This window comes from Candidatus Phytoplasma rubi (assembly GCF_026821955.1).
GTDB classification, from domain to species: domain Bacteria; phylum Bacillota_I; class Bacilli_A; order Acholeplasmatales; family Acholeplasmataceae; genus Phytoplasma; species Phytoplasma vitis.
In genome coordinates this window covers 115,344-576,716 of sequence record NZ_CP114006.1, presented here as the reverse complement: position 1 = coordinate 576,716, position 461,373 = coordinate 115,344, and the positions used below count along the sequence as shown (strand labels likewise).

The window sequence follows — 461,373 nt, the reverse complement described above, 5'->3', positions numbered from 1 at the left end:
CTAATAAAGCTTTTGCGCATCATCGTTGGTAAGATAGAAGATAATATTAAGGAGTAATATTTTATGGGACGCCAATTCAAAATTGATAAAATACGTAATATTGGCATTATGGCACATATTGATGCTGGAAAAACAACTACAACAGAAAGAATTTTATTTCATACTGGTAAAATACATAAAATAGGTGAAACTCACGAAGGCGCTTCACAAATGGATTGGATGGAACAAGAGCAAGAAAGAGGAATTACAATTACTTCAGCAGCTACTACTATTTTTTGGAAAGATCATAAAATTCAAATTATTGATACTCCTGGTCACGTAGATTTTACAGTTGAAGTTTCCCGTTCTTTAAGAGTTTTAGATGGAGCAGTAGTTGTTATAGATGCTCAAGCAGGAGTTGAACCTCAAACAGAAACTGTTTGGCGACAAGCAACAGAATATAAAGTTCCTAGAATTGTTTTTGTTAATAAGATGGACAAAGTAGGAGCAGATTTTGAATACGCTATTAGTACTTTAAAACAAAGATTAGGTGTAAAAGTAGCTGCTGTTCAATGGCCTATCGGAAAAGAAAGTAATTTTATTGGTATTATTGATTTATTAGAAATGACTGCTTTTAAATATAATAATAATTCTTTCTCAGAAGATGGTGAATTTATAGATATACCTCAAGATTTATTAGAAATAGCCGCTCAAAAAAGACAAGAATTAATAGAATTATTATCTGAATTTGATGATGATTTGATGGAACTTTTTTTTCAAAATAAAGAAATTAGCGCTGATGTTTTGAAAAAAGTTATTAGAAAAGCAACTTTAACTGTTGATTTTTTTCCTGTTTTATGTGGTTCTGCTTTTAAAAATAAGGGAGTTTTGAAAATATTAGATGCTATGATTGATTATCTTCCTTCTCCTATTGATATTCCATCCATAACAGGTTTAGATATTAATAATAATGAAGTAATTCGTAAAGCTTCTGATGATGAACCTTTTACTGCTTTAGTTTTTAAAATTATGACTGATCCATTTGTAGGGCGTTTAACTTGTTTAAGAATTTATTCTGGTGTTTTAAAAACTGGAACTTATGTTAAAAATGCATCAAAAAATGTTAAAGAACGTATAGGACATTTATTACAAATGCATGCCAACAAAAGAGAAGAAATTCAGGAAGCTAATGCTGGAGATATCGTGGCTGTTATAGGATTGAAAAATGTTACTACTGGAAATACTTTAACTTCAGAAAATGATTTTATTATTTTAGAATCCATGAATTTCCCTGAACCAGTTATAGAAATCGCTTTAGAGCCTAAAACTAAAAATGATCAAGATAAAATTTTTGCCTCTTTAAGTAAATTAGCGGAAGAAGATCCTACTTTTAAGGCTTATATTAACCATGAAACAGGACAAACTATTATTGCTGGAATGGGTGAGTTACATCTTGATATTATTATAGATCGTTTAAAAAGAGAATTCAAAATAGAAACCAATGTAGCTAAACCACAAGTAGCTTATAGAGAAACTTTAACTCAAGTTACAGAGACAGAAGGAAAATTTATACGTCAATCTGGAGGAAGAGGACAATATGGTCATGTTTGTATTCGCTTCGAACCTAACGAAGGTAAGGGATTTGAATTTGTAAATAAAATTGTTGGCGGTTCTGTTCCTCGTGAATATATTCCTGCCGTAAAAAAAGGTTTAGAAAAATCTTTAAGTAATGGTATTATTGCTGGGTTTCCTTTTATAGATGTAAAAGCGATTTTATTTGATGGTTCTTATCATGATGTTGATTCATCAGAAATTGCTTTTAAAATTGCAGCTTCTATTGCTTTAAAAGAAATAAAAAAAAATGGCGGTTTAGTTCTTTTAGAACCTATTATGGATGTAGAAGTAATAACTCCTGATAATTATGTAGGGAATGTTATTGGCGATTTAACATCTAGAAGAGGGAAATTAGAAAATCAAGAAAATCGTGGAAACGCAGTTGTTATTAGAGCTTTTGTCCCTTTATCTGAAATGTTTGGATATGTGACTAATTTACGTTCTAATACACAAGGCAGAGCAAGTTTTGTTATGCAATTTGCTAGATATGCTAAAATGCCAAATAATATTACCGAAAATATTATTAAAGAGCGTACGTAATTAATATATAATATTTATGTAAAAGATAAAAAAATAAAAAAAAGGAGACTTTTTAAAATGGCTGATAAAATGGCTGAAATATTTTTAAAAGAAAAGTTCAATTTAAACGTAGGAACTATTGGTCATGTAGATCATGGTAAAACCACTTTAACTTCTTCGATAACTAATTATTTGTCAGAACAAGGATTAGCGAAAAAACAAAATTACGAACAAATAGATAAATCTCCTGAAGAAAAAGAACGTGGTATCACAATTAATTCTACATGCATAGAATATCAAACAACTAAAAGACATTATTCTCACATAGATTGTCCTGGACATGCTGATTATATTAAGAACATGATCGCAGGAGCTTCGCAAATGGATGCAGGTATTTTAGTAGTTTCTGCTGTAGATGGAGTAATGCCTCAAACAAAAGAACATATTTTACTTGCTAAACAAGTAGGAGTTCCTAAATTAGTAGTTTTTTTAAATAAATGTGATTTGGTAGAAGATAAAGATATTTTTGAATTAATAGAATTAGAAATTAGAGATATTTTAACTTCTAATGGTTTTGATGGTGAAAACACACCTATCGTTAGAGGTTCTGCTTTACGTGTCGAAGGTATAAAAGAATTACTTGATACTTTAGACACATATGTTGAAGATCCAGTACGTGATTTAGACAAATCTTTTTTAATGCCTATTGAAGGCGTTATTAACGTAAAAGGTAGAGGAACTGTTGCTACAGGACGTGTCGAAAGAGGACAAATAAAACTTCAAGAAGAAGTTGAAATCATAGGTATTAAAGAAACTAAAAAATCTACAGTAACTGGTTTGCAAATGTTTCATAAAAATTTAGATAAAGAAGGTGCTTTGGCTGGCGATAATATTGGTATTTTGTTACGTGGTGTCAATTACAAAGATATTCAACGTGGACAAGTTATATGTAAACCAGGATCTGTAAAACCTTATTCTAAATTTATAGCTAAAATTTATATTCTTACAGCTAAAGAAGGCGGAAGAAGCACTTGCTTTCGAGATAATTATCGTCCGCAATTTTATGTAAGAACTGCTAGTGTTACTGGTGTAATCGAATTAAAAGACGGTCTTAAAATAGTAAATCCAGGAGATTTAGTAGAAATTATCGTTAATTTAATTTATCCAGTAGCGATCGAAGAAGGAACAAGTTTTTCTGTACGTGAAGGCGGAAGAACTATCGGAGCTGGAACTGTTATTAAAATAATAGAATAATTATAAATTATATATATTTAAATTTAATAATTAATTTATTTAATATTATTATAAATTTTTGTAAATAAATTCATTTTTAATACCGAAAAGACTAGTTTTTTTAAACTAGTCTTTTTTTGTTTTTAGTAAAAAGAGGTTTTAAAAATAAGTAATTTTAGACAGTTTGTATCCAAAATTGAATCATTTTATTTTTAATTATTTTTTAATCTTTTTAAAAAACTTGATATTTTTTTTATTAGAAAATAAAGAAATAAACAATGAAAAAATAAAAGAAGAAATTGATAAATTAAACAAACAAATTAAACACCTTTTATTTTATAAAGTAGTTAATTTTAAATTTCCATTCTCATTAGATAAAGAAGATTTATTATTAACAACTTATCAACTTTTATTAAAAAAAATTATAACAGTTCGAATAAATTGTTAAATCTATTTTTATTAATTATTATTATTTTATGCATTCTATATCTTATTTGTGCGATTGATTTTATTTTTAAATTTATTTATTATACATCAAAAAATATTTATCATTTATTTAGAGGAATCATCAATTTTTTTATATAAGAAAAATCAACTCAAAAACTAATTTCAACAACCTAAACCATTTTAAATAGCTGTTTTTTAAAAAAACAGCTATTTAATTTTAAACTTTCTAAGACAAAAAAATAAAACAAAAATATTAGAAAACCAAAATAATAAATTTTTCAAACAAGAAAGGATAAAAAATTATGAACCGGACCAATACTAAAAAATTTTTAAGTTCTATTTTTAATGTCAATAAATTAAACGACATTAACGAATATTCAAATAGTAGATTAATTAGAAACTACAAGTCTATTTACTCGACAGAAAAACAGTTAATTACATTGACATTGACATATTCAACCCAAAAAAAAGAACACTTAATTGGCGATTTTAGAAAAAACAAATTATTAAAAAATCAAAGACTTTTAAATGAATTAAAAGCTATTATTTAATTATAATTAACTACCGCATCTCAAAATCAATAATAATGTACCTGATTGAAAAAATTAACAAGAGAAATCGAAAAAAATTTTAAATTATAAAAACACGAACTTGTTGAAGTAATTAATTTAATTGAATCAACGGTTCAAAAACATTTATCTTTTCAGTTTAAAAATCAAATAACGTTAAAAAATAGAAGAAATAAAATATTTACCAATGTTTTTTAATTCATATATTTCAATTAGAAACTGTAAAAGAGATAATAATTTTATTTATTTTTATCATTAATAAAAGAAATCTCTTTACGTTTAATAAGAAAGATCTAATTACATTTTTATTAAGAAGAAGTTTTTAAACAAAAAATTATACTTATTATATATATTGCTTAGTGATTATAAAAACAAATTAACATAATGTAAAAATCAATTTTATATTAAAAAAAGGCTTGGAGAATATACACCTTTTGAAATAATAATTATATTCGGTCTTTCATCAAAAAACATTTATGATATATATTATTATGTTATGGTTTTATCTCTAAAAAAATTATGACACAATAAAACTATTATAAAAATATATTTTTGTCAAAACAATTACATAAAAATTTTATTTCTAACAAAAAAAAGAGAGAGATGAAAAAACAACTTTTAATTAAAAAATCCTTTTTAATATAAAAAAAGGTTTTTTGATCTAAAAGATAATAAAGGTTTTTTAGTTTTAACCCTAAAAAAAATAAATATTATTATTTAGAAACAAAATTATAAGTTATTTTAGCTAGACAACAAGGTATATCTTTTAAAAATAATTTAAAAAAATTTCAAATTGTCTCTGTATAACAAATTTTTCATTGGACGAAATGGTTTAAAAATAAAGAATTTTATTGTTTACAACAAAAAAAGTGATCATAATTATCCAATGTATACATTTATTATTTAAAAATTATAAAATATTTAAATTAAAAAAATATTTAACAAATTAATAGTAGTAAATAAAATAATAAAATGAATTCTAAAGAAAAATCTAATTATGAAAAAATAAGAGAAATAATTTTAAGATTTATCAAAATTAAAATAGTAAGTAAAAATAATTCTATATTTCCAACATTAAATTCTGAACAAGAAGCTATTGATTTTTTTTTGAACTTTTTCATTTTTTTAGACAATTTTAAAAATTAAAATTGTCTAAAAAAATGGTGAATATTTAGTTTGACGGCGAAAAGATAGAATTTAATGACATAATAAATGTTTATAATTGGAATAAATAAAAGTAGAGTGATGATGAAAAAGATGAGATTACTAGTTAAAGATTGAAAGATTTTTTTATGAACATTTTTGGTTTCTTTTCCAGTGTTGTATGTGTTGTTAAATAAAAAAAAGACCTTTATGAAGGTATTTGTAAATAATAAAAATTTTATAAATAAATTATTTTTGTTTCTTGTTGGGTTTTGTTGAAGAAGAACCTTTTTCCTGATTTTTGGCTTCTTTAGTTTTTTCTTTTAATATTTTTAATTTTTCTGAATTCGATAACATTTGAATAATTTTATTTCTATCTTCTTCTGAATAATTTTCAAGAACATTATATAATTCATAATAATTTTTAACATCTTTTTTAGATTCTTCTTTTGATGGAATTATATCTTTCCCATGATCTTTTTTAGGCGCAGCCATTACTTGATGAACATTATTAGTAATTAAAAATAACCCTAAACCAATAAATAAAATAATATTAAATAATAGTAAATATTTTTTTAATTTAAACATTAATTAAATCTCCTTTTATTTTTTATAATCGTTCTTTTTTGAACTTTCTGGTTTATAAATCGAATATTTAGAATTTTTTTTATTGAATTGATAAATTGAAGGTTATCATCTGATAAATTACTTTCTTTTTCTATTTTTGAACTTATATTTCTTCCAGAACTTTCTGGTTGATCGCTATAAGTTTTTGATAATTGATTATTGTTTTTTCTTTTATTGTATTTGCCGATTGCTTTTGTAATACATTTTTGTTTTTCCAAGAGTTCATCTTTTTTTTCGTCATTAATTTTTAAATTTGTCAATTCGTTTTGTATTTCAAATTCTGCTTTTATATATATACAAAACATATTCTTCGTCATTAGCAATTTCATTATTATTATTATTATTATTATGTTTATTACTCATTCCCATAACTTGATAATTATTAGTGATAAATAATAATCCTAAGAAAATAGTTATAAATATATTCAATAATAATAAATTATTTTTGATTTTAAACATAAATTAAATCTCCTTTAGTATTGATAATAACAATAAAACATACTTTAAATTATTTAAAGTCTTCTACTAATATTATTTGATTGATTTCGATTGTTTTTTCTTTTTGGCACGGCGTTTGTGAAGAATAATTTGTTGAGCAGCGCGAATACGATTACTTAATTCAATATTTTGCCTCATAAGATTGTGAATTACTTCAAAAGAATCATTATTATTTACAAGCATCTATAATTCATTGGGTTATAATCTTGCTTGTTTCGCGTTCAAATCTTGTAAAATTTTTGCTTGTAATTCAAAATTAGCATGATTATTATTATCATGTCCGTTATTTTGGAGATATATATGACCATTATTCATTGCCATAACATAATAATTATTAGTTATAAATAACAACCCTAATAAAATAAATAAACAAAAATTTATTATTTTAAATTGATTTTTTTAATTTAAACATTATTTTAACTCCTTTTTTAATTCAGAAAAATTATTTTTGTTCATATTGCCAAAAAATATACATATTTTTGGCTTCGTTACCCATTTGTTTTAATTCTTCTAAAATATATTTATCATCTTCATCATCTCTAGTACCATTATCAAAAAAAACACCTAATAAACTACGAGGTGGATTTTTAATCTTCCATATCATTGCAAATTCTGTTATGTTTCCATTATAACACGGACCAGTTAGCGTAAAATCAAAATATTGTTTAAATGTTTCATGATTTTTAAGAATATCAATATTTGATACAGTTACATTAACGATTCTCATATCGCCAACAAACTCTTCATTAGGGGGTGCAGCCATTACTTGTTTATTACTAGTAATTAAAAACAATCCTAAGAAAGTAAATACAAAAAATGCATTCAATAACAATAATAAATTATTTTTGATTTTAAACATTAATTAAATTTCCTTTTGTTTTTTATTCTTTTAAATTTAACATATTGGAATTTATTAATATTTTATCACCGTTCAGAGCGGATTCTTTTATTATTTTCGGCTTCTTTGATTTTATCGTTATTATGTTTATCTTGGTAAATAGATAAAGTTTTACGAACAGGGTTGAAGCGAAGATGGTAAATCAGTTAATTCGAAGTTGGCATCGTGAACGAAAGCCCTCTACCAAGGTAATATATCTTTATCTTCTTTGCATTTAACGATTAAAGAGTTGTTACCTGGTCCTTCGTGTTGTGTTTTTTTTCGAAATTGATATTTGAATATAAAATTTGAATATAAATGACTGTCATCTTTTATATCGAAAGAAGCGGAATTGAATCCGTTTAAAGTAGTATGTTTTATAGGTTAATCCTCTTTTTTTATCCAACGATCGAAAGGATGACGATCTTTGGGATGTAATTGGTGAGGTTTAGATGGTTTTTTTTGGATTTTATGCGTTCTTGAACTGTTAAAATATCATTAAAACTGCCTTTTTTGGCTTGAGCTTGTTGTTGATAATAACCAAAACTTCATTATGCCATCAAAGATGTATTTGGCTTTAATCATTTAACATTTGTTATTATCCGTCATACCATTCATCAATTTTTTCGAATTTGGTTTCATTTAAAATAGGGATTTCTTCTTTTGGTAATTTAATGATTTTCATTTTGGTTAAAATAATCCAACTGATAATTAAAAAAAGAAATAACCCTAAAATGATAAAAAACAATTTGATTATTTTTTTAATATTAAACATAATTAGTTCCTTTCGGATAATTTGTAATATACCAACATTTTAACACATTTAACTTTTGAATTTTAATTAAAACCATTTTTTGAACCAAGAAGTTACTTTAATAAATGTTTCATTTATGTTTTTTTTAATTTTATTAGTAAAGGGTTGAATTGAACCTTTCCAGGTTTCTTGTTTTTCTATGGTATTTTTAATTTTGTCCTATTCTGCTATTTTTTTGAGTTAATATTTTTTTATTTCTTTTTAAGGTTACTTTAGTTGTTTAATGGGCTTTTTGTTCTTCTTTTAACTGTTTTTTTTGAGTTTATTGATTTCATGACGGAGTTCGGCGTTTTCTTCGAGATATTGCCCTATTCACTTTTTTTACTGTTATTTCAAAAATTTTATTCTTGTTTTTTTATACAAAAAAAGATTACTTTGAAAGCAATCTTGTTTCTTTTTAAATTAAAATTTTATTTTTTTAATAATTGATTGATCCACGGAAAGCGGAATTTTTCCGTTAACTTAGTTATCTTCCACTGGCGTAGCTGTTACCTTATTTACGTTATGGGACTTTCATTTTTCGCTGCCCTCTTGGTCTAATATAAAAAAACTTATAGTTTAACGTCATTACGGACGGGAAGGATTAACATTTTTTTTATTTTTTAATTTTTTAATGTTTTTTTCTTTAATATTTTCTGCTTGTTTTAAAGATAAATTGAGTTTTTCAGTAATTTCGGTGTTGGTATAACATCCTTTATAATCTTCGTTAATATTTCCTAAAGGAATCCCAAAACTTAAATGGATAATTTTGAATTCGTTTTCACTTAATTTAGCTTTCATTTTTTTTAAAAAAATTTCATGATTGACTTGTTTTAACCATAATTGATGAGGGTCTAAATTATTTATTTGATATGGTTTATAAAACTCTTCTTTAAAAGAAAGATTATTAACTTTATGATTTTTTTGTGGAAGAGAAGGAGAATAACTTTTTCTAATCAGTTTTGTGATTTCCGATTTGATAGTTGTAGTAGCGTAAGCAATAAAGTCATAACCTAAATCTTCATAATTATTGAGGTCTTTGATTAATCCTAAAATCCCTTCTTGATATAAATCTTCTCTAGTTAAAACTCGAGGATAATATTTAAATTGTTTTACTAACTTTTTGACTAATGGTAAATGAAATTCAATTAATTGATCTCTTATTTCTAAATTCTTTTTCTTTTTTAAAAAATCTTTAAATAATTTTTGTCTTAAAATTTAATGCCTTTCTAAAAACATTTTTAGAAAAGAGAGGAAATTATTTTTTTAGTCTTGTAAAAGAAAAAAAGACTAACTTAAGAGTTAGTCTTAAAGAATTTTTAAAAATTAAAAAGTGTCTAAAGTTTTGGAACAAGGCAAGTACATCCATTATTCCAAATATCATTCTAACTGTATTACTATCTTTTCCTTGAAAAATTCTTATATATACATGAGTAAGGAAATAAGATAATATTGTCATTATCACTATTATTAATGACAAAACTATAACTCCTACTTCTAATGAATTTTTTACTTAATTAAATATATCTGTTATTGTACCAAATAAATAAAATAATGAAGCAATTGTCAAAAACATACACAAAAGATATTATTAAACGTAATTATACACATTAAACAACCTATTTTACTAAAAAACTAACTTCTTTAATTTGTTATTTTTTTGACTCATATAATAAAACATTTCCTTTAATTTTATTTTTAATTATTTATTAAAAAATTTATATTATATTATATTCATAAATTAAAAACAATTTTTTTAATTATATTTATTGATTATTTTTTTAAATTTTTTTAAAAAAAACTTTGCAAAATATAATTTTTTTGTATAATAAAAAAAACAAGATTTCAATATACAATATTTATAAAATATTATATATGTGTTTTCTTTTAGTTAAATTTTAATTTGACAATTATTTTTTTATGTTATTAATATTAAAATTAATAAATATTGTTCTTTTTGAATAAATATGTTTTTATTTACTTAAAACATGACTTTTAAAACGGTTCCATTTTAGTAATACACGCCCTATACACGTTTTTAACTTTTTTAACTTAACTATATAGTAGTACAAATATAATTTTAATATTCTTATGGAATGGAAAATTCAAGATAAATTTATTTTTTTATGTTAAAATAAATTATAATTGTATAAAAAATTTATTTATCTAAATTTAAATAGTTATATAAGAAATAATATGAAAATAAAAAGATTTAAAAAAAACGATAATTTTTTAAGTATTTGTTATGCTTTTGTTTTGTTATTAATTTGTTTAATAACTTTTATTTTTCGTTTTGCCTAATGTTATCAAAATAATACAAAAGAATAATTTTCATTTTTTTTCCGTTTCATACATCATTTTACTTCTCAAAGTAATATTTTGATTTTGATAGTGATATGTTTTTTTCACCTCAATTCGTAGTAAAAAAATTTTTTCTATTTTAATGTTTTTTGCTGTAATTGATATTTTGTTGACTTGTATTGTTACTCATTTTATTGATAACACAAGCGAAAAAAATACTTTAATAATAAGAACTTTTTCAGATTAAATATTTTCAACATACTTTTATTCCTTTTTTGTACATTCTTTTTTATTTTTTTAAAATTAATCATGGTTTAAAAGTGTTAAAAAAAGCTTATTTAGGTTTAGTTCATCATTTATGTTATTTTTTCTTTTTTTTATTTGCTAATTTTTTATGGGAATCGAAATATTACCCTTATAATATGATTAATCCTGATAAAAAAGGAATTTTAGGAGATATTTTAAAATTTTCTAGAGAAAAACAAGGTTACTCTTATCTCTTTTTAAATATTTTTTTATTAGTTATTATTTTTTATTTTTTTATCTTATGGTATTCTTAGTTTGAAAAAGAAAATAAATTCTCTAAAATAATTTTAATTTTATTAAAAAATTAAAATTATTTTTTAGTTTTTTAAAAAAGAAACATTTATTTTATTTTTGAAAAGATTATTAAAAAAATAATTATATAAAGTTATTTATATAATTATTTATATATAATAATTATATAATATTTTAATTATCATAAATTCATATTAATATTATAGAATGTTAATGTGTGTATTAATGGTTTAAATTTTATAAAAAAAAGGATATAAAAATATGGCAAATATTAAACAACAAAAAAAACGTGTTAAAACTGATGCTAAACGTAGATTAAAAAGAAAATCTTATAAATCAAAAATGAGAACTTTAGATAATAATTTTAATAAATTCATCGCTTCTGCGGATAAAGAAAAAGCTGTTGTTTTTTTTAATAAGATTAATGGAGTTTTAGACAAAGGCGTATCTAAAGGAATTTATCATAAAAATTTTGTATCTAGAAATAAATCTAAAATATCTAAATTATTAAATAGTATTTTAAAATAAAAATAATTTTTCTTTTTTTAATTTATTAATTTAATTAAAAAAAGAAAATAATTTTCATAATAAAAAGGATTTTTTATGTTAGATTTGAAATTTGTTCTTAGTAATATGAATTTAGTTTTAGATAAAATGAAGAAAAGACAAACAGATCCATTTTTTTTAAAGCAACTTATTCATTTAGATAAAGATAGAAAAAATTTAATTAATAAAATAGAAAAAATAAGATTTCAAAGAAATAATTTATCAAAAGAAATTTCAGAATTGAAATTCAAAGATAAGTTGGATGAATATTTTTTTCAAAAAGAAAAAATTTTTAAAAAAAATTTAAAAGAATTTGAACAAAAATTTCAATCAATAGAAAAGAAAATTTTAGATATTTTATCAAATATTCCTAATTTACCTCATGATTCTGTTCCTGTTGGAAATACGTCAGAAAATAATATTGAGATATTACGTTTTTCTGAACCTAAAAAAATGTCTTTTTATATAAAAGATCATGTAGAGTTAGGTAAGAAATTAGATATTTTAGACTTTGAAAAAGCTGCTAAAATTACAGGAAGTAAATTTGTTGTTTTAAAAGGAATTGGAGCTAAATTAGAAAGAGCCTTAATTAATTTTATGATTGATACTCATGTATCAAAAGGGTATAAAGAAATTTTTCCTCCTTTTATTGTGAATGAAAAATCTATGTTTTCTACAGGGCAACTTTCAAAATTTAAACAAGAAATTTTTCAATTAAAATTAGATAAACAAAATTTTTATTTAAATCCTACAGGCGAAGTTCCTATGATTAATTTACATCGAGATGATGTTTTAGATGTAAATCAATTACCTTTAAAATATGTTTGTTATACCACTTGTTTTAGACAAGAAGCGGGAGCAGCTGGGAAAAACACAAGAGGTATTTTCAGACAAAAACAATTTAATAAAGTGGAATTAGTTCAATTTGTACAACCTGATAATTCTTATTTAGTTTTAGAACAAATGTTGAAAGATTCTGAATATATTTTACAAAAATTAAATTTGCCATATAGAGTGGTTGTTTTATCTACTGGTGATTTAGGTTTTAGTATGAGTAAGACTTATGACATTGAAGTATGGTTACCTGGACATCAAAAATATTGTGAAATAGCTTCTATAAGTAATGCTGAAGATTTTCAATCTAGAAGAGCAAATATTAAATTTATTCGAGATAAAAAAACAAAAAGAGAATATTTACATACTTTGAATGGTTCTGCTTTAGCTATAGGTAGAACAATGATGGCAATTATGGAAAATTATCAAGATAAAGACGGAAATATTGTTATACCTGAAGTTTTACGTAGTTATATAGGTATAGATTTGATTAAATAAAAATCAATTTATCTATTTATTTTATAATTATTAACTTTTATTTATAAGGACAAAAAAAGTATGAATATAAAAAAATATTTATCGAAATCTGTTTGGGGATTAATCGTAATTGTTTTAATAGTAGGTATTTTAGTTTCTTTGTATAATGTTTTTGTTAAAAATAAAAATGAAAATATAATTTTTTTTAATGATTCAAATATTAATGATATAGAAACAATACAACCTTATTTGATTAATTCGTTTCCTGTTATGTATGATGTACATATTAAATATAAAGGTAATTCACAGAAAAAAGTTTATGAATTAGTTTCAGAAAAAGAGTATTCAGAATTCAAACAAGAATTTAAACATAAAATTAATGAATCAAAATTCAAAGGACCTATTCAATATAAAGATTTTGGAGGTTTTGGACCTCTTTTATCTGCATTTCGTCTTTGTTTAACTATTTATTTTATATATTTTGTATTAAAAAATTTGGCTGGCGCTACATCTCAATTAGTTGAACAGTTTTCTGATAGAGATAAAATTAGAACGAAAAAAAATAAACATTCATTTAAACAACCTACATTAACTTTTAAAGATGTCGCAGGCGCCGAAGAAGAAAAAGAAGAATTAGCCGAATTAGTAGATTTTTTAAAAAATCCTAAAAAATATTATTTGATGGGTGCTAGAATTCCTAAAGGAGTTTTGTTATCTGGACCTCCTGGAACTGGTAAAACATTATTAGCGAAAGCTCTTGCTGGAGAAGCTAAAGTACCTTTTTTTGCTGTTTCAGGCTCCGAATTTGTCGAAATGTTTGTAGGATTAGGAGCTGCACGTATTAGAAGTTTATTTAAATCAGCTCAAGAGCATGCTCCTTGTATTATTTTTATAGATGAAATCGAAACACTTGCGCGTAAAAGAGGAATGAATTCTTACGGTGGTAATAGCGAACAAGAACAAACTTTAAATCAATTATTAATTGAATTAGATGGATATAATCAAAATCAAGGAGTTATTGTTGTAGCTGCTACAAATCAACCTGATTTTTTAGATCCTGCTTTATTAAGACCAGGAAGGTTAGAACGTCGTTTTATTGTTAATTTACCAAGTGTTAAAGATAGAGAAGCTATTTTAAAATTACATTCTTTAAATAAAAAAATTTCTCCCGATGTTAGTTTAGAAGAAGTGGCTAGAGTTACTTCTGGTTTTAGTGGAGCTCAATTAGAAGGTATTTTAAATGAAGCAGCTTTATTAACTGCTAGAAATAATGTTGATTTTATTGATAAAAAAACTATTAGTGAAGCTATAGATCGTATTTTAATGGGACCAGCTAAAAAAAGTGTTAAATATTCTGAAAAAGAAAAGAAAATGATTTCTTATCATGAAGCAGGTCATGCTGTTATTGGGTTAAAATTAAAAGATTCTCGAAAAGTAGAAAAAGTAACTATTATTCCGCGTGGTAATTCGGGTGGTTATAATTTATTTTCTAACGAAGAAGAAAGTTTTTTTTCATCTAAACAACAATTATTAGCAGAAATTACTTCTTTTTTAGGAGGTCGTGCAGCAGAGGAATTATTTTTAGATGATGTTTCTAATGGTGCTTATCAAGATTTTAAAATGGCAACTAATATTGCTAAAAAAATGGTTACTATATTCGGAATGAGTGATTTAGGTTTAGCTCAATTTGAAGAAGGTAATAATTTTCATAAAAACTTTTCAGATCCTAAAGCTTTAGAAATTGATCAAACTATACAAAAAATTATATTTAATTGTTATGAAAAAGCTAAGAAAATAATTTCCGAAAATAAAGAATTATTTATTAAGATTACAGAATATTTATTAGCAATTGAAACTCTTAATAAAAAAGATATTCAAGAAATAGCAGAAACAAATAAATTGAGCTGGTTTGATAAACAAAAAGAACAAGAAAAACAATTGGAAGAACAAAAACAAAAAGAAATCGAAAGACAAGTAGAAGAAGAAAAAAAAGAAGAAAAAGTTTATGAAATTAATGATTCTGATTAGACAAAATTTTCAGATACAAAAGACGATATTAATTTATTAGATTAAAAATTATTGAATTAAAAAAATATAAATAAATAATTTAATAAATTTAAAAAAAATATATTTTATATTTTTTGAAATTATATATTTATATATTTTTATAAGAAAAATGTATTTATGTTTTTTGACATGGTACATTTTTTGTTTATTTTATTAAAATTGAATTTCTTTTGGAATTTTTTGGTGAATTATGAGATTATTAATCGTTCAAGATAAAGAAAAAAATATACGTTTAGATTTTTTTTTGACACAAAAATTAAATATTAGCAGAAAACATTGTTGTTTTTTAATTGATTCTGGTAAAATTATTGTTAATGATAAAATATCTAAAAAAAGTTATTTATTAAAAATAAATGATATAATAAAAATTCTTAATATTGAAAAAAATTTTTCTTCTAATATTTTTGATCCTATTAATTTAAAATTAAAAATAATTTATGAGGATCAATATTTAGTTGTTATTGATAAACCTTCAAATTTAATAGTTCATCCTTCAACTAGTTATTCTGGTGTTACTTTAATTAATGGATTGTATTATCAAATTAAAGATTTTAAATTGTCAGGAGGAAATAGACCTGGAATTATTCATCGTCTTGATAAAGATACTACAGGTTTAATAGTTATAGGAAAAACAGAAGAAGCTGTAATTATAATGCAAAAATTAATTAAAAAGAGAGAAATAAAAAGAATTTATTGGGCTTTGATTTATGGTTTTTTAGGTTATGATTATGGTACTTTTGATATTCCTATAAGAAGAAGCATTCACAATCGTTTAAAAATGGAAGTTTCGTTACAAGGTAAACCTTCTATTACTCATTTTCGAATTTTAAAGAAGTTTGAGAAATTTTCTTTATTAGAATTAAAATTAGAAACAGGCAGAATGCATCAAATTAGAGTTCATTTATCTTATTTAAAGCATCCTATTTGCGGTGATTTTTTATATGGTCCCAAAAAACAAACTTTACAACAACAGTTATTACATGCCAAAAAATTAGAATTTACTCATCCTTTTACTGGTGAAAAATTAAAATTCGAAACCTCTTTGCCTTTACATTTTCAAGAATTTTTGAATAAAATAGAATCAAATTAAATAAAATTATAAAATAATAAATAATCAAGGGTATTTTTTATGTATTTGAAAAAAATTAAAACAAAAATAGAAAAAATTTTAAATGATAAATATGTTTCTTCTATATTTTTGCAAAATAATTTTAAAGAAGATAAATTTGATTTTTTTATACCCTTGTTTAGTTATGTTAAAATTTTTAAAAAAAATTTATTAGAAATTTTTGAAGTTTTAAAAAAAGATTTAATAAAGTTAGAACAAATAGAAAATGTGTTTTTTCAAAATGGTTTTTTAAATATTAAATTAAATAGAAAAAAAATTACTCAAAAAATTTTATTGAATATTTTGAATAGCGATGAGAGTTATTGTCAAAAAAAATTTAATAATCAAGTAGTAATTTTGGATTATTCTTCGCCAAATATAGCTAAAAATTTCTCTATTGGACATTTACGTTCTACAGTTATCGGTAATTCTTTACAAAAAGTTTATCAAAAGTTAGGTTTTAAAACTATTAGCATTAATCATTTAGGTGATTGGGGTACTCAATTCGGAAAATTAATTTTAGCTTATAAAAAATGGGCTAAAAAAGAAAATATGTTAAAAGATCCTATTAATGAATTACAAAGAGTTTATATTTTATTTCATCAAGAAGTGATTAAAAATAAACAATTAGATGAGCAAGCTAGAAAAATTTTTTATCTTTTAGAAAATAAAGATAAAGAAATAACTGAATTATGGAAATATTTTAAAGAAATTTCTTTAAAAGAATTTCATCAAATTTATGATTTATTAGGAGTTTCATTTGATTATTATATTGGTGAATCTTTTTTTCATGATAAAGCAATTCAATTATTAGAAGAGCTTAAGAATAAAAAAATACTTGTATTAGATGATGAAGCTTATGTTATTCCTTTAGAAAATGATTTACCACCAGCTTTAATACAGAAAAAAAATGGAAGTACACTTTATTTAACAAGAGATATAACATGTGTTTTAGATCGTTATCAAAAATTTAATTTTTTTAAATGTTTATATGTAGTAGGTAATGAACAAAAATTACATTATCAACAATTAAAATTAGTAATTAATAAGATTGGTTACGAAAATTTACAATTAGAACATATTAATTTTGGTTTAATTTTATTTCAAAATATTAAAATATCTACAAGAGAAAATAATAATTTTAGATTAAAAGATATAATTAATAAAGCAGAAATAGAAGTTAAAAATATAATAAAAGATAGAAATTTTTTTCCAGAAAAGATAAATGAAATATCTCGTAAAATATCTATTGGGGCTATTATTTTTAATGATTTAAAAAATGATCGTCATTTAGATATAGAATTCGATTTAGAAAAAATGTTAAAATTCGAAGGTAATACAGGTCCTTATTTACAATATACGGTAGTTAGACTAAATTCTATTATTCAAAAACAAGATTTTCATAATAATGAATTAACAAAAAATGATTTAAATTATTATTATGAAAAATTTCATCATTATGTTTTAATTAGATTAATGGATCAATTTGATTTTGTATTAAAAAAAGTTCAAGAGTCTAATATGCCCAGTGTTTTAGCTAGATATCTTTTTCAATTAGCCAAAAATGCTAATAAATTTTATGAAAAAGAAAAAATTTTAAATAATGATGATTTAAAATTACAATATGCTAATATTTTATTGATTAAAAGTATTTTAATTGTTTTAAAAGAAGGATTGAGAATTTTAGGAGTACCTATTTTAGAAAAAATGTAAAAATTTAGATTATTTTTTTGATTTTTACAAAAATATTATCGTTTATTTTTTTTATATATTTTTTATTATTAAAAAATAATTTTAAAAGATATATTAATTATTTTTTAATAAAAATAAATTTGTCTAAAATATTTTTTTATTTTATATTATAAATAGAATTAATATTTTTATTATTTTAATAAATTTTTAAATTACAAAAAAAGAAAGGTTTTTTCATGAACAGTTTTGATTTAGAACAAAATTCTAGCGATTGGCATGAACATAGAAAAAAATATATTAATGCTTCAGAAGTAGCAATAATTATGGGTCTAAATCCTTTCGAAAATAAACAAAATCTTTTGAAAAGAAAACTTTTTGATTAGAAAATAGAAGATAATGAATTTATGCGTCATGGAAGAGCTTTAGAACCGAAAGCTAGAAATTTTTTTAATGATATTAATAAAACAGAATTTAAACCCTTAGTTTGTGTTAAAGAATTTTTTTCAGCATCTTTAGATGGTTGTAATGAAGAAACAAAAAGTTTATTAGAAATTAAATGTCCCATATCTTTTAATTCTAAAACTTGGAAAAATTTTTTTATTAAAGACCAAATTTCTATTTATTATTATGCGCAAGTACAAGCACAGATTTATTGTTCTTCTTCTGAAAAAGTTTTTTTTGGTATTCCAAAGTTATCAAAATGCCAAAGTGAAAGAAATTAAAAGAGATCTGATATTTATTGAAAAAATGTATGAATAATGTCTTATTTTTTATAAACTTTTTAAAGAAGCAGAACAAATTTTGAATAAATTGAAAAATAATAAAAATAAATTTTGAATTATATTTTTTGTTTTTTATTATTTATATAATTAAAAATTTTTGTTTTTTTATTATTAGATATGTTTTTTGTTAAATAAATTTAAAAAAATTTTAATTATATTAATTAAACATAAAACTATATAAAAAATATTATATAATTATATATAATTTATTTTTTATATAATTTTATGTTTAATTTTTTATTTTTTTAAAATTATTTATATTATATAGGAGTTTAAATGATTTTTGATAAGGTTAAAAAAATTATTTGTGAAAGAAAATCTATAGAAGAAGATAAGATTTTTTTAGAAACCAGATTAAAAGAAGATTTAGCTTTAGATTCTTTCGATGCTGTCGAATTAGTAATTGAATTAGAAAAAATTTTTGATCTTAAAATTAGTGATGAAGCTATGCAACAATTTAAAATTGTAAAAGATATCGTTAATTATGTAGAAAGTAATTTATCATAATTTAATTATTTTATTTGTTTAAAAAAATATTAAAATAAAGGTTTTGTTATGTTAATTTATGATTTTCGTAAAATAGAATTAAAATGGCAGTTGAATTGGGAAAGAAAACAAACTTTTAAAACAAGTTATGATTTTAGTAAGAAAAAATTTTATTGTTTAGATATGTTTCCTTATCCTTCTTCTTCTGGATTACATATTGGACATATTGAAGGTTATACTGCCAGCGATATTGTTAATAGATTTAAAAGAATGCAAGGATATAATGTTTTTCATCCTTTTGGTTGGGATTCTTTTGGATTACCCGCCGAACAATATGCTTTAAAAACAGGAAAAAATCCAAAATATTTTACTTATGAGAATATAGAAAATTTTAAAAAACAAATAAAGATGTTAGGTAAAGGAGTTAATTGGGATAAAGAATTATCTACTTCCGATCCTTATTTTTATGGTTGTACTCAATGGTTTTTTAAAAAATTTTATGAATATAAATTAGCTGTTTTAGAAGATGTAGAAGTTAATTTTTGTGAAAAATTAGGAACAGTTTTGGCTAATGATGAAATTATTTCTACAGAAAAAGGCATTTTTTCGGAAAGAGGTAATTATCCAGTCGTCAAAAAGAAAAAGAAACAATGGGTTTTAAAAATCACTAATTATCTCGATAGGTTATTAAAAGATTTAGATTTATTAGATTGGTCTGTTCAATTAAAAGATATTCAAAAAAATTGGATAGGCAAAAAAAAAGGTTTTATTTTTTTCTTTCCTGTTTTATTAGAAAATAATCATTTTTTAGAAGTTTTCACGACTAAACCAAGTACTATTTTTGGAGTAAGTGCTTTAGTTTTAGCACCAGAACATCCTTTAGTTGATGTTTTAATTAAAAAAGAATTTATTGATTCTGTCAAATTATATTTAGAAGAAACAAAGACAAAAACAGATTTAAACAGAAATATTAATAAGGAAAAAACAGGTGTTTTTATTGGAAGTTATGTTGTTCATCCTTTTAATAAGAAAAAAATTCCTATTTGGATATCTGATTATGTCCTTCCTTCTTATGCTACAGGAGCTATTATGTTGGTTCCTTTTTGCGATGAAAGAGATTTTTGCTTCGCTAAAAAATATAATTTAGAAATAATTCCTATTTTAAAATTTGATGAATTAGAATCTAATGTTAATAATTTCGATAAGTATCATTCGATGTCAGAAACAGATATATTTATAAATAGTTCTTTTTTAAACGGTCTTAATTTTGAAGAAGCTAATGATAAAATTATTGAAATATCTGAAAAAGATAATTTAGGTCATGTTCATTATGCTTATCAAATGCGTGATTGGCTTTTTTCTCGTCAAAGATATTGGGGCGAACCATTCCCAGTTTTTTATGATGCAAATAATAATATTTACTTAGAAGAAGATAAAGATTTACCTTTAGAACTTCCTTCATTAGATAAAATTGAAAATTCAAATGATGAACAATCTCCTTTATCCAAAGTTACTTCATGGTTATATTTTGAAAAAGATGGTAAAAAATATAAAAGAGATTCTAACACTATGCCGCAAACAGCTGGTAGTTCTTGGTATTATATAGCATATATTTTAAGAAATGATTTAGGTATACAAGATATTAATACTTGTGAGTCTAAAAAATTTTTAGATTATTTCTTGCCTGTAGATCTTTATATAGGTGGAAAAGAACATGCTGTAGGACATTTATTATATTCTCGTTTTTGGCATAAATTTTTATATGATCTAGGATTAGTTTCATCTTTAGAACCTTTTAATAAAATAGTTAATCAAGGAATGATTTTAGGTGAAGATAATCTAAAAATGAGTAAGTCCAAAGACAATAGCGTTAATGCTTCTTTAGTTTTAGAGAAATATGGCGCTGACGCCACAAGACTTTATATTATGTTTTTAGGTTCTTTAGAAGATAATAAGGTTTGGTGCGAAAGCGGTTTCAAAGGAATTCAGCGTTTTTTAAATAGGATTTATAATATTTTTTTATTTTTTTTGATAGATGAAGATTTTTCTATTTTAGAACCGATATTAAATCAAACTATTCAAATAGTAACTGATAATTATGAGAAATTAAAATTTAATAAGGTTATTAGTCAATTAATGATTTTTATTAATAAAGTGTATAAAGAGAAAAAAATAAATCATAATCAAATTCGAATTTTTTTAAAATTATTAAATCCTATTGCACCTCATTTAACAGAAGAGTTAAATGAAAGATTTTTATTTTCTAAAGAAGAATTAGTTTATTCTCAATGGCCTTCTTATCAAAAAATAGAGATAGCAAATGAAAAAGTTGAGATTGTTATTCAAATAAATGGGCAATTGAAATCAAAAATTTTTGTTTTAAAAGATGAAACGCAAGATGCGATTTTAAAAAATGCTTTGCAAAATAATAAAATTAATTTTTTAATTCAAGATCGTAAAATTTTGAAAGTTATTTATATTAAAAATAAGTTATTAAATTTAGTTATTTAATTTTAAAATTAGGAAAATTATAAATAGGTTTATATATGAAATTACATAGTAAAGGTTTAATGATAGTAATTTCAGGACCATCTGGCGTCGGAAAAGGATCGATCAAATCAGCTTTATTAAATCAAGTTAATAATAATTTTTGTTATTCTGTTTCTTATACTACAAGAAAACCTAGAAAAGGAGAGCAAGAAGGAAAAGATTATTTTTTTATAAATAAAGCAGATTTTGAAAAAAAAATTGAAGAAAATTTTTTTTTAGAATATAGTGAATTTGTCAATAATTATTATGGTACTCCTTATAAAGAAACTTTAAAAAAATTAGAAGAAGGCAAAGAAGTTCTTTTAGAAATCGATATTGAAGGTGTTTTGAAAATTCAAAAACATAAAATTAATAAAGATAGTGTTTTCATTTTTATTTCACCTCTTTATAAAGAAGTTTTAAAAGAACGTTTGAGAAAAAGAGATACTGAAACAGAAGAAGAACTAAAAAAAAGAATATTGAGAGCTTCGGAAGAAATGAAATTAGCTTATAAATGCGATTATATTGTGTTTAATGATGAAATTAAAAACGCTTTAAATAAAATTATGTCTATTATTACTGCCGAACGTCATAAAACTAAAAATATTATTAATTTTTATTCAAAAGAAATTTTAAAAAAAGGAAATTGAAATTTTTATGTTTAAAAATAAAAAAGAAGGTTTAAATTATCCTTCTATTGATGAATTATTAAAAAGAATTGATTCTAAATATAAATTAGCTTATTTGTCTAGTAAAATCGCCCATGTTATAGAAGAAAATAAATTAGATGTTTATGATATCGAAGGTAATAAAATATTAAGTAAGGCTTTATCAGAAATTGTGAATGGAAATTTTAATATTACCTTTAATTAAAAAAATTATATTTTAATTTAATGAAAATAAATTATTATTTTTAGAGGTCGTATAAATTGTCATTATTCAAACATATTCCAGTTTTAAATAAAGAAATTATAGAATATTTAAATATAAATCCTAAAGGAATTTATGTAGATGCTACTTTGGGTGGTGGTGGGCATAGTGAATCTATTTTAAATAAACTTAATGAAGGTTATTTGTATTCTTTTGATCGTGATCTTTACGCAATTCAAAAATGTAAAAAGAAATTTGAAAATAAAAAACAAATATTTTTGATTAATAATAATTTTTCTTTTTTAAAAGAAGAATTATCAAAAAGAAATATTTCTTCAATTGATGGTATTGTTTTTGATTTAGGTTTATCTTCTTTTCAAATAGAAGATAACACAAGAGGATTTAGTTATTTACAAAATTCTTTATTAGATATGAGAATGGACATTAAACAAAAAATAGATGCTTCTTATATTGTTAATAATTATAGTTTTTCAGAATTAAAAAAAATTTTTTTATTTTATGGAGAAGAACCTAAATCTGGATTAATAGCTCGAGAAATTATCAAAAGAAGACCTTTAACTAACACTTTAGAATTAGTAGCAATAACAGATAAATTTTATCCTTTATATATGAAAAAAAAGAGAGGTCATAGCGCCAAAAGAATTTTTCAATCATTAAGGATAGAAGTTAATCAAGAATTAAAATGTTTAGAAGAAGCTTTACAACAAAGTCTTGATTTGTTAAAACCAAATGGTAGAATCGTTGTTATTAGTTTTCATTCTTTAGAGGATCGTTTAGTTAAAAAATTTTTTAAAAACAATATTCAATCTAAAATACATCCTAAATTACCTTTTTTAGAAAAAGACATTCCTTTTACTCCTTTAAGTCTTGTTAATAAAAAAATTATTTATCCTAGCGAAGAAGAAATAGAATCTAATCCTAGAAGTCGTTATGCTAAATTAAGAGTTGCTGTTAAAAATTTCTAAATATGAATTTGTTAATTTTAAAAATATTTTTTTGTTAAATAGATTTTTGTGTTATATTAAGATATGATATGTTTTTTAAAACTTTTAATAATGATAAATAACAATTTTATATTGTAATGATGTGTTATTTAATATATAATTTAAATGATTGTCTTTTTTAATAAGTTTTTTTTGAGTTAAATATTATTTTATATTTTGTAATATTTAATTTTTTGTAATTTATTGAATATTAAAAAATATAAAATTATTTATTATTTATTAAAGAAAACTTTTATTATAAATTATTTTTTATATTTTAATCATAATTGTCACGAAAGGTTTTATTAAAAAATGGTTAAAGAAAAGGCACAAAATAAAGAAGTTATAAAGATTATTTTAAAATCTTATGATCGTAACATAACTTATCAAGCGGCTCAAAAAATTACTGATAGTATTACAAAAATAGGTGCTGAAAGAATAAGTTCAATACCATTACCAACAAAAAGAGAAATTTTTACTGTTATTCGTTCTCCTTTTGTTAATAAAGATAGTAGAGAGCAATTTGGACGTTTCACTCATAAACGTTTAATTCAGATTGTTAATCCTAGTCCTGAAATAATAAATGCTTTAATGTATATTAAATTACCTTCTACTGTCAATATTTTTTTAAAGAAAAATATTTAAAAATATTTTTTTGAAATAATTTTTGTTTTTTTAAATTTAAGAAAGAGGATGAAATGGCTAAGGGAATTTTAGGAAAAAAAATAGGAATGACTCAGGTTTTCACTGAAGAAGGATTTTTAATTCCTGTTACTGTAGTTGATGTGTCTAATAATGTTGTTTTACAACAAAAAAATTTGGAAAAAGATGGTTATCAAGCGACACAATTAGGATTTGATTCTAAAAAAGAAAAATTAATGAAAAAACCTCTTTTAGGACATTTTAAAAAGAATAAAATCGAACCTAAATATTTTGTTAGAGAAATTTCTTTTGGTTCTAATATAGTTAATGAATTATCAGATTTACCGGAAGGCACTATTTTAGAAAAAAATTTATTTTTTTCGAAAGAAATTATAGATGTAACGGGTATTAACAAAGGAAAAGGTTTTTCGGGCTCTATTAAAAGACATAATCAAAGCCGTGGTCCTGAAAGTCATGGTTCTAGATATCATAGAAGACCTGGTTCTATGGGTCCTATTAAAGGTAATATTACAGGTAAAAAATTACCTGGTCAATTAGGTAATGAGCAGGTTACTTTGCAAAATTTAACTCTTTATAGTGTTGATTCAGATAAGGGAATATTTTTGATTAAAGGAAGTATTCCAGGCCCTAATAAAAGTTTTGTAATTATAAAATCTGCTGTTAAAAAAATAAGGAAGTATCATGATGCCTAAATGTAATTTATTTAATCAACAAGGTGAAATTGTATCAGAGATCACTTTATCTGAAAATGTTTTTGGTGTCAAAATTAATCAACAAGTTTTATATGATGTCGTTAATCAACAAAGAGGAGCGATGCGCCAAGGTACACATTGTACCAAAAATAGATCAGTTGTTTCAGGTGGAGGAAGAAAACCTTGGGCTCAAAAAGGAACAGGTAATGCTCGTCATGGTTCTATTCGTTCTCCTTTATGGAGAGGTGGAGGAGTTGCTTTTGGTCCGAAACCAAGAAAATATTCTTTCAAAGTTAATGCTAAGATTAGAAAAATAGCTATGAAATCAGCTTTATCTTTTCAAAAAGAAAAAAATAATTTAATGGTAATTGATTTTTTGAATATAGAAAGTCATAAAACAAAATATTTTCAAAAATGTTTAGAAAAAATTAAAATTGGTAAAAACAAAGTTTTAATAATAGTTAATGAATTAAATGATAATTTAGTTCGTTCTACTAATAATTTATCTAATGTAACTTTAGAAACTGTTACGCATGTTAGTGTTTATCAAATTTTAAATGCTAAAAATCTTATTATAGATAAAAAAGCCATTGATTATTTAGAGGAGAGGCTATTAGATAATGATTAAATATTATGACTTGATTCACGATCCGATTATCACTGAATCTACTAATAAAAAAATGGAAATTAATAATGAATATACTTTTAAGGTCAAAAAAGAATCTAATAAAATAGAAATCAGAAAAGCTATAGAACATATTTTTAAAGTAAAAGTTTTTTCTGTTAATGTTATGAATGTATTACCTAAATTTAAAAAAAAAGGTAAATTTCAAGGTTATACTTCTGGTTACAAAAAAGCAATTGTTAAATTGTTTCCGGCCCAAAGAATAAATGTTTTTAATGAAGAAAAACAAAAATAATTTAGTATAATTTTTAAATTTAAAGAAAGGAACTTATTATGGCTATTAAAAAATATAAGCCTACTTCTAATGGGCATCGTAACATGAGTCTACAAGATTTTAAAGAACTTACAACTTCTACTCCTGAAAAAAGTTTATTAGTTTCTCAAAAGAGTACAGGCGGAAGAAATAATCAAGGCAAAATAACAGTACGACATCGTGGTGGCGGAGTTAAACAAAAATATCGTCTTATTGATTTTAAACGCAATAAAGATAATATACCTGGAAAATTATCTACTATAGAATATGATCCTAACCGTAATTGTAATATTTCTTTAATTAATTACGTTGATGGAGAAAAAAGATATATTTTGACTCCAAAAGATGTTAAAGTAGGAGATAAAATTTTTTCAGGAGAAAAATCTGATATTAGAGTCGGAAACACTTTACCTTTAAAAAATATTCCTGAAGGTTTTTTAGTTCATAATATTGAATTAAAACCTGGTAAAGGTGGTCAGTTAGCTCGTAGTGCTGGCACTTCAGCTCAAATTATTAAAAAAGAGGGTAAATATGTTGTTTTAAGTTTATCTTCTGGTCAAACAAGAAAATTTTTATCTGAATGTAGAGCTACAATAGGAGTATTAGGAAACGAATTTTATAAATTAATTCGTAATGGTAAAGCTGGAAGAAGTCGTTATTTATCTATAAGACCTACTGTTAGAGGTTCGGCTATGAATCCTAATGATCACCCACATGGTGGTGGTGAAGGTCGTGCTCCTATTGGACGTAAAGCTCCTATGACTCCTTGGGGTAAAAAAGCTCTTGGTGTTAAAACACGTAAGAAAAATAAAAATTCTAATAAGTTAATTTTAAAAAATTGCAAAAAATAGATTTATAGGTGTATAAAATATGACTCGTTCAATTAAAAAAGGTCCTTTTTGCGATGAATCTCTTTTACTTAAAGTAATGAAACAAAAAAAAAATAAAACCGAAAAAGCTATTAAAACTCGTTCTCGTAGAAGCGTTATTTTACCTATTTTTGTTGGACATAAAATTGATGTTTACAATGGAAAAGAGTATATTAGTTGTTCTATTACTGAAGATATGGTTAATCATAAATTAGGGGAATTTTCACGTACTCGTACTTTTCGCGGTCATGCAAAAGGTGATAAAAAAGTTTCAAAAAAATAATTTAAAGAAGGTATTTATATGAAAGTTAAAGCTGTAACAAGTCCAATACCTATTGCTCCTAGAAAAGCACGTTTAGTTGCTGATTTAATACGTGGTAAGCATGTTAAAGAAGCAGAAGCTATTTTAATGTTTACTTCTAAATCGTCTGCTCCTGTTATTTTTAAATTATTAAAAAGCGCTGTTGCAAATGCTGTTCATAATTTTAATTTTAATAAAGATGATTTATTTGTTAAAGAAATATTTGTCGACGAAGGTTTGCGTTTGCCTCGTTTATTTCCGAGAGCTAAAGGTAAAACAGATAAAAGAAAAAAAAGAATGAGTCGTGTAAAAATATTTCTTTCTTCATTTAAAAAAGAAATTCAGGAGATGCAAGTAAATGGGTCAAAAGAGTAATCCTAATGGTTTGAGATTAGGAATAATTAGGACTTGGGAATCTAAATGGTATGATGTTGATAAAAAAGTTCCTTTTTTAGTCGGTGAAGATTTTAAAATTAGAACTTTAATTAAAAATCATTATCCTAAATCAACTATTTCTCAAATAGAAATCAAACGTTTAAAAAAATCAAATGATGAATTTATTGAAATAGATTTATATACTTCAAAAATAGGTATCATTCAAGGTCCAGAAAATAAGAATAAAAATAGTTTAATCAATAAAATAGAAAAATTAATTAATAAAAAAGTTCAAATTAATATTTTTGAAGTAAAAGCAATTAATAAAATTGCTGTTTTAGTTGCTCAAAATATCGCTATGCAATTACAACAAAGAGCTTTTTATAAAGCTGTTTTAAAATCAGCTATTCAAAAAGCTTTAAAAAGTGGTATTAAAGGTATTAAGATTATTATTACAGGTCGTTTAGGTGGAGCTGAAAAAGCTAGAAGAGATTCTATTTCTATGGGAGTTGTTCCTTTGAATACTTTGAGAGCTGATATTGATTATGCTTTTGAAGAAGCCCATACTACTTATGGTGTTTTAGGCGTTAAAGTAATTATTAATCATGGTGAGGTTTTACCTAATAAAACCATCGCAGATACTAGACAAATATTTTCTTCTCAATATGAAAATAAAAAAAATAATAATAAAAGACATTTTGTTGATAAGAAAAATTTTAAAAAAAACACATCTTAATATAATCAAAAAGAAGGGGTACATAATATATTATGTTAATGCCGAAAAAGACTAAATATCGTCGTCCTCATCGTATAAGTTATGAAGGCAAATCAAAAGGCCAAAATAGAATTATTAATGGTAATTATGGTTTGATTGCAAAAAAAGGAGCATGGATTACTAGTCAACAAATAGAATCTGCTCGTATAGCGATGACACGTCATATGAAAAGAGAAGGAAAAGTTTGGTTGAATATTTTCCCTTTTTTATCTTTAACAAGAAAACCTTTAGAAGTTCGAATGGGTTCTGGTAAAGGTAATCCTGAATTATGGGTTGCAGTTGTTAAAAAAGGTAAAGTTCTATTCGAAGTTAGTGATGCTAATAATTTAGATAAAATAGAAATAGAAGCTTTAAGATTAGCTTCACATAAATTACCTATTACTACAAAAATAGTTAAAAGAGGCCAAGAATCATGATGATCAAAGAAATTCGTAAAATGTCTGATGATGAAATGAATAAAAAAATTATTAATTTAAAAGAAGAATTATTTGATGCTAAATTAAATTTTAATTTAGTTAAATTAAAAGATACATCTCATATTCGTAAGATAAAAAAAAATATTAGACAAATTAAAACAATTATTCGTGAAAAAGAAATGTCTAAAATCAATAATAAAAATGAAAGTTTAGTAATCGATAATAAAGATAAAATTTTAATATCAAGTGCTTCAAATGAATAATTTTTAAATAAAATTGAAATATTTTTTTAATTTTAATTTTATTTAAATAATTGATAAATAAAAAAATAAATTAATATATTTTTGTTTTTTAAAATATTTTTTAAAAAAAGAGGTGAAAATTATGCGTGATAATAATAAAAAAGTTTTTTCAGGTGTTGTTGTTTCTGATAAAATGCAAAAAACAGTTGTTGTAGCTGTTAATTCTTATAATAAACATCCTTTATACAAAAAAAGAATTAAAAAAACTAGCAAATTTTATATTCACGACGAAAATGAAGTTGCTAAAATAGGAGATTTTGTTTCTTTTGCAGAAAGAAGACCTGTATCTAAAACTAAAAAATTTCGTTTATTAAATGTTATTTTGAGCAAAAATAAGGTAAAAGAATAATATGATTCAAGTAAATAGTCGTTTAAAAGTAGCTGATAATAGTGGCGCTAAAGAAGTTTTAGTTATTAATATTCCTGGTTCAAGTAAAAGACGTTATGCTCAAATAGGCGATGTTGTTGTGGTTGCTATTAAAAAAAGTATTCCATCTGGAATGGTAAAATCAGGAGAAAAATCTAAAGCTTTAATTTTACGTACTAAAAAAGGCTTAGCAGGAAAAAATGGTTCTTATATTAAATTTGATGATAACGCAGTAGTTATTATTAAAGATGATATGACTTTAAAAGGGACAAGGATTTTTGGACCTGTAGTTAAAAATCAAAAACTAAAAGATAGTAAATTTTCTAAATTTCTTTCTTTAGCTGAAAAAGTTTTTGTAATATGAGGAAATATGATGTATATTAAAGTAGGAGATATAGTAGCTATTATTTCTGGAAAAGATCGTTTTTTTATTGATGAAAAAGGTAATAAAACTGTCAAAACCGGAAAAGTAATAAAAATTTTTTTTAAAGAACAAAAAGTTTTAGTGGAAGGTGTAAATATAGCTACAAAACATAAAAATCCTTCTAAAGATGAAAAAAAAGGAAATATAGTTAAAGAAGAAATGCCTATTCATATTTCTAATGTAGCTTTAATTGATCCTGAAAAAAATATTCCAACTCGTGTCGGATTTCGTCATGAATCAGGAAAAAAAGTTCGTTATTCGAAAAAAACTGGTGTTTTGTTGGATGTATCATAATATAAAAAAGGTAGATAATAAATGAAAAAACAAAATATTGATTTGACCACAAAAAATTCGTTTTTTGCTTTAAAAGAAATTTTTAACTTTAAATCAGTAATGCAAGTTCCTAAAACAGAAAAAATAGTTATTAATATGTCTGTAGGTGAAGCTATTTCTAATGTTAAAATTTTAGACGAATTGTATGAACAGTTAACTTTAATTAGTGGACAGATACCTGTAATTATTAAAGCTAAAAAATCCATTTCTAATTTTAAATTAAGAGAAGGAATGTCTATTGGTTTAAAAGTTACTTTAAGAGGTCATAAAAAAGAATTTTTTTTACATAAGTTAATTAAAATAGTTTTACCAAAAACTCGAGATTTTAGGGGTGTTAGTCCTAAATCTTTCGATGGTAGAGGAAATTACTCATTAGGGATAAAAGAACAAATTGTTTTTCCTGAAATTGATTTAGACAAAGTTAAAAAAATTTGCGGTATGGATATTTGTATTGTTACTACAGCTAAAAACGATAAAGATGCTAAAAAATTATTAGAATTTTATGGAATGCCTTTCAGAAAATAAAATTTTTAATAAATATTTTTTTAATAAATACAAAAATATTAAATAGGGAGTTGTTGAATGGCAAAGAAATCTAAAATTGTTAAAAACCAAAAACAAAAAGAAATATTTGCGAAATATATAGAAAAACGTCTTGAATTAAGAAGAAAAAAAGATTATAAAGGGTTATCAAAACTTCCAGTTCAATCTTCGCCAGTTCGTCTTAAAAATATAGATCAAATCGATGGTAGATCAAGAGGATATATTAGAAAATTTGGTTTATCTAGAATTAAATTTCGTGAATTAGCCAACAAAGGTGAATTACCTGGTGTTAAGAAAGTTAGTTGGTAAAAAGGAGAATAAGAAAAATTATGATTACGAATCCTATTGCTGATTTATTAACAAGAATACGTAATGCTAATGCAATGTTTCATGAAAAAGTTTCGGTTCCTTGTTCTAAATTAAAAATAAAAATTTTAGAAGTTATAAGAAAAGAAGGCTTTATTAAAGGTTTTTTTGTAGATGAGGCAAGAAGAAATATTACAATTTCTCTAAAATATCATGGTAATAAACAAAGAACTATTTTAGGTTTAAAAAGAGTATCCAAACATGTTTCTGTTAAAAAAATACCTAGAGTTTTAAATGGTTTAGGAATAGCTTTAATTTCTACTTCAAAGGGTATTTTGACAGATTATGAAGCTTTAGCCAATAATATAGGTGGAGAAGTTTTAGCTTATATTTGGTAATTTATATAAGGAGACTATAATGTCAAGAATAGGAAAAAAATCCATTTCAATTCCTGAGGGAATTAAAGTCGAAATTGGAGAACAAAATTTAATTCATATCGAATCTTCTTCACATAAATTAAAATATCAAATAAACCCTTCATTAAATATCGATATTAAAGATAATTTAATTAAAATTTCAAGACCAAATAATGAAGTTTTTATGAAAAAAATTCATGGTACTACACGTGCTTTATTATTTAATATGATTTCAGGTTTAACTAATTTGTTTGTAAAAAAGATTGAAATTGTTGGGTTAGATTATGTTGTTAAAAAAGAAGGTTCTAATTTAATTTTTAATTTAGGTTTTTCTCATGTTGTTTTTTTACCTATTCCTTCTGATGTTGAAATAGAGATTATAAAGAATAAACAAATTATTATTCGAGGTATAGACAAACAATTTGTAGGACAAGTTGCCGCTAAAATATTAAAATTACGTAAACCAGAACCTTATACAGGAAAAGGAATTCTTTTAGCTGGTGCTTATGTTCATCGTAAAGCAGGAAAAAGTTCTAAAAAATAAGAAAGGATATTTATTTACATAATGATAAATAAAGAATCATCAACATCTTTACGTAAAAAACGTCATTTACGTTTAAGAAAAAAAATAATAGGTACCTCAGAAAGACCTCGTTTAAATGTTTTTTATTCGAAAAAATATTTTTATGTTCAGATAATCGATGACAAAAATAAAGTTACTTTATGCAGCGCTCATAGTAAAGAAATTAAAGCTAGTATAATTAATAATAAAGTAGCTGCAGATATCGGAAGAATTATTGCTCATAAAGCTTTACAAAAAGGTATTAATAAAGTTGTTTTTGATCGTGATGGACGTTTATATCATGGACGTGTAAAAACTTTAGCGAATGTTGCAAGAGAAGAGGGATTAATATTTTGATTAATATAAATAGTTCAAGAGACAAAATTAATTTTAAAAAAGTAAATAGTGTTTTTCAAGAAAAAGTAATTTTAATTAATAGAATTACTAAAGTTGTAAAAGGTGGACGTCGTTTACGTTTTTCTGCTTTAGTTGTTGTCGGAGATAAAAAAGGTCGAGTAGGTTTTGCAAGCGCTAAAGCTCAAGAAATTTTAGATGCTATAAAAAAAGCATTAGAGAAAGCGAAAAATAATTTAGTTACAATTCCACTTGCAGGAACTACTATTCCTCACGAAGTTATCGGTGAGTATGGCGCTTCTAAAACTTTAATAAAACCCGTTGCAAAAGGTAAAGGTATTATTGCTGGAGGAGCCGCTAGAACCGTCTTTGAATTATTAGGTATTCGTGATATTTCAGCAAAATCTTTAGGTTCAAGAACACCTATAAATACTTTAAGAGCTTTAATGATTGGATTACAAAAACTAAGAACTATTAAGGATGTAGAAAAAACTAGAGGCATTAATTTGATAGCAAGATTTAAAGGTAAACAAAAATGAAAAAATTATCAATTACATTAAAAAAAAGTTTAATCGGGAGAACTCCAAATCAAATTAAAAATGCTAATGTTTTAGGTTTGAAAAAGATTAATCAAAAAGTTATAAAAGATAATGTTGAAGTTATCAGAGGTATTATTAAAAAAATTCATCATTTAGTTGTAGTTGAAGAAATTATTAATAAAGAGAGCAATTAATATGTTACATTTATTAAAACCTGTTAAAGGCGCTAGAAAAACAATTAAACGTTTAGGACGTGGACCTGGAAGTGGAAACGGTAAAACTTCGGGTAAAGGTCATAAAGGCCAGTTAGCTCGTACTGGAGGTGGTACTCGATTAGGTTTTGAGGGTGGCCAAACACCTTTTTTTCAAAGAATTCCTAAAAGAGGATTTCATAATTTTAATAAAATTAAATATTGTATAGTTAATTTAAAAGAATTAGAACTGTTTGAAGACGGTTCTTTAATAACAAAAGATTTATTATTGAAAAAGAAAATAATTAAAAATAATAATTTATTGGTTAAAGTTTTAGCTAAAGGTGATTTAACTAAGAAATTAACTGTTCAAGCCTGTAAATTTTCTAAAAAAGCAAAAGATATTATCGAACAAAATGGTGGTAATATAGAAATAATAAGGTAGTTTTATATGACAAGATTAATTAATTTTTTAGTAGATAAAAAAAAAACAATTAAAAAAATTTTTTTTACTTTATTTATTATTTTTGTTTATGTTATTGGTACTAGAATTTATATTCCTTTTTTAGATAATTACTATTTAGTATTAAAATTATCGCAAAGTTCAAAAATTTTTGAATCATTATTTTCTAACAATCATTCTTTATGTATTTTATCTTTGGGAGTTATGCCTTATGTTACTGCTTCTATTGTTATTCAATTGAGTCAAAAGGTATTCTCTTTTATGAAAGAATGGCAAGAACAAGGAGAAAAAGGAAAACGTAAAATTAATATATGGACTAGAATTTTGACTATTTTATTATCTTTAGGTCATGGATGGACATTTATTCAAATTGAATCCCCATCATTATTATTATCTAATTTTATGTTTCAAACGCTCTTTTTTTTAACAGTAGGCGTTTTTATATCTGTTTGGTTAGCTGATTTAATAACTTCTAAGGGATTAGGAAATGGAATTTCTATATTAATAGCTATAGGGATGGCAGATAAATTATATAAAACTTTTGAATATTTGTTATTTACAAATGGTTTGGAAATAGAACGTATATTAATTTTAATTTCTTATTTTATTTTATTAATATTAACAATTATCTTATCTTCGGCTTATTTAAAAATTCCTATTAATTACGCTATAAATAGAAATAATGATAAAATTGATAAACACATCCCTATTAAATTAAATACATCTGGTATTTTACCAATTATTTTTGCGGATGCTTTTTTAAATTTAATACAACAAATATCAGTATTTTTTCCTATAAATGGAACATTTTCGAGATATATTGATATTTTTGTAAGATCGCGATCAGAATTAGGAATATATTTTTTCATTTATGTTTTATTAATTATGTTGTTTTCTTTTTTTTCATCTTTTATGACTATCAATCCTAAAGATGTCGCGGAACATTTGTCAAAACAAAATGCTTATTTAAAAGATGTTCAACCTGGATTGCCTACTGTTAAAAAAATAGTTCATGAAATGTTTAAAATTACTTTTCTTGGTAGTTGTTTTTTGACTTTATTAGCTTCTGCTCCTTATATAATTAATTATTTAGCAGGAAGCGAAATATCTAAAAAAATTACTTTTGGCGGGACTAGTCTTTTAATTATTGTCGGCGTCGCTTTAGAATCGATACAAGATATGAAAGCAAAAAATAATGTTCAAAGAATTTATAATAAATTTTTTTAAATAAATTTTTAAATTTTAAAAAAATTAATTAGAATAATTAGAGGTTGTTTATTTTTTTTATGTTATCAATTAAATCATTAGATGAAATCGTTATAATGAAAGAGGCAGGAAAGATTTTATCTTTCATAAGAAAAGAATTATTAAAATTTTTAAAAGTAGGTATTTCTACCTTTGATTTAGATATGATTGCTTTTGATTTGATGAAAAAAAACGGTGTTATTTCTGCTTTTAAAGGTTATCAAGGCTTCGGGGGTTATATTTGTATTTCAGTGAATGAAGCTGTAGTTCACGGATTACCTTCTAAAACAATAATTCTTAAATTAGGTGATATTGTCACTTTAGATATAGGTATCAAACATAAAGGTTATTTTGTAGATTCAGCTTGGACTTATTCTTTGGGTTCAGTTTCAAATAAAATTAAACAATTTATAGAAAATACTAAAAAATCTTTATTTTTAGGAATAGAACAAGTGAAACCTGGTAATAAGATTTCGGATATTTCTCGTGCTATTGGTAAATTTGGTAATAAACATAATTATGGCATCATAGAGATTTTTTCAGGTCATGGTATTGGAAAAAAATTACATGAAGAACCTTATATTTTTAATTTTGACTTTGTTTCGAAAGATTATGTTTTAGAACCAGGTATGACTTTTTGTATTGAACCTATGTTTACTTTAGGAACTAAAGAGATTAAAATATTAAAAGATGGTTGGACTGCTGTTACTTTTGATTCAAGTTTAAGTGCTCATTTTGAGCATACAGTTTTGGTTACTGATAAAGGATATGAAATTTTAACATAAAGATATAAAACAAAATAAATATTAATAATTTAAATTATAAAAATGAATAAAAAAGGAAAATAATAAAATAATGGTAGATAATAAGAGTTCTAAAACGATTGATAATAACTGTTCTACTGATGCTATAGCTGTAGTTGTCGGTAAGTTACCTAATGCAAGATTTAAATTACAACTTCTTGATCAAAGAATTATCGAAGGATTTATATCTGGCAAAATACGTACTCGTAGAATTCATATACAATTAGGTGATAAAGTGAAAGTTGATCATAGTGGTCGTATTATTTATCGTTTTTTACAAAAGGATAATGTTAAATGAAAGTTAAAGCTTCTGTTAAAAAACGTAGTGATGATGATATCGTTGTACGTCGTAAAAAAAGAGTTTATGTTATAAATAAGAAAAAACCTCGTCATAATCAAAGACAAGGTTAAACAAAGGAGTTTGGTAAATGACAAAGATATCAAAAGATAAAAAAAAGAGAAATATTGTTTTCGATTTAAGCAGAAGTATCTACGGTATCGGTCCAGCAACTGTTAGAAAGATATTACAAAAATTAAATATCAACGAACAAGATGAGATAAGCGAAAAACAAACAACTCTTATTAAAAGTGAATGCAATAAATATGATATAGAAGGCAATTTAAGAAGAAAAATTGCTTTAAATATCAAAAGATTAAAAGAAATAGGATGCGATAGAGGAATCCGTCATCGTATGGGATTACCAGTGAGAGGTCAAAAAACTAGAAATAATGCTAAAACAGCTAAAAAAAGTCGTAAGAGAACTTCCGCAGGAGATAAAAAATTTAAATAATTTAAAGGAAGAGTGTTTTAATTATGTCTCAAAAAGTTAAATCAAAAAAAAGAGTTAAAGTAAAAAAAAGTAAAAAAAATGTTCCTGTAGGGATAGCTCATATTCAAGCTACTTTTAATAATACTATTATAACTATTACAGATTTAGAAGGAAATACTATTGCTTGGTGTAGCGGAGGATTATTAGGTTATAAAAATAGTAAAAAATCTACTTCGTATATTGCTCAACAAGTAGCTAAAAAAGTTTCTTCTTTAGCAAAAGACAAAGGAATGAAACAAATTGAAGTTTTTGTTAAAGGGCCTGGCGTTGGTAGAGAGATTTCTATTCGTTCTTTACAAGAATCTGATTTAGAAATTACTGCTATAAGAGATGTCACTCCTGTACCACATAATGGTTGTAGACCCCCTAAACGTCCTCGTGGATAAAAAAAACAAATTTATTGAAGAAGGGTTAATGTTATAATGAAAAAATTGAAATTTATAAAACCTAACATGAATATTAAACAAGAAGGTTCAGATTTATCTTTTGGTAAATTTATTATTCAACCTTTAGAAAAAGGTTTTGGAATTACAATAGGTAATTCCTTAAGAAGAGTTTTATTATCTTCTTTGCCAGGAGTCGCTATTGTAAATGTTAAAATTGAAGGCGTAGATCATGAATTCAGCTTAATAAAAGGTGTTTATGAAGATGTTATGTCTATTATTTTAAATTTAAAAAAAGTTGTTATTAGTACTACTTCACAAGAAGAAGATTTTGAAGAAAAATTGAAAATAGATGTTGTTGGCGAAAAAACAGTAACAGCTGCTGATTTCGAGACTGTTGAAGGAGTCGATATTTGTAATAAAGATCAAATAATAGCTCATTTATCACCAGATGTTTCTTTTAAAATGGAAGTAACTATTAAAAAAGGAATTGGTTATTCATCTGCTGCTGATAATAAAATTTATAGTAAAAATCAATTTGGAGTTATCGCAATTGATTCTTTATACACGCCAGTTTTAAAAGTAACTTATCATATAGAACAAAAAATCAATAGCAAAGAAGAATTAGTTATGGAAATAGAAACGAATAAATCTGTTTCATCTAAAGAAGTTTTATCGATAGCGTCTAAAATTTTAATTGATCATTTAAATGTTTTAGTTAATTTATGTGATACAGTTCAAAATCAAGATTTTGTTTACGAACCTAAATTAGAAAGTTATAATCATGCTTTGAATTTAAGGTTAGATCAATTAGAAATATCAGTTAGATTATTTAATAGTTTAAAAAAATCAGGAATTAATACGGTTCAAGAATTAGTTGACCAAAATGAAAAAGATATTTTAAAATTAAATAGTTTAGGAAAAAAATCTTTCGAAGAATTGAAAGAAAAAATGAAAGAATTAGATCTTCATTTTAAAGATAATAATTGATATTCAAAAATAATACAAATAATATAAAATACAAAAAAAGTTTTTTATTTTTATTTAAGTAGTTTTTATATTTTTGAATTTTTTATTTATAAAAAAAGTAATTTATAATTTTTTTATAAATAAAGAGTTATATAAAAATATTTTTAATAATTAAAAAGGTGCAATAATATGGCTTATAGTAAATTAAGATGTGATACATCTCATAGAAAATCTTTATTAAAAAATTTAGTTGCTAGTTTCATTATGAATGAACGTCTTTTTACTACTGAATCTAGAGCTAAAGAAATTAGAAAAGTAGTTGATAAAGTGATTACTTTAAGTAAAAAAAATACTTTAGATTCTAAAAGATTAGCTTCAACTTTTTTATTTAATAAAAGAATTGATTCGAAGAAAACTGTTTTACAAAAATTATTTAAAGAAATATCTGTCAAATACCAAGATAGAACAAGTGGTTATACAAGAATTATTAAAAGCGAATGTCGAAGAGGCGATTCTGCTCCTATGGCTCTTATTTTATTTGTTTAATATTTTTAAAAAATCAAAAAAAATATTATAAATTAAACGAAAAAAAGGATAAAAAATGATAATTGTTAAAAATTTAAGTTTTAATTATAAAGATAAACAAATTTTTAATAATTTGAATTTTGAAATTTATTCGGGTCAATGGATTACTATTATAGGAGATAATGGTTCAGGAAAAACTACTTTAGCTAAAATATTAGTTGGTTTATTAAACAAACATAAAGGTCAAATTTTTATTAATAATATTGAATTAAATGAAAATAATTTAACAAAATTACGTTTTTTAATTGGTATCGTTTTCCAAAATCCTGATTATCAATTTGTCGGTTTCGATGTTAAGAGTGATATTGCTTTTGGTTTAGAAAATCAATTATTATCTCGTGAAAAAATTGAATCTAAAATATTGAAATATTCTAATATGTTGAATATTCAACATTTATTAGATTCTAAACCTCAAGAATTATCAGGAGGTCAAAAACAAAAAGTGGCTATAGCTTCTGTTTTATCTATGGAACCAGATATTATTATTTTTGATGAGCCTACATCTTTTTTAGATCCACAAGGATCAGAAGAAATTTATAATATTATCCAATATATTCATAAACAAAAAAATAAAATTTTGATCACTATAACTCATGATTTATCTTTTGCTTTGAAAAGTGATAAAATTATGATTTTAGATAAAGGCGATTTAATTAAATATGATAAACCTTCAAATTTAATTAAAGATTCTTTATTTTTACAAAATTATTATAATCATTTGCCTTTAGAGTTAAAACTTTATTATGATTTGCAAAAAGAAAAAGATTTATCAGAGATAAATCAAAAAAAAATCAAACAATTAAAGGATGTTTTGTGGCAATACAATTTAAAGATGTAACTTTTTATTACAATAAAAATAAAAAAGCAGCTTTACGTAATATCAATTTGTCTATTAATTCTGAAAATGATTTTATAGCTGTAATTGGTAAAATAGGTTCAGGTAAATCCACTTTAGTTCAATTAATGAATAGTTTATTAGTTCCGTCGGAAGGTTATATAGATATTTTTGGACAGAGAATAGATAAAAAGACATCACCAAAAATTTTAACTTTTTTGAAAAAAAAAATAGGTTTGGTTTTTCAATTTCCAGAATATCAACTTTTCGAAAATACTATTTTAAAAGATGTTATGTTTGGCCCTAAAAATTTTAATAATAATAATTTAGAAGTGAAAAAAAAAGCTGTTAAAGCTTTAAAACAAGTTGGAATAACTGAAGATTTATTTGACAATTCTCCTTTTAAATTATCTGAAGGACAACAAAGAAAAGTTGCTATTGCTGGTATTTTTGCTATTGAGCCGTCTATTTTAATTTTAGATGAACCTACTAGAGGTTTAGATATTAATAGTTGCAAAGATATCATGAATATTTTAAAAAATAAAAATCAAAAAGATAAAAACACTATTATTTTTATTACTCATGATATAGATTTAGTATTTGAATACGCTAATAAAATTATTTTTTTAGATAAAGGTGAAATTTTATTTTCTGGTTTAAAAGAAATTTTCTTTACAAAATATAATTTATTAAAATTTGGATTATCTGAACCTAAAATTTTTAAAATTTTAAAATTTTTAAATCAAAAATTAGGAGTCTCTTTTGAGTCGAAATTTTCTTATGAGGAATTGTTAAATTGTCTCAAGGATTTTTATAAAGGTGCATAATTACATGGAGATAATTAATATAAAAAATAAATCTTTTTTAAAAAGTATTCATCCTTCTTTAAAAATCATTTTATTTATTTTAATTTTTAAAATTATTTTTAGTTTAAATTTGGATTTAAATGCTAAATTAACATTACAAAAGCAATTATTTTATTTTTTTTATTTTATTTTTTTTATTTTTATTTTTGTTTTATTATTTAAACTTATTGATAATTTTTTCATAAAATTTATAAGACAAATTTTAAATTTAAAGTTTTTTTTTCTTTTTTGTTTTTTTCTTCATGTTTCGCCAAAAGAAAAAGAATTTTCTTTTTCTATTTTCCCTAATGATATAACATTCTTTTTTATTATTATTTTGTTTTTATATTTTTTATCATTTTTTTTAATAAAAAATGAATATAAAAATATTTATTTTTTAATTATTTTTTTCTTTGTTATTGTATTACCTAGTATTTTACAATTTTCGTTAAATCAAGATTTTTTTTTAAAATTATATTTTGATAAAAAAGATTTATTAAACATTTTTTTTATTTTTTTACGTATTTGTTTGTTTTTTATGCTTAATTTTTTAATTAACCAAACGACTTCTTTTATCGAAATTAAAGATGGTTTAGAAATTCTTTTAAAACCTCTTAAAATAATTAAATTTCCTGTTGAAATTTTTTCTCTTATGATTTCTTTGATTTTAATGTCTATTCCTTTTTTATTAGAAGAAAGTAAAAAAATTTTAAAAGCTCAAATATCTCGAGGACTTAATTTTTATACTAAAAATATTTTTAAAAAAGTTTATTATTTAATTTCATTATTAATTCCTATTTTAATTTTAGCTTTTAAAAAATCTTTTGTTTTGGCTAATGCTATGGAAACAAGAGGATATGTTTTAGGAAAACCAAGAACAAAATTAAATGTTTTCCAAATTACCAAAAAAGATTATTTTATCTTTTGTTTTATTTTTGTTTTTTTTGTTTGGAGTTTTTTTATTTGAAAATAATATTATTTTATTTGTAAAAAAATTTAATATATTAAGGAGGTTTTTTATTTGTCAAAATTTACTTATAAATTAATATTAAGTTATGATGGCACTAATTATCATGGTTATCAAAAACAGACTAATGTGATAACAATTCAATCAGTTTTAGAACGTTCTTTATTTAAAATAACTAAACAAAAAATTTTAACTATAGCGGCCAGTCGTACTGATCAAGGTGTTCATGCAGAAGAACAGGTTGTTCATTTTAAAACTTCTTTTTGGATTGAACCAGATTCTTTAAAAAGAGCTTTAAATAAGGTAATGCCTTGTGATATTCAAGTGTTAGATATAGAAAAAAAAGATTTTTTATTTCATGCTCGTTATCATACTAAATCTAAAATTTATAAGTATGTTTTTTCAAAAAAAAAATTAAATTCTTTTAATTATCGTTTTCAAGTATACTTTGAAAATATTAATTTTCCACTTATTAAAAAAGCTCTTTATTTATTAGAAGGCGAAAAAGATTTTGTTTTATTTACTAATAATAAAGATCTTAAAAAAAATACAGTTAAAGTAATTTATAAAGTTTATTCAGAAGAAAATGAAAATCAATTTATTTTATTTTTTCATGGAAAAGGTTTTTTGAAACAAATGATTTTATTTTTAGTAGGTTTTTTAATTTTTATAGGTCAAAAAAGAAAGACTTTAAAAGATTTAGAAAATATGTTTAATGTTGATAGTGAAAAATTTTATTTTTTAGCTCCATCTAATGGACTTTGTTTAAAGAAAATTTTTTATTAAAAAAAGGAAGATTATGATATTTATTTCTTTTGAAGGTTGTGAAGGAACAGGCAAAACTACTTTATCTCATTTTTTATTTGAAAAAATGATACAAAAATATTCTGTTATTTTAACTAAAGAACCTGGCGGATGTTCTTTTAATATGGAAATGAGAAAAATTTTATTTCGATATTGTAATAAAATAGATTTTTATACAGAAGCTTTGTTTTATGCTGCTGATAGAATAGAACATTTAAAAAAAGTTATCATCCCTGCTTTAAAAGATAATAAAATTGTTATTTGTGATCGATATATTGATTCTTCGATAGCTTATCAAGGATACGCTAGAAAATTAGGGCCAGATTTTATAAAAAAAATTAATTTTTTAGCTATGGAAAATTTACCTAACATAACTTTTTATTTAGATTTAGAACCTGAAATCGGAATAAAAAGATTAAAGGAACAAAGAAAATATAAAATAGAATATTTCGATTTACAAAAAAATAGTTTTCATAATGAAGTTAGAAAAGGTTATTTAAAACTTTGTGAACAATATCCTGAAAGAATTTATAAAATAGATGCTACTCTTTCTTTGGAAAAAATAAAATTGATAATTGAAAACAAAATTCATCAGTTATTAAAAAATAAAATATGATTAATATGAAATCTTTATTAGAAAAATTTAAATTTATTATTCAAAATAAAAAATTAATGCATCTTTATTTAATAGAAGGATCACATCAAGAAGCAAAAAAATTATTTATGTTTGAATTGGTATATGATTTTTTAAAAAAAGACAAACCTTCTACGATTTTAAAAAATCATATAAAAACATTTTGTTATCCTAATTTTTATTATTTAGATGCTAATAATACCAAAATAACAAAAGAACAAATTTTAGAAATGCAATTGTATTTTAATCAAACTTCTTTGTTACAAAAAAAGAAAGTTTATGTTATTGATGGTATCGAAAATATATCTTATAGAGTTGCCAACAGTTTGCTTTATTTTTTAGAAAATCCCATTAATAAAAATAATTTAGGAATTTTGTTAACTAAAGATCGTAATTTGGTTCTTTCTACTATTTTATCTCGAGCACAAGTTTTTTCTTTAGAAAATGAATATGAACATAATTATTTTTTTAACGATAAAAAAAATAACATAAATGAATTAGATAAAAGTTTGATTTTGTTATTGAATAAAATAAGAAAAGTAGAATTAGATAATTATTATTATGATTTAAAAAAATTTTTTTTATTTTTTTTAAACACTTCGCTAGAAAATAAAATAGTTTCTAAATTATTTTTTGATGTTCGACACATAATAAAACAAAAAAATTTTATGGATGATTTTTTATTTCTTTTAATAAGTTTTTTTTTAGATTTATATTATAAAAAAAATAATCTTACTTTTAATTTTTCTAATAATTTATTAGAAAATTCTTTTTATAATAAATTATCTTCAAAATTAATTATTAATATTTTAAATTACTTAGTTGAAATGGAAAAGAAAAAAAATATCTTAGAAGAACATTTTTGTTTTTTAGCTTTATTAATAGAGTTTAGTAAAAAAATAAAATTTTAGGATATTTAATATATGGTAATTATTCAAAAAACTTTTGTTGAAAATAAAAGTTTGTTGTATTTAGTGGCGACACCTATCGGAAATATGTCTGATTTGAGTTTTCGAGCTTTAGAGACTTTAAAAGAAGTTGATTATATTTTAACCGAAGACACAAGAATAGCTTTTAAAATTTTACGTTTTTATAATTTTAAAAATAAATTAATTTCTTTGCATAAATATAATGAAAAAAAACGTCTGCAAAAAGTCTTGTTTTTGTTAAAAAAAGGTAATAATCTAGCTTTAATTAGTGATGCAGGAACTCCTTTAATTAGTGATCCAGGTCTTCTTTTGGTAAAAGAAGTGAAAAATGCTGGTTTTAATGTTACTATTGTTCCTGGACCATCAGCTTTTTTATCTGCTTTCGTTCTTTCTTCTTTTGATTGCCCTTTTCTTTTTTTAGGTTTTTTACCTAAAAAAAAAGAGATGAAAATAAAAGTTTTGTTAAAATATCGTTTTTTTGAAGGTTCTTTGATTTTATATGAATCATCAAACAGAATCAAAGATACATTAATATTAATTAGCGATTGTTATGGAAAAGAAAGAAATATTTGTTTAGCCAGAGAATTGACTAAAAAATTCGAAACTATTATTAATGGTTCTTTAGAAGATATTTTGAAAGATGAATTATGTTTAAAAGGTGAATATGTTTTAGTTATTGAAACTAATAAAAATAATAATTTATATAAAGATATAAGTTTAGAAGAACATATTGAGTTTTTTTTAGAACAAGGTTATAATGAAAAAGAATCTTTTGCTAAAGTATCGCAAGCACGAAAAATTTCTAAAAAAATAATTTATAATAAAATTAAAGTTCAAAAAAATTAAAAAAAGGTTTTCGAAAATTAAATGAGTATATTATCTGTAAATAAAAAATTTTATATTGCTACTTCTATTGTTTATGCTTCATCTATACCTCATATAGGAAATGTTTATGAAATGATTTTAGCTGATGCTATAGCAAGATTTAAAAAATTAGAAGGTTATAATGTTTATTTCCAAACTGGTTCCGATGAACATGGGCAGAAAATAAAAAAAAAAGCATTACAACAAGGATTAGATACTCAAAAATACGTTGATCAAATTTCTGATAAAATTAAAGAAATTTATAACAAAATGAATATTAAATATGATTTTTTTATAAGAACAAGTGAATCTTTTCATAAAAAACAAGTTCAAATTATTATGAAACAACTTTTAAAAAATGACGATATTTATTTAGGTTTATATGAAGGCTGGTATTCTGTTTATGAAGAAAGTTATATTTCGGAAAAATATTTAATTAATGGTAAAACAGCTAATGGTGAGACACCTGTTTGGATTCAAGAAGAAGTTTATTTTTTTAAATTAAATAAATATCAAGATCGATTGTTAAAATATTTAAATGATGAACTTCATTTAATTTTACCTCCTTATATTAAGAAAGAAATTTTAAATTTATTAAAAGAACCACTTCCTGATTTATCTATTTCTAGAACTTCATTTGAATGGGGTATTAGTTTAGATTTTAATCCTAAGCATGTAGTTTATGTTTGGATAGACGCTTTAAGTAATTATATTACAGGACTTGATTATCCTTTTGGAGAAGATGATAAAAAAAATAAATTAAAATATTTTTGGCCTTGTGATTTGCATATAATAGGAAAAGATATTACTAGATTTCATTTAATTCATTTTCCTATTTTATTAATGGCTTTAGATTTGCCTCTACCAAAAAAATTTTTGATACATTCTTGGATTTTATTTAATAATAAAAAAATGTCCAAATCTTTAAATAATACTCTTTATGTAGATGATTTATTAAAAATTTTTTCTGTAGATGCTATTCGTTATTTTGTTTTACATGAAATTCCTTATCATTCTGATGGTATTTTAACTTATGATCTTTTATTTGAAAGATATAATACTGATCTTGTGAATACTATAGGTAATTTATTAAGTCGTACTTTAGGAATGATATTTAAATATAATAATGGAGAATTAAGAAAAAAATTAAATCAGGTTAAAGAATTTGAATCTATTGATTTAGCTAAAGAATCTTTAACAACTATATCATCTTTGCGTCATTTTATGGAAGATTATAAAGTGAGTGATTCTATAGAATGTGTATTAAAATTAGCTCGTTTATGTAATAAATATATTGATTTAACGGAACCTTGGAATTTGATTAAAAGTAAAGACAATTTAGATAAATTAGATTTTGTTTTATATAATTTAGTAGAAACAATTCGTTTTATAGGTGTTTTATTACAACCTTTTTTACCAGACACATCTCAAAATATTTTAAAACAAATTCAAGCAGAAGAAAATACTTTTGAAAGTTTATCTCATTTCGGAGTTACTAAAAATAAAAAATTAAAATTAGGAAAAAAAATTTTTGAACGTTTAAATAAAGAGGATTTTGTTGATTTTTAATATTTATAATGAGATAAAAAATGATGTTTGTTATCTTTTTTTTGATAAATTAATAATATAAAATAATAAAAAAATAACTAAAAACAATTTTATATTTGGTAAATTAATTTTACTGACAATTAAACTTGTTTTTTTTGTGATTTAATTATACTTAATAGTAGTTTTGTTTTTTTAAAAAAATTACTATAAAAGAAATAATATAGATGAAAGGAAAAATATAAAAAAATTAAATTTTACCATTTTAAATTGTAATATAAATAAAATCAAAAACAAGAATTAATCATTAAAAATGAATTAAAAAAACATTTACAATTTTTTATAACACTGCGGCGGAGTTCGAAATATGACTATTTTAGAAGCATCAGATTTATATAAAATGCCTTATGCTCAAATATCTACTCGTATCGGAGAGATATTATAGTTATATTAACTTCCTTTTTTTATCAAATTTAAGTATGGAGTTTAATTTTATATAGTAAACTCTTTTTAAAAATATATATAAAAGATATAAATTTTTTAAATTTATTTTTTAAAAAAATTTAGTTAATAATTTTGATTATTTCACTAATAAATTTATCTTTTTTTTAAAATATTTTCTTTTTTTAAAATACAGAAATTATTTTATCTATTTAATCAAGTTTTATTTTTTTTAATAAATTTTTATTTTCTTAATAACATCGATCTTTTAATTATAATTTAAAACTAAAAATTATAATCAAATAAAGATATAAATCAAATATAAAATTATTTATAAAAAAATTAAAATTATTTTAATCATAATAGTAAATAATAAAATAATAAAATAACAGTAATTATTATGAAAACAAATAGAATAATAATAAAAATATAAATATTTTTATTATTTATTAAAGATTCTTTTTTTTGTTCAATTAAATTATTTTTAACTGTTCTTAATTTTTCTTTTTGTTGAATTAAATCATTTTGAGTTGTTATTAAAACTTCTGTTTTTGTTCTTAAATCATTTTGAAATGTTTTTAATTTTTTTTCTTTTTGAGTTAAATCGTTTTTAGTTGTTGTTAATTCTTTTTTTAATTCTTCTTCTTTTTGATTTAAAGCGTTTTTAGTTGTTGTTAAAAAAGCTTCTGTTTTTGTTCTTAAATCATTTTGAAATGTTTTTAATTCTTCTTCTTTTTGAGTTAAAGTGTTTTGAGTTGTTGTTAATTCTTTTTTTAATTCTTCTTCTTTTTGAGTTAAAGCGTTTTTAGTTGTTGTTAATTCTTCTTCTTTTTGAGTTAAAGCGTTTTTAGTTGTTGTTAAAACTTCTTCTTTTTGAGTTAAAGTGTTTTGAGATTTTTTTAATTCTTCTTCTTTTTGAGTTAAAGCGTTTTTAGTTGCTGTTAATTCTTCTTCTTTTTGAGTTAAAGTGTTTTGAGATTTTTTTAATTCTTCTTCTTTTTGAGTTAAAGCGTTTTTAGTTACTGTTAATTCTTCTTCTTTTTGAGTTAAAGCGTTTTTAGTTGCTGTTAATTCTTCTTCTTTTTGAGTTAAAGTGTTTTGAGATTTTTTTAATTCTTCTTCTTTTTGAGTTAAAGCGTTTTTAGTTACTGTTAATTCTTCTTCTTTTTGAGTTAAAGCGTTTTTAGTTGCTGTTAAAACTTCTTCTTTTTGAGTTAAAGCGTTTTTAGTTGTTGTTAAAACTTCTTCTTTTTGAGTTAAAGCGTTTTTAGTTGCTGTTAATTCTTCTTCTTTTTGAGTTAAAGTGTTTTGAGATTTTTTTAATTCTTCTTCTTTTTGAGTTAAAGCGTTTTTAGTTACTGTTAATTCTTCTTCTTTTTGAGTTAAAGCGTTTTTAGTTGCTGTTAATTCTTCTTCTTTTTGATTTAAAGCGTTTTTAGTTGTTGTTAAAACTTCTTCTTTTTGAGTTAAAGCGTTTTTAGTTGCTGTTAAAACTTCTTCTTTTTGAGTTAAAGCGTTTTTAGTTGTTGTTAAAACTTCTTCTTTTTGAGTTAAAGCGTTTTTAGTTGCTGTTAAAACTTCTTCTTTTTGAGTTAAAGCGTTTTTAGTTGTTGTTAAAACTTCTTCTTTTTGAGTTAAAGCGTTTTTAGTTGCTGTTAAAACTTCTTCTTTTTGAGTTAAAGCGTTTTTAGTTGCTGTTAATTCTTCTTCTTTTTGAGTTAAAGCGTTTTTAGTTGTTGTTAAAACTTCTTCTTTTTGAGTTAAAGAGTTTTTAGTTGTTGTTAATTCTTCTTCTTTTTGAGTTAAAGCGTTTTTAGTTGTTGTTAATTCTTCTTCTTTTTGATTTAAAGCGTTTTTAGTTGCTGTTAAAACTTCTTCTTTTTGAGTTAAAGCGTTTTTAGTTGCTGTTAATTCTTCTTCTTTTTGAGTTAAAGCGTTTTTAGTTGTTGTTAAAACTTCTTCTTTTTGAGTTAAAGAGTTTTTAGTTGTTGTTAATTCTTCTTCTTTTTGAGTTAAAGCGTTTTTAGTTGTTGTTAATTCTTCTTCTTTTTGATTTAAAGCGTTTTTAGTTGTTGTTAAAACTTCTTCTTTTTGAGTTAAAGCGTTTTTAGTTGTTGTTAATTCTTCTTCTTTTTGATTTAAAGCGTTTTTAGTTGTTGTTAATTCTTCTTCTTTTTGATTTAAAGCGTTTTTAGTTGTTGTTAAAACTTCTTCTTTTTGAGTTAAAGCGTTTTTAGTTGTTGTTAAAACTTCTTCTTTTTGAGTTAAAGCGTTTTTAGTTGTTGTTAATTCTTCTTCTTTTTGATTTAAAGCGTTTTTAGTTGTTGTTAATTCTTCTTCTTTTTGAGTTAAAGCGTTTTTAGTTGTTGTTAAAACTTCTTCTTTTTGAGTTAAAGCGTTTTTAGTTGTTGTTAATTCTTCTTCTTTTTGATTTAAAGCGTTTTTAGTTGTTGTTAATTCTTCTTCTTTTTGATTTAAATCCTTTTGAAATGTTTTTATAGCTTTTGTTGCTGTTATTAAATCATTTTGAAATGTTTTTAATTCTTTTTCTTTTTGAGTTAAAGTGTTTTGAGATTTTTTTAATTCTTCTTCTTTTTGATTTAAATCATTTTGAGATATTGTTAATTCTTTTTTTAATTCTTCTTCTTTTTGAGTTAAAGCGTTTTTAGTTGCTGTTAATTCTTCTTCTTTTTGATTTAAAGCGTTTCGAAATGTTAATAATTCTTTATTGCTTGTTCTTAATAAACCAATTAATTTTTCAGCATACTGTTGTTGCTGATATACTTCACTATGTTTTTTTTTTAAAGCTTCCAAAACCATTATTATTTTTATATTCTTTGTATCAATATCTTCATTTGGATCATATTTATCTGGATGAGTTATTAATTTTTGATATTTTTCGACAATAATATTTTTATCTATTATTTTATTCGTTAATTTTCTGATATCAAATGAAAAATATAATATAAAAATATAAAAAATAAATATAAATATTGTTAATAAGAAAAAAATAATTATTGAATTCAAATTTGGTTTGGTTTTATTTATGAACATATATCATATAAATTTCTAATTAATATATAAAAAAAATAAATGATAATGACTTTAATTAATATTTTCATTTATCAAATGATTTCAAATAAGATAATAAAAAATAATATTATTTTTAAAATTTTGTTTTTAATTAAAAAATATAGCATTGATTAAACTTATAAAAGTAGTAATTTATATATAAGTTTAAAATTGGATATTTTTCCATAATATATTGAGGTTTCTTAATTAAAAAAAGAGTTATCTTTATTTATTAAGTTTTTTAATAAAATAATAAAGTTAAATAACATAAATTTTTTTATATGAATAAATTTAATACATTCAATACCTTATTTAAGTATATATTGTTATTTTAAAATAATTAACAATAAACTTTAGTCAAATAATCTTAGTAATAAAGATTATTATCATTAATAATTTAAATTTTATTGAATATTTTTACTTAATAAGTAAAATTTTTGCTTTTGATTTTATAAATTAGTTATTTTTCAAATTATTTTATTTCGAAAGATATAATCAAAATAATATTTTTTTAATAGAAAATAAAAAAATAATAATAATTAATGTGTCTAAAAGTTTGTTCGAATTAATCTTGTTTATATTGATTAAATAAATATTGTCATTCGTTTAATAATTAATTTATTTATATAAAAAAACAAAAATTATTTAATTATTAATTCATATTATATTATTTATTTAAAAAATATTTATGAACACTCATTGTTACACACTTTATAAAAAATTATTTATGATAAATTAAACTTTAATAATAAGATAGACTAATTGTATAATAATTTTTGAAAAAAATGATTTTATTTGTAAAATTTTTAAAAAATATTTTTTTGCGATTTTTTATATTAGATTTTCTAATCAAAAAATAAATTAAAAGTTTATATATAAATTTTTTTGAAAATTAATTTTTTAAATAAAATGATTATTTGAAAAATATTCGAATGTATCTTTTTTTTAAAAATTTAAATTAGATCAAATATTATATATATTGAAAACAATTTTAAGAAATAAATTGCATTTTAATAATTTTAAATAATAAAATAATAATCTTTATATACGAAATATAAATTTTTAAAAAAATATATTTTTTTAAAAATTTTTTTAGTCATAAAATCTAAAATCTTTATTTTTCATAATATAAAAGAAATTTTATTATATTTAATATTTAAATACTTTTTGATTTAAAAAAATTATTTAATGATAATTAATATCTGTAAAATAAACTAAATTAAAAATAATTTTTTTTATAATTATTAAAAATAATAATATTAAAATGTTTTATATTAAAATAAATTTTTAAAATTTTTTTAATTTTTATCTAAATTTATAAACTTAATAATAAAATTTATTTTTTTAATTAATTATTTTCTAATAATTTTATTATTTGCCCTTATGTAAATACATTATTTTATTTAAAATTATAATAATAAAATAATCAAAATAATTAAATTTAATTGATTATTTATGCAACTATACATATTAAATTGTATCATAAAAATAATTATATTAATTATTTATTAAAAAAAGATATTAATTAGAAAATTTATTATTTTGTATATTATTATTTTTTATACAAAATATTATGTTCAAAAATTTTTTTATGTATTTCCACTTTTAAAGAAACAAAATTAACCATAAAATTAACAATTGGTCTAGGGTTAAATATTGTTTCTAAATCTCTTTGTTTATTTAATGAATTGATTTCTAAAATTCAAATTTTTTTTCTTGTAAATCGTTGTTATTAGAAGCGAAAAAATTAATTTTATTAATTTTTTCATTATTTTTTTTAAAATAATTAAATGTTCTTCTTTATCGATGTTAAAAATATATTTTTCAAAATTTGAGCTGTTCCTTTTTTTAATACAACTTTTTATTTTAAAATGATTCTTTAAGACTAAAATTAATAGATAATTTCCTATCTTTTCAAACTAAAGAAACATTTTTTTTAATTAAAAAGTGTCTAAACTTTTTTTCATAATTCTTTAGTTTCAAAAGATATTTTTTTTAATATTTTATCCTTACACTATCTAGTTAGGTAAAAAAAGTGAAAAACTCGTCAACAAAATGAAAAGAAAATAATCTTTGATATAAATTTAACATTTTTCTTTAAAAAAAGGCGTACTAAAGTAACCTTTTACAAGGTTATATTATTTGATGTTAATTCAACTAAAAATTTATCTCAGATTTTGAACATATTGAGATGGAGTTGAATGGTTTAATTTGGTTAAAATCCATTTATTATTCCAAAATTGAGGAAATTGATTGATTAATTTTTTCATTTTATCAGGAGATTTTTGAAAGAAAAAAGGATTTTGATATTGTAAGATGGTTTTCATTTGGCCGAAAAAGTTTTCAATGACGGCGTTATCACGAGGGGTGGCTTTTTTTGACATGCTGATTAAAAAACCTTTTTTCGTTAAAGTTTTTGAATTTTGAGTGATTGATAAACTTTTCCTTGATCAGAGTGAATAATACAAGGTTTTTTTAATGAAGGTAATTTTTTAATAGTATTTAAAACTAAATCTTTATTTTGTTGGTTTGAAGTGTGAGAAGCAATTATTTGGTTGTTAAAAGAGTCGATAATACAAGAAAAATATAAAAAACCTTGATTAGTTTTGAAATAAGTGATGTCAGTAAAGAGTTTTTGAAGAGGTTTGATGGCCATAAAATCTTGATTGATTAAATTAGGAATTATTTGGAGATTATTTTTTAAATTACGGTAAGTAAAATTTTTTTTGATTCTTAAACGACAACTAATGTCGTTTTTTTCATAATGGTGTAAACTTTTTTATTGGTGATGAACTCGTTAAAGGTTTTTTGATATAAATTAGTAATTTTTCGATGACCGTAAAAATATTGATAATGGAGACATAAAGCTTTAATTCTTTTTTTGTTGTAAAAAGTATTTTTCTTCTTTTTCTTTTAGTTTATCTTTAATTTTCAACCAATAATAATAAGTACTTCTTTTAATTTGAATTGTTTTTAAAATAGTGGTTAAATTAAGAGTTTGATTAAATTAATTAACTAAATGAAAAACAATTTTTTTATCAATTTTTTTAATTTTTTCAATAATTTTTTGTAATAATTTAATTTTTTGTTTTAATTTTTGCATCTTAATACCAATTATCTTTATAAATTATTTTTAAATATATCAACTATTATAACTCTAAAAGATTTTTTATTTGATCAATAAGCGCTTCAGCTCGTTCATCTTTTTGTTTAATATATAAATATCAATAATTGGGAAGGCAATTAATTTAAAAATTAAAGTTGATTTAATGATTGAAATAAATTAAAAAATAAAATTACCTAAAAAAGAGGTTTTTATGATATCGATAAATAATAATGATATGAAAAATGATAATGCGATAATATCAAATATCGAGTATCATTATCATTATCGATATAAAATATCACTCCTTAAATGAGTTAATCTTTATATAGATTATTTTCAAACTCAAAATGTTATAAAACTGTTAGTAAAGTGTTATAAAACTGTTAGTAAAGCGTTATAAAGTTGTTAGTAAAGTGTTATAAAATTGTTAGTTTTCTTTTTTTATTAAATATTTATACATAGGATGTAACTTTTTCACCCGATAACCTTGTTTATCTTTTGTTAAAAAAGATTTAATGTATTTTAAATCTTCTTTTCGATAATAGATGATTTTTAACCCTTTCTTATAGTTGGTTTTCATGGGTTTATGATTGAACTGTTCCGTTTTTTCATACAACTTTTTATTTTAAAATTGTTCTTTCAGACTAACTATTAATTGATAATTTCCTATCTTTTCAAACTAAGGAAATATTTTGTTGAATTAAAAAGTGTCTAAACTTTTTTTGATAATTCTTTAGTTTCAAAAGATATTTTTTTAATATTTTAACCCTTCACTATATAGTTAGGTAAAAAAAGTTAAAAACTCGTCAACAAAATGAAAGAAAATGATATTTTTTTAAATTTTATTATTTTTAGGTAAAAAAAAGCGTACTAAAGTAACCTTTTTCAAGGTTATATTATTTTATATTAATTCAACTAAAAATTTATCTTAGATTTTGAGAATATTGAGATGGAGTTGAATAGTTTAATTTACTTAAAATCCACTTAGTATTCCAAAATTGAGAAAATTGATTGATTAATTTTTTCATTTTGTTAGGAGATTTTTGAAATAAAAAAGGATTTTGATGTTGTAAGATTGTTTTCATTTGACCGAAAAAGTTCTCAATGACCGCGTTATCACGAGGGTGGCTTTTCTTGACATGCTGATTAAAAAACCTTTTTTGTTAAAGTTTTTGAATTTTGAGCGATTGATAAACTTTTCCTTGATCAGAATGAATGACGCAAGGATTAATAATTTTTGAAGTTTTTAATAGTATTTAAAACTAAATCTTTATTTTGTTGGTTTGAAACATGTAAAGCAATTATTTGATTGTTAAAAGAGTCGATGATACAAGAAAAATAGAGAAAACCTTGATTAGTTTTAAAATAAGTGATGTCAGTAAAGAGTTTTTGAAGAGGTTTGGTGGCCATAAAGTCTTGATTGATTAAATTAGGAATTATTTGGAGATTATTTTTTAAATTACGGTAAGTAAAATTTTTTTTGATTCTTAAACGACAACTAATGTCGTTTTTTTTCATGATGAGATAAACTTTTTTCTTGGTGATAAATTCATTAAAGGTTTTTTGGTATAAATCAGTGATTTTTAGATTTACGTAAAAATATTTATAATTGAGAAATAAAGCTTTAATCCGTTTTTGTTGTAAAAATATTTTTCTTCTTTTTCTTTTAGTTTATCTTTCATTTTTAACCAATAATAATAAGTACTTCTTTTAATTTGAATTGTTTTTAAAATAGTGGTTAAATTAAGAGTTTGATTAAATTGGTTAACTAAATGAAAAACAATTTTTTTATCAATTTTTTTAATTTTTTCAATCATTTTTTGTAATAATTTAATTTTTTGTTTTAATTTTTGCATCTTAATACCAATTATCTTTATAAATTATTTTAAATATATCAACTATTATAACTCTAAATAAGCGCTTCAGCGCGTGCATCTTTGTTTCATAATATAATAATTTTAATACTTGGTAAGGCAATTAATTTAAAAATTAAAGTTGATTTTAATGATTGAAATAAATTAAAAAATAAAATTACCTAAAAAAGAGGTTTTTATGATATCGATAAATAACAATGATATGAAAAATGATAATTCGATAATATCAAATATCGAGTATCATTATCATTATCGATATAAAATATCAAATATCACTCCTTAAATAAGCTTTTTATTAAAAAGGATATATGAAAAGTAACATGGTAACAAAGCGGTAATAAGATGGTAATAAAACGGTAATAAAGTGGTAATAAAAAGGTAACTCAATGGTAATAAAATGGTAATTTTATAAATTATTTATTTGTTTTTAATTCTTTTTTATTTAAATTGGATAAATAACCAGAACGTAACTTTTTCACCCGATAACCTTGTTTATCTTTTGTTAAAAAAGATTGAATGTGTTTTAAATCTTCTTTTTGATAATAAATAATGTTTAACCCTTTTTTATAGTTAGTTTTCATGGGTTTATGGTATTTATCTAGTTTTTGAGGGTCTAATTGATATAACTGTAAAGTTTCTAACTTATTGACATCAATTTTTCCAATTAATTTTTTGATGATATTTTTAGATTCATTTTTATAATTGATTTGGAAGATATTAAATAGGTTTTTAAGGGGGTTATTTTGGCTTTTAATCGGGTTTAAATCAGAAAGTAATAGTTTTTTGCTATTACTAGAAGAAAAATTATCATTAATTAAGGTGATTTTTGTTTGTTTCATTTCTTCTAAGATGTGAGGATCGACGAAGAGAGTTTGGTTTTTGGGGCGGTAATTGTGCCCTGTTCCAAAACTTTAGACACTTTTTACTTTTTAAAAATTCTTTAAGACTAACTATTAAGTTAGTCTTTTTTTGTTTCAAAGACTAAAAAAAATAATTTCTTATCTTTTCTAAAAACTTTTTTAGAAAGGAATTAAATGTTAAGAGAAAATTATTTAAAGAATTTTTAAAAAACAAAAAGAATTTAGAAATACGAAATCAATTAATCGAACTTCATTTACCTTTAATAAAAAAGATAGTTCAAAAGTTTAAATATTATCCGCGTGTCCTTCAAAAAGAAGATTTATATCAAGAAGGGATTTTAGGATTAATCAAAGCCCTCAATAATTACGAAGATTTAGGTTATGACTTTATTGCTTACGCTACTCCAACCATCAAATCGGAAATCAGAGAACTAATAAGAAAAAGCCATTCACCTTCAATCCCCCAAAAAAATCATAAAGTTGATAATCTTTCTTTTAAAGAAGAGTTTTATGAACCATATCAAATAAATAATTTAAACCCTCATCAATTATGGTTAAAACAAGTTAATCATGAAATTTTTTTAAAAAAAATGAAAGCTAAATTAAGTGAAAACGAATTCAAAATTATCTATTTAAGTTTTGGTGTTCCTTTAGGAAATATTAACGAAGATTATCAAGGATGTTATACCAATACCGAAATAGCTGAAAAACTCAATTTATCTTTAAAACAAGTAGAAAATATTAAAAACATCGCTATCAAAAAATTAAAAAAACGTTAAAACCTATCGCTCGTCCGTAATGACGTTAAACTAGTTATTAAAAACAATAAAAAATAAAAACCAGATTACTTTCAAAGTAATCTTTTTTTGTATCAAAACCAAGCATAAAATTTTTGAAACAACAGTAATAAACGATTCCAACATCAACAAATCAGATAGTCGTTCAATACATTTGTTTTCAAAAGTTTTATCTATAAATAAATAAAAAAATATATCAAAAAGAAGGAAAAATAAAATTATGTTAAATAAAGTTCAATTAATCGGTCGTCTAAGCCATGATTTAGAAAAACAATATATCAATTCAAAAAACGAACAAATCGCTAAAATCGATTTTCAATTAGCTCTTAACATTAAAGATAAAACCCAATTCATCCCTTGTATCGCTTTTCGTAATCAAGCTGAAAACATGAATAAATACCTACATAAAGGTTCGAAAATTTATCTTGAAGGGACATTATCCATCCAAAAATACACGAATAATGAAGGTCAAACCAAAATCAATACTAAAGTTATTCTTCAAAACGTGATCTTTTTAGATAATAAACCTCAAGAAACTTTACCTTTTTAAAAAAAAGATTTCATAACAACCAAATGAACTTAATCATCTAACCAACAAACAATTAAAAAAATCAAACAAAAGGAGTCAAATAATTATGACAAAAAAGAATTAATTAAAAAATCGCTTTAGCTAACAAAACTTCCGTAACTAAAACTGAAGAATTTTATAATATCTTCGAAAATAATTTAATCAACGCTATCACTAAGAACGAAGAAGTAGTTTTATTTCCTAAAATAGGCAAATTTAAATTAAAATCAAGAAAAGCCTACATCGGTAGAAACCCTAAAACAAGGAAAAAACTAAAAATCCCTGCGAAAACAGTAATCACTTTTAAATTATCTCAAACCATTAAAAACCAAGTGAAAGCTTTAATTTTAAAATAAAAAAAGAGAGATTTTATGAAAAACCAATCAGCTGAAATCATTTTAGTAATAGTTTCAACAACTATTCTCATTATTGTTTTGTTGGTTACATTTTTCACCTTCCAAGAAAAACTCAAAAATGATAAAAATAAAAAATCAACAAAAAAATAAATAATTTCAAAAACTTAAAGGAGAAATAATATGTCAAAAATAATTATCAAAAAAACTAAAAACAAATCAAAAAACCAAGAAAAAACTAATAACAATTTAACAACACCAACAACGAAAGAAACAAAAATGTTAGCAACCCAAAAATTACCTTTGTTACAAAAAATCACTTATACTATTATCATTTTAAATTCACTTTTATCTTTATTAAATCTTTACTACGAAAATAAAATTCCTTGGTTTACTACAGGAATTAATAACTTAATTAATTTAATTAAATCAATTATCCTAGGAGGAAAATAATTATGAAAATTCAAACTAAAAATAAAATTTTCACCACTTTAGTGGTTTTTATCAGTTTATTTTTTACCATCGCTTCACTTTATGCCTTAAAAAATTACTTCGCCCAAAAAAGAAAAGAGAAAATTCAATTGATAAATAATTATCCTTCTTTTACTATTGAACGAACAGGGGGAAATAACGAAGACAAAATCCTTTTACCTATTCCCATTCCGAACTTAAATCAACAAAAATATCAACATTTAATTACAGTTGAACATGAAGCCACTTTGAATTCAAACGGGTTGGAAATTACCGTTCCTTTATATTTAAAAATATCTACTCGCTATGATACTCAAACAACTTTTAATCATCCTGAACAATATTTTAATTTATCGTTAAAAATTAACGATCATGAATATGAAGCTAATAAATGTCCTTTAATGACTTTAGAAAATGGGATTGGAACTATGAAAATACAAATCAGTATCGAACAAAAAGAAATTATAAAAGAAAAAGATCCTCAATTAAAATTAATTTGTGATTACGAATTAATTGATTCCCAAGGGAAAACTTTCAGTGGTGGCAGTCAAACCATTGAAAACAAAATCGCTCAATTAGCGTAATTTATCAATAAAGACTAAGTTTTTACTTGGTCTTTTTTTTATTGAGAAAGGAAGAAAAATGAAAAAGAAAATCAACCAAAAGCCATTATCAAAATATTTAATGTTAACTATTATCATTTTATTTATTTCTTTTTGTCTAGGAACTTATGTATGGATCCATCATCAAACTTTAATAGAAACTGAAAAACAAATCACCAATCATCATAAAAGACTAGAAAATCAAAATATTAACTTACAAGAAACCAAAAAACAAATTCATCAAAAACAAAATGAATTAGAAAAAAAAATAACCTTAAAACAAAATGAATTACAAACCGAATTTCATAACCAATTACAATCTAATTTAGAATCATTAATAACACAAAATCAAAAACCGCATCTCGACGAAAGATTAATTAAACTATCTAATCCTCAAAAATTCTTATCTTTTAATCAATTAATCGGTTTTAAAGAGGAGTTAAAAGCAGCGGAAGGATTTATGGATTATTTAAAAAATAAAACTAACTATCAAGGAATTGGTGAGATAGAACCACCATTAGGCATTTTAATGCATGGTTGTCCAGGAACAGGTAAAACTACTTTAGCACGTGCTTTGGCAAAAGAAACTAAATTACCTTTCTTTGAAGTTTCTAGTTCTTTATTCTCCCAAAAATATAAAGGCGAAGCCCCACAAATGGTTAAAGATTTATTTGAAACAGCTAGAGAAGAAGCGGATAAAAAAAACGGCGCTATTATCTTTTTAGATGAATGTGAAACTATTTTTACTGATTTAGGAACATTAGAAGCTGGTTCAGAAATCGCCAATGTGGTTAACCAATTCAAAACTGAAATGACATCAGTTGACAATAATCTTGAAAAACCAATTTTTGTCATTGGCGCAACAAATCATATAGAACAAATTGACGAAGCAATCAAATCAAGATTTACTTACAACATCGAAGTGAAACCTGGCAATAAAGAAGAAAGAAAACAATTTTTAGAATTCATGATTAAAAAACGTCAAAACCCTTATAGCCAAGAAACCCAACAATACTTATTGGAAATTATCAACGAAGCTTTAGAATATTTACCACAAAATCATCAATTCTTAAAAGCTAATCGTACTTTAGAAAACCTTTTAAAAACAACTGTCAACGTTTTCGCACACAATCGCGGAACTGACGAAAATAAAAGAAACGAAATCAACAAAGAAGATTTAAAACAAGCTTACCAAATGATCATTTCTCAAAAAACAGAAATATTAGATCAAATCGAAAACCAAAAGAAAGGAGGTGAATAATAATGTTATCAACCTTAGACTTATTTAAAAGTTATTTTACTTTTCAATCTTATTTTACTTGGTTTTTACTAGCTAGTATTCTTTTTGGTGGTTTTCTTTTCTTTAAAATAAAAAATTATCGCACACATACAACAACTTGGAAAGGCTATTTAATTTATTTTTTAATTATTATTGGTTGTTTGAGTTTTATTTATCTTTGTTTCTTTCATCAACCAAAAGAGTCATCCTCTAAATATCTCGGACAATTAATCAATGAAATCGATAAAGCCATTGACAAATACGACAAAACTATTAATAACTACAAAGGACTCAAATCAGATTGGGAAGGGGAATTAAGGAAATGCGAAGAAGAATTAAAAACATTATATGAACAACAAGTAATTAACCAAGAACAAAAAGAAAAAATCAAAAAACTTTTAGACCAAACTGAATTAAAAATAACTGATATCAAAACTCAACAACAAGAAACTGAAAAGAATATTAATATTTTAAAAGAACAACAAAAACAAAAAGAACAAGAATTAAAAAATAAAGAAAAAGAAAAAAAACTAACCGAAGAACAAATAGCCAATTCTACCAATTTAAGCGAAATTGAAAAGTTAAATATAAAACTAACCCAAATAAACAAAGAAATATCATCGTTAGTCGGTCAAATTTCACATCTTAATTCTCAAATCGGAATTTTAGAATCCAAACAAAGAATGTATGAAAATATGTTATCAAACGCTATCATATTAAGAGATTCCTTGCAACGTGATTATGTACAATTAACTTCTGACGAGAAAAAATTATTCGCCAAAATCAAATCTGTGGAAGAACGTAAAGCCGAAATTCAAAAAAATATCGATGAAATCAACCAAAAATTAAATAAAATTGAAAGTGAACGAGATTTATATAATGCTCTAAAAGACAAATACCGAGAAATGCATACCCGTATGACAACATACGAAAAAGAAAATTCATTTTCTTTCGGTAACGTCTTTAAAGTTGGTTTTAAGGCTTTCGATAAAGTAACTGATTTAATCCCTGCTAAATACGGTATGAAAATAATAGGTAAATCAATTACTTTTACACGTAAATTCTCACAAGGGGCGACGAAAGCCACTTTAATTCTTCACGAAGGACACCGTTTATGGCATATGTATAACGAAGTAGTCAACGAAAACAAAGAATCAGCACCAATGATTACCAAAGAAACTTTAGACTCGTATCTTAACGACATCAACCGCGATTTAGCCAAACTTGACGCTGACAAAAAAGATTGCGAAAAGAAAATAGAAGAATATAAAAATCGTCGTGATAATAATGTTCTTTTAAGCACTGAAACTTTAGAAGAGGAAATTCAAGAAGAACAAAGAAAAAAGAGAAAAATATCAGTTATTGATGAATATGAAAAAATTATTAACGAATTAGATGAAAAAAGAAAAAAAATAGAAGATATTGATAAATTACGCATTGATAAATTTGCATTAGAAACGGACAAATTAGAATTCAAAATAAAAGAAAGAGATATAATAAGAGAAGAAATTCGTCAACAAAATCCCAACTATGCTCGCGCTCAACAACGTCTTAAAGACAAACGTCAAACTAAAATCCCTGAAATGATTATGATTCCTAATAAATAAAACTTTTTTTAAACAATTTAATTCATAAAATTGTATAATGGTAATATATTCAAATTTTGATATTTGATAATAATCACTATTATCAGAAGGGAAATGAAATTGATGAATACTAGTAATTTTTTCAAAAAACATTTAGTAAATATTATTATCACTTCTCTTATCGGAATCGCCATCATTATTGTTTTTTATCAAGGAAGAAACGAAATTAAAAAAGAAAAAGAAGAATTATTTTCACCAAAAGAAGAAATAGAAAATGATGATTCAAAATTGAGTTCTTCACGACCTAAACGAGAAACTGAAAAACCTAAATTCATCATTACTGAAGCTCGTTTTGACAAAATAAAATCTTATGTATTATCAGAAAACAACAATCAAACTTTATTACTCAATGATCTTTCTGAAATAGAAAAAATTGAAATTGAAAAAATAAGAGAATGTCGAAAACAAACTTTAGGTTTTATAAAGAGACATAAAAATACAATTAATGAAAAAAATAAAGAATGCAATAATTTAAGAGAACAACTGCAACCATTATATCATCAAATCGAAACATTAAAAAATCAATTAACACCATTGGAACAAGATAAAGAAAATAAAATAAAACAAAGAGATAAATTAAGAAATATTGGAGCAAATTGGGAAAATCATCCACAAAATTCTGAACTAACCCAAATAAATAAAGAAATATCATCATTAGTCGGTCAAATTTCACATCTTAATTCTCAAATCGGAATTTTAGAATCCAAACAAAGAATGTATGAAAATATGTTATCAAACGCTATCATATTAAGAGATTCCTTGCAACGTCAATACTATAAAAGCGAAAAGGAATATCAAAATCAAATTAACTCTTTACTTAACTCCCTCTACGAAATCACCTCAGTTGAGGGAAAAAAATAAAGGAGATTTTATTAATGTTTAAAATCCAAAATAATTTATTATTGTTGAATGTATTTTTATTTATTGGTTTAGTTTTATTATTTGTTATCAATAACAATCAAGTAATTGCAATGAATAATGGTCAAAATCATGAACAATTAGAACAACATCAAATTTTACAAAACATGATTTCAAAAGAAGCTAGAATAGTTCAACAAATCGTTAATGCTCGTAATAATAATTTTCCTGAAAAAATGATTAATCTACTAAGACAACAACATAAAAGAATTAATCAACAAATTTATAATCAACAAACTTTTATATTTTTAGAAAACCAAAAGTTAGCGCTGATTGAAGAAATGGATATAGCTTTAAATAACACACCTCTTTATTCTTCAAAAAGACACATAAATATAATAAGAAATATTCAAATAAGAATTAATCAAAATCAAACACAAATCAACACCATAATACAACAAAGACAAAACAATTTGTAAAAAAAGAAATTAAAAAACCAAAACAACCAACTATTCCTAGAAAAAATTAAATAATTTAAATTATATTTTATTGTTATTATCAATATATTAAGGAAATTTTTAACAATGTTTAAAACCAAAAATAATTTAATATAAATATCTTATATTTTACAAAGACCCTTTCAAGGGTCTTTTTTATTTTAACAACATTAACTAACTGGCAAGGTAATAAATAAAATTAGACAATATGTTAATTAAAATTTTAAATACAACTGTCTTGAAAGAAACTATTTCACAAACCACATTAAATTAGGAGGTAACCAACAATGACCAAATCAACCAAAATGCCCTGTATTTAAAATTATTATTATCTTTTTCTTCATCATTCTTTTTCATTTCTCTTCTTCTATTTCTGCTCATTCTTTCTTTCATCGTCAAACTAAATCAGCCATTAAATTATCTGACTACCAAACTCTCCAACAAGAATGGTTAACAAATCAACCTCAATTCATCCGTCATGATATCCAAGTTTTTTCAAAAGAAAGTATTCCTGAAATCTTAAAATATTTCGATATAGAAGCTTATTTTTATGATATTTCATCTCCTTCCTATAACCCCTACGGTTATACTATCTTTTTCCCCAAACTCAAAGACCCACAAAAAGGCCTCTTAGGCGCCTATTTCAAACCCCGCATCAATCCTTTTAAAGAAAAATATCCTCATGAAGACAATGAATATACCTTAGAAGAGCTTTTAAAATACGAAACCTCCATCGAAGAAGCTTTTGTCTTTTGGGACATCCAAGAAAAACCTCCTCAGGAAGAACAATCTCAAATAAATTTAGTAGTAAGTAACATCTTCGCTGATCAAAACAAAGAAGAAGTAATTAATCATTATTTAATAGAAAATAATATCATCAAAGAACCAAAATTAATTAAATTAGGTTGTTATAACGCAACTCCACATACTGGTTTGGTCTTACCCTTACCATCAAAAAATTTCCATGAAATTGATATTGACGCTATTTATTACGACACTGGTATTAGAATCATGCCAGAAAGTGCCTCTAATAGAACTTACACAATTCATGATCTATTAAAACTATCAAACGGCGCAAAAAACATTTATCTCTTTACTTTTAACGTTCAAAAAAGAAAAAAATTTATCTCATTACCTGACTCTTTTGAACCCTATCAAGCCATCCGTGATTGGAAACGCGAAAATAATTTATTTACTTTTCCACTATTAATTCAAGAAAGTGAATACGAAGAACAATTAAAGAAGTTGAAATTTCTTTTGAAGTTACTTCTCCTTCTTATAAAAAATTTAATATTCCTTTTAAAGTTAAAATTATTTCCCATCTTTTCGAAACCGATAATACCATTTATTTTCTTCGTTGTAGTGATAGCTCTTTAAAAATTAAATTAGCTGAACAATATAGAACTAATTATATAAATTGGATAAATCAATGTTATATCAAATACGGTTGTTATTATTCAGGCGAAGAAGTCCGTAATAAATTCGGCCGTTCTTCTCGATGGATTTATAATGAAAATGGAACTAGTTATTATTATAAATATGTAGATGGTATTTTTTTTGATGATTGGTATATTGACGGAAATGAAACCGCAAAAACATATTATCAATTTTTAGACACCACCCAACCACCTAAAAAACCAAAAGAATTAGATTAATCTTTAATCACAAACCAGACCCCTTTAAAGGGTCTTTTTTTATTTAACAACACATACAACACTGGAAAGGAAACCAAAAACCATGTTCATAAAAAAAATCTTTCAATCTTTACCTAGTAATCTCATCTTTTTCATCATCACTCTACTTTCATTTATTCCAATTATAACCATTTATTATGTCATTAAATTCTATCTTTTCACCGTCAAACTAAGTATTCACCAATTAAAACAAGGAATAGTGGTTCAATTTTATCAACATTTAACCACGCAACAATCCAATCATCATGTGGAATTTCATTAATACTTGGTTAACCAAGATAAATAATAGCCTTAATACTATCAGTCGTTATTTCTTTACTTATCAAAATCAATGGTTAAATTTAGGTTTATTAACAATTATTTTATTATTTCTTCCTCATTTCTTATATTTAATTGATTTTATCATTAAATGTCTTTATCACCTTTTTTGTTTCTTTTATTATTTAGAAAAATATCTTTTATTATTATTAAAGAAAATATTTAAAAAAGAATAATTATTATGCGCATCAAAAACTTAAATCAACGCACTAAATTATGGTACCAACATCGAAAAAAATACATCAACGCTTCGGAAATCGCTTCCATTACAGGGTTAGACCCCTTTCGTTCCATGGAACAATTAGTTCATGATAAACTCTTTGGCACCACTTTTACCGCTAATCAATACACACTTCATGGACAAAAAATGGAGCCCATCGCGCGACAGTTTTTCATACAAAAAACCAATTTAATTTTCGAAGACACCATTTTCACTGATGATAAAGTTAACCTTTTTTCAGCATCTTTAGATGGTTACAACGAACAATATCAAGCTGTTTTAGAAATTAAATGTCCTTTTGTGAACGAAAATAAAGAAGTCTCATCCACTTGGACTAGTTTTTTAACTAATCCTTAACTCGAAAATATCCCTCAATACTACTGGGCCCAAGTTCAATGTCAACTCTATTGTTCTCAAGCGCACTTTGCTTACTTTTTAGTTTATTTTCATGACACTAATTATCATGTAGTACGAATTTATCCAGATAATCATTTTATTTCTAAAATGATTAAAGATAGTCAAAAATACTTAGCCCTTTTAACCAAATCCAAAGAAGAATTAGAAAAAACTACTTATTTAAAACAATTAAGGAAAATCAAATAATTAATTAATACTTTTAGACCTTCAAATTGAAGGTCTTTTTTTATGCCCAAATTAAGATTAAAAGGAGAAAACAATGAAAACAACCAAAAAAGAATTTATTGACAATTACGGATATAAAGTTATTCAAGAATACGATAAAGATACTGGTACATCTATTAAAGACATTTTTTATCAACTTGATGGTAAAACTATTCATTACATAGATGAATACGACAAAGCTACTAGCAATATTATTAAAAAACTGTGTATCGACTTGATGGAAAAACTATTGACTATGCATATGAATACGATAAAAAGTATCGTAACATGTTTAAATATATTGAATATCAACCTGATGGAATAACTTTTAAAGAAAAAAGCGAATACGATTATGATGAAGAACCAATCACAACAACATATTACAATCTCGATGGAACAATTAGTGATATCATTAACTTTTAAAAATCCAACAAAAATCAAAAAAAGGAGAAATCAATAATGAAATTAATCGTTTTTGAAGGACTCGACGGGAGCGGAAAAACTTCTCTTATTCACACCCTTCAACCCCACTTAAAAACCCCTCATCAACTGTATCAAGGCTTAGGGAGTAGTTCACTTGGAAAGGAAATTAGAGATTTATTTTTAAATTTTCAACAAGTAGATTACCTCACTCGTTTTTATTTAAGTCTCGCCAATATGGCCCAAATCCAAGCGGAATTATTAAAAAACAACCAATTAATTATTTTAGACCGTTGGTTACCATCCACTTATGCTTACCAATTATTTCCTTTTTCCAAGGAAAAGAAACAACTTTCCCCTTTAAAAAAGATCTTTAAGCTGAATCATGAAATTATCTTAAAAAAACCCGATTTATTAATTTATTTAGATATTGATCCTCTCATCGGAAGAACTAGAAAGAAGAAACAAAAAAACCATCAAAGAGATCTGATTGAAAGACAATCCTTAACTTATTTTCAAACCGTTCGCCAAGGATACAATCATTATCTCACTCATTATACTAGTGACATTAAGAAATTAATCTTAAATGGTAGCGATTCTATCAAAACCAATGTCAAAAAAATTATTAAACAAATAGGAGCACTATCAAATGGCGATCATAACTAAAAAAACCTGCCAAAATGGCAATACTTACATCTATTTTTCTAATGGAAAAATCAAAACCATTCATAAAGATGGCACCATTACCTGGAAAACAAAAAGAATTTTTAAAACTAAAAAAACCAACAAAAGACCTTAATTTAAAGGTCTTTTTTTATTTAAAGAAAGGAATATTAAATGTTAAATAACCAAGATTTTTTTAATATTCAACAATTTAATACTAATATCCAAACTGTGGAAATCTTAAAATGTTTTTTTAACAAAGACACCTTTAATCTTTCTATTAACGAATATATGAAAACCAATTACCAACAATTAAACCATTATTTTAACCAAAATAACATCAACTCTCAAAGTCAAAAAGTAATCCGTGGTAAAATCAATGAATATCTTATTTTACTCTATTTTCAAAACCAAGGAATCATTCATTTATATCCTCAAGCTTATTTATTTTTTATTCCAGATATTAAATTTGATTTAGTTTTATTTACAAAAAATAAACGGATTATCGCTTTTAATTTTAAAACATGTCTTCGTGATCGCTATAAACAAGCCATGGTAGAAGGGCAACAATTAAAAAAACTCGATACTCGTTTTGAATTTTATTTATTAACCAACAACGAACCAGAAACTCAGAGATTAAATCATAAAATCAATCAAGGAAAAGTCCAAGGCATTAATCAAGTAATTAACTTATTTTCCAATTCAGCCAACAATTTCTTACAAAACTTAATTACCCGTCAATTCATCCCTTTTTCTAACATTAACATCATTAAAAAATAAAAAAGGAGTTAATATAAAATGTTAACCAACGAACAAAAAGCGTTAAAACAAATCATTTCCTATATGAACCAAAATAAAGCTGACCAATTAAATTTTTATTTTCAACTTATTGAACCACAATCTTTTTTAGATAAACAACATACAAAAATCTTTCAATCCTTAAAATATTTAACCTTAAACCAGATAAATAATCATCCCTTTGATAAAATAAAGTCTCAAAATGATATAATCGAAGAATTACTCACTTATCTTCAAACTCATTTTCCCCAAGATCATTTTACGAAAGAAACATTATCTTTTTTAAGTGATAATTTTAATGAGGAAAATAACCTTGATTTCTTAGACAACCTAAAACATACCTATGCCCAAGAAAAACTGTTCCAACAACTCTTAAAAATTATTAGTCCTTCTTTTGAAAACAAGGATCCTTATCATAAACATCTATACTACCAAGAAATCTTTGATAAATTAAGAAAATTTATGTCCTTTATACCTCATCCCTCCGATAAGACTTTGTTAACTTTAAATCAAATGGCTTCTTGTCATCCTGAATTTTTCGAGTCCAATCAACAAGCCAAACAAAAAATTCAAGAAGAATATTACCGTTTATCAGAAACTTTCCGAGGCTTAAATCAAGCCACGAAAGGCTTTAAAAAAGGTCAAATTATCACTATTGGAGGCTATACAGGTTTAGGTAAAACCACTTTTGTTTACAACCTTCTTTTAGATATCACTAAAACCAAACACCAAGAAACTCATCATCATCCTCATCTCTTAGTTTTTTCTTATGAAATGACAATGGAGGAAAATTTAAGTCGTTTATTAGCCCACCAAACTCAAATTCCTTTAGATGTTATTTTAGATAAAAATTTGGAAGACTCAAACATCACTCAACATACCTACATGGAAAGGATGAAACAAGCCAAACAATTTTTTGTTAACATTAACTTATTGTTTAGTTATGACAAAAGTAAAAACATTGATTATGTCATTGATTTAGTTTATCGCCTTCATTTAGAAAAACAAGCAGAAATTATCGTTATCGACCACCTTCAAATTACTAAAGCTAGTAATCATTTTGAAAATGATCGATTAGCCATTGACGAAATTATGACTAAATTAAAACAATTAGCCATAGAATTAAACATCGTTATTATCATTTTATCTCAATTTTCAAGAGATACATACAGCCATTACCAAGGTAAATCGCCTGAAATCACCGCTTTAAAAGGAAGTGGTGGCATCGAAACTAACTCTGATATTGTTTTAATAATGTCTGAATTCCAACCCAAAATATCTAAAGATAAAGAAAAACCATTAAATATCTATAATCAAAATTGTAATCAATTATATTTAGCATCAAAAAATAACGAATCTCAAAAAATTATTGAATTATCTATTAAAAAGAATCGAAATGGTACCAAAAAAAACTTAGTTTATCACTTTGAAATGACCACTCAAACCTTCCAAGAAATCGGTTATATTTTACCTTATTCATTAGAAAGTTATTAAGGAAAAAACTCAATGAATTATCAAGAAAAAATAAAAGACATTCAAACCCATTTCCCCATGTCAGTTTTATTAAAAAAATTAAAAATTTTACCTCTAAATTTTAATAACCACCACCGTTTTCCTTGCCCCATCCATCAAGGAAAGAATCCCACTTGTTGTCATTTCACTTCAACTAACAAAATTCATTGTTGGAAATGTTGTAAAGATTACGATATTATTGATGTTTATATGACTATCCGTCAAATTCAATCCTTTCATGAAGCGATCCAAAGAATAAAAAGATTTATGAATTCTTTCGAATTTAAAACCTTAAGTCAACAAGAAAAAGAAATAACTAAAATAACTATTAACCCTTTTCAACAACCATATCAACCTATTAAATTAAAACAACCAGTCGACGAACAGGAAATTAATATCAAAAAGAAACAATTATTTAAAGAAATATCACCTTTATTCAACCAAATTCGCGATTATTATCATTATTTATTAATTTCCAACCAAAATAACGAAAGTCAACCAGGAATAGAATATTTAACTCAAAAAAGAAAACTCACTCTAGAAACCATCAAAGAATTTAAACTTGGTTATGCCCCATTATCTGATAAACCTTTATCTTTTCGTCTAGTAAATTATTGTAAAAAACAAAATATCGATACAACAAAATTAGTTGAATATGGTTTTATCAAAGAAAAAACCAGTCAACAAGGTAAAAAATATTTTCATGATACTTTTCATGGTTCCATTATTATCCCTATTCAAAATGGTTATCATCAAACTTTTCATTTTTATCAAAACCATTTCCGCGAAGTTTCTTATTTTCAACCCAAATATCAAGCTTTAACTAATTTTAGTCAAACTCCGACCTTTCATTTCAGTTATCGTTTTTTTGAAGCTTTACCATATATTAAACAAACAAAAACCATCATCATTCATGAAGGATTTTTTGATGTTATTAGTTGTTGGCAAAACAATATTAAAAACGTGGTCGGTCTCATTTGTGTCACTCAGCTACTTTCTCAATCTCAACTAGAAATTCTCAAAAAAGAAAAAATTAAGGTAATTATCGCCCTAGATAACGATGAAACAGGGCAAAAACGAAGCGAAGCCTTAGGAGAACAACTTAAAGAAGCAAACATTTTATACGAAATTAGACGTATTTTACCCCCCTACGACCAAACTTGTAAAGATGTTGATGATTTATTGCGCCAATTTGGAAAAAAAGCTTACCAAAAATGTTTTTTAGATCCATACATTACTTATGAAGAGGCCCAAAAGAAAATTATCGTTGATTTAGCTGTTCATTTCTTTGGAGAAGACAAAGTTGAAGTAATTAGTTAAATTACTTTGTTACACCAATATATAACATCTACACATATAAAAAAATTAACACAATCTCATAAAAAAATATATATACCCTAAATTTTAACTATTTAGGGTTTTTATTTTTATAACAAAAAATCAAATAAAAAGGAGAAAAGAAATGAAAAACGACACTAGTCAAGAAATTAGAATCGGGGGTTTGGACACAAAAACCACCCCTAACGATTTAACCCAAATTAAAAACTTTTTAAAAATATTAAAAGAAGATTTAATCAATCTCGCCATTATTTCTCATTCTAAAAAGAAAAATACCTACCAAGAAGCCAATTACCGCCCCAAAAACCAAACTCTCTTCGTCGATCCTCACATCTTAGAAGAAATGAAACAAACAAAAATCACCTTAATTAATGATAATTTTTCTTCTAGTAATAGCAAAACTATTACTTTCTGATTTAAACCCGATTAAAAGCCAAAATAACCCCCTTAAAAACCTATTTAATATCTTCCAAATCAATTATAAAAATGAATCTAAAAATATCATCAAAAAATTAATTGGAAAAATTGATGTCAATAAGTTAGAAACTTTACAGTTATATCAATTAGACCCTCAAAAACTAGATAAATACCATAAACCCATGAAAACTAACTATAAAAAAGGGTTAAACATTATTTATTATCAAAAAGAAGATTTAAAACACATTCAATCTTTTTTAACAAAAGATAAACAAGGTTATCGGGTGAAAAAGTTACGTTCTGGTTATTTATCCAATTTAAATAAAAAAATTAAAAACAAATAAATAATTTATAAAATTACCATTTTATTACCATTGAGTTACCTTTTATTACCACTTTATTACCGTTTTATTACCATCTTATTACCGCTTTGTTACCATGTTACTTTTCATATATCCTTTTTAATAAAAAGCTTATTTAAGGAGTGATATTTGATATTTTATATCGATAATGATAATGATACTCGATATTTGATATTATCGAATTATCATTTTTCATATCATTGTTATTTATCGATATCATAAAAACCTCTTTTTTAGGTAATTTTATTTTTTAATTTATTTCAATCATTAAAATCAACTTTAATTTTTAAATTAATTGCCTTACCAAGTATTAAAATTATTATATTATGAAACAAAAAGATGCACGCGCTGAAGCGCTTATTTAGAGTTATAATAGTTGATATATTTAAAATAATTTATAAAGATAATTGGTATTAAGATGCAAAAATTAAAACAAAAAATTAAATTATTACAAAAAATGATTGAAAAAATTAAAAAAATTGATAAAAAAATTGTTTTTCATTTAGTTAACCAATTTAATCAAACTCTTAATTTAACCACTATTTTAAAAACAATTCAAATTAAAAGAAGTACTTATTATTATTGGTTAAAAATGAAAGATAAACTAAAAGAAAAAGAAGAAAAATATTTTTTACAACAAAAACGGATTAAAGCTTTATGTCTCCATTATCAATATTTTTACGGTCATCGAAAAATCACTGATTTATACCAAAAAACCTTTAATGAATTTATCACCAAGAAAAAAGTTTATCTCATCATGAAAAAAAACGACATTAGTTGTCGTTTAAGAATCAAAAAAAATTTTACTTACCGTAATTTAAAAAATAATCTCCAAATAATTCCTAATTTAATCAATCAAGACTTTATGGCCACCAAACCTCTTCAAAAACTCTTTACTGACATCACTTATTTTAAAACTAATCAAGGTTTTCTCTATTTTTCTTGTATCATCGACTCTTTTAACAATCAAATAATTGCTTTACATGTTTCAAACCAACAAAATAAAGATTTAGTTTTAAATACTATTAAAAAACTTCCAAAAATTATTAATCCTTGCGTCATTCATTCTGATCAAGGAAAAGTTTATCAATCGCTCAAAATTCAAAAAACTTTAACAAAAAAAGGTTTTTTAATCAGCATGTCAAGAAAAGCCACCCCTCGTGATAACGCGGTCATTGAGAACTTTTTCGGTCAAATGAAAACAATCTTACAACATCAAAATCCTTTTTTATTTCAAAAATCTCCTAACAAAATGAAAAAATTAATCAATCAATTTTCTTAATTTTGGAATACTAAGTGGATTTTAAGTAAATTAAACTATTCAACTCCATCTCAATATTCTCAAAATCTAAGATAAATTTTTAGTTGAATTAATATAAAATAATATAACCTTGAAAAAGGTTACTTTAGTACGCTTTTTTACCTAAAAATAATAAAATTTAAAAAAATATCATTTTCTTTCATTTTGTTGACGAGTTTTTAACTTTTTTTACCTAACTATATAGTGAAGGGTTAAAATATTAAAAAAATATCTTTTGAAACTAAAGAATTATCAAAAAAAGTTTAGACACTTTTTAATTCAACAAAATATTTCCTTAGTTTGAAAAGATAGGAAATTATCAATTAATAGTTAGTCTGAAAGAACAATTTTAAAATAAAAAGTTGTATGAAAAAACGGAACAGTTCAGTTCTTTAATCCGAAAATTAAAAGATATTTGATTATCAACATCAAAAGCGTTATATAAATAACGCATAACTAAAATGATTTTCAAATTTTTTATAATGAAAAAAATATTTTAAAACCAATCAAAAACTTCTTTGGTTCCAGTATTTTGACCTAAATAAACATCATAAACTTTTAAATGTTCTAATTTTTCTTTTTTTTGAGGAATAATAGATTGATAATAAAAACGATCAATTTCTGAAGAATCTGTTTGAAGATTATTGTTTAAAAGCACTTTTTTTCTTTTAAAACCTCAGGAAATACATTTTTTTGAGACATTATTTTTTTTTGAAGAGATAAATAATAATAAGTAATTTCAATGCCTAAATAAAAACAGAAATATAAACTATAAAGAGAAAATCAAAAAGAAAATTTGTTTTTTAATTAATTTAAAACTTCTAATTTTTGTTGACAAATTTTTTTCGTTTTACTAAAAGTTTTTTTAAAGCTTCATCTTTTTCCGTTTCTATTTCTTTCGTTAAATTATCAATTTTATTTTTTAATTCATTTTTATTTACTAAATGATTAATTTCTTGATTGATGTTTGTTATGTGTTTTTTAATTTCCTTTTGTTTTGTTTCTAAAGGAGTTTTATCAGTAGGAGTTAATTTAGGTGTTTTTAATTTTTTTTTAAATCTTTTAAGATATAATTTTGTAATTCATCTTTTTTAGAAAACAATTTTTGTTTTTCTTTTAAAGACAATAATTTTTTTTAGCTAATTTTTTTTCAGTTAAATTATGTTTTTTAGTTACTGACATATCTTCTTTTGAATCTTCATTTGTTTTTAATTCTTTTTCATATTTTTTAATTTCGGTTTCTAAATGATTAATATAAAATTGAAAATTAATAAAATTTTTTAAATTTGTTTGTTTTTCTTGTTTTTTTTAATAATTTGTTCTAAATTATTTTTATATTCAGGAGTTAAATTTTTTTTGTTTTTAATTCTTCTTGGAGAGTTTTAATTTTTGCTTGTTTTTGATTTTATATTTTTTGTTAAATTATCTTTTTTAGATTCTAATGATATACATTTATCTGTAATTTCTTTAATTTTGGAATTAGAATAGTTTAATTTTTCTCGAAACATACTTTTTTAATTCTTATATAAATATTTGTTATCACTATTATTTATTAATGTAAATATAAATATCGTCTATACTAATTATTAAATTAAAGGCTTTTTTTGAAAAGAGGTATTATAAGACTTTTTTTGAAAATTAGAGTTTAATTTAACGCATTATGATTTTTAATTAATATATTTTGTTTTTTGATTAAATTTTGTTATTGTTATTTTACTCCTTTCTTTAGAGTTTAATTTTTTGTTTAAATGATTTTTTTTAATTATTGAATGTTTCTGTTGTTTTTTTGTTGAATTTTAATTTTGTAATAAGTTTAAGATCCCTTTCTTTTTTTATTCAAATAAAAAAAAGAACAATAAAATTTGTTCTTAATTTAATAGTTTAACGACATGTATTGATTTAGTATTTTCTTTTTTTACTAAAAATAAAAAAAAGACTAGTTTTTTTAAATAGTTTTTTTGTTATTAAAAATGAATTTATTTATAAAAATTTATAACAATACGAACTTTTATAAAAGAAAAAATAGTTATTTTATATATTTAATAAATATAATTTATTTAATCCATATTGTATATATTTATTTGTTAATTATTAAATTTAAATAAATAATTTATTTTTTAACTAATAAATCTATTTCTTCTTTATTAATAGTTTCTTTTTCTAATAATAAATTAGTTATTTTGTCTAATAAAGATTTATTTTCTTTAATAATTTTTTGACATTCTTGATAACATTCATCAACTATTTTTTTAATTTCTATATCTATCATTTTTTTATCAGAGAATTCTGAATCTTGAGTAATTCCTAAATCACTCATTCCATATTTAGTAACCATTAAACGAGCTATTTTAGTAGCTTGTTTAAAATCATCATAAGCTCCATTTGAAACATCATCAAAAACTAATTCTTCAGCTACTCTACCACCTAAAAAAGAAGTAATATTAGCTAACATTCTTTTTTTAGAAGAAAAGAAAGTTTCTTTTTCAGGCAACATTAAGTTATAACCACCTGCTGAACCTCTCGGAATAATAGTTATTTTTTGTACTTTTTGAGCATGTTCTAATTTTAAACCAATGACTGCGTGTCCCGCTTCATGGTAAGCGACCATTTTTCTTTCTTCTTCAGTATATTTAATTGATTTTTTAGCTGGCCCCATTAAAACACGATCAATAGCTTCTTCTAGTTCTTCCATTGTGATCATTTCTTTTTGATTTCTTACTGTTAAAATGGAAGCTTCATTTAAAACAGCTCCTAATTGAGCTCCACTCATTCCTGGAGTTTGTTTGGCTAATTGATGAAAATTAATATCAGATGAAATATTTTTATTACGAGCATGAACTTTTAAAATAGCTTCACGTCCTTTAACATCTGGTAATCCTACTTTAAAGATTCTATCAAATCTTCCTGGTCTTAATAAAGCTGAATCTAAGATATCGACTCTATTAGTAGCTCCAACAATAATAATTCCTTTAGATGAAGAGAAACCATCCATTTCAGTTAATAATTGATTTAAAGTTTGATCTTTTTCTTGAGATCCTCCTAAAAAACCGCCTCTTTTACTGCCTAAAACATCTATTTCGTCAATAAAGAGCACGCAAGGAGCATTATTCTTAGCTTTTTTGAATAATTCTCTGACACGAGAAGCACCAACACCAACATATCTTTCAACAAATTCAGAACCGGCTACAGCATAAAAAGGTACATTTGCTTCTCCAGCTAAAGCTTTCGCTAATAAAGTTTTTCCTGTCCCAGGAGGGCCTTCTAATAAAACACCTTTAGGTATTTTAGCTCCTATAGAAGTATATTTTTGAGGACTTTTTAAGAAATCAATTAATTCTTTCATTTCTTCTTTTTCTTCTTCGTTACCAGCAACATCTTTGAAAGTAAAAATAGATTTTTGTTTCGAAGATATAAGAGGGTTAGAGTTAAGTTTTGAGTTGTTATATAAAAAAGCTTCACCCCAATAACCTAATAATAATAAACTTTGAATAGGACGTAAAAAATTATTTATTCTATTTGTAATTTCTAATTTGATGAATATTATTATTTGATGAAAATTATAATAATTGTACATTTTGTAATTTTGTTCTGGATTTAATATCTTTTCGTCTAAAATTTGAAGTATTAACTCAACACAATAGAAAATAAACAAAAAGAAAATACAATTTCTTAAATTTATTTTAGAAAAATATTTTTTTAAATTTTTCATAATTAATTTTTATTTTCCGAAATACAAACAGGAATTTGTAACATTTCTTTATGTAAAAGACATAATACTTTTTCGAATATTTCCTCAAAAGTTTTTTGTTTTAATTCTTGTATTTCTTCGGATTCTTCTTGTTGATATTGCGATCTTATTCCAAAGGAAGGGAACAATGGATAAATATTATTTTCCATAAAATCAAAAAAATCAATTATTTTACCTGTAAAAATACCTTCTGAGTTAAATGGTTGTTCATTATTTAAAAGATTTTGAATTAAGAAATCACTTTTTAGATATTCTTTTATTTTTTCACTATCTATCTTATTTATTTTTAATAATGTATTTTCATTTTCTAATATGTAAATATTTTTATGTAAATATTTTTTGATATGTGATAAATTTATATCAATTTTAGAATTATTTTCATAAGAAAGACAACTAATAAAAAAAAGATAATACATTTCTTCATTATATTCATCTATTTCAATTGGATAAAATAATTTCATATCATAATCTTTTCCAGAGACAATTTCTATTTTTAATTTATCTTGATTATATGTGTTTTTTTCTAAAAATTTTTTAAATAAATTATTAATTTGTTCTTGAATAGAAGTAATTATATTTATATCTTCGAATTCTTCATCTTTTCCGAGTCTAAAAACATAATTTTTCTTTTTTTCTTCAGGACTCAATTCATTAAAAGATTCTTCTAAATATTTTAAAGCTTTATTTTCATTAAATCCATAATTTTTTAAATCTAAATCTTCATAAATTTCCATGCTTTTTTCATTATGTGGTAAAAATGGTTTAGTAAAACATTTTTTATTATCTGTAAAAAAAGCTTTAGTAAATAAAACTGAAAGAGGTTTTAAATTATTTTCATTTTGGGTTATTTCTTTTCTGTTTAAAGCATAATATAAACTTTTTCGAAACTTTTCTTGTTTTAACAAAGGTAAAATATCTTTATTTTTATTTGTGTTAAATTCTATAAAACATATATTTCCTTTATCAGGAATATTTTCTTTTAATTCTTTTGGCAAATCATTTTTATAATTTTCTGCTTCTATGTTTTTTTCTAATTGTTTTCTTTTTGTCTTATTATAATCATAAATCAAAAATGTTTCAATTATGAATATCAGTGTCAAAATAATAAAAATTATTAAAATAATTTTTTTATTCTTATCAAAAAATTGTTTCCATTCCATTTTTTTATATTTTTCCTTTCATCTATATTATTTCTTTTATAGCAGTTTTTTTAAAAAAAACAAAACTACTATTAAATATAATTAAATCATAAAAAAACAAAAAAACAAGTTTAATTTTCAGTAAAATTAATTTACTAAGAGTGAACTTGTTTTTTTAGTTAATTTTTTAATATTTTATATTATTAGTTTATTAAAATAAGATAAAAAAAATCTTTTTTTATATATAATTATTACTAATAGTAATTATAATTATTACTATTTATTATTAATTGATATATTAAGTTTTTTTGTTAATTTTTTATTAAATTTAATTTTATTTGAAATAAATAAAATAGGTAGGTAATTTAATATATTATGGCAAAGGCAAATGATATTTCATCTCAAAAAAAATCAAGAGTTTTATTAATAATAGTTTTAATAATTATATTATTTTTTTTAAGTTTGTTTATTTGGAAAATGTTAAGTAAAGAAGAAACGACAAAAAGAGAAGAAAAAAATACAACTCAAATTTTTTCGGAAACGGAAGATAATAATTATCAGGTAAACGAAAAACAACAAAAAAATCAAGAATCTTATGATAAAGCGCCTAATGAAACGGATTTTTTTCGAAAAATTATTTTAGATTCTGAAACGAAAAAATGTTTTTATAAAATCTTAAATTTAAATGCCAAATTAGAAGAAGATTTTAAAATGAATACAAAAGATATTTTAAATTTAATTAAAGATAAACCAATTGTTTTTGCTTTAAAAAATACAGAATTAAAACCGAATTCGCATATTAATTTATTTAAAGAAACATCATTAGCAGAAGGATCAGGAAAAGAACAAAATTTATATTATTTTAAAGATAAACCAAATTTAAAATTAAAAATTAATAAAAAAAAAAGTTTTTGGGGTGAGATAACATATATTCAGGCACAATTATTATCTAATTCGGAGATATTATTATTAAATGATTTTCTCGATACAGATAACCCAAAAATTAATTTAGTAACTACAAATTTAATATTGTATAAAGATAAAGTTTAAAAAAATAAAAAATGATTTTTATCATTTTTTTATTTTTTATTATAATATATCGAAAATTTTTTTATATTTTAATTTAAAAAAAATAAAAAAATTGTTGTTTTTGAATTATTTTATATAATAAAAATACATTATATAAATATCTAAATTTAAAAAAATTAAGAATATGATCAGACAAATTTATTTTTTATATAGAGTTTTGATTGTAATTTTAAATTTATTCAATTATTATTATATTTATAATTTAATTATCAAATAAAAAAGAGTTATTTAGACAATAACTCTTTTATTTTTCTTATTTTTTTTACTTATTTTAATAAATATTTAATGAATGGCAGGGATATCAGGATTCGAACCCGAACAATCGGTTTTGGAGACCGTTATGCTGCCGTTGACATCATATCCCTATTTGAAAAATAATAATGGTACGGGTGACAGGACTTGAACCTGCACGCTAAAAGCGCTAGATCCTAAGTCTAGTGCGTCTGCCATTCCGCCACACCCGCTCTTTATAAAAAAAATTATTTATAATTTAAAATTTGGCAGGCCCAGCTGGATTCGAACCAACGAATGACGGAGTCAAAGTCCGTTGCCTTACCACTTGGCTATGAGCCTTTAATATTAACAAAATATATTTATATAAAATTAATAATTAAATAATTGGGGCGGTTGATGGGAATCGAACCCACGTATAGCGGCGCCACAAGCCACGGCGTTAACCACTTCGCCACAACCGCCATTATATTATTTTATTAAAAATAATAAACTATATAATATACATTATATATTATATATAACTATATTTTAATTTTGTAAATTAATTGTAGCATTTTTTTAACGAAATACAACAATTATTATTATACATTATTTTGAACTATTATCAAAATTAAATTTTTTTTATATATAAAAAAATTGTTGAAATTTTTAAAAAAAATGATATAATTAAATTGCACTTATTTGAGAATTAATTTTTTTGAGTGATTTTATTCGATAATAAGTTTTTTTCATGAATAAAATTTATACAAAAAAACAAAAATTAATATATTTATCGAGAGGAGATAGTTAAAATGTCTGTCGTTGAATTAATTAATAGAAATCAAGATTTATTAGAAAATTTATTTGAAGATTTTAAAAATGATTCTTTCTTTAGTACTTCTAACTTTTTGATGAAATCTGATATTAAAGAATATAATGATCACTATGTTTTAATAACTGAAATTCCTGGTTTCAAAAAAGAAGAAATTAAAATTTCTTTAGAAAATGGTTATTTAATTTTAGAAGCTTTTCCTTTAAAAAAAGAGGAAACAAAAAAAGATTTTAATTACCTTAAAAAAGAAAGAATAACTGGTATAATTAGACGTAGTTTTAATTTAGGAGAAAATTTTAATATTAAAGATATTCAAGGTCATTTAGAAAATGGTTTATTAATTTTAAAAATTAATAAAAAAATAGAAGAAACGAAACCTAAAGAATATTTAGAATTGAAATAATTTAAAAAAATAAAAAATCAAATATTTTAATAATATTTGATTTTTGTTTGGATTAGAAATAAAATGAAATTAATTAGTTTAATTTTTTATTTTCTCTTTTTTGTTTATCTATTAAAAAATTTTTTACAAAATTTATATCTTTAGGATTTATATATAAAACATTTTTTTCAGAATCGTAATAAGATTTATCATTCATCATTTTATTTAACATTAATAATTGAACATTTTCGAAATCTGAAATTTTTTCAAATATTTTATTTAAACTTTCTGGAATTTTGTTTTTAAAAAAATCATCTTCTTGTGTATAATCATTTTTTTCTGAAAAATTATCATCATAATTTTTATAAAATTGTTTTCTTATATTTTTGTCTATAAATTCTTTATTTTGTATTTTTTGCATTTCTTTTTCTAACAAAAAGATTTTTTGCTCTAATTTATGTATTTCTAACTTTTCTTCCATTTTATTTTGATATATTTTCTGATTCATTTCTAAACGTAATAAGCTATTTTCTTTATATCGATTATTATTTTCTTTTTGTTCTATTTCTAAAATTTTTAATTCAATTAAACTGAAATTTTCATTTTGCTGAGGATGATTATTATTTATTGAAATTTTAGATGGTTCAGAAGAATCATTATCTTTATTTTGTTTATTTTTTTTTGTATTTAAATTTTTTAATAAAAAATTTAAATTACATTTGAAAATAAAAAATAACATTTGACATGATTTTATTATTAAAAATAAAATAGGTCCAATTGATAGAAGAAATATTATAATAAATAACTGCCAATGTTCTTTTATGTAATTTATAATTGTTGTCAACTGTATGTCAAACAATATTAACACTTCTCCTTTTTTATATATATCAAATAATTTAAATTATTTGATAAAAAATAGTTTATATTTTTCAATTATTTTTTTAAATTTTATTATTAATAATAAAAAATGACATTCTATAAAAAAATACAATATACATTATTAATTATAACATAAATTATATTTAAGTAAATTATGATAAATTTATTATAATTTATTTAAATACAAAAATATTTATTTTTTAAAAAAAATTAAAAAAAGTATGGATTAATAAAATGAATTTGGAAAATATAAAAAAATTTAAAACTGGTTTCAAAGAATTTATAATTAGAGGAGATATTATTAAATTAATTGTTGCTTTTATTATGGGGCAATTATTTACTAAAGTTATTAGTTCTTTGTCGACAGATATCATAATGCCACCTATAAATTTATTGTTAAATCGTCATTCTATTAGAGATTGGAAAATAAATTTAAATAATAATATTTCAATTAATTATGGTAATTTTATTCAAAATTTATTTGAATTTTTTTTAGTTTCTCTTGTGATATATACAATATTAATTTATATTTATCAAAAAATTATAAAAAAAAATGATTCCATTACACAATCAAATTTACAAAAAACAGAAATATATGCGACAAAAGAATTATTAGAATTAGAAAAAGAAAAAATACAAATTTTAAAAGAAATTCAAAAAAAATTAAGTGAAAAAAAATAAAAAAATTATTTTTTTTCACTTAATTTAAAAAAACATTGAATATTTATTTATATTAAAACATTTAGATAAAATCCGAAACCCTTAGTTCCTAAATGAATAGCAATTATTGGAGAAATAGGCCCATAAATAGAAACTTTTATATTAGGATCATTTAATTTTTCGATCTCTTTTTTTAATTCTTGCATATAAACATCATCTTCGACATATAACATTTTGACTTCGACAGGTTTATTGGTAAAATTTTTAAAATTCAAGATGCATTTGATTAAATAAAGAAAACAATTTTTCCAAATTCGAACATTTTTTTCAATAGTGATAATTCCTTGTTGAAATTTTAAAATAGGTTTTATTTTGAATAAACTTCCAAGAATAAATTTAAATTTACTAATTCTTTTGTTAATAACTAATTGTTTTAGATTATCTAAAGAGAAATAAAAACTACCTAATTTTTGTTCTTTAGCAATTTTATTAAAAATTTCTTTATAACTCAAATAAGTATTATATACATATTCATAAATTTTATTTAGAGTGAAAACAAATCCTGGACCAAAACTTTCTGTATCAATAACTGTAATATTTTCATTATTTACTATTTGTTTAGCTTTACAAGCGCTATTAAAAGTACCACTTAATTTTTGAGATATTGTTAAACATACTACATGTTTATAACCTGCATTTAATTGTTTTTCAAAAGCTTGTACAAATAATTGTGGACTTGGTTGACTTGTAGTAATTTGTCTTTTTTGTTTCAAACAATCTAAAAAAAATTTATTATCTGATTTTCCTGAATATTCTTTACCATCTAAAATAATAGATAAAGGGACGATACAAATATCAGATGAAAAGTGTAAATTTATATTATCTCCTATAGTAGAATCTATTACAAAACCTATTTTTTTGTTTTTTTTTATACTCATATTATATAAAACTCCTTCATTGCTATAACAAAAAATATAAAAAAATTAAATTATGAAAGTAATTAAATATTCTTTTATTTGATTAGCGTCTTTCATTTGTAACATGATACCCTCTAAAGCAATTGAAATCTTACCAGTTTCTTCTGAAACTATAATAGTCATACTATCAGTATTTTCGCTGATACCTAAAGCGGCACGATGTCTAGAACCTGTTGTTTTTTGAAAATATTGACCCTCAGATAACATAAAATAAGCACCAGCGGATAAAATCTTGTTTCCTCTAATTATAACTGCTCCGTCATGTAATGGAGTATTAGGGATAAAAATATTCATTAATAATTCTTTAGAAATATTAGCATCAATTAAAATTGATTTTTTAGCAAATTGTTCTAAAGAATTGTGTTTTTCAATAGTAATTAAAGCGCCTATTTTTTTTTCAGACATTTCTAAAACGGCCTCCAAAATTTGTTCTTGTGTATTGCGATTAACTAGGATGAATTTTTTATTTTTATTTCGCCATTTATATAAATTATTAAAAAAATTTCTTAAATTAGGAGCTCTAATAATAATAGGAGATAATAAAATAAAATTTATTAAAGGACCTTTGATATCGTAATTTATTAATTTTTCCAAAAAATTACATAATCCAGACCTAATCAAAAAAATAAATAAAATGATTCCAAATACAAAAAAATAAATAATTTTTAAAAATTCATTTTTATCAATAAAAAAAATTCTAAAAGAAATATAAATTAAAAATAAACATAAAAAGAATAAAATAATAAATTGAATCCAATTCATATTTCTAAATGCCTTTTTCGGAATTATTTCGTATTTTTATATTTTTAAATAAATATAATAATAATAAATAGATTTAAAAATAAAATTATAATAAAAAAATTTATTCGCGATTATAATAAATGAAAACTAATTTGAAATTTAAAATAAAATATTTTATGTTATTTTAATTTTTTAATAAATTACTTATTCTTAAATTAAATTTAAAAATAAATAATTATAATTAAAAAAAAATAAATTATTTAATAATATTGTATTAATTTATTTCTATTTTTAATAATAATTAAGATTATTAAAAATAGAAATTTTAAAAAAATTAATAATTTTTTAAATAAAGATATTAAAATTATTAATTTTTTTAAAATTATACAAAAAAATATTAATAATTTTTATTTAGTATAATATTCGACAATTAATTGTTCATTAATATCTACTAAAAATTCATTTCTTCTTGGGTATCTAACATATTTACCAGTTAAGCTTTTTTCATCTAAACAAATATATTCAAATTTTTTATTAGATTTGTTGTTTAAAGCAAAATTAATAATTTTCAAATTTTTAGATTTTTCTTTAACAGAAATTTGTTGTCCAGGTTTTACACAATAAGAACAAATATTTACTTTTTGAAAATCTACTAAAATATGACCATGCGAAATCAACTGTTTAGATTGTGCTCTTGTTTTAGCTAAATTTAAACGATAAACAATATTATCTAAACGTGATTCTAACGAAATTAAAAAATTTTCACCATGAACCCCTTTTAATTTAGCAGAATTATAAAAAAATCTTTTGAATTGTTTTTCTGAAATACCATAAACAAAACGAACTTTTTGTTTTTCTTTTAATTGAATATTAAAATTACCTTTATCTTTTTTTTTTCTATTTTTAATTAAAATATTATTTTTCGTTACTAATTCTTTTCCTGTTTCAGATAAAGAATATTCAAGACGACGTGAAATTTTCCAACTTGGATTTGTATAACGAGACATTTTTAAATAAAACCCCTTACTTAAAATTTATATAAATTATTTATGAGCGATAATATACCATAGTAAAAAATAAACATTAATGAAAAATGTTTTATTTTAATAATTAATAATAATAATTATATTAAATTCAATTTTAATATTTAAAAAAATATTTATTATGGTCATCTTTCATATTATAAAATAAAAAAAACTATAATCAATAAATTTTTACATTAATTATCGTAAATATTCAAAATTATTAATTTCGAAAATAATTTCGAACAAACATAAAATAAAATAATTAAAAAACAGCATCTATTTATTATTATATAATATAAAATGTTGATGTAATAAATAATTTAATAATTTCATAAACAAAATTATTAAATTATTTTTGTGATATATAAATAAAATTTTATTTTATTTTTTTTCTAATTTGCATTTTTTTAATTCTTTTTTAACTAAATAATTTACTTTATCATTTACAAAAAGAATATTATTATTTCTTTTAAGGTGTGTTTTTTTACTACAATTTTTTAAAATAATAATTTTTAAATCTTTAATATTAGTTTTTTGAAGAATTCTTCTAATTTTATTTTCTTTTTCTTGTCTTTTCATTTTAATATAATTTTCATTAATTTAAATAATTTATTTTTTTTAAATGTAAATTTAATTAGAAATTAAAAATGTTTAATTTTTAAATATTAATATTGTTAATTAAAAAATTTTAATTTATATTATTATTTTAAATCAAAAATATAATTTTAATGTAAATATATGCAAATAAAAATTTATGAATTGAATTTTTTTAAATAATCTATGATATTTCCTAGAATTAATGATTCTAATTTTTAGCTAATTTTAAAATAAAAAATAAAAATAAAATATAAAAAAACAATTATATCATGAAAAAATTAATTAAGATGTTTTTTAACAAACGCTTTAATAATTTTAATATTAGGTTTTGTTAAAGAAATTATAAAGAAGAACGTGAAAAATTCTTAGAATTCATGATTAACAAACGTCAAAACCCTTATATCGATTAAGCTAAAAAATACTTATTCGAAATCATTAATGAGGCTTTAGAATATTTACCATATAATCATCAATTCTTAAAAGCCAATCGAACTTTAGAAAACTTTTTAAAAACAACAATAACTATCTTTGCTAAAAACAGAGGAACTGACGAAAATAAAAAAAATCAAATCAATCTTGAAGACTTAAAACAAGCTTATCAAATGATTATTTCTCAAAATGCAGAAATATTAAATCAAATCGAAAACCAAAAGAAAAGAGGTAATCATTTTAATGATATCTCCGTTAGATTTATTTAAAAGTTATTTTATTTTTCGTTCTTATTTTGCTTGGTTTTTTAATAGCTAGCATTCTTTTTGGTGGTTTTGTTTTTATCAAAAAAAATATCACTACACAAACACAACAACTTGGAAAGGCTATTTAATTTATTTTTTAATCATTATTGGATGTTTAAGTTTTCTTTATCTCGATTTCTTTTATAAATCAAAAGAACCATCATCTAAATATGTTGGTCAATTAATCAATGAAATCGATAAAGCCATTGACAAATATGACCAAACCATTAATGATTACAAAGGACTAAAATCCGATTGGGAAGGTTAATTGAAGAAATGTGAAGAAGAATTAAAAACGTTATATGAAAAAAAAGAAATTAATCAAGAACAAAAAAAAAAAAAAAAAAATTAAAAAATTTTTAAAACAAACTGAATTAAAAATAACTGACATCAAAGCTCAAAAACAAGAAACTGAAAATAATATTAATACTTTAAAAGAACAAATAAAAGAAAAAGAACAAGAAAAAACTGAAAAAGAAATTGAAAAAAAACAATAAGAAGAAAAACTAGCTTCGTCTGATGATAAAATTAGACTAAAAGCTGAAATCAAACAATTACAAGAAGAAACTACATTATTAGTTAGGCAAATCTCTTATATTAAAAAAGATATCGGAATTTTAGAATCCAAACAAAAAATGTACGAAGGATTGTTATCAAAAGTTGAAGATTACAAAAAAACATTAGAAAAACGATATAAAGATTTAAAAGATTGAGAAAAAGCATTATTCAATTAAATCCTTTCCGCTGAACAACGCCGTTCTAACATCCAAAAAAACATTGATTAAGTCAACCAAAAACTCGAAAAAATTGAAATAGAACGTGGCTTATATCCCGCCTTAAAAGAGAAATATAGGGCAATACATACTTGTATGAATACTTATAAAAAGAACACGAAGTTTCAACTGGAAATATCGTTAAATGGGTTTTTAAAGGCTTCGATCAAATTTTTCCGATTTAATTCCTGCTAAATTTGGACTTAACATAATAGGAAAAAGTTTTAGTTTCACTAGAAAATACGCTCAAGGAATGGGAAAAGTTACTTTATTACTTCACGAAAGTCACCATTTATGGCATATATATAACGAAGTAGCCAACGAAAACAAAGAAAGTTCCCCAATGATCACCAAAGAAACTTTAGAAATGTATTTTAAAGACATCGACCGCGACTTAGCTAAACTGGACACTGACTACAAAGACTACAAAAAGAAAAAAGAAGAATATAACAATAAATTCAAATCCGATGAAGCTTTTCATGAATTTGAAGAATCAAGTGAGTTAGTAAGAAAAATCAAACGAAAAGAAGAATCTGTTATCAACGAATACGAAAAAATTGTTTTTGAAATAAATGAAAAAAGAAAACAAATCGCATATATACTAGAATTAGAAAAAAATCACAATGAACTAGAAGAAGAATTATATGACAAAAACGAAGAAATTAATGTTAAAAAAGAATAATTAAAACAAAAATCTCCAAATTACGCTCGTGTCCAACAAAGATTTCAACAAAAACTTCAAACTAAAATTCCTAAAATGATTATGATCCCTAATAAATAATTTTTTTAAACATATCATAAATAAAATTGTATAATAGTAACATATTCAAATTTAAAGATTTGATAATAATCACTATTATCAGAAAGGCAATCAAATTTAATGAATAATAATTTTTTTCAAAAAAATTTAGTAATTATAATCATTATTATAGCAGTTATTGTTGTTATTGGTATTTATTATAAGAATAACAATTCTTTAAAACAAGAAGAAAAACAACAAGAACAAAAAAAAGAAAATAACAAGAAGAACAAGAATCAAAATAATAAAGAAGATGAATTTTTAGATTTGTATAAAACCAATCTAGATTTTCAAACTAAAAAAAAATCAAATGAAAACATTGAAAAACCTAAATACGCAATTACTAAAGAAAATTTTGAAAAAATCAAAGTTTATGTGTTTTCGGAAACCGAAGATAAAAATTTATTACCAAATGAACTTTCTGATGAGAAAAAAACTGAAACTGTAAAAATAAAAAACAGTTGGGAATTATCGTTAAATTTGTTAAAAAACGAATCAAATTCAATTAATGAAGAAAATAAAAAATGTGATAATTTAAAAAATCAACTTCAATCATTACAATATCAAATTGAAGCATTAAAAAAACAATTAATTCAAATAGAAAAAGAACAAAAAGATAAAAATAAACAAATTGTCGATTTAAAAACAAAACAACAATCTAAAAAAATAGAACTTCAAACTAAAGGCAAAACAACTTATAATAATTCTGAAATAAATTTAATTCAAACTGAAATCAAACAATTACAAGAAGAAACTACATTATTATTTAGACAAATCTCTTATATTAAAAGAGATATCGGAATTTTAGAATCCAAACAAAAAATGTACGAAGGATTGTTATCAAGAGCTGAAGATTACAAAAAAACATTAGAAGAACGATATAAAGATGTCAAAACACAATATCAAGATAATATCTTATCTAAACTTAAATCCCTCTACCAAATCACCTCCTCAGTTGAGGAATAAAAAAAGTAAAAGAATATTTTATAAATGCTTAAAATTAAAAATAATTTGTTATTCTTAAATATATTTGTTTTTATTTTCTTAGGATTGTTTTTAATAATTAATAATAAATCCGTTATGGCAATGGAAAACAACACTTATAAAGGTAAACAAAAAAAGATAATGATATCTTAGATGAAGCGATAGAAAATTTGGACGAAGTGAGCTGTTCCGTTTTTTCATACAACTTTTTATTTTAAAATGACTCTTTAAGACTAAAAATTAATAGATAATTTCATATCTTTTCAAACTAAAGAAATATTTTTTTCGTTTAAAAAAGTGTCTAAACTTTTTTTGATAATTCTTTAGTTTCAAAAGATATTTTTTTAATATTTTAACCCTTCACTATATAGTTAGGTAAAAAAAGTGAAAAACTCGTCAACAAAATGAAAAGAAAATAATCTTTGATATAAATTTAACATTTTTCTTTAAAAAAAGGCGTACTAAAGTAACCTTTTACAAGGTTATATTATTTGATGTTAATTCAATTAAAAATTTATCTCAGATTTTGAACATATTGAGATGGAGTTGAATGGTTTAATTTGATTAAAATCCATTTATTATTCCAAAATTGAGGAAATTGATTGATTAATTTTTTCATTTTATCAGGAGATTTTTGAAAGAAAAAAGGATTTTGATATTGTAAGATGGTTTTCATTTGGCCGAAAAAGTTTTCAATGACGGCGTTATCACGAGGGGTGGCTTTTCTTGACATACTGATTAAAAAACCTTTTTTTATTAAAGTTTGTTGAATTTTAAGTGATTGATAAACTTTTCCTTGATCGGAATGGATAATACAAGGTTCTTTTAATGAAGGTAATTTTTTAATAGTATTTAAAACTAAATTTTATTTTGTTGGTTTGAAACATGTGAAGCAATTATTTGGTTATTAAAAGAGTCAATGATACAAGAAAAATAGAGAAAACCTTGCTTAGTTTTGAAATAAGTGATGTCAGTAAAGAGTTTTTGAAGAGGTTTGGTGGAAATAAAATCTTGATTGATTAAATTAGGAATTATTTGGAGATTATTTTTTAAATTACGGTAAGTAAAATTTTTTTTGATTCTTAAACGACAACTAATGTCGTTTTTTTTCATAATGGTGTAAACTTTTTTCTTGGTGATGAATTCGTTAAAGGTTTTTTGATATAAATTAGTGATTTTCCGATGACCGTAAAAATATTGATAATAGAGACATAAAGCTTTAATCCGTTTTTGTTGTAACAGATATTTTTCTTCTTTTTCTTTTAGTTTATTTTTAACTTTTAACCAATAATAATAAGTACTTCTTTTGATTTGAATTGTTTTTAAAATAGTGGTTAAATTAAGAGTTTGATTGAATTGGTTGACTAAATGAAAAACCATTTTTTTATCAATTTTTTTAATTTTTTCAATCATTTTTTGTAATAATTTCATTTTTTGTTTTAATTTTTGCATCTTAATACCAATTATCTTTATAAATTATTTTTAAATATATCAACTATTATAACTCTAAAAGATTTTTTATTTGATCAATAAGCGCTTCAGCGCGTTCATCTTTTTGTTTCATAGATAATATTTATAACTTGGGAAGGAAATTAATTTAAAAAATTAAAGTTGTTTTAATAATTAAAATAAATTAAAAAATAAAATTACCTAAAAAAGAAGTTTTATTATATCGATAAATAATAATGATATGAAAAATGATAATTCGATAATATCAAATATCGTTATCATTATTAATATCGATATAAAATATCAAATATCACTCCTTCAATAAGCTTCTTATTAAAAAGGATATATGAAAAGTAACATGGTAACAAAGTGGTAATAAGATGGTAACAAAACGGTAATAAAGTGGTAATAAGATGGTAACTTAATGGTAATAAAATGGTAATTTTATAAATTATTTATTTGTTTTTAATTCTTTTTTATTTAAATTTGATAAATAACCAGAACGTAACTTTTTCACCCGATAACCTTGTTTATCTTTTGTTAAAAAAGATTGAAGATATTTTAAATCTTCTTTTCGATAATAGATGATGTTTAACCCTTTCTTATAGTTGGTTTTCATGGGTTTATGATATTTATCTAGCTTTTGAGAATCTAATTGATATAATTGTAAAGTTTCTAACTTATTGACATCAATTTTCCCAATCAATTCTTTGATACGATTTTTAGTTTCATTTTGATAATTAATTTGAAATAGTGGATAGAGGTGTTTAAGGAGTTTATTTTGGCTTTTAAGAGGGTTATTTTGGCTTTTAAGCGGGGTTAAATTAGAAAGTAATAGTTTACTATTACTAGAAGAGAAATTATCATTAATTAAGGTGATTTTCGTTTGTTTAATTTCTTCTAAGATTTGAGGATCGACAAAGAGAGTTTGGTTTTTCGGGCGATAATTAGCTTCTTGGTAGGTGTTTTTCTTTTTAGAATGAGCAATAATAGTGAGATTGATTAAATCTTCTTTTAATATTTTTAAAAAGTTTTTAATTTGAGTTAAATCGTTGGGGGTGGTTTTGTGTTCCAGCCCCCGATTCTAATTTCTTGACTAGTGTCGTGTTTTAATTTTTTTTTGCTTAATTTTGTTTTTTTTTTTAAAAAAAAAAAAACCCCGAATTTGCGAAAAATAAAATCGCAAAATTTAGGGTATATGAGCTTATTTTGGGGTATGTTAATGTTATTATATGTGTAGATGTTATATATTGGTGTAATAAAGTAATAATTTAATTAATTACTTCAACTTTGTCTTCACCAAAGAAATGAACTGCTAAATCGACGATTATTTTCTTTTGGGCCTCTTCATAAGTAATGTATGGGTCTAAAAAACATTTTTGATATGCTTCTTTTCCGTATTGACGTAATAAATCATCGACATCTTTACAAGTTTGATCGTAAGGGGGTAAAATGCGTCTAATTTCGTATAAAATGTTTACTTCTTTAAGTTGTAATCCTAACACTTCACTGCGTTTTCGTCCTGTTTCGTCGTTATCTAAGGCGATAATGACTTTAATTTTTTCTTTTTTAATAATTTCTAGTTGTGATTGAGAAAGTAGTTGAGTGACACAAATGAGACCGACAACGTTTTTAATATTGTTTTGCCAACAACTAATGACATCAAAAAAACCTTCATGAATGATCATGGTTTTTGTTTGTTTGATAAAAGGTAACGCTTCAAAAAAACGATAACTAAAATGAAAGGTCGGTGTTTGACTAAAATTAGTTAATGATTGATATTTAGGTTGGAAATAAGAAACTTCGCGAAAGTTGTTTTGATAAAAATGAAAAGTTTGATGATAACCATTTTCAATAGGGATAATAATGGAACCATGAAAAGTATCATGAAAATATTTTTTATTTTGTTGATTAGTTTTTTCTTTGATAAAGCCATATTCAACTAATTTTGTTGTATCGATATTTTGTTTTTTACAATAATTTACTAGACGAAAAGATAAAGGTTTATCAGATAATGGGGCATAACCAAGTTTAAATTCTTTGATGGTTTCTAGAGTGAGTTTTCTTTTTTGAGTTAAATATTCTATTCCTGGTTGACTTTCGTTATTTTGGTTGGAAATTAACAAATAATGATAATAATCACGAATTTGGTTGAATAAGGGTGAGATTTTTTTAAATAATTGTTTCTTTTTGATATTAATTTCCTGTTCGTCAACTGGTTTTTTTGGTTTCGTTGAATGATATGGTTGTTTAAAAGAGTTAGTAGTTGTTTTCGTTGTTTCTTTTTCTTGTTGACTTAAGGTTTTAAATTCGAAAGAATTCATAAATCTTTCTATTCTTTGGATCGCTTCATGAAAGGATTGAATTTGACGGATAGTCATATAAACATCAATAATATCGTAATCTTTACAACATTTCCAACAATGAATTTTGTTTTCTGAAGTTAAATAACAACAAGTGGGATTTTGTCCTTGATGGATGGGACAAGGGAAACGATATTTGGGGTTGAAGTTTGGTGGTATTATATTTAATTTTTTTAATAAAACTGACATGGGGAAATGAGTTTGAATGTGCTTTATTTTATCTTGATAATTCATTGATGAACTCCTTAATAATTTTCTAATGGATAAGGCAAAACATAACCGATTTCTTGGAATGTTTGTGTCGTCATTTCAAAGTGATAAACTAAGTTCTTTTTGGAGCCACTGCGATTCTTTTTAATAGATAATTCAATGATTTTTTGAGATTCGTTATTTTTTGATGCTAAATATAATTGATTACAATTTTGATTATAGATATTTAAGGGTTTTTTTTGGTCTTTGGATAGTTTGGGTTGGAATTCAGACATCATTAAGACGATATCTGAGTTAGTTTCAATTCCACCACTTCCTTTTAAAGCGGTGATTTCTGGTGATTTACCTTGGTAATGGCTGTATGTATCTCTTGAAAATTGAGATAAAATGATAATAACGATGTTTAATTCCATGGCTAATTGTTTGAGTTTTGTCATAATTTCGTCAATGGCTAACCGATCATTTTCTAAATGATTACTAGTTTTAGTAATTTGAAGGTGGTCAATGACGATGATTTCTGCTTGTTTTTCTAAATGAAGGCGATAAACTAAATCAATTACATAATCAATGTTTTTGCCTTGATCATAACTAAATGATAAGTTAAGTTGGGAAAAAAATTGTTGAGCGTCATTCATCCTTTCCGTGTAGTTATGTTGTGTGATGTTTGAATCTTCGAAATTTTTATCTAAAATAACATCTAAAGGAATTTTAGTTATGTGGGCTAATAAACGACTTAAATTTTCTTCTAAGGTCATTTCATAAGAAAAACTAAGAGATGAGGATGATGATGAGTTTCTTGATATTTAGTTTTGGTGATATCTAACAAAAGATTATAAACAAAAGTGGTTTTTCCTAAACCAGTATAGCCACCAATAGTGATGATTTGACCTTTTTTAAAGCCTTTGGTGGCTTGATTTAATCCTTTGAAAGTTTCCGATAAGCGGTAATATTCTTCTTGAATTTTTTGTTTGGCTTGTTGATCGAACTGGAAAAATTCAGGATGACAAGAAACCATTTGATTTAAAGTTAATAAGGTTTTATCTGATTGATGAGGAATAAAAGCCATAAATTTTCTTAATTTATCAAAGATTTCTTGGTAATAAAAATGTTTGTGATAAGGATCTTTATTTTCAAAAGAAGGACTAATAATTTTTAAGAGTTGTTGGAACAGTTTTTCTTGGGTATAGGTATGTTTTAGGTTAGCTAAAAAATCAAGGTTATTTTCCTCATTAACATCATCACTTAAAAAAGATAAAGATGCTTTATTAAAGTGATCTTGGGGAAAATGGGTTTGGAAATAGGTAAGTAATTCTTTGATGATCTCCGTTTGAGATTTGATTTTATCCCATGGATGAGATGCTTGTTTTTCTAAAAATAAATATTTTAAGGCCTGAAAGATTTTGGTATTTATGGGGTCCAGTAGAGTTTTAGGGTCGATGATTTGGCAATAAAGGTTTAGCTTTTCCCATTGGCCTTGTGCGCTATATTTTATTAATTGTTGTAATGCTTTTTGTTCATTGGTTAACATTTTATATTAACTCCTTTTTTTCTTTTTTAATCATGTTAATATCACTAAAAGGGAGGAATTGATTATTAAGTAAAGTTTTTAAAAAGACATTCGCTGGAGGTGAAAAACAATCGATCACTTGGTTAATTCCTGGGATTTTCCCTTGATGGATTTTCTTGTTTAATCTTTGAGTTTCAACGGCATCGTTGGTTAATAAGTAGAATTCAAAACGAGTATCGAGTTTTTTTAATTGTTGACCTTCGACCATGGCTTGTTTATAGCGGTCACGAAGACAGGTTTTAAAACTAAACGCCATTATTCGTTTGGTTTTGGTAAATAAAACGAGATCAAATTTAATATCTGGAATGAAGAATAAATAAGCTTGGGGGTATAAATTGATGATTCCTTGGTTTTTAAAATAAAGTAAAATAAGATATTCATTGATTTTACCGCGGATTACTTTTTTACTTTGGGAGTTGTAATTGTTATTAATTAAATATTGATCGAGTAAATGGTGATGATGACACATATATTCATTAAAATTAAGTGAAAATGATGTTTTTTTAAAAAGTTTTTTTAAAATATTAACACATTGAGTGTTAGTATTAAGTTGTTTAATGTGGTAAAAATCTTCGTTCGTTAACATCTTTTTTCCTTTCTCAAGAAAAAAAAGACCTTGTTTTAAGGTCTTTTCTTCTTAATTTTTTTTGTTTTCCAAGTAATGGTCCCATCAGGTTTGATGGTTTTAATTTTCCCGTTATGGTAATAAAAATAGAGATTACCGTTTTGACATTTTTCTTAATAACAATAGCCATTATCTTTCTCCTAGATATTTCATAATTTTTTGAATATTGAATGAAATGGGATCACTTCCGTTTAAGATTAATTTCTTAATGTCGTTAGTATAATGAGTGAGATAATGATCGTATCCTTGGCGAACAGTTTAAAAATAAGTTAAGGATTGTCTTTCAATCAAATCTCTTTGATGATTTTTTTGTTTCTTCTTTCTGGTTCTGCCGATGAGCGGATCAATATCTAAATAAATTAATAAATCAGGTTTTTTTAAGATAGTTTCATGATTTATCTTAAAGATCTTTTTTAAAGGTGAAAGTTGTTTCTTTTCCTGAGAAAAAGGAAATAATTGATAAGCATAAGTAGATGGTAATAACCCCCACTGCACCCCAAAAGTATCACAACTAAATAATTTATTAATAATCATAAAGATCAACTTTATCAGTTGGTCTTTTTATTTTTTAAAAAGAATAAAAAGTTAATCTTCAACTTTTCTAAAAATATTTTTAGAAAGGAAACTAATGAATAGAAAAACATTATTTTTACTTTTTTTAAAAGATAAAAGTAATTTTAAGTTACGCGAAAAATTAATAACATTACATTTACCTTTAGTGGAACAAATTGTCCGCCGTTTTAAATATTATCCTCGTTGTTTAACAAGTGCAGATTTAGTACAAGAAGGAGTTTTAGGATTAATCAAAGCAAGCTTTATCTGAACAAGAAAAACAAGAACTCCAACAGGAAATCAATCAATTAACTACTAATTTTCAACAAAAAGAAAAAGAATATCAAGCAACTATCTACCAAAAAGATCAAGAAATCACCCAACTAAACCAAATCATCAACGAACAAGCTAATGAAATTAACCGTTTAAGCGAGGAATTAGAACAACAAATCGATAAATGGGTCCAACAAGGCCTTCACATTGAAGCTTTAGAAGGAACCATTAAAGCTTTAGAAAATGTCTCTGGTAAATATCTTGAAGAAAACGCCGAACTCCGTCATGAAATTAATAAACTTAAAGAACAAATAAAAGACGAACAAAAAGCCCATGAAGAAACTAAAATAATCTTAGAAGACAATAAATATGAATTAAAACAAAAAGTAGGAAAATTAAATAAAATTAATTTAACTATAAAAGCACAAAAAAATACCTATAGTGGTGCAATTCAACCCTTTACTAATAAAATTAAAGACGACGTAAACAAAAAAGTCGATAAAGTAACTTCTTGGTTTAAAAAATGGTTTTAATTAAAATTCAAAAGTCAAATATGTTAAAATGTTGGTATATTCAAAATTTCCCGAAAGGAACTAATCATGTTTAATATTAAAAAAATTATTAAATGGGTTTTTATCGTATTAGGGATACTTCTTTTTTTAATTATTGGTTTTATTGTTTTAACCGAAATGGAAATCATTAAATTACCAAAAGAAGAAATCCCTACTTTAAAAGAAACCAAATTTGAAAACATTGATGAATGGTATGACGGTAATAACAAATGTCAAATGATTAAAGCAAAATACACTTTCGATAGCCTTAACGGCATCGGCTATTATCAACAACAACTCGCTAACAAAGATAACATCAATTTTTATGAATTAGGAAACATCAAAAACCGCCTCGAAAACCAAAAAGAACCCTCCAACCTGGCCAACTACATCAAAGATCGTCATCCTTTCGACCATTGGAATAACAATGGGTTTAAATTTTCTCAATTTGATAAAGAAATTGATAGCTATTTATATAAATATGTCAGATTAGAACAACAACTCAACGAAGGCCCAGGAGGTAACTATTTAATCCTTAAATACAAAGGCCCTAAACATTTCTTAGAAGAAGACAAAGACTATTACCTTGGTTGCACATGGTTGGAAAATTCAGAATTTAACAACGAAGATTTCCATCTCCACTTCAACCCTGTCCGTAAAACTTTATCCCTTTACCAAGATAAACACAATAACGATAAATCCAAAGAAGCCCCATATAATAAAAGAACCAGCGATGACTGGTAATTAAAATTTTAACAACTTCCAACATGTTAAAATTAAAGGAATTAATATCAAAGGAGATTTAATTAATGTTTAAATTACAAAATCAATTTAAAATAATAAGTTTTTGTTTGTTTGTTTTATTAGGATTGTTATTAATAACTAATAATCATAAAATCATGGGAATGGAAAACAATAATAGAATAGATGAGTTAAATGCTATGATTAATAATTTAACAACAGAAAGACAAGAATTAATTCGACAAATAGAAAATTTACCTATTAATTCTCGCGAGAGAGAAAATTTAAGATCTGCACATCTTTATTTAGCTTCGAAAGTATTAACTTACTATGAAGAACAAGAAGTTATTAATATAACAGATTCGACAATATTAAATGATAGAATTTCTGTTTATACAGCACAAATAAATCGTTTAAATTTAGAAGATATTACAGAAAGAAATAGGAATATTGTACCTCTTGATTTTGCAAGTTTAGATGAAATAAGATATGCTAAACAATGTTTTGAAAACAAACTTGAAATTTGTTCACAAAGATTAGAACAAATAAGAAATAGATAAATTAAAAATAAAAAAATTATTGATATTTTAGTAATTAATTGTATACTTTATAAAAATTTTTGTAATGAATATTTCTATTAAAAAAAATAGAATAATAATTATCATTTTTATAATGTAATTAAATAACTCAAAAAAACACTACAAAATCATTTTCTTAATAAGACCTTCCTCAGGGTCTTTTTTTATTTAACAACACACACAACTTGGAAAGGAAATAAAAATCATGTTCATTAAAAAAATCTTTCAATCTTTACCTAGTAATCTCATCTTTTTCATTATTGCTCTACTTTCATTTATTCCAATTATCACCATTTATTATGTCATTAAATTCTATCTTTTCACCGTCAAACTAAGTATTCACCAACTAAACAAAGGAATAGTGGTTCAATTTTACCAATATTTAACCACGAAGTAACCAAATCATCATGTGGAATTTCATTAATACTTGGTTAACAAAGCTTAATAATAGCCTTAATACTATCAGTCATTATTTCTTTACTTATCAAAATCAATGGTTAAACTTAGTTTTATTAACGATTATCTTATTATTTGTCCCCATCTTTTATATTTAATTGATTTTCTTTTTAAATGTCTTTATCACCTTTTTCGTTTCTTTTATTATTTAGGTAAATATCTTTTATTATTATTAAAGAAAATATTTAAGAAAGAATAATTATTATGAGAATCAAAAACTTAAATCAACGCACCAAATTATGGTATCAACACCGAAAAAAATACATCAACGCTTCGGAAATTGCTTCGATAACGGGTTGTTTAGATCCCTTTCGTTCTATGGAACAATTAGTTCATGATAAACTCTTTGGCACCACTTTTACCGCTAATCAATATACGCTGCATGGACAAAAAAAGGAACCTATAGCTCGTAAATTTTTCATACAAAAAACCAATTTAACTTTTGAAGACACCATTTTCACTGATGATCAAGTTAACCTTTTTTCCGCATCTTTAGACGGCTACAACGAAAAACATCAAGCTGTTTTAGAAATTAAATGTCCTTTTGTGAACGAAAATAAAGAAGTCTCATCCACTTGGACTAATTTTTTAACTCACCCTCAACTAGAAAATATCCCTCAATACTACTGGGCCCAAGTTCAATGTCAACTCTATTGTTCGCAAGCGAACTTCGCTTACTTTTTAGTTTATTTTAACGACATAAAATACCATGTGGTCCGCATTTATCAAGATAAAAACTTCATATCTAAAATGATTGCTGATAGTAAAAATATCTAAATCTTCTAAACAAAGCAAAAGAAGAATTATCACAAACAACTTATTTAAAACAATTAAGCAAAATAAAATACAACTAAGACCTTCAATTTGAAGGTCTTTTTTTATACCCAAAACCAAATAAAAGGAGAAATCAATAATGAAATTAATCGTTTTTGAAGGACTTGATGGGAGCGGAAAAACTTCTCTTATCAATTCCCTTCAACCCCATTTAAAAACTCCCTTTCAAACTTATCAAGGCTTAGGAGTAGTTCACTTGGAAAGGAAATTAGAGATTTATTTTTAAATTTTCAACAAGTAGATTACCTCACTCGTTTTTATTTAAGTCTCGCCAATATGGCCCAAATCCAAGCGGAATTATTAAAAAACAACCAATTAATTATTTTAGACCGTTGGTTACCATCCACTTATGCTTACCAATTATTCCCCTTTTCAAACGAAAAGAAACAACTTTTCCCTTTAAAAAAGATCTTTAAGCTGAATCATGAAACTATCTTAAAAAAACCCGATTTATTAATTTATTTAGATATTGATCCTCTCATCGGAAGAACTAGAAAGAAGAAAAAAAACCATCAAAGAGATCTGATTGAAAAACAATCCTTAACTTATTTTCAAACTGTTCGTCAAGGATACGAACATTATTTAACTCATTATACTAACGACATTAAGAAATTAATCTTAAACGGAAGTGATCCCATTTCATTCAATATTCAAAAAATTATGAAATATCTAGGAGAAAGATAATGGCTATTGTTATTAAGAAAAAATGTCAAAACGGTAATCTTTATTTTTATTACCATAACGGAAAAATCAAAACCATCAAACCTGATGGAACCATTACTTGGAAAACGAAAAAAATTAAGAAGAAAAGACCTTAAAACGAGTTCTTTTTTTTCTTGAGAAAGGAAAAAAGATGTTAACGAACGAAGATTTTTACCACATTAAACAACTTAACATTAACACTCAATGTGTTAATATTTTAAAAAAACTTTTTCATAAATCATCATTTTCACTTAATTTTCATGAATATATGAATCATCATCACCATTTACTAGATCAATATTTAACTAATAACAACTATCACTCTCAAAGTCAAAAAGTGATCCGTGGTAAAATCAATGAATATCTTATTTTATTCTATTTTCAAAACCAAGGAATCATTCATTTATATCCTCAAGCTTATTTATTTTTTATCCCCGACATTAAATTTGATTTAGTGTTATTTACAAAAAATAAAAGGATTATCGCTTTTAATTTTAAAACATGTCTTCGTGATCGCTATAAACAAGCCATGGTAGAAGCCCAACAATTAAAAAAACTCGATACTCGTTTTGAATTTTATTTATTAACTAATAACACTGTGGAAACTACAAAGATTAAACAAGAAAATCACTCAAGGGAAAATCCCAGGAATTAACCAAGTCATTGATTGTTTTTCGCCTCAAGCGAATATCTTTTTACAAAAATTACTTACTCACCAATTCCTCCCTTTTAGTGATATTAACATGATTAAAAAATAATAAAGGAGTTAATTAAAATGTTAACCAACGAACAAAAAGCGTTAAAACAAATCATTTTCTATATGAACCAAAATAAAGCTGACCAATTAAATTTTTATTTTCAGCTCATTGATCCACAATCTTTTTTAGATAAACAACATATAAAAATCTTTCAGGCCTTAAAATATTTAATTTTAGAAAAAACAACTAATCATCCCTTTGATAAAATCAAATCTCAAACTGAAATTATCAAAGAATTAATCACTTATCTTCAAACTCATTTTCCCCAAAATCACTTTACTAAAGAATCACTATCTTTTTTAAGTAATGATTTTAGTAAGGAAAATAACCTTGATTTCTTAGATAACTTAAAACATACTTATACCCAATAAAAACTATTTCAACAACTCTTAAAAATCATTAGTCCTTCTTTTGAAAACAAAGATCCTTATCATAAACATCTATACTACCAAGAAATCTTTGATAAATTAAGGAAATTTATGTCCTTTATACCTCATCCCTCCGATAAGACTTTGTTAACTTTAAATCAAATGGCTTCTTGTCATCCTGAATTTTTCGAGTCCAATCAACAAGCCAAACAAAAAATCCAAGAAGAATATTACCGCTTATCGGAAACTTTCAAAGGATTAAATCATGCCACAAAAGGCTTTAAAAAAGGTCAAATCATCACCATTGGGGGCTATACTGGTTTAGGAAAAACCACTTTTGTTTATAATCTTTTGTTAGATATCACTAAAACTAAATACAAAGAAACTCATCATCATCCCCATCTCTTAGTTTTTTCTTATGAAATGACCTTAGAAGAAAATTTAAGTCGTTTATTATCCCACCAAACTCAAATTCCCTTAAATGTTATTTTAGATAAAAATTGGGAAGACTCAAACATCACTCAACATACCTACATGGAAAGGATGAATGACGCTAAAAAATTCTTTTCCCAACTTAACTTATCATTTAGTTATGATCAAGGTAAAAAAATAGATTATATCATTGATTTAGTTTATCGTTTTTCTTTGGAACAAAAAGTCGAAATCATCGTTATCGACCATCTCCAAATTACTAAATCATCCAATCATTTAGAAAACGACCGTCTAGCTATTGACGAAATAATGACGAAACTCAAACAATTATCCATGGAATTAAACATTGTTATTATCATTTTATCTCAATTTTCAAGAGATACATATAGCCATTACCAAGGTAAATCACCAGAAATAACAGCTTTAAAAGGAAGTGGTGGAATTGAAACTAACTCAGATATCGTCTTAATGATGTCTAAATTCCAACCCAAAATATCCAAAGACAAAGAAAAACCATTAAATATCTATAATCAAGATTTAAATCAATTATATTTAGAATCAAAAAATAACGAATCTCAAAAAATTATTGAATTATCTATTAAAAAGAATCGAAATGGCACCAAAAAAAACTTAATTTATCATTTTGAAATGACCACTCAAACTTTCCAAGAAATCGGTTATATTTTACCTTACCCATTAGAAAGTTATTAAGGAGAAAACTCAATGAATTATCAAGATAAAATCAAACACATCCAAACTCATTTCCCCATGTCAGTTTTATTAAAAAAATTAAAAATTTTACCTCTAAATTTTAATAACCACCACCGTTTTCCTTGCCCCATCCATCAAGGAAAGAATCCCACTTGTTGTCATTTCACTTCAACTAATAAAATTCATTGTTGGAAATGTGGGAAAGATTACGATATTATTGATGTTTATATGGCTATCCGTCAGATTCAATCCTTTCATGAAGCGATTCAAAGAATAGAAGGATTTATGAATTCTTTCGAATTTAAAACCTTAAGACGACAAGAAAAAGAAATAACAAAAATAACTACTAACCCTTTTCAACAATCATATCAACCTATTAAATCAAAAAAGCCAATTGACGAAAAGGAAATTAATATCAAAAAGAAACAATTATTTAAAGAAATCTCACCCTTATTCAACCAAATTAGAGATTATTATCATTATTTATTGACTTCTAACCAAAATAACGAAAGTCAACCAGGATTAACTTATTTAACTCAAAAAAGAAAACTTACTTTAAAAACCATCAAAGAATTTAAACTTGGTTACGCTCCTTTAATGGATAAACCACTATCTTTTCGTCTCATAAATTACTGTCAACAGAAAAATATTAATATCGATCAATTATTAGAATATGGTTTTATCAAAGAAAAAACCAGTCAACAAAATAAAAAATATTTTCATGATGCTTTTCATGGTTCCATTATTATCCCCATCGAAAACGGTTATCATCAAACTTTTCATTTTTATCAAAACCATTTCCGCGAAGTTTCTTACTTTCAACCCAAATACCAAGCTTTAACTAATTTTAGTCAAACGCCGACCTTTCATTTCAGTTATCGGTTTTTTGAAGCATTACCATATATTAAAAAAACAAAAACCATCATCATTCATGAAGGTTTTTTTGATGTCATTAGTTGTTGGCAAAACAATATTAAAAATGTTGTCGGTCTCATTTGTGTCGCCCAATTACTTTCCCAATCTCAACTAGAAATTCTCCAAAAAGAAAATATCAAAGTCATTATCGCCTTAGATAACGACGAAACAGGGCGAAAACGCAGTGAAGCCTTAGGTGAACAACTCAAAGAAGCAAATATTATATACGAAATCAGAAGGATTTTGCCTCCTTACGATCAAACTTGTAAAGATGTTGATGATTTATTACGTCAATACGGAAAAGAAGCTTACCAAAAATGTTTTTAGATCCTTACCTCTCTTATGAAGAGGCCCAAAAGAAAATCATCGTCGATTTAGCTGTTCATTTCTTTGGTGAAGACAAAGTTGAAGTAATTAGTTAAATTATTTTTTACACCAAAATATATAATATCTACACATATAAAAAATTAACACACTCTCATAAAAAATATATATACCCTAAATTTAACTATTTAGGGTTTTTATTTTATAACAAAAATCAAATAAAAAGGAGAAAAAAATGAAAAATGACACTAGTCAAGAAATTAGAATCGGGGGTTGGCGCACGAAAACCACCCCGAACGATTTAACCCAAATTAAAAACTTTTTAAAAATATTAAAAGAAGATTTAATCAATCTCGCCATTATTTCTCATTCTAAAAAGAAAAATACCTACCAAGAAGCCAATTACCGCCCCAAAAACCAAACTCTTTTTGTCGATCCTCAAATCTTAGAAGAAATTAAACAAACAAAAATAACCTTAATTAATGATAATTTTTCTTCTAGTAATAGTTAAAAACTATTACTTTCAGATTTAACCCCTCTTAAAAGCCAAAATAACCCCCTTAAACACCTATATCCTCTTTTTCAAATCAATTATCAAAATGAAACTAAAAACCGTATCAAAGAATTGATTGGGAAAATTGATGTCAATAAATTAGAAACTTTACAGTTATATCAATTAGACCCTCAAAAGTTGGATAAATACCATAATCCCATGAAAAATAACTATAAAAAGGGTTAAACATTCTTTATTATCAAAAGAAGATTTAAAATACATTCAATCTTTTTTGACAAAAGATAAACAAGGTTATCGGGTGAAAAAGCTACATCCCAAATATAAATATATACCAAAACAACAAAAATGACACTTCACTGACACTTCACTGACACTTCACTGACACTTTTATGACACTTTTATGACAGTTTGACTTTGAAAATAATCTATATAAAGATTAACTCATTGAAGGAGTGATATTTGATATTTTATATCGATAATGATAATGATACTCGATATTTGATATTATCGTATTATCATTTTTCATATCATTATTATTTATCGATATAATAAAAACCTCTTTTTTAGGTAATTTTATTTTTTTAATTTATTTTAATCATTAAATCAACTTTAATTTTTAAATTAATTGCCTTACCAAGTATTGAAATATATTATCTATGAAACAAAAAGAAGAGCGCGCTGAAGCGCTTATTTAATAACTATAAATAGATAAAATAAATTTATTTATTTAACCTTTATTTTATTGTCAATAATTTGATTTTTTAAAAAAGTTAAGGGACTTTGATAATTAAGTTTTTTAATTAACCATTTTTGATTATAAAAACGTTTAAATTCTTGAATTTTTTTAGTTATTTTTGTAAAAGAATATGAATACCAATCACCATAACGACTTTTAAACCAACCTTTCAAATTACTAAACCAAGATTCAATAGGAGCATTATCATTGGGGCAACCAGGTCGCGACATACTAATTAAAAACCCTTTTTTTTGTAAAGTTTGTTGCCAAACCCGACTAGTATAACCCCCACCACGATCAGAATGAATAATACAAGGGCGTTTTAATTTAGGCAGAACCTTAAAAGTAGCTTGGATTAATTTTAAATTAGGACGTAAACTGGTTTGGACACTCAAAATTTGTTGGTGATAACCATCTAAAATAACCGACACCCATAAGAATCCCTGTTTAGTATTAAAACAAGTTAAATCGGTATAAATTTTGGTTAAAGGTTGATCGGTGTGAAAATGATTTTTAATTAAATTAGGTTGATAAGCGAGATTTTTTTGAAAAATTTTATTTTTAGTGTGGGGACGACGCCATTTCATTAACCAATTATTTTGGCGCATTATTTGTAAAATTACTTTATGATTAACGTTTTCTGAAAAAGTATGACGATATAAAATGGTAATTTTACGATAACCACAAGCGTAATGATATTTTTGACATAATAAACCTACTCTTTTAGTAATTAATTGATAATTATGTTGACGTTTTCTTTTCGGTTTTTGACTTTTTCGCCAATAATAATAAAGATGACGTTTAATTTTTAAAAGTGTTAAAATCCGCGTAATGGTTAAAGTTTTTTGATAAACCTTGATTAAAGGTAACATAATTTTCGATAAATCAGGACGTTGATAAAGAATTACCGTTTGTAACAACTCAATTTGTTTTTTAATTAACATTCAAAACCTTTTCCTTTATTTAATATAGCACCATTTTACCATCCTTATGGAAAATAAATTAGCTAAAATAGAAAAATAATTTATTTTAGAGACGAGTTTTTTATTTTTTTTGGTTAACTAATAAGTGAAGAGTTAAAATGGTTTCGTCTTTTGTCTTGAAAAAAACTTTAAAATTGGGAAATTTAATTCAACAACTTCCGCAGTTCAAAAAAGTTTTTTTTACGAGAAAAGATGAGGTTATACAACTGAAAAAGTGTTTTTAGTGATTATTTACAAGTTAAAAAGTTGTAACAAAATATGGGTTCAGTGCGACCAACGGTCTAAGATGATTAAATGGTTGTTTTTTAATTGAGGAACAATTAATTCCGCTTGGATTTGAGCCATATTGGCGAGACTTAAATAAAAACGAGTGAGGTAATCTACTTGTTGAAAATTTAAAAATAAATCTCTAATTTCCTTCCCAAGTGAACTACTCCCTAAGCCTTGATAAAGTTGATGAGGGGTTTTTAAGTGGGGTTGAAGGGCATTGATCAGAGAAGTTTTTCCACTTCCGTCAATTCCTTCGAAAACGATTAATTTCATGATTGTTTCTCCTTTGATTCTAATTTTGGGCATAAAAAAAGACCTTCAATTTGAAGGTCTAAAAGTATTAATTAATTATTTAATTTTACTTAATTGTTTTAAATAAGTGGTTTGTGATAATTCTTGTTTTGCTTTGTGTAGTAATTCTAAATATTTTTTACCATCTGCAATCATTTTATTAATGAAGTCATTGTCTTGGTAAATGCGAACTACATGATAATTAGTGTCATTAAAATAAACCAAAAAGTAAGCAAATTTAGCTTGGCTGCAATATAATTGACATTGAACTTGGGCCCAGTAGTATTGAGGGATATTTTCTAACTGAGGGTGAGTTAAAAAATTAGTCCAAGTGGATGAGACTTCTTGGTTTTCGTTCACAAAAGGACATTTAATTTCTAAAACAGCTTGATGTTGTTCGTTGTATCCGTCTAAAGAGGCGGAAAAAAGGTGAACTTGATCATCAGTGAAAATAGCGTCTTCGAAAGTTAAATTGATTTTTTGAATGAAAAATTCTCTAGCGATGGGTTCCATTTTTTGGCCATGAAGCGTATATTGATTAGCGGTAAAAGTGGTGCCAAAGAGTTTATCGTGGATTAACTGTTCCATGGAACGAAAGGGATCTAACCCCGTTATCGAAGCAACTTCAGAAGCGTTGATGTATTTTTTTCGGTGTTGATACCATAATTGGGTGCGTTGATTTAAGTTTTTGATGCGCATAATATTCATTCTTTCTTAAAAATTTTTTTTAATAATAATAAAAGATATTTTCCTAAATAATAAAAGAAACGAAACAGGTGATAAAGACATTTAAAAAGAAAATCAATTAAATATAAAAGATGGGGAAGAAATAATAAAATAATTGTTAATAAACCTAAGTTTAACCATTGATTTTGATAAGTCAAGAAAGAACTACTTATCTTATGAAGGATATGATTTAAACTTAGTTAACCAAGTATTAATGAAATTCCACATGATTATTTAGCTTCTTAGTAGTTAAATATTGATACATCCTAGCCACTATTCCTTGTTTGAGTTGGCGAATACTTAGTTTGACAGTGAAAAGGTAGAATTTAATGACATAATAAATGGTGATAATGGGAAGAAATGAAAATAAAATAATGATACAAAAGATGAGATTACTAGGTAGAGATTGAAAGATTTTTTTTATTAACATGGTTTTTTGTTTCCTTTCCAAGTTTGAGTTGTTGTTAAATAAAAAAAGACCCTGAAGGGTCTTGTTTTTTGATTAAAAAAATTTAATTTTTTAACGTCTTCTGTTATTATTTGTTTGATTTTGATTGATTTGTATTTGTAGATTGTATTGGTTTCAAGTAAAAATTTTTTGATTTATCATTTGAAGATTATTTCCTACAATATTTATTCTGTTTGAAATTAAAGAAATTCTGTTGAAACGTGTTTGAGATTCTAAATTAGTATCATTAAAAACGTTAGTTAATTCTATCATTAAAGTATTTATTTCTTCTTCAAGTTGATGTTTTCTTATGTCTAAATCTATACCAGGAAAAGCATGCAAACATTTAGTATTAAAAATTAAAAAAAATCCTAATAAAATAAATAAAAAAATACTTATTATTTTAAATTGATTTTGTAATTTAATCATTAATTAAATTTCCTTTTATTTTATTCCTTAAATTTTAATATAATTGAAGATCTATTTTATTAGAATTATTATTTTTATAATAATCAATAATGTTTTTCTTCAACTGAATTATATTTTCAATATTTAAATGATCTATATCTTTTATTATTTGTTGTATGTCGATTTTTATTTGATTATATTCAAATACGATTTCATAATTTTTATTATCTTTGTTATCTAAAATATTTGAACATATATTTTTTAATTTTTTTTTATGATAATTTAATTCTATTTCTTGTTTTACAGGATACCAGTATCTATCAACTTCTTCTTTGTGTATATCTATTGTATTACAACCACAACAAACGGCTGTGCAAACTTTGAAAAAAAGTAATACTGTCTGAATAAATGAATTCATTATTTTCAATTTCTCCTTTTTTAATTAAAAAAATGATTATATTATTGTCTATCTCTTGATTCTATTAACCTTTTTGAAATTTTCTGCTAGTTCTTAATTGTTAAGAAAGGGCGTGATTAGTGTTTGTTTCTAATACTTTCATTTTAAAAATTAAGGTTTAATATTTAGTCAAATAATTCTTTAATTTCTTCATCTAATTGTTGGATTATGCTTTATAATTTGTTCTAATATTAAAAGAATTTGATTTTTATCTTTTTTATCGCCATTTAAAATAATCCATTTGGTTACATTTTTAATATCGTCATTAATTAAATTTGGATATTTTTGTTTTGAATTTTCAACAAAATCTATTATTTGTTTTTCTATAACGTTAATCATATTCATCTTGTATGAAATTGATTCATTTTCATAATTAACTGCCATAACGGAATTATTGCTATTAATTAAAAAAAACCCTAAACCAATAAATAAAACGATTTTAAAAAATAATAAATTTGTTTTTAATTTAAACATTATATGAAATCTCCTTTAATATTGATAATAACAATAAAATATATTTTAAATTATTATTTAATGTCTTCTAGGATTGTTTCGTTGATTTTGATTGTTTTGTTGAGGCATGGCGTTGTGAAGAATAATTTGTTGAGCAGCGATACGACTACTTAATTCAATATTTTGCCTCACAAGATTGTTAATAACTTCTTCAGAAGAGTTATTATTTCTAGCATTAAAAATTTGTTGAACTATTATAGCTTGTTGAAAATTTAAATTTTGTAAAATACGAGCTTGATTTTGAAAATTAGTATGATTATTATCATGTCCGTTATTTTGAAATATATGACCATTATTCATTGCCATAACATAATAATTATTAATTAAAAATAAACCCAAGAACAAGAAAATAAACAAATAAATACTTATTCTTTTAAATTGATTTTTTAATTTAAACATTAATTAAATCTCCTTTAATATTAATTCTTTTAATTTTAACATATTGGAAGTTGTTAAATTTTATTACCAATCAGAGCTGGTTCTTTTATTATATTCGGCTTCTTGGACTTTATCGTTATTGTGTTTATCTTGGTAAAGCGATAAAGTTTTACGGACAGGGTTGAAGTGGAGATGGAAATTTTCGTTGTTAAATTCTGAATTTTCCAACCATGCGCATCCAAGATAATAGTCCTTGTCTGCGTCAAGTAAGTGTTTAGGGCCTTTGTATTTAAGGATTAAACAGTTACCGCTTGAGTCTTCTTTGAATTGTTTTTCTAAATTGACATAGTTTTCTAAATAACTGTAAAATCCTATATCAAAACGAGAAAATTTAAATCCATTAATAGAGGTTTCCTCATAAGTTAATCCTCTGTTATTCCAACGGTCGAAAGGATAACGGTCTTTGATGTAGTTGGCGAGGTTAGATGGTTCTTTTTGGTTTTCGAGGCGGTTTTTGATGTTTCCTAATTCATAAAAATTGATGTTATCTTTGTTAGCGAGTTGTTGTTGATAATAGCCGATGCCGTTAAGGCCATCGAAAGTGTATTTTGCTTTAATCATTTGACATTTGTTATTACCGTCATACCATTCATCAATGTTTTCGAATTTGGTTTCTTTTAAAATGGGGATTTTTTCTTTCGGTAATTTAATGATGTTCATTTCAGTTAAAACGAAAAAACCAATCAATAAAAAAAGAAGTACCCCTAAAATAATAAAAAACCATTTAATGATTTTTTTAATATTAAACATGATTAGTTCCTTTCGGGAAATTTTGAATATACCAACATTTTAACACATTTGACTTTTAAATTTTAATTAAAACCATTTTTTAAACCAAGAAGTTACTTTATCGACTTTTTTGTTTACATCTTTTTTAAATTTTGCAGTAAAAGGTTGAATTGCACCACTATAGGTATTTTCTTGTGCTTTTATAGTTAAATCTATTTTTGTTAATTCTTCTTCTTTTTGAGTTAATTTATCACTTCTTGTTTTTAAGAATATTTTAGTTTTTTCATGGGCTTTCTGTTCGTCTTTTATTTGTTCTTTGAGTTTATTGATTTCATGACGGAGTTCGGCGTTTTCTTCAAGATATTTACCAGAGACATTTTCTAAAGCCTTAATAGTTCCTTCGAGCGCTTCAATATGAAGGCCTTGTTGCACCCATTTGTCGATTTGTTGTTCTAATTCCTCGCTTAAACGGTTAATTTCATTTGCTTGTTCGTTGATGATTTGGTTTAAGTGGGCGATTTCTTGGTCTTTTTGGTAGATAGTTGCTTGATATTCTTTTTCTTTTTGTTGAAAATTAGTAGTTAATTGATTGATTTCCTGTTGGAGTTCTTGTTTTTCTTGTTCAGATAAAGCTTGATTGGTTATTAATTCTTGGTTTTTAGTTTCAATTAAGGATTTTTGTTCTTGAAGTTGATTTTGGAGTTGTTCGGTCATTTGGTTTTGTTCGTTGATTTGGTTGATTAATTCATTAATTTGTTTTTCTTTTTCGGTGTTGATTGTTTTTTCTTGGTGCAGATCAGTTTCTAATTGATTAATCTTTTGATCTTGGGTAAAGATTTCATTTTCTTTAGAACGGATTTTATCGGTTTGTTGATTGATTTCTTTTTGAAGTTCTTGTTTTTCTTGTTGAGATAGTTTTTGATTATTTTCTAATTCTTCTTGTTTTTGAGTTAGATCATGTTCTAAATTAGCTTTTTGAGTTTCTAAAGTTAAACTATTAATTTTTTCTTGTTGGAGTTGGATTTCTAATAAGTTTTTGGCTTTGATGATTTCTTCAGGTGTTAATTGTTGTGTTTCCGTTGTTTGGTTAGTTTCTTTTAATTCCTCGCCAAGTGGTGGTGTGTGTTGGAGTTGTTCTTTTTGCAATAAGGTAGGTTCAGTTGTTGATTCAACTGAACCTTTATCAGGGATTGTTAAGGTTGCCAGTTTCTCTTTCTTCTTGATTTGTTTCTTCTTGATTTGTTTCTTCTTGATTTGTCTCTTCTTTAACTTCATTATTATTAGTTAAAGTTGATTCTTCATTTTGGATAATGGTTGGATTGAATGATTGTTGAATAGATGGTGTTTGTAAGATGGGTGTTGGGGGATTTTCCATTTTATGGGTTAATTGTTGTGGTGGATTAGGGATTTTGGTTTCTTCTTGATAAAATTGGTAAAGTTCATAAGCAGTTGAAGCTAAAGAAATCCAAAATAAAGCTTTACTACCAATTTTAATGATTTTACCACCGAGATTCGCTATTTTGGAAGTAGCTTTCTTTTGTATGATCGTTTTAGTTCCTTTTTGATAGTCTTTTTCTTGCCACTTTTTAACCAATGACCGACTTTTCCAATTCCGAAACAAATCCCGATGACGCTTAAAGTAGTTGCTAGATAATAACCTAATTTATTTTTCGGTGAAGGAGTATGATTAGGATCTTTATCATTACCTGTTACTTTATTATAAATATACTCGATAACTTGACGAATTGGTTGAGTGGCTTTATCGTATAACATTTTGGTTTTAGTTGCGGCGTTGCTCGTAAAAGTGTTGATTTGGTTTAAAACTTCAGGAAAGAATTTGAAAAGTGTCCAATAAATCGCCCCACCAATTAATAATAATGGGATACACCAAATAAGGATTTTAAAGAAAGTTTTAATGATTTTAAGCCACCAGTTTTCTTTGTTAGTTTGAGTTTCGATAATGATTTTAGGAGTTGGAGTTTTTCTTTTGATAATTATTTTATTAGATTTATTGTTTTTGGATTGATTTTTAGTTTTTTTGTTTGTTTTATTATTATTTTTTGATTGTTTTTTTTTAGTTTCAATTATTTTTTTTGACATATGATTTTACTCGCTTTCTTTGTTGGATTTAAAGTTTTTTTAATCTAAAAAAGACTCTAAATTAGAGCCTTTTAATGTTGGTAAAATTATTTTTGATTATTATTTTGAGATATAGTATGATGTTTGCCTTGATAAAGGGATAAAGTTTTACGGACAGGGTTGAAGTGGAGGTGGAAATTGGTTAATTCAAAGTTAGAGTCGGAAACATGTGCGCGACCAAGATAATAGTCTTTGTCTTCGTCTAAGAAGTATTTAGGGCCTTTGTATTTAAGGATTAAACAGTTACCGCTTGAGTCTTCTTTGAATTGTTTTTCTAAATTGACATAGTTTTCTAAATAACTGTCAAATCCTATATCAAAACGAGAAAATTTAAATCCATTAATATAGGTTTCCTCATAAGTTAATCCTCTGTTATTCCAACGGTCGAAAGGATAACCTTCTCTGATGTAGTTGGCGAGGTTAGATGGTTCTTTTTGAAGTTCGCGAAGATTATCGACCAGTTTTAATTCTTTTCTTAAACTTTCTTCTTGAGTTGGAAGAGTTTGAAGTTTATTTTTAATATCGATGATTTCTTGATTTTTATCTTTAATAGTTTGTTCGTATTTTTCAGGTGTTTGGTTTAAAGTGACTAATTCTTGTTCCAATTGAGGAATTTTATTTTCTTGGTGTATTTTAGTTAATTGCTGATTAATATAATTTAAATCAGATTGGATTTGAGAATAGCGACGATTGTAATAGTTAATTCCGTTTAAACTATCAAAGGTAAAGTTGGTTTCTGTTTTGGTTTCATCTTTAGGTTTATCTAAATATTGAAGGATTCCTTCGCGCGCCATTGGGCGTATTGGTTTTCACAAGCTGTTCGGCGTTGTTTTACTTGTTGATGATCGGGTTTTATTTTTAATTTTAGTTGTAAAACTTCTTCGATATCCGAAGGCAACATGACTTCATGGGTTTGAGGATTTTGTTGAGCCCATTTAGCGGTTTTTTTGTAAGCTTCTTCAATAATTGTCGTTAAATCACGGTTAGAGAGGTTTTTACCTTGACATAATTGGGTAATATCTTTTAAAGCTAAGAAAGTATGATAACTAATTTGATAAGGAACAATAATATGTTTTAAATAACCTTCAATTTCGGAATCTTTTAAATGACCGATATAGATTTCTTTACTGAAACGACTGCGTAAAGCGGAATCAATTTTGTGAAGATTGTTAGTTGCTCCCATTAAAACAATTTTTTTATTACTGCTATTAAAACCATCTAATTTATCTAATAAAGTATTAATAACATTAACTCCTCCTGAAGAAATATTGGAATCATTACGATTTTCTAAGCCTTCGATTTCATCAATAAAGATAATGGTTTTATCATGATTTTCGGCTTCTTGCCAAACTTTCTCGACTTCTTTTTCCCCTTCGCCAATGTATTTTTGTCGGAATTTGGAAGGAATTAAATTAATAAAGTGCACATTAGCTTTCCCACAAAGCGCTTTGATTAAAAAGGTTTTTCCTGTTCCTGGAGGGCCATAGAGTAAATAACCTTTGGGGCGGACTTGATCGAAGTTAATTAAGGATTGGTTCGTGCGAAAATAAGTTAATAAGTCTTCTAATTCTTCTTTTTCGGTTTCCATGCCGTAAACATCTTTGAATGTCACTTGTTTTTTAGTATGAGGAAGAGGTTTGTTTTCTTTTAAATGATTTAATTGGATAGTTAAATTTTTCTTTTGTTTTTCAAAAGCTAATTTTTGATCCGTTAAGAAAAGTTGAAAATCATTTAAATTTTTGCATTCAGTTTGATTTTTTCGATATTCTTTTTGAGTTTTTAATTCTTCAATTCTTTTTTGATTAGCTTCGACATAATTAAGCGCTTGATTTAATTGGGAAATTTGTTGTTGGAGGTTTTCTTGGGTTTGAAGTTGGGCTTTTTCTTGAGCTAATTTTTCTAATTCTTCTTGTTTTTCTTTTTGATTTTGGTTTAACGCTTTCCTTTGTTCCATTAAATTATTGACTAAGGCTTGTTGGGTTTGGAGTTGATTTTTCAGTTCTGTTAATTGTTGTTGTTTTTGGGTTTTAATGATTGGGGTTAATTGCGGATTGTTAGTTAATTCAGTTTGTAGAGTTTTAATTTTGGTAATAATGTCAGTTAAAGTTTTGACATTTTCATCAATTTGATTTTTTAAGGTTTGATCTTGTTGTTGGAGTTCTTGGATTTTGACTTGTTCTAATTTTATTTGGTTGTCGATCTCTTGTTGTTGTGTTGATGAGGGTTGTTTAGTTAATGATGGGTTTTGAGTTGGTGGACGAGAATTAATAAAGCCAAAAATTAATAAAATCAAGAAACCTAAACTCAATAATCCGATCAAACTCAAATAAATTTTTTTGTTTAATGACATAGATAACCTCCTTTCTTAGGTGTTTTAAAGAAAATCATTTGGTTATTTTAAAATTAAAGTTTTCACTTTGTCTTTGATGGTTTTAGAAAGTTTGAAAGTGACTACTGTTTTGGCAGGGATTTTTAATTTTTTCTTTGTTTTAGGGTTTCTACCGATGTAGGCTTTTCTTGATTTTAATTTAAATTTGCCTATTTTAGGAAATAAAACTATTTCTTCGTTCTTAGTGATAGCGTTGATTAAATTATTTTCGAAGATATTATAAAATTCTTCAGTTTTAGTTACGGAAGTTTTGTTAGCTAAAGCAATTTTTTAATTAATTCTTTTTTGTCATAATTATTTGACTCCTTTTGTTTGATTTTTTAATTGTTTGTTGGTTAGATGATTAAGTTCATTTGGTTGTTATGAAATCTTTTTTTTAAAAAGGTAAAGATTCATGAGGTTTATTATCTAAAAAGATCACGTTTTGAAGAATAACTTTAGTGTTAGTTTTAGTTTGACCTTCATTATTCGTGTATTTTTGAATTGATAATGTGCCTTCTACATATATTTTTAAACCTTTATGTAGGTATTTATTCATGTTTTCAGCTTGATTACGAAAAGCGATACAAGGGATGAATTGGGTTTTATCTTTAATGTTAAGAGCTAATTGAAAATCGATTTTAGCGATTTGTTCGTTTTTTGAATTGATATATTGTTTTTCTAAATCATGGCTTAGACGACCGATTAATTGAACTTTATTTAACATAATTTTATTTTTCCTTCTTTTTGATATATTTTTTTATTTATCCATCAATAAAACTTTTGAAAACAAATGTATTGGACGATTATCTAATTTGTTGATGTTGGAATCGTTTATTACTGTTGTTTCAAAAATTTTATGCTTGGTTTTGATACAAAAAAAAGATTACTTTGGAAGTAATCTAGTTTTTATTTTTTTATTGTTTAAAATAACTAGTTTAACGTCATTACGGACGAGCGATAGGTTTTAACGTTTTTTTAATTTTTTGATAGCGATGTTTTTAATATTTTCTACTTGTTTTAAAGATAAATTGAGTTTTTCAGCTATTTCGGTATTGGTATAACATCCTTGATAATCTTCGTTAATATTTCCTAAAGGAACACCAAAACTTAAATAGATAATTTTGAATTCGTTTTCACTTAATTTAGCTTTCATTTTTTTTAAAAAAATTTCATGATTAACTTGTTTTAACCATAATTGATGAGGGTTTAAATTATTTATTTGATATGGTTCATAAAACTCTTCTTTAAAAGAAAGATTATCAACTTTATGATTTTTTTGGGGGATTGAAGGTGAATGGCTTTTTCTTATTAGTTCTCTGATTTCCGATTTGATAGTTGGAGTAGCGTAAGCAATAAAGTCATAACCTAAATCTTCATAATTATTGAGGGCTTTGATTAATCCTAAAATCCCTTCTTGATATAAATCTTGTTTTTGAAGTACGCATGGGTAATATTTAAATTGCTTAACTAATTTATTTACTAATGGCAAATGTAAATCGATTAGTTGATGACGAATTGTTAAATTCTTTTTATTTTTTAAAAAATCTTTAAATAATTCTTTTCTTAACATTTAATGCCTTTCTAAAAACGTTTTTAGAAAAGATAAGAAATTATTTTTTTAGTCTTAGAAACAAAAAAAAGACTAACTTAATAGTTAGTCTTAAAGAATTTTTTAAAAGCAAAAAGTGTCTAAAGTTTTGGAACAGGGCAGTTTTTCCCAACACCTGTTGATATAATCTTTGATTTAAAGCAACCATCATATTGACTTGGGGTTCTTCCTTCAGATATAAAATTTTCTTTTGGAAATCAAAAGTGTATTTTTTATCCATTTTTAAATTCATTTGAATTTTAAAAGGCGGGGTTTTCATTTGTTTTAAAAGTATCATTGTTTCATATAAGTCAGAATAATTCAAATATAAAGTTTGGTTATCAAGGTTATAATTAGTTTTTTGATGAAATAAATAAATCTTAAAATAATTATTTTGAATTAAAAAATTAATTATTTCTAGTAAATTAAAAATTTTTTTCATTTTAAAATCTCTTTTTTTTAGTTTAATCTCTTTTAAAACAAAAAAAAGAAACCAAACCATTTTTTTATTAACTATAAAAAAACGATTTGGTTTCAATTTGAGACTTTCCTATGTTTCCATTTTAGATGGAGCAGACCCAAACAAGCCTCTTCATAATACTAAAAAACAAGTGACATTCAAAGATTTTTACGGCATGAAAACCGAAAAAGAAGAATCATAAATAATAAAACATAAATAAAAAAGGAAAAATCATAATTAATAAACAATATAAATAAATTATAAGGGTCGTCTCTAAATTTGAATAAATCATAATCATTTATAATTCATGATGAATATGTTATATAACTCATACATCCTGTAATTAAAGTTATTAAATTAATCTAAGAATGAATTTTATTATTTTTAAATTTAATTATATGAATAAAAAAAATAATAAAACATAAAAAAACGAACACACACGTAATCAAATAAAAATTTAGATCCGAAACCATTAGAATACCTACTTGTTATAATTAAAATTACAGCGATATAACCAGATATAAAAAACTGCTTATAAAAAAAATTAATTACGAAATTTTCTTAAAATCTATTTTATCCGAATTTAACTTCATATTTTTTAACTCCTTAAATTTATAATTTAAATATATTTGTCGAAATAAATTAAAATACAAAATGATTATTATTAAAGCTCTAATAAATAAATATTGAATTTAATTAAAAAAATAAAAAAATTACAATTCAAGTTTAATTATAAAATAAAAAAAATTTTAAAAACTTTTACATATATTTACAATTATTTTTTTTTTTTTTTTTAATTAATTTTATAAATTTATTTTAATATCTTTATTTATTTTTCAAAATAAAATTTTTTTAAAAAAATATTTAAATTAATTATTTATGATGAATAATTTTTGATGTATAATATCAATGTTTTGTTACATAAAAAAATATCTAAAATATAATTTTTAAGTTTACAAAATAAACATAATATGTTTTTTTGATTAAAATTCATAAAATTTTTCGAAAATATATCCATAAATTAATTTTTCTTCGATTAGAAAGGCAAATTAATTGGAATTAAATAAAAGTAATATATTTTATAAAATATTCTTCTTAATATTATTTTCAATTATACTTTTTATTATTTATAAAATAAGTGAAAAAAAAGAAAATATCAAAGAAGAAAATAAAGTATATGATTTACCTAATAAACAATTAATAACTTTAGAAAATAGTAATATTCAAGAATATAAACAAATGATAAATTATTTATTACAAAATAATATATCGATTAAATATGACGAATTAAATAAAAATATAATAAAAATAATTTCAAAAAATAATATTCAATTGGAATATGATTATATAAAAGGGAAAATAATTAAAATAATTGATACAAAAGGTAATATTAAAGAGTATGGCACGGAAACATATAATTTGATCAAAGAATTTTTTGTTACATTCGATAACCAAAAAAAAATTTATAAATATCAAAGAAAATATGATCCAAACAAAGGTTTCTTATTAGAAGAAACAGATTCCGAAGGAATTATTAAAGAATATAACTCTTCTTTAAAAAAAGAAATTTTTCCTAATGGAAAAATTAGAAATTATTTTCTTTTTTCTTGTCAAGAAATTTCCCCAGATAAAAAAATAATAAAAGAGTATAATTTAAATACTAAAAAATTAATCAAAATAACTTTTGATAACGGAAATATTAAAGAATATGGTTTATATACTAATAAGTTACAAAAAGAAATTTTTTCTAATGGTGATGTAATAATATATGATCTCTTCAATGAAAAAATAATTAAAAAAATTTTCAATAATGGAACAGTGGAAGAATACGATCCTTTTTCAGGTTTTATATTAAAAGAGATTACTCCGAATAAGGAAACATTTGAAGCAATCAAAACATACGATACAAAAAATAATAAATTAACAAAATTAATCTTACCTAACAAAAATATCATAGAATTTGATCCTGATTCGAATGAAATAGAAAATATAATTTATCCAAATGGAACAAATCAAAAAACAATTAAAGAATATGATCCAGATACCAAAGCATTAATTAAATTAATTTTACCAAATAAACATATAAAAGAATTTGAACCCAAGACGCAGAAATTAATAAAAGAAATTTTTCCTAATGGTGATATCAAAGAATATGATATGATAAAAAATTTTTTGATAAAAGAAATTTTTTTCGATGGTTCAAGTATTTTATACGAATATAATCCAAAAACAAATGAATTATTAAGAAGTATTTCTTCTGATGGTACTATAATTGAATACGATTTGGTTTAAGCGAGTCTAAAAACAATTTTTTCGAAAATAAAAAAACTAAATTGTAATTTCTCAAAAATTAATTATCTATTATTTTGTTTGAATCGAATTTTTTTTCTAAATTTATTTAATTAATTGTGATTTTGGGATTCAATTCTCTATATTTTGTTTAGTTTTCATTAAACTAAATGAAAGAATAGTTGATTAAAGCAGACTTAAAAGCTGATTTGTCCTGCACACTGTTATAAATTTTTGTAAATAAATTCATTTTTAATACCAAAAAGACTAGTTAAAAAACTAGTCTTTTTTTGTTTTTTATAAAAAGCGAATTTAACTTAAATTAGCCGTTTTCCAAACAGCTAATGATTTAATTATCACTAACAAAAAAACACAACCAAAGCCAAAAACAAAGACTGTTCTTAATCCTAAAAAATCAACAAACTTTCAATTTAAAATAAATAAACTAAGTTATTTTTTTATCCCACAAATTAAAATTTTTTTGTTTAAATTTTTATTTTTTAGAATAGTTAAAAGTTGTTAATTTTTTAATTAAAATTTTATGGTTTTTAGTTTTTTTAAAAAAATATAAAATTAAAAAAACTCTGTAAAATATATAAAAACCCGAAATGGATCGAAAAATTGCAAGAAATTTTCATTTTGTTAAAGAAAATTTGTTTCGGTTTAAAATATCGGAATTTTATAGTTTTTAATAAAATTTTGGTTTTTTTAAAAATATAAAATTAAAAAAAATTTTTTACACTATATAGATGTACGAAATGGATTAAAAAAGGGGGGATAATTTTTAATTTTATTAAAGAAAATTTGTCTTGGCACTTTTAAAACCAAAAAAATAATCTTTTTAGAGTTAAAATTAATAAACATATCTTATAAGAAAGTATTAATTTTAAAATGTGTCAAAAAACTAAAATAATTAAAATGCTAAAAAATTTAATTAAATTAGAACAAAAAGATTTGAAAAAAATAATTATACCAATTGTTAAACAATATCATCGATCTTTAATTATAACAAAAATTTTAGAAATTTTAAAAATAAAGCGTAATAATTATTATTCTTGGTTAAAAAATAAACCGAAAAGAACAAAAAGAGAAAATAAAAAAGAATTAATAAATAAAAGAGTTGGCTCTTTATGTAAAAAAATATGATTTTGCTTTTGGTTATCGAAAAATTACTTTTTTGTATAGAAAAATTTTTAAAGAAATTGTAAATAAAAAAGTAATTTTGAAAATTATGAAAGAAAATAATTGGTTAGCGAAATGGCATGTCCCGAATTCTAAAAAATAAATTTTATGAAAAATTCTCATAAAAACAACCTAATTTAATTAAAAATGATTTTAAAGCGAGTTAACCTTTAAAAAAATTATATACTGATTTAAATCTTTTTTTGAATCAAAAAGATAATTTATGGTTTTCATGCGCGATTAATGGTTTTAATAATTAAGTTTTAACCTTTAAAACAAATGCAAACAATAATTTAGAATTATTAAAAAAAACTAAGAATTCTTTATTATCATATTAGGAAATTTTAGAAAATCAAATTTTTCAAAACGAAAGTAAGATATTTTTTAATCGAAATATACGAACACCAAATGATTATTTTTTTCAGCAAAATAAAATTGATTTGTTAAAAAATATTGTCAATCATGAGTTAACAAAATAAGAATTAAAAATTTTTCAAACAATATATATAATTTTACAAACTATTTTAAAAATATAGAATATTTAACTATTTTATTAAATGAAGAAGTTGTAAAAAAATTAAATACAACGAAAATTTTTATAATAAACAAAAAACAACAATTCATAAAAAAAATAAAATTCGCCAAAAAAAGACATAAATTTGTTAATTTTTTAATTATTATAGAATGTTTAAATAAAAATTTTTTAAAAACATTAAAATATCGCGAAATCTCAAATTCTCAACCTCAAAAAAAATATTATTCAGAAGATGAAAATGTTATTTATTGTTAAAAATTCGATAAAAAAATGCTTTTCAAATTAATTAATTTTAAAGACAATCAAATTAATTTAACTAAACTTTATTTCGATGAAATTAAACTACATCGAACAAAAAAAACAATTCTAAATTTTAAATTGGGCGCAAATATACGCTATAATGAAGTAAGTCTCATACTGTAACCTATTTCATCAACAACAATTTAATTTTTTGTTGTGGCGAAAATATTAAATATAATATTTGTTTTTATTACGTTAATTTTTATGACAAACAAATGAACGAACCACATATATAAAAATAAAGAATCTTCTATTGAACAAATAATTATTTCTCAAGACGAATTTAAATTAATAAAAAAATATGTTTTAGGATTATTAAAAAATACTAATAAAAGCCCAAATATCATTGCTCAAAAAAATAAATATTTGAATAAAATATATAAAAATCAAAAAAAATCTTTAAAAATATACAGAAAGCATTATTTCTAAATTAGAAAAAATAAAAGAAAATAAAGATATAGAATTTTTAAACAAACAAAAAGACATAAACACAGAAGATATAAAAATATTAGAAAATTTCGAAGACACAATAATAAAATATTTAGAAACATTATATGTAATAAAAGACGATAAAAAAACTAAAAAACAATTAATTAGAATGACAAAAATAAAAAAAGTTCAAATTATTCAGTTGAAATTATTTTATAATTTAAATTTAATTGTTATTAATGGAATTGGATACATTAATTATAATTTATTATATTTTTTAAAAAGTTTTTAATTTACTAAATATTAAATTTTAAGTTAATATTTTTTTATTCAATTTTTTCTAAAAAAGAAATTTTTTTATAAATTAAATTTTTTTTAAATATATCCGTAAAATTATTTTTTTAATAGTTAGTTTTAAAGATTTTTTTAAAAAACAAAATTTTTTAAAATTTTGGAACCCCCAAAAAATAATAAAAAACCAAACTAAAAAATTAATTTAGTTTGGTTTTTTATATTTAAATTAAAAAAATTATTATTTTTCGTAATTAGCTTTAATAAATTCATTTAATAAACGCACTCCAAAACCTGTTCCCCATGAATTATTAATAGAATTAGGTTTATTTCCCATCGCAGTCCCCGCAATATCTAAATGAGCCCATGGAGTATGATGAACAAAACGTTTTAAAAATTGAGCAGCTGTAATTGAACTAGCGTAAAGACCTGCAGAGTTTTTCATATCAGCATTTTTACTATTAATTAAACGATCATATTCTTCACTTAAAGGCATTGACCACAAGCGTTCTCCTGTTTTGTTTCCAGCATCTAATAACTGTTGAGTTAATTTAGTTTCATTAGAGAAAAGACCGGCATGTTCTTGACCTAAAGCTACTAAAATAGCTCCTGTCAAAGTAGCTAAATCAATCATTAATTTAGGTTTTAAAATAGTTTCGCAATACCATAAAGCGTCTGCTAAAACCATTCTTCCTTCAGCGTCCGTGTTAATAACTTCAATAGTTTGTCCCGACATAGAAACCACAATATCTCCTGGTCTTTGAGAAGTAGAACTAGGAGTATTTTCGACTAAACCAATTACACCGACAACGTTAACTTTAGCTTTACGAGAAGCTAAAAGATGTATCAAACCAACTACTGTAGCAGCTCCACTCATATCAGCTTTCATATCTTCCATTCCTGAAGATGGTTTGATAGAGATACCGCCAGTATCAAAAACTACTCCTTTTCCTATAAAAGATAAAGGAGTTTCTTCTTTATGACCGCCTTCCCAATTCATTATTACTAAAAAAGGAGGTCTGGAAGATCCCTGAGAAACAGCTAAAAGAGAATTCATACCTAAATCAGTCATAGCTTTTTTATCTAAAACTTCTACTATAACTCCTAAATCTTTTAATTTTTGAGTTTGAACTAAAAATTCTTCTGTTCCTAAAACATTAGCTGGTTCATTGATTAAATCACGACTTAAATGAACCCCTTCCGCAACTGCTTTAGCTTCTTGTAAAACTTTTTGACAATGATCCGCTTCTTTATTTATTATTTGAATAAAAACTTTTTCGTTATCTTTCTTTTTTGTCGTTAAATAACGATCAAAATTATAATTTTTCAACATAAAACCTATTAAAAAATCTTTTACTTGATCACGATCAACAGATTTTTCTTCTAAATCTAAAAAAATAACTACTTTTTTAGCTTTTTGTACCAAATCAAAAACTTTACCACCTGTATTAACCCAAAAATCATTTTTTTGAGAAGATACATCACCTAAACCTAAAATATTAAGTTGATCGAAATGAGAACCATGAGGAACTAAAAGTTCTATTTTTTGATTTTCTTTCCCTTCGAAGTCTTTTAAAGACATAGCCTTTAAAACAGTTTGTTGTGGATCTGCTTCTTTTAAACCAAAAATTTTTTTATTTTTAATTGTTTTTAATAAAATAGCTAAATCTCCATTTAAAATTGGTTCTTTTGAAAAAGAAAAATTCATATTCATTTTTTTATATCTCTTCTTTCTTTATTTTATTTTAGGGTTCAAAAATATTTATTTTAATATAGTTTATTATATTTATTATTCTATATATTTTTAATAATAACACATTATTCAAATTTAATCAAAAAATTTATTTTAATATTTAAAAGATATCTTTCAAATGTATTATCTTAATATAAATTAAAATTATTGAAGTTAAATTTAAATTTAAAAAATTAATTTTAAAAATTAAAAAATTTTAATTTTTTTAATTAAAAAAATAAATAACTTTCAAAATTTTAAAAAAATAAAAATTCAAAAAACAAAAGTTTAATTTAAGGGATAAAAAATAACTTAGTTTATTTAATTAAAATTGAAAGTTTGTTGACATTTTAGGATTCAGTGTGAATCTTTTTGATGGATTTTCGATTTCTAAATAAATAACTCTTGTTTTTATAACTATTATAACTTGGTTTATAATCATAAGTATAAATTGTAATATATAAATATTTAGAGATATCTTTATATGAATATAACAATAATATCTTGTCTTATTAATTTGGGGCTTGTTGAAATAATCATTTTTGTTGTTGTTTAGTTAATTTTTTATTAATCTTCATTATAAATTTCCTTTTGTTTTATTTTTATTTTTTCTTCTTTTTGATTGAATTTGGATATAAAAAAAGACTCTTAAAATGAGAGTCTTTTTTTGTTTTAGTGAAAATTTAATTTATTTGTGTAAATTTAGTGTGTTTTTTTAAAATAAAAAAACCTTCAATTTGAAATTAAAAATGATTTACAATAATTTAGTTAATTTCTTGTTTATTTTTGTTATATTTGTTTGGAAAATGTTTATAAACTTCCTCTAAAATTGTATTTATTTGTTTGTTTAATTCATCTTTATCTTGAAAAGAAATTGGATTTTTTATTAAATCATTAATTATTTCTGTAGATTCTTCGTTTCCAATTAAATTTCTTAATTCATGATATAAATAATGTTTTAAAGAATTGAAGTTAATATTATTTTAACGTTTGTATTTTTAGAATATAAAAAATTATATTTATCATAATCAATCGGATAACAAATATTATTAATTTCAATAAATAACAACCTTTCGATGTGCGTTATTTTTAAAGAATAAACTTTATATTTTTCAAATTCATAATTACCAAAAAATTTTTGTTTATCTTGTATTTCTCCTTTTTAACTGAATGAAAATATTTTTGTATTACTTTCCAATCTTGTTTTAAATATTCGTTTAAAATTCTTATCATATTTTTAATACAATCAGCAGGATAACTTGTAAAAGAAAACATAGCTTTTTTATAAATAGTTTTTTGTTAAAAAGATATTCAAATTACATTTGTGAATAAAAAATACTTTCCGTTTTCTTATTAAAAAAGAAATTTATTAATTATATAGGTTTTTGTGAATAATATTTTAAAATTTTTTCATCGCTTTGGGGTTGAAGGGAATTGATAAAAGAAGTTTTTCCGGTTCCCGTCAAGTCATTCAAAAACGATTAATTTCATGATTGTTTCTCCTTTTTTAATTTTTGTTGGGTTTAAAAGTTAAAGATATCTTTAATGGTTCCAACGGGGTGGTAATATGTCGTTTTGATTAGTTCGCCAGTGTTTTTGTCGTATTCGTCGACAGAAGAGATTGTTATTCCGTTGTCATAGTAGATTGTTACTTTGATTAGTGTTTTAGTGTCTTTGTCAAATTCATCAATGTAATGAATTGTTTTACCATCCAATCTGTATCTTATTTTTTTGATTAATTCACCATTGTTTTTATTGTATTCATAGATTTTTTGAATAATTTTACCATCAAATCTATAATAAGTTTCTTTAACACGCTTACGGTTTTTTTATCATATTCATTTACAAACCAAATAGTTTTTCCTTCAATTAGATACACAGTTTTTTTTACCTTTTTCCCAGTGTTTCTGTCATATTCTTGAGCGACTTTATATCTCCTTCGTCTTCAATAAATTTTTCTATAATTGTTTTCATGTTTTTTTTCTTTGATTTTTATATTTGAGCATAAAAAAACCTTCAAATTGAAGGTCTAAAAGTATTAATTAATTATTTGATTTTACTTAATTGTTTTAAATAAGTTGTTTTTTCTAATTCTTCTTTGGCTTTGATGAAAAGGGCTAAATATTTTTTACCATCTGCAATCATTTTATTAATGAAGTTATTGTCTTGATAAATTCGTACTACATGATAATTAGTGTCGTTAAAATAGACTAAAAAGTAAGCGAATTTAGCTTGACTACAATAGAGTTGACATTGAACTTGGGCCCAGTAGTATTGAGGGATATTTTCTAACTGAGGATTGGTTAAAAAACTAGTCCAAGTGGATGAGACTTGTTTGTTTTCGTTCACAAAAGGACATTTAATTTCTAAAACAGCTTGATGTTGTTCATTGTATCCGTCTAAAGAAGCGGAAAAAAGTTTAACTTGATCATCAGTAAAAATGGCGTCTTCAAAAGTTAAATTAGTTTTTTGCATAAAAAACTGCCGAGCGATTGGTTCCATTTTTTGTCCATGTAACGTATATTGATTAGCGGTAAAAGTGGTGCCAAAGAGTTTATCATGAACTAACTGTTCCATAGAACGAAAAGGATCTAAACCCGTAATAGAAGCGATTTCAGAAGCGTTGATGTATTTTTTTCGGTGTTGATGCCATAATTTAGTCCTTTGATTTAAGTTTTTGATTCTCATAATAATTATTCTTTCTTAAATATTTTCTTTAATAATAATAAAAGATATTTTCCTAAATAATAAAAGAAACGAAAAAGGTGATAAAGACATTTAAAAAGAAAATCAATTAAATATAAAAGATGAGGGATAAATAATAAAATAATCGTTAATAAACCTAAGTTTAACCATTGATTTTGATAAGTCAAGAAAGAACTACTTATATTATGAAGGCTATTATTTAGTTTAGTTAACAAAGTATTAAATGATTCCACATGATTAGGTTGCTTCGTGGTTAAATATTGATAAAATTGAACCACTATTCCTTGTTTTAGTTGGTGAATACTTAGTTTAACGGTGAAAAGATAGTATTTAATGACATAATAAAAGATTATAATTGGAATAAATGAAAATAAGGTAATTATTAAAAAGATAAAATTACTCGGTAAAAATTGAAAGATTTTTTTAATGAACATAGTTTTTGTTTCCTTTCCAATTGTTGAGTTGTGTTGTTAAATAAAAAAAGACCCTGAGGAAGGGTCTTGAGTTAAGAATAATAAGTTAAAATTAAATTATTAAAATATATTAGAAATTTCTTCTAATGATTCAATTTGTTCTCTTAAACAATTAATTAAATTAGATAAATTAGTGTGTATTTCTAACAATTTATTTAAAGTTCCGTTTTTTGGAATATTTGTAAAAGCAATAATATAAGCTATTTGATTTTTTTGATTTATATATTCTTGTATTTCTTGTTTTTTATTAATAATAATTTCTTTATTGATTTGAATATTATTTGAGTTTTCCATTGCCATCACTTGATTACTATTATTTATTAAAAATAATCCCAAAAAAATAAATAAATAAATACTTATTATTTTAAATTGATTTTGTAATTTAAACATTAATTAAATCTCCTTTTGATATTTATAATAAAAATAAAACATACTTTAAATTATTTTAACGTCTTCTATGAATATTTGGTTGATTTTGGTTATTTTGTATTTGATTTCTAATGATATTTATTTGTCTTTGATTTTGATCTATTCTTGTTTGAATATTTCTTAAAGTATTTATTTGTTCTTCTGAAGCATAAAGTGGTGTATCATTAATGGCTGAAATCATCTCTTGTGTTAACAATAAATATTCTCTTTCTAATTGAACTCTTGCCATATTATTATCAAAATTTCTTAACATTCGTTCTTGATTATTTAGTTGTCTTTGTTGATAAGTTATTATTTGTTGGTGTACTTGTTTTAGTTGATTCGAAACAAAATTAATTTCTGTTTCTGAACTATGATTAAAAAGAGCATTAATCAATTGTTGAGATATTCTACCTTGGGTTAATAATAAATTTCTAAAAGTATTATATTCATCTATATGATTATCAACAACTGAATTATTTTCAGATATGCCATCGTTATTATCCATTGCCATAACTTGATAATTATTAGTTATAAATAATAGTCCTAAAAAAGTAAATAAATAAATACTTATTATTTTAAATTGATTTTGTAATTTAAACATTAATTAAATCTCCTTTTATTTTTATTCTTTTTTATCACCAGTCATCGCTGGTTCTTTTATTATTTTCGGCTTCTTGGTTTTTATCATTGTTGTGTTTATCTTGGTAAAGGGATAAAGTTTTTCTTTTTGGGTTAAAGTGGACGTGGAAATCGGTTAATTTGAAATTGGAATCATCGACGTAAGCGTGGCCAAGGTAATAGTCTTTGTCTTCGTCTAAGAAGTGTTTAGGGCCTTTGTATTTAACGATTAAGTGATTAAAGCCTGGGCCTTTGAATTGTTGTTTTTCAAAATTGATATTTGAATATAAAGAACTGTCATCTTCCATATCGAAAGAAGCGTAATCGAATCCGTTTAAAGTGGTACGATCGTAAGTTAAACCTCTTTTATTCCAACGGTCGAAAGGATGACGGTATTTAATGTAACAAACTAAGTTAGATGGTTCTTTTTGAAGTTCGAGGCGGTCTAATATTAATTTTTGATTTATTTTGATTAGTTCATCGCGATTTTTCATGATTTTTTGTGATAAATTATCTAATTCAGGATTATTAGGTGAACGATTCATATCTATGGCTTTATCATTTAAATAAATTTGTAGGTTTTTTTCTTTAGCTTGTTTTTCTAATGATTCTCGTTCGCGAAATAATTGTTCTGCCTTAAGTTTTTGTTGTTCATAATAACCGATGCTGCCATTAAGGTCATCAAAGGTGTATTTGGCTTTAATCATTGTACATTTTTTATTATCGTCATACCATTCTTCAATGTTTTCAAATTTGGTTTCTTTTAAAGTAGGGATTTCTTTTTTTGGTAATTTAATGATTTCCATTTCGGTTAAAACAATAAAACCAATAATTAAAAAAAGAAGTATCCCTAATACGATAAAAACCCATTTAATAATTTTTTTAATATTAAACATGATTAGTTCCTTTTGGGTAATTTGTAATATACCAACATTTTAACACATTTAACTTTTGAATTTTAATTAAAATCATTTTTTGAACCAAGAAGTTACTTTATTAACTGTTTCGTTTACGTCGTCTTTAATTTTATTAGTAAAGGGTTGAATTGAACCTTTCCAGGTTTGTTGTTTTTTTATAGTATCTTCAATTTGTTTGTATTCTGTTTTTTTTGGGTTAATTTATTATTTTTTTCTTCTAAGGTTATTTTAGTTGCTTCATGGGCTTTTTGTTCGTCTTTTATTTGTTCTTTAAGTTTATTGATTTCATGAGGGAGTTCGGCGTTTTCTTCAAGATATTTACCAGAGACGTTTTCTAAAGCTTTAATGGTTCCTTCGAGGGCTTCAATGTGAAGACCTTGTTTTACCCATTTGTCGATTTGTTGTTCTAATTCCTCGCTTAAACGATTAATTTCATTGGCTTGTTCATTGATGATTTGGTTTAGTTGGGTGATTTCTTGGTCTTTTTGGTAGATAGTTGCTTGATATTCTTTTTCTTTTTGTTGAAAATTAGTAGTTAATTGATTGATTTCCTTTTGTAGTTCTTGTTTTTCTTGTTGGGATAAAGCTTGATTGGTTATTAATTCTTGGTTTTTATTTTCGATTAAAGATTTTTGTTCTTGGAGTTGGTTTTGGAGTTGTTTGGTCATTTGGTTTTGTTCGTCGATTTGATTGATTAATTGATTAATTTGTTTTTCTTTTTCGGTGTTGATCGTTTTTTCTTGGTGCAGATCAGTTTCTAATTGATTAATCTTTTGATCTTGGTTAAAGATTTCATTTTCTTTAGAACGGATTTTGTTGGTTTGTTGATTGATTTCTTTTTGAAGTTCTTGTTTTTCTTGTTGAGATAGTTTTTGATTGTTTTCTAATTCTTCTTGTTTTTGAGTTAGATCATGTTCTAAATTAGTTTTTTGTGTTTCTAAAGTTAAACTATTAATTTTTTCTTGTTGGAGTTGAATTTCTAATAAGTTTTTTGCTTTGATGATTTCTTCAGGATTTAATTGTTGAGTTTCAGTTTTTTGGTTAGTTTCTTTTAATGCCTTACCAAGTGGTTGTGTTTGTTGGAGTTGTTCTTGTTGGAGATGTTTTGGTTCAGTTGTTGATTGATCAACTGAACCATGATCAGGGATTGTTAAGGTTACCAGTTTTACTTTCTTCTTGAGTTGTTTCTTCTTTAACTTCATTATTATTAGTTAAACTTGATTCTTCGTTTTGGATAATGGTTTGATTGAATGATTGTTGAATGGGTGGCGCTTGTAAGATTGGTGGTTGGGGATTTTCCATTTTATGGGTTAATTGTTGTGGTGGATTAGGGATTTTAGTTTCTTCGTGATAAAATTGGTAAAGTTCATAAGCAGTTGAAGCTAAAGAAACCCAAAATAAAGCTTTACTACCAATTTTAAGGATTTTACCACCGACATTCGCTATTTTAGAAGTAGCTTTTTTTTGAATGATGGCTTTAGTTCCTTTTTTAATGGTTTTTTTTGTTACACCTTTTAACCAATGACTGATTTTTCCGATTCCGAAACAAATCCCGATGACGCTTAAAGTAGTTGTTAGATAATAACCTAATTTATTTTGCGGTGAAGGAGTATGATTTGGATCTTTATCGTTGCCTGTTACTTTATTATAGATATACTCGATAACATTACGAATTGGCTGAGTAGCTTTATCGTATAACATTTTGGTTTTAGCCACGGCGTTGCTCGTAAAAGCGTTGATTTGGTTTAAAACTTCAGGAAAGAATTTGAAAAGGGTCCAATAAATCGCCCCACCAATTAATAATAATGGGATACACCAAATGAGGATATTAAAGAAAGTTTTAATTATTTTAAATAACCAGTTTTCTTTTTTAGTTTGAGTTTCAATAATTATTTTAGGAGTTGGAGTTTTTCTTTTGATAATTATTTTGTTAGATTTATTGTTTTTTTATTGATTTGTAGTGTTTTTATTTGTTTTTTGAGCCATATGATTTTACTCGCTTTCTTGATTGGATTTAAAGTTTTTTTAAAATAAAAAGACTCTAAATTAGAATCTTTTAATGTTGGTGAAATTATTTTTGATTATTATTTTGAGATATATTGTGATGTTTACCTTGGTAAATCGACAAGGTTTTACGGACAGGGTTGAAGTAGAGGTGGAAATCGGTTAATTTGAAATTGGAATCATCGACGTAAGCGTGGCCAAGGTAATAGTCTTTGTCTTCGTCTAAGAAGTGTTTAGGGCCTTTGTATTTAACGATTAAGTGATTATAAAGCCTGGACCTTTGAATTGTTGTTTTTCAAAATTGATATTTGAATATAAAGAACTGTCATCTTCCATATCGAAAGAAGCGTAATCGAATCCGTTTAAAGTGGTACGATCGTAAGTTAAACCTCTTTTATTCCAACGGTCGAAAGGATGAGACGGTCTTTGATGTAACAAAATAAGTTAGATGGTTCTTTTTGAAGTTCACGTCGATTTTCGACCAGCTTTAATTCCTTTCTTAAATTTTCTTCTCGAGTTTGAAAAGTTTTAAGATTATTTTTAATGTCAATAATTTATTGATTTTTATCTTTAATGGTTTTTTCGTATTTGTCAGGTGTTTGTTTTAAAGTGACTAATTATTGTTCTAATTGGGAGATTTTGTTTTCTTGGTGGATTTTAGTTAATTGCTGATTAATATTACTTAATTCCGTTTGGATTTGAGAATAACGACGTTGATAATAGTTAATTCCGTTTAACCCATCAAAGGTATAGTGACATTCTATTTTAGTTTCATCTTTGGATTTATCTAAATATTGGTTGAATCCTTGACGCCATTGGGCGTATTGGTTTTCACAAGTTGCTCGGCGTTGTTTTACTTTTTGATGATCAGGTTTTATTTTTAATTTTAGTTATAAGACTTCTTCAATATCAGAAGGTAACATGACTTCGTGGATTTAAGGATTTTGTTGAGTCCATTTAGCCGTTTTTTTGTAAGCTGCTTCGATGATAGTGGTTAAATCACGATTAGAGAGGTTTTTACCTTGACATAATTGGGTAATCTCTTTTAAAGCTAAGAAAGTATGATAACTAATTTGATAAGGGACAATAATATGTTTTAAATAACCTTCAATTTCATGATCTTTTAAATGACCGATATAGATTTCTTTACTGAAACGACTGCGTAAAGCGGTATCAATTTTATGAAGATTATTAGTCGCTCCCATTAAGACAATTTTTTTATTACTACTATTAAAATCATCTAATTTATCTAATAAAGTATTAATCACATTGACTCCTCCTGAAGAAATGTTGGAATCATTACGATTTTCTAATCCTTCAATTTCATCAATAAAGATAATGGTTTTATCATGATTTTCGGCTTCTTGCCACACTTTATCAACTTCTTTTTCCCCTTCACCAATGTATTTTTTTCGGAATTGGGAAGGAATTAAATTAATAAAGTGAACGTTAGCTTCCCCACAAAGAGCTTTGATTAAAAAGGTTTTTCCTGTTCCTGGAGGTCCATAAAGTAAATAACCTTTAGGGCAGGCTTGATCGAAGTTAATTAAGGATTGGTTCGTGCGAAAATAAGTTAATAAATCTTCTAATTCTTCTTTTTCACTTTCCATGCCGTAAACGTCTTTGAATGTCACTTGTTTTTTATTATGAGAAAGAGGTTTGTTTTTTTTAAATGATTTAATCGGATAGTTAAATTTTTCTTTTGTTTTTCAAAAGCGAATTTTTGATCAGTTAAAAAAAGTTGAAAATCATTTAAATTTTTTAATTAAGTTTTATTTTTTTGATATTCTTTTTGCGTTTTTAATTCTTCAATTCTTTTTTGATTAGCTTCGACATAATTAAGGGCTTGATTTAATTGAGAAATTTGTTGTTGGAGGTTTTCTTGGGTTTGAATTTGGGTTTTTTCTTGCGCTAATTTTTCTAATTCTTCTTGTTTTTCTTTTTGATTTTGGTTTAACGCTTTCCTTTGTTCTAATAAATTATTGACTAAGGTTTGTTGGGTTTGTTGTTGATTTTTCAGTTCCGTTAATTGTTGTTGTTTTTGGGATTTGATTGACGAATTTAATTGAGGGTTATTTGTTAATTCAGTTTGCAGAGTTTTAATTTTAGTAATAGTTTCAGTTAAAGTTTTGACATTTTCATCAATTTGATTTTTTAAGGTTTGATCTTGTTGTTGGAGTTCTTGGATTTTGGCTTGTTCTAATTTGATTTGGCGGTCGATCTCTTGTTGTTGTGTTGATGGAGGTTGAGATTAGTTAATGTTGGATTTTTATTTGATGGGTGAGAATTAATAAAGTCAAAAATTAATAAAATCAAGAAACTTAAACTTAATAATCCGATCAAACTCAAATAAATTTTTTTATTTAATGACATAGATAACATCCTTTCTTAGGTTGTTTAATTTACTACTTTTTTTCTTTGGTTGGTTTATTATTGTTATCTTTTTTTGGGTTTTTCTTGGAAGTTGAAAAAGATAATCAAGAAAGTAATTAAAAAACTAATGATTGAAACAATCCCACAAAGGATTTGGGCTGATTGGTTTTCCATTTTTGACCTCTTTTTTTATTTTAAAATTAAAGTTTTAACTTTGTCTTTGATGGTTTTTGAAAGTTTGAAAGTGACTACTGTTTTGGCAGGGATTTTTAATTTTTTCTTTGTTTTAGGGTTTCTACCGATGTAGGCTTTTCTTGATTTTAATTTAAATTTGCCTATTTTAGGAAATAAAACTATTTCTTCGTTCTTAGTGATAGCGTTGATTAAATTATTTTCGAAGATATTATAAAATTCTTCAGTTTTAGTTACGGAAGTTTTGTTAGCTAAAGCAATTTTTTTAATTAATTCTTTTTTTGTCATAATTATTTGACTCCTTTTGTTTGATTTTTTTAATTGTTTGTTGGTTAGATGATTAAGTTCATTTGGTTGTTATGAAATCTTTTTTTTAAAAAGGTAAAGATTCATGAGGTTTATTATCTAAAAGATCACGTTTTGAAGAATAACTTTAGTGTTAGTTTTAGTTTGACCTTCATTATTCGTGTATTTTTGAATTGATAATGTGCCTTCTACATATATTTTTAAACCTTTATGTAGGTATTTATTCATGTTTTCAGCTTGATTACGAAAAGCGATACAAGGGATGAATTGGGTTTTATCTTTAATGTTAAGAGCTAATTGAAAATCGATTTTAGCGATTTGTTCGTTTTTGAATTGATATATTGTTTTTCTAAATCATGGCTTAGACGACCGATTAATTGAACTTTATTTAACATAATTTTATTTTTCCTTCTTTTTGATATATTTTTTTATTTATCCATCAATAAAACTTTTGAAAACAAATGTATTGGACGATTATCTAATTTGTTGATGTTGGGAAACGTTTATTACTGTTATTTCAAAAGTTTTATACTTGATTTTGATATAAAAAAAAGATTACTTTGAAAGTAATCTTTTTTTGTTTGAATTAAAATTTTATTTTTTTTAATAATTGATTGATCCACGGAAAGTGGAATTTTTCTGTTAACTCAGTTATATTTTACTGGTGTAACTGTTACCTTATGTACGTTATGGGACTTGATTTTTCCGCTGTCCTCTTGGTCTAACGTCAAAGACTTATAGTTTAACGTCATTACGGACGAGAAAGGTTAACGTTTTTTATTTTTTTAATTTCTTGATCGCTTTTTCTTTCATGTTTTCTACTTGTTTTAAAGATAAATTAAGCATTTGAGTTATTTATTCATTCGAATAACTAGTTTGATAATCTTCGTTTATATCTCCTAAAGGAACCCCAAAACTTAAATTGATAATTTTAAATTCGTTTTCACTTAATTTAGCTTTAATTTTTTTTAAAAAAATTTCATGATTAACTTGTTTTAACCATAATTGATGAGGGTTTAAATTATTTATTTGATATGGTTCATAAAACTCTTCTTTAAAAGAAAGATTATCAACTTTATGATTTTTTTGTGGAAGAGAAGGAAAATGACTTTTTCTAATCATTTCTGTGATTTCCGATTTGATAGTTGGAGTAGCGTAAGCAATAAAGTCATAACCTAAATCTTCATAATTATTAAGGGCTTTGATTAATCCTAAAATCCCTTCTTGATATAAATCTTCTCTAGTTAAAACTCGAGGATAATATTTAAATTTATAAACTAGTTTTTTTACCAAAGGTAAATGAAGTTCGATTAATTGATTACGAATTTCTAAATTCTTTTATTTTTTAAAAATCTTTAAATAATTCTTGTCTTAACATTTAATTCCTTTCTAAAAACGTTTTTAGAAAAGAGAGGAAATTATTTTTTTAGTCTTTGAAACAAAAAAAAGACTAACTTATTAGTTAGTCTTAAAGAGTTTTTAAAAAATAAAAAGTGTCTAAAGTTTTGGAACAACTCAAAGCGTAGTGTTATAAAAAATTATAAATGTTTTTTAATTCATTTTTAATGACTAATTATTATTTTTATCTTAATTTGTTAATTAATTTAAACTTTATTAATAAATATTTAATTCTTTCTTTTATTATATGTCAAAAACTGTTTTTAAGATATTTTTCGTAAAGGATATTTTTTTAAAATATCTTTAATATCATTTGGAAATAAAGTTTTTTTAATAAATAATTTTTCGGCAATTTTAGTTAAAGTAGTTTGATTTAATTCAATTAATTTTTGGCATTCTTTATATAAAAGATCATAATCTTTTCGTGGCATAGTAGAATTACGTTGAACTAAAAAATTCGCTTTAACGTGATCAGTACCTGAACCCTTACCTACTTTATCTTTAGTAGGGATTTGTTTTCTTTTGAATAAGAGATTTTCAGCAGATGTTCCACCAAAAGCAACTAAAGATTCTGCTCGCCAATTTATTTTTTTAATATTATATCTGCAATGCCCTAAAGTATCTCCAGAAGGAATAATAGTAACTCCTAAAAATTCAAAATATTCAGGATATAAAAGAACGATAATAGTGTGCCCTGATTCATGATAACTTGTAATTTCAACTTCAGATAAATTAGTTTTATTTTCTAAAAAATCTTTAGAATTAACATTAAATACTTCAGATAAAAAATTATTAATTAGAACATGATTTTCTGCATATAAAAAAAACGATAAAGAAAGATTTATAGCAAATATCCATAAAAGACAGATGACATAATTTTTATTTTTTATTATAAAATAATTATTCATAAAATTTTACTTTATATTCTATTTTGTTCCAATTATAATTTTCATTGGAATTTAAGTGTATATTTAAAACCCAAAAAATTGTGTCTTTGTATAAATATTCCGAATAACAAGTATAATTTTTAGCATCTTGGAAATAAGGATAATTCGTAGTATCAATTTTTATTTTTTGTTTTATTTGTTTTTGTTTTTGTTCTTGTGAATCAATATATTTATCATCGATAAATTCTCCTTTAGGAAATTTTTTGTTAATAAAATTTTGTAACCAATCAATAAAATTAAATTCTCCTTTAATGTAAAATGATTTAGTATCTATATACTTATAATCTTTAAAATCTTTAATAAGATTAAGAAAATTTTCTTTACATTGAATATTTAAATTTTTTTGTTGTTCTTCATATTTTTTTTTAAAAAACAAATGTTCTTCTTTGTTAACTTTTAAATTTTTTAATAAATTTTCTATTTCTTTTTTTATATCTTCTTTTTCTTCAATCAAGGACTTTTTTGTTTTTTCATTCAAGGCAATGATTAAACTGTTTAATGTTTCTTGTCCTTGTTTATCGATCTCCTCCTCTTTTATTTGTTTGTGTTCAAGTGTTTCTTTAGATTCTTTTTCATTAGTTAAAAAATTAATTTCATTATTATTTTGAATTGAATAACTTTCAATAATTTTGTCTAATTCATTAAAGTATTTTTCATTTTTTTTAATCTCTATATTAAATTCTCTTATTTTTTTTTCTTTTTCATATTGTTGTTTTACAATATCGATTAATTTTTCCATATCATCTTTAAAAATGTTTTTGTTTTCTTTTGGTAAAACAAATTTTATAATGCCTTCACATAAACTATCTAATTTTGTTTTTTGAGAATTAATACTATCTAAATTTTTTTTTCGAGAATTAATAACGTCTTTAAAGAATGAATTAAATTCCGATTCTTCAAATTTTTTTAATATTTGTTCTAATTCATTATTGTGATCAGCATTAATATTTGTCGGTTCTTGTATTTTTTGAAATCGTTGTTTAATTTCGGATTCGAATATTTCTATTATTTGTTTAATTTGGTCCGAATTATTTTCACTTATTTCATTTATATTACATTTATTAAAATTATCTGTTAATTTCTGTTTATAATTAGCTAAAAATTGTCCAATCCATTGAATATTATCCAAAGACAATTCAAAATTTTGTTCTTCTTTGCTAGAATAATTCAATTTTAAATAATCTTGAAGTTTTTGATAATAATCATCTATATTTTTTTTATCTAAATCTGTGGAAATAGGATATTTTTTTTCATTTTTTAGGTATAAATAATATTCTTTTTTTTCGTCAAAAACATTTGATTTTTCTATATCTCCTAAAATATCAATTACTAATTTATAATATTTAATTTGTAATTCACTGATAATATCTAAATACGGATTTAAAATGTTTTCTTTTTTAAATTTATAATAATCTTTGTAGGTTTTAATTCTAACATCAATTATATTCCCATCGTCTATAAAATCAGTTATTTTAGTCAAATATGTTTTAACCAATTTTTCTAAATTATCTTTAAGAGCATGTGTTTGGCAATGAGGTTTTTCGTTTAATTTTTTTTTAAAAATTTCTAAAAGTTGAATATTTTTATTTTTTTCTAGTGAATCTTCAGTTAAAGATTTAATTTTATCTTGAATTTTTGTTTTTCTTTCTTCATTAATTTCTGTGTTTTTATTCAAAACATTAATAAAATTAATTAAATCTTCAGTTTCTTCAATAATTGTTTTTATTTCTTCTTTATAATAAATTACAAAATTAGAAATATATTCATTAATTTCGCCAAGTTGAAATTGTAATTGGTTTTTTAAATCTTCAGGGTTTTGTAAATAAATAGTTTTTAAATCTATACCTAAAGAACCTTTATCCGTTTCTTTTTGTGTCTCTTTATCTATAACAGGATCTAAATATCTATTATCGATATCTTGTTTTTGATATTTTAATTCTTTATCTAAATGTTTTAAGTATCGACAAAGTTGATTTAATTTTCCTTCATATTTATCTTTATATTCGTTAAAATTTCTTTTATAACAATCAAATAACAATTTTTTCTGATTTTTAATAATATCATTTAATTTTTTTTGTTCTTTTTTTTCGTAAAGACAACTAGAACGAAAAACAAAAATACTATAATTAACATACATTTTATATAAATCATTTTCTGTTTTTATTAAGTTATTTGATAAATCGATATTAATTAATTCATTGTTTCTATGGATTATATGTTCAATTAATTCTTTTTTATTTAAACTAGGACTTTTTAAATTATCATTATATAAACTTGTTTTTGAAGAGAATATTTTTTTAAAATTATTTTCTTTAGGAAAAGGAGATAGTAACATTATTTTTAAAAATTCTCTTCTATTTTCTAAATTTTCACGAAAACCCTTTTCTAATTTTTCTCTACTTTTTTCTTTTAACTTTATATCTATATTATCTAAATATTGAAATTCTAGATTATCTGTAAAAAATTTTTTTAATTTTTCTTGTCTCTTTGATTCATTTTCTTTATTATATTCAACAACCAATTCATTTATTAAATCTAAAAATTCTTTTTCTGAATAAATGTCTTGTGGCCGAATATCAAAATTATTCGGTTCTAGTAATTCTTTTAATATTTTATAAAAGTATCTTAAATATTCAATTTTAAATTGTAAATTAGTTACTTCTGGTAGATAACTAAAAAGTTGAGTTCGTTTTAAATTTTTTGGATCTCTTTGAGTTAAATGATATAATTCATTTTCATTTGAACATTCACTATCATATTCATCTTTATTATATTCATTCATTTTATTTAAAATAAAATCAAAATATAAATTTTTTAATTTTTCTAGTCTTTCTTTTGATTTATTTACTTGCAAATTATCTTCTTCTTTTTCAATTGATTTATCTAAATTACATATTTCATTTTCTAAATGAAATATTTCCGATTTTGGATAAAAATTCAAAAATTTATCAAAATTTTCTTTTCTTTTATCTTCAGGTAATTGTTTGTAACGAATTTCCAAATCTTTTAAACTTTTTAACATTGGAGCTATATCTTCTTTAAAATCGTAAAACATTTCAAAAAGTTCTTGTTCTCTTTGTTTTGTTTCGTTAATACAGTTTTCCTTTTGTTTTTCATAAAGTTCTTCTTCTGAACCGTATACAAAATTACAAAATAAAATTGAAAAAGAAAAAATAAAAATAAAAAATAAAAAGGAACACAAAAATGTTTTTGAATATTTCGAAATCTTTTTTTTTTTTTTTTTTTTCATTAACAACTCCTTTTATTTATTTAGATTAATTTTTTATTATATATTTGTTTATTAAAATTATAATTTCTTGTAAAAGAAATATGTGTTTAGGATCCAAAATATTTTTTATTTTAAAAAATTTATTAACTGCTGTTATTCCTTCTGGAGTTAATTCAGGAGCACTTAAACCTTTTTTAATAAAAAAACTTTGAAATTTTTCTTTATTATCATTAATAAAACTTTGAATTTGAATTTGATCAGATTCTTGTTTTTTCTTAATTTTATCACAATATTGATTAATTTCAGCAAACTCTTTTTGATTTCCGAAATATTCTCTAAAAGTTTCTTCTAAATCAGTAATTTCTATTTTAAAAGACCCTCCTTTACTTGTTGCACGAAGAACGGCTTTTTCAGCTGCTTTCAACATCATAGCGTTTATTTTTCGCCCCGAAGTTAAATCATAAAAATATTTTATAACTTTTTCTAAAGTATAAATATCATATGGTAATTTTTTTTCTTTTAAATAATTTTCCTTTTGGTTTAAAAAATTTTTCCATGTTTCTGTGTCTTCAAGTTCAAGAATTTTATATTCAGATTGTTCATTATTAAATTTTTGTACAGCATCTTTATACAAATCATCAATTTTTTGATTATTAGCTCTAGCATATTGGGATAATAATTCTTGTCTTTTTAATTTATCGTCTAAAGTTTCTAAATTACCGTTAGGATTCTTTTCATCAGATATTCCTTTTATCTCAGTAGACCCTAAAGCAGGAATATAATAACCATGTTTAATAGCGGTAGCGAATAATTCAGGATTTCTTAAAGCTATGTTTATTTTATGAACAAAAATAGGAATATAATGTTCATTAGAATATGTTTCTATTTGTAATTGATAAATTTTGTCAATAACTGCTCGAACGTAATCAAGTCTTTTATCTTCTGGTTGGTTACCAACATATAAAGAATCACAACGAGAACGGATAGCTGAATCAATTTTTTCTAAGTGATTAGTAGCCGCAATAAAGAAAACAGGTCTTTCTTTATCAGTTTTAACACCTTCAATTTCTTGTAAAAAAGTATTTGTTTTTTTACTATCTCCATCTTCTAATAATTTCGCATTTTTTTCAGCTCTTGATTTTAAAATTTCTTCCGCTTCATCTACAAAAATACAAGAAGGGCTGTTGTTTCTAGCTTTACGCCAAATATCTTCGATTTCTTTTAATGAATGTGCATTAGTAATGGGGTAAAAATTCATTTTTGAATCTTTCGCAAAAGCCTCAGCAAGTGTTGTTTTTCCTGTTCCTGGAGGTCCGTAAAAAATAATTCCCATAGGAAAAGGAAGACCTAGTTTTTTACGAGTAATCTTATTATATTTCTTTTTATTTTTTGTTGTCCATCTATGTATATAATCTTTTAATTTGTCTTTAATTTCTTCAGAACCAAAAAAATCATCTAGAGGCATAAAGCCATCACTATTAAGTTCTTTAGGAGTGAATAATTCTAATAAAGAACTAACATCTAATAAATTATTATTAGATAAAGATGTAGGAATCGGAACTGAAGGTGGCACCACAGGCGGCAAATGAGACTCATTTTCTTTGGCTGGTGAGCGTAAAAAGACGATAACAGCTAAAATAAATGATAAAGAAGTTAATAAAATTAGAACTGCCAAAAAACTTATAGTTCCGAACCTAAACTTCCAAGATTTATTTTGATCTTTATTATGAAATGTTTTCATAAAATTTACCTTTTTTTAATTTAAACTTTTAAAATTAAAAAATTAATTATTACTTTAATAATTCTTTGATAAATGATGGTGCTTCTGCAGCTGTATTTTGAATTGATTTTAATAAAAAATTCTCATATTTATTAATAATAATTTCTTTTAATTTTATTAACTTATCTTTTTCTATTTTTGAAGATAATGAATCAATTAAATTTGTTATTTGTTGAACTTTGTCTAAATGTAAATCTAATAAAAAAGCATAACCATTTAAATATTTTCTTAATATGCCTAATTTTTCTTCAAGATCAGATATTGAATTCGAATCTGTAACAGCTTTATTTTCTAATGTTGAAATACGAACATCTCTTTCTTCGCACATTTGTAAAAATTTATTCATATAGTTAACAAGTTGTTTCAAATCTGTTCTTTTATTGTAATCTACTCCACTCTCGGAAATATTGTTAAAATCATTTCTATATTTTTTAAAAGTATCTTCGGTTTTTTTATCTTGTTTATTTGTTTTGAAAGTTTTTTTTACATCTTCAATTATGCCTATTATATCTTCTAATTGTTTTTTAATGTCGTTTTCATCTTCAAATGTTTTAAAAAAATCTTCTTGTTGTTTTATTTCTTTTTGTAATTTTTCTAATATTTGTTCTTTTTTTTCATGAATTTCATATTCATTTGCAGTAAATTTGTCTGATATTTCTTCCATATTTTTTTGTAAATCATCAAAATTTTTTTTTAAATTATTAGATTTTTTTTGTAATTGAAAATAAAAAAAAGTTAAAATCAAAATCATTAAAAAATTAAATATTGAACTGATAATTATTAATAAAAATTTTTTTTCATTTGACATTATATTTGTTCCTTTTTTGATAAAAAAATTATTTTAAATTAAATATTAAAATTTTATATCTGTTGAACTTAATCATGAATTTAGATATCATTAATTTTTGTTTCTGGGACGCCATTCATTTCTTGTTAAAATTCCTTCTCTGCCAATTAATTCCAATAAATCATTTAATTTCTCTTTATTTTCTTGATAATCATTACTGCCTAAAATTAGCAAACAAGTTAGATGATTATTTGGTGAATTATAATCAAATATGAATTTTTTATTAGTTATTCTATTTGTTATAATCATATTCTTAGGAGTTTCATTAAAATCAACATCATAATAACTATCAATTGTATTTTTAAAATATTCAACTTTATTATCAATTTTTAGAAAATAATTTATTTTTAAATTTTCTGTGTTTATAAAGAATTTTTCTAAGTATTTTTTGTTTTTTTTACTTTTCGCTTTATCTTCTGTTGTAACTTTTTTATTATTTACTTTTCGATAAATACAAAAATCATTCTTGTCGAAATCATTTAAAGCTTCGATGGCTAAACGTAAATAATATGGAATCTCAATAAAAACGCTTTTATTTGATAAATCATTATTGTTAAATAATAAACGATTGAATTCAAGATAATTTTTTCTTAATATTCGGAAAATTAACAAAGTTTTTATTTGTTCTAATTTATTTATTATTTCCACATACTGTTTTAAAATTTCTTCATTTTTTAGATTAATATTATCAATATCTTTATAAAAAGACTTTAAATATAAGGATTTTGTTTTTGATTTAAGATAACTTAGTTCAAAATATGGATTAATTATAATATAATTTTTAAAATTTTCAAATGTTTTAAATTCTTCTAATTCTTCTAAATTTATTGATTTATATTTATCAAGACTGTTTGGTTCTTTTAGTTCATCTTTTAATTTTTTTTCAAATGTTTGTAATTCGCATAATTTTTTATTTTTTTCTTCATAAAGCCTCCTGGATAAGTCTAATTCTTCTTTTGATTTTTCTAATTTTCTTTCAAAATTTTTTAAATCTTCTGATTTTTTATTACCAGTTTCTTTATCTTTCATGATATTATATTTACACGATTGTTCGTTATAATCAAAATCCAATGTTTGAAAACGTCTCTTTTTTTCATTAAATTCTATATCAACATCTTTTATTTTGTTATTTAATTTAAATATCAAATTATTTACCAAATCTTTTTTAGAATCTGTTAAAACTTTTAATTTCGAAAGAGAATCAGGTATTTCTGATTCACTTAATTTATCTATCTTTTTTAATAATTTATTAAATGATTCCGAATTATGAGAACATAAATAGGTCATTGTTTTTTCTACATCTATTTCTTCTTTTTTTAAAATTTTTTTATAAATAAAAATACCTAAAATAAAAAATAAAATAATGATAACTAAAACATAAAAACCTAAAATAATTTTTTTATTTTTTTGTTCTATCTGCAAAACATAAAACCTCTCTGTTCCAAATAATAAGAATAATAAAAAATAAAATCATTTTTAATATAAATAAGAGTTTTTATAATAAGTATTTTGAAATAATAAATTCAAATATCAAATAACAATTTCCGAAAATTCATTACTTAATAATTTTAACAATAAAAAAAAAAAAAACAAATTTTATGTCTAAATTATCTTATTAAAAAACATGAATTTTAAAAAATTATGTTTTTGGATTTGATACTCATAAAAATTGTTTTTTCAATATAAAATAAAAATTAATACAGTATTATTATAAAATAAATTTTCAGATAGTTTTTTTAAAAATTTAAATAAAGACAAAAAAATAGTAAATAAGAAACAAAAAAATCTAATATTTTGAAATCATAAACTATATTATAAAATAAAAAGACACCAAAGATATTCATTTAAAATTCGAAAATTAATTTATTATTATAATGCTTATTTTTTTAATTAAAAAACTTTATCATAAAATCAAATTAAATCTTCGTTTTTTGGTCTTATCTTACTTTTGTATGTTTATTCCATCCTTAATTGATAATAGTTAAATAAAAGGATATTTAGAATTTTTGGTTACCCATAAATCTCTTCTTAATATTTTATTTTTCTTTTCTAAAATATTTTTGGAAAAGATATAAAAATTATTTTTTAATAGTTAATTTTAAAGTTTTTTTTAAAAAGTGTTAACTTTTTGATCAAGGAATTAAAAAATTAGTTTTAATAAATTGTTATTTTAGATTATTTAAAACAGTTTTATTTTATAAAAATGGAAAATTATAATAAAACAAATAACTTATATTAATCTAAAAAATTATTCTAATTTAAAAATTAAAATAATGATAAAAGTACTTTTTTAGTCCTATTATAAATAAAAGCACAAATAAAAGATAATATAAACAAAGAAACAAATTTAATACAAAGAAAAACAGAACTTTCTACACGATGTAAAACAAAAATATTTGCTTTCAAATTCAAAGAATAATTTTGATCTAAAAAAACAAATTTTATCCAAGTAATACTCAACATATAATAAAAAATAAAATGAATAATAAAAATAAAAGTTATAGAAAAATAAATTTTCAATAAAGAATCTTTTTTTTTAGTTAAAACCAAACTAGGCAAAATTCCCCAAATAAAACCATAAGTTAAACTTAAAATAGGATTATATACATAACTAGTACGCTTATTATAACAAAATGCGATACCTTCTGATAAAAAAGATCCTATAAAAGCGAAACTTTTTTTAGAATATAAAGGGATAATAAGTAAAGGAACAAAACATAAAAAATCTACAAAAGTATTTTTTAATATTATTTTAAAAAAAGGACCTTTAATGAATTTATTAGAAAGAATTTTTATTACAACAGATAAACCTGATAATACAGATGCTATAATAATTTGTCTCAAAATAAATTCATAATTATTATATTTTTTTTGAATTTTATTTTTTATAAAAAAATTCTTCATTTACTAATTCAAAAACATAATCACAAATTTTAACTTTATCTTTATCTTTCATACCTTTTTGTTTTAATTCTTTTTCTATCCCTATTTTTTTCAATGAATAAGAAAACTTTTTTAGTGATTCATAATTATTAAAATCTGTTCTATGAAACAATTTTTCTATTTTTGGCCCTTGAACTATAAAATAACTTTGTTCATCTTTATAAATATTAAATTTATCTTCATCTTCTAAAGTAAATAATTTATAACTTTGTTGAAGATATTTATCATCTTGATTTTTATCATTTTTATAATTAATCAATAAATCTTTTATTTTATATATTAAAAATTCTAAATTAAAACGATTCCAAACAGATAAAGATACAATTTCTTTATCAACTAAATTATTTTTAAAAGAAGCTAATTTAGATTCGGCATCTGGTAAATCTATTTTATTGAACAAAATAATTTGTGGTTTTTCTAAAATTTTAGGATTGTATTTTTTTAATTCTTCATTTAATTGACAATATTTTTCATAAACATCATTATGATCAGGACTACATATATGTATTAAAACTTTACATCTTTCAATATGTTTTAAAAAATCAATTCCCATACCACGACCTAAATGAGAATCTTTAATTAAACCAGGAATATCAGCTACTTTAAAACTAAAATTTTTTCCGCTAACTACTCCTAAAAAAGGTTTTAAAGTTGTAAACGCATAAGAATCTGCTTTAGATTTAGCATTAGAAATAGCAGAAATCAAAGAAGATTTACCTACATTAGGAAAACCAATTAAACCAACATCAGCTAAAAATTTTAATTCTGTCCTAATAGTTAAGCTTTCTCCTAAATCTCCTTTTTCTGCAAAAGAAGGGATTTTATTTTTAGAATTAGATAAAGAATAATTTCCTCTTCCTCCTTTTCCACCCTTTGCAATAACCAATTGAAATCCATCTTCTAAAATTTCACCAATAAATTCTTGATTTTCGTTATTATAAATCATTGTCCCTAAAGGGACTTTTATAAAAGAATCCGGAGCCTTAGATCCATTTTGATTTTTACTTTTACCGTTTTCACCATTTGAAGCTTTAATTTTTCTTTGATATTGCAATTTAAATAAAGTATTAATACCTGAATCACCTACAAAAATAACGGAACCGCCATAGCCTCCGTTACCACCTGAAGGTCCTCCATAAGGAACATATTTTTCTCTTCTAAAAGAAACAATTCCGTTTCCGCCGTTACCAGCTTTTACGAAATTGATTGCTTCATCTATAAAATTCATTTATTATTTTTTTTAATTAACTTTTTTTTCAACAAATTGCATAGAAACTTGTTTTTTATTTTTGTGTTTAATTTGATATTTAACTACGCCGCTAATTAAAGCAAATAAAGTATGATCTTTCCCCATACCTACATTATCGCCAGGAAATATTTTAGTTCCTCTTTGGCGGAAAATAATAGACCCCTTATGTGCATATTGACCATCAGATAATTTAGCGCCTAACCTTTTAGAATGAGAATCACGTCCATTACGAGTAGCACCTACACCTTTTTTTGTAGCAAATAATTGAATATTTAATTTTAACATTATATAAAATACCTCTTTAATAAATCAATTTTTCATTTCTTTTAAATATTTAGGATAATTTTTACTTAAATCTTTCAAATTGTATTCTAAATTTAATAATAATTTATTAATTATAGAATCAAATTTTAATAATTGAAGAGAAAAAGAACCTTTTTTTAAAGAATAATCAATATTTGATTGCAATCCAAAAATTTCAATAGCATTTATAGTTATTATGATAGCTGTTGAAACAGAAGCACAAACAATATCATGATTTTCAGGAGCATACAAAGCATGTCCTTTGATGCTTATTTTTTTTATTTTTTCAACTTCTTTAATAAAAAAATATTTAATCATATCGAACTTAAAAAATAATTTTAGTAATTAACAATTTAGTATATAATTGTCTATGACCTTGTTTTAAACGATATTTCTTTTTTTTTTTATATTTGAAAACAATAATTTTTTTTGCTTTACCTTGTTTAATTACTTTAGCTTCTATTTTAGCACCATTTACAAATGGAGTTCCTAAAACGCTTTTAGTTTTTTCATTATCTTCTATAGCTAAAACTTGATCAAAAACATGTTTTTGATCTACTTCGAGAGATAATTTTTCAACAAAAACTTCTTGACCTTCATATATTTTTAATTGTTTATTTCCGATTTTAACAATAGCAAACATAAATAAACACCTATAATTCTTTCTAATTAATGATTTTAGTAATTTTTGTAAATAATTTTTTATTAAGAAAAAACAAAAAAACAATAAACAAAAAATGATATTTAATTTTTTCTACATAATATATAAAATATTATATAATATAAAATACAAAAATTTATATTATCTTAATAAATGAAATATATTAATTAATATATTAGTTTTCATTTGATATTATTTAAAATTAATCTTTTTTATTTGAATTTTCTTTATTTTGTAATAAATAACGATTATTTTTATTTAGACTACACTCTAAAGAACAACTACCTAAATACTTCATTTCATTTTCTTCACTACATAAAATTTGTTTATTACAACTAGGATTGCCGCAATTGATATATCTTTCACAAGGTTTTTGATCAAAAAAATCTCTTCCTACTATAATATTTTCTTTTTTGTTAACTTTGGTAGCTATTCTTTGATCAAAAACATAAATTTGACCATCAAATAATTGGCCTTGAACTTCTGATTCTTGAATATATTTAATAATGCCGCCTTTTAATTGATAGACTTCATTCAATCCTTTAGAGCGTAATAAAATAGATGCTTTTTCGCAACGAACTCCACCAGTACAATAAGTTAAAACTTTTTTATTTTTTAAAAAAGATAAATTTTTTTCTGCCCATTCTGGAAAATCACGAAAATTACTAATTTTAGGGTTAATAGAATTTCTAAAATGACCTAAATTATATTCATAATCATTTCGAACATCTAAAACAACTACATCTTCTTCTTTTAATGTTTGAAAAAATTTTTTAGGTTCTAAATAATTATCAGGATTACTTTTAGGAAATAAATCTTTATCCAATTTTAAAGCTACTATTTCTTTTCTTACTTTGATAGATAATCTAGGAAATACATGTTTATGATGCGTATCTATTTTAAAATCAATGTTTTCAAAACCTTTTATTTTTTTTAAATATTCCATGTATGTTTCGATATCTTCTTTTAATCCTGACAAAGTCCCATTAATTCCTTCAGAAGAAATAATAATTCTTCCTAAAAGACCTAATTTTTGACAATAATTCCAATGTTCTTCTTTAAATTTTTCAGGGCGTTCAATACGAGTATAATTATAAAATAAAATAATTAAATAATTTTCTTTTTTACTAGACATTTTAAGAACTAAAATTCCTTATCTTAAAAAAATTTAGATATTATAAAATTTTTTTAAATTTAAAAAAATAAATTTATTGTATAAACGCTATATTCATTATAATACAAAAAAGTAATTCTAAAAGAAAAATTTTTATTAAAAAATAAATAAAAATATTTAAATTTGATAAAAAGTAATTTAAAATTTTAAATTTATTTATCAAAAATATCTTTTAATCGATTTTTTAAATAAAAAGAACAAAAACCTCCTAAAAAAAAATTAGTTATAAAAGGAGTTAAATTGAATAATAAAGCTGAAATCAAAATATTTTGTTCTGAAATATTTTTTTCTATTAATAACTCTCTATAAATAAAAATACTAGATAAAGAAGTAGATAACATTCTTAAAAAATTAATTAATAAAAAACACAAAAAAAATTTTTTTATTATTTGATGATTTTTTTTATAAAAAAATAATCCTGAAAGACTAATAATTAAATTAGGTAATATGTAATCTAAAAGAATAGAAAAAAAAATTTGAGTATTATTAAAATTTAAACTTTGGGCTAAAATTGTAAAAGAATAAAAACTTCTTGTTAAATGCCAAAGAGTGTAAAAAATACAAATAATCAAGCCGTTTAAAAAACCTAAAAAATAACCTCCTAAAAAAATAATAACTAAAGTTAATTTAAAAAATTTTATTTCAAAAATTGAAAAAAAAATATCAATTAATATTGATATACTAATGAAAAAAGAAGTAATGATTATTTTATATAAAGAAGTTTTTTGCACAAATAAAAACCTCAAGAAGAATATTTTTTAATAATTCTTCTTTTTCTATTAATTTAATTTTTTAATTTTCAAAAAAATATTTTTCCAGAAAAAAAAAATTCTAAAAAATAAATAATGGAAGGGATTCCGATCGCAATCCAAATACCAACACAAGCTCCTATCAAAGTTCCTAAACTAATTCCGTTAAATCCTTTTTTTAAAACCAATAGAACAATAAAAATAATAATACCGATAAACATTCCTTTAAAATTAATAAAACTTTGTTCAGTTATTTCTGAATTTTCATTTTTTTTGTCTTGAAATTTTTCAATTTTTTCTGTATTTTTGAAAATATCCGAAACATTTTTAAATCTATTATTATCTGTCCAAATTGTTCTCTTTTCAACATTAAAAGAGGCTGTAAAATAAAAAAATATAAAACCTAAAATAATAATTAAAAAACGAAAATATTTATTTTTAAGAGAACAATTAGTAACAATTTTATCTTTAAAAAATAAAATTAATTTCTTACATAAAGTCATTATAAATATATTTTCCTATTTCTATAATTTTTGATATATTATATTTCAATAATATATTAATTTAGAATAACATTTAAATCAAAACCAAAAATTCTATAAATTTCTTTTCTTAAATATTCTTCTGGTAATTCATCTAATATAATTTCTTTTTTAAAAGAAAGTAAATATTGTTCATGTTCTAAATAATCTAAATTAGCTTCATTTAATAAAGTGTTTTTATTTAAACCAAAATCATCAAAAATACCCGATAAAACTAAATCTTTTAATAAATCATTATTTAAAACTTTTTGACATCTATTTTTAAAATCAAAAAAATTAACAAATTTTTTTTTCATTCTTTCATTTATTAAAAATGAAGCTATTTCATTATTTACATTTCTAATCAAAGTCAAAGGTAATAAAAGTTTTTCTTTTGATAATTTATAATCAATATCACTAATAAAAATATTAGGAGCAATAATTTTAATTTCATTTGTGTTTTTTATTTTTTTTAATAACATTTCTTTATCAAAAGGAATATTTTGATGTTCATTTAAAATAACTGTTAAAAAAGGAACAAGAAAATGCGTTTTCAAATAAGCCATACGATAACTAATTAAAGAATAAGACACACTATGACTTTTATTAAAACTATAATTAGAAAATTTTAAAATATAATCATAAATTTGATTCGCTAATTGTTCAGAATGACCTTTTTGTTTACTCCGTTTTACAAATTCTGATTTAATTGAATTTTTGTCATTATCTGAAATAACTTTTTGAATGATATATTTCATGAAAATTTCTGCTTCACCGAAATCATAACCAGCAAAATAAACAGATATTTCCATTATTTGTTCTTGATATAAAATAATTCCATATGTATTTTTTAAAGTATGCTCTATATAATTATAAACTGATTTTTCAATTAAAAAATTTTTTTCTTCATGTTTGTTGCGACAATAATTATTAATATAATTTATTTGTCCTGGTCTATTCAAAGCTAAAACAGCATTCAAATCTTCAAAATTTTGAGGTTTAATTTTTCTTAAGACCTGTTTAGCTGCTGGAGATTCTAATTGAAAAATATATTCTGTATCTCCTTTTTGTAATAATTGATATGTTTGAAGGTCATTTAAAGGTAATTGTTCCCAAGATATTTTTTCTTCTCTATTTTTGTTAATTTCTTTTATAATTTTATCAATTAAAGATAAACTTTTCAAACTTAATAAATCTATTTTGAATAAACCTATCTTTTCTAAATAATTAGCATCTAATTGAGTTTGATATTTAAAAGGAGAATTAATATGAGGATTTTTTTGAATCGGAATATTTTCTAATAAATTTTTATTACTAATAATAACACCTGCTGAATGTGTTCCTGTAAATTGAGGTATTCCTTCTAATTGAGAAAGAATTTTAATTTGTTTTGAATCAGGATCATTGAATTTTAAATTTTTTTTAAGATAATTAACATAATTAGTATTTCTAATAAAAGATTTAATAGTTAAAGTGTTAAAAGTGATTATATTAGAAGTATAATGTTCTCCATATTTTTCATAAATATATTTTAAAATAATATTTATTTTATCATCTGGAAAATCTAAATCAATATCTGGTTTTTTATTTCTTTTAGGATTCAAAAACCTTTCGAAAAGAAGATTATAATATAGAGGATCTGCTTCTGTAATGTCTAAACAAAAACAAACTAAAGAACCAGGAGACGAACCTCTTCCAGAACCTAAAAGAATTTTTTTTTCTCTTGTATATCTTACTATATCAAAAACAATTAAAAAATAATCTTCATAATGCATATCTTTGATAATTTTTAATTCTTTTTTTAATCTCTCTAAATAAAGAGGAAAACGAGCAGAAAAAACAGAAATTTTTTTTCTTAAAAAAACATTTGTTATTTCTTCTAAATATGTAAAAGAATTTTTTTCAGAAGATTCTTTCCATATAGGAATTCCAATATCAGAAGGAAAAAGTTTATTATATTGAATTTTATCCATGAAAGAATTTAAATCTAGAAAACATTCTCGATAATCATTATCATTATAATAATAATTATATTTATTTTGAATTTCTCTTAGATTCAAAAATTGAAAAGACATTTTTTCTTCTGAAGAAATTTGAGAATATTTTAAAGGATTATTTAATTCAAATAACAATTTATGCCCTTCTTCTTGTTCGATTTCTAAAAAATTAGTTTTATGAGCTGGAACCACAAAAATTTTTAATTTTTTCATTAAAGATAAAAAAATATCAGCAAATATTTCTAAACGTTTTGATTGTAAAGACAAACCAAAAAAGAAAAAATTTAAATTATTTTTTAATTGAGTAAAAATTTTTTCTATCAATATCCAATCATTTATATTAGAAAGTTCGAAATCTACATTAGATACAATAAAAAAAAGACCTTCTTGAAATTTTTTTAAAACTTTTAAAGTAATATTTTCTTGTTTGGTTTTAATTAAATTAGATATTTTAATTAAATTATTAATCCCTATATCATTTGAAGCATAAATCAAAAAATTAATTATTTTATCTTTATTAATAATTTCTTTTAAAGATAAAAATACTTTAATTCCTAAGATAGGTTTGATCTTATTTTTTTGACAAAGTTCGACGAAATTAACCATTCCATGCAAATTTTCATGATCACTTAAAGCTAAAAATTGATATTGATTTTCTTTTGCTTTTTTTACTAGCGATTCTAATGAAGGAATACTTTCCATAATACTATAAAAACTTTGAAGATAAAAAACACCTATCATTTCGAAACCTCTAATGACATAAATTTTTTTATAATTTCAAAATAAAAAGAATTTTAAATATCTTTTATTTTTTGATTTTTTTATTGTTAGCAAAATGTGGGAATAAAATAACATCTCTAATATTAGAAGTATTAGTTAACAACATAACCAAACGATCTATTCCTAAACCCAAGCCTCCTGTTGGTGGCATTCCATATTCTAAAGCTTCGATAAAATCTTGATCTAATTCTTCAGCTTCGCTATTTCCTAATTTTCTTTCTGATAATTGTTCTTGAAAACGTTTTTCTTGTTCTATAGGATCGTTTAACTCAGAAAAAGCATTAACTAATTCTTTCCCAGCTATAAATAATTCAAATCTATCAACAAATTCTTCATTTTCAATATTTTTTTGAGCTAAAGGACTTACTTCATAAGGGTAATTATAAATAAAAGTTGGTTGAATTAAATTCTTTTCAACAAATTCTTCAAAAAAAGAAACTATAATATGGCCTTTAGTATGAAATAATTTTACTTCGATATTATTTTCTTGAGCTAATTTTTTGCATTGTTCTAAAGTCATTTCTTGACGAAAATCAATACCTGTTTTTATTTTAATTATATCAATCATATCAAATTTATCAAATTTATTAAAATTAATCAAATGTTCTTGATAATCAAAATCTAAACGTCCTAAAACTTCCATACAAATCTTTTTTAAACAAGATTCAGTTAATTCCATAATATCTTTCATATTTGCATAAGCTAAATATGCTTCTATTGTTGTAAATTCTGGATTATGAGTTGCATCAATTCCTTCATTTCGGAAAACTCTACCTATTTCATAAACAGCATTTATTCCACCGATTATTAATTTTTTTAATGGTATTTCTGTAGCTATTCTTAAATAAAAATTAGATTCTAAGGCGTTATGATAAGTAATAAAAGGTTTAGCCGCTGCTCCACCAAAAATAGAATGTAAGATAGGCGTTTCTACTTCTAAAAAACCTTTATTATCAAAAAAATTTCTAATAATTTTTATTATTTTCGTTCTTATAATAAATTTTTTTCTAGTTTCGGAATTTATAATAAGATCGATATATCTTTTTTTTCTAATATACTCTTTATCTTTTAAACCTTTATATTTATCTGGTAAAGGCATTAAACTTTTACTTAAATGAACTAAATCAAAAACTTTTACACTTAATACTCCCGTTTTAGTTTTGAATAAATAACCTTTAACTCCTAAAATATCACCTAAATCTATTTTTTGATAAATATTAAAAGCTTTTTCAGAAACTAATTTTTGATTTAAATAAATTTGAATAGAATCATCAAAATTTTGTAAAAGAAAAAAACCTGCTTTTCCTTGATTTCTATTAGTAACAATTCTACCTGCGATATCAACTTTAATCTCCTTTGCAGATAATTCATCATGACTAAAACATTCGTATTTATTTAATATATCTAAAACATTATTTTTAACATCGAAATAATTACGAAAAGGTTCTACATTTAATTTTTTTAATTCTTCTATTTTGTTTTTTCTAATAACATATTGTTCTGTTTTTTTTTTTATAGTCATAAAATTTATTAATAACCTTTTTTTATTTTTTTAATAAAAATAATGCATTTGAATATATTATATTATTTATATTTTTTTATTTAATTATTTATTAAATTAAAAAATTGAAATAATTATAGATTTTATTTATTAAAAAAATAAAGATAATTTTTTTAATAAATAAAATTCAAATATCTATTCATATTATAATTATAAATTATAATATATTAATTTGTAATTATTTTATATTTAATTCTAAATTTATCATTTAATTCTAAATAAACAAAAAAAGAATCTTTTAAAAAAAAGATTCTATTTTAAAAAATAACACGAATAAGCCATGTTCTGTTCTTGTTTTGTATAAAACAAGTGCGATCATTTATCTCTACTTTTATTTCTAAAAATAGTATAAAAACCAATTATTAAAATTTATATTAGGAAAAACTGATTTTTATATGCTCCTACCATAATTTTGGATTATTAGCTTGAGGGGTTTACCGCGTTTCACTTAATTATTTCTAATTAACTCGTCTCTGTGGCACTTTATTTTTTATTTTCATAAACTTTATTATAAATAATATATAATATGTCTTTAGAATTTAAAAAGCCGTTGCTTGAAAAATTTCAAACACCTTAAGTTATTTTTTCCTTAAGCACAAACACTACATGCTTTCCTAAAAACATGTGCTAACATGGACTTTCCTAAACTTAATTTTATCACTTGAATAAAATTAAACTTCGATCACCACTTTGTTATTTTTTAACAATAATATTTTAACAAAAATTTATATAAAAAACTATTTAATTTTTAATTATTGTAATTTTAATTAGATAACAATTATTATTTTATATTTAGCAAAATTAATAATTTTTTGTAAAAGAAACATGTGTTTAGGATCCAAAATGTTTTCTATTTGAAACAAATTATTAACTGCTGTTATTCCGTCTGAAGTTAATTCTGTAGCTTAAGTATTTGAAACTTTTTTAATATTAAATAATATTAAAAATCAATTAACTAAAATCCACCAAGAAAACAAAATCTCCCAATTAGAACAAGAATTAACAACTTTCAATAAAACTCCTGACAAATAAGAACAAAAAATTAAAGATAAAAACCAAGAAATAATAGATATTAAAAATAATTTTAAAACTCTTCAAACTCGAGAAGAAAGTTTAAGAAAAGAATTAAAGCTGGTCGAAAAAATCATCGTGAACTTCAAAAAGAACCTTCTAACCTCGCCAGTTACATCAAAGACCATCATCTTTTCGACCGTTGGAATAAAAATTTCGAATTAACCAATTTCCAACTCCATTTTAACCCTGTTCGTAAAACTTTATCTCTTTACCAAGATAAACATCACGCTATATCTCAAAATAATAATCAAAAATAATTTCACCAAAATTAAAAGACTATAATTTAGAGTCTTTTTTATTTTAAAAAAACTTTAAAAATCAAAGAGAAAGTGAGAAAACAAAATGGAAATTATTCAAAAATATTCATCTTATATTTGTTTAATAATTTTTACTTTAACAACAATTATAATCTTTAACTTCAATAATAATAAATTAAAAAAACATATTAACCTTCAAAACGATAATTTAAAAGAAAACATTAATCATCAAAATAATTATTTAAAATAAAAAATTAACCTTACGGAAAAGGAAATGAATGCATTCTAACAAGAAACAAAAAGTAATTTTAAAAAATTTGATGAAGATTTAAATAATTTAGAGGAACTTACGATAAATCAAAATAAATCAATTAAAGAAAGCAAGTAAAAATATGTCAAAAAAAATAATTGAAAATAAAAAAAATCAATCAAAAAAAAATAAAAATTCACATCAATCCAAAAACAATAAATCTAATAAAATAATTATCAAAAGAAAAACTCCAACTCCTAAAATCATTATTGAAACTCAAACTAAAAAGAAAACTGGTTACTTAAAATAATTAAAACTTTCTTTAAAATCCTCATCTGGTGTATCCCATTATTATTAATTGGAGGTGACATTTATTGGGTCCTTTTCAAATTCTTTCCTGAAGTTTTAAACCAAATCAACACTTTTACAAGTGACACCGCTGCTTAAAACTAAAGCGTTATAAGATAAAGCAACTCAACCAATTCGTAAAGTTATCGAGTATATATATAATAAAGTAACAGGTAATGATAAAGATCCTAATCATACTCTTTCGCCAAAAGAGAAATTAGGTTGTTATCTAACAACTACTTTAAGCGTCATTGGGATTTTTTTGGGAATTGGAAAAATCGATAATTGGTTAAAAAGTGGGAAGAAAAAAACTATTAAAAAAAGAACTAAAACTATCATTCAAAAAAAGCTACTTCCAAAATAGCGAATGTTGGTGGTAAAATCCTTAAAATTGATAGTAAAGCTTTATTTTGGGTTTATTTAGCTTCAACTGCTTATGAACTTTACCAATTTTATCAAGAAGAAACCAAAATCCTTAATCCACCACAACAATTAACCCATAAAATGGAAAATCCCCCAACAACCATCTTACAAAAACCATTTATTCAACAACAACCAAACAATGAATTACCAACTATAGTTAATCCAATTCAAGAAGAAACATCCCAAGAAGAAAGTAAAACTGGTAACCTTAATAATCCCTGATCATGGTTCAGTTGAATCAACAACTGAACCCACCTTATTGCAACAAGAACAATTCCAACAAACACCACTAATTGGTAAGGCATTAAAAGAAACTAACAAAACAACTGAAACGCAACAACTAACTCCTGAAGAAATCATCAAAGCCAAACACTTATTAGAAATTCAACTCCAACAAGAAAAAATTAATAGTTTAACTTTAGAAACACAAAAAGCTAATTTAGAACATGATTTAACTCAAAAACAAGAAGAATTAGAAAATAATCAAAAACTATCTCAACAATAAAAACAAGAACTTCAAAAAGAAATCAATCAATAAATCGATAAAATCCGTTCTAAAGAAAACGAAATTTTTACCAAAGATCAAAAGATTAATCAATTAGAAACTGACCTTCACCAAGAAAAAACGATCAACACCAAAAAAGAAAAACAAATTAATGAATTAATCAACCAAATCAACGAACAAAATCAAATGACCGAACAACTCCAAAACCAAATCCAAGAACAAAAATCCTTAATTGAAAATAAAAACCAAGAATTAATAACCAATCAAGTTTTATTAGAACAAGAAAAACAAGCACTCCAAAACGAAATTAACCAATTAACTACTAATTTTCAACAAAAAGAAAAAGAATATCAAGCAACTATCTACCAAAAAGACCAAGAAATCACCCAATTAAACCAAATCATCAACGAACAAGCAAACGAAATTAACCGTTTAAGCGAAGAATTAGAAAAACAAATCGATAAATGGGTGCAACAAGGTCTAAATATTCAAGCTCTCGAAGGAACCATTAAAGCTTTAGAAAACGTCTCTGGCAAATATCTCGAAGAAAAAGCCGAACTCCGTCATGAAATTAATAAACTAAAAGAACAAATCAAAGATGAACAAAAAGCCCATGAAGCAACTAAAGTAACCTTAGAAGATAATAAAAATAAATTAATCCAAACAAAAACAAAATACGATCAAGTTCAAAATACCATAGACAACCAAAAAACCTGGAAAGATTCAATTCAACCCTTTACTACAAAAATTAAAGACGACATAAACGAAACAGTTAATAAAGTAACTTCTTGGTTCAAAAAATGATTTTAATTAAAATTCAAAAGTCAAATGTGTTAAAATATTGGTATATTCAAAATTACCCGAAAGGAACTAATCATGTTTAATATTAAAAAAATCATTAAATGGGTTTTTATCGTATTAGGGATACTTCTTTTTTTAATTATTAGTTTTATTGTTTTAACCGAAATGGAAATCATTAAATTACCAAAAGAAGAAATCCCTATTTTAAATGAAACCAAAGCTGATATCAAAAACGAATGGGAAGTAACTGATCACCGAGGAAGAACTAAATCAATGATTGAAATTCATTATACTTTTGATGGTCTTAATGGTATCGGTTATTATCAACAACAACTCGCTAACAAAGAAAATATCGGATCTTTTGAATTGATGAAATTTAAAGACCGCCTCGAAACCCAAAAAGAACCTTCTAACCTCGCCAACTACATCAAAGACCTTCCATCCTTTCAACCGTTGGAATAAAAGAGGTTTAACTTACGATAGTACCACTTTAGAAGGATTCGATTCTGCTTCTTTCGATATGGAAGATGACAGTTCTTTATATTCAAATATCAATTTTGAAAAACAACAATTCAAAGGCCCAAGGAGGTAACTATTTAATCCTTAAATACAAAGGCCCTAAACATTTCTTAGAAGAAGACAAAGACTATTACCTTGGTTCGCGCACGTGTTCATGATTCTGATTTCAAATTAACCCATTTCCACCTCCATTTTAACCCTATTCGTAAAACTTTATCTCTTTACCAAGATAAACACGACAATGATAAAACCCAAGAAGCCCAAAATAATAAAAGAACCAGCCCTGACTGGTGATAAATAATAAGTATTGATTTATTTACTTTTTTTGGGAATTATTTAATTTTTTTAATAATCAACAAGCAATGAAAATACTAAATTTAAATTATAATATTATTATTTAAAAAATTAATTTAAAAAAATAACAAATATAAAAATTTGTAAATCAAAAAAAATAGTAAATCTATATTAGAAAGTTTATTCAAAAAAAAATGAATTTAAATTTAAAAAAAATCAACTATACTTCAATTTTTTTATTTATAATATTTTTACTTTTTATATTTATAAATTATTTTATAAAATCTAATTTGGTTTATGCTGGTCAAGTTTATTCAGAAATTAAAAAAACAGATTCTTCAGAACAATTATTTGATTCTTCAGAAACAAAAATTGAGTTTTTAAGATCTAAAATAGATGATTTATCCAGAAAAAGAAATTCAATATTAAAAGAAATTAATAGAATAGAAGAAACATTATCATTTCATTTAAAAATTAGGAATAAGAAAAACCCTAACACTTCAGAAAGAAATTCAAATTTTTTAAAATTTCAAATATCTTTTTTAAAAGAAAAAAAATCTTCTCTTAAAAAAAATTTATATGAAATAAATTTAGAACAAATAAATTTAGAAATTAAATTAAGAAAAAAAATATATTTTCTTAAAAAATAACTTGTCTGCAAGAAAATATTAATCTAAAATATAAATTAAATGAATTTAATAATTTTTTAATCAAAAACCAGACCCCTTTAAAGGGTCTTTTTTTATTTAACAACCTACAAACCTTGGCAAGGAAACAAAAATTATGTTCATTAAAAAAATCTTTTCATTTTTACCCATTAATTTCATCTTTTTCATCATTATCTTACTTTCATTTATTCCAATTATCACCATTTATTATGTCATTAAGTTCTATCTTTTCGCCGTCAAAATAAATATTCACCAATTAAAACAAGGAATAGTGGTTCAATTGTATTCAACATTTAATCACGAAGCAACCCAATCATGTGGAATCTATTTAATACTTGGTTAACTAAGTTAAATAATATTATTCATAAGATAAGTAGTTCTTTCTTTACTTATCAAAATCAATGGTTAAACTTAGTTTTATTAACAATTATTTTATTATTTCTTCCTCATTTATTATATTTAATTGATTTTATCCTTAAATGTTTTATCACATTCTAGGGTTTATTTATTATTTAGGAAAATATCTTTTATTATTATTAAAGAAAATTTTTAAAAAAGAATAATCATTATGAAAATCAAAAACTTAAATCAACGCACTAAATTATGGTATCAACACCAAAAAAAATATATCAACGCTTCTGAAATCGCTTCTATTACAGGTTTAGATCCCTTTCGTTCCATGGAACAGTTGTTAAGTTCATGATAAACTCTTTAGAACTACCTTTACGCCAATCAATACACAATTCATGGTCAAAAAATGGAACCCATCGCTCAGAAGTTTTTCATTCAAAAAACTAATTTAACTTTCGAAGATACCATTTTTGTGGATGAACAAGTTAAACTTTTTTCCGATTCTTTAGAGGCTGAGCTGTTCCGTTTTTTCATACAACTTTTTATTTTAAAATTGTTCTTTAAGACTAAAAAATAAGTAGATAATTTCCTATCTTTTCAAACTAAGGAAATATTTTTTTATTGAAAAAGTGTCTAAACTTTTTTTCATAATTCTTTGGTTTCAAAAGATATTTTTAAATATTTATCCTTACACTATCTAGTTAGGTAAAAAAAGTGAAAAACTCGCCCACAAAATGAAAAGAAAATGATATTTTTTTAAATTTTACTATTTTTAGGTAAAAAAAGGCACACTAAAGTAACCTTTTACAAGGTTATATTATTTGATGTTAATTCAACTAAAAATTTATCTCAGATTTTGAATATATTGAGATGGAGTTGAATGGTTTAATTTACTTAAAATCCACTTAGTATTCCAAAATTTCGGAAAATGATTAATTAATTTTTTTATGTTATCAGGAGATTTTTGAAATAAAAAAGGGTTTTGATGTTATAAGATGGTTTTCATTTGGCCGAAAAAGTTTTCAATGACAGCGTTCTTACGAGGGTTAGCTTTTCTTGACATGCTGATTAAAAAACCTTTTTTTGTTAAAGTGTGTTAAATTTTGAGTGATTGATAAACTTTTCCTTGATCAGAGTAAATGATACAAGGCTCTTTTAATTTTGGCAGTTTTTTAATAGTATTTAAAACTAAATTTTTATTTTGTTGGTTTGAAACATGTGAAGCAATTATTTGATTGTTAAAAGAGTCAATGATACAAGAAAAATAGAGAAAACCTTGATTGGTTTTGAAATAAGTGATGTCGGTAAAGAGTTTTTAAAGAGGTTTGGTAGCCATAAAATCTTGATTGATTAAATTAGGAATCACTTGGAGATTATTTTTTAAATTACGGTAAGTAAAATTTTTTTTGATTCTTAAACGACAACTAATATCATTTTTTTTCATAATGAGATAAACTTTTTTCTTGGTGATAAATTCATTAAAAGTTTTTTGGTATAAATCAGTGATTTTTCGATAACCGTAAAAATATTGATAATGGGAACATAAAGCTTTAATCCGTTTTTGTTGTAACAGGTATTTTTCTTCTTTTTCTTTTAGTTTATCTTTCATTTTCAACCACCAATAATAATAAGTACTTCTTTTAATTTGAATTGTTTTTAAAATGGTGGTTAAATTAAGAGTTTGATTGAATTGGTTGACTAAATGAAAAACAATCTTTTTATCAATTTTTTTAATCTTTTCAATAATTTTTTGTAACAATTTAACTTTTTGTTTTAATTTTTTCATATTAATACCAAATTATCTTTATAAATTGTTTTAGAAATATATAACTATTTTTTTATATATCTAAAAGATTTTTTATGACTCAAATCAGGTAAAAAATTTTTGCTTTTTTGATAAAAATTAACAATATCAAAAAATTCCTGAATTATGATAGTTTTAATATGGTAATGAAAGTTTATTTAAATTAATTAAAAAATAATTTAAAAGTTATTTAATTAAATTTTTGGAAAAGAATAAAATTATCTTATTCATATGAAGATTTTTTGGTTTTAAAAGCCCTTTATTATTTTTATGCATAAAATTAGAACAATACCATTGTATTAAGTATTGATAAATATCTTCAGATAAATAATAATTTAAATAATTATTATGTTTCATAGATAATAAATATTTAGAAATTTGGAACCAAGACAAAGAAATATTGTAAGGTAAAAATTTTTTAATTTCCCATTGAATGCAACATTCTAAAATTAAGCAAAAGTTTGTAGGAACAACCTCATATTTATTATTTTGAGCATAAAAATTATGAAAACTATTAACATAATGTTTTCTTTGGGACATTTCTAAAATCCATTTATGAAATGATAAATTGAAATAATTACGACCTAATTCTAAAAAAGGTTGCATACCCTTATTATTGATTTTTTTATTCAAACAATAATCGTGCATACCAAATTCTTTTCTTAAAGCGCATAAAGATATATCGGGAGTATAAGGATATAACTCATAAGGTATTATTCTCATTGAAAACTCATTTCATTTATTTTTTTAATTTTATTAATTATTTTTTTTAATAATTTGATTTTTTTATTAGTGAATTTTTTCTAATTTCATAATTCAAACACCAACTATCCTTATAAATTATATATATTAACTATATATATCTCTAAAAGATTTTTTATTTGATAAATAAGCGCGGCTTCAGCGTGTTAATCTTTTTGTTTAATATATAATATTTAATACTTGGTAAGGCAATTAACTTAAAAATTAAAGTTAATTTAATGATTGAAATAAATTAAAAAAATAAAATTACTAAAAAGAAGTTTTTTATATCGACTAAATAATAATGATATGAAAAATGATAATTCGATAATATCAAATATCGAGTATCATTATCATTATCGATATAATATATAAAATATCACTCCTCAAATGAGTTAATCTTTATATAGATTATTTTAAAAGACAAACTGTTATAAAACTGTTAGTAAAGTATTATAAAGTTGTTAGTTTTCTTTTTTTATTAAATATTTATACATAGAATGTAGTTTTTTCACCCGATAACCTTGTTTGGTTTTCGTTAAAAAAGATTGAATGTATTTTAAATCTTTTTTTCGATAATAAATAATGTTTAACCCTTTTTTATAGTTATTTTTCATGGGTTTATGATATTTATCTAGCTTTTGAGCATCTAATTGATATAATTGTAAAGTTTCTAATTTATTGACATCAATTTTCTCAATTAATTCTTTAAGCTGATTTTTAGTTTCGTTTTGATAATTGATTTGAAATAAAGAATAGAGGGTTTTAAGGGGGTTATTTTAGCTTTTAAGAGGGATTAAATCTGAAAGTAATTTTTATTACTATTACTAGAAGGAAAATTATCATTTTATTTTTTCTTCGATGGTAAAAAGTTTTTATTAACTAAAATTTTTTTTATTCTAAATAGAATAGGAATAACAATTAATAAAACTAATAATAAGAAAACATTATTTATTAAAACGCCGAACCATCCTTGAGACGAATTATTATAAAAATTTAAATCAAAAAGATTATTAATTATTAAACTAATATTACATGATGAAAAAGGATTCATAAAATTATGTTGATTTTCAATTGAACCTAAAATTAATGAATAAAAAAGATAAAACAAAGGATGAATTAAAGCTAAATAATTTTTTCGATAAGAAGTGAAAGGAGGATTAATATAAAAATTACTAAAATAAAAAATAGTAAACAATATTGGAATATAAGTGTGTTCACATAAACTCACTGTTAAAAACTCATATTTAAAATTTTTATAATCTACAAAAGGATCGGCGATTAAATTCCAAACAACACCAGTTAATAATATATCAACTAAAACACAAAAAGCCCATAAAGAATAATTTTTAGAATTTCGAAATTTATAATTTAAAGTACCAATACAAAATAAAAGAACTAAAAAATTACTTTGAAAAGTGAAATTATAAAAAGTATTATAATAAACACCATGTATAAAAGTTAATAAATTTTGTTCTGAGTAATATATATACCCCTGAATACAAAAAAAACGACGAAAAGAATAAGTGTTTAATTTAATAAAATAAGTTGCACTTGAAAATATAATGAATACAATTAAAAAAATAAAAGCTTTACGAGATAATTTTTTTTTTGATTTATCAAACATAAATAATTTTTTTCCTTATTTATTTAATATTTATATATAACAATAAAATAAAATTGATAAATTAAACTGTTCTTTTTTCTAAAACAACTTTTTATTTTAAAATTGCTTTGAAGACTAAAAAATTAAGTTGATAATTTCATAATTAAAAACCCTCATTATTTTTATAAATTATTTAATATACATTTAATATTATAAATCTAATTTGTTTTTAATAATAATATATTGTTTTCAATACTTGGAAAGGCAATTAACTTAAAAATTAAAGTTAATTTAATGATTGAAATAAATTAAAAAAATAAAATTGTTTTTCAAAAAAAGAAGTTTTATTATATCGATAAATAATAATGATATGAAAAATGATAATTCGATAATATCAAATATCGAGTATCATTATCATTATCGATATAAAATATCACTCCCTTTAAAGGTTTGATTGTTACAAGGAAATTAGATTAGACAAACGATGATAAAAAGATGAGTGAATGATGATTAAATGATGAGTTAAAAAATAAGTTAATTATTTTATGATTTTTCTTTTTTTAAATATCTTTTATAATCAGGAAGTAGCTTTTTCACCCGATAACCTTGTTTATTTTTTGTTAAAAAAGATTGAAGATATTTTAAATCTTCTTTTCGATAATAGATGATGTTTAAGCTTTTTTTATAGTTAGTTTTCATGGGTTTATGATATTTATCTAACTTTTGAGCATCTAATTGATATAATTGTAAAATTTCTAATTTATTGACATTAATTTTCCCAATTAATTCTTTAAGCTGATTTTTAGTTTCGTTTTGATAATTGATTTGAAATAAAGAATAGAGAGGGTTTTAACGGGGGTTATTTTGGCTTTTAAGAAGGATTAAATCTGAAAGTAATAGTTTTTTATATATATTGCTATAAGAAAAATTATCATTAATTAAGGTGATTTTCGTTTGTTTAATTTCTTCTAAGATTTGAGGATCGACAAAGAGAGTTTGGTTTTTCGGGCGATAATTAGCTTCTTGGTAGGTGTTTTTCTTTTTAGAATGAGCAATAATAGTGAGATTGATTAAATCTTCTTTTAATATTTTTAAAAAGTTTTTAATTTGAGTTAAATCGTTGGGGGTGGTTTTTGTGTTCCAGCCCCCGATTCTAATTTCTTGACTAGTGTCGTTTTTCATTTTTTTCTCCTTAATTTGGTTTATTGTTATAAAAAGAAAAAACCCCTAAGTTACGAAAATAAAATCACAAAATTTAGGGGTATATTAGCGTTTACAGGGTATGTTAATGTATTTATATATAGATGTAATATATTTTGGTGTCAAAAAGCAATAATTTTAATCAATTATTTCTACTTTGTCTTCTCCAAAGAAATTAACGGCTAAATCAACGATAATTTTCTTCTTGGCTTCTTCATAGGAGGCATAAGGATCTAAAAAACATTTTTGGTAAGCTTCTTTTCCGTATTGACGTAATAAATCATCAACATCTTTACAAGTTTGATCGTAAGGGGGCAAAATCCTTCTGATTTCGTAAGGAATTTGTTGTTAGATTAGTTGTTCTCCTAAGGCTTCGCTTCGTTTTCGTCCTGTTTCGTCGTTATCTAAGGCGATAATAACCTTAATCTTTTATTTTTTGAGAATGTCTAGTTGAGATTGAGAAAGTAATTGAGTGACACAAATTAAACCGAACACGTTTTTAATATTGTTTTGTCAACAACTAATGACATCAAAAAAACCTTCATGAATAATGATGATTTTCGTTTTTTTAATATATGGTAACGCTTCAAAAAAAGGATAACTAAAATGAAAGGTAGGCGTTTGACTAAAATTAGTTAAGACTTGGTATTTTGGTTAAAAGTAAGAAACTTCGCGGAAATGGTTTTGATAAAAATGAAAAGTTTGATGATAACCATTTTCAATAGGGATAATAATGGAACCATGAAAAGTATCATGAAAATATTTTTACCTTGTTTACTGGTTTTTTCTTTGATAAAACTATATTCAACTAATTTATCGATATTAATATTTTTCTTTTGACAATAATTTATTAGTCGAAAAGATAAAGGTTTATTAGTTAAAGGAGAATAGCCTAGATGAAATTATTTAATGGTTTCTAGGGTTAATTTTCTTTTTTGAGTTAAATATTCTATTCCTGGTTGACTTTCATTTTTTGGTTGGAAATTAACAAATAATGATAATAATCGCGAATTTGGTTGAATAAGGCCGAGATTTCTTTAAATAATTGTTTCTTTTTGATATTAATTTCCTGTTCGTCAACTGATTGTTTTGGCTTAATTGGGTGATATGGTTGTTGAAAAGGGTTAGTAGTTATTTTCGTTATTTCTTTTTCTTGTTGGTTTAAATTTTTAAATTCGAAAGAATTCATAAATCCTTCTATTCTTTGGATCGCTTCATAAAAGGATTTAATTTGACGGATAGCTATATAAACATCAATAATATCGTAATCGCGACCACATTTCCAACAATGAATTTTATTAGTAGAAGTGAAATGATAACAAGTGGGGTTCTTTCCTTGATGAATGGGACAAGGAAAACGGTGGTGGTTATTAAAATTTAGAGGTAAAATTTTTAATTTTTTTAATAAAACTGACATGGGGAAATGAGTTTGAATGTATTTTATTTTATCTTGATAATTCATTGATGAACTCCTTAATAACTTTCTAATGGATAAGGTAAAATATAACCAATTTCTTGGAAAAGGTTTGCGTGTGGTCATTTCAAAGTGATAAACTAAGTTCTTTTTGGTACCACTGCGATTCTTTTTAATAGATAATTAAATGATTTTTTGTGATTCATTGTTTTTTGATGCTAAATATAATTGATTACAATTTTGATTATAGATATTTAATGGTTTGTCTTGGTCTTTAGATAGTTTGGGTTGGAATTCGGACATCATTAAGACGATATCTGAGTTAGTTTCAATTCCACCACTTCCTTTTAAAGCTGTTATTTCTGGTGATTTAGCTTGGTAATTGCTGTATGTATCTCTTGAAAATTGAGATAAAATGATAATAACGATGTTTAATTCCATGGCTAATTGTTTAAGTTTCGTCATGATTTCGTCAATGGCGAGACGGTCATTATCAAGATGATTGGATGATTTGGTTATTTGAAGGTGATCGATGACGATGATTTCGGCTTTTTGTTCCAAAGAGAAATGATAAACTAAATCGATGATGTAATCTATTTTTTTCCCTTGATCATAACTAAAGGATAAGTTAAGCTGGGAAAAGAATTTTTTAGCGTTATTTATCCTTTCCATGTAGGTATGTGTGGTTGAATGTTTGAGTCTTCCAAATTTTTATCTAAAATAACATCTAAGGGAATTTGAGTTTGGTGGGCTAAATCCCACTGCACCCCAAAAGTATCACAACTAAATAATTTATTAATAATCATAAAGATCAACTTTATCAGTTGGTCTTTTTATTTTTTAAAAAGAATAAAAAGTTAATCTTCAACTTTTCTAAAAATATTTTTAGAAAGGAAACTAATGAATAGAAAAACATTATTTTTACTTTTTTTAAAAGATAAAAGTAATTTTAAGTTACGCGAAAAATTAATAACATTACATTTACCTTTAGTGGAACAAATTGTCCGCCGTTTTAAATATTATCCTCGTTGTTTAACAAGTGCAGATTTAGTACAAGAAGGAGTTTTAGGATTAATCAAAGCTCTAACTAATTACGAAGATTTCGGTTATAATTTTTTGGCTTATGCTAAACCACATATTAAAAAAGCGATTAATGAAGCCATTCGTAAAATCACTCAATCTACCTATTTACCAAATTTTTCAGAAAATCATCATGAATCTTTCGCTTCACATTCTTTAAACCCTCATCAATTATGGTTAAAACAAGTTAATCATGAAATTTTTTTAAAAAAAATGAAAGCTAAATTAAGTGAAAACGAATTCAAAATTATCTATTTAAGTTTTGGTGTTCCTTTAGGAAATATTAACGAAGATTATCAAGGATGTTATACCAACACCGAAATAGCTGAAAAACTCAATTTATCTTTAAAACAAGTAGAAAATATTAAAAACATCGCTATCAAAAAATTAAAAAAACGTTAAAACCTATCGCTCGTCCGTAATGACGTTAAACTATAAGTCTTTGACGTTAGCCCAAGAGGACAGCGGAAAAATCAAGTCCCATAATGTCCATAAGGGTTACACCAGTAAAAGATAACTGAGTTAACGGAAAAATTCCACTTTCCGTGGATCGATCAATTATTAAAAAAATAAAATTTTAATTTAAATAAAAACCAGATTACTTTCAGAGTAATCTTTTTTTGTATCAAAATCAAGAATAAAATTTTTGAAACAACAGTAATAAATGATTCCCACATAAACAAATCAGATAGTCGTTAAATACATTTGTTTTCAAAAGTTTTATCTATAAATAAATAAAAAATATATCAAAAAGAAGGAAAAATAAAATATGTTAAACAAAGTTCAATTAATCGGCCGTCTCAGCCATGATTTAGAAAAACAATATATCAATTCAAACAACGAACAAATTCCTAAAATCGATTTTCAATTAGCTCTTAACATGAAAGATAAAACCCAATTTATCCCTTGTGTAGTTTTTAGAAATCAAGCTGACAACATGAAAAAATATTTACATAAAGGTTCGAAAATTTATCTTGAAGGAACTTTATTCATCCAAAAATACACGAATAATGAAGGTCAAACCAAAATCAATACTAAAGTTATTCTTCAAAACGTGATCTTTTTAGATAACAAACCTCAAGAAACTTTACCTTTTTAAAACAATAAATTTAATAACAACCAAATAAACTTAATATCTAACCCCCTTTTTCAAAAGGGGTTTTTTTATTGGAAAAAAACACAACAAATTGACAAGAACACCAAAAGAAATAAAAAAATAAAGGAGACAAAATGAAAAAAAGATATCCTATTTTATTAACAATTTCCTATTTATTTTTCATCATCAGTAATATTATGGCCTTATTTTTCAATTTTGAATTAGGATTAAAATTTAACGCTACAATCGCCATCTTTTCCGATATTTTCTTTTTATTTTATTTATGGAATAAGGAGAAGAAACATGAAAATCAATTGAATTGGATGTAAGAAAAAACTTTTGCCTCAAATTATTTCTCATTTACCTAAACAATTTAAAACTTATTACGAACCTTTTTTAGGAAGCGGGGTTCTTTATTTTTATTTAAAACCATCAAAAGCGATTTTTTGATCAGTTAAGAAAAGTTGAAAATCCTTGAAATTTTTTAATTCAGTTTGATTTTTTTGATATTCTTTTTGCGTTTTTAATTCTTCAATTCTTTTTTGATTAGCTTCCACATAATTAAGCGCTTGATTTAATTGGAAAATTTGTTGTTGGAGGTTTTCTTGGGTTTGAAGTTGAGCTTTTTCTTGAGCTAATTTTTCTAATTCTTCTTGTTTTTCTTTTTGATTTTGGTTTAACGCTTTCCTTTGTTCTAATAAATTATTGACTATAGTTTGTTGGGTTTGAAGTTGATTTTTCAGTTCGGTTAATTGTTGTTGTTTTTGGGTTTTCGTGTTTGGGGGTAATTGTGGGTTATTAGTTAATTCGGTTTGCAGAGTTTTAATTTTAGTAATAATGTCAGTTAAAGTTTTAACATTTTCATCAATTTGGGTTTTTAAGATGCGGTTTTGTTGTTGGAGTTCTTGGATTTTGGCTTGTTCTAATTTGATTTGGTTGTCGATCTCTTGTGGTTGTGTTGATGGAGGTTGATTAGTTAATGTTGGATTTTTAGTTGGTGGACGAGAATTAATAAAGCCAAAAATTAATAAAATCAAGAAACCTAAACTCAATAATCCGATCAAACTCAAATAAATTTTTTTGTTTAATGACATAGATAACCTCCTTTCTTAGGTGTTTTAAAGAAAATCATTTGGTTATTTTAAAATTAAAGTTTTCACTTTGTCTTTGATGGTTTTAGAAAGTTTGAAAGTGACTACTGTTTTGGCAGGGATTTTTAATTTTTTCTTTGTTTTAGGGTTTCTACCGATGTAGGCTTTTCTTGATTTTAATTTAAATTTGCCTATTTTAGGAAATAAAACTACTTCTTCGTTCTTAGTGATAGCGTTGATTAAATTATTTTCGAAGATATTATAAAATTCTTCAGTTTTAGTTACGGAAGTTTTGTTAGCTAAAGCGATTTTTTTAATTAATTCTTTTTTTGTCATAATTATTTGACTCCTTTTGTTTGATTTTTTTAATTGTTTGTTGGTTAGATGATTAAGTTCATTTGGTTGTTATGAAATCTTTTTTTTAAAAAGGTAAAGATTCATGAGGTTTATTATCTAAAAAGATCACGTTTTGAAGAATAACTTTAGTGTTAGTTTTAGTTTGTCCTTCATTATTCGTGTATTTTTGGATTGATAATGTGCCTTCTACATATATTTTTGAACCTTTATGTAGGTATTTATTCATGTTTTCAGCTTGTTTAAAAAAAACAACACAAGGGATAAATTGAGTTTTATCTTTGAGGTTGACCGCTAATTGAAAATCAATTTTAGGGATTTGTTCGTTATGACTATTAATGTATTGTTTTTCTAAATCATGACTTAGATGGACGATTAATTGAACTTTGTTTAACATAATTTTATTTTTCTTTCTTTGTAATATATTTTTTTTAATTTCTTAATCAATAAAACTTTTTAAAATGAATGTATTTAACGACTATCTGATTGATTGATGTTGGAATCGTTTATTACTTGTTTTTTCAAAAATTTTATGCTTGGTTTTGATACAAAAAAAGATTAATTTGAAAGTAATCTTGTTTCTGTTTAAATTAAAATTTTATTTTTTTAATAATTGATTGATCCAAGGAAAGCGGAATTTTTCCGTTAACTTAGTTATCTTCCAATGGTGTAACTGTTACCTTTTCTTTATTACTATCTTTTATTGCTATTAATTCATTGTTAAATAATATTAATTATGATTATAAACAAAAAAACAATTTTAATATTTAGTTTTTGTATAAAATATCTAATTGTTTTTTTATAATGATAGAATAATCTTTCTTTATAAAAAAATATCTTTACTTATAATAAAAAATTATTATAAGTAAAGATAAAAATCAAAAGACTTTACGAATCATTTAAATGTTGATTTTTTTAAATTTGGTAATATCAAAACAACAAATTTATAAAAAAATTAATAACATTTTCTAATTAAAAGAAAAAGATATTTAAAAAATTCAATAACTTATTTAAAATCATTTTGTAAGATTCAAGAAATGATTTTTTTATAAACAATTATCTTTAATTATAATAATTAAAAATTATTATAAGCAAAGATAAAAAAATAAATATCTAAAATTAGTTAAATATTAATTTTGTTTTAATGCTTTATTATATTATAAAAAGATAATTTATCGTTTTTTTTGTTCTATTTTGATTAATATCCAAATTGATATAATAAAATTTTTATAATAATTATCTTTACTTATAATAATAAAAAATTATTATAAGTAAAGATAAAAATCAAAAGATTTTACGAATCATTTAAATGTTGATTTTTTAAATTTGGTAATATCAAAACAACAAATTTATAAAAAATTAATAACATTTTCTAATTAAAAAAAAAAAGATATTTAAAAATTCAATAACTTATTTAAAATCATTTTGTAAGATTCAAGAAATGATTTTTTTATAAACAATTATCTTTAATTATAATAATTAAAAATTATTATAAGCAAAGATAAAAAAATAAATATCTAAAATTAGTTAAATATTAATTTTGTTTTAATGCTTTATTATATTATAAAAAGATAATTTATCGTTTTTTTTGTTCTATTTTGATTAATATCCAAATTGATATAATAAAATTTTTTTATAATAATTATCTTTACTTATAATAATAAAAAATTATTATAAGTAAAGATAAAAATCAAAAGATTTTACGAATCATTTAAATGTTGATTTTTTTAAATTTGGTAATATCAAAACAACAAATTTATAAAAAAATTAATAACATTTTCTAATTAAAAAAAAAAAAAAAAGATATTTAAAAAATTCAATAACTTATTTAAAATCATTTTGTAAGATTCAAGAAATGATTTTTTTATAAACAATTATCTTTAATTATAATAATTAAAAATTATTATAAGCAAAGATAAAAAAATAAATATCTAAAATTAGTTAAATATTAATTTTGTTTTAATGCTTTATTATATTATAAAAAGATAATTTATCGTTTTTTTTGTTCTATTTTTATTAATATCCAAATTGATATAATAAAATTTTTTTATAATAATTATCTTTACTTATAATAATTTTTTATTATTATAAGTAAAAAAAATATCTGAAATCAATTATATGTTAATATTAATTTCTTTTTAATGCTTTATTACAAAAAAATAATTTATCGTTTTTTTATTTAATTTTTGATTAATAAAAATCGAAAAAATAAAATTTTTATTTTATAAAAAAATTAAAATAAAAAATTAATAATAATAAAGAGACAATTTTTTTATAATACTAAATTATTACAAAACTTTAATTAAAATTTCTTATTATTTTCTAAATTTACAAATATTATATATATTTTATTGATTTTTATAATATTATAATTGTCATTAAAAAATATATTCAAAATTGGTTTACATAATATACATTATAGGAAGCAATTAATTAATAAAAAATACCTAAAAATAGTATTTTTTTATTTTAATTTTTTTATAAAATAAAAATTTTATTTTTTCGATTTTTATTAATCAAAAATCAAATAAAAAAACGATAAATTATTTTTTTGTAATAAAGCATTAAAAAGAAATTAATATTAACATATAATTGATTTCAGATATTTTTTTTACTTATAATAATAAAAAATTATTATAAGTAAAGATAATTATTATAAAAAAATTTTATTATATCAATTTGGATATTAATAAAAATCGAACAAAAAAAACGATAAATTATCTTTTTATAATATAATAAAGCATTAAAACAAAATTAATATTTAACTAATTTTAGATATTTATTTTTTTATCTTTGCTTATAATAATTTTTAATTATTATAATTAAAGATAATTGTTTATAAAAAAATCATTTCTTAAATCTTATAAAATGATTTTAAATAAGTTATTAAATTTTTTAAATATCTTTTTTTTTAATTAGAAAATGTTATTAATTTTTTTATAAATTTGTTGTTTTGATATTACCAAATTTAAAAAAATCAACATTTAAATGATTCGTAAAATCTTTTGATTTTTATCTTTACTTATAATAATTTTTTATTATTATAAGTAAAGATAATTATTATAAAAAAATTTTATTATATCAATTTGGATATTAATCAAAATAGAACAAAAAAAACGATAAATTATCTTTTTATAATATAATAAAGCATTAAAACAAAATTAATATTTAACTAATTTTAGATATTTATTTTTTTATCTTTAATTATAATAATTTTTAATTATTATAATTAAAGATAATTGTTTATAAAAAAATCATTTCTTGAATCTTACAAAATGATTTTAAATAAGTTATTGAATTTTTTAAATATCTTTTTCTTTTAATTAGAAAATGTTATTAATTTTTTATAAATTTGTTGTTTTGATATTACCAAATTTAAAAAAATCAACATTTAAATGATTCGTAAAGTCTTTTGATTTTTATCTTTACTTATAATAATTTTTTATTATTATAAGTAAAGATATTTTTTTATAAAGAAAGATTATTCTATCATTATAAAAAAACAATTAGATATTTTATACAAAAACTAAATATTAAAATTGTTTTTTTGTTTATAATCATAATTAATATTATTTAACAATGAATTAATAGCAATAAATAATAGTAATAAAAAAAGAAAAAGATAAAATTCTAAAAAAGTTTTTTAAAATATTTAGATTTAAATATTGACATTATACTAATAAAATGTTTCCTTATAAAGGTCATAGTGGAAGTGAAGTGCATTTATTTTATGCTTTCACAATTTGATATAGATATTTTGAGTAATAACTATACAAGGTCCTATATTTTCTATATTTAATAATAGTTTTGTTAAAGTAGATAACATTATCGAAATGGATACAAAGGGTCTAAATATTTATTTAGAAGAAGATAAAAATTTTTATGTTAATGAAACAATTTTTAATCAAAAAATCGTTTATAATAGGTACATTTCGATTTATTTATAATATTTATTTATTATTAAATAAGAAAAAAAAAAAAAAAATTATAAATTCAAACAAAAAAATTAATTTATTATTTATTATTTTATTTATAATTTTAATTGGTATTGATTTTTCTGAAATTAAAATCAAATATTATTGAAAAAAACGAATCACAAAAACAAAAAACTAAATCAACTAAAATTGAAAAATCACAAGAAAAAGAAACACCTAAAAACGAAATAGAAAATAAAATTTCTATTTCACAAGCTAGATTTGATGAAATAAAAAATTACATTTTGTAATTAGATGATAATTTATTACCAAACAATCTAAATATAAATGAAAAAACTAAAATTGAAAAAATAAGAAATTCAATCAAATATATATTACATGAATCACAAAATTTTATTAACGACGAACAAAAGAAAATCGAAGATTACAACAAAAAATTAAACGAAATTAAAACAAAAACAAGGGTGTGTTCCATATCAAAAATGGAACCAGTTAAAAAGTTAAAAAATTTAACTAAACAAAGAAAAAAAACATATATATAAATGTATATTTTAAAAATACTTAGTATTTTAATCTTGTTTTATTGTACAAAAAAAATTATATTTTGTCAAGTGTTTTTTAAAAAAATTTAAAAAAAACAAGAAACAAGACTTTTAAAAATATTTATTAATTATTTTTTTATATATATTTTTTTAATAAAAAATTAGATAAATAAAAAAATAATTTAAAAATGACTGAATGTTCGGTATAATTTAAAGATATCATCAAAAATAACAGCTTTATCGGCTCGTAAATTATTGTAAAAAAAAATATTAATATAAATAAATTAGTTAAATATGGTTTTATCAAAGAAAAAACCAGTAAACAAAATAAAAAATATTATCATGATACTTTCCATGGTTCCATCATTATCCCCATTGAAAATGGTTATCATCAAACTTTTCATTTTTATCAAAACCATTTCCTGGAAAGTTTCTTACTTTCGACCTAAATACCAAGCTTTAACTAATTTTAGTCAAACCCCAACATTTCATTTTAGTTATTGTTTTTTTGAAGCTTTACCTTATATTAAAAAACAAAAACCATTCATCATTCATGATGTCATTAGTTGTTGGCAAAATAGTATTAAAAACGTGGTCGGTCTCATTTGTGTCGCCCAATTACTTTCACAATCTCAACTAGAAATTCTTAAAAAAGAAAAGATTAAGGTGATTATCGTCTTAGATAACGACGAAACAGGACAAAAACGAAGCAAAGAGTTAGGAATACAACTCAAAGAAACAAATATTATATACAAAATTAGACATATTTTTTCTCCTTATGATAAAAATTGTAAAGATGTCGATGTTTATTACGGCAACCTCACTATTATCGCTCATTCTAAAAAGAAAAATACCTACCAAAAAGCCAATTATCGTCCTAAAAACCAAACTCTCTTTGTCGATTCTCAAATCTTAGAAGAAATTAAACAAACTAAAATCAACTTAATTAATGATAATTTTTCTTCTAGTAATAAATAAAAAATATTACTTTCAGATTTAATCCCTCTTAAAAGCCGAAATAACCACCTTAAAACCATAAAATAATATAACCTTGAAAAAGGTTACTTTAGTACGCCTTTTTTTCAAGAAAAATGTTAAATTTATATCAAAGATTATTTTCTTTTCATTTTGTTGGCGAGTTTTTCACTTTTTTACCTAACTAAATAGTGTAAGGATAAAATATTAAAAAAAATATCTTTTGAAACAAAGAATTATTAAAAAAGTTTAGACACTTTTTAATTCAAAAAAATGTTTCTTTAGTTTGAAAAGACAAGAAATTATCAATTAATTTTTAATCTTAAAGAACAATTTTAAAAATTAAAATTGTCTAAAAAAAAGGAACAGTTCAAGATCTTCAAATATTAAATTGTTTTAACCATTCAATAATATCTTGATAAACTTGTTCATTATCTAAATCATTAAATAAATTGTGATAATTTAAAGGATATAATTTTAATTGTTTATTTGTATTTTTAATCAAATCAAAAAGTTCTTGACTATTTTCTGGTAAAATAATTTGATCTTGTCCACCATGCAATAATAATATGGGAATTGGATAATGAAATGAACGGTTTATCATTTTTTCTTGAAAATATTGAATGCTTAAAATCATAGTATTTCTTATAAAGTTTGGTGTTAAAAAATTAATAGTACGACAATTTTTCATTTCTGTAGTTAAAGGCAATCTTGATAATTTTTCATAATCCATACCTACTAGAATGTTATCCATATTTTTAATATTTTCTGGATTAATAAAATTATTTACAGAATTTATTATTTTTGTTGGAGAACCACTATTAATAATTCCATCAATATCATTATATTCAATATATTTATAAACATAACAATTATTAATCATTCCACCTAAACTATGTCCTAATAAAATAATTTTTAAATTATTTTCTTGTTTCAAAGAATTAACTATCGAATGTAAGTCATTTAAAAAAATATGAAAATCATCAATATCAGCTATATTATTATTGTTGTTGTTTCTACTTTGACCATGACTTCTAATATCATAAAGTAAAACATTATAACCATATCGATTTAAATAGTTAACTAATTTTTCATATTCTTTAGAACTTTCAGCAATACCATGAGTTACAATTATATTGGCTTTAGCATTTTCAACTGTTTTTAATTCTGTGTAAATACCAGTTGTAACTTTGTTTAATAAAGGATAAGCATAGATCTTTTGTTTATAAACGAAAAAAAATAAAAATAAACTAATAAATAAAAAAATATTAAATAATAATAAATGCTTTTTTAATTTAAACATTAATTAAATCTCCTTTAATTTTTATTAATTAAATTTTATTATATTGAAAGTTGTTAAGTTTTTATCACCAGTCGAGTGTGTTCCATTAAAATAGAACCATTCAAAAAGTTAAAAAATTAAAAAAGTAAACTATTTATTAATCATTAATATTATAATATTAAAAAAATAATATGTCAATTAAAAATTTAAAAAATTAGATAAATAAAAAAATAATTAAAAAATGGCCGAATTTTAGGACTAATTTAAAGATATCATCAAAAATAACAGCTTTAAAGCTATCTATTTGTCTTTAAAAAAATAGTTGGTAATATAATGTCTTCAAAAGTTGAATTGGTTTTTTGTATGAAAAATTTACGAGCTATAGGTTCCATTTTTTGACCATGAAGTGTATATTGATTAGCGGTAAAAGTTGTGCCAAAAATTTTATCATGAACTAACTGTTTCATGAAACGAAAGGGATCTAAACCCGTAATGGAAGCGATTTCAGAAGCGTTGATGTATTTTTTTCGGTGTTGATACCATAATTTGGTCCTTTGATTTAAGTTTTTGATTCTCATAATATTCATTCTTTCTTAAAAATTTTCTTTAAAAATAATAAAAGATATTTTCCTAAATAATAAATAAACCGTAGAATGTGATAAAGACATTTAAAAAGAAAATAAATTAGATATAAAAGATGAGGGATAAATAATAAAATAATTATTAATAAACCTAAGTTTAACCATTGATTTTGATAAGTAAAGAAATAATGACTGATAGTATTAAGGCTATTATTTAGTTTAGTTAACAAAGTATTAAATGATTCCACATGATTAGGTTGCTTCGTGGTTAAATATTGATAAAATTGAACCACTATTCCTTGTTTTAGTTGGTGAATACTTAGTTTAACGGTGAAAAGATAGTATTTAATGACATAATAAAAGATTATAATTGGAATAAATGAAAATAAGGTAATTATTAAAAAGATAAAATTACTCGGTAAAAATTGAAAGATTTTTTTAATGAACATAGTTTTTGTTTCCTTTCCAATTGTTGAGTTGTGTTGTTAAATAAAAAAAGACCCTGAGGAAGGGTCTTGAGTTAAGAATAATAATTTAAAATTAAATTATTGAAATATATTAGAAATTTCTTCTAATGATTCAATTTGTTCTCTTAAACAATTAATTAAATTAGATAAATTAGTGTGTATTTCTAACAATTTATTTAAAGTTCCGTTTTTTGGAATATTTGTAAAAGCAATAATATAAGCTATTTGATTTTTTTGATTTATATATTCTTGTATTTCTTGTTTTTTATTAATAATAATTTCTTTATTGATTTGAATATTATTTGAGTTTTCCATTGCCATCACTTGATTACTATTATTTATTAAAAATAATCCCAAAAAATAAATAAATACTTATTATTTTAAATTGATTTTGTAATTTAAACATTAATTAAATCTCCTTTTGATATTTAATAATAAAAATAAAACATACTTTAAATTATTTTAACGTCTTCTATTATTATGTTTGATTTTGGTTGATTTGTATTTGTAGATTGTATTGGTTTCGAGCAAAAATTTGTTGATTTATCATTTGAAGATTATTTCCTACAATATTTATTCTGTTTGAAATTAAAGAAATTCTGTTGAAACGTGTTTGAGATTCTAAATTAGTATCATTAAAAACGTTAGTTAATTCTATCATTAAAGTATTTATTTCTTCTTCAAGTTGATGTTTTCTTGCGTCTAAATCTATACCAGGAAAAGCATGCAAACATTTAGTATTAAAAATTAAAAAAAATCCTAATAAAACAAATAAATAAATACTTATTATTTTAAATTGATTTTGTAATTTAATCATTAATTAAATTTCCTTTTGTTTTTATTCCTTTATATTTTAACATATTGGAAATTGTTAAAAATTTTTATCACCAGTCCTCGCTGGTTCTTGTGTTATTTTCGGCTTCTTGGGCTTTATCGTTATTGTGTTTATCTTGGTAAAGAGATAAAGTTTTACGGACAGGGTTGAAGTGGAGGTGGAAATTGGTTAATTTGAGATTGGAATCAGAAACACGTGCGCGACCAAGATAATAGTCTTTGTCTTCGTCTAAGAAGTATTTAGGGCCTTTGTATTTAAGGATTAAACAGTTACCGCTTGAGTCTTCTTTGAATTGTTTTTCTAATTTTACATATAAATATAATTGGCTATCATCTTCTTTATCAAAACGAGAAAATTTAAATCCGTTCACTGAGGTTTTCTCATAATTAAATCCTCTGTTATTCCAACGGTCGAACGGATTAACCTTCTCTGATGTAGTTAACGAGGTTAGAGGGTTCTTTTTGAAGTTAACGACGATTATCGACCAGCTTTAATTCTTTTCTTAAACTTTCTTCTCGAGCTTGAAGAGTTTTCAGATTATTTTTAATATCGATTATTTCTTGATTTTTATCTTTAATGGTTTGTTCGTATTTATCAGGTGTTTGTTTTAAAGTGACTAATTCTTGTTCTAATTGGGAGATTTTGTTTTCTTGGTGGATTTTAGTTAATTGCTGATTAATATTACTTAATTCCCTTTGGATTTGAGAATAGCGACGATTGTAATAGTTAATTCCGTTTAAACCATCAAAGGTATAGCGACATTCAATTTTAGTTTCGTCTTTAGGTTTATCTAAATATTGAAGGATTCCTTGATGCCATTGGGCGTATTGGTTTTCACAAGTTACTCGGCTTTGTTTTACTTTTTGATGATCAGGTTTTATTTTTAATTTTAGTTGTAAGACTTCTTCAATATCAGAAGGTAACATGACTTCGTGGGTTTGAGGGTTTTGTTGAGCCCATTTAGCGGTTTTTTTGTAAGCTTCTTCGATAATCGTGGTTAAATCACGATTAGAGAGGTTTTTACCTTGACATAATTGGGTAATATCTTTTAAAGCTAAGAAAGTATGATAACTAATTTGATAAGGGGTGATAATATGTTTTAAATAACCTTCAATTTCATGATCTTTTAAATGACCGATATAGATTTCTTTACTAAAACGACTGCGTAAAGCGGTATCAATTTTATGAAGGTTATATTAGTAGCTCCCATTAAGACAATTTTTTTATTATTGCTATTAAACCCATCTAATTTATCTAATAAAGTATTAATCACATTGACTCCTCCTGAAGAAATGTTAGAATCATTACGATTTTCTAATCCTTCAATTTCATCAATAAAGATAATGGTTTTATCATGATTTTCTGCTTCTTGCCAAACTTTATCAACTTCTTTTTCCCCTTCACCAATGTATTTTTGTCGGAATTGGGAAGGAATTAAATTAATAAAGTGAACGTTAGCTTCCCCACAAAGAGCTTTGATTAAAAAGGTTTTTCCTGTTCCTGGAGGACCATAAAGTAAATAACCTTTAGGGCGGACTTGATCGAAGTTAATTAAGGATTGGTTCGTGCGAAAATAAGTTAATAAGTCTTCTAATTCTTCTTTTTCGCTTTCCATGCCGTAAACATCTTTGAATGTCACTTGTTTTTTAGTATGAGGAAGAGGTTTATTTTCTTTTAAATGATTTAATTGGATAGTTAAATTTTTCTTTTGTTTTTCAAAAGCTAATTTTTGATCAGTTAAGAACAGTTGAAAATCCTTGAAATTTTTTAATTCAGTTTGATTTTTTTGATATTCTTTTTGAGTTTTTAATTCTTCAATTCTTTTTTGATTAGCTTCGACATAATTAAGAGCTTTGATTTAATTGAAAAATTTGTTGTTGGAGGTTTTCTTGGGTTTGAAGTTGGGCTTTTTCTTGAGCTAATTTTTCTAGTTCTGCTTGTTTTTCTTTTTGATTTTGGTTTAAGGCTTTCCTTTGTTCTAATAAATTATTGACTAAAGTTTGTTGAGTTTGTTGTTGATTTTTCAGTTCCGATAGTTGTTGTTGTTTTTGGAATTTGATTGACGGATTTAATTGAGGGTTATTAGTTAATTCAGTTTGCAGAGTTTTAATTTTAGTAATAGTTTCAGTTAAAGTTTTGACATTTTCATCAATTTGATTTTTTAAGGTTTGATCTTGTTGTTGGAATTCTTGGATTTTGGCTTGTTCTAATTTGATTTGGTTGTCGATCTCTTGTTGTTGTGTTGATGGAGGTTGATTAGTTAATGTTGGATTTTTAGTTGGTGGACGAGAATTAATAAAGCCAAAAATTAATAAAATCAAGAAACCTAAACTCAATAATCCGATCAAACTAAAATAAATTTTTTGTTTAATGACATAGATAACCTCCTTTCTTAGGTGTTTAATTTACTACTTTTTTTCTTTGTTTGGTTTATTATTGTTATCTTTTTTTGGGTTTTTCTTGGCAATTGAAAAAGATAATCAAGAAAGTAATTAAAAAACTAATGATTGAAACAATCCCACAAAGGATTTGGGCTGATTGGTTTTCCATTTTTGACCTCTTTTTTTATTTTAAAATTAAAGTTTTCACTTTGTCTTTAATGTTTTTGGAAAGTTTGAAAGTGACTACTGTTTTGGCAGGGATTTTTAGTTTTTTCTTTGTTTTAGGGTTTCTACCGATGTAGGCTTTTCTTGATTTTAAGATGAATTTGCCAATTTGAGGTGATAAAACTACTTCTTCGTTATTGTGGTGATTGCTTCGATTAAAGTATTTTCAAAGATATGATAAAATTCTTCTGTTTTAGTTACGGAAGTTTTGTTGGCTAAAGCGATTTTTTTAATTAATTCTTTTTTTATCATTTTTGGGTTTCTCCTTTTTGTTTGATTTATTATTATTTTTATTTTTGGGTTTTAATTTGCTGCGGTCTTTGAAGTAAGTCCCGTGGGCGATTTCAGTCATGGCGCGTCGCTCATATGATTTTTTTATTCTCCTTTTATTTTGGTTTTCTTTTGAAAAGTTAAGATATTCAATATCGATGTTTTTTTTATTTCTTTACCAGTCGCTTTATCGTATTTAATAATTTGATCGACAAAAAAATTTTGATGATATTTGGTTTGTTTTAATTTATGACCAGTTAATGGATTATATTGAATGATATAATTGATGTGGGACCATCCCGCCACGATAATGATGTATTTCTTCGATTAATTGTTTGTTGGCGTTGTATTTTTGAATCACTTTACTTCAGTAATCGTCAATAAATTCTTTTTTGGTTGTTTTCATTTTTTTCTCCTTTTTTAATCAAAATCAAGTTTCATATCCGATTTAATGTTCTGACACGATGGTAAAAATTTTAATTATACTCATAATTTTTAATAATGATTTCTTGATTGATGTTTTTGTTGGTGAGATGATGACTTATTGTTGTTTTTGTTTTAAATGATGTTATAATTTGGAAATAAATTAAGAATTGGGGTTGTTTCATAATTGGTGCATAACCATTTGACACCCCTTTTGATTGCTTGGTGTAATTCTAAGGATAATTGTTGATGATCAGTAAAAGAAAATGGTTTTTGGTAAAAATCTTTATCTTTAATTCCTTCATAGTAATATGGTGGATCGACAAAAAGAAAATCGCCTTGTTGACTATTGGCGATAATTTGAGGAAAATCCGTACAATATAAAACATGTTTTTTCTTTTGGAAGTGATGTTGGAAGATGATTAATTCATTTAAATTGATGATAGGTGTTTTTTGTTTGGGTTTATAACCAAAATTTGTTTTTAAATTATTTTGCTTATCATAACAAGTAATACCACGAAAAGCGTATTTATTTAAAACGTAAAAGATAGCTGACCTGGTTAATTTTTTTCTTTTTTTGGCATTTTGGTTGTATTGGTTTAGTAAATTTTTGTAAGCTTGTTTTTGGTTCTTTTGGTTGTGATATTGAAAAATATAATTTTCTATCACCTTGACTTTGTTAACAAAATGATGCGGATTTTGGAAACTTTGTTGCCACATAATGATTAATTGATTATCATTATCGTTTAAAATCGCTTTTGATGGTTTTAAATAAAAATAAAGAACACCACTTCCTAAAAAAGGTTCATAATAAGTTTTAAATTGTTTTGGTAAATGAGAAATAATTTGGGGTAAAAGTTTTTTCTTACATCCAATCCAATTGATTTTCATCTTTCTTCTTCCTTATGTCATAAATAAAATAAAAAGAAAATATCAGAAAAGATGGCGATTGTGGCGTTAAATTTTAATCCTAATTCAAAATTAAAAAATAAGGCCATGATATTACTGATGATGAAAAATAAATAGGAAATCGTTAATAAAATAGGATATCTTTTTTTCATTTTGTCTCCTTGATTTTTTTATTTCTTTTAGTGTCCTTGCCAATTTGTTGTGTTTTTTTCCAATAAAAAAACCCCTTTTGAAAAGGGGTTAGATGATTAAGTTTATTTGATTGTTATGAAATTTATTTTTTTAAAAAGGTAAATTTTCTTAAGGTTTATTGTCTAAAAAGATCACGTTTTGAAGAATAACTTTAGTGTTTATTTTGGTTTGACCTTCATTATTCGTGTATTTTTGGATGGATAAAGTTCCTTCAAGATAAATTTTCGAACCTTTATGTAAATATTTCTTCATTTTTTCGGCTTGTTTTCGAAAAGCGACACAGGGGATAAATTGGGTTATCTCTTTGTTATTAACTGCTAATTGAAAATCGATTTTAGGAATTTGTTCGTTGTTTGAATTGATATATTGTTTTTCTAAATCATGGCTGAGACGGCCGATTAATTGAATTTTATTTAACATATTTTATTTTTTCCTTCTTTTTTATTTTTTTATCATCATCGTTATCTTCGTTGTTTTCGTAGTCATCGTCGTCATTTTCATAAACAATTTCAATTTTTTCATCTTTACAATATTCTAATAAATTATCAACTTCATCATCAAGTGATTCAAGCACGTTTTTGCTAATGCCATCTTTAAATTTGTAAAAATAATGTTGAATTGATGATAAAAAGGAATTAATTTCTTCTTTGTCATCATCAGTTAAATTTTTTGAATATTCAATTTTATCTGAAACATCTATGTTCCAAACGGTGCCGTTTACAGCTTCTACAAATTCGTGATAATCTAAATATTGTGCGTCTTCCTTTAGGTATGTAATTGATGATAAAAATTCTAATAATATTTTTTTATTTTTCATTTTTTATCCTCCTTATTTTTTTAATTATTGATAAATAAATTTCATTATTCATAGATAAAACTTTTGAAAACGAATGTATTGAACGAATATTTGATTGATTGATGTTGGAATCGTTTATTACTGTTGTTTCAAAAATTTTATTTTTTTAACAATTGATCGATCCACGGAAAGCGGAATTTTTCCGTTAACTCAATTAACTTCTACTGGTATAACTGTTACCTTATGTACGTTATGGGACTTGATTTTTCTGCTGTCCTCTTGGTCTAACGTCAAAGACTTATAGTTTAACGTCATTACGGACGAGAAAGGTTAACGTTTTTTATTTTTTTAATTTCTTGATCGCTTTTTCTTTCATGTTTTCTACTTGTTTTAAAGATAAATTAAGCATTTGAGTTATTTCTTCATTCGAATAACTAGTTTGATAATCTTCGTTTATATCTCCTAAAGGAACCCCAAAACTTAAATGAATAATTTTAAATTCGTTTTCACTTAATTTAGCTTTCATTTTTTTTAAAAAAATTTCATGATTAACTTGTTTTAACCATAATTGATGAGGGTTTAAATTATTTATTTGATATGGTCCATAAAACTCTTCTTTAAAAGAAAGATTATCAACTTTATGATTTTTTTGTGGAAGAGAAGGAGAATGACTTTTTCTAATCATTTCTGTGATTTCGGATTTGATAGTTGGAGTAGCGTAAGCAATAAAGTCATAACCTAAATCTTCATAATTATTGAAAGCTTTGATTAATCCTAAAATCCCTTCTTGATATAAATCTTCTCTAGTTAAAACTCGAGGATAATATTTAAATTTATAAACTAGTTTTTTTACCAAAGGTAAATGAAGTTCGATTAATTGATTACGAATTTCTAAATTCTTTTTATTTTTTAAAAAATCTTTAAATAATTCTTGTCTTAACATTTAATTCCTTTTTAAAAACGTTTTTAGAAAAGAGAGGAAATTATTTTTTTAGTCTTTGAAACAAAAAAAGACTAACTTATTAGTTAGTCTTAAAGAGTTTTTAAAAAATAAAAAGTGTCTAAAGTTTTGGAACAGGGAAAACAAAAAAGGCAATAAAGACATTTAAAAAGAAAATCAATTAGATATAAGAAATGAGGAAGAAATAATAAAATAATTGTTAATAAACATAAATTTAACCATTGATTTTGATAAGTAAAGAAATAACGACTGATAGTATTAAGGCTATTATTTAGCTTGGCTAACCAAGTATTAATGAAATTCCACATGATGATTGGGTTAATTCGTGGTTAAATGTTGATAAAATTGAACCACTATTCCTTATTTTAATTGGCGAATACTTAGTTTGACGGTAAAAAAAATAGAATTTAATGACATAATAAATGGTTATCAAATAAATAAATGAAAGTAAAGTGATGATGAAAAAAATGAGATTAATAGGTAAAAATTGAAAGATTTTTTTTATGAACATGATTTTTAGTTTCCTTTCCAGTTTTGCATGTGTTGTTAAATAAAAAAAGACCCTGATGAGGGTATTTGTGAAGAATTAAATATTTTTATTTATTATTAAAAACAAATTAATTATTTTCATCATTTAAAGTTTTTAAAAGTATTTGATAAGTTTTTAATTGTTCTTTTTGATTATGAATTAAATTTTCTAAATTTTGTTTTAAGGCTAAAAGAGTGTTTTTTATAGGATCATTATTTGATAATTGTTGTATTTCGCTTTCTTTATTTATTTTTTTAACTGCATTTTCCCGAATTTTATATTTTAAATTAATTATATTTTCTTCAATAGAGTAATTAGTGATGTTTTGATTATTATTACTAGTGTTAGCAATATCTTTATTCATCCCCATTACTTGTTTATTACTAGTAATTAAAAACAATCCTAAGAAAGTAAATACAAAAAATGCATTCAATAACAATAATAAATTATTTTTGATTTTAAACATTAATTAAATCTCCTTTGATTTTTATTACTTTAATTTTAACATATTGGAAGTTGTTAATATTTTATCACCATTCAGAGTGGATTCTTCTTTTATTATTTTCAACTTCTTTGACTTTATCGTTATTGTTTTTATCTTGGTAAATAGATAAAGTTTTACGAACAGGGTTGAAGCGAAGATGGTAAATCAGTTAATTCGAAGTTGGCATCGTGAACAAAAGCCCTACCAAGGTAAATATATCTTTATCTTCTTTGTATTTAATGATTAAAGAGTTGTTTACCTGGGCTTTCGTGTTGTGTTGTTTTTCGAAATTAATATTTGAATATAAAATTTGAATATAAATGACTGTCATCTTTCATATCGAAAGAAGCGAAATTGAATCCGTTTAAAGTAGTATGTTTTATAGGTTAATCCTCTTTTTTTATCCAACGATCGAAAGAATGATGGTCTTTGGATGTAATTGGTGAGGTTTAGATGGTTCTTTTTTGGATTTTATGCGTTCTTGAACTGTTAAAATATCATTAAAACTGCCTTTTTTGGCTTGAGCTTGTTGTTGATAATAACCAAAACTTCATTATGCCATCAAAGATGTATTTGGCTTTAATCATTTAACATTTGTTATTATCCGTCATACCATTCATCAATTTTTTCGAATTTGGTTTCATTTAAAATAGGGATTTCTTTTTTTGGTAATTTAATGATTTTCATTTTGGTTAAAATAATCCAACCGATAATTAAAAAAAGAAATAACCCTAAAATGATAAAAAAACAATTTGATTATTTTTTTAATATTAAACATGATTAGTTCCTTTCGGATAATTTGTAATATACCAACATTTTAACACATTTAACTTTTGAATTTTAATTAAAACCATTTTTTGAACCAAGAAGTTACTTTAATAAATGTTTCATTTATGTTTTTTTTAATTTTATTAATAAAGGGTTGAATTGAACCTTTCCAGGTTTCTTGTTTGTCTATGGTATTTTTAATTTTGTCCTATTCTGCTGTTTTTTTGAGTTAATATTTTTTTATTTCTTTCTAAGGTTACTTTAGTTGTTTAATGGGCTTTTTGTTCTTCTTTTAACTGTTTTTTTTGAGTTTATTGATTTCATGACGGAGTTCGAAGTTTTCTTCGAGATATTGCCCTATTCACTTTTTTTACTGTTATTTCAAAAATTTTATGTTTGTTTTTTTATACAAAAAAAGATTACTTTGAAAGTAATCTTGTTTCTGTTTAAATTAAAATTTTATTTTTTTAACAATTGATCGATCCACGGAAAGCAGAATTTTTCCGTTAACTCAATTAACTTCTACTGGTATAACTGTTACCTTATGTACGTTATGGGACTTGATTTTTCCACTGTCCTCTTGGTCTAACGTCAAAGACTTATAGTTTAAAACGTCATTACGGACGAGAAAGGTTAACGTTTTTTATTTTTTTAATTTCTTGATCGCTTTTTCTTTCATGTTTTCTACTTGTTTTAAAGATAAATTAAGCATTTGAGTTATTTCTTCATTCGAATAACTAGTTTGATAATCTTCGTTTATATCTCCTAAAGGAACCCCAAAACTTAAATGAATAATTTTAAATTCGTTTTCACTTAATTTAGCTTTCATTTTTTTTAAAAAAATTTCATGATTAACTTGTTTTAACCATAATTGATGAGGGTTTAAATTATTTATTTGATATGGTTCATAAAACTCTTCTTTAAAAGAAAGATTATCAACTTTATGATTTTTTTGTGGAAGAGAAGGAGAATGACTTTTTCTAATCATTTCTGTGATTTCCGATTTGATAGTTGAAGTAGCGTAAGCAATAAAGTCATAACCTAAATCTTCATAATTATTGAGGGCTTTGATTAATCCTAAAATCCCTTCTTGATATAAATCTTCTCTAGTTAAAACTCGAGGATAATATTTAAATTTATAAACTAGTTTTTTTACCAAAGGTAAATGAAGTTCGATTAATTGATTACGAATTTCTAAATTCTTTTTATTTTTTAAAAATCTTTAAATAATTCTTTTCTTAACATTTAATTCCTTTTTAAAAACGTTTTTAGAAAAGAGAGGAAATTATTTTTTTAGTCTTTGAAACAAAAAAAGACTAACTTATTAGTTATTCTTAAAGAGTTTTTAAAAAATAAAAAGTGTCTAAAGTTTTGGAACAGGGCACCCCAATACAACATAAATCGACCAAATACTCCTTGTCTATTACCGGTTATTACGATAAGACATTTACAAACTCCTTTTATTTTTTTAAATTTTAAATAATAAAATAATAGTTTTTTTATTTATCGCCTATTCTTTTCGAAATTGACAAAATTGATCGTTTATTGTTTGGCAACATGAAAATAATTATTAACTGCTTTGACAAAGATTAAAGATAAAGAATATAATAAAAAAACTTACAAAAAAAATGTTTTTTTTACAAGTCATAACATAAATTTTTACTCCTTTCTTTTTGTTGGTGTAAAAAAATAACAGCTAATTTTCGAAAGTAGCTGTTATAAAAAAGACTTTCGATTTGAAAGTCCTGAATTAATTGAATTAGTTATCGATTTCATAAATCGAGTTTAATTCAGATAAGATAGAGTTTTTGTATTGTGTTTCATTATTTTTATATTTTTCTTCTAATGTTTTTCGATAATCTTCGTCCCTTGATAATATATTATCTAAAATTTTGAGTTCTAATTCTTTTTGTTTTAGTTGCCCTTTTAGTATTTCTTTTTGAAGTTGTAATTTATGAAATTGTTTTTTTAAATTATAACATTTTTCATTTTCTTTAATAATCTGATTTTGATTTTCTTTTAAAGAATTTAATGATAATTTCGAACTATTTTTAATTTTTTCAATTGATTTTTGTTCTGATTCAGAAATATCGTTTGGTAGTAAAAATTTATCATCAGTTTCTTGAAAAATATAATTTTTAATTTGGTCGAAATAAGTTTGAGTAGTTGAAAATTTAGGTTTTTTAGTTTCGTATTTATTTTTTTGAGGTTTAGATTCTTCTGATTTTAGTTCTAAAAGTTTAATTTCTTCTGATTTTAATTCTAAATGAGACATCTTTTCTTTGTTTTGTTGAGAATTGTTGGCACTTTGATAAAACCAAAATATAACTATAATAACAAAAATTGAAATAATGATGATAATTGATAAATGTTTTTTTAAAAAATTACTAATATTCATTAATTTTTTTTACCCTCTATGATAATAGTGAATATTATCAAATATAAATATATCATTTATATCACTATTATATATTTTATAAATTAAATGTTTAAAAAATATTTTTAATTAGGAATTATAATCATTTTTTAGGTGTTTCGTCTTTTGAATCGGGAATCATAACTATTTCATGCATTTTTGGTTTATGTTTTTGTTTGATTCTTTTTTATGTGAGGTTATAACTTAGAGATTTATTTTTTAATTCTTATTTTATTGTTTTTATTTCTGTTTTTTTATCTTCTAATTTTACTTCTAAATCACTTTGTTCGTATTCTAATTTTGATATATCACTAATTTTTTTTATTTTATAAGTTAATTACTCAATAATAGTTTCATATTCTTCGACAATAGATTTTTCTCTTTTTTCTATTTCTCGAACTCCCTTGTATTGATTTATCATATTCCTTGGCGAATTCATCGGATTTTAAATCTTTTCAATTTTTTCTTTGTCTTTTTTGTAATTTTCTTTGTCAGTGTCAATTTTAGCTAAAATCGCGATCGATGTTTTATTTATGTATTTCTAAAGCTTCTTTTATAATAATTATTGGTTGTTATTTATTTTCATTCACTATATCATTATATATATTCCATAAACTATGACCTTCAAGAAGAACCAAAGTGGTTTTAGTTATACCTTGCGCAAATTTTGTAGTAAATTTAATAGCTTTTCCTTATTGATTTAATCACGTATTTATAAGCAATTAAATCCGTAATTTTATAAAATACTTTAAAAATTCATTTAAGGATATTACGGCAGAAGCTTCGTGTTCTTTTTCGTAAGTTATCATACGATTATGCATTTCTATATATTGTGATTTTAAACCTTGGTATAATACTCTAAATAAATTTAAAAAATTTATATCTTTTATATCTATTTTTAAAAAGAGTTTACTTAAAAATTAAACTCCATACAATTAAATTTGATAAAACAAAGGAAAAAAAATACTAGCTAATATAACTATAATATCTCCTCCCATACGAGTAGATATTTGAGCATAAGGCATTAATTCCATAGAATCTGATGCTTCTAAAATAGCCATATTTCCAGCTCCACCAATACTATTCGAACAAAGTCCTGCAGAAATAGCGGATTGAACAGGATAATAACCAAATTTATTTCCAATAATAGCAGCTGTTAATGATGTAATAATAACACATAAAATGCAAGTTAATAAAAAATGTAAATTATAAATAGAATCTATTATTTTATTAATATTTGTTCCTATTCCGACCAAACATAAAATAGAAGATGTAAAATTATTTGTTATAAATTGAGAAGCTTGTTCAATGCATTTTTCATAATAAAAAGAAACTAAATTTAAAATTTTTACTATTATAACTAATATAACCAAAAAAACTATAACAGGAGGTAAATAATTTTCAATATTCTTTAAAAAAGAAAATATTGAAAATAATTTTAATATCATGATTCTTAATAAACTACTTAAAATATAAAAAGAAAAAATAGATATTAAACCGGTAGATATATTTGAATAATTAATATTTAATTCTGTATTCTTCATCCCTTGATTTATATTTTTATCATTTTCTAAAATTTTAATATTTTTTTCTATTATTTTATTAGGGCTACTATATTTACTTTTTCCAAAAAATTTCTTAATTAAACCAGACAAAATAACACTAAAAATACCAGCAATTAATAAAGAAGGTAAAATATGATCTTTGAAGGCATCTTCATATATTATATTCCCTTGAGAAAAAATTTTAGTTAAAGGAATTATCCCGCAAGTAAAACCTCCACATGCTATCGGAAAAAAAATATAAAAAATAGAATCTAAAAAACTATTACGAGTGCTATTTTTAATATTACTTAATCCTTTTATAGGTTCCAAAATTAATCCTATTATTCCTGCAAATAAAGCTGATATTATCAAAGTAATAATTACTAAAGGTAAAAATCTTTTTAACATTCTACCTAAAAATTCTTTTTTAATTCCTACAAGACTACCTACTACCAAAGATGTTACAAAGAAATCTAAAAAACCAATACCTTCTGCATTTTTAGAAAAAAAAGAAGTTTGATTAATAAATGTTTTTTGAAATTTTGTAAAAGTCGGAAATCCGAAATTGTAATTAAAAATAAAAGCAGGAACTAAAATACATAAAATAGGACCACCGCCTATATTTTTTATAATAGGAAAATTAGAACCTATAAATTTTAAAATTCCAGAAAAAACCATTACAAATAACAACATAGACATAAAATTATGCCAATTTTGAGAATTTATTTTTTTATTTTCTGAATCATAACTTAAAAATATATGAATTATAATCAAAAATAAAATCATTATAATTGAGAATACAGAAAAACCTAAAATATTTATTTTCTTTTTTTCATTCTTTTTAAAAGAAATAATATCCAAATTGTTCTTTTGTTTCATTAAAAAATATCTTTCTAAAAAAATGTATTTTATACATTAACTTTTTTAAATTTATATAAATTATTTTATATTTTTTTGTATTAAAAAAATTTTATTTAAATATTTTTTAAATAAAAATAGAAAAAAACATCATTTATTTATAAAAAATTATTTTTTTATTTTAATTAATAAATGTTTTACAAAATCTAAAACTGTTTCAGAAGAACGTGATGTAACAAAAATATCACTAGTAACAGCTTTTTCATTGGAGTAATAATTACCTTTTATATATTTTTCATATCCTGGATAACAAGTAAAATTATGATTTTCTAATAAATTTAATTTTCCTAAAAAAGAAGGTGCAGCACAAATTGCCCCAATAATTTTTTTATTTTCAACAAAATATTTTATAATTTGAAAAATTTTATTTAAAATTTCGTCATTTTCTTCTAACATTTTTTTTACATATGGACCGCCTGGAATAATTAAAAAATCATATTCAGATAATTTAACTTTATCAATATGTAAATCTGATTTTACTATTAGTTTTTGAGAAGAAAAAACTTCCAAAGAGGTATTTGAAGTAAAAGTGATAATATCTAAAGAATTTTTCTTTAAAAATGATCTTGTAACTAAAGCTTCGCAATCTTCGAAACCATTAGATAAAAATAATAAACCTTTTTTCATATAAAAAAACTCTTTTCATTTAATTTAATAAAAAAATTAATTAAACATTTAAATAATTTAATAATTAATTACCAAATTAATTTTATCATTAGGTGTGTTCCATCAAAATGGAACCAATTAAAAAGTTAAAAAATTAAAAAAGTAAACTATTTATTAATTATTAACATTATAACATAAAAATAATAATATGTCAAACAAAAATTAAAAATTTTTTTAATTTTTTTTAAAAAATTTAACTAAACAAAGAAAAAGAAAAAAATAAAAAAAGAAAACATATCATTACAAATATATATTTTAAAAGTTTTGGTCTTGTAGTCTTTTTTCATTATACAAAAAAATTATATTTTGTCAAGTTTTTTTAAAAAAATTTAAAAAAAACAAAACACAAGACCTTTAAAAATATTTATTAATAATTTTTTTATATATATTTTTTTTAATAAAGTAATAATTTTAAAAAAAACAAGACACAAGACTTTTAAAAATATTTATTAATTATTTTTTTATATATATTTTTTTAATAAAAAATTAGATAAATAAAAAAATAATTTAAAAATAGCCGAATGTTCGGTCTAATTTAAAGATATAATCAAAAATAACAGCTTTAAAGGTATCTATTTATCATTAAAAAATATCTAGTAATTAATAAAAATTATAGTAAAAAGATAAAAAAATGTCTTATTTTATCTATTTGACCCCTCATAGAGTAAATTTATAGTTGAGTTTAACCTCTATTTTATTGTTTCTAAATTTTTTATTAAAATTAAATTAAAATTTTTTTTGTTTTAGCCAAACATTTTTTGTTAATGAGATATTCAAAAAGAAAACCAACAAGTAAAACTCTCATTATTATCTGAGGGTGGATTGTTGGTTTTCTTTTTGATATTTAAATTGATAAGGAGAAAGATAATTTAAATATTTTATTCTTCTTTGAGAATTATAATTTTTAATAAAAGCATTAACAATCTATGTTAAACGTTTTTTGGTTAATTTTTTTCTTTTTTCTAAATAAATCGTTTCACATTTAAAATTAGAAAAAAAAGTTTCAATACAAGCGTTTTGAGCGGGAATTCCTTTTTCTGAGAAACTAGAAATCAAGTTTTTTTCTTTTAAATTATTTTGAATTATTTTTCTAGTATATTCAACACCTTGGTCCGAATGAAAAAGAGCAGGTTTTTTTAAATTTGGTAATTGGTTTAAAGGTATCAAAACTAAATGAGCATCTCTTTTGGCAAGAAAGATAATAACTCAAAATTTCTTTATTATACAAGTCCATAATCACTGATAAATAAAGGATTTTAGTTTTCTCATAAAATAAATAAGTAAAATCCACATACAATTTTTGATAAGATTGAGTAGATTGAAAATTATTTTTTAAGAGATTTAATTGAGAAATAGGGATATAATAGTTATTATTATGACATTTAAGATAATGATTTTTTCGAGTTTGACATAATAAATAAAATTTTTTCATTTTAAAATAAACTGTTTTAGAGTTAACTTTAATATTTTGGGTTAAGGGTTGAGCGCACTGAACCCATATTTTGTTACAACTTTTTAACTTGTAAATAATCACTAAAAACACTTTTTCAGTTGTATAACCTCATCTTTTCTCGTAAAAAAAACTTTTTTGAACTGCGGAAGTTGTTGAATTAAATTTCCCAATTTTAAAGTTTTTTTCAAGACAAAAGACGAAACCATTTTAACTCTTCACTTATTAGTTAACCAAAAAAAATAAAAAACTCGTCTCTAAAATAAATTATTTTTCTATTTTAGCTAATTTATTTTCCATAAGGATGGTAAAATGGTGCTATATTAAATAAAGGAAAAGGTTTTGAATGTTAATTAAAAAACAAATTGAGTTGTTACAAACGGTAATTCTTTATCAACGTCCTGATTTATCGAAAATTATGTTACCTTTAATCAAGGTTTATCAAAAAACTTTAACCATTACGCGGATTTTAACACTTTTAAAAATTAAACGTCATCTTTATTATTATTGGCGAAAAAGTCAAAAACCGAAAAGAAAACGTCAACATAATTATCAATTAATTACTAAAAGAGTAGGTTTATTATGTCAAAAATATCATTAAGCTTGTGGTTATCGTAAAATTACCATTTTATATCGTCATACTTTTTCAGAAAACGTTAATCATAAAGTAATTTTACAAATAATGCGCCAAAATAATTGGTTAATGAAATGGCGTCGTCCCCACACTAAAAATAAAATTTTTCAAAAAAATCTCGCTTATCAACCTAATTTAATTAAAAATCATTTTCACACCGATCAACCTTTAACCAAAATTTATACCGATTTAACTTGTTTTAATACTAAACAGGGATTCTTATGGGTGTCGGTTATTTTAGATGGTTATCACCAACAAATTTTGAGTGTCCAAACCAGTTTACGTCCTAATTTAAAATTAATCCAAGCTACTTTTAAGGTTCTGCCTAAATTAAAACGCCCTTGTATTATTCATTCTGATCGTGGTGGGGGTTATACTAGTCGGGTTTGGCAACAAACTTTACAAAAAAAAGGGTTTTTAATTAGTATGTCGCGACCTGGTTGCCCCAATGATAATGCTCCTATTGAATCTTGGTTTAGTAATTTGAAAGGTTGGTTTAAAAGTCGTTATGGTGATTGGTATTCATATTCTTTTACAAAAATAACTAAAAAAATTCAAGAATTTAAACGTTTTTATAATCAAAAATGGTTAATTAAAAAACTTAATTATCAAAGTCCCTTAACTTTTTTAAAAAATCAAATTATTGACAATAAAATAAAGGTTAAATAAATAAATTTATTTTATCTATTTATAGTTATTAAATAAGCGCTTCAGCGCGCTCTTTTTGTTTCATAGATAATATATTTCAATACTTGGTAAGGCAATTAATTTAAAAATTAAAGTTGATTTAATGATTAAAATAAATTAAAAAAATAAAATTACCTAAAAAAGAGGTTTTTATTATATCGATAAATAATAATGATATGAAAAATGATAATACGATAATATCAAATATCGAGTATCATTATCATTATCGATATAAAATATCAAATATCACTCCTTCAATGAGTTAATCTTTATATAGATTATTTTCAAAGTCAAACTGTCATAAAAGTGTCATAAAAGTGTCAGTGAAGTGTCAGTGAAGTGTCAGTGAAGTGTCATTTTTGTTGTTTTGGTATATATTTATATTTGGGATGTAGCTTTTTCACCCGATAACCTTGTTTATCTTTTGTCAAAAAAGATTGAATGTATTTTAAATCTTCTTTTTGATAATAAAGAATGTTTAACCCTTTTTTATAGTTATTTTTCATGGGATTATGGTATTTATCCAACTTTTGAGGGTCTAATTGATATAACTGTAAAGTTTCTAATTTATTGACATCAATTTTCCCAATCAATTCTTTGATACGGTTTTTAGTTTCATTTTGATAATTGATTTGAAAAAGAGGATATAGGTGTTTAAGGGGGTTATTTTGGCTTTTAAGAGGGGTTAAATCTGAAAGTAATAGTTTACTATTACTAGAAGAAAAATTATCATTAATTAAGATTATTTTTGTTTGTTTAATTTCTTCTAAGATTTGAGGATCGACAAAAAGAGTTTGGTTTTTGGGGCGGTAATTGGCTTCTTGGTAGGTATTTTTCTTTTTAGAATGAGCAATAATAGTGAGATTAATTAAATCTTCTTTTAATATTTTTAAAAAGTTTTTAATTTGATTTAAATCGCTCGGGGTGGTTTTCGTGCGCCAACCCCCGATTCTAATTTCTTGACTAGTGTCATTTTTCATTTTTTTCTCCTTTTTATTTGATTTTTTGTTATAAAAATAAAAACCCTAAATAGTTAAATTTAGGGTATATATATTTTTTTATGAGAGTGTGTTAATTTTTTTATATGTGTAGATATTATATATTTTGGTGTAAAAAAATAATTTAACTAATTACTTCAACTTTGTCTTCACCAAAGAAATGAACAGCTAAATCGACGATGATTTTCTTTTGGGCCTCTTCATAAGAGAAGTAAGGATCTAAAAAACATTTTTGGTAAGCTTCTTTTCCGTATTGACGTAATAAATCATCAACATCTTTACAAGTTTGATCGTAAGGAGGCAAAATCCTTCTGATTTCGTATATAATATTTGCTTCTTTGAGTTGTTCACCTAAGGCTTCACTGCGTTTTCGCCCTGTTTCGTCGTTATCTAAGGCGATAATGACTTTGATATTTTCTTTTTGGAGAATTTCTAGTTGAGATTGGGAAAGTAATTGGGCGACACAAATGAGACCGACAACATTTTTAATATTGTTTTGCCAACAACTAATGACATCAAAAAAACCTTCATGAATGATGATGGTTTTTGTTTTTTAATATATGGTAATGCTTCAAAAAACCGATAACTGAAATGAAAGGTCGGCGTTTGACTAAAATTAGTTAAAGCTTGGTATTTGGGTTGAAAGTAAGAAACTTCGCGGAAATGGTTTTGATAAAAATGAAAAGTTTGATGATAACCGTTTTCGATGGGGATAATAATGGAACCATGAAAAGCATCATGAAAATATTTTTTATTTTGTTGACTGGTTTTTTCTTTGATAAAACCATATTCTAATAATTGATCGATATTAATATTTTTCTGTTGACAGTAATTTATGAGACGAAAAGATAGTGGTTTATCCATTAAAGGAGCGTAACCAAGTTTAAATTCTTTGATGGTTTTTAAAGTAAGTTTTCTTTTTTGAGTTAAATAAGTTAATCCTGGTTGACTTTCGTTATTTTGGTTAGAAGTCAATAAATAATGATAATAATCTCTAATTTGGTTGAATAAGGGTGAGATTTCTTTAAATAATTGTTTCTTTTTGATATTAATTTCCTTTTCGTCAATTGGCTTTTTTGATTTAATAGGTTGATATGATTGTTGAAAAGGGTTAGTAGTTATTTTCGTTATTTCTTTTTCTTGTTGGATTAAGGTTTTAAATTTAAAAGAATTCATAAATCTTGCTATTCTTTGAATCGCTTCATGAAAAGATTTAATCTGACGGATCGCCATATAAACATCAATAATATCGTAATCGCGACAACATTTCCAACAATGAATTTTATTAGTTGCAGTGAAATGACAACAAGTGGGATTTTTTCCTTGATGGATGGGGCAAGGAAAACGGTGGTGGTTATTAAAATTTAGAGGTAAAATTTTTATTTTTTTTAATAAAACTGACATGGGGAAATGAGTTTGAATGTATTTTATTTTATCTTGATAATTCATTGATGAACTCCTTAATAACTTTCTAATGGGTAAGGTAAAATATAACCGATTTCTTGAAAGGTTTGAGTGGTCATTTCAAAATGATAAATTAAGTTTTTTTTGGTGCCATTTCGATTCTTTTTAATAGATAATTCAATAATTTTTTGAGATTCGTTATTTTTTGATTCTAAATATAATTTATTTAAATCTTGATTATAGATATTTAATGGTTTTTCTTTGTCTTTGGATATTTTGGGTTGGAATTTAGACATCATTAAGACGATATCTGAGTTAGTTTCAATTCCACCACTTCCTTTTAAAGCTGTTATTTCTGGTGATTTACCTTGGTAATTGCTGTATGTATCTCTTGAAAATTGAGATAAAATGATAATAACGATGTTTAATTCAATTGCTAATTGTTTGAGTTTCGTCATAATTTCGTCAATGGCTAAACGGTCATTTTCTAAATGATTAGTCGATTTGGTAATTTGGAGATGGTCGATAACGATGATTTCAACTTTTTGTTCCAAATAGAGGCGATAAACTAAATCAATGATATAATCTATTTTTTTACCTTGATCATAACTAAATGATAAGTTAAGCTGGGAAAAGAATTGTTGAGTGTCATTCATCCTTTCCATGTAGGTATGTGTGGTGATGTTTGATTCTTCCCAATTTTTATCTAAAATAACATCTAAGGGAATTTGAGTTTGGTGGGCTAATAAACGACTTAAATTTTCCTCCATTGTCATTTCATAAGAAAAAACTAAGAGATGAGGATGATGATGAGTTTCTTTGTATTTAGTTTTAGTGATATCTAACAAAAGATTATAAACAAAAGTGGTTTTTCCTAAACCAGTATAGCCCCCAATGGTGATAATTTGACCTTTTTTTAAGCCTTTGGTGGCTTGATTTAATCCTCGGAAAGTTTCTGATAAACGGTAATATTCTTCTTGAATTTTTTGTTTGGCTTGTTGATTGGACTCGAAAAATTCAGGATGACAAGAAGCCATTTGATTTAAAGTTAACAAAGTCTTATCGGAGGGATGAGGTATAAAGGACATAAATTTTCTTAATTTATCAAAGATTTCTTGGTAGTATAGATGTTTATGATAAGGATCCTTGTTTTCAAAAGAAGGGCTAATGATTTTTAAGAGTTGTTGGAACAGTTTTTCTTGGGTATAAGTATGTTTTAAGTTATCTAAGAAATCAAGGTTATTTTCTTCATTAACATCATTACTTAAAAAAGGTAATGATGCTTTAGTGAAGTTATCTTGGGGAAAATGGGTTTGGAGATAGGTGAGTAATTCTTTGATGATCTCAGTTTGAGATTTGATTTTATCAAAGGGATGATTAGTTGTTTTTCCTAAATTTAAATATTTTAAGGCTTGAAATATTTTTGTATGTTGTTTATCTAAAAAAGATTGTGGATCAATGAGCTGAAAATAAAAACTTAATTGCTCAGCTTTATTTTGGTTCATATAGGAAATGATTTGTTTTAACGCTTTTTGTTCGTTGGTTAACATTTTATATTAACTCCTTTTTTATTTTTTAATGATGTTAATGTTAGAAAAAGGGATGAATTGACGGGTAATTAAGTTTTGTAAGAAATTGTTGGCTGAATCGGAAAATAAGTTAATTACTTGATTAATGCCTTGGACTTTTCCTTGATTGATTTTATGATTTAATCTCTGAGTTTCTGGTTCGTTGTTGGTTAATAAATAAAATTCAAAACGAGTATCGAGTTTTTTTAATTGTTGTCCTTCTACCATGGCTTGTTTATAGCGATCACGAAGACATGTTTTAAAATTAAAAGCGATAATCCGTTTATTTTTCGTAAATAACACTAAATCAAATTTAATGTCGGAGATGAAGAATAAATAAGCTTGAGGATATAAATGAATGATTCCTTGGTTTTGAAAATAGAGTAAAATAAGATATTCATTGATTTTACCACGGATTACTTTTTGACTTTGAGAGTTGATGTTATTTTGGTTAAAATAATGATTTAATTGTTGGTAATTGGTTTTCATATATTTGTTAATAGAAAGATTAAAGGTGTCTTTGTTAAAAAAACATTTTAAGATTTCCACAGTTTGGATATTAGTATTAAATTGTTGAATATTAAAAAAATCTTGGTTATTTAACATTTGATATTCCTTTCTTGAAATAAAAAAAGACCTTTAAATTAAGGTCTTTTGTTGGTTTTGTTAGTTTTAAAAATTCTTTTTGTTTTCCAGGTAATGGTGCCATCTTTATGAATGGTTTTGATTTTTCCATTAGAAAAATAGATGTAAGTATTGCCATTTTGGCAGGTTTTTTTAGTTATGATCGCCATTTGATAGTACTCCTATTTGTTTAATAATTTGTTTGACATTGGTTTTGATAGAATCGCTACCATTTAAGATTAATTTCTTAATATCACTAGTATAATGAGTGAGATAATGATTGTATCCTTGGCGAACGGTTTGAAAATAAGTTAAGGATTGTCTTTCAATCAGATCTCTTTGATGGTTTATTTGTTTTTTCTTTCTAGTTCTTCCGATAAAAGGGTCAATATCTAAATAAATTAATAAATCGGGTTTTTTTAAGATAGTTTCATGATTCAACTTAAAGATCTTTTTTAAAGGGAAAGTTGTTTTTTTTCCTTGAAAAAAGGAAATAATTGATAAGCATAAGTAGATGGTAACCAACGGTCTAAGATGATTAATTGGTTGTTTTTAAATAATTCCGCTTGGATTTGAGTCATATTGGCGAGACTTAAATAAAAACGAGTGAGGTAATCTACTTGTTGAAAATTTAAAAATAAATCTCTAATTTCCTTTCCAAGAGAACTACTCCCTAAACCTTGATACAGTTGATGAGGGGTTTTTAATTGGGGTTGAAGGGCGTGAATAAGAGAAGTTTTTCCGCTCCCGTCGAGTCCTTCAAAAACGATTAATTTCATGATTTTTTCTCCTTTTAATCTTAATTTGGGCATAAAAAAAGACCTTCGATTTGAAGGTCTTAGGGTTTTAATTATTATTTAAATTTACTTAATCGTTTTAAATAAGTTGTTTGTGATAATTCTTGTTTTGTTTTGTGTAGTAATTCTAAATATTTTTTACCATCTGCAATCATTTTATTAATGAAGTTATTGTCTTGATAAATTCGTACCACATGATAGTTTTGGTCATTAAAATAGACTAAAAAGTAAGCGAAGTTCGCTTGAGAACAATAGAGTTGACATTGGACTTGGGCCCAGTAGTATTGAGGAATATTTTCTAAATGAGGATTGGTTAAAAAACTAGTCCAAGTGGATGAGACTTCTTTATTTTCGTTCACAAAAGGACATTTAATTTCTAAAACAGCTTGATGTTTTTCGTTGTAGCCGTCTAAAGATGCGGAAAAAAGGTTAACTTGATCATCAGTGAAAATGGTGTCTTCAAAAGTTAAATTGGTTTTTGTATGAAAAATTTACGAGCTATAGGTTCCTTTTTTTGTCCATGCAGCGTATATTGATTAGCGGTAAAAGTGGTGCCAAAGAGTTTATCATGAACTAATTGTTCCATAGAACGAAAGGGATCTAAACCCGTTATCGAAGCAATTTCCGAAGCGTTGATGTATTTTTTTCGGTGTTGATACCATAATTTGGTGCGTTGATTTAAGTTTTTGATTCTCATAATAATTATTCTTTCTTAAATATTTTCTTTAATAATAATAAAAGATATTTACCTAAATAATAAAAGAAACGAAAAAGGTGATAAAGACATTTAAAAAGAAAATCAATTAAATATAAAAGATGGGGGACAAATAATAAGATAATCGTTAATAAAACTAAGTTTAACCATTGATTTTGATAAGTAAAGAAATAATGACTGATAGTATTAAGGCTATTATTAAGCTTTGTTAACCAAGTATTAATGAAATTCCACATGATGATTTGGTTACTTCGTGGTTAAATATTGGTAAAATTGAACCACTATTCCTTTGTTTAGTTGGTGAATACTTAGTTTGACGGTGAAAAGATAGAATTTAATGACATAATAAATGGTGATAATTGGAATAAATGAAAGTAGAGCAATAATGAAAAAGATGAGATTACTAGGTAAAGATTGAAAGATTTTTTTAATGAACATGATTTTTATTTCCTTTCCAAGTTGTGTGTGTTGTTAAATAAAAAAAAGACCCTTTAAAGGGGTTCTTGGTTTGTAATTAAAGATTTATATCTAATTCTTTCGGTTTTTGAGGAGGACGGGTAGTATCTAAAAATTGATAATATGTTTTTGCGGTTTCATTTCCGTCAATATACCAATCATCAAAAAAAATACCATCTACATATTTATAATAATAACTAGTTCCATTTTCATTATAAATCCATCGAGAAGAACGGCCGAATTTATTACGGACTTCTTCGCCTGAATAATAACAACCGTATTTGATATAACATTGATTTATCCAATTTATATAATTAGTTCTATATTGTTCAGCTAATTTAATTTTTAAAGAGATATCATCACAAAGAATTAAATAAATCGTATTATCGGTTTCGAAAAGATGGGAAACGATTTTAACTTTAAAGGGGATATTAAATTTTTTATAGGAAGGTGAAGTAATTTCAAAAAAAATTTCAGCTTCTTTAATTTCTTCATCGTACTTACCTTCTTTGATTAATGGAGGAAAAGTAGATAAATTATTTTCACGTTTCCAAGTACGAATGGCTTGATAGGGTTCAAAAGAGTCAGGTAATGAGATAACTTTTTTTCTTTTTTGAACGTTAAAAGTAAAGAGATAAATGTTTTTTGCGCCGTTTGATAGTTTTAATAGATCATGAATTGTGTAAGTTCTATTAGAGGCACTTTCTGGCATGATTCTAATACCAGTGTCGTAATAAATAGCGTCAATATCAATTTCATGGAAATTTTTTGATGGTAAGGGTAAGACCAAACCAGTATGGGGAGTTGCGTTATAACAACCTAATTTAATTAATTTTGGTTCTTTGATGATATTATTTTCTATTAAATAATGATTAATTACTTCTTCTTTGTTTTGATCAGCGAAGATGTTACTTACTACTAAATTTATTTGAGATTGTTCTTCCTGAGGAGGTTTTTCTTGGATGTCCCAAAAGACAAAAGCTTCTTCAATGGCGATTTCGTATTTAAAAAGGTCTTCTAAAGTGTATTCATCGTCTTCATGAGGATATTTTTCGTTAAAAGGATTGATTCTAGGTTTGAAATAAACACTAATTAATCCTTGAGGAGGATTTTTTAGTTTGGGTTTGAAGAAAGCATAACCGTAGGGGTTATAGGAAGGAGATGAAATATCATAAAGATAAGATTCGATATCAAAGTATTTTAAGATTTCAGGGATACTTTCTTTGGAAAAAACTTGGATATCATGACGGATGAATTGAGGTTGAGTCGCTAACCATTCTTGTTGGAGAGTTTGGTAGTCAGCTAATTTAATGTTTGATTTTGTTTGACGATGAAAGAAATAATGAGCAGAGATAGAATGAGGTGAAAAATTAAAAAGAATTATAAAGAAAATAAAGATTAAATATTGAGATAAAGGGAATTTTGGTTGATTTTGACATTTTAGATCGCCTCCTTTTTATTATGGCCTGCCAATTTGTTTGTTGTTGTTAAATAAAAAAGACCCTGGAGGGTCTTTGTGGAGAATTAAATATTTTTATATTATTATTAAAAACAATTAATTATTTTCATCATTTAAAGTTTTTAAAAGTATTTGATAAGTTTTTAATTGTTCTTTATTATTATTAATTAAATTTTCTATTTTTTGTTTTAACTCTATTTTCAACGCTAAAAGATCATTATTTATAGAATTATTATTTGATAATTGTTGTATTTCTTTTTCTATATTTCTTTTTTGAACTGCATTTTGATAAATTTTATGTTTTAAATTAATTATATTTTGTTCAATAGATGAATTATTGATGTTTTGATTATTATCGCTAGTGCTAGGAATATCTTCATTCATTCCCATTATTTGATTATTATTAATTATTAAAAAAAATCCTAAGAAAATAAATATATTCATCAATATCAATAATAAATTATTTTTGCTTTTAAACATTAATTAATAACTCCTTTAATTTTTTATTCCTCAACTGAGGTGATTTCATAGGGTGATTGAAGGAAGGAAAGTGGTTATTTTATATAATATGATTTAATGAAATTAATTTAATTTGTATTGTAAATCAATATATATTTGTATCAAATTATTAATTTTTTGGACGATTTCTTTGTGTTTATTATTCAATTCTTCAATTGTTGTTGCTTGATATGTTCTACTTAAAAGTTTTATTTTTACTTGATTAAGTTCATGTGAATATTGCGAAACCTGGTAATTTATATCTTTTAATGTATTAAGCATCGCAAGCCTTTGATAAAGATTTTTAATTGTTCGATCCAAAATTTTTAATTGTTGTTTTAAATTCATAGTATTTAAATTCAATTTATCACAATGTAAAATTTTATTATATAATTTTTCTTTTTTTAATGAAAGTTGATATATTTCATTGTTTATTGAAATTTCATCATTTAAATTATTCATCGCCATTACTTTTGTATTGTTAACGATAAATAATAATCCCAAGAAAATAAACAAACAAACATTTATTATTTTAAATTGTTTTTTTAATTTTAACATTAATTAAATCTCCTTTTACTTTATTTATTCCTCAACTGAGGTGATTTGGTAGAGGGCGTTAAGTTTAGAGTCAATTTGATTTTGATATTCTCTTTCACTTTGATCGTAATATCGTTGTATGAAATCTTTTATTTCAATGGCGTCGGATAACATTCCTTCGTACATTTCTTTTCTAGATTCTAAAATTCCGATTTGAGAATTAAGATGTGAAATTTGACCGACTAATGATGATATTTCTTTATTTATTTGGGTTAGTTCAGAATTTTGTGGATGATTTTCCCAATTTGCTCCAATATTTCTTAAATTATCTCTTTGTTTTATTTTATTTTCTTTATATTGTTCCAATGGTGTTAATTGATTTTTTAATGTTTCGATTTGAGGTGGTAATGGATCAAGTTGTTTTTTTAAATCATCGCATTTTTTATTTTCTTCATCAATTGGATTTTGTTGTTTTTTTAACAAATTCAACGATGATTTCCAATTGTCTTTTATTTTTGTAATTTCGGTTTTTTCTTCTTTAGAAAGATTTTTTGGTAATAAAGTTTTATCGTCGGTTTCCGAAAACACATAAGATTTTATTTGGTAAAAACGTTCTTTAGTAGTTATGAATTTAGGTTTTTCAGTTTCTCGTTTAGGTCGTGAAGAACTCAATTTTGAATCATCATTTTCTATTTCTTCTTTTGGTGAAAATAATTCTTCTTTTTCTTTTTTAATTTTGTTTCTTCCTTGATAAAAACCAATAATAATGGTGATTCCGATAATAAAAATAATAATAATAGTTGCTAAATGTTTTTTGAAAAAATTACTAGTATTCATCAATTTTATTTCCCTTCTGATAATAGTGATTATTATCAAATATTAAAATATGAATATATCACTATTATACATTTTTATGAATTAAATGTTTTAAAGAAGTTTTATTTGTTAGGGATTGGAATCAATTCAGGGATTTTAGTTTGACGTTTGTCTTTAAGACGTTGTTGAGCGCGAGCATAGTTGGGATTTTGTTGACGAATTTCTTCTCTTATTATATCTCTTTCTTTTATTTTGAATTCTAATTTGTCCGTTTCTAATGCAAATTTATCAATGCGTAATTTATCAATATCTTCTATTTTTTTTCTTTTTTCATCTAATTCGTTAATGATTTTTCGATATTCGGCGATTACGGATTGTTTTTTGTTTTTGAATTCAACTATTTGGGAGGTTTCATTGAAGATTTCGTCTCTTAAAATTTTATCATTTTCACGACGATTTTTATATTCTTCTATTTTCTTTTCGTAATCTTTTTTGTCAGCATCAAGTTTGGCTAAATCGCGGTCGATGTCGTTAAGATATGAGTCTAAAGTTTCTTTTGTAATCATTGGCGCTGATTCTTTGTTTTCGTTGACTACTTCGTTGTACATATGCCATAAACGGTGGCCTTCGTGAAGAACTATACCAACTTTACCCACGCCTTGAGCAAATTTTCTAGTAACACTAATAGTTTTTCCTAACGTTTTAACTGCATATGTGGCAGGAAATAAATCGGTAACTTTATCGAAACCTTTGAAACCAAACTTAAAGGCATTACCGAAAGAAAATTCATTTTCTTTTTCATAGGTTGTCATACGGTTGTGCATTTCTCCGTATTTTTCTTTTAGAGCATTATATAAATCTCGTTCACTTTCAATTTTATTTAATTTTTGGTTGATTTCATCGATGTTTTTTTGGATTTCGGTTTTACGTTCTTCCTCAGATTTGATTTCTGAAAATAATTTTTGTTCGCCAGAAGACAATTTATCGTAATCTCGTTGTATGGAATCTTTTATTTCAATGGCGTCGGATAACATTCCTTCGTACATTTCTTTTCTAGATTCTAAAATTCCGATTTGAGAATTAAGATGTGAAATTTGAGCGACTAACGATGATATTTCTTTGTTTATTTGGGTTAGTTTTATATTTAACTTTTCAATTTCGCTTAAATTGGTAGAATTGGCTATTTGTTCTTCGGTTAGTTTTTTTTCTTTTTCTTTATTTTTTAATTCTTGTTCTTTTTCTTTTAGTTGTTCTTTTAGTTCAGAAATATTTTTTTCATTTTCTTGTTGTTGAGTTTTGATATCAGTTATTTTTAATTCAGTTTGATCTAAAAGTTTTTTGATTTTTTCTTTTTGTTTTTGGTTGATTTTTTGTTTTTCATATAATGTTTTTAATTCTTTTTCACATTTCTTTAATTCGCCTTCCCAATCGGATTTGAGTCCTTTGTAATCATTAATGGTTTGGTCGTATTTGTCAATAGCTTTGTCGATTTCATTGATTAATTGGCCGACATATTTAGATGATGGATCTTTTGGTTTATAAAAAAAACATAAGTAACCAAAGACTAAAATAATAATAATAATTAAAAAATAAATTAAATAGCCTTTCCAAGATGTGTGAATGTATAAATTGGAAGTTGGTTTTAGTTGTTTTCTTTTTTTAATTCCTTTGGTTTCGTTGTATTTTCGTTTAAAGAAAATAAATATTCCAAAGATAGTGCTTGCTAGTAAAAACCAAGTGAAATAAGATTTAAAAGAAAAATAACCTTTAATTAAGTCTAACGGCGATAACATAATTATTCACCTCCTTTATTATGGTTTTCAATTTTATCTAATACTTCTGTGTTTTGAGAAATTATCATTTGATAAACTTGGTTTAAGTCTTCTTTATTGATTTCATTTCTTCTAGTTTCACCTTGTCCTCGGTTTTTAGCAAAGATGGTTACTGTTGTTTTTAAAAGGTTTTCTAAAGTTCGGTTCGCTTTTAAGAATTGATGGTTTTTAGGCAAGTGTTCTAAAGCTTCGTTGATGATTTCAAATAAGTATTGTTTAGCTTCTTCACTATAAGGATTTTTACGTTTTTTAATCATGAATTCTAAAAACTGTTTTCTTTCTTCTTTATTACCAGGTTTTACTTCGATGTTATAAGTAAATCTTGATTTGATGGCTTCATCAATTTGTTCCTCATGGTTAGTTTGAACTGTTCCAAAACTTTAGACACTTTTTACTTTTTAAAAATTCTTTAAGACTAACTATTAAGTTAGTCTTTTTTTGTTTCAAAGACTAAAAAAAATAATTTCTTATCTTTTCTAAAAACGTTTTTAGAAAGGAATATAAATGTTAAAACAAGAATTATTTAAAGATTTTTTAAAAAATAAAAAGAATTTAGAAATTCGTAATCAATTAATCACACTTCATTTACCATTAGTCAAAAAACTAGTTTATCAATTTAAATATTATCCTCGAGTTTTAACTAAAGAAGATTTATATCAAGAAGGGATTTTAGGATTAATCAAAGCCCTCAATAATTACGAAGATTTAGGTTATGACTTTATTGCTTACGCTACTCCAACCATCAAATCGGAAATCAGAGAACTAATAAGAAAAAGCCATTCACCTTCAATCCCCAAAAAATCATAAAGTTGATAATCTTTCTTTTAAAGAAGAGTTTTATGAACCATATCAAATAAATAATTTAAACCCTCATCAATTATGGTTAAAACAAGTTAATCATGAAATTTTTTTAAAAAAAATGAAAGCTAAATTAAGTGAAAACGAATTCAAAATTATCTATTTAAGTTTTGGTGTTCCTTTAGGAAATATTAACGAAGATTATCAAGGATGTTATACCAATACCGAAATAGCTGAAAAACTCAATTTATCTTTAAAACAAGTAGAAAATATTAAAAACATCGCTATCAAAAAATTAAAAAAACGTTAAAACCTATCGCTCTTCCGTAATGACGTTAAACTAGTTATTTTAAACAATAAAAAAATAAAAACTAGATTACTTCCAAAGTAATCTTTTTTTTGTATCAAAACCAAGCATAAAATTTTTGAAACAACAGTAATAAACGATTCCAACATCAACAAATTAGATAATCGTCCAATACATTTGTTTTCAAAAGTTTTATTGATGGATAAATAAAAAAATATATCAAAAAGAAGGAAAAATAAAATTATGTTAAATAAAGTTCAATTAATCGGTCGTCTAAGCCATGATTTAGAAAAACAATATATCAATTCAAAAAACGAACAAATCGCTAAAATCGATTTTCAATTAGCTCTTAACATTAAAGATAAAACCCAATTCATCCCTTGTATCGCTTTTCATGCAAATGAAAACATGAATAAATACCTACATAAAGGTTCAAAAATATATGTAGAAGGCACATTATCAATCCAAAAATACACGAATAATGAAGGTCAAACTAAAACTAACACTAAAGTTATTCTTCAAAACGTGATCTTTTTAGATAATAAACCTCATGAATCTTTACCTTTTTAAAAAAAAGATTTCATAACAACCAAATGAACTTAATCATCTAACCAACAAACAATTAAAAAAATCAAACAAAAGGAGTCAAATAATTATGACAAAAAAAGAATTAATTAAAAAAATCGCTTTAGCTAACAAAACTTCCGTAACTAAAACTGAAGAATTTTATAATATCTTCGAAAATAATTTAATCAACGCTATCACTAAGAACGAAGAAGTAGTTTTATTTCCTAAAATAGGCAAATTTAAATTAAAATCAAGAAAAGCCTACATCGGTAGAAACCCTAAAACAAAGAAAAAATTAAAAATCCCTGCCAAAACAGTAGTCACTTTCAAACTTTCTAAAACCATCAAAGACAAAGTGAAAACTTTAATTTTAAAATAACCAAATGATTTTCTTTAAAACACCTAAGAAAGGAGGTTATCTATGTCATTAAACAAAAAAATTTATTTGAGTTTGATCGGATTATTGAGTTTAGGTTTCTTGATTTTATTAATTTTTGGCTTTATTAATTCTCGTCCACCAACTAAAAATCAACATTAACTAATCAACCTCCATCAACACAACAACAAGAGATCGACAACCAAATCAAATTAGAACAAGCCAAAATCCAAGAACTCCAACAACAAGATCAAACCTTAAAAATCAAATTGATGAAAATGTCAAAACTTTAAAACTATTACTAAAATTAAAACTCTGCAAACTGAATTAACTAATAACCCTCAATTAAATCCGTCAATCAAATCCCAAAAACAACAACAATTAACAGAACTGAAAAATCAACTCCAAACCCAACAAGCCTTAGTCAATAATTTAATGGAACAAAGGAAAGCGTTAAACCAAAATCAAAAAGAAAAACAAGAAGAATTAGAAAAATTAGCTCAAGAAAAAGCCCAACTTCAAACCCAAGAAAACCTCCAACAACAAATTTCCCAATTAAATCAAGCGCTTAATTATGTCGAAGCTAATCAAAAAAGAATTGAAGAATTAAAAACTCAAAAAGAATATCGAAAAAATCAAACTGAATTAAAAAATTTAAATGATTTTCAACTTTTCTTAACGGATCAAAAATTAGCTTTTGAAAAACAAAGAAAAATTTAACTATCAATTAAATCATTTAAAAGAAAACAAACCTCTTCCTCATACTAAAAAACAAGTGACATTCAAAGATGTTTACGGCATGGAAACCGAAAAAGAAGAATTAGAAGACTTATTAACTTATTTTCGCACGAACCAATCCTTAATTAACTTCGATCAAGTCCGCCCCAAAGGTTATTTACTCTATGGCCCTCAAACAGGAAAAACCTTTTTAATCAAAGCGCTTTGTGGGAAAGCTAATGTTTATTAATTTAATTCCTTCCAAATTCCGACAAAAATACATTGGCGAAGGGAAAAAGAAGTTGAAAAGTTTGGCAAGAAGCCGAAAATCATGATAAAACCATTATCTTTATTGATGAAATCGAAGGCTTAGAAAATCGTAATGATTCCAATATTTCTTCAGGAGGAGTTAATGTTATTAATACTTTATTAGATAAATTAGATGGTTTTAATAGCAGTAATAAAAAAATTGTTTTAATGGGAGCAACTAACAATCTTCACAAAATTGATTCCGCTTTACGCAGTCGTTTCAGTAAAGAAATCTATATCGGTCATTTAAAAGATTCCGAAATTGAAGGTTATTTAAAACATATTATTGTTCCTTATCAAATTAGTTATCATACTTTCTTAGCTTTAAAAGATATTACCCAATTATGTCAAGGTAAAAACCTCTCTAACCGTGATTTAACGACAATTATTGAAGAAGCTTACAAAAAAACCGCTAAATGGGCTCAACAAAATCCTCAAACCCATGAAGTCATGTTACCTTCGGATATCGAAGAAGTTTTACAACTAAAATTAAAAATAAAACCCGATCATCAACAAGTAAAACAACGCCGAACAACTTGTGAAAACCAATACGCCCAATGGCGCGAAGGAATCCTTCAATATTTAGATAAACCTAAAGATGAAACCAAAACAGAAACCAACTTTACCTTTGATAGTTTAAACGGAATTAACTATTACAATCGTCGCTATTCTCAAATCCAATCTGATTTAAATTATATTAATCAGCAATTAACTAAAATACACCAAGAAAATAAAATTCCTCAATTGGAACAAGAATTAGTCACTTTAAACCAAACACCTGAAAAATACGAACAAACTATTAAAGATAAAAATCAAGAAATCATCGATATTAAAAATAAACTTCAAACTCTTCCAACTCAAGAAGAAAGTTTAAGAAAAGAATTAAAACTGGTCGATAATCTTCGCGAACTTCAAAAAGAACCCTCTAACCTCGCCAACTACATCAAAGACCGTTATCCTTTCGATCGTTGGAACAATAAAGGATTAACTTATGAGGAAACCTCTATTAATGGATTTAAATTTTCTAGTTTCGACAAAAAAATTGATAGTCAATTATTTGTATATGTCAACTTAGAAAAACAATTCAAAGAAGACTCAAGCGGTAACTGTTTAATCCTTAAATACAAAGGCCCTAAACACTTATTAGACGACGACAAAGACTATTATCTTGGTAATGCTCATGTTTCCAACTCTAACTTCAAATTAACTAATTTCCACCTCCACTTCAACCCAAAAAGAAAAACTTTATCCCTTTACCAAGATAAACATCATGCAAAACCTCAAAACAATAATCAAAAATAATTTCACCAACATTAAAAGACTCTCATTTAGATTTTTTTTTATTTTAAAAAACTTTTAAAACCAAAGAGAAAGCGAGAAAACAAAATGAAAATTATTCAAAAATATTCACCTTATATTTGTTTAATAATTTTTACTTTAACAACAATTATCCTCTGTAACTTCAATAATCATAATTTAAAAGAATATATTATTCTTCAAAACAATCATTTAAAACAAAAAATTAATCTTATTGAAAAAGAAATCGATACATTCCGACAAGACACAAAAAGTAATTTTGAAAAATTCGATGAAGATTTAAATAATTTAGAGGAACTTACGATAAATCAAAATAAATCCAATCAAGAAAGCAAGTAAAATCATATGGCTAAAAAAACAAATAAAAACACTAAAAATCAATCCAAAAACAATAAATCTAATAAAATAATTATCAGAAAACAAACTCAAACTCCTAAAATAATTATCGAAACTCAAACTAAAAAAGAAAAATGGTGTCTTAAAATCATTAAAACTTTCTTTAAAATCCTTATTTGGTGTATCCCATTATTATTAATTGGTGGGGCGATTTATTGGACCCTTTTCAAATTCTTTCCTGAAGTTTTAAACCAAATCAACACTTTTACGAGCAACGCCGCAACTAAAACCAAAATGTTATACGATAAAGCCACTCAACCAATTCGTCAAGTTATCGAGTATATTTATAATAAAGTAACAGGTAATGATAAAGATCCTAATCATACTCCTTCACCGAAAAATAAATTAGGTTATTATCTAGCAACTACTTTAAGCGTCATCGGGATTTGTTTCGGAATTGGAAAAGTCGGTCATTGGTTAAAAAGTGGCAAGAAAAACTATCAAAAAAGGAACTAAAACGATCATACAAAAAAGCTACTTCCAAAATAGCGAATCTCGGTGGTAAAATCATTAAAATTGGTAGTAAAGCTTTATTTTGGATTTCTTTAGCTTCAACTGCTTATGAACTTTACCAATTTTATCAAGAAGAAACCAAAATCCCTAATCCACCACAACAATTAACCCATAAAATGGAAAATCCCCCAACACCCATCTTACAAGCACCACCCATTCAACAATCATTCAATCCAACCATTATCCAAAATGAAGAATCAACTTTAACTAATAATAATGAAGTTAAAGAAGAAAAAACTAAAGAAGAAACAAATCAAGAAGAAAGTGAAACTGGTAACCTTAACAATCCCTGATCATGGTTCAGTTGAATCAACAACTGAACCTACCTTACTACAACAAGAACAACTCCAACACACACCACCACTTGGTGAGGAATTAAAAGAAACTACCAAAACCACTGAAACACAACAACTAACTCCTGAAGAAATCATCAAAGCCAAAAACTTATTAGAAATTCAACTTCAACAAGAAAAAATTAATAGTTTAACTTTAGAAAATCAAAAAGCTAATTTAGAACATGATTTAACTCAAAAACAAGAAGAATTAGAAAACAATCAAAAACTTTCTGAACAAGAAAAACAAGAACTCCAAAAAGAAATCAATCAACAAACCGACAAAATCCGTTCTAAAGAAAATGAAATCTTTACCCAAGATCAAAAGATTAATCAATTAGAAACTGATCTGCACCAAGAAAAAACAATCAACACCGAAAAAGAAAAACAAATTAATGAATTAATCAACCAAATCAACGAACAAAACCAAATGACCGAACAACTCCAAAATCAACTTCAAGAACAAAAATCCTTAATTGAAACTAAAAACCAAGAATTAATAACCAATCAAGCTTTATCCCAAAAAGAAAAACAAGAACTTAAAAACGAAATCAATCAATTAACTACTAATTTTCAACAAAAAGAAAAAGAATATCAAGCAACTATCTACCAAAAAGACCAAGAAATCACCCAACTAAACCAAATCATCAACGAACAAGCAAATGAAATTAACCGTTTAAGCGAGGAATTAGAACAACAAATCGACAAATGGGTAAAACAAGGTCTTCACATTGAAGCCCTCGAAGGAACCATTAAAGCTTTAGAAAACGTCTCTGGTAAATATCTTGAAGAAAACGCCGAACTCCGTCATGAAATCAATAAACTTAAAGAACAAATAAAAGACGAACAAAAAGCCCATGAAGCAACTAAAGTAGAATTAGAAAATAACAATGTTCTATTAGAACAAAAAGCAGAAAAATTAAAAGAATTAAATATCAAAGAACAAGATTTTACCTATAGCACCGCAATTCAACCTTTGAAAACAGTATTTAAAGAAGACATAAGACAAAGAATTAAAGGCGCAAAGGAAAATGTTAATAAAGTAACTTCTTGGTTCAAAAAATGGTTTTAATTAAAATCCAAAAGTCAAATATGTTAAAATGTTGGTATGTTATAAATTACCCGAAAGGAACTAATAATGTTTAATATTATTAAAAAAATCATTAAATGGTTTTTTATTATTTTAGGGATACTTCTTTTTTTATTGATTGGTTTTTTCGTTTTAACCGAAATGAACATAATTAAATTACCAGAATTACCAAAAAAAGAAATTCCCAGCATAAAAGAAACCAAATTCGAAAACATTGATGAATGGTATGACGATAATAAAAAATGTACAATGATTAAAGCTAAATACACCTTCGATGGTCTTAATGGAATCGGCTATTATCAACAACAACTTGCTAACAAAGAAAACATCGGATCTTTTGAATTGATGAAAATTCAAGAACGCCTCGAAAACCAAAAAGAACCCTCTAACCTCGCCAACTACATCAAAGACCGTTATCCTTTCGATCGTTGGAACAATAAAGGATTAACTTATGAGGAAACCTCTATTAATGGATTTAAATTTTCTAGTTTCGACAAAAAAATTGATAGTCAATTATTTATATATGTCAACTTAGAAAAACAATTCAAAGAAGACTCAAGCGGTAACTGTTTAATCCTTAAATACAAAGGCCCTAAACACTTATTAGACGACGACAAAGACTATTATCTTGGTAATGCTCATGTTTCCAACTCTAACTTCAAATTAACTAATTTCCATCTCCACTTCAACCCTGTCCGTAAAACTTTATCCCTTTACCAAGATAAACAGAATAATGATAAAGTCAAAGAAGACGCATATAATAAAAGAACAAGCTCTAACTGGTGATAAAAAAGAATAAAAATAAAAAGGAGATTTAATTAATGGTTAAATTAAAAAAACATTTACTATTATTTAATATTATTTTATTTATTAGTTTAGGATTATTATTAATAAATAATAATAATCAAATTATAGCAATGGACAAATTAAATAATGAATTAAATAAAGAAACAAATATTAATAAATGTCAAGAACAAATTCAACAATTAGAAAAAATAACAAAATATAGTAAAGAAGATGAAAAAATAAAAAATGATAATTTGGAAAAACAAAAAACCATTTTTTAAATTGTTTATAAAACAAATAGTTATAAAATTGATGTTTATAGAAATTAATATAAATTTTTAAACATAAAACAAGCAAACAAAAATATCCAAATTTACAATTATACTCAACAAAAAATTAAAGAAAAACACCAAATTAAAATCCTTGAAATAATTATGTACCTTAATCATTTTTTTTAAATATTCAATACATGAAGTTGTATAATAGTAATATATTCAAATTTTCATATTTGATAATTTATAACCATTATCAGAGGGATAAAAAAATTAATAAATATTAGTAATTTTTTAAAAACACAATATAAAAATAATATCTTATTTAAACTAAACTATCTCTACATTATAATCCCATCTGAGGGATAAAAAATAAAAAAAGGAAATCAAAAAAATGGAAATTAAATCATTTATTTTAATAATAAGTTTAATTTTGAATGTTATTTTAATGCTTTTCTCCATAATTAAAACAATACAATGTAACAAAAAATTAAAATTCGAAGATTTGACTGAAAAAGAATTTGAACTAAAATGTGTTGAATTAATATGTTCGGGAGAAATGAGTTTTGAAAATAATAAAAAAGTTTTAAAAGCAATGCAAAAATTACACAAAGAAATATTTTTAGATACAATTTCCAAAGCAAAAGAATAATCACAAACAAAGACCCTTCAGGGTCTTTTTTATTTTCACAACGAAAGGAAACAAAAACTATGTTAATAAAAAAAATCTTTTCATCTTTACCTAGCAATCTTATCTTTTTAATCATCACTCTACTTTCATTTATTCCAATTATCACCATTTATTATGTCATTAAATTCTATCTTTTCACCGTTAAACTAAGTATTAACCAACTAAAACAAGGAATAGTGGTTCAATTTTATCAATATTTAACCACAAAGCAACCCAATCATGTGGAATTTCATTAATACTTGGTTAACTAAGTTAAACAATAAACTTAAAACTATCAGTCGTTATTTCTTTACTTATCAAAATCAATGGTTAAATTTAGGTTTATTAACGATTATTTTATTATTTATCCCTCATCTTTTATATTTAATTGATTTTCTTTTTAAATGTCTTTATCACCTTTTTCGTTTCTTTTATTATTTAGGAAAATATCTTTTATTATTATTAAAGAAAATATTTAAGAAAGAATAATTATTATGAGAATCAAAAACTTAAATCAAAGCACCAAATTATGGTATCAACACCGAAAAAATACATCAACGCTTCTGAAATCGCTTCCATTACGGGTTTAGATCCTTTTCGTTCTATGGAACAATTAGTTCATGATAAACTCTTTGGCACCACTTTTACCGCTAATCAATATACGTTACATGGACAAAAAATGGAACCAATCGCTCGGCATTTTTCATGCAAAAACCAATTTAACTTTTGAAGACGCCATTTTTACTGATGATCAAGTTAAACTTTTTTCCGCTTCTTTAGACGGATACAATGAACAACATCAAGCTGTTTTAGAAATTAAATGTCCTTTTGTGAACGAAAATAAAGAAGTCTCATCCACTTGGACTAATTTTTTAACTCACCCTCAACTAGAAAATATCCCTCAATACTACTGGGCCCAAGTCCAATGTCAACTCTATTGTTCTCAAGCGAACTTCGCTTACTTTTTAGTCTATTTTAATGACCAAAACTATCATGTGGTACGAATTTATCAAGACAATAACTTCGTTAATAAAATGATTATAGATGGTAAAAAATATTTAGAATTACTACACAAAACAAAACAAGAATTATCACAAACAACTTATTTAAAACGATTAAGTAAATTTAAATAATAATTAAAACCCTAAGACCTTCAAATCGAAGGTCTTTTTTTATGCCCAAATTAAGATTAAAAGGAGAAAAAATCATGAAATTAATCGTTTTTGAAGGACTCGACGGGAGCGGAAAAACTTCTCTTATTCACGCCCTTCAACCCCAATTAAAAACCCTCATCAACTGTATCAAGGTTTAGGAGTAGTTCTCTTGGAAAGGAAATTAGAGATTTATTTTTAAATTTTCAACAAGTAGATTACCTCACTCGTTTTTATTTAAGTCTCGCCAATATGACTCAAATCCAAGCGGAATTATTTAAAAACAACCAATTAATCATCTTAGACCGTTGGTTACCATCTACTTATGCTTATCAATTATTTCCTTGGAAAAAAAACAACTTTTCCCTTTAAAAAGATCTTTAAGCTTAATCATGAAACTATCTTAAAAAACCTGATTTATTAATTTATTTAGATATTGATCCTCTCATCGGAAGAACCAGAAAGAAAAAACAAAAAAATCATCAAAGAGATCTGATCGAAAGACAATCATTAACTTATTTTCAAACCGTTCGCCAAGGATACAATCATTATCTCACTCATTATACTAGTGATATTAAGAAATTAATCTTAAATGGTAGCGATTCTATCAAAACCAATGTCAAACAAATTATTAAACAAATAGGAGTACTATCAAATGGCGATCATAACTAAAAAAACCTGCCAAAATGGCAATACTTACATCTATTTTTCTAATGGAAAAATCAAAACCATTCATAAAGATGGCACCATTACCTGGAAAACAAAAAGAATTTTTAAAACTAAAAAAACCAACAAAAGACCTTAATTTAAAGGTCTTTTTTTTCAAGAAAGGAATATCAAATGTTAAATAACCAAGATTTTTTTAATATTCAACAATTTAATACTAATATCCAAACTGTGGAAATCTTAAAATGTTTTTTTAACAAAGACACCTTTAATCTTTCTATTAACAAATATATGAAAACCAATTACCAACAATTAAATCATTATTTTAACCAAAATAACATCAACTCTCAAAGTCAAAAAGTAATCCGTGGTAAAATCAATGAATATCTTATTTTACTCTATTTTCAAAACCAAGGAATCATTCATTTATATCCTCAAGCTTATTTATTCTTCATCTCCGACATTAAATTTGATTTAGTGTTATTTACGAAAACAAAAAGAATCATCGCTTTTAATTTTAAAACATGTCTTCGTGATCGCTATAAACAAGCCATGGTAGAAGGACAACAATTAAAAAAACTCGATACTCGTTTTGAATTTTATTTATTAACCAACAACGAACCAGAAACTCAGAGATTAAATCATAAAATCAATCAAGGAAAAGTCCAAGGCATTAATCAAGTAATTAACTTATTTTCCGATTCAGCCAACAATTTCTTACAAAACTTAATTACCCGTCAATTCATCCCTTTTTCTAACATTAACATCATTAAAAAATAAAAAAGGAGTTAATATAAAATGTTAACCAACGAACAAAAAGCGTTAAAACAAATCATTTCCTATATGAACCAAAATAAAGCTGAGCAATTAAGTTTTTATTTTCAGCTCATTGATCCACAATCTTTTTTAGATAAACAACATACAAAAATATTTCAAGCCTTAAAATATTTAAATTTAGAAAAACAACTAATCATCCCTTTGATAAAATCAAATCTCAAACTGAGATCATCAAAGAATTACTCACCTATCTCCAAACCCATTTTCCCCAAGATAACTTCACTAAAGCATCATTATCTTTTTTAAGTAATGATGTTAATGAAGAAAATAACCTTGATTTTTTAGCTAACCTAAAACATACCTATACCCAAGAAAAACTGTTCCAACAACTCTTAAAAATCATTAGCCCTTCTTTTGAAAACAAGGATCCTTATCATAAACATCTATACTACCAAGAAATCTTTGATAAATTAAGAAAATTTATGTCCTTTATACCTCATCCCTCCGATAAGACTTTGTTAACTTTAAATCAAATGGCTTCTTGTCATCCTGAATTTTTCGAGTCCAATCAACAAGCCAAACAAAAAATTCAAGAAGAATATTACCGTTTATCAGAAACTTTCCGAGGATTAAATCAAGCCACCAAAGGCTTAAAAAAAGGTCAAATTATCACCATTGGGGCTATACTGGTTTAGGAAAAACCACTTTTGTTTATAATCTTTTGTTAGATATCACTAAAACTAAATACAAAGAAACTCATCATCATCCTCATCTCTTAGTTTTTTCTTATGAAATGACAATGGAGGAAAATTTAAGTCGTTTATTAGCCCACCAAACTCAAATTCCTTAGATGTTATTTTAGATAAAAATTGGGAAGAATCAAACATCACCACACATACCTACATGGAAAGGATGAATGACACTCAACAATTCTTTTCCCAGCTTAACTTATCATTTAGTTATGATCAAGGTAAAAAAATAGATTATATCATTGATTTAGTTTATCGCCTCTATTTGGAACAAAAGTTGAAATCATCGTTATCGACCATCTCCAAATTACCAAATCGACTAATCATTTAGAAAATGACCGTTTAGCCATTGACGAAATTATGACGAAACTCAAACAATTAGCAATTGAATTAAACATCGTTATTATCATTTTATCTCAATTTTCAAGAGATACATACAGCAATTACCAAGGTAAATCACCAGAAATAACAGCTTTAAAAGGAAGTGGTGGAATTGAAACTAACTCAGATATCGTCTTAATGATGTCTAAATTCCAACCCAAAATATCCAAAGACAAAGAAAAACCATTAAATATCTATAATCAAGATTTAAATAAATTATATTTAGAATCAAAAAATAACGAATCTCAAAAAATTATTGAATTATCTATTAAAAAGAATCGAAATGGCACCAAAAAAAACTTAGTTTATCACTTTGAAATGAACACTCAAACCTTCCAAGAAATCGGTTATGTTTTGCCTTATCCATTAGAAAGTTATTAAGGAGTTCATCAATGAATTATCAAGATAAAATAAAATACATTCAAACTCATTTCCCCATGTCAGTTTTATTAAAAAAAATAAAAATTTTACCTCTAAATTTTAATAACCACCACCGTTTTCCTTGCCCCATCCATCAAGGAAAAAATCCCACTTGTTGTCATTTCACTTCAACTAATAAAATTCATTGTTGGAAATGTGGGAAAGATTACGATATTATTGATGTTTATATGGCTATCCGTCAGATTCAATCCTTTCATGAAGCGATTCAAAGAATAGAAGGATTTATGAATTCTTTCGAATTTAAAACCTTAAGACGACAAGAAAAAGAAATAACAAAAATAACTACTAACCCTTTTCAACAATCATATCAACCTATTAAATCAAAAAAGCCAATTGACGAAAAGGAAATTAATATCAAAAAGAAACAATTATTTAAAGAAATCTCACCCTTATTCAACCAAATTAGAGATTATTATCATTATTTATTGACTTCTAACCAAAATAACGAAAGTCAACCAGGATTAACTTATTTAACTCAAAAAGAAAACTTACTTTAAAAACCATCAAAGAATTTAAACTTGGTTACGCTCCTTTAATGGATAAACCACTATCTTTTCGTCTCATAAATTACTGTCAACAGAAAAATATTAATATCGATCAATTATTAGAATATGGTTTTATCAAAGAAAAAACCAGTCAACAAAATAAAAAATATTTTCATGATGCTTTTCATGGTTCCATTATTATCCCCATCGAAAACGGTTATCATCAAACTTTTCATTTTTATCAAAACCATTTCCGCGAAGTTTCTTACTTTCAACCCAAATACCAAGCTTTAACTAATTTTAGTCAAACGCCGACCTTTCATTTCAGTTATCGGTTTTTTGAAGCATTACCATATATTAAAAAAACAAAAACCATCATCATTCATGAAGGTTTTTTTGATGTCATTAGTTGTTGGCAAAACAATATTAAAAATGTTGTCGGTCTCATTTGTGTCGCCCAATTACTTTCCCAATCTCAACTAGAAATTCTCCAAAAAGAAAATATCAAAGTCATTATCGCCTTAGATAACGACGAAACAGGGCGAAAACGCAGTGAAGCCTTAGGTGAACAACTCAAAGAAGCAAATATTATATACGAAATCAGAAGGATTTTGCCTCCTTACGATCAAACTTGTAAAGATGTTGATGATTTATTACGTCAATACGGAAAAGAAGCTTACCAAAAATGTTTTTAGATCCTTACCTCTCTTATGAAGAGGCCCAAAAGAAAATCATCGTCGATTTAGCTGTTCATTTCTTTGGTGAAGACAAAGTTGAAGTAATTAGTTAAATTATTTTTTACACCAAAATATATAATATCTACACATATAAAAAATTAACACACTCTCATAAAAAAATATATATACCCTAAATTTAACTATTTAGGGTTTTTATTTTTATAACAAAAAATCAAATAAAAAGGAGAAAAAAATGAAAAATGACACTAGTCAAGAAATTAGAATCGGGGGTTGGCGCACGAAAACCACCCCGAACGATTTAACCCAAATTAAAAACTTTTTAAAAATATTAAAAGAAGATTTAATCAATCTCGCCATTATTTCTCATTCTAAAAAGAAAAATACCTACCAAGAAGCCAATTACCGCCCCAAAAACCAAACTCTTTTTGTCGATCCTCAAATCTTAGAAGAAATTAAACAAACAAAAATAACCTTAATTAATGATAATTTTTCTTCTAGTAATAGTAAACTATTACTTTCAGATTTAACCCCTCTTAAAAGCCAAAATAACCCCCTTAAACACCTATATCCTCTTTTTCAAATCAATTATCAAAATGAAACTAAAAACCGTATCAAAGAATTGATTGGGAAAATTGATGTCAATAAATTAGAAACTTTACAGTTATATCAATTAGACCCTCAAAAGTTGGATAAATACCATAATCCCATGAAAAATAACTATCAAAAAGGGTTAAACATTCTTTATTATCAAAAAGAAGATTTAAAATACATTCAATCTTTTTTGACAAAAGATAAACAAGGTTATCGGGTGAAAAAGCTACATCCCAAATATAAATATATACCAAAACAACAAAAATGACACTTCACTGACACTTCACTGACACTTTTATGACACTTTTATGACACTTTTATGACACTTTTATGACACTTTTATGACACTTTTATGACACTTTTATGACAGTTTGACTTTGAAAATAATCTATATAAAGATTAACTCATTGAAGGAGTGATATTTGATATTTTATATCGATAATGATAATGATACTCGATATTTGATATTATCGTATTATCATTTTTCATATCATTATTATTTATCGATATCATAAAAACCTCTTTTTTAGGTAATTTTATTTTTTTAATTTATTTTAATCATTAAATAAACTTTAATTTTTAAATTAATTGCCTTACCAAGTATTGATATTTATATATTAAACAAAAAGATGAACGAGCTGAAGCGCTTATTGATCAAATAAAAAATCTTTTAGAGTTATAATAGTTGATATATTTAAAAATAATTTATAAAGATAATTGGTATTAAGATGCAAAAATTAAAACAAAAATTAAATTATTACAAAAAATTATTGAAAAAATTAAAAAATTGATAAAAAAATTGTTTTTCATTTAGTTAATTAATTTAATCAAACTCTTAATTTAACCACTATTTTAAAAACAATTCAAATTAAAAGAAGTACTTATTATTATTGGTTGAAAATTAAAGATAAACTAAAAGAAAAAGAAGAAAAATACTTTTTACAACAAAAAAAGAATTAAAGCTTTATGTCTCCATTATCAATATTTTTACGGTCATCGAAAAATTACTAATTTATATCAAAAAACCTTTAACGAGTTCATCACCAATAAAAAAGTTTACACCATTATGAAAAAAACGACATTAGTTGTCGTTTAAGAATCAAAAAAAATTTTACTTACCGTAATTTAAAAAATAATCTCCAAATAATTCCTAATTTAATCAATCAAGATTTTATGGCCATCAAACCTCTTCAAAAACTCTTTACTGACATCACTTATTTCAAAACTAATCAAGGTTTTTTATATTTTTCTTGTATTATCGACTCTTTTAACAACCAAATAATTGCTTCTCACACTTCAAACCAACAAAATAAAGATTTAGTTTTAAATACTATTAAAAAATTACCTTCATTAAAAAAACCTTGTATTATTCACTCTGATCAAGGAAAAGTTTATCAATCACTCAAAATTCAAAAAACTTTAACGAAAAAAGGTTTTTTAATCAGCATGTCAAAAAAAGCCACCCCTCGTGATAACGCCGTCATTGAAAACTTTTTCGGCCAAATGAAAACCATCTTACAATATCAAAATCCTTTTTTCTTTCAAAAATCTCCTGATAAAATGAAAAAATTAATCAATCAATTTCCTCAATTTTGGAATAATAAATGGATTTTAACCAAATTAAACCATTCAACTCCATCTCAATATGTTCAAAATCTGAGATAAATTTTTAGTTGAATTAACATCAAATAATATAACCTTGTAAAAGGTTACTTTAGTACGCCTTTTTTTAAAGAAAAATGTTAAATTTATATCAAAGATTATTTTCTTTTCATTTTGTTGACGAGTTTTTCACTTTTTTTACCTAACTAGATAGTGTAAGGATAAAATATTAAAAAAAATATCTTTTGAAACTAAAGAATTATGAAAAAAAGTTTAGACACTTTTTAATTAAAAAAAATGTTTCTTTAGTTTGAAAAGATAGGAAATTATCTATTAATTTTAGTCTTAAAGAATCATTTTAAAATAAAAAGTTGTATTAAAAAAAGGAACAGCTCAGTTGCCCCAATAATGAAAATAGGTTTTTCAGGGTTATTTTCCAAAGAGGTCATTTCTGTTTTGAATTGATTAACCACATTGGCGATTTCTGAACCAGCTTCTAAGGCACCTAAATCAGTAAAGATGGTTTCACATTCATCTAAGAATATGATTGCTCCGTTTGCTTTTTCAGCGGTATCTCTTGCTGAATCAAATAAATCTTTGACCATTTGAGGCGCTAAGCCTTTATATTTTTGTGAGAATAAAGAACTAGAAACTTCAAAGAAAGGTAATTTAGTTTCTTTGGCTAAGGCTCGCGCTAAAGTGGTTTTACCTGTTCCTGGACAACCATACATTAAAATTCCTAATGGTGGTTCTACTTCACCAATTCCTTGATAATTTTCTTGGTTTTTAAGATAATCTATAAAACCCGAAACAGCCTCTAATTCTTTTTTAAAACCAATTAGCTTATTGAAAGATAAGAATTTTTGAGGATTAGATGGTTTAAAAAACGATTCTTCTGCTCCAGATTGTTGTGACTCGGTTGTTAATGGTTTTAATGGAGACTTTAACATATTCGTTAGCTCGTTATGTAATTCATTTTGTTTTAAGGTGATTTTTTTTTCTAATTCATTTTGGTTTTGGTTAGTTTGGATTTTTATTTCTTGTAAGTTTTTATTTTGATTTTCGAGCCTTTTGTGGTGATTGATGATTTGTTTTTCGGTTTCGGTTAAAGTTTGATGGTGAATCCACACATAAGTTCCTAAGAAAAAAGAAAAAAATATGAGGATAATAGTTATCATTAAATGTTTTGGCAATGATTTTATTTTATTTTGCTTGTTTTTTATAATTTTTTGTTTTGGATTATTCATTTTTCCTTCCTTTCTCAATAAAAAAAGACCAAGTAAAAACTTAGTCTTTATTGATAAATTACGCTAATTGAGCGATTTTGTTTTCAATGGTTTGACTGCCACCACTGAAAGTTTTCCCTTGGGAATCAATTAATTCGTAATCACAAATTAATTTTAATTGAGGATCTTTTTCTTTTATAATTTCTTTTTGTTCGATGCTGATTTGAATTTTCATATTTCCAATCCCATTTTCTAAAGTCATTAAAGGACATTTATTAGCTTCATATTCATGATCGTTAATTTTTAACGATAAATTAAAATATTGTTCAGGATGATTAAAAGTTGTTTGAGTATCATAGCGAGTAGATATTTTTAAATAGAAGGGAGTGCCAAGTTCCAATCCATTACTATTCAAAGTAGCTTGATGTTCGATTGTAATTAAATGTTAATATTTTTGTTGGTTTAAATTAGGAATGGGAATAGGTAAAAGGGTTTTGTCTTCATTATTTCCCCCTGTTCTTTCAATAGTAAAAGAAGGAAAATTATTCATCAATTGAATTTTTTCTTTTCTTTGTTGGGCGAAGTAATTTTTTAAGGCATAAAGTGAAGTGATGGTAAAAAATAAACTGATAAAAACCACTAAAGTGGTAAAAATTTTATTTTTAGTTTGAATTTTCATAATTATTTTCCTCCTGGGATAATTGATTTAATGATATTGATAAAGTTTTTAATTCCTGTGGTAAACCAAGGAATTTTGTTTCCATAGTAAAGAGTGAATAAGGATAAAAGTGAATTTAAAATGATAATAGTATAAGTGATTTTTTGTAAAAAAGGTAATTTTTTAATTGTGAAAATTTTGGTTTTGTTTTTTGTCGGTGGTAAATTGTTATTAGTTTTTTCTTGGTTTTTTGATTTTTTTTGGTTTTTTTTAATAATTATTTTTGACATATTATTTCTCCTTTGATTTTTTTAAAGATTTTTTTAATTATTTATTTGTTTTGTTTTCATTGTTATCTTTTTAGGTTTTTCTTGGAAGGCGAAAAAGATAATCAAGAAAACAATAATGAGACTCGTTGTTGAAACTATTCCTAAAAATGATTTCGACTGATTAATTTTTCATTTTTGAACTCTTTTTATTATTTTAAAATTAAAGTTTTAACTTTGTCTTTGATGGTTTTAGAAAGTTTGAAAGTGACTACTGTTTTGGCAGGGATTTTTAATTTTTTCTTTGTTTTAGGGTTTCTACCGATGTAGGCTTTTCTTGATTTTAATTTAAATTTGCCTATTTTAGGAAATAAAACTACTTCTTCGTTCTTAGTGATAGCGTTGATTAAATTATTTTCGAAGATATTATAAAATTCTTCAGTTTTAGTTACGGAAGTTTTGTTAGCTAAAGCGATTTTTTTAATTAATTCTTTTTTTGTCATAATTATTTGACTCCTTTTGTTTGATTTATTATTATTTTTAGTTTTGGTTTTTAATTTGCTGCGGTCTTTGAAGTAAGTCCCGCGAGCTATTTCAGTCATGGCGTCACTCATATGATTTTTTATTCTCCTTTTATTTTTGTTTTCTTTTGAAAAGTTAAGATGTTCAATATCGATGTTTTTTTATCTTAAAATGGTAAATTATCAGTTTGAGGTTTATTATCTAAAAAGATGACATTATGTACGATTACTTTTGTATTTGTTTTCTTTTGACCTTCGTTGTTGGTGTATTTTTGGACTTTTGATGTGAGTTTTTGAGCTTGTGATTCACATTCTTGTGCTTCTACTAGGTTTGCTTGAATTACAGTTTTTAGATATTGGGCTGTTGCTTTATATTGTCGTACTGCTGATGTGCATTCTTGGAACCATTTTTCATACTCTTTGACTTTTGATTTTAATTTTTTGATTTGGTTTTCGATGTCTTTTTTCATTTTTTCTCCTTTTTTTAATCAAAATAAAGTTGCATATCAAATTTAATGTTCTGACACGATGGTAAAAATTTTAATTCTATTCATAATTTTTAATAATGATTTCTTGATTGATGTTTTTATTGGTGAGATTATGAGTTGTTGTTGTTTTTGTTTTAATGATGTTACAGTTTGGGAATAAATTAATAATTGGGGTTGTTTCGTAATTGGTATATAACCATTTGACGCCTCTTTGGGTTGCTTGGTGTAATACCAAGGCTAATTGTTGATGATCGGTAAAAGAAAATGGTTTTTGATAAAAATCTTTATCTTTAATTCCTTCATAATAATATGGTGGATCGATAAAAAGAAAATCGCCTTTTTGACTATTGGCGATAATTTGACGAAAATCCATACAATATAAAACATGTTTTTTCTTTTGGAAGCGATGTTGAAAGGTAATTAATTTATTTAAATTGATGATAGGGTTTTTTTGTTTGGGTTTATAACCAAAATTTGTTTTTAAATTATTTTGCTTATCATAACAAGTAATACCACGAAAAGCGTATTTATTTAAAACGTAAAAGATAGCTGACCTGGTTAATTTTTTTCTTTTTTTGGCATTTTGGTTGTATTGGTTTAGTAAATTTTTGTAAGCTTGTTTTTGGTTCTTTTGGTTGTGATATTGAAAAATATAATTTTCTATCACCTTGACTTTGTTAACAAAATGATGCGGATTTTGGAAACTTTGTTGCCACATAATGATTAATTGATTATCATTATCGTTTAAAATCGCTTTTGATGGTTTTAAATAAAAATAAAGAACACCACTTCCTAAAAAAGGTTCATAATAAGTTTTAAATTGTTTTGGTAAATGAGAAATAATTTGGGGTAAAAGTTTTTTCTTACATCCAATCCAATTGATTTTCATCTTTCTTCTTCCTTATGTCATAAATAAAATAAAAGAAAATATCAGAAAAGATGGCGATTGTGGCGTTAAATTTTAATCCTAATTCAAAATTAAAAAATAAGGCCATGATATTACTGATGATGAAAAATAAATAGGAAATCGTTAATAAAATAGGATATCTTTTTTTCATTTTGTCTCCTTGATTTTTTTATTTCTTTTAGTGTCCTTGCCAATTTGTTGTGTTTTTTTCCAATAAAAAAACCCCTTTTGAAAAGGGGTTAGATGATTAAGTTTATTTGATTGTTATGAAATTTATTTTTTTAAAAAGGTAAATTTTCTTAAGGTTTATTGTCTAAAAAGATCACGTTTTGAAGAATAACTTTAGTGTTTATTTTGGTTTGACCTTCATTATTCGTGTATTTTTGGATGGATAAAGTTCCTTCAAGATAAATTTTCGAACCTTTATGTAAATATTTTTTCATGTTGTCAGCTTGATTTCTAAAAACTACACAAGGGATAAATTGGGTTTTATCTTTCATGTTAAGAGCTAATTGAAAATCGATTTTAGGAATTTGTTCGTTGTTTGAATTGATATATTGTTTTTCTAAATCATGGCTGAGACGGCCGATTAATTGAACTTTGTTTAACATATTTTATTTTTCCTTCTTTTTGATATATTTTTTATTTATTTATAGATAAAACTTTTGAAAACAAATGTATTTAACGACTATCTGATTTGTTTATGTGGGAATCATTTATTACTGTTGTTTCAAAAATTTTATTCTTGATTTTGATACAAAAAAAGATTACTCTGAAAGTAATCTGGTTTTTATTTTTTTTATCACTTAAACGAAATGTTTTGTTGAATTACTAGTTTAAGGTCATTACGGACGAGCGATAGGTTTTAACGTTTTTTTAATTTTTTGATAGCGATGTTTTTAATATTTTCTACTTGTTTTAAAGATAAATTGAGTTTTTCAGCTATTTCGGTATTGGTATAACATCCTTGATAATCTTCGTTAATATTTCCTAAAGGAACACCAAAACTTAAATAGATAATTTTGAATTCGTTTTCACTTAATTTAGCTTTCATTTTTTTTAAAAAAATTTCATGATTAACTTGTTTTAACCATAATTGATGAGGGTTTAAATTATTTATTTGATATGGTTCATAAAACTCTTCTTTAAAAGAAAGATTATCAACTTTATGATTTTTTGGGGATTGAAGGTGAATGGCTTTTTCTTATTAGTTCTCTGATTTCCGATTTGATGGTTGGAGTAGCGTAAGCAATAAAGTCATAACCTAAATCTTCGTAATTATTGAGGGCTTTGATTAATCCTAAAATCCCTTCTTGATATAAATCTTCTTTAGTTAAAACTCGAGGATAATATTTAAATTGATAAACTAGTTTTTGACTAATGGTAAATGAAGTGTGATTAATTGATTACGAATTTCTAAATTCTTTTTATTTTTTAAAAAATCTTTAAATAATTCTTGTTTTAACATTTATATTCCTTTCTAAAAACGTTTTTAGAAAAGAGAGGAAATTATTTTTTTAGCCTTGGAAAAGAAAAAAGACTAACTTATTAGTTAGTCTTAAAGAGTTTTTAAAAAGTAAAAAGTGTCTAAAGTTTTGGAACAACTCAAATAAACGAATTTTAAAATAATTATTTTGAATCAAAAAATTAATTATTTCTTTTAAATTAAAAATTTTTTTCATTTTTTAAATCTCCTTTTTTAGTTTAACTATTTTGAAACAAAAAAAATAAGTCAAACTATTTTTTTAATGAATAGTTTAACTTAAATTAACTTTTTAACTGGTTCCATTTTGATGGAGCAGAACATTATTTACTTTAATTTAAATATAACAATTTTGATAAATTATTATAAATTATTAAATGTGTTATAATTAATTGGATATTATTTTATTATAAATAATTAAAATAATAATAATAATATCTTTTCAAATAAAATAAATAAAATAAATAAAATAAATAAAATAAATAAAATAAATAAAATAAATAAAATAAATAAAATAAATAAAATAAATAAAATAAATAAAATAAATAAAATAAATAAAAATAAATAAAATAAATAAAATAAATAAAATAAATTAGAAAAGAGAATAAATAAAAATTCAACTATCTAACAAATATTAATTTAATTAAAAAAAATTTTTATTACTTGTTATATTATTTTATATTCTTTATTGTAATTAACTTTCGAAATTATCAAATTAAAGGGATAGAAATTAATAAAGAGGAAAAAATTAATAAAATTCATGAAGAAATTTTATTAAAAAAAAGACATGCCGAAATAGAATTAAATATCGCTAAAAAATTAAAAAACCAAGTTGATGAATCTTTTGAAAAAAATCTTTTATTAACAAAAGAGATAGAAATGATAGAAAATGAAAACGACAAAAATACAGCTATAAGTAAATTGAAAGCAGCAGAAAAACAATTTAAAGAAGAAAAAAATGAAAATATTTTAGAAAATATTTATATTTTATTAAGTTCTTCTTTTCAAAATTATAAAAAAAGCATAACTAATATAAAAAAATACAAAGCTTTAGTTAATAAAGAAATACTAAAAAAAGAAATTATAAAAATCCAACAAATGATAGACAAAACAGATGATTTTTTTTATGATAGAGAAACCGCTATTAATTTAAAAAAAGAAATACAAAAAGAAATGGAAAATATACAAGAAGAAGGAACAGCTATTAATTTATCAAATAAAGCAAAATTAATATTAGAAGAAGCTGAAAATATTTATTTAACAAGTAATAATAATGATGACATTATAAATAATAAATATGATCGTGCAACTTTTTACTTTCAAGAATCTTTTAATAAGTATCAAAATATAAAAATTAAATTAAAAAATTTTTTTATAGAAATATTTAAAGAAGAAAAAGCAGAAGAAACAAATCAAAATAAATTCAAAAATGAAATAATATTTTTATCCCATGAACAAAATAAATTAAAAAAATGGCAAATTATTTTATTAATTTCAGAAATAAGTATTTTTGTATTAATTTTGATTTTATTAAAAATAAAAAATAAATATTCAAAAAAATTTTTAAACAAAATTAAAAATCATGAATTTATGTTTAATTTATATTAAAAAGAGTTTTTTATAAACTCTTTTTTGTTTAAAATTTAAATTTATAATAAAATGACAAAAGCTAAGGCGTAATTTTCGGTATGAGTAATAGAAATCATAATTTTTGAAGACGAATAAGAATGAATAACATAAGGAAAACCTGAATTTAAATCATTTAAAATAGACCAATCACGATAATTATTTTTTAAATTTCCTTTTTGATAAGCTTTAAAAATAGATTCTTTAGCAGCCCATCTGCTTGCTAAAAAACTAATTTTTCTCGATAAATGATTAATATCCTGATATATTAGTTTCTCTGCATTTGATAAAATCCTATTAGCTACTTTTTCTATTCCTATTTTTTCAATTTTTTTTATTTCAACTAAATCAACTCCAATATTTTTCATTTATTTTTAAATTCCTTTTTAATGTATTTGAATATTTAATGTATTCAAATATTAAAAAAATAAACAGCATATTCTTATAAATTTTGGATTATTTAATCGAATTTAAAATATTATTTAATTCATTTTCATCCATTATTTTAATTTTTAATAAAAGAGCTTTTTGTAATTTAGAAACGCTATTTTCTCCCTTAATTAAATAATCAGTTTTTGAAGAAATATTTTTGATAATAGAAGCCCCATATTTTTCTAAAATATTAGTTAATTCATTTTTTGAATAATCATTAAAAGAACCAGTTAAAACTATTTTTTTATCTTTGAATATATTATTAGTTTTAAAATTTTTTACATTTAATGATGAATAATCAAAATTAAGACCTTTAGATTTTAATAAATTAATTTCTTGAATATTTTCTTCTTTCTGAAAATACTCAATAATACTATTAGATATTCTTGGGCCTATTTCAGGAATTTCAGATAATTCCTCTAAATTAACTTTTTTTAGATTATTAATTTTTTTAAATTTCTTATTTAATAATTTAGCTATTTTAATTCCCACATGTTCAATTCCTAAACCGTATAAAATTTTATCAAAAGATTGATTTTTACTTTGTTCTAAAGCATTTAAAATATTCATTATTTTTTTATCTTTAAAACCAGGTAATTTTTTTAATTGTTCATATTTATCTTTTAAAGAATATAAATCAGAAATTTTTTTGATAAATCCTTCTTTAAAAAAAGTAAATAAAGTTTTTTTTCCTAAAACATTAATATCCATCGCTTCTCTCGAAACGAAATGAATAATTTTTTTTATTTTTTTTTCTTCACAGCCATCATTTAAACAAAAATAGTCTACTTCTCCTTCTTTTTTAGTTAAAAAACCATTACAAAAAGGACAATAAGAAATCATTTTAAAAGGAACTTGATTAGTTCTTTTATTTTTTAAAACTTCTAAAATTTCAGGAATAATAGAACCTGATTTATGCACTAATACAAAATCATTAATACGAATATCTTTTTTTTGAATATAATCATAATTATGAAGCGTTATTTTAGATAACAAGCTACCATCTACCATAACAGGTAAAATATAAGCTACTGGTGTTAAAGAACCGGTTCTTCCTATTTGAAATTCAATATTTTGAATTATAGTTTCACTTTTTAAAGAATTTAATTTATAAGCAGTAGCCCACTTAGGACATTTAGAAGTATATCCAATGGATTTATGTAAAATTAATTCGTTTACTTTGATTACAATTCCATCTATATGATAAGGTAATTTATTTTTCAACTCTTTATAATAATTAATTTTTTCTTTTAATTTTTCAAAAGAAAAAACAACATCATAATAAGGATTAATAGAAAACCCCATTTTTTTTAAAAAATTTAAAGCCTCTTTTTGTGTTTTAATAAAAAAAGGTGGATTAATAATAGAATAAATAAAAGAAGATAAATTTCTTTGAGCAACTATTGAAGAATTTAATTGTCTTAAGGTTCCAGAAGCTGCATTGCGAGGATTAGAAAATAAAATTTTATTTTTTTCTTTTTGTTCTTTATTCAATTGTTCAAATGAATCATTATCAAATAAAATTTCTCCTCTTACCTCTAAATCTATTTCTTCTTTAATTTTTAAAGGAATATTTTTGATAGTTCTAATATTTTCAGTTATTAATTCGCCAAAGTAACCATTTCCTCTTGTTAAAGCTTGAATTAAAATACCTTTTTCATATTTTAAACTAATTGCTACTCCGTCTATCTTAGGTTCGACAATAAAACAAAAAGGAATATTTATTTTTAATAAACGATTACAAAATAATTTTAATTCGTCAAAATTAAAAACATTACTTAAAGACAACATCGGAACAATATGTTCTACTTTTTTAAACTTAGAACTTAAAAAACCACCTACTTTCAAATTAGGACTGTAAGATAATTTATATTCAGGATATTTTTTTTCTAACATGGACAATTCTTTTAATAAAGCGTCGTATTGAAAATCTGACAAATCTGTTTTACTCAAATTATAATAGTTATAATTAGCTTGATTAAGTTGATCTGTTAAACTTTTAATTTTTTTTTTAATTTCTAATATCATTATTTATAACCTTATTCATTATTATTAATAATATTTTTTTAAATTTATTATTATTTTATCGTAATTTTTAATAAAGTTTTTTAAAATTTTAAAATTTTTAATTATGATATTTTTTTGTTAAATTAAAATTATGTGTGTCACAATTTTAGTTGTTATTTATGTATTTTTATTCTTTATAATTCAAAACTATCTTAAAATTATAAATTTTTAATTAAAATTAAATATTAAATTTTAAAAAAACATTTGAATAAATTATAACAAAATGCTTTTTATAAAAAATTCAATTAATAAAATTTTTTTAATAAAAATATAATAATTTTAATATTTAGAATTAATTAAAAGAATTTTGTAAAGATCAACCTTTTTTATCTTTATATTTATACACAATATAAACTGTTTTATTAATTAATATTTATTTTATAATTTTGTTTTTTCTTCATAAATTTAAAAATTAAAAAATATTTAAGTTTTATTTGTTTAATCAATTGTTTTTTTTGTGTTATTAATTTAAAGAATGCCTTTAATATTGATTTTGTTAAAAAAGAAAATATTAAAAAAATATTATAATTTAAATTTAAAAGAACTTAAAATTAATTAAGTTTTTTTATTTTTACAATTATAAATCAAATTTTTTTAAAAAAATAAAAAAATTTAAATTAATAATTCAAATTTAATCAAAAAATTATATATCCAAATTAAATAATTTTTTTGCATTTTTTGTTGTTTGTTCGGAAATATCTTTTATATTAATTTTTCTTAAATCAGCTATTCTTTGGGCTATAATTTTAAGAAATTCAGGTTCGTTTCTTTTACTTTTTTCTATAGGAAAAGGAGTTAAAAAAGGAGCGTCTGTTTCTAATAAAATTTTGTCTAATGGGACTTTTTGGACTATTTTATGAGCTTCAAGAGCTTTTTCGTAAGTAACAATTCCTCCCAAACCTACATAAAATCCTAATTCCAAGGCTTTTTCTAATTCATCTAAATTACTAGTTAAACAATGAAAAACTCCTTTGATTTTATCTTTATAAGGAAGTAATATTTGATATATTTCTAAAAAAGATTCCCTTGCGTGTAAAATAATAGGTAAATTATATTTCATAGCTAATTTAATCTGAATTTGTAAATTCTTTTTTTGTATTGGTAAATAACTTTTATCATGATATAAATCTAATCCGATCTCACCTACCGCTACTACTTGAGGACATCTTAAATATTTTTCGATACTAAAAGGATCTTCGTTTTCCCAATAACAAGGATGAATTCCTACAGTAGCTTTTATACAATGATTTTGAATAGCTAATTCTATAGCTTTTTCATTTGTTTCTTTATTTACTCCAGGAACAATAAAATATTTAACACCATTATTGTGTGCTCTTTCTATAACTTGTGTTAAATCTTTATTAAAATTTAAAAAATTTAAATGTGCATGTGTATCAATTAACATATTTTTATTTCTCTTTTAAAAAAATCATTTATATAAAATTTTAATATTAATATAAATTTAAGTTATTAATAATATAAAAAAACTTAAAAAAATTAAGTTTTTATTAATTTAAAATTTTTAAAAAATTATTTAAGTTATTTAATTAAAAAAATTATATATGAATAGGTTTGTCAATTGCTCCTAAAAAAGTTTCTAAATTTATTTCGGATAAAGTAGGATGAGGATGAATTGTTTTAACTACATCATAAGCTGTTCCATTCATTCCCATAACAACTCCTGTTTCGCTAATTAATTCTGTCGCATTATAAGATAATATATGCATTCCTAAAATTTTTAAACTATCTTTATCAACAATTAATTTTGCGAAACCATCAGTTTCGCCATCAGCCCAAGATTTTCCTATAGAACTAACAGGAAAGATAGAAACTTTATAATTTATATTATTCGCTTTAACTTGTTCTTCAGTTAAACCTATAGAAGCTATTTCAGGAAAACCATAAATGCAAAAAGGAACAGAATTATAATCCATAGGAAAAAGATGTTCTTTTGAATTTAAAGCATGAGAGACAGCTATTATGCCTTCGTGACTAGCAACATGAGCTAACATATATTTTCCATTTACATCGCCAATGGCATAAACTCCTTCAACAGAAGTTTTTAAAAAATTATCAGTAATTATTCCGCCTCTATCTTTTTTTAAATTCAATTTTTCAATCCCATTCAAATTAGGTTTAGTACCTACAGCCATTAAAATTATATCTGCTTCAACTTGATTTTCTTGTTCATTTGTTTTATAATAAACTTTATTATTTTCAATTTTAATTACTTCTGAATTTGTATAAATTTTAATATTATCTCTTTTTAATATTTTAGTATATGCATTAATAATATCATGATCTATATTAACTAAAATATTTTTTTGTTTTTCTATAATTATAATTTCGGAATTAAATTTTTTAAAAATAGTCGCAAATTCTACTCCAATAACTCCACCACCAATAATAATTACTTTTTTAGGAAATTTTTCTAATTGAACTAATTCTTTGCTAGTGCAAAGGTGTTTATTTTCATAAGATTCTTTGGCTCCAGGAATAGGTGGAATAATAGCACTAGAACCTGTTGCTATAATAAGTTTATCAGTTTCTAATTTTATTTCTCCTACTTGAACTAAATTAGGAGTTAAAACTTCTGCTGAAGAATTATAAAAATCAATTTTATTTTTTTTTAATAAAAAAAGAATACCATTGTATAATTGTTTAACTATTTTATTTTTACGATTTAAAACAGATATCCAATCAAAAGAAATATTATCAATTTTATTAATACCGAATTGATCAATATTTTTAGCGATATCAAAAACTTTGGCACTTTTTAAAAAAGCTTTAGTAGGGATACAACCGTAATTAAGGCAAATACCACCAACTTTATGTTTCTCTATTAAACATACTTTCGCTCCTAACTGAGCCGCTTTGATAGCAGAAGTATATCCACCAGGACCACCACCAATAATTAAAATATCATATTTTTTCATATTTCTTTTTATTTTTCTTTTTTAATTCTATTTTTGTAAAAATTTTTTTTTAAAAAATAAATTTTTTTAATTCTGTAATATCGCTTAATAATAAATCAATTCTATTTAAAAATCTTGAAGCATCAGCTCCATCTATAATGCGGTGATCGAAACTTAAAGAAAGATGTAAAATATCAGCAATACAAATATTATTATCTTTAACTATTGGTTTTTTAACGATTCTTCCAATTCCTAAAATAGATAACTCAGGAAGATTAATAATAGGAGTGCATTGTAAACCACCAATAGTACCAAAATTACTTAAAGTAAAAGTTCCGTTTTGAACTTGTTCTAATGTTAATTTTCCTTCTTTTGCGCTTTGAGATAATTTATTAATTTCTTGTGCCAAATCGATAATATTTAATTTATCTACATTTTTAATATTAGGAACTATTAAACCACGAGGAGTATCGATTGCAATTCCTAAATTAATATTTTTTTTGATAATTATTTCACTTTTTTCAGGATCGAAACTAGAATTAAATAATGGAAATTCTTTTAAAGCGATAATAATTGCTTTAGCTATAAAAGCCATATAAGTTATTTTGATACCTTGCGATTCTAATTCGTCTTTTAATTTTTTTCTTAATAAAACCAAATCAGTAACATCTACTTCTTCTGTTAAAGTGACATCAGGAATTTCTGTTTTTGCAATAACCATTTTTTTAGCAATTATTTCTCTTATTTTTGAAATTTTAACAATTTCTACTTCTTGATTTGTATCTTCATTATTTAAATTTTTATCGTTTTTATTTTTATTATTTTCCATTTCAGTATATTCCTTTTTTATTTTAAAATTATTCAATTGTTAATAAAATATTTCCGACTTTTACTGTATCACCTTCTTGAAAAAATATTTTTTTAATATTTCCTTTAATAGGAGAAGTTATAGGTACAGAAACTTTATCTGTTTCAATTTCCACTAATTCTTGACCTTCTTCAACTTCATCGCCTTCTTGAAAAAAAAATTTAATAATTTTACCTTCATTTATTCCTTCGCCTATATCAGCAAAACGTAATTCAAACATAATTATTTATTCTACTTTCTTTTTTTCTATTTTTTTATTAAAAATTTTTATAATTGAGTAAACAATTTTATCAGGATTTAAATTTTGATGATATTCACCTCTAGCTAAAGGCATAATAATATCAAATCCTGTAATTCTCTGTGGAGCATCTTTTAAATAATCAAAGATATTTTCATTTACTAAAGCTATTAATTCCCCAGCTGGGCCATAAGTTCTTGTAGCTTCATGAACAATTACTAATCTTCCTGTTTTTTTAACAGAAGATAAAATTGTTTCTTTATCGATTGGATTAATAGTTCTTAAATCTATTAATTCTACAGAAATACCTTTTTTAGCTAATAAATAAATAGCTAATTTAGAAATTTGAACAGCAGAACTCCAAGCTACTAAAGTTATATCTTTTCCTTCTTGAACTACTTTAGCTTTTCCTATTTCAATTTCATATTCTTCTAAAGGAACTTCTTCTTTTTTACCACGATATAAAAGTTTTGGTTCCATATAAATAACAGGATCTGGACTATTAATAGCCGAAATTAAAAGACCTTTAGCATCATAAGGATTAGAAGGAACAACTACTTTTAAACCAGGAATCGATCCCAAAATCACTTCTAAAGATTCCGAATGATGTTCTAAAGCTTTTACACCGCCGCCTACTGGAAATTTTAATACCATAGGACACGAAAAAGTACCTCTAGAACGATTTCTCATCCTAGCAGCATGAGAAATTAAATCTTGTAAACCTACATAAATAAATCCATCAAATTGAATTTCAGCGATAGGAATTAAACCATTTATAGACATTCCTATAGCGCTTCCAACAATACCCGATTCTGTTATCGGAGTATCAAAAACACGTTCTTTACCATATTTTTCTTGTAAACCAGCTGTGACTCTAAAAACACCTCCTAATTTACCAATATCTTGCCCAAATAAAACTATTTTTGAATTTTTTTTTAACTGCATATCTAAAGTATGATTAATAGCTTGTAATAAATTCATCGAAACTTTGTTTGAATCCATTTTTTTATCAACTTTCCTTTTAGTATTTTATTTCATAAATTGACATTTTTATAATTAAAATATTTTTATTTTAATATTTTATAAATGAAACAAAAAAATATCTTAATATATAATTCTATAATTTTTTTAAATAATTTATATATCAATATCAAAGTAATTACAATTTAATTAATTATAATAATTTAATATTTTCAAAATAATTTTAAATTTAGAAATTATTATTTATGAAAATATATTTTATTAGTTAAATAATTTCTTTAAATTATTAATCTTTTTTAGTTTTTAAAAAAGATTCGTATTCTGAATATTGTTCTTTTAACTGAGAAGTCATTTCATCATAAACATGTTCGAAAATTTCAATTGGTTCTACTTTACTTCCGTAAGACATAATTTTTTCATGTACTTCGTTAACATATTTTTCTGTTTCTTTTTCTATTTCTTCTATCATGTCTTGTGTTAAAATTTTTTTATTTAAAAGATATTTTTGAAAACGAATAATCGGATCTTTTAATTTCCATTCTGCTTCTTCTTCTTTTGAGCGATATAAAATTGTATTATCATTAGTTGTATGAGCACCCATACGATAAGTTACAATTTCTAGCAAACCAGGTCCTTTTTTTTGACGAGCTCTTTCGACAAATTGCTTAACAGCGATATGAACTGCTAAAACATCGTTTCCATCTACTTGAATTCCTGGAATACCAAAAGCATAAGCTTTTTGAGCTAAAGTTTCAGAATTAGAAGCAATTTTTCTAGGAGTTGAAATAGCATATTGATTATTTTGAATAACAACTACTAAAGGAGCTTGATATACGGAAGCAAAATTTAAACCTGCATAAAATTCTTCATGTGCAGTTCCACCGTCTCCAATTGTAGCTAAGGTTACTTCGTTTTTATTTTGAATTTTACTAGCTAAAGCTAAACCTGTTCCTATATTAATACTCGAACCTATTATAATATTAACAGGTAAAATACGTTTTTTAGGATCCATTTTAGAACCTTTTTCATTACCGAACCAATAAAGATATATATTTTCTAATGGGATATCACGATATAAATATAAACCTATATCTCTAAAATAAGGAGATATCCAATCTTGTTTTTGTAATGCGGAAGCAGTTCCGACTTGTCCAGCTTCATGACCTTGATTAATAACATAAGAAAGCATTCTTCCTTGACGTTGATATTGAACAGCTTTTATATCAGAAATTCTACATAAAATCATTGTTTTATACATCTTGAGTAATTCATCTTTAGATATATTCGGTTCTAATTTTGGATTAATTACTTTACCTTCTATATCCAATATCTGTAATTTTTTCTTTTGTAAAGGATTATATAAATCAAATATTTCCATAATAAATGTCCTTTTATATATTTTTATTAATTCAATTATACATATAATTATTTTATAATATTTATTATTTAATTCCTTTTTTAAAAAAATTAAATAAATAAAAAAATCATTAAATTATAAAATTCTAAAAATGAATATAAAATATTATGCAAAATTATAAACATTTAATAAAATAATTATTCATTATATTTAATATTTATTATTTTATAATTCTCTTAATAATTATAACTTATTTTTAAATAATTATTATTTATAATGAAGAAAATAACCAATTATTGGTTTTAAAAATATAAAAATATTTTTTTAAAAAATATTTTATTTAAATAAAAAAATATTCTTATGATAAGAATCTTTTTTTAAAAATATATTATCTTTGTGATGATTATTTTTTTAATTATTTAATTTTTTTATAAGTTATAAATATATAAAAATTAATTTTTAAAAACTGATTTTTAAATTGAATAATTATATCTATTTCCGTCTTTTCATATTTTAATCCTTTATTAATAAAAAAATTAAAATATATGAAATTAAAAAATAATTTTATTTTTAATTAATTATTTTTAAAAACAATTATAAAACAGAATTAATTATTTGAGTTACTTCTCGATTTATTTCTTGGGTATTTTTATTTTTAAAATTTTCATAATTTATAAGTTTATGAATAACAACATCTACTTTTTTTCTTTTAAACCAACATTTACCTCTCATAGCGCACGCACCTTTTAAAGTGATAGGAAGAATATTAGACTGACTTTTTACAGCAATTTTAAAAGAACCATCAGAAGAACTAACAATTTTATCACTAATTTTATTTATTATTCCACCTTCATGAAAAACAACCATCGCCATATTTTTTTTAATATTATTAATCCCTTTTAAAACATTTTTAATTGTTTCTTTGTTGTTTCCTCTTATAATTTTAATACAATTAGCAGCGTTGAAGTAATAACTTAAAAGCCAACCTATTTTTCCACGATATAATTCATCTTTAGGTGTAAAAGAAATAGTTCTAGGAAAAATAGAAGCGATGATAAAAGGATCAAAATTATTTTTATGATTAGAATAAATAATTAATTTATTTTGAAGCGGAATTAAATCTTTATTATGAACAACAATTTTAATTCTAAAAAATCTTATAATTAATTTTGAAATACTAGAAATAATTTTTTGTCTAAAAGGATGATCCACACTAAATCTCTTAGATAACATCATTGCTATAAATAAAAAAAATAAAATAAAAATCCATGCTGAAATTATACTAATAAAAAAACCTAAAAATCCCCAACAAATCATATATGTACATGGGCTATTTATTAATAAAAACAAGGGAAAGATCCAAAAAAACAAAAAAAATATTATAAAAAGTAAACTAAACATACCAAAAAAATCCTTAATCTATTTTTTTAACATAAGTAACAAAAATTAATTCAGATGTTATTTTTTTATCTTGAATGAAATATTTTTTATAATCGAAACGAGGAAAAAAAGAATCACCTTTATATCTTCTTAATACATGAGTAATATACATAACTTTAGCATATTCTAAAGATTGTTTAAAAATTTGACTACCGCCTATAATCATGATATTTTCTTTAGAATCTTTATATTTTTCTAAAAAAAATTTTAAATCTGAAACCAAATTCATATTAGGAAAAAAGATAGATGAATGACTAACGACATAAACTTTTGAAAAAAGAAAAGGCTTTTCTTTATAATAACTTTTCAAAGATTTATAAGTATTTAATCCCATCAAGACATTTTGATTTATAGATTTTTTTTTAAAAAATAAAAGATCTTCTCGATAATGCCATGGTAATTTATTTCTATCTCCAATTAAAAAATTAGAATCTAAAGCGGCAATTAAACTAATCATACTGCTATTTCTGCTTTCAAAGGATCATGTGAAATATAATTTTTTAATTGAATATCTGAAAATTTAAAATCTTCTATTTTTTGAATATTAGGATTTAAAATAATTTGAGATAAAGGAAGAGGTTTTCGTTTGATTTGAATTTTAACTTGCTCTAAATGATTTTCATAAATATGTGCATCTCCTAAAGTATGAATAAATTGATGTGGTTCTAAATTAGTAACTTGTGCTACCATAATTAATAATAATGCATAAGAAGCAATATTAAAAGGGATTCCTAAAAAAACATCGCCACTCCTTTGGAATAATTGTAAAGAAAGTTTATTTTTTTCAACATAAAATTGCATTAGAACGTGACAAGGAGGTAAAACCATTTCATCTATAAAAGGAGGGTTCCAAGAATTAATAATTAAACGTCTAGAAGAAGGATTTACTTTAATCTCTTGAATAACTTTTTGTAATTGATCCACTCCTGAAAAATCCCGCCATTGTTTACCATAAACAGGTCCTAATTGACCATATTTTTCAGCGAACACTTCATCTTCTTTAATTTTTTGAACAAATTCTTCTAAATTTTCTCCTTTAAAATCAGGAGATTGAATATATTTTTTATAAGGCCATTCATTCCAAATATTAACATTATTTTGAACTAAATAACGAATATTAGTATTACCACTAATAAACCATAATAATTCATGAACAATACCTTTGAAATACATTTTTTTAGTAGTCAATAAAGGGAATCCTTTGTTTAAACAAAAAAACATTTGGTACCCAAAAATACCTTTAGTTTTAATTGATGTTCTATTTATTCTTATAATACCTTTTTTTAATATTAAAAAACATAAATCTAAATATTGATCCATATAAATATTTGTCTCTCTTTGATTTATTGAAAAGTTTTTTGTTTTTAAAAAAATATATTATATTTTAAATATTCAAAACAAATAACTTAAAAATAAACGAAAATAATTTAAATATGGCGGAAGAAAAGGGATTCGAACCCTTGCATCTAATTAGATCTACACGCTTTCCAAGCGGGCCTCTTAAACCACTTGAGTATTCTTCCTTCTCTAGTATATAAAAATATACTTTTAGAGAAAATAAAATACATAAAAATAATTTAAATAATTTTAAAAAAAATTATAAAAATAAATTTTTAATTTTTATTTTTATTTAAAGCAAAAACTTCACGAGCAATTGTTATTTCTTCGTTAGTTGGAATAATCATTACTTTTACAGAAGATTTTTCGCTAGAAATAATTTTTTCTCCTTTTGTTTTATTCAATTCAAGATCTAAATGAATATCCAAAACTTCTAATTTTTTTACTATTTCTTGACGGAAAAAATGAGAATTTTCTCCTATTCCAGCTGTAAAAATCAAAACATCTATACCTTTTAATAAAACATAATAACTTGCGATATAATCTACTATTCTTTTAATTTGAATATTCCAAGCTAAAATAGTATTTTTATCATTTTGAGATATTTTTTCTTCTAAAATTCGACAGTCATTAGAAACTTGTGAAACTCCTAACATTCCAGATTTTTTATTTAAAATATCTAAAATTTCTTTATAATTTTTATTTTCTTTTTCGGCAATAAAAGAAATAACAGTCGGATCAATATTTCCACTTCTAGTCCCCATTGGGACTCCTTCTAAAGGAGTTAAACCCATAGATGTATCGATAGATTTTCCATTTTGAATAGCTGCTAAAGAAACTCCGTTTCCCGCATGACAAATAATCATTTTCAAATCAGATTTATTTAAAATCTGTTCAGCTCTTTGTGAAACATATTTATAAGAAATTCCGTGAAAACCATATTTTCTTAATTTATATTTTTGATACCATTCATAAGGAGTAGCATATAAAAAATTTTCTTCTGGAATATTTTTATGAAAAGTAGTATCAAAAATTCCTACTTGTAATACACCAGGTAAAACTTTTTTAAATAATTTAATTCCTAAAACATTAGCAAAATTATGCAAAGGAGCTAAATCATTTAAACTTTCTATTTTAACAATATTTTCATCTGTTAAAATAACTGAATTTTTAAAAATTTCTCCACCTTGAACAATTCTATGGCCTATACCTTCTATATTTTTTAAAGAATCGATAATTTTATTTTCTATTAAAGAATCTAAAATTAATTGTATAGCTTGATGATGATCTCTAACTAATAAAAATTTTTTTATTTTTTTATCTAGAAATTCAATAGTAAAAATAGCATCATCATAACCAATTCTTTCAATTGAACCAACACAACAAATTTTTTCTTTTGGCATTGTCAATAATTTAAATTTTAAAGAAGAACTACCTGAATTAATTGAAATAATTTTCATAATAATAAAAAATCCGTTTCTGTTCTTTTATTTATTAATAATTTTAAAAAATTAAAAAAAATAATAATTATTTTAAAATAATTATTATAAAATATACATATTTATTTTAAAATAATTTACTTATTTTTAATCAAAATAAAATATTTTTAAATTTTTATTATTATTTTCTTTATTTTATTTGTTACCAAAAAACGAAAATAACCAAAATTAAAATCAAAAACCAAACTTAATTTTAATTTTTGAATTTGATTTTTTTAAATTAGATAAGTTAAAATTGTTTTTTTACGTAAAATAATTTTAATATTAAAATTTTAATTTCACTATTAAAAAACACTATTAAAAAAATTAATATTTTTTTAATTATAGAAAAAGATTGATTTTTTATTTTTTTCATCATAATTTAAAACAATTTGTAAAAAAATATTTTATTTATATTCTACGATTTTCTAAAATAAAACTTTTTTAAAATTATAATTTAAATTATAATTTGAAAACCAAATTATTTATTGAAAAATAAATAATTTAGTTTTTTTATTTTATATTATAAAATATTTTTAAAAAAATAAAAAATTTTAATTTTCATTATCAAAAATAAAGTCTTTGTCTTGAAGACTTTCAGAAATCATTTTTTGATAACCATTTCCTTTCATTGAAAAATTATCCATCGTCTTAGTTTCGGTATTTAAACCATTAAGAATAACCGGATTGATCTCTTCAAATGGAAATTTTTGTTCGAATCCCAAATTTAAAAGAGCTTTATTGGCGTTATAACGGACAAAAGCGTTTACATCATCTACTAATTTAACTTGATGATAAAGAACTGAAGTTAAATTTAATTGTTCTTGATATAATTGTTCCATAAAAGAATCCATCCATTCTTTTAAGTTTGTTTGTTGTTCGTAAGTAAAATCATAATATAAATCTTTTGCTAATCTTCCGATATAAGCTCCATGAATACTTTCGTCTCTAATAATTAAATTAATTATTTCCCCAGCTTGCATCAACAGTCCTTGGCCATAAAAAAATAAAGGATAATAAAAACCACAATAAAATAACCAAGTTTCTAAAAAAACAGAAGCAACCATTGATTTCCATTTAATTATTTTAGTTTTTTCTTCATTTAAATTAAAAGAATTAATTTTATATTTTAAAATATGTTGTTCTAATTCTTCATAAATACCAACAATATTTTTTAAAATATTTTGTAAATTTGTTTGTTTTTCGCCCCATTGAAATAAGTCATCTATTTCTTTTTTAGTTAAAAAGGTTATAAATATATTTGAATAACTTTTAGCGTGAACAGCGTTTTCCATAGCTCCCATAAAATTAAGAGTTGCTTTTTTTTGATGTTCAAAATCCAAACATGAACGTAAGATTGAAGGAATTCCAATGTCACCTTGATAAGTGTCTAAAAAAGTCAAAACTAACAAATTTCGCGAATAAATTTCTTTTTCTTGTGATGATAATTTTTGCCAAACATTAAGATCGCTTTGTAAACTGATATCTTCTGGACGCCAAAATTGACTTAAATTTTGTTCGTAAAAATATTGGGTATATTCATCTTCAATTTTATTCCAATTAGCTCCGTGAAATTTATGCAAATTATCATTTTTTTTCATTAGTTCTTTTCCTTTTATTTTTTTAAACTAAATTATAATGTTTTTTAATTTTTTGTTCTAATTCTTATGCAATTTTTTTATTTTTAATTAAGAATTTTTTAACTTTTTCTTTTCCTTGAGCAATATTTTCCTTCTGATAAGAAAACCAAGATCCTTTTTTTCAATTAAATCTAATTCGACTGCTAAATCTAATATTTCTCCTATTTTAGAAATCCCTTCTTCATAAACTATATCGAAAATAGATACTTTAAAAGGAGATAATATTTTTGATTTAACAATTTTAGAATTAGTTCTAATACCTAAAATATTATTATTTTCTTTTATAAATTCAGTTCTTCTGATATCTATTCTAATAGAAGCGAAATATTTTAAAACTTTGCCTCCTGGTGTAACCTCAGGACTTACATAAATAACACCTACTTTTTCTCCTAATTAATTAATATAAATTACTTTAGTTTTATTTTTAGATATGATCACAGATTGTTTTCTCATATCCTGTGTCCCATCATTCTAGCTTGAAGACACATAAAAAAATTTACTGATTCTCCTTTTAAACTCAGCTTCTGGAGCCAAAGCCGTTACCAAATCAACAATTATCAAACTCATTGTTTCACTTTTTATTAAAGTTTCGACAATATCTAATGCTTTTTCAACTGAATCTGGTTGAGAAATAATAAAATTATCTATATCTATTCCAATTTTATTAGCATAATTAACATCTAAAGCGTTTTCGACATCTATAAAAGCAACTATCCCACATTTTTTTTGAGCTTTGGAAGCAACATGTAACGCTAAAGTTGTTTTTCCTGAACTTTCTGGACCATAAATTTCGATAATTCTTCATTTAGGAAAACCACCTATTTCTAAAGCTATATCTAAATTTAAAGAACCTTTAGAAATAGATTGAATTTTAATAATTTGATTAGAATTCAATTTCATTACACTACCTTTACACTACCTTTACCAAAACGTTTTTCAATATCTCTTAATTTTTGTTCTAAAATATGTTTCTTTTTTTCATTTTCGTTATTCATGTTTTGACTTCTTTGACTTCCTTATATATAAATTTTATTTTGTTATTATTTATTTTGGATTAAAAATTATTTTTAATAAATTTGAAATTCTTTATTATATAAAAAAAACCCGACCAAATAATTAAAAAAATATTAATAATTAAAAAAATTTGATTAAAAAAAATCATTCTAATATTTAATATATTTTCAATTTCTTTTGATATCAACATTAAAAAAATAGAAATAAAAGTAAAGATAGTTTTTAATTTTCCCAAAAAAGAAGCAGTTATAATAGTTTTTTGTTCAAAAGCCATTAATCTTACTCCCGTTACCAAAAAATCTCTTATAATATTTATAAGTAAAACACTTAATAATAAAAGTTCAATTTCTTTATTATGGTTTTTTTCTAATAATAATGCATTTTTGATAGATAGTATATAAATATAAAAAAATGACACAATAACTAATAATTTATCAGCTATAGGATCGAAAAATTTTCCAAAAATAGTTTTTTGTTTAAATTTTTTAGCTATATATCCGTCTAAAAAATCTGTAATAGATGCTAAAATAAAAATTAAAATAAATAGGATTTTAAATGAATCTGGATCTGGATGAGTCAAAACTTTTTTTGTAACGAATAAAAAAGGTAACATAACAAAAACTAAAAAAATTCTAAAAAGGGTAATTAAATTAGCAGATGTTTTTATTAATTTTTTCATTTTTTTATCAAAATAAATCTCTTTCAAAATTGAAAATTATTTCATAAATTTAAAACCGAAATACAATACATTATTAACAAAATATTATCGAAATTATAAAAATGAAAAATTCAATATTTTATATTTAATTTTCACTTATTAAATTTAATAAATTTTAAAATAAAATATCATTTTATTAAAATAATTTTTTTTAATTATATAATATATTATATAATTTTAAAGTCATTTTTTTAATTTTTAAATTATTTAATTTACAATTAAAAGTTCTTTTACGTTATTATTTTTTATTATTTCTATATTTTTATTTTATTTATAAAATGATGTAAATAAATTTTTTTATTATTCTTTTTTATATTTTTTCTAAAAACAAAAAAAGACTAGTTTGTTTTAAATAGTCTTTTCGGTATTAAAAATTAATTTATTTACAAAAATTTATAAAAGTGTGCAAGACCATAAGCATCATTTTTTAAAATCTAACTTTAACTAAGACTCTCATTTAAGAGTCTTTTTTTTATTTAAAAAAAGTAAATAAAAAAACTTTTTATTAAACATGAAAAACTATAGATATATATAATAAAAATAATATATTTAATTTCATAATTATTATTATTAGAAAAAAAAAAAAAAAAAAATTTATGAATAATAATTTTGGTAAAAAACATTTAATAGCTATTATTATCATCGTTTGTGTAATAACTATTATATCTTTCCTTTTATTATAATTTTAACTCGTAAAGATAAACATAATATTACATCAAAATTAGAATTACCTCTTTTAAAACTAAAAAAACCAAGAAATAATTCGCGAAAATCAAAACATAGACCCTGAATCATTTAAACAAATAACAAAAATTAAACTTCCTACTTCTCCCAACCCTCATGAAGCTATTAAAAAATGGAAAAGCGAAAATATAATTAATTCATCTGCAATAACAAAAGAATCAAATTATGAATGGAAAGTAGAAAACGATAATTATAATTTAACACATAATGTCGAAACAAAAAATCATATTTATCATATAAATTGTGATTCTGATTATAAAGAAAAATTAGAATAATAGAAAAGGAAAAATCAATGTTATATCAAACCGGGTGTGTATTATTCACATTGTGAAATAGGATATAAATTTTGCTGTTATTCACAAACCGTTTATGATAAAAAAAATAATAAATTACAGTATAAATATACTAAAAGATGGCTTTTTAATTAATGGAACATTTATGATACTAATGAAAAAAGAATTTTTAACGATGTTGCGCAATCTATTAAATGACGAATTATTATTATAATACATTAAAACCGCCAGTTAAACCAGATATTACAAAATCACTTACATAAAAAAAATTAAAATCTAATTTTAAACAAGATTCTCATTCGAGATTTTGTTTTTATATGCAAATTAAATTAAAGAGATTATAATAAAAAACAAAACAAAAAAATAAAAAACGTTCAGTAATTAAAAAAATCAAAAAAGGAAAAAAATCAAATGTCAAAACATCATTTTCATAATTGTATCAAAAATGTAATTTTATTTTTATATGGTTATGAAAAACCAAGATTATTGTGTTTTTTTATGACGTTTTTTTTAATTTATGTATTATTGTTTTTAGGTAGAAGTAAAACATCAATAATAATTTTTACATTACTGATAATAACTGCATTTTTATAAAAACTTTTTAACACAATAAAAAAACCAAAAAAACTAAATTAACTTTAAAACAACAAGACTCTCATTTGAGAGTCTTTTTTTACACCAAAATTCCTCCTAAATATGACAAAAAACTATTTTATTAGAAAGGAACATAAATCATGCACGAATCTTTTTTATTTAAAAAAACAAAACATAAGGAGAAATTAAAAATGGATTCCACATTAATTTATATGCTTATTGGTAATTTATTAATCAAAATTATTTCATTACCATTTAAATTACTTGTTATTTTATGCAAATTTTATTATTTTAATTTAAAACTAACAATCAACCAACTAAAAAAGGAGTAATATTTAAATTTTATCATTATTTATCTACTGGAAAAATGAACTGTTCCGTTTTTTTAGACAATTTTAAAAATTAAAATTGTCTAAAAAAACGGAACAGTTCAAAATTTATTAATAATTATTTTATTATTTTCTCTTTATATTTATATTATTAATAAATTTTATTTTTAAATATATTTATTATATATTTAAAACAATTTATCAACTTTTTAATCATTTAATCAATTTTTTTATGTAAGAAAGAAATAAAAAAACATGCAAATAAAATTAAATCAACGCACTAAAGAATGGTATCTCACACCATCAAAAAAATTACATCAACTTCTCGAAATAATTAGAATTACTGGATTAAATCCGTTTCAATCTATTTATCAATTAATTCACGATAAACTTTTCGGAACAACATTCACATCCAATAAATATTACCGAACATGGTTTAAAAATGGAGCCAATCGCTCATAATTTTTTCATTAACAAAACCAATCTTAATTTTGAAGACACCATTTTCACTGAAGATAAGTTAAAAATCTTTTCCGCTTCATTAAATAGACGTATTTTTATAAATTTTTGTAAATAAATTCGTTTTTAATACAAAAAAAATAGTTAAAAAAACATTTACAATTTTTTATAACACGGCATATATCAACACTTAATTTTTTTATAATATTAAGAAAAATTAAGAAAACGTTTATATCGTATTTTCGAAAATAAATCAAAAATATAAAAAATTAATAATTTTAAATTATAATATTAATATGTTAAAATAATATTAGTTGTTATCTAATAGTGTATACAAAATGATATAAATATAATAGGAGATTTAGTAAATTTATAGTTTATGGAAAAAAATGATCTAGACGATTGTAATCATATAATATTTTATAATCTATTTTTTTTAAATTTAAAAAAAGAGGTTACAAAATAAAGTGATTTCGACAGTTCCCAGTGGCATTATTATTGTTTCTTTAATTTTATTAAATTCTTTTTTTTCTTCTATAGAAATAGCTTTAGTTTCTTTAAATCAAAATAAAATTGATTTAGAAGTTAAAAAAGGATCAAAAAGAGCTTTAAAAATTAAAAAATTAAAAGAAAAACCTAATTTGTTTTTATCAGTTATCCAAATAATAATTCATATTTTAACATTTTGTCAAGGGTTTTCTTTAAATCATGAAAATCATCATTATGGTATTGATATATTAGTTGTAGTAAGTTCTATTGTTTTAGGAGAATTAGTTCCTAAAAGAATTGCTTTAGCTTTTCCGCTTCAAACTGCTTATTTTTTTATTAATATTTTTAATATAATTTGTTTTTTAACAAAACCTTTTGTTTTTATTTTTAATCAAATAAGTAATTTAATTTTATTTATACTAAGAATCGATACTAGTGTTAAAAAAGATATTGTAAATGAAGATGAGTTAAGATTTTTATTAACTTCTTCTTATAAAACTGGTGTTATCAATAATAGCGAAAAAGATATGATTCAAAATGTTTTTGATTTTGATGGAACATTAGTTTCAGATATTATGAGACATAGAACAGAAATTATCGCTATTAATTCTAATATTAGTAAAAAAGATATTATAGAATTTATTTCTCGTGAAAAATATACAAGATTTCCTGTTTACGAAGAGAATCTTGATAAAATAATTGGGATTGTACATGTTAAAGATATTTTTAAAGGGTTATTAGAAGTAGATAAACAGGAAAAAAATTCTTCAAATAAAGAACAAAATTTTGATATTAAGCAATTTTTACGTAAACCTTATTTTGTTATTGAATTTCAGAATATTAGCGAATTATTTAAAGAAATGCAATTGAAACAAAATCATATTGCGATAGTTGTAGATGAATACGGAGGAACTTCTGGTATTGTAACTATAGAAGATGTTATTGAAGAAATTTTAGGTGAAATCGAAGATGAATATGATAAAAAAAATAATGAAATTTTAAAAATTTCAGATAAAGAGTACATAATAAGAGGAACGACACATTTACACGAAACAGAAGAACATTTAAAAGCTGATTTACCTATAGAAGATTATGATACTTTAAGTGGTTTTATTTTAGGACAATTAAAAAGAATGCCGGATAAAAATGAAAAAATCCAAATTTGTTATAATAATTGGCAATTCGAAGGGTTAAAATACGATGGTTTAGTAATTAACACAGTTCGTATTACTCGTATAATGGTTCAGTAATTAATAAATTATTTATATTATTTTATTATAATTAACGATAATAAATTAATTAAATATAAATTTATTATTATTAAGATTTTATATTTAATTAAATTTTTTAATAAAAATTAAAATTAGAAAGATTTAAAAAAATTGGATAAATTATTTATCCAATCCTCTTTAGAATTATTAGAAAAAGAGTTAAAAACTAATTTTAAAGAAGGATTGACACAAAAAAAAGTATATCAAAAAATTTTAGAAAATGGTTTAAATAAATTAAAAGAACCTCCTCAAAAAGGTTTTTGGAAAAAATTTTTTTATCAATTTGATGATTATTTTATTTATATTTTGTTAACAATTTGTTTAATTACTTTTTTTACAGGAATTATCGAAAATACAAAAGAAGAATTAATAGAAAGTTTTTTAATTTTAATAATTATTTTAAGCAACGCTTTTTTAGGAGTTTTATACGAACATAGTAAAGAAAATTCCTTATTTCTTATTAATAAAAACACAAAATCTTATGCTAAAGTATTAAGAGATAAAGAATTAAAATTAATTTTCAAAGAAGAAATAGTTGTTGGAGATATTATTTATTTAGAAATGGGAGATATTGTTCCTGCTGATTTAAGATTAATAAAAACTCATGATTTAAAAGTTAATGAAGCTATTTTAACGGGAGAGACTTTACCTGTTATAAAAAATAGTTGTATTATATCTAATAAATTTGTTTTAAATAATTCTCCTAATTTAGTTTTCATGGACACTAATATTGTTTCAGGAAATGCTCATGGTGTTGTTATCAAAGCAGGGACAAATACCCAAATAGGAAAAATTACACAATTAATATCTATACAAAAAAAAGAAAAAACTCCTTTAGAAAAAAATATTCAACAATTATCGAAAATCTTAAGTTTTATTATTTGTATCTTGGTCATTATTAATTTTATTTTAAATTTATTAAAAAATTTTATATTACAAGGACAAATAAATTTTACGATAATTAAACAAATTATTTTATCTTCTATGATTTTAGCTGTAGCTGTTATTCCGGAAGGTTTATTAGCTATTATAACTATTATTTTAGCTTCAGGGATAAAAAAATTAATAAAGAAAAATGTTATTGTTAAAAATTTAAAAACTTTAGAAACTTTGGGCGCTATAAATATTATTTGTACTGATAAAACAGGAACTTTAACAAGAAATCAAATGACTATCAATCAATTATATTTAAATTATGAGAAAATCAAAATTAATTCGAGTTTGATATTAGATTCAAATATAACAAAATTAGTTAATTATGGTGTTTTATGTAACAATAATTATTTTTCTTCTGAAAAAATAAATTATCCAAATAGGGAAATTTTTGTTTTTGATTCCGTCGATCAATCTTTTATAGATTTAGGTAATTTATTGAAATTAAATATTTATCAACTTGTGAAAGAAAATCCAAAAATAAAAGAATTTCCTTTTGATAATACAAAAAAATTTATGGTAACAATTCATCAAAAAGGAAATGATAAATTTTTAATAATTAAAGGAGCTGTCGAAGTTTTATTTAATTTATCTCATTTTATTCAATATAAAAATGAAATTGTTAACAAAAATAAAGAAAATATTAAAAAAATAAAAACAGATTTAGATTTAATGTCTTCAGAAGGTTATAAAGTTTTAGGAATCGCTTATGCATCGATGAATTCTTATGATTATTATTCGAATGATTTTAATTTAGAACAAATATTAGACAAAATAAAATATAAAATTATTTTTTTAGGGGCTTTAGGTATAGAAGATCCGATACGTTCTGAAATTTTACCAACTATTCAAGAATGTCAAAAAGCTTTTATCAAAATTATTATGATAACTGGAGATCATCTTAAAACAGCTGTTAAAGTTGCTTCTGATTTAAAAATTTTTAATCCTTTAAAAGATTTAGCTATTGATGGCGAATCTTTAGAACTTTTAAAAGAAGAAGAATTTAATATTAAATTATCTTCAATTAAAGTTTATGCTAGAACTACTCCTGATCAGAAATTAAAAATTATTCAATCATGGCAGAAAAAAGGCAAAATCGTAGGGATGATAGGTGATGGAGTTAATGACGCTCCAAGTATTAAAAAAGCTGATATAGGAATTTCAATGGGGATAACAGGAACTGATATTGCTAAAAACGCATCAGACATTATTTTAACTAACGATAATTTTGATACTATTAAAAATGCTATTCAAGAAGGAAGAAATATTTTTGATAATATCAAAAAAAGTATTATGTTTTTATTAAGTTGTAATATTGGTGAAATAATTCTTATATTATTAAATACTTTATTAGGACATTTGCTTTTTGATAAAAATTTTATTATTTTAAACACTTTGCAGATACTTTGGATTAATTTAGTTACTGATTCTTTAGTGGCTATTTCTTTAGGTTTAGAACATCCTGAAACAGATATAATGCAAAGAAAGCCTCGTCTTATTCAAAATTCTTTATTAAATAATAAAATAATTAAAAAAATTTTAAGTGAAGGTATAATGATCAGTTTTTTAAGTTTTTTAGCTGCTTTTATAGGATATCAAATGCATAAAAGTAATCAACCTAGTCAATATGGGCAAACTTACGCTTTTATGGTTTTATCATTATCTCAATTAATTCATGTTTTTAATTTTAGAAGTTTTAATAAATCTATTTTCAGCTTAAAACCTAATTTTTATTTAAGAATTTGTTTTGTTATTAGTTTGTTTTTACAAATGAATATTTTAATAATTCCTTTTTTAAGAAGTAATTTTCAAATATCTCCTTTTTTATCTCATAAAGATATTATAATTATTTTTTTATTCTCTATGATGCCTTTAATTATTATAGAATTAAAGAAAAAAATTATTAATAAACTTAAATAAAAAGTAATAATTTTTAAATTATTACTTTTTATTTAAATATTGTGAATATTTATATTATAATTTAATAGTATCTTATTTATATAAGGGAGTAGTACTCAAGTAGGCTATAAGAGGCGTCCCTGCTAAGGACGTAGTCCAAATTTTTGGTGCAAGGGTTCGAATCCCTTCTACTCCGCCATTTTTAAAAAATAGAAATTATGAATTGTAAAAATTAAATAATTTTAATAAATAAAAATTAAATTAAATATCAATCCTAAAAGATTTGTTATTTTTGATTATTTTTTAAGCAACCTCTTTTTAGATAATTGAAAATATATTTCTTTAAAAAAAATTAATTTTTAAATAATAAAATATTTAATTTTGTAAAAAGATTCAATTCCTTAAAATTATATACAAAATTAAATTTTTTTCTTTTATCATTAATACAAAAAAGAAATGAATAGAAAAATTAAATATTTTTTAGTTAAAATAAAAAAGTTATCTTTTAAAAGATAACTTTTTTATTTTATAATATTTAAGTATTTTTTTATTTATTTATTTAAAAAAATTAAAAATTTAAATATGATTATACTTTGCAAAAGATAATTTTTTTGGTACTGATGGTCGGACTCGAACCGACATGATTTTAAATCGTTTGATTTTGAGTCAAATGCGTATACCATTTCGCCACACCAGCCTATATAATTAAAAATATATTTATATTAAATAAAATTAAATTTATTAATATCAAGTATATTTTTATTATATCATAAAAATAAAATAATAATACAATTTAAATTTTATTTTCTAAATATTATCAATATTTTTCAATATTTTAATGAATAATTAATTAAAATAATTTATCTAATTCTTCTTTGTTAATAGTTTCTTTTTTTAATAATAAATTAGCAATTTTATTTAATAAAATTTTATTATCAGTAATAATTTTTTTAGCTTCTTGATAACATTCGTTTATTATTTTTTTAATTTCTTCATCAATTATTTTGGCATCAGAAAATTCTGTATTTTGGATAACTCCTAAAGAACTCATTCCATATTTTATGACCATAAATTTAGATATTTCGTTTGCTTTTCTTAAATCTTCGGCAGAACCAGATGAAATATCATCAAAAACTAATTCTTCAGCTACTCTACCACCTAAAAAAGAAGTAATATTAGCTAACATTCTTTTTTTAGAAGAAAAGAAAGTTTCTTTTTCAGGCAACATTAAGTTATAACCACCTGTTGAACCTCTCGGAATAATAGTTATTTTTTGTACTTTTTGAGCATGTTCTAATTTTAAACCAATGACTGCGTGTCCCGCTTCATGGTAAGCTACCATTTTTCTTTCTTCTTCATCATATTTAATTGATTTTTTAGAAGGTCCCATTAAAACTCGATCTACAGCTTCTTCTAATTCTATCATAGTAATGAATTCTTTTTTATTACGGATTGTTAAAATAGAAGCTTCGTTTACAATTACTTCTAATTGAGCTCCGCTCATTCCTGATGTTTTTTTTGCTAATTGATAAAAATCAATATTAGGAATTATTTTTTTATTTCGGGCATGAACTTTTAAAATTGCTTCTCTGGCTTTAACATCAGGAAGCCCAATTTTAAATTTGCGATCGAATCTACCTGGTCTTAATAAAGCAGGATCTAACATATCAGTTCGATTAGTAGCTCCTATAATAATTATTCCATGAGAAGAATTAAAACCATCCATTTCAGTTAATAATTGATTTAAAGTTTGATCTCTTTCAGAAGAAGAGTTTGAAATATCATTTCCTCTTTTTTTCCCTAAAATATCAATTTCATCAATAAAAATAACACAAGGAATATTTTTTTTTGCTTCTTTGAACAGTTTTCTTAATCTAGAAGCTCCTGTTCCAACGTATATTTCTACAAATTCTGAACCAGAAACAGCATAAAAAGGAACTCCTGATTCCCCAGCTAAAGCTTTAGCTAAAAGAGTTTTACCTGTACCTGGCGGGCCTTCTAATAAAATTCCTTTTGGAATGGAAGCTCCTATTGAAGAATATTTTAGTGGATTTTTTAAAAAATCAATTAATTCTTTCATTTCTTCTTTTTCTTCTTCGTTTCCAGCGACATCTTTAAAATTAAATTTTAATTTTTGTTTATTAGAAATCAAAGGATTATTTTTAAATTTGTATAATTGTAAAAGAAAATTATTTAAAATATAAAACATAAAAATAATAGAACTTAAAGATCGAAATAAAGTAAAAAATAAACTTAATATTGGAATTTTATTTATTAATAAAAATAAATAATAAAAATCTGTTTTGTATTCATATTCTTTTATATTAGGATATTGTTTAAATTTATTAATTATATTCAATGCATTAGGTTCTAACATTTTTGTTTGAAAGAATGTGTTATTTAAATCTTCAGCTTCTAATAAAAAATAATATAAATTAGTTATCGAATTTTTTCGCATTATATATTTGAATTTTCGAATTAATTGACTATTAAATTTTTCTTCCATTTTTGTTAATGATATTTCTTTTCCTTTTGGAGTCCATTGATAAATATTATTAAAAATAAATAATAAAATTAAAAAAAATAAAATTTTTTTCTTTTTTGTAATTTTAAAAATATTGAAAAAAATATTTTTGATCATTTATATTTTGTTAAATACCCTTATCTAAATGAAAATAGTTATATATTAAATTTAAAAAACAGTTATTAAAAAAAGTTAATTTTTGAATCGAAATTATTTTTTTGATAACTACTTTTAATTATAATAAGAAAAATTAATTTATTAAATTAATTTTTTAGCAAATAAATAGATATAATAATAGTTGTTATTTTTTTTAAATTTTTTTAATTTATTTTAAAAAACATTATTATTGATGAATGTTCGTTATTTTTCTATATTTATATTATATAATATTATTTGATATTTATATATTTAATTATAAATATCAAAAAAATAATTAAAATTTATTTTTTATTAAAGTTTTTATAATTTAAATTTTTTGATAAAAATAAATAATTTTAGTCAATTTCTTAAAATTAAAAAGTTAATATATTAAATTGTTTTATCATATAAACAAAAAGAAAGATATTATAAAAATTTGGACAAAATAAAAAAAATTATTATTTTTGTTTCTAGTTGTATTTTTTTAATATTGTTTTTTGTTTTTTTGATTTTTTTTCTTAAATCAAATGATAATGAAGTAGTTTTTACAAATGATTCGGAAAATTTAATAACAAATATCGAACCGACAGAAGATATAACGACAAACGAAGAAAATTCAGAATCAATCGAAAAAGATTCAGAATCAATTAATGATAAAGTGCGCAAGTTCGGGCCTTTAAATTTAGAGGGTATATAAGGGTCCCTTTGGTATTGATAGATAGTATATCACATTATTGGATTAACCTGAGAATGAAAATTTAATAAGGGAAAATAGCATATCCAAAAAGCATTGAAATAATTATAAAGAATGCGAAATGAAGTTAGTAAAAGCATGAAATTCTAGGGAATTAAAGATATAAAATAATTAAATAATTAATGTTAATGTTATTTTATTTTAAAAATTTTTTTAAAAAAATTTATCAAATTAAGACTTTGATTATTTTCTTTATCAAATAATTAAACTATCTTTAATTTTTAATAATTTCTTAATTTTATAAAAAAAATTTTTTAATAATAATTATTTTACCAATAATATCCATGCAAAATTAACATTTCCTAAATTAAAGAGCTACCTTGGAAAAGCTAAATAAAATTACTAATAAAATTACTATTATTTATAAATTTTATAATTTTAATTTTACATGCTTGCAGAGTTTTCATAGTACTCGTAAAATTAATATTTTACCAAGGAGAAGTTAATAACTTTTACAAGGGGAAGGAAAACAGAGAGAAAAAAATAATTTTTTTCTAATTTAATAAAAAAGTATTAATTTTTTTATGAATGAACTCGGAAAGCCGTATGCATAGGAATATGCCCGTGCGGTTTGGGCGAGGGTTTTATCAAAAGAATAATATTTTTATTAATTTCGAATTAATAAAAATAAAAAAATATGATATTTTCTATTCGCATGAAAAAGATTTAGAAGAAAAACAAAATGACAAAAATCCTTCAAGTTTATTAAAAAAAATTACAGAAACAAAAGCTTTTAAAGGAGCATCTGATTCATTATACAAATTAGGAGAAAAAATAGGCGAAAAAACAATAAATAAATTTGTGAATTCACTTAATAATAAAAAAACTACGAAACAAATTATTAATCCTAAAATTTTTAAAAAAATAATATAAATATAATTTTATTTTTGAAAACTAAAAATTTATAAATGAAATTTTTAGTTTTTTTTTTTTTTTAAAAAAATAAATAAAAAAATGTTTATTTTTTTTAATTAAATTATATTCAAATAATAATATTATTTGAATAATATGTAAAATTATAATATAATACATGCTAGACATATATTTTTAATTAAATATTATATATTAAAAAAAATATATTAATTTTTGTTATTAAAAATTTATTTTTAAATGAGAAAATTATTTTTTATGTCATGTAATATTTTCGATTATTTTTTTATTTAAAATATTTTTTTAAATAAAAAAATAATCGAAAATATTATAAAAAATATTAAAAAAAATTAAAAAAATAAAAAATTTAAATTAAGATAATATAAACAAATAATATTAAATAAAAAAATATTAAATAAGAACAGATATAAATATTTTAATATTAAGAAAGGAAGAAATAATTTATTAAAAAAGATGTAAATGGAATATATTAATAACAGTTACTCATTTATTTTATTTTTTATTTTTGCTGGTTTAGGAACTTTGATATATTTTGTTTCCAAAAAAAAAATAAGTGAAAAAATAAGAAAAATAGATGAAAATATTGAAAAAAAAATATTAAAATCTCAATTACTTTCGGCTCAAATTCTTTCAGAAACTGAAAAAAAAGTTCATTTATTAAAAAAAGAAACAGAAAATGATTTAAATCAAAGAAGAAAAATAATTATTAATTTAGAAGAGAAAATTATTCATAAAGAAGAATTGTTGACTTCTAGATTTAAATATTTACACGAAAAAGAAGAATTTTTATATAATAAAGAACAAAAAATAAATATTAATAAAAAATATTTAGAAGAACTACAAAACAAAATCGAAAAAATAATAATAAAACAACAAAAAAAATTAGAACAAATTTCTTCTTTGACTCGAATAGAAGCAAGAGAAATTATTTTAAAACAAGTTAGAGACGATTCTTATCAAGAAATAATAAATTACGAAAAAGAACAAGAAAAAGAATATAAATTTAAGATAAAAAATAAAGCAAAAAATTTATTAATTTTGACAATGCAAAAATTATCTAGAGCAGTTGTTTATGAACATAATATTAGTATGATTTTTTTAGAACAAGATAATTTAAAAGGAAGAATTATCGGTAAGGAAGGACGTAATATAAAAGCTTTTGAAATTATTACTGGCGTAGATTTAATAATAGATGATAATCCTAATACAATTATTTTAAGTTGTTTTGATCCTATTAGAAGAGAAATTGCTAAAAGAACTTTAGAATCTTTAATTATCGATGGAAGAATCACTCCTGCAAGTATTGAAAAAATATTTTTAAAAAAATCCGAAGAAATTGATGAGTTTATACAAGAAATAGGAGAAGAAGCAGTTTATGAAGCTAAAATAGGATTTATTGATGAAGAATTAGTAAAATTATTAGGTAAATTACATTTTAGAACTAGTTATGGCCAAAATGTTTTAAAACATTCTTTAGAAGTATCTTTTTTAGCAGGATGTTTAGCTGCAGAAACAGGAGAAAATGAAATTATAGCTAGAAAAGCTGGACTTTTACATGATATTGGTAAAGCTTTAGATTACCAAACAGAAGGAAATCACGTTAAAATCGGAGTCAAACTTGCTAAAAAATATAAAGAACCTTTAGAAGTAATAGACGCTATTGCTTCACATCATGAAGATCAAGAATCAACCACTTTAATAGCTGTTTTAGTTTCGATCGCGGATACAATCAGTTCTGCTAGACCAGGAGCAAGAAAAGACTCAATTGAGAATTATATTCAAAGAATAACTCAATTAGAAAATATTGCTGATAGTATTGAAGGTGTATCAAAATCGTACGCCATCAGATCCGGAAGAGAAATAAGAGTTATTGTTAAATCTGAAGAAGTTGATGATTTAAATACTTTTTTAATAGCTAAAAAAATTAGAAAAAAAATTCAAAAAAATATTCATTATAATTATTGTATTCAAATTACTGTTATTAGAGAGTTGAGAGTAATTGATATAGCTTAAATCAATAATTAATTAAAGGGGAGAAAAAGAGGGGGGAGTGCTCAATATTATGAAAATTCTTTTTATTGGTGATATTTGCGGCACACCAGGTGTTGATTATTTAATAGAAAAAATAAATTTTTTGAAAAGTAAATATAAATATAATATAATTATTGTAAATGCAGAAAATGTCGATAATGGCAAAGGTTTAGATTATGAAAATTATAAAGAATTAATAATCGCTGGAGTTGATATAATAACAATGGGTAATCATACTTTTGATAATAATTCCATTAAGAATTTTATTTCATCTTCTAATATTGTTATACCTGTTAATTTAGATAGTAAATGTACTGCTAGTAATGGTTATAAAATAATAAAATGTAAAAATAAAAAAATTCTTATAATGAACGCTTTAGGAAGAGTTTTTATAAATAATAATAATTTATCTTGTCCTTTTGAAAAAATTGAAAATATTTTGAATATTTGTCATAAAAAATACAATTATTCATTTTTAGATTTTCATGCACAAGTTACTAGTGAAAAAATTGCTTTGGCTCATTATTTTGATGGAAAAATTGATGCTATTGTAGGAACGCATACTCATGTTCAGACTAATGATGATAAAATATTACCCAAAAAAACACTTTATATTTCAGATGTCGGAATGACTGGACCATATGAAGGAGTAATTGGACAAGATAAAAATATTATTATTAATAATTTTATAAATACAAAACATAAAAAAAAGAATAAAATTGCAGAAGGCAAAAGACAACTAAACGGAGTTTTATTAAATTTAGGACCTCATAAGAAAATTACAAAAATAAATTTTAATGAATAATTTTTTTATAATTTATAATATATAAAGTTATTCATTAAAATTTTATTTAGAATGAATTTATATGAAAAAAATAATAGTTATTTCTGGACCGACAGCATCCGGAAAAACTAGTTTATCTATTGAATTAGCTCTTTTTTTTAAAGGAGAAATTATTAATGCAGATTCAGTTCAAATTTATAAAAAATTTGATATTGGTTAAGCTAAAATAAATATTGAAGAAAATAAACAAATAAAATATCATTTATTGAGTAAAGTTGAACCTTAAGAATCTTATAACATTTATAATTTTCAAAAAGATGTTAGAGATTTAATACCTAAAATAAAAATCCCCTTTATAGTAGGTGGAAGTGGTCTTTATATTAAAACATCTCTTTTTGATTATGAATTATTTTCTGAGGATGAATTTTTAAATCATAAAATAAATATAGATAATTTAGAAATACAACAAATATTAGAAATAATTAGAAAAAAAGATCCTAAATTAATTATTAGATGAAAAAAATCCACGTCGTATTTTAAGTGCTTATAAACAAATTATTCAAAATAATTTAAGATCTGAAAAGAAAAAAAGATATTCCTTTATTTAATATTTTTATTTTTTTATTTAGATATACCAAAAAATATTTTAAAAGAAAGGTTAATATTTAGATTAGAAGAAATTTTAAAAAAGGATTTATTCAAGAAGTAAAATATCTTATCCAAAATCATCCAAAAGCAAATTTTAATATTATAGAATATAGCAAAATAAAATCTTTTTTAAAAAAAAATAAGTTTTAAGGAAGCTACTAAGGATTTAATTATTAAGAATTCTTTAAAATATGCTAAAAGACAAAAAACATGATTTAAAAACCAAATTCAATTTTTACAAATTATAAATCCTTTAGATGCAAATTAGAAAAAAAATATTTTATATGATAAAAAAATTTTTAAACAAGGAACCGAAAGATAATGAACAATACTAATGTTAATACTAATGATTTTAAAATAGGCCAAACTATTAAATTAAATAATAATGTTTATCAAATTGTAGATTTTTTACATGTTAAACCTGGCAAAGGCGCCGCTTTTGTAAGAAGCAAATTAAAAAATTTAAAAAATGGTTATATTATTGAACATATTTTTAATGCAGGGGTTAAAATTAATAAAGCATTAGTTAATAAAAAAAAATTGCAATTTTCTTACATTTTAAATGATAAATATATTTTCTTAGACCCGGATAATTATGAAGAATTTGAAATATCTAAAGATAAACTAGAAAACATCATTAAATATTTAAAAGAAGCTATGTTAGTAGAATTTATGTTTGACGAGAAAGAAGAAATTTTAGGCGTTACTATTCCTGATAAAATTTGTTTAAAAATAATTCAAACAGATTATTTGACAACATCTAATAACGCTCGTAAAACAACTTCATTTAAAGAAGCTGTTTTAGAAACAGGTTTAATTATTAAAGTCCCTATTTTTATTGAACAAGGAGAAGAAATTATTATCAATACAGAAACGGGTTTATATATATCTAGAAAATAATAATTTTTTTTATTTTAGATATTTAAATTTTTGTTTTTTTATTAAAAAATAATAAAAATTTTTATTATTTTAAAAATATCAAAATCAATATAATCGATGTTTATGTTTATGAAATAATATTTTCAATAAAAATTATGTTAAAATCCATAAGTATAAAATAATATTATTTGATAATTTTAAAAATAATTATTAAAAGCATTAAATATAATTTAAATATAAAAAAATTAAAATTATAGAAATAATTAAAAAAATTATTGTTTTTATAATTATTTAATATTAAATAATTAAAACTTTATCATATCAGTTTTTTATTTTTGATTTGATAAATAATTATAAAATCAAAAGTTTAATTATAAAAAAAGGGTCATAATCAATGAAAATTAAAAATAAAGCAATGTTAATAACTTATCCTGATTCATTAGGGAAAAATCTTAAAGATTTAATTAAAGTTTTAAAAGAAGATTTTGGAGATTCTATTGGCGGAATTCATATATTACCTTTTTTTCCGTCAACGAGTGATCGTGGTTTTTCTCCAACAGGTTATGATAATGTCGATCCAGCTTTTGGTAATTGGAAAGATATCGAAACTTTAAGTAAAAAATATTATTTAATGTTTGATTTCATGATTAATCATATTTCGCACGAATCTGTAATGTATAAGGATTTTCAAAAAAATCATGAGAATTCTAAATATAACAATTTTTTTATTCGTTGGGAAAAATTTTGGGCTCAAAAAAAAGACAAAAAACCTAATCCTGAAGATATTGATTTAATTTATAAAAGAAAAAATAAAGCCCCTATACATTCTATTACTTTTGAAGATGGTACGAAAAAAAAACTTTGGAATACTTTCGGAGAAGATCAAATTGATATTAATATAAATGATGTTATAGCTAAACAATTTATTAAAAAAAATTTAGTAAATATGGCTACACATGGTGCTAGTTTAATTCGTTTAGATGCTTTTGCTTATGCTTGTAAAAAAATAAATACTAATTGTTTTTTTGTAGAACCTGAAATTTGGAATCTTTTAAAAGAAGTGGATAATATTTTAAAACCTTTAGAAGTTGAAATTTTACCAGAAATTCATGAACATTATACTATTTCTAATAAAATTAGCGAACAAGGATACTTTATTTATGACTTTGTTTTACCATTGGTAATGCTTTATACATTATATTCAGGAAAAGTTAAAACTTTAGCTAATTGGTTAAGAAGATCTCCAATGAAACAATTTACTACTTTAGATGTTCATGATGGTATCGGAGTTGTTGATGCTCGTGGTATTTTAACACATGAAGAAATTGATTATACTTCTGAAAAATTATACAAAATAGGAGCGAATGTTAAAAAAATTTATTCTTCTGATTCGTATAATAATTTAGATATTTATCAAATTAATACGACTTATTATTCTGCTTTAGGTAATGATGACGATGCCTATTTATTAACGCGTGCTTTTCAAATATTTGCTCCAGGAATTCCACAAATTTATTATGTAGGTTTATTAGCAGGAGAAAATGATATTAAGTTATTAGAATCTTCAAAAGAAGGAAGAAATATTAATCGTCATTATTATTCTTTAGAAGAAATTAAATCACAAGTTAAACGTCTTGTTGTTCAAAATCTTTTAAAATTATTATCATGGAGAAACAAATGCTCTGCTTTTGATTTAGATGGAGAAATATTGATCGAAACAGATTCACAAGAAAACAAAATTAAAATAATACGTAAAAATAAATCAGGGACAAGTATAGCGTGCTTAGAAGCTGATGTGAAAAACAAAACATTTGTTATTACAGAAAATGACCAAAAAATATTAGATAATTTAAAATAAAAAATTATTTATTATTACTAATTATTTTTATTATTATCCTTTTAACTTTAAAAGATTAATCTAAATAAAGCTAACAATTAAATCAAATTTGAAAATTAAAATTTAGTTTGGTTTTTTTATTGATAAATTTCAAATATTATAATTTAAATTAAAACATAACAAATTTATTGATTTTTAAAAAAATTAATATAGAATGTATTTATTGATTTGTAAAAAAATTAATGAATATTTTTTTATATAAATAAAAAAATTTTATAATAATGAAAATAAGATAACAATCAAGAGGATATATCAATTAGTGAAATTTACTCTTTACTACGAAAATAAAATTCCTTGGTTTACTACAGGAATTAATAACTTAATTAATTTAATTAAATCAATTATCCTAGGAGGAAAATAATTATGAAAATTCAAACTAAAAATAAAATTTTCACCACTTTAGTGGTTTTTATCAGTTTATTTTTTACCATCGCTTCACTTTATGCCTTAAAAAATTACTTCGCCCAAAAAAGAAAAGAGAAAATTCAATTGATAAATAATTATCCTTCTTTTACTATTGAACGAACAGGGGGAAATAACGAAGACAAAATCCTTTTACCTATTCCCTGCACTGTTCCAAAAGTTTAGACACTTTTTCCTTTTTAAAAATTCTTTAAGACTAACTATTAAGTTAGTCTTTTTTTCTTTTCCAAGGCTAAAAAAATAATTTCATATCTTTTCTAAAAAATGTTTTTTTAGAGAGGAATTAAATGTTAAGAGAAAAATTATTTAAAGATTTTTTAAAAAATAAAAAGAATTTAGAAATACGAGATCAATTAATCGAACTTCATTTACCTTTAATAAAAAAGATAGTTCAAAAGTTTAAATATTATCCGCGAGTTTTAACTAAAGAGGATTTATATCAAGAAGGGATTTTAGGATTAATCAAAGCCCTCAATAATTACGAAGATTTGGGTTATGACTTTATCGCTTACGCTACTCCAACCATCAAATCGGAAATCAGAGAACTAATAAGAAAAAGCCATTCACCTTCAATCCCCCAAAAAAATCATAAAGTTGATAATCTTTCTTTTAAAGAAGAGTTTTATGAACCATATCAAATAAATAATTTAAACCCTCATCAATTATGGTTAAAACAAGTTAATCATGAAATTTTTTTAAAAAAAATGAAAGCTAAATTAAGTGAAAACGAATTCAAAATTATCTATTTAAGTTTTGGTGTTCCTTTAGGAAATATTAACGAAGATTATCAAGGATGTTATACCAACACCGAAATAGCTGAAAAACTCAATTTATCTTTAAAACAAGTAGAAAATATTAAAAACATCGCTATCAAAAAATTAAAAAAACGTTAAAACCTATCGCTCGTCCGTAATGACGTTAAACTAGTTATTTTAAACAATAAAAAAATAAAAACCAGATTACTTTCAGAGTAATCTTTTTTTGTATCAAAATCAAGAATAAAATTTTTGAAACAACAGTAATAAATGATTCCCACATAAACAAATCAGATAGTCGTTAAATACATTTGTTTTCAAAAGTTTTATCTATAAATAAATAAAAAAATATATCAAAAAGAAGGAAAAATAAAATATGTTAAACAAAGTTCAATTAATCGGCCGTCTCAGCCATGATTTAGAAAAACAATATATCAATTCAAAAAACGAACAAATCGCTAAAATCGATTTTCAATTAGCTCTTAACATTAAAGATAAAACCCAATTCATCCCTTGTATCGCTTTTCGTAATCAAGCTGAAAACATGAATAAATACCTACATAAAGGTTCAAAAATATATGTAGAAGGCACATTATCAATCCAAAAATACACGAATAATGAAGGACAAACTAAAACTAACACTAAAGTTATTCTTCAAAACGTGATCTTTTTAGATAATAAACCTCATGAATCTTTACCTTTTAAAAAAAGATTTCATAACAACCAAATGAACTTAATCATCTAACCAACAAACAATTAAAAAAATCAAACAAAAGGAGTCAAATAATTATGACAAAAAAAGAATTAATTAAAAAAATCGCTTTAGCTAACAAAACTTCCGTAACTAAAACTGAAGAATTTTATAATATCTTCGAAAATAATTTAATCAACGCTATCACTAAGAACGAAGAAGTAGTTTTATTTCCTAAAATAGGCAAATTTAAATTAAAATCAAGAAAAGCCTACATCGGTAGAAACCCTAAAACAAAGAAAAAATTAAAAATCCCTGCCAAAACAGTAGTCACTTTCAAACTTTCTAAAACCATCAAAGACAAAGTTAAAACTTTAATTTTAAAATAATAAAAAGAGTTCAAAAATGAAAAATTAATCAGTCGAAATCATTTTTAGGAATAGTTTCAACAACGAGTCTCATTATTGTTTTCTTGATTATCTTTTTCGCCTTCCAAGAAAAACCTAAAAAAGATAACAATGAAAACAAAACAAATAAATAATTAAAAAAATCTTTAAAAAAATCAAAGGAGAAATAATATGTCAAAAATAATTATTAAAAAAAACCAAAAAAAATCAAAAAACCAAGAAAAAACTAATAACAATTTACCACCGACAAAAAACAAAACCAAAATTTTCACAATTAAAAAATTACCTTTTTTACAAAAAATCACTTATACTATTATCATTTTAAATTCACTTTTATCCTTATTCACTCTTTACTATGGAAACAAAATTCCTTGGTTTACCACAGGAATTAAAAACTTTATCAATATCATTAAATCAATTATCCCAGGAGGAAAATAATTATGAAAATTCAAACTAAAAATAAAATTTTTACCACTTTAGTGGTTTTTATCAGTTTATTTTTTACCATCACTTCACTTTATGCCTTAAAAAATTACTTCGCCCAACAAAGAAAAGAAAAAATTCAATTGATGAATAATTTTCCTTCTTTTACTATTGAAAGAACAGGGGGAAATAACGAAGACAAAATCCTTTTACCTATTCCCATTCCTAATTTAAACCAACAAAAATATCAACATTTAATTACAATCGAACATCAAGCTATTTTGAATAGTAATGGATTGGAACTTGGCACTCCCTTCTATTTAAAAATATCTACTCGCTATGATACTCAAACAACTTTTAATCATCCTGAACAATATTTTAATTTATCGTTAAAAATTAACGATCATGAATATGAAGCTAATAAATGTCCTTTAATGACTTTAGAAAATGGGATTGGAAATATGAAAATTCAAATCAGCATCGAACAAAAAGAAATTATAAAAGAAAAAGATCCTCAATTAAAATTAATTTGTGATTACGAATTAATTGATTCCCAAGGGAAAACTTTCAGTGGTGGCAGTCAAACCATTGAAAACAAAATCGCTCAATTAGCGTAATTTATCAATAAAGACTAAGTTTTTACTTGGTCTTTTTTTATTGAGAAAGGAAGGAAAAATGAATAATCCAAAACAAAAAATTATAAAAAACAAGCAAAATAAAATAAAATCATTGCCAAAACATTTAATGATAACTATTATCCTCATATTTTTTTCTTTTTTCTTAGGAACTTATGTGTGGATTCACCATCAAACTTTAACCGAAACCGAAAAACAAATCATCAATCAACACAAAAGGCTCGAAAATCAAAATATTAACTTACAAGAAATAAAAACCCAAATCCATCAAAACCAAAATGAATTAAAAAAAGAAATAACAACTCAAAACAATGAATTCATAAATGAATTTCAAACTCAATTACAACCTAAATTAGAGTCATTAACAACCGAGGTACAACAATCTGAAGCAGAAGAATCATTTTTTAAACCATCTAATCCTCAAAAATTCTTATCTTTTGATAAGCTAATTGGTTTTAAAAAAGAGTTAAAAGCAGTGGAAGGATTTTTAGATTATCTTAAAAATAAAGATAACTACCAAGGAATTGGCGAAGTAGAACCGCCACTAGGAATTTTAATGTATGGTTGCCCAGGAACAGGTAAAACCACTTTAGCGAGAGCCTTAGCCAAAGAAACTAAATTACCTTTCTTTGAAGTTTCTAGTTCTTTATTCTCACAAAAATATAAAGGCTTAGTACCTCAAATGGTCAAAGATTTATTTGATTTAGCAAGAGATACCGCTGAAAAAGCAAACGGAGCAATCATATTCTTAGATGAATGTGAAACTATTTTTACTGATTTAGGAACATTAGAAGCTGGTTCAGAAATCGCCAATGTGGTTAATCAATTCAAAACAGAAATGACCTCTTTGGAAAATAACCCTGAAAAACCTATTTTCATTATTGGGACAACTAACCATGAGGAACAAATTGATGAAGCCATCAAATCAAGATTTACTTATAACATCGAAGTAAAACCTGGTAATAAAGAAGAAAGAAAACAGTTTTTAGAATTCATGATTAAAAAACGTAAAAATCCTTATAGTGAAGAAGCTAAACAATACTTATTTGAAATCATCAACGAAGCTTTAGAACACTTGCCTAAAAACCATCAATTCTTAAAAGCGAACCGAACTTTAGAAAACCTTTTAAAAACAACAGTAACCATCTTCGCCAAAAACCGAGGACAAGGCGAAACACGAAGAAACGAAATCAAACAAGAAGACTTAAGGAAAGCTTATCAAATGATTATTTCTCAAAACACCGAAATATTAGAAAAAATCGAAAACCAAAAGAAAGGAGGTAATAAATAATGTTATCGCCCTTAGACTTATTTAAAAGTTATTTTACTTTTCGTTCTTATTTCACTTGGTTTTTATTAGCTAGCACTATTTTTGGAATGTTTATTTTCTTTAAACGAAAATACAACGAAACCAAAGGAATTAAAAAAAGAAAACAACCAAAACCAACTTCCAATTTATACATTCACTCATCTTGGAAAGGCTATTTAATTTATTTTTTAATTATTATGATTATTTTAGGCTTTGGTTACTTATGTTTTTTTTATAAACCAAAAGATCCATCATCTAAATATGTCGGCCAATTAATCAATGAAATCGACAAAGCTATTGACAAATACGACCAAACCATTAATGATTACAAAGGACTCAAATCCGATTGGGAAGGCGAATTAAAGAAATGTGAAAAAGAATTAAAAACATTATATGAAAAACAAGAAATCAACCAAAAACAAAAAGAAAAATCAAAAAACTTTTAGATCAAACTGAATTAAAAATAACTGATATCAAAACTCAACAACAAGAAAATGAAAAAAATATTTCTGAACTAAAAGAACAACTAAAAGAAAAAGAACAAGAATTAAAAAATAAAGAAAAAGAAAAAAAACTAACCGAAGAACAAATAGCCAATTCTACCAATTTAAGCGAAATTGAAAAGTTAAATATAAAACTAACCCAAATAAACAAAGAAATATCATCGTTAGTCGGTCAAATTTCACATCTTAATTCTCAAATCGGAATTTTAGAATCTAGAAAAGAAATGTACGAAGGAATGTTATCGGGAGCTGAAAATTTCAAAAAAATGTTAGAAGAACAATATAAAGATTTAACAGAAGGAGAAAAAGCATTATTCAAACAAATCAAATCTGTGGAAGAACGTAAAACCGAAATCCAAAAAAACATCGATGAAATCAACCAAAAATTAAATAAAATTGAAAGTGAACGAGATTTATATAATGCTCTAAAAGAAAAATACCGAGAAATGCACAACCGTATGACAACCTATGAAAAAGAAAATGAATTTTCTTTCGGTAATGCCTTTAAGTTTGGTTTCAAAGGTTTCGATAAAGTTACCGATTTATTTCCTGCCACATATGCAGTTAAAACGTTAGGAAAAACTATTAGTGTTACTAGAAAATTTGCTCAAGGCGTGGGTAAAGTTGGTATAGTTCTTCACGAAGGCCACCGTTTATGGCATATGTACAACGAAGTAGTCAACGAAAACAAAGAATCAGCGCCAATGATTACAAAAGAAACTTTAGACTCATATCTTAACGACATCGACCGCGATTTAGCCAAACTTGAAGCTGACAAAAAAGACTACCAAAAGAAAATAGAAGAATATAAAAATAAGTTACAATCTGACGAAATCTTTAAAGAATACAAACAATCAAAAAAAGTAGTTAAAGAAATCGCACAAGAAGAAAAATCCACAATCGATGAATATCGAAAAATCATTAACGAATTAGATGAAAAAAGAAAAAAAATAGAAGATATTGATAAATTACGCATTGATAAATTTGCATTAGAAACGGACAAATTAGAATTCAAAATAAAAGAAAGAGATATAATAAGAGAAGAAATTCGTCAACAAAATCCCAACTATGCTCGCGCTCAACAACGTCTTAAAGACAAACGTCAAACTAAAATCCCTGAAATGATTATGATTCCTAATAAATAAAACTTTTTTTAAACAATTTAATTCATAAAATTGTATAATGGTAATATATTCAAATTTTGATATTTGATAATAATCACTATTATCAGAAGGGAAATGAAATTGATGAATACTAGTAATTTTTTCAAAAAACATTTAGTAACTATTATTTTTATTTTTCTTATCGGATCGGCAATTATTATTTTTTATCAAGGAAGAAACGATATAAAAAAAGAAAAAGAAGAATTATTTTCGCCAGAAAAAGAAATAGAAAATAATGATTCAAGTTCAAGTTCTTATAGATCTAAACGAAAAACTGAAAAACCTAAATTCACAATTACTGAAGCTCGTTTTGACAAAATAAAATCTTATGTATTATCAGAAAACAACAATCAAACTTTATTGCCCAATAATCTTTCTGAACAAGAAAAATTTGAAATTGAAAAAATAAAAAAAAGTTGGAAAAATTCATTAAGTTTTTTAAAAGACGAACAAAATACAATTGATGAAGAAAATAAAAAATGCGATGATTTAAAAAAACAACTTGATCCATTACCACCTCAAATCGAAACATTAAAAAATCAATTAACACCATTGGAACAAGATAAAGAAAATAAAATAAAACAAAGAGATAATTTAAGAAATATTGGAGCAAATTGGGAAAATCATCCACAAAATTCTGAACTAACCCAAATAAACAAAGAAATATCATCGTTAGTCGGTCAAATTTCACATCTTAATTCTCAAATCGGAATTTTAGAATCTAGAAAAAAAATGTACGAAGGAATGTTATCGGGAGCTGAAAATTTCAAAAAAATGTTAGAAGAACAATATGAAGGCGTCCAAAAACAATATAAAGATAATATTTTATCTGAACTTAACTCCCTTTACAAAATTCCCTCGGATGAGGAATAAAAAAGGAGATTTTAATTAATGTTTAAAATCAAAAATAATTTATTATTTTTAAATGTATTTTTATTTATTGGTTTAGTTTTATTATTTGTTATCAATAACAATCAAGTAATTGCAATGAATAATGGTCAAAATCATGAACAATTAGAACAACATCAAATTTTACAAAACATGATTTCAAAAGAAGCTAGAATAGTTCAACAAATCGTTAATGCTCGTAATAATAATTTTCCTGAAAAAATGATTAATCTACTAAGACAACAACATAAAAGAATTAATCAACAAATTTATAATCAACAAATTTTTATATTTTTAGAAAACCAAAAGTTAGCGCTGATTGAAGAAATGGATATAGCTTTAAATAACACACCTCTTTATTCTTCAAAAAGACACATAAATATAATAAGAAATATTCAAATAAGAATTAATCAAAATCAAACACAAATCAACACCATAATACAACAAAGACAAAACAATTTGTAAAAAGAAATTAAAAACCAAAACAACCAACTATTCCTAGAAAAATTAAATAATTTAAATTATATTTTATTGTTATTATCAATATATTAAGGAAATTTTTAACAATGTTTAAAACCAAAAATAATTTAATATAAATATCTTATATTTTACAAAGACCCTTTCAAGGGTCTTTTTTATTTTAACAACATTAACTAACTGGCAAGGTAATAAATAAAATTAGACAATATGTTAATTAAAATTTTAAATACAACTGTCTTGAAAGAAACTATTTCACAACCCACATTAAATTAGGAGGTAACCAACAATGTTAAAATTAACCAAAATTCCCTTTATTTAAAATTATTATTATTTTTTTTATCATTCTTTTTAACTTATCTTCTTCCATCTCTGCTCATTCTTTCTTTCATCGTCAAACTAAATCAGCCATTAAATTAGCTGACTACCAAACTCTCCAACAAGAATGGTTAGCGACTCAACCTCAATTCATCCGTCATGATATCCAAGTTTTTTCCAAAGAAAGTATCCCTGAAATCTTAAAATACTTTGATATCGAATCTTATCTTTATGATATTTCATCTCCTTCCTATAACCCCTACGGTTATGCTTTCTTCAAACCCAAACTAAAAAATCCTCCTCAAGGATTAATTAGTGTTTATTTCAAACCTAGAATCAATCCTTTTAACGAAAAATATCCTCATGAAGACGATGAATACACTTTAGAAGACCTTTTTAAATACGAAATCGCCATTGAAGAAGCTTTTGTCTTTTGGGACATCCAAGAAAAACCTCCTCAGGAAGAACAATCTCAAATAAATTTAGTAGTAAGTAACATCTTCGCTGATCAAAACAAAGAAGAAGTAATTAATCATTATTTAATAGAAAATAATATCATCAAAGAACCAAAATTAATTAAATTAGGTTGTTATAACGCAACTCCACATACTGGTTTGGTCTTACCCTTACCATCAAAAAATTTCCATGAAATTGATATTGACGCTATTTATTACGACACTGGTATTAGAATCATGCCAGAAAGTGCCTCTAATAGAACTTACACAATTCATGATCTATTAAAACTATCAAACGGCGCAAAAAACATTTATCTCTTTACTTTTAACGTTCAAAAAAGAAAAAAATTTATCTCATTACCTGACTCTTTTGAACCCTATCAAGCCATCCGTGATTGGAAACGCGAAAATAATTTATTTACTTTTCCACTATTAATTCAAGAAAGTGAATACGAAGAACAAATTAAAGAAGTTGAAATTTCTTTTGAAGTTACTTCTCCTTCTTATAAAAAATTTAATATTCCTTTTAAAGTTAAAATTATTTCCCATCTTTTCGAAACCGATAATACCATTTATTTTCTTCGTTGTAGTGATAGCTCTTTAAAAATTAAATTAGCTGAACAATATAGAACTAATTATATAAATTGGATAAATCAATGTTATATCAAATACGGTTGTTATTATTCAGGCGAAGAAGTCCGTAATAAATTCGGCCGTTCTTCTCGATGGATTTATAATGAAAATGGAACTAGTTATTATTATAAATATGTAGATGGTATTTTTTGATGATTGGTATATTGACGGAAATGAAACCGCAAAAACATATTATCAATTTTTAGACACCACCCAACCACCTAAAAAACCAAAAGAATTAGATTAATCTTTAATCACAAACCAGACCCCTTTAAAGGGTCTTTTTTTATTTAACAACACACACAACTTGGAAAGGAAATAAAAATCATGTTCATTAAAAAAATCTTTCAATCTTTACCTAGTAATCTCATCTTTTTCATTATTGCTCTACTTTCATTTATTCCAATTATCACCATTTATTATGTCATTAAATTCTATCTTTTCACCGTCAAACTAAGTATTCACCAACTAAACAAAGGAATAGTGGTTCAATTTTACCAATATTTAACCACGAAGTAACCAAATCATCATGTGGAATTTCATTAATACTTGGTTAACAAAGCTTAATAATAGCCTTAATACTATCAGTCATTATTTCTTTACTTATCAAAATCAATGGTTAAACTTAGTTTTATTAACGATTATCTTATTATTTGTCCCCATCTTTTATATTTAATTGATTTTCTTTTTAAATGTCTTTATCACCTTTTTCGTTTCTTTTATTATTTAGGTAAATATCTTTTATTATTATTAAAGAAAATATTTAAGAAAGAATAATTATTATGAGAATCAAAAACTTAAATCAACGCACCAAATTATGGTATCAACACCGAAAAAAATACATCAACGCTTCGGAAATTGCTTCGATAACGGGTTTAGATCCCTTTCGTTCTATGGAACAATTAGTTCATGATAAACTCTTTGGCACCACTTTTACCGCTAATCAATATACGCTGCATGGACAAAAAAAGGAACCTATAGCTCGTAAATTTTTCATACAAAAAACCAATTTAACTTTTGAAGACACCATTTTCACTGATGATCAAGTTAACCTTTTTTCCGCATCTTTAGACGGCTACAACGAAAAACATCAAGCTGTTTTAGAAATTAAATGTCCTTTTGTGAACGAAAATAAAGAAGTCTCATCCACTTGGACTAATTTTTTAACTCACCCTCAACTAGAAAATATCCCTCAATACTACTGGGCCCAAGTTCAATGTCAACTCTATTGTTCGCAAGCGAACTTCGCTTACTTTTTAGTTTATTTTAACGACATAAAATACCATGTGGTCCGCATTTATCAAGATAAAAACTTCATATCTAAAATGATTGCTGATAGTAAAAAATATCTAAATCTTCTAAACAAAGCAAAAGAAGAATTATCACAAACAACTTATTTAAAACAATTAAGCAAAATAAAATACAACTAAGACCTTCAATTTGAAGGTCTTTTTTTATACCCAAAACCAAATAAAAGGAGAAATCAATAATGAAATTAATCGTTTTTGAAGGACTTGATGGGAGCGGAAAAACTTCTCTTATCAATTCCCTTCAACCCCATTTAAAAACTCCCTTTCAAACTTATCAAGGCTTAGGGAGTAGTTCACTTGGAAAGGAAATTAGAGATTTATTTTTAAATTTTCAACAAGTAGATTACCTCACTCGTTTTTATTTAAGTCTCGCCAATATGGCCCAAATCCAAGCGGAATTATTAAAAAACAACCAATTAATTATTTTAGACCGTTGGTTACCATCCACTTATGCTTACCAATTATTTCCTTTTTCTCAGGAAAAGAAACAACTTTCACCTTTAAAAAAGATCTTTAAGATAAATCATGAAACTATCTTAAAAAAACCTGATTTATTAATTTATTTAGATATTGATCCGCTCATCGGCAGAACCAGAAAGAAGAAACAAAAAAATCATCAAAGAGATTTGATTGAAAGACAATCCTTAACTTATTTTCAAACTGTTCGCCAAGGATACGATCATTATCTCACTCATTATACTAACGACATTAAGAAATTAATCTTAAACGGAAGTGATCCCATTTCATTCAATATTCAAAAAATTATGAAATATCTAGGAGAAAGATAATGGCTATTGTTATTAAGAAAAAATGTCAAAACGGTAATCTCTATTTTTATTACCATAACGGGAAAATTAAAACCATCAAACCTGATGGGACCATTACTTGGAAAACAAAAAAAATTAAGAAGAAAAGACCTTAAAACAAGGTCTTTTTTTTCTTGAGAAAGGAAAAAAGATGTTAACGAACGAAGATTTTTACCACATTAAACAACTTAATACTAACACTCAATGTGTTAATATTTTAAAAAAACTTTTTAAAAAAACATCATTTTCACTTAATTTTAATGAATATATGTGTCATCATCACCATTTACTCGATCAATATTTAATTAATAACAATTACAACTCCCAAAGTAAAAAAGTAATCCGCGGTAAAATCAATGAATATCTTATTTTACTTTATTTTAAAAACCAAGGAATCATCAATTTATACCCTCAAGCTTATTTATTCTTCATTCCAGATATTAAATTTGATCTCGTTTTATTTACAAAACCAAACGAATAATGGCGTTTAGTTTTAAAACCTGTCTTCGTGACCGCTATAAACAAGCCATGGTCGAAGGTCAACAATTAAAAAAACTCGATACTCGTTTTGAATTTACTTATTAACCAACGATGCCGTTGAAACTCAAAGATTAAACAAGAAAATCCATCAAGGGAAAATCCCAGGAATTAACCAAGTGATCGATTGTTTTTCACCTCCAGCGAATGTCTTTTTAAAAACTTTACTTAATAATCAATTCCTCCCTTTTAGTGATATTAACATGATTAAAAAATAAAAAAGGAGTTAATATAAAATGTTAACCAATGAACAAAAAGCATTACAACAATTAATAAAATATAGCGCACAAGGCCAATGGGAAAAGCTAAACCTTTATTGCCAAATCATCGACCCTAAAACTCTACTGGACCCCATAAATACCAAAATCTTTCAGGCCTTAAAATATTTATTTTTAGAAAAACAAGCATCTCATCCATGGGATAAAATCAAATCTCAAACGGAGATCATCAAAGAATTACTTACCTATTTCCAAACCCATTTTCCCCAAGATCACTTTAATAAAGCATCTTTATCTTTTTTAAGTGATGATGTTAATGAGGAAAATAACCTTGATTTTTTAGCTAACCTAAAACATACCTATACCCAAGAAAAACTGTTCCAACAACTCTTAAAAATTATTAGTCCTTCTTTTGAAAATAAAGATCCTTATCACAAACATTTTTATTACCAAGAAATCTTTGATAAATTAAGAAAATTTATGGCTTTTATTCCTCATCAATCAGATAAAACCTTATTAACTTTAAATCAAATGGTTTCTTGTCATCCTGAATTTTTCCAGTTCGATCAACAAGCCAAACAAAAAATTCAAGAAGAATATTACCGCTTATCGGAAACTTTCAAAGGATTAAATCAAGCCACCAAAGGCTTTAAAAAAGGTCAAATCATCACTATTGGTGGCTATACTGGTTTAGGAAAAACCACTTTTGTTTATAATCTTTTGTTAGATATCACCAAAACTAAATATCAAGAAACTCATCATCATCCTCATCTCTTAGTTTTTTCTTATGAAATGACCTTAGAAGAAAATTTAAGTCGTTTATTAGCCCACCAAACTCAAATTCCCTTAGATGTTATTTTAGATAAAAATTGGGAAGACGCAAATATCACCACACATACCTACATGGAAAGGATGAATGACGCTCAACAATTTTTTTCCCAACTTAACTTATCATTTAGTTATGATCAAGGCAAAAACATTGATTATGTAATTGATTTAGTTTATCGCCTTCATTTAGAAAAACAAGCAGAAATCATCGTCATTGACCACCTTCAAATTACTAAAACTAGTAATCATTTAGAAAATGATCGGTTAGCCATTGACGAAATTATGACAAAACTCAAACAATTAGCCATGGAATTAAACATCGTTATTATCATTTTATCTCAATTTTCAAGAGATACATATAGCCATTACCAAGGTAAATCACCAGAAATAACAGCTTTAAAAGGAAGTGGTGGAATTGAAACTAACTCAGATATCGTCTTAATGATGTCTAAATTCCAACCCAAAATATCCAAAGACAAAGAAAAACCATTAAATATCTATAATCAAGATTTAAATAAATTATATTTAGAATCAAAAAATAACGAATCTCAAAAAATTATTGAATTATCTATTAAAAAGAATCGAAATGGCACCAAAAAAAACTTAGTTTATCACTTTGAAATGAACACTCAAACCTTCCAAGAAATCGGTTATGTTTTGCCTTATCCATTAGAAAATTATTAAGGAGTTCATCAATGAATTATCAAAATAAAATAAAACACATTCAAACTCATTTCCCCATGTCAGTTTTATTAAAAAATTAAAAATTTTACCTCTAAATTTTAATAACCACCACCGTTTCCCTTGCCCCATCCATCAAGGAAAGAATCCCACTTGTTGTCATTTCACTTCAACTAATAAAATTCATTGTTGGAAATGTGGGAAAGATTACGATATTATTGATGTTTATATGGCTATCCGTCAGATTCAATCCTTTCATGAAGCGATCCAAAGAATAGAAAGATTTATGAATTCTTTCGAATTTAAAACCTTAAGTCAACAAGAAAAAGAAACAACGAAAACAACTACTAACTCTTTTAAACAACCATATCATTCAACGAAACCAAAAAAACCAGTTGACGAACAGGAAATTAATATCAAAAAGAAACAATTATTTAAAAAAATCTCACCCTTATTCAACCAAATTCGTGATTATTATCATTATTTGTTAATTTCCAACCAAAATAACGAAAGTCAACCAGGAATAGAATATTTAACTCAAAAAAGAAAACTCACTCTAGAAACCATCAAAGAATTTAAACTTGGTTATACCCCATTATCTGATAAACCTTTATCTTTTCGTCTAGTAAATTATTGTAAAAAACAAAATATCGATACAACAAAATTAGTTGAATATGGCTTTATCAAAGAAAAAACTAATCAACAAAATAAAAAATATTTTCATGATACTTTTCATGGTTCCATTATTATCCCTATTGAAAATGGTTATCATCAAACTTTTCATTTTTATCAAAACAACTTTCGCGAAGTTTCTTATTTCCAACCTAAATATCAATCATTAACTAATTTTAGTCAAACACCGACCTTTCATTTTAGTTATCGTTTTTTTGAAGCGTTACCTTATCAAACAAACAAAAACCATGATCATTCATGAAGGTTTTTTGATGTCATTAGTTGTTGGCAAAACAATATTAAAAACGTTGTCGGTCTCATTTGTGTCACTCAACTACTTTCTCAATCACAACTAGAAATTAAAAAAGAAAAAATTAAAGTCATTATCGCCTTAGATAACGACGAAACAGGACGAAAACGCAGTGAAGTGTTAGGATTACAACTTAAAGAAGTAAACATTTTATACGAAATTAGACGCATTTTACCCCCTTACGATCAAACTTGTAAAGATGTCGATGATTTATTACGTCAATACGGAAAAGAAGCATATCAAAAATGTTTTTTAGACCCATACATTACTTATGAAGAGGCCCAAAAGAAAATAATCGTCGATTTAGCAGTTCATTTCTTTGGTGAAGACAAAGTTGAAGTAATTAATTAAATTATTACTTTATTACACCAATATATAACATCTACACATATAATAACATTAACATACCCCAAAATAAGCTCATATACCCTAAATTTTGCGATTTTATTTTTTCGCAAATTCGGGGTTTTTTATTTTTATAACAATAAACCAAATTAAGGAGAAAAAAATGAAAAACGACACTAGTCAAGAAATTAGAATCGGGGGCTGGAACACAAAAACCACCCCCAACGATTTAACTCAAATTAAAAACTTTTTAAAAATATTAAAAGAAGATTTAATCAATCTCACTATTATTGCTCATTCTAAAAAGAAAAACACCTACCAAGAAGCTAATTATCGCCCGAAAAACCAAACTCTCTTTGTCGATCCTCAAATCTTAGAAGAAATTAAACAAACGAAAATCACCTTAATTAATGATAATTTCTCTTCTAGTAATAGTAAACTATTACTTTCTAATTTAACCCCGCTTAAAAGCCAAAATAACCCTCTTAAAAGCCAAAATAAACTCCTTAAACACCTCTATCCACTATTTCAAATTAATTATCAAAATGAAACTAAAAATCGTATCAAAGAATTGATTGGGAAAATTGATGTCAATAAGTTAGAAACTTTACAATTATATCAATTAGATTCTCAAAAGCTAGATAAATATCATAAACCCATGAAAACCAACTATAAGAAAGGGTTAAACATCATCTATTATCGAAAAGAAGATTTAAAATATCTTCAATCTTTTTTAACAAAAGATAAACAAGGTTATCGGGTGAAAAAGTTACGTTCTGGTTATTTATCAAATTTAAATAAAAAAGAATTAAAAACAAATAAATAATTTATAAAATTACCATTTTATTACCATTAAGTTACCATCTTATTTACCACTTTATTACCGTTTTGTTACCATCTTATTACCACTTTGTTACCATGTTACTTTTCATATATCCTTTTTAATAAGAAGCTTATTGAAGGAGTGATATTTGATATTTTATATCGATATTAATAATGATAACGATATTTGATATTATCGAATTATCATTTTTCATATCATTATTATTTATCGATATAATAAAACTTCTTTTTTAGGTAATTTTATTTTTTAATTTATTTTAATTATTAAAACAACTTTAATTTTTTAAATTAATTGCCTTCCCAAGTTATAAATATTATCTATGAAACAAAAAGATGAACGCACTGAAGCGCTTATTGATCAAATAAAAAATCTTTTAGAGTTATAATAGTTGATATATTTAAAAATAATTTATAAAGATAATTGGTATTAAGATGCAAAAATTAAAACAAAAAATGAAATTATTACAAAAAATGATTGAAAAAATTAAAAAATTGATAAAAAATGGTTTTTCATTTAGTCAACCAATTCAATCAAACTCTTAATTTAACCACTATTTTAAAAACAATTCAAATCAAAAGAAGTACTTATTATTATTGGTTAAAAGTTAAAAATAAACTAAAAGAAAAAGAAGAAAAATATCTGTTACAACAAAAACGGATTAAAGCTTTATGTCTCTATTATCAATATTTTTACGGTCATCGGAAAATCACTAATTTATATCAAAAAACCTTTAACGAATTCATCACAAATAAAAAGTTTACACCATTATGAAAAAAACGACATTAGTTGTCGTTTAAGAATCAAAAAAAATTTTACTTACCGTAATTTAAAAAATAATCTCCAAATAATTCCTAATTTAATCAATCAAGATTTTATTTCCACCAAACCTCTTCAAAAACTCTTTACTGACATCACTTATTTCAAAACTAAGCAAGGTTTTCTCTATTTTTCTTGTATCATTGACTCTTTTAATAACCAAATAATTACTTCACATATTTCAAACCAACAAAATAAAAATTTAGTTTTAAATACTATTAAAAAATTACCTTCATTAAAAGAACCTTGTATTATCCATTCCGATCAAGGAAAAGTTTATCAATCACTTAAAATTCAACAAACTTTAATAAAAAAAGGTTTTTTAATCAGTATGTCAAGAAAAGCCACCCCTCGTGATAACGCCGTCATTGAAAACTTTTTCGGCCAAATGAAAACCATCTTACAATATCAAAATCCTTTTTTCTTTCAAAAATCTCCTGATAAAATGAAAAAATTAATCAATCAATTTCCTCAATTTTGGAATAATAAATGGATTTTAATCAAATTAAACCATTCAACTCCATCTCAATATGTTCAAAATCTGAGATAAATTTTTAATTGAATTAACATCAAATAATATAACCTTGTAAAAGGTTACTTTAATACGCCTTTTTTTAAAGAAAAATGTTAAATTTATATCAAAGATTATTTTCTTTTCATTTTGTTGACGAGTTTTTCACTTTTTTTACCTAACTATATAGTGAAGGGTTAAAATATTAAAAAAATATCTTTTGAAACTAAAGAATTATCAAAAAAAGTTTAGACACTTTTTTAAACAAAAAAAATATTTCCTTAGTTTGAAAAGATAGGAAATTATCAATTAATAGTTAGTCTGAAAGAACAATTTTAAAATAAAAAGTTGTATGAAAAAACGGAACAGCTCACCCATTCCGAACTTAAATCAACAAAAATATCAACATTTAATTACAGTTGAACATGAAGCCACTTTGAATTCAAACGGGTTGGAAATTACCGTTCCTTTATATTTAAAAATATCTACTCGCTATGATACTCAAACAACTTTTAATCATCCTGAACAATATTTTAATTTATCGTTAAAAATTAACGATCATGAATATGAAGCTAATAAATGTCCTTTAATGACTTTAGAAAATGGGATTGGAACTATGAAAATACAAATCAGTATCGAACAAAAAGAAATTATCAAGGAAAAAGATCCTCAATTAGAATTAATTTATGATTACGAATTAATTGATTCCCAAGGGAAAACTTTCAGTGGTGGTAGTCAAACCATTGAAAACAAAATCGCTCAAGTAGCATAATTTATAAATGAAGACTAAGTTTTTACTTGGTCTTTTTTTTATTGAGAAAGGAAGAAAGATGAAAAAGAAAATCAACCAAAAGCCATTATCAAAATATTTAATGTTAACTATTATCATTTTATTTATTTCTTTTTGTCTAGGAACTTATGTATGGATCCATCATCAAACTTTAATAGAAACTGAAAAACAAATCGCCAATCATCATAAAAGACTAGAAAATCAAAATATTAACTTACAAGAAACCAAAAAACAAATTCATCAAAAACAAAATGAATTAGAAAAAAAAATAACCTTAAAACAAAATGAATTACAAAACGAATTTCATAACCAATTACAATCTAATTTAGAATCATTAATAACACAAAATCAAAAACCGCATCTCGACGAAAGATTAATTAAACTATCTAATCCTCAAAAATTCTTATCTTTTAATCAATTAATCGGTTTTAAAGAAGAGTTAAAAGCAGCGGAAGGATTTATGAATTATTTGAAAAATAAAACTAACTATCAAGGAATTGGTGAGATAGAACCACCATTAGGCATTTTAATGCATGGTTGTCCAGGAACAGGTAAAACTACTTTAGCGCGTGCTTTGGCAAAAGAAACTAAATTACCTTTCTTTGAAGTTTCTAGTTCTTTATTCTCCCAAAAATATAAAGGCGAAGCCCCACAAATGGTTAAAGATTTATTTGAAACAGCTAGAGAAGAAGCGGATAAAAAAAACGGCGCTATTATCTTTTTAGATGAATGTGAAACTATTTTTACTGATTTAGGAACATTAGAAGCTGGTTCAGAAATCGCCAATGTGGTTAACCAATTCAAAACTGAAATGACATCAGTTGACAATAATCTTGAAAAACCAATTTTTGTCATTGGCGCAACAAATCATATAGAACAAATTGACGAAGCAATCAAATCAAGATTTACTTACAACATTGAAGTGAAACCTGGCAATAAAGAAGAAAGAAAACAATTTTTAGAATTCATGATTAAAAAACGTAAAAACCCTTATAGCCAAGAAACCCAACAATACTTATTGGAAATTATCAACGAAGCTTTAGAATATTTACCACAAAATCATCAATTCTTAAAAGCTAATCGTACTTTAGAAAACCTTTTAAAAACAACTGTCAATGTTTTCGCACACAATCGCGGAACTAACGAAAATAAAAGAAACGAAATCAACAAAGAAGATTTAAAACAAGCTTACCAAATGATCATTTCTCAAAACACAGAAATATTAGATCAAATCGAAAACCAAAAGAAAGGAGGTAATCATTATAAAGCTATTTAATTTATTTTTTAATCATTATTGGATGTTTAAATTTTCTTTATCTCGCTTTCTTTTATAAATCAAAAGAACCATCATCTAAATATGTTGGTCAATTAATCAATGAAATCGATAAAACCATTGACAAATATGACCAAACCATTAATGATTACAAAGGACTAAAATCCGATTGGGAAGATGAATTGAAGAAATGTAAAGAAGAATTAAAAACATTATATGAAAAAAAAATTAATCAAGAACAAAAAAAAAAAAAAAAAAAATCAAAAAAAATTTAAAACAAACTGAATTAAAAATAACTGACATCAAAGCTCAAAAACAAGAAACTGAAAATAATATTAATACTTTAAAAGAACAAAAAAAAGAAATTAAAAAAAACAAAGAACAATTAAAAAAACTACTTATAAAACTGAAGAAAAAAGGACCTTAAAAGAAAAACGTCGTCTCTTAGAGCCCTAGAAAAAGCAGATAAAAACAGAGAAATTAAACAAAAACAAGAAGATTTAAAATTGATACCTATAACAAAATAGATAAAATAAACGATGTAATTAGACAATTACAAAATGAAATAACAGAAATTATCGAAAAAAATAAGACAAATTAATATAAAAATTAAAATTTTACAATTCAAAAAATAAATATATGAATATATTTTATCATAACTACAAGAATTAAAAAATAAATTAGATAAAATATATAAAGATTTAAATAATAATGAACAAAAAAAATTTTTTAATATAGTTTTCTTTTTGTTCATATTTCTTTTTTTAATAAAATTTGAATATTTTTTTAAATATTTTTTCAAAAAAAATATTTTGGATAATATTTATTTTTTTGTATTGGTTTGTAATAAGCAATCCAATTTTTATTTTGATCTAAGACAATAAATGATTTTTTGGTCAAAATTTGTCTTTCATCTAATAAAACGCCATTTTTAACTAATTTAATTAAATAATCATTTAAAATAATTTTTTTTGTTTTTTTAAATAATATTTTAACATCGATTAAATTTTTGAAATCAACCGAATGAATATTTTGAGCTTTTTTTAAATTATAGGAACCTATTTTAGTTCTTGTTAATTTTTTTAATGCACCGTAAGTATTCATTTGAGTTGCAATATCTCTAGCTAAGCTTCTTATATATGTTCCTTTTGATACTTTAGTTTCAAAATCGATTAAATCATTTTCGAAAGAAGATGTTATTTTTAAATTTTTAATATGAACTTTTCTAGGAGGAATATCAATTTGTATATTTTTTCTTGCTAAATTATACATTTTTTTTCCTTTAATTTTTATAGCTGAATACATAGGAGGAACTTGTAAATATTTTTTTTTAAGAAAGAAAAGGAAACTTTTTTCAACTTCTTCTATTGATAAAATATTTTTTTTTGTTTCAATGATTTTTCCTGTTACGTCTAAAGTATCAAAATTTTTATTAAAAAGAATACTTCCTTGATATGTTTTATCCAAATTTTCAAATAAAAAAGCTAACTTTGTAGCTTTATTTATCAAAACAATCAAGAGACCTTCTGCCATCGGATCTAAAATTCCTGTATGTCCTATTTTATTAAGATTTAATTTTTTTTTTATTAAATAAATAACATCATGAGATGACATATTTTTTTCTTTGTTAATTAAAAAGAAACCGTTCATGAGAATGATTTATATTTTCTTTCTTTTTTAGTTAAAAAAATTTATTTTTATTTAGATTATTTGACAAAAAGATATTAATTCCTCGTGAGTGCAATAACCAGTTTGTCTTTTGATTTCTTCTCTGTTTTTGAATAATAATAAAGTAGGAAAACTTTTTACATTATATTCATAAATAAAATTTTTATGTAAACCGGCATTAATTTTAATTACCTTTATATTAGGGTTTTGTTTTTCAAAATTATTTAAAACAGGCATTAATTTTTGACAAGGTCCACACCAAGGAGCAAAAAAGTCGACAAGAACTATTTTATTTTTGTTTATTACAGAATTTAAATCTATATTTGGTTTGTTTTGAGACATTTTAATTTGTATAACCTTTCTTTTTTTATTTTTATAAAATTTTTAAAATATATAAAATTAAAATAATAAAAATATTTTTTTAATAAAAAATGTATACAATTATATTATAAATTAGGTTTATAAAATGATCTTCCTTTTATGACAGATAAATTTTCAGTAAATTCTCCTTTTTCAGCTTCTTTTATGTTTTCATTTAAAGTATTTAATTTAGCATCTATATCATCTAAATACCATAATAAAAGAGCTTCTCCGATTTGTGGTTCTTTAGCGGCACCATATTGTAATAAACCATGATGAGAAATTAATAAATGTTTTAAAAGCAAAGTTTCTTCTTTATCTTGAAATCCTAGTGAAAGAGCTTCTTCATGAACATAATTGACTCCTAAAATTAAATGTCCTAATAATTTTCCTTTTTTTGTATAAGTTTTGGATAAAAAATCAAATTCTATTATTTTCGCCATATCATGAAGAATAATTCCACAATTTAATAAATCTTGATTTAAAAAAGGATATATCGTGACATAATGATTAGATATGTTCAACATATTAAGAGTATGATAACTTAGGCCTCCATAATAATCATGATGCATTTTACAAGCTGCTGGATAAATTAAAAATTTTATCTTATTTTTAGAGTATAAATTATGAGTTATTTTTTTTAAAATAGGATTTTGAATTTTAGATAAAAAATTATTTATTTTTTTATCGATTGTATGGAAAGAAAGAGGAGAACATTTAAAAAAGTGTTTATAATAACTAAAGACTTGTTCTAAATTTAAAACATTTTCGATGATATCATATTCTTCACATAATAAAATATTTTTTTCATTTTTTTCTTTATATTTTGTTTTAAAAAAATAAATTTTTTCTTTTTCGGGTGTCAGAAATGATAAATCTATTTTGATATTAACAACAAAATCTTCTATTAATAAAAGATCAATATTAAAAAAATGCCCCCCTTTATTAATACTAGTTATTTTTCCAATAAATTCAATTGTATCACCTATTTTTTTATTTTTTAAAAATAAGTTTTGATTCATATTTGGTACCTTTTTTAATAATATAAAATTTTTAATTTTTTAAAAGTGTATATTCGGTTGGTAATTTATATAATGAAATTAATTTTTTAAATCTTTTTTTTTCTTTTTTACTGAATGGAAAAGAATTTATTATATTATGATTTAAAATAAAAGACAAATCTAAAAATAATTCTGGATTCATTTTTGTTAAATTTTCTTTAATTATATAAATAATACTTTCTTTAAATTCTTTCAAAAAAGAAATAGCATTAGTTTCTTTTAAAGATATAAGAGCTTTTTTAAAGAATTTTTGTTTTGTTATTTTTTTTAATTCTTTAATTATTTCTTGAAGCGGTATTTTATTTAATAAAAAAATATTTTTTTTTAAAATTTTTTTAGTTTCAATTTCAATTTCGAAATTAGATTTTGCTTGAAGAGTGAAAATACGCATCATTCTTAAAGCATCTTCTGTTAATTTTTGATACGGTTCACCAATAGTTTTTATTTGTTTTTTGTTTAAATCATCAAAACCATTCACATAATCAATTATTTCTCTGTTTTCATTCATTAAAAAACCATTAATAGTGAAATCACGTCTTTTTAAATCTTCTTTAATATCCGAAATGAATTCAACAAAAGAAGGATTTCTATGGTCTAAATAAGGTCCTTCTTTTCTATAAGTGGTGGTTTCGAATTTTTCTTTTTCAAAGATAATTTGAAAAGAACCGTATTTAATATTTTTTTTATGACAAATTAAAAATTTAGAAATTTCTTCGTAACGACCATTAGTAATTATATCAACATCATTTACGGATATATTTAAAATTATATCTCTTACAGCTCCACCAACAATAAAAACTTCGAAGCCTTTTTTTTTAATTTCTTTTAATATTTTTTGCGCTTTTTCAATTTTTTTGTTGCAAATTTTCATTAAAAAACCTTTTCTTAATATTTTTTATCAAGAATTTAAAATTATGATACCTACTCCGAAAACATCATTACCTACATGAGCACCTACAGCTGGTGTAGAAGGAACTTCTATAATTTGTTCTAATTGAAATTCTTTTTCCAAAAAAAGTTTAAATTCATCTTTAATATAATTATTTCCAGTACTTAAAATATGTATTAAAAATTTTTTATTTTTTGTATATTTTTTGATTTTATCGCTAATAGAAAAAAAAGCTTTTTTCATAGAAATTTTTTTTTCAATTAAAACAATTTCTCCATTTTTGTTAACTTGTAAAATAGGTTTAATTCTAAAAAATCTACCTAAAAAACCTTTTGTTTTGTTCAAACGTCCATTTTTAATTAATTGTGTTAAAGAATTAACGATAAAAAAGATAGTATTGTTTTCCTTTAAAAAATCTAAATGTTTGATAACTTTTTCAACAGAGGCACCTTCTGAAAAAAGACGTTCCGCTTCTAAAGCAAAATATCCTTCCGAAAAACAAACAGTATTAGTATTGTAAGGAATAATTTCGATTTTGTCTTTTAATTGCTTTTGAGCTTGACAAACAACATTATAACTTCCGCTTAATTTTTGAGAAATAGTTAAAACAAAAGCTTTTTTATAACCTTGTTTAATTAAATCTCTAAAATAACATATTAATTCCCCTATAGAAGGTTGAGAAGTTTTTACATCTACATTACTGTTTTCATTTAATATATTATAAAATTCTTTAGATGTTATAGTTTCACCATCGATATATTCTTTATTATTGACAAAAATTTTAATTCTAATTAAATCGATATTATGATTTTTATATGGAGAATAATCTAAACAACTAGTTGATGTCGAAGCTATTTTGATATTTTGATTATTTTTATTTATTTTATTCATTTATGAAACCTTTAAATCTTTGAATTTTAAAATCTTATATAAAAATTTTTTAATATTCATTTTTATGATTATTATACCAAGTTATTATAACAAAAAAATTTATTAATATTTTTAATATTAATCAAATAATAATAATAATAATGTATAAAAAGGAATAAATGATTTTATTTTTTAATATAATTTTTGAAAAATTCTATTCTTTTTGTTTTTTTTCTTTTTCTAATTTGATAATTAAATTTCTATAAAACATCGCTTTTTCGAAATCTAATTTTTTAGAAAATTTTTTCATTAAAGATTGGAGTTTTTTTAAACTATAATTTTTTGGAGATTGTTTTTCAGAAAATAAAAATGATTCAATATTTTCATTTTTATCTTTATTAATATCTGTTGTTTGTTTTATATTTTTATAAATAATAGTTGGTTGCAAATTATGTTTTAAATTATAATTTTCTTGGATTTGACGACGACGTAAAGTTTCTTGAATAGCTATTTCCATTGCATTTGTTATTTCATCGCCGTACATAATTACTTTTCCGCGGATATTTCTTGCAGCTCTTCCGATAGTTTGGATTAAACTTTTTTCACTTCTTAAAAAACCAGGTTTATCAGCGTCTAAAATAGCTACCAAAGATACTTCAGGCAAATCTAAACCTTCTCTTAATAAATTTACTCCAACTAAACAATCATAAACACCAGTTCTAAGTTTTTTTAAAATAATCATTCTTTCTAAAGATTTAATTTCACTATGAAGATAAGCTACTTTAATTCCTATTTTTTTAAGATAATTAGTTAATTCTTCACTCATATTTATAGTTATTGTTGTAACTAAAGTTCTTTCATTTTTTTCTGCTCTACTTTTTATTTCCGAATATAAATCTTCAATTTGATTTTGAGTAGGTCTTAATTCTATTATCGGATCTAAAATGAAAGTAGGTCTAATAATTTGTTCTATTATAGGAATTTTTTTATCTATTTCATAATTTCCTGGAGTAGCTGATAAATAAATAACTTTATCCATTTTTTTTTCAAATTCAGAAAAAGTAAGAGGTCTATTATCTAAAGTACTAGGCAAACGAAATCCATGTTCTATTAAATTTTTTTTTCTTGAATAATTACCAGCATGCATTCCTTTTATTTGAGGAATAGTAACATGAGATTCATCAATGATAGTTAAAAAATTTTTTCCAAAATAATCAATTAAAGTTGTAGGCGGTTCTCCTTTTTTTTTAAGAGATAAATGACGTGAATAATTTTCAATACCATTACAATAACCTATTTGTTTTAACATCTCGATATCATTTGTTACTCTTTTTACGATATTTTGTGCTTCAATTAATTGATTTTTTTTTTGAAAATATTTAATACTTTCTTCTAATTCTTCTTCAATTCTTTTAATAGTTTCTTTTAATTTTTTTTTATTAGTAACATAAAGAGAAGCCGGAAAGATACTTACATTTTTTAAATTTTCAATAATATTTCCTTTAAGAATATCAAAAATTTGTATTTTTTCAATTTCTTCATTATCGAATACGATTCTAATTCCTTGTTGAGTTTCAGCAGATAAAATAATGTCTAAAGTTCCACCTCTAATTCTAAAAGTACCTCTATCAAATACTAGATCATTTCTTTTGTATTGCATTTCAACTAATTGTTTTAAAATTTGTTTAAAAGAATATATTTTTTTTTTTTCTAAATAAAGAACAGAAAGTTTATAATCGTTAATATCTCCGATACCGTAAATACAAGAAACAGAAGAAACAACGATGATATTTTTTCCGTAAATTAAAGAATTAATTGTTCTATGGCGTAATTGATCTATTTCAGAGTTAATTTTAGAAGTTTTTTCAATATAAGTATCATTAGAAACGACATAAGCTTCTGGTCGATAATAATCATAATAAGAAATAAAATATTCTATTTTATTATCAGGAAACATTTCTTTTAGTTCATTATATAATTGCCCTGCTAAAGTTTTGTTATGAACAATAATCAAAGTGTTTTGATTTAATTTTTGAATTACATTAGCTATGGCAAAGGTTTTTCCTGTTCCTGTAGCACCTAAAATAATTTGTTCTTTAATATTTTTTTTGAAATTATTTAATATTTGTTCGATAGCTTTAGGTTGATCACCGCTTGGTTTATATAAAGTTTTAATTTTGAATATCATATAATTTAAACCTTATTATTTATTTTATATTTAAAATTTTTTTTAAATATTGTCCTGTGAAACTTTTAGGTTTTTGCATAATTTCTTCAGGAGTCCCTTTAGCGATAATATATCCACCGTTATTTCCACCTTCTGGTCCTAAATCGATAATATAATCAGCATTTTTAATTATATCTAAGTTATGTTCGATCATAATTACGGTCGCTTTTTGTTTAATTATATGATGAATTATTTTTATTAATTTTTTAACATCTTCACTATGTAATCCTATAGTAGGTTCATCTAATATATAAAGGGTATTTTTAACATTTGTTTTAGCAAATTCATTAGCTAATTTTATTTTTTGTAATTCTCCATCCGAAAGAGTTTTAAAATTTTGTCCTAAACGTATATAATCTAAACCTATTTCTTTTAAAATTTGAAAATGATTTTTGATAAAAATAAAATTATTAAAAAAGATTAAAGCTTCGTTTACTGTCATATCTAAAATTTCGGCTATATTTTTATTTTTATATTTAATTTTTAATATTTCTTTATTAAATTTTTGGCCTTTACATTTTACGCATTTAAGAGAGACATCAGAAAGAAAATTCATATTAAATTTTTTAATTCCTAATCCAGAACAATGTTCGCAATATCCTTTTTTATTATTAAAAGAAAAATTACTTTTTGTATAACCTTTTAATTTAGCTTCTGTAGTTGAAGCAAATAAATTTCTAATATAATCAAAAATTTTTGTATAAGTAATTAAATTACTTTTAGTTTTTGTTCCGATAGGAGAAGAAATAATTTGGATAATTTTTTCAATACTATTATATTTATTAAAAAATGTATTAGAAATATTTTCATTTTTATGGTAAGAATTTTTTTTTGGAATATTTGATTTTAAAATTTGATTTAATAAAGTCGATTTTCCAGAACCTGAAACTCCTGTGATGACTGTTAAAATTTCTAAAGGAAAATCAACGTTAATATTTTTAAGATTATTTGCAGAAACATTTCTGATTTGGATTATTTTTTGAGGATTTATAGGATTTCTTTTTTTAGGCACATTAATTATTTTTTCACCAGATAAATATTGTCCCGTTAAATTTTTTTTATTTTTAATAATTTCTTCAGGAGTACCGTAGGCTATTATTTGTCCTCCTTGTTCTCCTGCTTGAGGCCCGATTTCTATTAAATAATCAGCGGATAACATTGTTTGTGGGTCATGTTCTATCACTAATAAAGTATTTCCTAAATTTCTAATTGTTTTTAAAGCTTTAATTAGTTTTTCATTATCTTTAGGATGTAATCCGATAGAAGGTTCATCTAATGTATATAAAATACCTGATAATTTAGCTCCGATTTGATTAGCTAATCGAATTCTTTGTATTTCTCCGTCAGATAAAGTTTTAATACAACGTTCTAAAGTTAAATAATCTAAACCAATATCTTTTAAAAAATGAAGCCTATCTATTATTCCTTGTAAAATTAAATCAGAAATTTTTTTTTCTTCATCTGTCAATTTTAAATTAAGAAAAAAATCTAATAATTCTTTTATAGATAATTTGCTTAATTCATAAATATTATGATTTTGAATTTTAAAAAGTAAAGCTTTTTCATTTAAACGAGCTCCTGAACATGAATCGCATTTTTGTTCTGAAACAAAAAAATTAATAAACCAATTGATATTATTAGGATCATTTTTTTGATGATAAAAATGTTCTAAAATATTGATAACTCCTGAATTAAGAGGATCAAAGTTATTATTTTTAAGGTTTTCTTTTTTTTCATAAAGAAGAATGTTTAATAATTTAGGATTTAATTTTTTTAAAGGCGTGTCCATATCAATATTATTATGTTGACAAAAAGTTTTTAAATCATGAATTTGAGAATATACATTTTGATAATAAAAATAAGGAATGATACCTCCTTCATTAATAGATTTATCTAAACAAATAATTAAATTCGGATCTAATTTATTTTTTACGCCTAAACCTTGACAACTTTGACAAATTCCATGAGCATTATTAAAAGAAAATAAACGTATTTCTCTTTTAGGAATGATAAATTTTTTTTCAGAAGAATAATAATTACAGTAAAATTTGTGAATTTTTTTCTCTTGCAAAATAAAAACCTTATCAGGGACTAAAGAAAAAGCCAAATTTAAAGAATCACATAATCTTTCTTTATTGTTATTTATTTCAATACGATCTATGACGATATAAATATCATGATATTGATCTTTTTCTAGTGAAGGGAAATCGTTTTCTAATGAGACTTTTTTTTGATCAATAATAAAACAATCGAAACCTTTTTTAAAAAATTTTTTTAAAATTTTTGGATGTGTTCCTTTTTCTTTTTCTACAATAGGAGCTAAAATAAAAATTTTAGAATTTAGTTTCAATTTTAAAATTTGTTCCATAATTTGTTCTAAATTTTGATTTTTAATTGATTGTTTAGTTTCGGGATAGTGAGGAATAGAAATATTAGCATAAAGCAAACTTAAGTAATCATAAATTTCAGTCATAGTTCCAACAGTAGAACGTCGATTATAAGATATTATTCCTTTTTTAATGTTAATTACAGGACATAAACCTTCAATTTGATCAACATCTGGTTTTTCAAAATTTCCTAAAAATTTTCTAGAATAAAAATTAAGAGATTCTATATATTTTCTTTTAAATTCTTGGTATAGAGTACCAAAAACTAAAGAAGATTTTCCAGAACCTGAAATACCAGTCACTACAATAAATTTAAATTTAGGGATATCTAAATTAATATTTTTTAAGTTATTAACTTTAGCGCCTCTAATTTTTATTATTTGATTATTATTCATTTGATTATAGTACTTTCTTATATTTTAATTTTTATTTTTTTATTAGTTTAATAAATAATTAAACAAAAATATTATAAATTATATTTAATTTTCTAAATTTTTGATTTTCAAATGTTAAATAGTTTTTAATATTTTTATTAAATTTAATTCGGGATATAAGATAAAATTTTTTTTATTTCTTTTTGTTGTTTTTTTTGATGAAATAATAAGGTAAAACGATGAACTTCGGTACTTAATTGTAATAAAAAACAAAATAATTTATCTTTATTTTCAAAATAAAAAATTCTTTTTTTTGTAATTAAAGCTTCTAATTTATGTTTATTATTTTTTTTCAATGCTCCTAATGTAATATCTAAATTCATTTTTTTTAAAGTTTTGTAACAAATATTAAATTGTCCTTTTCCACCATCGATTAAAATCAAATCAGGTAAAGGGGCTTTCATTTCTACAAGTTTTTTATAACGTTTTTGCAAAACATATTCAAAAGAACGATATTCATCTTGAAATTCTTTTTCTATATTAAATTTACGATAACATTTTTTATCAAATTTAAAATTTTTAAAAACAATCATAGCCGATACAAAAGATTTTTGAAATAAATGTGAATTATCAAAAACTTCAATATAATTAATTTTTTTTTGGAAAAATTTGGATAAAAGTTCAATATATTCTTGTATTTGTTGAAATTTTGATTTATGGATTAAATTATATTTAATAAGATTTTCTTTAGCATTTTTTAAAGATAATTGATATAAATGAATTTTTTTTTTTTTTAAAGGTATAGAAACTTTTGTTTTTAGTAATTTTTCAATATTTTTTCTCTCTTTTTTTAATTCTTCTCCTAAAATAATTTCTTCGGGAATCATTTGTTCTTGGTAATATAAATTTAAATAAGTAATAATATTACTTTCAACAAGTCCTACATAAGAAAAAACTATTTGATGATGATCAAAAATATTGCCTTGATTTAATCTTAGTATATATATAGAAATTTCATTTTGGTCATAATAATTAGCGATAATATCGGAACTTTTACTTTTGGTTATATTATTAACAAATTGTTTTTCTATTATTTTTTTTAAATGAAATAAAATTTTTTTATATTTTAATGCTTGTTCAAATTCTAATTTTTCACTAGTTTCTTTCATGTAATTTTTTATTTTTTTGATAATTTCTTTATTATCGCCTTTTAGAAATTTAGTTATAGCTTCAATATTTTCTTGATAATTAACATTAAAGTTGTTACAAGGACCAATACATTGTTTCATATGATAATAAATACAAGCTTTTTTATTTATAGGATGACATTTTCTTAAGGGGTATATTTGATATAATATGCTTATTGTTTCTTTAACAGTTTCGTTGCTAGGATAAGGTCCAAATATTTTTTTATTTTTAGGAACTATTTTATATCTAGATAAGATTAGTCTAGGATGTTTTTCATTTGTTATTTCGATATAAGGATAACTAGTATCATTTGTTAATTTGAAATTATATTTAGGAGTGTGTTTTTTAATTAAATTTGATTCTAAAATGAGTGCTTCTAATTCATTATTTGTCAAAATATAATCTATATCTGTAGTTTCAGATACTAAAAGATTAGTTTTTTTATTGTGAGAACATGTAAAATAACTTTTAATTCTATTTTTTAAATTTTTCGCTTTTCCTACATAAATTATATTTTTATTTTGATCTCGGAATAGATAACATCCTGGTTCTGACGGTAATATTTTTAGTTTTTCTGATAACACATTTTTTATACCTTCATATAATAAAATATTATTCTTTTGTTTAATTGCAAATTAGTAAAATAATCATAATATACTAATATTATACTTTAATTTTAATTTAATAAAAAATAAAGATTGTAAAAATTTTTGAATAATTATTTTAAGTGTTTTTTTATTAACAAAAATTTAACTAAAATAAGGTCTTAAAATTTTTATTTTTAATTATAATTTATTAAAAAGAAAAAAATAATTAATATGAAAATAATTAAAATTCCGATTATTAAAGCAATATTTTTAATTTAAATTTTTAATAAAAATAAATCTTTTTTTGATAAAAAAATTTATATTTTTGTTATTTAATTAGAATATTAAACTAATTTAATATTAAAATTAAATGTTTTTATTAATTAAAAAAAATAAATATTTTAAAAATCAAAAAATTTCAATTTTTTTAATTAAAAAATAAATAGTTTTTACTATTTTAAAAAAATAAAAATTCAAACAAAAAAGTTGATTTTAAGAAATAAAAAAATAACTTAGTTTAATTAATTAAATTGAAAATTTTGAACCTACGCCAAAAATGCGATGCGCACCCCAAACCCAACACAAAAATTAGATAAAAAAATAATAATTAAGATCAACTTTTAAGTTGGTCTTTTTTTTGTTTTTTAAAAGAAATAAAAATAGATTACACTTATCTTTTCTAAAAACGTTTTTAGAAAGGAATTAAATGTTAAGACAAGAATTATTTAAAGATTTTTTAAAAAATAAAAAGAATTTAGAAATTCGTAATCAATTAATCGAACTTCATTTACCTTTGGTAAAAAAACTAGTTTATAAATTTAAATATTATCCTCGAGTTTTAACTAGAGAAGATTTATATCAAGAAGGGATTTTAGGATTAATCAAAGCCCTTAATAATTATGAAGATTTAGGTTATGACTTTATTGCTTACGCTACTCCAACTATCAAATCGGAAATCACAGAAATGATTAGAAAAAGTCATTCTCCTTCTCTTCCACAAAAAAATCATAAAGTTGATAATCTTTCTTTTAAAGAAGAGTTTTATGAACCATATCAAATAAATAATTTAAACCCTCATCAATTATGTTTAAAACAAGTTAATCATGAAATTTTTTTAAAAAAAATGAAAGCTAAATTAAGTGAAAACGAATTTAAAATTATCCATTTAAGTTTTGGTGTTTCTTTAGGGAATATCAACGAAGATTATCAAAAATGTTATAATAACACCGAAATTGCTGAAAAAATTAATTTATCTTTAAAACAAATAGAAAATATTAAAAACATCGCTATTAAAAAATTAAAAAAAACAAAAAAACGTTAAAACCTATCGCTCGTCCGTAATGACGTTAAACTAGTTATTTTAAACAATAAAAAAATAAAAACTAGAGGAAAAATTAAAACCATGAAACCTGATGGGACCGTTACTTGGAAAAAGAAAAAAATTAAGAAGAAAAGACCTTAAAACAAGGTCTTTTTTTTAGAAAGGAATCAAAAGTTAACTAACGAAGATTTTTACCACATTAAACAATTTAACACTAACGCTCAATGTGTTAATATTTTAAAAAAACTTTTTCATAAAACATCATTTTTACTTAATTTTCATGAATATATGTGTCATCATCACCATCTACTCAATCAATATTTAACTGATAACAACTATAACTCCCAAAGACAAAAGTCAATCCGCGGAAAAATAAATGAATATCTTATTTTATTTTATTTTCAAAACCAAGGAATCATTTATTTATATCCTCAAGCTTATTTATTCTTCGTCCCCGACATTAAATTAGATTTAATTTTATTCACTAAAACCAAAAGCATAATTGCATTCAACTTCAAAACATGCCTACGAGAACCGATACAAACAAACAATTGTCGAAACCCAACAATTAAAAAAACTCGATACTCGTTTTGAATTTTATTTATTAACTAATAACACTGTGGAAACTCAAAAATTAAACAAGAAAATCAATCAAGGGAAAATTCCAGGAATTAACCAAGTGATCGATTGTTTTTCACCTCAAGGGAATATCTTTTTAAAAACTTTACTTACTCACCAACTCCTCACTTTTAGTGATATTAACATGATTAAAAAATAAAAAAAGGAGTTAATATAAAATGTTAACCAACAAACAAAAAGCGTTAAAACAACTAATAAATTATATCGAACAAGGCCAATGTGGGACAAAAGTTAAACATTTTATTGCCAAATCATCGACCCCAAAACCCTAATTAACCCCACAAATACCAAAATCTTTAACACCTTAAAATATTTATTTTTAGAAAAACAAACAACACATCCCTTTGATAAAATTAAACCTCAAACTGAGATAATCCAAGAATTACTCACTTATCTTCAAACCCATTTTTCCCAAGATAACTTTACGAAAGAATCATTATCTTTTTTAAATAATGATGTTCATGTCGAAAATAACATTGATTTTTTAGATAACTTAAAACACACCTATACCCAAGAAAAACTGTTCCAACAACTCTTAAAAATCATTAGTCCTTCTTTTTAAAATAAAGATCCTTATCATCAACATTTCTATTACCAAGAAATCTTTGATAAATTAAGAAAATTTATGGCTTTTATTCCCCACAAATCCGACCAAACCTTATTAACTTTAAATCAAATGTCCTCTTGTCATCCTGAATTTTTCGAAATCGATCAGCAATCCAAACAAAAAATCCAAAAAAAATATTACCGCCTATCAGAAACTTTCAAAGGATTAAATCAAGACACGAAAGGTTTTAAAAAAGGTCAAATCATCACTATTAGTGGCTACACTGGTTTAGAAAAAACCACTTTTGTCTACAATCTTCTTTTAGATATCGCCAAAACCAAACACCAAGAAATTCACCATCATCCTCATCTCTTAGTTTTTTCTTATGAAATGACCTTAGAAGAAAATTTAAGTCGTTTATTAGCCCGCCAAACTCAAATTCCCTTAGATGTTATTTTAGATAAAAATTTGGAAGACTCAAACATCACCACACATACCTACATGGAAAGGATGAATGACGCTCAACAATTTTTTTCCCAACTTAACTTATCATTTAGTTATGATCAAGGCAAAAACATTGATTATGTAATTGATTTAGTTTATCGCCTTCATTTAGAAAAACAAGCAGAAATTATCGTTATTGATCATCTCCAAATTACCAAAACCACAAACCACTTAGAAAATGACCGTCTAGCCATTGACGAAATTATGACTAAATTAAAACAATTAGCCATAGAATTAAATATTGTCATCATCATTCTCTCACAATTTTCAAGAGATACATATAGCCATTACCAAGGTAAATCCCCTGAAATCATCGCTTTAAAAAGAAGTGGTGGAATTGAAACTAACTCAGATATCGTCTTAATGATGTCTGAATTCCAACCCAAAATATCTAAAGATAAAGAAAAACCATTAAATATCTATAATCAAAATTGTAATCAATTATATTTAGCATCAAAAAATAACGAATCTCAAAAAATTATTGAATTATCTATTAAAAAGAATCGAAATGGTACCAAAAAAAACTTAGTTTATCACTTTGAAATGACCACTCAAACCTTCCAAGAAATCGGTTATATTTTACCTTATCCATTAGAAAGTTATTAAGGAGAAAACTCAATGAATTATCAAGAAAAAATAAAACACATCCAAACTCATTTCCCCATATCAGTTTTATTAAAAAAATTAAATATATTACCAGTTAATTTTAATATCAACCATCGTTTTCCTTGCCCCCTTCATCAAGGAAAGAACCCCCCACTTGTTGTCATTTCGCTTCTACTAATAAAATTCATTGTTGGAAATGTGTTCGCGATTATGATATTATTGATGTTTATATAGCTATCCGTCGAATTAAATCCTTTCATGAAACAATTCAAAAAATAGAAGGATTTATGAATTCTTTCGAATTTAAAACCTTAAGTCAACAAGAAAAAGAAACAACGAAAACAACTACTAACCCTTTTCAACAGCCATATCAACCTATTAAATCAAAACAATCAATTGACGAAAAGGAAATTAATATCAAAAAGAAACAATTATTTAAAAAAATCTCACCCTTATTTAATCAAATTAGAGATTATTATTATTATTTATTGACTTCTAACCGAAATAACGAAAGTCAACCAGGATTAACTTATTTAACTCAAAAAAGAAAACTCGCTTTAGAAACCATTAAAGAATTTAAACTTGGTTTACACCCCCTTATCTGATAAACCTTTATCCTTTCGTCTCATAAATTACTGTCAAAAGAAAAATATTAATATCGATCAATTATTAGAATATGGTTTTATTAAAGAAAAAAATAATCAACAAGGAAAAAAATATTTTCATGATATTTTCCATGGTTCTATTATTATCCCCATTGAAAATGGTTATCATCAAACTTTTCATTTTTATCAAAATCATTTTCGCGAAGTTTCTTACTTTCGACCCAAATACCAAGCCTTAACTAATTTTAGTCAAACCCCAACCTTTCATTTTAGTTATTGTTTTTTTGAAGCTTTACCGTATATTAAAAAAAAGAAAATAATCATTATTCATGAAGGTTTTTTTGATGTCATTAGTTGTTGGCAAAATAGTATTAAAAACGTGGTCGGTCTCATTTGTGTTACTCAATTACTTTCCCAATCTCAATTAGAAATTATCTCAAAAGAAAAAATTAAGGTGATTATCACCTTAGATAACGACGAAACAGGGCGAAAACGAAGCTAAGCCTTAGGAGAACAACTAACCTTAAAACAAATTCCTTATAAAATCAGAAGCATTTTACCCCCTTACGACCAAACTTGTAAAGATTTCGATGATTTATTACGTCAATACGGAAAAGAAGCTTACCAAAAATGTTTTTTAGATCCATACATCAGTTATGAAGAAGCCCAAAAGAAAATCATCGTCGATTTAGCCGTTCATTTTTTCGGCCAAGACAAAATAGAAATAATTAATTAAATTATTGCTTTTTTAACTAATATATTAAACCTACATGTATAAAATAACATTAACATACCCCTGCAAACGCTCATATACCCCTAAATTTTGCGATTTGATTTTCCGTAACTTTAGGGGTTTTATTTTTATAACAAAAAACAACCTAAAAGGAGAAAAAATATGAATGAAACTAGTCAAGAAATTAGAATCAGGGGTTGGAACACGAAAACCACCCCTAATGATTTAACTCAAATTAAAAACTTTTTAAAAATATTAAAAGAAGATTTAATTAATCTCACTATTATTGCTCATTCTAAAAAGAAAAATACCTACCAAGAAGATAATTACCGCCCCAAAAACCAAACTCTCTTCGTCGTCGATCCTCAAATCTTAGAAGAAATTAAACAAACGAAAATCACCTTAATTAATGATAATTTCTCTTCTAGTAATATATATAAAACTATTACTTTCGGATTTAACCCCTCTTAAAAGCCAAAATAACCCCCTTAAAAACCTCTATCCTCTTTTTCAAATCAATTATCAAAATGAAACTAAAAATCAAGTTAAAGAATTAATTGGGAAAATTTGATGTCAATAAATTAGAAACTTTACAATTATATCAATTAGATGCTCAAAAGCTAGATAAATATCATAAACCCATGAAAACTAACTATAAGAAAGGGTTAAATATTATTTATTATCGAAAAGAAGATTTAAAATACATTCAATCTTTTTTAACAAAAGATAAACAAGGTTATCGGGTGAAAAAGTTAAGTTCTGGTTATTTATCAAATTTAAATAAAAAAGAATTAAAAACAAATAAATAATTTATAAAATTACCATTTTATTACCATTAAGTTACCTTTTTATTACCAATTTATTACCATCTTATTACCACTTTGTTACCATGTTACTTTTCATAATCCTTTTTAACAAAAAGCTTATTTAAGGAGTGATATTTGATATTTTATATCGATAATAATAATGATACTCGATATTTGATATTATCGCATTATAATTTTTCATATCATTATTATTTATCGATATCATAAAAACCTCTTTTAGGTAATTTTATTTTTTTAATTTATTTTAATTATTAAATAAATTTTAATTTTTTAAATTAATTGCCTTACCAAATATTGGTATTATATATATTAAACAAAAAGATTAACGCGCTGAAGCGCTAACAAAACTAATAAATATAAAAGATAAAAAAATAAAATAAATAACATTAATTAGATAATGATTTCAAATACCCCAAAGGAGACTGATAACCTAATTTAGCAAAAAGCCAATTTTTATTATAAAAAGAAATAAATTTCCTAATTTTTTTATTAATCATATCAAAAGAATCTAAAATAACCGTGGCGTTTGAGTTTTCATAAAACCCTTCAAATTACCATAATAAGATTCAATTACTGCGTTATCATTGGGTGTAGCTTTGCGCGACATACTAACCAAAAACCCTCTATTATTTAAATAAGATTGAAATTTAATACTTTGATAAACTGTTCCTTGATCAGAGTGAATAATACAAGGCTCTTTTAATTTAGGTATTTTTTTAAAAGTTTTTTTAACCAATTCTAAATTAGGATTTTTACCAATAACCGATGACAAAAATTGATTATTGTACCCATCAATAATTGTTGAAACCCACAAATGACCTTTAATATTTGTAAAAAAAGTTAAATCAGTGTATAATTTAGTTAATGGTTTATTAGTTTTAAAATCATTTTTAATCAAATTAAGTTGTTTTTGTGAAAATTCCTCATAAAATTTATTTTTTGAATTAGGTTGTCTCCATTTCATTAACCATTTATTTTTTTTCATAATTTTTAAAACTAATTTATGATTAATATTGGTTTTAAAAATTCTTTGATAAAGAACAGTAATTTTCCGATAACCAAATGCAAAATAATTTTTTTGACATAAACTACCAATTCTTTTAATAATCAAAGCATTACTGATTTTAGTTTTTTCTTTTTGTTTTTTATTTCTTCACTAAAAATAATAAGTATTACGATTTATTTTTAATAATTTTAAAATTTTATAAATAAAAAAGTATTTTTGGTAAAATTTAACCAAGGGGAAAATAATATTTTCTAAATTAGGTTCGCTATAATCAATAACAATTTGTAATAATTCAATTTCTCTTTTTTTGTTTTTATTTCTCATCAAGACAACCACCTTTCATTCCTTACATTTTACCATCTAAACATTTTTTTTCAACAAAACCCCACAAATAAGATAATTACGTAAAAAAATAATTATAATTTCATTTCCTTGACGAGTTTTTCACTTTTTTTACCTAACTATATAGTGTAAAGATAAAAAATAAAATTCATCTTTTGAACTCAAAAAACCAATAAAAAACCGCACCTCATCATTAAAACAAATCCTGCAACTTTTTTTAATGTTTTTTTGATTTGAAAAGATGAGTAAATAAATACTTAAATAAGATTTTAATTGTTAATTTTTTAACCCTAAAAAAATGTGTGGTAAATTGGTGCAGTGCGATAAAATTGCATCAAAAAAATAACAATGAAAAATTAAAATTTTTTTTACTTAATCAATAAATTTTAAATTTATATTATTTTATGTAATTTATTTAAAAAAGAACAGAAGATTTATTCTATTCTTTTTTTAAATAAAAAAATAATTTTAATTTTTATATAAAAAAATTTTAAATAAAAAAATATATAAAATCATAAAATAAGATAATTATATATTTATAAAAATATATATTAATAAAAATAAAAATAAAATAATTAAACCTAAAATTATTAAATATTTATCTTTAGGATCAGGATAAGAATAAATTTCATTCCAAGCATCACTAATTTGTTTTTTATATGTTTTATTGTATTTATATATCTTATCTTTTTCAATTATTTTTAATTCTAACGGATTATTCTTTTTTATTTGTTCATCATTTTGTTCATCATAAGGAGAATCGTAATTAATAAAATTATTATTTTTTTTTCTATTTTCGTCTTTTAATAAAAAATTAATAAAATCGTAAGCTCCTTCTTTTTGACTTTCTTTAGGTAAAACTAATCCATCAAACCAAATATTAGTTCCTTCATCAGTAAAAGGATAATATTCTAAATTTTGATTTTGTTTCATTAAATATCTTGCGTCACCTGAATAAGCTACAGCAATATCATAATATTCATTTTGTTCTATTTTCATTCTATCTAATAATTGATCAGTGATAAAAGATAAATTGATATTTTTTATTTTTAAGTCTATTAACCATTTTTTAGCTTCTTGAATATCTTGTTCTAAATTTAAACTAATATCTTTATTGATAGCTTTTAATCCTATAAATATTCCTTCAAAAGCATTATTGTATAAAGCAATTTTATATTTAGAATCCATTATTAAATCTTTCCATTTAGATGATGATAATTTTTCTTTATTTTCTTTATCTTCTTTATAAAATTTATCTTTTCTATATAAAAGCCCTAAATTTCCATAAAAATATGGAATAGTAAAATCAAATATTTCTTTATCTATTTTTTCTTGCAAAGTTAGGAAATTTTTATTTATTTTCGGTAAATTTAAAAATTTAGTATCAATTTTTTCTAAATGATTATCTTTTAATTGTTCGATAGCGTATTCGCTTAAAATGGCGATATCATATTGATTACCAGCTTTAATTTTGTTAACTGCTAATTCATTAGATGAAAAAAAACTTTGTTTTATAATAAATTTATCTGATTTTTCATTATATTTTTTTATAATACTAGGTTCAATATATTCTCCCCAATTGAATAATAAGATAACCTTTTTATTATCTGGATTTTTATTTTTGATTTTGAAATAATAAAATAAAAATAAAATAGAAACAACAATGATAATAGAAAATATTTTTTTTTTCATTTATGATTATGATCTTTTCCTAATTTTTATTAATTCAATTGTTATTTTAAATAAAACAACTAAAATTAAAACAGAAGATAAAGCATTAATAGTAGGATTAATCGTTCCTTTTAAACTATAAATATAAGCAGATATATTTTGATAATCGGAACCGCCAGCAAAATAAGAAATAATAAAATCATCAAAAGATAATGCGAATGCAATACCAGCACTAGCTAACATAACATCTTTTAATTGAGGTAAAATTATTTTAATAAGAATATGAAAAGAGGTCGCTCCTAAATCATAAGCAGCTTCAATTAAATCTAATTCTAAAACGCAACATTTAGTATATACAGAAATTAAAACATAAGGAATACTAAAAGAAATATGAGCTAATAACATTCTCCAAAAACTACTTTTTAAACCAATAAAACTAAATAAAACAAATAAAGATAAAGCGGTAATAATTTCAGGTATAATAATCGAAAATTGATTAACATTTAATATAAGTTGGCGCCATTTTTTTTTATAATTCATTAAAGAAATAGCCGCTAAAGTTCCTAAAATCGTAGAAATTATAGTTGATAAAATAGCAATTTTAAAAGTAATAAATATAGAAGATTTAATAGTTGAATCTTCTAAAATTTTTTGGTACCATTTAAAACCGAATTTATTAAAATGAACTAAGGAAGAAATTCTTCCTTCGTTTTCATTAAAAGAAAAAATAATTAAAGAAATTATAGGTAAATAAATAAAAAGAAGAATTAAAAATAAATATATAAAAGATAATTTTTTTTTATTTATTTTAAACATTAGATTTATTTTTTTTTTCAAATTGATTTTGTTTATAAAAAGTTAAAATATAAAGCATTAAAAATGTTAAATTAATAGCAATAGCGCAAGCGCTTTTAATATCACCAATTAAAAAAATTTTATTTTCAATTAATTCGCTAATAACAGTAATAGTTGTAGGACCTAAATATTTAGGAACTACAAGATTAGTTGCAATTTGTAAAGAAACTAAAATAACTCCTGTAGTTAATCCTGGAAGAGATAAAGGAAAAATAATTTTTTTAAAAATTTGCACTTCATTTGCTCCTAAATCTTTAGCAGAATTAATTAAATTATGATCTATTTTAGAAATACTAAGAAAAATAGGCAAAAACATATAAGGAAGGAATAAATAAACAAATCCAATTAACATTGCTGAATTAGTTTCTAATAAATTTATACCTAAAATTTTTCTTATTAAAAAAAAAATTTGCATCAAAGATTGAATTTTTAAAATCATATTAATCCATATTGTACCATTAATTAATAAAATTAAGATAGATTGTATTGGTGTACTATATTTAGAAATTATATAAGCGAGAGAATAAGTTATTAGAAGTATAAAAAAAGTCGATATAATTGCTATTAATATAGACCGAAATAAAACATAAATAAAAACTTTTGTAGTATAAAAATCTTTATAATATTTCAAAGTAAAAGAAATGTTAAAAAGGCTATTTTTATTGCTTTCTTGAATAGAATATAAAAAAATAATAAAAATAGGAATTAAAATAAATAAAATAAGAATGATAAAATAAGGTAAATATAAAAATTTATAAAATTTATTTTCTTTTTTATTTTGGATTCGAGAAAGCATTTTAATTACAATACCTCCATAATATGTAAGTCTTCCGGATTAAAAAAAATACTTATTTGACTATTTACTTCAACAAAATCAGTTGTATGTACAATATAATTACGATATTTAGTTTTTATATTTACTTCCCAATAGACTCCTTTGAATGAAATATAATTAACAACTCCATCAAATAATCCTTTTTCTGGCGCAAAAATATCAATATCTTCAGGACGAATAACAATATCTACTTTTTGATTTTTTATAAAACCTGAATCTACACATTTTAAATCTTTATCATCAAAAAAAACCAAAAAATCTTCTTTCATAATCCCTGAAATTAAATTAGATTCGCCTATAAATTGCGCTATAAATTTATTTGAAGGTTCATTATAAATATCTTGTGGTGTTCCTATTTGTTGAATTTCTCCTTGGTTAATAATAACTATTTTATCACTCATAGTTAAAGCTTCTTCTTGGTTATGAGTGACAAAAATAAAAGTAATTCCTGAATTTCTTTGTATTTCTTTTAATTCATATTGCATTTCTTGTCTTAATTTTAAATCTAATGCTGCCAAGGGTTCATCCAATAATAAAACTTTAGGTTTATTAATTAAAGCTCGAGCTATAGCCACTCTTTGTTGTTGACCTCCCGATAATTGACTGATATCTCTATTTTCTAATCCTGTTAAACCTACTAATTTTAAATAATGTAAAACTTTTTCTTTTATAAATAATTCTTTTTGTTTTGGTGATAAAAGTTTGGTTTTTAATTTAAAAAATTCTTTATAAAAATTTTTTTCTATAATTTTTTTTTTTATTTTAAAATCTTTTTTAAATTTTTCAAATGAAGGATTTGATTTTTTACAAAAGAACCCAAAAAAAGAAAAAAAAGATTTTTTCTTTTTTTTAGAAATATTAGAATTTGTTTGTTCAATTTTAATTTTATATTCTTGTTTTATTTTTTTTATTTGTTCTTTTTTTTCTTTTTTTAAATTTTTTATTTTTTGTTCATATTTTTCGTTTAAATTTTTAATTCTTAACCCAAAAGCAATATTTTCAAAAACATTCAAATGCGGAAATAAAGCATATTTTTGAAAAACTGTATTAATTAATCTTTTATGAGGAGCAACATTTATAATACTTTCGTTATTAAATAAAATATCTCCATTACTCATATCTTCGAAACCACCAATAATTTTTAAAATAGTGGTTTTTCCACAACCTGAAGGGCCTAATAAAGTTACAAATTCATTTTCTTTAATTTCTAAATTAATATCATTTAAAATAATTTGATTATTGATTACTTTTGTGATATTTTTTAATTCTATTAAGTTTGTCATTTCGTCCTTTCTTTACAAACAAACTAAATATTTTAAATAATTTATTTGTTATCGCTAGATAAAATAGCTAAAAAAGCTTTTTGAGGTAACATTACTTTTCCTAATGATTTCATTTTTTTCTTACCTTTTTTTTGTTTAGCTAATAATTTTTTTTTTCGAGTCACATCTCCGCCGTAACATTTATCAATAACATTCTTACGCATAGATTTAATAGTTTCTCTTGTTATTACTTTTTTTCCTATAGCGGCCTGAATAACTATTTCAAACATTTGTTTAGGAATTAAATCTTTTAATTTTTGGCAAATTTTTTTCGATCTTTGATATGCAAAACTTTCATGACTAATAAAAGATAAAGAATCAACTATCTCTGAATTTAATAAAATATCTACTTTTTTTAATTTACTAGGATAATATTCATCTAATTGATAATCAAAAGAGGCATAACCTTGAGTAGAAGACTTTAGTTTATCAAAATAATTATAAATAGCCTCAGAAAGAGGTAATAAATATTTCAAAATTACTCTATCATGATCTAAGTATTGAATATCTTGTAATTTTCCTCTTTTATTTTGAGAAATTTCCATTACTGTTCCGATATACATTTCAGGACAAGTTAAAAAAGCTTTGATATAAGGTTCTTCGATACGTTCGATAGATTGATTATAAGGCCATTTAGCTAAATTATCAACAATAATTTTTTTATTATTGGCTTGATAAATATGTAAAACTACAGATGGAGCTGTAATAATAACTTCAATTCCGAATTCTCTAACAATTCTTTCTTGAGTAATTTCCATGTGTAAAAGTCCTAAAAAACCAATTCTAAAACCGACACCTAACATCTTTGAACTTTCTTTTTCGTAGCTTAAAGAAGAGTCATTTAATTTTAATTTTTGTAAAGCTTCTGTTAAATGTCCAAATTTTTTTAAATCTACAGGAAATAGACCGCAAAAAACAACTGGATTAATGCGACAATAACCAGGCAAAGCAGGTACTTGATGATCATGAATTAAAGTAATTGTATCTCCTACACGAACATCGTCAATATTTTTTATAAAAGCAGTTAAATAACCAACATCTCCTGCTGCTAAAAAATCTTTTTGGATTGGTTGTGGGCGAAAAACACCTACTTCCATTACTTCGTAATAAGCTTGACTCGAAATAAAACGAATTTTATCTCCTTTTTTAATAATTCCATTAACAACACGAATAGAAGGAATTACTCCTTTATAAGAGTTAAAAATAGAATCAAAAATTAAAGCTTGTAATGGTTTTCGAGCATCTCCTTTAGGGTACGGAATATATTTCACAATATTATCTAAAATTTCTGGAACACCTGCACCTGTTTTACCACTTGCAATAACCATTTTATCAGTATCTAAATTTAATTTTTCTTTAATTTCTTTTTTTGTTTTTTCAATATCTGCTGCTGGTAAATCAACTTTATTTAAAACAGGAATAATTGTTAAATTATTTTCTAAAGCTAAATAAACATTTGTCAAAGTTTGAGCTTGTATCCCTTGCGTAGCGTCAATTACCAAAAGAACTCCTTCACAAGCAGCTAAAGAGCGTGATACTTCATAATTAAAATCAATATGTCCAGGTGTATCAATTAAATTCATAATATATTCTTCATTATTTTTATTTTTATAATGAATTTCTGCTGTATTTAATTTAATAGTAATCCCTTTTTCTCTTTCTAAATCCATAGAATCTAAAATTTGAGATTTCATATTTCTTTTTTGAATTGTATTCGTAATTTCTAAAATTCTATCAGCTAAAGTAGATTTACCATGATCTATATGTGCAATGATAGAAAAATTCCGAATTTTTTTTTTTTTTTGATTTATTTGTTCTAAATTCATACTCGAACCTATTAATGATAATTTTTAGAATATATATAATGATAAATAAAAAATTAATTTTTAATTTTTTTCTTTTCGCTTATTTCTTTTATAAAAGATAAATAATTATTATAACGAATAGTAGAAACTAAACCTTCTTTACAAGCTTCTTTAACTTTACATTTTTTTTCATTAATATGTAAACAACTATAATTAAAAAAACATTGATCAGCAAAAATTAAAAAATCATCATAAAAATTTTTAACTTCTTCGATTTGAAAATTTAATAAATCTAATTTTGAAAATCCTGGAGTATCAGCAATATAACCTTCATGAAAAAAAAACAATTTAGAGTTTTTGGTAGTATGTTTTCCTCTATTTAAATATTTCGAAATTTCTTGAGTTTTAAGATTAAGAGAAGTTAAAACATTAATTAAAGTAGATTTTCCTACACCTGTTTGACCTGCTAAAATAGTTATTTCATTAGTGAAAAGATTATATAAAGGATGTAAACCAAATCTATTTTTACTATCTATATAATAAATAGGAAAAAAATTTTTATAATAAGATATTTTCTCTCGGAATAAAATTAATTCAGATTCAGAAATTAAATCTATTTTAGTAAAAATTAAAATAATTTTTAATTTAAATTTTTTTAAAATTAACAAAAATTTATCTAATAATTTAAAATGAAATTTAGGTTCTACTAAAGAAAAAACTAAAAAAACTTGAGTGATATTACTTATATTAGGTCTATTTAATGAATTCGAACGAGGAAGAATAATATAAATAAAAAATTCATTATCTTTCTCCTCATATAAAACTAAATCACCAATTTTGATTTTAGAATATTCTAAATCATTATTTGTTTCTTTTTTAAAATTATAATATTTTATTTTCCCTCTTACTTTAGCATTAATTTGTTTTTTTGTTTCTAAATCTATAAGTACATATTCTTTTATTAAGAATTCAATTACAATACCTTTACTCAAATAAATACAACTCCATATTAATATATTTCTTCATTATCTTAATTTAATTCCATAAATTTCTTGCATTCTATATTCTATTTTTTTCATAATTTCATTAACAACTCCTTTAGACAAACTTTTATTTTTATCATTAAAAGTGAAACGAAAAGACAAAGAATATTCTTCAACATTTAATTTGTGATCTTCATAAAGATCTAATAATTCACATTTAATTAAAATATCTGATATTTCTTGTTTTAAAGTTTTAAAAATTTCTTCAAAAGAATATTTTTTAGAAATAAAAAAACTCAAATCTCTAATAATAGAAGGCATTTTACTTATTTCATTAAAAACAATATTTTTGGAATTTTCTAAAAAATCATTTTCTAGAACAATTTCTAAAAGAAAACTTTCTTTTAAATTATATAATTTTTGTACAGAAGGGTGTATTTCTCCTATAAAACCGATTTTTTTATTTTTATATAAAATATTAGCTTGTTTACCAGGGTGGAAACTTGAATGTAAATTGGTTTGTTGTAAATCAAATTTAATTCCTAATAATAAACTTATTTTATCTAAAATACCTTTTAAAACAAAAAAAGAACTTACTATATTAGGTTTAATCCAACCTAAAGAATTTAAATCACCACTCAAACCTATTGATAAATGTAATTTTTCTTCTTGATTATTATAAACCTTTGCTATTTCAAAAAAAAGATTATCATAATTATTATGTTTCTGATTATAACTTAAAACTTCGATCATACTACCGCTCAAATGTTGTCTTAAAATAGTGTTTTCATGAGAAATAGGTTTTGCAACTTGTATATAATCTTGTTGATAAGAAAATAATTTTAAAATTTTTAAATTTACTAAACTATAAGTAATTATTTCGTACAAACCTAAATTGGTCAATAAATCTTTTAATTTATATAATTTTTCTTGTTTATTATTTCTTAAAGAAATTTTATTTTTTTTTAATGATGGTAATTTTAATTTATTAATTCCGTATATTCTAATTATATCAGAACAAACATCTTCAGGAATGACAACATCATGTCTTCTAAAAGGAGGTTTTAATTTAAAAATATCATTTTTAAGTATTTCTACTTCATAATCTAATTTTTTTAAGCAATTTTCTATCTCTTCAGAAGAAAAAACAGAACCTATTTTTTCTTCGACAAATTTTAAAGATAATAAAATTTCTGGTTTTTTATTGTTTTTAATTTTTTGGGATAAAATATTTGAAATTTGATATTCTTCATTTAATGGTTTTAAAAGAAAATCAAATCTATTTAAAGCTTCTTTTACCAAAGATGAATCGATTCCTCTTGTCCAACGTATTTTTTTTTCATTTTCTAAATTTATTTTTTTAGAATTTTTCAAAATATAAGAAGGGGTTAAATAAGATGTAGTTATAATAATTTCATTGGTATTTTTATTAATATTATTTGAATAAGAATTGACAATTCCTAGAATAGATAAAATATTTTGACCACTAGCTACAACTACATCTTCTTCGCTTAAAAAAATTTTTTTTTCTGAATCGATTTGAATAAATTCCTTTTCCGAAGCATTTCTTATTTCTATTTTTTTTTCTTTGAAATTAGAAACATCAAAAACATCTAAAGGAATACCATACTCTAATAAAACTAAATTTGTAATATCCACAATATTATTGATAGGAATTATATTATGATTTAATAAAAGAATTCTTAACCATAAAGGAGATTTTTTAACTTTTATATTTTTAATATAAAGTAGATTATATTCCCAACAATTTTTATTTATAATTTGTATTTGAAAAGGATTTTCTTCTTTTTTTATTTTTTTTGTTAAATAAATAGGATAATCCAATCGATTAATACTGTTTAAACTTTTTAAATCTTCAGCAAAGCCTATATAAGATAAAAGATCGCCTCTGTCCGGAGTAATATTTAATTTTAATAAAAATCCTTTTAGATTTAAATATTCTAAAGCATTTTCTCCAATAGGAGCATCATTTTCTAAAATTAAAATTCCTTTTTTTTCTTCTTCGTTTAAAATATTAGAATCTAATCCTAATTCTTGAGCAGAACAAATCATTCCACGAGATTTGTATCCGAAAATATCTTTTTCTTTAATGTGAAGTTTTATTGATTTTAAATAAGCTCCAATTAAAGCGACTACTACTTTTTTATCTTTTGCAAGATTTGAAGCTCCACAAATAATTGTTAAATGATGATCTTTAATATCTACAGTTACGAAATGAAGTTTTTCCGAATTAGGAACTTTTTTAAATTCAATAATTTTTCCTATAATCAAAAAATCATTAGATTCTAATATTTCGCATTTATCTATTTCAGTAATATGATTATTGATTAAAAATTGTAATTCATTTAAACTGTAATCATTTAGAGAAAGATATTTTTTTAAAATTTTTTCATGAATTATCATTATTTTTTATATCCTTTAAAATTAAATAATTTAATTTATTTTATTAAAAAGTTTAAACAAATTGATTTAAAAAACGAATATCGTTATTATAAAAATGTCTAATATTTTTTATATTTTTTTTTAACATTGTGATTCTTTCGATTCCCATACCAAAGGCTAAACCAGTATATTTTTTATTATCAAAACCTACATTATTTAATACTTGGGGATGAATTAATCCAGCTCCTAGTATTTCTAAATAAACTTTCTTTTTGTTTGCCCCTTCCATTACTAAATCTAATTCAAAACTTGGTTTAGTAAAAGGAAAGTAAGAAGTACGAAGTCTTATTTTTTGTTCTTCTCCAAAAATATGTTTAACAAAAGATGTAATGATTTCTACTAAATCTATTAAACTAACTTTAAAACCAACATAAAAACCATCTAATTGAGTAAATTGATGACTATGAGTATCATCGTCTTTATCTCTTCTATATACTTTTCCAGAAGAAATAATTTTCAAAAATTTATTACGTTGTTTTAACATAGTTTTAATTTGAATAGGAGAAGTATGAGTTCTTAAAAGATTTTCTGGATTATTTTTTAAATAAAAAGAATCTTGCATATCTCTTGAAGGATGATTTTTACTCATATTTAACATTTCGAAATTGTATAAATCAGTTTCTATTTCTGTGCCTTCATGAATAGAGTATCCCAAACTTAAGAAAAAATTTTCTATTTCTTTAATCATTTGATTTAAAGGATGAATACACCCTTGTGGAAATTGAAAAGAAGGCAAAGTAACATCTATTTTTTCTTTTGTTAACTTTTCATTTAAAATTTTATTTTCTAATAAAGTTTTTTTTTCTTTAAATAAATTAATGTTTTTTTGTTTAGAAATAAAAACAACTTTTTTCAATTCTTTTTGAATTTCTGGTTCGTAATTATTAATTTCTTTTAAAATATTTAAAAAAAAACCTTTTTTTCCTAGATATTTTGTTTCCGATTCTAATAATTTTTTTATTTCTTTAATATTTTGTAATTCTTTAATTATTTTATTTTCTACTTCAGTCAATATTTTTTTTAATTCAAAAATATTTTGATACATAAAATTTATTTCCCCCTTTTTATTTATTAATTAAAAAAACCTCTAGGAATTTTTTTAAAGAAAAAAATATTTTTTTGATAAAAATATAAATTTAAATATATAAATATACTATATATAATAATAACAAAATAAAAAAAATATTTTTTGTTTTTTCATTAAAATCTATTTAAAAAATATTTTTATTTATTAATATTTAAATTTTCTTATAAAAATAATTTCATATTTTTTTCAACACCTTAAATTAATCCTTAAATTAATATAATATTTTTTATTATAATTATTATATGAAAATAGGTGGTAAAGAGACCTAAATATTATGATATCTAACAAATATCCATTATATTCTGAGACCTCAAAGTCATAAAAATAACTTGACCATTTGATATAAAACAAATTTTCGGAAATAATCTTGTGAGAGATTATTCATCCTGAAAGAGATAGAATTATAAAAAGTCGTCTTATTTTTTTTGTTTTTTTAAATTTAAATTTTTCATATTTTATTATTTCTTTTTTTTGTTAATTAACAAAAAAGTTAAAAATTAATTTTAATTAAATAAAAAAGTTCAACTTAATAAGTTGAACTTAGTTTATAATTTAAATTTAGTTAGTGTTGATGTAATGGGCTGTATAAGGGCGATTATTGAAAAATATTATTTTTTATCATTAATTTTGTGTGCTAAATCACAAACTAAAATATAAAAAAAGTATTGTATACAATCAAGAATACCACAAACTCTAACTGTTTTATCTAAGGTAAATTTATAGATCCTTAATTTTTCATCATCTTCAGTTAAAGATAAATTAGGATAATATTGTTCGAGTTCTTTTTTACTAATCAATCGAAAATGTCCTTTTCCGCTTTTAGTTTTCTTATTTTCTATATTTCCCCCAACTCAAATTACCAACAACATAACTATCTAATTTCATTAATACTTTTTCTACAAAATACTTAATATCAAATTATTTTTTATATTGATAATGTTTTATATTAATATATTTTTTAAGAAATAAATATTTAAAAGGTTTGCTACGATAATCCATATTAAAATTTATTATTATCTTTAAAATATTCGTAAATAATATCTTTTGTGATAAATTTTTGAACCCAATTAACAGTTTTATAAGATGTTAAATACGTTTTTTCTTGATGTTTTTTTCTCTTAATTCGCCGCCCCAGTCATATAACCATATTTTTCAATAGCTCATTTTAAAATAGCTTCAACATCAGGTGATATTTTGTTTATATCTCTTTTTCAAAGTTAAAATTGTAATCGGTTTAGCTTGATAAGTTTTAAAAATAAGATAAAGTTTATTAATTGCAGGGGGTGTGTTTGAGTTGTTCCAAAACTTTAGACATTTTTTATTTTTTAAAAACTCTTTAAGACTAACTAATAAGTTAGTCTTTTTTTGTTTCAAAGACTAAAAAAATAATTTCCTCTCTTTTCTAAAAACGTTTTTAGAAAGGAATTAAATGTTAAGACAAGAATTATTTAAAGATTTTTTAAAAAATAAAAAGAATTTAGAAATTCGTAATCAATTAATCGAACTTCATTTACCTTTGGTAAAAAAACTAGTTTATAAATTTAAATATTATCTTCGAGTTTTAACTAGAGAAGATTTATATCAAGAAGGGATTTTAGGATTAATCAAAGCCCTCAATAATTATGAAGATTTAGGTTATAACTTTATTGCTTACGCTAATCCAACTATCAAATCGGAAATCACAGAAATGATTAGAAAAAGTCATTCTCCTTCTCTTCCGCAAAAAAATCATAAAGTTGATAATCTTTCTTTTAAAGAAGAGTTTTATGAACCATATCAAATAAATAATTTAAACCCTCATCAATTATGGTTAAAACAAGTTAATCATGAAATTTTTTTAAAAAAAATGAAAGCTAAATTAAGTGAAAACGAATTTAAAATTATCCATTTAAGTTTTGGTGTTTCTTTAGGGAATATCAACGAAGATTATCAAAGATGTTATAATAACACCGACATTGCTGAAAAAATTAATTTATCTTTAAAACAAATAGAAAATATTAAAAACATCGCTATCAAAAAATTAAAAAAAACAAAAAAACGTTAACCTTTCTCGTCCGTAATGACGTTAAACTAGTTATTTTAAACAATAAAAAAATAAAAACTAGATTACTTCCAAAGTAATCTTTTTTTTATCAAAACCAAGCATAAAATTTTTGAAACAACAGTAATAAACGATTCCAACATCAACAAATCAGATAGTCGTTCAATGCATTTCGTTTTCAAAAGTTTTATCTATAAATAAATAAAACAGAATATATATATCAAAAAGAAGGAAAAATAAAATATGTTAAATAAAGTTCAATTAATCAGCCGTCTAAGCCATGATTTAGAAAAACAATATATCAATTCAAACAACGAACAAATCCCTAAAATCGATTTTCAATTAGCTCTTAACATGAAAGATAAAACCCAATTCATCCCTTGTTTCGCTTTTCGTAAACAAGCCGAAAACATGAAGAAATATTTACATAAAGATTCGAAAATTTATCTTGAAAGAACTTTATCCATCCAAAAATACACGAATAATGAAGGTCAAACCAAAATCAACACTAAAGTTATTCTTCAAAACGTGATCTTTTTAGACAATAAACCTCAAGAAAATTTACCTTTTTAAAAAAAAGATTTCATAACAACCAAATGAACTTAATCATCTAACCAACAAACAATTAAAAAAATCAAACAAAAGGAGTCAAATAATTATGACAAAAAAAGAATTAATTAAAAAAATCTCTTTAGCTAACAAAACTTCCGTAACTAAAACTGAAGAATTTTATAATATCTTCGAAAATAATTTAATCAACGCTATCACTAAGAACGAAGAAGTAGTTTTATTTCCTAAAATAGGCAAATTTAAATTAAAATCAAGAACAGCCTACATCGGTAGAAACCCTAAAACAAAGAAAAAATTAAAAATCCCTATCAAAACAGTAGTCACTTTCAAACTTTCAAAAACCATTAAAGACAAAGTTAAAACTTTAATTTTAAAATAACCAAATTATTTTTTTTAAAACAATCTAAGAAAGGAGGTTATTTATGTCATTAAAAAAAAATTTATTTGAGTTTGATCGGATTATTAAGTTTAGGTTTATTGATTTTATTAATTTTTGGTATCACTCATTCTCGCCCACCAATTCAAAACCCATCATTAACCAAGCAACCCTCATCAACACAAAAACAAGAGATCGACAACCAAATCAAATTAGAACAAGCTAAAATCCAAGAACTTCAACAACAAGATCAAACCTTAAAAACCCAAATTGATGAGAATGTTAAAACTTTAACCGACATTATTACCAAAATTAAAACTCTGCAAACCGAATTAACTAATAACCCTCAATTACCTCCGACCATTAAAACCCAAAAACAACAACAATTAACAGAACTAAAAAATCAACAACAAACCCAACAAACCTTAGTCAATAATTTATTAGAACAAAGGAAAGCCTTAAACCAAAATCAAAAAGAAAAACAAGAAGAATTAGAAAAATTAGCGCAAGAAAAAGCCCAACTTCAAACCCAAGAAAACCTCCAACAACAAATTTCTCAATTAAATCAAGCCCTTAATTATGTCGAAACTAATCAAAAAAGAATTGAAGAATTAAAAACGCAAAAAGAATATCAAAAAAATCAAACTGAATTAAAAAATTTAAATGATTTTCAACTTTTCTTAACTGATCAAAAATTAGCTTTTGAAAAACAAAAGAAAAATTTAACTATCCAATTAAATCATTTAAAAGAAAACAAACCTCTTCCACATACTAAAAAGAAAGTAACATTCAAAGATGTTTATGACATGGAAAGTAAAAAAGAAGAATTAGAAGACTTATTAACTTATTTTCGCACAAACCAATCTTTAATTAACTTCGATAAAGTTATAGCCCCAAAGGTTATTTACTCTATGGTCCTCTAGGAACAGGGAAAACCTTTTTAATCAAAGCGTTTTGTGGTGAGGCTAACGTTCGCTTTATTAATTTAATTCCTTCCAAATTCCGACAAAAATACATGGGTGAAGGGGAAAAAGAAGTTGATAAAGTATGGCAAGAAGCCGAAAATCATGATAAAACCATTATCTTTATTGATGAAATTGAAGGATTAGAAAATCGTAATGATTCCAACATTTCTTCAGGAGGAGTCAATGTGATTAATACTTTATTAAATAAATTAGATGGTTTTAATAATAGTAATAAAAAAATTATCTTAATGGGAGCGACTAATAATCTTCATAAAATTGATACCGCTTTACGCAGTCGTTTTAGTAAAGAAATCTATATCGGTCATTTAAAAAATAATGAAATTGAAGGTTATTTAAAACATATTATTGTCCCTTATCAAATTAGTTATCATACTTTCTTAGCTTTAAAAGAGATTACCCAATTATGTCAAGGTAAAAACCTCTCTAATCGTGATTTAACCACTATCATCGAAAGCAGCTTACAAAAAAACCGCTAAATGGGCTCAACAAAACCCTCAAACCCACGAAGTCATGTTACCTTCTGATATTGAAGAAGTCTTACAACTAAAATTAAAAATAAAACCTGATCATCAAAAAGTGAAACAACGCCGAACAACTTGTGAAAACCAATACGCCCAATGGCATCAAAGAATCCTTCAATATTTAGATAAACCTAAAGACGAAACTAAATTGAATGTCGCTATACCTTTGATGGTTTAAACGGAATTAACTATTACAATCGTCGCTATTCTCAAATCCAAACGGAATTAAGTAATATTAATCAGCAATTAACTAAAATCCACCAAGAAAACAAAATCTCCCAATTAGAACAAGAATTAGTCACTTTAAAACAAACACCTGACAAATACGAACAAACCATTAAAGATAAAAATCAATAAATCATTGATATTAAAAATAATCTTAAAACTCTTCAAACTAAAGAGGAAAGTTTAAGAAAAGAATTAAAGCTGGTCGAAAACCGCCTCGAACTTCAAAAAGAACCATCTAACTTAGTTTGTTACATCAAAGACCGTCATCCTTTCGACCGTTGGAATAAAAGAGGGTTTAACTTACGATCATACCACTTTAAACGGATTCAATTCCGCTTCTTTCGATATGGAAGATGACAGTTCTTTATATTCAAATATCAATTTTGAAAAACAACAATTCAAAGGCCCAAGGCTTTTTAATCACTTAATCGTTAAATACAAAGGCCCTAAACACTTCTTAGAAGAAGACAAATACTATTATCTTGGCAAGGCTTTCGTTCACGATGTCAACTTCGAATTAACCCATTTTCACCTTCACTTCAATCCTGTTCGTAAAACTTTATCTCTTTACCAAGATAAACATCACACCATATCTAAAAATAATAATCAAAAATAATTCCAAAATACTAAAAAGACTCTAAATTAGAGTCTTTTTTATTTTACAGATACATTAACGGTAAGGCCGTTAACATGAATAAAAAACTAAAAAAGGAAGAAACAAAATGAAAATTATTCAAAAATATTCGCCTTATATTTGTTTAATAATTTTTACTTTAACAACAATTATCATCTGTAATTTCAATAATGATAATTTAAAAAAACATATTAATCTTCAAAACCAATATTTAAAACAAAAATTTAACCTTATTGAAAAGGAAATGAACGAATTCCAACAAGAAACCCAAAGTAATTTTAAAAAAATTAATGAAAATATAGATAAATTAGAAAAAATGATAATAAATCAAAATAAATCAAATCAAGAAAGCGAGTAAAATCATATGGCCAAAAAAACAAATAAAAACACTAAAAACAATAAATCTAACGAAATAATTATCAAAAGAAAAACTACAACTCCTAAAATCATTATCGAAACTCAAACTCAAAAAGAAAACTGGTTTTTTAAAATTACTAAAACTTTCTTTAAAATCCTCATTTGATGTATCCCATTATTATTAATTGGTGGGGCGATTTATTGGACGCTTTTCAGATTCTTTCCTGAAATTTTCAATCAAATAAACGCTTTTACAGGTGACGCCGCAGCTAAAACTAAAATCTTATATGATAAAGCCACCCAACCAATTCGCACTTTTTACGAGTATATTTATAATAAAATAACAGGCAACGATAAAAACCCTAATCATGCTCCTTCACCACAAAATAAATTAGGTTATTATCTAGCAACCACTTTAAGCATCATAGGCATTTGTTTTGGAATTGGGAAAATCGGTAATTGGTTAAAAAGTGGAAAGAAAAAAACCATTAAAAAAGGAACTAAAACCATCATTCAAAAAAAAGCTACTTCCAAAATAGCGAATGTCGGTGGAAAAATCCTTAAAATTGGTAGTAAAGTTTTATTTTGGGTTTCTTTAGCTTCAACTGCTTATGAACTTTACCAATTTTATCAAGAAGAAACCAAAATACCTAATCCTCCACAACAATTAACCCATAAAATGGAAAATCCCCCAAAATCGATATTACAAGCGCCATCTATTCAACAATCATTCAATCCAACAATTATTGAAGATGAAGAATCAACTTTAACTAATAATAATGAAGTTAAAGACGAAACAAATCAAAAAGAAACAAATCAAGAAGAAAGAGAAACTAGTAACCTTAACAATCCCTGATAAGGGTTCAGTTGATCAATCAACAACTGAACCCACCTATCTACAACAAGAACAACTCCAACAAACACCACTACTTGGTGAGGAATTAAAAGAAAATAACAAAACAACTGAAACGCAACAACTAACTCCTGAAGAAATCATCAAAGCGAAAAACTTATTAGAAATTCAACTCCAACAAGAAAAAATTAATAGTTTAACTTTAGAAACACAAAAAGCTAATTTAGAACATGATTTAACTCAAAAACAAGAAGAATTAGAAAATAATCAAAAACTATCTCAACAAGAAAAACAAGAACTTCAAAAAGAAATCAATCAATAAATCGATAAAATCCGTTCTAAAGAAAACGAAATTTTTACCAAAGATCAAAAGATTAATCAATTAGAAACTGACCTTCACCAAGAAAAAACGATCAACACCGAAAAAGAAAAACAAATTAATCAATTAATCAATCAAATTGACGAACAAAACCAAATGACCGAACAACTCCAAAACCAACTCCAAGAACAAAAATCTTTAATCGAAAATAAAAACCAAGAATTAATAACCAATCAAGCTTTATCCCAACAAGAAAAACAAGCACTCCAAAATGAAATCAATCAATTAACTACTAATTTTCAACAAAAAGAAAAAGAATATCAAGAAACTATCTACCAAAAAGACCAAGAAATCACCCAACTAAACCAAATCATCAACGAACAAGCAAATGAAATTAACCGTTTAAGCGAGGAATTAGAACAACAAATCGACAAATGGGTAAAACAAGGTCTTCACATTGAAGCCCTCGAAGGAACCATTAAAGCTTTAGAAAACGTCTCTGGTAAATATCTTGAAGAAAACGCCGAACTCCGTCATGAAATCAATAAACTTAAAGAACAAATAAAAGACGAACAAAAAGCCCATGAAACAACAAAATAACCTTAGAAGAAAAAAATAATAAATTAACCCAAAAAAAAACAGAATACGAACAAATTAAATCAACCATAGACAAACAAGAAACCTGGAAAGGTTCAATTCAACCCTTTACTAATAAAATTAAAGACGACGTAAACAAAACAGTTAATAAAGTAACTTCTTGGTTCAAAAAATGGTTTTAATTAAAATTCAAAAGTTAAATGTGTTAAAATGTTGGTATATTACAAATTACCCGAAAGGAACTAATCATGTTTAATATTAAAAAAATCATTAAATGGGTTTTTATCATATTAGGGGTACTTCTTTTTTTATTGATTGGTTTTTTCGTTTTAACTGAAACAGGAATCATTAAGTTACCGAAAGAAGAAATCCCTATTTTAAAAGAAACCAAAGCTGATAACAAAAACAAATGGGAAGAAACTGATCACCGAGGAAGAACTCAATCAATGATTGAAGTCCATTATACTTTTGATGGCCTTAATGGAGTAGGTTATTATCAACAACAACTCGCTAACAAAGAAAATATCGGATCTTTTGAATTGATGAAAATTCAAGAACGCCTCAAAACTCAAAAAGAACCTTTTAACCTCGCCAACTACATAAAAGACCGTTATCCTTTTCGACCGTTGGAATCAAAAAGCCGTTACTTATGATATGACCACAGCAAACGGATTTAAATTTTCTCGTTTCGAAACAACAATTGATAGCCAATTATTTATATATGTCGATTTAGAAAAACAACTCAAAAGAAGGTCCAGGCAGTAATTACTTAATCGTTAAATACAAAGGCCCTAAACACTTATTAGACGACGACAAAGACTACTATCTTGGACGCGCATGGTTGGAAAATTCAGAATTTAAAAACGAAAATTTCCATCTCCAATTCAACCCAAAAAGAAAAACTTTATCCCTTTACCAAGATAAACAAAACTATGATCAACACCAAAGAAGCTGAAAATAATAAAAGAACCAGCTCTGATTGGTGATTAAAAACTTAACAACTTCTAATATATTAAAATTAAAGGAATAAAAATCAAAGGAGATTTAATTAATGATTAAATTACAAAATCAATTTAAAATAATAAATATTTGTTTATTTATTTTCTTAGGACTATTATTCATCACTAATAATTATCAAGTTATGGGAATGGGTAATAAAAATAGTAATAATAATGAAATTTCTAATGATGAAGAATATGTTTTGTATATAAATGAAGAATTTGTAATACAAAACGAATTAGCAAATTTCAAAATTAATGACGAAAAAAAAGATGCACTTTTGGAAAAACAAAAATGTATTACAAAAGCAATTAACAAATATAATAAAAGACAAAACAATAATCAATTATCAACAACTTATGGTGAACAACCAGAAAGTTCTAGACGAAATATCAGTTCTGCAATAAATGATGATGATGAACTTCAACCTATGAATTTAATAAAAAACAATTCTAAATGTCCAATTGATCAACCAGAAAGTTCCAAAAAGAACGATTATAAAAAATAAAAAGGAGATTTAATTAATGATTAAATTAAAAGATCAATTTAGAATCATAAGTATTTATTTATTTATTTTTTTAGGACTATTGTTTATAACTAATAATAAAAAATTATATGCTTTTTCTGAAATAAATTTAGACGCAAGAAAACATCAACTTGAAGAAGAAATAAATACTTTAATGATAGAATTAACTAACGTTTTTAATGATACTAATTTAGAATCTCAAACACGTTTCAACAGAATTTCTTTAATTTCAAACAGAATAAATATTGTAGGAAATAATCTTCCAATGATAAATCAACAAATTTTTGCTCAAAACCACCAATACAATCTACAAAGACAAATCAATCAAAATCAAACAAATAATAACAGAAGACGTTAAAAAATTAAATTTTTTTAATCAAAAAATAAGACCCTCCACAGGGTCTTTTTTTTATTTAACAACTCACTCAACAATTGGAAAGGAAACACAAAAACCATGTTCATTAAAAAAATCTTTCAATTTTTACCTAGTAATATCATCTTTTTCATCATTACCCTACTTTCATTTCTTCCAATTATCACTATTTATTATGTCATTAAGTTCTATCTTTTAACCGTCAAACTAAGTATCCACCAATTAAAACAAGGCATAGTGGTTCAATTTTATCAACATTTAACCACGAAGCGACCTAATCATCATGTGACATTTCATTAATACTTGGTTAACTAAGTTAAATAACATGCTTAAAACTATAAGCGATTATTTCTTTACTTATCAAAATCAATGGTTAAACTTAGGTTTATTAATAATTATTTTATTATTTCTTCCCCATCTTTTATATTTAATTGATTTTCTTTTTAAATGTCTTTATCACATTCTAAGGTTTATTTATTATTTAGGAAAATATCTTTTATTATTATTAAAGAAAATATTTAAGAAAGAATAATTATTATTCGCATCAAAAACTTAAATCAACGCACCAAATTATAATATCAACACCGAAAAAAATACATCAACGCTTCTGAAATCGCTTCTATTACGAGGTTAGATCCCTTTCGTTCCATGGGAACAGTTAGTTCATGATAAACTCTTTGGCGCCACTTTTACCGCTAATCAATACACACTTCATGGACAAAAGATGGAACCCCATTGCGCGTCAATTTTTCATTCAAAAAACTAATTTAACTTTCGAAGACGCCATTTTTACTGATGATCAAGTTAAACTTTTTTCCGCTTCTTTAGACGGTTACAATGAACAATTTAAAGCAGTTTTAGAAATTAAATGTCCTTATGTGCATGAAAACCAAGCAGTTTCATCCACTTGGACTAGTTTTTTAACCAATCCACAGTTAGAAAATATACCTCAATACTATACTGGGCCCAAGTTCAATGTCAATTATATTGCATCCAAGCTAAATTTGCTTACTTTTTGATTTATTTGAACGACACTAATTATCAGGCTATACTGGTTTAGGAAAAACCACTTTGGTCTATAATCTGTTGTGCGATATCGCCAAAACTAAGTATCAAGAAACTCACCATCATCCTCATCTCTTAGTTTTTTCTTATGAAATGACATTAGAAGAAAATTTAAGTCGTTTATTAGCCCACCAAACTCAAATTCCCTTAGATGTTATTTTAGATAAAAATTGGGAAGACTCAAACATATCAACACACATACCTACATGGAAAGGATGAATGACGCTCAACAATTCTTTTCCCAGCTTAACTTATCATTTAGTTATGATCAAGGTAAAAAAATAGATTATATCATTGATTTAGTTTATCGCCTTCATTTAGAAAAACAATTAAAAATCATCGTTATCGACCATCTCCAAATTACTAAAGCTAGTAAATGACCGTCTAGCCATTGACGAAATAATGACGAAACTCAAACAATTAGCCATAGAATTAAATATTGTCATCATCATTCTCTCACAATTTTCAAGAGATACATATAGCCATTACCAAGGTAAATCCCCTGAAATCACCGCTTTAAAAGGAAGTGGTAGAATTGAAACTAACTCAGATATCGTCTTAATGATGTCTGAATTCCAACCCAAAATATCCAAAGACAAAGAAAAACCCTTAAATATCTATCATCAAAACAGTCATCAATTATATTTAGCATCAAAAAATAACGAATCACAAAAAATCATTGAATTATCTATTAAAAAGAATCGCAGTGGTACCAAAAAGAACTTAGTTTATCACTTTGAAATGAGTACCCAAACCTTCCAAGAAATCGGTTATGTTTTACCTTATCCATTAGAAAGTTATTAAGGAGAAAACTCAATAAATTATCAAGAAAAAATAAAACACATCCAAACTCATTTCCCCATGTCTGTTTTATTAAAAAAATTAAAAATTTTACCTCTAAATTTTAATAACCACCACCGTTTTCTTTGTACCCCATCCATCAAGGAAAGAATCCTACTTGTTGTCATTTCACTTCAGATAATAAAATTCATTGTTGGAAATGCGGGAAAGATTACGATATTATTGATGTTTATATGGCTATCCGTCAAATTAAATCCTTTTCGGAAGCGATCCAAAGAATAGAAGGATTTATGAATTCTTTAGAATTTAAAGCCTTAAACCAAGAAGAAAAGAAATAACTCAAATAACTATTAACCTTTTTCAACAACCATTTCATCCAATGAAATCAAAACAACCAGTTGACGAACAGGAAATTAATATCAAAAAGAAACAATTATTTAAAGAAATCTCATCTTTATTTAACCAAATTAGAGATTATTATCATTATTTGTTAATTTCTAACCGTAATAACGAAAGTAAACTAGGAATAGAATATTTAACTCAAAAAAGAAAACTAACTTTAGAAACCATTAAAGAATTTCATCTAGGTCACGCCCCCTTATCTGATAAACCTTTATCCTTTCTTCTCATAAATTATTGTAAAAAGAAAAATATTAATATCGATCAATTAGTTGAATATGGTTTTATCAAAGAAAAAACCAGTCAACAAGGTAAAAAATATTTTCATGATACTTTTTATTGTTCCATCATTATCCCCATTGAAAATGGATATAATAAAACATTTCATTTTTATCAAAACCATTTCCGTGAAGTTTCTTACTTTCAACCTAAATACCAAGCTTTAACTAATTTTAGTCAAACCCCTACTTTTTATTTTAGTTATCGGTTTTTTGAAGCGTTACCATATATTAAAAAAACGAAAATCATCATTATTCATGAAGGATTTTTTGATGTCATTAGTTGTTGGCAAAACTGGATTAAAAACGTGGTCGGTCTCATTTGTGTCGCCCAATTACTTTCTCAATCCCAAATAGAAATTTTCAAAAAAGAAAATATCAAAGTAATTATCGCCTTAGATAATGACGAAACAGGCCGAAAACGCAGCGAAGCCTTAGGAAAACAACTTGCCTCACAACAAACACCTTATGAAATTAGATGCATTTTACCTCCTTACGATCAAACTTGTAAAGATGTCGATGATTTATTACGTCAATACGAAAAAGAAGCTTACCAAAAATGTTTTTTAGACCCATACATTACTTATGAAGAGGCTAAAAAGAAAATCATCGTCGATTTATCCATTTATTTTTTTGGAAAAGACAAAGTAGAAATAATTGATTAAAATTATTGTTTTTTAATAACTAAATTTAAAATAAAAGGATAAAAGAAATGAAAAAAGACACTAGTCAAGAAATTAGAATCGGGGGCGGGAAGACGAAAGCCACCCCAAATGATTTAACTCAAATTAAAAACTTTTTAAAAATATTAAAAGAAGATTTAATTAATCTCACTATTATTGCTCATTCTAAAAAGAAAAATACCTACCAAGAAGCCAATTACCGCCCGAAAAATCAAACTCTCTTCGTTGATCCTCAAATCTTAGAAGAAATGAAACAAACAAAAATAACCCTAATTAATGATAATTTCTCTTCTAGTAATAGTAAACTATTACTTTCGAATCTAAACCACTCTTAAAAACCAAAATAACCCCCTTAAAAACCTCTATCCTCTATTTCAAATTAACTACCAAGATGAAACTAAAAACCGTATTAAAGAATTGATTGGGAAAATTGATGTCAATCAATTAGAAACTTTACAGTTATATAAATTAGACCCTCAAAAGCGAGATAAATATAAAAACATTAACAAATAAAATATTATTAATAATAATATAATAAACCCCAAAACTTAATAATATTGGAAACTTTTAATTTTTATTATTATAATAAGTATAATCACAATGAAATAAATACAAAACAATTATTATAATTTTTAACTAAAAAATTGTTAAAATTATGAATGATCCTATATAAGGCTATTTTTTATTTAAATACCTTATAAAAAATTACAACAATCAATAAAAGCCTTTATTAAAATATTTCTAGATAAAGTAAAATCAAATCTGACTACGTTGATTATACTTATAAAGAATTATTTCTCCCGAAAGAGATAGAATTATGGGAAGCCGTATGTTTGGAAACTTGCTTGTACGGTCAGGGACAAGATCAACTATAATAAAAAATTTATATCTCTTAAAAGCAGTTGATTTATCCTCATAATTTTAAAATGAAAAATTGTATATAAAAAAAGACAGTTTAAAATCTTTTTTTAGATTCAGTTAAAAATAATATAAAAAAATTATAATTAAAATGTTTTATTTATATTAAATAAACTTTTAATAAAATATTAAACAATTTTTTCTTTAATTAAATTAAGATGAATAAAAAAATATTATAAACAAATAAATCTTTTAAAATATAATAAAATAATAGTATATGCAATAAATTTCTATTAAAAAATTTTTTATTTAAATTAAGTACAAAGGTAAAAAAATGCTAGATAATAATTGTCTCAAACTTTTTTTTATTTTTATTTGTTATTTTATCGGGTCTATTCCAATGGGTTTAATAATAAGTAAAATTTTCAAAAATAAAGATTTACGTTTATTGGGTTCTAAAAATATAGGTTCTTCTAATGCAGCTAGAATTTTAGGATTTAAATATGGTTTTGTTGTTTTTTTATTAGATTTTTTAAAAGGTTTTTGGATTATTATAATACCGTCACCGTCAGATTATAAATTATTATATGGAATAATAACCATTTTAGGACATATGTTTTCTATTTTTAACAAATTCAAAGGAGGGAAAGCAATAGCAACTTCTGTAGGTTTTATTACGGCTATTAACCCTTTTATTGGAATCTTAGGAATCGTATTTTTTATTTTATTTTTAAGAATTTCAGGTTATGCTTCTTTAGCTTCTTTATTATCAACTTCATTAGTTAATGTTTTTTTATGGATTTCGTATTTAATAAAAAGAAACAATAACATTGATATTAGGATACTTTTAGGAATTCTAATTATAACTATTTTAATTTTTATAAAACATTCTAATAATATAAAAAATTTAATCAAAGGAACAGAAAACAAATTTAATTTTGGTTCAAAAAATATTCTTAAAAAAATTAATAATAAAAAATATTAATTAATTTTTTTAATATTTATTTTTTTATTAATTTAAAAAAACATTTTTGAAAAATCAAATTATTTTAATTTTTCAAAAATGCTTTTTTTATTTTATTATATAAATTAAAGATTAATGTTTGGAGGCCCTGGGCGGATTTGAACCGTCGATCAAGCTTTTGCAGAGCCATGCCTTACCACTTGGCTACAGGGCCCCAATGTATCAAAACAAAAAATTTAAAATCTCGAAAAATATTTATTCTTTAATCATTAAAAATTCAATATCTTCTGTTTTTCTAGGAACATCTTTAGTTAAATTAATATTACCATCTTTTTTGATTAAAATATTATCTTCTATTCTAACGCCTAAATTAAATTCTTCGAAATATAAACCAGGCTCTACAGTAATAACACTATTTTCTTTAATAGGTTCGTAAATGTTTCCAACATCATGAACATCTAAACCTAAATAATGACCTAATCCATGATAACAATAATTTTCTATATTCTCATCCACTTTCATAAATCCATTTTCCTGTAATCTGGTTTTTAAAATATCTTTTCCGAATTTATTCATTTCTTGAAAAGTATATCCTGGTCTAATCCATTCAATAATTTTTCTATTAGCTTCTAAAACTATATTATAAATAATTTTTTGTTGAGATGTAAATTTTCCACTAGCAGGAAAACAAAAAGAAATATCGGAAGCATAATTATTATATTTTACACCTAAATCTAGCAATACCAAATCATTTTGTTTAATTCGATCTTTTTGTAGATTATAATGCAAAATAGTAGCATTCTTTCCAGAAGCTATAATAGTGTTAAAAGAAGGACGTAAATCGTGATCAGCTAAAAAATAATGATAAAATGCTGATATTTGATATTCATACATACCAGGTTTTAAAACTTTAGCAATTGATCTTAAAGCTTTATCATTAAAAACAATTGCTTTTTTTATCAAATCAATCTCTGTTTCATTTTTAATAACTCTCATATTTATTAAAAAATTACAAGAATCATAAATATTTATATAAGGATAATTTTTTTGAATCCATTCAGCTCTCAATAAAGACAAATTAAATTTTTTATTTAAATCAGTATTTGATAAATCTAAATAAAAATTTTCAATAAAACCATATTTTGAATTTTTAGCATTATTAAATAAACAGGTTAAAAAAGAATTTAAAATATCAATATTTAAAATATTCATTAATGGAATGGAACTTAAATTTGATGCTTTTTCAAAACTAAGACTTTCTCCATCCCATTTTTGTTTTAATAAATCATTATATTTCAAAAATAAAAAAACTTCTTCATTACCATAAGAATCCTTAACAATTAATAAAACAGAATTATCTTCTTCTATACCTGTCAAATAATAAAAATTTTTATTTAAGGCAAAATTTAAATCAAGAGAAAAATCATTTAAATTAGAAAAGAATAAAGCAATACTACCTTTTTTCATTTTAGATAACAATAAAGAACGATTTTTTTGATAAAAAGACATTTTGTTAAAACTCTATTAAAATTTTATTTTTTTTCTCTATGAACAGTATGTTTACGCAAAAAAGGACAATATTTTTTAAATTCTAAACGTCCAGGAGTTTTTTTCTTATTTTTGTAAGTATGATAATTTTCTCTACCACATTCTGTACAAATTAATTTGACTAAATCACTCATTTTTTTAAACCTTTTATTTTGTATTTTTGTGTTATTTTGTTGTTATTATATTTGTTTTATATGTATAATTATAAACTATTTTTTTTAAAATAAAAAATATTTACTCTAAAAATTTTCAAATATTTATTTTAAATATCTTCTGAAGCTAAATCTTTAAATGCTTCGCTTATTTTAAATACTGGAACAAATCTAGCTGGAAGAGTTACAACTTTATTACTTTTTGGAACTTTGCATACTTTTTCTTTTCTATATTTTAAATGTACTGCTCCTAAATTACCAATCACTACTTTAATTACTTTTGAATTAGGTTTTTCTTTTTTTTCTTCTTTTAAACCTTCTGCCACAACATTACTTAAACAAGACAAAAATTCTCCTACTTTTTCTGCTTCAACATTTAACTTTTTAGACATCTTACTGATGAATTTTAACTTATTCATTTTAATTCCTCTTAATTTTAATTAATTTTTAAAAATTTTGCAAAATCCAATAGAATTTTAACATAAAAAAAAATATTATCAACATAAATATTACAATAAAACAATATTTTTGTTATTTTTAATATTTTTCAAAAATATTTAATAAAATAAAATCAAAAGGTTTATATTCAAAAATAACCTTATAAGCACTTTCTATAATTGGTAAACAAATTTTATTTTTAATTGCCAAATTATAAAAAACTTTTAAGTTATAAATTCCTTCGATAACTTGATTAGCTTGATTCAAAATTTGATCTAAATTTTTACCCATTCGAATTTTTTTTCCAGCTTGATAATTACGAGAATTTTCATTAAAAACAGTAACAATTAAATCTCCTAATCCTACTAAACTCAAAACAGTTTCGATAGAATTCGACTTGGAAAACAAAAATAAAATCTTTTTCATTTCAGCAATTCCGAAAGTAATAAATGCTGAACGAGCATTAGAAGCGAAATTAACACCATCTAACATACCACTGACCAAAGCCAAAGCATTTTTAAAAGAAGTGCATATCTCGCAACCTATTACATCATTAGAGGTAGAAACTTTTAAATAATTTTTATTAAAAAACATTTTAGCAATTTTTAAAGCAAATTCTTGATTTAAAGAAGAAGCTGTTAAAAAAGTAATTTTTCTCAAAACAACTTCCTCAGCATGAGAAGGGCCAGCAAGAAAAACATAATTTTTAATTTTATCAGCAGATATTTCTTCTGTAATAATCTGAGAAATAATTTTATTACTTTTAAATTCGATACCTTTCGAAACATTAATAAAATTTTTGCTTAAAATTAAAATATTATTAATTTGTTTGAATAAACTTCTCATATTTTGTGTAGGAATAGATAAAAAAATATAATCAGAATGACAAAGTGCTTTTTCTAAATCATCAGTCGCTTTAATTTTATCAGATAAACGAACATCAAAAAAAGGATGTTTTTGTTCGTTTATTTTTTTAATATATTCAATATTATTATCATAAATTAATACTTGATTCGAATTATCATCTAAAACTTGAGCTAAAGTCGACCCCCAAGCACCACCACCAATAATAGTAATTTTTTCCATTACAAAAAAACTTCTTTCTTTTTAAAAATTATTTTCAAAGGAATTCCGCTTAATTCTAAATTTAATCTTAATTGATTTTTTAAATATCTTTCATAAGAAAAATGAATAAATTTAGGATCATTGACTAAACAAATAAATTCAGGACATTTCGTAGCTGTTTGTTTTAAATAATAAAATTTCGCTTTACCTTGATTAAAAAAAGATGGAGGATTAATTTGAGTAGCTTCGTGTAAAATATCATTTAATAAATGAGAAGAAAAAGTTTGTCTATAATTATCAAAAACTTTATCTAAAGCATTAAACAATTTATGAATTTTTTTTATATTTTTCGCAGATAAAAAAACTATTGGAACATGATTAAAAAATTTAAATTCTGTTTTAACCATTAATTCGAATTTTTTTATGTCTTTATCAGAAGGGTCTAATAAATCCCATTTATTAAAAACAATAATACAAGGTTTTGAATAATTAAAAATAATAGCAGCTATATTTCTATCTTGCTCAGTAATATTATAACTTATATCTAATAAAAAACAAACAATATCACTTCTTTGAATAGCATCTAAAGCTCTTAAAAAACTATATTTTTCATGTTTTTCATAAAAATTTTTTTTTCTTCGTATTCCAGCGGTATCTATTATATGATATCTTTGATTATTTTTTTCAAATATAGTGTCAACTGCATCAATTGTAGTTCCTGAAAGATCAGAAACAATCATTCTTTCCTGTGATAATAAAGCGTTAGTTAAAGTAGATTTTCCGACATTAGTACGACCTACTAAACAAAACTTTAAATCTTCTGTTTCATCATTTTCTATTTTTTTATCACGTGGTAAATAAGATACAACTTTATCTAATAATTTGCCGATACCAATTCCATGTTGAGTACTAATTCCTATGATATTACTAAATCCTAAAGAATAAAATTCATAAACATTTTCATATAAATTTAAATTATCTATTTTATTAACAGCTATAATAACATTTTTATGACTATTATATAACATTTTAGTTATTCCTAATTCTTCTTTGGTTATTGTAGTATTTTGACCATCAGTAACCCAAATAATTAAATTAGATTCGGAAATAGCTAATTCAGCTTGATATTTAATTTGTTGAATTAAAGGAATATTATCAAAAACAATTCCTCCAGTATCAATGATAAAAAATTTTTGATTTAACCATGTAGTTTCAGCATAAATACGGTCTTTAGTCGTCCCAGCCTCTTCATAAACAATCGATAATCTTTTATTTAAAATACGATTAAATAAGCTTGATTTGCCTACATTAGGTCTTCCTATAATAGCTACTTTAAAATTCATATTTTACTCTTATTAATGATTATTTTAAATAATATATTAAAATAAAAAATATCAAAATATTTTTATTTTTTTTGTATCAAAAAAATTATAAATAAATAAACTAAATAAAACAACATATTAATTATATCTTTTTTATATAATTAAAAAAAATTATAATATTTACAAAATCAAATTAAAAAACTTTTAAAAAATAAAAAAATCATTTTAAATGATTTTTATTAATGAAAAAATAATGACATAAAATTTTAATAAGCTCTGGCGAATAAAATAGTTTGATTAGCTTTCTTTTTAGTCACAGGGCATATTTTAGTAATTAATTTTTGTGAAACAATAACTCTAGCTGTCGCTCCTGTTTCTTCTTTAATAATTTTTTCTGCTTCATTCTCATAAACACTCATTTTAATATATCCTTTATTTTTAAGATTTTTTTTAAAATCTTCATAAGTTGTGACTTCTAATATATTTTCTTTTAAAAAATTCGAAGCTTTTTGAAACATTTCTTTATGAATGGTTTTTAATAAAATAGGAATTTCTTTCAATAAAGACTCTTCTTTAATTATTTTTTTTTTAAAATTATGTCTTGTAAAGATTGTAATATTATTTTCTTGTAAATCTCTTAATCCTAATTCTATTCTCAATGGAATACCTTTTAATTCGTAATGACTAAATTTCCAACCAATATTTTTATTTTGATTATCTAAAACAACTCTATATTTTCTAGATAATTGTTTATATAATTTATTAGCTTTTTCTAAAACTTCTTTTTTTTGAGATTGAAGTGGAATAATAACTATTTGAATAGGAGCGATATAAGGAGGCAAAACTAAACCTTCATCATCTCCATGAATCATAATCATAGCTCCTATTAATCTTGTAGAAATCCCCCAAGAAGTTTGTTCAGCAAATTTAGTATCTAAATTAGAATCTTGAAATTTAATTTGAAAATTTTTAGAAAATTTAGTTCCTAAATAATGTGAAGTGCCCGCTTGAAGAGCTTGTTTATCATACATTAAAGCTTCAATAGAATAAGTCCATTCGGCACCTTTAAATTTTTCTGATTGTGTTTTTTTTCCTGAAACAAAAGGAATAGCTAATAATTCTTTTCCTAATTTTTTATATAAATTCAATATTGTAATAGTTTCTTTAATGGCTTCTTTTTTAGTGGCATGAACTGTATGTCCTTCTTGCCATAAAAATTCTTTGCTTCTTAAAAATGGTTTATTAGTTTTTTCCCAACGTACAACATTGCACCATTGATTAAATAATTTAGGTAAATCACGATAAGAAAATATTTTTTTTGCATAATATTGAGAAAATAATACTTCTGAAGTAGGTCTTATAATTAATTTATCTAATAATTTTTCTTGATTAACTTCTTCAATTGTAATAACTTCTGGAGAAAAACCATCAATATGTTCTTTTTCTTTTTTAAATAAATTTTGGGTAAATAATAAAGGGAAATAAACATTTTGATGATTAAGTTTTTTTAATCTTTTATCTACGAATTCTCTAATAAATTCCCATATAGTATATCCATAAGGTAGATAAATAAAAAAACCTTTAATATCTGAATAATCAAGCAATTCTGCTTTTAAACAAATTTCTTGATACCATTTGCCAAAATTAAGAAAACGCGGAATTATCTCTTTAACAAATTTAGAATTTTTCATATAAAATAATTTCCTTTTTTATTATTGAAAACCAAATAAATAATTTTTAAAAATGTTAATTAATTTTTTCTTTCAATAATTTAGAAAAAAGTGAAATTTGATCTATCTTTTCCCAAGAAAATAAGTTATCATTACGTCCAAAATGACCTTCACAAGAAGTTATTTGGAATAAAGGTTTTCTTAAATTTAATATTTTAATTATTCCTTGTGGAGTTAAATCAAAATTTTTTTCAATCGTTTCAAGAATTAAATTTTCTGAAACTTTATTCGTACCAAAAGTATTTATAAACAAACTAACAGGTTTCTCAAAAGATATGATGTAAGATAATTGTATTTCGCACTTATCACATAAACCAGCAGCAACAATATTTTTAGCTAAATATCTAGTCATATAAGCGCCGCTTCTGTCAACTTTAGAAGCATCTTTACCACTAAAACAACCACCTCCATGACGAACTTCACATCCATAAGAATCTTGAATTATTTTTCTTCCTGTTAAACCTGTATCAGCAGCAGGACCACCAATAACAAAACTTTCAGAAGGATTAATCAAAAAATTAGTTTTTTCGTTAATTAAAACAGGATTAATTATCGGTTCGATAACATATTTTAAAATATTCTTTTTTAAAAATTCTTGTTCAATATTTTCTTCGTATTGAGTAGACAAAACAATAGAATCTATATAAAGCGGATTATTATTTTCATCATAAACCAAAGTAATTTGAGTTTTTCCATCTGGTCTTAAAAAAGGCAATATTTTTTTTTCTCTAACTTCAGTTAATCTTAAAGATAAATTCCTAGCTAAAAAAAAATTTAAAGGTAAAAAAAGATCAGTTTCTTTTGTTGCATAACCAAACATTGAACCTTGATCTCCTGCTGCTTTATTTTGAACAATTTTTGTTAATTCTATTGATTGTTCATGAATAAAATTTAAAATAGATATATTTTGATAACAAAAATTTTCACTTTCTCTATTATATCCGATTTCTTTCACAACATTTTTGATAATATTTTCAATATATTCTGAATCAAACCTAAACAAAGTTTTGATTTCTCCCAAAACAATAACTTTTTGTTTTGTTACTACGGTTTCAATCGCTACTTTAGATTCAGGATCTTGTTTTAAAAAAGCATCTAACAAAGCATCTGAAATTTGATCCGCTATTTTATCAGGATGACCTTTTGTAACTGATTCGCTACTAAATTTTTTCATAAAATATTCCTAATTATTTTAATTCTTTTTTTAATTAAATATTAATTCTAATAAATCTTTTTTAATTAAAAAAAGATTCATTGAATCTTTTTTTAATTAAATATTAATTTTAATACAAAAAAATTAAACTAAAACTATGAAACAAGCTTGTTCTCTGCCATTTACTAATTTAATAAAAAATTCTACTTTATCATTTTCTTCTAATTTTTTATATCTGCTATTTTGATAATGACCTGGAAGTGGTTTTGTATTACCTTGTACAATGTTATTAGCATGACAAAATAAATCGTCTTCTTCTCTTTCTCTTTTATCAACTAACTGTTCGATTTCTGAATTGTCAACTTCAAATTGCTCAGCGATTTCGTTAAATGGGATTTCTCCGATAGGCGTTACTCCTTTAATAAAACCAAAGCTTTTATTTGTATTAAACCATTTTGTAATGCCTTGCCATTTAACTTTTGTTTGTTTTTCCATTAATTAATTTTAAAACTCCTTTTTTTTATAATTAGATGAAACACCAATTTCATTATATAATAAATAATAATAAAATAAACATTTTATTATATTTTAAATTCATTTAATATGATAAAATTAATTATAAACGATTATAAAAAAAGCCTTTATAGTTTAATGGAAAAACATGTCAATGGTAATGACAAAACACAAGTTCAATTCTTGTTAAAGGCACCAGTATAATTTGATATTATAAAATATTTTTTATGTTATACTTTAAAAGTAATCATTTTTATAAATTAAAAAATGCGAATGTCGTATAGTGGCCATTACTTATGCTTGCCAAGCATAAGACGGGGGTTCGATTCCCCTCATTCGCTCCAAGAAAAAGAATAATAAAAAATAAAATAAAAATCATAATTATAAATAAAAAAAAATATCTTAAAATTTTAAGATAGTTTTTTTTATTTATAATTTACTTTTAGACTTTAAATACTTAAGATAAATACTTCTTTTTTTATTTTTAGTTAATAAACCACGTTTAGAATGAAAATCAAATGGATGTTGTTTTAAATGTTTATTTAATTCTTCTATTTCGCAAGATAATAAATCAATCATTGCTTGTATGGAACCAGTATTAATCTCAGAATTAGTAGAATTTAAAATAATCTCTTTTTTTTGTTCTTTATTTAAAGCCATATATCATATTTTCCTTTCAAAATTATTTTATACAATTAATTAATTTTATATTTTTAAAAATTGCTCTATATCTAAAATAAAAACAGTAGCCCCTCCAATAGTAATTTCAGAAGATAAAGGAGCTAAAAAACTCATTTCATTTAAAATATTATTAGGAATTAATTGTGTTTTAGTTTTAGAAAATTTTCTAAAAATATCTAAAACTTGTTCAACCTTTTCCTTTTTTATACCGATAACAAAAGTAGTATTAGTTTCTTTTAAAAAACCGCCTTTAGTATTTAATCTAGTATTAAAAATATTTTCTTTATTTAAAGACGTTTGCACTTTATTAGCATTTTCATTAGAAATTATAGCTATAATTAATTTCATTTCATTATCCATATTAATATTATATATTATTTTTTAAAATAAAACAATTCATTAAATTATTTTATCAACAAAAAAATAGAATAAACATGACATAAATTGGCTAAAATTACAAATAAATGCCAAATAAAATGATAATATTTTTTATATAACTCGTTATAAAATAAAATTCCGATACTATAAAAAAAACCTCCTAAAAATAAAAATAATAATATACTATAATTTTGATTCACAATTGACCATAAATCAAATATAACCCAAATTCCGCTCCAACCTAATAATAGAAATAAAATCAAATGAATTTTATCATCTTTGTGAAATTGAAATATTTTCAAAAGTATTCCGATCAATATTACAAAAGATTGTGAAATACAAAAAATTAAATTAAATAATTTTTTTTCTTCTGAATAAAATAAAAAAGGTAAAAAACTGCCCCAAATTAATAAATAAATACAAATATGATCGAATCTTTGGAAATGTCTTTTAGCTTTTGTAAAAGATAAAGAATGATATAAACAGCTCATTAAATAAAGCATAAACATAGTTAATGTTAATAAAAATACAGGAAATTGAAAAACTCCTTTTTTACTATAAAAAATAAAAAAAATAACAATACTAACAGGAACCATTAAACCATGAGAAACAGCATTTAAAATTTCTTCAAGTATAGTTTGTTTTTCAGTTGTTCTTTTTGACCATTTCATATTTTTTTTAAACCTTTTCAAAATTTTTTTATAATTTTCATTTAAGTTATAAATTTATTTTTCTAAATTCATACGAATGCTTTTCAAAATCGTTTGATAATCATTTTCTTTCATTTTATTAATATTATCAGGTAAAATAATTTTAATTTCATCACTAGAAAAACGAGGTAATAAATGAACATGATAATGAAATAATCTTTGTCCTGATATAAAACCATTATTATTTAATAAATTAATACCCTTACAATTAAAAGTTTTAATTAAAATTTTACTTATTTTTTGAACCACGCCAAATAAATGTCGAAAGACATTTTCAGGAACTTCTTCAATGGTTACGTATTCCTTTTTGGTAACAACCAAAGTATGACCTTTAGTAGCTTGTATAATATCTAAAAAAGCAATAACTAATTCATCTTCATAAATAATATAACCTTTAATTTCTTTTTTAATAATTTTAGTAAAAATAGTAGACATATTTATACCTCTAATTTTATATAAAAACTTTATTTTAATAAATAACAAAAATTACTTTTTTATTATTTATTAAAATAATTTAAATTACTAATTATTTTTAAAATTTAAATATTTCTTATTTTAATAAATAAAAATATTTTTTTATTTAAAATATCTTTTGATATTTACAAAATTACATTTAGCTATTTTTTGAAAAAAAATCAATTCTTTATTTTTTTGATAAATTTCAGCTATTTGTTTATCCACTGTATAACCTGATCCTAAACGTAATTTCATGCCTATTAGATTATTACTTAATTTATCCATTTCCTTTAAAAAAATATTTCTAGCTATAATAGAGGCTAAAGCTACACTTAAATATTTAGATTCAGCTTTAATTTCAAATATAATTTTTTTATATACTTTTTTTTCATTTTTTAAATAATTAAAATAATTTTTAGGACTAGCAAACTGATCTAAAACAACCATTTCTTCTTTATTTATTTTTTTTAAAAGATCTAAAATAACTTTATTATGTAATAAAGCTTTGATATGATTTAAATTATATTTTTGATTTAAAATATTATATTCCAAAGGAGTTAATATTTGAACTGAATAAGCAATTTTATCTTTTGCCATCAACATTATTTTTTGTATTTTATCATTTGACAGTTTTTTAGAATCTCTTATTCCTATTTTTTTTAAAAAGAAGAATTGTTCTCTTGTTACCAAAGCGGCACAAACAATAATAGGGCCGAAAACATCTCCTGTGCCTACTTCATCTGAACCAATAATGTTTTTAAAATTTATATCATCTATTTCTTCATTAAAAGAAATAATATCTTTATTATTTGAAATTTGAGAATTAGAAAAATTATTTAATGATTTATCAAAATTTAAATCCAAAAATTTGCTTATATATTCGATTTCATCGCTCACATCATTTCCTTGAATTAAACAAGTACCATTTTTATAACATGTTATTTTAATGTGTGATTTTTTTATTATTAAATAAATATCTTTTTGGATACTAGGAAAAATAAATTTTTCATAAATTTTTTTTAATGTTTCGAATTGTTCTAATTTTAAATTTTTAAAAACATGTACTCTTCTCATGACAATCACCTTTAAATAAATTAAGATAAATAATAAAGTTTTATTATTTATTCAAATCCCAATAAATAGGTAAGATATGGTTTTTAATTAAATAAAAATTAGTTTTAGAAAAAGGTTTAGAACCGAAAAAACCTTTATAAGCTGAAAATGGAGAAGGATGAGGGCTTTTTAAAATATAATTTTTATCTATATCAATATATTTAATATATTCTTGGGCTATTTTCCCCCATAAAATATAAACTATTTTTTCTTTTTTATTTAAAAATTTAAAAATATTTTTAGTAAACTCTTTCCATCCAATATTTTTATGACTTAAAGGTTTTCCTGCTTCAACTGTTAAAATACTATTTAATAAAAAAACACCTCTTTCAGCCCATAAAGTTAAATTATTAGTTTTTGATATTAAATTCAAATCATTTCTTAATTCTTTGAAAATATTTCTCAAACTAGCAGGAGTTTTTTTATTTTTAACACTAAAAGATAAACCATGAGCTTGATTTATATTGAAATAAGGATCTTGTCCTAATATAACTACTTTGACATCTTCAAAAGGAGTCATAATAAAAGCTTCGAAAATTTTTTTCAAAGGAGGATAAATTTGTTTTTTTATTTTAAATTCACCTTCTAAAAAATTAATTATATTTTGAAAATATTTTTTTTGTCTTTCTTGATAAATTAATTCTTTCCATGTCATTTTATCACTATTATTTATACAGATTATTTTTTTTCTTTTCACTTAAAAATAAATTTTTAAGTAAAAAAGGCATATTAGAGAATATAAACAAAATCAACAAGAAAAAACATAAAAATGTTTTAAAATAAGAAATAGTAAACATATGTTTCGCTAAAATGTCATTATATTTAGTAGGATAATCATTATTATTACCATCTTTAGGTTGATCTTTGCTGTAATTATGATCTCCTTTTGTTTCAATTATTTTTAATGAAGTATTATTGGTTACAACCCTATGAATAATAGGTATATTTTTAGAAATTTCTTTATTTTTAAAAACAACAATATCACCTGTTTTATAATCTGCTTTAAGTTTTTCTTTTTGCTCATCTGAAATTTTCTTAACTACAACAATATCATATGTTCTTATTTTAGGTTCCATACTTCCACTTACAACTTGATAATAATCAATTCCAAAAATGTCCAAAACTTTTTCACGACCAATTTCAGGACCAAAATATATTTTACAAATAGATGCTGTAAATAAACAAAGACAAAAAATATTTAAAATTAAATTAATAACAAAAACAACACTTCTTAAAAAATAATAAATATATTTTTTATAATAATTTGTATTTCGAAACATATATTTTTATTTCTTCTTTCATAATCTAATTATATTAAATAAAGATATATAATAATAAATCATTTAATAATATTTTTGTATAAATGATAAAAAAATTATTATTAAAAAATATAAATAGAAAATAAAAAAATATCAAAAATAAATTATAAAATTTATAATCTTAAATAAAATTTAAATATTTAAATTAATATTTTATATTAAATTTTATAAAATAAAAAATAATTTAAATAATAAAAATTAATATAAAAACAAATATTTTTTGTCTAAAAATTTTAATTTATAAAAATAAAATAATAATAACAAAAATAATTATATAAAAATTTATAAAAAAATATTATAAATCTTAAAATTTAATATATTTTAAATTTCTTTTGTAAAACTTTCTACAATAGCATAATTTTTATCTTTAACAACAATTAAATTAGTTTTTACATGAGGTAAAATATTGGCAATTCTTTGAGGTGGGATCGCGATAAAAAATTGTATTTTTAAACTATTAAAAAAAGACATCATAGCATCTATTCTATTTTCGTCCATATTATTAAAAGCTTCATCGAAAAATACTAAACATCCTTTATATTCACTAGTTTCTGATAATAATTGTTCAAAGCAAATAGCAATAATAATATAAAAAGGTACTTGTGTTTCTCCCCCTGATTTTTCTCTAAAAATTTTAGAAAAAAAGGAAAAATTACCATCTTTATCATAAATTTTAATATCATAATTCAAATAATTACGATAATCTAAAAATTGATAAGATATATTCTCATATTCTTGTTCAAAAGACATAATCTTTTGAAATAATTCATTCAAAACAATATCTTTATAAGATAAATTATTTTCGTAAAATAAGTTTGTTTGATCTAATTTATTTTCTTGTATAAAAAAAGAATAATATTTTTGATATTCAGGTTCATCAGAAGGTTTGAAAATAATCTGATAATAATCTTCTCCGAAAGGTCTATTTTTCAAAATTTGATTTAAATTTTGAATTTGTTGTTGTGCCTCTATAATACTTTTTGTTAATTTATTAATAAATTCTTCTTTAAAAATAATTTCTGTTTTTATAGTCAATTCTTTTGCTTCTTGTTCATATTTAACTAAATTTTTTGAACTAATTAAATTGTATTCTTTCACAAAAAAATCAAAACTTTCTATATTAGATTCAATATTTAACAAATTATAATTATCAATATATGTTTTCATAGAAAATATAAGATCAGTGTTTAAAATATTTTGTTGTTTTTCAATGCTTTTTAAATTTTCTTGAATACTTTTAGAAATCATTTCATAATTATTCGGATATTCATTTAAATAATTATGAATTTGTACAGAAGCTGCTTCAATATTCAAAATTTCTTTTTTTTCTTCTTCGAATAATTGTTCTTTATAAAAAATTAATTCTTTTTCTAAATTATTAATTTGCAAAATATTAATTTTTTCTTTATTTTGGTATTCTGCAATTTCCAATAAAATTTGTTCTAATTTTTTAGTTTTTATTTTTTTTTCTTCTTGTGATTTAAAGATATTATCTTCTAATTTAGTTAAATCATGATTTAACTGTAATTGTGTTATTTTTTCTTCAATATTAATTATATTTTCCTCTTTTTCTTTTTGTTGTTGAAAAAAAGAAGAAAAATCCCAATTAACAATAGAAGATATTTTACTTTTTTTTATCAAAAAAATAATATTTTCATTATCTCTAAAATAATTTTGTTTTTTTAATAATTCTTCAGTTTGTAAAATTAACTCATTTAAAATAATATCTTTACGTATTTTAAAAGAATTAAGACCTATATAAGGAATCTTATAAATTTTAGGATTTAATTTTTTGGCAGAATAATTACTATAAATCATTCCAGAAGGAGTAATAGCTGTTTTATGATTTTTTAAATTCTCAATATTTAATTCGCATTTAATATATGATAATAATATCTTAGCATATTTTAAAGCATCTTTATTATCACTAAAAATATGTGAAGCTAAACTATCCAAATTATTAGGTATATCAGTTATTTTTTCAGTATTAACTAAACCCACATCGTAAATTTTCAAATCATCTTGCAATTTTTCATAAATTTTTAAAGCGGAATCAAAATAACGATAATCTATAATTAAATTGAATTTTCTAGAACCTAAAAAACCTTCTATAGCATTTCTCCATAACTCATCTTTGATTTCAATCAATTCACACAAAGGATAAACAAAAATATTTTTATTATATTTATTTTTTAATTTTTCTTTTAATAAATTATTAATTTTAACAAAATGATCATTTTGTGAAACAAAATTTTGATTAATCATTTCTAATTCATAATTATTTTTATTAATTTTTTCTTTTAAAAGAATTATTTCTTTATTTAAGATATTTTGATTAATATTAATATTAATTATTTTTTGAAATAAATAATTAGATATTTCGACAACATCTTCTTTTAATATAAAAGTTTTTTGTTGTCTAGAATTTTGCAAAAAAGAATTTATTTTTTGAATACTCTCTTTTAAAAAGTTGTCTTGATTTAAAGAAAATAAATTTTCTAAAATAACAATTTCTTCTGCTAATTGTTTTTTTAAAATATCTATTTTTTCTTGAATTTCTTGCACAACTCTTCGATCATTAGCTAAATCTTTTTGCAAAGAATAAAAAATAGATCCTAAATTATTTTGAATCTTATTAGTTTGTAATTTTAAAATATAATCATTTAAATATTCTATAGATTCATTATATTTTTTTTTATTCAATAATAATTTGGATAATTCTTGATTAATTAATTCTTTTGTTTTAATTGCGTTTTCTAATTTTTTTTCATTTTTTTTAACTAAAACCATTTTTTCTGTTAAAAAATAAATTTTCACTTGAACATCTATTTTTTTTAAATTTTTATGAATTTCTATAATTTTAGCTAATTCTTTTAATTTTATTTTTTCTATTTCTATTTGAGATTCAATTTTTTTTAATTGTCTAACATTATTTTTTAAACCTTTAATATTAATAGGATTTTCTTCTAATAAAAAATCAAAAATAAATTTTTGTAAATTCAAAGCTTTAAAAGCTAAAGCTTTGGGTAATATTTTTAAATATTTATAAATATTAATTTGTAAATATTTGCCGACTGCATTTTGATATTGTTTTTTAGTATCAAAGAAATTAAAATCTTTATTAAAAGTTCTTAGATACTCGCGCATATCTTTAATATTTCTTATTTGATTATTATCAAATATAAAAATATCTTTCTTTAAATTTATATTTGGGAAAAGATAAAATTTTTCTTTTAACAAGCCTCTATAAGGCAATTCCAAAACACAACCTAAAATAGTATATTCTTTTTGAATTTCATCATAAAATTCTAAAGCGATATGAGTAATAACATCATTATTTCTTAAAAATTCTTTATTTTCAAGACCAATTTTGCCTTTAATATAACTTTCTAAAGAACGCTTTGCATTTTCATTAGCAGCTATATTAAATTTAACACCATTTCTTTCGCCTATCAAAACATATTGTAAAGCATCTAATAAAGTGGATTTGCCTGACCCATTTTCCCCTGAAATTAAAATATTATCTTTAATTTCTATATCTTGATAAGAAAATAAATGCCAATTGATTAATTTTATTCTAGTTAATTTTTTCATTTTCAGTTTCGTCAAAATCCGAATTCAATAATTTTTTATATTGTTCAATCATATCCAAATCAATTAAATAAAGAATAGAATTATAAATTGTTATGATAGAACCATCAGATAAATCATTATCTATATAATTAATAATATTATATCTTCTAAATAACATTAAAATATTTCTTATTTTTTCTTTAGTTAATTTTTTAACTTCTTTATAAGCAATACTGTTTAATTTATAATAAATATCTTGTAAATATATTGTAATAAGATTACCATAATTAGATTTAATTTCTTTTTTTTGTTGAAATAAAATACGTAAAATTAACAAAATAAGGCTTTCTTCTTTTTTTAATTTTAATTTATTAAAATGATTTAAATTTTTAATAAAAATAACTTCATCATATTTTTTAATTTCTAATTGAAAATCAGAAAGTTGAAAAAAAGAAGAAAATAATTCTTTATATAATAAAATAAAACGATAATCATTAGCATCTTCTATTTTTTGAATAGTTAAATAATTAACTTGAAATAATTTATTCACAATTTTAGAAAAAATATTTTTTTCTTGTTCTTTTAAAATTTTAAATTTTTCTACAAAAATATAAAATTCTTTTGTCTTTTGATCCATTTAAAAAATCCTTCGCTAATTAATGAATAAGAAAAAATTATAAAAAAATAAAATTTTATTTAATATATTTTTTTAAAATAATAAATTATTAAACTAAATTATGTTTTTTGAAAAAATCATACATTTTGTCATCGACAATATGATCAGATATCAAATTAGCTTTTTTTCTAACTTCTTCATATTCGCAATTACCCATTGCGATACCTATATCAGCACGTTCCAACATTTCTTTATCGTTACATCCGTCTCCTACACAAATTATTTCATAATCATTATATTTTTCTTTAATTTTGTTAATGCCATGAAATTTATTAATATTTTTAATTGTTAAATCAACATGACTACTCCAATAATAAGATTCGAAACAATCTAACTCATCTAAAAAAGATTTCATTTTTCTTTGTTCGTCTCCGAACAAATTCAACATAAAAACTTTTTCTTTTAAATAAAATTCATTATCAATAGAAATATTATATTTTGTTTGCCAACATTTAATAATTTCCATTTGATGCAATTGATCTTGATAAAAAAACGATGATTTATCGATACTTATAGCCGCGCCAACAAGTTTATATTGAGAATATAATTTAACTCCTTCTAAAAATTTTTTAATATAATCAACAGGAATCGGATTCTCATCAATAATTTGATCATCTTCTAAAACTAAAGCGCCATTAATTAAAACTAAATATTTAAAATAAGGTAATAAATCACTAATAACATGTAAATTATCATGATTTCGGCCAGTAGCAATACCTAAAATTGTATTAGGAGTATGAAACAACTCCTTAATTAATTTCTTAGTTTGCGGTAAAACTCTTTTTTTTTCATTACAATACAAAGTATCATCAATATCAAAAAAAAATAATCTTTTCTTAATAATAATAAAACCTCTCTTTTTATTAATTTTTTTTATAATAATTCAAAATTATAACAAAAAAATAAATTTTTTTGAATAAAAAAACAAAATTACTTTTAATAACTTATAATTAAACAAAAGTATATCTTGTTAAATTAATTTAAAAATTTATTTCACAAATTAAAATTATTAAAAATAATTTTATTTTATTTATTAATAAAATTTAAAATTTGGTGTGGATAATGAGATTCGAACTCATAAGAATAAAATTCACATATCCCTCAAACATGCGCGTATACCATTCCGCCATATCCACAAAAAAAATAATAAAATGAAATCTTATTATTTTTTTAAAAATGTTAAAAATTTATATCTTCTTAGCAAAAAAATAAATTATAAATATTCAAAAATAAATAAAAAATTAATATTATTCTAACACAAAAACATAAGGATAAATATTATTATTATTTTTTATTTTCTCTATTTCTAAATTAGGAAATTCTTTTTCCAAAAATAATTCCATTTTTTCTAAATTTTGTTCAAATACATTTTCTTTATGATAAAAAATAGTTAAAAAATTATTTTGCAAACTAATCATTTTTTTTAATAAATTTTTAACTAATAAAATTAAATCTTTATTACTTTCTATAGTTTTATTTTCAAAAATTGACGAAAAAATACCTAAATTTTTTGATTCTTTTTTTAAATTAAAAATTTTACCTAATTTAATCTTTTTCATATTTTTTTGAATATTATTCAAATTTTCTTTGAAAGAAAGGGTTTTATTAAAAACTAAAAGAACACTATAACTTTCATGAATACTTTCGGTCGGTATAATTTTTATTTTAAGTTGAGGATTTAATTTACAAGCTTCCTCCATAATAGGGATTAATTTAGATTCGTTCGGAAATAATACTATATTTTTGGCATTAACTTTATTAATTATTTTATTAAAATTTTCTATTGAAAAATTTTCTTTATTTAAATTAATAACCAAATCAGATTGTAATTCTTTAAAAGTATCAAAAATTTCTTCTTCTTCAGATTCAGAAACAAAAGTAATAATAAAATATTTAGCTAATTCTTCTTTATTTTTATTACCAGAAATAAATTCAGAATGTTGTTTTTTCATATCATCAACTTTTGATTTTATCAATTGACCATGAATTAATAAATTTTTTAAAACATCATTCGGATTATTAGTATGAATATGAATTTTTAATAAATCATTATTTTTAAATAAAATTAAAGAATCTCCATAACAACTCATTTGTTTTTTATAATTATTAATATCAAATTTATCTAAATTATTTAATTTAATAATAAATTCTGTACAATACTGATTTTTGAAATCACTTATTTCATGAATATCATAATTCAATTTTAAATCAAAATCTTGAGCGTCATCATTTTCTAATTCAACATTATCTAAATATAATAACATTCCTTCTAAAATGAAAATAAAACCAGCCCCACCACTATCAACTACTTTTGATTTTTTTAAAATAGGTAATAAATTAGGAGTTTTGTTTAAAGAAATTTTAGCATTTTCAATAGTTATTTGAATAGCTTTCTTAATAGTTTTAATTTCTTCTTTTTTTTTAACAGTTTCTTCGATAGATTCTCTTAAAACAGTCAAAATTGTTCCTTCTACTGGTTCAATTACTGCTTCATAAGCTTTTTGGTAACCATTAATCAAAGAAGAAATAAATTCTTCAACATTAATTTTATTCTTTTGCAAATTATCAATGTAATCATGAATGCCAGAAAAAAATTGTGATAAAATAACTCCCGAATTTCCTTTAGACCCCATTAATAAAGCTTCAGCTAAAACTTTAGTTACTGTAATAATAGAAGAATCGTTTATTAATTGAATCTTTTTAACTCCTTCCATCATAGTCATTTGCATATTAGTACCAGTATCACCATCAGGAACAGGAAAAACATTTAAATCATTTATTTTTTGGTAATTTTTTTTTAAATTAAAAGCGCCGTTTATAATCATTTTTTTAAATAAATCGCCATCTATAATTTCGTATTCTATCATTTTATATTATAAAATCCTTTATTGTTTTGATAATTTATTATTATTAATTATTTCGATGAATTAAAATAATTATTTATATTATTTTATTTTTTTTCAATAAATAAAAACTAATTATATTATAACATATTGAAATATTTAAAAATATTATTTTAAAATGAGATAAAATATTATATATCTTTGATTTATAAAAATAAATATGTTTTTTTAATAAAAATATATTATAATAAAGAATATATTTCAATTAAGATATATAATAAGGATAAAAGTTAAAATATTATGAGTAAATGTTATATTACCCAAAAAACAACATTGTTCGGAAATAGACGTAGTCATGCAATGAATGCTACTAGAAGAACACAAAAAGCTAATTTACAAAAAGTAAAAATTATAAATGAAAAAGGTGTAAAGGTAAAAGTTTATATATCAGCTCGTGCATTGAAAAAATTAGAATTCAAAAGAGTTTGATTTTTTAAAAAAAATTCAAAATAAAAAATATTATTTATTTTTTATTTTGAATTTTTTTATTTTTTAAATTATTATTATAGAAATATTTTTATAAATAAAATCATTACTTAATAAAGCAATAACACAAAAAGATAAAAATAATAAAGAATCAAAACGATCTAATAAACCGCCATGTCCTGGTATTATACTTCCCAAATCTTTAATTGAAAAATCTCTTTTCAATTTAGAAGAGATAAGATCTCCAAATTGAGACATAATGCAATTAAAAAAAGTAAAAAAACAAAATGGTATCGTTTGAAATCCAAAAACACATAAAATAATAATAAACGAAACTATAAAACCGCAAAAAAATCCTTCCCAAGTTTTTTTAGGACTAACACTTGGATATAAAAGATTTTCACCAAATAAAATTCCGCCTAAAAAAGCGAAACTATCACTAGAAATAGTAATAATAAAAAGATAAAGAAACCATTTATAATTTAAATAAACTAAAGTAAAAAAACAAGCACTAGAAAAAACAATATATAATAAAATTAATAAAAAAAAATTTAAATGTTCTGTTCGAAACTTATGAATAAATAAAAAAAATATCCATAAACAAATCAAAAAAAACAAAAAACAAAATAAAAAATATTCTTTCACAAATAATTTTTGTAATAATTTTATAATCGGTTGTTCCTCTTGAATTTGTGGGAAAAAACCTGATCCCTTATTCTGAAAAAAATTCAACAAAAAAGATAAAAAATAACAAAAAAATAAAAAAACAAAAATAAAAAAAATAATTTGTACAAATTTACTTTTTGTTACTTTTGCGGCATTTAATAATTCTTTAACAGAACCTATCATAATTACAAAAATACCAAATAAACAAAAATTAGTAAAAACATTTGGATTAGGAATACAATAAAAACATAAAGTTATTAAAAATAAAAATAATCCAATATAAATTTTGTTAAAAGATAAAGATATTTGTTTTTTCATTTTTAAATTTTTAACAATTCATTTTTTTTCTTAGTTTTATCTTCATCAACTAATTTAATAAATTTATTATTCAAATTTTGTATATCTTTAGAAAAATTCTCTTCTAATGTATCTACTTCATTTAATTTTGTTTTTTTACCTTGACGAATAATATTTCTTATCGAAATTTTAGTTTGTTCCGCTATTTTATCAACTTCTTTAATTAAAATTTTTCTTCTATCTTCTGTTGGTTTTGGAAAAACTAATTTTACAACTTGACCATCATCTTGTGGTGTTATTCCTAAATCAGAATTTAAAATAGCTTTAGAAATTTCTCCAATAATGGTATTATCAAATGGTTTAATATTAATTTGGTTTCCTTCTAAAACGCTAATAGTACTAATATTTTTTAAAGGCATTTTTTCATTATAATAATCAACAGTTATTTTATCTAAAATTTTAGGATTAGCTATCCCTGTTCGAATATTATTAAATTTAGATAACATTACTTCTTGAGCTTGTAGCATTTTCTTTTCTAATTTTTCAAAAATTAATTTTGTTAAATCATTCATTTTCATTCCTCATTGATTTTGTCAGATTTTTTATTTTTATTCCTCTTTTAGAAGTAATCAAAGTACCTGTTTTTTCTTTTAAAACAACTTTTTTAATATTTCCTTTTGTATTCATATCAAAAACTAAAATATCAACCTTATTTTCCCAACACAAAGAGACGGCAGTCATATCCATAATATTTAATCTTTTATCTAAAATATCTTTATAATCAATTTCTTTTAATAAAAAAGCATCTTTATGTTTTTTAGGATCTTTATTGTAAACACCTTCAACACCATTTTTAGCCATCAAAATAATATCTGTATTTAATTCTACTGCTCTAAGAGCTGCGGCAGTATCTGTTGAAAAAAAAGGTAAACCTAAACCAGTTCCTAAAACCAGAACTCTTCCTTTGTTCAAATGTCTTAAAGCTTTTTCTTTAATATATGGTTCTGCAACCGTAATAACAGGAAAAGATGTCATCACTCTTGTTTGAATTTTTAAATTATTTAAAGCATCTTGTAAAGCTAAAGAATTAATTAGAGTTCCTAACATTCCCATATAATCAGAACGACTACGTTCCATTCCTAACTCTTGGCCTACCAAACCACGCCAAATATTACCAGCGCCAACAATAATTACAATTTCAATACCTAAATTTTTAATTTCTTTTATTTCTTCAGCAATTGTCTTAACTATTTGAGGATTAATGTTAAAATCTTCTCCTTTTAATGCCTCTCCGCTTAATTTTAAAAGAATTCTTTTGAACATTAACTTACTCCTTTTAAGATAAAAATTCTTTTCTTAATATTTAAATTATCTTTTTATAATAACAAATAAAAACTTAATTAACTTTTTAAATTATTTTTTTCCAACTTCGAAACAATAATAAGCGATAATATCAGTTTTATTATGAGCTAAATATTCTCTTATTTTTTGATTTGTTTCCATATAAAAAGGTTGTTCTAATAAACAATTTTTTTCGATTAAAGTGCTTAAATTATTTTCTATTGCTTTTTCTAATAATTGATCCGTTAATGGTTTACGACTGTTTTTTTGTTTGATTTGTTCTAATAAATTTTCTTTTGCTTTATTTATAAAATCGTTATCTACTGACTCTTTATTTAAAAATTTAGGTTTCATACCAACTATATGAACAGGCAAATGTTCTTCGACATCAGCAGAAGATTTAGTTAAATGAACTAAAGCAGAAATTTTTCCTCCTTGATGTTTATAAAAACCAAAACTTTCTTCATCTTTTTTATAAATTATTTGAATACGTGATAAAACAATTTGTTCTTTAATAAAAAAAATTTTTTCTGAAATTAATTCTTCGATTCTTTTTCCGTTCCATTGATATTTTAAAAAATCATCTAAACTTTTAATAGAAGAATCAACTTCTAATAAAATTTTTTCTAATTCATTGTATAAATCAATAAAATGTTCATTTTTAGCTACAAAATCTGTTTCAGTATTCAACTCATATAAAATAGCTTTATTACCTTTAACAACGACATTAGTTAAACCTTCTAAAATTTCTTTCTTTTTGTCAGGATTATAAGAAAAAACACCTTTTTTTTTCAATAATTCAATTGCCACTTCGATATCTCCTTGAGTATCTTCTAAAGCTTTTTTACAATAAGTTATTCCTACTTGTGTTTTTTGTCTTAATTCTTTGATCATTTCAAGTGTTATTTTCATAATTTTTTTATTTCCCTTTTTATTTTTTTTAAAAAATAAAAATTATTTTATTTTAAAATCGTAATTTAAAAATATTTTCCTTAATTTTGAAACAAATTATAAAAAATTTACATAAAAAAAGATGTTATTAACATCTTTTTATTTAATTCATTTTAATTAAAATATAATTAAAAAAATTTAATGTAACATATAATAAAAAATATTATTTTATACTTGTTTCTTTTGATTCTAATTTTTCTTTTGTATTTTGTAAACTAATTTTAGCATTATTCATACTTATCTCAGCTTCGACTGCTGCATTCGAAATAATAGAAGTTATCAACCTAACTCCTTTGATAGCGTCATTATTAGCAGGAATAATATAATCAACTAAATCAGGATCGCAATCACTATCGATAATACCAAAAACTTTAATATTTAATTTACGAGCTTCAGTAATAGCTATTATATCTTTTTTAACATCTACAACAAAAATAGCTTGCGGCAATTGATTCATATCTTTAATTCCGCCTAAAAATTTTTCTAATTTTTCTCTTTTTCTTGTTAAAGTAATAATTTCTTTTTTAGATAAACCAGACCATAAACCATCTTTTTCTTGTTTATATAAATCTTTTAAAAAATTAATTCTTTTAAAAATAGTTTGAAAATTAGTGAAAGTTCCGCCCAACCATCTATATGAAACATAATATTGTTTTGCTCTTTCAGCTTCTTGTTGAATAATTTCACGAATTTGTTTTTTTGTTCCTAAAAACAGAATTTTTCCATTATTTTTAATTAATTCTACTATTTTAACATAAACAGATTCAATTGCTTCAATTGATTTCCTAAGATCTATAATATGGATTCTATTTCTTACGATAGGTACCCCTTTTTCGTTTGAAAAAAGAAAAGGTTTCATTTTATAGTGGCATTTTCTTACTGCGCTGCCAAAATGAATTCCTGATCCTAATAATTGTTTAATAGAAACGACAGATGACATAAAACAAAAATTAACTCCTATTCAGATTTTTATAAAAATTTAGAATATTTAAATTATCCATAATTATCCATAATAAATAAATTTTTAAAAACATTAAATTCATCATTAATCAAACATCTTAAATAAAATTCAATTTATATTAATAATTTTATATTTTTTTAAAAAAATATTCCTTTAATACTAATCTAATTTATTATAACATATTTTTATTTTTTTGTAATTTCAATTTTAAATTTATATTAAAATTTTCAATTAGTACTTCCAAATCCATCTTCACGAATCTTATTACTTTCGACTAAATCATCATTAGTCAAATAAAAATCTTTTAAAATACCTTGTGCTATTCTTTCAGTTTTTTCAATACTTACTTCTTCATTAGATAAATTATATAAAGGAATAAAAATATGTCCTTCATTTTTTAAATTATTATAATAATCACTATCTATAATTCCTACACTATTAGGCATAATTAATCTTTTTTTTAAAGATAAAGAAGATCTAGGATAAATACACAAAACTTTATCAGAACCAAAAAAAGCTTTTATTCCTGTTGGAACTAAAACTAATTCTTTAGGTTTTATAATAATAGACACAGCAGATTCAAAATCATATCCTGCGCTAAAAAGAGTTTGTCTTCGTGGTAAATTAATACATTTATCTTTAAAAGAATTTACAACCTCGAAAAAAAATTTAACTTTATTATTCACATTAATTTACCTTTTTGTTTTTTTATTTATTTTTTTATCAAAATTCCTAGGATGATTTTCTAAAAATTTATTTTTTAAACAAATATCAGAAATATAAGTATAAATTTGGGTTGTTTTTAAATTAGCATGTCCTAGCAATTCTTGAACAACTCTTAAATCTGCTCCGTTATTTACTAAAATAGTAGCGAACGCATGTCTTAAAGAGTGAGGATATAACGAAACTTTTTCTCCAGTTCGAAGGCTTAATTTATTTAAAATAAATCTAACTCCTTTGCTGCTTAAATGTTTACCTTTATAATTTATTAATAAAAAATCATTTTTTTGTGGATTCAATTTATTTTTTTCATCTAAAAATTTATTTCTAACATTAGACAAGTAATATTTTATCATTTGAACTAAATTTTTATGAAGAGGTAAAAATCTTTCTTTTTTTCCTTTACCATAAATTAAAATTTGACTATTATTCAAATAAATATTTTTTATTTTTAAATTAACTAATTCACTTATTCTCAAACCGCAACTATAAAGCAAATCTAAAATAATATAATTTCTATAACCTAAAAGTTCTGTTGTATCAATAGAATCAAATAATTTTTTAATAAAAGATTCAGATAAAATCAGTGGCAATTTTCTAGGATTTTTTTTTAATTTAATTAATTTAAAAATATTATGTTTCAAATTATATCTTTCAATTAAAAAATTATAAAAAGTTCTTAAAGCAGAAATTTTTCTCATAATACTAATGTTAGAAAAATTCCCATTACTCAAATAAGAAATAAAATAACGAGCTTCATTTTCTTCAGATAATGTTGATAAATTAAATTCTTTTTTTTTTTGGAACAAAAAATTTTTAAATTCTTTTGTATCATGAATATAACTATTAATAGTTAAAAAAGAATAATTACATTCAATTCTTAAAAATAATTCAAATTCATTAATAAAATCCAATTTTTACATCCTACTAACTATTATTATAATAAAATAATTAATATAAATTAGTTATAAAATATAATCTTTCATAATCGTATTTTTAAGATTTAAATATAAATTAAATATTTTTCAAAAAATATTAATAAAAAATATTAAATTTTATTTTTAATCTCTATTTATAAAAAAAATAAAAATTTGAAATATTTAGATTTTAAAAATTTTAAAATATCAAAAACTTTAAATATTAAAAAAATAATAATCAAAAAAGGAGAAATAACTGATAAAACTTTCGCCTTCCTATTATCTATAATTTTTGATAATGGTATTGTTTTAACAACCTTATATAAAACATCTTCATAACTGATTTTTTTTTCAAAATCTAATATTTCTTTATTAGCTTTCCCTTTAGTTGTAATAAATTTATCTTCTTTAGTATTTGATTGTATCTCATGCAATACGAAAGGATTTCGTCTCAATATTTCATTTGTTCTAAATTGTTTATCAACATAAAAAACTACACAATCCTTTTCTTTTAAATTTTGAAGCTCTTTATCGGTTAATTTTTTAACAATGACCAAATCATTTTTTTTAATATCTGGTGACATACTTCCACTAGATACATAACAAATATTAAAAAACATAAATTTATGAGTATATTTAGGAAAAAAATAATTGCAAATATTTAAAAAAATAAAATAAAAAATAATAAATAAAAAAAAATAATATAAAAAAGAAAGAAAAAAATTCAAAAATTTTACTAATTTAACAAAAATAATCATAAATACTCTTTTTTATCACAAATTTCGAAAATAAATTACAAAGGCCTAAAATTATATTAGAGTTTTTAAATTTTATTCTTAATCTTTATTTTTATATTAAATTATTTTTTTTGATTTTTATTATTTATTTATTATTTATTAAAATATTTTTAAATTTTTTTTGCAATTATTCTAAATAACATCAATTATAATTTAAAGTAATTTTCAATTATAGACATATAATTATCATTTTGTTCTGTATTAATATTATTTTGAATTATATATTGTCGTAAATCTTTAGGCATAAAAATTCTAATATCTTCTTTATTATAACCTATAACGATGGATTTTTCATCATAAATAATAGGTTTTTTGAAAATAGAAGGATTTTTTATAATAAACTTTTTAATTTCTTTAATAGTCATTGAAAATAAATCATTTTTTTTATTTTTAAAAAGTTTAGATCGAGTAGATATTATACTTTTAAAGTCTATATTATCATAATTCAAAATTACATTAATATCTTGTTCAGTTAATTGACAACTACTTAAATTCTTTTCTTGATAATTAACATGATGCAAATCTAACCATTTCTTAGCTTTTTTACATGAAGAACAGCGATTACTAGTTAAAATAAAAATCATAAATCATAAAAATTCTTTCTTGCTAAAACATTCCTTTGACAATTGTTTTAAAATTTTTAAAAAACAATAATATAATAATATTAAATTTAAATATAAATTTAAATATAATTTAAAATAAAAAAATAATTTTATAAAATAAAAAAATAATTATTTTAAAAAACACTTCTCCTTAAAATAAATATATTTTGAACATTTCAACAATGAAAATACTTTTAATTATATCAAATTTTATATAATCGATCAACAAAAATGATTTTTTAATAAATTTAAAAAAATCAACAACTTTTAACATTGTAAAAAATAAAAAATTCAAACAAAAAAGTTTAATTTAAGGAATAAAAGAATAACTTAGTTTATTTAATTTAAATTGAAAGTTTTTTGACATTTTAGGTTATAGTGCGGCATTAAATGAGTCTGTTTTTATAACCAGATTCAATTTAAAGAAAAAAAATATGCTATTTATCTTATAATCTAAGATGGACTTACACCCTTAGCTACTTCTTCTGTACCAGAAAGCTTTTAGATTTTTTATATTTTTTGGTTTAGTGAAATACCAATATCTTAATTTAATAAAAATTAAAATGATAATGATATGATAATTATAGTTAAGATAACTGCCAAAATACATATTTTTTTATTTTATATTTAATATTTAGAATTTAATGTTTTTATTAATTTCATTTAAATTAAAAAAATTTTTAAGTTTTAAAAATAATAATTTTAATTTTTTATTATTTCATAATTATTTCATATATAAATTGTAGTTAAAAACAACTTATAATCCTTTTTAATAATAATTTTAAAATCTTTTTAATCTTATCTTATATCTTATGTAAAAATGTAAAAGAAAAAAGTCAAATCATTGATTTCAAAATAAACAATTTGATTTTTAAATTATCACTTTTAAAAAGTTAAAAACCAAGAGACCTAAATATCATGTTATCTAACCAATATACAACATATATCTCATCAAGTAATAAAAGTGGTTTGATTATTCGATATAAAAACAAGTATGAGGAAATATATCTTATAAAAGATTATTTCACCCGAGAAGAATAAAATTATGAAAATCCGTATGCTTGAAAACTTAATCATATGGTTTCAGGACTAGAGAATAACTGTAATAAAAAAGATTTTAATCTTAAACTCAGTTGATTTATCCTTATATTTAAATATTAAACGCAATTGTTTTATCACTATAATTTTAAAATTATATAATAATTAGTTTCATAAAATATTTTTGAAATTTTTTTAATTCTTTTTAATTTATATTTATTTGGTTTTTAAAATAAATATTTATTTTAATTAACTTTTTATTTATATAAAAAATCAATAAATATAATAATTGATTATAAAAAGCTTGTTTTTAATTTATAAAATAATATAATATTAATTAATTAATTAAAAATAAAAAAGAGGTATTTTATATATGAAACAAAACAAAATAACTATTATTGGTGGAGGAAATGTCGGATCAGCGATTGGATTAATTTTATCTCTTAATAAAATTGTTTCTGAAATTGTTATTTTAGATGTTAATCCGATTAAAGCACAAGGTGAAGCTACAGATATCAGTCAAGGCGTTAATTCATTGCATCCTATTAAAATAACAGCTACTAGCGATTATAAAGATACTAAAGATTCTGATATTGTAATTATTACTGCTTCGATTCCGTCAAAAAATTTAAATAATCGATTAGATTTAATTAAAAGTAATTTGGCGCTTTTACAAAAAATCATTAATCCTATTACTTTATATAGTCCTAAAACTTTTTTATTAATTGTTTCAAATCCTTGTGATATTTTAACATATATTACTTATAAATTATCAGGTTTCCCATCTCATCGAGTATTAGGATCTGGAACAACTTTAGATACAGCTCGTTTAAAATTTTTATTATCACAAGAAATGAATATTGATGCTCGTGATATCCAAGGTAATATTATTGGAGAACATGGTGATAGCCAAATAGTAACATGGTCATGTTTAAATATACATGGAGTTTTTTTTGAAGAAAATTTCAAAAAATTATTATCTAAAAAAACTCTCGAAAAACATGAAATAAATGATTTTAAAGAAATGATTGCTAATAAAGTACAAAAATCAGCTTATGAAATCATCAGTCAAAAAGGTTATACTAACTATGGTATCGCAATTTCAGTTTTAAATATTGTAGAAGCTATTATTAAAGACGAAAAAAAAGTTTTAAATACTTCATCTTATTTACAAGGTGAATATAGTATTAAAGATATTTATCTAGGTGTTCCTAGTGTTATCGGAAAATCAGGTGTAGAAAAAATTTTAGAAATTTCATTAAATGATAAAGAAAAAGAACAATTACTGAGTTCTGCTAAATTATTAAAAGGTATTATCGATAAATCTATTTTATAATGATTTTTTATAATAATATAAATTAAATAAAAAAAATTTATAACAGTATTTTTTTTACAACAATAAAAAAAAATGAGAAAAAGAAAAATAGCTATTTATTACCATCACTTTAATCCAAAAAAACAATATATTACTTTACATACTGAGAAAATTAATATAAAAGAAAATTAAAAAACAACTTTTAATTAAAAAAATCCTTTATAACGAATGTATTTCGAATTATACTATTAATAAACAATATAATTCAAAAAAGGAGATTATTATGGAAAATCAAGAAAACCAAATAAACGTTTTTAACTTTGCAAATTATATTATTAAAAACACATCATATCCAGTTACAAATATGAAATTACAAAAATTAATTTATTATGTATATACAAAACATTTAGTTGAAAAAGAGAACCAATATTTATGAATGAAAAAATTGAAGCATGGTTATATGGTGATTTTTTTCTTAAATTATATCATGAATTCAAACACAATACACGAGTTCCCAATAAACAAAAGTTACACCAAAAAGAAATATAGAACATTTAACACAAGAACACAGAAAAATAATCGACAAAATAATTAATTTATGAAGTTTTTTCTTCATAAAAATAATAATTACCTAGATCTTCAAATTAAAGATATTTTTTAAACCTAAATTCAAACAAATCAAACAAAAAAATAAAATTAAAACGCTAAAAAAGAACTAAATCAAATTAGTTCTTTTTTTATTTAAGAAACACACCGCACTGTTATAAATTTTTGTAAATAAATTCATTTTTAATGAATAATTATCGTTTTTATATGGAGATAAAACTGGGTATAGATTTATCGGATTTAAATCATAAAGAAAAGCCTTGGCAAACAGTTTAGGATAAATAAACAGCTATTGGTCTAAAAATGTTATTTATGATGACATAAATTAAAATATTTTAAAAAAAATTTACAAAAAATAAATTAATGTTACGAATTCAGAACCTAAATTCCGTTATTCTTTTGTTAAAAAATATAAACCATTTAGACATTTTAAACATTTTAAAATTAAAGATTTATTCGAAAATTTAATTTATCCGTTGGATAAAGCAATTCAAAAAAACAAGTTTTAAAAATTTTAAAATTGATAGTTTTCATTTTCATAAAGTTGAAGATAACAAACTTATTAAAGCTGTTTTTAAAAATATTGTTAATATTACTGGTGAAGAAAACTTAATCTATCAATTAAAAACAACCAAAAAAGGAGGTTTGTTAGGTATAAAATTTAATTATGTTTTTTATATTCTTGATTTTGATCCAAATCATTTTGTATTTTTATTTAAAAAATTTCTACTTTCTTTTTTATTCAAATAAAAAAAAGAAAAATAAAATTGTTATTAATTTAAAAGTTTAACAACATGGTATGATAGAGTATTTTATCTTTTGACTAAAAACAAAAAAAGAATAGTTTTTTTAAATAGTCTTTTCGGTATTAAAAATGAATTTATTTACAAAAATTTATAAAAGTATGAAAAACAACAGAACTTATTAAATACAAAAAAATAGATATCGAATTTAAAATCGACATCTATTTTATTTGAAAAACATTTAATTTTTTATATATATTTTTTTAATAATTTCATATTGATAAATTTGAAATAATTTTCAAAATATATTAAATTTTTTTGAAAGAATTATGTGTAATGAGAATTTTTTTTATCCCATGAGGTTTAGAAAAAATTATTGACAAGATATCTTTGTTAACAGAGATAATAAAACCTTTTCCAAATATATTGTGCATAACCTTATCTCCTGCTTTGTAAGATGTTTTATTTTCATCTTTTGTTATGTCAATAGACTTATATTTATTAGGTTCCGATATTATTATGTTTTCTTTTGTTTTAGGAAATTTCATTTCTTCTAAAAAAGATACAGGTCGTGTACATTCATTTTGTTTATTACGAAATAAGAATTTTCTAAAATTTGCGCTTGTAAGAAAAAGTAATTCTTTTGCTCTTGTTATCGCCACATAAGCGATTCTTCTATCTTCTTGAACGTTTTCTTTGCCGTATTTTTCTATATCATCTGCAAAAATATTATCTTCCAAACCTATAATAAAAACAATTTTGAATTCTAAACCTTTAACTTTATGTATCGAAGATAAAAGAACTTGATTTTTATCATTATCATCTTTTTCGCTATACAAAGTTATTTTATTTAATAATTCATTTAATTTTTCTAAAAAATTACCTTTTTGTTTTTTATTTTCTAAATTGAAAATTTCTTGCAAATTATTTAAATTATCTTTAATTTTATTTTCTTTTTTTTTATTATAATTATTTTTATCTTTTTCTTTTTGATCTAAAATTTCAGAATATTTAATTTTTTCATTAATTAAATTTATACAATTTGATAAATTACATTTTGATTCATCATGAAAAATTTTTAAAAGTTCTTGAAATGTTTTTTTTAAATTATTAATTTTTAAATTTATTGTATCTTGTTCAGAAGCATAATCCATAGCTTCGAACAAAGAAATTTTTCTTTCGTTAGCTATTTTTTCTAATTTATTTATAGTTGTTTTTCCTATTTGGCGCGGAGGAGTATTAATAATTCGTTTAAAATCAAAATCATTTTTAGGAAATAGAAGGACTTTTAGATAAGCTAAAAAATCTTTAATTTCTTTTTTTTGATAGAAAGAAACAGAATTTTTAATTACATAAGGAATGTGTTGAATAATTAAATTGTTTTCTATCTCTTTGTATAATTTATTTATTCTGTATAAAATAGCTATATCTTTATAATTATATTTTGAATTTTGAACTAATTTTTTGATTTTTTTAGCAATAAATTCTGCTTCTTTTTTATCATTTTGAAATTTTCTATAAATAATTTCTCCGTTAGTAATATTACTTTTGAGATTGTTTTTAAAATAATTTTGTTTTTCATCATAATTATATTTAATTAATAAATTAGCTTTATCTAAAATCTTTTGAGATGAACGATAATTTTGATCTAAATAAAAAATATTGCCCTTGAAATCTTCTATAAATAATTTATTGCAAAAAGAATCTGATCCTCTAAAACTATATATATTTTGGTTTGGATCTCCTACAGCGAAAATAAAATTATTTTTACTTATCATTTTAATTATTTGATATTGAATTAAATCGATATCTTGAAATTCATCTATTAAAATATGAGAAAATTTCTTTTGATAAAAAGAAGTTAAAGAATTATTATTTTTTAATATTTTATAAGTATAAATTATTAAATCATCAAAATCTAGAAAATTATTTTGTTTTAAATATTCTTCGTAAAGATTAAAAATTTTTTTTTCTTCGGAAGAATTAAATCCTATATTTATTTGTTTTTGTATTTTTAATTCTTCAAAAATTTGTTTTTTTATTTTATTGTTTTTTATATAAGAGATTTTTGTTATTAAATCTTTGACTTTATATCTATCTTTATCTAATTTTAAAATATCTATTTTTTCTTTGATAATTTTTTTACTTTCTTTTTCGTCGATAATAAAAAAAGAAGAAGTTAAATTTGAATTAAGATAAGTAATATTCTGTTTTAAAAATGAATACCCAAAAGAATGAAAAGTACAAATTGTTAAACGAGAAAAATCATGAAAAGGAATAAATTCTTTCAAACGTTGTCGCATTTCTTTAGCTGCATTATTAGTAAAAGTTATTGCTAAAATATTATCTCCATCTATATTTAAATCATTGATTAAATTAACTATTTTATTAGTTAAAGTAGTTGTTTTTCCTGTTCCTGCACCAGCATGAAGATAAATAGCTTTTTTATCTGAATTAATAACTTTTATTTGTTTTTCATTTAAATTATTTAACCACTTTTGTTTTTCCATTTTTATTTTAAAAAACTTTCTTTTTTTTTTTTTTTTACATAAAAATTATTCTAAATTATCAGAATATTTTTTATTATACATTTTAAGTCCTATTTTAGTGAAATATAAGAAACTTGACACTTCTAAAGAACTATTTCCTATTAAAACACCATCAATTTCTTTTTGTTTTAAAATAGTTTCTATATTAGATTCATTAATAGAACCGCCATAAATAATTCTTATTTTTTGAGCTAATTCATTAAAAAACAAAGAAGCTACTTTTTGACGAATATTTTTTATAATTTCGTTGGAATCTTCAGGTTGAAGACTTTTTCCTGTTCCGATCGCCCAAAAAGGTTCATAAGCTAATATAATTTTTTCTACAGAATCTTGTGGAACTTTTTGGAAAATATTTTCTAATTGTTTTTCTAAGAATATTTTAGTTTTGTTTTCGTTTTTAGTATTAATATCTTCTCCTATACAAACGATAGGATAAATATTCATATTTAAAAGAGCTAGAAGTTTTAAATTAACTGTTGAGTCTGTTTCGCCAAAAAGTATTCTTCTTTCACAATGTCCGATTAAAGCGTATTTAACACCTAAAGAATGTATATTTTTAGGAGAAATTTCTCCTGTATAAGCGCCTTCATTTTTGTAAAAAACATTTTGAGCGCCTATTCTCAAATTTTTTCCTTCTATTTGAGTTAAAACATCTAATAAAGTTATTTGTGGAAAAATAATAGTTTCTACTTTTTTTCTATCAGGCATTTTATTATTAATTTGATAAATGAAATTCAAAGCTGAATATGACGATAAATCAACTACGTTTAAGATACGAATCTTTTATTACAGTTGGTCCCGTCCCAAACCGTACAAGCAAGTTTTCAAGCATACGGCTTTCCATAATTCTATCTCTAGAATTACTGACTATTTTCACCCTTTAAAGGTTGTTAACCTTCGACTTGGTTGGTCGATTGAATTTAGAGGTATTCCATCCTCATTTTTACTCCAACGATTACTAAATAGTCTCTTTTTCCTTGCCTCTAAGGGCTCAAATAAATTTAAGTTTCATTCAAATAACCTATCCTTATTTGTTTCCAAAAAACTGAGGTTTAGGAATCTACCAGTTACTTTAAATATCTACCTTTTGGACTTAGGTGATTTTGACCCAGCTTGCGGAATTAACCTTAGACAAGAGTTGCTTGCCCAGCTATGGGTGGAGTCTAGGTTTATGATGATTTCACTGCGAAACACAAAGATAATTTCCAGCTATCTAGATTAACGGATTTACACAGTTGCCGTTAAGTTAGAAGATTACCTCACTTTATTCATCTTAGGGTTTTTCATCCTTATCCATATCCAAATTTGCTCACGGAATCTTTTTGACTATACTGTTTCGTCTCAATTCGTTTTTACCTTCTGCTGTAATCTGTTATTCTTTCGTTTAACAAACCGAAGATATGCATTCAGGGGAAATCTTCCCTGGCTATTGGTTAAATAGCACGATATTTAAGCCTCTTGGTCGCCCCTTTACATTTATTCATTTTCCAATTACCAGCTATAACGATTTTTCTCATTTTAATAATATCCTTTATAATTTATTTCGAAGATGAAATGATTTTTAATATTTTGATTGTCTCTTCATTTTGATTTAATAAATAATATTTCTTATCCGTTGATAAGTAAAAAGTATCTCCTTTACTTAAAAAAAACCTTAATTTATCTAAAACTAAAACAACTTCTCCTTCGAGTACAAAGCCAAAAACATCTTCTTTTTTTGCAATATTAATCTTAGTTTGTCCTTTAGGTTCAATTTCTATAATTGTTGGTTCTATTCGATATCTTGTAAGATAAGGGAAAAGATAATAAATAGTATTTTTAAGATTTGATTCTTTGACAATTAAGAAATCTTCAGTTTTATTAATTAATTCTATATTTTGTTCTTCTTGAAAAAATTCTGAAGCTGATTTTTTAAAAATTTTTAATAAAGAAAATAAAATTTTTAAAGAAGGAGAGATTAAATTATTTTCTATTTGGGAAATATATCCACTAGTTACGTTTATTTTCTTAGCTAAATCTTGTTGAGTTATTTTTCTTTCTAATCTTAAATTTCTAATTTTTTGCCCTATGTTCAATTTTCAGTTCCTTTTTTAAATTAAATAATGTAAATAATTAAAAAGAAATATATTGGAAATAATATTTTTTAAAAAAATAATAAACATAAAAAAATTTTATTTTTTATATACAATTAATATTATATAATATTTGAAAAAATTATTGTTAATTTACAAAAAGAGAATAAATTGGTTGTATAAAAATAATTGTATTTTTATTTTATGATTTAATTTTTTTTTATTTTGGAAATAAGTTTTTTTTAATTCTAAATTATTTTTTATGTTTTTTAAATAAAAAAATATTTTCGTTTTCCATATATTAATTTTTTTTATCCAAGAAAAATAAGAAATTTTTTTTTTAAAATTTTTTTTCTTTTTTTTTTTTTGTTTTGATAAAAACAAATTATGTGAATTATATTTTTTTTGTATTTTTATTCTTGTAATAAAAATTTTTTTTTCTTCTTTTTCTTTCATTTTTGTTATTAAATAGTTTTTTTCTTTTTCTATCTTTTGTTTTTGTAAGAATAATTTTTTTTGGATATTAAAGTTTTGAATTAAATTGTTTTCTTTATTTAATTTTTCTATTTCTATTCGATTTAATTTTTTTTTAAAATGGTTTTGGATTTCAATTAAAACATCTTTAAAATTTTCTTTAATAAGAATATTTTCTTTTCTTCTTTGTTGTAATTTATTTTCAAATATTTTTTTGTTATTGAGAAACTGATTATCAAGATTATATTTTTCTTTTATTTGTATTTTTTTTGTTTTTTGGATATTTATTTTATGAATTTCTTGAGTTATTTTTAAAAAATTTTCAGATAGCCATATCATCTCTTGATACGTTTTATTAAGTAATTTTGTTTTTTCTAATTTTATGTCTTTATTCAAATTATGTTTAATTTTCGATAAATAAATGTATTCTTTATTTAAAAATTCATTTATAAATTGAATATTTTTTAACTCTTTTAAATAATAAGAAATGATTTTTTTTATACAAAATCTAAAATAAATTTTTTTAATTAAAGATGGATTTGTTTTTAAATTAGTTATTTTATTTAAATAAAAAGAGATTTTATTTTGATATAAAATATGTTTTTTTATTTTTTTGTCTTTAATTTTTTTGATTTTTTTAATATATTTCTTGTTTTGTAATTGTTTTTTTTCTTGTAATAAAATTAAGGTTTTTTTTAAAAAGATATAATTTTGTTCATAAATTTTAATTTCATTTTCTATTGAAAAGTAATCTTTTTTATTTTTTAATTTATTTTTATTAATTAAATCATGAATATAAAAAATATTTTTTTTAGTATATTTATGAATGTTATTATACAAATCAATTTGTTTTTGAAGATTTAATTGTTCTAAATTATCAATTTTTTCTATTAATATATTAAGAAAATCAAATTGTTTATTTTGAAAATTATTTAAAAATAATTTACATAAATTTTGTATTCTTATTAATTCTTTTGTTTGATATTTTTTTTGTTCTAAATATTTTTTTGTTTGATTTTTAAGATTATGAAATAAATTATTTTGTATTTTATTTTTGGAATCCATATAATCAATGAATAAAATCAAATTATCTAAAATATTTTTTTTATACAAAAAAAATTTTTTGATATCGTATTCTATTTCTAATTTTTCCATATTAGTTCTTTTATGGAAAAATTCTGTTTGTTGTTCGAAATTGATGTTTTTAAAAATATTATTTTTGTAATGTGTTTGTTCTAAATCTATTATTTTTTTATTTAAATTTATTGTTTGGTTAATATTTTGAATTATATTTTCTAAATATTGGGAATCGAATTTTATAAGTTCAATTTTTGATTGAATTTGAATTAAATTTTCTTTTTCTTCTTTTTCTTGTTGAGTGATTATTTTTTTTTTATGATACTCTAAGTAGTTTAATTCAATATCTACTTTATATTTGCTATGTTCATAAGAATATTTTATTTCTTCTCGTTCTTTGTTTTCTTTTAATTCTTTATTTATATTTTCATATTTTTTTATTATTTCAGCAATTTGAAAATTCAATTCCAAAAATTTAATTTCTTTTAGAAAATGATTATCGATAATTTCTTTTTCTTTTTGACAAGAAAATTTATTTTGTTGAATTTTTAAATTATTAATTTTTTCTACCCAAATATTTTCAATATTGATAATTTTGATATTTTTTTGACTTAATGATTTTAAAAAGATATATTTTAGTTGCCAAAAATATATATTTTTAAAATTTTCTATTTTATTTTGTTTATTTTTTTTCAATAATATAATAAAATTTATATCGTTTGTATTATTTTTAAATTCTGGAATAAAAAACATTTTTAATTTATTTGTTTTAATTAGTTTATTTATTTTTTCTTTTAAGTTGTTTTCTTTTTGAAAAAATTTTTGCTGTATTTCGTTTAAAATTTTATTATGTTGATTTAATTTTTTTTGAAAAAAAATATTATTTTTTTGAATTGTTTTTGAAAAATTTTTTTCTTCTTCTTTTTGTTCTTTTTGTATTTGGTTAAAATAGGAATTACATTTTATTTCGATATTTGATATTTGATATTTATGTTTTTGTTTTATTTGATTAATTTGATTATTAGAATGAATATGTTTTTGTTCAAAATCTTTTATAATATCATAAGTAATAATTTTTATTTTTTCTGATAATATTTGATTACATTCTAAAAAAATTTTTTTTAATTTTTCTTTTTTTAAAATTATTTCTTTTTGAATGTTAAAGAAATTTTTTAAAAATTGTTCATTATTTTGTTTTATTTTTTCTTGTTTTACTTTGAATTTTTGATAAATTTTTTTTTTTTCTATTTTTTTTTGTTCTATTTTATTTTTTATTTTTTGAATTATAAAGTTATAATCTTCGTAATTTATTTTATCTTTTTTTTGATATTCTTTTTTTTGATTTATAATTTTTAATATATTATCTTTGTGTTTGATATTTAATTTGTTTATATTAAATAAAAAAAATTTTTTTAAATTACTATTATCTTTAAATTGTTCTTTTTTAAGTTTTGGATAAAATAATTGTTTTTTAAAATCTTCAAAAAAATCATTTTTTTCCAAAAAGATTTCTAATTCTTTTATTTCTGACGATAGAAATTGTTTTGATAAAGTCATATTAAATTTAAATCAACTTTCATTTATTTTAAAGAATTTAAATTTATTTCGTTATTTATTTCATTAATAATGTAATATTAATATATATATTAAATTATTATAACATAAATAAATTTTAATAAAATGATATTTTTAGAAATAAATTAATAAAAAGGATTATGTATTATCAATATGTATTTTTATATTAAAGGTAAAGTAACATTTATTCAAAATGATAGTGTTGTCTTAGATAATAATGGTATTGGTTATCAAAAAGAGGAGCTAACAACAAAAAACCAATATAATTGTTATTTATAATATCTTGACTATTATATTTGGGGTCAAAATTAATACTTATTAAGTATTGGTTTTCTTTTTGATATTTAAATTGATAAGGAGAAAGATAATTTAAATATTTTATTCTTCTTTGAGAATTATAATTTTTAATAAAAAAATTAACAATCTGTGTTAAACGTTTTTTGGTTAATTTTTTTCTTTTTTCTAAATAAATAGTTTCACATTTAAAATTAGCAAAAAAAATTTAAATACAAGCGTTTTGAGCGGGACTCCTTTTTTCTGAGAAACTAGGAATCAAGTTTTTTTCTTGTAAAGTATTTTGAATTATTTTTCCAGTATATTCAACACCTTGGTCCAAATTAAAAAAAGAAGTTTTTTAAATTTGGCAATTGGTTTAAAGGTGTTAAAACTAAATGAGAATCTCTTTTGGCAGAAAGATAATAACTCAAAATTTCTCTATTATACAAGTCCATATATCAATGATAAATAAAGGATTTTAATTTTCTCATTAAAATAAATAAGTAAAATCCGCACACAATTTTTGATAAGGTTGAGTAGATTAAAAATTATTTTTTAAGAGATTTAATTGAGAGATAGGGATATAATAGTTATTATTATAACGTTTAAGATAACGATTTTTTGAGTTTAACATAATAAATAAAATTTTTTGATTTTAAAATAAATTAATTAATAATATTTAAACAAGCATTTTTAAAATTTTGATGTTTTAATTGAAAAATAGTTTTGATTTTATGTTTTATTTGTTTGATTTCCATGGAATTAGGATTTGAGAATTAATATTCAATCTTATATTTATAATTATGACTACTTTTTTGTTGTAAATGGTAAAAAAAAACACAGTGTTCCAAAACTTTAAACTTTTTTTATTTTTATATATCAAAACATATCTTTTTATATCACGAATCACATCATTAATAAAAAAAATATTCAAATTATAACAATAAAAACTTAAATATATAAACTAAAAATATTTATAAATTAAATTTGCCATCTTATTTCTAATAAATTGATCTAAATTAATAGTGGTATTTCTTTATTTTTTTATAATTAAAAATATTTATGAAAATTAATAATTTTATTAAAATAATTTTTCTAAATAAGAGAAAATTATTAATTATTTAAAAAAATAAAACCCCCGTAAAATAAATGAGTTATATAATATAATTAGTAATTTATTTAAATAAATTTAAATTAAATTTATTTTATAATTTTATTTTTATAATCTTTTAAAGATAATGAAATTTGGCCCCTATTATTAATTTCGATACATTTAACAAATAATTGATCGCCTACATTTAAAACATCTTCTACTTTTGCTGTTTTTTTATTATCTAATTGGCTAATATGAATGAATCCTTTAATTCCAGGACAAATTTCAGCTACCGCTCCAAAAGATTGACCTTGTTTATCATTTAAAATCTTTAAAATAGTTACTTTAAAAACTTCACCTACTTTAATTTCTTTAACTAAATTTAAAATATAATTAGCTGTTTTTCTAACAATATCAATATTATTATGAGTTATAAAAATATTTCCATCTTGTTTAATATCTATTTGAACATTATCATGTTTTTCGATAATTCGAGAAATTATTTTTCCGCCTGTTCCTATTATATCTCTTATTTTATCAGTTCTAACACGAATAACTTTAACTTTAGGAGCGAAAGTAGAAACTTCATCATTATGTTTAGGAATGACAGTTCTCATTTGTTTTAAAATTTCTGTTCTTCCTAAACGTGCTTTTTCTAAAGCTTCTTTTAAAATATCGAAATTAATACCTTTTTGTTTTATGTCCATTTGCAAAGCAGTAATTCCTTTTTTAGTTCCAGATATTTTAAAATCCATATCCCCTTCTTTATCTTCAAAACCTTGAATATCAGTTAAAATAACATATTCTTTTTCATCTAAAAACAATCCCATAGCTATTCCTGCGACAGCTTGTTTTAAAGGAACACCTGCATCCATTAAAGCCATTGAAGCTGCACAAATAGTAGCTTGTGAAGAAGAACCGTTAGATTCTAAAATTTCTGAAACTACTCTAATAGAATAAGGAAATTCTTCTTCTGAAGGCAAAAGATAAAATAATGCTTTTTCAGCTAAAATTCCATGACCAATTTCTCTTCTAGAAGGTGCTATATACCTTCCTATCTCACCAACAGAATAAGAAGGAAAATTATAATGCAAAATAAAACGTTTTTCTTCTTCTTCTGTTAAATCATCAATTGTTTTACTTTCTCTTAAGGACCCTAAAGTAACAACAGCTAAACTTTGTGTTTGTCCTCTTGTAAAAAGAGCTGATCCATGAGTTCTAGGTAACAAACTTATTTGGCTTTCAATTTTTCTAATTTCTTCTAATTTTCTACCATCAATTCTTTTTTTATCTTGAATAGTCATTTTTCTAAATTCTTGACCTAATAAATCATAAAAAATATCTTCTATATGATGAAAATTTTGTCTATCTTCTAATAAAAAATCATTATTATTTTGATATTCTACTAATAATTTTTCTTTTAATTGATCAATAATATTTTTAAATGATTTAGAATCGTTTTTATTCTTTGAATTTATATCTAAAATATTTTTTATTTGAATTCGATATTTTTTTTCTATTTGATTGTATAATTCTTCATTCCAATAAGATTCTGCCAAAAGCTGTTTTCTAGGATTAATTTTTTCTTTAATTTCATCTTGAAAAAAACAAAGTTTTTTAATAATTTCATGACCATAAATCATAGCTTCTAATAAAACTTCTTCTGTTGTTTCTTTACAAACAGCTTCTATCATATTTAAACTGTTTTTAGTACCTGCCAAAATCAATAAAAAATCTGATTTTTCTCTTTGTTCTGAATTAGGATTAACAATAAATTTATTATTAATTTTTCCTATACATACTCCTGATACAGAATCTATATAAGGAATATCTGATATTAATAAAGATAAAGAACTTGATAAAATAGCAAATATTTCATTATTGCCATCGTAATCACTACTTAAAATAGTATTCACTATCTGAACTTCTTTTTTAAATTGTTTAGGAAATAAAGGCCTTAAGGTTCTATCTATCAAACGAGAATTTAAAACCTCATGATCAGACGGTTTACCTTCTCTTTTAGCAAAACTCCCAGGTATCTTTCCTACGGCATAAAGTTTTTCTTGATAAACAACTGTTAAAGGAAAATAATTTAAAACTGTGTCTTTTTTACTAGAAACTACTACAGTTAAAATAACACTATTATTATAACGAAGTAATACCGAACCATTAGCTTGTTTAGCTAATTTATTTATTTCAACAGTTAATAGATTATTTTCAAAAACAGTTTTAAATATTTGTGAATTCACTAAAGATTCCTTTTTTCTAATAAAAATATAAAACTATTATTCAAAATAAAATAATTATATAAAAAATACTTTTATATTTTTATTACTATATGGCGCCTATACTAGGGCTCGAACCTAGGACCCTCTGATTAACAGTCAGATGCTCTACCAACTGAGCTATATAGGCCTTTTATAAATAAAATGGTAGAGGATGAGGGACTTGAACCCCCGACTTTCTGCTTGTAAGGCAGACGCTCTCCCAACTGAGCTAATCCTCTTAAAGTAAACCTTGGCAAATCTTATTTTTGCTTTTAAAATCAAAAACTATCTTCAGGTTAAAAGGACTTAACTGCTGTATTCGGAATGGGAACAGGTGTTTCCCCTTTTATTAATTACCAAGGTTCTTTCAAAACTAGATAAACACAACCTTTTTAATTCTTCTTAAAATCAAAGTCAATGGATCTATTAGTACTAGTCAGCTGAAAAAATCACTCTTCTTACACCTCTAGCCTATCTACCTGATAGTCTTTCAGGGATCTCATAGGGAAATCTCATCTTAAAGGAGGCTTCACACTTAGATGCTTTCAGTGTTTATCCTTTCTATACATAGCTACTCAGCTATGGCTCTGGCGAACCAACTGAAACACCAGCGGTATATCCATCCCGGTCTTCTCATACTAGGGACAGCTCTTTTCAAATTTCCAACGCCCACGACGGATAGAGACCGAACTGTCTCACGACGTTCTGAACCCAGCTCGCGTTCCGCTTTAATGGGCGAACAGCCCAACCCTTGGAACCTTCTCCAGCTCCAGGATGCGATGAGCCGACATCGAGGTGCCAAACCGCTTCGTCGCTGTGAACGCTCGGAAGCGATAAGCCTGTTATCCCCAGGGTAGCTTTTATCCGTTGAGTTACGACCCTTCCATGCGGTATCGTAAGATCACTAAGTCCGACTTTCGTCTCTGCTCGACTTGTAGGTCTCGCAGTCAAGCTCCCTTATGCCTTTACGCTCTCTAAATGATTTCCGACCATTTTGAAGGAACCTTATGAACGCCTCCGTTACTCTTTAGGAGGCGACCGCCCCAGTCAAACTGCCCACCAAACACTGTCCCTCGTAATCCACTTACGTAGGTTAGAACATAAAAAATTAAAGGGTGGTATCCCAAAGGTGACTCCCTTTAAACTAGCGTATAAAGTTCTCCGTCTCCCACCTATTCTGTACATCAATTTCTCAAATTCAATATTAAGCTACAGTAAAGCTCCATGGGGTCTTTTCGTCCTGTCGCGGGTAATCGGCATTTTCACCGATAATTTGATTTCACCGAGACTCTTGTTGAGACAGCGCCCAAATCGTTATGCCTTTCGTGCGGGTCGGAATTTACCCGACAAGGAATTTCGCTACCTTAGGACCGTTATAGTTACGGCCGCCGTTCACTGGGACTTCAATTCAATGCTTCGGTTTAACCCTAACATCTCCTTTTGATCTTCCAGCACCGGGCAGGCATCAGCCCCTATACATCACCTCACGGTTTAGCAGAGACCTATGTTTTTGATAAACAGTCGCTTGGGCTTCTTTTCTGTGACTTTTGCTTTTTACACAAAAGTTCTCCTTATCCCTAAGTTACGGAGTAATTTTGCCGAGTTCCTTAACAAGAGTTTTCTCGCGCGTCTTAGTATACTCTACCTACCCACCTGTGTCGGTTTGCGGTACAGGTAAAAAAACAATTAACCCTAGAAGCTTTTCTTGAAAGTATGACATCGGTCATCTTACCTTCGAATCTAATTTTTTAGAATAAGAAAACGGATTTACCTGTTTTCTCAAACTCGATCCTTCAACCCTAATCCATATAAAGGGCATGCCTAGCCTTCTTTGTCCCTCCATCAGTTGTTTTTTTAGTGCAGGAATATTCGCCTGCTTACCATCGACTACGTATTTCTACCTCACCTTAGGACCTGACTAACCCAGGGCGGACGAACCTTCCCCTGGAAACCTTGGGTTTTTGACGGATAGGATTCTCACCTATCTTTTCGTTACTTACACCGGCATTCTCACTTCTGATCTCTCCACCACTGCTTCCGCTATGGCTTCACTGATATCAGAACGCTTCCCCTACCATATTTAACATTCGTTAATATCCGTAGCTTCGGTATAATGTTTGAGCCCCGATAAATTTTCGGTGCGAAGTCATTAGACTAGTGAGCTATTACGCACTCTTTAAAAGATGGCTGCTTCTAAGCCAACTTCCTAGCTGTTTTAACATCTTCACTTCCTTTTCCACTTAACATTAATTTAGGGACCTTAGCTGACGGTCTGGGCTCTTTCCCTTTTGACTATGGACCTTATCACCCACAGTCTGACTGCTGATTGTTTTTTATGACATTCGGAGTTTAATTAAAATCAGTACTTCGAGGTGAAGCCATCACTTATTTAGTGCTCTACCTTCATAAAAACTATTAATCAACGCTAGCCCTAAAGCTATTTCGGGGAGAACCAGCTATCTCTGAGTTCGATTGGAATTTCACCCCTAGCCACAAGTCATCCAAACACTTTTCAACGTGTCCTGGTTCGGTCCTCCATTTAGTTTCACCCAAGCTTCATCCTGGTCATGGATAGATCACCCAGGTTCGGGTCTATGACATACAACTAAACGCTCTTTAAAACTCGCTTTCGCTACGGCTCCGTTCCTTAAAACTTAACCTTGCTCTATATCATAACTCGCCGGTTCATTCTGCAAAAGGCAAGCCATCACTCATTAACGAGCTCTGACTAATTGTAGGCATACAGTTTCAGGATCTATTTCACTCCCCTCTCGGGGTTCTTTTCACCTTTCCCTCACGGTACTAGTTCACTATCGGTCACTAAGAAGTATTTAGCCTTAGGAGATGGTCCTCCTGTCTTCCAACAAGATTTCTCGTGTCTCGCCGTACTTTGTAGGATACTCTAGATAAAAAGTTTTCCCTTACAGGACTTTCACCTTCTTTGGTGTTTCTTTCCAGAAACTTCAAGTTGCTTTTTATTTTGTAACTAGTTAATAGTATCCAAGGCTATTCCGTGTTCGTTCGTCACTACTAGCGGAATCGTTATTACTTTCTTTTCCTGCAGTTACTTAGATATTTCAGTTCACTGCGTTCCCTTTTTGATTTTACAATCAAAAAACTACAATTTTACTGTAGTAGGTTGCCCCATTCGGAAATCCATGGATCTTCATTTATTTACAACTCCCCATGGTGTATCGCCGTTAATTGCGTCCTTCATCGGCTCTTAGTGCCAAGGCATTCACTGTACGCCCTTACTTTCTTCAAATTTAATTGAATTAAGCAAATCATGTTTATCTACTTTTCAAAGAACTTTCTTCGAAGTAAATATTTTCCTGATATAAAATTGGTGGGCCTAAGTGGACTTGAACCACCGACCTCACGCTTATCAGGCGTGTGCTCTAACCAACTGAGCTATAGGCCCTTTGGTCTTTTATATAAGAGAAACACTTTTTTTATAAAAAGAAAAACTTATATTTTAACCTAAGTCTTTCAAAACTGAAGATGATGATTTTTATATGTATGTCCTTAGAAAGGAGGTGATCCATCCTCACCTTCCGGTAAGGATACCTTGTTACGACTTAACCCCAATCATCAACCCTACCTTAGACAGCTCCCTCTTCTTGCAAAGTTAAGCCACTGCTTTCGGGTATTGCTAACTTTCGTGGTTTGACGGGCGGTGTGTACAAACCCCGAGAACGTATTCACCGCGACATGCTGATTCGCGATTACTAGCGATTCCAGCTTCATGAAGTCGAGTTGCAGACTTCAATCCGTACTGAGACTACCTTTTTGAGATTGGCTAAAAACTCGCGTTTCAGCTACTCTTTGTAATAGCCATTGTATCACGTTTGTAGCCCAGATCATAAGGGGCATGATGATTTGACGTTATCCCCACCTTCCTCCAATTTTTAATTGGCAGTCTCGCTAAAGTCCCCACCATTACGTGCTGGCAACTAGCGACAGGGGTTGCGTTCGTTTTAGGACTTAACCTAACATCTCACGACACGAACTGACGACAACCATGCACCACCTGTATCCCTGATAACCTCCACTATATTTCTATAGCTTTGCAGAGTATGTCAAGACCTGGTAAGGTTTTTCGTGTATCTTCGAATTAAACAACATGATCCACCGCTTGTGCGGAGTCCCGTCAATTCCTTTAAGTTTCATACTTGCGTACGTACTACTCAGGCGGAGTACTTAATGTGTTAACTTCAGTACCGAGGTTACCCCCGACACTTAGTACTCATCGTTTACAGCGTGGACTACCAGGGTATCTAATCCTGTTTGCTCCCCACGCTTTCGTGCCTCAGCGTCAGTAAAGACCCAGCAAGCCGCCTACGCTTCTGGTGTTCCTCCATATATTTACACATTTTACCGCTACACATGGAATTCCGCTTGCCTCTATCTCACTCTAGTCAAGACAGTTTCTATAACAAGACAGCGTTAAGCACTGAAATTAAATTATAGACTTATCTAACCGCCTACGCACCCTTTACGCCCAATAATTCCGGATAACGCTCGCCCCCTATGTCTTACCGCGGCTGCTGGCACATAGTTAGCCGGGGCTTATTCATTGAATAACGTCAAGATAGTTTTTCCACTATTTTTTCTTCTTCAATAAAAGAACTTTACATACCGAAATACTTCATCGTTCACGCGGCGTCGCTCGGTCAGAGTTTCCTCCATTGCCGAAAATTCCCTACTGCTGCCTCCCGTAGGAGTTTGGGCCGTGTCTCAGTCCCAATGTGGCTGTTCAACCTCTCAGTCCAGCTACACATCATAATCTTGGTAAGCCTTTACCTTACCAACTAACTAATGTGGCGCAAGCCCCTCTTTAAGCATACCCTCCGAAGAAGGTCTTTTAAAAACAAAAAGATGCCTTTTTGTTTCCTATCCAGTCTTAGCAACCGTTTCCGATTGTTATCCTCGTCTTAAAGGTAGGTTACTTACGTGTTACTCACCCGTTCGCCACTAAAACCTTTTGAAGGGTCTCCGTTCGACTTGCATGTATTAGGCGCGCCGCCAGCGTTCATCCTGAGCCAGGATCAAACTCTTGGTTTATAAAATTTTTGATATTTTAATAACAAAAATTTTGTTTTTATTAATTAAAAATTAATATTAAAATATCATCTTCAGTTTTCAAAAACACAAATTTTTAAATAAAAATATTTTTTGCTGAAATGTTAAAAATAACAACAAGTTCATTATAACATATAAAAAAATATTTTTAAAAAAAAGATCATTTTTTATTTAAAAAATTAAAAATTTTTTCAAAAGGGATATCGTCAATAAAATATTTTAATATATCAACGAATATTGGGAACTTATTCAAAATATCTTTTTTAATTTGCGGTTCAAAAAATCCTAAAACATATTCATTCAAAGGAATTGAAGAATTATTATTAACACCTATCTTTAATCTTTTAAATTGATTTGTATTTAAAATTTCTATAATATTTTTTATTCCATTATGTCCCCCATGTCCACCTTTATGTTTTAATTTAAAATTACCAGCTTTTAAATAAATATCATCATGTAAAACCAAAATATCTTGTATATTAACTTTATATTTTTTAACAATTTTTTCTATAGCTGAACCAGAATTATTCATATAAATTTGCGGTTTTAATAATATAACTGATTTCTTATTTATTTGAACATAGTAAACCAAATTAAATAGTTTTTTTTTTAATTTAAACGGAATTAAATTTTTTTTTAAATAATCTAAAAAAAAATCAATCATCATAAATCCTATGTTATGCAGAGTATTATCATAAATAATACCTGGATTTCCTAAACCGACAATAAGTTTCATTTTCTTTCCTTTAATGTTAAAAAATAAAAAAAGAAAAAAATTTAAACTATTTGCTTAAATTTTTTTTAACTTTTTTCTATTATTAATAAATTTATAAATATAATCAAAAAATAATATTATAAAAATACAAGAAAATAAACAAATATAATGTAAAATTTGTATTTTAGCTGTTCCAAAAAAATCATTTAATGTATGAATGTCTCTTGAAATAATAAAAAATAAAAATAATTCACATAAAATACCAAAATATAAAAGAATATTCTTCTTTTTAAAAGTTTGCCAAAATTGAAGTTTATCAGATCTGCAGGCAAAAACATTACCTATCTGAGCAAAAATAACAGCCCCAAAAGCCATAGTAGAAGCAGTTTTAAATGCTTTTTCTTGAGATAATTTTTCAAATCCAAATTTTAAACCATCGCCTCCTAAACCTGTATAAAAATAAAAAGATACGAAAAATACTAAGGCTAAAAATCCTTCAACTAAGCCTAAAAAACCATAACTTCTTCTTAATACTTTTTTATCTAATAAACGATCTTTTGCAGTAATAGGTTTTTTTTCTAATAAATCTTTATCAGGTTTTTCTGATCCTAAAGCTATAGCAGGAATTAAATCAGTTATTAAATCTATAGCTAAAATTTGCATAACAGTTAAATAAGGAGGATATCCAAACACTGCCATAAATATAACAGGGAAAATTTGTGGAATATTAGAACTAAATACATAAGTTATAAATTTTTTAATATTATCATAAATACCACGAGCTTCTAAAAGAGCTTTAGGAATAGTAGAGAAATTATCATCTAATAAAATAATATCAGCTGCATTACGAGCAACGTCTTTACCAGATTTACCCATTGCAATACCAATATGAGCAGCTTTCATAGCTAAAATATCGTTAGCTCCGTCTCCAATAACTCCTACTATTTCACCATTAGCACGATAAGCTTCTATAATTCTTAATTTATGTTGTGGAGTTGTACGAGAAAAAAATATTGGTTTAGGAGTTTTTAAAATATCTTGTAATTCTTGTTGAGATATTTTATCAATTTTTTCACCATCTACATTTAAATATTGATCATCTTTCACAATACCTACTTGTTTCCCTATAGATATCGCTGTTGGTCCGTAATCTCCTGTAATAACAGTAACTTTTAAACCAGCTTTATATAATTTTTCAATTGAATCACGTACTTCGATTTTAGGAGGATCGTAATTTACTAAAAAACCTAAAAAGACCATGTCTATTTCATCATAATTATCTGTATAAGATTCTATTTTTTTATAAGCAATAGATAATAAACGATAACCTTTACTAGCTAATTCTTCATTATGATTAACAAAAAAATCTTTATCTTTTTGAGAAAATTCGATTACTTTTTTATTTTTATATTGAAATTTACAATCTTTTAATAAAACACTAGGAGCGCCTTTGATAAATAAATATCTTTCATTCAAATCATAATTTTTTTGAGATAAATTCTTAACTAAAACACTCATTTTTTTAGTTTCCGAAGAAAAAGGATTCATTTTTTCTACTTGAAAATTATTTCTAATTTCATCTATATCCAAGCTATATTTACGAGCAGCGATTAAAAAAGAACCTTCTGTAGGACTACCTATTATTTGAAAATCTTTTTTATTAATAGGATCATTGATTAAATTAGCTTCAGAACATATTATAGCAGAAATAAATAATTTGCTTAAAACCTTATCATGTTTTTCTCTATCTAAATTTTTAAATTCGCCTTTTTTATTAAAACCATTACCTGTAATATCAACATATCCTCCAGGGAATAATATTTTATGACAAGTTAATTTATTTTCTGTTAAAGTACCTGTTTTATCAGTACAAATAACAGTAGTAGAATTTAATGTTTCAACTGAAAATAATTGTTTAATTAAAGCGTTTTGTTTAGCCATTCTTTGCGAACCGATAGCTAAACTTAAATTAATAGACGGTAATAATCCTTCTGGAATATTAGCTACTAACATTCCTAAAGCTACAGTAATAGAAGATTTAAAAACATCTGCCCTAGTTATATCTACAACAGTACTATAACGCCATATACAAATTAAAAAAACTAAAAAAGCCAAAGATGAAGCAATAATACTAATTACTTTAATAACTTTATGAATTTCTTTTTCAAGAGTACTTACGCCTTTATCAATATTTTGTACTAAATTAGAAACTTCTCCAATTTGAGTATTTCCAGCGATAGAATAAACAATAGCTTTGGCACTACCTTGTGAAACAGTTGTTCCTGCATATACTAAGTTAGGAATTTCAGAAATAACATCAATATTATTAATATTAGGATTACAAGTTCTATTCAAAGGAACAATTTCCCCTGTTAACATAGAATTATCAACATAAAAATTATTAGATTCTACTAATCTAGCATCAGCAGGGATAACACTTCCTACATCTAAAAAAATTAAATCACCTATTGTTAAATTAATTACATCAATAAATTCTATTTTACCATCACGATAAACTTGAATTTTATTAGGTATCATACTTCCTAAATAAGATAAAATCTTTCCAGCTTTGCGTTCTTGAAAAAAAGAAAAAACACCATTAACAATAACAACCATAATAATGGCTAAACCTACTGGTTTTTCATTAATACAAAAAGCTAAAAAACCCGCTGTCCATAATAAAAAAGCAAATATAGAAGTAAAATGTTTAATGAATTGTCGGAAAATATTTGTATTTTTATTTGATCTAATAACATTCAAACCATGAATAAGATATCTTTTTTTTGCTTCTTGATTGCTTAAACCATCAGAACTTGTATTAAAATTTTTAAAAACTTCTTTTGAAGATAAACAACTTATTTTTAAAAGTTCTTTATTTTTCATATTATTATCTAATTGCCTCTTTTTTAAAAAAACATAAATTTTTTAAAAAACAAAAAATTTCTTTATATATTAAAATATAAAATATATTATTCAATAAATATTTTGAACATAAAAAAATCAATCCTTATTATTATATAAAAAAATTAATAATTTCTTATATTTAACTATATCAATTATATTATTTAAAATTGTTTTAGATTCTATATCAGAAAAAAATTATGATAATTTTTGTTATATTAATTAAAATTTCTTATCTTTGAAAGAAACATTCTTAAATAAAAAACAATTTCGATAAAAAAATATTTGTTTTTTTTATTCCGCACAAAAAAAATAAGTATTCACATAAAAATATCCTTATGTATTTTATAATAATCCATAAACAAAAATAACATTAGCTTTAGGTTTAGAGACAGTTTTTTTAAAATGTATAAAAAATATTTTTATTAATAAATTATTAAAATTAATTGATCGAAAAAATATTTTTTTATATTATATCATTTTTATTTAATTTTTGATATTTATTTAAATATTTTTGATATTTTTCTCTTTCTAATTTGATTTTGTTAGGATTTGCTTTTTCTATAAATGAATTATTACCTAAAATTTCTTCACTTCTCTTGATTTCTTTTAAAAGCATTTCTTTTTGTTGTTTTAAATTATCTTTAATCGCTGTATTATTAATATTTTGCCAATTTTTTTTATCTATCCAAATGGATATATTTTTTTCAGAAAATAAACAAACATAATTTTCATCTAAACTATTAATAATTTTAACTTTATTTACTTGAAAAAAAGTTTCTAAAACTGAACTAAAAATTTTTAATTCTTTATTTTTTTTCGAAAGCGTTTCAATATACAAAGTAAACAAATTATTTTTGTTAATTTTACGCAAATGTCTCCAATTACGAAATTGAACAATTAAAGTTTTTAAACTTTGGATATCATCTAAAGATTTTAAATCCGAATAATCAATTTTCGGCCAAGAAGAATGAACGATAGATTTTCCTAAAGTTAAATCTTCATAAATAGCGTCAGTTACAAAAGGAATGAAAGGATGTAATAATTTTAAAATATTTTTCAAAATAAAAAGTAAAAATTTTTGAGTATTTAAATATTCTTTTTCTTTTTTTAAAAAAACTTTTAAAAATTCTAAAAAGAAATTTCCAAATTCTTCCCAAATGAAATGATATAATAATTCTCCTATAATATGAAATTCATATCTTTCATATAAAAAATCAATTTTTTTAATTAATTTTGAAAAATGAGTTAATAAAGCTTTTTCTGGAAATAATAAAAGCTCTTCATTGAAATCAGTTTCTAAAGTCTGAAGATTTAATTTAATTAAACGACTTATATTCCAAATTTTATTAATTAATTTCCAATTATTAATTATTTTCTTTTCATCATAACATAAATCAGAACCATTAGAAACATTTGTGGTTAAAAACCATCTTAAAACGTCTGTTCCATATTTATCAATAATTTCTCGCGGCTCGATCCCATTTCCTTTTGATTTAGACATTTTTTGCCCTTTAGAATCTCTTACTAAGCCATGTAATAAAACATTTTTAAAAGGTTTTTTTTTAGTTAAATAAAAACTTTGAATAACCATTTTAGTAACCCAAAAAGTTAAAATATCATAACCAGTAACTAAAACATCTACTGGAAAACGTCTTTCAAAAAAATCATTATTTTCTTGATCCCAACATAAAGTATTTAAAGGCCACAAAGAAGAAGAAAACCATGTATCTAAAACATCTGTTTCTTGAATAAAACCATTTCCTGGATCTTCAACTTGAACTTTAATTTCTTCATTTTTATACCAAACAGGAATAGAATGACTCCACCATAATTGACGAGAGATACACCAATCTTCAACGTTTAATAACCAATTATTAAAAATTTTTAAAAATCTTTGAGGAAAAAAATTTATATTATGTTGTTTTAAAACAAAAGAAGATAATTCTTTCATTTTCAAAAACCATTGTAAAGATAATCTTGGTTCAATTATAGATCCTGAAATACTAGAAAAACCTACCATATGTTTATGTTCTTTTATCATAGAAACTAAATTAATTTTTTCTAAATCATTAATTAATTTTCGACGACATTCTAAAATGCTTAAATTTTGATATTTTTCGGCTATTTCATTCATAGTACCGTCTTCATTTATACATAAAATAGATTTTAAATTATTTTTCTTCCCTATTCGAAAATCATTTTCATCATGAGCGGGAGTTATTTTTACCACTCCTGTTCCGAATTCCATATCAACAGAATCATCTGTAATTACAGAAATTATTCTATTGGTAAATGGTATTTTAACTTTTTTACCAATCCAATCACAATATCTTGAATCTTCAGGATTAACAGCCAAAGCTTGATCAGCAAAAATCGTTTCAGGTCTTGTAGTAGCAACTTCTAAAAAGAGATTAGAATCATTAAATAAAAAATATTTTAGATAAAAAAATTTTCCTTGAATTTCTCGATAATTAACTTCTATATTAGATAAAGTTGTCTTAATAACAGGATCCCAATTAATAATTTTATAATCACGGTAAATTAAATTATCTTTATATAATTTAACAAAAACTTTTTCCACTGTTTTAGTTAAAGGAGGATCTAAAGTAAATTTTTCATATTTATAATCTAAAAATAAACCTAATGAAGCCCATTGCTCACGAATAATTTTAGAATAATCTTCTTTCCATACAGAAGCATATTTTAAAAAAATTTCTTTATTTAAATTTTGGTCTAAGAATCCTTCTTCTCTTAGTTTTTGTTTTATTTTATTTTGGGTTGCTATTCCTGCATGATCCATTCCAGGCAAAAAAAGAATATCATAACCTAACATTTTTTTTCTTCTAACTAAAATATCTTGTAAAGTATTATTCCAGGCATGTCCTAAATGAAGTTTTCCTGTAATATTTGGAGGTGGAATAACAATAGTAAAAACTTGTTTTTTTAAATTATTTTCAGTTCTAAAGTAATCTTTATTTAACCACTTTTGATATCTTTCTTTTTCTATTGTTTGAAAAGAATATTTGGCTTTCATAATATATTTTTTTACCCTATTTAAAAATTAATTAACATCTTTTAAAATTTATTATCATAAAATAAAAATACTAAAAAATAATTTTAAATATTTATAAATCTATTTTAGAATAGATGAAATCAATAATATTATTTAATCCATCTTTCGTTTTACAAGATAATAAATACATTAGTATTTCACTGTAACCTAATTGTTCAAAAATTTCTCGAATTTGTTTAAATATATTTATAACCTTATTCGATGAAACTTTATCTTTTTTATTTAAAATTAAACAAGGTTTAAAATTAGATTGTCTTAATTGTCGGTATATTTCTATATCTAAAAAAGTAGGTCCTACTTTAAAATCTATAAATTGAAAAAGAATTTTAATATCAAAATTTTTTTGTAAAAAATTATTAATCATTTTAACAACACTTTTTTTAACTTGCAAACTTTTTTTCATGTAACCATAACCAGGAGAATCTACTAAATAAAAAGAATCATTTAATAAAAAATAATTTAAAGTAATTGTTTTACCAGGAGTTTTCGATACTAAAGCCATTTTTTTATTATTAACTAAAGCATTAATAAAAGAACTCTTGCCAACATTACTTCTTCCGATTAAAAAAATCTCTGATAGTTGAGGCAAGGGGCGATATTTTAAATCAGTAATACTTTTTAAAAAAAGAACTTTGTTAATCACTTTAATTTTTACCTTAATTTAAATATTTAAATATTTTTTTAATATATAAAATTTAATCAATATCAATAATTATATAATATTATAACAACTCTTATAACTAATATATTCGAAAAATTAAATTTAATTCATTTTTAAAATATTTTATACTAAAAAATTATTAAATAATTAATTTATATCAAATTTAAAAAAAATACAAAACAGACAAATATATAATATTATTTTTTATAATTATCAAATTATTATTTATTTTTAATTAATTAAAAAACAATTTTTTTATTTCTAATTATTTTTATTTATTAAAAAATCAAATTTTCCAAATTATAATAAAAAATCAAACTTATTTAAGTTCGATTTTTATTTTTATATTTAATAAATTTGAGAAAAGTCATAATATTTATATGAATGAATACTACTTTTCAAATGATTAATTTTTTTAATTCTTTGAGATTCATTACTATATTTATAAGTGTATAAAACAAAATTTATTTTTTTAAATCCATATATAAAACTAAAAAATTTATTTCTTCTTTTAAAAATATCAGCATAATGAATTTTATTAATCATTTGTCCTTCATCATTATAAACATAATGAAAAATACTTTTTTTTAAAGAATGATTTTCATCAGAAAAAACTTTTATTTTAGCCATTAATTGACCTTTTTTATTATATTTATATTTCGTTTGAAATTTATTTTTATGATTTCTCGAAATAATTATTTTATTTTGATTATTATATTCAAATGTTTTTATTAATTTATGATTTTCAAAATCATATATTGAAACAATTTTATTTTCGTCGTTATATTGATAAATATGAGTTTTATTTGTATCTATATAACATTTGTTTATTATTTTTCCTTGATAATCATAATTATAAATAATTTCTATTCTATCATTTAGATCGTTATATTTTAAAACAGGTTTATAATTCCATGAGCAATCTTTTTGAAAAATATTTTCATCATTATCTTTTATTTTTTCAAAAAAAGGAAAAACATTTTGATTTTCACGAACAGCACATATTTTAAAAATATTATAATTAAAATAAATAAAAAATATAATAATAATAAAAAATTTGAAAAAATATTTATAAATTTTTTTTAGATTCGAATACATATTTGCTTTCTAATTATTTTCTAAATTTATTTTAGAGATTATTTCTCAAATAAACCATCATAAGTATATATTAAAATCATCTATTTAAAATATTAAAAAAATAAAAATCAATTTTAACTTTAAGATTTATTATTTATAAACAAAAAAATTTATTTTTTAAAAATTAAAAAATCAGGAAAAGAAAAATTATAAGAATTTACTTTTATATTTAATTTCTTAATTTGATAAATATTTTTATTTGAATCAGATTTAGCATAAATATAAATAAAAATAAGTCTTAATATATCTTGATTATTTTTTAAAATCATTTCCGAAGCTTTAAAATAATTTTTTTTCTCTAAAAGTTCTTGAACAAAAACATTAATATTTTGACAATGAAAAAGATTTTTTTTATCTAAAAATAATCTTTTTTTTTCTTTCAAATTAAATTCTATTTCTTCAGGAATTGTTTTCAATATAGATAAAGTTATTTCTTTTTTGGGAGATCTTGGTTTATAAAAAGAAAATTCATCTAAATTTTTAATATTCCATAAATTACAAAAAGAGGAAAAATTTATTTTATCACATAAAATTAATTTAATAGTATTATTAAAAAGATTTTCTAAATTTTTTTTTCGATTACTAAAAAATAAAATCTTATCACAAGCTATTTGTAAATATTGTTCATTCTTTTGATCTATAATTTTAATCAATTTATCTGTTGATGATAAATTTGTTTTAATTTCTTGAATTTGTTTTTGAATCAAATTATTGATATCTTCTTTGGAGTTGTTATTTATATTTTTGATTTGTTCCTTCATTTTTTGAAAATAAATAGGATTCGTTTCTATTTCTTCAATAAAGAAATCAATTTGAATACAATATTTTAAAAAATTATCAGTTGTTTTTAAAATATAATAAGAAGAATCGAAAAAATTCTTTTTATAATCTGATAATAATTGTTCTAAAATATTTTGCAAATTATAATTAAAATTAATATTAATTAATTGATTATAAAATCTAAAAATATTAGCTTTTAAAATTTTCAGTTTGGTAACAAGACTTTTTGTTTTTAAAATAGCCTCTTGAAAAGTAGTATACTTTTTGGTAGTAAGAAAAAATTTTAGAAGAGAATAAACACTATAAATATTTCCAATAGATTCTGAATTAATATGATTAAGAGTTTTTTTGAAAAAATAAATCATATCTAAACTATAATCAAAAAAATTTAAATTAATAATATTATAACTAACTTTTTCTTCACTTAACCAACCATTTTTATTAAACAAAGTAATAACTCTTGAAGCTTTTTGTCGATTATTAGTAATTATTTCTTTTTCATCTTCTTCTTGAAATAAAATTTCAGACTTTTCATCGAAATATTTCTCTAACACATTTAAAGCTATATTTTTATCAATATCAAAATTATCATCTTCATTAGATAATTCCTCTAAAAGAATAAGACAGTCAACATAAATATCTTTGTTAACAGAAGACAATAATTGAAAAAAATTAGAAGGAATAATTTTAAATAAACAAGACATATATTTAAATCCTTAAATATTTAAATTTGTAGAAATAAATGAAAAATTTATAATATAAAAATAATTTTATATTTATTTCTAAAAAAAATTATATATATATTAAAAACGAAATAAAAATTTATCTCGTTTTATCAAATTTATCAGCAATCCAATTACCAATTAAATTTACAATTTGAACTAATAAAAATATTATTATAATATATGTTAAAGTTAGTTCTAATTGATTAAATCCTGCTTTTTTAAAATTAAGATTACCATCGTTCCATCCGTATGTATAAATTATACCGATCAACCCAGCTTGGCCTAAAATATGTAAAACACTAGAATAAGCTAATGCAGAAATAAAAAGAGAAACTAATTTTAATATTAAAAAGGATCTAGATTCTTTTAATAAAAAATATATAATAAATTGTTTTTTACTAGCTCCTAAAGTGTAAGCTGTTTGATAAATTTCTGGATTAATTTGTAAAAATACTTGTTCACAATTGCGAGCGAAAACACAAATTAAAACAAAACTTAAACAAAAAAGAGCCGCTTTAAATCCATAATAACATCTAAAATTTGGTCCTAAAAAATGATTAGTTATTAAAATAACTAACATCAAATACGGAGTAGAAATAATAATATTAATAAAATTATTTATTAAAAAATAAGTTTTTGTTTTCTTTTTTATTTTTAATAAATATAAATATATAGCTAATAAAAAACCTAAAATAGAAGAAATAAAACAAGATAAAAAAGTTAATTTGACAGTTGCTAATAATCCTTCTAAAACTAAATAATTACTATTAGAAAAATAACTATTATGGCGATAACTTAAAACTTTAAAAAAAGAAAAAAAGAAATTTCTCATAATTAATTATGAAAAATATTGATTAATTTTATTTGTTATTTTTTCTATCTCGTTAGAAGGTATAAAATCTCCGTTTTTATATTTTCCTTGAAAAAAATCAATTATATCCTGAATACTTAAAATCGATTTTAATTCTTTTATTAATTCATTATTTTTATATTTTTCTTTTATTATCAATGAAATTGTATTAGTTATGGCGAAGTCATTAACTTCAGGTTTTGTGTATTTTTTAATAACATCTATTTCGCCATTTGTAACTCCTGCAATCGCGGGATAATTAATAAATAAATCATATTCGCTATCTTTAAATAATTGAACACTATTTAATAAAGTAACTCCAGATGGTATACATATTTCTATATTTTTCGGAATATCAAAATCATTTTTGTCTAAAAAATATCTTTTATCTTTTATTTTTTGTTCAGTATCTTTTGAAATTTCTTTTCTCGATATAATTTTTAATTTTTCTAAAAAACGTAACATAATATTAATTTGTGCTTTATTATCACAAATTAAAATCTTTATTGGTTCGCTCTCTTGTTTTTTTATTATCTCAAAATCTTCCCAATTTTTTATTTTATTTTTATTTTTTCTAGGTTGTTTGATATTATATAATCCAATATGAGGCCAATATAAAGGATGAGCAACTATTATTGAATCAGAAAATTGCATTTTATCATTCTCATCAATAGAATAAGATAAATGAGAATCTAATTTAGCAATTACTTCATTATTCATTAATAATTTATGTGTTTGCGCATATTCATTAGAAATAAATTGTACGTCCAACTCCATACCTTTTTCTTGTAATCTATTTTTAATCTGATCTGATGTCAAAAAATCCTTTACATTAGATAAAGCAGTAGCAATTTTTAATGTTTTTGTCGTGTCTTTTCCTTTATTATTTATGAAAAACCACCATCCACCAACAATCGAAACAATAATAATTAAAATAAAACCAATTTTTAAATACAAAAATTTTTGTATTTTATTCACTTTATTTTCTCCAAAATATTTTTTATTTATTTAAAAAAATTTCTTTATAAGACGAAGATTTAAAATAATAAGAAGGTGTTAAATCTATAATTTGTTCTATTTGATTTTTATTCAAAATAGCAACCGAATTACATAAAGTTTTTATAACTGAACTATCATGAGAAACTATCACAATAGTCGTTTTTTTTATTTGATTTATTTTATAAAATAATTTTAAAATATTTTTGCTAACTGTTTCATCCAAAGATGAAGTAGGTTCGTCGCAAAAAATAATTTTAGGATTATAAACTAAAGTCCTAGCAATAGCTGTCCTTTGTTTCTGACCTCCTGAAATTTGTTTAGGATATAACTCAATGTAATCGGACAATCCGACAAATTTTATAACTTCTAATACTTTTATTTTAATTTCTTCTTTGGGATAATTTCTTATTTTTAAAGGTAAAGCTATATTATCAAAAATATTTAAATTAGATAAAAGATTAAAATTTTGCCAAATAGTACCGCTTTCTCGATAAGTAAAATTTTTAAAAATTTTAGTTTCTTTTCTTTTATCAGGTTGTTCTAAACCATTCATTATTTTTAACAAAGTAGTTTTACCAGAACCAGTTTTACCTACTAAACCGAAAATTTTTCCTTCAAAAATATTTAGATTTATCTTTTTCAAAATAGAAATATTTTTTTTATTACTTGAATAAGTTTTATAAAGATTTTCTATTCTCAACATTATTTCTAAAAATAATAAATTCTTTCTTATTTAAATTTAAATAATATTTTATTTTTTTACATTTTATTTCAATAAAATGTAAAAAAATAAAATTCAAATAATTAACTAAATATTTTATATTTATCTTATTGTATATTTATCATTTGTAATAATAATTTCCAAGGCATACTAGCGCATTTAAATCTACCAGGAAAATCTTTAATCGTTTCAAAAACAAGTAATTCTTCTTCTAATAATTGTGGATCAAAAATTTCATTTTTCAACATATTACAAAAATGTTTTATTTTTTTTATAGCTAACATTAAATCATTTTTTTTTAAGTGAATAGACATTAAAGAAGCGGAAGCAGTTAAAATAGCACATCCTTGACCTTCATATTTAATATCTACAATATCTTTATTTTCAAATTTCACTTGAAGAATTATTTCATCGCTACAAGAAATATTTTTTTCTTTCATAACGCAATAATGAATTAGCTCATTGTTTTTAATTAAACCTTTATTAAAAGGATTACGATAATGTTTAACTATTAAATCACGATATAATTGATTCATCTTTTTAACAAAACCTTCTACATATTCATTAAAATAAATAAAAATAAAATCTATATTTTTTTAAAATTTAAAAATAATCAAAGCACTAATTTTATTTTTTTTTGTTAACAAAATATATTTAGAACATAAAGATTTTTTAAAATCTAAAACATAATCTAATTTATCAATAGATTTATGAAAAATCTTAATAGATTTGGATATTATCAATATTCTAGCTTTCTTTTTAGAATCAGCTAATTTTGTTTCTAATAAGGCGTTGACTAGAGAAATTTTTTTTTCTTTAACTTCTATAGAAACTAAATATTTTTTCAATAAAAAAAAATCATTTTCATTTAACAATTTTGATTTATCAAAAAACAAAATATTATTAACTTCGAAACATTCTTTGAAAATTTCTTTTCCATGAACAAAAGAAACAATTTGTTTAGCTAATTCTTTTTGAGCTAACCTATAAGAAGGGTTTAACTTAACTTCTTTTTCTAATTCTAAAATTTTATCCACTTCTAATAAGGTTAGCATTTTCAAATAATTAATAACATTTTGATCATCAACATTTAAAAAAAATTGATAAATTTGATAAGGAGTTGTTAGTTTTTTATCTAACCAAATGACATTTTTTTCGCTTTTTCCGATTTTAACTCCTTTATTATCTAATAAAAGAGAACTGCTCATTCCAAAAGGTTTTTTGGATAATTTATCCAAATTTTTTTTTCTAATCAATTCTAACCCAGAAGTAATATTTCCCCATTGATCAGAACCACCTAATTGTAAATTAACATCATATTTTTTATATAAAAAATAAAAATCTAAAGATTGTAAAATTATATAAGAAAATTCAGTATAAGAAATACCTTTATCTAATCTTTTAGCTATTTTTTCTTTAGAAATCATATAATTAATATTAAAATATTTTCCGTAATCTCTCAAAAAATCAATAAGATTAATTTTAGATATCCATTCATAATTATCAACAAAAATAATTTTATCTTTCGGTAAAATTTTCATTAATTGTTTTTTAATTTTAACAAAATTTTTATCAACATCTTCTAAAGATAATAATTTTCTTTCTTCTTTTTCTTTCGGATCACCTATCAAAGAAGTAGCTCTTCCAAGTAAAACAAAAGGATTATGTCCTTTCTTTTGTAATAATAAAACAATTGTAATTTGAACTAAATGACCAATAGTTAAAGAAATAGCGGTCGGATCGAAACCACAATAAAAATTAATTTTTCCTTGGTTCAAAAGTTTTTCTAATTCTTTTTCATTGCTCAAATCTTTAACCAAATTACGCCATTTTAATTCTTGGAATAAAAACACAAAAAACCTCTTATCTATTTATATATTTAAAAAATTAAAGAAATAAAATAATTAATATTAATTAATTATTTTTTTTCTTTAATTTTAATAGCTTTATTTGATAATTTTCTAATATAATACAATTTAGATCTACGTACTATACTACGACGTACAATCTCTATTTTTTCATAACAAGGAGAATGTACTGGAAAAATACGTTCTACTCCTACTCCTGCATAAACTTTTCTAACAGTAAAAGTTTCAGAAATACGACTTCCTTTACGGCTAATAACTATACCTTCAAAAACTTGGATTCTTTTTTTGTTTCCTTCTTCAATTTTATCAAAAACTTTTATAGTATCTCCTGGTTTAAAATCAGGGATGTTTCTTAAATTTTTTTCATTAATTGAATGAATTAATTGTTGACCTTTAAAATTCATTTTCTATTCCTTCATTTTCTTCTTTTTGAATTTCTATTAACAATTTTTGTGATTCTAAATCTAAATTTATTTTTTCTAATAAATCTGGTCTTTTTAAAAAAGTATTCCTTAAACTTTCTTTTTGGCGCCATTTAGCAATTTTAGAATGATTTCCAGATAAAAGAATTTTAGGAACTTTATATTCTTTATAATTTCGAGGTTTAGTATACTGAGGATATTTTAATAAACCTGTTTGATGTGAATCGCGAAGATAAGATTCTTGTTTAATTACCCCTGGTAAAAGCCTAATCAAAACATTCATTAAAATAATAGCTCCGAATTCTCCTCCAGTTAAAATATAATCTCCTATCGAAACCTCTTCATCAACATAATTTAAAATTCTTTCATCTACGCCTTCATAATTTCCACATAAAATTATTAAATGAGAATAATCTTTTAAATATTTAATAGCTTTATATTGATTCAATAAATTACCTTGTGGAGATAATAAAATTACCTTTGTTCTATCCGTCCTTTTTATTTTTTGCAAACATTCATAAAAAGGAGGAAAAGATAATAACATTCCGTAGTCTCCACCATATGGAGTATCATCAACTTGATGATGTTTATTTTGGCTGTATTTTCTTAAATCATGAATATTAATTTGAACTTTATTCTTTTCTTGAGCTCTTTTCATAATTGAATTATTTAAAAGATTGTCAAAAAAATTAGGAAAAATAGTAATAATATCAAATTGCATTATTTTATTTTAAATTAATATTTTTTTGTTTTTTAGCTTTTTTTAATAAATTAGTAACAGTTTTAGTTTTTTGAGAACCAACTGATAACCATTTTTGAACTTTATCTAAATCTACATCGATTAAATTACGAAATGGTTCGTAAGTCCCTAAAATTTCTAAAAATTTTCCGTCTCTTTTGTTACGAGATTCCATAGACACTATACGATAAAAAGGTCTTTTATGGTTACCTAAACGTTGTAAACGTATTTTTGTTGCCATTTTAAATAACTCTCCTTCTTAAAATTAATAATTTTGATTTTAAATTTTAATTTGATAAATCTAGTCTCTATTAGTACTACCGAATAATATTATTAAAGTATCAAATATTCTGTAAAAAATATAAATAAAAAGTTTTAAAAAAACTAAAGATAATTGCCATTCATATTCAATTGGCATACTATTCATAATAATATTATCAACATAACGAAAATGTTCGATTAATATTAACGTTGTAAATACAATCATAAATAAATTAATAGGAATACATATCATAGCGTACAATGTTCCGCTACAAAAAAATAATGCAATAAATTCTATTATAGTCAATGCAAAAAATATATAGCTCATTTTTTTTATTAATTGGAGATTGTCAATCTCTAATAAAGATCCTTTATAATACAAATATGATGTAACTCCGAAAACCGAAGCAGTAGCAAATAAAGCAATTAAACAAATAGGCATAATATTAGGCATAACAATTTCGCATAAATTCAACATAATTCCTAATGGAATACCTGTAAATATCGAACAAACAAAAGAACATGCCTTAGACGCTCCAATAGATCTAGTTCCGATGATCATAAAAACAAAAAAAATTATCCAAGCAAAAGAAATTATCGATGAAAAAATATTAAATATATAAATATTTTTTTTATAATTTATCATAAAACCTGTAAAAAAATAACTTACACCAGAAAAAAAAGAAGCAATAAGTAATAATATAATTGTTTTTGTAGCTATTCCAGCACGTGTTACTCTATTTTGATAAATAATATTTGTTCCAGAAGTAAAGTAAAAATTCTCTTTAATTTTTTTAAAAGCACTACTTATTTTAATTTTATCTCTTAACATTTTTTAAATCCTCTCTATTATCCAATTTAAACAACAATAATAATTCATTTTTTTTAATTAATGTAAAAATCAAAAAATACATAAATATTATATTATATATATTGATTATAATATTTTTTTATTTATTCTTCTAATATAATTTTTAAACTATCTTGTTTGATTTCTAATATTACCTTCTTATCATCACTTTCTTTTTGTAAAAGTTCTAATTTATTTTTTAACTCTTGTTCGTTTAAAAAAGGAATATTAGCATAATTTAAAGATAAAGAAGTCGCTTCACTAATATTATTTACTTTAACAAAAACTGGCGCTATAGGATGAAATTTAGATAAAGAAATAGCATATTTTTTATCATCAACAACAATTGCTGATACAGGATATTGTAAAGAAATTTGAATCGCGCCAAAAGCTAAAAAATCTTCAGGTTCTTCAGAATTATAAAATTGAGATATAAAATCGTAATTAACATTTTTTTCGGCTTCTTTTTGGATTTTAGCCATTGTCATAACTGCTTTTTCTGGATAAAGTCCTGAAGCTGATTCGCCTGATAACATTGTAGCAGTTACGCCTTCTAAAACAGCGTTATAAACATCACTTGTTTCTGCTTTAGTAGGACGAGGGTTTTTTTGCATAGATTCTAACATTTGAGTAGCTACAATAACAGGTTTTCCTGCATGTAAACAACTTTGAATTATATTTGTTTGATAAGAAGGAACTAATTCGCTATAAATTTCAATTCCTAAATCTCCACGAGCAATCATAATACCATCAGAAAACTCAATAATATCATCTAAATTATCTAAACCTTCTTGATTTTCTATTTTAGAAATAATTTTTACATTATGTCCTTTTTTAGAATTTAAAAGTTTCTTAACATCAAAAAGATCTTCTTTTCTTCTTACAAACGAAAGAGCTAAAAAATCATATTTATGTTTGCAAGCGAATAAAATATCATTTTTATCTTTTTCAGAAATATAAGGAATTTGTAATCTAATATTAGGAACATTAACACCTCTACGTGATTTTACTACATGAGTATTATCAGCTTTAACAACTAATTCGCGTTTTTGAGAATCTTTTTTAATCACTTCTAAAGTTAAATAACCATCATCAATAAAAATAAAATTACCTTCTTTAATATCATCATATAAATCATAAGTTAAAGAAAATTTATATTTAGTTCCTAAAACTTCATTAAAACAAATTATTATTTCAGAATCTTTTTCGATTTGAACTGCTCCGTCAAAATTATGAGTTCTAATTTCAGGTCCTTTAGTGTCAAGCATAGTTCCTAAATAACTATTATTTTCTTGATTAATTTCTTTAATAATTTGTAAAATTCTTTCGCTATCTTCATAATTAGCATGAGAAAAATTAAAACGAGCTATACAAAGGCCATTTTTAACTAAATTACTTAAAATTTCTTTTTTATCACAAGAAGGTCCTAATGTAGATATTAATTTCACTTTATTAATCATTTTTTAAATAAACTTTCTTTTATTTTTTTAAAAAACATTAAATATTTTTTTAAAAAACATTAAATATTTTTTTATCTTTTAGAAATAGAAACCCAACCTGTTAAATCTAAACCGGATTCATCTGTTTTTTTATTTTTTTTAATCAATTTTTATTATTCTTTCGATTTCATTTTTGTTTTCATTTGTTTTTTCATTTTCGTTTGAATAAATTATTTTTATTTCAGTTTCATTTTTATTTTCATCTATTTTTTAAATTTTTATTTTCGTCTTTTTTAGAACCTTTAAAAATTTCTTTAATTTTTTGAAAAGGATTTAGAAAACCAAATTTGTCTATTTTTTGTATTATATTTTCGATAATTTTTTCTTTTATTTCTCCAATATTTTTTTCGATTTCTTCTTTCATTAAAGTTGATAATTGATTTTTTAATTCTCCAACTTGATCTTGTAAATTTTTGCTATTTTGTTCAATTTCTTTTTGTATTGAAATTGAAAATTTATTTTTTATTTCTTCTTTATCTTCTTTAAGAGTAGAATAACATTCATTAATTTTATCTTCAACAATTGTATTTAAATTTTCAATATTTTTTTTGATTTCTTCTTGCATTAAAGTTGATAATTGATTTTTTAATTCTCCAACTTGATCTTGTAAATTTTTGCTATTTTGTTCGATTTCTTTTTGTATTGAAATTGAAAATTTATTTTTTATTTCTTCTTTATCTTCTTTAAAAGTAGAATAACATTCATTAATTTTATCTTCCACAATTGTATTTAAATTTTCAATAGTTTTTTTGATTTCTTCTTGAATTAAAGTTGATAATTGATTTTTTAATTCTCCAACTTGATCTTGTAAATTTTTACTATTTTGTTCAATTTCTTTTTTTATTGAAATTGAAAATTTATTTTTTATTTCTTCTTTATCTTCTTTAAGAATAGAATAACATTCATTAATTTTTGTATTTAAATCTCCAATAATTTTTTCGATTTCTTTTTGTATTAAAGTTGATAATTTATTTTTTAATTCTCCAACTTGATCTTGTAAATTTTTGCTATTTTTTTCGATTTCTTTTTGTATTGAAGGTAATAATTTATTTTTTATTTCTTCTTTATCTTCTTTAAGAGTAGAATTCCATTCATTAATTTTTGTATTTACATTTCCAATAGTTTTTTTGATTTCTTCTTGCATTAAAGTTGATAATTGATTTTTTAATTCTCCAACTTGATCTTGTAAATTTTTGCTATTTTGTTCGATTTCTTTTTGTATTGAAGGTAATAATTTATTTTTTATTTCTTCTTTATCTTCTTTAAGAGTAGAATCCCATTCATTAATTTTTGTATTTACATTTCCAATAGTTTTTTGAAGAGAAGCTTCTAATTCATTAATTTTTGTATTTAAAATTCCAATAGTTTTTTTAGATTCTTCTAATACTGAAGAACTCACTTCACCTGTAAAAGCGTTTACTTTACTAAATATAAATAAAATCACAAATAAAGCTAAAATTACAGTTAATAATAATTTAATTTTTATTGAAAAAGTTTTTTTATTATTTTGTTCTAACATAAATTTTTATACTCCTTAAAAATTAATTTCTTAAATTAAATTAAGATATAATTTAATTTTTGCAAACTTTTTAATTTTAAAAAAAGAAAATATCATTAAAAATGATAACTTTTTATCGTCATAAAAGTAAAAAATAAAAACATAAAATATTTTTTAATTTAATAATTAACTTCGAAATGATTTAAAAAAATATTATTGACAAAAAAAATAACCAATAAAATTATTAAATTCATTAGAATTATTAAATTCATTAGTTTAAATAAATTTAATAATTTTATTGGTGGAGATGAGGGGATTCGAACCCCTGTACAAAACTAATTCGTTTTTTAATTTCTACATACTTATTTTGTTTTTTAAAAACAAACAAACTAATTAATAAAAAAATTTAATATAATTCCTATTAGAATCATAAAAAATAATAGGAAATTATAAAACTACTAATAATAGTCTACTATATAATATTAAAATAATAAATTAAATTTCTTGATATAATATCAAAATTTAAACAAGTTAAATTTATAGAAAAATAAAAATTTTAGCTTTGAAATCTATCATAAAACTTTATTTTTATTAATTATTCAATAAAAATAATGAATTAAAAATAAATTTTTTTAAGCAAAAACTAATTGTCCTATTCCATAATTTGAAGGAATAAAATTCATATTTGAAGAAGTAACTTCTTCTTGTTTATTATTGCCGTTTATTTTAACCTCGAACATTTTTACTTGCGTTACCAAGATATGCATAAAAAACTCTTTAGTTTTGGCAAATTCCATAAACATCCCCAATTAATCATTTAATTAATTAAATTATTCTTTTATATCCTTAACCTTTCCATAATAATAATTATACAATATTAATAATAAAAAATTATAAAAAACAAAAAGTATCTAAGGTTTTGGAACTCTTCAAATCAATCCAAAAACAATAAATCTAATAAAATAATTATCAGAAAACAAACTCAAACTCCTAAAATAATTATCGAAACTCAAACTAAAAAAGAAAAATGGTGTCTTAAAATCATTAAAACTTTCTTTAAAATCATCATTTGGTGTATTCTATTATTATTAATTGGTGAGGCGATTTATTGGACCCTTTTCAAATTCTTTCCTGAAGTTTTAAACCAAATCAACGCTTTTACGAGCAACGTCGCAGCTAAAACCAAAATATTATATGATAAAACCACTCAACCAATTCGTCAAGTTATCGAGTATATCTATAATAAAGTAACAGGCAACGATAAAGATCCTAATCATACTCCTTCACCGCAAAATAAATTAGGTTATTATCTAGCAACTACTTTAAGCGTCATCGGGATTTGTTTCGGAATCGGAAAAATCAGTCATTGGTTAAAAGGTGGAACAAAAAAAACCATTAAAAAAGGAACTAAAGCCATCATTCAAAAAAAAGCTACTTCCAAAATAGTGAATGTCGTTGGTAAAATCCTTAAAATTGGTAGTAAAGATTTATTTTGGGTTTCTTTAGCTTCAACTGCTTATGAACTTTACCAATTTTATCAAGAAGAAACCAAAATCCCTAATCCTCCACAACAATTAACCCATAAAATGGAAAATCCTCCAACACCAATCTTACAAATACCATCTATTCAACAACAAACAAACAATGAATTACCAACTATAGTTAATCCAATTCAAGAAGAAACAACTAAAGAAGAAACAAATCAAGAAGAAACAAATCAAGAAGAAAGTAAAACTGGTAACCTTAACAATCCCTTATAAAGGTTTAGTTAAATCAACAACTGAACCTATCTTATTGCAACAAGAACAATTCCAACAAACACCACTACTTGTTGAGGAATTAAAAGAAATTAACAAAACAACTGAAACACAACAATTAACTCCTGAAGAAATCATCAAAGTCAAACACTTATTAGAAATTCAACTCCAACAAGAAAAAATTAATAGTTTAACTTTAGAAACACAAAAAAATAATTTAGAACATGATCTAACTCAAAAACAAGAAGAATTAGAAAACAATCAAAAACTATCTCAACAAGAAAAACAAAAACTTCAAAAAGAAATCAATCAACAAACCGACAAAATCCGTTATAAAGAAAATGAAATCTTTAACCAAGATCAAAAGATTAATCAATTAGAAACTGATCTTCACCAAGAAAAAACGATCAACACCGAAAAAGAAAAACAAATTAATCAATTAATCAATCAAATCGACGAACAAAACCAAATGACCGAACAACTCCAAAACCAACTCCAAGAACAAAAATCTTTAATCGAAAATAAAAACCAAGAATTAATAACCAATCAAGCTTTATCCCAAAAAGAAAAACAAGAACTTAAAAACGAAATCAATCAATTAACTACTAATTTTCAACAAAAAGAAAAAGAATATCAAGCAACTATCTACCAAAAAGACCAAGAAATCACCCAATTAAACCAAATCATCAACGAACAAGCCAATGAAATTAACCGTTTAAGTAAGGAATTAGAACAACAAATCGACAAATGGGTAAAACAAGGCCTACATATTCAAGCTCTAGAAGGAACAATTAAGGCTTTAGAAAATGCTTCTGCTAAATATATTGAAGAAAACGCCGAACTCCTTCATGAAATCAATAAACTCAAAGAACAAATAAAAGACGAACAAAAAGCCCATGGAAAAACTAAAGTAACCTTAGAAGATAATAAAAATAAATTAATCCAAACAAAAACAAAATACGATCAAGTTCAAGATACCATAGAAAAACAAGAAACCTGGAAAGGTTCAATTCAACCCTTTACTAATAAAATTAAAGACGACGTAAACGAAACAGTTAATAAAGTAACTTCTTGGTTCAAAAAATGGTTTTAATTAAAATTCAAAAGTTAAATGTGTTAAAATGTTAGTATATTACAAATTACCCGAAAGGAACTAATCATGTTTAATATTAAAAAAATTATTAAATGGGTTTTTATCGTATTAGGGATACTTCTTTTTTTAATTATTGGTTTTATTGTTTTAACCGAAATGGAAATCATTAAATTACCAAAAGAAGAAATCCCTACTTTAAAAGAAACCAAATTTGAAAACATTGAAGAATGGTATGACGATAATAAAAAATGTACAATGATTAAAGTCAAATACACCTTTAATGGCCTTAATGGAATCGGCTATTATCAACAACAACTTCAAGAAAAAAAAGGTAGTCATAACAATATTTCAATTGTTCAAGAACGCCTCGAAATCCAAAAAGAACCTTCTAACCTTGCTAACTTACATCAAAGACCGTCATCCTTTCGACCGTTGGAATAAAAGAGGTTTAACTTACGATCGTACCACTTTAAACGGATTCAATTCCGCTTCTTTCGATATGGAAGATGACAGTTCTTTATATTCAAATATCAATTTTGAAAAACAACAATTCAAAGGCCCAGGAGGTAACTATTTAATCCTTAAATACAAAGGCCCTAAACATTTCTTAGAAGAAGACAAAGACTATTACCTTGGTCGCGCACGTGTTCACGATTCTGATTTTAAATTAACCCATTTTCACCTTCACTTCAATCCTGTTCGTAAAACTTTATCCATTTATCAAGATAAACACAATAACGATAAAGCCCAAGAAGCCGAAAATAACAAAAGAACCAGATCTGACTGGTGATAAAAATTTTAATAACTTCCAATATGTTAAAATATGTTAAAATATGTTAAAATTAAAAAGAATCAAAATTGAAGGAGATTTAATTAATGTTAAAATTACAAAATCAATTTAAAATAATAAGTATTTGTTTATTCTTTTTATTAGGATTTTTTTTAATTTTTAATACTAAATGTTTGTATGCTTTACCTGGAATAACTTTAGAAACACAAAAGATCCGATTAGAAGAAAGAAAAAATGAACTAAAGTCACAAGAAATATTACTATCTCGAGAACCAAGAAATAATGCAAATATTGAAAGATTATGTCATGTTAGAACGGAAATTGTTAAGATAAATATGGAAATATATATGATAATGCAACAGATTCAAATGCGAGATATCATACAACAACCCTAAACACAAGAAGCCCAAAACATTCCAAGACCAATCGAATAATTCTAAGAAAATATTAGATGATATTAAATATGAATTAAAGGAGATTTTAATTAATGTTTAAAATAAAAAATAATTTATTATTATTAAATATATTTGTATTTATTTTTTTATTAGGATTTTTAATTATTAATAATATTCAAATAATAGCCGCTGCTAATGAAGAGTTTATTGGCGATATGAGAATCGTTAATACAACTTTTTCAGATATTAATCGTATTAAAGATTTTCAACCATTTTCACAATATTTTGATTTTAAAATAAGTGGTCCTTGTTATAATGGAAACATAGCAGAATTTGCAATTATGTGGAAAATTAAGAATCCGCCTCATAATTTATTAGGTGTTTTTTTTGATAATGGCAACAGAGATGATGAAGATGATAAATATACTTTAGAAGATTTAAAACAAATGGGCAATGGAGCTAAAAATATGTATATTTTTTGGCAATATGAACAAAAATAATTTTTCTTAATTAAAAAAGGAGTTTTAATAAATAATGATTAAATTAAAAAACCAATTTAAAATAATAAGTGTTTATTTATGTGCTTTCTTGGGATTATTATTTATTTTTAATAATAAGCAAGTTATTGCGATGAATAATAATAACGTTGGAACAAGCGAGAATGTTTATAATTCTTTAGAAGAATATAGAAATTATCAAAATTTATTAGTTTCTCAACAAACAAAAGCACAAGAAGTTATTAATGCTTTTGAACATAAAGTATCAGAAACAGAAAAAAAACTTTTATTTGATCAACTAGAATTAATACATCAACAAATTATTATAACTCAACAAAGACACTTAGATATTCAACAACAAATAACTATAAATTTAATTTTAAATAATGAAATAACAGAATTAGAAAGACTACATTCATTATTAATGCAAGAAATGACAACAATTATCAATAACATACCTCTTTATGCTTCAGAAGAACAAATTAATCTTTTAAGAAATACACAAATTAGAATAAATCAAAATCAAGAAAATATAAATACAATATTAGAACAAATAAGAAATCAATCACCTATGCCTCGAATTAATTTATCTCGTAATCGTTCTTCTCAAAAACGTTAAAAAATTAAATTTTTTTAATCAAAAAACAAGACCCTCCTTCAGGGTCTTTTTTTTATTTAACAACACACACAACAATTGGAAAGGGAACAAAAACAATGTTCATTAAAAAAATCTTTCAATCTTTACCTAGTAATCTCATTTTTTTCGTCATCACCTTACTTTCATTTATTCCAATTATCACCATTTATTATGTCATTAAATACTATCTTTTCACCATTAAACTAAGCATTCAAAAACTAAAACAAGGAATAGTGGTTCAATTTTATCAACATTTAACCACGAAGCAACCCAATCATGTGGAACCCTAATTAATACTTGGTTAACTAAGTTAAATAATGGTCTTAATAACCTTAGTCATTATTTCTTTACTTATCAAAATCAATGGTTAAACTTAGGTTTATTAACAATTATTTTATTATTTCTTCCTCATCTTTTATATTTAATTGATTTTCTTTTTAAATGTCTTTATCACATTCTAATATTTTTTTATTATTTAGGAAAATATCTTTTATTATTATTAAAGAAAATATTTAAGAAAGAATGAATATTATGAGAATCAAAAACTTAAATCAACGCACTAAATTATGGTACCAACACCGAAAAAAATACATCAACGCTTCCGAAGTTGCTTCGATAACGGGTTTAGATCCCTTTCGTTCCATGGAACAATTAGTTCATGATAAACTCTTTGGCACCACTTTTACCGCTAATCAATACACTCTTCATGGACAAAAAATGGAACCCATTGCTAGAGAATTTTTCATAAAAAAACCAATTTAACTTTTGAAGACGCCATTTTCACTGATGATCAAGTTTGCCTTTTTTCCGCCTCTTTAGACGGCTACAATGACCAACATCAAGCTATTTTAGAAATTAAATGTCCTTTTGTGAACGAAAACCAAGCAGTCTCAACAACTTGGACTGATTTTTTAACCAATCCTCAATTAGAAAATATCCCCAAATACTACTGGGCCCAAGTTCAATGTCAACTCTATTGTAGTCAAGCGAACTTCGCTTATTTTTTGGTTTATTTTAATGACATAAATTATCATGTAGTGCGTATTTACCAAGACAATAACTTCATTAATAAAATAATTATAGATGGTAAAAAATACTTAGAACTTTTAAACAAAGCCAAAGAAGAATTAGAAAAAACCACTTATTTAAAACAATTAAGCAAAATAAAATACAACTAAGACCTTCAAATTTGAAGGTCTTTTTTTATGCCCAAATTAAGAATCAAAGGTGAATTAAAATGTATAAAACAAATAACAAAAATAAAATAAAAACAGTTAATAGAAATTTTAAAAAATTTCATAATATTTTCCACCGCCTTATTTTTAAATATTATTATAGAAATGCCAAAACATTACAAAAAATGGAAAATATGGCTTTAATTGATGTGTTTATTAATAGTTTAGAGAATTAATATACCTTCAAATTCCTAAAAAACAATTAAATTTTTCATTTAAAAATTGGGGCGAAAACTATTCCACATTCAGTTTTGAAATTTACGATAATAATTTCATCATCCACGGGAAAATGGCAGTTTTTTATTTAGAAGATAAAAAAGACATTATTCCCATAATTGAATTAAACCGACAAGAAATTTCTTTTTTTACTGATTTGAATATACTTATTTTTTTAGATCGAAAAGAAAAATTTTTGGTTGCAAACTTAAACAAAACTATTCAAGAATTAAACAAAGGAAACCAATTTTTTACTCAATCAATTGGAAGTGATGTTGTAATTTTAAAATATGACTCATCTCCCTTTTTTAAAACATTAATTTATTCCTTACATTTCCCCATTTTTAAAAACTAAAATCAACCAAACTGAGACCTTCAATTTGAAGGTCTTTTTTTTATGCCCAAATGAAAAATCAAAGGAGAAAACAAATGAAAACAACTAAAAAAGAATACATCGACGATTATGGTTTTAAAATCATTCAAGAATCCGATGAAAAAACTGGTAAAAGTATTAAAGATACTTTTTATCAATCAGATGGAAAAACTATCAACTACATCGATGAATACGACAAAGATACTGGCAATATTATTAAAAAAACTGTGTTTCCGGCCTGATGGAAAAACTATTTGGTATTTAGATGAATACGATAAAAAATATCGTAACAATGTTAAATATATTGAATATCACCCTGACGGAAAAACTATTAAAGAAATAAGAGAATACGATTATTATGAAGAACTAATCAAAATAACATATTACGATCCCGATGGAACAATTAGTGATATTATTAACTTTTAAACCCAAATATAAAAATAAAAGGAGAAAATAATAATGAAATTAATCGTTTTTGAAGGACTTGATGGCAGTGGAAAAACAAGCCTAATAAAAAGCGTCAAACAAAAATTAAAAAAACAAGGAAATGAAGTGATGGTTATTCGCGGATTAGGCAGTTCTACAATTGGTAATTATATACGCAAAACATTTTTAAACCACAATGCTTTACATAATTTAACTAGATATTTTTTAAGTTTTGCGAACATGATTCAAACCCAAAAGAAGAACTCATCAAAACCCACTTAAAAACCAACAAAATCATTTTAGTTGACCGTTTTGGTTAGGCTCTAATTTCGCCTATCGCGTATATCCATCAAAAATTGACAAAAATTACCAAATTTTTAACAAATTAAGTAAAAAATTCATCAAACCTGATATCACTATTTATCTAAAAATTAATCCGCAATTAGGTTTAGAACGCAAAATAAACCAAAAGAATCATCAATTAGATGTGATTGAAACTAGTTCCTTAACTTATTTTCAACAAGTAGAAAAGGGATATTGTGAATTTTTGCAAAACCAAAACCTAGGAACTAAAATTATCTTAAACAATATGAATGATAAAGATGCTAAATTTAATCAACAATATATTATCAAAAAAATAGGAGAAATAAAGAATGGCAATAATAGTTAAGAAAAAATGTCAAAACGGAAATTTATATATCCATTATAGCAACAGCAAAATCAAAACGATTAAAAAAGACGGAACCATTCAATGGCGTACCAAAAAAATTAAATTAAAAAACCAAAAAAGACTCTAATCAAAGAGTCTTTTTTTTATTTAGAAAGGAAATAATAAAATGAATCAATTAACTAATTTGTATTTTGAAAATATCAACATTTTCAATCATAAATCATTATCCGTTAACATCACTAAAAATATAATTTTTACAACTTGTTTTAATAAAAATTTTAATGAATATATGTTCGAATCGCACATGAACCTAAATAAATATTTAACTGATAACAACTATAACTCCCAAAGTCAAAAAGTAATTCGTGTTAAAATCAATGAATACTTAATTTTACTTTATCTAAAAAACAAAGGAATCACAAACTTATACCCTCAATCCTAATTATTCTTCATTCCCAATATTAAATTCGATTTGGTTTTATTCACTAAAACCAAACGCATAATTGCATTCAACTTCAAAACATGCCTGCGAGACCGATACAAACAAGCCATTATCGAAGGTCAACAATTAAAAAAACTCGATACTCGTTTTGAATTTTATTTATTAACTAATTAACACCATTGAATCCCAAAGACTAAACAAAAAAATTGCAAACGGAAAAGTCCAAGGAATTAACCAAGTAATTAACTTATTTTCCAGTTCCGCCAAACAATTTTTACAAACCTTAATTACCACCGAATTCATCCCTTTTTCTAATATCAATATAATAAAAAAGTAAAAAAGGAGTTAATATAAAATGTTAACCAACGAACAAAAAGCGTTACAACAACTAATAAATTATATCGAAAAAGGCCAATGGGAAAAGTTAAATCTTTACTGCCAAATAATCAACCCCAAAAATCTACTTGACCCCAAAAATACAAAAATATTTACAGCTTTAAAATATTTATTTTTAGAAAAGCAAATATCTCATCCGTGGGACAAACACACTACAAAACCAATTATTATCAAAGAGTTATTAACATATTTACAAACTAATTTCTAACAAGATAATTTTACTTTAGATTCTTTAAATTATTTAAATAATGATTTTAATAACCAAAATAATACTCATGTTTTAGACAACCTAAAACACACCTACACCCAAGAAAAACTATTTCAACAACTAATAAAAATCATTAGCCCCACATACGAAACCCAAGACCCTTACCACAAAAATTTATATTACCAAGAAATCTTTGATAAATTAAGAAATTTTATGGCTTTTATTCCCCACAAATCCGACCAAACTTTATTAACTTTAAATCAAATGTCCTCTTTCCATCCTGAATTTTTTGACACTGATAACCAAGCCAAACAAAAAATCCAAGAAGAATATTACCGCTTATCAGAAAAAACTTTCAAAGGATTAAATCAAGCCACGAAAGACTTTAAAAAAGGTAAAATCATCACTATTGGTGGCTATACTGGTTTAGGAAAAACAACTTTTGTCTACAATCTTCTTTTAGATATCGCCAAAACCAAACACCAAAAAATTCGCCATCATCCTCATATCTTAGTTTTTTCTTATGAAATGACTTTAGAAAAAAATTTAAGTCGTTTATTAGCCCACCAAACTCAAATTCCCTTAGATGTTATTTTAGATAAAAATTGGGAAGACGCAAATATCACCACACATACCTACATGGAAAGGATGAATGACGCTCAACAATTTTTTTCCCAACTTAACTTATCATTTAGTTATGATCAAACTAAAAAAATAGATTATATCATTGATTTAGCTTATCGTTTCTCTTTGGAACAAAAAGCGGAGATCATCGTTATTGACCATCTCCAAATTACTAAAGCGTCCAATCATTTAGAAAATGATCGGTTAGCCATTGACGAAATAATGACGAAACTTAAACAATTAGCCATGGAATTAAACGTCGTTATTATCATTTTATCGCAATTTTCAAGAGATACATACAGCAATTACCAAGATAAATCCCCCTGAAATAACAGCTTTAAAAGGAAGTGGTGGCATCGAAACTAACTCCGATATTGTTTTAATGATGTCTGAATTCTAACCCAAACATCCAAAGACCAAGAAAAACCTTTAAATATCTATAATCAAAATTTAAATCAATTATATTTAACATCAAAAAAACAATGAAAATCAAAAAATCATTGAATTATCTATTAAAAAGAATCGGAGTGGCATCAAAAAGAATTTAGTTTATCACTTTGAAATGAGTGCACTGTTCCAAAAGTTTAGACACTTTTTCCTTTTTAAAAATTCTTTAAGACTAACTATTAAGTTAGTCTTTTTTTCTTTTCCAAGGCTAAAAAAATAATTTCCTCTCTTTTCTAAAAACGTTTTTAGAAAGGAATATAAATGTTAAAACAAGAATTATTTAAAGATTTTTTAAAAAATAAAAAGAATTTAGAAATTCGTAATCAATTAATCACACTTCATTTACCATTAGTCAAAAAACTAGTTTATCAATTTAAATATTATCCTCGAGTTTTAACTAAAGAAGATTTATATCAAGAAGGGATTTTAGGATTAATCAAAGCCCTCAATAATTACGAAGATTTAGGTTATGACTTTATTGCTTACGCTACTCCAACCATCAAATCGGAAATCAGAGAACTAATAAGAAAAAGCCATTCACCTTCAATCCCCCAAAAAAATCATAAAGTTGATAATCTTTCTTTTAAAGAAGAGTTTTATGAACCATATCAAATAAATAATTTAAACCCTCATCAATTATGGTTAAAACAAGTTAATCATGAAATTTTTTTAAAAAAAATGAAAGCTAAATTAAGTGAAAACGAATTCAAAATTATCTATTTAAGTTTTGGTGTTCCTTTAGGAAATATTAACGAAGATTATCAAGGATGTTATACCAATACCGAAATAGCTGAAAAACTCAATTTATCTTTAAAACAAGTAGAAAATATTAAAAACATCGCTATCAAAAAATTAAAAAAACGTTAAAACCTATCGCTCGTCCGTAATGACGTTAAACTAGTTATTAAAAACAATAAAAAATAAAAACCAGATTACTTTCAAAGTAATCTTTTTTTGTATCAAAACCAAGCATAAAATTTTTGAAACAACAGTAATAAACGATTCCAACATCAACAAATCAGATAGTCGTTCAATACATTTGTTTTCAAAAGTTTTATCTATAAATAAATAAAAAAATATATCAAAAAGAAGGAAAAATAAAATTATGTTAAATAAAGTTCAATTAATCGGTCGTCTAAGCCATGATTTAGAAAAACAATATATCAATTCAAAAACGAACAAATCGCTAAAATCGATTTTCAATTAGCTCTTAACATTAAAGATAAAACCCAATTCATCCCTTGTATCGCTTTTCGTAATCAAGCTGAAAACATGAATAAATACCTACATAAAGGTTCAAAAATATATGTAGAAGGCACATTATCAATCCAAAAATACACGAATAATGAAGGTCAAACTAAAACTAACACTAAAGTTATTCTTCAAAACGTGATCTTTTTAGATAATAAACCTCATGAATCTTTACCTTTTTAAAAAAAAGATTTCATAACAACCAAATGAACTTAATCATCTAACCAACAAACAATTAAAAAAATCAAACAAAAGGAGTCAAATAATTATGACAAAAAAAGAATTAATTAAAAAAATTGCTTTAGCTAACAAAACTTCCGTAACTAAAACTGAAGAATTTTATAATATCTTCGAAAATAATTTAATCAACGCTATCACTAAGAACGAAGAAATAGTTTTATTTCCTAAAATAGGCAAATTTAAATTAAAATCAAGAAAAGCCTACATCGGTAGAAACCCTAAAACAAAGAAAAAATTAAAAATCCCTGCCAAAACAGTAGTCACTTTCAAACTTTCTAAAACCATCAAAGACAAAGTGAAAACTTTAATTTTAAAATAACCAAATGATTTTCTTTAAAACACCTAAGAAAGGAGGTTATCTATGTCATTAAACAAAAAAATTTATTTGAGTTTGATCGGATTATTGAGTTTAGGTTTCTTGATTTTATTAATTTTTGGCTTTATTAATTCTCGTCCACCAACTCAAAACCCATCATTAACTAAACAACCCTCATCAACACAACAACAAGAGATCGACAACCAAATCAAATTAGAACAAGCCAAAATCCAAGAACTCCAACAACAAGATCAAACCTTAAAAAATCAAATTGATGAAAATGTCAAAACTTTAACTGACATTATTACCAAAATTAAAACTCTACAAACTGAATTAACTAACAATCCGCAATTAACCCCAATCATTAAAACCCAAAAACAACAACAATTAACAGAACTGAAAAATCAACTCCAAACCCAACAAGCCTTAGTCAATAATTTAATGGAACAAAGGAAAGCGTTAAACCAAAATCAAAAAGAAAAACAAGAAGAATTAGAAAAATTAGCTCAAGAAAAAGCCCAACTTCAAACCCAAGAAAACCTCCAACAACAAATTTCCCACTTAAATCAAGCCCTTAATTATGTGGAAGCTAATCAAAAAAGAATTGAAGAATTAAAAACGCAAAAGGAATATCAAAAAAATCAAACCGAATTAAAAAATTTCAAGGATTTTCAACTTTTCTTAACTGATCAAAAATTAGCTTTTGAAAAACAAAAGAAAAATTTAACTATCCAATTAAATCATTTAAAAGAAAACAAACCTCTTCCTCATACTAAAAAACAAGTGACATTCAAAGATGTTTACGGCATGGAAAGCGAAAAAGAAGAATTAGAAGACTTATTAACTTATTTTCGCACGAACCAATCCTTAATTAACTTCGATCAAGTCCGCCCCAAAGGTTATTTACTCTATGGCCCTCCAGGAACAGGAAAAACCTTTTTAATCAAAGCCCTTTGTGGAGAAGCGAACGTTCACTTTATTAATTTAATTCCTTCTAAATTCCGCCAAAAATACATTGGCGAAGGAGAAAAAGAAGTTGATAAAGTGTGGCAAGAAGCAGAAAGTCATGATAAAACCATTATCTTTATTGATGAAATTGAAGGATTGGAAAATCGTAATGATTCTAACATTTCTTCAGGAGGAGTCAATGTGATTAATACTTTATTAGATAAATTAGATGGGTTTAATAGCAGTAATAAAAAAATTGTCTTAATGGGAGCGACTAATAATCTTCATAAAATTGATACCGCTTTACGCAGTCGTTTTAGTAAAGAAATCTATATCGGTCATTTAAAAAATAATGAAATTGAAGGTTATCTAAAACATATTATTGTTCCTTATCAAATTAGTTATCATACTTTCTTAGCTTTAAAAGAGATTACCCAATTATGTCAAGGCAAAAACCTCTCTAATCGTGATTTAACCACCATCATCGAAGAAGCTTACAAAAAAACCGCTAAATGGGCTCAACAAAATCCTCAAACCCACGAAGTCATGTTACCTTCGGATATTGAAGAAGTCTTAAATTTAAAATTAAAAATGAAACCTGATTATAGTCAGATTAAAAAAAGAAGAGAAGCTTGTGAAAACCAATACGCCCAATGGCGCGAAGGAATCCTTCAATATTTAGATAAACCTAAAGATGAAACCAAAACAGAAACCAACTTTACCTTTGATAGTTTAAACGGAATTAACTATTACAATCGTCGCTATTCTCAAATCCAAGCTGAATTAAATAATATTAATCAGCAATTAACTAAAATACACCAAGAAAACAAAATTCCTCAATTGGAACAAGAATTAGTCACTTTAAACCAAACACCTGAAAAATACGAACAAACTATTAAAGATAAAAATCAAGAAATCATCGATATTAAAAATAAACTTCAAACTCTTCCAACTCAAGAAGAAAGTTTAAGAAAAGAATTAAAACTAGTCGATAATCTTCGCGAACTTCAAAAAGAACCATCTAACTTAGTTTGTTACATCAAAGACCGTTATCCTTTCGACCGTTGGAATAACAGAGGATTAACTTATGAGGAAACCTCTATTAATGGATTTAAATTTTCTCATTTTGATACTGAAATAGACAGTCAATTAAATTTATATATTAAATTAGAAAAACAATTTAAAGAAAACTCAAGTGGTAACTGTTTAATCCTTAAATACAAAGGCCCTAAACACTTCTTAGACGACGACAAGGACTATTATCTTGGATGCGCATATGTTTCCAACTCTAACTTTGAATTAACCGATTTCAACCTCCACTTCAACCCTGTCCGTAAAACTTTATCCCTTTACCAAGATAAACATCACACTAAATCTCAAAATAATAATCAAAAATAATTTCACCAACATTAAAAGACTATAAATGAGAGTCTTTTGATTTTAAAACAACTTTAAATCTAAAAAAAGAAAGCGAGTAAAATCATATGGCTAAAAAAACAAATAAAAACACTAAAAATCAATCCAAAAACAATAAATCTAACAAAATAATTATCAAAAGAAAAACTCCAACTCCTAAAATAATTATCGAAACTCAAACTAACAAAGAAAACTTGTTGCTTAAAATCATTAAAAATTTCTTTAAAATCCTTATTTGGTGTATTCCATTATTATTAATTGGTGGGGCGATTTATTGGACGCTTTTCAAATTCTTTCCTGAAGTTTTAAACCAAATCAACACTTTTACAGCTAATGCCGCGACTAAAACTAAAGCGTTATACGATAAAGCCACGCAACCAATTCGTCAAGTTATCGAGTATATTTATAATAAAGTAACAGGTAATGATAAAGATCCTAATCATACTCCTTCACCGAAAAATAAATTAGGTTATTATCTAGCAACTACTTTAAGCGTCATCGGGATTTGTTTCGGAATTGGAAAAGTCGGTCATTGGTTAAAAAGTGGCAAGAAAAAGACTATCAAAAAAGGAACTAAAACGATCATACAAAAGAAAGCTACTTCCAAAATAGCGAATCTCGGTGGTAAAATCATTAAAATTGGTAGTAAAGCTTTATTTTGGATTTCTTTAGCTTCAACTGCTTATGAACTTTACCAATTTTATCAAGAAGAAACCAAAATCCCTAATCCACCACAACAATTAACCCATAAAATGGAAAATCCCCCAACACCCATCTTACAAGCACCACCTGTTCAACAATCATTCAATCCAACCATTATCCAAAATGAAGAATCAACTTTAACTAATAATAATGAAGTTAAAGAAGAGACAAATCAAGAAGAAACAAATCAAGAAGAAACAACTCAAGAAGAAACAACTCAAGAAGAAAGTGAAACTGGTAACCTGAACAATCCCTGATCATGGTTCAGTTGAATCAACAACTGAACCTACCTTACTACAACAAGAACAACTCCAACAAACACCACCACTTGGTGAGGAATTAAAAGAAACTAACCAAACAACGGAAACACAACAACTAACTCCTGAAGAAATCATCAAAGCTAAAAACTTATTAGAAATTCAACTTCAACAAGAAAAAATTAATAGTTTAACTTTAGAAACTCAAAAAGCTAATTTAGAACATGATTTAACTCAAAAACAAGAAGAATTAGAAAACAATCAAAAACTATCTCAAGAAGAAAAACAAGAACTCCAAAAAGAAATCAATCAACAAACTGACAAAATCCGTGCTAAAGAAAACGAAATCTTTACCCAAGATCAAAAGATTAATCAATTAGAAACTGACCTTCACCAAGAAAAAACCATCAACACTGAAAAAGAAAAACAAATTAATGAATTAATCAACCAAATCAACGAACAAAACCAAATGACCGAACAACTCCAAAATCAACTTCAAGAACAAAAATCCTTAATTGAAACTAAAAACCAAGAATTAATAACCAATCAAGCTTTATCTGAACAAGAAAAACAAGAACTCCAACAGGAAATCAATCAATTAACTACTAATTTTCAACAAAAAGAAAAAGAATATCAAGCAACTATCTACCAAAAAGACCAAGAAATCACCCAATTAAACCAAATCATCAACGAACAAGCAAATGAAATTAACCGTTTAAGCGAGGAATTAGAACAACAAATCGATAAATGGGTCCAACAAGGCCTTCACATTGAAGCTTTAGAAGGAACCATTAAAGCTTTAGAAAATGTCTCTGGTAAATATCTTGAAGAAAACGCCGAACTCCGTCATGAAATTAATAAACTTAAAGAACAAATAAAAGACGAACAAAAAGCCCATGAAGAAACTAAATCAACATTAGAAACCGAAAGTGAGAAATTAACGCAAAAAATACAAGATTATAAACTAATCGAATTAAAACTCAAAACACAAGAGAATAGCTATAGCACCGCAATTCAACCTTTGAAAACAGTATTTAAAGAAGACATAAGACAAAGAATTAAAGGCGCAAAGGAAAATGTTAATAAAGTAACTTCTTGGTTCAAAAAATGGTTTTAATTAAAATCCAAAAGTCAAATATGTTAAAATGTTGGTATGTTATAAATTACCCGAAAGGAACTAATAATGTTTAATATTATTAAAAAAATCATTAAATGGTTTTTTATTATTTTAGGGATACTTCTTTTTTTATTGATTGGTTTTTTCGTTTTAACCGAAATGAACATAATTAAATTACCAGAATTACCAAAAAAAGAAATTCCCAGCATAAAAGAAACCAAATTCGAAAACATTGATGAATGGTATGACGATAATAAAAAATGTACAATGATTAAAGCTAAATACACCTTCGATGGTCTTAATGGAATCGGCTATTATCAACAACAACTTCAAGAAAAAAAAGGTAGTCATAACGATATTTCAATCGCTCAAGACCGCCTCGAAAAACAAAAAGAACCATCTAACTTAGTTTGTTACATCAAAGACCGTTATCCTTTCGACCGTTGGAATAACAGAGGATTAACTTATGAGGAAACCTCTATTAATGGATTTAAATTTTCTCATTTTGATACTGAAATAGACAGTCAATTAAATTTATATATTAAATTAGAAAAACAATTCAAAGAAAATTCAAGTGGCAACTGTTTAATCCTTAAATACAAAGGCCCTAAACACTTACTTGACGCAGACAAGGACTATTATCTTGGACGCGCATGGTTGGAAAATTCAGAATTTAAAAACGAAGATTTCAACCTCCACTTCAACCCTGTCCGTAAAACTTTATCCCTTTATCAAGGCAAACACAATAACGATAAAACCAAAGAAGCCAAATATAATAAAAGAACAAGCTCTGACTGGTGATAAAAAAGAATAAAAATAAAAAGGAGATTTAATTAATGGTTAAATTAAAAAAACATTTACTATTATTTAATATTATTTTATTTATTAGTTTAGGATTATTATTAATAAATAATAATAATCAAATTATAGCAATGGACAAATTAAATAATGAATTAAATAAAGAAACAAATATTAATAAATGTCAAGAACAAATTCAACAATTAGAAAAAATAACAAAATATAGTAAAGAAGATGAAAAAATAAAAAATGATAATTTGGAAAAACAAAAAAACCATTTTTTTAAATTGTTTATAAAACAAATAGTTATAAAATTGATTTTTATAGAAATTAATATAAATTTTTAAACATAAAACAAGCAAACAAAAATATCCAAATTTACAATTATACTCAACAAAAAATTAAAGAAAAACACCAAATTAAAATCCTTGAAATAATTATGTACCTTAATCATTTTTTTTAAATATTCAATACATGAAGTTGTATAATAGTAATATATTCAAATTTTCATATTTGATAATTTATAACCATTATCAGAGGGATAAAAAAATTAATAAATATTAGTAATTTTTTAAAAACACAATATAAAAATAATATCTTATTTAAACTAAACTATCTCTACATTATAATCCCATCTGAGGGATAAAAAATAAAAAAAGGAAATCAAAAAAATGGAAATTAAATCATTTATTTTAATAATAAGTTTAATTTTGAATGTTATTTTAATACTTTTCTCCATAATTAAAACAATACAATGTAACAAAAAATTAAAATTCGAAGATTTGACTGAAAAAGAATTTGAACTAAAATGTGTTGAATTAATATGTTCGGGAGAAATGAGTTTTGAAAATAATAAAAAAGTTTTAAAAGCAATGCAAAAATTACACAAAGAAATATTTTTAGATACAATTTCCAAAGCAAAAGAATAATCACAAACAAAGACCCTTCAGGGTCTTTTTATTTTCACAACGAAAGGAAACAAAAACTATGTTAATAAAAAAATCTTTTCATCTTTACCTAGCAATCTTATCTTTTAATCATCACTCTACTTTCATTTATTCCAATTATCACTATTTATTATGTCATTAAGTTCTATCTTTTAACCGTCAAACTAAGTATCCACCAATTAAAACAAGGCATAGTGGTTCAATTTTATCAACATTTAACCACGAAGCAACCCAATCATGTGGAATTTCATTAATACTTGGTTAACTAAATTAAACAATAACCTTAAAACTATCAGTCATTATTTCTTTACTTATCAAAATCAATGGTTAAACTTAGGTTTATTAATAATTATTTTATTATTTCTTCCTCATCTTTTGTATTTAATTGATTTTCTTTTTAAATGTTTTTATCACATTCTAAGGTTTATTTATTATTTAGGAAAATATCTTTTATTATTATTAAAGAAAATATTTAAGAAAGAATGAATATTATGAAAATTAAAAACTTAAATCAACACACCAAATTATGGTATCAACACCGAAAAAAATTTATTAACGCTTCCGAAATCGCTTCCATTACGGGGTTAGACCCTTTTCGTTCCATGGAACAATTAGTTCATGATAAACTCTTTGGCACCACTTTTACCGCTAATCAATATACACTTCATGGACAAAAAATGGAGCCTATTGCTAGAGAATTTTTCATTCAAAAAACCAATTTAACTTTTGAAGACGCCGTTTTCACTGATGATCAAGTTAACCTTTTTTCCGCATCTTTAGACGGCTACAACGAAAAACATCAAGCTGTTTTAGAAATTAAATGTCCTTTTGTGAATGAAAACCAAGAAGTCTCATCCACTTGGACTAGTTTTTTAACTAATCCTCAACTCGAAAATATCCCCAAATACTACTGGGCCCAAGTTCAATGTCAACTCTATTGTAGTCAAGCGAACTTCGCTTACTTTTTAGTCTATTTTAACGAAACTAATTATCATGTGGTACGAATTTATCAAGATCAAACTTTTATCACGAAAATGATTCAAGATAGTCAAAAATACTTAGCTCTTTTAACCAAAGCAAAAGAAGAATTATCACAAACAACTTATTTAAAACAATTAAGCAAAATAAAATACAACTAAGACCTTCAATTTGAAGGTCTTTTTTTATACCCAAAACCAAATAAAAGGAGAAATCAATAATGAAATTAATCGTTTTTGAAGGACTTGATGGGAGCGGAAAAACTTCTCTTATCAATTCCCTTCAACCCCATTTAAAAACTCCCTTTCAAACTTATCAAGGCTTAGGGAGTAGTTCACTTGGAAAGGAAATTAGAGATTTATTTTTAAATTTTCAACAAGTAGATTACCTCACTCGTTTTTATTTAAGTCTCGCCAATATGGCCCAAATCCAAGCGGAATTAATTATTCCTCAATTAAAAAATAACCAATTAATTATTTTAGACCGTTGGTTACCATCTACTTATGCTTATCAATTATTTCCTTTTTTCAAAGAAAAGAAACAACTTTTACTTTTAAAAAAGATCTTTAAGATAAATCATGAAACTATTTTAAAAAAACCTGATTTATTAATTTATTTAGATATTGATCCGCTCATCGGCAGAACCAGAAAGAAAAAACAAAAAAACCATCAAAGAGATGTGATTGAAAGACAATCATTAACTTATTTTCAAAATGTTAGCCAAGGATACGATCATTATTTCACTCATTATACTAACGGCATAAAGAAATTAATTTTAAGCGGAACTGACGCCCTTCAAACTAACGTTCAAAAAATCTTAAAATATCTAGGAGAAAGATAATGGCGATTGTTATTAAGAAAAAATGTCAAAACGGTAATCTCTATTTTTATTACCATAACGGGAAAATTAAAACCATCAAACCTGATGGGACCATTACTTGGAAAACAAAAAAAATTAAGAAGAAAAGACCTTAAAACAAGGTCTTTTTTCTTGAGAAAGGAAAAAGATGTTAACGAACGAAGATTTTTACCACATTAAACAACTTAATACTAACACTCAATGTGTTAATATTTTAAAAAACTTTAAAAAAACATCATTTTCACTTAATTTTAATGAATATATGTGTCATCATCACCATTTACTCGATCAATATTTAATTAATAACAATTACAACTCCCAAAGTAAAAAAGTAATCCGCGGTAAAATCAATGAATATCTTATTTTACTTTATTTTAAAAACCAAGGAATCATCAATTTATACCCCAAGCTTATTTATTCTTCATTCCAGATATTAAATTTGATCTCGTTTTATTTACCAAAACCAAACGAATAATGGCGTTTAGTTTTAAAACCTGTCTTCGTGACCGCTATAAACAAGCCATGGTCGAAGGTCAACAATTAAAAAAACTCGATACTCGTTTTGAATTCTACTTATTAACCAACGATGCCGTTGAAACTCAAAGATTAAACAAGAAAATCAATCAAGGGAAAATCCCAGGAATTAACCAGGTGATTGATTGTTTTTCACCTCCAGCGAATGTCTTTTTAAAAACTTTACTTAATAATCAATTCCTCCCTTTTAGTGATATTAACATGATTAAAAAAGAAAAAAGGAGTTAATATAAAATGTTAACCAATGAACAAAAAGCATTACAACAATTAATAAAATATAGCGCACAAGGCCAATGGGAAAAGCTAAACCTTTATTGCCAAATCATCGACCCTAAAACTCTACTGGACCCCATAAATACCAAAATCTTTCAGGCCTTAAAATATTTATTTTTAGAAAAACAAGCATCTCATCCATGGGATAAAATCAAATCTCAAACGGAGATCATCAAAGAATTACTTACCTATTTCCAAACCCATTTTCCCCAAGATCACTTTACGAAAGCATCTTTATCTTTTTTAAGTGATGATGTTAATGAGGAAAATAACCTTGATTTTTTAGCTAACCTAAAACATACCTATACCCAAGAAAAACTGTTCCAACAACTCTTAAAAATTATTAGTCCTTCTTTTGAAAATAAAGATCCTTATCACAAACATTTTTATTACCAAGAAATCTTTGATAAATTAAGAAAATTTATGGCTTTTATTCCTCATCAATCAGATAAAACCTTATTAACTTTAAATCAAATGGTTTCTTGTCATCCTGAATTTTTCCAGTTCGATCAACAAGCCAAACAAAAAATTCAAGAAGAATATTACCGCTTATCGGAAACTTTCAAAGGATTAAATCAAGCCACCAAAGGCTTTAAAAAAGGTCAAATCATCACTATTGGTGGCTATACTGGTTTAGGAAAAACCACTTTTGTTTATAATCTTTTGTTAGATATCACCAAAACTAAATACAAAGAAACTCATCATCATCCCCATCTCTTAGTTTTTTCTTATGAAATGACCTTAGAAGAAAATTTAAGTCGTTTATTAGCCCACATAACTAAAATTCCTTTAGATGTTATTTTAGATAAAAATTTCGAAGATTCAAACATCACACAACATAACTACACGGAAAGGATGAATGACGCTCAACAATTTTTTTCCCAACTTAACTTATCATTTAGTTATGATCAAGGCAAAAACATTGATTATGTAATTGATTTAGTTTATCGCCTTCATTTAGAAAAACAAGCAGAAATCATCGTCATTGACCACCTTCAAATTACTAAAACTAGTAATCATTTAGAAAATGACCGTCTAGCAATTGACGAAATTATGACTAAATTAAAACAATTAGCCATTGAATTAAACATCGTTATTATCATTTTATCTCAATTTTCAAGAGATACATACAACAATTACCAAGGTAAATCACCAGAAATCACCGCTTTAAAAGGAAGTGGTGGAATTGAAACTAACTCAGATATCGTCTTAATGATGTCTAAATTCCAACCCAAAATATCCAAAGACAAAGAAAAACCATTAAATATCTATAATCAAGATTTAAATCAATTATATTTAGAATCAAAAAATAACGAATCTCAAAAAATTATTGAATTATCTATCAAAAAAAATCGAAGTGGTACCAAAAAAAACTTAGTTTATCACTTTGAAATGAACACTCAAACCTTCCAAGAAATCGGTTATGTTTTGCCTTATCCATTAGAAAATTATTAAGGAGTTCATCAATGAATTATCAAAATAAAATAAAACACATTCAAACTCATTTCCCCATGTCAGTTTTATTAAAAAAATTAAAAATTTTACCTCTAAATTTTAATAACCACCACCGTTTCCCTTGCCCCATCCATCAAGGAAAGAATCCCACTTGTTGTCATTTCACTTCAACTAATAAAATTCATTGTTGGAAATGTGGGAAAGATTACGATATTATTGATGTTTATATGACTATCCGTCAAATTCAATCCTTTCATGAAGTGATCCAAAGAATAGAAGGATTTATGAATTCTTTCGAATTTAAAACCTTAAATCAACAAGAAAAAGAAATAACGAAAACAACTACTAACCCTTTTCAACAACCATATCATTCAATGAAACCAAAACAACCAGTTGACGAAGAGAAAATTAATATCAAAAAGAAACAATTATTTAAAAAAATCTCACCCTTATTCAACCAAATTAGAGATTATTATCATTATTTATTGACTTCTAACCAAAATAACGAAAGTCAACCAGGATTAACTTATTTAACTCAAAAAGAAAACTTACTTTAAAAACCATCAAAGAATTTAAACTTGGTTACGCTCCTTTAATGGATAAACCACTATCTTTTCGTCTCATAAATTACTGTCAACAGAAAAATATTAATATCGATCAATTATTAGAATATGGTTTTATCAAAGAAAAAACCAGTCAACAAAATAAAAAATATTTTCATGATGCTTTTCATGGTTCCATTATTATCCCCATCGAAAACGGTTATCATCAAACTTTTCATTTTTATCAAAACCATTTCCGCGAAGTTTCTTACTTTCAACCCAAATACCAAGCTTTAACTAATTTTAGTCAAACGCCGACCTTTCATTTCAGTTATCGGTTTTTTGAAGCATTACCATATATTAAAAAAACAAAAACCACCATCATTCATGAAGGTTTTTTTGATGTCATTAGTTGTTGGCAAAACAATATTAAAAATGTTGTCGGTCTCATTTGTGTCGCCCAATTACTTTCCCAATCTCAACTAGAAATTCTCCAAAAAGAAAATATCAAAGTCATTATCGCCTTAGATAACGACGAAACAGGGCGAAAACGCAGTGAAGCCTTAGGTGAACAACTCAAAGAAGCAAATATTATATACGAAATCAGAAGGATTTTGCCTCCTTACGATCAAACTTGTAAAGATGTTGATGATTTATTACGTCAATACGGAAAAGAAGCTTACCAAAAATGTTTTTTAGCTCCTTATCTCTCTTATGAAGAGGCCCAAAAGAAAATCATCGTCGATTTAGCCGTTCATTTCTTTGGTGAAGACAAAGTTGAAGTAATTAGTTAAATTATTTTTTTACACCAAAATATATAATATCTACACATATAAAAAAATTAACACACTCTCATAAAAAAATATATATACCCTAAATTTAACTATTTATGGTTTTTATTTTTATAACAAAAAATCAAATAAAAAGGAGAAAAAAATGAAAAATGACACTAGTCAAGAAATTAGAATAGGAGGTTGGGAAACAAAATCAACCCCCAACGACTTAGTTCAAATCAAAAACTTTTTACAAACATTAAAACAAGATTTATTAAATATTACGATTGTTTCTCATTCTAAAAAGAAAAATACCTACCAAGAAGCTAATTACCGCCCTAAAAACCAAACTCTTTTTGTCGATCCTCAAATCTTAGAAGAAATTAAACAAACAAAAATAACCTTAATTAATGATAATTTTTCTTCTAGTAATAGTAAACTATTACTTTCAGATTTAACCCCTCTTAAAAGCCAAAATAACCCCCTTAAACACCTATATCCTCTTTTTCAAATCAATTATCAAAATGAAACTAAAAACCGTATCAAAGAATTGATTGGGAAAATTGATGTCAATAAATTAGAAACTTTACAGTTATATCAATTAGACCCTCAAAAGTTGGATAAATACCATAATCCCATGAAAAATAACTATAAAAAAGGGTTAAACATTCTTTATTATCAAAAAGAAGATTTAAAATACATTCAATCTTTTTTGACAAAAGATAAACAAGGTTATCGGGTGAAAAAGCTACATCCCAAATATAAATATATACCAAAACAACAAAAATGACACTTCACTGACACTTCACTGACACTTTTATGACACTTTTATGACACTTTTATGACACTTTTATGACACTTTTATGACACTTTTATGACAGTTTTATGACAGTTTTATGACAGTTTGACTTTGAAAATAATCTATATAAAGATTAACTCATTGAAGGAGTGATATTTGATATTTTATATCGATAATGATAATGATACTCGATATTTGATATTATCGCATTATCATTTTTCATATCATTATTATTTATCGATATCATAAAAACCTCTTTTTAGATCATTTTATTTTTTTAATTTATTTTAATCATTAAAAAAACTTTAATTTTTAAACTAATTGCCTTACCAAGTGTTGAAAATATATATCTATGAAACAAAAAGAAGAACGCGCTGAAGCGCTTATTTAGAGTTATAATAGTTGATATATTTAAAATAATTTAAAAAGATAATTGGTATTAAGATGCAAAAATTAAAACAAAAAATGAAATTATTACAAAAAATGATTGAAAAAATTAAAAAAATTGATAAAAAAATGGTTTTTCATTTAGTCAACCAATTCAATCAAACTCTTAATTTAACCACTATTTTAAAAACAATTCAAATCAAAAGAAGTACTTATTATTATTGGTTAAAAGTTAAAAATAAACTAAAAGAAAAAGAAGAAAAATATCTGTTACAACAAAAACGGATTAAAGCTTTATGTCTCTATTATCAATATTTTTACGGTCATCGGAAAATCACTAATTTATATCAAAAAACCTTTAACGAATTCATCACCAAGAAAAAAGTTTACACCATTATGAAAAAAAACGACATTAGTTGTCGTTTAAGAATCAAAAAAAATTTTACTTACCGTAATTTAAAAAATAATCTCCAAATAATTCCTAATTTAATCAATCAAGATTTTATTTCCACCAAACCTCTTCAAAAACTCTTTACTGACATCACTTATTTCAAAACTAAGCAAGGTTTTCTCTATTTTTCTTGTATCATTGACTCTTTTAATAACCAAATAATTACTTCACATATTTCAAACCAACAAAATAAAAATTTAGTTTTAAATACTATTAAAAAATTACCTTCATTAAAAGAACCTTGTATTATCCATTCCGATCAAGGAGCAGTTTATCAATCGCCAAAAGTTCAACAAACCTTAACGAAAAAAGGTTTTTTAATCAGTATGTCAAGAAAAGCTACCCCACGAGACAACGCCGTCATTGAAAACTTTTTTGGTCAAATGAAAACCATCTTACAATATCAAAATCCTTTTTTCTTTCAAAAATCTCCTGATAAAATGAAAAAATTAATCAATCAATTTCCTCAATTTTGGAATAATAAATGGATTTTAATCAAATTAAACCATTCAACTCCATCTCAATATGTTCAAAATCTGAGATAAATTTTTAATTGAATTAACATCAAATAATATAACCTTGTAAAAGGTTACTTTAATACGCCTTTTTTTAAAGAAAAATGTTAAATTTATATCAAAGATTATTTTCTTTTCATTTTGTTGACGAGTTTTTCACTTTTTTTACCTAACTATATAGTGAAGGGTTAAAATATTAAAAAAATATCTTTTGAAACTAAAGAATTATCAAAAAAAGTTTAGACACTTTTTTAAACGAAAAAAATATTTCCTTAGTTTGAAAAGATAGGAAATTATCAATTAATAGTTAGTCTGAAAGAACAATTTTAAAATAAAAAGTTGTATGAAAAAACGGAACAGCTCAGAGCAAACTTTCCAAGAAATCGGTTATATTTTACCTTATCCATTAGAAAATTATTAAGGAGTTCATTGATGAATTATCAAGAAAAAATAAAAGACATTCAAACCCATTTCCCCATGTCAGTTTTATTAAAAAAATTAAAAATTTTACCTCTAAATTTTAATAACCACCACCGTTTTCCTTGCCCCATCCATCAAGGAAAGAATCCCACTTGTTGTCATTTCACTTCAACTAACAAAATTCATTGTTGGAAATGTGGTCGCGATTATGATATTATTGATGTTTATATGGCTATCCGTCAAATTCAATCCTTTCATGAAGTGATCCAAAGAATAGAAGGATTTATGAATTCTTTCGAATTTAAAACCTTAAATCAACAAGAAAAAGAAATAACGAAAACAACTACTAACCCTTTTCAACAACCATATCATTCAATGAAACCAAAACAACCAGTTGACGAAGAGAAAATTAATATCAAAAAGAAACAATTATTTAAAAAAATTTCACCCTTATTTAACCAAATTAGAGATTATTATCATTATTTATTAATTTCCAACCGAAACAATAAAAGTCAACCAGGATTAACTTATTTAACTCAAAAAAGAAAACTCACTCTAGAAACTATTAAAGAATTTAAACTAGGTTATGTCCCATTATCTGATAAACCTTTATCTTTTCGTCTAGTAAATTATTGTAAAAAGAAAAATATTGATATCGATCAATTATTAGAATATGGCTTTATCAAAGAAAAAACCAATCAACAAAATAAAAAATATTTTCATGATACTTTTCATGGTTCCATCATTATCCCTATTGAAAATGGTTATCATCAAACTTTTCATTTTTATCAAAACCATTTCCGCGAAGTTTCTTATTTTCAACCAAAATACCAAGTCTTAACTAATTTCAGTCAAACACCTACTTTTCATTTTAGTTATCGTTTTTTTGAAGCTTTACCTTATATCAAACAAACAAAAACCATTATCATTCATGAAGGTTTTTTTGATGTCATTAGTTGTTGGCAAAACGGTATTAAAAACGTGGTCGGTCTCATTTTGTGTCACTCAATTACTTTCTCAATCTCAATTAGACATTCTCAAAAAAGAAAATATCAAAGTAATTATTGCCTTAGATAATGATGAAACAGGCCAAAAACGCAGTGAAGCCTTAAGTGAACAACTTAAAGAAGCAAACATTTTATACGAAATTAGACGCATTTTACCCCCTTACGATCAAACTTGTAAAGATGTCGATGTTTATTACGTCAATATGGAAAAGAAGCATATCAAAAATGTTTTTTAGCTCCTTATCTCTCTTATGAAGAGGCCAAAAAGAAAATTATCGTCGTTTTAGCTGTTCATTTATTTGGCGAAGACAAAGTTGAAATAATTAATTAAATTATTACTTTGTTACACCAATATATAACATCTATACATATAAATACATTAACACACTCTCATAAAAGTATATATAAACCTAAATTTAACTATTTAGGGTTTTTATTTTTATAACAAACAAACAAAAAGGAAAAAACAAATGAAAACAATTATAGAAAAATTTATTAATAATGGCAGGCAAAAATTTATTGATGAATACGATAAAGAAACTGAAACAGCCATTAAACAAATTTATTATCAACCTGATGGAACAACTATTAAATGTGTATATGAATACAATAAAAATAATAAAAAGCCATTTAAAAAAACTTATTACCGATCTGACGAAAAAATTCTTAAAAGTGTATATGAATACGATAAAGCCACAGGTAAACTAGTTAAATACACTTATTATCAATTTGATGGTAAAACTATTAATTTTGTAAATGAATACAATAAAAATACTGGTAACAAGGTTAAAAAAACTCATTATCAATCAGACGGAAAAACTATTAGAAAAATAACTGAATACTAAATAACCCAAAAGGAGAAAAGAAATGAAAAACGACACTAGTCAAGAAATTATAATCGGTGGTTGGAACACGAAAGCCACCCCAAACGATTTAACTCAAATTAAAAACTTTTTAAAAATATTAAAAGAAGATTTAATTAATCTCACTATTATTGCTCATTCTAAAAAGAAAAATACCTACCAAGAAGCTAATTACCGTCCCAAAAACCAAACTCTCTTCGTCGATCCTCAAATCTTAGAAGAAATTAAACAAACGAAAATCACCTTAATTAATGATAATTTTTCTTCTAGTAATAACACAAAACTATTACTTTCTGATTTAACCCCGCTTAAAAGCCAAAATAACCCCCTTAAACACCTATTTAATATCTTCCAAATTAATTATAAAAATAAATTTAAAAATATCATCAAAGAATTAATTGAAAAAATTGATGTCAATAAGTTAGAAACTTTACAGTTGGTTAAATGATTATTATTGAATCTATTTTTTTAAAAAGGTAAAGTTTCTTGAGGTTTATTATCTAAAAAGATCACGTTTTGAAGAATAACTTTAGTATTGATTTTGGTTTGACCTTCATTATTCGTGTATTTTTGGATGGATAATGTCCCTTCAAGATAAATTTTCGAACCTTTATGTAAATATTTTTTTATGTTTTAGGCTTGCGTTCGAAAAGCGACACAAGGGATGAATTGGGTTTTATCTTTATTATTAACCGCTAATTGAAAATCAATTTTAGGGATTTGTTCGTTTTTTGAATTGATATATTGTTTTTCTAAATCATGGCTTAGACGACCGATTAATTGAACTTTATTTAACATAATTTTATTTTTCATTATTTTTGATATATATTCTTTTTTATTTATTCATAGATAAAACTTTTGAAAACGAATGTATTGAACGAATATCTGATTTGTTGATGTTGGAATCGTTTATTACTGTTGTTTCAAAAATTTTATGCTTGGTTTTGATACAAAAAAAAGATCAATTTGGAAGTAATCTAGTTTTTATTTTTTTTATCACTTAAACGAAATGTTTTGTTGAATTACTAGTTTAAGGTCATTACGGACGAACAATAGGTTTTAACGTTTTTTTAATTTTTTAATAGCGATGTTTTTAATATTTTCTACTTGTTTTAAAGATAAATTGAGTTTTTCAGTAATTTCGGTGTTGGTATAACATCTTTGATAATCTTCGTTAATATTTCCTAAAGGAATCCCAAAACTTAAATGGATAATTTTGAATTCGTTTTCACTTAATTTAGCTTTCATTTTTTTTAAAAAAATTTCATGATTAACTTGTTTTAACCATAATTGATGAGGGTTTAAATTATTTATTTGATATGGTTCATAAAACTCTTCTTTAAAAGAAAGATTATTAACTTTATGATTTTTTTGTGGAAGAGAAGGAGAATGACTTTTTCTAATCAGTTCTGTGATTTCCGATTTGATAGTTGGAGTAGCGTAAGCAATAAAGTCATAACCTAAATCTTCATAATTATTGAGGGCTTTGATTAATCCTAAAATCCCTTCTTGATATAAATCTTCTCTAGTTAAAACTCAAGGATAATATTTAAATTGATAAACTAGTTTTTTTACCAAAGGTAAATGAAGTTCGATTAATTGATTACGAATTTCTAAATTCTTTTTATTTTTTAAAAACTCTTTAAATAATTCTTGTCTTAACATTTAATTCCTTTCTAAAAACGTTTTTAGAAAAGATAAAAAATTATTTTTTTTAGTCTTGAAAAGAAAAAAGACTAACTTAATAGTTATTCTTAAAGAGTTTTTAAAAAGTAAAAAGTGTCTAAAGTTTTGAAACAGGGCAAACACGCCCAATTATTGTTTTTAATTTTGTTTTTATTTTGTATTTTCATTTCAAAAATTTTCTAAATAAAAAAAATAAAATTGTTCTTAATTTAACAGTTTAACAACATTTATGGTCTATTATTTTTTATTTTTAGTAAAAAAAAGAAAATACTCAACAACCAACCCCTAATTGAGAAAAGGAAATTACAAATAAAAAATTAATTAAATATTTTTCTAAAAAAGAATCTTTTTAAAACAGATAAAGACATTAAGAATAAGTATATTTAAAAATAAAACAATTAATTATTAAACAAAAAAAGCCGTTTTAAAAACGGCTATTCTATTTTCAAACTAAAAAAAATGTTCAGTAAAAAAAATAACTTAGTTTAGTCAATTAAAATTGAAATTTTGTTTATATTTTAGGTCACAATCGAATTATTTTAAATTTTTTAAAAAAGATTATTTTTTTATCCTAATAATTTTAATTGATTAATTTCATTTTGTTTTAAAACACGATATTCTCCTATTTTCATTTTTTCTAAAGTTAAAAAAGAATATCGATAACGTATTAATTTGACCACTTGTAATCCTAAAGCAGAAATCATTTTTCTGATTTGTCTATTTTTGCCTTCAGTAATAATAATTTTTAACCATAAATTTTTTTCTTTATGATAAGAAGGTTTAAGTAAAGAAACTAATTTTGGAATAGCTAGATAATTATTATCAATCAAAACTCCTTTTTTTAAAAATTTTAAATCTCGAGAGGATAAATTTTGATTCACTTTAACATGATATTCTTTAGGAACTAAAGAAGTAGGATGAGTTAATTTATGTGTTAAAGACCCATCGTTTGTTAATAATAATAATCCTTCAGTTAAAAAATCTAATCTTCCTACAGGATAAACTCGGTTGTTTAAATCTTGCGGCTTTAATAAATTTAAAACTGTTTTTCTTTGACGATCATCTCGAACAGTTGTTAAATAACCTTTAGGTTTATATAACAAAAAATAAACTAAAGGACTCAAAAAAATTTTTTGCTCATCTACTAAAATAATATCCGATGTACTAACTTTAACTCCTAATTTAGAAATAATTTTTCCATTTACTTTAATTTTTCCAGCTAAAATCATCTTTTCAGCATCTCTTCTTGAAGAGATATTTGCTTGAGATAAAATTTTTTGTAATTTTTGTAATTTTTCCATCTCTTTTCCTTTATTATTACTCTAAATATCAAAATAAATTAAATTTATATTTATAAATATAAATTTAATTCAACATTATTTCTAAATTTAATTTTTAAAAGTATTTTTATTACTACTATTTTATGGTTTAATTTTATTAATTAATATTAATAAAGAATCTTTTAAAGAAACAACATAATTAAAAATTCTTTATTTTAATAAAAAAATAATTTTATTAAAAATATTTTATTAAAATAAAGAATTTTTATTTTTTTCAAAAACATAATTTATATTTTAATTTTTTGAAATGTTATTTTCATATTTAATGTTGAAAAATTTATTAATTTGATATAAGAAGTTATCAAATGAAATAATTTTATTAATTTTGATTCATTAATGATAATCATTTTGAATGATAATCATTTTGTTTATTTCATTAAAAAATCATTTTTGTTATATTTATCTTTCGAAAAAAATTTAATTTATAATTTTTTTCTTCATAAAGAATTATTTTTAAAAAATATCTTATTAATTTATTGATAAAATTATTTTGAAATTATAATTATTTTAACAATATTCTAATTCTTTTCGATATGTTTCTAATTTTTCTAATTATTACTATTATATATCCATTATAAATTCAAATCTTTTATATTGGTATGTATTTATTTATAAAAAAATGTTTTAAAAGAAAAAACCTTGTGAATAAAAATTTTGTTTTATTGAGTGGAAATAATTATATTATATATGTTGTTTGTTTGTATATCTATATTTTTTTTATCTTAAGGATATCATCTTGATTTTGAATTTTTTTAATTAACAAGAATAAAATTTTTTCAAATTTTATCATCTTTTAGATTTAATAATTTTCGATATTTTCATTTATTTTATTTAAATTTTAAATTTAAATGAATAATTTATTTTTATATTTACTTTTAATTTTACAATTTCTTAATTTTCATGATTTTACATTATTCAAAGGTTCAACTTATTTATATTATACAATATTCATTTTATTTTTAATTTTTTTGAAAATAATTTATTAATTATTTTAGAAAAAATTTTATAAATATTTTTTTAAAACAATAAATGGTATTTTTTTGATTATTAATAAATAATTGAACTTAATAAAATTTTATTCGCACTGTTATAAAAATTTGTAAATGTTTTTTTAAATTCATTTTTAATGACTAAATTGTCCCGCTCCATCAAAATGGAACCAGTTAAAAAGTTAATTTAAGTCAAACTATTTATTAAAAAAATATTTTGACTTATTTTTTTTGTTTCAAAATAGTCAAACTAAAAAAGGATATTTAAAAAATAAAAAAAATTTTTAATTTAAAAGAAATAATTAATTTTTTGATTCAAAATAATTATTTTAAAATTCGTTTATTCAATTAAAAAACTAATTATAATTTGGATAATCAAACTTTATATCTTAATTATACTGACCTTTATGAAACTATCATTATGTTAAAAACAATAAAAATCCACCTTTTAAAATCTAAATTGATTTTCTAATGGATAAGAAATATACTTTTAATCTTTCAAATAAAATTTTATATTTAAAACAAGAACCTGAAATAAATAAGATGGTTGTTTTAAATGAAAAAATTATATCAACAAGCATTTGGTAATTCTGAGTCTCGAGATGTTTATTATGATTTAATTGAAAGAACTCAAAAAAAACTTTTTGGAAATAATTATTTCTGATGAAAAAAACACAAAATAATCAAATCATCCTTACTTATCAAAAAGAAATTAAAAATAAAATAAAAAATTCACAGAATTAAAAGGTTTGATTTATGGCCAAGATTATCACGAAGAAAATTTAATCACCATCGACAATTATTTAAAAGATGAAAAAGAAACACCTTTTGGTTATCAATTAATTTTGAAAAAGAAACAATATATAAATATGGTTTATAAAGAGACTGACCAAATTATATTTCATCGTTTTCAAAATAAACTTCAAAAAATCCACTCTTTATTTAATCAAAGTTTAAATTTAGAAAATTTAAAAAAAATTAATATTAAAACTTTTAAAAAAAATAGTTCAAAAATATTGAAATGATTTTGAAAGCGAACAAACAAAACCTAGTTTATATCTCTATGGCGATTTTAATACTGGTAAAACATTCTTCTTTAAATTAATGATGAAATATTTTTTAAAAGAAAAACAAGATTTCTTGTTATTATTTCTACCAGATTTGCCTAGAATAAGCCAAGGATGGTTTGATGAAGAATTAAACTATAAAATAAATTATTTAAGAAACATTCCCTATTTATTTCTAGATGATTTAGGAGCGGAAAATTTAAAGGTTTATTTTCGAGATGATATTTTATATCCCCTTTTAAATGCTCGTCAAGAAAAAGGATTAATTACTTTTATTAGTAGTAATTTAAATCCTCAACAATTTTTAGAACATTTGAAAATTACTAACGATAATAACCAAACTATGAAAGCTTTTCAAATCATTAATAAATTAAAAAAAATGTGTCAATTTTATAATTTAGATTTGACTCATAATAATTTAAATCAATCTCAAAAAGAATTTTTAAAATGAAAATTAATTTAAAACAAAATAGTTGGGCTTGGTACCAACATCGTAAAAATTTTGTGAACGCTTCTGAAATAGGAAACATTATGGGTTTAAATCCTTATGAAACAAAAAAAGAATTAATTAAAAAAAATTATTTAAAAGTGGTACTTTTATTTCTAATCCGGCAATGGAAAATGGTAAAAAAACAGAGCCAAAAACGAATTTATTCTTTTCAGTTAAAAAAAAAGAAATTATGAGCCTACAGTATTTACGAAAGATATTTTTTCCGCTTCTTTGGATGAATACCATGAAGAAAGTAATACTATTTTGGAAATTAAATGTCCTTTTGATAAAAATAGTTCCTCATGGAAAGATTTTTTCGAAAAAGGCATTATTCCTCCTTATTATTGGGCACAAATTCAATGTGGGTTATTTTGTTCCGAAAGTAAAAGTGTCTTTTTTTTAGTGTACTTTAATCCCCAAGAAAATTATCTTCAAGAAGTATTTTTAAAACCTTCTTTTATTGAAGAGATGAAAATTAAATGTCGGGAATATCAAAAAATATTACAAAAATATCAAGTTTTAATGAAAGAGGGAAAAGAAGATTAATATGATAGTTCGGAAAATAGAAAGGAACATCACATATGTTAGAAATTATTTTCGAAGATGGCCAAAACAATATTAAACAAGAAAAGAATTTTTATTTTGAAGGGTTGCCCTGTTCCGTTTTTTTATACAACTTTTTATTTTAAAATTGTTCTTTAAGACTAAAAATTAATAGATAATTTCCTATCTTTTCAAACTAAAGAAATATTTTTTCGTTTAAAAAAGTGTCTAAACTTTTTTTCATAATTCTTTAGTTTCAAAAGATATTTTTTTTAATATTTTATCTTTACACTATATAGTTAGGTAAAAAAAGTGAAAAACTCGTCAACAAAATGAAAGAAAATGATATTTTTTTAAATTTTACTATTTTTCTTCAAAAAAAGCGCACTAAAGTAACCTTTTTCAAGGTTATATTATTTTATATTCATTCAACTAAAAATTTATCTCAGATTTTGAGCATATTGAGATGGAGTTGAATGGTTTAATTTGGTTAAAATCCACTTAGTATTCCAAAATTTAGGAAAATAATTGATTAATTTTTTCATTTTATCAGGAGATTTTTGAAATAAAAATGGATGTTGATATTGTAAGATCGTTTTCATTTGGCCGAAAAAGTTTTCAATAACGGCGTTATCACGAGGGGTGGCTTTTCTTGACATACTGATTAAAAAACCTTTTTTTATTAAAGTTTGTTGAATTTTAAGTGATTGATAAACTTTTCCTTGATCGGAATGGATAATACAAGGTTCTTTTAATGAAGGTAATTTTTTAATAGTATTTAAAACTAAATTTTTATTTTGTTGGTTTGAAACATGTGAAGCAATTATTTGGTTGTTAAAAGAGTCAATGATACAAGAAAAATAGAGAAAACCTTGATTAGTTTTAAAATAAGTAATATCAGTAAAGAGTTTTTGAAGGGGTTTGGTAGCCACAAATTCTTGATTGATTAAATTAGGAATGATTTGGAGATTATTTTTTAAATTACGGTAAGTAAAATTTTTTTTGATTCTTAAACGACAAATAATGTCGTTTTTTTTCATAATAGTATAAACTTTTTTCTTGGTGATGAATTCGTTAAAGGTTTTTTGATATAAATTAGTGATTTTCCGATGACCGTAAAAATATTGATAATGGAGACATAAAGCTTTAATCCGTTTTTGTTGTAACAGATATTTTTCTTCTTTTTCTTTTAGTTTATTTTTAACTTTTAACCAATAATAATAAGTACTTCTTTTGATTTGAATTGTTTTTAAAATAGTGGTTAAATTAAGAGTTTGATTGAATTGGTTGACTAAATGAAAAACCATTTTTTATCAATTTTTTAATTTTTTCAATCATTTTTTGTAATAATTTCATTTTTTGTTTTAATTTTTGCATCTTAATACCAATTATCTTTTTAAATTATTTTAAATATATCAACTATTATAACTCTAAATAAGCGCTTCAGCGCGTTCTTCTTTTTGTTTCATAGATATATATTTCAACACTTGGTAAGGCAATTAGTTTAAAAATTAAAGTTTTTTTAATGATTAAAATAAATTAAAAAAATAAAATGATCTAAAAAGAGGTTTTTATGATATCGATAAATAATAATGATATGAAAAATGATAATGCGATAATATCAAATATCGAGTATCATTATCATTATCGATATAAAATATCAAATATCACTCCTTCAATGAGTTAATGTTTATATAGATTATTTTAAAAGTCAAATGATGAGTAAATGATGAGTAAATGATGAGTAAATGATGAGTAAATGATGAATAAATGATGAATAAATGATGAGCGAAGGATGATAAAATGATGAGTTAAAAAGAAAGTTAATTATTTTATGATTTTTATTTTTTTAAATATCTTTTATAATCAGGACGTAATTTTTTCACCCGATAACCTTGTTTATCTTTTGTTAAAAAAGATTGAAGGTATTTTAAATCTTCCAATTGATAATAAATAATGTTTAACCCTTTTTTATAGTTAGTTTTTATGGGTTTCTGATATTTATCCAGCTTTTGGGGTTCTAATTGATATAATTGTAAAGTTTCTAATTTATTAACATCAATTTTCCCGATTAATTCTTTAATACGATTTTTAGTTTCATCTTGGTAGTTAATTTGAAATAGAGGATAGAGGTTTTTAAGGGGGTTATTTTGGCTTTTAAGCGGGGTTAAATTAGAAAGTAATAGTTTTACTATTACTAGAAGAAAAATTATTATTAATTAGGGTTATTTTCGTTTGTTTCATTTCTTCTAAGATTTGCGGGTCGACAAAGAGAGTTTGGTTTTTGGGGCGGTAATTGGCTTCTTGGTAGGTATTTTTCTTTTTAGAATGAGCAATAATAGTGAGATTAATTAAATCTTCTTTTAATATTTTTAAAAAGTTTTTAATTTGATTTAAATCGCTCGGGGTGGTTTTCGTGTTCCAGCCCCCGATTCTAATTTCTTGGTTTGTGTCGTTTTTCATTGTTTTTCTCCTTAATTTGGTTTATTGTTAAATAAAAAATAAAAACCCTAAATAGTTAAATTTAGGGTATATATACTTGTTAATATTTTATATGTGTAGATGTTATATATTTTGGTGTAAAAAAGGAATAATTTAATTAATTACTTCTACTTTGTCTTCTCCAAAGAAATGAACAGCTAAATCGACGATGATTTTCTTTTTGGCCTTTTTGTAAGAGAGATATGGATCTAAAAAACATTTTTGGTAAGCTTCTTTTCCGTATTGACGTAATAAATCATCCACATCTTTACAAGTTTGATCGTAAGGGGGTAAAATCCTTCTGATTTCGTATAAAATGTTTGCTTCTTTAAGTTGTTCTCCTAAGGCTTCGCTGCGTTTTCGCCCTGTTTCGTCATTATCTAAGGCGATAATTACTTTGGTATTTTCTTTTTTGAGAATTTCTAATTGTGATTGAGAAAGTAATTGAGCGACACAAATGAGACCGACCACGTTTTTAATACCATTTTGCCAACAACTAATAACATCAAAAAAACCTTCATGAATAATAATGGTTTTCGTTTGTTTGATAGAAGGCAAGGCTTCAAAAAAACGATAACTGAAATGAAAAGTCGGTGTTTGACTGAAATTAGTTAAAGCTTGGTATTTTGGTTGAAAGTAAGAAATTTCACGAAAATGGTTTTGATAAAAATGAAAAGTTTGATGATAACCATTTTCAATGGGGATAATAATGGAACCATGGAAAGTATCATGAAAATATTTTTTACCTTGTTGATTAGTTTTTTCTTTAATAAAACCATATTCCACTAATTGATCGATATTGATATTTTGCTTTTTACAATAATTTACTAGACGAAAAGATAAAGGTTTATCAGATAATGGGGCGTAACCAAGTTTAAATTCTTTAATAGTTTCTAAAGTGAGTTTTCTTTTTTGAGTTAAATAAGTTAATTCTGGTTGACTTTCGTTATTGCGGTTAGAAGTCAATAAATAATGATAATAATCTCTAATTTGATTGAATAAAGGGGAGATTTCTTTAAATAATTGTGCTTTTGTAGCGTTAATTTCTTTTTCATCAATTGGGTTGTTAATTTTTTTAGGTTGATATTGGTATTTGAAGGGGTTTGATGGTAAATTAGGACTTGAATTTTGTTGTTTTATTAAGGTTTTAAACTCTTGGGTTTGCATAAAGTTATTAATTCTTTTGAGGGCGTTATTGAAGGTTTTAATTCCTCTTATTTCCATATAAACATCAACAATATCGTAATCTTTACAACATTTCCAACAATGAATTTTATTAGTAGAAGTGAAATGACAACAAGTTGGGTTTTGACCTTGATGGATCGGACAAGGGAAACGGTGGTTGATGTTAAAGTTTTGGGGTAAAATTTTTAATTTTTTTAATAAAACAGACATGGGGAAATGAGTTTGGATGTGTTTGATTTTATCTTGATAATTCATTGAGTTTTCTCCTTAATAACTTTCTAATGGGTAAGGTAAAATATAACCGATTTCTTGGAAAGTTTGAGTGATCATTTCAAAGTGATAAACTAAATTCTTTTTGGTACCACTCCGATTCTTTTTAATAGATAATTCAATGATTTTTTGAGATTCGTTGTTTTTTGATGCTAAATATAATTGATTGCAATCTTGATTATAGATATTCAATGGTTTTTCTTTTTCTTTGGATAGTTTGGGTTGGAATTCAGACATTATTAAGACGATATCTGAGTTAGTTTCAATTCCTCCTGATCCTTTTAAAGCAGTGATTTCAGGGGATTTACCTTGGTAATGACTATAAGTATCTCTCGAAAATTGTGAGAGAATGATAATGACAATATTTAATTCCATGGCTAATTGTTTTAATTTAGTCATGATTTCGTCAATGGCAAGACGATCGTTTTCTAAGTGGTTTGTTGCTTTTGTGATTTGTAAATGATCGATTACGATGATTTCAGCTTTGTTTTCTAAATGTAAACGATAAACTAAATCAATGACATAATCGATGTTTTTGCTTTTATCGTAACTAAATGATAAATTAAGTTGGGAAAAAAATTGTTGAGCGTTATTCATCCTTTCCGTGTAGTTATGTTGTGTGATGTTTGAATCTTCGAAATTTTTATCTAAAATAACATCTAAAGGAATTTTAGTTATGTGGGCTAATAAACGACTTAAATTTTCTTCTAAGGTCATTTCATAAGAAAAAACTAAGAGATGAGGATAATGATGAGTTTCTTGATATTTAGTTTTAGCGATATCTAACAAAAGATTATAAACAAAAGTTGTTTTTCCTAAACCTGTATAACCACCAATGGTGATAATTTGACCTTTTTTAAAGCCTTTCGTGGTTTGATTTAATCCTTTGAAAGTTGCTGATAGGCGGTAATATTCTTCTTGGATTTTTTGTTTGGCTTGTTGATCAGACTCAAAAAATTCAGGATGACAAGAAGCCATTTGATTTAAAGTTAACAAAGTCTTATCGGAGGGATGAGGCATAAAGGACATAAATTTTCTTAATTTATCAAAGATTTCTTGATAGTATAGATGTTGATGATAAGGATCCTTGTTTTCAAAAGAAGGACTAATAATTTTTAAGAGTTGTTGGAACAGTTTTTCTTGGGTATAGGTGTGTTTTAAATTATCTAAGAAATCAAGATTATTTTCTTCATTAACATCATCACTTAAAAAAGATAGTGATTCTTTCGTAAAGTGATCTTGGGGGAAATGGGTTTGAAGATAAGCGAGTAATTCTTCGATTATCTCAGTTTGAGATTTGATTTTATCAAAGGGATGAGTATTTGTCTGGTTTAAAGTTAAATATTTTAAGGCCTGAAATATTTTTGTATGTTGTTTATCTAAAAAAGATTGTGGATCAATAAGTTGAAAATAAAAATTTAATTGCTCAGCTTTATTTTGGTTCATATAGGAAATGATTTGTTTTAACGCTTTTTGTTCGTTGGTTAACATTTTATATTAACTCCTTTATTATTTTTTAATCATGTTAATATCACTAAAAGGGAGGAATTGGTGAGTAAGTAAAGTTTTTAAAAAGACATTCGCTGGAGGCGAAAAACAATCGATCACTTGGTTAATACCGAGAATTTTGCCTTGGGTGATTTTCTGGTTTAATCTTTGAGTTTCCACAGTGTTATTAGTTAATAAATAGAATTCAAAACGAGTATCAAGTTTTTTTAATTGTTGGGCTTCTACCATGGCTTGTTTATAGCGATCACGAAGACATGTTTTAAAATTAAAAGCGATGATTCTTTTTGTTTTCGTAAATAACACTAAATCAAATTTAATGTCTGGGATAAAAATTAAATAAGCTTGAGGATATAAATTGATGATTCCTTGGTTTTGAAAATAGAATAAAATGAGGTATTCGTTGATTTTACCGCGGATCACTTTTTGACTTTGAGAGTGATAGTTGTTATCAGTTAAATATTGATCTAGTAAATGGTGATGATGATTCATATATTCATGAAAATTAAGTAAAAATGATGATTTATGAAAAAGTTTTTTTAAAATATTAACACATTGAGTGTTAGTGTTAAATTGTTTAATTTGGTAAAAATCTTCGTTCGTTAACATCTTTATTTCCTTTCTTCAGAAAAAAAGACCTTATTTTAAGGTCTTTTTCTTTTTAATTTTTTTCGTTTTCCAAGTAATGGTTCCATCAGGTTTGATGGTTTTAATTTTTCCATTATGGTAATAAAAATAAAGATTACCGTTTTGACATTTTTTCTTAATAACAATAGCCATTATTTTTCTCCTAGATATTTCATAATTTTTTGAATATTAGATGGAATGGGATCACTTCCTTTTAAGATTAATTTCTTAATGTTGCTAGTATAATTAGTTAAATAATGATTGTATCCTTGGCGAACGGTTTGAAAATAAGTTAATGATTGTCTTTCGATCAGATCTCTTTGATGATTTTTTTGTTTTTTCTTTCTGGTTCTTCCGATGAGAGGATCAATATCTAAATAAATTAATAAATCAGGTTTTTTTAAGATAGTTTCGTGATTAAGCTGAAAGATCTTTTTTAAAGGGAAAAGTTGTTTCTTTTCCTTTGACAAGGGAAATAATTGGTAAGCATAAGTAGATGGTAACCAACGGTCTAAGATAATTAATTGATTTTTTTTAAATAATTCCGCTTGGATTTGAGACATATTAGCGAGACTTAAATAAAAACGAGTGAGATAATCTACTTGTTGAAAATTTAAAAATAAATCTCTAATTTCCTTTCCAAGAGAACTACTTCCTAAACCTTGATACAGTTGATGAGGGGTTTTTAATTGGGGTTGAAGCGAATTGATAAGAGAAGTTTTTCCACTCCCGTCGAGTCCTTCGAAAACGATTAATTTCATGATTGTTTCTCCTTTTTTGATTTTTGTTGGATTTAAAAGTTAATAATATATTTAACAGTTCCGTCGGGGCGGTAAAATGTCGCTTTGATTCGTTCACCAGTGTTTTTATCATATTCCCAAATATTAATAATAGTTTGTCCGTCAAATTGATAATAAATGTCTTTAATAGGTTTACCAATATTTGGATCGTATTCATGTACAGAACTAATATTTTTCCCGCCAGGATAATAATGAGTTTGTTTAATTATCTTATTAGTTATTTGATCGAATTTTTGAGCGACTTTATATCCGTCATTGTCGATAAATTCTTTGATATTTTTTTTCATTTGTTTTCTCCTTTGATTCTAATTTTGGGCATAAAAAAAGACCTTCGATTTGAAGGTCTAAAAGTATTAATCAATTATTTGATTTTCCTTAATTGTTTTAAATAAGTGGTTTTTTCTAATTCGTCTTTGGCTTTGGTTAAAAGAGCTAAGTATTTTTCGCTATCTTGAATCATTTTGATAATGAAGTTGTTATCTTGATAAATCCGTACCACATGATAGTTTTGATCGTTAAAATAGACTAAAAAATAAGCGAAGTTAGTTTGCGAACAATAGAGTTGACATTGAACTTGGGCCCAAGTAGTATTGAGGGATATTTTTTATTTGAGGATTGATTAAAAAACTAGTCCAAGTGGATGAGTCTTCTTGGTTTTCATTCACAAAAGGACATTTAATTTATAAGACAACTTGATTTTGTTCATTGTAGCTATCTAAAGATGCAGAAAAAAAGATTAACTTGATCATCAGTGAAAAGGTGTCTTCAAAAGTTAAATTGGTTTTTTGCATGAAAAATTGACGCGTGATTGGTTCCATTTTTTGACCATGGAGGGTGTGTAATATTGATTAGCGGTAAAGGTTGTCCCAAAGAGTTTATTATGAACTAATTGTTCCATGGAACGAAAAGGGATCTAAACCCCGTAATGGAAGCAATTTCAGAAGCGTTAATATATTTTTTTCGATGTTGATACCATAATTTGGTGGGTTGATTTAAGTTTTTGATGCGCATAATAATTATTCTTTTTTAAATATTTTCTTTAATAATAATAAAAGATATTTTCTAAATAATAAAAGAAACGAAAAAGGTGATAAAGACATTTAAAAAGAAAATCAATTAGATATAAGAAATGAGGAAGAAATAATAAAATAATTGTTAATAAACCTAAATTTAACCATTGATTTTGATAAGTCAAGAAAGAACTACTTATCTTATGAAGGATATGATTTAACTTAGTTAACCAAGTATTAATGAAATTCCACATGATTGGGTTGCTTCGTGGTTAAATATTGATAAAATTGAACCACTATTCCTTGTTTTAGTTGGTTAATACTTAGTTTAACGGTGAAAAGATAGAATTTAATGACATAATAAATGGTGATAATTGGAATAAATGAAAGTAGAGTGATGATTAAAAGATAAGATTGCTAGGTAAAGATGAAAAGATTTTTTTATTAACATAGTTTTTGTTTCCTTTCGTTGTGAAAATAAAAAGACCCTGAAGGGTCTTTGTTTGTGATTATTCTTTTGCTTTGGAAATTGTATCTAAAAATATTTCTTTGTGTAATTTTTGCATTGCTTTTAAAACTTTTTTATTATTTTCAAAACTCATTTCTCCCGAACATATTAATTCAACACATTTTAGTTCAAATTCTTTTTCAGTCAAATCTTTGAATTTTAATTTTTTGTTACATTGTATTGTTTTAATTATGGAGAAAAGCATTAAAATAACATTCAAAATTAAACTTATTATTAAAATAAATGATTTAATTTCCATTTTTTTGATTTCCTTTTTTATTTTTTATCCCTCAGATGGGATTATAATGTAGAGATAGTTTAGTTTAAATAAGATATTATTTTTATATTGTGTTTTTAAAAAATTACTAATATTTATTAATTTTTTATCCCTCTGATAATGGTTATAAATTATCAAATATGAAAATTTGAATATATTACTATTATACAACTTCATGTATTGAATATTTAAAAAAAATGATTAAGGTACATAATTATTTCAAGGATTTTAATTTGGTGTTTTTCTTTAATTTTTTGTTGAGTATAATTGTAAATTTGGATATTTTTGTTTGCTTGTTTTATGTTTAAAAATTTATATTAATTTCTATAAACATCAATTTTATAACTATTTGTTTTATAAACAATTTAAAAAAATGGTTTTTTTGTTTTTCCAAATTATCATTTTTTATTTTTTCATCTTCTTTACTATATTTTGTTATTTTTTCTAATTGTTGAATTTGTTCTTGACATTTATTAATATTTGTTTCTTTATTTAATTCATTATTTAATTTGTCCATTGCTATAATTTGATTATTATTATTTATTAATAATAATCCTAAACTAATAAATAAAATAATATTAAATAATAGTAAATGTTTTTTTAATTTAACCATTAATTAAATCTCCTTTTTATTTTTATTCTTTTTTATCACCAGTCAGAGCTTGTTCTTTTATTATATTTGGCTTCATTGACTTTATCATTATTCTGTTTATCTTGGTAAAGCGATAAAGTTTTACGGACAGGGTTGAAGTAGAGGTGGAAATTTTCGTTGTTAAATTCTGAATTTTCCAACCATGCGCATCCAAGATAATAGTCCTTGTCGTCGTCTAAGAAGTGTTTAGGGCCTTTATATTTAAGGATTAAACAGTTACCACTTGAGTTTTCTTTAAATTGTTTTTCTAAATCGACATATATAAATAATTGGCTATCAATTGTTGTGTTGAAACGAGAAAATTTAAATCCATTAATAGAGGTTTCCTCATAAGTTAACCCTTTATTGTTCCAACGATCGAAAGGATAACGGTCTTTGATGTAGTTGGCGAGGTTAGAAGGTTCTTTTTGTTTTTCGAGGCGTTCTTGAATTTTCATCAATTCAAAAGATCCGATGTTTTCTTTGTTAGCAAGTTGTTGTTGATAATAGCCGATTCCATTAAGACCATCGAAGGTGTATTTAGCTTTAATCATTGTACATTTTTTATTATCGTCATACCATTCATAAATTTTTTCAAATTTGGTTTCATTTAAACTAGGGATTTCTTCTTTCGGTAATTCTGGTAACTTAATGATTTCCATTTCGGTTAAAACGAAAAAACCAATAAATAAAAAAAGAAGCACCCCTAAAATAATAAAAAACCATTTAATGATTTTTTTAATATTAAACATGATTAGTTCCTTTCGGATAATTTATAACATACCAACATTTTAACACATTTGACTTTTGAATTTTAATTAAAACCATTTTTTGAACCAAGAAGTTACTTTTTCAACTTTTTCTTTTGCACCCCTAATTCTTTGTTTTACATCTTCTTTAATACAAACTTTTAAAGGTTGAATTGCGGCACTATAGGTGTTTTCTTGTGCTTTGATCATTAAATCTATTTTTGTTAATTCTGCTTCTTTTTTTACTAATAGATCATTGTTTTTGTTTAATTCTACTTTAGTTGCTTCATGGGCTTTTTGTTCGTCTTTTATTTGTTCTTTAAGTTTATTAATTTCATGACGGAGTTCGGCGTTTTCTTCAAGATATTTACCAGAGACATTTTCTAAAGCTTTAATGGTTCCTTCGAGGGCTTCAATATGTAGTCCTTGTTTCACCCATTTATCGATTTGTTGTTCTAATTCCTCGCTTAAACGGTTAATTTCATTTGCTTGTTCGTTGATGATTTGGTTTAAGTGGGCGATTTCTTGGTCTTTTTGGTAGATAGTTGCTTGATATTCTTTTTCTTTTTGTTGAAAATTAGTAGTTAATTGATTGATTTCCTGTTGGAGTTCTTGTTTTTCTTGTTCAGATAAAGCTTGATTGGTTATTAATTCTTGGTTTTTAGTTTCAATTAAGGATTTTTGTTCTTGAAGTTGATTTTGGAGTTGTTCGGTCATTTGGTTTTGTTCGTTGATTTGGTTGATTAATTCATTAATTTGTTTTTCTTTTTCGGTGTTGATTGTTTTTTCTTGGTGCAGATCAGTTTCTAATTGATTAATCTTTTGATCTTGGATAAAGATTTCATTTTCTTTAGAACGGATTTTATCGGTTTGTTGATTGATTTCTTTTTGAAGTTCTTGTTTTTCTTGTTGAGATAGTTTTTGATTATTTTCTAATTCTTCTTGTTTTTGAGTTAGATCATGTTCTAAATTAGCTTTTTGAGTTTCTAAAGTTAAACTATTAATTTTTTCTTGTTGGAGTTGGATTTCTAATAAGTTTTTGGCTTTGATGATTTCTTCAGGTGTTAATTGTTGTGTTTCCGTTGTTTGGTTAGTTTCTTTTAATTCCTCGCCAAGTGGTGGTGTGTGTTGGAGTTGTTCTTGTTGCAATAAGGTAGGTTCAGTTGTTGATTCAACTGAACCTTTATCAGGGATTGTTAAGGTTGCCAGTTTCTCTTTCTTCTTGATTTGTTTCTGTTTTATCTTCATTATAATTAGTTAAAATTGATTCTTCTTTTTCGATAATTGTTGGATTGAATGATTGTTGAATAAATGGCGCTTGTAAGATTGGTGTTGGGGGATTTTCCATTTTATGGGTTAATTGTTGTGGTGGATTAGGGATTTTAGTTTCTTCTGGATAAAATTGGTAAAGTTCATAAGCAGTTGAAGCTAAAGAAACCCAAAATAAAGCTTTACTACCAATTTTAAGGTTTTTACCACCGAGATTCGCTATTTTGGAAGTAGCTTTTTTTTGAATGATGGCTTTAGTTCCTTTTTTAATGGTTTTTTTCTTCCCACTTTTTAACCAATGACCGACTTTCCCAATACCTAAACAAATCCCGATGACGCTTAAAGTAGTTGCTAGATAATAACCTAATTTATTTTTCGGTGAAGGAGTATGATTAGGATCTTTATCATTACCTGTTACTTTATTATAAATATACTCGATAACTTGACGAATTGGTTGCGTGGCTTTATCGTATAACGCTTTAGTTTTAGTCGCGGCATTAGCTGTAAAAGTGTTGATTTGGTTTAAAACTTCAGGAAAGAATTTGAAAAGCGTCCAATAAATCGCCCCACCAATTAATAATAATGGAATACACCAAATAAGGATTTTAAAGAAATTTTTAATGATTTTAAGCAACAAGTTTTCTTTGTTAGTTTGAGTTTCGATAATTATTTTAGGAGTTGGAGTTTTTCTTTTGATAATTATTTTGTTAGATTTATTGTTTTTGGATTGATTTTTAGTGTTTTTATTTGTTTTATTATTATTTTTTGATTGATTTTTTTTGGTTTCAATTATTTTTTTTGACATATTTTTGCTCGCTTTCTTGATTTGATTTATTTTGATTTATCGTAAGTTCCTTTAAATTATTTAAATCTTCATCGAATTTTTCAAAATTACTTTTTGTGTCTTGTCGGAATGTATCGATTTCTTTTTCAATAAGATTAATTTTTTGTTTTAAATGATTGTTTTGAAGAATAATATATTCTTTTAAATTATGATTATTGAAGTTACAGAGGATAATTGTTGTTAAAGTAAAAATTATTAAACAAATATAAGGTGAATATTTTTGAATAATTTTCATTTTGTTTTCTCGCTTTCTCTTTGGTTTTAAAAGTTTTTTAAAATAAAAAAAAATCTAAATGAGAGTCTTTTAATGTTGGTGGAATTATTTTTGATTATTATTTTGAGATTTAGTGTGATGTTTGCCTTGGTAAAGAGATAAAGTTTTACGGACAGGGTTAAAGTGAAGATGGAAATTGGTTAATTCAAAGTTAGAGTCGGAAACATGAGCATTACCAAGATAATAGTCTTTGTCTTCGTCTAAGAAGTGTTTAGGACCTTTGTATTTAAGGATTAAACAGTTACCGCTTGAGTCTTCTTTGAATTGTTTTTCTAAATCGACATATATAAATAATTGGCTATCAATTGTTGTGTTGAAACGAGAAAATTTAAATCCATTAATAGAGGTTTCCTCATAAGTTAACCCTTTATTGTTCCAACGATTGAAAGGATAACCTTCTCTGATGTAGTTGGCGAGGTTAGAGGGTTCTTTTTGAAGTTCGCGACGATTTTCAACTAGCTTTAATTCTTTTCTTAAATTTTCTTCACGAGTTTGAAAAGTTTTAAGATTATTTTTAATGTCAATAATTTCTTGATTTTTATCTTTAATGGTTTGTTCGTATTTTTCAGGTGTTTGGTTTAAGGTTACTAATTCTTGTTCTAATTGTGGAATTTTGTTTTCTTGGTGTATTTTAGTTAATTGCTGATTAATATAATTTAAATCAGATTGGATTTGAGAATAGCGACGATTGTAATAGTTAATTCCGTTTAAACTATCAAAGGTAAAGTTGGTTTCTGTTTTGGTTTCATCTTTAGGTTTATCTAAATATTGAAGGATTCCTTCGCGCCATTGGGCGTATTGGTTTTCACAAGCTTCTCTTCTTTTTTTAACCTGACTATAATCAGGTTTCATTTTTAATTTTAAATTTAAGACTTCTTCAATATCCGAAGGTAACATGACTTCGTGGGTTTGAGGATTTTGTTGAGCCCATTTAGCCGTTTTTTTGTAAGCTTCTTCGATGATGGTGGTTAAATCACGATTAGAGAGGTTTTTGCCTTGACATAATTGGGTAATCTCTTTTAAAGCTAAGAAAGTATGATAACTAATTTGATAAGGAACAATAATATGTTTTAGATAACCTTCAATTTCATGATCTTTTAAATGACCGATATAGATTTCTTTACTGAAACGACTGCGTAAAGCGGAGTCAATTTTATGAAGGTTATTAGTCGCTCCCATTAAGACAATTTTTTTATTACTGCTATTAAACCCATCTAATTTATCTAATAAAGTATTAATCACATTGACTCCTCCTGAAGAAATGTTAGAATCATTACGATTTTCCAATCCTTCAATTTCATCAATAAAGATAATGGTTTTATCATGACTTTCTGCTTCTTGCCACACTTTATCAACTTCTTTTTCTCCTTCGCCAATGTATTTTTGGCGGAATTTAGAAGGAATTAAATTAATAAAGTGAACGTTCGCTTCTCCACAAAGGGCTTTGATTAAAAAGGTTTTTCCTGTTCCTGGAGGGCCATAGAGTAAATAACCTTTGGGGCGGACTTGATCGAAGTTAATTAAGGATTGGTTCGTGCGAAAATAAGTTAATAAGTCTTCTAATTCTTCTTTTTCGGTTTCCATGCCGTAAACATCTTTGAATGTCACTTGTTTTTTAGTATGAGGAAGAGGTTTGTTTTCTTTTAAATGATTTAATTGGATAGTTAAATTTTTCTTTTGTTTTTCAAAAGCTAATTTTTGATCAGTTAAGAAAAGTTGAAAATCCTTGAAATTTTTTAATTCGGTTTGATTTTTTTGATATTCCTTTTGCGTTTTTAATTCTTCAATTCTTTTTGATTAGCTTCCACATAATTAAGGGCTTGATTTAAGTGGGAAATTTGTTGTTGGAGGTTTTCTTGGGTTTGAAGTTGGGCTTTTTCTTGAGCTAATTTTTCTAATTCTTCTTGTTTTTCTTTTTGATTTTGGTTTAACGCTTTCCTTTGTTCCATTAAATTATTGACTAAGGCTTGTTGGGTTTGGAGTTGATTTTTCAGTTCTGTTAATTGTTGTTGTTTTTGGGTTTTAATGATTGGGGTTAATTGCGGATTGTTAGTTAATTCAGTTTGTAGAGTTTTAATTTTGGTAATAATGTCAGTTAAAGTTTTGACATTTTCATCAATTTGATTTTTTAAGGTTTGATCTTGTTGTTGGAGTTCTTGGATTTTGACTTGTTCTAATTTTATTTGGTTGTCGATCTCTTGTTGTTGTGTTGATGAGGGTTGTTTAGTTAATGATGGGTTTTGAGTTGGTGGACGAGAATGAGCGATACCAAAGATTAATAAAATCAATAAACCTAAACTTAATAATCCGATCAAACTCAAATAAATTTTTTTGTTTAATGACATAGATAACCTCCTTTCTTAGGTGTTTTAAAGAAAATCATTTGGTTATTTTAAAATTAAAGCTTTCACTTTGTCTTTGATGGTTTTAGAAAGTTTGAAAGTGACTACTGTTTTGGCAGGGATTTTTAATTTTTTCTTTGTTTTAGGGTTTCTACCGATGTAGGCTTTTCTTGATTTTAATTTAAATTTGCCTATTTTAGGAAATAAAACTACTTCTTCGTTCTTAGTGATAGCGTTGATTAAATTATTTTCGAAGATATTATAAAATTCTTCAGTTTTAGTTACGGAAGTTTTGTTAGCTAAAGCGATTTTTTTAATTAATTCTTTTTTTGTCATAATTATTTGACTCCTTTTGTTTGATTTTTTTAATTGTTTGTTGGTTAGATGATTAAGTTCATTTGGTTGTTATGAAATCTTTTTTTAAAAGGTAAAGATTCATGAGGTTTATTATCTAAAAAGATCACGTTTTGAAGAATAACTTTAGTGTTAGTTTTAGTTTGTCCTTCATTATTCGTGTATTTTTGGATTGATAATGTGCCTTCTACATATATTTTTGAACCTTTATGTAGGTATTTATTCATGTTTTCAGCTTGATTACGAAAAGCGATACAAGGGATGAATTGGGTTTTATCTTTAATGTTAAGAGCTAATTGAAAATCGATTTTAGCGATTTGTTCGTTTTTTGAATTGATATATTGTTTTTCTAAATCATGGCTTAGACGACCGATTAATTGAACTTTATTTAACATAATTTTATTTTTCCTTCTTTTTGATATATTTTTTTATTTATCCATCAATAAAACTTTTGAAAACAAATGTATTGGACGATTATCTAATTTGTTGATGTTGGAATCGTTTATTACTGTTGTTTCAAAAATTTTATGCTTGGTTTTGATACAAAAAAAAGATTACTTTGGAAGTAATCTAGTTTTTATTTTTTTATTGTTTAAAATAACTAGTTTAAGGTCATTACGGACGAGCGATAGGTTTTAACGTTTTTTTAATTTTTTGATAGCGATGTTTTTAATATTTTCTACTTGTTTTAAAGATAAATTGAGTTTTTCAGCTATTTCGGTATTGGTATAACATCCTTGATAATCTTCGTTAATATTTCCTAAAGGAACACCAAAACTTAAATAGATAATTTTGAATTCGTTTTCACTTAATTTAGCTTTCATTTTTTTTAAAAAAATTTCATGATTAACTTGTTTTAACCATAATTGATGAGGGTTTAAATTATTTATTTGATATGGTTCATAAAACTCTTCTTTAAAAGAAAGATTATCAACTTTATGATTTTTTGGGGATTGAAGGTGAATGGCTTTTTCTTATTAGTTCTCTGATTTCCGATTTGATGGTTGGAGTAGCGTAAGCAATAAAGTCATAACCTAAATCTTCGTAATTATTGAGGGCTTTGATTAATCCTAAAATCCCTTCTTGATATAAATCTTCTTTAGTTAAAACTCGAGGATAATATTTAAATTGATAAACTAGTTTTTGACTAATGGTAAATGAAGTGTGATTAATTGATTACGAATTTCTAAATTCTTTTTATTTTTTAAAAAATCTTTAAATAATTCTTGTCTTAACATTTAATTCCTTTCTAAAAACGTTTTTAGAAAAGAGAGGAAATTATTTTTTTAGTCTTTGAAACAAAAAAAGACTAACTTATTAGTTAGTCTTAAAGATTTTTTAAAAAGGAAAAAGTGTCTAAACTTTTGGAACAGGGCAGTTACTTCAAAGAAAATTTTTATATACCCATAATCAAATAACTCTCTAAAGTATTTTAGTATGAATATAATGATAAAAAAGAGTTAATTCAGACAAAAGAATATGATTATAATACTTATTATTTTCAATTTTATAATATGGGTTTTAAACAAACAAAAAAAAGAAAAGAAAGAAGGCAATTAAACCATGTCTACAAAAAACAAAAAAAATAATCAAAAACAAGAAGCAAAATTTTATTTTACAAAAGCCGATTTAATTAAACAAATAGCTAAAGAAGGAGGAGCCACTATTACAGAAACAGAAGATTTTTATAACATCTTTGAAAAAGTGTTAATAGAAGTAATTACTAATTATTTAGAAGTAATTTTGTCAGCAGGTTTAGGAAGATTTGTATTAAAAACTCAGCCTGCTGTACAATTAACAAATTTTACAAGAAAAAAATTTTTTTATCCTGAATCTACAATTATTAAATTTAAAATCTCAGATGCTTTAAAAAAAGTAGTTAAAAAAATTAAATTAACTTAATTTAAATAAATAAAAATAATTTAACTTTTCCACTTTATAAAAGGATATAAGGTTTTTTTAAACGAAAATAAATCTCCTTTTTGTCTTTAATATAAAGAACTGTCATCTTCCATATCGAAAGAAGCGGAATTGAATCCGTTTAAAGTGGTAAGATCGTAAGTTAAACCTCTTTTTATTCCAACGGTCAAAAGGATGACGGTCTTTGATGTAGTTGGCGAGGTTAAAAGGTTCTTTTTGAGTTTCGAGGCAATTTTCGACCAGCTTTAATTCTTTTCTTAAACTTTCTTCTTGAGCTGGAAGAGTTTTAAGTTTATTTTTAATATCAATTATTTCTTGATTTTTATCTTTAATCGTTTGTTCGTATTTGTCAGGTGTTTGGTTTAAAGTTACTAATTCTTGTTCTAATTGGGAGATTTTATTTTCTTGATGGATTTTAGTTAATTGATTTTTAATATTATTTAATTCCGATTGGATTTGAGAATAACGACGTTGATAATAGTTAATTCCGTTTAACCCATCAAAGGTATAGTGACATTCTATTTTAGTTTCATCTTTGGGTTTATCTAAATATTGGTTGAATCCTTGACGCCATTGGGCGTATTGGTTTTCACAAGTTGCTCGGCGTTGTTTTACTTTTTGATGATCAGGTTTTATTTTTAATTTTAGTTGTAAGACTTCTTCAATATCAGAAGGTAACATGACTTCGTGGATTTGAGGATTTTGTTGAGCCCATTTAGCGGTTTTTTTTGTAAGCTTCTTCGATAATCGTGGTTAAATCACGGTTAGACAGATTTTTGCCTTGACATAATTTAGTAATATCTTTTAAAGCTAAGAAAGTATGATAACTAATTTGATAAGGGGTGATAATATGTTTTAAATAACCTTCAATTTCGGAATCTTTTAAATTACCGATATAGATTTCTTTACTAAAACAACTGCGTAAAACGGTGTCAATTTTATGAAGATTATTCGTAGCTCCCATTAAGACAATTTTTTTATTACTGCTATTAAACCCATCTAATTTATCTAATAAAGTATTAATCACATTGACTCCTTCTGAAGAAATATTAAAATCATTACGATTTTCTAATCCTTTAATTTCATCAATAAAGATAATGGTTTTATCATGACTTTCTGCTTCTTGCCAAACTTTATCAACTTCTTTTTCTCCTTCTCCGATGTATTTTTGTCGAAATTTCGACGGAATTAAATTAATAAAGTGAACGTTAGATTCCCAACAAAGAGCTTTGATTAAGAAGGTTTTTTCTGTTCCTGGAGGACCATAGAGTAAATAACCTTTGGGGCGGGCTTGATCGAAGTTAATTAAGGATTGGTTCGTAAGAAAATAAGTTAATAAATCTTCTAATTCTTCTTTTTCGCTTTCCATGCCATAAACGTCTTTGAATGTCACTTGTTTTTTAGTATGTGGAAGAGGTTTGTTTTTTTTAAATGATTTAATTGGATAGTCAAATTTTTCTTTTGTTTTTCAAAAGCGAATTTTTGATCAGTTAAAAAAAGTTGAAAATCATTTAAATTTTTTAATTCAGTTTGATTTTTTTGATATTCTTTTTGCGTTTTTAATTCTTCAATTCTTTTTTGATTAGCTTCGACATAATTAAGGGCTTGATTTAATTGAGAAATTTGTTGTTGGAGGTTTTCTTGGGTTTGAAGTTGAGTTTTTTCTTGCGCTAATTTTTATAATTCTTCTTGTTTTTCTTTTTGATTTTGGTTTAAAGCTTTACGTTGTTCTATTAAATTATTTACTAAAGTTTGTTGAGTTTGTTGTTGATTTTTCCGTTCTGTTAATTGTTGTTGTTTTTGGGTTTTAATTGTAGGATTTAATTGAGGATTATTAGTTAATTCAGTTTGCAGAGTTTTAATTTTGGTAATAATTTCAGTTAAAGTTTTGACATTTTTCATCAATTTGGTTTTTTTAAGGTTTGATCTTGTTGTTGGAGTGCTTGGATTTTGGATTGTTCTAATTTTATTTGGCGGTCGATCTCTTGTTGTTGTGTTGATTTGGAGGTTGTTTAGTTAATTTTGGGTTTTTAGTTGGTGTGCGAAGAATAAATAAAGCCAAAAATTAATAAAATCAAGAAACTTAAACTTAATAATCCGATCAAACTCAAATAAATTTTTTTATTTAATGACATAGATAACCTCCTTTCTTAGGTTGTTTAATTTACTACTTTTTTTCTTTGGTTGGTTTATTATTGTTATCTTTTTTTGGGTTTTTCTTGGAAGTTGAAAAAGATAATCAAGAAAGTAATTAAAAAACTAATGATTGAAACAATCCCACAAAGAATTTGGGCTGATTGGTTTTCCATTTTTGACCTCTTTTTTTATTTTAAAATTAAAGTTTTAACTTTGTCTTTGATAGTTTTTGAAAGTTTGAAAGTGACTACTGTTTTGGCAGGGATTTTTAATTTTTTCTTTGTTTTAGGGTTTCTACCGATGTAGGCTTTTCTTGATTTTAATTTAAATTTGCCTATTTTAGGAAATAAAACTACTTCTTCGTTCTTAGTGATAGCATTAATTAAATTATTTTCGAAGATATTATAAAATTCTTCAGTTTTAGTTACGGAAGTTTTGTTAGCTAAAGCGATTTTTTTAATTAATTCTTTTTTTGTCATAATTATTTGACTCCTTTTATTTGATTTTTTTAATTGTTTGTTGGTTGGTTTTTTTATCATATTCAATGATTTTTTCGATAGTTTGGCCATCCGAACTAATAGATCAATCTTTTAATAAATTCGCCAGTAATTTTGTCAAATTTGGCGATATAATTGACAATTTTGTCATTAAACTGATAATATCGTGTTTCTTTTATTTCTTTGCCAGTCGCTTTATCGTATTTAATAATTTGATCGACAAAAAAATTTTGATGATATTTGGTTTGTTTTAATTTATGACCAGTTAATGGATTATATTGAATGATATAATTGATGGGACCATCGCCACGATAATGATGTATTTCTTCGATTAATTGTTTGTTGGTGTTGTATTTTTGAATCACTTTACTTCAGTAATCGTCAATAAATTCTTTTTTGGTTGTTTTCATTTTTTTCTCCTTTTTTTAATCAAAATCAAGTTTCATATCCAATTTAATGTTCTGACACGATGGTAAAAATTTTAATTATACTCATAATTTTTAATAATGATTTCTTGATTGATGTTTTTGTTGGTGAGATGATGGCTTATTGTTGTTTTTGTTTTAATTATGTTATAATTTGGAAATAAATTAAGAATTGGGGTTGTTTCATAATTGGTGTATAACCATTTGACACCCCTTTTGGTTGCTTGGTGTAATTCTAAGGATAATTGTTGATGATCAGTAAAAGAAAATGGTTTTTGGTAAAAATCTTTATCTTTAATTCCTTCATAGTAATATGGTGGATCACAACAAAAAGAAAATCGCCTTGTTGAATATTGGCGATAATTTGACGAAAATCCATACAATATAAAACATGTTTTTTCTTTTGGAAGTGATGTTGGAAGGTGATTAATTCGTTTAAATTGATAATTAGGAGTTTTTGTTTGGATTTATAACCAAAATTTGTTTTTAAATTACTTTGATTATCATAACGAGTGATACCACGAAAAGAGTATTTATTTAAAACATAAAAGATAGCTGACCTGGTTAATTTTTTTCTTTTTTTTGAATTTTAATTATATTGGTTTAGTAAATTTTTGTAAGCTTGTTTTTGGTTCTTTTGGTTGTGATATTGGTAAATATAATTTTCCATGGCTTTAACCTTATTAACTAAATGATGGGGATTTTGGAGACTTTGTTTCCACATAGTGATTAATTGGTTATAATTATCGTTTAAAATCGCTTTTGATGGTTGTAAGTAAAAATAAAGAACACCACTGTCTAAAAAAGGTTCATAATAAGTTTTAAATTGAGAAGGTAAATGAGCAATAATTTGGGGTAAAAGTTTTTTCTTACAACCAATCCAATTGATTTCATCTTTCTTCTCCTTATGCCATAAATAAAATAAAAAGAAAATATCAAAGAAGATGGCGATTGTGGCGTTAAATTTTAATCCTAATTCAAAATTAAAAAATAAGGCCATGATATTACTGATGATGAAAAATAAATAGGAAATCATTAATAAAATAGGATATCTTTTTTTCATTTTGTCTCCTTGATTTTTTTATTTCTTTTAGTGTCCTTGCCAATTTGATGTATTTTTTTTAAATAAAAAAACCCCTTTTGAAAAAGGGGTTAAATGATTATTATTGAATCTATTTTTTTAAAAAGGTAAATTTTCTTGAGGTTTATTGTCTAAAAAGATCACGTTTTGAAGAATAACTTTAGTGTTGATTTTAGTTTGACCTTCATTATTCGTGTATTTTTGGATGGATAAAATCCCATCAAGATAAATTTTCGAACCTTTATGTAAATATTTCTTCATGTTTTCGGCTTGTTTACGAAAAGCGACACAAGGGATGAATTGGGTTTTATCTTTCATGTTAAGAGCTAATTAAAAATCGATTTTAGGGATTTGTTCGTTTTTTGAATTGATATATTTTTTTTCTAAATCATGACTTAGACGACCGATTAATTGAACTTTATTTAACATAATTTTATTTTTCCTTCTTTTTGATATATATATTCTTTTTTTATTTATTCATAGATAAAACTTTTGAAAACGAATGTATTGAACGACTATCTGATTTGTTGATGTTGGAATCGTTTATTACTGTTGTTTCAAAAATTTTATGCTTGGTTTTGATACAAAAAAAGATCACTTTGGAAGTAATCTAGTTTTTATTTTTTTTATCACTTAAACGAAATGTTTTGTTGAATTACTAGTTTAAGGTCATTACGGACGAACGATAGGTTTTAACGTTTTTTTAATTTTTTGATAGCGATGTTTTTAATATTTTCTACTTGTTTTAAAGATAAATTGAGTTTTTCAGCTATTTCGGTGTTGGTATAACATCCTTGATAATCTTCGTTAATATTTCCTAAAGGAACACCAAAACTTAAATAGATAATTTTGAATTCGTTTTCACTTAATTTAGCTTTCATTTTTTTTAAAAAAATTTCATGATTAACTTGTTTTAACCATAATTGATGAGGGTTTAAATTATTTATTTGATATGGTTCATAAAACTCTTCTTTAAAAGAAAGATTATCAACTTTATGATTTTTTTGTGGAAGAGAAGGAGAATGACTTTTTCTAATCATTTCTGTGATTTCCGATTTGATAGTTGGAGTAGCGTAAGCAATAAAGTCATAACCTAAATCTTCATAATTATTGAGGACTTTGATTAATCCTAAAATCCCTTCTTGATATAAATCTTCTCTAGTTAAAACTCGAGGATAATATTTAAATTGATAAACTAGTTTTTTTACCAAAGGTAAATGAAGTTCAATTAATTGATTACGAATTTCTAAATTCTTTTTATTTTTTAAAAACTCTTTAAATAATTCTTGTCTTAAAATTTAATTCCTTTCTAAAAACGTTTTTAGAAAAGATAAGAAATTATTTTTTTAGTCTTGAAAAGAAAAAAGACTAAATTAATAGTTAGTCTTAAAGAGTTTTTAAAAAGTAAAAAGTTTCTAAACTTTTGGAACACCTCAAAATTTGTTCTTTAATTTAACAGTTTAGCGACTGTATGGTCGAGTATTTTCACTTTTTACTAAAAACAAAAAAAATACTAGTTTTTTTAAATATTCTTTTCGGTATTAAAAATGAATTTATTTATAAAAATTTATAACACTACGCCGCAAAAAAAATAAATTTTTAAATTTTTTATTTTTGTTTTTCGAGTTAATTTTGGTTATTTTCCTTTTTGGATGCCATTTTGATGTCAATAAAAAAGTTACTCTTTTTATTTATTTTGTTAGTTAACAAAATTTTATTTTTTTATTTACATTTTAAAATAAAAATAAGACAAATATTCGTAAAATTAGGATTAAAATTTTCAACTAACAAAATGAATTATTTTTTTAAAACAGATATTAAAATAAAAAACTATTTATGAATAATAAATCATAAATAGTTTTTTTATTCTTATTCAAATTAAAAAGTATAAACACTAACAGGAATGAAACTAGTAATAAAAATTAAATCTTCTTTTGGTTTTATATTTATTTCTCTTTCTTTTGTTTCAAAAAATTTAAAACGATAATTCATAAATTTAATTTTATTTTCTTTAATTATTTTATTAATGTTGTTTTCAAAATTTATAAAATCGGATTTGTCAAAAATACTTATAGGTAAAGTAGAAACAATTCCTTGAATTTTATCTGGGGATATTTTATTTTTTTCTAATAAATCTATAAAAACTGCTGCGTTCCCCTGAATTACTGTTAAACCAGGATATTCTTTTCTTAAAAATTCACATAAATGCGAATGCCATTCAATAGATATTATGTTTTCTGCTCCAAATTTTTCTATTAAATATTTAGTAACATTTCCAGTTCCAGCTCCTAATTCTAAAATTTTATATCCTTTTTCTTTTATTTCATTTTTTGTTAAATTAGAAACATTTGTAAAATATTGTGACATTTCTTGTGTTTCTGGGAAAATACCAGATCCTGAGTTTGATTCTGAAAATAATGATGTAGAATGTTTCCATTCTTTTAAATTAAAAGTAATGACGGATAATAATAACATAGTCAATATTAATAAAAATACTTTCAAAAAAAAATATTTTTTAATTCTTTGGAAAAGAATAATTATACTAGTTAAATATGTAAAAGATATTATGATTTGTATATAAGGAATTAGAAAATATTTTGCCGATTTGTTATCGGGATTAATCAATTGTTCTTTTAAAAATGTTTTGATATCATCAAAATTGTGTATTAAATTTAAAATAAAATTAATTATTAAATAAAAAATAAAATTCAATAAAATAATTATTATCATTTTCCACGAAACTTTAAATTTATTCAAAAAATAAAAAAATAAAAATAAAGATGGAAGAAAAAGAAATTCTAAATAGTAAATAATTAAATTAAAATATTTAATATCAGAAGGGTAAATATTTAGATCTCTTATAAAAGAACGAAAACAAAAAGTATTTATTAAAATATTTATTAAAGAACATAGTGCTATAAAATTAGTTATTTTATATTTTTTATTATTTTTGTTCTCTTTAAGTATTATAAAAAATAATGATAAAATAACTAATAGACTGTATTTAGAAAAAGATATGAAATGATACCATTTTAAATTAGGTAAAGACAAATAATTTTGTTTTTGATTAAATTTATAAATTTTAAAACTATGAAAAAAATCTAAAAATAAAATTGAAACAGTTAAGATTAATAAAAAATAAAAAAATTTATTTTTGGAATTTTTTATATTTTTTATAAATGGTGTTTTTATGGAAATTTGTTTAAGCAATATAAACCCTCATCTATTATTAATTAATTAATAAAAATATTTTTCAAATAAATATTATTAGAAATTTAATTTAAAATATAAATAAAATATATTTGAATAAATGAACTAAAAATTTAATTAAAAATATAAAATAATTATAATTAATATATGTAATATATACAATTTATATACATATAATTATATAAATAAATATACTATAACATATATAATTATAAAGTAAGTTAATATTTTATAATTCAAAATTTTTTGAATTATATAATTATATAAAAAAAATAATAAATGTGTTATAAATAAATATTTAAAAGACTAGGTAAAAATATGCAAATTAAAAAAATAAATAATGATTTTATTCAATATCATTTTGAAATAAATAAAAATGATTTTGATACATTTATAGAAGAAATTTATAATAAAATAAAATATAAAGTAGAATTAAAAGGTTTTCGAAAAGGTTTTGTAACAAGAGATATGTATGAAAAACATTTTGGTCCGCATTCTTTATATGAGGATGCTTTTACATCTTTAATTCAAACAAAATTGAAAGAAATATTTGAACAAAAAAAAGAATATGATATAATTGGGGAACCAAAAATAATTAATTTTGATCCAGAAGCTTTAACTAAAAAAAAAGATTTTTTCAATTTTGGCATAGAATTTATGTTAAAGCCAGAAATTAAAATATGTGATTATAAAAAAATTCCAGTAAAAAATTATAATTTAGAAATTACAAATGAAGAAGTCCAGAAAAAAATAGATTTTTTATTTAAACATAATCCTATTTTAGAATCAAAAGAAAAAGATGCATCTTTAGAATTAGGAGATGTTGCTATTTTTGATTTTCAAGGTTATTTAAATGGAAAATTATTTGAAGGCGGATCAGCTACTAATTATACTTTAGAAATTGGTTCTAATCAATTTATTCCTGGTTTCGAAACAGGAATGATAGGTTTAAAAAAAAATGAAGAAAAAGATATTAATATTTGTTTTCCTGTAGATTATGAAAAAGAAGAACTTGCTGGAAAAGAAGTTTTTTTTAAAGTTTTAATACATGATATTAAAAAAAAAAAAGATGTCGTTTTAAATGATGAATTAATAAAAAGTATGAAATTCCCTAATATTAATAATGTTTCAGAGTTCAAAAAACAAATTAAAAAAGAATTAGAAATTCAAAAAAAATATGAAACAGAAAATAAAAGAAAAGAAGAGATTTTAGATTTTTTAGTTAAAAATTGTAATTTTAAAATTTCTCAATTTTTGATCGATGAAGAAGAGAAAAATTTAAAAAAAGAGTTAGAAGAAGAATTAAAATCTAAAAAAGTAAGTTTAAAAGAATATTTAAAACAAATGAAATTAAACGAAACAAAATTTTCACAAGAAATGCAAAAACAAGCTTTAAATAAAATTAAATTGAATTTTTTATTAGATGAAATAGGAACTAAAGAAAAAATAGAAATTAGTCCCCAAAAATTAGAAGAAACTTTTAAACAAGTAAGTACTGAATATAAAACAGATATTCAAATGATCAAAAAAAATTCATATTTTGTTAAAAATATAAAAGATTATTTAATAAGACAAAAAGTTGTTGATTTTTTAGTAAAAAATAACATCACAAATAATGATAAATAATGAAAAATTTTTATATTATAAAAAAATTAAAATTTTAATATTTTAAATTATTAAAATTTAATTTTAATTTTAAAAATTTAATAAAAGGATTCGAGGATTCCAAAATTTATAATGGTTAAGAACGATAAAGAGTTAGAAAATAATTTTATTCCTGAAGAGTTACCTGCTATCATTGTTAGAGATACTGTTCCAATCCCTTTTAATGATTTAAGAATTGAAGTAGGTAGAACTTTTTCTATAAATGCTTTAATTTATTCTGAAGCTAATAAATGTCCTTATGTTGTTGTTTTATTACAAAAAAATTTATTTCAAGAAAATCCTAAAATATCTGATATAGAAAAATTTGGAGTATTAGCAAAAATTTTAGTTTCTATCAAAATTAATGATGAAATTTATAAAGTAAAATTACGCATTATTAAAAGAGTTCAAATTAAAAAAGCATCAAAAAAAAAAGATTTATATATTGCTAAATATAAAGAATTACCGATTACTTTTGGGGATTTGAAAGAAGAAAAAACTCTTATTAAATTAATAATGGAGAGAATAGCTTCTAATATTAATCAACTTTTTTTAATTTCAGAAACTGCTTTTTTAGAACAAATAAAAGATGGAATTACAACTGAAAAAGCTGCAGATTTAATTATTTTTGCTTTAAAAATCGAAGAAAAATATAAATATAAATATTTAAAAGAACCTAATTTAAATAAAAGACTTATTTTAATTTTACAAGATATTGAACTAAAATTAGATTGCATAAATTTAGAAAATAAAATTAATGCAGAAGTTAAACGTAGTATTGATGAAAATCAAAAAGAATTTTATTTAAGAGAAAAAATGCGTGCCATTCAAAATGAGTTAGGCGATAAAGCTAAAAAAGAGGAAGAAATAGAAGAATTAAGAAAAAAAATTAATATTTCTAAAATGCCTAAAGATATAAAAGTTAAAATATTACAAGAACTTTCTCGTTATCAATCAATTTCTTCTAATTTAGCAGATTCTTTTGTTATTCGTAATTATTTAGATTTTGTTATTGCTTTGCCTTGGGGAAAAATAAGTAAAGATATTGATGATTTAAAAACAATAGAAAAAGTTTTAAACAAAAATCATTACGGTGTAAAAAAAGTAAAAGAACGTATTATAGAATATGTAGCTGTTAAAATAATGACTCAAAAAAATCCTCAAACTATTATTTGTCTTGTAGGTCCTCCTGGTGTTGGAAAAACTACTTTAGCTATTTCTATAGCCGAAGCTTTAGGTCGTAAATTTGTTAGACAATCTTTAGGCGGTTTACAAGAAGAAAGTGAAATAAAAGGCCATAGAAAAACTTATGTTGGGGCAATGCCAGGCCGTATTTTGAGCGGTTTAAAAGATGCTGGAGTAATGAATCCTATCTTTTTATTAGATGAAATAGATAAATTAGTTAATAATTACCAACATGATCCTGGTTCTTCTTTATTAGAAGTTTTAGATCCACAACAAAACCAAACTTTTACAGATTTTTATTTATCAGAACCTTTTGATTTATCTAAAGTGTTATTTATAACAACTGCTAATGATTTAAGTAATATTTCAGAACCTTTAAAAGATCGTTTAGAAATTATAGAATTGAATTCTTATACAGAACAAGAAAAAGTAGTTATTGCACAAGAACATTTAATACCTAAACAGTTAAAAGGACACGGAATTATTGAAGAAAACTTTTCTATAGATAAAGAGACAATTCTTTTTTTAATTAGACATTATACTAAAGAATCTGGAGTTAGAGAATTAAATCAAAAAATTGCTACTTTAGTAAGAAAAACAGTTAAAGAAATTTTATTTAATAAAGTTAAAAAAATTAAAATAGAAACTAATAATATTGAAAAATTTTTAGGAAAAATTGTTTATCAACATTTATTAATTAATAATAAAGATCAAATTGGAGTTGTAAATGGATTAGCTTATACTTCTTTTGGTGGAGATATTTTACCTGTCGAAGTTACTCATTTTAAAGGTAGTGGAGAATTAGTTTTAACTGGACATTTAGGTAAAGTTTTAAAAGAAAGCGCAATGACATCTTTTAGCTTTTTGAAATCTAATGCTGAAATGTTAGGCATTGAATATAGTGTTTTCAAAAATAATGATTTTCATATTCATTTTTTAGAAGGAGCTGTTCCTAAAGATGGTCCTTCAGCTGGTATTACAATAGCTACTTGTATTTTTTCAGCTATTCAAAAGAAATTTGTTAGAAAAGATATTGGAATGACTGGTGAAATTACTTTAACTGGTTCTGTTTTACCTATAGGCGGTTTAAAAGAAAAAGCTATTGCTGCCGATAGAAGTGGATTGAATGTTATTTTTATTCCTAAAGATAATTTAAAAGATTTAGATGATATTCCTGAAGAAGTTAAAAAAAAAGTAAAAATTATTGTTGTTGAAAATGCTCAAGATGTTTTCGCGAAAGCTTTAATTTAATTTAAAAAAAGTGAGGATTATAACATGACATATTTATCAGTTACTTATATGTATATTAATTGCATGTTAATAATTTTAGGAGTTTTATTTACTACAGAAAAAAGTATAATAGATATTTTTTCAGAACAATACGGAAATAATAGACCTGATGGCTCTCAAGTTGTTTTAAATCGTTTTATTTTTTGTTTAGTTTGTATTTATTTTGTTAATTCCTTTTTATATTTAAAACATATTTTAAACAATCCATTAAATATTTAAAAAAATTATTTTTTTGTTTTATTTTTATTTATTTATGATAAAATATTTTATATGTTTAAAAAATAATATTAAAAAATGTATTTAGATATTATTTTGATTATTTATTTTTATAATTTAAATTATTTTTTATGCAGAAAAGGAGTTGATTAAATGATTAAGACTATCGTTCGCAAAGAAGAAACTTTTGACGAAACTTTACGTCGTTTTAAACGTGATGTTTCTAAATCAGGAAATTTAGCGCAAGCTCGAAAAAAAGAATATTATATTAAACCAAGTACAGAAAGAAAAAACCGTAGAAAATTTTCAAAAAAAAGATATTAAATTTTAATAAAAAATTCACCTTATAATTTATTAGGTGTTTTTTATTTTTAATAACGATTTTATAAGTTTATTATTAAAATATTTTTTATATTTAGTAATTTAAAATATTAATGACAATTTTCAGAAAAGACATCATTATAGATGATTATTAAAATACATAACACAACAACACAAAAAATTAAAAATTTTAAAAAAATTTTAATTAAAATTTTTGATTTTATAGAAGATACGAAAAAAATTAATATTATTTTTATAAATAATAATAAAATGCAAGAAATGAATTTTTATTATCGCCAAAAAAACTATCCTACTGATGTTTTAACTTTTCCAAATACAAATTATGATGATTATTTGGGTGATATCTTTATTTCTTTAACGAAAGTTTTTGAACAAGCTCAAAAAATAGGTCATAGTTTAGAAAAAGAAGTTGCATTTTTAGTTATTCATGGTTATCTTCATTTAAAAGGATATAATGACGATACTGAAGAATCTTTACAAGAAATGATAGATATACAAGAAGATATTTTAAACAAAAATAATATTATTTAAAAATTTAACATTATTTTTAATTATTAATAAAATTTTATAATTTTTTTGTTCTAAAGGGAGGTTTTGGCGTTTGTTTAAATCAGGTTTTATTACTATGATAGGTAAGGCTAATGTAGGTAAATCTACTTTATTAAATTCTTTGTTAGAACAAAAAATTTCTATTACAAGTGATAAACCTAATACTACGAAAAAAAAAATTTTAGGTATTTGTAATAGTCCTGATTATCAAATTATTTTTGTAGATAATCCAGGTTTAATATATAAAAGACAAATGTTTTTAATTTCCAAAATGAATTTTATAACTTTCAAAAACATTCAAGAAGTCGATGTTATTTTATTTTTAGTCGATGAGGAATGTCGTCAAAGAGATAAAAATATTTTAGATTTTATTCAAAAATATAACAAAAAAATTATTTTAGTTATTACTAAAATTGATATTTTAAAAAAAAAGATTTTAATTGATAAAATTATTTTAAGCTATTTAGAACATTTTTCTTTCGAAGCTATTATTCCTTTGTCTAGTATTAAAGACAAAAACTTAAACATTTTGAAAAAAAATATTGTTTCATTATTAAAAGAAAGAGAACCTTATTTTTCAAAAGATGTTATTACTAATCTTTCGCAAGAAGAATTAATATCAGAATTTGTGAGAGAAAAGTTTTTTTATTATTTAGATAAGGAATTACCTCATGTTTGTTCTGTTTATTTAGAAAATTTAACTTATGGCAAAGATTTATCTTCTTTAACAATAGATATTTTAATTTTAGTTTCGAAAATAAGCCAAAGAAAAATTTTAATTGGTACTAATGGTTCCACATTAAAAAAAATTCGAATTACTGCTGAAAAAGATATTAAGAGATTTTTGAAAAAGAAAGTTTCTTTAAATTTATGGGTCAAAGTAGATACAGAATTGAATATTAGAAAAAAAGTTTTTCGTTCTCCTTATGTTTCATATACAAAATAATAGAAAAATATAATTAAAAATTGGTTATTTAAATTATGTGCGAAAATATAAACAATATTTCTTTAAAAGATATCGTTAACTTTATGAAACAAACTGGTTTTGTTTTTCCTGGTAGCGAAATTTATAATGGTTTAGCTAATAGTTTTGATTACGGTCCTTTAGGTAGTTTATTAAAACAAAATATTAAAAAAGTTTGGATTAAAAAATTTTTTCAAGAAAATGAAAAAAATATTTTGTTAGATAGTTCTATTATTATGAATCCTAAAATTTGGGAAGCATCAGGACATTTATCTTCATTTATTGATCCTTTAGCTGAAAATAAAGACGATAATAAACGTTATAGAGTAGATAAATTAATTAAAAATCATAATCCTCAGATAAATGTCGATAACTTAACTTTTCAAGAAATGACAGATTATTTAATTGAACATAAAATTTTAGGAACTAAAAATTGGACTTCTGTTAAAGAATTTAATTTATTATTTAAAACTTCACAAGGTGTTATTTCTGAAAACAATCTTCCTTTATATTTAAGACCAGAAACTTGTCAAGGTATTTTTGTTAATTTTAAAAATATTTTGTATTCTACTAGAAAAAAAATTCCTTTTGGTGTAGGTCAAATTGGAAAAGCTTTTCGTAATGAAATCACTCCTGGTAATTTTATTTTTCGTACTTGTGAATTTGAACAAATGGAATTAGAATTTTTTTGCCATCCTAAAGAATATTATGAGTGGTTTTGTTTTTGGAAAGATTATTCTTATAATTTTCTTTTGCAATTAGGTTTTAATCTCCATAATTTGAAATTTAAAGATTATAATTCTGATGAATTAAGTCATTATGCCAATGCTACTACAGATATTTTATTTCGTTTTCCTTGGGGATTTGATGAATTATGGGGAATATCTTCAAGGACAGATTTCGATCTAAAAGCGCATCAAAAATTTTCACAAAAAGATTTAAAATATCTAGATATATTAACTAAAGAAAAATATTGGCCTTTTGTTATCGAACCTTCTTTAGGGGTCGAAAGATTATTTTTAGCTATTATAATTAATTGTTTACAAAATGAAAAATTAAAAAATGATACTACAAGAGTAGTTTTGAAAATTCATCCTTTTTTATCTCCTTATAAATTAGCTATTTTGCCTTTAATAAAACAAAAACATAATTTTAAAGCTAAAGAATTACAAAAAAAATTATCTCCTTTTTTTGAAGTATATTATGATGAAAATCAAAGTATAGGTAAAAGGTATCGACGACAAGATATGATAGGTACACCATTTTGTTGTACTATAGATGAAGAAACTTTAATCAACAATACAGCGACTATAAGAGATCGTGATTCTTTAGAACAAGAACGAATATCAATTGAAGAAATTAAAAAATATATAGAAGATAAAATAATATTTTAATTTTTTTAAATAAATAAAAAAATTTTTAATTAATATAAAAAATTAAGTCTTATGAATAATGTAAATAATAATTTATTTGAGATATTAAATAAAAACATCCCCATTTATGATTTAATTACTAAAATGGGAATCGTTGTGAAAAAACAAGGAAAAGGTTTTTTTGCTTTGTGTCCTTTTCATAAAGAAAAAACTCCTTCTTTTTCTGTTTCTACTGAAAAAAATATCGCTTTATGTATGAGTTGTCGTAAAGGTGGTTCTCCAGTTAAATTTTATTCTCAATTAAAAGATATTCCTGCATCAGAAGCGATTAAACAATTAGCTAAATTTTTTAATATTAATTTACCTAAACAAAAATTAAAATATGAAGATCCTTTAACTTCTATTTTAAAATCAGCTAATGAATTTTATCAAAAAGCTTTGTTATTTATCTTAGATAGAAAAGAATTTTCAAAACATCCTTTATTAAAATATTTATTTGAAGAAAGAAAATTAAATAAAGAATTAATTCAAGAGTTCGGGTTAGGTTATTCTCATAAAAACTCAAGAGCTTTAATTAAACATTTAGTTGAAAAACTTAATTATAAATATGAAGATATTTTAAAATTAGGTTTGATTTCTAAAAAAAATGATTCAGATGAATATTTTGATTTTTTTATTAATCGTTTAATATTTCCTTTGACCGATGAAAACGGTAAAATAATTGGTTTTTGCGGACGTTCATTAGAAAATAAACAAAATAAAACTCAATTTAATATTCCTAAATATTTATTTAATAGCCAATTTAAAAAAGAAAATTTTTTATATCGTTTTTTTGAACATCAAAAAAATATCCAAGATAAAAAAGAAGTTATTTTATGCGAAGGTTTTTTTGACGTTATCGCTTTTTATAAAATAGGGATGAAAAATGTTGTAGCTAATTTAGGAACTAATTTAAATCGAATTCAAATTACATCATTGAAAAAGGTAACGCAAAATGTTACTGTCGCTTTAGATTCTGATAACGCAGGAAAAGAAGCTGAAAAAAAAATTTCTTTTTTGTTAAATAAAAATAGTTTTAGAGTTAAGGTTTTAAATTTTCCTTCTAATTTAGATCCTGATGAATATATTTTATCTAAAAAAAATAATATAAGTTTATTAAAACAAAAATTAGAAGAAAGAACTAAAGATTATATTTTTAATCAAATAGAAGAATTTAGAAAACAAAATTTAAGAGACGATCAAATAAATTCGAATATTAACATTTTATTAAAATATCATAATAGAGACAATTTAGAATATTTTCAAAATAAAATAAATGAAAAATATCAAATTCAAACTAATTTATTTTCTTTTATTTCTATGAAAGAAATAAACAACCAATTATTACAAAGCACAAAGGATAAAATTTCTTTAAAAGGAATAATTGGGAGTTATGAAAAAGAAATAAGTCTTTTGACTGAATTATTTTTAAATCAAGAATATATTGATTTGGTTATAGAAGAAATTTATAAATACGAAAATATTAATGCTGATGTTATAGATTTGATTCGTAAGATTAAAGATTATTATATGAAATATTTAAAAGAAGAAGAAAAAAATGGCATAAATATTTCTAATTTTAAAAATGTTTATAAAGAATTTTTAAATCATATGTTAAATTCTAAAATAGTATATAATTTATTATTACAAGTAGAAAACAATCCTATATTTAAACAAAAAAAAAGAATCCAAAGCCAAGAATATTTAAAAGACATTTTTATTCCTTTTAAAATGAAAGATTATTCAACGATCCAACAAGAAATTAAGAAAGAAATAAAGATAATTAAAAATAAAATTAATGAAAAAAATAATAATGATGAAGATGATAGTCCAGAAACAAATAAATTATGGGATGAATTAAAACAAAAAGAAAAACAATTATCAAATATTCAACAAAATCAATTTGAAAATAAAATATAATAATTTTATTTTATTAATTATAAAAAATAATTATTATAAATGGATAAAAAGGAAATTTTATGAATTTAAGAAAAAATTTTAAAAAAATCTATAAAAAACATCATTTAAAAATAGAAAAAGAAAATAATTCATTTATTATTACTCCTGTTGAACAAAAGATGCAATGGTTAGAAAAATTTTATAAAAATAAAGATTTTTTTAACTCAAGACTTATTAAATCCATAATCATGTATGAAAAAAAATTCAAAAATAAAAGAAATAATTCTAAACAAAAAAATTCATCTAAAAATGACCTTTTTAATAAATTATATTCACAAAATAATGACATGTATAATAAAGAAGAATCTCAAGAAAATTTAAATTTGGAACAAATTGCTAATTCTATTAAAGTAAACGATCCTGTTAAAATGTATCTTAAAGAAATAGGTCAAATTCCTTTATTAACTTTAGAAGAAGAAAAAATTAAATCCAAAATGGTTTATGAAGGATTGATAGCTAAAAAACAATTAGAACAATATAAAAAACAAGAAATAGAATTAACATATGAACAATTAGAAGAAATAAATAAAAAGATAAAAGACGCCGAACAAGCTAAAAGTAAATTAATCGAAGCTAATTATCGTTTAGTAGTCTCAATAGCTAAACGTTATATAGGAAGAAAGATTTTATTTTTAGATTTAATTCAAGAAGGAAATATGGGCTTAATGAGAGCAGTCGATAAGTTCGATTATACTAAAGGCTTTAAATTTTCTACTTATGCTACTTGGTGGATAAGACAAGCGATTACAAGAGCTGTAGCTGATCAAGCTAGAACAATTCGAATTCCAGTTCATATTATAGAAACAATGAATAAAATTTCTCGTTGTTTAGGAAAATTAACACAAGATTTATTGCGTAAAGTTGATAATCAAGAATTAGCTATGAATATGAATATAAAAAAAAAAGAAATTGTTGATATTCAAATGATAGAAAAAGAAACTATTTCTTTAGAAACATCATCTAGAGAAGAAGTTGATTCTTCTTTAGGAGATTTTATAAATGATCCTAATACTATTTCTCCTCATGAATATATGTTGCAAGAAATGTTAAAAAAGACTTTAGATGAATCTTTAGAAGAAGTTTTAACAGATAAAGAAGAACAAGTTTTAAAAATGCGTTATGGCCTTACAGATGGACATATTTATACTTTAGAAGAATTAGGTAATAAATTTAACGTTACTCGTGAAAGAATTCGTCAAATAGAAGCTAAAGCTTTAAGACGTTTAAGAAGTCCTTCTAAACAAAATAAATTAAGAACATTATATAATAATATTATTAAAAAATGAAAAGAATTCTTTTTATTGCTTCTTTATTAAAAGGTTATGATATAGTCATTGATATCGGAACAGATCATGGTTTAGTTTTAAAAAAAGCATTAGATTTAAAATATATTAAAAAAGGAATCGCTTGCGATAATAAAATTAAACCTTTACAAAGTGCTTTT

General features: G+C 23.7%; 435 protein-coding genes, 14 tRNA genes, 3 rRNA genes, 1 other RNA gene and 82 pseudogenes (2 of these 535 running past the window's edge). 260 read left to right on the top strand and 275 right to left on the bottom strand.

All coding sequences use genetic code 11. The annotated features are described in order from the left end of the window. The 4 genes from rpsG to RS022_RS03235 all read left to right on the top strand — a co-directional run. On the top strand, window positions 1-32 hold the end of the coding sequence (rpsG, locus tag RS022_RS03250) for a 30S ribosomal protein S7 (RefSeq protein ID WP_268849750.1). 439 nt of this gene lie to the left of the window's left edge; the window shows 32 of its 471 coding nt (coding positions 440-471); its start codon lies off the left edge, out of view; the stop codon is at window positions 30-32. A gap of 31 nt (window positions 33-63) precedes the next feature. After that, window positions 64-2,133: an elongation factor G gene (gene fusA / locus RS022_RS03245; RefSeq protein WP_268849749.1), complete on the top strand. Its 2,070-nt coding sequence runs from the start codon at window positions 64-66 to the stop codon at window positions 2,131-2,133. 69 nt (window positions 2,134-2,202) lie between these two features. Further along, window positions 2,203-3,366: an elongation factor Tu gene (gene tuf / locus RS022_RS03240; protein ID WP_268850211.1), complete on the top strand. Its 1,164-nt coding sequence runs from the start codon at window positions 2,203-2,205 to the stop codon at window positions 3,364-3,366. Between the two features lie 1,967 nt (window positions 3,367-5,333). After that, the gene (locus tag RS022_RS03235; RefSeq protein WP_268849748.1) at window positions 5,334-5,507 is read left to right on the top strand and encodes a hypothetical protein; all 174 of its coding nucleotides are present in this window, start codon (window positions 5,334-5,336) and stop codon (window positions 5,505-5,507) included. 246 nt (window positions 5,508-5,753) lie between these two features. Here RS022_RS03235 and RS022_RS03230 read toward each other — a convergent pair whose 3' ends face one another. The 7 genes from RS022_RS03230 to RS022_RS03200 all read right to left on the bottom strand — a co-directional run bounded on the left by RS022_RS03230 (window position 5,754) and on the right by RS022_RS03200 (window position 9,517). Beyond that, window positions 5,754-6,092: an SVM family protein gene (locus tag RS022_RS03230; RefSeq protein WP_268849747.1), complete on the bottom strand. Its 339-nt coding sequence runs from the start codon at window positions 6,090-6,092 to the stop codon at window positions 5,754-5,756. Then, a complete protein-coding gene (locus RS022_RS03225) occupies window positions 6,092-6,391 on the bottom strand; it encodes a hypothetical protein (protein WP_268849746.1) in 300 nt (99 codons plus the stop codon). Before RS022_RS03225 ends, RS022_RS03230 begins: the two co-directional genes overlap by 1 nt. A 13-nt stretch (window positions 6,392-6,404) precedes the next feature. Further along, window positions 6,405-6,590, bottom strand: a complete 186-nt coding sequence (locus tag RS022_RS03220; RefSeq protein ID WP_268849745.1) for an SVM family protein — start codon at window positions 6,588-6,590, stop codon at window positions 6,405-6,407. 237 nt (window positions 6,591-6,827) lie between these two features. Next, complete coding sequence (locus RS022_RS03215; RefSeq protein WP_268849744.1) at window positions 6,828-6,980, bottom strand: hypothetical protein; 153 nt, start codon at window positions 6,978-6,980, stop codon at window positions 6,828-6,830. A gap of 91 nt (window positions 6,981-7,071) precedes the next feature. Next, entirely contained in the window at window positions 7,072-7,488 is a 417-nt protein-coding gene (locus RS022_RS03210; protein WP_268849743.1) for an SVM family protein, read from the bottom strand. Between the two features lie 616 nt (window positions 7,489-8,104). Then, a complete protein-coding gene (locus tag RS022_RS04195) occupies window positions 8,105-8,281 on the bottom strand; it encodes a hypothetical protein (RefSeq protein ID WP_308738519.1) in 177 nt (58 codons plus the stop codon). Between the two features lie 606 nt (window positions 8,282-8,887). Beyond that, window positions 8,888-9,517: a sigma-70 family RNA polymerase sigma factor gene (locus RS022_RS03200; protein ID WP_268850210.1), complete on the bottom strand. Its 630-nt coding sequence runs from the start codon at window positions 9,515-9,517 to the stop codon at window positions 8,888-8,890. Between the two features lie 1,403 nt (window positions 9,518-10,920). On the opposite strand from RS022_RS03200, the gene RS022_RS03195 reads away from it, so the two are divergent. The 50 genes from RS022_RS03195 (at window position 10,921) to metG (ending at window position 45,644) form a co-directional block, all read left to right on the top strand. Beyond that, window positions 10,921-11,160: a hypothetical protein gene (locus tag RS022_RS03195; protein ID WP_268849742.1), complete on the top strand. Its 240-nt coding sequence runs from the start codon at window positions 10,921-10,923 to the stop codon at window positions 11,158-11,160. Window positions 11,161-11,419: 259 nt separating this feature from the next. Next, window positions 11,420-11,686 carry a 30S ribosomal protein S20 gene (gene rpsT, locus RS022_RS03190; RefSeq protein WP_268849741.1) on the top strand — a complete coding sequence of 89 codons (267 nt, stop codon included), beginning with the start codon at window positions 11,420-11,422 and terminating at the stop codon, window positions 11,684-11,686. A 75-nt stretch (window positions 11,687-11,761) separates the two neighbouring features. Next, window positions 11,762-13,036 (top strand): serine--tRNA ligase, encoded by a 1,275-nt coding sequence (gene serS / locus RS022_RS03185; protein WP_268849740.1) that lies wholly within the window; start codon window positions 11,762-11,764, stop codon window positions 13,034-13,036. A gap of 60 nt (window positions 13,037-13,096) precedes the next feature. Further along, a complete protein-coding gene (ftsH, locus tag RS022_RS03180) occupies window positions 13,097-15,043 on the top strand; it encodes an ATP-dependent zinc metalloprotease FtsH (RefSeq protein WP_268849739.1) in 1,947 nt (648 codons plus the stop codon). Between the two features lie 229 nt (window positions 15,044-15,272). Beyond that, the gene (locus tag RS022_RS03175; RefSeq protein ID WP_268849738.1) at window positions 15,273-16,172 is read left to right on the top strand and encodes an RluA family pseudouridine synthase; all 900 of its coding nucleotides are present in this window, start codon (window positions 15,273-15,275) and stop codon (window positions 16,170-16,172) included. Between the two features lie 39 nt (window positions 16,173-16,211). Then, window positions 16,212-17,903, top strand: coding sequence for an arginine--tRNA ligase (argS, locus tag RS022_RS03170; RefSeq protein ID WP_268849737.1), 1,692 nt, complete (start codon window positions 16,212-16,214; stop codon window positions 17,901-17,903). Window positions 17,904-18,118: 215 nt separating this feature from the next. After that, window positions 18,119-18,265, top strand: a complete 147-nt coding sequence (locus RS022_RS04190) for a hypothetical protein (RefSeq protein ID WP_308738518.1) — start codon at window positions 18,119-18,121, stop codon at window positions 18,263-18,265. Window positions 18,266-18,286: 21 nt separating this feature from the next. Further along, complete coding sequence (locus tag RS022_RS04185) at window positions 18,287-18,604, top strand: lambda-exonuclease family protein (RefSeq protein ID WP_308738517.1); 318 nt, start codon at window positions 18,287-18,289, stop codon at window positions 18,602-18,604. 336 nt (window positions 18,605-18,940) lie between these two features. Then, complete coding sequence (gene acpP / locus RS022_RS03160; protein WP_268849736.1) at window positions 18,941-19,171, top strand: acyl carrier protein; 231 nt, start codon at window positions 18,941-18,943, stop codon at window positions 19,169-19,171. Between the two features lie 48 nt (window positions 19,172-19,219). Further along, window positions 19,220-21,661: a leucine--tRNA ligase gene (gene leuS / locus RS022_RS03155; RefSeq protein WP_268849735.1), complete on the top strand. Its 2,442-nt coding sequence runs from the start codon at window positions 19,220-19,222 to the stop codon at window positions 21,659-21,661. A gap of 35 nt (window positions 21,662-21,696) precedes the next feature. Then, window positions 21,697-22,329 (top strand): guanylate kinase, encoded by a 633-nt coding sequence (gene gmk, locus RS022_RS03150; RefSeq protein WP_268849734.1) that lies wholly within the window; start codon window positions 21,697-21,699, stop codon window positions 22,327-22,329. A 7-nt stretch (window positions 22,330-22,336) separates the two neighbouring features. Beyond that, window positions 22,337-22,552: a DNA-directed RNA polymerase subunit omega gene (gene rpoZ, locus RS022_RS03145; RefSeq protein WP_268849733.1), complete on the top strand. Its 216-nt coding sequence runs from the start codon at window positions 22,337-22,339 to the stop codon at window positions 22,550-22,552. A gap of 56 nt (window positions 22,553-22,608) precedes the next feature. After that, window positions 22,609-23,535 carry a 16S rRNA (cytosine(1402)-N(4))-methyltransferase RsmH gene (rsmH, locus tag RS022_RS03140; RefSeq protein ID WP_268849732.1) on the top strand — a complete coding sequence of 309 codons (927 nt, stop codon included), beginning with the start codon at window positions 22,609-22,611 and terminating at the stop codon, window positions 23,533-23,535. Window positions 23,536-23,865: 330 nt separating this feature from the next. Next, window positions 23,866-24,198, top strand: a complete 333-nt coding sequence (gene rpsJ, locus RS022_RS03135; RefSeq protein ID WP_268849731.1) for a 30S ribosomal protein S10 — start codon at window positions 23,866-23,868, stop codon at window positions 24,196-24,198. Between the two features lie 53 nt (window positions 24,199-24,251). Further along, on the top strand, window positions 24,252-24,908 hold the full coding sequence (gene rplC / locus RS022_RS03130; RefSeq protein ID WP_268849730.1) for a 50S ribosomal protein L3: 657 nt from the start codon (window positions 24,252-24,254) through the stop codon (window positions 24,906-24,908). After that, window positions 24,901-25,536 (top strand): 50S ribosomal protein L4, encoded by a 636-nt coding sequence (rplD, locus tag RS022_RS03125; RefSeq protein ID WP_268850209.1) that lies wholly within the window; start codon window positions 24,901-24,903, stop codon window positions 25,534-25,536. Before rplC ends, rplD begins: the two co-directional genes overlap by 8 nt. Further along, window positions 25,529-25,828 carry a 50S ribosomal protein L23 gene (gene rplW / locus RS022_RS03120; protein ID WP_268849729.1) on the top strand — a complete coding sequence of 100 codons (300 nt, stop codon included), beginning with the start codon at window positions 25,529-25,531 and terminating at the stop codon, window positions 25,826-25,828. The genes rplD and rplW overlap by 8 nt, the downstream gene beginning before the upstream one ends. A 38-nt stretch (window positions 25,829-25,866) precedes the next feature. Continuing rightward, window positions 25,867-26,697, top strand: coding sequence for a 50S ribosomal protein L2 (gene rplB / locus RS022_RS03115; protein ID WP_268849728.1), 831 nt, complete (start codon window positions 25,867-25,869; stop codon window positions 26,695-26,697). A 19-nt stretch (window positions 26,698-26,716) separates the two neighbouring features. Continuing rightward, window positions 26,717-26,998 (top strand): 30S ribosomal protein S19, encoded by a 282-nt coding sequence (gene rpsS, locus RS022_RS03110; protein ID WP_268849727.1) that lies wholly within the window; start codon window positions 26,717-26,719, stop codon window positions 26,996-26,998. A gap of 18 nt (window positions 26,999-27,016) precedes the next feature. Beyond that, complete coding sequence (rplV, locus tag RS022_RS03105; RefSeq protein ID WP_268849726.1) at window positions 27,017-27,391, top strand: 50S ribosomal protein L22; 375 nt, start codon at window positions 27,017-27,019, stop codon at window positions 27,389-27,391. Beyond that, the gene (gene rpsC / locus RS022_RS03100; RefSeq protein ID WP_268849725.1) at window positions 27,375-28,127 is read left to right on the top strand and encodes a 30S ribosomal protein S3; all 753 of its coding nucleotides are present in this window, start codon (window positions 27,375-27,377) and stop codon (window positions 28,125-28,127) included. Before rplV ends, rpsC begins: the two co-directional genes overlap by 17 nt. A 32-nt stretch (window positions 28,128-28,159) precedes the next feature. Beyond that, on the top strand, window positions 28,160-28,582 hold the full coding sequence (rplP, locus tag RS022_RS03095) for a 50S ribosomal protein L16 (RefSeq protein WP_225696096.1): 423 nt from the start codon (window positions 28,160-28,162) through the stop codon (window positions 28,580-28,582). After that, window positions 28,579-28,845 carry a 50S ribosomal protein L29 gene (rpmC, locus tag RS022_RS03090; RefSeq protein ID WP_268849724.1) on the top strand — a complete coding sequence of 89 codons (267 nt, stop codon included), beginning with the start codon at window positions 28,579-28,581 and terminating at the stop codon, window positions 28,843-28,845. The genes rplP and rpmC overlap by 4 nt, the downstream gene beginning before the upstream one ends. A 121-nt stretch (window positions 28,846-28,966) precedes the next feature. Then, on the top strand, window positions 28,967-29,233 hold the full coding sequence (gene rpsQ, locus RS022_RS03085) for a 30S ribosomal protein S17 (protein WP_420885761.1): 267 nt from the start codon (window positions 28,967-28,969) through the stop codon (window positions 29,231-29,233). 1 nt (window position 29,234) lies between these two features. Continuing rightward, a complete protein-coding gene (gene rplN / locus RS022_RS03080; protein WP_225696094.1) occupies window positions 29,235-29,615 on the top strand; it encodes a 50S ribosomal protein L14 in 381 nt (126 codons plus the stop codon). A gap of 9 nt (window positions 29,616-29,624) precedes the next feature. After that, window positions 29,625-29,969: a 50S ribosomal protein L24 gene (rplX, locus tag RS022_RS03075; RefSeq protein ID WP_225696118.1), complete on the top strand. Its 345-nt coding sequence runs from the start codon at window positions 29,625-29,627 to the stop codon at window positions 29,967-29,969. A gap of 21 nt (window positions 29,970-29,990) precedes the next feature. After that, the gene (gene rplE / locus RS022_RS03070; RefSeq protein ID WP_268849723.1) at window positions 29,991-30,533 is read left to right on the top strand and encodes a 50S ribosomal protein L5; all 543 of its coding nucleotides are present in this window, start codon (window positions 29,991-29,993) and stop codon (window positions 30,531-30,533) included. A 57-nt stretch (window positions 30,534-30,590) separates the two neighbouring features. After that, window positions 30,591-30,860 (top strand): 30S ribosomal protein S14, encoded by a 270-nt coding sequence (rpsN, locus tag RS022_RS03065; protein WP_121463679.1) that lies wholly within the window; start codon window positions 30,591-30,593, stop codon window positions 30,858-30,860. 17 nt (window positions 30,861-30,877) lie between these two features. Next, entirely contained in the window at window positions 30,878-31,255 is a 378-nt protein-coding gene (gene rpsH / locus RS022_RS03060) for a 30S ribosomal protein S8 (protein WP_268850207.1), read from the top strand. Window positions 31,256-31,274: 19 nt separating this feature from the next. Further along, window positions 31,275-31,817: a 50S ribosomal protein L6 gene (rplF, locus tag RS022_RS03055; RefSeq protein ID WP_268849722.1), complete on the top strand. Its 543-nt coding sequence runs from the start codon at window positions 31,275-31,277 to the stop codon at window positions 31,815-31,817. A 21-nt stretch (window positions 31,818-31,838) separates the two neighbouring features. Continuing rightward, window positions 31,839-32,192 (top strand): 50S ribosomal protein L18, encoded by a 354-nt coding sequence (gene rplR, locus RS022_RS03050; protein WP_268849721.1) that lies wholly within the window; start codon window positions 31,839-31,841, stop codon window positions 32,190-32,192. After that, window positions 32,192-32,728, top strand: coding sequence for a 30S ribosomal protein S5 (gene rpsE / locus RS022_RS03045; RefSeq protein ID WP_420885774.1), 537 nt, complete (start codon window positions 32,192-32,194; stop codon window positions 32,726-32,728). Before rplR ends, rpsE begins: the two co-directional genes overlap by 1 nt. Beyond that, complete coding sequence (gene rpmD, locus RS022_RS03040; RefSeq protein ID WP_225696090.1) at window positions 32,725-32,922, top strand: 50S ribosomal protein L30; 198 nt, start codon at window positions 32,725-32,727, stop codon at window positions 32,920-32,922. The genes rpsE and rpmD overlap by 4 nt, the downstream gene beginning before the upstream one ends. A 1-nt stretch (window position 32,923) precedes the next feature. Continuing rightward, window positions 32,924-33,364 carry a 50S ribosomal protein L15 gene (rplO, locus tag RS022_RS03035; protein WP_268849720.1) on the top strand — a complete coding sequence of 147 codons (441 nt, stop codon included), beginning with the start codon at window positions 32,924-32,926 and terminating at the stop codon, window positions 33,362-33,364. A gap of 6 nt (window positions 33,365-33,370) precedes the next feature. Next, on the top strand, window positions 33,371-34,609 hold the full coding sequence (gene secY / locus RS022_RS03030; RefSeq protein WP_268849719.1) for a preprotein translocase subunit SecY: 1,239 nt from the start codon (window positions 33,371-33,373) through the stop codon (window positions 34,607-34,609). 59 nt (window positions 34,610-34,668) lie between these two features. Then, window positions 34,669-35,412 carry a type I methionyl aminopeptidase gene (gene map, locus RS022_RS03025; protein ID WP_268849718.1) on the top strand — a complete coding sequence of 248 codons (744 nt, stop codon included), beginning with the start codon at window positions 34,669-34,671 and terminating at the stop codon, window positions 35,410-35,412. Between the two features lie 70 nt (window positions 35,413-35,482). Beyond that, window positions 35,483-35,728, top strand: coding sequence for a S1 domain-containing protein (locus tag RS022_RS03020; RefSeq protein ID WP_268849717.1), 246 nt, complete (start codon window positions 35,483-35,485; stop codon window positions 35,726-35,728). Further along, the gene (gene rpmJ, locus RS022_RS03015; RefSeq protein WP_268849716.1) at window positions 35,725-35,841 is read left to right on the top strand and encodes a 50S ribosomal protein L36; all 117 of its coding nucleotides are present in this window, start codon (window positions 35,725-35,727) and stop codon (window positions 35,839-35,841) included. Before RS022_RS03020 ends, rpmJ begins: the two co-directional genes overlap by 4 nt. A gap of 17 nt (window positions 35,842-35,858) precedes the next feature. Then, window positions 35,859-36,221, top strand: a complete 363-nt coding sequence (rpsM, locus tag RS022_RS03010; protein ID WP_268849715.1) for a 30S ribosomal protein S13 — start codon at window positions 35,859-35,861, stop codon at window positions 36,219-36,221. Window positions 36,222-36,244: 23 nt separating this feature from the next. Next, window positions 36,245-36,646: a 30S ribosomal protein S11 gene (rpsK, locus tag RS022_RS03005; protein ID WP_121463669.1), complete on the top strand. Its 402-nt coding sequence runs from the start codon at window positions 36,245-36,247 to the stop codon at window positions 36,644-36,646. 36 nt (window positions 36,647-36,682) lie between these two features. Beyond that, window positions 36,683-37,633, top strand: a complete 951-nt coding sequence (locus RS022_RS03000) for a DNA-directed RNA polymerase subunit alpha (protein WP_268849714.1) — start codon at window positions 36,683-36,685, stop codon at window positions 37,631-37,633. Between the two features lie 168 nt (window positions 37,634-37,801). Next, window positions 37,802-38,158 (top strand): 50S ribosomal protein L17, encoded by a 357-nt coding sequence (gene rplQ, locus RS022_RS02995; RefSeq protein WP_268849713.1) that lies wholly within the window; start codon window positions 37,802-37,804, stop codon window positions 38,156-38,158. Window positions 38,159-38,213: 55 nt separating this feature from the next. Then, window positions 38,214-39,035 carry an energy-coupling factor ABC transporter ATP-binding protein gene (locus RS022_RS02990; protein WP_268849712.1) on the top strand — a complete coding sequence of 274 codons (822 nt, stop codon included), beginning with the start codon at window positions 38,214-38,216 and terminating at the stop codon, window positions 39,033-39,035. Then, window positions 39,011-39,859 (top strand): ATP-binding cassette domain-containing protein, encoded by an 849-nt coding sequence (locus RS022_RS02985; protein ID WP_268849711.1) that lies wholly within the window; start codon window positions 39,011-39,013, stop codon window positions 39,857-39,859. The genes RS022_RS02990 and RS022_RS02985 overlap by 25 nt, the downstream gene beginning before the upstream one ends. A 4-nt stretch (window positions 39,860-39,863) precedes the next feature. Next, window positions 39,864-40,844, top strand: a complete 981-nt coding sequence (locus tag RS022_RS02980) for an energy-coupling factor transporter transmembrane component T (RefSeq protein ID WP_268849710.1) — start codon at window positions 39,864-39,866, stop codon at window positions 40,842-40,844. A 54-nt stretch (window positions 40,845-40,898) separates the two neighbouring features. Then, window positions 40,899-41,630 (top strand): tRNA pseudouridine(38-40) synthase TruA, encoded by a 732-nt coding sequence (gene truA / locus RS022_RS02975; RefSeq protein ID WP_268849709.1) that lies wholly within the window; start codon window positions 40,899-40,901, stop codon window positions 41,628-41,630. Window positions 41,631-41,643: 13 nt separating this feature from the next. Beyond that, window positions 41,644-42,264, top strand: a complete 621-nt coding sequence (gene tmk, locus RS022_RS02970; protein WP_268849708.1) for a dTMP kinase — start codon at window positions 41,644-41,646, stop codon at window positions 42,262-42,264. Next, on the top strand, window positions 42,261-43,193 hold the full coding sequence (locus tag RS022_RS02965) for a hypothetical protein (RefSeq protein WP_268849707.1): 933 nt from the start codon (window positions 42,261-42,263) through the stop codon (window positions 43,191-43,193). The genes tmk (RS022_RS02970) and RS022_RS02965 overlap by 4 nt, the downstream gene beginning before the upstream one ends. Before the next feature lie 12 nt (window positions 43,194-43,205). Beyond that, window positions 43,206-44,057 carry a 16S rRNA (cytidine(1402)-2'-O)-methyltransferase gene (gene rsmI, locus RS022_RS02960; protein WP_268849706.1) on the top strand — a complete coding sequence of 284 codons (852 nt, stop codon included), beginning with the start codon at window positions 43,206-43,208 and terminating at the stop codon, window positions 44,055-44,057. 21 nt (window positions 44,058-44,078) lie between these two features. Then, entirely contained in the window at window positions 44,079-45,644 is a 1,566-nt protein-coding gene (metG, locus tag RS022_RS02955; protein WP_268849705.1) for a methionine--tRNA ligase, read from the top strand. 774 nt (window positions 45,645-46,418) lie between these two features. Here metG and RS022_RS02950 read toward each other — a convergent pair. The 5 genes and pseudogenes from RS022_RS02950 to RS022_RS02930 all read right to left on the bottom strand — a co-directional run. Next, a complete protein-coding gene (locus RS022_RS02950; RefSeq protein ID WP_268849704.1) occupies window positions 46,419-49,088 on the bottom strand; it encodes a coiled-coil domain-containing protein in 2,670 nt (889 codons plus the stop codon). 2,210 nt (window positions 49,089-51,298) lie between these two features. Continuing rightward, window positions 51,299-52,236, bottom strand: a pseudogene (locus RS022_RS02945) (IS3 family transposase). A 430-nt stretch (window positions 52,237-52,666) separates the two neighbouring features. Beyond that, window positions 52,667-52,825, bottom strand: a pseudogene (locus RS022_RS02940) (phase variable surface lipoprotein); the annotation flags it as partial. A gap of 337 nt (window positions 52,826-53,162) precedes the next feature. Next, window positions 53,163-54,095, bottom strand: a pseudogene (locus RS022_RS02935) (IS3 family transposase). Between the two features lie 431 nt (window positions 54,096-54,526). Next, window positions 54,527-55,006 (bottom strand): annotated as a pseudogene (locus RS022_RS02930) (phase variable surface lipoprotein); the annotation flags it as partial. 107 nt (window positions 55,007-55,113) lie between these two features. Between RS022_RS02930 and RS022_RS02925 the strand changes: the two are divergent. From RS022_RS02925 to RS022_RS02810, 23 genes and pseudogenes are all read left to right on the top strand, one after another. Continuing rightward, window positions 55,114-55,752 (top strand): sigma-70 family RNA polymerase sigma factor, encoded by a 639-nt coding sequence (locus RS022_RS02925; protein WP_268850205.1) that lies wholly within the window; start codon window positions 55,114-55,116, stop codon window positions 55,750-55,752. A 238-nt stretch (window positions 55,753-55,990) separates the two neighbouring features. Next, entirely contained in the window at window positions 55,991-56,320 is a 330-nt protein-coding gene (locus RS022_RS02920) for a single-stranded DNA-binding protein (protein WP_268849703.1), read from the top strand. A gap of 60 nt (window positions 56,321-56,380) precedes the next feature. Further along, a pseudogene (locus RS022_RS02915) lies at window positions 56,381-56,694 on the top strand (HU family DNA-binding protein). Between the two features lie 15 nt (window positions 56,695-56,709). Next, window positions 56,710-56,844 (top strand): hypothetical protein, encoded by a 135-nt coding sequence (locus RS022_RS02910; protein ID WP_268849702.1) that lies wholly within the window; start codon window positions 56,710-56,712, stop codon window positions 56,842-56,844. Window positions 56,845-56,874: 30 nt separating this feature from the next. Beyond that, on the top strand, window positions 56,875-57,144 hold the full coding sequence (locus RS022_RS02905; RefSeq protein WP_268849701.1) for a hypothetical protein: 270 nt from the start codon (window positions 56,875-56,877) through the stop codon (window positions 57,142-57,144). Window positions 57,145-57,146: 2 nt separating this feature from the next. Beyond that, complete coding sequence (locus tag RS022_RS02900; RefSeq protein ID WP_268849700.1) at window positions 57,147-57,746, top strand: hypothetical protein; 600 nt, start codon at window positions 57,147-57,149, stop codon at window positions 57,744-57,746. Window positions 57,747-57,804: 58 nt separating this feature from the next. After that, window positions 57,805-59,025: an AAA family ATPase gene (locus tag RS022_RS02895; RefSeq protein WP_268849699.1), complete on the top strand. Its 1,221-nt coding sequence runs from the start codon at window positions 57,805-57,807 to the stop codon at window positions 59,023-59,025. 2 nt (window positions 59,026-59,027) lie between these two features. After that, window positions 59,028-60,650, top strand: a complete 1,623-nt coding sequence (locus RS022_RS02890; RefSeq protein ID WP_268849698.1) for a DNA double-strand break repair protein Rad50 — start codon at window positions 59,028-59,030, stop codon at window positions 60,648-60,650. A gap of 102 nt (window positions 60,651-60,752) precedes the next feature. Then, window positions 60,753-61,550, top strand: coding sequence for a hypothetical protein (locus tag RS022_RS02885; protein ID WP_268849697.1), 798 nt, complete (start codon window positions 60,753-60,755; stop codon window positions 61,548-61,550). 14 nt (window positions 61,551-61,564) lie between these two features. Then, the gene (locus RS022_RS02880) at window positions 61,565-62,026 is read left to right on the top strand and encodes an SVM family protein (RefSeq protein WP_268849696.1); all 462 of its coding nucleotides are present in this window, start codon (window positions 61,565-61,567) and stop codon (window positions 62,024-62,026) included. A gap of 951 nt (window positions 62,027-62,977) precedes the next feature. After that, on the top strand, window positions 62,978-63,421 hold the full coding sequence (locus RS022_RS04180; RefSeq protein WP_308738516.1) for a hypothetical protein: 444 nt from the start codon (window positions 62,978-62,980) through the stop codon (window positions 63,419-63,421). Between the two features lie 360 nt (window positions 63,422-63,781). Continuing rightward, complete coding sequence (locus RS022_RS02870) at window positions 63,782-64,000, top strand: hypothetical protein (RefSeq protein ID WP_268849695.1); 219 nt, start codon at window positions 63,782-63,784, stop codon at window positions 63,998-64,000. Beyond that, window positions 63,984-64,232: a hypothetical protein gene (locus RS022_RS02865; RefSeq protein WP_268849694.1), complete on the top strand. Its 249-nt coding sequence runs from the start codon at window positions 63,984-63,986 to the stop codon at window positions 64,230-64,232. The genes RS022_RS02870 and RS022_RS02865 overlap by 17 nt, the downstream gene beginning before the upstream one ends. A 5-nt stretch (window positions 64,233-64,237) precedes the next feature. Next, window positions 64,238-64,879 (top strand): annotated as a pseudogene (locus RS022_RS02860) (YqaJ viral recombinase family nuclease). 73 nt (window positions 64,880-64,952) lie between these two features. Continuing rightward, window positions 64,953-65,222 carry a DUF2963 domain-containing protein gene (locus RS022_RS02855; RefSeq protein WP_268849693.1) on the top strand — a complete coding sequence of 90 codons (270 nt, stop codon included), beginning with the start codon at window positions 64,953-64,955 and terminating at the stop codon, window positions 65,220-65,222. Next, window positions 65,147-65,320: a hypothetical protein gene (locus RS022_RS02850; RefSeq protein ID WP_420885773.1), complete on the top strand. Its 174-nt coding sequence runs from the start codon at window positions 65,147-65,149 to the stop codon at window positions 65,318-65,320. The genes RS022_RS02855 and RS022_RS02850 overlap by 76 nt, the downstream gene beginning before the upstream one ends. 36 nt (window positions 65,321-65,356) lie before the next feature. Beyond that, a complete protein-coding gene (gene tmk, locus RS022_RS02845; RefSeq protein WP_268849691.1) occupies window positions 65,357-65,983 on the top strand; it encodes a dTMP kinase in 627 nt (208 codons plus the stop codon). Next, window positions 65,967-66,116, top strand: coding sequence for a hypothetical protein (locus RS022_RS02840; RefSeq protein ID WP_268849690.1), 150 nt, complete (start codon window positions 65,967-65,969; stop codon window positions 66,114-66,116). The genes tmk (RS022_RS02845) and RS022_RS02840 overlap by 17 nt, the downstream gene beginning before the upstream one ends. Window positions 66,117-66,154: 38 nt before the next feature. Beyond that, a complete protein-coding gene (locus RS022_RS02835; RefSeq protein WP_268849689.1) occupies window positions 66,155-66,760 on the top strand; it encodes a hypothetical protein in 606 nt (201 codons plus the stop codon). Between the two features lie 18 nt (window positions 66,761-66,778). Continuing rightward, entirely contained in the window at window positions 66,779-68,272 is a 1,494-nt protein-coding gene (locus tag RS022_RS02830; RefSeq protein ID WP_268849688.1) for a replicative DNA helicase, read from the top strand. Window positions 68,273-68,284: 12 nt separating this feature from the next. Next, window positions 68,285-69,610 carry a toprim domain-containing protein gene (locus RS022_RS02825; RefSeq protein WP_268849687.1) on the top strand — a complete coding sequence of 442 codons (1,326 nt, stop codon included), beginning with the start codon at window positions 68,285-68,287 and terminating at the stop codon, window positions 69,608-69,610. Between the two features lie 142 nt (window positions 69,611-69,752). Then, a pseudogene (locus RS022_RS04175) lies at window positions 69,753-70,393 on the top strand (phase variable surface lipoprotein). A gap of 432 nt (window positions 70,394-70,825) precedes the next feature. After that, window positions 70,826-71,764: pseudogene (locus RS022_RS02810) on the top strand (IS3 family transposase). Window positions 71,765-72,203: 439 nt separating this feature from the next. Here the strand turns inward: RS022_RS02810 and RS022_RS02805 are convergent. The 3 genes from RS022_RS02805 to RS022_RS02795 all read right to left on the bottom strand — a co-directional run bounded on the left by RS022_RS02805 (window position 72,204) and on the right by RS022_RS02795 (window position 76,615). Continuing rightward, on the bottom strand, window positions 72,204-72,365 hold the full coding sequence (locus RS022_RS02805) for a hypothetical protein (protein ID WP_268849684.1): 162 nt from the start codon (window positions 72,363-72,365) through the stop codon (window positions 72,204-72,206). A 1,452-nt stretch (window positions 72,366-73,817) separates the two neighbouring features. Next, a complete protein-coding gene (gene ftsH / locus RS022_RS02800; protein WP_268849683.1) occupies window positions 73,818-75,416 on the bottom strand; it encodes an ATP-dependent zinc metalloprotease FtsH in 1,599 nt (532 codons plus the stop codon). Window positions 75,417-75,418: 2 nt separating this feature from the next. Then, on the bottom strand, window positions 75,419-76,615 hold the full coding sequence (locus RS022_RS02795; protein ID WP_268849682.1) for a periplasmic substrate-binding domain-containing protein: 1,197 nt from the start codon (window positions 76,613-76,615) through the stop codon (window positions 75,419-75,421). 354 nt (window positions 76,616-76,969) lie between these two features. Between RS022_RS02795 and RS022_RS02790 the strand changes: the two genes are divergently transcribed. Beyond that, a complete protein-coding gene (locus RS022_RS02790; RefSeq protein ID WP_268849681.1) occupies window positions 76,970-77,644 on the top strand; it encodes a hypothetical protein in 675 nt (224 codons plus the stop codon). A 329-nt stretch (window positions 77,645-77,973) separates the two neighbouring features. Here RS022_RS02790 and RS022_RS02785 read toward each other — a convergent pair. The 4 genes from RS022_RS02785 to RS022_RS02770 form a co-directional block, all read right to left on the bottom strand. Further along, window positions 77,974-78,048, bottom strand: a tRNA-Trp gene (locus RS022_RS02785). Window positions 78,049-78,064: 16 nt separating this feature from the next. Next, window positions 78,065-78,147: transfer RNA gene (locus RS022_RS02780), tRNA-Leu, on the bottom strand. 34 nt (window positions 78,148-78,181) lie between these two features. After that, window positions 78,182-78,256 (bottom strand) — tRNA-Gln (locus tag RS022_RS02775). A 46-nt stretch (window positions 78,257-78,302) separates the two neighbouring features. After that, window positions 78,303-78,378: transfer RNA gene (locus RS022_RS02770), tRNA-His, on the bottom strand. A 330-nt stretch (window positions 78,379-78,708) separates the two neighbouring features. Between RS022_RS02770 and RS022_RS02765 the strand changes: the two genes are divergently transcribed. Then, a complete protein-coding gene (locus tag RS022_RS02765; RefSeq protein WP_268849680.1) occupies window positions 78,709-79,131 on the top strand; it encodes an Hsp20/alpha crystallin family protein in 423 nt (140 codons plus the stop codon). 73 nt (window positions 79,132-79,204) lie between these two features. Here RS022_RS02765 and RS022_RS02760 read toward each other — a convergent pair whose 3' ends face one another. After that, the gene (locus tag RS022_RS02760; RefSeq protein WP_268849679.1) at window positions 79,205-79,849 is read right to left on the bottom strand and encodes a hypothetical protein; all 645 of its coding nucleotides are present in this window, start codon (window positions 79,847-79,849) and stop codon (window positions 79,205-79,207) included. A gap of 374 nt (window positions 79,850-80,223) precedes the next feature. Here RS022_RS02760 and mscL point away from each other — a divergent pair, with 374 nt between their 5' ends. Beyond that, on the top strand, window positions 80,224-80,670 hold the full coding sequence (gene mscL / locus RS022_RS02755; protein ID WP_268849678.1) for a large conductance mechanosensitive channel protein MscL: 447 nt from the start codon (window positions 80,224-80,226) through the stop codon (window positions 80,668-80,670). A 47-nt stretch (window positions 80,671-80,717) separates the two neighbouring features. Here the strand turns inward: mscL and RS022_RS02750 are convergent, their stop codons facing one another. From RS022_RS02750 to RS022_RS02735, 4 genes are all read right to left on the bottom strand, one after another. Then, on the bottom strand, window positions 80,718-81,587 hold the full coding sequence (locus tag RS022_RS02750; protein WP_268849677.1) for a DegV family protein: 870 nt from the start codon (window positions 81,585-81,587) through the stop codon (window positions 80,718-80,720). 45 nt (window positions 81,588-81,632) lie between these two features. After that, the gene (locus RS022_RS02745) at window positions 81,633-82,388 is read right to left on the bottom strand and encodes a diadenylate cyclase (RefSeq protein WP_268849676.1); all 756 of its coding nucleotides are present in this window, start codon (window positions 82,386-82,388) and stop codon (window positions 81,633-81,635) included. Window positions 82,389-82,774: 386 nt separating this feature from the next. Beyond that, window positions 82,775-83,374, bottom strand: a complete 600-nt coding sequence (gene rpsD, locus RS022_RS02740; protein ID WP_268849675.1) for a 30S ribosomal protein S4 — start codon at window positions 83,372-83,374, stop codon at window positions 82,775-82,777. Window positions 83,375-83,773: 399 nt separating this feature from the next. Further along, window positions 83,774-83,971, bottom strand: coding sequence for a hypothetical protein (locus RS022_RS02735; protein ID WP_268849674.1), 198 nt, complete (start codon window positions 83,969-83,971; stop codon window positions 83,774-83,776). Window positions 83,972-84,333: 362 nt separating this feature from the next. On the opposite strand from RS022_RS02735, the pseudogene RS022_RS02730 reads away from it, so the two are divergent. The 5 genes and pseudogenes from RS022_RS02730 to RS022_RS02715 form a co-directional block, all read left to right on the top strand. Next, window positions 84,334-84,687, top strand: a pseudogene (locus RS022_RS02730) (ATP-dependent Zn protease); the annotation flags it as partial. 338 nt (window positions 84,688-85,025) lie between these two features. Next, the gene (locus RS022_RS04170) at window positions 85,026-85,220 is read left to right on the top strand and encodes a hypothetical protein (RefSeq protein WP_308738515.1); all 195 of its coding nucleotides are present in this window, start codon (window positions 85,026-85,028) and stop codon (window positions 85,218-85,220) included. Between the two features lie 529 nt (window positions 85,221-85,749). Then, window positions 85,750-86,178, top strand: a complete 429-nt coding sequence (locus RS022_RS04165; RefSeq protein WP_308738514.1) for a hypothetical protein — start codon at window positions 85,750-85,752, stop codon at window positions 86,176-86,178. Between the two features lie 198 nt (window positions 86,179-86,376). Further along, window positions 86,377-87,261 (top strand): coiled-coil domain-containing protein, encoded by an 885-nt coding sequence (locus RS022_RS02720; protein WP_268849673.1) that lies wholly within the window; start codon window positions 86,377-86,379, stop codon window positions 87,259-87,261. A 24-nt stretch (window positions 87,262-87,285) separates the two neighbouring features. Further along, window positions 87,286-87,432, top strand: a complete 147-nt coding sequence (locus RS022_RS02715) for an SVM family protein (RefSeq protein WP_308738513.1) — start codon at window positions 87,286-87,288, stop codon at window positions 87,430-87,432. 361 nt (window positions 87,433-87,793) lie between these two features. Here RS022_RS02715 and RS022_RS02710 read toward each other — a convergent pair. From RS022_RS02710 to RS022_RS02680, 7 genes and pseudogenes are all read right to left on the bottom strand, one after another. Further along, window positions 87,794-88,731, bottom strand: a pseudogene (locus RS022_RS02710) (IS3 family transposase). Window positions 88,732-89,179: 448 nt separating this feature from the next. Beyond that, window positions 89,180-89,817: pseudogene (locus RS022_RS02705) on the bottom strand (phase variable surface lipoprotein). Window positions 89,818-89,999: 182 nt separating this feature from the next. Further along, entirely contained in the window at window positions 90,000-91,325 is a 1,326-nt protein-coding gene (locus tag RS022_RS02700; RefSeq protein ID WP_268849672.1) for a toprim domain-containing protein, read from the bottom strand. Between the two features lie 11 nt (window positions 91,326-91,336). After that, window positions 91,337-92,829 (bottom strand): annotated as a pseudogene (locus RS022_RS02695) (replicative DNA helicase). 1 nt (window position 92,830) lies between these two features. Further along, window positions 92,831-93,454, bottom strand: a complete 624-nt coding sequence (locus RS022_RS02690) for a hypothetical protein (RefSeq protein WP_268849671.1) — start codon at window positions 93,452-93,454, stop codon at window positions 92,831-92,833. Between the two features lie 13 nt (window positions 93,455-93,467). Continuing rightward, window positions 93,468-93,623: a hypothetical protein gene (locus tag RS022_RS02685; protein ID WP_268849670.1), complete on the bottom strand. Its 156-nt coding sequence runs from the start codon at window positions 93,621-93,623 to the stop codon at window positions 93,468-93,470. 128 nt (window positions 93,624-93,751) lie between these two features. Beyond that, window positions 93,752-94,027: a nucleoside/nucleotide kinase family protein gene (locus tag RS022_RS02680; RefSeq protein ID WP_268849669.1), complete on the bottom strand. Its 276-nt coding sequence runs from the start codon at window positions 94,025-94,027 to the stop codon at window positions 93,752-93,754. Between the two features lie 94 nt (window positions 94,028-94,121). On the opposite strand from RS022_RS02680, the gene RS022_RS02675 reads away from it, so the two are divergent. The 13 genes and pseudogenes from RS022_RS02675 (at window position 94,122) to RS022_RS02615 (ending at window position 102,551) form a co-directional block, all read left to right on the top strand. Then, window positions 94,122-94,316 carry a sigma factor gene (locus RS022_RS02675; protein WP_308738512.1) on the top strand — a complete coding sequence of 65 codons (195 nt, stop codon included), beginning with the start codon at window positions 94,122-94,124 and terminating at the stop codon, window positions 94,314-94,316. Between the two features lie 601 nt (window positions 94,317-94,917). Then, entirely contained in the window at window positions 94,918-95,613 is a 696-nt protein-coding gene (locus RS022_RS02670) for an effector (RefSeq protein ID WP_268849668.1), read from the top strand. Window positions 95,614-95,678: 65 nt separating this feature from the next. Further along, window positions 95,679-96,170, top strand: a complete 492-nt coding sequence (locus tag RS022_RS02665; RefSeq protein ID WP_268849667.1) for an SVM family protein — start codon at window positions 95,679-95,681, stop codon at window positions 96,168-96,170. Window positions 96,171-96,393: 223 nt separating this feature from the next. Beyond that, entirely contained in the window at window positions 96,394-96,585 is a 192-nt protein-coding gene (locus tag RS022_RS02660) for a hypothetical protein (RefSeq protein ID WP_268849666.1), read from the top strand. Window positions 96,586-96,595: 10 nt separating this feature from the next. Next, window positions 96,596-96,742, top strand: a complete 147-nt coding sequence (locus RS022_RS02655) for a hypothetical protein (protein WP_268849665.1) — start codon at window positions 96,596-96,598, stop codon at window positions 96,740-96,742. Between the two features lie 106 nt (window positions 96,743-96,848). Further along, window positions 96,849-97,498: pseudogene (locus RS022_RS02650) on the top strand (YqaJ viral recombinase family nuclease). 59 nt (window positions 97,499-97,557) lie between these two features. Beyond that, window positions 97,558-97,704 carry a hypothetical protein gene (locus RS022_RS02645; protein ID WP_268849664.1) on the top strand — a complete coding sequence of 49 codons (147 nt, stop codon included), beginning with the start codon at window positions 97,558-97,560 and terminating at the stop codon, window positions 97,702-97,704. Further along, the gene (locus tag RS022_RS02640) at window positions 97,686-98,162 is read left to right on the top strand and encodes a dTMP kinase (RefSeq protein ID WP_268850203.1); all 477 of its coding nucleotides are present in this window, start codon (window positions 97,686-97,688) and stop codon (window positions 98,160-98,162) included. The genes RS022_RS02645 and RS022_RS02640 overlap by 19 nt, the downstream gene beginning before the upstream one ends. Next, window positions 98,162-98,296 carry a hypothetical protein gene (locus RS022_RS02635; protein ID WP_017193148.1) on the top strand — a complete coding sequence of 45 codons (135 nt, stop codon included), beginning with the start codon at window positions 98,162-98,164 and terminating at the stop codon, window positions 98,294-98,296. Before RS022_RS02640 ends, RS022_RS02635 begins: the two co-directional genes overlap by 1 nt. A 35-nt stretch (window positions 98,297-98,331) precedes the next feature. Then, window positions 98,332-98,938, top strand: a pseudogene (locus RS022_RS02630) (hypothetical protein). Window positions 98,939-98,955: 17 nt separating this feature from the next. Next, window positions 98,956-100,449: pseudogene (locus RS022_RS02625) on the top strand (replicative DNA helicase). A 12-nt stretch (window positions 100,450-100,461) separates the two neighbouring features. Next, window positions 100,462-101,786, top strand: a pseudogene (locus RS022_RS02620) (toprim domain-containing protein). Window positions 101,787-101,923: 137 nt separating this feature from the next. Then, a pseudogene (locus RS022_RS02615) lies at window positions 101,924-102,551 on the top strand (phase variable surface lipoprotein). A gap of 374 nt (window positions 102,552-102,925) precedes the next feature. Here RS022_RS02615 and RS022_RS02610 read toward each other — a convergent pair. The 16 genes and pseudogenes from RS022_RS02610 to RS022_RS02535 form a co-directional block, all read right to left on the bottom strand. Further along, entirely contained in the window at window positions 102,926-103,882 is a 957-nt protein-coding gene (locus tag RS022_RS02610; RefSeq protein WP_268849663.1) for an IS3 family transposase, read from the bottom strand. Window positions 103,883-104,185: 303 nt separating this feature from the next. Continuing rightward, window positions 104,186-104,464 (bottom strand): dTMP kinase, encoded by a 279-nt coding sequence (locus tag RS022_RS02605; RefSeq protein ID WP_268849662.1) that lies wholly within the window; start codon window positions 104,462-104,464, stop codon window positions 104,186-104,188. A 75-nt stretch (window positions 104,465-104,539) separates the two neighbouring features. Further along, window positions 104,540-105,181, bottom strand: coding sequence for a YqaJ viral recombinase family nuclease (locus tag RS022_RS02600; protein WP_268849661.1), 642 nt, complete (start codon window positions 105,179-105,181; stop codon window positions 104,540-104,542). Window positions 105,182-105,791: 610 nt separating this feature from the next. Next, window positions 105,792-106,085, bottom strand: coding sequence for an SVM family protein (locus RS022_RS02595; RefSeq protein WP_268849660.1), 294 nt, complete (start codon window positions 106,083-106,085; stop codon window positions 105,792-105,794). Between the two features lie 34 nt (window positions 106,086-106,119). After that, window positions 106,120-106,482, bottom strand: a complete 363-nt coding sequence (locus RS022_RS02590) for a hypothetical protein (RefSeq protein WP_268849659.1) — start codon at window positions 106,480-106,482, stop codon at window positions 106,120-106,122. Between the two features lie 189 nt (window positions 106,483-106,671). After that, window positions 106,672-106,995, bottom strand: a complete 324-nt coding sequence (locus RS022_RS02585) for an SVM family protein (protein WP_268849658.1) — start codon at window positions 106,993-106,995, stop codon at window positions 106,672-106,674. 57 nt (window positions 106,996-107,052) lie between these two features. Beyond that, the gene (locus RS022_RS02580) at window positions 107,053-107,433 is read right to left on the bottom strand and encodes an SVM family protein (protein ID WP_268849657.1); all 381 of its coding nucleotides are present in this window, start codon (window positions 107,431-107,433) and stop codon (window positions 107,053-107,055) included. A 63-nt stretch (window positions 107,434-107,496) separates the two neighbouring features. Continuing rightward, window positions 107,497-108,222 carry an effector gene (locus RS022_RS02575; protein ID WP_268849656.1) on the bottom strand — a complete coding sequence of 242 codons (726 nt, stop codon included), beginning with the start codon at window positions 108,220-108,222 and terminating at the stop codon, window positions 107,497-107,499. Window positions 108,223-108,288: 66 nt separating this feature from the next. After that, on the bottom strand, window positions 108,289-109,476 hold the full coding sequence (locus RS022_RS02570; RefSeq protein WP_268849655.1) for a coiled-coil domain-containing protein: 1,188 nt from the start codon (window positions 109,474-109,476) through the stop codon (window positions 108,289-108,291). Next, window positions 109,385-110,301: pseudogene (locus RS022_RS02565) on the bottom strand (hypothetical protein). Before RS022_RS02565 ends, RS022_RS02570 begins: the two are co-directional and overlap by 92 nt. A gap of 86 nt (window positions 110,302-110,387) precedes the next feature. Beyond that, window positions 110,388-111,134, bottom strand: coding sequence for a hypothetical protein (locus RS022_RS02560; RefSeq protein WP_268849654.1), 747 nt, complete (start codon window positions 111,132-111,134; stop codon window positions 110,388-110,390). Beyond that, window positions 111,104-112,690 carry an AAA family ATPase gene (locus RS022_RS02555; RefSeq protein WP_268849653.1) on the bottom strand — a complete coding sequence of 529 codons (1,587 nt, stop codon included), beginning with the start codon at window positions 112,688-112,690 and terminating at the stop codon, window positions 111,104-111,106. Before RS022_RS02555 ends, RS022_RS02560 begins: the two co-directional genes overlap by 31 nt. Window positions 112,691-112,732: 42 nt before the next feature. Further along, a pseudogene (locus RS022_RS02550) lies at window positions 112,733-113,046 on the bottom strand (HU family DNA-binding protein). 59 nt (window positions 113,047-113,105) lie between these two features. Beyond that, window positions 113,106-113,435: a single-stranded DNA-binding protein gene (locus tag RS022_RS02545; RefSeq protein WP_268849652.1), complete on the bottom strand. Its 330-nt coding sequence runs from the start codon at window positions 113,433-113,435 to the stop codon at window positions 113,106-113,108. Window positions 113,436-113,675: 240 nt separating this feature from the next. After that, window positions 113,676-114,281 carry a sigma-70 family RNA polymerase sigma factor gene (locus RS022_RS02540; protein ID WP_268849651.1) on the bottom strand — a complete coding sequence of 202 codons (606 nt, stop codon included), beginning with the start codon at window positions 114,279-114,281 and terminating at the stop codon, window positions 113,676-113,678. Between the two features lie 40 nt (window positions 114,282-114,321). Further along, a complete protein-coding gene (locus RS022_RS02535; protein WP_268849650.1) occupies window positions 114,322-114,741 on the bottom strand; it encodes a hypothetical protein in 420 nt (139 codons plus the stop codon). A 97-nt stretch (window positions 114,742-114,838) separates the two neighbouring features. Here RS022_RS02535 and RS022_RS02530 point away from each other — a divergent pair, with 97 nt between their 5' ends. The 4 genes from RS022_RS02530 (at window position 114,839) to RS022_RS04270 (ending at window position 118,333) form a co-directional block, all read left to right on the top strand. Beyond that, a complete protein-coding gene (locus RS022_RS02530; protein WP_268849649.1) occupies window positions 114,839-114,961 on the top strand; it encodes a hypothetical protein in 123 nt (40 codons plus the stop codon). Window positions 114,962-115,812: 851 nt separating this feature from the next. Beyond that, window positions 115,813-117,051 (top strand): hypothetical protein, encoded by a 1,239-nt coding sequence (locus RS022_RS02525; protein ID WP_268849648.1) that lies wholly within the window; start codon window positions 115,813-115,815, stop codon window positions 117,049-117,051. An 888-nt stretch (window positions 117,052-117,939) separates the two neighbouring features. Then, window positions 117,940-118,194: a hypothetical protein gene (locus RS022_RS02520; RefSeq protein WP_268849647.1), complete on the top strand. Its 255-nt coding sequence runs from the start codon at window positions 117,940-117,942 to the stop codon at window positions 118,192-118,194. Then, the gene (locus RS022_RS04270) at window positions 118,169-118,333 is read left to right on the top strand and encodes a helix-turn-helix domain-containing protein (protein ID WP_420885760.1); all 165 of its coding nucleotides are present in this window, start codon (window positions 118,169-118,171) and stop codon (window positions 118,331-118,333) included. The genes RS022_RS02520 and RS022_RS04270 overlap by 26 nt, the downstream gene beginning before the upstream one ends. Window positions 118,334-120,026: 1,693 nt before the next feature. Here the strand turns inward: RS022_RS04270 and RS022_RS02515 are convergent. The 32 genes and pseudogenes from RS022_RS02515 to rnpB form a co-directional block, all read right to left on the bottom strand. After that, window positions 120,027-121,499 (bottom strand): leucyl aminopeptidase, encoded by a 1,473-nt coding sequence (locus RS022_RS02515; protein WP_308738511.1) that lies wholly within the window; start codon window positions 121,497-121,499, stop codon window positions 120,027-120,029. Window positions 121,500-123,040: 1,541 nt separating this feature from the next. After that, window positions 123,041-123,331: pseudogene (locus RS022_RS02510) on the bottom strand (DUF2963 domain-containing protein); the annotation flags it as partial. Continuing rightward, a pseudogene (locus RS022_RS02505) lies at window positions 123,253-123,435 on the bottom strand (DUF2963 domain-containing protein); the annotation flags it as partial. The pseudogenes RS022_RS02505 and RS022_RS02510, both read right to left, overlap by 79 nt. 128 nt (window positions 123,436-123,563) lie before the next feature. Further along, on the bottom strand, window positions 123,564-124,205 hold the full coding sequence (locus RS022_RS02500) for a YqaJ viral recombinase family nuclease (RefSeq protein ID WP_268849645.1): 642 nt from the start codon (window positions 124,203-124,205) through the stop codon (window positions 123,564-123,566). 5 nt (window positions 124,206-124,210) lie between these two features. Beyond that, on the bottom strand, window positions 124,211-124,657 hold the full coding sequence (locus RS022_RS02495) for a hypothetical protein (RefSeq protein WP_268849644.1): 447 nt from the start codon (window positions 124,655-124,657) through the stop codon (window positions 124,211-124,213). 99 nt (window positions 124,658-124,756) lie between these two features. After that, window positions 124,757-125,086 (bottom strand): SVM family protein, encoded by a 330-nt coding sequence (locus RS022_RS02490; RefSeq protein ID WP_268849643.1) that lies wholly within the window; start codon window positions 125,084-125,086, stop codon window positions 124,757-124,759. A 55-nt stretch (window positions 125,087-125,141) separates the two neighbouring features. After that, on the bottom strand, window positions 125,142-125,708 hold the full coding sequence (locus RS022_RS02485) for an SVM family protein (protein ID WP_268849642.1): 567 nt from the start codon (window positions 125,706-125,708) through the stop codon (window positions 125,142-125,144). 34 nt (window positions 125,709-125,742) lie between these two features. Further along, on the bottom strand, window positions 125,743-126,621 hold the full coding sequence (locus RS022_RS02480; RefSeq protein ID WP_268849641.1) for a hypothetical protein: 879 nt from the start codon (window positions 126,619-126,621) through the stop codon (window positions 125,743-125,745). Window positions 126,622-126,797: 176 nt separating this feature from the next. After that, window positions 126,798-127,844 carry a coiled-coil domain-containing protein gene (locus RS022_RS02475; RefSeq protein WP_268849640.1) on the bottom strand — a complete coding sequence of 349 codons (1,047 nt, stop codon included), beginning with the start codon at window positions 127,842-127,844 and terminating at the stop codon, window positions 126,798-126,800. Further along, window positions 127,783-128,568 carry a hypothetical protein gene (locus RS022_RS02470; RefSeq protein WP_268850200.1) on the bottom strand — a complete coding sequence of 262 codons (786 nt, stop codon included), beginning with the start codon at window positions 128,566-128,568 and terminating at the stop codon, window positions 127,783-127,785. Before RS022_RS02470 ends, RS022_RS02475 begins: the two co-directional genes overlap by 62 nt. 333 nt (window positions 128,569-128,901) lie before the next feature. Then, the gene (locus RS022_RS04160) at window positions 128,902-129,084 is read right to left on the bottom strand and encodes a hypothetical protein (protein ID WP_308738510.1); all 183 of its coding nucleotides are present in this window, start codon (window positions 129,082-129,084) and stop codon (window positions 128,902-128,904) included. A gap of 497 nt (window positions 129,085-129,581) precedes the next feature. After that, window positions 129,582-130,280, bottom strand: a complete 699-nt coding sequence (locus RS022_RS02460; protein ID WP_268849639.1) for an ATP-binding protein — start codon at window positions 130,278-130,280, stop codon at window positions 129,582-129,584. A gap of 565 nt (window positions 130,281-130,845) precedes the next feature. Next, window positions 130,846-131,019 (bottom strand): hypothetical protein, encoded by a 174-nt coding sequence (locus RS022_RS02455; protein ID WP_268849638.1) that lies wholly within the window; start codon window positions 131,017-131,019, stop codon window positions 130,846-130,848. A gap of 189 nt (window positions 131,020-131,208) precedes the next feature. Then, a complete protein-coding gene (locus tag RS022_RS02450; protein ID WP_268849637.1) occupies window positions 131,209-131,499 on the bottom strand; it encodes an HU family DNA-binding protein in 291 nt (96 codons plus the stop codon). 85 nt (window positions 131,500-131,584) lie between these two features. Then, a pseudogene (locus tag RS022_RS02445) lies at window positions 131,585-131,912 on the bottom strand (single-stranded DNA-binding protein). A gap of 382 nt (window positions 131,913-132,294) precedes the next feature. After that, window positions 132,295-132,895 (bottom strand): annotated as a pseudogene (locus tag RS022_RS02440) (sigma-70 family RNA polymerase sigma factor). Between the two features lie 283 nt (window positions 132,896-133,178). Continuing rightward, a complete protein-coding gene (locus RS022_RS02435) occupies window positions 133,179-133,823 on the bottom strand; it encodes a M41 family metallopeptidase (protein ID WP_268849636.1) in 645 nt (214 codons plus the stop codon). Then, the gene (locus tag RS022_RS02430; protein WP_268849635.1) at window positions 133,816-137,112 is read right to left on the bottom strand and encodes a hypothetical protein; all 3,297 of its coding nucleotides are present in this window, start codon (window positions 137,110-137,112) and stop codon (window positions 133,816-133,818) included. Before RS022_RS02430 ends, RS022_RS02435 begins: the two co-directional genes overlap by 8 nt. 25 nt (window positions 137,113-137,137) lie before the next feature. After that, window positions 137,138-138,832 carry an ATP-binding protein gene (locus tag RS022_RS02425; RefSeq protein WP_268849634.1) on the bottom strand — a complete coding sequence of 565 codons (1,695 nt, stop codon included), beginning with the start codon at window positions 138,830-138,832 and terminating at the stop codon, window positions 137,138-137,140. A 49-nt stretch (window positions 138,833-138,881) separates the two neighbouring features. Then, window positions 138,882-139,679, bottom strand: coding sequence for a hypothetical protein (locus RS022_RS02420; RefSeq protein ID WP_268849633.1), 798 nt, complete (start codon window positions 139,677-139,679; stop codon window positions 138,882-138,884). Window positions 139,680-139,769: 90 nt separating this feature from the next. Next, a complete protein-coding gene (locus tag RS022_RS02415; protein ID WP_268849632.1) occupies window positions 139,770-141,140 on the bottom strand; it encodes a hypothetical protein in 1,371 nt (456 codons plus the stop codon). An 843-nt stretch (window positions 141,141-141,983) separates the two neighbouring features. After that, window positions 141,984-142,562 carry a hypothetical protein gene (locus RS022_RS02410; RefSeq protein WP_268849631.1) on the bottom strand — a complete coding sequence of 193 codons (579 nt, stop codon included), beginning with the start codon at window positions 142,560-142,562 and terminating at the stop codon, window positions 141,984-141,986. A gap of 34 nt (window positions 142,563-142,596) precedes the next feature. Beyond that, window positions 142,597-143,889 (bottom strand): GTPase ObgE, encoded by a 1,293-nt coding sequence (gene obgE / locus RS022_RS02405; RefSeq protein ID WP_268849630.1) that lies wholly within the window; start codon window positions 143,887-143,889, stop codon window positions 142,597-142,599. Window positions 143,890-143,901: 12 nt separating this feature from the next. Further along, complete coding sequence (gene rpmA, locus RS022_RS02400) at window positions 143,902-144,198, bottom strand: 50S ribosomal protein L27 (RefSeq protein ID WP_320412531.1); 297 nt, start codon at window positions 144,196-144,198, stop codon at window positions 143,902-143,904. A 21-nt stretch (window positions 144,199-144,219) separates the two neighbouring features. After that, window positions 144,220-144,531, bottom strand: a complete 312-nt coding sequence (locus tag RS022_RS02395; RefSeq protein WP_268849629.1) for a ribosomal-processing cysteine protease Prp — start codon at window positions 144,529-144,531, stop codon at window positions 144,220-144,222. Window positions 144,532-144,538: 7 nt separating this feature from the next. After that, a complete protein-coding gene (rplU, locus tag RS022_RS02390; protein ID WP_268849628.1) occupies window positions 144,539-144,856 on the bottom strand; it encodes a 50S ribosomal protein L21 in 318 nt (105 codons plus the stop codon). A gap of 220 nt (window positions 144,857-145,076) precedes the next feature. Next, the gene (gene trhO / locus RS022_RS02385) at window positions 145,077-146,009 is read right to left on the bottom strand and encodes an oxygen-dependent tRNA uridine(34) hydroxylase TrhO (protein ID WP_268849627.1); all 933 of its coding nucleotides are present in this window, start codon (window positions 146,007-146,009) and stop codon (window positions 145,077-145,079) included. A 191-nt stretch (window positions 146,010-146,200) separates the two neighbouring features. Beyond that, a complete protein-coding gene (locus RS022_RS02380) occupies window positions 146,201-146,779 on the bottom strand; it encodes a hypothetical protein (protein ID WP_268849626.1) in 579 nt (192 codons plus the stop codon). Window positions 146,780-146,847: 68 nt separating this feature from the next. Next, window positions 146,848-147,300: a hypothetical protein gene (locus RS022_RS02375; RefSeq protein ID WP_268849625.1), complete on the bottom strand. Its 453-nt coding sequence runs from the start codon at window positions 147,298-147,300 to the stop codon at window positions 146,848-146,850. A gap of 56 nt (window positions 147,301-147,356) precedes the next feature. Beyond that, the gene (locus RS022_RS02370) at window positions 147,357-150,056 is read right to left on the bottom strand and encodes a PHP domain-containing protein (protein WP_268849624.1); all 2,700 of its coding nucleotides are present in this window, start codon (window positions 150,054-150,056) and stop codon (window positions 147,357-147,359) included. A 64-nt stretch (window positions 150,057-150,120) separates the two neighbouring features. Further along, window positions 150,121-151,617, bottom strand: coding sequence for a lysine--tRNA ligase (gene lysS, locus RS022_RS02365; RefSeq protein ID WP_268849623.1), 1,497 nt, complete (start codon window positions 151,615-151,617; stop codon window positions 150,121-150,123). Window positions 151,618-151,925: 308 nt separating this feature from the next. Next, an RNA gene (gene rnpB / locus RS022_RS02360) (RNase P RNA component class B) lies at window positions 151,926-152,350 on the bottom strand. Between the two features lie 722 nt (window positions 152,351-153,072). Here rnpB and RS022_RS02355 point away from each other — a divergent pair. From RS022_RS02355 to RS022_RS02315, 9 genes and pseudogenes are all read left to right on the top strand, one after another. Then, window positions 153,073-153,237, top strand: a complete 165-nt coding sequence (locus RS022_RS02355; RefSeq protein WP_268849622.1) for a hypothetical protein — start codon at window positions 153,073-153,075, stop codon at window positions 153,235-153,237. A 142-nt stretch (window positions 153,238-153,379) separates the two neighbouring features. Further along, window positions 153,380-154,230: pseudogene (locus tag RS022_RS02350) on the top strand (hypothetical protein). 37 nt (window positions 154,231-154,267) lie between these two features. Continuing rightward, window positions 154,268-154,513: a hypothetical protein gene (locus tag RS022_RS02345; RefSeq protein ID WP_268849621.1), complete on the top strand. Its 246-nt coding sequence runs from the start codon at window positions 154,268-154,270 to the stop codon at window positions 154,511-154,513. A 186-nt stretch (window positions 154,514-154,699) separates the two neighbouring features. Next, complete coding sequence (locus RS022_RS02340; protein WP_268849620.1) at window positions 154,700-155,317, top strand: ATPase; 618 nt, start codon at window positions 154,700-154,702, stop codon at window positions 155,315-155,317. Between the two features lie 72 nt (window positions 155,318-155,389). Next, window positions 155,390-156,127, top strand: a pseudogene (locus RS022_RS02335) (effector). A 194-nt stretch (window positions 156,128-156,321) separates the two neighbouring features. Further along, the gene (locus tag RS022_RS02330) at window positions 156,322-156,777 is read left to right on the top strand and encodes an effector protein (protein ID WP_268849619.1); all 456 of its coding nucleotides are present in this window, start codon (window positions 156,322-156,324) and stop codon (window positions 156,775-156,777) included. A gap of 133 nt (window positions 156,778-156,910) precedes the next feature. Further along, on the top strand, window positions 156,911-157,138 hold the full coding sequence (locus RS022_RS02325) for a hypothetical protein (RefSeq protein WP_268849618.1): 228 nt from the start codon (window positions 156,911-156,913) through the stop codon (window positions 157,136-157,138). Next, window positions 157,111-157,293, top strand: coding sequence for a hypothetical protein (locus RS022_RS02320; protein WP_268849617.1), 183 nt, complete (start codon window positions 157,111-157,113; stop codon window positions 157,291-157,293). The genes RS022_RS02325 and RS022_RS02320 overlap by 28 nt, the downstream gene beginning before the upstream one ends. A 70-nt stretch (window positions 157,294-157,363) precedes the next feature. Then, window positions 157,364-157,657: pseudogene (locus tag RS022_RS02315) on the top strand (YqaJ viral recombinase family protein); the annotation flags it as partial. A gap of 333 nt (window positions 157,658-157,990) precedes the next feature. Here the strand turns inward: RS022_RS02315 and RS022_RS02310 are convergent. The 8 genes and pseudogenes from RS022_RS02310 to RS022_RS02275 all read right to left on the bottom strand — a co-directional run. Next, window positions 157,991-158,932: pseudogene (locus RS022_RS02310) on the bottom strand (IS3 family transposase). Between the two features lie 204 nt (window positions 158,933-159,136). Beyond that, on the bottom strand, window positions 159,137-159,673 hold the full coding sequence (locus RS022_RS02305; RefSeq protein ID WP_268849616.1) for a hypothetical protein: 537 nt from the start codon (window positions 159,671-159,673) through the stop codon (window positions 159,137-159,139). A 482-nt stretch (window positions 159,674-160,155) separates the two neighbouring features. Next, window positions 160,156-160,538, bottom strand: a pseudogene (locus tag RS022_RS02300) (phase variable surface lipoprotein); the annotation flags it as partial. Further along, window positions 160,539-161,318, bottom strand: a complete 780-nt coding sequence (locus tag RS022_RS02295) for a hypothetical protein (RefSeq protein ID WP_268849615.1) — start codon at window positions 161,316-161,318, stop codon at window positions 160,539-160,541. A 522-nt stretch (window positions 161,319-161,840) separates the two neighbouring features. Next, a complete protein-coding gene (locus RS022_RS04265; protein ID WP_268849614.1) occupies window positions 161,841-161,996 on the bottom strand; it encodes a hypothetical protein in 156 nt (51 codons plus the stop codon). A gap of 150 nt (window positions 161,997-162,146) precedes the next feature. Further along, on the bottom strand, window positions 162,147-162,479 hold the full coding sequence (locus tag RS022_RS04260) for a hypothetical protein (protein ID WP_268849613.1): 333 nt from the start codon (window positions 162,477-162,479) through the stop codon (window positions 162,147-162,149). 156 nt (window positions 162,480-162,635) lie between these two features. Then, a pseudogene (locus RS022_RS02280) lies at window positions 162,636-163,959 on the bottom strand (toprim domain-containing protein). Window positions 163,960-163,970: 11 nt separating this feature from the next. Then, window positions 163,971-164,666 (bottom strand): annotated as a pseudogene (locus RS022_RS02275) (DnaB-like helicase C-terminal domain-containing protein); the annotation flags it as partial. Between the two features lie 145 nt (window positions 164,667-164,811). Between RS022_RS02275 and RS022_RS02270 the strand changes: the two are divergent. The 4 genes from RS022_RS02270 (at window position 164,812) to RS022_RS02255 (ending at window position 166,537) form a co-directional block, all read left to right on the top strand. Then, window positions 164,812-165,393, top strand: coding sequence for a sigma-70 family RNA polymerase sigma factor (locus RS022_RS02270; RefSeq protein WP_268849612.1), 582 nt, complete (start codon window positions 164,812-164,814; stop codon window positions 165,391-165,393). A gap of 367 nt (window positions 165,394-165,760) precedes the next feature. Next, entirely contained in the window at window positions 165,761-166,090 is a 330-nt protein-coding gene (locus RS022_RS02265; RefSeq protein ID WP_268849611.1) for a single-stranded DNA-binding protein, read from the top strand. A gap of 131 nt (window positions 166,091-166,221) precedes the next feature. Beyond that, complete coding sequence (locus RS022_RS02260; protein ID WP_268849610.1) at window positions 166,222-166,416, top strand: hypothetical protein; 195 nt, start codon at window positions 166,222-166,224, stop codon at window positions 166,414-166,416. A 10-nt stretch (window positions 166,417-166,426) separates the two neighbouring features. Further along, window positions 166,427-166,537: a DNA adenine methylase gene (locus RS022_RS02255; protein ID WP_268849609.1), complete on the top strand. Its 111-nt coding sequence runs from the start codon at window positions 166,427-166,429 to the stop codon at window positions 166,535-166,537. On the opposite strand, the pseudogene RS022_RS02250 reads toward RS022_RS02255, so the two are convergent. The 3 genes and pseudogenes from RS022_RS02250 to RS022_RS02240 form a co-directional block, all read right to left on the bottom strand. Beyond that, window positions 166,519-167,181 (bottom strand): annotated as a pseudogene (locus tag RS022_RS02250) (AAA family ATPase); the annotation flags it as partial. The gene RS022_RS02255 and the pseudogene RS022_RS02250 sit on opposite strands and share 19 nt — an antisense overlap. 42 nt (window positions 167,182-167,223) lie before the next feature. Next, window positions 167,224-167,514 (bottom strand): HU family DNA-binding protein, encoded by a 291-nt coding sequence (locus RS022_RS02245; protein ID WP_268849608.1) that lies wholly within the window; start codon window positions 167,512-167,514, stop codon window positions 167,224-167,226. An 85-nt stretch (window positions 167,515-167,599) separates the two neighbouring features. Beyond that, window positions 167,600-167,929 (bottom strand): single-stranded DNA-binding protein, encoded by a 330-nt coding sequence (locus RS022_RS02240; RefSeq protein ID WP_268849607.1) that lies wholly within the window; start codon window positions 167,927-167,929, stop codon window positions 167,600-167,602. Window positions 167,930-171,580: 3,651 nt separating this feature from the next. Here RS022_RS02240 and RS022_RS02235 point away from each other — a divergent pair. Both RS022_RS02235 and RS022_RS02230 read left to right on the top strand, forming a co-directional pair. Next, window positions 171,581-171,757: a hypothetical protein gene (locus tag RS022_RS02235; RefSeq protein WP_268849606.1), complete on the top strand. Its 177-nt coding sequence runs from the start codon at window positions 171,581-171,583 to the stop codon at window positions 171,755-171,757. Window positions 171,758-172,247: 490 nt separating this feature from the next. Continuing rightward, a pseudogene (locus RS022_RS02230) lies at window positions 172,248-172,987 on the top strand (toprim domain-containing protein); the annotation flags it as partial. Between the two features lie 376 nt (window positions 172,988-173,363). Here RS022_RS02230 and RS022_RS02225 read toward each other — a convergent pair. From RS022_RS02225 to RS022_RS02100, 26 genes and pseudogenes are all read right to left on the bottom strand, one after another. After that, window positions 173,364-174,287 (bottom strand): alpha/beta hydrolase, encoded by a 924-nt coding sequence (locus tag RS022_RS02225; RefSeq protein ID WP_268849604.1) that lies wholly within the window; start codon window positions 174,285-174,287, stop codon window positions 173,364-173,366. Between the two features lie 308 nt (window positions 174,288-174,595). Then, window positions 174,596-174,844, bottom strand: a pseudogene (locus RS022_RS02220) (YqaJ viral recombinase family protein); the annotation flags it as partial. 5 nt (window positions 174,845-174,849) lie between these two features. Continuing rightward, on the bottom strand, window positions 174,850-175,296 hold the full coding sequence (locus RS022_RS02215) for a hypothetical protein (protein WP_268849603.1): 447 nt from the start codon (window positions 175,294-175,296) through the stop codon (window positions 174,850-174,852). Between the two features lie 96 nt (window positions 175,297-175,392). After that, a complete protein-coding gene (locus tag RS022_RS02210) occupies window positions 175,393-175,629 on the bottom strand; it encodes a hypothetical protein (protein WP_268850228.1) in 237 nt (78 codons plus the stop codon). 19 nt (window positions 175,630-175,648) lie between these two features. Then, complete coding sequence (locus RS022_RS04255; RefSeq protein ID WP_420885772.1) at window positions 175,649-175,720, bottom strand: SVM family protein; 72 nt, start codon at window positions 175,718-175,720, stop codon at window positions 175,649-175,651. Window positions 175,721-175,792: 72 nt separating this feature from the next. Beyond that, entirely contained in the window at window positions 175,793-176,131 is a 339-nt protein-coding gene (locus RS022_RS02200) for an SVM family protein (protein ID WP_268849602.1), read from the bottom strand. A gap of 67 nt (window positions 176,132-176,198) precedes the next feature. Beyond that, window positions 176,199-176,616 (bottom strand): annotated as a pseudogene (locus tag RS022_RS02195) (effector); the annotation flags it as partial. Beyond that, on the bottom strand, window positions 176,617-177,075 hold the full coding sequence (locus tag RS022_RS02190) for a hypothetical protein (protein WP_268849601.1): 459 nt from the start codon (window positions 177,073-177,075) through the stop codon (window positions 176,617-176,619). 200 nt (window positions 177,076-177,275) lie between these two features. Then, entirely contained in the window at window positions 177,276-177,788 is a 513-nt protein-coding gene (locus tag RS022_RS02185; RefSeq protein WP_268849600.1) for an AAA family ATPase, read from the bottom strand. Window positions 177,789-177,993: 205 nt separating this feature from the next. Beyond that, window positions 177,994-178,497: a hypothetical protein gene (locus tag RS022_RS02180; RefSeq protein WP_268849599.1), complete on the bottom strand. Its 504-nt coding sequence runs from the start codon at window positions 178,495-178,497 to the stop codon at window positions 177,994-177,996. 217 nt (window positions 178,498-178,714) lie between these two features. After that, a pseudogene (locus RS022_RS02175) lies at window positions 178,715-179,007 on the bottom strand (HU family DNA-binding protein). Further along, window positions 178,985-179,107: a hypothetical protein gene (locus RS022_RS02170; protein WP_268849598.1), complete on the bottom strand. Its 123-nt coding sequence runs from the start codon at window positions 179,105-179,107 to the stop codon at window positions 178,985-178,987. The pseudogene RS022_RS02175 and the gene RS022_RS02170 overlap by 23 nt, the downstream one beginning before the upstream one ends. 23 nt (window positions 179,108-179,130) lie before the next feature. Continuing rightward, entirely contained in the window at window positions 179,131-179,331 is a 201-nt protein-coding gene (locus tag RS022_RS02165) for a DUF2963 domain-containing protein (protein WP_268849597.1), read from the bottom strand. A 252-nt stretch (window positions 179,332-179,583) separates the two neighbouring features. Next, window positions 179,584-180,339 carry a DNA adenine methylase gene (locus tag RS022_RS02160; RefSeq protein WP_268849596.1) on the bottom strand — a complete coding sequence of 252 codons (756 nt, stop codon included), beginning with the start codon at window positions 180,337-180,339 and terminating at the stop codon, window positions 179,584-179,586. 17 nt (window positions 180,340-180,356) lie between these two features. Beyond that, entirely contained in the window at window positions 180,357-180,509 is a 153-nt protein-coding gene (locus RS022_RS02155; RefSeq protein WP_268849595.1) for a hypothetical protein, read from the bottom strand. A gap of 148 nt (window positions 180,510-180,657) precedes the next feature. Next, on the bottom strand, window positions 180,658-180,969 hold the full coding sequence (locus RS022_RS02150) for a single-stranded DNA-binding protein (RefSeq protein WP_268849594.1): 312 nt from the start codon (window positions 180,967-180,969) through the stop codon (window positions 180,658-180,660). Further along, window positions 180,959-181,366 carry a hypothetical protein gene (locus tag RS022_RS02145; RefSeq protein ID WP_268849593.1) on the bottom strand — a complete coding sequence of 136 codons (408 nt, stop codon included), beginning with the start codon at window positions 181,364-181,366 and terminating at the stop codon, window positions 180,959-180,961. The genes RS022_RS02150 and RS022_RS02145 overlap by 11 nt, the downstream gene beginning before the upstream one ends. A 319-nt stretch (window positions 181,367-181,685) precedes the next feature. Continuing rightward, on the bottom strand, window positions 181,686-182,288 hold the full coding sequence (locus RS022_RS02140) for a sigma-70 family RNA polymerase sigma factor (RefSeq protein WP_268849592.1): 603 nt from the start codon (window positions 182,286-182,288) through the stop codon (window positions 181,686-181,688). A gap of 89 nt (window positions 182,289-182,377) precedes the next feature. Then, a complete protein-coding gene (locus RS022_RS02135) occupies window positions 182,378-182,614 on the bottom strand; it encodes a hypothetical protein (RefSeq protein WP_268849591.1) in 237 nt (78 codons plus the stop codon). After that, complete coding sequence (locus RS022_RS02130) at window positions 182,587-182,817, bottom strand: hypothetical protein (RefSeq protein WP_268849590.1); 231 nt, start codon at window positions 182,815-182,817, stop codon at window positions 182,587-182,589. Before RS022_RS02130 ends, RS022_RS02135 begins: the two co-directional genes overlap by 28 nt. Before the next feature lie 106 nt (window positions 182,818-182,923). Next, entirely contained in the window at window positions 182,924-183,301 is a 378-nt protein-coding gene (locus RS022_RS02125) for an SVM family protein (RefSeq protein WP_268849589.1), read from the bottom strand. Window positions 183,302-184,730: 1,429 nt separating this feature from the next. Beyond that, window positions 184,731-185,332: pseudogene (locus RS022_RS02120) on the bottom strand (sigma-70 family RNA polymerase sigma factor). A gap of 514 nt (window positions 185,333-185,846) precedes the next feature. Continuing rightward, complete coding sequence (locus RS022_RS02115) at window positions 185,847-186,485, bottom strand: hypothetical protein (RefSeq protein WP_268849588.1); 639 nt, start codon at window positions 186,483-186,485, stop codon at window positions 185,847-185,849. A gap of 953 nt (window positions 186,486-187,438) precedes the next feature. Beyond that, the gene (locus tag RS022_RS02110) at window positions 187,439-188,926 is read right to left on the bottom strand and encodes a 2-hydroxycarboxylate transporter family protein (RefSeq protein ID WP_268849587.1); all 1,488 of its coding nucleotides are present in this window, start codon (window positions 188,924-188,926) and stop codon (window positions 187,439-187,441) included. A 147-nt stretch (window positions 188,927-189,073) separates the two neighbouring features. Continuing rightward, entirely contained in the window at window positions 189,074-189,592 is a 519-nt protein-coding gene (locus tag RS022_RS02105; protein WP_268849586.1) for a DJ-1/PfpI family protein, read from the bottom strand. Between the two features lie 963 nt (window positions 189,593-190,555). Continuing rightward, window positions 190,556-190,798 (bottom strand): hypothetical protein, encoded by a 243-nt coding sequence (locus tag RS022_RS02100; RefSeq protein WP_268849585.1) that lies wholly within the window; start codon window positions 190,796-190,798, stop codon window positions 190,556-190,558. A gap of 629 nt (window positions 190,799-191,427) precedes the next feature. On the opposite strand from RS022_RS02100, the gene RS022_RS02095 reads away from it, so the two are divergent. Both RS022_RS02095 and RS022_RS02090 read left to right on the top strand, forming a co-directional pair. Continuing rightward, window positions 191,428-191,682: a hypothetical protein gene (locus RS022_RS02095; RefSeq protein ID WP_268849584.1), complete on the top strand. Its 255-nt coding sequence runs from the start codon at window positions 191,428-191,430 to the stop codon at window positions 191,680-191,682. A 15-nt stretch (window positions 191,683-191,697) separates the two neighbouring features. After that, window positions 191,698-192,384 (top strand): annotated as a pseudogene (locus RS022_RS02090) (IS3 family transposase); the annotation flags it as partial. 371 nt (window positions 192,385-192,755) lie between these two features. Here RS022_RS02090 and RS022_RS02085 read toward each other — a convergent pair. From RS022_RS02085 to RS022_RS02010, 16 genes and pseudogenes are all read right to left on the bottom strand, one after another. Then, complete coding sequence (locus tag RS022_RS02085; protein WP_268849583.1) at window positions 192,756-193,382, bottom strand: phase variable surface lipoprotein; 627 nt, start codon at window positions 193,380-193,382, stop codon at window positions 192,756-192,758. A gap of 142 nt (window positions 193,383-193,524) precedes the next feature. After that, window positions 193,525-194,849: pseudogene (locus tag RS022_RS02080) on the bottom strand (toprim domain-containing protein). A gap of 11 nt (window positions 194,850-194,860) precedes the next feature. Then, window positions 194,861-196,354 carry a replicative DNA helicase gene (locus RS022_RS02075; RefSeq protein WP_268850190.1) on the bottom strand — a complete coding sequence of 498 codons (1,494 nt, stop codon included), beginning with the start codon at window positions 196,352-196,354 and terminating at the stop codon, window positions 194,861-194,863. 18 nt (window positions 196,355-196,372) lie between these two features. Continuing rightward, on the bottom strand, window positions 196,373-196,978 hold the full coding sequence (locus RS022_RS02070; protein WP_268850189.1) for a hypothetical protein: 606 nt from the start codon (window positions 196,976-196,978) through the stop codon (window positions 196,373-196,375). Window positions 196,979-197,016: 38 nt separating this feature from the next. Next, window positions 197,017-197,166 (bottom strand): hypothetical protein, encoded by a 150-nt coding sequence (locus RS022_RS02065; RefSeq protein WP_268850188.1) that lies wholly within the window; start codon window positions 197,164-197,166, stop codon window positions 197,017-197,019. Next, window positions 197,150-197,437 carry a nucleoside/nucleotide kinase family protein gene (locus RS022_RS02060; protein ID WP_268850187.1) on the bottom strand — a complete coding sequence of 96 codons (288 nt, stop codon included), beginning with the start codon at window positions 197,435-197,437 and terminating at the stop codon, window positions 197,150-197,152. The genes RS022_RS02065 and RS022_RS02060 overlap by 17 nt, the downstream gene beginning before the upstream one ends. Window positions 197,438-197,451: 14 nt before the next feature. Then, complete coding sequence (locus RS022_RS02055) at window positions 197,452-197,775, bottom strand: dTMP kinase (protein WP_268850186.1); 324 nt, start codon at window positions 197,773-197,775, stop codon at window positions 197,452-197,454. Between the two features lie 74 nt (window positions 197,776-197,849). Continuing rightward, a pseudogene (locus RS022_RS02050) lies at window positions 197,850-198,490 on the bottom strand (YqaJ viral recombinase family nuclease). 5 nt (window positions 198,491-198,495) lie between these two features. After that, window positions 198,496-198,744, bottom strand: coding sequence for a hypothetical protein (locus tag RS022_RS02045; RefSeq protein WP_268850185.1), 249 nt, complete (start codon window positions 198,742-198,744; stop codon window positions 198,496-198,498). Between the two features lie 10 nt (window positions 198,745-198,754). After that, entirely contained in the window at window positions 198,755-198,946 is a 192-nt protein-coding gene (locus tag RS022_RS02040; protein WP_268849666.1) for a hypothetical protein, read from the bottom strand. A gap of 76 nt (window positions 198,947-199,022) precedes the next feature. Beyond that, window positions 199,023-200,357 (bottom strand): hypothetical protein, encoded by a 1,335-nt coding sequence (locus tag RS022_RS04300; RefSeq protein WP_268850198.1) that lies wholly within the window; start codon window positions 200,355-200,357, stop codon window positions 199,023-199,025. A gap of 162 nt (window positions 200,358-200,519) precedes the next feature. After that, complete coding sequence (locus RS022_RS02030) at window positions 200,520-200,903, bottom strand: SVM family protein (RefSeq protein ID WP_268850184.1); 384 nt, start codon at window positions 200,901-200,903, stop codon at window positions 200,520-200,522. Between the two features lie 102 nt (window positions 200,904-201,005). Continuing rightward, window positions 201,006-201,479 (bottom strand): SVM family protein, encoded by a 474-nt coding sequence (locus tag RS022_RS02025; protein ID WP_268850183.1) that lies wholly within the window; start codon window positions 201,477-201,479, stop codon window positions 201,006-201,008. A gap of 24 nt (window positions 201,480-201,503) precedes the next feature. Continuing rightward, the gene (locus RS022_RS02020; RefSeq protein ID WP_268850182.1) at window positions 201,504-202,295 is read right to left on the bottom strand and encodes a coiled-coil domain-containing protein; all 792 of its coding nucleotides are present in this window, start codon (window positions 202,293-202,295) and stop codon (window positions 201,504-201,506) included. 101 nt (window positions 202,296-202,396) lie between these two features. Then, window positions 202,397-204,067 carry a DNA double-strand break repair protein Rad50 gene (locus RS022_RS02015; protein ID WP_268850181.1) on the bottom strand — a complete coding sequence of 557 codons (1,671 nt, stop codon included), beginning with the start codon at window positions 204,065-204,067 and terminating at the stop codon, window positions 202,397-202,399. Window positions 204,068-204,069: 2 nt separating this feature from the next. Next, window positions 204,070-204,468 (bottom strand): annotated as a pseudogene (locus tag RS022_RS02010) (ATP-dependent Zn protease); the annotation flags it as partial. A 142-nt stretch (window positions 204,469-204,610) separates the two neighbouring features. Between RS022_RS02010 and RS022_RS02005 the strand changes: the two are divergent. From RS022_RS02005 to RS022_RS04145, 20 genes and pseudogenes are all read left to right on the top strand, one after another. Next, window positions 204,611-205,214: pseudogene (locus RS022_RS02005) on the top strand (sigma-70 family RNA polymerase sigma factor). Window positions 205,215-205,454: 240 nt separating this feature from the next. Beyond that, window positions 205,455-205,781 (top strand): single-stranded DNA-binding protein, encoded by a 327-nt coding sequence (locus tag RS022_RS02000; protein WP_268850180.1) that lies wholly within the window; start codon window positions 205,455-205,457, stop codon window positions 205,779-205,781. Window positions 205,782-205,866: 85 nt separating this feature from the next. Further along, a complete protein-coding gene (locus RS022_RS01995) occupies window positions 205,867-206,157 on the top strand; it encodes an HU family DNA-binding protein (RefSeq protein WP_268849608.1) in 291 nt (96 codons plus the stop codon). Window positions 206,158-206,199: 42 nt separating this feature from the next. Beyond that, window positions 206,200-208,482 (top strand): annotated as a pseudogene (locus RS022_RS04250) (AAA family ATPase). A gap of 84 nt (window positions 208,483-208,566) precedes the next feature. Then, a complete protein-coding gene (locus tag RS022_RS01975) occupies window positions 208,567-208,836 on the top strand; it encodes a hypothetical protein (RefSeq protein ID WP_268850177.1) in 270 nt (89 codons plus the stop codon). A gap of 6 nt (window positions 208,837-208,842) precedes the next feature. Further along, window positions 208,843-209,699 (top strand): annotated as a pseudogene (locus tag RS022_RS04245) (hypothetical protein). Beyond that, a complete protein-coding gene (locus tag RS022_RS01960; protein ID WP_268850174.1) occupies window positions 209,623-210,810 on the top strand; it encodes a coiled-coil domain-containing protein in 1,188 nt (395 codons plus the stop codon). Before RS022_RS04245 ends, RS022_RS01960 begins: the two are co-directional and overlap by 77 nt. 66 nt (window positions 210,811-210,876) lie before the next feature. Then, window positions 210,877-211,614: an effector gene (locus tag RS022_RS01955; protein WP_268850173.1), complete on the top strand. Its 738-nt coding sequence runs from the start codon at window positions 210,877-210,879 to the stop codon at window positions 211,612-211,614. 35 nt (window positions 211,615-211,649) lie between these two features. Continuing rightward, window positions 211,650-211,895, top strand: a complete 246-nt coding sequence (locus RS022_RS01950; RefSeq protein ID WP_268850172.1) for an SVM family protein — start codon at window positions 211,650-211,652, stop codon at window positions 211,893-211,895. A 385-nt stretch (window positions 211,896-212,280) separates the two neighbouring features. Next, complete coding sequence (locus RS022_RS01945; protein WP_268850171.1) at window positions 212,281-212,538, top strand: hypothetical protein; 258 nt, start codon at window positions 212,281-212,283, stop codon at window positions 212,536-212,538. Between the two features lie 59 nt (window positions 212,539-212,597). Further along, window positions 212,598-212,813, top strand: a complete 216-nt coding sequence (locus tag RS022_RS01940; protein ID WP_268850170.1) for a hypothetical protein — start codon at window positions 212,598-212,600, stop codon at window positions 212,811-212,813. Then, entirely contained in the window at window positions 212,797-213,045 is a 249-nt protein-coding gene (locus tag RS022_RS01935) for a hypothetical protein (RefSeq protein ID WP_268850169.1), read from the top strand. Before RS022_RS01940 ends, RS022_RS01935 begins: the two co-directional genes overlap by 17 nt. A gap of 5 nt (window positions 213,046-213,050) precedes the next feature. After that, window positions 213,051-213,689, top strand: a pseudogene (locus RS022_RS01930) (YqaJ viral recombinase family nuclease). Window positions 213,690-214,130: 441 nt separating this feature from the next. Continuing rightward, a complete protein-coding gene (locus RS022_RS04240) occupies window positions 214,131-214,379 on the top strand; it encodes a nucleoside/nucleotide kinase family protein (RefSeq protein ID WP_420885771.1) in 249 nt (82 codons plus the stop codon). Continuing rightward, complete coding sequence (locus RS022_RS01920; RefSeq protein ID WP_268849690.1) at window positions 214,363-214,512, top strand: hypothetical protein; 150 nt, start codon at window positions 214,363-214,365, stop codon at window positions 214,510-214,512. Before RS022_RS04240 ends, RS022_RS01920 begins: the two co-directional genes overlap by 17 nt. Before the next feature lie 35 nt (window positions 214,513-214,547). Next, entirely contained in the window at window positions 214,548-215,153 is a 606-nt protein-coding gene (locus RS022_RS01915; protein WP_268850168.1) for a hypothetical protein, read from the top strand. Between the two features lie 18 nt (window positions 215,154-215,171). After that, a pseudogene (locus RS022_RS01910) lies at window positions 215,172-216,661 on the top strand (replicative DNA helicase). 11 nt (window positions 216,662-216,672) lie between these two features. Beyond that, window positions 216,673-217,996 (top strand): annotated as a pseudogene (locus RS022_RS01905) (toprim domain-containing protein). A gap of 140 nt (window positions 217,997-218,136) precedes the next feature. Then, entirely contained in the window at window positions 218,137-218,763 is a 627-nt protein-coding gene (locus tag RS022_RS01900) for a phase variable surface lipoprotein (RefSeq protein WP_268850167.1), read from the top strand. Window positions 218,764-219,231: 468 nt separating this feature from the next. Next, window positions 219,232-220,160 (top strand): annotated as a pseudogene (locus RS022_RS04145) (IS3 family transposase). A gap of 323 nt (window positions 220,161-220,483) precedes the next feature. Here the strand turns inward: RS022_RS04145 and RS022_RS01890 are convergent. From RS022_RS01890 to RS022_RS01845, 11 genes and pseudogenes are all read right to left on the bottom strand, one after another. Then, window positions 220,484-221,275: pseudogene (locus RS022_RS01890) on the bottom strand (AAA family ATPase); the annotation flags it as partial. A 127-nt stretch (window positions 221,276-221,402) separates the two neighbouring features. Next, window positions 221,403-221,738, bottom strand: a complete 336-nt coding sequence (locus tag RS022_RS04140) for a hypothetical protein (protein WP_308738525.1) — start codon at window positions 221,736-221,738, stop codon at window positions 221,403-221,405. A 30-nt stretch (window positions 221,739-221,768) separates the two neighbouring features. Next, window positions 221,769-222,002 (bottom strand): hypothetical protein, encoded by a 234-nt coding sequence (locus tag RS022_RS04135; protein ID WP_308738524.1) that lies wholly within the window; start codon window positions 222,000-222,002, stop codon window positions 221,769-221,771. Window positions 222,003-222,004: 2 nt separating this feature from the next. Next, a complete protein-coding gene (locus tag RS022_RS01880; protein WP_268850137.1) occupies window positions 222,005-222,271 on the bottom strand; it encodes a hypothetical protein in 267 nt (88 codons plus the stop codon). Window positions 222,272-222,459: 188 nt separating this feature from the next. Then, the gene (locus RS022_RS01875; RefSeq protein WP_268849608.1) at window positions 222,460-222,750 is read right to left on the bottom strand and encodes an HU family DNA-binding protein; all 291 of its coding nucleotides are present in this window, start codon (window positions 222,748-222,750) and stop codon (window positions 222,460-222,462) included. A gap of 185 nt (window positions 222,751-222,935) precedes the next feature. Beyond that, window positions 222,936-223,238 (bottom strand): hypothetical protein, encoded by a 303-nt coding sequence (locus RS022_RS01870; protein WP_268850166.1) that lies wholly within the window; start codon window positions 223,236-223,238, stop codon window positions 222,936-222,938. Between the two features lie 76 nt (window positions 223,239-223,314). Continuing rightward, entirely contained in the window at window positions 223,315-224,145 is an 831-nt protein-coding gene (locus tag RS022_RS01865; RefSeq protein WP_268850165.1) for a DNA adenine methylase, read from the bottom strand. Continuing rightward, window positions 224,120-224,314, bottom strand: coding sequence for a hypothetical protein (locus tag RS022_RS01860; protein WP_268850164.1), 195 nt, complete (start codon window positions 224,312-224,314; stop codon window positions 224,120-224,122). The genes RS022_RS01865 and RS022_RS01860 overlap by 26 nt, the downstream gene beginning before the upstream one ends. A 148-nt stretch (window positions 224,315-224,462) precedes the next feature. Next, window positions 224,463-224,774 carry a single-stranded DNA-binding protein gene (locus RS022_RS01855; protein ID WP_268850163.1) on the bottom strand — a complete coding sequence of 104 codons (312 nt, stop codon included), beginning with the start codon at window positions 224,772-224,774 and terminating at the stop codon, window positions 224,463-224,465. 254 nt (window positions 224,775-225,028) lie between these two features. Next, window positions 225,029-225,631 (bottom strand): annotated as a pseudogene (locus RS022_RS01850) (sigma-70 family RNA polymerase sigma factor). A 49-nt stretch (window positions 225,632-225,680) separates the two neighbouring features. Then, window positions 225,681-225,845: a hypothetical protein gene (locus RS022_RS01845; protein WP_268850162.1), complete on the bottom strand. Its 165-nt coding sequence runs from the start codon at window positions 225,843-225,845 to the stop codon at window positions 225,681-225,683. A 464-nt stretch (window positions 225,846-226,309) separates the two neighbouring features. Here RS022_RS01845 and RS022_RS01840 point away from each other — a divergent pair, with 464 nt between their 5' ends. Further along, the gene (locus RS022_RS01840) at window positions 226,310-227,254 is read left to right on the top strand and encodes a hypothetical protein (RefSeq protein ID WP_268850161.1); all 945 of its coding nucleotides are present in this window, start codon (window positions 226,310-226,312) and stop codon (window positions 227,252-227,254) included. Window positions 227,255-227,295: 41 nt separating this feature from the next. Here RS022_RS01840 and acpS read toward each other — a convergent pair whose 3' ends face one another. From acpS to RS022_RS01760, 17 genes and pseudogenes are all read right to left on the bottom strand, one after another. After that, a complete protein-coding gene (gene acpS, locus RS022_RS01835; protein WP_268850160.1) occupies window positions 227,296-227,640 on the bottom strand; it encodes a holo-ACP synthase in 345 nt (114 codons plus the stop codon). 88 nt (window positions 227,641-227,728) lie between these two features. Next, on the bottom strand, window positions 227,729-229,732 hold the full coding sequence (gene ligA, locus RS022_RS01830; protein ID WP_268850159.1) for an NAD-dependent DNA ligase LigA: 2,004 nt from the start codon (window positions 229,730-229,732) through the stop codon (window positions 227,729-227,731). 682 nt (window positions 229,733-230,414) lie between these two features. Continuing rightward, window positions 230,415-231,176 carry a TatD family hydrolase gene (locus tag RS022_RS01825; protein ID WP_268850158.1) on the bottom strand — a complete coding sequence of 254 codons (762 nt, stop codon included), beginning with the start codon at window positions 231,174-231,176 and terminating at the stop codon, window positions 230,415-230,417. A 151-nt stretch (window positions 231,177-231,327) separates the two neighbouring features. After that, window positions 231,328-232,707, bottom strand: a complete 1,380-nt coding sequence (gene lpdA / locus RS022_RS01820) for a dihydrolipoyl dehydrogenase (protein WP_268850157.1) — start codon at window positions 232,705-232,707, stop codon at window positions 231,328-231,330. 49 nt (window positions 232,708-232,756) lie between these two features. Beyond that, window positions 232,757-233,515 carry a dihydrolipoamide acetyltransferase family protein gene (locus RS022_RS01815; protein ID WP_268850156.1) on the bottom strand — a complete coding sequence of 253 codons (759 nt, stop codon included), beginning with the start codon at window positions 233,513-233,515 and terminating at the stop codon, window positions 232,757-232,759. Window positions 233,516-233,543: 28 nt separating this feature from the next. Then, window positions 233,544-233,774, bottom strand: coding sequence for a biotin/lipoyl-containing protein (locus tag RS022_RS01810; RefSeq protein WP_268850155.1), 231 nt, complete (start codon window positions 233,772-233,774; stop codon window positions 233,544-233,546). Between the two features lie 6 nt (window positions 233,775-233,780). Beyond that, on the bottom strand, window positions 233,781-234,794 hold the full coding sequence (locus RS022_RS01805) for an alpha-ketoacid dehydrogenase subunit beta (protein WP_268850154.1): 1,014 nt from the start codon (window positions 234,792-234,794) through the stop codon (window positions 233,781-233,783). A 265-nt stretch (window positions 234,795-235,059) separates the two neighbouring features. Further along, window positions 235,060-236,151 carry a pyruvate dehydrogenase (acetyl-transferring) E1 component subunit alpha gene (gene pdhA / locus RS022_RS01800; protein ID WP_268850153.1) on the bottom strand — a complete coding sequence of 364 codons (1,092 nt, stop codon included), beginning with the start codon at window positions 236,149-236,151 and terminating at the stop codon, window positions 235,060-235,062. A 573-nt stretch (window positions 236,152-236,724) separates the two neighbouring features. After that, on the bottom strand, window positions 236,725-237,447 hold the full coding sequence (locus RS022_RS01795) for a lysophospholipid acyltransferase family protein (protein WP_268850152.1): 723 nt from the start codon (window positions 237,445-237,447) through the stop codon (window positions 236,725-236,727). Window positions 237,448-237,544: 97 nt separating this feature from the next. Further along, the gene (locus RS022_RS01790) at window positions 237,545-238,027 is read right to left on the bottom strand and encodes a dihydrofolate reductase (protein WP_268850151.1); all 483 of its coding nucleotides are present in this window, start codon (window positions 238,025-238,027) and stop codon (window positions 237,545-237,547) included. Next, window positions 238,024-238,890: a thymidylate synthase gene (locus RS022_RS01785; RefSeq protein ID WP_268850150.1), complete on the bottom strand. Its 867-nt coding sequence runs from the start codon at window positions 238,888-238,890 to the stop codon at window positions 238,024-238,026. The genes RS022_RS01790 and RS022_RS01785 overlap by 4 nt, the downstream gene beginning before the upstream one ends. Window positions 238,891-239,004: 114 nt before the next feature. Continuing rightward, window positions 239,005-239,093 (bottom strand) — tRNA-Ser (locus RS022_RS01780). A 90-nt stretch (window positions 239,094-239,183) separates the two neighbouring features. Continuing rightward, on the bottom strand, window positions 239,184-240,368 hold the full coding sequence (locus RS022_RS01775) for an acetate kinase (protein ID WP_280923671.1): 1,185 nt from the start codon (window positions 240,366-240,368) through the stop codon (window positions 239,184-239,186). 572 nt (window positions 240,369-240,940) lie between these two features. Then, the gene (gene nrdF / locus RS022_RS01770; protein ID WP_268850149.1) at window positions 240,941-241,987 is read right to left on the bottom strand and encodes a class 1b ribonucleoside-diphosphate reductase subunit beta; all 1,047 of its coding nucleotides are present in this window, start codon (window positions 241,985-241,987) and stop codon (window positions 240,941-240,943) included. A 64-nt stretch (window positions 241,988-242,051) separates the two neighbouring features. Continuing rightward, window positions 242,052-242,111, bottom strand: a complete 60-nt coding sequence (locus RS022_RS04200; RefSeq protein ID WP_334199456.1) for a hypothetical protein — start codon at window positions 242,109-242,111, stop codon at window positions 242,052-242,054. Window positions 242,112-242,254: 143 nt separating this feature from the next. Next, window positions 242,255-242,926: pseudogene (locus RS022_RS01765) on the bottom strand (recombinase RecA); the annotation flags it as partial. Between the two features lie 154 nt (window positions 242,927-243,080). Then, entirely contained in the window at window positions 243,081-243,719 is a 639-nt protein-coding gene (locus RS022_RS01760; protein WP_268850148.1) for a CDP-alcohol phosphatidyltransferase family protein, read from the bottom strand. Window positions 243,720-245,973: 2,254 nt separating this feature from the next. Between RS022_RS01760 and RS022_RS01755 the strand changes: the two are divergent. From RS022_RS01755 to RS022_RS01740, 4 genes and pseudogenes are all read left to right on the top strand, one after another. Further along, window positions 245,974-246,265, top strand: a pseudogene (locus RS022_RS01755) (endonuclease); the annotation flags it as partial. 379 nt (window positions 246,266-246,644) lie between these two features. After that, complete coding sequence (locus tag RS022_RS01750; RefSeq protein ID WP_268850147.1) at window positions 246,645-247,916, top strand: hemolysin family protein; 1,272 nt, start codon at window positions 246,645-246,647, stop codon at window positions 247,914-247,916. Window positions 247,917-248,048: 132 nt separating this feature from the next. Then, complete coding sequence (locus tag RS022_RS01745) at window positions 248,049-250,790, top strand: cation-translocating P-type ATPase (protein WP_268850146.1); 2,742 nt, start codon at window positions 248,049-248,051, stop codon at window positions 250,788-250,790. Window positions 250,791-250,875: 85 nt separating this feature from the next. Beyond that, window positions 250,876-250,968: transfer RNA gene (locus tag RS022_RS01740), tRNA-Ser, on the top strand. 413 nt (window positions 250,969-251,381) lie between these two features. On the opposite strand, the gene RS022_RS01735 is transcribed toward RS022_RS01740, so the two are convergent. Both RS022_RS01735 and ftsH (RS022_RS01730) read right to left on the bottom strand, forming a co-directional pair. Then, window positions 251,382-251,466, bottom strand: a tRNA-Leu gene (locus tag RS022_RS01735). A 153-nt stretch (window positions 251,467-251,619) separates the two neighbouring features. After that, the gene (ftsH, locus tag RS022_RS01730) at window positions 251,620-253,410 is read right to left on the bottom strand and encodes an ATP-dependent zinc metalloprotease FtsH (RefSeq protein WP_420885769.1); all 1,791 of its coding nucleotides are present in this window, start codon (window positions 253,408-253,410) and stop codon (window positions 251,620-251,622) included. Window positions 253,411-253,867: 457 nt separating this feature from the next. Here ftsH (RS022_RS01730) and RS022_RS01725 point away from each other — a divergent pair, with 457 nt between their 5' ends. The 32 genes and pseudogenes from RS022_RS01725 (at window position 253,868) to RS022_RS01575 (ending at window position 280,339) form a co-directional block, all read left to right on the top strand. After that, a complete protein-coding gene (locus RS022_RS01725; protein WP_268850145.1) occupies window positions 253,868-254,128 on the top strand; it encodes a hypothetical protein in 261 nt (86 codons plus the stop codon). Between the two features lie 615 nt (window positions 254,129-254,743). Then, complete coding sequence (locus RS022_RS01720; protein ID WP_268850144.1) at window positions 254,744-255,058, top strand: hypothetical protein; 315 nt, start codon at window positions 254,744-254,746, stop codon at window positions 255,056-255,058. Window positions 255,059-255,535: 477 nt separating this feature from the next. Then, a complete protein-coding gene (rny, locus tag RS022_RS01715; protein WP_268850143.1) occupies window positions 255,536-257,089 on the top strand; it encodes a ribonuclease Y in 1,554 nt (517 codons plus the stop codon). Window positions 257,090-257,138: 49 nt separating this feature from the next. Continuing rightward, a complete protein-coding gene (locus RS022_RS01710; RefSeq protein ID WP_268850142.1) occupies window positions 257,139-257,912 on the top strand; it encodes a TIGR00282 family metallophosphoesterase in 774 nt (257 codons plus the stop codon). Between the two features lie 61 nt (window positions 257,913-257,973). Beyond that, a complete protein-coding gene (locus tag RS022_RS04235) occupies window positions 257,974-258,111 on the top strand; it encodes an isopentenyl transferase family protein (RefSeq protein WP_420885768.1) in 138 nt (45 codons plus the stop codon). 78 nt (window positions 258,112-258,189) lie between these two features. Continuing rightward, window positions 258,190-258,408: a hypothetical protein gene (locus RS022_RS04230; RefSeq protein ID WP_420885770.1), complete on the top strand. Its 219-nt coding sequence runs from the start codon at window positions 258,190-258,192 to the stop codon at window positions 258,406-258,408. Window positions 258,409-258,860: 452 nt separating this feature from the next. Further along, entirely contained in the window at window positions 258,861-259,439 is a 579-nt protein-coding gene (gene efp / locus RS022_RS01700) for an elongation factor P (protein WP_268850141.1), read from the top strand. Window positions 259,440-259,812: 373 nt separating this feature from the next. Continuing rightward, window positions 259,813-261,276 (top strand): sucrose phosphorylase, encoded by a 1,464-nt coding sequence (gene gtfA, locus RS022_RS01695; RefSeq protein WP_268850140.1) that lies wholly within the window; start codon window positions 259,813-259,815, stop codon window positions 261,274-261,276. A 402-nt stretch (window positions 261,277-261,678) separates the two neighbouring features. After that, the gene (locus RS022_RS01690) at window positions 261,679-261,903 is read left to right on the top strand and encodes a hypothetical protein (RefSeq protein WP_268850139.1); all 225 of its coding nucleotides are present in this window, start codon (window positions 261,679-261,681) and stop codon (window positions 261,901-261,903) included. Window positions 261,904-262,025: 122 nt separating this feature from the next. Beyond that, window positions 262,026-262,631, top strand: coding sequence for a sigma-70 family RNA polymerase sigma factor (locus tag RS022_RS01685; protein WP_268850138.1), 606 nt, complete (start codon window positions 262,026-262,028; stop codon window positions 262,629-262,631). A 238-nt stretch (window positions 262,632-262,869) separates the two neighbouring features. Continuing rightward, window positions 262,870-263,238 (top strand): single-stranded DNA-binding protein, encoded by a 369-nt coding sequence (locus RS022_RS01680; protein ID WP_268849994.1) that lies wholly within the window; start codon window positions 262,870-262,872, stop codon window positions 263,236-263,238. A 44-nt stretch (window positions 263,239-263,282) separates the two neighbouring features. Next, window positions 263,283-263,573, top strand: coding sequence for an HU family DNA-binding protein (locus RS022_RS01675; RefSeq protein WP_268849608.1), 291 nt, complete (start codon window positions 263,283-263,285; stop codon window positions 263,571-263,573). A 189-nt stretch (window positions 263,574-263,762) separates the two neighbouring features. Continuing rightward, the gene (locus RS022_RS01670; protein ID WP_268850137.1) at window positions 263,763-264,029 is read left to right on the top strand and encodes a hypothetical protein; all 267 of its coding nucleotides are present in this window, start codon (window positions 263,763-263,765) and stop codon (window positions 264,027-264,029) included. Window positions 264,030-264,031: 2 nt separating this feature from the next. Further along, window positions 264,032-264,631 (top strand): hypothetical protein, encoded by a 600-nt coding sequence (locus RS022_RS01665; RefSeq protein WP_268850136.1) that lies wholly within the window; start codon window positions 264,032-264,034, stop codon window positions 264,629-264,631. 127 nt (window positions 264,632-264,758) lie between these two features. Continuing rightward, on the top strand, window positions 264,759-265,940 hold the full coding sequence (locus RS022_RS01660) for an AAA family ATPase (protein ID WP_268850193.1): 1,182 nt from the start codon (window positions 264,759-264,761) through the stop codon (window positions 265,938-265,940). Next, the gene (locus tag RS022_RS01655) at window positions 265,940-266,404 is read left to right on the top strand and encodes a hypothetical protein (protein ID WP_268850135.1); all 465 of its coding nucleotides are present in this window, start codon (window positions 265,940-265,942) and stop codon (window positions 266,402-266,404) included. Before RS022_RS01660 ends, RS022_RS01655 begins: the two co-directional genes overlap by 1 nt. Window positions 266,405-266,685: 281 nt before the next feature. Next, entirely contained in the window at window positions 266,686-267,606 is a 921-nt protein-coding gene (locus RS022_RS01650) for a DNA double-strand break repair protein Rad50 (protein ID WP_268850134.1), read from the top strand. A 102-nt stretch (window positions 267,607-267,708) separates the two neighbouring features. After that, complete coding sequence (locus RS022_RS01645; RefSeq protein ID WP_268850133.1) at window positions 267,709-268,497, top strand: coiled-coil domain-containing protein; 789 nt, start codon at window positions 267,709-267,711, stop codon at window positions 268,495-268,497. Window positions 268,498-268,515: 18 nt separating this feature from the next. Further along, a complete protein-coding gene (locus RS022_RS01640) occupies window positions 268,516-268,977 on the top strand; it encodes an SVM family protein (RefSeq protein WP_268850132.1) in 462 nt (153 codons plus the stop codon). A 944-nt stretch (window positions 268,978-269,921) separates the two neighbouring features. After that, window positions 269,922-270,548 carry a hypothetical protein gene (locus RS022_RS04130; RefSeq protein ID WP_308738523.1) on the top strand — a complete coding sequence of 209 codons (627 nt, stop codon included), beginning with the start codon at window positions 269,922-269,924 and terminating at the stop codon, window positions 270,546-270,548. A gap of 174 nt (window positions 270,549-270,722) precedes the next feature. Further along, the gene (locus RS022_RS01630; protein WP_268849666.1) at window positions 270,723-270,914 is read left to right on the top strand and encodes a hypothetical protein; all 192 of its coding nucleotides are present in this window, start codon (window positions 270,723-270,725) and stop codon (window positions 270,912-270,914) included. A gap of 10 nt (window positions 270,915-270,924) precedes the next feature. Beyond that, the gene (locus RS022_RS01625) at window positions 270,925-271,071 is read left to right on the top strand and encodes a hypothetical protein (RefSeq protein ID WP_268849665.1); all 147 of its coding nucleotides are present in this window, start codon (window positions 270,925-270,927) and stop codon (window positions 271,069-271,071) included. Window positions 271,072-271,177: 106 nt separating this feature from the next. Further along, window positions 271,178-271,825, top strand: coding sequence for a YqaJ viral recombinase family nuclease (locus tag RS022_RS01620; protein ID WP_268850131.1), 648 nt, complete (start codon window positions 271,178-271,180; stop codon window positions 271,823-271,825). 59 nt (window positions 271,826-271,884) lie between these two features. Beyond that, window positions 271,885-272,493 (top strand): dTMP kinase, encoded by a 609-nt coding sequence (gene tmk / locus RS022_RS01615; RefSeq protein WP_268850130.1) that lies wholly within the window; start codon window positions 271,885-271,887, stop codon window positions 272,491-272,493. Beyond that, window positions 272,493-272,627 carry a hypothetical protein gene (locus RS022_RS01610; protein WP_017193148.1) on the top strand — a complete coding sequence of 45 codons (135 nt, stop codon included), beginning with the start codon at window positions 272,493-272,495 and terminating at the stop codon, window positions 272,625-272,627. The genes tmk (RS022_RS01615) and RS022_RS01610 overlap by 1 nt, the downstream gene beginning before the upstream one ends. A 35-nt stretch (window positions 272,628-272,662) precedes the next feature. Continuing rightward, a pseudogene (locus RS022_RS01605) lies at window positions 272,663-273,266 on the top strand (hypothetical protein). Between the two features lie 18 nt (window positions 273,267-273,284). Beyond that, on the top strand, window positions 273,285-274,778 hold the full coding sequence (locus RS022_RS01600; protein WP_268850129.1) for a replicative DNA helicase: 1,494 nt from the start codon (window positions 273,285-273,287) through the stop codon (window positions 274,776-274,778). 11 nt (window positions 274,779-274,789) lie between these two features. Next, window positions 274,790-276,108 (top strand): annotated as a pseudogene (locus RS022_RS01595) (toprim domain-containing protein). Window positions 276,109-276,265: 157 nt separating this feature from the next. Beyond that, window positions 276,266-276,928 (top strand): phase variable surface lipoprotein, encoded by a 663-nt coding sequence (locus RS022_RS01590; RefSeq protein WP_268850128.1) that lies wholly within the window; start codon window positions 276,266-276,268, stop codon window positions 276,926-276,928. Window positions 276,929-277,377: 449 nt separating this feature from the next. Further along, window positions 277,378-278,312 (top strand): annotated as a pseudogene (locus RS022_RS01585) (IS3 family transposase). 313 nt (window positions 278,313-278,625) lie between these two features. Then, complete coding sequence (locus RS022_RS01580; RefSeq protein WP_268850127.1) at window positions 278,626-279,045, top strand: hypothetical protein; 420 nt, start codon at window positions 278,626-278,628, stop codon at window positions 279,043-279,045. Window positions 279,046-279,103: 58 nt separating this feature from the next. Further along, entirely contained in the window at window positions 279,104-280,339 is a 1,236-nt protein-coding gene (locus RS022_RS01575) for an ATP-binding protein (protein ID WP_268850126.1), read from the top strand. Between the two features lie 795 nt (window positions 280,340-281,134). On the opposite strand, the gene truB is transcribed toward RS022_RS01575, so the two are convergent. The 8 genes from truB to uvrC all read right to left on the bottom strand — a co-directional run bounded on the left by truB (window position 281,135) and on the right by uvrC (window position 291,944). Continuing rightward, window positions 281,135-281,986, bottom strand: a complete 852-nt coding sequence (gene truB / locus RS022_RS01570; protein WP_268850125.1) for a tRNA pseudouridine(55) synthase TruB — start codon at window positions 281,984-281,986, stop codon at window positions 281,135-281,137. Window positions 281,987-282,037: 51 nt separating this feature from the next. Then, window positions 282,038-282,346 (bottom strand): thioredoxin family protein, encoded by a 309-nt coding sequence (locus RS022_RS01565; protein WP_268850124.1) that lies wholly within the window; start codon window positions 282,344-282,346, stop codon window positions 282,038-282,040. A gap of 104 nt (window positions 282,347-282,450) precedes the next feature. Further along, on the bottom strand, window positions 282,451-283,386 hold the full coding sequence (locus RS022_RS01560) for an HD domain-containing protein (RefSeq protein ID WP_268850123.1): 936 nt from the start codon (window positions 283,384-283,386) through the stop codon (window positions 282,451-282,453). Between the two features lie 31 nt (window positions 283,387-283,417). After that, window positions 283,418-284,296, bottom strand: a complete 879-nt coding sequence (locus tag RS022_RS01555) for a CCA tRNA nucleotidyltransferase (RefSeq protein WP_268850122.1) — start codon at window positions 284,294-284,296, stop codon at window positions 283,418-283,420. A gap of 27 nt (window positions 284,297-284,323) precedes the next feature. Further along, window positions 284,324-285,205 (bottom strand): DegV family protein, encoded by an 882-nt coding sequence (locus RS022_RS01550; protein ID WP_268850121.1) that lies wholly within the window; start codon window positions 285,203-285,205, stop codon window positions 284,324-284,326. Between the two features lie 193 nt (window positions 285,206-285,398). Further along, window positions 285,399-287,372, bottom strand: coding sequence for an excinuclease ABC subunit UvrB (gene uvrB, locus RS022_RS01545; protein ID WP_268850120.1), 1,974 nt, complete (start codon window positions 287,370-287,372; stop codon window positions 285,399-285,401). A 19-nt stretch (window positions 287,373-287,391) separates the two neighbouring features. Further along, on the bottom strand, window positions 287,392-290,193 hold the full coding sequence (gene uvrA / locus RS022_RS01540) for an excinuclease ABC subunit UvrA (RefSeq protein WP_268850119.1): 2,802 nt from the start codon (window positions 290,191-290,193) through the stop codon (window positions 287,392-287,394). Window positions 290,194-290,336: 143 nt separating this feature from the next. Beyond that, the gene (uvrC, locus tag RS022_RS01535) at window positions 290,337-291,944 is read right to left on the bottom strand and encodes an excinuclease ABC subunit UvrC (protein ID WP_268850118.1); all 1,608 of its coding nucleotides are present in this window, start codon (window positions 291,942-291,944) and stop codon (window positions 290,337-290,339) included. Window positions 291,945-292,653: 709 nt separating this feature from the next. On the opposite strand from uvrC, the gene RS022_RS01530 reads away from it, so the two are divergent. The 5 genes and pseudogenes from RS022_RS01530 (at window position 292,654) to RS022_RS04125 (ending at window position 297,711) form a co-directional block, all read left to right on the top strand. Beyond that, the gene (locus RS022_RS01530; protein ID WP_268850117.1) at window positions 292,654-293,268 is read left to right on the top strand and encodes a sigma-70 family RNA polymerase sigma factor; all 615 of its coding nucleotides are present in this window, start codon (window positions 292,654-292,656) and stop codon (window positions 293,266-293,268) included. A 198-nt stretch (window positions 293,269-293,466) separates the two neighbouring features. Then, window positions 293,467-294,046: pseudogene (locus RS022_RS01525) on the top strand (hypothetical protein). Between the two features lie 19 nt (window positions 294,047-294,065). Beyond that, window positions 294,066-295,564 (top strand): annotated as a pseudogene (locus RS022_RS01520) (replicative DNA helicase). 12 nt (window positions 295,565-295,576) lie between these two features. Further along, window positions 295,577-296,905 (top strand): annotated as a pseudogene (locus tag RS022_RS01515) (toprim domain-containing protein). A gap of 159 nt (window positions 296,906-297,064) precedes the next feature. Further along, window positions 297,065-297,711 (top strand): annotated as a pseudogene (locus RS022_RS04125) (phase variable surface lipoprotein). Window positions 297,712-298,237: 526 nt separating this feature from the next. Here RS022_RS04125 and RS022_RS01500 read toward each other — a convergent pair. The 11 genes from RS022_RS01500 to RS022_RS01450 all read right to left on the bottom strand — a co-directional run bounded on the left by RS022_RS01500 (window position 298,238) and on the right by RS022_RS01450 (window position 310,895). Beyond that, window positions 298,238-298,840, bottom strand: coding sequence for a DDE-type integrase/transposase/recombinase (locus RS022_RS01500; RefSeq protein WP_268850114.1), 603 nt, complete (start codon window positions 298,838-298,840; stop codon window positions 298,238-298,240). Between the two features lie 45 nt (window positions 298,841-298,885). Further along, the gene (locus tag RS022_RS01495; protein WP_268850113.1) at window positions 298,886-299,059 is read right to left on the bottom strand and encodes a hypothetical protein; all 174 of its coding nucleotides are present in this window, start codon (window positions 299,057-299,059) and stop codon (window positions 298,886-298,888) included. A gap of 546 nt (window positions 299,060-299,605) precedes the next feature. Next, window positions 299,606-300,769 (bottom strand): extracellular solute-binding protein, encoded by a 1,164-nt coding sequence (locus tag RS022_RS01490; RefSeq protein ID WP_268850112.1) that lies wholly within the window; start codon window positions 300,767-300,769, stop codon window positions 299,606-299,608. A gap of 6 nt (window positions 300,770-300,775) precedes the next feature. Next, the gene (locus RS022_RS01485) at window positions 300,776-301,564 is read right to left on the bottom strand and encodes an ABC transporter permease (protein ID WP_268850111.1); all 789 of its coding nucleotides are present in this window, start codon (window positions 301,562-301,564) and stop codon (window positions 300,776-300,778) included. After that, window positions 301,557-302,399 carry an ABC transporter permease gene (locus RS022_RS01480; protein WP_268850110.1) on the bottom strand — a complete coding sequence of 281 codons (843 nt, stop codon included), beginning with the start codon at window positions 302,397-302,399 and terminating at the stop codon, window positions 301,557-301,559. The genes RS022_RS01485 and RS022_RS01480 overlap by 8 nt, the downstream gene beginning before the upstream one ends. Window positions 302,400-302,404: 5 nt before the next feature. Further along, the gene (locus RS022_RS01475; RefSeq protein WP_268850109.1) at window positions 302,405-303,721 is read right to left on the bottom strand and encodes an ABC transporter ATP-binding protein; all 1,317 of its coding nucleotides are present in this window, start codon (window positions 303,719-303,721) and stop codon (window positions 302,405-302,407) included. Between the two features lie 41 nt (window positions 303,722-303,762). Beyond that, entirely contained in the window at window positions 303,763-305,586 is a 1,824-nt protein-coding gene (gene lepA / locus RS022_RS01470; protein WP_268850108.1) for a translation elongation factor 4, read from the bottom strand. Window positions 305,587-305,639: 53 nt separating this feature from the next. Further along, the gene (rsgA, locus tag RS022_RS01465; RefSeq protein ID WP_268850107.1) at window positions 305,640-306,557 is read right to left on the bottom strand and encodes a ribosome small subunit-dependent GTPase A; all 918 of its coding nucleotides are present in this window, start codon (window positions 306,555-306,557) and stop codon (window positions 305,640-305,642) included. Window positions 306,558-306,590: 33 nt separating this feature from the next. Next, on the bottom strand, window positions 306,591-308,972 hold the full coding sequence (gene pheT, locus RS022_RS01460; protein ID WP_268850106.1) for a phenylalanine--tRNA ligase subunit beta: 2,382 nt from the start codon (window positions 308,970-308,972) through the stop codon (window positions 306,591-306,593). 52 nt (window positions 308,973-309,024) lie between these two features. Beyond that, window positions 309,025-310,056: a phenylalanine--tRNA ligase subunit alpha gene (gene pheS / locus RS022_RS01455; protein ID WP_268850105.1), complete on the bottom strand. Its 1,032-nt coding sequence runs from the start codon at window positions 310,054-310,056 to the stop codon at window positions 309,025-309,027. Window positions 310,057-310,706: 650 nt separating this feature from the next. Continuing rightward, the gene (locus tag RS022_RS01450) at window positions 310,707-310,895 is read right to left on the bottom strand and encodes a hypothetical protein (protein ID WP_268850104.1); all 189 of its coding nucleotides are present in this window, start codon (window positions 310,893-310,895) and stop codon (window positions 310,707-310,709) included. Window positions 310,896-311,527: 632 nt separating this feature from the next. Between RS022_RS01450 and RS022_RS01445 the strand changes: the two genes are divergently transcribed. From RS022_RS01445 to plsY, 21 genes and pseudogenes are all read left to right on the top strand, one after another. Continuing rightward, window positions 311,528-312,142, top strand: a complete 615-nt coding sequence (locus tag RS022_RS01445; protein ID WP_268850103.1) for a sigma-70 family RNA polymerase sigma factor — start codon at window positions 311,528-311,530, stop codon at window positions 312,140-312,142. A gap of 240 nt (window positions 312,143-312,382) precedes the next feature. Then, a complete protein-coding gene (locus RS022_RS01440; protein ID WP_268850102.1) occupies window positions 312,383-312,712 on the top strand; it encodes a single-stranded DNA-binding protein in 330 nt (109 codons plus the stop codon). 85 nt (window positions 312,713-312,797) lie between these two features. Further along, complete coding sequence (locus tag RS022_RS01435) at window positions 312,798-313,088, top strand: HU family DNA-binding protein (RefSeq protein ID WP_268850101.1); 291 nt, start codon at window positions 312,798-312,800, stop codon at window positions 313,086-313,088. Window positions 313,089-313,159: 71 nt separating this feature from the next. After that, window positions 313,160-314,008, top strand: coding sequence for a hypothetical protein (locus RS022_RS01430; RefSeq protein ID WP_268850100.1), 849 nt, complete (start codon window positions 313,160-313,162; stop codon window positions 314,006-314,008). A gap of 20 nt (window positions 314,009-314,028) precedes the next feature. Continuing rightward, a complete protein-coding gene (locus tag RS022_RS01425; RefSeq protein WP_268850192.1) occupies window positions 314,029-314,547 on the top strand; it encodes an AAA family ATPase in 519 nt (172 codons plus the stop codon). 34 nt (window positions 314,548-314,581) lie between these two features. Continuing rightward, entirely contained in the window at window positions 314,582-314,770 is a 189-nt protein-coding gene (locus RS022_RS01420; protein WP_268850099.1) for a hypothetical protein, read from the top strand. A 396-nt stretch (window positions 314,771-315,166) separates the two neighbouring features. Next, on the top strand, window positions 315,167-315,436 hold the full coding sequence (locus RS022_RS01415; protein WP_268850098.1) for a hypothetical protein: 270 nt from the start codon (window positions 315,167-315,169) through the stop codon (window positions 315,434-315,436). A gap of 106 nt (window positions 315,437-315,542) precedes the next feature. Continuing rightward, on the top strand, window positions 315,543-315,812 hold the full coding sequence (locus RS022_RS01410; protein WP_268850097.1) for a hypothetical protein: 270 nt from the start codon (window positions 315,543-315,545) through the stop codon (window positions 315,810-315,812). 6 nt (window positions 315,813-315,818) lie between these two features. Beyond that, window positions 315,819-316,667: pseudogene (locus tag RS022_RS01405) on the top strand (hypothetical protein). Next, entirely contained in the window at window positions 316,591-316,986 is a 396-nt protein-coding gene (locus RS022_RS01400) for a hypothetical protein (RefSeq protein WP_268850096.1), read from the top strand. The pseudogene RS022_RS01405 and the gene RS022_RS01400 overlap by 77 nt, the downstream one beginning before the upstream one ends. Window positions 316,987-317,139: 153 nt before the next feature. Beyond that, the gene (locus RS022_RS01395) at window positions 317,140-317,583 is read left to right on the top strand and encodes an ATPase (protein ID WP_420885767.1); all 444 of its coding nucleotides are present in this window, start codon (window positions 317,140-317,142) and stop codon (window positions 317,581-317,583) included. Window positions 317,584-317,828: 245 nt separating this feature from the next. After that, complete coding sequence (locus RS022_RS04120; RefSeq protein ID WP_308738522.1) at window positions 317,829-318,233, top strand: hypothetical protein; 405 nt, start codon at window positions 317,829-317,831, stop codon at window positions 318,231-318,233. Between the two features lie 398 nt (window positions 318,234-318,631). Next, complete coding sequence (locus RS022_RS01385; RefSeq protein ID WP_268850095.1) at window positions 318,632-319,087, top strand: SVM family protein; 456 nt, start codon at window positions 318,632-318,634, stop codon at window positions 319,085-319,087. 16 nt (window positions 319,088-319,103) lie between these two features. Next, on the top strand, window positions 319,104-319,463 hold the full coding sequence (locus RS022_RS01380; RefSeq protein WP_268850094.1) for an SVM family protein: 360 nt from the start codon (window positions 319,104-319,106) through the stop codon (window positions 319,461-319,463). 96 nt (window positions 319,464-319,559) lie between these two features. Beyond that, entirely contained in the window at window positions 319,560-319,778 is a 219-nt protein-coding gene (locus RS022_RS01375) for a hypothetical protein (RefSeq protein ID WP_268850093.1), read from the top strand. 25 nt (window positions 319,779-319,803) lie between these two features. Further along, complete coding sequence (locus RS022_RS01370; RefSeq protein WP_268850092.1) at window positions 319,804-320,010, top strand: hypothetical protein; 207 nt, start codon at window positions 319,804-319,806, stop codon at window positions 320,008-320,010. A gap of 65 nt (window positions 320,011-320,075) precedes the next feature. Continuing rightward, window positions 320,076-320,535, top strand: a pseudogene (locus tag RS022_RS01365) (lambda-exonuclease family protein); the annotation flags it as partial. Then, window positions 320,517-321,347 (top strand): annotated as a pseudogene (locus RS022_RS01360) (DnaB-like helicase C-terminal domain-containing protein); the annotation flags it as partial. The pseudogenes RS022_RS01365 and RS022_RS01360, both read left to right, overlap by 19 nt. A 12-nt stretch (window positions 321,348-321,359) precedes the next feature. Beyond that, window positions 321,360-322,686 (top strand): annotated as a pseudogene (locus RS022_RS01355) (toprim domain-containing protein). Window positions 322,687-322,733: 47 nt separating this feature from the next. Continuing rightward, a pseudogene (locus RS022_RS01350) lies at window positions 322,734-323,199 on the top strand (phase variable surface lipoprotein); the annotation flags it as partial. Between the two features lie 697 nt (window positions 323,200-323,896). Continuing rightward, a complete protein-coding gene (gene plsY, locus RS022_RS01345) occupies window positions 323,897-324,547 on the top strand; it encodes a glycerol-3-phosphate 1-O-acyltransferase PlsY (protein ID WP_268850090.1) in 651 nt (216 codons plus the stop codon). A gap of 119 nt (window positions 324,548-324,666) precedes the next feature. Here plsY and RS022_RS01340 read toward each other — a convergent pair. The 9 genes from RS022_RS01340 to RS022_RS01300 form a co-directional block, all read right to left on the bottom strand. Then, window positions 324,667-324,740, bottom strand: a tRNA-Cys gene (locus RS022_RS01340). Window positions 324,741-324,781: 41 nt separating this feature from the next. Beyond that, entirely contained in the window at window positions 324,782-326,035 is a 1,254-nt protein-coding gene (locus RS022_RS01335; protein ID WP_268850089.1) for an aminopeptidase P N-terminal domain-containing protein, read from the bottom strand. Between the two features lie 23 nt (window positions 326,036-326,058). Beyond that, the gene (gene rpmG, locus RS022_RS01330) at window positions 326,059-326,208 is read right to left on the bottom strand and encodes a 50S ribosomal protein L33 (protein ID WP_121463710.1); all 150 of its coding nucleotides are present in this window, start codon (window positions 326,206-326,208) and stop codon (window positions 326,059-326,061) included. Between the two features lie 128 nt (window positions 326,209-326,336). Further along, window positions 326,337-326,645, bottom strand: a complete 309-nt coding sequence (locus RS022_RS01325; RefSeq protein ID WP_268850088.1) for an HU family DNA-binding protein — start codon at window positions 326,643-326,645, stop codon at window positions 326,337-326,339. Between the two features lie 118 nt (window positions 326,646-326,763). Continuing rightward, window positions 326,764-327,750, bottom strand: coding sequence for an NAD(P)H-dependent glycerol-3-phosphate dehydrogenase (locus tag RS022_RS01320; RefSeq protein ID WP_268850087.1), 987 nt, complete (start codon window positions 327,748-327,750; stop codon window positions 326,764-326,766). After that, entirely contained in the window at window positions 327,750-329,072 is a 1,323-nt protein-coding gene (der, locus tag RS022_RS01315; RefSeq protein ID WP_268850086.1) for a ribosome biogenesis GTPase Der, read from the bottom strand. Before der ends, RS022_RS01320 begins: the two co-directional genes overlap by 1 nt. 245 nt (window positions 329,073-329,317) lie before the next feature. Continuing rightward, window positions 329,318-330,742: a proline--tRNA ligase gene (proS, locus tag RS022_RS01310; protein ID WP_268850085.1), complete on the bottom strand. Its 1,425-nt coding sequence runs from the start codon at window positions 330,740-330,742 to the stop codon at window positions 329,318-329,320. Window positions 330,743-330,797: 55 nt separating this feature from the next. Then, window positions 330,798-331,955, bottom strand: a complete 1,158-nt coding sequence (gene metK / locus RS022_RS01305) for a methionine adenosyltransferase (RefSeq protein ID WP_268850084.1) — start codon at window positions 331,953-331,955, stop codon at window positions 330,798-330,800. A gap of 123 nt (window positions 331,956-332,078) precedes the next feature. Continuing rightward, entirely contained in the window at window positions 332,079-332,429 is a 351-nt protein-coding gene (locus tag RS022_RS01300; RefSeq protein ID WP_268850083.1) for a S1 domain-containing protein, read from the bottom strand. Window positions 332,430-332,571: 142 nt separating this feature from the next. On the opposite strand from RS022_RS01300, the gene RS022_RS01295 reads away from it, so the two are divergent. Continuing rightward, window positions 332,572-332,645, top strand: a tRNA-Thr gene (locus RS022_RS01295). Between the two features lie 71 nt (window positions 332,646-332,716). Next, window positions 332,717-332,791 (top strand) — tRNA-Gly (locus RS022_RS01290). Between the two features lie 85 nt (window positions 332,792-332,876). Here the strand turns inward: RS022_RS01290 and RS022_RS01285 are convergent. From RS022_RS01285 to RS022_RS01230, 12 genes are all read right to left on the bottom strand, one after another. After that, window positions 332,877-333,107, bottom strand: a complete 231-nt coding sequence (locus tag RS022_RS01285; RefSeq protein WP_268850082.1) for a 30S ribosomal protein S15 — start codon at window positions 333,105-333,107, stop codon at window positions 332,877-332,879. 45 nt (window positions 333,108-333,152) lie between these two features. Further along, window positions 333,153-333,476 carry a cyclic-di-AMP receptor gene (locus tag RS022_RS01280; protein WP_225696009.1) on the bottom strand — a complete coding sequence of 108 codons (324 nt, stop codon included), beginning with the start codon at window positions 333,474-333,476 and terminating at the stop codon, window positions 333,153-333,155. Between the two features lie 56 nt (window positions 333,477-333,532). Then, window positions 333,533-334,177 (bottom strand): PAQR family membrane homeostasis protein TrhA, encoded by a 645-nt coding sequence (gene trhA / locus RS022_RS01275; RefSeq protein WP_268850081.1) that lies wholly within the window; start codon window positions 334,175-334,177, stop codon window positions 333,533-333,535. Window positions 334,178-334,231: 54 nt separating this feature from the next. Continuing rightward, window positions 334,232-334,651, bottom strand: a complete 420-nt coding sequence (locus RS022_RS01270; RefSeq protein ID WP_268850080.1) for an HIT family protein — start codon at window positions 334,649-334,651, stop codon at window positions 334,232-334,234. 141 nt (window positions 334,652-334,792) lie between these two features. Next, window positions 334,793-335,746 (bottom strand): ribonuclease HIII, encoded by a 954-nt coding sequence (gene rnhC, locus RS022_RS01265; RefSeq protein ID WP_268850079.1) that lies wholly within the window; start codon window positions 335,744-335,746, stop codon window positions 334,793-334,795. Between the two features lie 43 nt (window positions 335,747-335,789). Next, a complete protein-coding gene (locus tag RS022_RS01260; protein WP_268850078.1) occupies window positions 335,790-336,440 on the bottom strand; it encodes a uracil-DNA glycosylase in 651 nt (216 codons plus the stop codon). A 10-nt stretch (window positions 336,441-336,450) separates the two neighbouring features. Further along, window positions 336,451-337,065: a signal peptidase I gene (locus tag RS022_RS01255; RefSeq protein WP_268850077.1), complete on the bottom strand. Its 615-nt coding sequence runs from the start codon at window positions 337,063-337,065 to the stop codon at window positions 336,451-336,453. Window positions 337,066-337,425: 360 nt separating this feature from the next. Next, the gene (locus RS022_RS01250) at window positions 337,426-340,698 is read right to left on the bottom strand and encodes an SbcC/MukB-like Walker B domain-containing protein (protein ID WP_268850076.1); all 3,273 of its coding nucleotides are present in this window, start codon (window positions 340,696-340,698) and stop codon (window positions 337,426-337,428) included. Next, window positions 340,682-341,314 carry a DUF4194 domain-containing protein gene (locus RS022_RS01245; protein ID WP_268850075.1) on the bottom strand — a complete coding sequence of 211 codons (633 nt, stop codon included), beginning with the start codon at window positions 341,312-341,314 and terminating at the stop codon, window positions 340,682-340,684. Before RS022_RS01245 ends, RS022_RS01250 begins: the two co-directional genes overlap by 17 nt. 88 nt (window positions 341,315-341,402) lie before the next feature. After that, a complete protein-coding gene (locus tag RS022_RS01240; RefSeq protein WP_268850191.1) occupies window positions 341,403-342,194 on the bottom strand; it encodes an HAD family hydrolase in 792 nt (263 codons plus the stop codon). Between the two features lie 210 nt (window positions 342,195-342,404). Next, window positions 342,405-342,489: transfer RNA gene (locus RS022_RS01235), tRNA-Leu, on the bottom strand. A gap of 111 nt (window positions 342,490-342,600) precedes the next feature. Next, on the bottom strand, window positions 342,601-344,220 hold the full coding sequence (locus RS022_RS01230) for a DAK2 domain-containing protein (RefSeq protein WP_268850074.1): 1,620 nt from the start codon (window positions 344,218-344,220) through the stop codon (window positions 342,601-342,603). Window positions 344,221-344,496: 276 nt separating this feature from the next. On the opposite strand from RS022_RS01230, the gene rpmB reads away from it, so the two are divergent. Next, window positions 344,497-344,685 carry a 50S ribosomal protein L28 gene (gene rpmB / locus RS022_RS01225; protein WP_268850073.1) on the top strand — a complete coding sequence of 63 codons (189 nt, stop codon included), beginning with the start codon at window positions 344,497-344,499 and terminating at the stop codon, window positions 344,683-344,685. Window positions 344,686-344,748: 63 nt separating this feature from the next. Here the strand turns inward: rpmB and RS022_RS01220 are convergent, their stop codons facing one another. The 9 genes from RS022_RS01220 to RS022_RS01180 all read right to left on the bottom strand — a co-directional run bounded on the left by RS022_RS01220 (window position 344,749) and on the right by RS022_RS01180 (window position 351,916). Beyond that, window positions 344,749-345,666, bottom strand: a complete 918-nt coding sequence (locus tag RS022_RS01220) for a phosphatidate cytidylyltransferase (protein WP_268850072.1) — start codon at window positions 345,664-345,666, stop codon at window positions 344,749-344,751. Window positions 345,667-345,668: 2 nt separating this feature from the next. Beyond that, a complete protein-coding gene (locus RS022_RS01215) occupies window positions 345,669-346,217 on the bottom strand; it encodes a ribosome-recycling factor (RefSeq protein ID WP_268850071.1) in 549 nt (182 codons plus the stop codon). Further along, window positions 346,210-346,968 carry a UMP kinase gene (pyrH, locus tag RS022_RS01210; protein WP_268850070.1) on the bottom strand — a complete coding sequence of 253 codons (759 nt, stop codon included), beginning with the start codon at window positions 346,966-346,968 and terminating at the stop codon, window positions 346,210-346,212. Before pyrH ends, RS022_RS01215 begins: the two co-directional genes overlap by 8 nt. Window positions 346,969-347,058: 90 nt before the next feature. Then, window positions 347,059-347,898: a translation elongation factor Ts gene (gene tsf, locus RS022_RS01205; protein WP_268850069.1), complete on the bottom strand. Its 840-nt coding sequence runs from the start codon at window positions 347,896-347,898 to the stop codon at window positions 347,059-347,061. Window positions 347,899-348,100: 202 nt separating this feature from the next. Then, entirely contained in the window at window positions 348,101-348,877 is a 777-nt protein-coding gene (gene rpsB / locus RS022_RS01200) for a 30S ribosomal protein S2 (RefSeq protein ID WP_268850068.1), read from the bottom strand. Between the two features lie 248 nt (window positions 348,878-349,125). Then, window positions 349,126-349,584, bottom strand: a complete 459-nt coding sequence (locus RS022_RS01195) for a dCTP deaminase/dUTPase family protein (RefSeq protein ID WP_268850067.1) — start codon at window positions 349,582-349,584, stop codon at window positions 349,126-349,128. 6 nt (window positions 349,585-349,590) lie between these two features. Further along, on the bottom strand, window positions 349,591-350,532 hold the full coding sequence (locus RS022_RS01190) for a tyrosine-type recombinase/integrase (RefSeq protein ID WP_268850066.1): 942 nt from the start codon (window positions 350,530-350,532) through the stop codon (window positions 349,591-349,593). Between the two features lie 158 nt (window positions 350,533-350,690). Continuing rightward, a complete protein-coding gene (locus RS022_RS01185; protein ID WP_334199455.1) occupies window positions 350,691-351,155 on the bottom strand; it encodes a S26 family signal peptidase in 465 nt (154 codons plus the stop codon). Between the two features lie 323 nt (window positions 351,156-351,478). Further along, entirely contained in the window at window positions 351,479-351,916 is a 438-nt protein-coding gene (locus RS022_RS01180) for a Spx/MgsR family RNA polymerase-binding regulatory protein (protein ID WP_268850064.1), read from the bottom strand. A gap of 1,429 nt (window positions 351,917-353,345) precedes the next feature. Here RS022_RS01180 and RS022_RS01175 point away from each other — a divergent pair. Beyond that, window positions 353,346-354,308: an L-lactate dehydrogenase gene (locus RS022_RS01175; RefSeq protein WP_268850063.1), complete on the top strand. Its 963-nt coding sequence runs from the start codon at window positions 353,346-353,348 to the stop codon at window positions 354,306-354,308. A gap of 262 nt (window positions 354,309-354,570) precedes the next feature. Then, window positions 354,571-354,723: a Panacea domain-containing protein gene (locus tag RS022_RS01170; protein ID WP_268850062.1), complete on the top strand. Its 153-nt coding sequence runs from the start codon at window positions 354,571-354,573 to the stop codon at window positions 354,721-354,723. A 1,221-nt stretch (window positions 354,724-355,944) separates the two neighbouring features. Here RS022_RS01170 and RS022_RS01165 read toward each other — a convergent pair. From RS022_RS01165 to RS022_RS01150, 4 genes are all read right to left on the bottom strand, one after another. After that, entirely contained in the window at window positions 355,945-358,146 is a 2,202-nt protein-coding gene (locus RS022_RS01165) for an ATP-dependent helicase (RefSeq protein WP_268850061.1), read from the bottom strand. Between the two features lie 45 nt (window positions 358,147-358,191). Next, complete coding sequence (gene tpiA / locus RS022_RS01160) at window positions 358,192-358,923, bottom strand: triose-phosphate isomerase (protein WP_268850060.1); 732 nt, start codon at window positions 358,921-358,923, stop codon at window positions 358,192-358,194. Window positions 358,924-359,723: 800 nt separating this feature from the next. Next, complete coding sequence (locus RS022_RS01155) at window positions 359,724-360,260, bottom strand: helix-turn-helix domain-containing protein (RefSeq protein ID WP_268850059.1); 537 nt, start codon at window positions 360,258-360,260, stop codon at window positions 359,724-359,726. A 150-nt stretch (window positions 360,261-360,410) separates the two neighbouring features. Continuing rightward, entirely contained in the window at window positions 360,411-363,311 is a 2,901-nt protein-coding gene (locus RS022_RS01150) for a hypothetical protein (RefSeq protein ID WP_268850058.1), read from the bottom strand. Between the two features lie 225 nt (window positions 363,312-363,536). On the opposite strand from RS022_RS01150, the gene RS022_RS01145 reads away from it, so the two are divergent. Further along, window positions 363,537-363,662: an OB-fold domain-containing protein gene (locus RS022_RS01145; protein ID WP_268850057.1), complete on the top strand. Its 126-nt coding sequence runs from the start codon at window positions 363,537-363,539 to the stop codon at window positions 363,660-363,662. Between the two features lie 1,197 nt (window positions 363,663-364,859). Here the strand turns inward: RS022_RS01145 and RS022_RS01140 are convergent. The 24 genes from RS022_RS01140 to RS022_RS01025 all read right to left on the bottom strand — a co-directional run bounded on the left by RS022_RS01140 (window position 364,860) and on the right by RS022_RS01025 (window position 391,824). After that, the gene (locus RS022_RS01140) at window positions 364,860-367,001 is read right to left on the bottom strand and encodes a polyribonucleotide nucleotidyltransferase (protein WP_268850056.1); all 2,142 of its coding nucleotides are present in this window, start codon (window positions 366,999-367,001) and stop codon (window positions 364,860-364,862) included. Between the two features lie 90 nt (window positions 367,002-367,091). Next, window positions 367,092-367,167: transfer RNA gene (locus RS022_RS01135), tRNA-Asn, on the bottom strand. Between the two features lie 15 nt (window positions 367,168-367,182). After that, window positions 367,183-367,258, bottom strand: a tRNA-Val gene (locus tag RS022_RS01130). An 8-nt stretch (window positions 367,259-367,266) separates the two neighbouring features. Next, window positions 367,267-367,381: ribosomal RNA gene (gene rrf, locus RS022_RS01125) — 5S ribosomal RNA — on the bottom strand. Window positions 367,382-367,424: 43 nt separating this feature from the next. After that, window positions 367,425-370,284: ribosomal RNA gene (locus RS022_RS01120) — 23S ribosomal RNA — on the bottom strand. A 79-nt stretch (window positions 370,285-370,363) separates the two neighbouring features. Next, window positions 370,364-370,440: transfer RNA gene (locus RS022_RS01115), tRNA-Ile, on the bottom strand. A gap of 108 nt (window positions 370,441-370,548) precedes the next feature. Next, window positions 370,549-372,083: ribosomal RNA gene (locus RS022_RS01110) — 16S ribosomal RNA — on the bottom strand. Together the 16S, 23S and 5S rRNA genes with 3 tRNA genes alongside form the textbook arrangement of a ribosomal RNA operon. Before the next feature lie 178 nt (window positions 372,084-372,261). Further along, complete coding sequence (gene pth / locus RS022_RS01105) at window positions 372,262-372,837, bottom strand: aminoacyl-tRNA hydrolase (RefSeq protein ID WP_268850055.1); 576 nt, start codon at window positions 372,835-372,837, stop codon at window positions 372,262-372,264. Between the two features lie 54 nt (window positions 372,838-372,891). Further along, window positions 372,892-375,699: a cation-translocating P-type ATPase gene (locus RS022_RS01100; protein ID WP_268850054.1), complete on the bottom strand. Its 2,808-nt coding sequence runs from the start codon at window positions 375,697-375,699 to the stop codon at window positions 372,892-372,894. Window positions 375,700-376,183: 484 nt separating this feature from the next. Continuing rightward, window positions 376,184-378,754 (bottom strand): valine--tRNA ligase, encoded by a 2,571-nt coding sequence (locus RS022_RS01095; protein ID WP_268850053.1) that lies wholly within the window; start codon window positions 378,752-378,754, stop codon window positions 376,184-376,186. 91 nt (window positions 378,755-378,845) lie between these two features. After that, window positions 378,846-379,436: a ribosome biogenesis GTP-binding protein YihA/YsxC gene (gene yihA, locus RS022_RS01090; protein ID WP_268850052.1), complete on the bottom strand. Its 591-nt coding sequence runs from the start codon at window positions 379,434-379,436 to the stop codon at window positions 378,846-378,848. 366 nt (window positions 379,437-379,802) lie between these two features. Beyond that, a complete protein-coding gene (locus tag RS022_RS01085) occupies window positions 379,803-380,552 on the bottom strand; it encodes a hypothetical protein (protein ID WP_268850051.1) in 750 nt (249 codons plus the stop codon). Window positions 380,553-380,701: 149 nt separating this feature from the next. Next, window positions 380,702-382,075, bottom strand: a complete 1,374-nt coding sequence (locus RS022_RS01080; protein WP_268850050.1) for a Wadjet anti-phage system protein JetA family protein — start codon at window positions 382,073-382,075, stop codon at window positions 380,702-380,704. Window positions 382,076-382,193: 118 nt separating this feature from the next. Next, window positions 382,194-382,928: an ABC transporter permease subunit gene (locus RS022_RS01075; protein ID WP_268850049.1), complete on the bottom strand. Its 735-nt coding sequence runs from the start codon at window positions 382,926-382,928 to the stop codon at window positions 382,194-382,196. Window positions 382,929-382,934: 6 nt separating this feature from the next. Next, complete coding sequence (locus RS022_RS01070; RefSeq protein WP_268850048.1) at window positions 382,935-383,924, bottom strand: hypothetical protein; 990 nt, start codon at window positions 383,922-383,924, stop codon at window positions 382,935-382,937. Between the two features lie 22 nt (window positions 383,925-383,946). Continuing rightward, the gene (locus tag RS022_RS01065; protein ID WP_268850047.1) at window positions 383,947-384,648 is read right to left on the bottom strand and encodes an ATP-binding cassette domain-containing protein; all 702 of its coding nucleotides are present in this window, start codon (window positions 384,646-384,648) and stop codon (window positions 383,947-383,949) included. Window positions 384,649-384,773: 125 nt separating this feature from the next. Next, window positions 384,774-385,202: a Fe-S cluster assembly sulfur transfer protein SufU gene (sufU, locus tag RS022_RS01060; RefSeq protein ID WP_268850046.1), complete on the bottom strand. Its 429-nt coding sequence runs from the start codon at window positions 385,200-385,202 to the stop codon at window positions 384,774-384,776. A 60-nt stretch (window positions 385,203-385,262) separates the two neighbouring features. Further along, window positions 385,263-386,519 carry a tyrosine--tRNA ligase gene (gene tyrS, locus RS022_RS01055; RefSeq protein ID WP_268850045.1) on the bottom strand — a complete coding sequence of 419 codons (1,257 nt, stop codon included), beginning with the start codon at window positions 386,517-386,519 and terminating at the stop codon, window positions 385,263-385,265. A 65-nt stretch (window positions 386,520-386,584) separates the two neighbouring features. Then, a complete protein-coding gene (gene rplS, locus RS022_RS01050) occupies window positions 386,585-386,938 on the bottom strand; it encodes a 50S ribosomal protein L19 (protein WP_225696033.1) in 354 nt (117 codons plus the stop codon). Then, window positions 386,928-387,677 carry a tRNA (guanosine(37)-N1)-methyltransferase TrmD gene (trmD, locus tag RS022_RS01045; RefSeq protein ID WP_268850044.1) on the bottom strand — a complete coding sequence of 250 codons (750 nt, stop codon included), beginning with the start codon at window positions 387,675-387,677 and terminating at the stop codon, window positions 386,928-386,930. The genes rplS and trmD overlap by 11 nt, the downstream gene beginning before the upstream one ends. 4 nt (window positions 387,678-387,681) lie before the next feature. Continuing rightward, entirely contained in the window at window positions 387,682-387,936 is a 255-nt protein-coding gene (rpsP, locus tag RS022_RS01040; RefSeq protein WP_268850043.1) for a 30S ribosomal protein S16, read from the bottom strand. Window positions 387,937-387,996: 60 nt separating this feature from the next. Next, window positions 387,997-388,788 (bottom strand): Bax inhibitor-1/YccA family membrane protein, encoded by a 792-nt coding sequence (locus RS022_RS01035; protein WP_268850042.1) that lies wholly within the window; start codon window positions 388,786-388,788, stop codon window positions 387,997-387,999. A 122-nt stretch (window positions 388,789-388,910) separates the two neighbouring features. After that, window positions 388,911-390,266: a pyruvate kinase gene (pyk, locus tag RS022_RS01030; RefSeq protein ID WP_268850041.1), complete on the bottom strand. Its 1,356-nt coding sequence runs from the start codon at window positions 390,264-390,266 to the stop codon at window positions 388,911-388,913. 238 nt (window positions 390,267-390,504) lie between these two features. Then, window positions 390,505-391,824 carry a hypothetical protein gene (locus RS022_RS01025; protein WP_268850040.1) on the bottom strand — a complete coding sequence of 440 codons (1,320 nt, stop codon included), beginning with the start codon at window positions 391,822-391,824 and terminating at the stop codon, window positions 390,505-390,507. 872 nt (window positions 391,825-392,696) lie between these two features. Between RS022_RS01025 and RS022_RS01020 the strand changes: the two genes are divergently transcribed. The 21 genes and pseudogenes from RS022_RS01020 to RS022_RS00915 all read left to right on the top strand — a co-directional run bounded on the left by RS022_RS01020 (window position 392,697) and on the right by RS022_RS00915 (window position 407,139). Further along, on the top strand, window positions 392,697-393,563 hold the full coding sequence (locus RS022_RS01020) for a hypothetical protein (protein ID WP_268850227.1): 867 nt from the start codon (window positions 392,697-392,699) through the stop codon (window positions 393,561-393,563). A 34-nt stretch (window positions 393,564-393,597) separates the two neighbouring features. Further along, window positions 393,598-394,653, top strand: coding sequence for a coiled-coil domain-containing protein (locus RS022_RS01015; RefSeq protein ID WP_268850039.1), 1,056 nt, complete (start codon window positions 393,598-393,600; stop codon window positions 394,651-394,653). A gap of 66 nt (window positions 394,654-394,719) precedes the next feature. Beyond that, window positions 394,720-395,443 (top strand): annotated as a pseudogene (locus RS022_RS01010) (effector). Between the two features lie 86 nt (window positions 395,444-395,529). Beyond that, window positions 395,530-395,838, top strand: a complete 309-nt coding sequence (locus RS022_RS01005; protein ID WP_268850038.1) for an SVM family protein — start codon at window positions 395,530-395,532, stop codon at window positions 395,836-395,838. 92 nt (window positions 395,839-395,930) lie between these two features. Next, the gene (locus tag RS022_RS01000) at window positions 395,931-396,338 is read left to right on the top strand and encodes an SVM family protein (protein WP_268850037.1); all 408 of its coding nucleotides are present in this window, start codon (window positions 395,931-395,933) and stop codon (window positions 396,336-396,338) included. Window positions 396,339-396,372: 34 nt separating this feature from the next. Further along, window positions 396,373-396,954, top strand: a complete 582-nt coding sequence (locus RS022_RS00995; protein WP_268850036.1) for an SVM family protein — start codon at window positions 396,373-396,375, stop codon at window positions 396,952-396,954. Window positions 396,955-397,049: 95 nt separating this feature from the next. Beyond that, window positions 397,050-397,262, top strand: coding sequence for a hypothetical protein (locus RS022_RS00990; protein WP_268850035.1), 213 nt, complete (start codon window positions 397,050-397,052; stop codon window positions 397,260-397,262). 241 nt (window positions 397,263-397,503) lie between these two features. Beyond that, window positions 397,504-398,150, top strand: a pseudogene (locus RS022_RS00985) (YqaJ viral recombinase family nuclease). A gap of 59 nt (window positions 398,151-398,209) precedes the next feature. Continuing rightward, window positions 398,210-398,383 carry a hypothetical protein gene (locus tag RS022_RS00980; protein WP_268850034.1) on the top strand — a complete coding sequence of 58 codons (174 nt, stop codon included), beginning with the start codon at window positions 398,210-398,212 and terminating at the stop codon, window positions 398,381-398,383. 113 nt (window positions 398,384-398,496) lie between these two features. After that, a complete protein-coding gene (locus RS022_RS00975) occupies window positions 398,497-398,778 on the top strand; it encodes a hypothetical protein (RefSeq protein WP_268850033.1) in 282 nt (93 codons plus the stop codon). Window positions 398,779-398,852: 74 nt separating this feature from the next. Further along, window positions 398,853-399,038, top strand: a complete 186-nt coding sequence (locus RS022_RS00970; protein WP_268850032.1) for a DUF2963 domain-containing protein — start codon at window positions 398,853-398,855, stop codon at window positions 399,036-399,038. Beyond that, window positions 398,983-399,222 (top strand): DUF2963 domain-containing protein, encoded by a 240-nt coding sequence (locus tag RS022_RS00965; protein ID WP_268850031.1) that lies wholly within the window; start codon window positions 398,983-398,985, stop codon window positions 399,220-399,222. Before RS022_RS00970 ends, RS022_RS00965 begins: the two co-directional genes overlap by 56 nt. A gap of 33 nt (window positions 399,223-399,255) precedes the next feature. Then, window positions 399,256-399,892 (top strand): annotated as a pseudogene (gene tmk / locus RS022_RS04115) (dTMP kinase). Next, a complete protein-coding gene (locus tag RS022_RS00950) occupies window positions 399,876-400,019 on the top strand; it encodes a hypothetical protein (RefSeq protein ID WP_268850029.1) in 144 nt (47 codons plus the stop codon). Before tmk (RS022_RS04115) ends, RS022_RS00950 begins: the two are co-directional and overlap by 17 nt. Before the next feature lie 39 nt (window positions 400,020-400,058). Further along, window positions 400,059-400,671 (top strand): annotated as a pseudogene (locus RS022_RS00945) (hypothetical protein). Between the two features lie 18 nt (window positions 400,672-400,689). Further along, a pseudogene (locus RS022_RS00940) lies at window positions 400,690-402,229 on the top strand (replicative DNA helicase). Between the two features lie 41 nt (window positions 402,230-402,270). Further along, a complete protein-coding gene (locus RS022_RS00935; RefSeq protein WP_268850028.1) occupies window positions 402,271-402,876 on the top strand; it encodes a sigma-70 family RNA polymerase sigma factor in 606 nt (201 codons plus the stop codon). Between the two features lie 238 nt (window positions 402,877-403,114). Next, window positions 403,115-403,443, top strand: a pseudogene (locus RS022_RS00930) (single-stranded DNA-binding protein). Between the two features lie 85 nt (window positions 403,444-403,528). Then, window positions 403,529-403,819, top strand: coding sequence for an HU family DNA-binding protein (locus RS022_RS00925; RefSeq protein WP_268849637.1), 291 nt, complete (start codon window positions 403,529-403,531; stop codon window positions 403,817-403,819). A gap of 42 nt (window positions 403,820-403,861) precedes the next feature. Further along, window positions 403,862-406,162, top strand: a complete 2,301-nt coding sequence (locus RS022_RS00920) for an AAA family ATPase (protein WP_268850027.1) — start codon at window positions 403,862-403,864, stop codon at window positions 406,160-406,162. Between the two features lie 86 nt (window positions 406,163-406,248). Further along, window positions 406,249-407,139 (top strand): hypothetical protein, encoded by an 891-nt coding sequence (locus RS022_RS00915; protein ID WP_268850026.1) that lies wholly within the window; start codon window positions 406,249-406,251, stop codon window positions 407,137-407,139. On the opposite strand, the gene RS022_RS00910 is transcribed toward RS022_RS00915, so the two are convergent. Further along, window positions 407,140-407,277, bottom strand: coding sequence for a hypothetical protein (locus RS022_RS00910; RefSeq protein ID WP_268850025.1), 138 nt, complete (start codon window positions 407,275-407,277; stop codon window positions 407,140-407,142). Between the two features lie 331 nt (window positions 407,278-407,608). Here RS022_RS00910 and RS022_RS00905 point away from each other — a divergent pair, with 331 nt between their 5' ends. The 16 genes and pseudogenes from RS022_RS00905 to RS022_RS00830 all read left to right on the top strand — a co-directional run. Continuing rightward, window positions 407,609-408,256, top strand: a complete 648-nt coding sequence (locus tag RS022_RS00905; RefSeq protein WP_268850024.1) for an ATPase — start codon at window positions 407,609-407,611, stop codon at window positions 408,254-408,256. A 66-nt stretch (window positions 408,257-408,322) separates the two neighbouring features. After that, window positions 408,323-409,057 carry an effector gene (locus tag RS022_RS00900; RefSeq protein WP_268850023.1) on the top strand — a complete coding sequence of 245 codons (735 nt, stop codon included), beginning with the start codon at window positions 408,323-408,325 and terminating at the stop codon, window positions 409,055-409,057. Between the two features lie 35 nt (window positions 409,058-409,092). Next, window positions 409,093-409,401, top strand: coding sequence for an SVM family protein (locus tag RS022_RS00895; protein WP_268850022.1), 309 nt, complete (start codon window positions 409,093-409,095; stop codon window positions 409,399-409,401). A gap of 324 nt (window positions 409,402-409,725) precedes the next feature. Next, complete coding sequence (locus RS022_RS00890) at window positions 409,726-409,983, top strand: hypothetical protein (RefSeq protein WP_268850021.1); 258 nt, start codon at window positions 409,726-409,728, stop codon at window positions 409,981-409,983. Between the two features lie 255 nt (window positions 409,984-410,238). After that, on the top strand, window positions 410,239-410,487 hold the full coding sequence (locus RS022_RS00885; RefSeq protein ID WP_268850020.1) for a hypothetical protein: 249 nt from the start codon (window positions 410,239-410,241) through the stop codon (window positions 410,485-410,487). Between the two features lie 5 nt (window positions 410,488-410,492). Next, window positions 410,493-411,140 (top strand): YqaJ viral recombinase family nuclease, encoded by a 648-nt coding sequence (locus RS022_RS00880; protein WP_268850019.1) that lies wholly within the window; start codon window positions 410,493-410,495, stop codon window positions 411,138-411,140. 59 nt (window positions 411,141-411,199) lie between these two features. Then, window positions 411,200-411,820, top strand: a complete 621-nt coding sequence (gene tmk, locus RS022_RS00875; RefSeq protein ID WP_268850018.1) for a dTMP kinase — start codon at window positions 411,200-411,202, stop codon at window positions 411,818-411,820. Next, a complete protein-coding gene (locus RS022_RS00870) occupies window positions 411,820-411,954 on the top strand; it encodes a hypothetical protein (protein ID WP_017193148.1) in 135 nt (44 codons plus the stop codon). Before tmk (RS022_RS00875) ends, RS022_RS00870 begins: the two co-directional genes overlap by 1 nt. Before the next feature lie 32 nt (window positions 411,955-411,986). Continuing rightward, window positions 411,987-412,600 (top strand): annotated as a pseudogene (locus tag RS022_RS00865) (hypothetical protein). 6 nt (window positions 412,601-412,606) lie between these two features. Beyond that, window positions 412,607-414,100, top strand: a complete 1,494-nt coding sequence (locus RS022_RS00860; protein ID WP_268850017.1) for a replicative DNA helicase — start codon at window positions 412,607-412,609, stop codon at window positions 414,098-414,100. An 11-nt stretch (window positions 414,101-414,111) separates the two neighbouring features. Beyond that, window positions 414,112-415,436 (top strand): annotated as a pseudogene (locus RS022_RS00855) (toprim domain-containing protein). Window positions 415,437-415,578: 142 nt separating this feature from the next. After that, window positions 415,579-416,205 (top strand): phase variable surface lipoprotein, encoded by a 627-nt coding sequence (locus tag RS022_RS00850; protein WP_268850016.1) that lies wholly within the window; start codon window positions 415,579-415,581, stop codon window positions 416,203-416,205. A 453-nt stretch (window positions 416,206-416,658) separates the two neighbouring features. Further along, the gene (locus RS022_RS00845; RefSeq protein ID WP_268850015.1) at window positions 416,659-417,597 is read left to right on the top strand and encodes an IS3 family transposase; all 939 of its coding nucleotides are present in this window, start codon (window positions 416,659-416,661) and stop codon (window positions 417,595-417,597) included. 402 nt (window positions 417,598-417,999) lie between these two features. Next, a pseudogene (locus tag RS022_RS00840) lies at window positions 418,000-419,325 on the top strand (toprim domain-containing protein). Between the two features lie 139 nt (window positions 419,326-419,464). Further along, entirely contained in the window at window positions 419,465-419,839 is a 375-nt protein-coding gene (locus RS022_RS00835) for a DUF2963 domain-containing protein (protein WP_268850014.1), read from the top strand. 22 nt (window positions 419,840-419,861) lie between these two features. After that, window positions 419,862-420,296, top strand: a pseudogene (locus RS022_RS00830) (phase variable surface lipoprotein); the annotation flags it as partial. 29 nt (window positions 420,297-420,325) lie between these two features. Here RS022_RS00830 and RS022_RS00825 read toward each other — a convergent pair. The 3 genes and pseudogenes from RS022_RS00825 to RS022_RS00815 all read right to left on the bottom strand — a co-directional run bounded on the left by RS022_RS00825 (window position 420,326) and on the right by RS022_RS00815 (window position 422,844). Further along, window positions 420,326-420,655, bottom strand: a pseudogene (locus RS022_RS00825) (single-stranded DNA-binding protein). Window positions 420,656-420,916: 261 nt separating this feature from the next. Continuing rightward, window positions 420,917-421,522, bottom strand: a pseudogene (locus tag RS022_RS00820) (sigma-70 family RNA polymerase sigma factor). A gap of 587 nt (window positions 421,523-422,109) precedes the next feature. Beyond that, window positions 422,110-422,844, bottom strand: coding sequence for a pseudouridine synthase (locus RS022_RS00815; protein ID WP_268850013.1), 735 nt, complete (start codon window positions 422,842-422,844; stop codon window positions 422,110-422,112). A gap of 1,777 nt (window positions 422,845-424,621) precedes the next feature. Here RS022_RS00815 and RS022_RS00810 point away from each other — a divergent pair. The 4 genes from RS022_RS00810 (at window position 424,622) to RS022_RS00795 (ending at window position 425,975) form a co-directional block, all read left to right on the top strand. Continuing rightward, entirely contained in the window at window positions 424,622-424,897 is a 276-nt protein-coding gene (locus tag RS022_RS00810) for a hypothetical protein (protein WP_268850012.1), read from the top strand. Between the two features lie 79 nt (window positions 424,898-424,976). After that, window positions 424,977-425,390, top strand: a complete 414-nt coding sequence (locus tag RS022_RS00805; RefSeq protein WP_268850011.1) for a hypothetical protein — start codon at window positions 424,977-424,979, stop codon at window positions 425,388-425,390. After that, window positions 425,387-425,623, top strand: a complete 237-nt coding sequence (locus RS022_RS00800) for a hypothetical protein (protein ID WP_268850010.1) — start codon at window positions 425,387-425,389, stop codon at window positions 425,621-425,623. The genes RS022_RS00805 and RS022_RS00800 overlap by 4 nt, the downstream gene beginning before the upstream one ends. A gap of 37 nt (window positions 425,624-425,660) precedes the next feature. After that, entirely contained in the window at window positions 425,661-425,975 is a 315-nt protein-coding gene (locus RS022_RS00795; protein ID WP_268850009.1) for a YqaJ viral recombinase family protein, read from the top strand. A 437-nt stretch (window positions 425,976-426,412) separates the two neighbouring features. On the opposite strand, the pseudogene RS022_RS00790 reads toward RS022_RS00795, so the two are convergent. From RS022_RS00790 to RS022_RS00695, 22 genes and pseudogenes are all read right to left on the bottom strand, one after another. Next, a pseudogene (locus RS022_RS00790) lies at window positions 426,413-427,349 on the bottom strand (IS3 family transposase). 464 nt (window positions 427,350-427,813) lie between these two features. Then, a pseudogene (locus tag RS022_RS00785) lies at window positions 427,814-428,435 on the bottom strand (phase variable surface lipoprotein). Between the two features lie 132 nt (window positions 428,436-428,567). Then, complete coding sequence (locus RS022_RS00780) at window positions 428,568-429,893, bottom strand: toprim domain-containing protein (protein ID WP_268850008.1); 1,326 nt, start codon at window positions 429,891-429,893, stop codon at window positions 428,568-428,570. Window positions 429,894-429,905: 12 nt separating this feature from the next. After that, a complete protein-coding gene (locus tag RS022_RS00775) occupies window positions 429,906-431,399 on the bottom strand; it encodes a replicative DNA helicase (RefSeq protein ID WP_268850007.1) in 1,494 nt (497 codons plus the stop codon). A gap of 18 nt (window positions 431,400-431,417) precedes the next feature. Next, window positions 431,418-432,023 (bottom strand): hypothetical protein, encoded by a 606-nt coding sequence (locus RS022_RS00770; protein ID WP_268850006.1) that lies wholly within the window; start codon window positions 432,021-432,023, stop codon window positions 431,418-431,420. 30 nt (window positions 432,024-432,053) lie between these two features. Further along, entirely contained in the window at window positions 432,054-432,194 is a 141-nt protein-coding gene (locus tag RS022_RS00765; RefSeq protein WP_268850005.1) for a hypothetical protein, read from the bottom strand. Continuing rightward, complete coding sequence (gene tmk / locus RS022_RS00760) at window positions 432,194-432,802, bottom strand: dTMP kinase (protein WP_268850004.1); 609 nt, start codon at window positions 432,800-432,802, stop codon at window positions 432,194-432,196. The genes RS022_RS00765 and tmk (RS022_RS00760) overlap by 1 nt, the downstream gene beginning before the upstream one ends. Before the next feature lie 32 nt (window positions 432,803-432,834). Then, the gene (locus RS022_RS00755; protein ID WP_268850003.1) at window positions 432,835-433,128 is read right to left on the bottom strand and encodes a DUF2963 domain-containing protein; all 294 of its coding nucleotides are present in this window, start codon (window positions 433,126-433,128) and stop codon (window positions 432,835-432,837) included. Window positions 433,129-433,383: 255 nt separating this feature from the next. Beyond that, a complete protein-coding gene (locus RS022_RS04225; protein WP_420885766.1) occupies window positions 433,384-433,506 on the bottom strand; it encodes a hypothetical protein in 123 nt (40 codons plus the stop codon). A gap of 15 nt (window positions 433,507-433,521) precedes the next feature. Beyond that, a complete protein-coding gene (locus tag RS022_RS04220; RefSeq protein WP_420885765.1) occupies window positions 433,522-433,659 on the bottom strand; it encodes a hypothetical protein in 138 nt (45 codons plus the stop codon). Between the two features lie 67 nt (window positions 433,660-433,726). Beyond that, complete coding sequence (locus RS022_RS04215) at window positions 433,727-433,852, bottom strand: hypothetical protein (protein ID WP_420885764.1); 126 nt, start codon at window positions 433,850-433,852, stop codon at window positions 433,727-433,729. A gap of 28 nt (window positions 433,853-433,880) precedes the next feature. After that, complete coding sequence (locus RS022_RS00745) at window positions 433,881-434,105, bottom strand: hypothetical protein (RefSeq protein WP_268850002.1); 225 nt, start codon at window positions 434,103-434,105, stop codon at window positions 433,881-433,883. A 255-nt stretch (window positions 434,106-434,360) separates the two neighbouring features. Further along, complete coding sequence (locus tag RS022_RS00740; RefSeq protein WP_268850001.1) at window positions 434,361-434,618, bottom strand: hypothetical protein; 258 nt, start codon at window positions 434,616-434,618, stop codon at window positions 434,361-434,363. A 322-nt stretch (window positions 434,619-434,940) separates the two neighbouring features. Next, window positions 434,941-435,249, bottom strand: a complete 309-nt coding sequence (locus RS022_RS00735) for an SVM family protein (RefSeq protein WP_268850000.1) — start codon at window positions 435,247-435,249, stop codon at window positions 434,941-434,943. 35 nt (window positions 435,250-435,284) lie between these two features. Continuing rightward, a complete protein-coding gene (locus tag RS022_RS00730) occupies window positions 435,285-436,019 on the bottom strand; it encodes an effector (protein ID WP_268849999.1) in 735 nt (244 codons plus the stop codon). 66 nt (window positions 436,020-436,085) lie between these two features. Next, entirely contained in the window at window positions 436,086-437,264 is a 1,179-nt protein-coding gene (locus RS022_RS00725) for a coiled-coil domain-containing protein (RefSeq protein ID WP_268849998.1), read from the bottom strand. After that, a complete protein-coding gene (locus RS022_RS00720) occupies window positions 437,203-438,090 on the bottom strand; it encodes a hypothetical protein (RefSeq protein WP_268849997.1) in 888 nt (295 codons plus the stop codon). The genes RS022_RS00725 and RS022_RS00720 overlap by 62 nt, the downstream gene beginning before the upstream one ends. After that, window positions 438,071-438,364, bottom strand: a complete 294-nt coding sequence (locus RS022_RS00715; RefSeq protein WP_268849996.1) for a hypothetical protein — start codon at window positions 438,362-438,364, stop codon at window positions 438,071-438,073. The genes RS022_RS00720 and RS022_RS00715 overlap by 20 nt, the downstream gene beginning before the upstream one ends. An 84-nt stretch (window positions 438,365-438,448) precedes the next feature. Next, window positions 438,449-440,748: pseudogene (locus tag RS022_RS00710) on the bottom strand (ATP-binding protein). Window positions 440,749-440,790: 42 nt separating this feature from the next. Further along, window positions 440,791-441,081, bottom strand: a complete 291-nt coding sequence (locus RS022_RS00705) for an HU family DNA-binding protein (RefSeq protein ID WP_268849995.1) — start codon at window positions 441,079-441,081, stop codon at window positions 440,791-440,793. Window positions 441,082-441,125: 44 nt separating this feature from the next. Next, window positions 441,126-441,494: a single-stranded DNA-binding protein gene (locus tag RS022_RS00700; protein ID WP_268849994.1), complete on the bottom strand. Its 369-nt coding sequence runs from the start codon at window positions 441,492-441,494 to the stop codon at window positions 441,126-441,128. A 240-nt stretch (window positions 441,495-441,734) separates the two neighbouring features. After that, window positions 441,735-442,337 (bottom strand): annotated as a pseudogene (locus tag RS022_RS00695) (sigma-70 family RNA polymerase sigma factor). Between the two features lie 325 nt (window positions 442,338-442,662). Between RS022_RS00695 and RS022_RS00690 the strand changes: the two are divergent. After that, complete coding sequence (locus RS022_RS00690; protein WP_268849993.1) at window positions 442,663-443,001, top strand: HU family DNA-binding protein; 339 nt, start codon at window positions 442,663-442,665, stop codon at window positions 442,999-443,001. Window positions 443,002-443,090: 89 nt separating this feature from the next. Here RS022_RS00690 and RS022_RS00685 read toward each other — a convergent pair. The 10 genes and pseudogenes from RS022_RS00685 to RS022_RS00640 form a co-directional block, all read right to left on the bottom strand. Continuing rightward, a pseudogene (locus RS022_RS00685) lies at window positions 443,091-443,700 on the bottom strand (AAA family ATPase); the annotation flags it as partial. 34 nt (window positions 443,701-443,734) lie between these two features. Next, window positions 443,735-444,412, bottom strand: coding sequence for an AAA family ATPase (locus tag RS022_RS00680; protein WP_268849992.1), 678 nt, complete (start codon window positions 444,410-444,412; stop codon window positions 443,735-443,737). 284 nt (window positions 444,413-444,696) lie between these two features. Further along, the gene (locus RS022_RS00675; protein WP_268849991.1) at window positions 444,697-444,921 is read right to left on the bottom strand and encodes a hypothetical protein; all 225 of its coding nucleotides are present in this window, start codon (window positions 444,919-444,921) and stop codon (window positions 444,697-444,699) included. Window positions 444,922-445,343: 422 nt separating this feature from the next. Continuing rightward, window positions 445,344-445,634 (bottom strand): HU family DNA-binding protein, encoded by a 291-nt coding sequence (locus RS022_RS00670; RefSeq protein WP_268849608.1) that lies wholly within the window; start codon window positions 445,632-445,634, stop codon window positions 445,344-445,346. A gap of 95 nt (window positions 445,635-445,729) precedes the next feature. Next, the gene (locus RS022_RS00665; protein WP_268849990.1) at window positions 445,730-446,017 is read right to left on the bottom strand and encodes a DUF2963 domain-containing protein; all 288 of its coding nucleotides are present in this window, start codon (window positions 446,015-446,017) and stop codon (window positions 445,730-445,732) included. Between the two features lie 116 nt (window positions 446,018-446,133). Beyond that, window positions 446,134-446,460 (bottom strand): DNA adenine methylase, encoded by a 327-nt coding sequence (locus RS022_RS00660; protein WP_268850229.1) that lies wholly within the window; start codon window positions 446,458-446,460, stop codon window positions 446,134-446,136. A gap of 5 nt (window positions 446,461-446,465) precedes the next feature. Further along, a pseudogene (locus RS022_RS00655) lies at window positions 446,466-447,077 on the bottom strand (DNA adenine methylase); the annotation flags it as partial. Window positions 447,078-447,257: 180 nt separating this feature from the next. Then, window positions 447,258-447,587 (bottom strand): annotated as a pseudogene (locus RS022_RS00650) (single-stranded DNA-binding protein). A gap of 263 nt (window positions 447,588-447,850) precedes the next feature. Beyond that, the gene (locus tag RS022_RS00645) at window positions 447,851-448,456 is read right to left on the bottom strand and encodes a sigma-70 family RNA polymerase sigma factor (RefSeq protein ID WP_268850225.1); all 606 of its coding nucleotides are present in this window, start codon (window positions 448,454-448,456) and stop codon (window positions 447,851-447,853) included. A 580-nt stretch (window positions 448,457-449,036) separates the two neighbouring features. Beyond that, window positions 449,037-450,209 carry an rRNA adenine N-6-methyltransferase family protein gene (locus RS022_RS00640; protein ID WP_268849989.1) on the bottom strand — a complete coding sequence of 391 codons (1,173 nt, stop codon included), beginning with the start codon at window positions 450,207-450,209 and terminating at the stop codon, window positions 449,037-449,039. Window positions 450,210-450,686: 477 nt separating this feature from the next. Between RS022_RS00640 and tig the strand changes: the two genes are divergently transcribed. The 10 genes from tig to RS022_RS00590 form a co-directional block, all read left to right on the top strand. After that, entirely contained in the window at window positions 450,687-451,994 is a 1,308-nt protein-coding gene (gene tig, locus RS022_RS00635) for a trigger factor (protein WP_268849988.1), read from the top strand. Window positions 451,995-452,105: 111 nt separating this feature from the next. Next, complete coding sequence (lon, locus tag RS022_RS00630; RefSeq protein ID WP_268849987.1) at window positions 452,106-454,448, top strand: endopeptidase La; 2,343 nt, start codon at window positions 452,106-452,108, stop codon at window positions 454,446-454,448. 24 nt (window positions 454,449-454,472) lie between these two features. Continuing rightward, the gene (locus tag RS022_RS00625; protein WP_268849986.1) at window positions 454,473-454,706 is read left to right on the top strand and encodes a hypothetical protein; all 234 of its coding nucleotides are present in this window, start codon (window positions 454,473-454,475) and stop codon (window positions 454,704-454,706) included. Between the two features lie 150 nt (window positions 454,707-454,856). Next, window positions 454,857-455,027, top strand: a complete 171-nt coding sequence (gene rpsU / locus RS022_RS00620) for a 30S ribosomal protein S21 (RefSeq protein ID WP_225695984.1) — start codon at window positions 454,857-454,859, stop codon at window positions 455,025-455,027. 141 nt (window positions 455,028-455,168) lie between these two features. Further along, window positions 455,169-455,576 carry an rRNA maturation RNase YbeY gene (ybeY, locus tag RS022_RS00615; protein ID WP_268849985.1) on the top strand — a complete coding sequence of 136 codons (408 nt, stop codon included), beginning with the start codon at window positions 455,169-455,171 and terminating at the stop codon, window positions 455,574-455,576. Between the two features lie 70 nt (window positions 455,577-455,646). After that, window positions 455,647-456,540, top strand: coding sequence for a GTPase Era (era, locus tag RS022_RS00610; RefSeq protein WP_268849984.1), 894 nt, complete (start codon window positions 455,647-455,649; stop codon window positions 456,538-456,540). Window positions 456,541-456,575: 35 nt separating this feature from the next. After that, complete coding sequence (locus tag RS022_RS00605) at window positions 456,576-457,952, top strand: glycine--tRNA ligase (RefSeq protein ID WP_268849983.1); 1,377 nt, start codon at window positions 456,576-456,578, stop codon at window positions 457,950-457,952. Window positions 457,953-458,003: 51 nt separating this feature from the next. Beyond that, window positions 458,004-459,890 (top strand): DNA primase, encoded by a 1,887-nt coding sequence (gene dnaG / locus RS022_RS00600; protein ID WP_268849982.1) that lies wholly within the window; start codon window positions 458,004-458,006, stop codon window positions 459,888-459,890. Between the two features lie 59 nt (window positions 459,891-459,949). After that, the gene (locus RS022_RS00595; protein WP_268849981.1) at window positions 459,950-461,215 is read left to right on the top strand and encodes a sigma-70 family RNA polymerase sigma factor; all 1,266 of its coding nucleotides are present in this window, start codon (window positions 459,950-459,952) and stop codon (window positions 461,213-461,215) included. Continuing rightward, window positions 461,212-461,373, top strand: the beginning of a protein-coding gene (locus RS022_RS00590; protein ID WP_268849980.1) for a tRNA (adenine(22)-N(1))-methyltransferase TrmK. It continues 282 nt past the right edge of the window; 162 of the gene's 444 nt are visible here — the first part of the coding sequence; the start codon lies at window positions 461,212-461,214; its stop codon lies beyond the right edge, outside the window. The genes RS022_RS00595 and RS022_RS00590 overlap by 4 nt, the downstream gene beginning before the upstream one ends.

Excerpts from the sequence above, each read along its gene's own strand:
- fusA (WP_268849749.1), top strand. The coding sequence starts at position 64 with ATGGGACGCCAATTCAAAATTGATAAAATACGTAATATTGGCATTATG.
- tuf (WP_268850211.1), top strand. The coding sequence starts at position 2,203 with ATGGCTGAAATATTTTTAAAAGAAAAGTTCAATTTAAACGTAGGAACT.
- RS022_RS03235 (WP_268849748.1), top strand. The coding sequence starts at position 5,334 with ATGAATTCTAAAGAAAAATCTAATTATGAAAAAATAAGAGAAATAATT.
- RS022_RS03230 (WP_268849747.1), bottom strand. The coding sequence starts at position 6,092 with ATGTTTAAATTAAAAAAATATTTACTATTATTTAATATTATTTTATTT.
- RS022_RS03220 (WP_268849745.1), bottom strand. The coding sequence starts at position 6,590 with ATGTTTAAAATCAAAAATAATTTATTATTATTGAATATATTTATAACT.
- RS022_RS03210 (WP_268849743.1), bottom strand. The coding sequence starts at position 7,488 with ATGTTTAAAATCAAAAATAATTTATTATTGTTATTGAATGCATTTTTT.
- RS022_RS04195 (WP_308738519.1), bottom strand. The coding sequence starts at position 8,281 with ATGTTTAATATTAAAAAAATAATCAAATTGTTTTTTATCATTTTAGGG.
- rpsT (WP_268849741.1), top strand. The coding sequence starts at position 11,420 with ATGGCAAATATTAAACAACAAAAAAAACGTGTTAAAACTGATGCTAAA.
- serS (WP_268849740.1), top strand. The coding sequence starts at position 11,762 with ATGTTAGATTTGAAATTTGTTCTTAGTAATATGAATTTAGTTTTAGAT.
- ftsH (WP_268849739.1), top strand. The coding sequence starts at position 13,097 with ATGAATATAAAAAAATATTTATCGAAATCTGTTTGGGGATTAATCGTA.
- RS022_RS03175 (WP_268849738.1), top strand. The coding sequence starts at position 15,273 with ATGAGATTATTAATCGTTCAAGATAAAGAAAAAAATATACGTTTAGAT.
- argS (WP_268849737.1), top strand. The coding sequence starts at position 16,212 with ATGTATTTGAAAAAAATTAAAACAAAAATAGAAAAAATTTTAAATGAT.
- RS022_RS04190 (WP_308738518.1), top strand. The coding sequence starts at position 18,119 with ATGAACAGTTTTGATTTAGAACAAAATTCTAGCGATTGGCATGAACAT.
- RS022_RS04185 (WP_308738517.1), top strand. The coding sequence starts at position 18,287 with ATGCGTCATGGAAGAGCTTTAGAACCGAAAGCTAGAAATTTTTTTAAT.
- acpP (WP_268849736.1), top strand. The coding sequence starts at position 18,941 with ATGATTTTTGATAAGGTTAAAAAAATTATTTGTGAAAGAAAATCTATA.
- leuS (WP_268849735.1), top strand. The coding sequence starts at position 19,220 with ATGTTAATTTATGATTTTCGTAAAATAGAATTAAAATGGCAGTTGAAT.
- gmk (WP_268849734.1), top strand. The coding sequence starts at position 21,697 with ATGAAATTACATAGTAAAGGTTTAATGATAGTAATTTCAGGACCATCT.
- rpoZ (WP_268849733.1), top strand. The coding sequence starts at position 22,337 with ATGTTTAAAAATAAAAAAGAAGGTTTAAATTATCCTTCTATTGATGAA.
- rpsJ (WP_268849731.1), top strand. The coding sequence starts at position 23,866 with ATGGTTAAAGAAAAGGCACAAAATAAAGAAGTTATAAAGATTATTTTA.
- rplC (WP_268849730.1), top strand. The coding sequence starts at position 24,252 with ATGGCTAAGGGAATTTTAGGAAAAAAAATAGGAATGACTCAGGTTTTC.
- rplD (WP_268850209.1), top strand. The coding sequence starts at position 24,901 with ATGCCTAAATGTAATTTATTTAATCAACAAGGTGAAATTGTATCAGAG.
- rplW (WP_268849729.1), top strand. The coding sequence starts at position 25,529 with ATGATTAAATATTATGACTTGATTCACGATCCGATTATCACTGAATCT.
- rplB (WP_268849728.1), top strand. The coding sequence starts at position 25,867 with ATGGCTATTAAAAAATATAAGCCTACTTCTAATGGGCATCGTAACATG.
- rpsS (WP_268849727.1), top strand. The coding sequence starts at position 26,717 with ATGACTCGTTCAATTAAAAAAGGTCCTTTTTGCGATGAATCTCTTTTA.
- rplV (WP_268849726.1), top strand. The coding sequence starts at position 27,017 with ATGAAAGTTAAAGCTGTAACAAGTCCAATACCTATTGCTCCTAGAAAA.
- rpsC (WP_268849725.1), top strand. The coding sequence starts at position 27,375 with ATGGGTCAAAAGAGTAATCCTAATGGTTTGAGATTAGGAATAATTAGG.
- rplP (WP_225696096.1), top strand. The coding sequence starts at position 28,160 with ATGTTAATGCCGAAAAAGACTAAATATCGTCGTCCTCATCGTATAAGT.
- rpmC (WP_268849724.1), top strand. The coding sequence starts at position 28,579 with ATGATGATCAAAGAAATTCGTAAAATGTCTGATGATGAAATGAATAAA.
- rpsQ (WP_420885761.1), top strand. The coding sequence starts at position 28,967 with ATGCGTGATAATAATAAAAAAGTTTTTTCAGGTGTTGTTGTTTCTGAT.
- rplN (WP_225696094.1), top strand. The coding sequence starts at position 29,235 with ATGATTCAAGTAAATAGTCGTTTAAAAGTAGCTGATAATAGTGGCGCT.
- rplX (WP_225696118.1), top strand. The coding sequence starts at position 29,625 with ATGTATATTAAAGTAGGAGATATAGTAGCTATTATTTCTGGAAAAGAT.
- rplE (WP_268849723.1), top strand. The coding sequence starts at position 29,991 with ATGAAAAAACAAAATATTGATTTGACCACAAAAAATTCGTTTTTTGCT.
- rpsN (WP_121463679.1), top strand. The coding sequence starts at position 30,591 with ATGGCAAAGAAATCTAAAATTGTTAAAAACCAAAAACAAAAAGAAATA.
- rplF (WP_268849722.1), top strand. The coding sequence starts at position 31,275 with ATGTCAAGAATAGGAAAAAAATCCATTTCAATTCCTGAGGGAATTAAA.
- rplR (WP_268849721.1), top strand. The coding sequence starts at position 31,839 with ATGATAAATAAAGAATCATCAACATCTTTACGTAAAAAACGTCATTTA.
- rpmD (WP_225696090.1), top strand. The coding sequence starts at position 32,725 with ATGAAAAAATTATCAATTACATTAAAAAAAAGTTTAATCGGGAGAACT.
- rplO (WP_268849720.1), top strand. The coding sequence starts at position 32,924 with ATGTTACATTTATTAAAACCTGTTAAAGGCGCTAGAAAAACAATTAAA.
- secY (WP_268849719.1), top strand. The coding sequence starts at position 33,371 with ATGACAAGATTAATTAATTTTTTAGTAGATAAAAAAAAAACAATTAAA.
- map (WP_268849718.1), top strand. The coding sequence starts at position 34,669 with ATGTTATCAATTAAATCATTAGATGAAATCGTTATAATGAAAGAGGCA.
- RS022_RS03020 (WP_268849717.1), top strand. The coding sequence starts at position 35,483 with ATGGTAGATAATAAGAGTTCTAAAACGATTGATAATAACTGTTCTACT.
- rpmJ (WP_268849716.1), top strand. The coding sequence starts at position 35,725 with ATGAAAGTTAAAGCTTCTGTTAAAAAACGTAGTGATGATGATATCGTT.
- rpsM (WP_268849715.1), top strand. The coding sequence starts at position 35,859 with ATGACAAAGATATCAAAAGATAAAAAAAAGAGAAATATTGTTTTCGAT.
- rpsK (WP_121463669.1), top strand. The coding sequence starts at position 36,245 with ATGTCTCAAAAAGTTAAATCAAAAAAAAGAGTTAAAGTAAAAAAAAGT.
- RS022_RS03000 (WP_268849714.1), top strand. The coding sequence starts at position 36,683 with ATGAAAAAATTGAAATTTATAAAACCTAACATGAATATTAAACAAGAA.
- rplQ (WP_268849713.1), top strand. The coding sequence starts at position 37,802 with ATGGCTTATAGTAAATTAAGATGTGATACATCTCATAGAAAATCTTTA.
- RS022_RS02990 (WP_268849712.1), top strand. The coding sequence starts at position 38,214 with ATGATAATTGTTAAAAATTTAAGTTTTAATTATAAAGATAAACAAATT.
- RS022_RS02980 (WP_268849710.1), top strand. The coding sequence starts at position 39,864 with ATGGAGATAATTAATATAAAAAATAAATCTTTTTTAAAAAGTATTCAT.
- tmk (WP_268849708.1), top strand. The coding sequence starts at position 41,644 with ATGATATTTATTTCTTTTGAAGGTTGTGAAGGAACAGGCAAAACTACT.
- RS022_RS02965 (WP_268849707.1), top strand. The coding sequence starts at position 42,261 with ATGATTAATATGAAATCTTTATTAGAAAAATTTAAATTTATTATTCAA.
- rsmI (WP_268849706.1), top strand. The coding sequence starts at position 43,206 with ATGGTAATTATTCAAAAAACTTTTGTTGAAAATAAAAGTTTGTTGTAT.
- metG (WP_268849705.1), top strand. The coding sequence starts at position 44,079 with ATGAGTATATTATCTGTAAATAAAAAATTTTATATTGCTACTTCTATT.
- RS022_RS02920 (WP_268849703.1), top strand. The coding sequence starts at position 55,991 with ATGTTAAATAAAGTTCAATTAATCGGTCGTCTAAGCCATGATTTAGAA.
- RS022_RS02910 (WP_268849702.1), top strand. The coding sequence starts at position 56,710 with ATGAAAAACCAATCAGCTGAAATCATTTTAGTAATAGTTTCAACAACT.
- RS022_RS02905 (WP_268849701.1), top strand. The coding sequence starts at position 56,875 with ATGTCAAAAATAATTATCAAAAAAACTAAAAACAAATCAAAAAACCAA.
- RS022_RS02900 (WP_268849700.1), top strand. The coding sequence starts at position 57,147 with ATGAAAATTCAAACTAAAAATAAAATTTTCACCACTTTAGTGGTTTTT.
- RS022_RS02895 (WP_268849699.1), top strand. The coding sequence starts at position 57,805 with ATGAAAAAGAAAATCAACCAAAAGCCATTATCAAAATATTTAATGTTA.
- RS022_RS02890 (WP_268849698.1), top strand. The coding sequence starts at position 59,028 with ATGTTATCAACCTTAGACTTATTTAAAAGTTATTTTACTTTTCAATCT.
- RS022_RS02885 (WP_268849697.1), top strand. The coding sequence starts at position 60,753 with ATGAATACTAGTAATTTTTTCAAAAAACATTTAGTAAATATTATTATC.
- RS022_RS02880 (WP_268849696.1), top strand. The coding sequence starts at position 61,565 with ATGTTTAAAATCCAAAATAATTTATTATTGTTGAATGTATTTTTATTT.
- RS022_RS02870 (WP_268849695.1), top strand. The coding sequence starts at position 63,782 with ATGTTCATAAAAAAAATCTTTCAATCTTTACCTAGTAATCTCATCTTT.
- RS022_RS02865 (WP_268849694.1), top strand. The coding sequence starts at position 63,984 with ATGTGGAATTTCATTAATACTTGGTTAACCAAGATAAATAATAGCCTT.
- RS022_RS02855 (WP_268849693.1), top strand. The coding sequence starts at position 64,953 with ATGAAAACAACCAAAAAAGAATTTATTGACAATTACGGATATAAAGTT.
- tmk (WP_268849691.1), top strand. The coding sequence starts at position 65,357 with ATGAAATTAATCGTTTTTGAAGGACTCGACGGGAGCGGAAAAACTTCT.
- RS022_RS02840 (WP_268849690.1), top strand. The coding sequence starts at position 65,967 with ATGGCGATCATAACTAAAAAAACCTGCCAAAATGGCAATACTTACATC.
- RS022_RS02835 (WP_268849689.1), top strand. The coding sequence starts at position 66,155 with ATGTTAAATAACCAAGATTTTTTTAATATTCAACAATTTAATACTAAT.
- RS022_RS02830 (WP_268849688.1), top strand. The coding sequence starts at position 66,779 with ATGTTAACCAACGAACAAAAAGCGTTAAAACAAATCATTTCCTATATG.
- RS022_RS02825 (WP_268849687.1), top strand. The coding sequence starts at position 68,285 with ATGAATTATCAAGAAAAAATAAAAGACATTCAAACCCATTTCCCCATG.
- ftsH (WP_268849683.1), bottom strand. The coding sequence starts at position 75,416 with ATGAAAAATTTAAAAAAATATTTTTCTAAAATAAATTTAAGAAATTGT.
- RS022_RS02795 (WP_268849682.1), bottom strand. The coding sequence starts at position 76,615 with ATGGAATGGAAACAATTTTTTGATAAGAATAAAAAAATTATTTTAATA.
- RS022_RS02790 (WP_268849681.1), top strand. The coding sequence starts at position 76,970 with ATGGCAAAGGCAAATGATATTTCATCTCAAAAAAAATCAAGAGTTTTA.
- RS022_RS02765 (WP_268849680.1), top strand. The coding sequence starts at position 78,709 with ATGTCTGTCGTTGAATTAATTAATAGAAATCAAGATTTATTAGAAAAT.
- RS022_RS02760 (WP_268849679.1), bottom strand. The coding sequence starts at position 79,849 with ATGTTATTTTTTATTTTCAAATGTAATTTAAATTTTTTATTAAAAAAT.
- mscL (WP_268849678.1), top strand. The coding sequence starts at position 80,224 with ATGAATTTGGAAAATATAAAAAAATTTAAAACTGGTTTCAAAGAATTT.
- RS022_RS02750 (WP_268849677.1), bottom strand. The coding sequence starts at position 81,587 with ATGAGTATAAAAAAAAACAAAAAAATAGGTTTTGTAATAGATTCTACT.
- RS022_RS02745 (WP_268849676.1), bottom strand. The coding sequence starts at position 82,388 with ATGAATTGGATTCAATTTATTATTTTATTCTTTTTATGTTTATTTTTA.
- rpsD (WP_268849675.1), bottom strand. The coding sequence starts at position 83,374 with ATGTCTCGTTATACAAATCCAAGTTGGAAAATTTCACGTCGTCTTGAA.
- RS022_RS02735 (WP_268849674.1), bottom strand. The coding sequence starts at position 83,971 with ATGAAAAGACAAGAAAAAGAAAATAAAATTAGAAGAATTCTTCAAAAA.
- RS022_RS04170 (WP_308738515.1), top strand. The coding sequence starts at position 85,026 with ATGAAAAAAAAGAAATTAATCAAGAACAAAAAAAAAAAAAAAAAAATT.
- RS022_RS04165 (WP_308738514.1), top strand. The coding sequence starts at position 85,750 with ATGGGAAAAGTTACTTTATTACTTCACGAAAGTCACCATTTATGGCAT.
- RS022_RS02720 (WP_268849673.1), top strand. The coding sequence starts at position 86,377 with ATGAATAATAATTTTTTTCAAAAAAATTTAGTAATTATAATCATTATT.
- RS022_RS02715 (WP_308738513.1), top strand. The coding sequence starts at position 87,286 with ATGCTTAAAATTAAAAATAATTTGTTATTCTTAAATATATTTGTTTTT.
- RS022_RS02700 (WP_268849672.1), bottom strand. The coding sequence starts at position 91,325 with ATGAATTATCAAGATAAAATAAAGCACATTCAAACTCATTTCCCCATG.
- RS022_RS02690 (WP_268849671.1), bottom strand. The coding sequence starts at position 93,454 with ATGTTAACGAACGAAGATTTTTACCACATTAAACAACTTAATACTAAC.
- RS022_RS02685 (WP_268849670.1), bottom strand. The coding sequence starts at position 93,623 with ATGGCTATTGTTATTAAGAAAAATGTCAAAACGGTAATCTCTATTTTT.
- RS022_RS02680 (WP_268849669.1), bottom strand. The coding sequence starts at position 94,027 with ATGATTATTAATAAATTATTTAGTTGTGATACTTTTGGGGTGCAGTGG.
- RS022_RS02675 (WP_308738512.1), top strand. The coding sequence starts at position 94,122 with ATGAATAGAAAAACATTATTTTTACTTTTTTTAAAAGATAAAAGTAAT.
- RS022_RS02670 (WP_268849668.1), top strand. The coding sequence starts at position 94,918 with ATGTTTAATATTAAAAAAATTATTAAATGGGTTTTTATCGTATTAGGG.
- RS022_RS02665 (WP_268849667.1), top strand. The coding sequence starts at position 95,679 with ATGTTTAAATTACAAAATCAATTTAAAATAATAAGTTTTTGTTTGTTT.
- RS022_RS02660 (WP_268849666.1), top strand. The coding sequence starts at position 96,394 with ATGTTCATTAAAAAAATCTTTCAATCTTTACCTAGTAATCTCATCTTT.
- RS022_RS02655 (WP_268849665.1), top strand. The coding sequence starts at position 96,596 with ATGTGGAATTTCATTAATACTTGGTTAACAAAGCTTAATAATAGCCTT.
- RS022_RS02645 (WP_268849664.1), top strand. The coding sequence starts at position 97,558 with ATGAAATTAATCGTTTTTGAAGGACTTGATGGGAGCGGAAAAACTTCT.
- RS022_RS02635 (WP_017193148.1), top strand. The coding sequence starts at position 98,162 with ATGGCTATTGTTATTAAGAAAAAATGTCAAAACGGTAATCTTTATTTT.
- RS022_RS02610 (WP_268849663.1), bottom strand. The coding sequence starts at position 103,882 with ATGTTAATTAAAAAACAAATTGAGTTGTTACAAACGGTAATTCTTTAT.
- RS022_RS02605 (WP_268849662.1), bottom strand. The coding sequence starts at position 104,464 with ATGAAATTAATCGTTTTCGAAGGAATTGACGGAAGTGGAAAAACTTCT.
- RS022_RS02600 (WP_268849661.1), bottom strand. The coding sequence starts at position 105,181 with ATGCGCATCAAAAACTTAAATCAACGCACCCAATTATGGTATCAACAC.
- RS022_RS02595 (WP_268849660.1), bottom strand. The coding sequence starts at position 106,085 with ATGATTAAATTACAAAATCAATTTAAAATAATAAGTATTTTTTTATTT.
- RS022_RS02590 (WP_268849659.1), bottom strand. The coding sequence starts at position 106,482 with ATGAATTCATTTATTCAGACAGTATTACTTTTTTTCAAAGTTTGCACA.
- RS022_RS02585 (WP_268849658.1), bottom strand. The coding sequence starts at position 106,995 with ATGTTTAAATTAAAAACAAATTTATTATTTTTTAAAATCGTTTTATTT.
- RS022_RS02580 (WP_268849657.1), bottom strand. The coding sequence starts at position 107,433 with ATGTTTAAATTAAAAAATCAATTTAAAAGAATAAGTATTTATTTGTTT.
- RS022_RS02575 (WP_268849656.1), bottom strand. The coding sequence starts at position 108,222 with ATGTTTAATATTAAAAAAATCATTAAATGGTTTTTTATTATTTTAGGG.
- RS022_RS02570 (WP_268849655.1), bottom strand. The coding sequence starts at position 109,476 with ATGAAGTTAAAGAAGAGACAAATCAAGAAGAAACAAATCAAGAAGAAA.
- RS022_RS02560 (WP_268849654.1), bottom strand. The coding sequence starts at position 111,134 with ATGGCGCGCGAAGGAATCCTTCAATATTTAGATAAACCTAAAGATGAA.
- RS022_RS02555 (WP_268849653.1), bottom strand. The coding sequence starts at position 112,690 with ATGTCATTAAACAAAAAAATTTATTTGAGTTTGATCGGATTATTGAGT.
- RS022_RS02545 (WP_268849652.1), bottom strand. The coding sequence starts at position 113,435 with ATGTTAAATAAAGTTCAATTAATCGGTCGTCTAAGCCATGATTTAGAA.
- RS022_RS02540 (WP_268849651.1), bottom strand. The coding sequence starts at position 114,281 with ATGTTAAGAAAAGAATTATTTAAAGATTTTTTAAAAAATAAAAAGAAT.
- RS022_RS02535 (WP_268849650.1), bottom strand. The coding sequence starts at position 114,741 with ATGAAAAAAATTTTTAATTTACTAGAAATAATTAATTTTTTAATTCAA.
- RS022_RS02520 (WP_268849647.1), top strand. The coding sequence starts at position 117,940 with ATGTGTCAAAAAACTAAAATAATTAAAATGCTAAAAAATTTAATTAAA.
- RS022_RS02515 (WP_308738511.1), bottom strand. The coding sequence starts at position 121,499 with ATGAATATGAATTTTTCTTTTTCAAAAGAACCAATTTTAAATGGAGAT.
- RS022_RS02500 (WP_268849645.1), bottom strand. The coding sequence starts at position 124,205 with ATGAGAATCAAAAACTTAAATCAAAGGACTAAATTATGGCATCAACAC.
- RS022_RS02495 (WP_268849644.1), bottom strand. The coding sequence starts at position 124,657 with ATGTTCATTAAAAAAATCTTTCAATTTTTACCGAGTAATTTTATCTTT.
- RS022_RS02490 (WP_268849643.1), bottom strand. The coding sequence starts at position 125,086 with ATGTTTAAATTACAAAATCAATTTAAAATAATAAGTATTTATTTATTT.
- RS022_RS02485 (WP_268849642.1), bottom strand. The coding sequence starts at position 125,708 with ATGTTTAAATTACAAAATCAATTTAAAATAATAAGTATTTATTTATTT.
- RS022_RS02480 (WP_268849641.1), bottom strand. The coding sequence starts at position 126,621 with ATGTTTAATATTAAAAAAATTATTAAATGGGTTTTTATCGTATTAGGG.
- RS022_RS02475 (WP_268849640.1), bottom strand. The coding sequence starts at position 127,844 with ATGAAGTTAAAGAAGAAACAACTCAAGAAGAAAGTAAAACTGGTAACC.
- RS022_RS02455 (WP_268849638.1), bottom strand. The coding sequence starts at position 131,019 with ATGTCATTAAATAAAAAAATTTATTTGAGTTTGATCGGATTATTAAGT.
- RS022_RS02450 (WP_268849637.1), bottom strand. The coding sequence starts at position 131,499 with ATGACAAAAAAAGAATTAATTAAAAAAATTGCTTTAGCTAACAAAACT.
- RS022_RS02435 (WP_268849636.1), bottom strand. The coding sequence starts at position 133,823 with ATGAATAATTATTTTATAATAAAAAATAAAAATTATGTCATCTGTCTT.
- RS022_RS02430 (WP_268849635.1), bottom strand. The coding sequence starts at position 137,112 with ATGAAAAAAAAAAAAAAAAAAAAGATTTCGAAATATTCAAAAACATTT.
- RS022_RS02425 (WP_268849634.1), bottom strand. The coding sequence starts at position 138,832 with ATGAAAACATTTCATAATAAAGATCAAAATAAATCTTGGAAGTTTAGG.
- RS022_RS02420 (WP_268849633.1), bottom strand. The coding sequence starts at position 139,679 with ATGTCAAATGAAAAAAAATTTTTATTAATAATTATCAGTTCAATATTT.
- obgE (WP_268849630.1), bottom strand. The coding sequence starts at position 143,889 with ATGAATTTTATAGATGAAGCAATCAATTTCGTAAAAGCTGGTAACGGC.
- RS022_RS02395 (WP_268849629.1), bottom strand. The coding sequence starts at position 144,531 with ATGATTAAATATTTTTTTATTAAAGAAGTTGAAAAAATAAAAAAAATA.
- rplU (WP_268849628.1), bottom strand. The coding sequence starts at position 144,856 with ATGTTTGCTATTGTTAAAATCGGAAATAAACAATTAAAAATATATGAA.
- trhO (WP_268849627.1), bottom strand. The coding sequence starts at position 146,009 with ATGTCTAGTAAAAAAGAAAATTATTTAATTATTTTATTTTATAATTAT.
- RS022_RS02375 (WP_268849625.1), bottom strand. The coding sequence starts at position 147,300 with ATGACTTTATGTAAGAAATTAATTTTATTTTTTAAAGATAAAATTGTT.
- RS022_RS02370 (WP_268849624.1), bottom strand. The coding sequence starts at position 150,056 with ATGATAGGTGTTTTTTATCTTCAAAGTTTTTATAGTATTATGGAAAGT.
- lysS (WP_268849623.1), bottom strand. The coding sequence starts at position 151,617 with ATGACTATAAAAAAAAAAACAGAACAATATGTTATTAGAAAAAACAAA.
- RS022_RS02355 (WP_268849622.1), top strand. The coding sequence starts at position 153,073 with ATGGAAATTATTCAAAAATATTCATCTTATATTTGTTTAATAATTTTT.
- RS022_RS02340 (WP_268849620.1), top strand. The coding sequence starts at position 154,700 with ATGACCGAACAACTCCAAAACCAAATCCAAGAACAAAAATCCTTAATT.
- RS022_RS02330 (WP_268849619.1), top strand. The coding sequence starts at position 156,322 with ATGAATTTAAATTTAAAAAAAATCAACTATACTTCAATTTTTTTATTT.
- RS022_RS02325 (WP_268849618.1), top strand. The coding sequence starts at position 156,911 with ATGTTCATTAAAAAAATCTTTTCATTTTTACCCATTAATTTCATCTTT.
- RS022_RS02320 (WP_268849617.1), top strand. The coding sequence starts at position 157,111 with ATGTGGAATCTATTTAATACTTGGTTAACTAAGTTAAATAATATTATT.
- RS022_RS02305 (WP_268849616.1), bottom strand. The coding sequence starts at position 159,673 with ATGAGAATAATACCTTATGAGTTATATCCTTATACTCCCGATATATCT.
- RS022_RS02295 (WP_268849615.1), bottom strand. The coding sequence starts at position 161,318 with ATGTTTGATAAATCAAAAAAAAAATTATCTCGTAAAGCTTTTATTTTT.
- RS022_RS04265 (WP_268849614.1), bottom strand. The coding sequence starts at position 161,996 with ATGAAAACTAACTATAAAAAAAGCTTAAACATCATCTATTATCGAAAA.
- RS022_RS04260 (WP_268849613.1), bottom strand. The coding sequence starts at position 162,479 with ATGAAAAACGACACTAGTCAAGAAATTAGAATCGGGGGCTGGAACACA.
- RS022_RS02270 (WP_268849612.1), top strand. The coding sequence starts at position 164,812 with ATGAATAGAAAAACATTATTTTTACTTTTTTTAAAAGATAAAAGTAAT.
- RS022_RS02265 (WP_268849611.1), top strand. The coding sequence starts at position 165,761 with ATGTTAAACAAAGTTCAATTAATCGGCCGTCTCAGCCATGATTTAGAA.
- RS022_RS02260 (WP_268849610.1), top strand. The coding sequence starts at position 166,222 with ATGAAAAAAAGATATCCTATTTTATTAACAATTTCCTATTTATTTTTC.
- RS022_RS02245 (WP_268849608.1), bottom strand. The coding sequence starts at position 167,514 with ATGACAAAAAAAGAATTAATTAAAAAAATCGCTTTAGCTAACAAAACT.
- RS022_RS02240 (WP_268849607.1), bottom strand. The coding sequence starts at position 167,929 with ATGTTAAACAAAGTTCAATTAATCGTCCATCTAAGTCATGATTTAGAA.
- RS022_RS02225 (WP_268849604.1), bottom strand. The coding sequence starts at position 174,287 with ATGTTTAAATTAAAAAAGCATTTATTATTATTTAATATTTTTTTATTT.
- RS022_RS02215 (WP_268849603.1), bottom strand. The coding sequence starts at position 175,296 with ATGTTCATTAAAAAAATCTTTCAATTTTTACCGAGTAATTTTATCTTT.
- RS022_RS02210 (WP_268850228.1), bottom strand. The coding sequence starts at position 175,629 with ATGGAAAACTCAAATAATATTCAAATCAATAAAGAAATTATTATTAAT.
- RS022_RS02200 (WP_268849602.1), bottom strand. The coding sequence starts at position 176,131 with ATGATTAAATTACAAAATCAATTTAAAATAATAAGTATTTATTTATTT.
- RS022_RS02190 (WP_268849601.1), bottom strand. The coding sequence starts at position 177,075 with ATGTTACCTTCTGATATTGAAGAAGTCTTACAACTAAAATTAAAAATA.
- RS022_RS02170 (WP_268849598.1), bottom strand. The coding sequence starts at position 179,107 with ATGACTGAAATCGCCCACGGGACTTACTTCAAAGACCGCAGCAAATTA.
- RS022_RS02160 (WP_268849596.1), bottom strand. The coding sequence starts at position 180,339 with ATGAAAATCAATTGGATTGGATGTAAGAAAAAACTTTTACCCCAAATT.
- RS022_RS02155 (WP_268849595.1), bottom strand. The coding sequence starts at position 180,509 with ATGAAAAAAAGATATCCTATTTTATTAACGATTTCCTATTTATTTTTC.
- RS022_RS02150 (WP_268849594.1), bottom strand. The coding sequence starts at position 180,969 with ATGTTAAATAAAATTCAATTAATCGGCCGTCTCAGCCATGATTTAGAA.
- RS022_RS02145 (WP_268849593.1), bottom strand. The coding sequence starts at position 181,366 with ATGAAAAATAAAAAAATATTATTAGAATTTTTATCATCAATTACATAC.
- RS022_RS02140 (WP_268849592.1), bottom strand. The coding sequence starts at position 182,288 with ATGTTAAGACAAGAATTATTTAAAGATTTTTTAAAAAATAAAAAGAAT.
- RS022_RS02135 (WP_268849591.1), bottom strand. The coding sequence starts at position 182,614 with ATGTGGAATTTCATTAATACTTGGTTAGCCAAGCTAAATAATAGCCTT.
- RS022_RS02130 (WP_268849590.1), bottom strand. The coding sequence starts at position 182,817 with ATGTTCATAAAAAAAATCTTTCAATTTTTACCTATTAATCTCATTTTT.
- RS022_RS02125 (WP_268849589.1), bottom strand. The coding sequence starts at position 183,301 with ATGTTTAAAATCAAAAATAATTTATTATTGTTATTGAATGCATTTTTT.
- RS022_RS02115 (WP_268849588.1), bottom strand. The coding sequence starts at position 186,485 with ATGAATATTAGTAATTTTTTAAAAAAACATTTATCAATTATCATCATT.
- RS022_RS02110 (WP_268849587.1), bottom strand. The coding sequence starts at position 188,926 with ATGAAACAAAAGAACAATTTGGATATTATTTCTTTTAAAAAGAATGAA.
- RS022_RS02105 (WP_268849586.1), bottom strand. The coding sequence starts at position 189,592 with ATGAAAAAAGGTTTATTATTTTTATCTAATGGTTTCGAAGATTGCGAA.
- RS022_RS02095 (WP_268849584.1), top strand. The coding sequence starts at position 191,428 with ATGTTAATTAAAAAACAAATTGAGTTGTTACAAACGGTAATTCTTTAT.
- RS022_RS02085 (WP_268849583.1), bottom strand. The coding sequence starts at position 193,382 with ATGAAAAATGACACTAGTCAAGAAATTAGAATCGGGGGTTGGCGCACG.
- RS022_RS02075 (WP_268850190.1), bottom strand. The coding sequence starts at position 196,354 with ATGTTAACCAACGAACAAAAAGCGTTAAAACAAATCATTTCCTATATG.
- RS022_RS02070 (WP_268850189.1), bottom strand. The coding sequence starts at position 196,978 with ATGTTAAATAACCAAGATTTTTTTAATATTCAACAATTTAATACTAAT.
- RS022_RS02065 (WP_268850188.1), bottom strand. The coding sequence starts at position 197,166 with ATGGCGATCATAACTAAAAAAACCTGCCAAAATGGCAATACTTACATC.
- RS022_RS02055 (WP_268850186.1), bottom strand. The coding sequence starts at position 197,775 with ATGAAATTAATCGTTTTTGAAGGACTCGACGGGAGCGGAAAAACTTCT.
- RS022_RS02045 (WP_268850185.1), bottom strand. The coding sequence starts at position 198,744 with ATGTGGAATTTCATTAATACTTGGTTAACAAAGCTTAATAATAGCCTT.
- RS022_RS02040 (WP_268849666.1), bottom strand. The coding sequence starts at position 198,946 with ATGTTCATTAAAAAAATCTTTCAATCTTTACCTAGTAATCTCATCTTT.
- RS022_RS02030 (WP_268850184.1), bottom strand. The coding sequence starts at position 200,903 with ATGTTTAAAAGCAAAAATAATTTATTATTGATATTGATGAATATATTT.
- RS022_RS02025 (WP_268850183.1), bottom strand. The coding sequence starts at position 201,479 with ATGTTAAAATTAAAAAAACAATTTAAAATAATAAATGTTTGTTTGTTT.
- RS022_RS02020 (WP_268850182.1), bottom strand. The coding sequence starts at position 202,295 with ATGAATACTAGTAATTTTTTCAAAAAACATTTAGCAACTATTATTATT.
- RS022_RS02015 (WP_268850181.1), bottom strand. The coding sequence starts at position 204,067 with ATGTTATCGCCGTTAGACTTAATTAAAGGTTATTTTTCTTTTAAATCT.
- RS022_RS02000 (WP_268850180.1), top strand. The coding sequence starts at position 205,455 with ATGTTAAATAAAGTTCAATTAATCGGTCGTCTAAGCCATGATTTAGAA.
- RS022_RS01995 (WP_268849608.1), top strand. The coding sequence starts at position 205,867 with ATGACAAAAAAAGAATTAATTAAAAAAATCGCTTTAGCTAACAAAACT.
- RS022_RS01975 (WP_268850177.1), top strand. The coding sequence starts at position 208,567 with ATGAAAATTATTCAAAAATATTCACCTTATATTTGTTTAATAATTTTT.
- RS022_RS01960 (WP_268850174.1), top strand. The coding sequence starts at position 209,623 with ATGAAGTTAAAGAAGAAAAAACTAAAGAAGAAACAAATCAAGAAGAAA.
- RS022_RS01955 (WP_268850173.1), top strand. The coding sequence starts at position 210,877 with ATGTTTAATATTATTAAAAAAATCATTAAATGGTTTTTTATTATTTTA.
- RS022_RS01950 (WP_268850172.1), top strand. The coding sequence starts at position 211,650 with ATGGTTAAATTAAAAAAACATTTACTATTATTTAATATTATTTTATTT.
- RS022_RS01945 (WP_268850171.1), top strand. The coding sequence starts at position 212,281 with ATGGAAATTAAATCATTTATTTTAATAATAAGTTTAATTTTGAATGTT.
- RS022_RS01940 (WP_268850170.1), top strand. The coding sequence starts at position 212,598 with ATGTTAATAAAAAAAATCTTTTCATCTTTACCTAGCAATCTTATCTTT.
- RS022_RS01935 (WP_268850169.1), top strand. The coding sequence starts at position 212,797 with ATGTGGAATTTCATTAATACTTGGTTAACTAAGTTAAACAATAAACTT.
- RS022_RS01920 (WP_268849690.1), top strand. The coding sequence starts at position 214,363 with ATGGCGATCATAACTAAAAAAACCTGCCAAAATGGCAATACTTACATC.
- RS022_RS01915 (WP_268850168.1), top strand. The coding sequence starts at position 214,548 with ATGTTAAATAACCAAGATTTTTTTAATATTCAACAATTTAATACTAAT.
- RS022_RS01900 (WP_268850167.1), top strand. The coding sequence starts at position 218,137 with ATGAAAAATGACACTAGTCAAGAAATTAGAATCGGGGGTTGGCGCACG.
- RS022_RS04135 (WP_308738524.1), bottom strand. The coding sequence starts at position 222,002 with ATGAAAATTCAAACTAAAAATAAAATTTTTACCACTTTAGTGGTTTTT.
- RS022_RS01880 (WP_268850137.1), bottom strand. The coding sequence starts at position 222,271 with ATGTCAAAAATAATTATTAAAAAAAACCAAAAAAAATCAAAAAACCAA.
- RS022_RS01875 (WP_268849608.1), bottom strand. The coding sequence starts at position 222,750 with ATGACAAAAAAAGAATTAATTAAAAAAATCGCTTTAGCTAACAAAACT.
- RS022_RS01870 (WP_268850166.1), bottom strand. The coding sequence starts at position 223,238 with ATGAAAAAAGACATCGAAAACCAAATCAAAAAATTAAAATCAAAAGTC.
- RS022_RS01865 (WP_268850165.1), bottom strand. The coding sequence starts at position 224,145 with ATGAAAATCAATTGGATTGGATGTAAGAAAAAACTTTTACCCCAAATT.
- RS022_RS01860 (WP_268850164.1), bottom strand. The coding sequence starts at position 224,314 with ATGAAAAAAAGATATCCTATTTTATTAACGATTTCCTATTTATTTTTC.
- RS022_RS01855 (WP_268850163.1), bottom strand. The coding sequence starts at position 224,774 with ATGTTAAACAAAGTTCAATTAATCGGCCGTCTCAGCCATGATTTAGAA.
- RS022_RS01845 (WP_268850162.1), bottom strand. The coding sequence starts at position 225,845 with ATGAAAAAAATTTTTAATTTAAAAGAAATAATTAATTTTTTGATTCAA.
- acpS (WP_268850160.1), bottom strand. The coding sequence starts at position 227,640 with ATGAAAAATATTGGAGTTGATTTAGTTGAAATAAAAAAAATTGAAAAA.
- ligA (WP_268850159.1), bottom strand. The coding sequence starts at position 229,732 with ATGATATTAGAAATTAAAAAAAAAATTAAAAGTTTAACAGATCAACTT.
- RS022_RS01825 (WP_268850158.1), bottom strand. The coding sequence starts at position 231,176 with ATGTTAATTGATACACATGCACATTTAAATTTTTTAAATTTTAATAAA.
- lpdA (WP_268850157.1), bottom strand. The coding sequence starts at position 232,707 with ATGAAAAAATATGATATTTTAATTATTGGTGGTGGTCCTGGTGGATAT.
- RS022_RS01815 (WP_268850156.1), bottom strand. The coding sequence starts at position 233,515 with ATGGAAAATAATAAAAATAAAAACGATAAAAATTTAAATAATGAAGAT.
- RS022_RS01810 (WP_268850155.1), bottom strand. The coding sequence starts at position 233,774 with ATGTTTGAATTACGTTTTGCTGATATAGGCGAAGGAATAAATGAAGGT.
- RS022_RS01805 (WP_268850154.1), bottom strand. The coding sequence starts at position 234,794 with ATGGATTCAAACAAAGTTTCGATGAATTTATTACAAGCTATTAATCAT.
- pdhA (WP_268850153.1), bottom strand. The coding sequence starts at position 236,151 with ATGGAAATATTTGATTTATATAATCCTTTACAAAAGAAAAAATTACAG.
- RS022_RS01795 (WP_268850152.1), bottom strand. The coding sequence starts at position 237,447 with ATGATTTGTTGGGGATTTTTAGGTTTTTTTATTAGTATAATTTCAGCA.
- RS022_RS01790 (WP_268850151.1), bottom strand. The coding sequence starts at position 238,027 with ATGATTAGTTTAATTGCCGCTTTAGATTCTAATTTTTTAATTGGAGAT.
- RS022_RS01785 (WP_268850150.1), bottom strand. The coding sequence starts at position 238,890 with ATGGATCAATATTTAGATTTATGTTTTTTAATATTAAAAAAAGGTATT.
- RS022_RS01775 (WP_280923671.1), bottom strand. The coding sequence starts at position 240,368 with ATGAAAATTATTTCAATTAATTCAGGTAGTTCTTCTTTAAAATTTAAA.
- nrdF (WP_268850149.1), bottom strand. The coding sequence starts at position 241,987 with ATGAAAAAAAATGATAATTTGCATAAATTTCACGGAGCTAATTGGAAT.
- RS022_RS01760 (WP_268850148.1), bottom strand. The coding sequence starts at position 243,719 with ATGAAAAAATTAATAAAAACATCTGCTAATTTAATTACCCTTTTTAGA.
- ftsH (WP_420885769.1), bottom strand. The coding sequence starts at position 253,410 with ATGATCAAAAATATTTTTTTCAATATTTTTAAAATTACAAAAAAGAAA.
- RS022_RS01720 (WP_268850144.1), top strand. The coding sequence starts at position 254,744 with ATGCCCGTGCGGTTTGGGCGAGGGTTTTATCAAAAGAATAATATTTTT.
- rny (WP_268850143.1), top strand. The coding sequence starts at position 255,536 with ATGGAATATATTAATAACAGTTACTCATTTATTTTATTTTTTATTTTT.
- RS022_RS01710 (WP_268850142.1), top strand. The coding sequence starts at position 257,139 with ATGAAAATTCTTTTTATTGGTGATATTTGCGGCACACCAGGTGTTGAT.
- RS022_RS04235 (WP_420885768.1), top strand. The coding sequence starts at position 257,974 with ATGAAAAAAATAATAGTTATTTCTGGACCGACAGCATCCGGAAAAACT.
- efp (WP_268850141.1), top strand. The coding sequence starts at position 258,861 with ATGAACAATACTAATGTTAATACTAATGATTTTAAAATAGGCCAAACT.
- gtfA (WP_268850140.1), top strand. The coding sequence starts at position 259,813 with ATGAAAATTAAAAATAAAGCAATGTTAATAACTTATCCTGATTCATTA.
- RS022_RS01690 (WP_268850139.1), top strand. The coding sequence starts at position 261,679 with ATGAAAATTCAAACTAAAAATAAAATTTTCACCACTTTAGTGGTTTTT.
- RS022_RS01685 (WP_268850138.1), top strand. The coding sequence starts at position 262,026 with ATGTTAAGAGAAAAATTATTTAAAGATTTTTTAAAAAATAAAAAGAAT.
- RS022_RS01680 (WP_268849994.1), top strand. The coding sequence starts at position 262,870 with ATGTTAAACAAAGTTCAATTAATCGGCCGTCTCAGCCATGATTTAGAA.
- RS022_RS01675 (WP_268849608.1), top strand. The coding sequence starts at position 263,283 with ATGACAAAAAAAGAATTAATTAAAAAAATCGCTTTAGCTAACAAAACT.
- RS022_RS01670 (WP_268850137.1), top strand. The coding sequence starts at position 263,763 with ATGTCAAAAATAATTATTAAAAAAAACCAAAAAAAATCAAAAAACCAA.
- RS022_RS01665 (WP_268850136.1), top strand. The coding sequence starts at position 264,032 with ATGAAAATTCAAACTAAAAATAAAATTTTTACCACTTTAGTGGTTTTT.
- RS022_RS01660 (WP_268850193.1), top strand. The coding sequence starts at position 264,759 with ATGATAACTATTATCCTCATATTTTTTTCTTTTTTCTTAGGAACTTAT.
- RS022_RS01655 (WP_268850135.1), top strand. The coding sequence starts at position 265,940 with ATGTTATCGCCCTTAGACTTATTTAAAAGTTATTTTACTTTTCGTTCT.
- RS022_RS01650 (WP_268850134.1), top strand. The coding sequence starts at position 266,686 with ATGTACGAAGGAATGTTATCGGGAGCTGAAAATTTCAAAAAAATGTTA.
- RS022_RS01645 (WP_268850133.1), top strand. The coding sequence starts at position 267,709 with ATGAATACTAGTAATTTTTTCAAAAAACATTTAGTAACTATTATTTTT.
- RS022_RS01640 (WP_268850132.1), top strand. The coding sequence starts at position 268,516 with ATGTTTAAAATCAAAAATAATTTATTATTTTTAAATGTATTTTTATTT.
- RS022_RS01630 (WP_268849666.1), top strand. The coding sequence starts at position 270,723 with ATGTTCATTAAAAAAATCTTTCAATCTTTACCTAGTAATCTCATCTTT.
- RS022_RS01625 (WP_268849665.1), top strand. The coding sequence starts at position 270,925 with ATGTGGAATTTCATTAATACTTGGTTAACAAAGCTTAATAATAGCCTT.
- RS022_RS01620 (WP_268850131.1), top strand. The coding sequence starts at position 271,178 with ATGAGAATCAAAAACTTAAATCAACGCACCAAATTATGGTATCAACAC.
- tmk (WP_268850130.1), top strand. The coding sequence starts at position 271,885 with ATGAAATTAATCGTTTTTGAAGGACTTGATGGGAGCGGAAAAACTTCT.
- RS022_RS01610 (WP_017193148.1), top strand. The coding sequence starts at position 272,493 with ATGGCTATTGTTATTAAGAAAAAATGTCAAAACGGTAATCTCTATTTT.
- RS022_RS01600 (WP_268850129.1), top strand. The coding sequence starts at position 273,285 with ATGTTAACCAATGAACAAAAAGCATTACAACAATTAATAAAATATAGC.
- RS022_RS01590 (WP_268850128.1), top strand. The coding sequence starts at position 276,266 with ATGAAAAACGACACTAGTCAAGAAATTAGAATCGGGGGCTGGAACACA.
- RS022_RS01580 (WP_268850127.1), top strand. The coding sequence starts at position 278,626 with ATGAAAAAACGGAACAGCTCACCCATTCCGAACTTAAATCAACAAAAA.
- RS022_RS01575 (WP_268850126.1), top strand. The coding sequence starts at position 279,104 with ATGAAAAAGAAAATCAACCAAAAGCCATTATCAAAATATTTAATGTTA.
- truB (WP_268850125.1), bottom strand. The coding sequence starts at position 281,986 with ATGAACGGTTTCTTTTTAATTAACAAAGAAAAAAATATGTCATCTCAT.
- RS022_RS01565 (WP_268850124.1), bottom strand. The coding sequence starts at position 282,346 with ATGTCTCAAAACAAACCAAATATAGATTTAAATTCTGTAATAAACAAA.
- RS022_RS01560 (WP_268850123.1), bottom strand. The coding sequence starts at position 283,386 with ATGAATCAAAACTTATTTTTAAAAAATAAAAAAATAGGTGATACAATT.
- RS022_RS01555 (WP_268850122.1), bottom strand. The coding sequence starts at position 284,296 with ATGAAAATTTGCAACAAAAAAATTGAAAAAGCGCAAAAAATATTAAAA.
- RS022_RS01550 (WP_268850121.1), bottom strand. The coding sequence starts at position 285,205 with ATGAATAAAATAAATAAAAATAATCAAAATATCAAAATAGCTTCGACA.
- uvrB (WP_268850120.1), bottom strand. The coding sequence starts at position 287,372 with ATGATATTCAAAATTAAAACTTTATATAAACCAAGCGGTGATCAACCT.
- uvrA (WP_268850119.1), bottom strand. The coding sequence starts at position 290,193 with ATGAATAATAATCAAATAATAAAAATTAGAGGCGCTAAAGTTAATAAC.
- RS022_RS01530 (WP_268850117.1), top strand. The coding sequence starts at position 292,654 with ATGTTAAGACAAGAATTATTTAAAGATTTTTTAAAAAATAAAAAGAAT.
- RS022_RS01495 (WP_268850113.1), bottom strand. The coding sequence starts at position 299,059 with ATGAGAAATAAAAACAAAAAAAGAGAAATTGAATTATTACAAATTGTT.
- RS022_RS01490 (WP_268850112.1), bottom strand. The coding sequence starts at position 300,769 with ATGAAAAAAAAAATATTTTCTATTATCATTGTTGTTTCTATTTTATTT.
- RS022_RS01485 (WP_268850111.1), bottom strand. The coding sequence starts at position 301,564 with ATGTTTAAAATAAATAAAAAAAAATTATCTTTTATATATTTATTTTTA.
- RS022_RS01480 (WP_268850110.1), bottom strand. The coding sequence starts at position 302,399 with ATGCTTTCTCGAATCCAAAATAAAAAAGAAAATAAATTTTATAAATTT.
- RS022_RS01475 (WP_268850109.1), bottom strand. The coding sequence starts at position 303,721 with ATGACAAACTTAATAGAATTAAAAAATATCACAAAAGTAATCAATAAT.
- lepA (WP_268850108.1), bottom strand. The coding sequence starts at position 305,586 with ATGAATTTAGAACAAATAAATCAAAAAAAAAAAAAAATTCGGAATTTT.
- pheT (WP_268850106.1), bottom strand. The coding sequence starts at position 308,972 with ATGATAATTCATGAAAAAATTTTAAAAAAATATCTTTCTCTAAATGAT.
- pheS (WP_268850105.1), bottom strand. The coding sequence starts at position 310,056 with ATGTATCAAAATATTTTTGAATTAAAAAAAATATTGACTGAAGTAGAA.
- RS022_RS01445 (WP_268850103.1), top strand. The coding sequence starts at position 311,528 with ATGTTAAGACAAGAATTATTTAAAGATTTTTTAAAAAATAAAAAGAAT.
- RS022_RS01440 (WP_268850102.1), top strand. The coding sequence starts at position 312,383 with ATGTTAAATAAAGTTCAATTAATCAGCCGTCTAAGCCATGATTTAGAA.
- RS022_RS01435 (WP_268850101.1), top strand. The coding sequence starts at position 312,798 with ATGACAAAAAAAGAATTAATTAAAAAAATCTCTTTAGCTAACAAAACT.
- RS022_RS01420 (WP_268850099.1), top strand. The coding sequence starts at position 314,582 with ATGTTACCTTCTGATATTGAAGAAGTCTTACAACTAAAATTAAAAATA.
- RS022_RS01415 (WP_268850098.1), top strand. The coding sequence starts at position 315,167 with ATGGAAGATGACAGTTCTTTATATTCAAATATCAATTTTGAAAAACAA.
- RS022_RS01410 (WP_268850097.1), top strand. The coding sequence starts at position 315,543 with ATGAAAATTATTCAAAAATATTCGCCTTATATTTGTTTAATAATTTTT.
- RS022_RS01400 (WP_268850096.1), top strand. The coding sequence starts at position 316,591 with ATGAAGTTAAAGACGAAACAAATCAAAAAGAAACAAATCAAGAAGAAA.
- RS022_RS01395 (WP_420885767.1), top strand. The coding sequence starts at position 317,140 with ATGACCGAACAACTCCAAAACCAACTCCAAGAACAAAAATCTTTAATC.
- RS022_RS04120 (WP_308738522.1), top strand. The coding sequence starts at position 317,829 with ATGTTTAATATTAAAAAAATCATTAAATGGGTTTTTATCATATTAGGG.
- RS022_RS01385 (WP_268850095.1), top strand. The coding sequence starts at position 318,632 with ATGATTAAATTACAAAATCAATTTAAAATAATAAATATTTGTTTATTT.
- RS022_RS01380 (WP_268850094.1), top strand. The coding sequence starts at position 319,104 with ATGATTAAATTAAAAGATCAATTTAGAATCATAAGTATTTATTTATTT.
- RS022_RS01375 (WP_268850093.1), top strand. The coding sequence starts at position 319,560 with ATGTTCATTAAAAAAATCTTTCAATTTTTACCTAGTAATATCATCTTT.
- RS022_RS01370 (WP_268850092.1), top strand. The coding sequence starts at position 319,804 with ATGCTTAAAACTATAAGCGATTATTTCTTTACTTATCAAAATCAATGG.
- plsY (WP_268850090.1), top strand. The coding sequence starts at position 323,897 with ATGCTAGATAATAATTGTCTCAAACTTTTTTTTATTTTTATTTGTTAT.
- RS022_RS01335 (WP_268850089.1), bottom strand. The coding sequence starts at position 326,035 with ATGTCTTTTTATCAAAAAAATCGTTCTTTATTGTTATCTAAAATGAAA.
- rpmG (WP_121463710.1), bottom strand. The coding sequence starts at position 326,208 with ATGAGTGATTTAGTCAAATTAATTTGTACAGAATGTGGTAGAGAAAAT.
- RS022_RS01325 (WP_268850088.1), bottom strand. The coding sequence starts at position 326,645 with ATGAATAAGTTAAAATTCATCAGTAAGATGTCTAAAAAGTTAAATGTT.
- RS022_RS01320 (WP_268850087.1), bottom strand. The coding sequence starts at position 327,750 with ATGGAAAAAATTACTATTATTGGTGGTGGTGCTTGGGGGTCGACTTTA.
- der (WP_268850086.1), bottom strand. The coding sequence starts at position 329,072 with ATGAATTTTAAAGTAGCTATTATAGGAAGACCTAATGTAGGCAAATCA.
- proS (WP_268850085.1), bottom strand. The coding sequence starts at position 330,742 with ATGAAAAATTCTAAATTTGTTAAAGAGATAATTCCGCGTTTTCTTAAT.
- metK (WP_268850084.1), bottom strand. The coding sequence starts at position 331,955 with ATGAAAAAATTTAGTAGCGAATCAGTTACAAAAGGTCATCCTGATAAA.
- RS022_RS01300 (WP_268850083.1), bottom strand. The coding sequence starts at position 332,429 with ATGGAAAAACAAACAAAAGTTAAATGGCAAGGCATTACAAAATGGTTT.
- RS022_RS01285 (WP_268850082.1), bottom strand. The coding sequence starts at position 333,107 with ATGGCTTTAAATAAAGAACAAAAAAAAGAGATTATTTTAAATTCTACT.
- RS022_RS01280 (WP_225696009.1), bottom strand. The coding sequence starts at position 333,476 with ATGAAATTAATTATAGCTATAATTTCTAATGAAAATGCTAATAAAGTG.
- trhA (WP_268850081.1), bottom strand. The coding sequence starts at position 334,177 with ATGAAATGGTCAAAAAGAACAACTGAAAAACAAACTATACTTGAAGAA.
- RS022_RS01270 (WP_268850080.1), bottom strand. The coding sequence starts at position 334,651 with ATGTCTACTATTTTTACTAAAATTATTAAAAAAGAAATTAAAGGTTAT.
- rnhC (WP_268850079.1), bottom strand. The coding sequence starts at position 335,746 with ATGAGAAGAGTACATGTTTTTAAAAATTTAAAATTAGAACAATTCGAA.
- RS022_RS01260 (WP_268850078.1), bottom strand. The coding sequence starts at position 336,440 with ATGACATGGAAAGAATTAATTTATCAAGAAAGACAAAAAAAATATTTT.
- RS022_RS01255 (WP_268850077.1), bottom strand. The coding sequence starts at position 337,065 with ATGTTTCGAAATACAAATTATTATAAAAAATATATTTATTATTTTTTA.
- RS022_RS01250 (WP_268850076.1), bottom strand. The coding sequence starts at position 340,698 with ATGAAAAAATTAACTAGAATAAAATTAATCAATTGGCATTTATTTTCT.
- RS022_RS01245 (WP_268850075.1), bottom strand. The coding sequence starts at position 341,314 with ATGGATCAAAAGACAAAAGAATTTTATATTTTTGTAGAAAAATTTAAA.
- RS022_RS01230 (WP_268850074.1), bottom strand. The coding sequence starts at position 344,220 with ATGATAGAATACGAAATTATAGATGGCGATTTATTTAAAAAAATGATT.
- rpmB (WP_268850073.1), top strand. The coding sequence starts at position 344,497 with ATGAGTAAATGTTATATTACCCAAAAAACAACATTGTTCGGAAATAGA.
- RS022_RS01220 (WP_268850072.1), bottom strand. The coding sequence starts at position 345,666 with ATGAAAAAACAAATATCTTTATCTTTTAACAAAATTTATATTGGATTA.
- RS022_RS01215 (WP_268850071.1), bottom strand. The coding sequence starts at position 346,217 with ATGAATGATTTAACAAAATTAATTTTTGAAAAATTAGAAAAGAAAATG.
- pyrH (WP_268850070.1), bottom strand. The coding sequence starts at position 346,968 with ATGTTCAAAAGAATTCTTTTAAAATTAAGCGGAGAGGCATTAAAAGGA.
- tsf (WP_268850069.1), bottom strand. The coding sequence starts at position 347,898 with ATGAAAATAACACTTGAAATGATCAAAGAATTAAGACAAAAAACACAA.
- rpsB (WP_268850068.1), bottom strand. The coding sequence starts at position 348,877 with ATGTCATCTGTCGTTTCTATTAAACAATTATTAGGATCAGGAATTCAT.
- RS022_RS01185 (WP_334199455.1), bottom strand. The coding sequence starts at position 351,155 with ATGTTTTTTAATATTTGTTATGTATCTAGTGGAAGTATGTCACCAGAT.
- RS022_RS01180 (WP_268850064.1), bottom strand. The coding sequence starts at position 351,916 with ATGATTTTTATTTTAACTAGTAATCGCTGTTCTTCATGTAAAAAAGCT.
- RS022_RS01175 (WP_268850063.1), top strand. The coding sequence starts at position 353,346 with ATGAAACAAAACAAAATAACTATTATTGGTGGAGGAAATGTCGGATCA.
- RS022_RS01170 (WP_268850062.1), top strand. The coding sequence starts at position 354,571 with ATGGAAAATCAAGAAAACCAAATAAACGTTTTTAACTTTGCAAATTAT.
- RS022_RS01165 (WP_268850061.1), bottom strand. The coding sequence starts at position 358,146 with ATGGAAAAACAAAAGTGGTTAAATAATTTAAATGAAAAACAAATAAAA.
- RS022_RS01145 (WP_268850057.1), top strand. The coding sequence starts at position 363,537 with ATGTATTTTTATATTAAAGGTAAAGTAACATTTATTCAAAATGATAGT.
- pth (WP_268850055.1), bottom strand. The coding sequence starts at position 372,837 with ATGAAACTTATTGTCGGTTTAGGAAATCCAGGTATTATTTATGATAAT.
- RS022_RS01100 (WP_268850054.1), bottom strand. The coding sequence starts at position 375,699 with ATGAAAAATAAAGAACTTTTAAAAATAAGTTGTTTATCTTCAAAAGAA.
- RS022_RS01095 (WP_268850053.1), bottom strand. The coding sequence starts at position 378,754 with ATGAAAGCCAAATATTCTTTTCAAACAATAGAAAAAGAAAGATATCAA.
- RS022_RS01085 (WP_268850051.1), bottom strand. The coding sequence starts at position 380,552 with ATGTATTCGAATCTAAAAAAAATTTATAAATATTTTTTCAAATTTTTT.
- RS022_RS01080 (WP_268850050.1), bottom strand. The coding sequence starts at position 382,075 with ATGTCTTGTTTATTTAAAATTATTCCTTCTAATTTTTTTCAATTATTG.
- RS022_RS01075 (WP_268850049.1), bottom strand. The coding sequence starts at position 382,928 with ATGAGAAATTTCTTTTTTTCTTTTTTTAAAGTTTTAAGTTATCGCCAT.
- RS022_RS01065 (WP_268850047.1), bottom strand. The coding sequence starts at position 384,648 with ATGTTGAGAATAGAAAATCTTTATAAAACTTATTCAAGTAATAAAAAA.
- sufU (WP_268850046.1), bottom strand. The coding sequence starts at position 385,202 with ATGAATCAATTATATCGTGATTTAATAGTTAAACATTATCGTAATCCT.
- rplS (WP_225696033.1), bottom strand. The coding sequence starts at position 386,938 with ATGAATTTTAAAGGTCAACAATTAATTCATTCAATTAATGAAAAAAAT.
- trmD (WP_268850044.1), bottom strand. The coding sequence starts at position 387,677 with ATGCAATTTGATATTATTACTATTTTTCCTAATTTTTTTGACAATCTT.
- rpsP (WP_268850043.1), bottom strand. The coding sequence starts at position 387,936 with ATGGCAACAAAAATACGTTTACAACGTTTAGGTAACCATAAAAGACCT.
- RS022_RS01035 (WP_268850042.1), bottom strand. The coding sequence starts at position 388,788 with ATGTTAAGAGATAAAATTAAAATAAGTAGTGCTTTTAAAAAAATTAAA.
- pyk (WP_268850041.1), bottom strand. The coding sequence starts at position 390,266 with ATGATTAATAAAGTGAAATTAATATCTACATTAGGACCTTCTTGTGAT.
- RS022_RS01025 (WP_268850040.1), bottom strand. The coding sequence starts at position 391,824 with ATGTTAGAACAAAATAATAAAAAAACTTTTTCAATAAAAATTAAATTA.
- RS022_RS01005 (WP_268850038.1), top strand. The coding sequence starts at position 395,530 with ATGTTAAAATTACAAAATCAATTTAAAATAATAAGTATTTGTTTATTC.
- RS022_RS01000 (WP_268850037.1), top strand. The coding sequence starts at position 395,931 with ATGTTTAAAATAAAAAATAATTTATTATTATTAAATATATTTGTATTT.
- RS022_RS00995 (WP_268850036.1), top strand. The coding sequence starts at position 396,373 with ATGATTAAATTAAAAAACCAATTTAAAATAATAAGTGTTTATTTATGT.
- RS022_RS00990 (WP_268850035.1), top strand. The coding sequence starts at position 397,050 with ATGTTCATTAAAAAAATCTTTCAATCTTTACCTAGTAATCTCATTTTT.
- RS022_RS00980 (WP_268850034.1), top strand. The coding sequence starts at position 398,210 with ATGTATAAAACAAATAACAAAAATAAAATAAAAACAGTTAATAGAAAT.
- RS022_RS00975 (WP_268850033.1), top strand. The coding sequence starts at position 398,497 with ATGGCAGTTTTTTATTTAGAAGATAAAAAAGACATTATTCCCATAATT.
- RS022_RS00970 (WP_268850032.1), top strand. The coding sequence starts at position 398,853 with ATGAAAACAACTAAAAAAGAATACATCGACGATTATGGTTTTAAAATC.
- RS022_RS00965 (WP_268850031.1), top strand. The coding sequence starts at position 398,983 with ATGAATACGACAAAGATACTGGCAATATTATTAAAAAAACTGTGTTTC.
- RS022_RS00950 (WP_268850029.1), top strand. The coding sequence starts at position 399,876 with ATGGCAATAATAGTTAAGAAAAAATGTCAAAACGGAAATTTATATATC.
- RS022_RS00935 (WP_268850028.1), top strand. The coding sequence starts at position 402,271 with ATGTTAAAACAAGAATTATTTAAAGATTTTTTAAAAAATAAAAAGAAT.
- RS022_RS00925 (WP_268849637.1), top strand. The coding sequence starts at position 403,529 with ATGACAAAAAAAGAATTAATTAAAAAAATTGCTTTAGCTAACAAAACT.
- RS022_RS00920 (WP_268850027.1), top strand. The coding sequence starts at position 403,862 with ATGTCATTAAACAAAAAAATTTATTTGAGTTTGATCGGATTATTGAGT.
- RS022_RS00915 (WP_268850026.1), top strand. The coding sequence starts at position 406,249 with ATGGCTAAAAAAACAAATAAAAACACTAAAAATCAATCCAAAAACAAT.
- RS022_RS00910 (WP_268850025.1), bottom strand. The coding sequence starts at position 407,277 with ATGATTTCTTCAGGAGTTAGTTGTTGTGTTTCCGTTGTTTGGTTAGTT.
- RS022_RS00905 (WP_268850024.1), top strand. The coding sequence starts at position 407,609 with ATGACCGAACAACTCCAAAATCAACTTCAAGAACAAAAATCCTTAATT.
- RS022_RS00900 (WP_268850023.1), top strand. The coding sequence starts at position 408,323 with ATGTTTAATATTATTAAAAAAATCATTAAATGGTTTTTTATTATTTTA.
- RS022_RS00895 (WP_268850022.1), top strand. The coding sequence starts at position 409,093 with ATGGTTAAATTAAAAAAACATTTACTATTATTTAATATTATTTTATTT.
- RS022_RS00890 (WP_268850021.1), top strand. The coding sequence starts at position 409,726 with ATGGAAATTAAATCATTTATTTTAATAATAAGTTTAATTTTGAATGTT.
- RS022_RS00885 (WP_268850020.1), top strand. The coding sequence starts at position 410,239 with ATGTGGAATTTCATTAATACTTGGTTAACTAAATTAAACAATAACCTT.
- RS022_RS00880 (WP_268850019.1), top strand. The coding sequence starts at position 410,493 with ATGAAAATTAAAAACTTAAATCAACACACCAAATTATGGTATCAACAC.
- tmk (WP_268850018.1), top strand. The coding sequence starts at position 411,200 with ATGAAATTAATCGTTTTTGAAGGACTTGATGGGAGCGGAAAAACTTCT.
- RS022_RS00870 (WP_017193148.1), top strand. The coding sequence starts at position 411,820 with ATGGCGATTGTTATTAAGAAAAAATGTCAAAACGGTAATCTCTATTTT.
- RS022_RS00860 (WP_268850017.1), top strand. The coding sequence starts at position 412,607 with ATGTTAACCAATGAACAAAAAGCATTACAACAATTAATAAAATATAGC.
- RS022_RS00850 (WP_268850016.1), top strand. The coding sequence starts at position 415,579 with ATGAAAAATGACACTAGTCAAGAAATTAGAATAGGAGGTTGGGAAACA.
- RS022_RS00845 (WP_268850015.1), top strand. The coding sequence starts at position 416,659 with ATGCAAAAATTAAAACAAAAAATGAAATTATTACAAAAAATGATTGAA.
- RS022_RS00835 (WP_268850014.1), top strand. The coding sequence starts at position 419,465 with ATGAAAACAATTATAGAAAAATTTATTAATAATGGCAGGCAAAAATTT.
- RS022_RS00815 (WP_268850013.1), bottom strand. The coding sequence starts at position 422,844 with ATGGAAAAATTACAAAAATTACAAAAAATTTTATCTCAAGCAAATATC.
- RS022_RS00805 (WP_268850011.1), top strand. The coding sequence starts at position 424,977 with ATGATGAAATATTTTTTAAAAGAAAAACAAGATTTCTTGTTATTATTT.
- RS022_RS00800 (WP_268850010.1), top strand. The coding sequence starts at position 425,387 with ATGAAAATTAATTTAAAACAAAATAGTTGGGCTTGGTACCAACATCGT.
- RS022_RS00780 (WP_268850008.1), bottom strand. The coding sequence starts at position 429,893 with ATGAATTATCAAGATAAAATCAAACACATCCAAACTCATTTCCCCATG.
- RS022_RS00775 (WP_268850007.1), bottom strand. The coding sequence starts at position 431,399 with ATGTTAACCAACGAACAAAAAGCGTTAAAACAAATCATTTCCTATATG.
- RS022_RS00770 (WP_268850006.1), bottom strand. The coding sequence starts at position 432,023 with ATGTTAACGAACGAAGATTTTTACCAAATTAAACAATTTAACACTAAC.
- RS022_RS00765 (WP_268850005.1), bottom strand. The coding sequence starts at position 432,194 with ATGGCTATTGTTATTAAGAAAAAATGTCAAAACGGTAATCTTTATTTT.
- tmk (WP_268850004.1), bottom strand. The coding sequence starts at position 432,802 with ATGAAATTAATCGTTTTCGAAGGACTCGACGGGAGTGGAAAAACTTCT.
- RS022_RS00755 (WP_268850003.1), bottom strand. The coding sequence starts at position 433,128 with ATGAAAAAAAATATCAAAGAATTTATCGACAATGACGGATATAAAGTC.
- RS022_RS04220 (WP_420885765.1), bottom strand. The coding sequence starts at position 433,659 with ATGGAACCAATCACGCGTCAATTTTTCATGCAAAAAACCAATTTAACT.
- RS022_RS04215 (WP_420885764.1), bottom strand. The coding sequence starts at position 433,852 with ATGCGCATCAAAAACTTAAATCAACCCACCAAATTATGGTATCAACAT.
- RS022_RS00745 (WP_268850002.1), bottom strand. The coding sequence starts at position 434,105 with ATGTGGAATTTCATTAATACTTGGTTAACTAAGTTAAATCATATCCTT.
- RS022_RS00740 (WP_268850001.1), bottom strand. The coding sequence starts at position 434,618 with ATGGAAATTAAATCATTTATTTTAATAATAAGTTTAATTTTGAATGTT.
- RS022_RS00735 (WP_268850000.1), bottom strand. The coding sequence starts at position 435,249 with ATGGTTAAATTAAAAAAACATTTACTATTATTTAATATTATTTTATTT.
- RS022_RS00730 (WP_268849999.1), bottom strand. The coding sequence starts at position 436,019 with ATGTTTAATATTAAAAAAATCATTAAATGGTTTTTTATTATTTTAGGG.
- RS022_RS00725 (WP_268849998.1), bottom strand. The coding sequence starts at position 437,264 with ATGAAGATAAAACAGAAACAAATCAAGAAGAAAGAGAAACTGGCAACC.
- RS022_RS00720 (WP_268849997.1), bottom strand. The coding sequence starts at position 438,090 with ATGTCAAAAAAAATAATTGAAACCAAAAAAAATCAATCAAAAAATAAT.
- RS022_RS00715 (WP_268849996.1), bottom strand. The coding sequence starts at position 438,364 with ATGAAAATTATTCAAAAATATTCACCTTATATTTGTTTAATAATTTTT.
- RS022_RS00705 (WP_268849995.1), bottom strand. The coding sequence starts at position 441,081 with ATGACAAAAAAAGAATTAATTAAAAAAATCGCTTTAGCTAACAAAACT.
- RS022_RS00700 (WP_268849994.1), bottom strand. The coding sequence starts at position 441,494 with ATGTTAAATAAAGTTCAATTAATCGGTCGTCTAAGCCATGATTTAGAA.
- RS022_RS00690 (WP_268849993.1), top strand. The coding sequence starts at position 442,663 with ATGTCTACAAAAAACAAAAAAAATAATCAAAAACAAGAAGCAAAATTT.
- RS022_RS00675 (WP_268849991.1), bottom strand. The coding sequence starts at position 444,921 with ATGAAAAATGTCAAAACTTTAACTGAAATTATTACCAAAATTAAAACT.
- RS022_RS00670 (WP_268849608.1), bottom strand. The coding sequence starts at position 445,634 with ATGACAAAAAAAGAATTAATTAAAAAAATCGCTTTAGCTAACAAAACT.
- tig (WP_268849988.1), top strand. The coding sequence starts at position 450,687 with ATGCAAATTAAAAAAATAAATAATGATTTTATTCAATATCATTTTGAA.
- lon (WP_268849987.1), top strand. The coding sequence starts at position 452,106 with ATGGTTAAGAACGATAAAGAGTTAGAAAATAATTTTATTCCTGAAGAG.
- RS022_RS00625 (WP_268849986.1), top strand. The coding sequence starts at position 454,473 with ATGACATATTTATCAGTTACTTATATGTATATTAATTGCATGTTAATA.
- rpsU (WP_225695984.1), top strand. The coding sequence starts at position 454,857 with ATGATTAAGACTATCGTTCGCAAAGAAGAAACTTTTGACGAAACTTTA.
- ybeY (WP_268849985.1), top strand. The coding sequence starts at position 455,169 with ATGATTATTAAAATACATAACACAACAACACAAAAAATTAAAAATTTT.
- RS022_RS00605 (WP_268849983.1), top strand. The coding sequence starts at position 456,576 with ATGTGCGAAAATATAAACAATATTTCTTTAAAAGATATCGTTAACTTT.
- dnaG (WP_268849982.1), top strand. The coding sequence starts at position 458,004 with ATGAATAATGTAAATAATAATTTATTTGAGATATTAAATAAAAACATC.
- RS022_RS00595 (WP_268849981.1), top strand. The coding sequence starts at position 459,950 with ATGAATTTAAGAAAAAATTTTAAAAAAATCTATAAAAAACATCATTTA.